Origin of the sequence: Streptomyces sp. NPDC059247, assembly GCF_042754005.1 — a bacterium.
Classification (GTDB): domain Bacteria; phylum Actinomycetota; class Actinomycetes; order Streptomycetales; family Streptomycetaceae; genus Streptomyces.
On record NZ_JBHYZW010000001.1, the window covers coordinates 331,653 to 793,025 of the forward strand.

The window sequence follows — 461,373 nt, forward strand, 5'->3', positions numbered from 1 at the left end:
TCGCACACCGGGTCGCCGGACTGGTGGCCGGTGTTGCGGTGCGAGATGCGGGTGGCCAGCTCCTGGAAGGCGACGTACGCCACGGAGTGCAGCATCGAGTGCCGGTTGTCGGACTCGAAGCCCTCGCTCATGTGGGACATCCGGAACTGCTCCAGCTTGTCCGGGTCGACGGCGCGCGAGGCCAGCAGGTAGTCGCGCATCACGATGCCGTGACGGCCCTCCTCGGCGGTCCAGCGGTGCACCCAGGTGCCCCAGGCGCCGTCGCGGCCGAAGAGGCTGGCGATCTCGTGGTGGTAGCTCGGGAGGTTGTCCTCGGTGAGCAGGTTGACGACGAGGGCGATCCGGCCGATGTCGGTGACCTTGGACTGGGACGGCTCCCAGGCATCGCCGTCCTCGAAGAAGCCGGGGAAGTTCCGGCCGTCGGACCACGGCACGTACTCGTGCGGCATCCAGTCCTTGGTGACCTTGAGGTGCCGGTTCAGCTCCTTCTCCACGACCTCCTCCAGTGCGTAGAGCAGCCGCGCGTCGGTCCACCCGTTCGAGGTGCCGAGAGGGGGAGAGGTGAGCGTCACGGGAACTCCTGGGGACGGAGAAGGGCATACGGGCGTACCTACGGGTTCGTAGGTTACGAGACCGTAGGTTAAGGCCCCATAAGGCGTCGGCCAAGCCCGTCCCGCCGATGTCCGATTACGTTCCGTTATGTGTGCTGCTCGGGCGAGGTTCCGGAGACGCGAGAGACGCAGGTCACGTACCCGGGGGCACCCTCCGGCCGGCCGGGCGACTACGGAGCGCAGGCCGCCGACCTCGGAGGGAGCGCCCGGCGGGCCTCGGCCCGGAGCGCCCGGCGGCCTGGTGTCCGGGGGCGTCCCGGCGCTCTCAGAGCAGATGGTCGGCGGCGCCCGACTTCACCGCGTGGATGAGGGCCCGCAGCGACTCCGCCGAGTCGCTGACGTACGCGCCGGGGGCGAGGGTCGAGCCGATGTACGCCCGTCCGGTCCCGTCCAGTCCGAAGCGGAAGCAGTTGGCGCCCTCGCTGCAGAAGGGCTCGCTCCAGTCGATCGCGCGGGCGGGGCGTCCGTCCGGGCCGGTGGCGGTCGGGGCGGGAGCGGTCGGGGCGGTGGCGGCCGGGGTGCCGGTCGTGGCGTTCATGGGCGAGGTCCTTCAGAGGTCCAGGGCGAGGGTCCGAACGTGTGCGCGTGAGGCGTCCACGGACAGCGAGAGCGCGCGCAGCCGCTCCAGCAGGCTCCCGTACCGGCGCAGTCCCATGGGCGCGTCGAGGAGGAGGGAGCCGTGCGAGGAGTCGAGCTGCACGGTGTCGAGCTGCGGCACGGACGCGGTCACGTAGGTGAACGACTGGCCCGCCCCGGGGAAACCCCCCGCCGTGAACGGGATGACGCGCAGGGAGACGTTCTCCCGCTCGGACTGCGCGAGGAGGTGTTCCAGCTGTCGCCGCGCGACCTCCGGCCCGCCGAACCTCATGCGCAGCGCCGCCTCGTGGACCACCGCCTCGTACCGCACCGGCCTGTCTCCGGCCAGGACCGCCCGGCGGCGCACCCGCAGGGCCAGCCGGGCCTCCAGATCGGGTTCGGGCAGCGGGGGGACGGCGGTGTCGAAGACGGCCCGCGCGTGCTCCTCGGTCTGCAGCAGTCCGGGGATGTGGGTGGTGACGGCGGTGTGCAACCCGACGGCGTGGTGCTCCAGTTCGGCGATGTCGAGAAGCGCGGGCGGCAGGATCCCGCGGTGCTCCTCCCACCAGCCCCGGTCGCGCTCGTGGGCCATCGCGGCGAGCAGGCCGACCAGCGCGGTGTCCGGACAGCCGTAGTTGAAGGCGAGGGTGCGGACGCGTTCGGGGCTGATCCCGAACCGGCCCGACTCGATGTTCGGGATGCGGGTGCGGTCGACGCCCAGGAGGGCGGCGGCCTGCTGGGCCGACATCCCCGACTGTTCGCGCAGTCTGCGCAGTTCGCTCCCCAGTCGCTGCTGCCGCGCGGTGGGACTGCTCCTGGGTGGCACGCTCGGTCTCCTCTCGGTGGTTGGCGCGATCCGGCCGGAACGGCACAAGTGACCCCAAGTGGTAGCACCGTGCTCCATGGGTGCGCTACGGTCGGTAGCGCAAGTCTCACACGGGGCTACCGGGCCGTGTGGAAGCACCCCCACGCACAGGAGATGTGAGCCACTCGATGAAGGGCGCCCCGCGTTCCCTCCGGTCCGCAGGCGCGGCCGGACCCAGGCCTCCCGCCGCCGAGCACCTCGGCTACTCGCTGCTCCTCCCCGGCGGCGCCCACTGCGCCGGACTCGCCCGGCGGGCGGTCGCGTCCCTCCTCGTCCGGCACGGACCGGCCGGTCTCGTCGAGACCGCCGCCCTCGCCGCTTCCGAACTCGTCTCCGGCGCCCACCGGTTCACCCCCGACCGGGAGATGATCCTGCGGGTCCGCAGGCACTTCGAGGCACTCCGGATCGTCCTTTACGACCAGCATCCGGCGCACCCCTCGCCCGCCGCCGCCGAACGGTGCCGCGACCGCCGAGGCCGTGGCATGTGGCTGCTCGCCGCGGCGGTCGGCGAACACGGCGGAGACTGGGGGCTCGTTCCCGTCCTCACCCCGGAGGGCGGCACCAAGACATGGGCTCTGCTGCCCTGTTGAGGAGAGCCGTCCGCCCGTCGGGCGGGTGCCCGACGGGCGGACGGCCCTGAGCCAGGCGCCCAGGGGGGGGCAAGCGCCCATGCGTTGTGGCTCATGAGCCGGGGACCGTGGGTCAGGCCGGGCGCCCCGCCGTCCCCCTGACCTCCTCGGCGGTCGTCGCGCCCAGTTCCCCGTCGAGCAGCAGCCAGCGCGTGATGCCCAACGACTCCAGGAACGTCACATCGTGGCTCGCCACGACCAGCGCCCCCTCGTAGGCGTCGAGCGCCGCCGTCAGCTTCCGTACCGACGCCATGTCCAGGTTGTTCGTCGGCTCGTCCAGCATCAGCAGCTGGGGGGCGGGTTCCGCGAGCAGCAGCGCCGCCAGCGTCGCCCGGAACCGCTCGCCGCCCGAGAGCGTGCCCGCCTGCTGGTCGGCGCGGGAGCCCCGGAACAGGAAGCGGGCGAGCCGCGCCCGGATCATGTTCTCGGTGGCCCCGGGAGCGAACCGGGCCACGTTCTCCACGATGCTCAGACCGTCGTCGAGGAGGTCGAGCCGCTGCGGCAGGAAGCGCAGCGGCACCCGCGCCTCCCGCTCGCCGGACAGCGGCTCCAGCTCCCCGGCGATCGTCCGCAGCAACGTCGTCTTCCCGGCTCCGTTCCCGCCGACCAGCGCGATCCGCTCCGGGCCGCGCAGCTCGAACGGGCCCGCCACCCTTGCCCCGTACCGCAGTTCGAGGTCCCGCAGATACAGCACCTCCCGGCCCGGCGGCACCGAGGTGCGGGGCAGCTCGACGCGGATCTCGTCGTCGTCCCGCACCGCCTCCACGGCGGCGTCGAGCCGCTCCCGCGCCTCGGAGAGCCGCCCGGTGTGCAGTGCGCGGTGCTTGCCCGCCGAGACCTGCGCCCCGCTCTTCAGGCTGTTCGCCAGGACCTTCGGGACGACCTTGTTCTCGAAGCTCTTCCGCGCGTACCGCTTGCGGCGCGCCAGCTTCACCTGCGCGTCGCCGAGTTCGCGCTTCTGCCGCCGTACGTCGGCCTCGGCGACCCGCACCATCCGTTCCGCCGCCTCCTGTTCGGCGGCGAGCGCGGTCTCGTAGTCGGACCAGGCTCCGCCGTACCAGGTGACGGAACCGTCGCGGAGGTCGGCGATCTGGTCGACGCGCTCCAGGAGTTCACGGTCGTGACTGACCACGACCAGGACCCCGGACCAGTTCTCCACGGCCTCGTACAGCCGGGCGCGGGCGTGCCGGTCCAGATTGTTCGTCGGCTCGTCGAGCAGCAGCACATCGGGCCGGGCGAGCAGCAGCGCGGCCAGACGCAGGAGCACGGACTCGCCGCCGGAGACCTCGCCCACCGTCCGGTCGAGCCCCACGGAGCCGAGGCCGAGCTGGTCGAGCGTGGCGCGGGCGCGTTCCTCCACGTCCCAGTCGTCGGCGAGCACGGTGAAGTGCTCCTCCGCCGGGTCGCCCGACTCGATGGCGTGCAGCGCGGCCCGCTTGGCGTCGATACCGAGGATCTCGTCCACCCGGCGGGAGGTGTCGAGCACCACGTTCTGCGGGAGGTGCCCCGGCTCCCCGGTGATCCGGACCGTGCCGGACGCCGGACGCAGCTCGCCCGCGAGCAGCCGGAGGAGCGTGGACTTGCCGGAGCCGTTGAGCCCGACGAGCCCGGTGCGGCCGGGGCCGACCGAGAGGCGGAAGTCGTCGAACACCTCGGTGCCGTCCGGCCAGGAGAAGGAGAGGGAGCGGCAGCTGATGAAGGTGGGGTGATGGGTCACAGGGGTCTCCGGATGCGTGAGCACGGGCGTGCGGGGGCGACGCGTGGAGACACCGGGGCGCGGGCAGTCGTCGGGAACGGCTCGTACGCCGAGGGCGGGCACGGCACGCACGGCACAGGGGCACGCGCGGCACGGTGTCTCGCAACCTCAGACGAGCAACGTCCTTCTCCGATCGGACGACGACTGGTTCGGTCACGACCGTAGGGCCGTCGTCCGGGAGGGGCAACCGGTTTACCGGACGGGGAGGGGTCCGGCGGGGGAGCGGGGACCGGGCGTCACGGCCGGTCGCGGAGCAGCTCCGCCAGGTCCTGGTCCCAGTCGAGGTACTGGTGCTCACGGCCCGGAGGCACCAGGTGCTCCGAGCGCTCCAGGAAGAGCCGCAGCTCGGAGGTCCGCACATGGACCATGGCGACCCCCTCGGGGGCGTGGAACTCGACCACCGTGCGGTCGTACCCGTACGGACGCAGCCGTACGTCCCCGACACCGGCCGGGCGCTCCACCCCCTGGACGAGGAGCTCCCGGGCGAACGCCCAGGAGACCTCGACGCCCTCCAGGGTCGCCGGGGGCGGAAAGGCCATGCTCACGGCGTACGGGTCCTCGCGGTCGTACCGCAGAGTGGCGGGAACGGTCTCCATGCGAGGGGCGGACGCGACCAGCCGGGCCTGGACGGCCTGCTCGATGACGGCGGACAAGACCGGCTCCTCTCACACGGCTGCGGACCCTGTGCGTCTCCCCGACACCGGGCCACCTGACACCTGGAAGGACGAGCGGCGTGGCCGGAACGTGCACTGCGGACCCACGTGAGCTGCGTCACCGGGGACGCGGCGGCGCGTGTCAGCCTCGTCCGGACGCTCCGTCGCCGCGCTCCGCGCAGGGCCCGGAGTGGTCGCAGTACGGCTGGTTTCCGGAGGCTCCGCAGCCGCACAGCATCACCCGCGTCTCATGACGGCCGCCGGACGGCCCGTCCACGAGCAGGTCCCCGCGCAGCACGAGCTGGCCGGAATTCGTCCGGCGCACGGTGGTGGGGGAGTCCGGCGGCTCGACGGAGCCGTCCGACGGGCGGTACTGGAGCGCCCCCGAGGGGCAGCGCCGGACCACCTCGGCCACCCGCCCGGGATCGGCGGCGTCCGGCAGCACCCACGGGCGCCGGGAGAGGTCGAAGACCTCGGGCAGCCCGTGGACGCACTCGGCCGCGTGCAGACAACGCCGGGGCTCGAAGGTGACGGTGACGCCCTCGCCCTCGTACTCCTTGATCTTCGGCTTCTCGGCGGGCGCGGGCCCGCCCGTGCGGTCGGTCATGCCACCAGCCTAGGAACCCCCGGCGGGGCACGCACCCTGGACGGCGGGCCGCCCGGGGCACTAGCTTCCGGCGCCATGACGTCCATGGGAAAGACGAGACGAATGATGTCGGTGGGGCTGACCGGGGCGGCGCTCGCGCTGACCCTGGCGGTCCCGGCGCGGGCCGGGGCGACCCCCACGGCCCCGACCGGCGCCGACACCGCCGCGACCGGCGCGCCGACCGGCTGGCGCCTGACACCGACCGGGACCGACGCCCGCTTCCGGGGCCTCGCCGCGGTCGACCGCTCGACCGCCTGGGCCGCCGGGTCCAGGGGCACGGTCCTGCGGACCACCGACGGCGGCCGGAGCTGGCGGAACGTCTCACCGCCGGGCGCGGACGGGCTGGAGTTCCGCGACGTGGAGGCCTTCGACGCCCGCCGGGCCGTCGTGCTGGCCATCGGGGAGGGCGAGGCCTCCCGCGTCCTGCGCACCGAGGACGGCGGCGCCACCTGGACCGAGTCCTTCCGGAACACCGATCCGCGCGCCTTCTACGACTGCATGACCTTCTTCGACCCCCGGCACGGTCTCGCCATGAGCGACCCGGTCGACGGCAAGTACCGCATCCTCTCCACCCGGGACGGCGGCCGTTCCTGGCGCGTCCTGCCCAGTGCGGGAATGCCGGACGCCCTCCCCGGGGAGGCGGGGTTCGCGGCCAGTGGCCAGTGCCTGGTCTCGGCGGGCTCCCGGGACGTGTGGCTCGCCACCGGCGGCGCGGCCACCGCCCGGGTCCTGCACTCCGCCGACCGCGGGCTGACCTGGAAGGCCACCGTCTCGCCGATCCCCGCGGGGGACCCGGCCCGAGGCGTCTTCGGGCTCGCCTTCCGCGACCGGACGCACGGCCTCGCCGTCGGCGGCGACTACCGCAAGGACCAGCCGTCCCCGAGGGCCGCCGCCGTCACCGGTGACGGCGGCCGGAACTGGCGCCCCTCCGCCGTGCCCCCGCCCGCCTACCGCTCCGGCGTCGCCTGGCTCCCGTACGGGAAGGCCGCGGCCCTCGCCGTCGGCCCCACCGGCACGGACCTGACCACCGACGGCGGCCGTACCTGGCGGACCGTCGACACCGGTTCGTACGACACGGTCGACTGCACCCGCGACGGGACCTGCTGGGCCTCCGGCGAGCAGGGCCGGATCGCCGTGGCGGGCCGCGCCGCCTGGCCGACGCACGGCGGACACCACTGACGGACACCACTGACGGAGGCGACGGACGCCGGGGCGGCGGCCCGGGGCGGACGACGGCCCGCCGGGCCGGACCGCGAGGACGGACCGACGGAATCGCCGGACCGGATCGCCGGACCTGGCCGTCGCCCCGGCGGTCCGGTCCGGATGTCCGGTCCGGCGGTCCGCTCCGGAAGCCGCTCCCGGCGGAAGGCGGAGGGCGGGAGAGGCCGGTGCGGAAGGCGACCGGCGAAGTGGGTCCCGGGGACGGTGAGTCCGGCCGCCGACCGTCCCCCAGACCGCGACGGGCAGGGCCGGGACGGTGGCAGCCGCCCCGGCGGGCAAGGCCGTGACTAGGAGGGCAACTCCTGGCGGTACGAGGCCAGTTCGGCGGCCGTCTTCGTCGCGTAGAACTCCGTGATCCGGTAGGCGCAGACGCCCCCGGTGCTGAACGGGTCGCCCGCCGCGATCTCCTCGATCCGCGCGCGGTCGACTCCGGCGGCCAGGATGATGCCGCCGTCGCGCGGGTTCTTCCGCCCCGAGGCGACGAACACGCCCGCGGCGTACTGCTCGTCGAGCCAGGCGACGTGCGCGTCGAGGAAGACGTCGACCTGCTCGACGGGCGCTGTGTAGGTCAATTCCAGTACGAACATGATCGCCAGGCTACCCGCCGCCCACCGGGCGGCGAGTAGCTTTCCGGTATGCGGACCGACCCGCCGGAACACCCCGGCATAGGGTGGCCCGCATCATGACGATCATCGAGATTCCGGTGGGCTGGCCCGCCGACGAGACCTCCGCCCGAGCCGTCCAGGAGGAGCTGCGCACCCGTCTCGTCCGCACGGAGGACGGCCCGGCGGCCGGTGCGGGACACGTCACCGGTCTCGACGTGGCCTACGACGACGAGCGCGACCTCGTCGTCGCCGCCGCCGTCGTGCTGGACGCGCGGACCCTCGGGGTGGTGGAGGAGGCCACCGCCGTCGGCCGGGTCTCCTTCCCGTACGTCCCCGGGCTGCTCGCCTTCCGGGAGATCCCCACCGTGCTCGCCGCCCTGGACCGGCTCACCGCCGACCCGGGACTCCTCGTCTGCGACGGATACGGCATCGCCCACCCCCGCCGCTTCGGCCTCGCCAGCCACCTCGGCGTGCTCACCGGCCGCCCGTCCCTCGGCGTCGCCAAGAACCCCTTCACCTTCACCTACGAGCGGCCGGGGCCCGCGCGCGGCGAGTCCGCCCCCCTCCTGGCCGACGGCGAGGAGGTCGGCCGGGCCCTGCGCACCCGGGCGGGGGTGAAGCCCGTGTTCGTCTCCGAGGGTCACCGGATCTCCCTCGCGAACGCCTGCGCCCAGACCCTCCACCTCACCCCGCGCTACCGCCTCCCCGAGACCACCCGGCACGCCGACGCGCTCTGCCGCCGGGCCCTGAAGGACGCCCTCGGGGAGGGGTGAGCGCTGGTACGAGTGAGTACCCGTACGGATACCGCTCCGTGACCCGGCGGCGGCAGAGTGAAGGCCATGACGACTTCCCTCTCCGCCCCGCCGCGCACCACCGGACGCGGCCTGAACCTGGTCCTCGCGGGCGCCGCACTGCTCGCCCTCGGCTGGCTCTGCGCCATCGTGTACGTGCTCCTCGTCTGGGCCGCCGCGTGATCGGGCGCTTCCGCTGCCTCGTGCTCGACTGTCCCGACGCCCATGAACTCGCCGACTTCTACCGGCAGTTGGTCGGCGGTGAGGTGGAGGGCCCCGATCCCCGGTGGGCCGTCGGAGACGGTTCCGTCGTCCTGCGGGGCGAGGCCGGTCCGGTGCTCGCCTTCCAGAGCGTGGCCGATCACCGGCCGCCCGTCTGGGGCGCGCCCGAGCAGCAGTTCCTGCTCGACGTGCTGGTGGACGACCTGTCCGCCGCCCACGAGGCGGTCCTCGCGCTCGGAGCCGTACCCCTCGACGGCGGGGGCGGCGACCCGGCCCGCCGCGTCTACGCCGACCCGGCGGGACACCCCTTCCGGCTCGTACGTCCCTGAGCGGGCGTTCCGCCCGGGGCGGGGCCTCGCCGGGCGCGGCCACCGGCCCGTTCCACCGCGACCGCGCCGCCGCGCGAGCCCGGACCGGACCGGTGGCGCCGACGGGTGGCCTGTCGGCGGCCGATCCGCTGACGAACACCCCGCCGACGGATGCCCCGCCGTCGAAGGGGTCGTAGTCGAAGGAGCCGTCGCGGAACGGCCCTTCGTCGAAGCCCTGTCGCCGAACAGTGCTTCCATGAAAGCTCGTTGGCGGGCCGACCCGCAGGGAGAGACGGGCTCCGCCGTACGGCGTCACGGGGTCAGGGGTCCGGGCGGCCGACCGCGCCCGCTCGCCCCCGGTGATCCGCCCGAGCGGCAGGCGCGGCCCGGTGCGCGCCCGACGACCGCCCGACCGCCTTCCGGCGGACCCGCCCCACGGCCTTCCGGCGGACCCGGCCCGCTCCTTCCCGGCGGTATCGGCGCCCCGCCTCCTCAGCCCCGGTGCGCCACCCGGAAGCGGATGCCCGTGGCGCGCAGCCGGGAGATGAGGGCGTCGCCCATCGCCGTCGCCGTGGTCACCTGGCCCGCCGTCCTCGGCAGCGGGTCGAAGGCCAGGCAGAGGGCCGACTCCGCCAGCATCTTGGCCGTCTCGTCATAGCCTGGGTCGCCGCCCGACACCTCGGTGAGGACCCGCCGCCCGCCGCCCTCGCCGACGAACCGCACCGAGAACCAACTGCGCGCCCGCCGCTCGGCCGAAGGGCCCTTGCCGCCGGGGTAACGGCCCATCAGCCAGTCCCGTACGGGCGGGAGTTGGGCCACCGCCACCCCCGTACCGACGAACGCGGCGCCCCCGAGGGCCATCGGGAGGGTCTTCACGGAGGCGTAGTGCCGGTAGCGGAAGTCCGGCCCGTACCGGTCGAGCGCGCGGGCCGAGCGGGCCACGACCTGCGGATCGAGCGTCGGCAGCGGCAGCGCCCAGGTACCGGTCTCCGGGCTGAACCGGGGACCGCCCAGCGGCGCCCGCGCCCGCCGCCCGACCAGCCGGGGCTCGTACAGACGCCGTTCCCGCGCGGCCCGCAGGATCTCCCGGCCCCGGCCGAAGGCGGTGAGGGCGGAGGCGAAGGTGCCGCCGGAGAAGGCGGCCCCGGCGCGGACGAAGCCGTCCACGCGCAGCGGCACGCCCTCCGGGAGCTGCTGGACGGTGAAGAGGACCCCGAGGTCGTGCGGGACGGAGTCGAAACCGCAGGCGTGCACGAGACGGGCGCCGGTCTCCCGGGCGCGCGCGTCGTGCCGTACGTACGTCAGGTCGACGAACTCCGCCTCGCCGGTGAGGTCCACGCAGTCCGTGCCCGCCTCCGCGCAGGCGGCCACGAGCCCGTCGCCGTACCGCACGTAGGGGCCGACCGTGGTGGCCACCACCCGGGTGGACCCGGCGAGTTCGCGCAGCGAGTCCGGGTCGGCGCAGTCCGCGACGAGCAGCGGCAGCTCCGCGAGGTGCGGCCGGCCGACGGCGAGCCGGTCCCGCAGCGCCCTCAGCCGGTCGGGGGCGCGCCCGGCGAGTGCCCAGCGGCACCAGGCCGGGGCGTGGTCGGCCAGGTACTCCGCGGTGAGTTCGCCCACGAAGCCGGTCGCACCGAAGAGGACCACGTCGTACGGCCTCGTTCCGGCCCCGCCCGCCATGTCCGCCGCTGTGTCCATCGAATACCTCGTCTCGGGCGCCCCGCGCCGCCCCCCGGCGCGATGGTCGTCGGCGGAGGATAGCGGACCCCGGGCCGCGCCCCACCGCGTCCCGTCGCCTTCCCGCCCACCGGGAATTTCCGGGCGCCCGCTCGGCCGGGGGGCTTGTGCCGAATGGAACACGTTCCTAGCATCTCCGGTGTTACATCATTGGTGTCACACATGCCTGGGGGCTCGATGAGTACGACGCACACCGCCGGGAACGGCCCGCTCACCGGGGTCCGCGTGGTCGAACTCGCGGGCATCGGCCCCGGCCCCTTCGCCGCGATGCTCCTGGCCGACCTCGGCGCCGACGTCGTCCGGGTGGACCGCCCCGGCGGCCCCGGTCTCGGCATCGATCCCGCCCGTGACCTCACCAACCGCAACAAGCGCTCCGTCCTCGTCGACCTCAAGGGCGACGACGGACCCGCCGCCGTCCTCGACCTCGTCGCCCGCGCCGACGTCCTGGTGGAGGGCTACCGGCCCGGCGTCGCCGAACGCCTCGGCGTCGGCCCCGACGCCTGCCTCGCCCGCAACCCGCGCCTGGTCTACGGGCGCATGACCGGCTGGGGCCAGGACGGCCCGCTCGCCACCACCGCGGGCCACGACATCGGCTACATCGCGGTCACCGGCGCCCTCGGCATGATCGGCCCCGACCCCGAAGGGCCGCCCACCGTGCCCGCCAACCTCGTCGGCGACTACGCGGGCGGCTCCCTCTACCTGGTCATCGGCATCCTCGCCGCCCTCCGGCACGCCCGGGAGCACGGCGCGGGCCAGGTCGTGGACGCGGCGATCGTGGACGGCACCGCCCACCTCACCACCATGATCCACGGGATGCTCGCCGCGGGCGGCTGGCAGGACCGCAGGGGCGTCAACCTCCTCGACGGCGGCTGCCCCTTCTACGGCGTCTACGCGACCTCCGACGGCGGCCACATGGCGGTCGGAGCCCTGGAGGAGCGGTTCTACCAGGAGTTCACCCGGCTCCTCGGCCTCGACGGGAAGAGTGCCGCCGCCCGCCACGACCCCGCCCGCTGGCCCGAACTCCGCGAAGCCGTCGCCGCGCGCTTCCGGAGCCGTACCCGGGAGGAGTGGACCGCCGTCTTCGACGGCGGCGACGCCTGTGTCGCGCCCGTCCTCTCCCTGCGCGAGGCCCCCGCCCACCCGCACCTCGCCGCCCGGGGCACCTTCGCCGAACGCGACGGCATCCCCCAGCCCGCGCCCGCCCCCCGCTTCTCCGTCACCCCCGGCACCCTCCGCACCGGTCCCGCCCTGCCCGGCGCCGACACCGCCGAGGTCGCCCGCGACTGGGCCGTGCCCGCCCTCGACCGCCCGAACCGCACCCAGGAGTCCGAAGCATGAAGCGCCAGCTCTACACCGAGGACCACGAGGCCTTCCGCGGAGTCGTCCGCACCTTCCTGCGCAAGGAGGTGCTGCCCCACTACGAGCAGTGGGAGAAGGACGGCATCGTCTCCCGCGAGGTCTGGCTCGCCGCCGGACGCCAAGGCCTCCTCGGCACCGCCGTCGACGAGGAGTACGGGGGCGGCGGCAACCCCGACTTCCGCTACGCCGCCGTCCTCGCCGAGGAGTTCACCCGGGCCGGCACCCCCGGCCTCGCCATCGGCCTGCACAACGACATCATCGGCCCCTATCTGACCTCGCTCGGCACCGAGGAGCAGAAGCGCCGCTGGCTCCCCGGCTTCTGCTCCGGCGAGACCGTCACCGCCATCGCCATGACGGAACCCGGCGCCGGATCGGACCTCCAGGGCATCCGTACCACCGCCGAGGACCACGGCGACCACTGGCTCCTCAACGGTTCCAAGACCTTCATCTCCAACGGCATCCTCGCCGACCTGGTGATCGTCGTCGCCCGCACCACCCCGGAGGGCGGCGCGCACGGGCTCTCCCTCCTCGTCGTCGAGCGCGGCGCCGAGGGCTTCGTACGCGGCCGGAACCTCGACAAGATCGGCCAGAAGTCCCAGGACACCGCCGAACTCTTCTTCGAGGACGTCCGCGTCCCCAAGGAGAACCTGCTCGGCGAGCTCAACGGCGCCTTCGTCCACCTGATGACCAACCTCGCCCAGGAACGGATGGCCATCGCCGTCGCGGGCATCGCCGCCGCCGAACACCTCCTGGAGATCACCACCACGTACGTCAAGGAGCGCGAGGCGTTCGGGCGCCCCCTCTCCCGGCTCCAGCACATCCGCTTCGAGATCGCCGAGATGGCCACCGAGTGCGCCGTCACCCGCACCTTCGTCGACCGCTGCGTCGAGGAGCACGCCGACCCGGACGGCGCGGGACTCGACGCCGTCCACGCCTCCATGGCCAAGTGGTGGGCGACCGAACTCCAGAAGCGGGTCGCCGACCGCTGCCTGCAACTGCACGGCGGATACGGCTACATGAGCGAATTCCCGGTCGCCCGCGCCTACACCGACGGCCGCATCCAGACCATCTACGGCGGCACCACGGAGATCATGAAGGAGATCATCGGCCGTTCCCTCCTCGGCTGACCTCCGCCGTTCCCTCTCCGTCGCTCCCGGCGGACCCCACCGTCCCCTCCCGGCCGGACTCCGCCGCTCCCCTCGGCCGACCTCCGCCCCCCTGACGCACTCCACCCTCATCGCGAAAGGCTTTCCGTGAGCACCGAAGCGTACGTGTACGACGCGATCCGCACCCCGCGCGGACGCGGCAAGGCCAGCGGCTCCCTGCACGGCACCAAGCCCATCGACCTGGTCGTCGGGCTCCTCCGGGAGATCCAGACCCGCAACCCCGGCCTCGACCCGGCCGCGATCGACGACATCGTCCTCGGGGTCGTCAGCCCCGTCGGCGACCAGGGCTCCGACATCGCCCGGATCGCCGCCCTCGCCGCGGGTCTTCCCGACACCGTCGCGGGCGTCCAGGAGAACCGCTTCTGCGCCTCCGGCCTCGAAGCCGTCAACATGGCCGCCATGAAGATCCGCTCCGGCTGGGAGGACCTCGTCCTCGCCGGTGGCGTCGAGTCCATGTCCCGGGTGCCGATGGCCTCCGACGGCGGCGCCTGGTTCGCCGACCCCATGACCAGCCTGGAGACCGGCTTCGTCCCCCAGGGCATCGGCGCCGACCTCATCGCCACCGTCGAGGGCTTCACCCGCCGCGACGTCGACGAGTACGCGGCCCTCTCCCAGGAGCGCGCCGCCGCCGCCTGGAAGGACGGCCGCTTCGCCCGCTCCGTCGTCCCCGTCGTCGACCGCGCCGGACTCGTCGTCCTCGACCACGACGAGCACGCCCGCCCCGGCACCACCGCCGACTCCCTGGCCCGGCTCAAGCCCTCCTTCGCCGACATCGGCGACCTCGGCGGCTTCGACGCCGTCGCGCTGCAGAAGTACCACTGGATCGAGGCGATCGACCACGTCCACCACGCCGGGAACTCCTCCGGCATCGTCGACGGCGCCTCCCTCGTCGCCATCGGCTCCCGGGAGGCGGGCGAACGGGGCGGCCTCACCCCGCGCGCCCGGATCGTCTCCGCCGCCGTCTCCGGCTCCGAGCCGACCATCATGCTCACCGGCCCCGCCCCGGCCACCCGCAAGGCCCTCGCCAAGGCAGGCCTCACCATCGACGACATCGACCTGATCGAGATCAACGAGGCCTTCGCCGCCGTCGTCCTCCGCTTCGCCAGGGACATGGGCGTCGGCCTGGACCGGATCAACGTCAACGGCGGCGCCATCGCCCTGGGCCACCCGCTCGGCGCCACCGGCGCGATGATCCTCGGCACCCTCGTCGACGAACTGGAGCGACAGGACAAGCGCTACGGCCTGGCCACCCTCTGCGTCGGCGGCGGCATGGGCATCGCCACCGTCGTCGAGCGCGTCTGACCGTCCCGTCCGCACCCCACCAACGGAGAATCGACAGCCATGAGCGAGAGCACCACCATCCGCTGGGAGCAGGACGAGACCGGGATCGTCACCCTCGTCCTCGACGACCCGAACCAGTCCGCCAACACCATGAACCGGGCCTTCCGCGCCTCGATCGCCGCGACCGCCGACCGCGTCGAGGCCGAGAAGGACTCCATCCGGGGCATCATCTACACCTCCGCCAAGAAGACCTTCTTCGCGGGCGGCGACCTCAAGGACATGGTCCAGGCGGGCCCTCAGCACGCCCGCGACATCTTCGAGGGCGCCCTGGCCATGAAGAACGCGCTGCGCCGCATCGAGACCCTCGGCAAGCCGGTCGTCGCCGCGATCAACGGCGCCGCACTCGGCGGCGGCTACGAGATCGCCCTCGCCGCCCACCACCGGATCGCCCTCGAAGCACCCGGCTCCAAGATCGGCCTGCCCGAGGTCACCCTCGGTCTCCTGCCCGGCGGTGGCGGCGTCACCCGCACCGTACGCCTCATGGGCATCACCGACGCCCTTCTCAAGGTGCTGCTCCAGGGCACCCAGTACCCCCCGAGGCGCGCCCTCGACAACGGCCTCGTCCACGAGACCGCCGCCACCGCCGAGGAGATGATGGCCAAGGCCATCGCCTTCATCGACGAGCACCCCGAGTCCCACCAGCCCTGGGACGTCCCCGGCCACCGCATCCCCGGCGGCACCCCCGCGCACCCGAAGTTCGCCGCCAACCTCCCGGCCTTCCCGGCGAACCTGCGCAAGCAGCTGAACGGGGCGCCCTACCCGGCGCCGCGCGCCATCATGGCCGCCGCCGTCGAGGGCTCCCAGGTCGACTTCGAGACCGCGAGCACGATCGAGAGCCGCTACTTCACCGAGCTGGTCACCGGCCGGACCGCGAAGAACATGATCCAGGCGTTCTTCTTCGACCTCCAGGCCGTGAACTCCGGCGCCAGCCGCCCGAAGGGCGTCGAACGCCGCCAGGTCCGCAAGGTCGCCGTCCTCGGCGCGGGCATGATGGGCGCGGGCATCGCGTACTCCTGCGCCCGCGCGGGCATCGAGGTCGTCCTCAAGGACGTCTCCGCCGAGTCCGCCGCCAAGGGCAAGGCCTACTCCGAGAAGCTCTGCGCCAAGGCCGTCGCCCGGGGCCGGACCACCCGGGAGAAGGCCGACGCCCTCCTCGCCCGGATCACCCCGACGGCTGCGGCGGCCGACCTCGCGGGCTGCGACGCCGTCATCGAGGCGGTCTTCGAGGACACCGCCCTCAAGCACAAGGTCTTCCAGGAGGTCCAGGACGTCGTCGCGCCCGACGCGCTGCTCTGCTCCAACACCTCGACCCTGCCGATCTCGGTCCTCGCCGAGGGCGTGGAACGCCGGGCCGACTTCATCGGACTGCACTTCTTCTCGCCCGTCGACAAGATGCCGCTCGTCGAGATCATCAGGGGCGGGGAGACCGGCGACGAGGCGCTGGCCCGCGCCTTCGACCTGGTCCGGCAGATCAACAAGACCCCGATCGTCGTCAACGACTCGCGCGGCTTCTTCACCTCCCGGGTCATCGGCCACTTCATCAACGAGGGCGTCGCCATGGTCGGCGAGGGCATCGAGCCCGCCTCGGTCGAGCAGGCGGCGGCCCAGGCCGGATACCCGGCCAAGGTCCTCTCCCTGATGGACGAGCTGACCCTCACCCTGCCCCGCAAGATCCGCAACGAGACCAGGCGCGCGATCGAGGAGGAGGGCGGCACCTGGGTCACCCATCCCGGCGAGGCCGTCATCGACCGGATGGTCGACGAGTTCGGCCGCCCGGGGCGCAGTGGCGGCGCCGGGTTCTACGAGTACGGCGAGGACGGCGCGCGCGGGAGGCTCTGGCCGGGTCTGCGCGAGCACTTCACCCGGCCGGGGCACACGATCCCGTTCCGTGACATGCAGGAGCGGATGCTGTTCGCCGAGGCCCTGGACACCGTCCGGCTCCTGGAGGAGGGCGTCCTCACCTCGGTCGCCGACGCCAACATCGGTTCCGTCATGGGCATCGGCTTCCCGGCGTGGACCGGTGGGGTGCTCCAGTACGTCAACGGGTACGAGGGCGGGGCGGCGGGCTTCGTCGCCCGCGCCCGCGAGCTGGCGCGGACGTACGGCGAGCGGTTCGCCCCGCCCGCCCTCCTGGTGGAGAAGGCCGAGCGCGGCGAGGTCTTCAGGGACGCCTGACGGGGACGCCTGACCGGGCCGGGCCGGGCCGGGGTGGGAACGGGCCCGGGGCGGGGGGCCGTCCCCGCCCCGGGGAGCGGTGTCGGCCCCCGTGTCTCAGGGGTTCCCGGCCTCAGGGGTTCCCGGCCTCAGGGGTTCCCGGCCTCAGGGGTTCCCGGCCTCAGGGGTTCCCGACCTCAGCGGCTCCCGGTCTCAGGGGTTCCTGAAGGCCGTCCTCAGCTCCTCGCTCAGCGAGCGCTGGAAGGCCGTCACGAGCGCCTGGACCACCATCGGCTGCATGTGCGCGGAGAGCGACTTCATCGCGGTCAGATGGTCCGGGTCCGCGCCGCTCTCCCGGTACGGGCCCCACACCTGGTCCTGGAAGAGCCGGGCCAGCTCCTGGGCGGCGGCCCGCGCGTGCGCGAGCAGGACCGTACGGGAGGCCAGGATCGTCTCGTGCTCGATGGGCACGTCCAGCAGCTCCACCCCGAGCCGCAGCAGCGACCCGTCGAGCCGGAAGGTGTCGGCCTCCGGGGTCCGGTCGAGCACTCCCATCGCGGCCAGCCGGTCCACGTCCCGCTCGGTCAGCGCCCGCCCGGTGCGCCGCTCCAGCTCGCGCCGGGTGATGGACTCGGCGGACTCGGGTGCCCAGGACGCCACGAGCGCCCGGTGGACCGCCAGGTCCCGGGCGCTGAGGTCGGGCGGCAGCTGCTCCAGGTACCGCTCGATCGCGGCCAGGGTCATGCCCTGCCGCCGCAGCTCCTCGATGAGCGCGAGCCGGGCCAGGTGCTCCGGTCCGTAGTGCCCGACCCGCCTGGCCCCGATGACCGGCGGCGGCAGCAGCCCCCGGGTGCCGTAGAACCGCACGGTCCGTACCGTGACCCCGGCGCGCGCGGCCAGCTCGTCGACGGTGTGGCGCGGTACGTCCTCCTGGTCCGTCCCGACGTGCATCCGAGGTGCCCCGCTTCCCGTGCAGGCGACCCGCCGGCCGGGCTCGCTTGGACAGTATCGCTGTCTCACCAACTCGGTAGAAGAGGCCGGACCGGATGTTCCGGTGCGCCGGGCCGTGCGGCGGTAGCCTCGCGGAATGACCGCGACCTTCGGCGACGCCGTCCGTGCCCGGCTGCGAGCCCCCCTCATCTGGTACGTCGGCACGGTGTGCGCCGACGGCGCTCCCCAGGTCAGCCCGATGTGGGTGGATCTGGAGGGGGAGGACGAGCTGATGTTCAACACCTCGGTGGGCCGGGTGAAGGAGGAGAACCTGCGCCGGGACCCGCGCGTCTACCTCTCGCACGCGGACGCCGACGACCCCTTCGACCGCGTCCAGATCAGAGGCGAGGTGACCGGCTTCGTGGAGGGGGAGGAGGCACGGGCCCGGATGGACCACCTGGCCCGGAAGTATCTGGGCGCGGAGCGCTTCGGCTGGCTGATGCCGGGGGAGGAGCGCGTCGCGGTGATCGTCCGCCCGCTCAGGGTCCGCCACATCGTCGGCGTGGAGCCCTTCCGCCCCGGGGGCCCGGTCCCCGCCTGACCGGCACGGCACCCCCTAGAATCGGCGGCCGACCGTATGGGGCCGCTGGCAGGGGGAGCAGATGTACGCGCAGCTCAGGGAGAAGGCCGACGCGCTGGCCCGGGTCCTGTGGCGGGAGCACACCGTCTACCGGGAGCGGGGCGGCGGGGTGGTCATACGGGGCGAGCACGTCGGGCGCTGGATCAGCCTGGCGCCCACCGGGGGCAAGGACCGGGCGCTGCTGCGCGCCGGGCGGCTCCTCGACGGCGGCACCACCGCCCCCGCGCGGACCGAGGTCGTGGTCGACCTGACGCTGGGGACGACGGAACTGGCGGCCGTCTGCCGTCGGCTGCTCGCCGAGGTGGCGGCGGCGGCCGAGCCCGCCACGGCGCCGCGCGGCCGGGCGGGGAAGGCGTCCGAGGGCCCGGCGAAGGGACGGCGGAAAGCGAAGAGGGAGAAGAAGGGGAAGGGCGGGACGGGCCGGACGGCACGCGCCGCCCGGCCCGCCCGGCCCCGCAAGGAGCGGCACACCGGCGCGGGCTCCTGGTTCGTGCTGCTCTGCGTCGCCGGGGTGCTCGGCGTCTGGCTGTACAGCCTCTTCGGCGGACGCGGGTACTGAGCGGGGCCGGGAACCGGGCCGGAGTCGGGCCGGAGTCGGGCCGGAGGAGCCGCCCCTGAGCCGGGTCCGGTCAGTACCCCAGCACCGGATAGTGGTCCGAGAGGTCGGTGTAGGTGTAGCGGGTGCCCCAGCTCGACACGGTCCACGGGGCGCTCTTCTCCGGGACCACCTGGTTGGTCCACCCCGCCGGGCGGGCGTTCCCGGCCCGGTACAGGACGAAGTCGAGGTCCTCGCGCGGGTCGCTCGGGTAGCGCTCGGCGGCGATGGAGTTCCGCGCGGTGTCGAAGGAGTACGGGTGGCCGGTGCGGGCGTCGGCCCCCACCAGGCCCGCGTCGGCGAGCATCGTGCCGTACTCGGGGGTGTGCGAGTCGACGTTCATGTCCCCGGCCACGATGACCTGCTCGCCCGCCGGGATGTTCTTGGCGTCGAGGAAGGCGTCGAGGGCCTTGAACTGGCGGCTGCGCATCAGGGCGGCCTCACCGGCCGAGCAGCCGGGGTCGGTGGACTGGGCGTGGGTGCCGACGACGTGGACGCGGGTGCCGCTCACGTCCAGGACGGCGTAGGCGAAGCCCTTGTTGGACCACCAGTCGGCGCCGCAGGCGTCCTTGTAGACGTACTGCTCCTTGCGGACGACCGGCCACTTGCTGAGGATCGTGACCCCGCCGTCCTCGGGGGTGGCGGCGGAGTAGGAGCCGCCGGTGGCGTCCCAGCCGCTCTTGCCGCGGCCGACGACCGGGGTCTGGTACGGGTACCGGTCGGCGGCGTTCGCCTTGAGGGCGTCCGAGGCGGAGTTGTCGAAGGCCTCCTGGAGGACGACGACGTCCTGCCCCTGGAAGAAGGAGGCGGCGGGGATGGCCTCGGCCCGGTGGTCCTGGCCCCAGTTCGGATAGAGGTTCTTGGAAAAAAGAAACGTGTTGTAGGTGAGCACCTTGAGCCGAGGGGGCCCGTCGGCGGCCGGGGCGGCGGTGGCGGCCGGAGCGGTCGCGGCCAGGGCCGCGGCGGCGAGCACGAGAGAAAGGGCGGCGCCGGGGGCACGGCGGAGCGCGGCGAACGACACGTGAACTCCCATGGAGACGTGGGGGGTTGAGTGCTGGCGCCGCACATACAACCAGCCGTGGTTACCTTCCGGTAGCCTTTGGGTGCCGGGAATCTGGCCGTGCTCGCACGAGTGCGCCAATTCTCTGGCCGGAGTCGGAATTGTCCCCTTTTGAACCAGGTAGAATGCGCGCATGACCCTCGCGAACTCGCAGATCTTCAAGACGGACCTCGGTCCGCTCAACCCCGTCTGGGCCGAGCTGATCCTCGGCCTGGTGGTGTTCGGAATCACCTTCCTGATCCTGGCGAAGGGCATCCTGCCGAAGATCAAGCGCACGCTCGACGAGCGTGAGGACGCCATCGACGGCGGCAGCGAGCGCGCCGACGACCTGCGCGCCGAGGCCACCCAGGTCCGTGAGCAGTACGAGGCCGAGCTGGCCGAGGCGCGCCACGAGGCCGCCCGCATCCGCTCCAAGGCCGTCGAGGAGGGCTCGGCCGCCATCGCCGCCGCCCGCGCCGAGGGCAACGCCGAGCGCGAGACCATCCTCGCCACCGGCAGCGCGCAGATCGCCGCCGAGCGCGCCGCCGCCGAGCGCGAGCTCAACGCCGACGTGGACGCCTGGGCGCACGCCCTCGCCACCCGTATCGTCGGCGAGCCGGTCGGCGCCGACCGCGTCTGATCCGTCCGTCCCCGAAGGGGCCGCCGCCCAGGGCCACCAGCGCCCGGGTGACGGCCCCTTCGTCATGCCCGCCCGTCGACACGACCCCGAGAGGACGCCCGACTTGAGGAACGACCCCGTGGAGCGAGCCGGACGCGAGGAACTGACCCCGGCGGACGGCGCCCCCACCCCGACGGGGAGCCACCGGACCCCGGCGGCCGACCCCGCGCCCCCGCCGGTCGGCGGAGTGCTCTGGAGCGTCGCCGGAGACGTCCGGGCCCTGATGATGCTGCCCGCCGCCCTCGCCCTCCAGGTCGCCCACCCCGCGATAGGCGCGGGCGTCGACGCCCACTCCGTCTTCCGCACCGACCCCTGGGGCCGGGGCGAACGCTCCCTGAGCTCCGTCCAGCTGTGGATATACGGAGGCGAGGACGCCGCACGGGAAGGGCGCCGCCTGCGGAGACTGCACCGCGACATCCAGGGCACCGACACCCGGGGACGCCGCTACCACGCCCTCACCCCGGCCCACTACTCCTGGGTCCACGCCACCGGCTTCCCCGTCTACACCCGGGGCCTCGGCCTCCTCACCCGCCCCCTCACCCCCGCCCAGGAACGGCAGCTGTACGCCGAGTGGCTCCAGGTCGGCCGCATCCTCGGCATCCACGACCGGGACATGCCCCAGACGATCGAGGAGTTCTGGCCGTACTACCGCGAGGTCCTCGCCGAGGAGCTGGAAGCCACCGTCGTCGTCCGCGAACTGCTCGACCCCGACCTGCCGGTACCCGCCCCCGACCGGGGCCCGCTGCCGCTCAGGCTCGCCCTGCGCCTGCTCTGGCCCCTGCTGCGCCGCCCCTTCCTGCGACTGCGCGCCTTCCTCACCGTGGGCCTGATGCCGCCGGACGCCCGGCGGGCCATCGGCCTGGACTGGACCGACGCCCAGGAACGGACCCTGCGCCGGTTCGCCCGGGTCGTCCGGGCCGTCGTCCCCGTGCTGCCGGAGCGGCTGCGCTATCTGCCGCAGGCCCGGAAGGCACGCGAGGCCGCCCGCCGCGCGGCGCGCTGACGGACGGCCCCGGACGGGTGCGGCGGCTCAGTGCCCGCCGCGCTCCCCGGTCTCGTGCACGGAGTTCGTCGCCGCGATCTTCTTCCACGACGCGGGCCGCACCGGCTCCGGCGCCGCCGCCCGCGCGGCCGGACCACCGGACACGGGCGCCGAGGTCGGGGCGGACGGCTTCGACGGCTGGTACAGCCAGGTGTCGAAGAGCGCGGCCAGCGGCTTCCCCGAGACCTGCTCCGCGTACCGGACGAAGTCCGCCACGCGCGCGTTGCCGTACGCGAACCGCTGCGGCCAGCCCTTCAGGATCGTGAAGAAGTCCTCGTCGCCGATCTCGTTGCGCAGTGCCTGGAGCGCCAGCGCGCCCCGGTCGTAGACGGCGATGTGGAACTGGTCGTCCGGCCCCGGGTCACCCGGCTTCACCGTCCAGAACGGGTCCTGCGCCGTCCGCGTGGCGTACACGTAGTCCGCCAGCTCCTGTGCCGTGCCCTCGCCCTCCTTCTCCGACCACAGCCACTGGCCGTAGCGGGCGAAGCCCTCGTTGACCCAGATGTCCTTCCACCCGTGGACGGACACGCTGTCCCCGTACCACTGGTGCGCCAGCTCGTGCACGACCACCGACACGTTCGCGCCGTTGGCGAACTGCCGGGGGCTGTAGAACGGGCGGGTCTGCGTCTCCAGCGCGAAACCGCTCGTCACGTTCGGCACGTATCCGCCGAGCGCGTTGAACGGGTACGGCCCGAACACCGACTCCAGCCACTCCGCGACCTCGGTCGTCCGCTCGACCGAGGCACGCGCCGCGCCCGCGTTGTCGCCGAGGTCCTTGCTGTACGCGTTGAGGACGGGCAGACCGTTCGCCGTCCGGTCCGTCGTGATGTCGAACTTCCCGACGGCGAGCGTGGCCAGATAGGTCGCCTGCGGCTTGTTGGAACGCCAGTTGAAGCGGGTCCAGCCGAGGCGCGAGGACTGCGACTGCAGGACGCCGTTGCTGATGGCCTGGGTGCCGTCCGGCACCGCGACCGACACGTCGAAGGTGGCCTTGTCCAGCGGATGGTCGTTGGACGGGAACCACCAGGCGGCCGAATCCGGCTCCTGCGCGGCGACCCCGCCGTCGGGGGTGCGGGCCCAGGCGGTCCAGCCGTCGATCTTCACCTCGGACGGCTTGCCCGCGTAACGGACGACGATCGAGACCGACTTGTTCTTCTCCAGCGGGACCGCCGGGGTGACCTCCAGCTCGTGCGAGCCCGACGTGGCGAACCGCGCCACGCGCCCGTTCACCCGGACCTCGCTCACCCTCAGACCCAGATCGAGGTTGAACCGGGAAAGGTTCTGCCTGGTCGTGGCCAGGATCGTCGCCGTGCCCTCCAGCAGGTCCGTGGCCGGCTGGTACGTCAGACGCAGGTCGTAGTGCGAGACGTCGTAGCCGCCGTTGCCGCTGGCCGGATAGTAGGAGTCGCCGATGCCCGGCGCCCCGGGGGTGAAATCGGCCGCCGATGCCGGGATCGCCAGCAACAAGGAGGCCGCGAGGGCGCTCGGAACGATGATTCTGCGGTGCACAGGTGCTCCCCAAGTCATAAGAAACGTAAGACGCGCGGGTGGTCGTCGGTCCTCAGTTCGGACACTATTCAGCGTTCCGACGCACCGTCACGTCCAGCGGACCCCCTGTCACACGATCGCCATTCGGCCGACACGAACCCCACCGGCCACGGCACGACCCCGAATCGACCCTGATTCCCTCCGGCACCCTTTTGCACGGCAGTCGACCGGGGTACGTTCCCGCCCATGCCGATGCGAACGCGGAGAACCCGCGGAGCCCGACCGCCGTACGGAACCCTCGTGGTCACGGCGACCGCCGCCCTGCTCGCGACCCTGGTCACCCCCGCGGGCGCGCGGGCGGAACCGGCCGCGCCCGCCCCGGCGACCGCCGTGAAGGAGTCCCGCCCGGTCCACTCGTACGCCGACGCCGTCCGCGAGTCCGTCTGGGTCGACACCGGGCTCGACGGCGACGCCGACGGGCGTGCCGACCGGGTCGCCGTCGACATCGTCCGCCCCCGGGAGACCGCCGCCACCGGCCGCAAGGTCCCGGTCGTCATGGACGCCAGCCCGTACTACGCCTGCTGCGGACGCGGCAACGAAGGCCAGAAGAAGACCTACGACGCCGACGGGAAACCCGTCCAGTTCCCGCTCTACTACGACAACTACTTCGTCCCGCGCGGCTACGCCTTCGTCGCCGTCGACCTCGCCGGAACCAGCCGCTCCGACGGCTGCGACGACGTCGGGGGCCGCTCCGACGTCCAGTCCGCCAGAGCCGTCGTCGACTGGCTCAACGGACGCGCCCGCGGCTACACCTCCCGCACCGGTGACACCCGCTCCCGCGCCACCACCTGGAGCACCGGGAACGTCGGCATGATCGGCAAGAGCTGGGACGGCACCGTCGCCAACGGAGTCGCCGCCACCGGCGTCGAGGGCCTGAAGACCATCGTCCCCATCGGCGCCATCTCCTCCTGGTACGACTACTTCCACTCCCAGGGCGCCCCCCTCTACAACGCCAACCCGAGCTGGCTCTCCGACTACGTCAACAGCCCCGGGGCACGGACCCGGTGCGGCGCCGTCCAGGACCGGATCACCGCGGGCACCCCCTACAGCGGCGACCGCACCCCCGCCTGGACCGAGCGCGACTACGTACGGAACGCCGACAAGGTCAGGGCCAGCGTCTTCGTCGTCCACGGACAGCAGGACCTCAACGTCCGCGCCGGACAGTTCGGCCAGTGGTGGGACGCCCTCGCCGCCCGGGGCGTCGAGCGGAAGATCTGGCTCTCCCAGACCGGCCACGTCGACCCCTTCGACTTCCGGCGCGCCGACTGGGTCCACACCCTGCACCGCTGGTTCGACCACTACCTCCTCGGCTACGACAACGGCATCGACCGCGAACCCGTCGCCGACGTCGAACGCGCCCCGGACGTCTGGACCACCGACCGGCAGTGGCCCCCGCGCACCACCGCGACCACCACCCTGCGGCCCGCCCCCGGCGCGCCCTCCGGACCCGGCCGCCTCGGCCGCGCCCCCGCCGCCCCCGGCGCCACCGCCACCTTCACCGACGACCCCGGCCTCGGCGAGCTCGACTGGGCCGCGCGGATCGACACCGCGACCCCCGAGAAGGCGGGGTTCGCCACCCGCCCCCTCTCCCGCGACCTGCGCGTCTCCGGCTCCTCGAAGGTCACCGTCACCGTCACCCCGACCACCACCACCGCGCACCTCTCCGCCGTCCTCGTCGACCTCGGCCCCGCCACCATCCGCGACTACACGGCACCCGGCGAAGGCATCACCACCCTCACCGGACGCAGCTGCTGGGGCGCGAGCACCCCCGGCGACAGCGCCTGCTACAAGGACACGGCCGCCCGCACCACGCAGGTCGGACAGACGGTCGTCAGCCGGGGCTGGGCCGACCTCGGCACCTGGGCCGACCCGGACAGGGGACGCCCGCTGACCCCCGGCCGGGCGTACACCCTCACCCTCGACCTCGCCGCCACCGACCACGTCGTCCCCGCGGGCCACCGCCTGGCCCTGATCGTCGGCGGCACCGACCGGGACCTCCTGGACCCGCCGTCCAGCACCCCGACCCTGACCCTCGACCTCAGCCGCACCCGGGCGGAGATCCCGCTGGTCGGCGGCGCCGGGGCCTTCCTCCGCGCCACCACGGGACCCCACCCGGCCCCCGCCGCCGCCCCCTCCCTCGGCGCGGCCCCGGCACCGGGCATCATCCCGCCGGCCGCCGTCGACGGGCCGCGCCTCCCCGCCCCCGGAGCCGCCCGATGACCTCTCGCACGACGGCCCCCCGCCCGAAGGGGCCCGGCCCCCGGCGCGCCCTCGCCCTCGTGGCGGGGGCCGCCGCCCTGGCCCTGCCCCTCGTCACCGTCCCCGCCAAGGCGGCGGACAGCGCGCCCGCGAAGCCGCCGCCGCGCACCGGGTTCGAGACCAGCGCGGGCACCCGGTGGACCACCGGGACCGAGGAACGGGACTTCCTCACGGCCGTCGCCCGGGTGCGCGACCGCGTGACGCTGCGGACCGTCGGCACCACCGCGCAGGGCCGCCCGCTCCGCCTCGTCTCCCTCGGCACCGGTCCCACCACGGTGCTGCTCGTGTGCAGCCAGCACGGCGACGAACCGGCCGGGCGCGAGGCCTGCCTCAGCTCCGTCCGCGACCTGGCCTTCGGCCAGGACCCGAAGACCCGCCGCTTCCTCGCCCGCACCACCCTCCTCGTCCTGCCCACGGCGAACCCGGACGGCCGGGAGGCCGACACCCGGGGCAACGGCGACGGGATCGACATCAACCGCGACCACCTCGCCCTGCGGACCGCCGAGGCGCGGGCGGTCGCCGCCGTGCTGCGCGACCGGCGGCCCCAACTCGTCTACGACCTGCACGAGTACGGCGCCACCCCCCGCTACTACGACAAGGACCTGCTCGCCCTCTGGCCCCGCAGCCTCGACACCGACCCCCGCGTCCACGACGAGTCGGCCACCCTCTCCGAGCGGTACGTACGGCCCATGACGGCCCTCGCGGGCCACAGCACCGGGATCTACGGCATCTGGACCGACCCGCTGACCGGGAAACCGGTCAAACAGGTCGCGGGCGACGGACAGGAACGCATCCTGCGGAACACCGCGGGCATCAAGCACTCCGTCGGCCTCCTCGTCGAGACCCGGGTGGACGCCTTCGACGAGGACGAGCAGCACGACCCCTCCCTCAACCACCGTCGCCGCGTCGCCACCCAACGCGCCGCCCTGGAAGGCGCCTTCGCCTACGTCAAGGAGCGGAACGTACCGCTCGCGGTGGCCACCACGGCCGCCCGGGGCGCCGGATTCGCCGACCGGGGCCCGGTCTACCTCGGTGGCGCGGACAACGACCCGGCGGAGCCCGACGAGATCCTCGCCGACCCGCCGTGCGGCTACCGGCTCGACGCCGCCCAGTACGCCCGGGTGGGCGACGAACTCGCCCTGCACGGCGTCACCGTGCGGCCCGAGGGAGCCGGAGCGTTCGTACCGCTCCGCCAGTCCCGCCGGGCCCTCATCCCCCTCCTCCTCGACGCCCGAGCCGCCTACCACCTCGTCGCCGGGAGCCCCGTGGAGAAGTGCTGACCAGGGGCCGGGCCGCCGCCCGTACGCGCCGCCGATCCCCGCGCGTACGACCGGGCCCCGGGACCCGGCCCCCGCCTCAGACGCCCTCCACCAGGGCCGCCGCACGCTCCGCGCAGCCCCAGGCGACCGTCACCCCCGCACCCCCGTGCCCGTAGTGGTGGACCAGCCGCCCGCCACCCGGCAGGGACATCGCTTCGATCCGGACCCCGCCCACCCGCGTCGGCCGCAGACCCACCCGGTGCCCGAGCACCCGGGCCCCCGCGATCTCCGGACGCACCCGGGCACACCGGGCCACGATCGCGGACGCCGTCACCGGATCGGGCACCGGCCGCTCGTCCCCCTCCTCGGCGGTCCCGCCCAGCACCAGCCGCCCCGGCTGCGGGAAGAAGTACGTCGTACCGGTCGCCTCCGCCTTCGCCGAGGTGAACCACTCCTCGATCCCCGGGTTCTCCACCAGGACCAACTGACCCCGCACGGGCCGCATCGCCGGATCGGGCACCAGCTCGCGCGCCGCCGTCCCCGTGCAGTTCACCACCACCCTGGCCCGCGCCGAAGGCTCCTCGAAACCGGTGACCGTACGCCGCTCGAAGAGCCCTCCCGCCGCCTCCAACCGGCGCCGCAGCCACGCCAGATGCACCGGCATGTCGACCAGCGGGAGCCGCGCCGCCAGACCCGTCGCGTACGGACCAGGCACCTCCTCCGGCGCCAACTGCCGGAGCCCCGGCACCTCCCGCGCCCACGGGCCCAGCTCCGCCAGGACCGTGTCGGCGTGCACCCCCGGCACCAGCCGCACCCCCGTCGTCCCGGGATCGGCGGCCAACTCCTCGTACACGCGCAGCGATTCCAGCGCCCACCGCCCCACCTCGGCCTCGGGCTCGATGCGGTACGGCCACCACAGCGCGCCCGCCACCGCCGAGGTCGTCGCGGTCACGTCCTCCCGCGACCAGACCCGTACCCGCAGTCCCCGCTCCGCGAGCGTCACCGCGGTCGTCAGACCCACGACCCCGCCACCCACCACGATCACGTCGTTCTCCATGGCCGGGACCGTACCGGGACCGGGACATTTCCGGGACCGATCAGCCATGGAACCGGAGGCTCCCCGGCGGAATGCTGGACTCATGCCGGTCCCGTACACGCCCCTCGACCTCACCCCCGCCGACCTCCCCGGCGGCGCTCCCTCGGTACGCCCGCCGACCGGCGACGCACCCCCGCCGACCGACGGCCCGGATCTCCTGGCCGCCGGAACGGACCTTCGGACCGACGACACGGGTCTCCTGGCCGACGACACCGACCTCCTCGTCGACGGCCGGTCCCTGCTCCGGCGGCTCGACGCCTGCGAGGACGCCGACACCGTCTCCCCGCTCGCGGGCGACCTCCGCCCCGTCCTGCGCCCCGAGCACGTCCGGCTCCTCCTCGCCCCCGGCCCCGCCGCCCGCCGGGTGATCTACTCCTGCCCCGACTGCGACGACCCCGGCTGCGGAGCCGTCACCGCCCTCGTCGAGGAGGACGGCGACGACGTCGTCTGGCGCGACTTCCGCTGGCAGACCGGCCCCGACACCGACCCGGTCCGCGACGGATACCCCGGCATCGGCCCGTACCGCTTCCACGGCCCCGGCTACCGGGCCGTCCTGCGGGCGCTCCCCGCCCCGTGCCCCTGAGCCGGTCCCGCCGTCACCTAGGATTCGTACCCTGATGACTGCAACCCTCGTCGCCAAGGACCTCGCCGCCGGCCACGGCGAACGCACCCTCTTCGCCCAGCTCGACCTGGTCGTCGCCCCCGGCGACGTCATCGGCCTCGTCGGCGTCAACGGCGCCGGCAAGTCGACGCTGCTGCGCCTGCTGGCCGGGACCGACACACCGGAGGAGGGCGAGGTGCGGCTCTCCCCGCCCACCGCCGCCGTCGGCCACCTCCCCCAGGAGCCCGAGCGGCGCGCGGGGGAGACCGTCCGCGAGTTCCTCGCCCGGCGCACCGGCGTCGACGCCGCCCAGACGGCCATGGACGAGGCCACCCAGGGCCTGGTCGACGGCACGCCCGGCTCCGACGACGCGTACGCCGTCACCCTGGAACGCTGGCTGAACCTCGGCGGCGCCGACCTCGACGAACGCGCCGAGGAGGTCGCGGCCTCGCTCGGCCTCACCGTCGGGCTCGACCAGCCCATGACCTCCCTCTCCGGCGGCCAGGCGGCCCGCGCGGGCCTCGCCTCCCTGCTGCTCTCCCGCTACGACGTCTTCCTGCTCGACGAGCCCACCAACGACCTCGACCTGGAGGGCCTGGAGCGCCTGGAGACCTTCGTGAAGGGGCTGCGCGCGGGCACCGTCGTCATCAGCCACGACCGCGAGTTCCTCACCCGCACCGTCACCAAGGTCCTCGAACTCGACCTCGCCCAGCAGCAGATCACCCTCTACGGCGGCGGCTACCAGGCCTATCTGGAGGAGCGGGACACCGCCAGGCGCCACGCGCGCGAGGAGTACGACGAGTACGCGGGCCGCAAGGCCGCCCTCGAAGCACGCGGGCACATGCAGCGCTCCTGGATGGACAAGGGCGTCAAGAACGCCCGCCGCAAGTCCACCGACGGCGACAAGCTCGGCCGCAACGCACGCAGCGAGGCCAGTGAGAAGCAGGCGGCGAAGGCCCGCCAGACCCAGCGCATGATCGAACGCCTCGACGTCGTCGACGAGCCCCGCAAGGAGTGGGAGCTGCGGATGGAGATCGCCCCCGCGCCGCGCTCCGGCTCGGTCGTCGCGACCCTCCGCGGGGCCGAGGTGCGCCGGGGCGACTTCTCCTTCGGCCCGGTGACCCTCCAGATCGACTGGGCCGACCGGGTCGCGGTCACCGGTGCCAACGGCGCGGGGAAGTCCACCCTGCTCGCCGCCCTCCTCGGGCGGCTGCCGCTGGACTCCGGCGACGCGGTCCTCGGCTCGGGCGTCGTCGTCGGCGAGGTCGACCAGGCCCGCAAGCTGTTCCACGGCACCGAGACGCTCCTGGAGGCGTTCTGCGCGGCCGTGCCCGACACGGAGCCCGCCGAGGTCCGCACCCTGCTCGCCAAGTTCGGCCTGAAGGCCGTCCACGTGCTGCGGCCCGCCACCACCCTGTCTCCGGGCGAGCGGACCCGGGCCGCCCTCGCCCTGCTCCAGGGCCGGGGGGTGAACCTGCTGGTCCTCGACGAGCCGACCAACCACCTGGACCTGGTGGCCATCGAGCAGCTGGAGTCCGCGCTCGACTCGTACACCGGCACGCTGCTCCTGGTCACCCACGACCGGCGGATGCTCGACGCGGTCCGCACCACCCGCAGGATCGAGGTCGCCGACGGCAAGGTGACCGAGCTCTGACGGCCCGCCCGGACGGCCGGGGCCCCGCCGCCCCGCACGGCCGCGGACCGGGCCGCGAACTGTACCCGTACGGCCCTCCACAGGGCGGGAACGCCGGGCCGGACGGCCCGGTACCCTCCTGCCCCGTGGACGGCGCACCCCCTGGAGGCACCATGACCGACGACGGCATCACCCGGCTCCTCGCGATGCTGGACGACCTCGACGCGGACGTCGACGCCACGATCGACCTCGCCGACGAGATCACGGCGACGGGCGACCCGGCGCTGCTGCCCCGGCTGACGGCCGAGCTGGGGAGGGCGGTCGAGGAGCGCAACGGCTACGCCCGTGAGCTGCTCGGCGGGGTCCTCGCGGGCCTCGGCGGCGCCGAGACCCTGCCCGTCCTGGTACGGGCCTCCGCGGTGGACCTCGGTGACGACCAGGACGGTCTGGCCACCGAGATCGTCGATCTCGTGCAGGCCGACCCGCAGCGGGCCGGGAGCCTGCTCCGGCCGCTGGCGGAGGACGACGACCTCGCCGTCGCGCACCGCGCCGACTGGGCCCTGCGCTTCCTGCCGTAGCCCGGGGCGGCCACGGCCCGGCGCGTGGTGGCCGCCCTCAGCGCGGAGACGGGGGCCGGGGTCTACCAGTAGCCGCTGCAGCTCACGTTGCCCGTGCCGGTGTCACGGATGCAGACGCGGTAGTAGTAGCCGCTGCCGCCCAGCATGTTCGACCAGTCGGAGCCGGGGTTGGGGAACTTCACCTGGAGGCTGCGCACCAGCGGACCGTCGTAGCCGTCGTGCTTCTCGATGGAGCCGTACTTGTCCCACCACTGGTTCCCGGTGGGGTCGGTGACCCGCACCCAGGCGGCCTGGCACTTGGGGGACCAGCGCAGCTCCGCCCGGAGGCCCGCGTCGGCGGTGGCGGTCTGCTTGGTGACGGCGTCGCCGTCGCAGGCCTGCGACACCGGGCCGAGGTTGTCGCACCCGGCGTTGCTGCACCCGGCGGCGTAGGACGTCCCCGCGAGGGGGACGAGGGCCATCGTGAGGGCGGCGGCCGAGACCGTCGCCAGTTTGGTCAGGACACGTTGCATCGGGGGACGACCTTCCGGATCGGATGGGTCCGCGGGCTCCGCCGCGGCCGGATTCGATCTTGTTGCGTGGGCCGGGGCGGGTCAACGGCGGGCCGGTGTCCCGGGACACGGGGTTCTCCGGACAGAGGACGTCCCCATGTGCTCGGGCCGGAACACACGGGGACGAGTACGGCGCATCCGGACCGGCTCCGGAAGATCCCAGGAGCGAACCGCGGGCGTCCCGTCGGCCGCGCGGGACGATCTCCCGGCGGCGCCGGGCCCCGAGAACCGGGCACGACCGACCGGACAGGCCCTGGTGGCCGCCCGGCCGGGCAGGCGGACCGGCCCGGAGCACGACGCCCGCGTCACCCGGCCGCTGTGTCGCGGGAACACCCGGGCGGTTCCGCCACGAGGGAGACTCGGCACCTCACACCCGTACGCCCCGAACCTCGGGCCCTCATGAACCGGTGTGTGGTGCTCGTACGGTCGGCGCCTGGGGCCTATACGTCCCGTACCTCGCATCCGTACGCCCAGCACCTGGGGCCCGCATGGATCCGTGCGTGGTGCCCGTACGCATCGGTGCCCCGGGCCCGTACGCTCCGGCACCTCGCGTCCGTGCGTGGCGCCCGTACGCGTCTGGCTCGCGGTGCTCATGAGGACCGGGCCGTGATGCTCGTACGGCGCCGGGCAGGGGTGCTCGTACGGACCGGCAGAGGTGCGGCGCGGTGCTCGTACGTGTCGCGGACCGTGGTCGCTCGCGCGGACCCGGCGCGTGGCACTCGTACGGAGCCGGTCCGTGGCCGCTCGTCCGGAGTCGGGCCGTGGCTCGCTCACGCCCGCCCGGACCGTGTGCTCACGCGGACCGGACAGTGGCGCCCCCCGCCCCCGGGGCAGACGGCGCCACTCTCCGGGCGTCCTCAGCGGCGCTTGCCGCCGCCCTCGCCCAGGAGGCCCGCCTTGCGCAGGGCGTCGGCCATCGCGCTGTTCGCGGGCGCGGGCGCGCCGGAGCGCTCCCGCCCGCCCTGACCGGCCTGACCGCCCTGGGCACCCCGGCCGCCTTGACCGCCCTGGCCGCTCTGAGCACCCCGGCCGCCCTGGCCGCCGCGCTCGGACCGGCGGCCACCGTCACCGCCCCCGCCGCCCTGCCGCTGCTGCGGCGGACGGCCGGAACGGTCGCCCTGTCCCTGACCGCCCCGCTCGCGCCGCGCCCCGCCCTCGGGAGCCTCGGCGCCCACCTGGTCGTCCAGGCGCAGCGTCAGCGAGATCCGCTTGCGCGGGACGTCCACGTCGAGCACCTTGACCTTGACCACGTCACCGGGCTTGACCACGTCACGCGGGTCCTTGACGAAGGTCTTCGACATCGCCGAGACGTGCACCAGACCGTCCTGGTGCACACCGATGTCCACGAACGCCCCGAAGGCGGCGGCGTTGGTGACGACCCCCTCCAGGACCATGCCCGGCTCCAGGTCGCCGATCTTCTCGACGCCGTCCTTGAAGGTGGCGGTGCGGAACGCCGGTCGCGGGTCGCGGCCCGGCTTCTCCAGCTCGCGCAGGATATCCGAGACCGTCGGCAGGCCGAAGGTCTCGTCGACGAAGTCACCGGCCCGCAGCGAGCGCAGCCGGGACGTGTCACCGATGAGCGCGGCGACCTCGCCGCCCGCCGCCTTCACCATCCGGCGCACCACCGGGTACGCCTCCGGGTGCACCGACGAGCCGTCCAGCGGGTCGTCCCCGCCCCGGATGCGCAGGAATCCCGCACACTGCTCGTACGCCTTCGGGCCGAGCCTGGCCACGTCCTTGAGCGCCCGGCGGGAACGGAAGGGACCGTTGGCGTCCCGGTGCGCCACGATGTTCTCCGCGAGGCCGGAGCTGATGCCCGAGACCCGGCGGAGCAGGGGCGCGGAGGCGGTGTTGACGTCCACGCCGACCCCGTTCACACAGTCCTCGACGACCGCGTCGAGCGAGCGCGAGAGCTTCACCTCGGCCAGGTCGTGCTGGTACTGGCCGACGCCGATGGACTTCGGGTCGATCTTCACCAGCTCGGCCAGCGGGTCCTGGAGCCGCCGCGCGATGGAGACGGCGCCGCGCAACGACACGTCCATGCCCGGGAGTTCCTGCGAGGCGAAGGCGGAAGCGGAGTAGACCGAGGCGCCCGCCTCCGAGACCATCACCTTGGTCAGGTTCAGCTCGGGGTGCTTCGCCAGGAGTTCGGCCGCCAGCCTGTCGGTCTCGCGGGAGGCCGTGCCGTTGCCGATGGCGACCAGCTCGACCGCGTGCTCCTTCGCGAGGCGCGCCAGCCGCTCCAGGGCCTGGTCCCACTTGTTGGCGGGTACGTGCGGATGGATCGTGTCCGTGGCCACGACCTTGCCGGTCGCGTCGACCACGGCGACCTTCACACCGGTACGGAAACCGGGGTCCAGGCCCAGCGTCGCCCGGGTGCCCGCCGGGGCGGCGAGCAGCAGGTCGCGCAGGTTCGCCGCGAAGACCCGGACCGCCTCGTCCTCGGCGGCCGTCCGCAGCCGCAGCCGCAGGTCGATCCCCAGATGGACCTGGATACGGGTCCGCCAGGCCCAGCGGACCGTGTCCTGGAGCCACTTGTCGCCGGGGCGCCCCCGGTCGGCGACGCCGAAGCGCCCCGCGACGATCCCCTCGTACGAAGAGGGCCCGGGGGTCTCCGAGGGCTCCTCCGGCTCCAGTTCGAGGGCGAGGACGTCCTCCTTCTCGCCGCGCAGCATGGCGAGCACCCGGTGCGAGGGCAGTGCGGTGAACGGCTCCGTGACGTCGAAGTAGTCGGCGAACTTGGCGCCCGCCTCCTCCTGGCCCGCGCGGACCTTCGCCACCAGCCGGCCCCGGCCCCACATGCGCTCGCGCAGCTCCCCGATGAGGTCGGCGTCCTCGGAGAGCTTCTCGGCGAGGATCGCCCGCGCGCCCTCCAGGGCGGCCGGGGCGTCCGCGACGCCCTTGTCCGCGTCGACGAAGCCCGCCGCCGCGGCGGCGGGCTCCACCGAGGGATCGGCGAGCAGCCCCTCGGCCAGCGGCGCGAGCCCCGCCTCACGGGCGATCTGCGCCTTCGTCCGCCGCTTGGGCTTGAACGGCAGATAGATGTCCTCCAGGCGCGCCTTGGTGTCGGCGGCCCGGATCGCGGCCTCCAGCGGCTCGGTCAGCCTGCCCTGCTCGCGCACCGAGTCCAGGACCGCCGACCTGCGGTCCTCCAGTTCGCGCAGATAGCGCAGCCGCTCCTCCAGGGTGCGCAGCTGCGTGTCGTCGAGCGTCTCGGTCGCTTCCTTGCGGTAACGCGCGATGAACGGCACGGTCGAACCGCCGTCGAGCAGCTCGACGGCTGCTTTCACCTGTCGCTCGCGTACGCCGAGTTCCTCGGCGATCCTTGCTTCGATGGACGTCGTCACGGTGTCCCGACTCGCCTTCTCGTGCCTCAAGCTTGCGAGTGCATTCTGCCGGGTCGGTCACCCGTATGCGGTAACCGACCCGTTCCGCGCGCGTCCCCGGCGGCTCCCGGCCCGGCTCAGTCCTTGCCGATGAGGTCCGGCGGGAAGGCACCGGCACCGGCCGCCGTGACCAGGAAACCGCGCCCCAGCTCGGTCAGCCGCTCGACCCCGGCGGCGCCCAGGTGCTCGTAGGGGGCGGAGTCCAGGCGGTCCGTGTGGTCCTCCAGGTCGGCGCGCAGCGCCGTCCCCGACTCCGTCAGTTCGCCGTCGGCGTCGAGCAGCCCGCGCCCGCGCAGCCGCTCCGCCGCCGCGTCCCAGTCGGCCCGCCGCCAGCCCCGGGAACCGAGGAACCAGCGCGGGGTCATGCCCTTGCCGGTGGCGGTGTGGGAGACGAGCGCCTCGACGGGGTCGAGCCCGGCGAAGAGCAGGGCCGCGAGGTGACCGTCGCCCCGGTGCTCGCGCAGCAGACCCGCGGCGTGCCAGTAGGCGAGGTGCGGTTCCCCGGGCACCGGCAGGTCCGCGTGTGCCGAGTACAGCGGCCGGGCGTGCCGGGTGCAGGCCTCGGTGGCGCGCAGGGCGAGCCGCGCGGCCTCGGCCATCTCAGGGGAGGCGACGGTCTCCTCGCCGAGCAGGCGGCGCAGGGTGGTGTCGGCGGCGCGCAGCCGCGCGGCCAGCACCTCGGCGGGGGAGGCGGTCTCCCAGACGGCGGGGAGGTGCCGGGCGAGCAGCTCGTGGCTGTAGTTGTAGAAGGTGGCGGCGACGGTCCCGGCGCCCACCGCGCCCAGCGCGGCGCTGCGCAGGGCGAGCCGGGCCGCGCTCTGGTCGGTGATGCCGAGGGCCGCGAACTCGCGGTCCAGGTCGGGGGAGAAGAACAGCGAGGAGTGCAGCGGGTTGAGGGCGTTGTGGCAGCGTCGTCCCGCGCGCGGCGGCAGTTCGGTCGTCATGCCCCGCACATTACCGACTGGTCGGTACGGCGTGAACCGTCGGAAAGGGACACCCGTGCCCGCCGGAGGCGCGGGCGATGGCGGAAAAGGTGGGGTCGGCGTCATTGCGGTCACCCGCGCCCGGCTCCGAGGATGGGGCCATGACGCAGCGACCCGTCCTCGTCGTCCTCTTCGAGGGCGTCCAGAGCCTCGACGTCACCGGCCCCTTCGAGGTGTTCGCCGGTGCCGGCCGGGCCACTGGCGACCCCTCCGCTTACCCCCTGCGCACCGCCTCCCTGGACGGCGGACCGGTCCGCACCCAGAGCGGTCTGCGCCTGCTGCCCGACACCACCCTCGCCGAGGCGGTCGCCGACGGACCCCCGCACACCCTCGTGGTCCCCGGCGGCGAGGGCACCCGCACCCCCGAACCTGCGCTCGTCGACTGGCTGCGGGAGCACGCCCCGGACGCCGGGCGGCTGGTCTCGGTCTGCACCGGGGCGCTGCTCCTCGCCGGGGCGGGACTCCTCGACGGACACCGGGTGACCACCCACTGGTACGCCTGCGAGCAGCTCGCCCGGGAGTACCCCCGGGTCGAGGTGGACCCGGACCCGATCTTCGTACGGGACGGGCGGCTCTCCACCTCCGCCGGGGTCACGGCCGGAATCGATCTGGCGCTGGCCCTCGTCGAGGAGGACCTCGGCCGGGACGTGGCCCTCGCCGTCGCCCGCCATCTGGTCGTCTTTCTGCGCCGCCCCGGCAACCAGGCCCAGTTCAGCGTCCAGTTGGCCGCCCAGACCGCCCATCGGGAGCCGCTGCGGGACCTCCAGCAGTGGATCACCGAGCACCCGGGCGACGATCTGTCCGTGGAGCGGCTCGCGGCCCGCGCCCGGCTGTCGCCCCGGCACTTCGCGCGCGCCTTCCGGGCGGAGACCGGTACGAGCCCCGGCCGTTACGTCGACCGGGTCCGCCTCGAACACGCCCGGCGCCTCCTGGAGGAGACCACGCGCGGGGTCGAGGAGGTCGCCCGCGCCTCCGGCTACGGCACCTCCGAGGCGATGCGCCGCGCCTTCACCAAGGCCCTGGGCACCGCCCCGGCCGACTACCGCCGCCGCTTCCACGCCCCGCTCGCCTGAACCCCGACCCACCTGAGCCACCAAGTGCCCGCGCCCGACCGCCCGCACCGACCCACCGCACCGACCGGTCCACCGGCCGTGAGCGCCACCACCCCTCCCGCGCCGGCCCCACCGGCCAGGCGGTCGCGGGGGCACACCGACACCCCGCGGCCGACCCCGTCGGCAGGACGGTCGCGGGGGCACCGCCCGCACCGCGACCGATCCCGGGCCCCGGCCGACCCGGCCCCGGCCCGTTCCACCCGACCCGTCCGAAGGGACTCCCATGCAGATCGCGATCCTGCTCTACCCCGGCTTCACCGCGCTCGACGCCGTCGGCCCGTACGAGATGCTCGCCCGGCTGCCCGGCACCGAGACCGTCTTCGTGGCCAAGGAGACCGGACCTGTCCGGGGCGACCAGGGCAGCCTCGCCCTGGTCGCGGACCGGACGCTCGCCGAGGTCCCGCGCCCGGGCATCGTCCTCGTCCCCGGTGGCCCCGAGACCCGGGAGACCATGGACGACCCGGAGATCCGGGCGTGGCTGCGGACCGCCGACGAGACCAGCACCTGGACCACCTCGGTCTGCACCGGCTCCCTGATCCTCGCCGCCGCCGGTCTCCTCACCGGCCGCCGGGCCACCACCCACTGGCTGGCGTACGAGGAGCTGAGGGCGCTGGGCGTCGAGCCCACCGGCGAGCGGGTCGTCTTCGACGGCAAGTACGTCACCGCCGCGGGCGTCTCCTCCGGCATCGACATGGGGCTGCACCTGGTCGGCCGGATCGCCGGGGACGAGACCGCGCAGACCGTCCAGCTCCTCACCGAGTACGACCCGCAGCCCCCGTACGACGCGGGCTCGCCGGACAAGGCACCGGCGGAGATCGTCGCCAAGTGGCGGGGCGAGCAGGCGGCGAGCCTGGCCACGGAGGGCTGACCCCGCCGCTCAGCGCCCGTAGGTGAAGCGGGGCGCGCGGCGCTCCAGGAAGGCGGCGACCCCCTCGGCGGTGTCGCCGCTGCCCCGCTCCCGCTCCGCCCAGTGGGCCTCCCGGTCCGGGCGGCCGTCGACGAACTCCTTGGCCGCCGCCTGGGTCAGCAGCGAACGGGAGGCCAGCGTCCGGGCGAACGCGGCCACCCGCGCGTCGAGCGCGCCCACCGGGTGCAGTTCGTCCACGAACCCGGTCCGCAGGGCCCGCTCCCCGTCGATCAACTCGCCCGAGAACAGAAGGAACTTGGCGGTCGAGGGGCCCACCAGGGCGGCCAGCCTGCGGGTGGAGGAGGCCGGGTAGACGATGCCGAGCTTCGCCGGGGTGATCCCGAAGCGGGCGCCCTCCTCGGCGAAGCGCAGGTCGCAGGCGGTCGCGAGCTGACCGCCGCCGCCGACGCAGAAACCCCGGACGGCCGCGAGGGTCGGCCGGGGGAAGGCGGCGAGCGCCTCCTCGGCGCGCACGGCGAGCGTCCGCTGCTCGTCGCCGGGCTCCCGGAGCCCCGTGATGTCGGCCCCGGCGCAGAAGGTGTCGCCCTCACCGGTGAGGACGAGCACCCGGACGGCGGGGTCGGCGGCGAGCCGGTCCAGCACACCGGGGAGCGCGCGCCACATGTCCGGGGTCATCGCGTTGCGCCTGGCGGGGTGGGAGATGACGACGGTGGCGATGCCGTCCGTGACGCTGTCCCTCAGCTGCGGCTCCATGGGCCGGATGCTATCCGCCGGACCCGAACGTACGATCAGGAAGGGGCCGTCCCGAGGAGGCACCGCATGGCCGAGGACGCCCGGAAGAGGTCCGGGGAGCGTGATCCCGTCCAGGAGATGGCCCGTGAGGGCAAGCGGCTGCACCGTGACTTCGGCTGGCTCGCCGCGCTCGGCGTCCTGCTGGTGATCGGCGGTGCCGTCGGTCTGGTCTACACGGGCGTCGCCACCCTCACCTCGATGCTGCTCTTCGGCTGGCTGCTCCTGATCGGCGGTGTGGTGGGCCTGCTCCAGGCGGTCCAGTCACGGGGCACCAGCTACTTCTGGCTCGCCGCGGTGGTCGCCGCCCTGAACATCGCGGCCGGTGTCGTGGTGATCAAGCATCCGGAGGGCTCGGCGGAGGCGCTGACGATGTTCGCCGCGCTGCTGTTCCTGACCGGCGGGCTCTTCCGCCTGGTGGGAAGCGTGGTGGTGCGGGGACCGCAGTTCGGCTGGACCCTGCTCCAGGGCGCGTTCGGACTGCTCCTGGGCCTTCTCGTACTGTTCGACTGGCCGTCCAGCAGCCGGTACGTCCTGGGGTTCTTCTTCTCGCTCGCGCTGCTCTTCGACGGCCTCGGCCTGATCGCGATCGGAGTGGGCGGGCGGAGCATCGTGAGCATGGTGACACCGGCGCACGACCCGACTGCGGGCCCGACTGCGGACCCGGTTCGGGACCCGGCTGAGGGCACTCCGCCCGAGATGACAGAAAGCGCACCCGATCAGTCGAACAACTGACACGGGCATACGCACCCGATCAGAAGGCAGCCGATAAGTATCGACTTCTGGTCAGTAGGGTGGTCCGCCTCCGCGTATTGCCAAGACTCGATCCGTGGCGAGAATCGAGCACGAGGGTGGAAACCGGACCGTGGGGAACCACGGAGGCGTTCCCGCCCGGCAACCGTCCTACGAAGGGGTCTGGCGCTTCACCGCTGCCGCGGTCGACGTCTCCGTCCCGCAGGCCCGGCACGCCGTGCGCGACCTGTTGGTCCGCCAGGGCGTACCGCTCCATGAGGAGATCATGGACGGCCTGCTCCTGATCGTCTCCGAGCTGGTCACCAACGCCGTACGGCACGCGGCGCTGCTCTCCCCGCAGATAGCGGTGGAGGTGGCCATCGGCCCCGAGTGGATCAGGGTGTCCGTCGAGGACGATCATCCGTACCGCCCCAAGGCCCTGGAGGCGGACTACGGGCAGACCGGAGGCCGAGGTCTGCTGCTGGTCCGGGAGATCGCGCAGGAGGCCGGCGGCACCTGCGACGTCGAGCACACCGCGACCGGCGGGAAGACCATCTGGGCGGCGCTGCCCCTGGCTCCGATGGCACCGGGGCCGGGGGCAGCGCTCGGGCGTCCGGCGGTCACCAGCCCCCGGACGGACCCGTCAGCTCCCTGACGGCCGGGCGGGCCGCGTCGAGCACCGTCATGAACCAGGCGGAGAACGGTGCCTCGGCGTGCCGCTCGGCCAGTTCCCCGGCGGTGACGAAGGCGGTGTCCTCGATCTCCTCCGGGTCGGGGACCGGAGAGGCCTGCACGAGGCCGACGAAGAGGTGGTTGAACTCCTGCTCCACCAGGCCCGAGGCCGGGTCCGGGTGGTTGTAGCGGACGGTGCCCGCCTCCGCGAGCAGCGTCGGGGAGACGCCGAGCTCCTCGAAGGTGCGCCGGGCGGCGGCGGCGAACGGCGCCTCGCCCGGGTAGGGGTGGCCGCAGCAGGTGTTCGACCACACACCGGGGGAGTGGTACTTGCCGAGCGCCCGTCGCTGGAGCAGCAGCCGCCCCGACTCGTCGAAGAGGAAGACGGAGAAGGCGCGGTGGAGCTGTCCGGGCGCCTGGTGGGCGGCGAGCTTCTCGGCCGTGCCGATGGTCGTCCCGTCCTCGTCGACCAGTTCGAGCATGATCGGCGCCGGGGCTCCGGACGGCTGGACACCGTTCGACGCGATCTCCGGCGAGATCTGTGCCGCGGTGGCTGGTGTGGTCGGCATACCCATCCTTCGCTTCGGTCCTCCGCCCCGATGGGGCCCGCTCAGTCTGCCGTACAAAAGCGGCTTGTCCGTACTTCGACGGCCGGACGTGGCCGCTCCCGCCGCACCGGGAGTGACCCCGGTGCGGCGGGAGCGGGAGGCTCCGAGGGGTCCCTACACCCCGAAAGCCGCCGGATAAGTGATCGTGCCGGACGGAACGGGCATCGAATCGTCGAGGACGAGCGCCATCATCGCCTCGTCCGGCACCTCGAAACCTGGCCGGATTCCATACTCAGACGCACGTACGAAACCGAACCGCGGGTAGTACTCCGGATGGCCCAGTACGAGCACCAGCCGTTCCCCGCGCAGCCTGGCCGCGTCGAGCACCGCCCGGACGACGGCCTGTCCGGCCCCCGTCCGCTGGTACCCGGGAGTCACCGAGACCGGTGCGAGCGCCGCCGCCGGGGCGCCGCCCACCCGGCAGCGGGTGATCAGGGCGTGGGCGGCGACCGAACCGTCCGGTGCCTCGGCCACGTAGGAGAGCTCCGGCAGCCAGGCGTCGGGGTCCCGGCGGAGCGCGTCGACCAGATCGGCCTCGTCCGTCGAGCCGAAGGCCGCCGCGGTGATCTCCCGCACCTCCCCGGCCTCGTCGTCCCGCTCGGGGCGGACCGGCCAGCGCGGGTCCACGGGCCGCAGGACGAAGCCCGCGTACCCGTACGAGGTGCCGTGCTCGCGGCGCAGGGCGATCTCGGCACGCGCGCCCGCGACCGCCTCCGCCATGCCGGGGACCGTGGTGTCGGCGGCGTCGGCGCGGGCGGCGAGCGGTCCGTAGTACGCCTCCCAGTCGCTCTCCGGCTGGGTGAAGGAGCCGAGGACGTGCCAGCCCGCCCCGATCGCCGCCGCCGCGTTCTCGGCGACGGTGCGGAGCGGGTAGTGCTCCGACCAGAAGGCGCGGGCCGCCGGGTCGGGATCGGGAGTGGTCCAGACGCATTCGGTCAGGACGAGGGTGCCCCCCGGGGCGAGCAGCCGCCGCCACTCGGCGAGCGCCCGGTCGAAGCCGAGGACGTAGACCGAGCTCTCGGCCCAGACGACGTCGAAGGAGCCGTCGGGGAAGGGCAGGGCGCCCATGTCGGCGCGGACGGTGCGGATCGAGCCGTCGAGACCCCGGGCGACCGCGGTCTCCCGCAGCTCGGCGAGGAACGGCTCGTGCAGGTCCACGGCGGTCACCTCGGCCCCCGTGGAGGCCAGGAGCAGTGCGCCGCGGCCGGGGCCGCAGCCCAGGTCGAGGACGCGCGGACGCTCGGGGAGCGGACCGGCGAGCGAGAGCAGCCGGTGGGTGGTGGTGTCGGAGCCGGGGCCCTGCCGGGGAAGACCGTGGTGCAGGGCGAGGAAGGCGTGGTGCTGGGCGTTGTCGGACAACGTGGAGAACCCTTGGTGTGAGGGTCCCGGCCGACGACGAGACGTACCGGTGGAACCGGAGTCAGGTCAGCCGGAGACCCGGAGGAAGAGGAAGGACCGGGTGCTGCCGCTCGGGGCAGCCTCCATCGCGACGGTCATCAACCTCAGCTCCTCTCTCACACGTACCGGACGACCAGGCTAACAGGCGGCGGGCCGGTGGGCCCGCCGCCCGGATCGCCGCCCGTGGTCACGGGCGGTCACAGGCAGAGCTTGCCCTCGTGCTCCGCGTGCCCGGCCGGCTCCAGCTGGAAGGTGCAGTGCTCCACGTCGAAGTGGGAGCCCAGGCAGCCCTGGAGCGCGTGCAGCATCTTCTCGTGCCCCACCGCGTCCAGCGCCCCCTGGTCCACGACCACGTGCGCCGACAGCACCGGCATTCCCGAGGTGATCGTCCAGGCGTGCAGGTCGTGCACGTCCTCGACGCCCGGCAGGGCCAGGATGTGGGCCCGTACCTCCGCCATGTCCACACCCTTGGGCGCCGCCTCCAGGAGCACGTCCAGCGTCTCCCGCAGCAGCTTGACCGTCCTCGGCACGATCATCAGGCCGATCACGATCGAGGCGATCGGGTCCGCGTACTGCCAGCCCGTCAGCAGGATGACCGAGGCCGCGACGATCACGGTGACCGAACCCAGGGCGTCCGCGAGGACCTCCAGGTACGCCCCGCGCACGTTGAGGCTCTCCTTCTGGCCCCGCATCAGCAGCGACAGCGAGATCACGTTCGCGATCAGACCGACCACCGCGAACGCGATGGCGAGCCCGCCCTTGGTCTCCGCGGGTTCCATGAACCGCTGGATCGCCTCGTACAGCACGTAGCCGCCCACGCCCAGGAGCAGCAGACAGTTGGCCAGCGCCGCCAGGATCTCGGCCCGCGCGAAGCCGAAGGTGCGGTTCCCGGACGGCGGCCGGTTGGCGAAGTGGATGGCGAGCAGCGCCATCGCGAGGCCGACCGCGTCGGTCGCCATGTGGGCCGCGTCCGCGATCAGCGCGAGCGAGTCGGCGAGCACGCCGCCGATGATCTCGACCACCATCACGGACAGTGTGATGCCGAGCGCGATCCGCAGCCGGTTCCGGTAGGCGAGGCCCGCCGTCCCGGTGGGCGCCGGGCCGCCGTGGCTGTGCCCGTGGTCGTGTCCAGCCCCCATCGCATGGCCTCCAGATCATGTGGTCGACAAGTGCACCGATGCGCAAGTGAACTACGGGTGGGGGGTATGCGCAACACGGTACTGAACACCGTTGTCATATGCTCTGACCTGCGACGATGTATTCAGGACGGGGAGTGGCGAGAAGGCGCCGTCCAGGGGTCGGACCCTGCCCCGGGAGCGGGGTTTGTGGGCCGGGCCGCCGATCACCGATGATGATCTACGCAGGACGCGGCGCACCCGTACGCACACGGGTGGGCCCGGGGGCGTCCTGCCCGCGAAGCCTCGGTGAACTCGCGCTCCAGTTCATCCGATAGCCTCAGCCGACGTGTCGCCGCCCGGTGCCGGGCCGCACCGCCGTGTCCGGGGCCGCCATGGGTTCCGCCGGCCCCTCCGTCAGCTCCAAGGAGTGAGTTCGTCTGTCGACCGCCATCCTCACCGGCCCCCCGGCACCCGGCTCCTCGCTCGACGGAGACCTGCGGTCGCTCGGCTTCGACGTCAGGGCCGCCTCCGGTGCCGACGAGGCCGCCGCACTGCTGGCCACCGTCCCCGCGGGTGAACGGGTCGCCCTGGTCGACGCCCGGTTCGTCGGCCACCGCCACGCGCTGCGCCTCGCCCTCACCGACCCCCGGTTCCCCGCCGCCGCCGCACCCGGCGCGCTCACCGCGCAGCCCGGGGCCCGCCCCGCGCTCACCCGCGCCCTGAGCACCGCGACCGTCCACGGCTCCGACGACCTCACCGGCACCCTCGCCGACGCCCTCGACGCCGACGGCGTCGCCGTGCACCGGCCCCAGCTCGGCACCCTGGTCGCCGCCGTCCCCACCGACGCCGAGGCCCGCCACCGGGCCCGTACCGCCGTGGACGCCGTCGACGAGGAAGCCGTCCGGCTCCGCTCCGCCGTCAAGGCCCACGACGGCTTCTTCACCACCTTCTTCATCAGCCCGTACTCCCGCCACATCGCCCGCTGGTGCGCGCGCCGGGGACTGACCCCCAACCAGGTCACCACCGCCTCGCTGCTCACGGCGCTGGTCGCGGCGGGCTGCGCGGCGACCGGCGACCGCGCCGGATACGTCGCGGCGGGCGTCCTGCTCCTCGTCTCCTTCGTCCTCGACTGCGCCGACGGGCAGCTCGCCCGCTACGCGCTCAAGTACTCGACGATGGGCGCCTGGCTCGACGCCACCTTCGACCGCGCCAAGGAGTACGCCTTCTACGCGGGCCTCGCCCTCGGCGCCGCCCGGAACGGCGACGACGTCTGGGCACTGGCGCTCGGCGCGATGGTCCTCATGACCTGCCGGCACGTCGTGGACTTCTCGTTCAACGAGGCCAACCACGACGCCACCGCCAACACCAGCCCCACCGCCGCCCTCTCCGACCGGCTCGACGGCCTCGGCTGGACCGTCTGGGCGCGCCGCATGATCATCCTGCCGATCGGCGAGCGCTGGGCGATGATCGCCGTCCTCACCGCCGTCACCAGCCCCCGGATCGTCTTCTGGGCGCTGATCGTCGGCTGCGCCTTCGGCGCCTGCTACACCACGGCGGGCCGGGTCCTGCGCTCCCTGACCCGCAAGGCGAAGCGCACCGACCGTGCCGCCCAGGCACTGGCCGAACTCGCGGACTCCGGTCCGCTCGCCGGGATCGCGGGCCGCGCCCTGCGCCGTACCGGCATCCTGCTGCTCCCGCCGCTGGTCCTGGGGCTGATCGCCACGGGCGCGCTGCTCGCCGCGGTCCTCGCCCGCCCGTTCGGCGCCACCCAGACGATGGTCGCCGCGGTCTTCTACGCGGTGTTCGCCGGAGCGGCCGTCGCCCGCCCCCTCAAGGGCGCCCTCGACTGGCTCCTCCCGCCGCTCTTCCGCGCCGCCGAGTACACCACCGTCCTCGTGCTCGCGGCCCGCTCCGACTCCCCGGGCGCCCTCCCGGCGGCGTTCGGGCTGGTCGCGGCGGTCGCCTACCATCACTACGACACGGTGTACCGCATCCGCGGCGGCACCGGCGCGCCGCCCGCCTGGCTGGTGCGCGTCACCGGCGGACACGAGGGGCGCACGCTCCTGGTGACCGTCCTCGCCGCCCTGCTGGCGGATCGCGGTGACGACTTCACCCTGGCCCTGACCGCCCTGGCGGTGGCCGTCGCGCTCGTGGTGCTCGTGGAGTCCATCCGCTTCTGGGTCTCCTCCGGAGCACCCGCCGTTCACGACGAAGGAGAAACAGCATGATCGGCCTCGTACTCGCAGCCGGTGCCGGACGGCGACTGCGCCCCTACACCGACACGCTCCCGAAGGCCCTCGTGCCTGTCGACGGCGACACCACGATCCTCGACCTCACCCTGAAGAACTTCGCCGAGATCGGCCTCACCGAGGTCGCGATCGTCGTCGGCTACCGCAAGGAGGCCGTCTACGCCCGCAAGGAGGCCCTGGAGGCCACCTACGGCCTCAGCATCACCCTGGTCGACAACGACAAGGCCGAGGAGTGGAACAACGCCTACTCCCTGTGGTGCGCCCGTGAGGTCCTCAAGCGCGGTGTGATCCTCGCCAACGGCGACACCGTCCACCCCGTCTCCGTCGAGAAGACCCTGCTCGCCGCCCGTGGCGACGGCAAGAAGATCATCCTCGCCCTCGACACGGTGAAGCACCTCGCCGACGAGGAGATGAAGGTCATCACCGCCGAGGGCAAGGGCGTCCAGCGCATCACCAAGCTGATGGACCCGGCGACCGCCACCGGCGAGTACATCGGTGTCACCCTGATCGAGGCCGAGGCCGCCGAGGAGCTGGCCGACGCCCTCAAGGCCACCTTCGAGCGCGACCCCGACCTGTACTACGAGGACGGCTACCAGGAGCTCGTCAACCGCGGCTTCACCGTGGACGTCGAGCCCATCGGGGACGTGAAGTGGGTCGAGATCGACAACCACGACGACCTCACCAAGGGCCGGGAGATCGCGTGCCAGTACTGACCCGGCTGATCCCCTCGCCGGTCGTCGTCGACATCCGCAGGGGAGCGCTGGACGACCTGTCCGCGCTCCTCGCGGACCAGCGGATCTCCAGCAACGGCAAGATCGCCGTCGCCATCAGCGGCGGCTCGGGCCTCAAGCTGCGTGACCACTTCGCCCCCGAGCTGCCCGGCGCCGACTGGTACCCGGTCTCCGGCGGCACCATCGACGAGGCCGTCAAGCTCGCCGACGCCATGCGCGGCAAGCGGTACGACGCCGTGGTCGCCCTCGGCGGCGGCAAGATCATCGACGTGACCAAGTACGCGGCGGCCCGGGTCGGGCTGCCGCTGGTGGCCATCGCCACCAACCTGTCGCACGACGGGATCTGCTCCCCGATCTCCACCCTGGACAACGACAACGGCCGGGGCTCCTACGGGGTGCCCACCCCGATCGCCCTCGTCATCGACCTGGACGTGATCAGGGAAGCCCCGGTGCGCTACGTGCGCTCCGGCATCGGCGACGCGATCTCCAACATCTCCGCCCTCGCCGACTGGGAGCTGTCCCACCGGGTGAACGGGGAGCACGTCGACGGCCTCGCGGCGGCCATGGCCCGCAGCGCGGGCGAAGCGGTGCTCCGCCACCCCGGCGGCGTCGGCGACGACGACTTCCTCGTCACCCTCTCCGAGGGCCTCGTGATGTCCGGCATCGCCATGTCGATCAGCGGGGACAGCCGCCCCTCCTCGGGCGCCTGCCACGAGATCAGCCACGCCTTCGACCTGCTCTTCCCGGCCCGCGCCGCCAGCCACGGCGAGCAGTGCGGACTCGGCGCGGCCTTCGCCATGCACCTGCGCGGCGCCCGTGAGGGCACCGCCCAGATCGTGGAGACCCTGCGCAGGCACGGCCTTCCCGTCCTGCCGCAGGAGATGGGCTTCACCGTGGACGAGTTCGTCCAGGCGGTGTCCTTCGCCCCGCAGACCAGGCCGGGCCGCTTCACCATCCTCGAACACCTCGACCTGTCCGACGACCAGATCAGGGACGCGTACGCCGACTATGCCAAAGCCATCCGTAGCTGAGCTCCGCCCGGTCGTCCACCCGCCGGGTGTGAAGGACCGCCGCAGCGGAGAGCACTGGGGCGGCCGTCTGTACATGCGGGAGATCTCGATCCGGATCACCCGCCGGCTCGTCGGCACCAAGATCACGCCGAACCAGCTGACGTACGTGATGACCCTCGCCGGTGTCCTCGCGGCCCCCGCGCTGCTGGTGCCGGGCATCCCCGGCGCGCTGCTCGGCGCGCTCATGGTCCAGCTCTACCTGCTGCTCGACTGCGTCGACGGCGAGGTGGCCCGCTGGAAGAAGCAGTTCTCGCTCAGCGGCGTGTACCTGGACCGGGTCGGCGCCTATCTGTGCGACGCGGCCGTGCTCGTCGGCTTCGGCCTGCGCGCCGCCGACCTGTGGGGCTCGGGCCGGATCGACTGGCTGTGGGCCTTCCTGGGCACGCTCGCCGCGCTCGGCGCCATCCTGATCAAGGCCGAGACCGACCTCGTCGGCGTGGCCCGGCACCAGGGCGGTCTGCCGCCGGTCAAGGAGTCGGCCTCCGAGCCGCGCTCCTCCGGCATGGCGCTGGCCCGCCGGGCCGCCGGAGCGCTGAAGTTCCACCGGCTGGTCCTCGGCATCGAGGCGTCGCTGCTCATCGTGGCCCTGGCGGTCGCGGACCAGATCCGCGGCGACCTGTTCTTCACCCGGCTCGGCGTGGCCGTGCTCGCCGGGATCGCGCTCCTGCAGACCGTGCTGCACCTGGTGTCCATCATGGTCTCCAGCAGGCTGAAGTGAGGCCCGCCGTGAGCAGTCCGCTGAAGGTCGGCGCCGTCGTCATCACGATGGGCAACCGCCCCGACGACCTGCGCGCGCTGATCGACTCGATCGCCAAGCAGGAGGGCGACCCCGTCGAGGTCGTCGTCGTCGGCCAGGGCACCCCGGTCACCGGGGTGCCCGACGGGGTCCGCACCGTCGACCTGCCCGAGAACGTCGGCATCCCCGCCGGCCGGAACGTCGGCATCGAGGCCTTCGGCCCCGGCGGCACCGACGTCGACGTCCTGCTCTTCCTCGACGACGACGGGCTGCTCGCGCACTCCGACACCGCCGAGCTGGTCCGGCAGGCGTTCACCGCCGATCCGCGCCTGGGCATCATCACCTTCCGGATCGCCGACCCGGTGACCGGCGAGACCCAGCGGCGGCACGTGCCGAGGCTGCGCGCCTCCGACCCGATGCGCTCCTCGCGGGTGACCACCTTCCTCGGCGGCGCCAACGCGGTCCGCACCAAGGTCTTCGCCGAAGTGGGCGGTCTGCCGGACGAGTTCTTCTACGCGCACGAGGAGACCGACCTCGCCTGGCGCGCGCTCGACGCCGACTGGATGATCGACTACCGTTCCGACATGGTGCTGTTGCACCCCACCACAGCACCTTCCCGGCACGCCTCGTACCACTTCAACGTGGCCCGCAACCGAGTCTGGCTGGCACGTCGCAATCTGCCCGCGCCCCTGGTGCCGGTGTATCTCGGCGTCTGGCTCCTGCTCACCCTGGCCCGTCGGCCCTCGGTCCCCGCCCTCAAGGCGTGGTTCGGCGGATTCCGCGCCGGCTGGAGCACTCCCTGCGGACCGCGCCGCCCCATGAGGTGGCGTACGGTGTGGCGGCTGACCCGGCTGGGTCGCCCCCCGGTCGTCTGACATCGTGGTACCGACGTGCCGCGCATCTTGAACACGAAAGTTTCGACTTGTGAGTGACACACAGCAGGGCGGGGCGGTCGCGACGAGCGCGCCCCCGTCCGTCGACGCGGGTCTGACGCCCGCCGCGCTCGCCGAGAAGTACGGCCTGGCGGTCAGCGGTGCCCGGCCCGGACTGCTCGAGTACGTCCGTGAGCTGTGGAGCCGCCGCCACTTCATCCTGGCCTTCTCCTCGGCGAAGCTGACGGCGCAGTACAGCCAGGCGAAGCTGGGCCAGGTGTGGCAGGTGGCGACCCCGCTGCTCAACGCCCTGGTCTACTACCTGATCTTCGGGCTCATCCTGGGCGCGGGCCGGGGGATGAGCAAGGACGTCTACATCCCGTTCCTGGTCACCGGCATCTTCGTGTTCACCTTCACCCAGAGCTCGGTCATGGCCGGAGTGCGGGCCATCTCCGGGAACCTGGGCCTGGTGCGGGCCCTGCACTTCCCCCGGGCGACCCTGCCGATCTCGTTCTCCCTCCAGCAGCTCCAGCAGCTGCTGTACTCGATGATCGTGCTCGTCGCGATCGCCATCGCCTTCGGCAGCTACCCCTCGGCCCGCTGGCTGCTGCTGATCCCGGCACTGGCCCTCCAGTTCGTGTTCAACATCGGGCTGGCCATGATCATGGCCAGGATGGGTTCCAAGACGCCCGACCTCGCCCAGCTCATGCCCTTCGTGATGCGCACCTGGATGTACGCGTCCGGCGTCATGTTCTCGATCCCCGCGATGCTCGCCGACAAGCCCGCGTGGATCGCCGACGTCCTCATGTACAACCCGGCGGCGGTGTACATGGACCTCATCCGCTTCGCGCTCATCGAGGGATACGGCGCCGAGAACCTGCCCGCGCACGTCTGGATGACCGCCCTCGGCTGGGCGCTCGTCTTCGGCATCGGCGGCTTCGTCTACTTCTGGAAGGCCGAGGAGAGGTACGGCCGTGGCTGACACGAACCGGTCCGACATTCCCACCGTCATCTGCGACGACGTCCACATCGTCTACCGCGTCAACGCCGGTGGCGGCGGCAGGGGCAGCGCCACGGCCGCCATGAGCCGTATCGTCGGCCGGGGCAAGGCCGAGGTCAGCCGGGGCGTCCGCAAGGTGCACGCGGTGCGCGGGGTCACCTTCACCGCCTACCGGGGCGAGGCCATCGGCCTCATCGGCAGCAACGGCTCGGGCAAGTCCACGCTGCTGCGTGCCATCGCCGGACTGCTGCCGACCGAGAGCGGCAAGGTCTACACCGACGGCCAGCCCTCGCTCCTGGGCGTCAACGCGGCGCTGATGAACGACCTCACCGGTGAGCGCAACGTGATCCTGGGCGGTCTCGCCATGGGCATGAGCCGCGAGGAGGTGCGCACGCGCTACGAGGGGATCGTCGACTTCTCCGGCATCAACGAGAAGGGCGACTTCATCAGCCTGCCCATGCGCACGTACTCCTCCGGCATGGGCGCCCGGCTCCGCTTCGCCATCGCCGCCGCCAAGAACCACGACGTCCTCCTCATCGACGAGGCGCTGGCGACCGGCGACCGCAAGTTCCAGATCCGCTCCGAGGAGCGCATCCGCGAGCTGCGCAAGGAGGCCGGGACGGTCTTCCTGGTGAGCCACAGCAACAAGTCCATCCGGGACACCTGCGACCGGGTGCTCTGGCTGGAGAAGGGTCAGCTCCTGATGGACGGGCCCACGGACGAGGTCCTGAAGGCGTACGAGCGGGAGACCGCCCGCTGAGCCTCCCCGGTCCCGTACCGCCCCCACTGTTCCGGTGGGGGCGGTTCCGTTTTTTGCGCCCCGCCCGGTCGCCTGGAATGTTCATGCGGTCAACATCGGGCAGGATGAGCCCATGGCAGCGAACTCGGGGGGCAAGACCTATCACCACGGCGATCTGCGCAACGCGCTGATCTGTGCCGCCGTGGACCTCGCCACCGAAGGCGGCCCCGAACGGGTCGTCCTGCGGGAGGCGGCCCGCCGGGTCGGCGTCTCGCCCACCGCCGCCTACCGGCACTTCGACGGCCGGGGCGAGCTCCTGCACACCGTCAGGACCCACGCCCAGCGGGTCCTCGCCGAGGCCATGGAGCACGCCACCGCCCGCGAGCCCGGCGCGGACGACCCCGCCCTCGCCGCCGAGCGCAGACTGGGGGCCCTGTGCCGGGCGTACGTCGGCTTCGCGGTGGAGCACCCCGGGCTCTACCGGGCCGCGTTCTGCGCTCCCCGGCCGACCGGCACGGACCTGACGGCCGGGGAGTTCCGGGCGCCGGGACCGGCACAGGACCGGCAGTCCGCCGAGCCCGAGGTCCGCGCCTTCACCCTGCTCCGCGAGGCCCTCGAAGCCCTCGCGGGCAACCCGAGACCGGGCGTCCGCGCCGCCGGGGGGGCCGCCGCGTGGTCGGCCGTGCACGGACTGTCACTGCTCCTGCTCGACGGCCCCCTGCGCCGCCTCCCCGCCCAGCGCAGGAACGCCGTCGTCGAGACCACGCTCGCCATGGTCGTCTCAGGAACCCGTGCTCCCTGACCTTCGCCTCTGCCCGAACTCCCCTTGTTCCAGGGGTGGTTGACGTTACGTCCGGGAGGGTGGCGGGACAGCTGCCACCCCGGAACGCCGACGGACGTCGTACAACGTAAGCTGGACCGGTCTGTTTCGCGGCAAGTAGGGCGATACTCCACAGCCATCGGGCGCCGTGACGGCGGCGCTCCGCGCGGGGGTCGGCGGCGTGTCCGAAATAGGATGGATTGGATCGGCAGTGTAGAACGGGAGACGTGACGGCCATGACGCAGAATCTCCAGCTCCACGAGGGTGTCGCCGTCCCTCCGCCGGGCAGTGCCCTGTGACGGACACCCGGCAGGGGCGCCCCGACGCCTCCGCGCGCGCCACGCTCGACAAGGCGGCGGACGAGAACTTCCCCGTGGCCCCCTTCTTCCTGCCCAGGGCCTGGCGCGACGACCTCATGGCCGTCTACGGCTTCGCCCGCCTCGTCGACGACATCGGCGACGGCGACCTCGCCCCCGGCGGCGCCGACGCCCGCCACCTCGGGCTCGACCCCGAGGCGGCCCGCGACCGGCTCGCCTTCCTCGACGCCTTCGAGGAGGACCTCCACCGGGTCTTCGACGGCGTCCCCCGCCACCCCCTGCTGCGCGCCCTCCAGCCGACCGTACGGCGCCACGGGCTCACCCCCGGGCCCTTCCTCGGCCTCGTCGCCGCCAACCGCCAGGACCAGCTGGTCAGCCGCTACGAGACGTACGACGACCTCCTCGCGTACTGCGAGCTGTCCGCCAACCCGGTCGGCAGGCTCGTCCTCGCGATCACCGGCACGGACACCCCCGAGCGGATCCGCCGCTCCGACGAGATCTGCACCGCCCTCCAGATCGTCGAACACCTCCAGGACGTCGCCGAGGACCTCGGCGACGGCCGCGTCTACCTCCCCGCCGAGGACCTCAGGCGCTTCCGCGTCACCGAGGACGACCTCGCCCGGCCCACCGCCGGAGCGTCCGTGCGCGCCCTGATCGCCTTCGAGGCCCAGCGCGCCCGCGACCTGCTCCACGCGGGCGGCCCGCTCGTCGGCAGCGTCCACGGACGGCTCCGCCTGCTCCTCGCCGGATTCACCGCGGGCGGCCACGCGGCGCTCGACGCGATCACCGACGCCGGTTACGACGTGCTGGCCGGCGCACCGAAGTCCACCAAGCCGAGCCTGATGCGCCAGGCTGGAGCGGTCCTGCTCCGGGCGCGGAAAGAGGGGTGAGCGCGACCGTGGAGGCACAGCCCCAGCCGTCCGCACCGGTACTGGCCGCCTACAGCTACTGCGAGGCGGTCACCGGACAGCAGGCGCGGAACTTCGCCTACGGGATCCGGCTGCTGCCGACCGAGAAGCGACAGGCGATGTCCGCGCTGTACGCCTTCTCCCGGCGCGTCGACGACATCGGCGACGGCCCGCTCCCGCCCGAGGTCAAGCGCGACCGTCTGGAGGCCACCCGCGCCCTCCTGGACCGCGTCCGCGCCGACAAGGTCGACGAGGACGACACCGACCCCGTCGCCGTCGCCCTCGCGGACTCCGCCCGCCGCTTCCCGATCCCGCTCGACGGCCTCGACGAACTCATCGACGGCGTCCTCATGGACGTGCGCGGCGCGACCTACGAGACCTGGGACGACCTCAAGGTCTACTGCCGCTGCGTCGCCGGGGCCATCGGCAGGCTCTCCCTCGGCGTCTTCGGCACCGCGCCCGGCGCCCAGGGCGCCGACCGCGCCCCCGAGTACGCCGACACCCTGGGCCTCGCGCTCCAACTCACCAACATCCTCAGGGACGTGCGCGAGGACGCGGGCAACGGACGCGTCTACCTGCCCGCCGACGACCTCGCCAAGTTCGGCTGCGGCGACGGCTTCGGCGGCGGCACCCCGCCCGTCGGCTCCGACTTCGCGGGCCTCGTCCACTTCGAAGTGCGGCGCGCCCGCGCCCTGTTCGCCGAGGGCTACCGGCTCCTGCCCATGCTCGACCGGCGCAGCGGTGCCTGTGTCGCCGCCATGGCCGGGATCTACCGGCGCCTCCTCGACCGGATCGAGCGCGACCCCGAGGCCGTGCTGCGCGGCCGGGTCTCGCTGCCCGGCCGCGAGAAGGCGTACGTCGCGGTGCGCGGCCTCTCCGGTCTCGACACCCGGCACATCGCCCGGCGCACCGTCAGGAGGCGCGTCTGATGCCCCCGTCCTCCCCCGGCCGCCGCGCAACCGCGGGCGTCGCCCCGGCGTCCCTGCTCGCGGCGGCCCCGGCCGCGCCCCGCCCGCCCGAGACGACCCGAACGGAGACCGCGTGACCCACGACGCGACCGAGCGGACCGACCGGCAGCCCCGAGCCGTCGTCGTCGGCGGCGGACTCGCGGGCGTCACCGCCGCGCTCCGGCTCGCCGAGGCAGGACTCGGCGTCACCCTCCTCGAAGGCCGCCCCCGGCTCGGCGGCCTCGTCTTCTCGTTCCGGCGCGGCGACCTGTCCGTCGACAACGGCCAGCACGTCTATCTGCGCTGCTGCACCGCCTACCGCTGGTTCCTCGACCGGATCGACGCCGCCCGGCTCGCCCCGCTCCAGGACCGCCTCGACGTGCCCGTGCTCGACGTCGGCGGGCCCGGGGCCCCCCGCCTCGGCCGGATCCGCCGCGACGCCCTGCCGGTGCCGCTGCACCTCGCGCGCGGCCTCGCCGGATACCCGCACCTCTCCCTCGCCGAGCGCGCCTCCGTGGGCCGCGCCGCGCTCGCCCTGAAGAAGCTCGACCCCGCCGACCCGGCCCTCGACGGCATCGACTTCGCCACCTGGCTCGGCCGCTACGGGCAGTCCCCGCGGGCCGTCGAGGCGCTGTGGGACCTCATCGGCGTCCCCACCCTCAACGCCCCCGCCGCGCGGTCCTCCATGGGGCTGGCCGCGATGGTCTTCAAGACCGGGCTGCTCTCCGAGCCCGGTGCCGCCGACATCGGCTGGGCCCACGTCCCGCTCGGCGAACTCCACGACACCCGGGCCGCGAAGGAACTGGACGCCCTCGGGGTCCGTACCGTGCTCCGCACCAAGGCCGAGCGGATCTCCCGCACGGACGGCGGACGTTGGGCCGTCGAGGTGCCCGGCGAGACCCTGGAGGCGGACGTCGTCGTGCTGGCCGTGCCGCAGCAGGAGACCCACGGCCTGCTGCCCGAGGGCGCCCTCGACGACCCCGACCGGCTCCTCGACATCGGTACGGCGCCGATCCTCAACCTGCACGTGGTGTACGGCCGCAAGGTGCTGAAGCGGCCCTTCTTCACCGCCCTCGGCTCCCCGGTGCAGTGGGTCTTCGACCGCACCGAGTCCTCCGGGCTGACCGGCGGCGGCCAGTACCTCGCGGTCTCCCAGTCGGCCGCCCAGGACGAGATCGACGAGCCCGTCGCCGCCCTGCGCGCCAAGTACCTCCCCGAGCTGGAGCGGCTGCTGCCCGCCGCCCGGGGCGCGGGCGTCCGCGACTTCTTCGTCACCAGGGAGCGGACGGCGACGTTCGCCCCGGCACCGGGAGTCGGCAGGCTCCGCCCCGGCGCCCGCACCCGGGCCCGGGGGCTGTACCTGGCCGGGGCCTGGACCGCCACCGGCTGGCCCGCGACCATGGAGGGCGCGGTGCGCAGCGGTCTGAGCGCCGCGGGCGCCGCGCTCTCCACCCTCGGCCGCCGCCATGACCATCCGCTGCAGGAGGCGGCATGAGTGTGAGTACCGGAACAAGAGGAGAGACCGTGCCGACTGTGCCGCCGGGTAATCCGGCCGTCGACACCGCGGACGTGTCCGCACTGCTGGAGCGGGGGCGGACCCTGTCCACCCCCGTACTGCGGGCGGCCGTCGACCGCCTCGCGCCGCCCATGGACACCGTGGCCGCCTACCACTTCGGCTGGATCGACGCGCAGGGCAACCCGGCCGACGGCGACGGCGGCAAGGCCGTCCGCCCCGCGCTCGCCCTGCTCTCGGCCGAGGTCGCGGGCGCCGCGCCCGAGGTCGGGATCCCCGGCGCCGTCGCCGTGGAGCTCGTCCACAACTTCTCGCTGCTGCACGACGACCTGATGGACGGCGACGAGCAGCGGCGCCACCGAGACACCGTGTGGAAGGTGCACGGACCCGCGCAGGCCATCCTCGTCGGCGACGCGCTGTTCGCGCTCGCCAACGAACTGCTCCTCGAACTCGGCACCGTCGAGGCGGGCCGGGCCACCCGCCGCCTCACCACCGCCACCCGCAAGCTCATCGACGGGCAGGCCCAGGACATCTCGTACGAGCACCGCGAGCGGGTCACCGTCGAGGAGTGCCTGGAGATGGAGGGCAACAAGACGGGCGCCCTGCTCGCCTGCGCCGTCTCCATCGGTGCCGTCCTCGGCGGCGCCGACGACCGCACCGCCGACAAGCTGGAGGAGTACGGCTACCACCTCGGCCTCGCCTTCCAGGCGGTGGACGACCTCCTCGGCATCTGGGGCGACCCGGAGGCCACCGGCAAGCAGACCTGGAGCGACCTGCGCCAGCGCAAGAAGTCCCTGCCGGTCGTCGCCGCCCTCGCGGCGGGCGGCCCGGCGTCCGAGCGGCTCGGTGAACTCCTCGCCGCGGACGCCAAGTCCACCGACTTCGACAGCTTCTCCGAGGAGGAGTTCGCCGCCCGCGCGGCCCTCATCGAAGAGGCCGGAGGACGTGAATGGACCTCCCAGGAGGCCCGTCGGCAGCACGCCGTCGCGATCGAGGCCCTGAACGAGGTGGACATGCCCGCCACCGTGCGGGCCCAGCTCGTCGCACTCGCCGACTTCGTCGTCGTACGGAAGAGATGATCACCATCACCCTGATATGAGTTCGCGGTCGCCGGCCGGTGCCTCACGGCGCCGGCCGACGGCAGACCCGTGGAAGCAGAAGAGATCCGACTGCCGCAAAGGGGAAGCCATGACAGCGACGACCGACGGAAGCGCAGGGGCCGTGGGCCCCCGGGCGACCGCGGCCAGCACCACGCGCGACACCGACGCCTCCGGTCCCGACGGCCCCGCCGCACGGGCCCTGGAAAGGGGCGTCGGGCACCTGCTCGCCCACCAGGACCCGGCGGGCTGGTGGAAGGGCGACCTGGAGACCAACGTCACCATGGACGCCGAGGACCTCCTCCTCCGCCAGTTCCTCGGCATCCTCGACGCCGACACCACCCGGGCCACCGCCCTCCACGTCCGCCGCCTCCAGTACGAGGACGGCTCCTGGCCCACCTTCCACGACGGGCCCGGCGAACTCTCCGCCACCGTCGAGGCCTATGTGGCGCTGCGGCTCGCCGGGGACCCGCCCGAAGCCCCGCACATGGCCCGGGCCTCCGCCTGGGTCAGGGCGCGCGGCGGCATCGCCTCCGCCCGGGTCTTCACCCGGATCTGGCTCGCCCTCTTCGGCTGGTGGCGCTGGGACGACCTGCCCGAACTGCCGCCGGAACTGCTCTTCCTGCCGAAGTGGTTCCCGCTCAACATCTACGACTTCGGCTGCTGGGCCCGGCAGACGATCGTGCCGCTCACCGTCGTCTCCGCGACGCGCCCGGTCCGCCCCGCGCCCTTCCCGCTCGACGAACTCCACACCGACCCCGCCCGGCCGAACCCGCCCCGGCCACTGGCCCCCGCGACCGGCTGGGACGGGCTCTTCCAGCGCCTCGACAAGGCACTGCGCCTCTACCACCGGGTGGCGCCCCGCGCCGTCCGCCGCACCGCCATGAACCTCGCCGCCCGCTGGATCGTGGAGCGCCAGGAGAACGACGGCTGCTGGGGCGGCATCCAGCCCCCCGCCGTCTACTCGATCATCGCCCTGCACCTCCTCGGCTACGACCTGGGGCACCCCGTCGTGCGGGCCGGTCTCGAATCCCTCGACCGGTTCGCGGTGCGGGGCGAGGACGGTTCACGGATGATCGAGGCCTGCCAGTCACCGGTCTGGGACACCTGTCTCGCCACCATCGCCCTCGCCGACGCGGGGCTCAGCCCCGACCACCCGGCCCTGGTGAAGGCCGTGGACTGGATGCTCGACGAGGAGATCACCCGGACCGGGGACTGGGCGGTGCAGCGGCCCGGACTGCCCCCGGGCGGCTGGGCGTTCGAGTTCCACAACGACACCTACCCCGACATCGACGACACGGCCGAAGTGCTGCTGGCCCTGCGCCGGGTGGACCACCCGGACCCCGCCCGGGTCCGGGCCGCGGCCGAGCGGGGCATCCGCTGGACCCTCGGGATGCAGTCGCGGAACGGCGCCTGGGGGGCCTTCGACGCCGACAACACCAGCGCGTTCCCCAACAAGCTGCCGTTCTGCGACTTCGGCGAGGTGATCGACCCGCCCTCCGCCGACGTCACCGCCCACGTCGTGGAGATGCTCGCCCACGAGGGCCTGGCCCAGGACCCCCGCACCCGCCGGGGCATCGCCTGGCTGCTCGCCGAACAGGAGCCGAACGGCGCCTGGTTCGGCCGCTGGGGCGTCAACTACGTCTACGGGACCGGCTCGGTGCTGCCCGCGCTCACCGCCGCCGGACTGCCCGTCGCCCACCCGGCGGTGCGCCGGGCCGTCCACTGGCTCGGGACCGTACAGAACGAGGACGGCGGCTGGGGCGAGGACCTCCGCTCGTACCGGGAGGCGGAGTGGATCGGCCGGGGCGCCTCCACCGCCTCCCAGACCGCCTGGGCGCTCCTCGCGCTCCTCGCCGCCGGGGAGCGGGAGTCCGAGGCCGTCCGGCGGGGCGTCGCCTGGCTCGCCGCCACCCAGCGGGAGGACGGCTCCTGGGACGAGCCCCACTTCACCGGCACCGGGTTCCCCTGGGACTTCTCCATCAACTACCACCTCTACCGGCAGGTCTTCCCGGTCACCGCGCTCGGCCGGTACGTCCACGGGGAACCCGCGCCCGGCGGCGCGCCCACGGGTGCGCCGGACGCCCCGGTCGGCGCCTCGCTCGGCGCCCCGCTCGGCGGGGACCGCTGATGGGGCGCGAGCCCGGCCCCGCCGCCGCGCCGCCGCTGCTGATCGCCTGCGCGCTCGGCATCGAGCAGCTCGCCCTGCGCAGCGGCGACCGGGGCGGCGCCCCCGGGCCGGTCACCGTGCTCCGCACCGGGATGGGCCCCGACCGGGCCCGTACGGCCGTGTCCCGGGCCCTCGCGGCGGAGGGGGCCCGGGAGGCGGCCGTCATCGCCTCCGGCTTCTGCGCGGGCCTCGCCCCCGGGATGCACCCGGGGGACCTGGTCGTCGCGGGGGAGACCCGGGGAGCGGACGGCACGACGCTCTGCACCGGAGTGGACCTCCTGGTGAAGGCCCTGGTCAGGGCGGTGCCGGGGCGGGCCGTCCACACCGGGCCGCTGACCGGGTCCGACCATGTGGTGCGCGGGCCCGAGCGGGCCGCGCTGCGGGCCACCGGGGCCGTCGCCGTCGACATGGAGTCCGCCGCGACCCTGGGAGCCGCCCGCGCCGCCGAGGGCCCCTGGGGCGGTCCGGACGCGCGCCCGGTTGCGGCCGTCCGGGTGGTCGTGGACGCTCCTGAACATGAGCTGGTCCGGATCGGCACGGTACGCGGGGGAATATCGGCCTTCCGTGTCCTTCGCGCAGTCCTTCCCGCGTTTCTCGAATGGCACCGTTCTTTGCTGCTCCCCAGGAGGTGAACGAGTTATGGCCATGCCGCTCCGTCAGTCCGTCCGGGTCGGGACCTATCTCTTCGAACAGAAGCTCCGCAAGCGGGACAAGTTTCCCCTCATCGTCGAACTGGAGCCGTTGTTCGCCTGCAACCTCAAGTGCGAGGGCTGCGGCAAGATCCAGCATCCGGCGGGCATCCTCAAGCAGCGGATGCCGGTCGCCCAGGCGGTCGGCGCGGTCCTGGAGTCCGGCGCCCCGATGGTCTCCATCGCGGGCGGCGAACCCCTGATGCACCCTCAGATCCACGAGATCGTGCGCCAGTTGGTGGCCAAGAAGAAGTACGTCTTCCTCTGCACCAACGCGATGCTGATGCGCAAGAAGCTGGAGAACTTCACTCCCTCGCCGTACTTCGCCTTCGCCGTGCACATCGACGGGCTGCGCGAGCGGCACGACGAGTCCGTCGCCAAGGAGGGCGTGTTCGACGAGGCGGTGGCGGCCATCAAGGAGGCCAAGCGGCGCGGCTTCCGGGTCACCACCAATTCCACCTTCTTCAACACCGACACCCCGCAGACGATCATCGAGGTCCTCAATTTCCTCAACGACGACCTCCAGGTCGACGAAATGATGATCTCGCCCGCCTACGCCTATGAGAAGGCACCCGACCAGGAACACTTCCTCGGCGTCGAGCAGACCCGGGAACTCTTCAGGAAGGCCTTCGCCGGAGGGAACAGGCGCCGCTGGCGGCTCAACCACTCGCCGCTCTTCCTGGACTTCCTCGAAGGGAAGGCGGACTTCCCCTGCACCGCCTGGGCCATTCCCAACTATTCGCTCTTCGGCTGGCAGCGCCCCTGCTATCTGATGAGCGACGGCTATGTCCCCACGTACCGCGAACTCGTCGAGGACACCGACTGGGACAAGTACGGCCGCGGCAAGGACCCGCGCTGCGCCAACTGCATGGCCCACTGCGGGTACGAGCCCACCGCCGTCCTCGCCACCATGGGCTCCCTCAAGGAGTCCCTGCGCGCGGTCCGGGAGACCGTCTCGGGGAACAAAGGGTGAGCGACGCGTGAAGGGCGAGTTCGACCTGCGGGCGCTGCTCGCCGAGCGCGGCGGCGAGGGCTACGAGCTGCACGCCCGCCACCTCAACCACCAGCTGCCGCGGATGCTCCGCACCATCGGCTTCGACAAGGTCTACGAGAGGGCCGAGGGCGCCCACTTCTGGGACGCCGACGGCGTCGACCACCTCGACATGCTGGCGGGCTTCGGCGTCATGGGCCTCGGACGACATCATCCGGTCGTCCGCAAGGCCCTCCACGACGTCCTCGACGCCCAGCTCGCCGACCTCACCCGGTTCGACTGCCAGCCGCTGCCGGGGCTGCTCGCCGAGCGCCTGCTGGCCCACAGCCCCCATCTCGACCGGGTCTTCTTCGGCAACAGCGGCACCGAGGCGGTCGAGACCGCCCTCAAGTTCGCCCGGTACGCCACCGGGCGGCCCAGGGTCCTGCACTGCTCCCACGCCTTCCACGGGCTCACCGTCGGCTCCCTCTCCGTCAACGGCGAGCGGGGCTTCCGGGACGGCTTCGCCCCGCTGCTGCCCGACACCGCGATCGAGCTGGGCGACCTCGACGCGCTGGAGCGGGAGCTGCGCGGGGGCGACGTGGCCGCCTTCGTCGTCGAGCCCGTCCAGGGCAAGGGCGTCCAGGAGTCCCCGCCCGGCTTCCTGCGGGCGGCCCAGGAGCTGCTGCACCGGCACGGGGCCCTGCTCGTCGCCGACGAGGTGCAGACCGGTCTCGGCCGGACCGGCGACTTCTACGCCTATCAGCACGAGGAGGGCGTCGAGCCGGACCTGGTCTGTGTCGCCAAGGCCCTCTCCGGCGGCTACGTGCCGGTCGGCGCCACCCTCGGCAAGGACTGGATCTTCAAGAAGGTCTACTCGTCGATGGACCGGGTCCTGGTCCACTCGGCGAGCTTCGGCTCGAACGCGCAGGCCATGACCGCCGGGCTCGCCGTCCTCTCGGTCATGGAGAACGAGGGCACGGTCGCCCACGCGCGCCGGATGGGCGACCTGCTCTCCGGACGGCTCAAGGAGCTGGTGCCCCGGTACGAGCTGCTGCACGAGATCCGCGGGCGCGGTCTGATGATCGGGATCGAGTTCGGCCGTCCGTCCTCACTGGGACTGCGCGGGCGCTGGACGATGCTCCAGGCGGCCCGCAAGGGTCTCTTCGCCCAGATGGTCGTCGTCCCGCTGCTCCAGCGCCACCACATCCTCACCCAGGTCTCCGGGGACCGTCTGGAGGTGATCAAACTGATTCCGCCGCTGGTCATCGACGAGGCCGACGTGGACCGGTTCGTCACCGCCTTCACCGCGGTCATGGACGACGCCCACGGCGGCGGCGGGCTGATGTGGGACTTCGGGAGGACACTGGTCAAGCAGGCGGTCGCCCAGCGCTGACCCGCCCAGCGCTGACCCGCCCAGCGCTGACCCGCCCGCCCTCGGGCCCCGGCCCGGGGGCCGCACCTCTCCGTGGCCGGGCTCGTACCGGCCTCGGGCTTTTGCCTCTGAGGCAAGAAACTTGCCTCAGAGGCACGATCCTGGCGGAATGGACGCATGGACCACGTCCCCGGGGACAACACCCCGGCCCCCGCCCTTCCCGACGTCCTGCCGGACGTCGCCCCGCAGCTGCGGGGCCTGCGCCGCCGCCGGGGACTGACCCTGGAGACCGCCGCCCAGCGCGCCGGTCTCTCGCCCGCCCACCTCTCGCGACTGGAGACGGGCAACCGGCAGCCCTCGCTGCCCATGCTGCTCGCCCTCTCCCGCATCTACGGTACGACGGTCTCCGAGCTGCTGGGGGAGACACCCCCCGAACGGGACCCCGTGGTCCGCGCCGGACGCTCCGAGCCCGTCGAGGCGGACGGCTGGATCTACCGGCAGGCGGGCAGCGCCGGGCGCGCCCTCCAGTGCCTGCGGGTCCACGTGCCGTACGCCACCCGGGCGGACATCGTGCGGGTCCACCCCGGCGAGGAGTGGATCCACGTCCTGGAGGGCCGGGTGCGGCTCGCGCTCGGCGAAGCCGTCCACACCCTCGATCCCGGGGACAGCGCGCACTTCGACTCGCTCACCCCGCACCGCATCGGCGCCGCGACCTCCAGCGGGGCCGAGCTGCTCTTCGTCCACACCCTGATGCAGAGCCCCGTCGCCGAGCTGTGCCTCGGCGACGGAACTCCGCACCGTCGCTGACTCCGCCTGACCCTTCCTCCGAAAGGTTCGACATGTCCGAGAAGCACGCACCGGTCACCGGCGAGGAGCGCGGTGAGGGCAAGTTCCCCAAGGGCCTGGTGCTCCGCCTCTTCGCGTACCTGGTGGCGGGCCACCTCTTCGCCGGCTTCCTGTACCTGCTCTTCATGCTGGGCGGGCAGAACCAGTAGCGCGGCCCGCGAGGGGCGGTGGGCCCGGCTCGCGGGCGGGGCGGCGAACCGGACCCCGTACGGGTCGCCGGGGCCGCTCCGTACGGGTCGGCGCGGTCCTGACGGTCCGGCTCAGACCTCGGTGAGCAGGCGTTCCCGCAGTCGGCCGAGGGTCTCCGGGGTCAGCTTGAGGCCCTCGGAGAGGTAGGTGTCCACCGAGCCCCAGGTCTCCTCGATCGTCTCGAAGGCGCCCCGCAGATACTCCACCCGCGCGTCGAACAGCGGGCTCAGCAGCTCCATCACCTCGGGCGACATGGCGTCGGGGGCGGTGGAGCCGCGGCTCACCTTGTAGCGGCGGTGCGGGTCGTTCGACTTCACGTAGTCGGCCTCGATCGCCGCGCGCTCGACCCCGAGGGCGAGCAGGGTGATCGCGATCGAGAGCCCGGCGCGGTCCTTGCCCGCCGCGCAGTGCATCAGGGCGGGGACGCTGTCCTCCGCGAGCGCGTGCAGGATGCGGCTGTGGTCGGCGGTCCGCTCGACCACCATCTTCCGATACGAATCGGCCATCCGGGCGGCGGCCTTGTCCTCGCCGAGGATCTCCCGCAGCTGGGCGATGTCCCCGTCCCGCACCAGCCGCCAGAACTCCTTGCCATCGGCCGGGTCGGTGAGGGGTATGTTCACGTTGCGCACGCCCGGAAGCTCGACGTCCGCCCCCTCGATGCGCACGTCGGCCTGGTTGCGGAAGTCGAACACGGTGTGCAGGTCCAGTGAGGCGAGGAAGGCGGCGTCCTCCTCGGTCGCGTGGGCGAGGTGGCCGCTGCGGAACAGGCGGCCGGGGCGCACCGCGCGCCCGTCCGTCGTCGGCAGGCCGCCCACGTCCCGGAAGTTGCGGACCTCGGCCAGCTCGGGCTCGTTCGCTTCGACGGGCGGGACCTGCGGCAGCTGCTGCGTCACGGATGCTCCTGGAGAATTGGCGTTCGGGGGTACGGCACGGGGCCGATTCCAAGGGTCAATCATCCCGGCATGACGAACGGGGCGCACCCCCCTGGATAGGAATGGGCGATCTGTCCGTATTCGCACGTTCCGGATAACGCGCCCTGATTGAAGATGAGATGGGAATCCGGGCGTGAGCAGCGTCATAGAAGTGACGGATCGTGCCCGGGGGCGCGACGCAATCGCCGTACGGAAAAAGGGAGTCGAAGGAGCGTCATCCACGGAGGGTGACCGGAATTCCGGTCCCGGGAGCGAGCGGAAGCGGAACTGATAAAGCATCGGCTTGTTCGCACCGAAACGCTCGTCTAGCGTCACCGTCAATCCGGTCGGACCGCCGAATCCTGCCACCGTCCGGAATTCCCACTCATCCCAAGCGTGGCAGGAGCGGGGGACCCAGGAAGTACGCCGGTCCCGCGACGCAGGACGGCTCGGGGTGAAGTCGCGCGAGAGCGCGGCCGGACATCTCCCGTCCGAACCCGACAGCTCACCTCGCAGGCGCCGGAGAGGAATTCGCCATGCCCGCGAAGGGTAAGCACCGCCGTCCCAGGAACAATCCCCTCACCCGGGGCATCGCCGCCGCCGGTACGGGAGGCGCCGTCGTCGCCCTCCCGCTCCTCGGCGCCACCGGGGCCCACGCCGCCGAGCAGGCGGCCCCGGCCGCCCCCGCGCGGACCGTCACCGCCGCCGCCCAGACCCAGGCCCCCGCCGCGGCGCCGGTCACCGCCCCGGCCACGTCGAAGACGTACGCCGTCGTCCGCGGCGACCACCTCTCGAAGATCGCCGCCGAGCACCACCTCGCCGGTGGCTGGCAGCGGCTCTACGCGGACAACCGCCAGGTCGTCGGCGAGAACCCCTCGTTCATCCTGCCCGGCATGAAGCTCACCCTCGGCGCCCGGAGCACCGCTCCCGCCGCCGCCCCGAAGAGCCCCGCCGAGGCCGCCCCGAAGACCCGGAGCGAGGCCCCCGCCCGGGACTCCGGCGACTCCACGCGCACCACCCGGAGCCCCGAGCGCCCGGCAGCCCAGGCCACCACCCCGGACTCCGGCTCGTCCACGACGCAGTCCTCCGGCTCCTCGACCCCCTCCTCCCCCTCCTCCTCCGGCTGGGTCAAGCCCGTCAGCGGCGGCTTCTCCACCCCGTACCGCGCCTCCGGCTCCATGTGGTCCTCCGGTTACCACACCGGTGTCGACTTCATCGCCTCCTCCGGCACCACCGTCCGCTCCGTCGGCGCGGGCACGGTCGTCTCGGCGGGCTGGAGCGGCGCCTACGGCAACGAGGTCGTCATCCAGCACGCCGACGGCAACTACTCGCAGTACGCCCACCTCTCCTCGCTCGCGGTCTCGGCGGGCCAGGCGGTCTCCGGCGGGCAGCAGATCGGCCTCTCCGGCTCCACCGGCAATTCCACCGGACCCCATCTGCACTTCGAGATCCGGACCTCGCCGGGCTACGGCTCCGACGTCGACCCGCTGGCCTACCTCCGCCAGCACGGCGTCTCCGTCTGACGCACCCGCTCCACCGGAGGCCCGGCACCCGTGGGTGCCGGGCCTCCGGCGTATTCCGGCTTGGCAATTTCTTTATCGGTGTCATATGTCACCCGGCGTCAACCCCTCCTTACGGTCGCGTAGGTCACATCCGAAAGGGAAGGATGTCGACCCGTGGCAGACGATTCGAGATCAACAGACAAGAACGCATTCGGGTCGTACGCGGCGATCGGTGACAGCTTCACCGAGGGCGTCGGAGACCCCGGGCCCGACGGGACGTACGTCGGCTGGGCGGACCGCTTCGCGGTGCTGCTCGCCGACCAGCTGCCGGAGCACGACGCCTTCCGCTACGCCAACCTGGCCGTACGCGGGCGCCTCCTCGACCAGATCGTGGCGGAACAGGTCCCCCGGGCGAAGGAACTCGCCCCCGACCTGGTGACCTTCTGCGCCGGTGGCAACGACATCATCCGCCCCGGCACGGACCCCGACGACGTCGCCGAGCGCTTCGAGCGCGCCGTCGCCGACCTGACCTCCGCCGTCGGCACCGTCATGGTGACCACCGGCTTCGACACCCGTGACATGCCCGTGCTCAAGCACCTGCGCGGCAAGATCGCCACGTACACCGCCCACGTCCGGTCCATCGCCGACCGCTACGACTGCCCCGTCCTCGACCTGTGGTCGCTGCGGTCCGTGCAGGACCGGCGCGCCTGGGACGACGACCGGCTGCACCTCTCGGCGGAGGGCCACACCCGGGTCGCGCTGCGCGCCGCCCAGGTCCTCGGGCTGCCGGTGCCCGCCGACCCGGACCAGACCTGGCCGCCGGTCCCGCCGCGCGGCACGCTCGAAGTGCGGCGCGACGACATCCACTGGGCGAAGGAGTACCTCGTGCCGTGGATCGGGCGCAGGCTGCGCGGCGAGAGCTCCGGCGACCACGTCGAGGCCAAGCGCCCGGACCTCATGCCCCTCTGAGCGGCACCACGGCGGGGACGCGCTCCAGGACCCCGCCGGCGAACACGTCGTACAGCGGCAGCGTCTCCAGATGGACGTAGCCGATGTGGCAGTCGCAGACGGCGAGGGGGCAGGCGCGGGGCCGCAGGGCCGCACGGTACGAACCGTCGTACAGGTTCCCCAGCTCGGCGCGGACGAAGTGGCAGCGCCGGACCGTCCCCTCACCGTCCACCGAGATCACCGACTCCCCGGTGCGGCAGGGCAGCCCCGCCGACCGGTGCGGCCGTCTGCTGTACGGGAAGAGGGGGTCCAGCTCCGTCCACCGCGAGGCCTCCGCGTCGGTGTACGCGTGCCCCTCGGCCGCGTTCACCCACAGGTACACGTGCGGCGGCAGCGCCTCCCGCAGCCGCCGCGCGTGCTCCAGGTGCTCGGGCAGCCCGACCACCCCGACGCTGAACCTGACCCCGAGGTCCGCCAGCTCCCCGCACTTGCCGAGGAACCGCTCGTACGGAGTCTGCCCGGGGTGGTACGTGCACCAGAGCGCCACGCTCTCCCGGTCCGCCTCGGCCAGCCAGTCGGTCCGGCAGCTCAGATTGGTCTGGATCGCCACCCGCTCGATGTGCGCGAGCCGGGACAGATCGACCAGCGCCCGCCGGTACCAGGACCGGACCAGGCCCTCGCCCCACGGGGTGAACAGCACGCGCAGCCGGTCCTCGGCCCGGTCGGCCGCCCACCCGGTGAACCGGTCGAGCGCCGCCCGGTCCGCGCGCAGCAGCTCCTTGCTGTCCCGGCGCTTGGCGAAGGGACAGTAGGGACAGTCGAAGTCGCAGGAGGCGAGCGGCCCCCGGTAGAGCAGGGTCAGGTCCACGGAATCCTCCTACTTCGGCTCGTACGCGGCCATCGCCGCCCGCACGGCGGGGGAGAACAGCTCGGGGCCGAGCCCGTCGGAGTGCGCGAGCCCTTCCGGCGACAGCCGCAGCAGCCCCTCGGGCGCCCCCGCGTCCAGCCAGCCCAGCGCCTCGAACCGGGCCAGCTCCCCGGGGAAGTCCGCGAACGGCGAGGAACCGAACCGCTCCTCGTACCCCGCCACCGGCATCCCCTCGGCCTGGAGCAGCGACTGCAGCAGATGACGGCGACGGGCCTCCCCGGCGTCCACCCGTCTGCCGACCTCCGCGCGGGAGAAGTCCGCCGTCCCCGTGTAGACGTCGATGATCGAGCGGATCTCCCGCATGTCCACCGCGTAGTCGAAGGAGTAGTGGAGCTCCGAGGTGTACGACCTGGCCCCGCAGCCCAGGCCGATCATCCCGTCGGTCTGGCAGGCGTGGTCGTCGGGGCCCGACGGCGCCGCGTCCGCCCGCCGGAACATCCGCATCGACACCTGCGCGTACCCCCGTGCCAGGAGGTGGTCGCGGCCGTACCGGTACAGGCGCAGCCGGTGCGCGTCCCACTCCAGGTCGGCGGCCCCGCGCTCGGCCGCCGAGAGCCGGCCGAGCCCGGTCAGCGGCCGGACGTACAGGGGATACAGATACAGCTCCTCCGGCTCCCACGCGAGGGCCGCGTCCAGCGAGGCGCGCCAGCTCCGCTCCGTCTGCCCGTCGATCCCGTAGATCAGGTCGATGTTCAGCACCGGCACACCGGTGTCCCGGATGCGGCCGAGCGCCGCCTCCACGTCGGCGCGGCGCTGCGGCCGGACCGCCGCCCGCGCCTCGGCCTCCACGAAGCTCTGCACCCCGATGCTGAGCCGGGTCGCGCCCCGCTCGGCGAGGACCGCGAGCCGGTCGGCGGTCGCCGTCGCGGGCGAGGTCTCCACGGACAGGGGTATCGCCCGCAGATCGGCCCCCATGCGCTTCTCCGCGATGTCGCAGAGCCGCTCCAGCTCGGCGGCGGTGAGGAAGGTCGGCGTGCCGCCGCCGAAGGCGGCCGTGGCGAACCGCACCGGGGACCCGTCCCCGAGGGCCTCGCGCACCGCCGTGGCCTGCCGGTCGAGCGCGTCGAGGTAGCGGGCGGTCAGCTCGTCCGGGGCGCCGATACGGGTGAAGAGGTTGCAGAACCCGCAGCGGACCTCGCAGAACGGTATGTGCGCGTAGAGGGAGAGCGCGTCCTTCGGCTGGTCCGCCCAGAGCGCGGCGAGCGGGGGCGTCGTATCGGGCAGCGGCCGGTACGCGGTCTTGTGCGGGTACGCGTACACATAGGCGCGGTACGGGCGGAGGGCGTCGTCCGTCATGCCGTGGCCCCCCGTCCGGGGCCCGCCAGCGCGAACTGCGCGTACGGGACGGTCCAGACCACCTCGTGGCCGAGGCGGTGGCCGGTGTATCCGTCCTCCCCGTACGCCGTGCCGTGGTCGGAGCAGACGACCGCGAAGCACGGGCGGCGGCTGCTCATCGCCTCGAACAGCCTCCCGATGTGCCGGTCGACGTACTCCAGCGCCGCCGCGTGGGTGGCCCGGGAGTCGCCTGTCTCGCGGGTCGCGCCCGGCAGATGGAACCAGTTGGGCTGGTGCAGCGCGGACACGTTGACGAAGAGGAAGAGCTTCCGCTCGGGCGGCAGGGCGGCGACGACCTCCTCGGCGCGCGCCACCTGCGACTCGAAGGACGTCGGGGAGGCCACGCCGAACGACGGCTCCCAGTGGCTCTCCTGGAACAGGTCCGGCAGCACGCTCCCGAGCGGCGGCCGCTTGTCGAAGAAGCCGACCCCGCCGACGCACACCGTGCGGTAGCCCGCGTCCGCGAGGGCCGAGACGAAGTCCGGGGTGTCATGGACCCAGGTGCCGTCGGCGGTCGACTCGCTGCCCGCGAAACGCGCCGCGAACAGGCGCGGATGCGGCCCCTGGCCGGTCGGCGTCGGCAGGAACCCCGCGAAGATCGCCTGGTGCGAGGCGTACGTGAAGCTGCCCGGTGCGTGCCGCCGCTCCCAGACCCCGCCGGGCAGATGCCGGGCCAGGTGCGGGATGCGGCCCTCGGCGGCCAGCTCCGCCGCCACGTCGTACCGGAGCGTGTCGAGGGTGACCAGGAGCAGGTCGTGGCTTCCGACGATCGTGTTCATGTCGGGCCGGGGCACGTGATGCCGCTGCTTCACATGGTGCTCGTTCACGTGGTGCTCGTTCCTGTGGTGCGGTCGTGGTGCCCCGGAGCCGGGACCCCTCGCGGTGGACGGAAGTCGGGGAACTGGGCGGCGACCTGCGCCGCGTAGGTGTCGAGGCCCTCGGCGCCGCTGCCGGGCAGCCCCGTGAGACCGGGCAGCAGATCGCCGAAGGCGTTGACCTCGCCCACGGCGAACCGGCGCCAGCCCGAGCCGGGCAGCAGGTCCACGCCCACGCACCGGGTGCCGGGGAAGACCGAGGCGGCCCGCTCGCACACCTCCAGCGCGTCCGTCCACCGTCCGCCCGCCGCGGCGATCGCGTCCCGCGCCGCCGCCAGATCGCCCCGGGCACCGCCCAGGTGCAGATTGGTCATGGGCGAGCGGCTGGTGCGCACCACGGCGTGGGTGGCCCGCCCGTCGACGACGACCACCCGCAGATCGGCCGCCCGGCCGCCCTGGGCCGCCTTCGGCAGCCACCGCTCGACGTGCAGACCGTCAGGAGCCAGGGCGTCCACGATCGCGGCGATCTCGTCCTCGCGCGTGTAGCGCCGGACCCGCAGCGAGTTGAACAGCCGCCCGCCGGGCCCGCGCTCCACCGACGTGGTGGCCTGGCACCGTCCCGCGCCGTTCGTCTCGACCGCGAGGACCCCCGAGGCGGACGAGCCGTGCGCGGGCTTCACGAACACCCGGCGCAGCCCAGGCCGCCCGGTCAGCTCCCTGAGGTCCGCCCAGCCGCGCACCGCAGGAGCGGCGGGCCCCGACGTCGGGGACTCGGGCACCGGCACTCCGGCCGCGCGGAGCAGACCGTGGGACAGCCGTTTGTCGAACAGGAACGCCAGTTCCGCCGGATCGTCCACCAGCGTGGCGCCCGCCTCGGCCACGGTCCGGCCGAGGTCCGCCGCCCCGGCGACGAACCGCGCGTACCAGCGGCCGGTGCCCTCGACCCGCGCCGGATCGTCGAGCCCCCGCAGCAGCCGGTCGGCCTCCGGGTCCTCCCCGGGCGAGTCCAGCCGCACGATCTCGCCCGCCGCGAACCGGGCCGTGCCGCGCAGCACTTCGGGCCAGGACACCGCCCGCGCCTCGGGCAGTCCGGCGGCCCGCAGCGCGTCCTGGAAGAACGCGACACGACGGCCCGCCGGATCACCGACGACCACGAGGCGCGGGCGGGCGGTCATTCGGCGACCGCGACGTACCGGAAGACGTCGCCGTCCTCGTCGTCCTCCTCCGGCTCCTGCTCGTCACTGAGATCGACGGTCACACCGTGCGGTTCGAGCCCGGCGAGCACCCGCAGCCGCACCGAGTCCGAGACGTAGTGGTGGGAGAGGTCCAGGTGGGTGAGGTGCGTCAGCGGCTGCCCTTCGAGCAGCGCCGTCGCGCCCTCGTCCGTGAGCACCCCCATGGAGAGGTCGAGCCGCTCGATCCGGGCGACCACCGGGGCGCTCGCCACGGCGGCGGCCAGTTCGTCCTGGATCACGCTGTTGCGCAGAGCCAGTCGGCGCAGCGCCGGGAACGACGCCCCGTCGAGCACCGGGGCCAGGTCCTCGGTCGTGCCGTCGCCGCCGTACTCGTCGGTGCCGAGCCACAGTTCCAGGTCCTCCAGGGCGGGCAGGTCGCTGCCCGCGATCCCGCGCACCACCTCGGCGGGCAGACCGCCCGTCTCCACCCTCAGCCCCCGCAGACCGGTGTGCCGGACCGGCGGGAACACCAGACCCGTGCCACCGCGCACACCGAGTCCGCGCAGCTCCGGGTAGGCGGCCAGCAGCGGCGTCACGTCGGACTGGACGATCCACGAGATCTCGCAGTCCTCCATGACCATGTCGCCGAGGAAGACCGCTTCGAGCCCGGAGAGCCGGTCGTTGGCGCCGATCAGCGCCGTCACGACCTCCGCCGACGAGGTGTCGTACGCCTCGTTCCAGCCGCCGACCACGAGGGCCCGCACCCGGCCCGCGTCGACCGCCTTCAGGAACCGCTCGAAGCGCGGCCCCCACGGCTCGTCCCGGGGGCCGCAGTACGTGGGGGAGGAGATCCGCCAGGCGACCGCGCCCGCGTCGGGCAGCTCGACCCGGGCTTCCGCGTCCGGGAACTCGAACACGGGCAGGCCGTGGAACTCCTGCAAGTGGTGGCCAATGGTCATGACTGCGCTCCCGGACGACAGATGGCGCACGACGTACGCCGTGGATCGACTGACGCCAAGAGTTGTACCAAGCGCCGCTGACAACGCCCCCGGAGGGTCGGCCCGGAGCCGATTGTCAGTGCCGGGCCCTAGCGTCGTTCCCATGTCCGGCCACCGGTGCCGGACGGGGAAGGGGAGAGCCATGTACCGGCAGGGAGACGTACTGATCGCGCCCGTCGACGCGACGGCCGTTCCGGCACGCGCCAGGACCGCCCCGGGGGAACCCAGGGACGCCAGGGGCCGTATGGTCCTCGCCCTCGGCGAGGTCACCCGGCACGCCCACGCCGTCCCCGGACCCGGACGGCTCGTCAGGGAACCGGGCCCCTTCGGCCCGCTCCTGCTCGAACTGCCCGAGGGCGGCCGGGTGGTGCACGAGGAGCACGCGCCGATAGCGCTGCCGAAGGGCTGGTACCGGGTGGTGCGCCAGCGGGAGTACGTGCCCGGCGCGTACCGGATCGTCGCGGACTGACCGGCCGGGGGCCCGCCTGAGCGGCGATCCGCTGAGGCCCGGCCGGGACCCGGCCGCGCTCGAAGCCCGACCGGGTCCTGGCCGATCAGGGGCCCGGCCGAGCCGCCACCTGGTGGGGACCCGGCAGAGATTCCGAGATTCCGACAAGACCCGGCCGAGACCCGGCCGGACAGAGACCTGGGGGGACACCGACATGAACCACACCACCGCACTCGACAAGTGGCGGTCCGTCGCCGCGGCCACCGGGCCCGCCGACCGGGCGGCTGCCGAAGCGGGAGTCCGGCACGCCTACCGCACGGCGGGACTCCCCGAGCCGGAGCGCTTCGTCTGGGCGGACTCGCCGCTGGCCGCCGTCACCCTCGTGCCGACCCTGGCGGACCGGGGCCGCTCGGTACGGGACGAGGTGCGCACCCGGCCGTGGGCCGAGGAGCGCCGCCGCCTCCACGACGCGCTCGGCCCGGCGGGCTGGGCCGCCCACTGGCGGAGCACCGGGGCCGTCCTGTGGGACCTCACCCGGATGCTCGCCGACCGGATACGGACCGGGGTGACGGACGCCTTCGCGGGCGAGGAGCGGACGCGGGAGACGGGTGACGCCCGCCTCCTGCTGCTCGACGCGGTGCTGGGCCAGCACGACGCCGCCTGGCTCGTCGCCTTCGAAGGACACGGGGACCGGCTCGCGGGTCTCGCCGCCGTGGCCGAGCACGCGGGCTGGTGGTGGCCCTACGAGAACGCGGTCGTGCTCTGCGAGCGGCCCGTCACCCTGCACCGCGACGAAGCCGGGCGCCTCGACCGGGGCGACGGGCCCGCGCTGTCCTTCGCCGACGGCTTCGCCCTGCACGCCTGGCACGGTATGCCCGTGCCCGCCGACTTCCTCGCCGGGCTCGCCGACCTCACCCCCGAGCGGATACGGGAGGAGGAGAACGCCGAACTGAGGCGCGTGATGCTGGAGCACTACGGCTACGACCGCTACCTCGCCGCCTCCGGCGCCCGGCACCAGCACCGCGACGGAACCGGCAGGCTCTGGCGGATCGCCCTGGACGGCGACGAGGACGTGGTGATGGTCGAGGTCGTCAACTCCACGCCCGAGCCGGACGGCAGCCACCGCACCTACTGGCTCCGGGTGCCGCCCGCCACCCGGACCGCCCGCGAAGGAGTCGCCTGGACCTTCGGACTGGGCGCCGACGCCTACCGGCCGCTCGTCGAGACCTGAGCACCCGGCCGGGGCCGGACCGTCCGTTCGGGACGAACCGGCTGGGAGCGGACAGCACGGTTCACGCGGAAGGGTGAAGGAGACCGTTGCCAGGTGTGGCGTACGGGTGGCGGCGGCGCCGGGTGCTGGGATGTGCCCGCCGGAGCCCCGGCACCCATTCCGAAGGGACCGACCGTGACGATCCGACGGCCCAGCGCCGCCCGTACCGCCCGACTGCTCGCCGCCACCGCCGTGCTCGGCGGCCTCCTCGTCGGCACCGCCGCCCCCGCCCTGGCCGCCACGCCCGAGCGGTCCGCCCTCCGTGCCACGACCCCGGCGGAGACGCCCGCGACGGTCTCCGTCACCGGCAACGGACGGGCCGCCGCCGCGCCCGACCTGGCGGTCCTTTCCGTCGGCGTCGAGGCCACCCGCAAGACCGCGAAGGAGGCGATGGCCGCCCAGAGCACGGCGTCGGAGGCCCTTCTGGACGTCCTGCGCAGACAGGGGATCGACGAGCGGGACATCCGCACCGACAGCCTCTCGCTCGCCCCGGTCTACACCCAGAACACCGAGGGGGAGAGCAAGGTGACCGGCTACCAGGCGGGCCAGACCTTCTCCGTGAAGGTCCGCGACATCGACCGGACGGGCCATGTCGTCGGCGCCGTCAACGACGCCACGGGGGAGGAGGGCCGGATCAACGGAGTCGTCTTCGACGTCGCCGACCCCACCTCGCTCCGGGTGAAGGCCCGGGAGGCGGCCTACCGGGACGCGCACGACAAGGCGGAGCAGCACGCCCGGCTGAGCGGCCACCGGCTCGGCCGCCTGGTCTCCCTCAGCGAGGGCGAGTCGGTCCGCCCGAGCCCCGGCGCCGCGCCCGGCATGTCCGCCGACGGGCCGAGCGTGCCGCTGGCGCCCGGCGAGATCGAGGAGCAGATCACGGTCTCGGCGGTCTTCGAACTGATCTGAACCGGGAACGGCCACGAGCGGTCGCCCCGGACCGGCGGGGGCCACGGGCGGACCGGGCGGCGGACCGGGCCCGACGATACGGCCATGGGCGAGCCGGGCGGTGGGTCGCACGGCCCTCGGACATCGGTGGGCCACCGGGCCTGAGGCCCGGTGCGGCGGTCACGCGTCGGCGGTCCGCCCCGAGGCCGCTCCCGCCGTGACGGCCCGCCGGTTCCCGCCCCGGTGCGGTCCGTCGGCCGACCGTCCGGCAGACGCCGCACCCCGGTCCGCGCACCGACCGGACGACGACGGCCGTCAGCCGGTCGCCGGTCAGGCGATCGGACACCGCGCCGGTCGGTCCGTCGGTCCGACGGCCGGACGATCACATTCCGCCGCTCGGGCCGCTCTTGTCCCGGTGGTCGGGTCCGGCGGTCGGCCCGCGCGCTCCCCGGCGGTTACGCGCGCCCGCGCGCGCCGGGGGCCTCGACCGGTCCGCCGGGCGCCCTCGTGCCCGTCGTGACGGTCGCTTCCTCGGCGGACGTGCCGCCGCCGGTGTCGCTCCCGGAGTCCGGGAGCCCGAGTTCACGGACGAGCGCGGCGTCCGCCCAGCGCAGCATCGCGGCGCGGGAGAGGCCCCCGGGGTAGGCGGTCGTCTGCACCGCGAGGCCGTCGAGGAAGGCGGTGAGCCGCCATGCCGCCGCCATCGGGTCCGCGCAGTGGAACTCCCCGGCGGCGGTCCCCTCCGTGATCACTTCCACCAGCGCCCGCTTCCACTCCCGGTCGAGGGTGTGCGCGACCCGGCGCAGCTCCGGGTCGCGCAGTGAGGCCGCCCAGCCCTCGATCCACAGCCGCCAGCCCTTGGCCCGTCCGGTCGGGGCGTACCAGCGCACGGCGGCGCGCAGCCGCCGCACCGCGCTGGAGCGGCGCCGGAGGATCCGCCGGAGCCGGGTGAGGTCGCCCTCGGCGGCATGGGTGAAGGCAGCCGCGACCAGCTGTTCCTTCGAGGAGAAGTGGTAGAGCACCAGGGCGTTGCTGACGCCCAGCGCGGTGGCGACGTCGGAGATCCGGACGGCCGCGACGCCCCGGGCCTCGATCTGCTCGACGGCGGCCCGGAGCAGTTCCTCCCGCCGTTCGGCCACGCTCAACCGCACTCTTGCCACGCGGGCAGCCTACACAGCACATGACAATGGCATGATCATCACAAGCGTCTGCCGGGCATCGTCCGTCACACGACACCCACCCCTTCCCGCCCGTTACGCGCCCCGTACCCGCCCTTTTCGGACGGTGTGACCGGGGCCGTACGGCCGAGGGCGTGCGAGCCCGGTCCCGTACCGCCTTCGACGGGCTCAGTACCAGCCGTAGCGCTCGGCGATCACCGGCAGCCGTTCCGCGACCAGCGCGTGTGCCGCGGCGCGCGGGCTGGTCCCGTCCGCCTCCGCGCGGTCGAGCGTGCCGCCGACGAGCGCCCGCATGGCTCCGCGTACCCGGTCGAAGGCCTGGTCGGCGTCGGCCTCGATGTCGCCGAAGAGCGTCCACCACCACCAGGCGTTGGTGCACGAGTTCACGACCACGTCGGGCAGGACCGTCACACCGCGCGCGGTGAGCGCCTCCTCGGCGTCCGGCAGGACCGGCATGTTGGCCGCCTCGGCGATCCAGCGGGCCGTGATCCGGCCCTGGTTCCCGGCGCCGATCGCGTACGAGACGGCCGCCGGGACCAGGACCTCCGCGTCGGCCGCGAGCCAGGCGTCGCCGGGTTCCTCCCGGTCACCGGGCCGCAGGACCGCGCGGTCGACGGTCCCGTGGGCGTCCCGGGCGGCGAGCAGGGCCTCGATGTCCAGGCCCCCGGGGTTCACGATCGTGCCCCGGACGTCGGCGACGGCGACCACCAGGAGACCCGCCCGCGCCAGGAACCGGGCGGTCGCCCCGCCCATCGTGCCGAGCCCCTGCACGGCCACCCGGGTCCCGGAGCGCTCCCGCCCGGCCCGGTCGAGGGCGACGAGCACGGACTCGGCGACGCCGAGACCGCCGACCAGCGCGTCGAGACCCATGCCGTCCACCCGGACCGCGAAGGCGTCCGCGAGCCGCTTCCGGGCGGCGGCCTCGTCGTCGAGGAGCGGGTACACGGCCTGCACCGAGGAGACGAGCCCCGCCTCGGCCACGGCCCGGTCCACCACGTCCTGGCTGAGCCCCAGGTCCTCACCGGTGGTCCAGAACCGCTCGACGTACGGACGCATCGCACGCAGATAGCGCACCAGCACGCCGTACGCCTCGGGGGAGCGGGGATCGCAGTCGACGCCGCCCTTGGCGCCGCCCAGCGGCACGTACCGGGCGGTCTCGTCGTAGTGCAGGGCCTCCTTCATGGTCATGCCACGGGCGAGTCCGGCGACCTCCGCCTCCGTGCACCCCTCCCGCATCCGCAGCCCGCCGCTGGCCACCCCGCGCACCAATCGGTCCACCACGAGGTACCCCCGGCGCCCGGTCACATGATCGGTCCAGCGGACGGACATCAGGGGGGCGGCACTCATGACGGGACTCCTCCGGGTGGGACGGGGTGCGCGGTCCCTGCCGACCGCGGCCCATACTGAACAGCGGTTCAGTATGGATGATGGCCCGGCACCCCGGCCGACCGCCCTCCGGCCACCCTGACCGCCCCGCCGACGATCTTCCCCGCCCCGCCCGCCCCGGTCGTCCCTCGCGGGAGCCGCCCATAATGGAACGACCCCCAGAGATCAGGAGGTCCTGTGACCGGTACCGGCTCCGACCGTTCGCCGCGCGCCCGGCTGCGCGCCCTGCGCCCCGAGTCCTTCGGCGCGGACCCCACGGGTGCGCGCCTCGCCCGTATCCGGCGCTCGCCGAACTTCGCGGACGGAATCTTCCAGAACCCCGAACAGGCCCGCCGGGGCCCCTCCGGCTCCGGCGTCGAGTTCGCCAAGATCTACTTCGACAAGGAAGGCCGCTCGCGCCGCGCCCCCACCGGCACGATCCCGGTCCACCCCACCACCGTCGCCGACCTGGCCCGCCCCCCGGCCACCGGCCTGCGGCTGACCTGGATGGGGCATTCCGGCGTCCTCGCCGAGATCGACGGCCACCGGGTCCTCTTCGACCCGGTCTGGGGCGAGCGCTGCTCCCCCTTCCCGTTCGCGGGGCCGAAGCGCCTCCACCCCGTGCCCGCGCCGCTCGCCGCGCTCGGCCCGGTCGACGTCGTCGTGATCTCGCACGACCACTACGACCACCTGGACCTGCCGACGATCAAGGAGCTGGCCGCCACCGACACCGTCTTCGCGGTGCCGCTCGGCGTGGGAGCGCACCTGGAACGCTGGGGCGTCCCCGCCTCCCGGCTGCGCGAGCTGGACTGGAACGAGTCCACCGCGATCGGCGACCTGAGCCTGACCGCCACCCCCGCCCGGCACTTCTGCGGCCGGGGCCTGCGCAACCGCCAGATGACCCTGTGGGCGTCCTGGGTGGTCGCCGGGCCCGAGCACCGTGTCTTCCACAGCGGCGACACGGGCTACTTCCCGGGCTTCGAGGACATCGGCGCGGCCCACGGACCCTTCGACGCCACCATGATCCAGATCGGCGCCTACTCGGAGTTCTGGACCGACATCCACATGACGCCCGAGGAGGGGATGCGGGCCCATCTGGACCTCCAGGGCGGCGGTCCCGCGGGAGTGATGCTGCCGATCCACTGGGGCACCTTCAACCTGGCCCCGCACCCGTGGGCCGAGCCGGGGGAGGGCACGGTGACGGCCGCCGCCGGGGCCGCCCAGCGCATCGCCCTGCCGATCCCCGGCCAGCCCTTCGAGCCCGGCGCGGAGCGGCTGCCGGACGCCCCGTGGTGGCGGCCGGTCGCCAAGACCCCGCAGGGCGGATGGGACGCCGCGAGCGTCACGGAGAGTGACGGTCACCCCAGGGGTGCGGCCGGAGCGGACGCGGACGAGAAGGCCTCCACAGGGGCCGGGACCTCCCCCGAGGGTCCCGGTGCGGACTCCGGACGGGGCGCCCCGGAGGCCGCGCGCACCCCCTGACACGAGAAGCGGACCAGGTCGGTCCGGTCCCGCCCCAGGGGCGTACGAAACCCCGGGCAGGGGTGATTTCCGCAGAGGGCGGAGGTGCGACGGCACCTCCGCCCTCCGTCGTCCCCGCCCGTCCCCGCCCGTCCGAGCGACTCTTCCCGGCCATGCCGTTCGCTTTCGGCCGGTGTTCTCGGTCAGCCGTGCGAGCGGCGATACCAGACGAGGCAGCTCTACGGGTGAGTTTGCCAACTGCGCATCCCGCGTGAACGGTTGGCGACTACAGTGTGTGGTCGGTGATCATCGGTAGGTTCATCGGACCCCGTCGTCCACCTCGTGAAGAATCGACCCTCAGCGACCCTCAGCGACCCCCGCAACGCCGATTCCTGGGCACGTACCAAGGACACTCATGTCTCAACTTCGCGCACCCGCCCCGCGGTCCGATCGCCGCGAGGGCGGGCGGCACGGCCGGACAGGCGCCCGGCCCGCCTCCGGCGGCACCACCCCCCAGGTGCAACCCCCCGCGTCGCACACGACGGAAGCCCGCATACGCCCCCAGCTCCTGCGCACCTCGGTGCTCCCGGCCGTCGCGGTGGCGCTCGGCTGGGCGGCGGCCGTGCTGTTCACCATCCGCTCCACCGGTGCCGAACCCACCTCCGGCCTCTGGATCGCGCTCACCGGCGCCGCCGCGCTCACCGTCGCCTCGGTGACCGCCGCCGCGCTCGGCGCGGACCGCGCCGCGAGGGCCGTGCGCGACCGCTGCGAAGCCCTGCGCCGCTCCGGCGCCAGGGGACAGTCCGAACTCCGCGCCATCGTCGAACACCTGAGCAAGGGGGAGCAGCTCCCGGCCCGCGCCGCCCTTCCGCCGAACGGCCCGGGAGACGACGAGTTCGACCTGCTCGCCCGGGAACTGGCCCGCTCCCACGAAGCCGCCGTGGCCGCCGTCGTCCAGGCCGCGAAGCTCGCCGGTCCCACCGGCAACGAGCAGAAGGTCGAGGTCTTCGTCCACCTCGCCCGACGCCTGCAGTCCCTCGTCCACCGCGAGATCCAGCTCCTCGACGAACTGGAGAACGAGGTCGAGGACCCCGACCTGCTCAAGGGCCTGTTCCACGTCGACCACCTGGCGACCCGGGTCCGTCGGCACGCCGAGAACCTGGCCGTGCTCGGCGGCGCCGTCTCCCGCCGCCAGTGGTCGAACCCCGTCAGCATGACCGAGGTGCTGCGCTCCTCCATCGCCGAGGTCGAGCAGTACCCCCGGGTGAAACTGGTCCCGCCGATCGACGGCACCCTCCGCGGACACGCCGTCGCCGACGTCATCCACCTCCTCGCCGAACTGGTCGAGAACGCCACGCTCTTCTCCGCGCCGCACACCACCGTCCTGCTCCGCGCGCAGTACGTCTCGGCCGGCCTCGCGATCGAGGTCGAGGACCGCGGTCTCGGTATGCCCGTCACCGAACAGGCCAGGATGAACACCCTGCTCGCCGACCCCGACCAGGTCAGCGCCGCGCACCTGCTCCAGGACGGCCGCATCGGACTGTTCGTCGTCTCCGCCCTGGCCCGTCGCCACGGCATCGCCGCCCGCCTCCAGTCCAACATCTACGGCGGTGTCCAGGCGGTCCTCGTCCTCCCGCAGGGCCTCCTCGGCACCGACGCCGACTGTCTGCCCACACCCGAGCACCGGACCTCCGCCCACCCCGTCCCCCCGGCGTCCGTACCGGGCCAGAGCCCGGCGCCGACCACCTCGGCCCCCCCGCCGAGGCCCGCGCCCCAGACCCCCGCCCCCCCTCCGGCCCCCACCCCCCACCGCCACCCGGAGCCCGCCCGCACCCCGAGGAGGAGCGGATACGGCGAGCAGCCCCCTACCCCCACGGCCGACACCTACGACGACCCCCCGCGCACCCCCGCGCCCGGCGGGTACCCGGAGCCCCTTCGCACCCCGGCCCCCTCCGGCCGCCCCGACCACACCCGTACCCCCGCCGCCGCCCCCACCCGGTCCGACGACGCCCGTACGGGGCCGCCCGCATCCCTCCTCGCGCCGCTCCCCACAGCGCCCGCGGACCGCGGACGGCCCCTGCTCCCCAGGCGACGCGCCCAGGAACACATCGCGCCCCAACTGCGTGACGAACCCCTGGTCCGCAAGCCCGAGGACCACGCCCTGCACGACCCCGGCCTGATGGCCGCGTTCCAGCGCGGCATCGGTCTCGCCGAATCCCAGCCGACCCCCCACGAACCGTCGCTCCCCGGCGACGCGCGCAAGGAGTAGATGCACCATGGCGAGCAGTGTGCCGACCGGCCATTCCTCGGACCTCGACTGGTTGCTGAGCGGACTCGTCCAGCGGGTCCCCTACACCCGTAACGCGGTCCTGCTCTCCTCCGACGGCCTGGTGAAATCCGTCCACGGCCTCGACCCCGACGCCGCCGACCACATGGCCGCCCTGGCCTCCGGCCTCTACTCGCTCGGGCGCAGCGCGGGCGCCCGGTTCGGCGACGGCGGCGAGGTCCGCCAGGTCGTCGTGGAACTCGACTCCACCCTCCTCTTCGTCTCCACCGCGGGCTCCGGCACCTGTCTCGCGGTCCTCGCGGGACGGGAGGCGGACGCCGCCGTCCTCGGGTACGAGATGGCGATGCTGGTCAAGAGCGTCCGGCCCTACCTGGTCACTCCCGCGCGGCAGGCGGCGGTCGCTCCCGCGCGGCAGGCGGCCGGTGTGATGGGCGGCTACGGACAGCCCGCGTGACCTTGCCCCCGGAAGGGCCCTGGCTCGACGACGCGGCGGGTCGACTGATCCGCCCGTACACCGTCAGCGGGGGCCGGACCGAGCCGACCACCGCACTGGACCTGCTGTCCATGGTGAGGGCGACCGGAGCCTCGCCGCAGGCCCACCTGGGGCCCGAGCACAGCCTGGCCCTCGGGCTGTGCGAGAACCCCACCTCGGTGGCCGAGATCGCGGCGCACCTGCGCCTCCCGGCCGTGGTCACCAAGATCCTTCTCTCCGACCTCGTGGACTGCGGCGCGCTCACCGCCCGCGCGCCGCTGCACCACGCCCATCCGACCGACCGTTCCTTGCTGGAGGCAGTGCTCGATGGCCTACGACGACGGCTCTGAGCGCCACGAAAAGCCCTCGACCGACACCTTCCCCACCGCGCTGAAGATCCTGGTGGCGGGCGGTTTCGGCGTGGGCAAGACCACCCTCGTGGGCGCCGTCAGCGAGATCGCGCCGCTGAGCACCGAGGAACTGCTGACCTCGATCAGCGTGGCCACCGACAGCCTGGTGGGGGTGGAGTCCAAGACGACGACCACCGTCGCGATGGACTTCGGCCGCATCACGCTCGACGACCGGCACGTCCTCTACCTCTTTGGGACCCCGGGCCAGGAGCGCTTCTGGTTCATGTGGGACGAGCTCTCCGAGGGCGCCCTCGGAGCGGTCGTGCTGGTCGACACCCGCAGGCTCCAGGACTGCTTCTCGGCGGTGGACTTCTTCGAGCGGCGGGGCATCCAGTTCGTCGTCGCGGTCAACGAGTTCGACGGTGCGTTCCGGTACGAACCGGACGAGGTGCGGGCCGCGCTCGACCTCAGGCCGGAGGTGCCGGTGGTGCTCTGCGACGCCCGGACGTCCAGCTCCGGCATCCGCACCCTGCTGACCCTCGTCCAGTACCTGCTCGCCGCCCTCCCGGCCGGTGCACCGAGCTACGGAGCCATGCCATGACGTACGACCCCACGTGCCACCTGCTGCTGACCCCGGTGGACAGGGAGGCGCCGGTCCGCGCCCGGCGGCTGCGCGAGCTGGGCCTGGGGGAGCGGGCGGACCCGGCGTTCGACGCGTTCGCGCAGCGGCTCGCCGAGGTGACCGGGGCGCCTTTCTCGATGGTCAACTTCATCGACGAGAACCGGCAGTTCTTCGCGGGGCTCCACACCCCCGAGGGCACCCTCTCGGGCAGCGACCTGGGCGCGGCGGCGGCGGGCGCTGCGGCGGCGGGCAGCCTGGGCCGCCAACTGGCCCGCGACCGGGGCTACTGCCCGTACGTGGTCGTACGCCGCAAGGCGCTGGTCCTGGAGGACGTCTGCGACTACCCGCGCTTCGCGGGGAACCCGGTGGTGGACGAGATCGGCGTCCGCTCGTACATGGGGGCCCCGCTGATCGACCGCACGGGGGTCGCCCTCGGTGCCGTCTGCGTGTTCGACACCGAGGTACGGGCCTGGGGGCGCGCGGGACTGGAGACGATCAAGGCGATGGCCGCCGAGCTGGTGGAACAGATCCACCGCCGCGAGGAGGGCCTGCTCTGACCCCGACACCCCACCGTCCGGAAAGGGGTTCGTGACCACCAGGGAAAGTGCGGTATTGTTCTCATGCACGCCGGGCCAGGGAAACCCCAGGTCAGACGGGTAACGGGACGTGGCGCAGCTTGGTAGCGCACTTGACTGGGGGTCAAGGGGTCGCAGGTTCAAATCCTGTCGTCCCGACTTTTCGAAGTCGGAGAATCAGAGGGCCGTTCAGAGGGATCTGAACGGCCCTCTGATTCGTTTCCGGGGGCCGGGTGGGGGACCGGCTCGCCTCGGCCGGGTGGGCGGGCCGCGACGATCGGGCCGCTGCTGCCGGTGATGCTCAGGCGTCTCGGCTCCGGCGCGACCGGCAGGGGCCCGGTCGGCTCCCGGCACCCGAGCGGGCGGAGTACGACGACGCCGTGCCTATACGTCGTCGTCGTACCAGGTCATCGAGACCATCCTCCAGCCGACCGGCGTCCGGACGAACTGGGTGGTCTTGTTGCCCGAGCCCTCGAACCACTCGCCCTCGCGGAAACCGGACTTGCGGTACTCGCTGAACCGGTGCGCGATCGGCCCGGACACCTCGGTCCGCTCGGAGACCTCCCATTCGGAGAACTCCGTCAGCGTCCCGTCGGTGAGGATCCTCTCGCGGGGCTCGACGAACGCGTCGAGCCCGTAGACCACGGGCTCCTCGCCGGTGTTCGAGACGATCACACCCTGGGGAAGGAACAGTTCGCGGACGCCGCCGACGTCCGGCCTCCGGCCGTCGGTGTTGGTGAACGCGCCGAAGAAGGCGTCCATCAGCCGGTCGAGCTCGGCCTTGACGTCGGCCCCGGGAGTCCCGGCCGCCTCCACCGGCCACTCCTCGGAGAGGACCGACCAGACCTCGATGTCCCGCCGGGCACCCTGGTAGGAGGAGCGCCGCCGCAGCACACCGTCGCGGGTCATGCCGAGCCGTCGCGCGACCTCGACGCTGCGGGTGTTGCCCGTCGCGACCCACCACTCGACCCGGGTCATCCCGCGTTCCCCGAAGGCCCAGTCGATCAGCGCCCGGCACGCCCGGGTCACCAGCCCGCGCCCGGCCCCGTCCGCCTCCAGCCAGCAGCCGATCTCGCAGACCCCGGAGGCCGCGTCGAACGAGGTGAACATGACGCCGCCCACCAGTGTGCCGTCCCGCCAGATCCCGTAGATCCGGGCGGAGTCCGCCGCCTGCTTGTCGGCGTACCCCTGGAGGACGGAGGTCGCGGAGGCGAGATCGGCGCTGAACGTCGCCCAGGGGATCCACGGGTCCACATGAGGGCGGGAACGGTCGATGTGGGCGAGGAACTCCCGCGCGTGCCGGGGCTCCAAGGGGCGGAGCTGCGCGTCGTCGCCGAGCGGCAGTACGAACACGGGCTGCCTCACTTTCCACTACAGGTACGTAACGAGCGTTCGGTAGGTAAGGTAGCAGCATGGCACCCGCACCCGGAGACCGTGAAGCCCGCCGCGAGGACGTCTCCGAAGCGGTGTGGCAGGTCCTCGCCGACAAGGGTTTCGGCGGGCTGACCCTGCGTGCCGTCGCCGCCGCGATGGGCGTCTCGACGGGAATGCTCATGCACTACTTCCCGGCCAAGCGGGCCCTGATCGCCCACGCCCTGGACCTGCTGGAGAAGCGCACCGCGGAACGCCCTCGTCGTGAACGTCCCGCCGAGGGCCTCGCCACCGTACGGGCCATGCTGCTGGACATCCTGCCGCTGACCTCCGGCGACACCGCCCGCAACCGCATCTGGGTCAGCTCCTGGGACCTCGCCCTCGCCGACGACGGACTCGCCCAGGACCAGGCCGGCCGCTACACCCGGCTGCGCGCGTCGCTCCGGCCGCACCTCGAAGCCGCCCGTCGACAGGGCGAACTGCCCGCGAACGCCGACCCGGAACAGCTCGCCGCCACCGCGGTCGCCTTCACCCACGGTCTCGTCGTGCAGGCCCTCTTCGACCCCGGCCGGTTCCCCGAGGACGTACAGACCGCCATGCTCGACGCCTTCCTCGGCTCGATCGCGGCACCCCGGCCCTGACGGAAGCCTCCGAACGGAACAAGTCCGGTCCCTGCCCTCGCGCTCGATGGTGAGCGCCGACCTCGCATCGCCCGGCGCCGCGCGGTGTCGTCGAGGCGTAGCTACGGGCCCAGCGGCGCGAGGCCAGGGCCGATCGTCGGTATGCCGGTGGTCTTCACCCGCCCGTACTCGGTTCCAGCGTCCGGGGGAGCGGCGGACCGGCTGCCACGCGGCGCCGGAGCGACGATCCATGGCATGGCATGGCATGGCATGGCATGGAAGGGGCTGGGGGTGCACCGTACAGCCGTCGGCGCCAGGAGCGCGCGGGAGTCCCGTCAGTCCCGGGGCGTTCCCGGGTGACCGGACGGGCGGTACCCACTGGGCGGGGCGGTACCCGGCAGGTCGCCCCGGATATCGGGCGGCGGAGTCACGGGAAGAGGCGTGCGGGAGCCGTCACGGAAGTGGAGCGCGTATTCGCGCACATATCGGCCATCTGCATCCGAGGAATTCGGCAAGGGAAATGGCGCGTCGCCATTTCCCTTGGGGAATGAGCGGCGCGCATTCTTCTCTGCAGACGCACCGGGAAGCGTCGCCGAGGTCATTCGGCCGTGTCAACGGTTACGCCGGGGTCGCGGAGATCGTGCCCTTCCCTACCCTCGCCCGGTGTCCGAAAGGGCATCCCCTTCTGGTTCCGCCCCCTCGCGCGGGCTGGTTCCGGTAGCGCGAGGCGCCGCCGGAACCAGCCCCTGAGCTGCTGCTATTAGCAGATCGCACAGGTCGTGCAGGTGCGGAAGCAGGACTCCTCACCGGAGATCGCGCCCGCGGCGCTGTCCGTCGCGAAGTCCTGGATGGCGGTCTCGGTGAGGTCGATGTCGAAGAGGTCCTGCGTCATGTTCTCGGACATGAGAATTCCTTCCCGTGGAGCCTGGCGAATGGTCACCTCATGGTGACAGCAGCGGAATCTAGATCCGAATAGCGGACGGAGTCAAGGGGTTACGGAGCGGGTGTGGCGCGGTTAGTGTGGCGGCATTCCCCCCAGGGAGAGCCGGGAATTAATCCATCCGTTTCATGGTGCATCAGGTAAGGGGCGTGGCAGGGATGGGACGTGGCCACAGCGCGGAACCGGTGTTCCGCTGCGCGGACGGAGTGCTGCTGAGGGCACCGCTCCTGGCCCGGTCGAGGGTCCGCGCCACCTGGCGGGACGGCGCGCCGGACCGGCCGGACGAGTCCGGCGCCGAGCCCGGTGAACTGCGGGCCCATCTGGTGGAGTTGCTGGCCGACGCGCGGTTCCGGGAGGCGCTGGACGTCTCCAGCCCCTCGCTCACCCGCACCGTCGACGCCGTCCTCGCGGACGCGCCCGTAGCCGTCTCCGACCTGCGCAAGGCCCACCGGGCCGTGACCCGTTACCTGCTCAGGGCCGCCTCGCGGCCCACCCCCTTCGGTCTGCTCGCGGGCGTCCTGTGGGGTTCCTTCGGCGAGTCCACCAAGGGGGAGCTCACCGGTGTGGGGCACCGGGCCGTACGGCCCGACGCCGGGTGGCTGGCCCGGCTGATCTCCGAGTGGGAGCGCGACCCGGCTGTGCACCGGGAGCTGAGCGTGGTGGTCAACGGACTGTGCTTCGTACGCGGTGGCCGGCTCGTCCTGCCGTTCGCCCCGGCCGGACCGGGCCAGGACCCCGCCGAGCCCGACCCCGGCTCCGATGCCCCGTCGGGCCGGAACCTTCCCAGGTCACGGACGCTGCGCCACACCCCGGTCGTGCGCGCCGTGGCAGAGGCCGCCGCCCGCCCGGTCCGCTGCGGCGACCTGATCAGGGAGGTCGAGGCACGGTTCCCCGGCGCGCCCGAAGGCGCCGTGGCGGGTCTCGTCGCCCAGCTGATCGGGGCCGAGGTGCTCCTGACGGAGCTGCGTCCACCGCTGGACGCACCCGATCCCCTGGCACACGTCGAGGCGCTGCTACCGGCCGGGACGCCCGCCGCCCGGTGGGTCTCCGAACTGCGCGGGTCCCTGGCCGACTACCGTCGCACCGCGCTCGGGGAGGGCAGGGCGGCCTGGCGCGCGGTGGTGGAGCGCACGGCCGTGGGCCCCGTCCCGCCCGCGGGCCCCGACGCACCCGACGTACGCCCCGAAGAGCCACCCGCGGGTCCCGACGCACCCGGCGTACGCCCCGCAGGGCCACCCGCGTCGGCCCGGCCCGTCCCCGCGCACGCCGTCCAGGTGGACCTGCGGCTGGAAGGGACCGCCGTGCTCTCGCGTTCGGTGGCGGAGGAACTGGAGCGCGCCGCCGCCGCGCTGTGGCGCCTGTCTCCCCCGGGGCCGGGCCGCCTGACCCCGTACCACCAGGACTTCGTGGATAGGTACGGCCTCGGGCGGTACGTGCCCGTCAAGGAACTCCTCGACCCCGACATCGGCCTCGGCGCCCCGGCCGGGTACCGGCTGCCCCCGAGCCACCGTGCCGACCCGGGCCCCGCACCCCTCGGAGCCGTACGGCAGCGACTGCTGCTGGAACTCGCGGCCGAGGCCCAGGCGCGCGGGGCGCGCGAGGTCGTCCTGGACGAGGAGCGGCTGCGCGCGTTCGAGGCGGCCGACCGGGACGAGTCCGCCGACACCGTGCGCCCGCCCGCCCTCGAACTCGTCGTGCAGATCGCCGCGGAGTCGGCCGCCGCGGTGGACCGGGGCGACTTCACCCTCGTCCTCGGCGGCGCGGCCACCACGTCCGGTGGACTCATGGGCCGCTTCGCCCACCTCTTCCCGCCCGCGCGGAGCGAGGAGATGCGGCGCACGGTCCGGGCCGCGCGGGAGACCGCCGGACGGCTGCCCGTCCAGGTCCACCACCAGGCGTCGCAGCACCGGCACGCCAACGTCGCCCAGGTGCCCACCTGGCTGGACGGGCGACTGGTCGTCGGCGCCCACCCCGGGCCCGCAGCCCCGGGCGTCACGGACCTCACGCTCGACGACATCGCCGTCAGCGCCGACTCCGAGGGCTTCAGGATCGTGTCCGAACGTCTCGGGCGCGAGCTGACCCCGTCGGCGCTCCACGTGCTCAACCGCGAACTGACCGCGCCCAACGCGGTGCGCTTCCTCATCGAAGCCGCCGCGTTCGGCCGCAGGCAGTGGCGGCTGTGGGAGTGGGGCGCCGCGGAGGGGCTGCCGTTCCTGCCCGCCGTGCGCACCGGCCGTACCGTCCTGAGCCCGGCGCGCTGGCGGCTCGACGCGAGCGCCCCGCCCCTCGACGAGTGGCGCGCCCTCTGGGGCGTACCCGACCACGTACAGCTCACGATCGGCGACCATCGCATCCCCCTCAACCTCGCCGTCCCGGCGCACCGGGAGATCCTGTGCCGCGAGTGCGCGCGGACGGGGACGGCCGTTCTGTACGCGTCGCCCTCGGGCCACGACATCGACGGCGGCTGGCTGCACGGGCCCGGCGGCGCCCACGAGGCGGAGGCCGTGGTCACGCTGACGCCCCGCCCGCCGAAGGCGGCCGAGCCGCCCGCACGGACCGTCACCCGGCCGGTGGTGCGGCGCGGGACCGGCGAGGTCCCGCCCGGCGGCCCCTGGCTGTACGCGACGCTCTACACCTCGGCCGAGCGGCAGGACGAACTCCTGACCGGGCCGCTGGGCCGCTTCCTGACCGAGCAGGGTCCCCCGGCCACCGGGCCGGAGGGCGTCGATCGCTGGTTCTTCATCCGGTACGCGGATCCGGACCCGCACCTGCGGCTTCGGCTGCACGGCGACCCGGCCCTCCTCAACGGTGTCGTCCTGCCCCGGCTCCACGACCTGGCGGGGCGGTTGGCCGCCGAGGGGCTCGCGCGCGGACTGCGCGTCGACAGCTACGCCCCCGAGACCGAACGGTACGGAGGCCCGGCGCTGCTCGGCGCGGCCGAGGAGGTGTTCCACGCGGACAGCGCCCTGGTGCTGAAGCGGCTGACGGCCCCCACGGACGACCCGATCCTGTCCACCGCGTACGACGTGACCGCACTGGTACGGGCGTTCCACCGGGGCTACGGCGGCGACTGGCGGCGCTGGCTGACCGGGACCTACCCCAAGCGGGAACGGCACCACAAGGCGTTCGCGGCCCGCAGACGGGCGGCGCTCGCCCGGATCACCCCGGACGGTGGCCCGCCGGATCCGGTGGCGGGGCCGCACCACGCGGCCCCGGAACGCTTCGGCCGACTCGTGCGCGCGGAGGAGGAGCGGGGTGCGCTGAGCGTCTCCCCGGACGCGGTGCTCGCCTCCCTCGTCCACATGCACTGCAACCGGCGCCTCGGTACGGACCGTACGGCCGAGGCGCGGACCCTGGCCGTCGCCCGTGGCGCGGTCCAGGCACACCTCGACCGGGAAAGGGCCGGAGCATGACCGAGAACCTCGTCGAACGGCTCGCCGTACGCCTGGCGGATCCGGCCGCGCTGGCCGCGCGGGTGACCGCCGCCGAAACCCCCGAGCTGGCCGAGTCCCGCTCGCTGTGGCACCCCCAGTCCCTCGCGGACGGCCACGCGGGGGTGGGGCTCCTCTTCGCGGCGCTGGCCCACGGCGACCCCGGGTACGCCAAGGCCGCCCACGCCCATCTGTCGGCGGCGGTCAGCGGGGTGCGCAGGCCCGCCAGGGAAGGGCTGTACGCGGGACTGCCCGCCGTCGCCTTCGCCGCGAGGACCGCCGTCACCCGGACCGGCGAGTACGCCGGTCTCCTCACCCGACTGGACACCGAGGTCGCCCTGGTGGCGCGCCGACTCGTCGAGGAGGACGCGCCCCGGGCGGCGGCGGGTACGGCCGGGGCCAGGATGGCGGGGTACGACGTGGTGGCGGGACTCTCCGGTCTCGGCCGTCTGCTCCTGGCCGCGGGGCCCGAGCACCGGGCCACCACCGAACTGGTCCTCGCCCACCTCGTCGCCCTCACCCGGCCGGTCACCGTGCCGGGCTCCGGGCGCGTGCCGGGCTGGTGGACGGGGGACCCGATCCTGTTCAGCGAACCGGACGGCGTCCCCGGAGGCCACTTCAACGCCGGTCTCGCCCACGGCATCCCCGGCCCCCTCGCGCTGCTGTCCCTCGCCCACAGCGCGGGCGTACGCGTGCCGGGCCAGGAGCAGGCCATCCGGACCGTCGCCGAGTGGCTGCTCGCCCGGCGCAGCCCCGACGGCGCGGGCTGGCCCAACATCGTCCCGATGGAAGCCGAGCTGGCGGCCCTCTCGGGCACCCGCCCCGACCTGGCGGAGGCCCGCACCGGCTGGTGCTACGGCACGCCCGGGGTCGCCCGCGCGCTCCAACTGGCCTCACTGGCACTGGAGGAGCCCGGATGGAACCGCCAGGCGGTGGCCGCCGTCGCCGCCGTCTGCGGCCGACCGGGTGGCGCCGCCGGTTTAACCGACCCCACCCTGTGCCACGGCCTGGCGGGCCTCGCCACGATCGTGACCCTGATGGCCGGTGAACCAGGAGGATCGGAACTGGCCCTGTACATACCGGATCTTGCCGAGGCGCTGGCGGGCGCCGCCGATCAGGAACACCCCTTCGTCTGGCCCGCCGCCGCACCCGGCGGCCCCACCGTCGTCCACCGTCCCGGCTTCCTCGACGGGGCGGCGGGCGCCGCTCTGGCCCTGCGCTTCGCGACGAACCCGAAGACACCGACCGGCGAACTCCCATGGCAGGCAGCATTGTTGCTGTGCTGAGAGCGCCGTCCAGGCTCTTTCGCCCCAGAATCCGCCCCGACGCGCCCGTGGGCCCGATCTCCCCGGTCGGCAGCCGGGCCCGGTGACGGTGGCGGGGTCCGCTCGCCGGAGCCCCCACCCGCTCGGCGGGACCGGTCGCGCACATACGGCTTCTTCAAGCCAACTCTGCTTCTGATCAAGGGCCTTGAAGCATCGCCCTGCTACCTTCGGCCACGGTCCGGCGGAGTCAGGGGGGCTCATGGGACGGGAACGGGGTACACGCACGCGCTCCCGCGTGCCGAGCGGCACGGGCGGGACGTACGGCACGAGCGGCACGGGCGGGACGTTCCGGTGAGCACGCCCATGCCGAGCGCGACCGGTACCACGTCGCCGGGTACCAGCCCGAGTTCGAGCCCCCATCCCACATCGACCGCCGGGGCCACTCCACCGCCACCGTCCGGACAGCCGGGCGGGTCGCCCGGCTCCCATCCCACACCGTCGCCGGTCCCGAACACGCCGCCGGTCCCGCCGGGCCCCCCTCCGCCGGCCCAGTTGCCGCCGCCGCCCCCGCCCGCAGTGAGCAGCCCGTGGACGGCGCCAGGCGGATTCGACGTACAGCCAGTACACCTGTACCAGGTCTCCTCGGCTCTCGCCGTCGAGCAGCAGTCCTTCCACAAGGCACTCGTACAGTTCCTGAACGTCCACGCCGGCTACTCCAAGGTCGGCGGATCCGGCACGGTCACGGTCGAGTTCGCCACCCAGTACGCCGCGGTCGTCGCCCTGCTCCTGGAGGTGCACGGCAAGGCGGTGGTCGCCATCGGCGGCGCGGCGATCGGCTTCACCACCACCGCCGACAACTTCCGGCAGGCGGACGCGGCCACCCACCCGCTCAGTCCGCCCTTCACCCCGCAGCCCCCGCCGCAGGTCATCTCCACTCCGCCGGGGTACCCGCCCCCACCACCGTTCGGCGTCCGTGACGGCAACGCCATCGACGATTTCGCCGACGTCTTCGACGACGGCAACATCCCCGGCTCCCTGATGCGCACCGTGATCGAGGAGGCGCTGGGCACCGGCCGCGCGCTGGAGATCCTGCCGCTCCCCAACTACCTCAGGGTCAACGACCTCTCCCAGGCGTGGCTTCCCTACCAGACGGGCCTCGGCATCATCCAGGGACAGCTCACCAGCACCGTCGACGCCATCACGGACCACTCCAACGGGGACTGGCACGGCGCGATGCTGCAGTTCGTGTCGTCGCTGTGGGGCACGACGGCCTGGGGCAAGGACACGGCGGGCTACGCGTGGAGGCACGACCCGCCCACCGGCGCGGGCACGAGCCTCCCGGTCTTCGGAGTCCTCAGCACCACCGCCCAGATCCTGGCCCAGGCGATCCGCTCCTACGCGGAAGCCGCCGAGAAGGTCCGCGGCGAGCTGCGCGGAATCCTGTACAGGGCCATCAAGGACGCCTTGGCCATCCTCGACCTCACCGACCTCAAGGGTTTCTTCGAACGCCTCAAGAACCTGTGGAGGGGGCTGGGCGCCGCGGTCCTCGTCAGCATCGACAGGGACGCCGTCAACCGGGCCGTCGACACCTACGAGACCGCGCTGCGCACGCAGACGCAGGAGGTGAAGAACCTCCTGGAGCCGCTCCGCGAGGCCGCCCGCGCGGTGCCGACCTTCCAGTCGCAGTCGGCGCGGGCCGAAGCGTTCGGCGCCCGCTCGCTCTTCGAGTTCGACCGGTCGCTCGTCCCGATCAACGAACAGTCCCGGGACCCGAACAACCGCTTCGGCATCGACCTCGCGTCCATGGAATGGGAGACCAACCCCTACCAGGCCACTCCGAGCGACCCGGTGAAGCCGGGGAAGGACGGCCATGCGATCGACCGGCACGTCGGTCTCTCCCCGGACCAGCTACGGACGCGCGTACGGGACCAGGGTGTCGACGCCTCGGCCTTCCCGGATCTTCCGGCCGCCCAGAAGCATGTCCAGGCAGCGTTGAACGACCCCGGCAACATCCGGACGATCGAGCAATGGATGGAGAAGCAGAAGCAGCGGGTGGCCAACGGGACGTTCAGCCCCGCCTCCTCGCCGCAGCTGGACGTCTTCACCGTCAAGGACGCGAACGGGAGCGACGTCGTGACGGGATCATCCGTCTCGCAGTCCGATTTCACCGCCCAGGGCTTCGGCGCCCAGCCGAAGGAGGTCCACAGCGTGAGGCTGGTTCTCGCCTACTCGCCGGAGTCCGGGATGTTCTATGTCCGTACCGCCTTCCCCTGCCCGCCGTAACATGCGCCACGTGATCTCGAAACAGGACGACTTGTTCACCTCCGGCGCGGTGGGGTTGCTGCTGCGCATCGCCGTAGCGTCGCGCAACCCGGGGGCCGCGCCGCTGGAGGACGAACTTCAGCGTCTGTCCCGTTTCCTGTTCGATTCCAGGGCGACGTCAGCGGCGATGCCCCCCGCAGTGCTGGCCTCCCTGCTCGACCTTCTGGCCGACGAGGTCGGAACCGGGGCATTCGAGACCAGGCCCGCTGAGTACCGCCAGGCACTGGCGCGGGCGGCCGGCGACGATCCGTCGGCGGACTTCCTGCGCTCGCTGGCCGAGCTCATCCGTGACCGCCAGTTCCTCATGTACCCGGACATGACGGAACTGCCGCTGTCCGGCTGGGAGGCGACCGGACGCTTCTCGCTGACCTCGGCCTTCATCTCGTTCATGGTGTCGGGGGAGTGCGACAGCGTGGACGAGGCCCTGGAGGAGATTCTGACCAGTGAGCATCCCGAATGCCATGAACGACTCGGCAACCTCGCCGGGGAGTTGCAGCGCATCCTGTACCTGTTCCGCACGCCTGCCGAGTTCGATGCCGCCTTTGCCATCGTCATGCCTCATGTGACCCACGCACGCGTCCGGCTCCTCCTCGACGCCGTTCACGCCCACTTCGCCGAGCAGCACTGACCCACCACCCCACCACCCTGCCCCGTCGCTCGGAAGGAGCCGCCGCCATGCCCATCGATCCGAACCTCGCCGTGACGGAAGAGGACCTGAACCGTCTCGCGGACGACCTGGACACCATGCGTACGCACATCGACGGACAGGTGCGCAGGATGGACGCGATCGTCGACCGGGCCGAGGCGCGATGGCGGAGCGAGGCGGCGACGGCGTACCGGAAGCTGCACCGGGAGGCCGGTGCGGACGCCGTACGGGTCCGGGAGATCCTGGGCATCCTGGCGGAGGCGATCCGGATGAGCCGGGACGGGTTCACCCGTGAGGAACTGGACGCGCTGCGGCGGTTCCGGGCCGAGTCGAGGAGGGTCGACGTCGAAGCGGAGGTACGAGGGCTGTCCGGGGAAGGGCCGGGCGGCACTGGGGGGACAGCGCCGACCAGCAGGATCCACGACATCTGAACGCAAGCCCGAACACCCGTGAGGCAGGGGGCACATGAACGACGACGGCTCGATCACCGTCGACCTGGTCGCACTGCGCGAGATGGCAGGCGACCTGGAGGACATCGTGAGATCGCTCAACGAGCGCCTGACCGCGCTGTACGAACGCGCGGTGCCGGTCGTCCTGGCCTGGCAGGGCGAGGCCCGCGAGGCGTTCGTCGACGAACTCGACCGCTGGGACCGCCAGATGGAGGATCTGCAGGCCGCGCAGAAGTGGCTGCACGCCATCGCCGCGACCGGGCACGCCAACTACTCCGCCGCCCAGCGCGCCACCCTGCACGGCTGGGGCGGGGCCTGACATGAAGCCCGACATGACGAAGCCGCCCGCGTCACCCGGCCCCGCGTCACCCGGCCCCGCCCGCGCGGACCGCGCCGCGACCTTCCCGGACCGGGCGACCGCCCAGTGGGCCACCCAGCAGGCCATCGGACTGAACGAGCAGGTCATCCACCGCTGGCTCGCCCAGTCCACCCGGCGGCGACTGGTCATCGAGGCCACCTGGCCCTCACGGCCCGATCCGGTGGGCACGCTGCTCACCCACGGGATGGCCCTGGCGGGCCAGGAGCCGATCCCGGTGCGCGCCGTCCGGGTCGTGCTCCGCCGGACCGGATCCGGCGAGCCCGGCGCGCCTCCCTTCACCGTGCACTCCTCCCTGCCCGTCATCCTGTAGAGGCCGCTCCCGTGTCCCTGAACCCCGCCGAGCACGACCGCAAGTACGGCGAGCTCGACCAGGTCGTCCGCTCCCACCTGGGTGTCGGCCCGCACGCGCCCGAGGCGCTGGCGGGCTATCTGCGGCAGACCTGGCGCACCCGGCCCTGGGCCATCGCCGTCGCGGCCGAGCAACTGCGCGTCTACGCCGACAATCCGCCGGGGCGGCTGCGGTTGCGGCTCGGCGAGTACTACCGGCTGCCCGACGTGGGAGTGCCGCCCGAGGAGATCCGGGGCTGGCTCACGGGCCTCGCCGACCGGCTCGACGCGAGCCTGACGAACGGCCAGGCCCCGCCGCCCGTCGCGCCGGAGAGCCCCTGGGAGTGGCGGGCCCGCTTCCCGGAGCTGGCGCAACTGCTCGGCGGCTGGTTCACGCAGGACATGCCGGGGGAGTTCGGCGACCACGAGTCGGCGCTCGCCGACTATCTGGACGGCACCGATCCGGGTCTGACCGCCCAGCTGACGGGCGAACTGCACGACCTCCTCGCCCTCGGCCTGGACGAGGACGGCTTGGCCCTGGCCCTGGTGACGCTCGGAGCGGAGGTCGAACCCCCGCTCCCGTACACCCCGGCCGCCTGGCTCGCCACACTGGCCGTCCGGCTACGCGGCTGACCGGCCTCGCCCCGGTCACGGCATCCGGCGCGGGCAGCGCGCGGCCCGGCCGTGACCGGCACGGGTCCCTACGGTGTTCGGGCGGCCGGGACCGACCCGACCCGGGCGCTCCATGTCATCGCGCAGGCCGCTTCGGCCCGCCCGCTCGGCTCACCACGCGACCGGCAGGGAGCGCAGGCCGCTGAAGAACTCCTTCGAGCGCCAGTGCAGTTCCTTCTCCGGGACGGCCAGGCGCAGGCCGGGCAGGCGGGCCGTGACGCGTTCCAGGGTGGTCTGGAGTTCCAGGCGGGCCAGATGGGCGCCCAGGCAGTAGTGGATGCCGTGACCGAAGCTGATGTGGGGGGTGCCCGGCCGGTCGAGCACGATGCGGTCGGGGGACGGGAAGGCGACCGGGTCGTGGTTGGCCGCCGCCTGGGAGACCACGACCGGCTCGCCCGCCCGCACCAGGACCCCGCCGAGGTCCACGTCCTCCTCCGCGTACCGGGGCAGGGTCAGGCCGTTGAGCAGCGGGACGAGCCGCAGGAGTTCCTCGACCGCGCGGGGGATCACCTCGGGCCGCTCGCGCAGGGTCCTGAGCAGCTCCGCGCCGCCGCCTCCCGCCTCGCGCGGGAGGAGCAGCACCGCGAAGAAGTTGGCGATCTGGTTGGTGGTGGTGACGAAGCCGCCGATGAGGATCTCGTTCAGCAGCCCCGTCAGCTCGTCCGCCGTCAGGGCGCCCTCGTCGGCGGCCCTGACCAGGACGGTGATCAGATCGTCGGCGGGCTCCCGGCGGCGCGTCTCGACCCAGTCGTTCATGCGGCCGAAGAAGTCCTGGGCGTGGCGGCGTACCACCTCGGGGGTCACACTGCCGGAACACACGGTGTCCGCCCAGGTCCGCAGTCCCGGCTGGTCGGCCTCCGGTACGCCCACGATCTCGCAGATCAACGTCATGGGCAGGGGGAACGCGAGGTCCTCCACGAGATCGGAGGGCGGGCCCGCCGCCACCATCCGGTCGAGCAGCCCGTCGGCCACCTCGCGGACCCGGCCGCGCAGCGGCTCCATCCGGCGGGCGGTGAACTCCTTCGCGAGGAGCGTGCGCAGCCGCGTGTGGTGGGGAGCGTCGAGCGCGATGAGACCCCCGCCGGCCCGGGGCATCGGGCCGATGCGGGGCTGGTCGCGGCGGACGGCCTCCGCGAGGCTGAACCGGGGGTCCGACAGGACGGCGCGGACGTCCTCGTAACTGGTCGCGAGCCACGCCTCGTCCCCGTACGGCAGCCGGACACGGACGGGGGGCCGGTCGCGCAACTGCCCGTAGCCCTCGGGGAGGCCCAGTCCGTCGCTCGTCCAGAACGGGTACGCGAGGGGCTCCGGGGAGGCTTCCGGGGCGGGGCGGACATCAGGGGGCAAGGTCACGGGACGCCTTTCTGGGCGGTGCCGAATTTTCGGCGGTGCGGTTTCTCGGGCGGTACGGGATCCCCGGCGGCGCCGGGTTCTCAGCGGTGCGGGCCGACGAGGACGTCGACATGGGTCGGGAGCGGGGCGCTGGTGTCGACGGAGGCGGTGAAGTCGAGCCCGTCGTCCCGGCAGATGAACTGCATGACCTGGCGCCCGGCCGCCGCCGCGCGGATCAGACCGCCGGTGGTCGCCCACACCCCGGAGAGGTAGAAGTTCCCCAGACCGGGCAGGACGGGCCCGTTCTTCTTGACGAGCTCCTCCATCGCCTCGCCGCTCTCCACGAAGGGCTGCCAGCCCAGGAAGGTGCCCTCGAAGCTGTTGGTGTAGCGGATCTGGGTGAGCGGGGTGCAGGTGTCGCGGACGGCGACGGAGTCCTTGAGCCCCGGATACAGCCCGTCGAGGTAGTCGACCACGGCGTCCCTGGTCCGCCGCTTGGCGAGGGTGTACGCCTTGCCGCGCTTCACCGGCAGGGTGTGCAGTTCGGTCCCCCGGCGGGCGCGGCTGAGCCGCTCCGGCCCTTCGGCCAGCTCCCGCCAGGGCGCGGTGTCGGAGAAGTAGGTGGCGTAGACGACGCCGGTGCCCTCGGGCGACAGCTCGGGATAGAAGTGGTTGCGGAACTGCACGTTGAGGCTGGGGTGGCGGATGCCGGTCAGCCGGGACGCCGTCTCCTCGTCGAGCAGATGGGTCGTCGTCGGGTCGGCGTCCGGGAACGGCCGGCGCAGGCCGAGGAACACGCTCGCGTAGCCGGGGAAGACCATGCCCGGCTGGTGCAGCGTCTCCCGGTACAGGGTGGCGTACTCGCCCTCCAGATAGCGGCCGTCGAGCAGTTCGAGCAGCGTGGTCGGACCGTCACAGGCCGAGACGATGATGTCCGCGTAGTGCTCCTCGCCGTTGGAGAGGCGCACCCCGATGGCCCGGTCGTCCTTGACGAGGATCTCCTCGACCATCGCGTTGTACGTGATGTCGCCGCCGAGGGCCAGATAGCGCTGCTCGATGGAGCGTGCCAGGCCCAGCGAGCCGCCCTCGGGGACCCCGGCCGACCGGTGCGCCTGGGCGGCCATCTGGAAGTAGAACGGCAGGACGGGGAAGCCGGGATGCTTCTCGTACAGGATGTAGTTGAAGGCGTCCCTGAGGAGCGGGTCCTTGAAACGGGCCGAGTACTCCGTCATCAGGACCGACATCGACGTGCGGAAGAGGTTGAAGTACGGCAGGAAACCGGCCAGCATCCGCCACCGCTCCCGGCGGCTCATCAGCCCCACCGGCTTGAGGAACGGGTACGAGGGAAGACAGGCGATGAACTTGCGCAGCCCCGCGCAGAAGTTGCGGATCGCCCGTGCGTCGGGCGGGGACAGGGACAGCAGATGGCTCTCCAGCCGGTCGGGGTCGCAGTAGAAGTACACGGTGCGGCCGTCCCTGCCGCGCACGGTGTTGAACACGTCGAAGTGGCGCATCTCCTTGCCCTGGAGCGCCCCGAGTTCGAGCCAGATCTGATGCATCTCGTTGCCCGGACCGTTGCCGAGCAGCCAGCTGATGCAGGCGTCGAAGGTGTAGTCGCCGCGCCCCCATCCGGTGCAGCAGCCGCCGGGGATCTCGTGCATCTCGAAGACCCGGGTGCGGTACCCGTTCATCTGGCCGTACGCACCGGTGGAGAGGCCGCCGAGGCCCCCACCGATGATGATCATGCTTTTCCTGCGCGTCGTGGTCGTCGCGGTCACCTGACCGTCACCTCACCCTGCGGGTCTCGAGCTGGGGCAGCCGGCCGAGCCTGTCCGGATGCCAGGGGACCGTTCCGCGGCTCTCCCAGGCGCGGAAGTCCAGACCCAGGTCCCTGCACAGGTACTGGGTGACGAACCGGCCGCTCGCGGCGGCCCGGATCAGGCTGCCGCCGCCGAACCACTGGCCCGCCATGGAGAAGCCGTCCAGACCGGGCAGCCGCATCCGGTCCTTGTTGATCAGGCCCGTGATGACGTCGTCCGCCGGGGTGAAGGACTTCCAGCCCAGGATGCTGCCGTTGCGCACCCCGGTGTAGCGCTCGGTGGTCGTGGGGGAGGCCACGTCCACGACCTCGATGGAGGCGCCGATGCCCGGGTGGTGCCGCTCCAGGAAGCCCCGGACGAAGTCGGCCGCCTCCTGCTTGCGGGCCCAGTAGGCCTTGCGGTCCGTGGTGCGCAGCTCCTTCCAGGACGCGTAGTCGCTGAAGTAGGTGCAGTGGACGACGGACTTGCCGGGCGGCGCGAACCCGTCGGAGTAGCGCGACCGCATCTGGACGACGAGGCTGTTCTGCAGGACCCCCGGCAGCGCCGCGCTGTCCTCGTCGGAGAGCAGGTACGTGGTGCTGTGCCGGGCCGACGGGTCCAGTTCGCCGTCGAGACCGACGAAGACCGACACCACCCCCGGATAGAGCACGTCCGGCTGGTCCATCATCTCGCTGAAGAGCTTGTCGATCTTCGGGCTCGTGTACCGGCCGCCGAGCAGCCGGTCGATGGTGGTGGCGCCGTCGCAGGCCGAGACGACGTGATCGGCGAAGTGCCGCTCACCGCCCCGCAGTTCCACTCCGACCGCCCGGTCGTTCTCCACCAGGATCCGTTCCACCCGCGACCGGTAGTCGATCCGTCCGCCGAGCGCCGTGTACCGCTCCTCCACCGAGCGGGCCAGACCCAGCGAACCCCCCTGGGGGAAACCGGCGTTGAGGTGGAAGGCGCTCGCCATGTTGAACAGATAGGGGAGCAGCGGGAAGACCTCGTGGTCCTGGAAGAAGATGAACGGGAACGCCCGGCGCAGCAGCGGGTCCTCGAACCGGTCGCAGAACTTCTCCATCCGGGTCACCGCGGTGCGCCAGAGCAGCGCGAAGGAGGGCAGGACCGCCCGCAGCATGGCCAGCTTCTCGCCCGTGGACTGGAGCGGCGGCGGGGTCAGGAACGGGTAGAGGTTGAGCCGGGTGAACCGCCGCAGGTCACGGCAGAACGCGCGGATCGGGCGGGCGTCCCCGGGGGAGATCTCCAGGAGATGGGCTTCGAGCCGGTCGGGGTCGTTGTAGAAGGTGACCGAGCGGCCGGTCTCGTCGGTGACGGTGTTGAACATCTCGAAGTTGGCGATGGTCTTGCCGTCGAGCGCGCCGAGTTCCCGCCAGACCCGGCTGGCGTCGTTGTTCCGCCCGGTGCCGGTGAGCCACTCGATGCAGTAGTCGAAGACGTAGTCCTGGCGCGACCACGCGGTGCAGCAGCCGCCGGGCAGGACGTGGCGCTCGAAGATCCGGGTCTCCGCGCCGCTCATCTGCGCGTAGCAGCCGGTGGAGAGACCACCGATGCCCGCGCCGATGACGATCACCCGGGGCGGCTGCCCGGGGGCGCGCCCGCCGGGCGGCCACGGTCCCCGGTCCTCCCATACGGGCCTGTCGTCACGCGCCATGGGATTCCCCGTCCGTGCCGTCGTCCGCCGGGGAGGCGGAACGCTCCCGGAGGGTGCTGCTGAGGGACTCGTCGAGCGCGGAGAGCACCAGGGCCGCGTTCCGCTCGGCGGGCTTCTCGTCGAGCATCTCCGCGTGCAGGCCCGCGCCGCGCACCACTCTGCTCGCGCCGGTGGACGCCGAGTGCCAGCTGCCGCGCTGACCGGCCCCGTAGAACTGCGCCTTCGCCTCGTCGGCGATCACGGTGACCGTGGCGGTGACCACCCCGTGGTTCGGGGTGCGCCCGCAGTACGCCAGGTAGTCCCTGGCCTGTTCGAGGGTCTGGGCGGTGACGGTCTCGGACTGGGTGTGGCGGCGCAGGTGGTCGCGCAGTTCGTGCTCGAAGGCCTCGGTGTGCTCGACGGAGATGCCGTACTCCTCCTCGATGCGGTACGAGTCCATGATCACGACATGGGCCACCTCCCGGCCCCGTTCCTCCAGCCGCTTGGCGACCTCGAAGGCGAGGTTGCCGCCCAGCGAGTAGCCCAGGAGCAGGCAGGGCCCTTCGGGCTGGAGCGACTCCACGAGGTCGGCGTACCGGACGCCCTTGTCCCCGTCGACGTGGTTGAAGGCGATCAGCTCGTACGACCGCAGGTGCGTGGCGAAGTGGCGGTAGACGAGGCCGTGGCCACCGGCGGGCGGGAAGCAGAAGAGGAGGGGACCCTCACCCGTGTTGAAGGAGAGGTGGGAGAGATTGCCGGAGACCCGGCCGGTGACGATGTCCTCGACGGTGCGGGCCATGCCGTGCAGGGTGGTCACCTTGAAGAGCAGCCCCACGGGGATCGCGATGCCGAACTCCTTCTGGAGCCGGTGGATCAGCTCGATGAGGGTGATGGAGCTGCCGCCGGAATCGAAGAAGTCGCTGTGGAGGCCGACCAGATCGAGACCGATCACGGCCTTCCAGTGCGCCGCCACTCGCTCCTCGTAGAGGGTGACGGGAGGCTCGTGGTCCTCCTGGGCGGACGGGACGCGGGGCGCGGGGAGCGCCGCCGGGTCCACCTTTCCGTTCGGGGTCAGGGGCAGGGCCTCCACCGTCTCCAGGAAGGCCGGAATGAGGTACGTGGGCAGCTGGGCGGCGAGGTGGCGGCGCAGGGCCCGCGGGTCCGGGTCGGCCCCGTCGGCGGGCACCACATAGGCGCAGAGGGCGGGTTCGCCGCCGGGATCGGTCCGCACCAGGGCGTACGCCTCCGCCACCTCGGGGAGCGCCGTCAGGAGCGACTCGATCTCCCCGGGCTCGATGCGGTGGCCCCGCAGCTTGATCTGGGCGTCGGCCCGGCCGAGCAGGTGGAGGTGGCCCAGGGCGTCCCTGCGCGCCAGGTCCCCGGTGCGGTAGAACCGCTCGGGTACCGCGTCGGGGCCCGGGTCCAGGGTGAGGGTCACGAAGCGGCGTTCGGTCTGCTCCGGGTCACCCGCGTACCCCAGGGCGAGTCCGGCCCCGCCGGCCCACAGCTCCCCGGTGACCCCGGGCGGCACGGGCCGCAGGTGGGAGTCGAGGACGTGCAGGACGCAGTTGGGCAGCGGCGTCCCGATGGGGACCGTGCTGTTCGGGTCGAGGCCGGTGGTGGGGCCGTCGAAGCAGGCGCTGTCGACGGTCGCCTCGGTCAGCCCGTAGGAGTTGACGACCCGGGTGTCCGGCGCGCAGAGCCCGCGCAGCCGGTCGTACTCCGCGACCTTCCAGGTGTCGGAGCCCACGATCACGAGCCGCATGAAGTCCAGCCGGTGGCCGCCCTCCTCGCAGTGCGTCATCAGGGCGCGGGCCACGGCGGGCACGAACTCGGCGCGGTCGACGCCCTCGGCGGTCATCACCTCGTGCAGCCGGGCCGAGTTGAGGAGGAGGTCGCGGTCGGCGAGCACCAGCCGCCCGCCCGAGCCGAGGGCGCGGACCAGGTCTCCGGTGAACACGTCGAAGGACACCCCGGCCATCTGGAGGTGCACACCGGGCACCTCCTGCGGGCCGTACTCCTCCCGCCAGGCGGCGCACAGGGCCGCGAGAGCGCCGTGGGACACCCGGACGGCCTTGGGGCGGCCCGTCGATCCCGAGGTGTGGATGACGTACGCGGGCGTCTCGGGTCCCACCTCCGCGTCCCCCTCGGGGAGGGCGGCACCGGCCGGGTCGCCGGAGACCTCCGGGTCCTCCGCCAGGACGTCGGTGATCAGCTCGGCGCCGGGCACGTCGAGACGTCCGGTGTTCGCCGGGTCGGTGAGGACCAGACGCGCCGACACGTTCCCCGCCATGTAGGCGAGCCGCTCCGCCGGATGGTCGGGATCGAGGGGCAGATAGGCGGCCCCCGCGCGCAGTACGGCGAGGAGCGCGATGATCAGCTCCGGCGACTTCGGCAGGCACACCGCGACGACGCCCCCGCTCGCGCCCCGCGCCCGCAGCCGCCGGGCCAGCACCGCCGAGGCCCGGTCCAGCTCCGCGTAGGTCAGTCGGCGGGCGGCGCCGTCCGGCCCCGTGGCCGGAACCGTGACGGCGACCGCGTCGGGAGTGCGGGCCGCCGCCTCCGCGAACAGCCGGTGCACCGGCGGCTCGGGCTCCAGGACGCGTCCCCGGGCGGCCGGACCGTGCAGGATCTCGTGCCGCTCGGCCGCACCGAGCATGTCGAGCCCCGCCACCGGGCCCTCGCCGGGAGCGCGGGTCAGCGCGTCCAGGAGGTTCCGGTAGTGCCGGGCCAGCCGCTCGGCGGTCTCCGGCCGGAAGAGGTCGGTGTTGTACTTCAGGACGCAGTGGAACCGGTGCTCGGACTCGTCCTCGTAGGCCGACAGGGTCAGGTCGAACTGACCTTCCTCCTCGGGGAGTTCGATGTAGTCGAGGTGGTATCCGTACTGCTGCGAGGACACCTTGTGGGCGAGCAGGATGAACATCGCCTGGAAGACCGCCGAGCGGCTGGGGTCGTGCTGCAGGCCCAGCTTCTCGACCAGCAGGACGAACGGGTACTCCTGGTGGTCGATGCCCCCGAGCACCGTCCCCCGGACCTGGGTCAGCAGCTCGGCCACGGTCGGGTCACCGGCCAGACTCGCGTACAGCGGCAGGGGGTTGACGAAGTAGCCGTACACGGACGACAGGTCCTCGTCGGTGCGCCCGGTCACCGGACTGCCGACGACCAGGTCGTCCTGACCGGAATAGCGGTGCAGCAGCAGGTAGTAGGCGGACAGGAGCACCATGAAGACGGTCACGTCGTGCCGCCGTGCCAGGGCGTGGACCCGGGCGCTCAGCTCCTCGTCCAGGACGAAGAACTCCGAGGCGCCGTTGTGGGTCTGCACGGGCGGCCGGGGCGCGTCGGTGTGCAGGGTGAGCGGCGGCACCTCGGCGGGCAGGGCGCCCCGCCAGTACTCCAGCATCCGGTCGGCGTCGGGCGAGGCGAGGAACTGGTTCTGCCGGTTCAGGAAGTCGACGTAACGGCCCCGCACCGGGGCCAGTTCGACGGCGCGGCCCGACCGCATCCCCTCGTACAGGGAGAGCAGTTCCTCGATGAAGGTGAACGTGGAGATCGCGTCCGAGACGATGTGGTGGACCGCCTTCATCAGCACCCAGCGGTCCGGACCGCGCCGGAAGAGCCGGAACCGCATCAGCCGGTCCCGCGCCAGGTCGTACGGCCTGCGGTACTCCTCGACGATCAGCTCACGGATGTCCTCCCACTCCCAGCCCTCGACGTCGAAGACGGCCATGTCCGGCTCGACGTCCTCCGAGACGATCTGGAGCGGCCTGCCGTCCTCCATGACGAAGTTGGCCCGCAGCACCGGATGCCGCTCCACCAGGGCGCGGACGGCGGCGCTCATCAGCTCGGGGTCGATCTCGGTGCGGACCTCCACCGCGCCGCCGATGTTGTACGCGAAGCCGTCCGGGTGGAGCTGCTTCAGGAACCACAGGGCCTTCTGGTTCTGGGTCAGGGGGTGCCGGGACGCGTCCTCGTGGACCTCCACCACCACCCCCGTGCCGGGGCCCGCCGCCCGCGCGGCCAGCTCCGCCGTGGCATCGCGGAGCTGCGCGGTGAGCTCGCGCAGCGGAGCCCCGCTCAGCAGGGCCACGACCGGCAGGGCGACCCCGGTCGCCGCCTGGAGCCGGGCGCGCAGCTCCATGGCGAGGAGCGAGTCGATGCCGTGCGCGTTGAGGCCCGCGTCCGGGTCGAGCCGGTCCGCGCCGATCCGCAGGACGGCCGAGGCGCAGCCCAGCAGCAGGTCCGCGACCAGCGCGGTCCGCTCCTCCTCGTCGGCGGCGGCGCGGAAGCGGTCCAGATATCCGGTGTCCCGCGAACCGCCGGCGGCCGGGTCCGCGGTGCTCGCCGCCTCGGCCGCCAGCTCTCTGACGAGCGGGGGCGGGGACGGGTACCAGGCGAGGAACGTCGTCCAGTCGACGACGGTGGCGATCAGCAACTGGGCGCGGTCCTGGCCGAGGACCCGCTCCAGGACGGCCATGCCCGCGGCCGGGGAGAGCGACGTCATGCCCCGGACGACACGGTAGTGCTCGACCAGGCTCAGTTCCTCGATCATGCCGGTCGCCCAGGGACCCCAGTCCAGGCTGAGGGCGGGCAGTCCCAGCGCCCTGCGGTGCTGCGCCAGGGCGTCGAGGAAGGCGTTGCCCGCCGCGTAGTTCGTCTGGCCCGTCGTGGTGAGCAGGGACGCGACGGACGCGAAGAGGACGAAGTGGTCGAGCGGCTCGTCGCGCAGATGGTGGTGGAGGAGCCAGGCGCCCGCCGCCTTCGGGTGGAACACGGAGTCGAAGGTGGCGCGGTCCATGGCCGGGACGGGGGTGTCCCGTACGTGCCCGGCCAGGTGGAAGACGCCCCGGACGGGCGGAGCGTCCCGGTCCCGGTAGTCGGCCAGCCACTCCGTGAGCGCGCGCTCGTCGGAGATGTCGATGGCGGCGTGGACGGGGTGGGCGCCGAGGGCCTCCAGCTCCTTGACGAAGCCCACCGGGTCGCTCGCCGGGGAGTCCGGGGCGAGGGCCCGCCAGGTGGCGCGGTCGGGGAGCGGTGTACGCCCGATGAGGATCAGGTGCCGGGCGCCCCGCTGGACGAGATAGCGGCACAGCAGCCTGCCGAGGGCGCCGAACGCGCCGGTGACGAGGTACGCGCCGTCCGGGCGGAGCCGGGGCGGGAAGGGGCGGGTGAGTTCCCCGGGACGGGTGAGCGCGCTGACGAGACGGCGTCCGTCCCGCAGGGCCACCTCGTCCTGGGGCAGCTCGGGGGAGTCCGGGGTGAGGATCTCACGGAGCAGCGCCGCGGCTTCGGCGTCGGCACGGGCCTCGGCGCCGGTCACGGCTCCGGCGCCGGTCACGGCTCCGGTTCCGGCGTCCGCACCGGCCTCGGTGTCCGTCGGCGCCCCGGCTCCCGGCGCGAGCGGCAGGTCGATCAGCCTGCCCCGGTGCGCGGTCAGCTCCTGGTGCCGCAGCACCCGGCCGATGCCCCAGGCGGGCGCGCCGAGCGGGGCCACCGGCTCCCCGGGCACGGCCGCCTGGGCTCCCCGGGTCACCAGGTGCAGCGCGGCGGGCGCGGCCGTCTGCCGGGGGTCGTCGTGGAGGGCCTGGGCCAGGGCGACCACCGAGTAGGCGCCCACCGCGCCGTGCGCGTCCAGGTCCTTCCTGGCGGTGTCCTCCAGGGCGGGCAGGTCCAGGTTCCACAGATGGACGACGGTGTCGGGCGCGGGGGCGTCCGCGTCGACGGCCGCCAGATCGGCGAGGAGTCTGCGCAGGTCGTCGACGCTGTCGGGGACGACCCGGGAGTCCCGCCCGGCCGGGTCGAAGACATAGCCGTCACCCGGCCGTACGAGATGGCAGCGCGCGCCGCCCGCGCCCGCGAGCGCGGCCAGCCGGTCCGCCACTCCGCCGGGCCGGTCCGCGAGCAGCAGCCAGCTGCCGCCCACCGGGGGCACCGGGTCCACGGCGCTGTCCTGGCCTTCGGCGCCGCTCTCCAGGGGCGCTTCCGACCAGGTGAGTTCGGCGAGCCAGCCGTCGATGGTGGACACCGCCACCGTCGACGAGACCTGCTCCACATCGGCGGCACGGAAACCCCGCACGTGCCCGAGCGGCTCCCCGTCCTCCGTGTAGAGGGCGATGTCACCGACGAGTTCGTCGTCCGCGCGCCGGGTGACGGTGGCGTGCGCCCACAGCGGACGGTCGCCCACCGGCACGGTCCGCACCGCTTCGATGGTGAGCGGCAGCAGCATCCCGCCGCCGGGCCCGTCCGTGGCGTCGGGCAGCCCGGCGACCAGGAGGGCCTGGAAGCAGGCGTCGAGCAGCACCGGGTGCACATGGTGCTCCGCCGCCCCGTCCACGGTCGGCCGGATCAGGGCGAGCGCCTCGCCGGACGTCCGCCAGACCTCCGCGATGCCCCGGAACGCCGGGCCGTAGTCGTAACCGCGGGCGCTCAGCGTCTCGTAGCACGCGGTCGCGTCGAGGTGCCGGTCCGCCCGCGCCCGGACGCCCTCGGTGTCCAGCGGGGCGGTACGAGCCGCCGGGGCGCCGCCGCGCACCACACCGCAGGCGTGCACGGTGGGCGTGTCGCCCTCGGTGGCCACGGTGAAGGCGGAGGTCTGCGTGGAGAGCGACACCTGTACGGCCCGGGGCGCGTCGTCGGGCAGGAAGAGGGCCTTGCGCAGCTCGATGTCGCCCAGTTCCGCGTCCGTCCCCCCGGTCAGCGCCCGGAGCGCCTGGTACGCCATCTCGACGTATCCGGCGCCGGGGAAGAGGGTCCTTCCCTGGATGCGGTGATCGGCGAGGTACGGGGTGGTCTCGACGTCGAGTGCGACCTCCCAGGCGGGTTCCGCCGTGGCGAGGCGCCGTCCGAGCAGCGGATGGTCGATCCGGCCGAGCCTGATCTGCGCCACGGGCTCGGGCTCGGTCCAGTACCGGTCGCGCTTCCACGGGTACCGGGGCAGGGGCACCCGCTGCCCGTCCGGGTGGAGCGCCGTCCAGTCCACGGCGCAGCCGAGGGCGTACAGCGCGGCCAGGGAGGTGGTGAGGCGCAGGGCCTCGCCCTCGGCACGGCGGATCGACGGCACGGTGGTCACGGCCGTGGGATCGCCCTCGCGGGCGGCGGAGCACTCCCTGACGGAGTGACCGAGCACCGGGTGGGGGCCGATCTCCAGGAACGTGCGGTGCCCGTCGGCGAGCAGGGCGTCGACGGCCGCGCGGAACCGCACGGTGTCACGGACGTTGCTCCACCAGTAGTCCGCGTCGAGCTCGGGCCCTTCGGCGCGGCCCTCGCGGCCGGTGAGGTACAGCGGGAGCCGGGCGGGCCGGGGCTCGATGTCGGCCAGCTCCGCCAGCAGCTCGGCTCTGATCTCCTCCATCACGGCACTGTGGTACGGGACTTCCACGTCCAGGAACTTGGCGAACACGCCGTCGGCGCGGAGCGCCTCGGCGTACTCGGCGAGCGCCTCCCGCTCCCCGGCCAGGGTCAGGGCGCCGGGGCTGTTCACGGCGGCCACGGACAGCCGGTCGCCGAAGGGCGCGGCGCGCCGTACGGCCTCGTCCTCGGGCAGACCGACGGCCAGCATGGTGCCGGTGCCCGCGAGCCGCTGCTGGAGGCGGCTGCGCTGCAGGACGATCTTCACCGCGTCCCGCAGGCCGTAGACCCCGGCCTCGTAGAACGCGGCGATCTCGCCGGTGCTGTGCCCGACGATCGCGGAGGGGTGCACCCCGTGGGCGCGCCAGAGGGCGGCGAGGCCCACCTGGACGGCGAAGTTGGCGGGCTGGGCGAGCCAGGTCTCCGCCATGCGGGACGCGGCCTCGTCGGCGTTCAGCTCGGCGGTCAGCGACCAGCCCGCCTGGGCGAGGATCTCCCGGTCGACGGCCTCGACGGCCTCCCGGTAGACGGGCGAGGTCTTGAACAGCTCGCGGCCCATGCCCCACCACTGGGGCCCCATGCCGGTGAAGACCCAGGCGGGCGCGGTGTGGCGGCCCTCGCGGTGCCTGCCGAGCAGGACACGGGGGTGCTCCTCGCCCCGCGCGTACGCGGCCAGCGCCTCGTCGAGGTCCTCGCCGGTCTCGTACACCACGGAGAGCCGGGCGTCGTGGTGCTGCCGGTGTCGGGCGAGGGAGTGGGCCAGGTCCGTCAGGGAGGCGGGGGCGGCCGGGTCCCGGGGGGCGGCCAGTTCCGCGCGGACGGCCTCGGCCAGCTCGGGAAGCACCGAGGCGTCGTGGGCGCTGAGGGGGAGCACGCGGTACGCGAGGCCGTCGGTGGCGGAGCGCCGCCCGGGTACGGGCGTCCGCTGCTCCTCGGCGGTGCGCGGGGGCGCCGCTTCGAGGAGCACGTGCGCGTTGGTGCCGCCGAAGCCGAAGGAGTTGACCCCCGCGCGCGCGGGCCCCTCGTGCTCGGGCCAGGGGGTGACCCGGTCCGGGATCTCGTAGGGCGCGGCCTCCAGATCGATCGCCGGGTTGACGTTCTCCAGGTTGATGTGGGGCGGGATCAGCCGGTGCTCCAGGCTGAGCGCGGTCTTGATGAGACCGGCGATCCCGGCGGCGGACTCGGTGTGGCCGATGTTCGTCTTGACGGAACCGATGTAGCACCGGGCGCCCGGTTCGCGGCCCACGGCCAGGGCGCTCGCCAGGGCGTTGGCCTCGATCGGGTCGCCCACCGGGGTGGAGGTGCCGTGCGCCTCCACGTACTGGAGGCTGCCCGGGGTGATCCCGGCTCGGGCGCAGACCTGCTCGATGAGGGTGGCCTGGGCGTCGGCGCTGGGCACGGTGATGCCGTTGGTGCGGCCGTCCTGGTTGACCCCGGTCTCGGTGATCACGGCGTGGATCGGGTCGCCGTCGCGGAGCGCCTCGGAGAGGAGCTTGAGGACCACGATGCCGACGCCCTCGGCGCGCACGTAGCCGTCGGCCCCGGCGTCGAAGGTGCGGGAGCGGCCCTCGGGGGAGAGGAACCCGCCCTTGGTCTCGGCGATCGTGTACTGCGGGGTGAGGTGCAGCAGCGTGCCGCCGGCCAGCGCCAGTGAACTCTCGCCCCGGCGCAGGCTGTCGCACGCGAGGTGCACCGCCACGAGGGAGGAGCTGCAGGCGGAGTCGATGGAGAGGCTCGGCCCCCGGAAGTCGAAGCAGTGCGAGAGGCGGTTGGAGACCATCGTCATCATCGTCCCCGTCGCCGTGTGGGCTTCGAGGGTGTCGAACCGGAGGTCGGCGAACTGCAGGATCTTGTAGTCCAGGGTGAACGCCCCGACGAAGACGCCCACGTCCCGTCCGGCCAGTTCCGCCGGTTTCTGTCCGCCGTCCTCCAGCGCCTCCCAGGTGACCTCCAGGAGCTTGCGCTGCTGCGGGTCCATGGCGTGCGCCTCGCGGGGGCTGATGCCGAAGAACGCCGGGTCGAACTCGTCGAAGCCGTCGATGTAGCCACCGCGTCCGCCCACGAGCCGACCTGGTTTCGCCTTGTCCTTGCTGCCCAGGCCCGCCACGTCGTACCGGTCGGCCGGTGTGGGGGTGATGCAGTCCTTCCCGTCGACCAGGTTGCGCCAGAAGGAACGGTGGTCGTTCGCTCCGCCGGGGAATCGGCAACCGATGCCGATGACGGCGACCTTCTCGGGGGGTGTGGGGAGAGTGACCGGCGGGGACGTACGGGCTTGTGTGGACATGAGCCTTCCTTGAGCCGCGAAACAGGCGCACGCGAGGGGAGTGACGCGCGCCGCACGAACTGAGCGGGGAGGGAAACGGAGCGGTGGAAGAGGTACGGGGAACGGGCCCGGTCACCCGGTGGAACGGCGCCAGGGGTGGACGAGCGTGGTGAGGATGCGGCCGGTGGCCGGGAAGGCGCGGGGGTCGGTCAGGCCGACCGCCGCCGGCTCACGGCCGGGGCGCCAGGTGAACGTGTGGAAGACCCTGTCCCACAGGGCCAGGTCGGAGCTGTAGTGACCGGCTTCGGTCAGATCGGTGCTGTGGTGGAGCCGGTGCTGTTCCGGGCCGGCGAGGACGTGGTTGAAGGGCCCGAGCCGCACGCGGATGTTGGCGTGGACGAAGTACCCCTGGGCGACGACGAAGAGCCCCACGGCGAAGACCGCGCGCTCGGAGAAGCCGACCAGCGCGAGGGAGAGCTGGACGAACCCCTGGGAGATGACGACGTCGGCGACGTGGTTGACGCCGTTGTTGGCGACGTTGACCTTGCTCGGCACGTGATGCACGCCGTGCAGCCGCCACAGCCAGGAGTAGGTGTGTCCTGCCCGGTGCACCGCGTAGCTCGCGAGGGAGCCGATCAGGAGCGCCAGCGGGATCTCGGCCCACAGGGGGAGCGGCGGACGCGGATTCGCCAACGCGCCGACGCCGAGGAGCACGAGGCTCTGCCCGAGCGTCCCGCCGGTGGCGGTGAGGACGTAGTACACACCGTAGTACCCCCACTCCCGCCGGTCCGGACGCCAGGAGGCGTCGTACGGGATCAGGAACTCCAGCAGCACGAGGAAGCCGAGCACCGAGAACTGGAACAGGAAGGTGGCCATGCCCGGTTCCCATCCGCGCCACTGGGTGAGGGCGAAGACGGTGACGACGGCAAGCAGCAGGACCGGCTGGACGGCCACGGTCAGTGCCTCTCGCGTCGGTAACCAGGGCATGGCACGCCTCACTCACAGGAACGACGGGTCGGATGAGAGCGCTTTCGGCACGGGGGTCAGGCCTAGGCGTCAATCACAGTATGGAGTCTGGGAACTACGGACAGCAACAGATCCACCCCCGGCGCGCGGTGTGGCGGGCGCCGGTCCAGTGCTCCCCGCGCGCCCCCTGTTCACCACCGGAGATCATCTCAACCCGGCATGTTCTGCGTAATGTTGACGAGAGGGTGCGGGGAATCGATTCCTCACGGCCGGACGGGACCGGCGGGAACGGCCGCTGTGAGGGGCGTGTGCCGTACGCGTGCCCGTCATGTGCGAGGTCACGGCCGGATGGGGCGGCCGATGGACACGATCCGGTCGCCCGGGGGCCCTTGGGGCGCTCCGGGGTGATGTGGCGCCGGTCGCGGGGTGAGCCGCGGGGTGCTTTCCGGTGCCCGAGGGGCTCGTCGGAACGCTCCGGCGGACGCCGGGATGATCATCTGCCCGACGCGTGCGAGGGGTCCGGTGCCCTGGACGGTGCGGACGCCGTCCGGGGCGCGCTCCGGGGGCGGTCGGAGCGCTCGACGGCTCCGGAGCCGAGGGGAGTGCCGTACAGCCGTACAGGGGTGGCGCGTCGGCGCGTCACGCGTGCGGGGAGGCGGCCTCCAGGGCGGCGACGGTGCCCGACATGATCGTCCGGATGTGGTCGGTGATGTGTGTGGCGGGCCAGTCCCACCAGGCCACCGCGAGCAGGCGGGCGACGTCCTCCGCGTCGTACCGGAGGCGGAGCAGCCGTGCCGGGTTGCCGCCGACGATCCCGTAGTCGGGCACGTCCCCGGTCACCACGGAGCCGGAGCCGATGATCGCTCCGTGGCCGATGCGCACGCCGGGCAGCACGGTGGCACCGTGCCCGAACCAGACGTCGTTGCCGACGACGGTGTCGCCTCGGGAGGGCAGCCCGGTCAGCAGGTCGAAGTGGTCCGACCACGAACCGCCCATGGTCGGGAACGGGAAGGTGGACGGGCCGTCCATCCGGTGGTTGGCCCCGTTCATGAGGAAGCGCACCCCCGTGCCCAGCGCGCAGAACTTGCCGATGACCAGCTTCTCCGGCCCGTAGTGGTAGAGCACGTTGCGCGTCTCGAACGCGGTCGGATCGTCCGGGTCGTCGTAGTAGGAGTACTCCCCGACCTCGATCAGCGGGGACTTCACCAGCGGTCTGAGCAGCACCACGCGCGGCTGTCCGGGCATCGGGTGGAGGATCGTCGGGTCGGCGGGCACGGGCACGGGAAGGTCTCCTCGTCGGGTCGGGTCGGGTCGGGTCGGGTCGGGTCGGGTCGGGGTCCGGTCCATGATCGCTGCACCGCTCCGCCGGGCCCACCGGTTTCCCGGCGGCCCGCCGGTTCCGCCGTGGACCCTGTCGGCCGTACGGGGCCCTGCCCCGCCGGGTCGACCGGGCCGTCCGGGCGGATGACGGAAGTCTTACGGACCGGCGCGCTCCGGCGCGGGGGCCGGAGCGGGTCCGTAGCGTCCTGGTCATGCGCGTACTCGTCACCGGTGGAGCCGGGTTCATCGGCTCCCACATCGTCACCGCCCTGCTGCGGGCCCGCCATGAGCCCGTCGTCCTCGACGCCCTGCTGCCCCGGGTGCATCCGGTCGCACCGGACCCGCCCGCGGCGGAGTTCGTCCGGGCGGACGTGCGGGACCCGTCGGCCGTGCGCGCCGCGCTGACCGGGGTCGACGCGGTCTGCCACCAGGCCGCCATGGTCGGCCTCGGACAGGACTTCGCCGACACCCCGGAGTACGTGAGCTGCAACGACCTGGGCACCGCCGTCCTCCTCGCGGCCATGGCGGAGACCGGTGTGCGGCGGCTCGTCCTCGCGGGCTCGATGGTGGTGTACGGCGAGGGGCGGTACGAGTGCCCCCGGCACGGTCTCGTCCGGCCGGACCCGCGCCGACCGGAGGACCTCGCCGCGGGCCGCTTCGAACCCCGCTGCGGGCGGTGCGGATCGGAGCTGGTTCCCGGTCTGGTGGCGGAGGACGCCCCGGCGGACCCCAGGAACGTGTACGCCGCGACGAAGCTCGCCCAGGAACACCTGGCCGCTGCCTGGGCCAGGACCGTGGCGGGGACGGCGGTGTCGCTGCGCTACCACAACGTGTACGGCCCCGGGATGCCCCGGGACACCCCGTACGCGGGCGTGGCCTCCTTCTTCCGTTCGGCGCTGGCCCGGGGCGAGGCGCCCCGCGTCTTCGAGGACGGCCGTCAGCGCCGGGACTTCGTGCACGTACGGGACGTGGCCCGCGCCAACGTGCGCGCCCTGGAAGCCGCCTCGGGACCGCCGACCGGCGGCCTCGTCCCGTACAACGCGGGCAGTGGCGAGCCACGGACCATCGGTGAGACGGCCGAGGCCCTGGCCGTCGCGTACGGCGGCCCGGCGCCGGTGGTGACAGGGGAGTTCCGGCTCGGCGACGTCCGGCACATCACCGCGGACTCCGCCCGGCTGCGGCGGGACCTGGGCTGGCGGCCGGAGGTCGGCTTCACCGAGGGGATGGCGGAGTTCGCCCGGGCGGGACAGCGGGCCCCGGCCGTCGCCGGATAGCGCCGTACGACCCCCGTGCCGGGGGCCGTTCTCAGCCCGTCGCGGCGGGCAGCGTCACCTCGAAGCGGCAGCCCCCGGCCACGTTCCGCACCTCGGCGCGGCCCGCGTGGGCCTCGACGATGCCCCGGACGATGGCGAGTCCGAGGCCCGCCCCCGCCGGTGGGGTGCGGGCGTCGGTGCCGCGCCACCCGGTGTCGAAGACGCGGGGGAGGTCCTCGTCGGGGATGCCGCCGCAGCCGTCGGTGACGGACACGACGACGGCCCCGTCCCTGCGTTCGGCCGCCACCGCGACGGTGCCGTCCGCCGGGGTGTGGCGGATCGCGTTGACCAGCAGGTTCGCCAGGACCCGGGTCATCTCCTTGCCGTCCACCTCGACGGGGACGGCCTCGACCCCGGCCCCCACGAGCCGCACCCCGTGCTCGCGGGCGAGCGGGTCGGCCCCGCTCAGGGCGTCGCCGACCAGGTCGTACACGGAGACCCGGCTGGGCACGAGGGTCAACGCGCCCGCGTGGATGCGGGACAGCTCGAAGAGGTCGGTCACCATGGCGGTGAGCCGGTCCACCTCGGTCCGGATCTGCCGGTGGTAGCGGACCGGGTCGGCGGCCACCCCGTCCTCCAGGGCCTCGGCCATCGCCCGCAGCCCGGCGAGCGGGGTGCGCAGGTCGTGGGAGATCCAGGCGACCAGCTCCCGGCGGGAGGCCTCCAGGGCGCGTTCGCGCTGCCGGGAGGCGTCGAGCCGGGCGCTGGTGAGGGCCAGTTCACGGCCGAGCGCGGCGAGTTCGGCGGTACCGGCCGCCCGGGGCGCCGAGAACCGGCCGCCGTCGCCGAACTCCCGCGCCGCCCGGGTCAGGGCGTGACTGCGGGCCACCACCCAGCGGCCGAGGACCAGCGCGGTGCCGAGGGAGACGAGCGCCGCCATGGCGACGACGACGGTCACCACCCACAGGTCGTGCGGCGAGAGGAACATCGCCCGGGCGACGGCGAGGGTACCGGCCAGCATCGCCAGTACCGTGACCGCGGCGACCACCGTGAGGGAGACGGCGACGGAGCGGTGCCGCACGAGGCGCAGGACCAGGGCCCCCATGGCTCCGGCGCAGACGGCCCCGCCGAGGGCGAAGACCGCGATGAGCAGGACGTCCTTCACTCCCCGTCCTCCTCGGGCCCCGGCTCGAAGCGGTAGCCGACGCCCCAGACGGTCTGGATGGAACGGGGCCGCGCCGGATCGTCCTCGATCTTGGCCCGCAGCCGGCGGACATGGACGGTGACGGTGGAGAGGTCTCCGAAGTCCCAGCCCCACACGTGCCGCATCAGCTCCTCGCGGCTGTGCGCCGCCCCCGGACGGGCGAGGAAGTACGCGAGGAGGTCGAACTCCCGCAGGGTCAGGGACAGCTCGGCGCCCTTCCGGGTGGCCCTGCGGGTCGACGGGTCCACGGCGAGCGCCCCGGCGCGCAGCACGGCACGCGGCGGGGCGGTGCCCGTGGCCCCGGTCCGCCGCAGCACGGACTCGACGCGCAGGACCAGCTCCCGGGGGCTGAAGGGCTTGGTGACGTAGTCGTCGGCCCCGGTCTCCAGGCCGGTGATCCGGTCCTCCTCGTCGCCCCGGGCGGTCAGCATGATCACCGGCACGGGCCCGGACTCCCGCAGTCGGCGGCACACCTCGAAACCGTCCAGACCGGGCAGCATCAGATCGAGGACGACGAGGTCGGGCGGTCTGCGGGCCGCGCGCCGCAGCGCCTCGGGCCCGTCCGCCGCGTGCTCGACGGCGCATCCCGCCCGCCGCAGATAACCGGTGACCACCTCGGCCACCGTCGGGTCGTCGTCCACCACCAGGATCCGGGCCGGAGCCCCCGCACCGCCGTGCTCGTTCATGACGCCAGCCTGGCACCCGCCGGGCGCCGACGGCCACGCCCAGCCGGGGGTACGCGGGACGACGTCCGCGTTTCGTAAGGAGTGGAAGGGCCCCGGAGGGCCCCGCGGTTCCTACGGTGAGCCTGTGACACCCATGAGCGTAGATGTCGTCCTTCCCTGTCTCGACGAGGCCGGGGCCCTGCCCTGGGTCCTCGCCCGCGTCCCCGCCGGATGGCGGCCCATCGTCGTCGACAACGGCTCCACCGACGGCTCGGCCGCGCTCGCGGCCGAACTCGGGGCCACCGTCGTCCACGAGTCCCGGCGCGGCTTCGGCGCCGCCTGCCACGCCGGACTGCTCGCCTCCGACGCCGAGTTCGTCTGCTTCTGCGACTGCGACGCCTCCCTCGACCCCGGGCTGCTGCCCGGCATGGTCGGCACGGTCGCCCAGGGCGCGGCGGACCTCGTCCTCGGACGGCGCAGGCCCACCGCGCGGGGCGCCTGGCCCGCCCACGCCCGCGCGGGGAACCTCGCCCTGTCCTGGCTGCTGCGCCGCCGCACCGGGCTGCGGCTGCGCGACCTCGGGCCCCTGCGGGCCGCCCGGCGCGAGGCGCTCCTCGGCCTCGGGCTCTCCGACCGGCGCAGCGGCTACCCGCTCCAGATGGTCGTCAGGGCCGCCGACGCCGGATGGAAGGTGCGCGAGGTCGACGTGCCGTACGCGCCCCGGGAGGGCCGTTCCAAGGTCACCGGGACCTGGAAGGGCACCTGGCAGGCCGTGCACGACATGCGGCGCGTGCTCGACGAGCCGGTGGCGGCGGCGGGCGGGGGCCGGGCGTGACCGCCCTTCTCGTCATCGCGAAGCAGCCGCTGCCGGGCCGGGTGAAGACCCGGCTCACGCCCCCGTTCACCCCGGACGAGGCCGCCGCCCTAGCGGAGGCGGCCCTCGCCGACACGCTCGCCGCCGTCGCCGCCGTCCCCGCGACCCGTCACGTCCTCGTCCTCGACGGGACCCCCGGACCGTGGCTGCCGCCCGGCTTCACCGTCGTCCCCCAGACGACGGGCGGGCTGGACGCCCGGCTCGCCGCCGCGTTCGGCGCCTGCGCGGGACCCGCGTTCCTCGTCGGCATGGACACCCCGCAGCTCACCCCGGAGCTGCTGTGCCGCGCCCTGGAATGGGACGAGCACGACGCCTGGTTCGGCCCGGCGGCGGACGGGGGCTTCTGGGGCCTCGGGCTCGCCGCGCCCGACCCCGGACTCCTGCTCGGCGTCCCGATGTCCCGGCCGGACACCGGAGCCGCCCAGTACGCGCGGCTGCGGGCGGCGGGGCTCAGGACCGGCGTCCTGCCCGTCCTGCGGGACGTGGACACCGCCGAGGACGCGCGGCACGTGGCCGCCGAGGCGCCCGGTACGCGCTTCGCGGCCCGCCACGCCGAACTGACGCCCCGCCCGGACCCGGCGGGAGCGGTCGCGTGACCGCGACGACGACCTGGCGGGCCGACGCGTACACCGAGGCCCTGCGGACCGGCCGGGGCCCCCTCTTCCTGCGCAGGGACGACGGCTGGCTGCTTCCCCTGGAGGTCGAGCGGTGGTGCGAGGCACCGGACGCCGCCGACCGCTCCGTCCTGGACCGGTGCCACGGCACGGTCCTGGACATCGGCTGCGGCCCGGGGCGGCTCGTCGCCGCCCTCGCGGCCGAGGGCCGCCGCGCCCTGGGCATCGACATCAGCCCGGAGGCCGTGACCCGTACGGGACTGCTCGGCGGCACGGCCCTGTGCCGGTCGGTCTTCGACCCGCTGCCCGCCGAGGGCCGCTGGGACACCGTGCTGCTCATCGACGGCAACGCCGGGATCGGCGGCGACCCGGCCGCGCTGCTGCGCCGACTGCGGCGGGTCACCTCCCGCACCGGCCTCGTCCTCGCCGAATGCGCCCCGGTGGACGTCGACGAACGCTGCGAGGTACGGGTGGACGACGGCCGCGGCGGTCTCGGCACCCCGTTCCCCTGGGCCCGGGTGGGCGTCCGGGCCCTGTCGGCCCTCGCGTCCGGGACGGGCTGGTCGGTGTCCGAGACCTGGACGGTGACCGGCCGGACCTTCCTCGCCCTCGCGCCGGGGACGGGCGTGAACGTGCTCTGCTGAGTGCGGGTGCGGGTGCGGGTGCGGGTGCGGGTGTGGGTGGGATCGGGGCCGGGGCCGGGCGTGGGCCTGGGCGTGGCTGGGCGTGGGTGGGAGCGGGGCCGGGGCTGGTCGTGGGCCTGAGGCGGGTCGTCGTGCCCCGCCGTCCCTCGTGCCTGCGCCGGGTGCGGCCGTGCACCACTGGTCCTGGACTTGGTCCTGAGCCTGGGCCTGGTCCTGGGTCTGGTCCTGGGTCTGGTCCTGGGTCTGAGGCGGGTCGTCGTGCCCGCCTCCGCCCCCGCCTGCTCCGTCCCTCGCCTCGCCCCGCCTCGCTGGGCTCGGGTCTCAGCCGTCCGTCGTCCGCTCGGTCCGGGCCTCGGCCTCCACCCCGGGCGAACCCGGCCCCGTCCCGCCCCGCCGACGTTGACGCCGTACCAGCATCGTCACACCCGTCACCACGGCCACGCAGGCCAGCACGATCAGGAGGTTGCGCCCGTACGGCAGGGGAAGCACCGACGGATTGGGCGCGGGGCGCGGGGCGAGGAGCGCCGGGAGCGTCACCAGGACCACGGTCCCCGCGACGACCAGCGCCCCGCGCGTCAGGCCGCGCCCGGCGCGCCCCGCGAGCAGCAGGCCCACGGCGAGGACCACGGGGGCGATGATCCCGTCGTGCAGGACCAGTGCTCCGGCCAGCCACACCAGCACGCCCAGCGGGGCCGGCTGGTCCGCCACCAGCCACCCGCCGAGACCGATCAGAGCGAGCCCGAACCCGCCGAGCACGTACCGGGCCGGGTTCGTCGCGCTCACCGGACCTCCAGCCGGTGGACCCACTTGGTCTGGAGGACCCCGGGCCGGTTCGGGGCGATGATCCGGGCCGGGAAGCCGTGGTCGAGGGAGAGCCGCCGCCCGTTGAGCCCCAGCGCCAGGAGGGTCAGCGGATCCTCGGCGTACTCCGTGCCCATCTCCATCACCCGGTAGGACCCGGCGACCTCCAGGGACGTCACCCTGAGGCCGTCCACCCCCGGCCGTCCGCCCGCCCGCTCGATCAGTTCGCGGACCCGCACCCCGGTCCACTCGGCCTCGACGCTCCAGCCCTCCACACAGGCGATGGGCAGCCGCACCCGGGTCTGCGGCAACGCCGACAGCCCGTCGAGGCTCAGGTCGTACGGACGCGGACCGACGACTTCGAGACGCCACCCGCCCAGCGCCCCCGCCGACACTCCGGCAGCCGCCGCCGTCCGGTTCACCGGCAGCCCCTGCGGGCCGTGGTCGGGATGCCGGGGCGCGAGCAGGTCGAGGGACTTCAGCGGAGTGAGGGACTGGCCGACCGTCGTCACCGTCACCACACCCGCCGCCGCGACCGTCCCCAGGAGCAGCGAGCGCCGGTCGCGGACGTCCTCGGCGGGCAGCGCGAGCGTCCCGGGCGACAGCCGCCGCCAATGGGCCCTGATCTCCGGTGCCTTGACCGCGAGGTGCAGCAGGATCGAACCGGCCACGACCCACGCCACCGCGAAGTGCACCGGGACGAAGGAGAACGGCCACGGATACCACTGGACGATGTTCAGCAGACCGGTGAGCACCTCGAACAGCGCGCCGGAGACCAGGACCGCGACGGACAGCCGTTCGAGGGCGTGGCGCACGGACCGGACCGGGGGCCAGGCGAACAGCCGCGGATAGACCGTCCACAGCTTGACCAGGAGCAGCACGATCGCCACGAGACCGGCGGAGACGTGCAGTCCCTGCGTCAGCCGGTAGCCCCACACCGGCCGCGCGGGCAGCCGGTCGGCGAGCCAGTCGGGCGGATGCTGGAGGTAGTGGCTGACGAGGCCGGTCAGGAAGCAGACCGCGAACGCGGCCCCGAGCCAGCGGCCGACGGCCGTCGCCGTGCGCGCGTCGTGCAGACGGCCGGTGAACTCGGGCGGCCGGAGCGCACCCGCCGGGGGACGGAGCCGTCCGGGCATACGAGGTGTCATGCCGTCCATGACACCGGTAAGGGCGGCCGGGCGGGCTCCGCGACACCTTACGAAACCCGAACGCCACGACGGGTCGCCCCGGCCCCGGCCCCGTCCGCTGTCAGGCTGCGCCCATGCCCCGCACCCGTCCCGTGCTCCTCGCCCCGCGCCGCGCCGTGCTCCTCGCCGTCCTCCTCCTCGCCTCGCTGGCCGCCGCCCTCGTCGTGCTGCTGCGCGGCGACGCGGACGGCGGTGTCCTCCTGGCCGGGTACACGGGATGCTGGGCGCTGTACGCGGTCGCCGTGGCCGTCCTGCGGCGGGTGCCCGCCCGCGCGGTCGTCCCCCTGGTCCTGGCCGGAGCGGTCGCGGTCACCCTCACCGGTCTCGCCGCCGCTCCCCGTACCAGTACGGACTCCTTCCGCTACGCCTGGGACGGCAGGGTGCAGGCGGCCGGGACCTCGCCGTACGACCACGCTCCCGCCGATCCGGAGCTCGCGGGACTCCGCGACCGCTGGCTCTTCCCCGAAGGCGGCGCCTGCGCGTCCACGAAGGACCTCGTGCCGCTCGCCGACGGCGGCTGCACCCGTATCAACCGGCCCGCCGTGCACACCGTCTACCCCCCGGCCGCCGAGGGCTGGTTCCTGCTGGTCCACGGGCTGTCGCCCGGGGACGTCCGGCACAAGGCGCTCCAGACGGGCGGCGCCCTGCTCGCCCTCGCCGTGACCGGACTGCTGGTCCTCGTCGCGCGCGGGCGCGGCGACCCGTGGCGGGCGGCGCTCTGGGCCTGGTGCCCCGCCGTCCCGGTCGAGGCCGTCGACAACGCCCATGTCGACGTCCTCGGCGTCCTGTTCTCGGTCGCCGCCCTCGCTGTCGTCGCCCGCCGACGCGTCACCGGAGGCGTACTGCTCGGCCTCGCGATCGGTGCGAAGATGCTGCCCGCGGTCCTGCTCCCGGGCGCCCTCTCGGGGGCGCGCCGCCCGAGCGCGGTCCTGCGGGTCGTGGGGCCCGCCGTCGCCACGGTCGGCGCGCTCTACCTCCCGTACGTCCTTCTCTCGCGGGGCTCGGTCCTCGGCTATCTCGGCGGCTACGCCCAGGAGGAGGGGTACGACGACGCCTCGGCGGGCGGACGGTACCTGCTGCTGCGGCTCTTCCTGCCCGACGCGTGGGCACTGCCGGTGGTCGCCCTCGCCATGACGGCGGTGGCGCTCACGGTCTGGTGGCGCGGTGACCCCGAACGCCCGTGGAAGGGCGCCCTGTCGACGACGGGTGCCGCCTTCCTCCTCATGACTCCCGGCTACTCCTGGTACGCGCTCCTCCTCGTGGCCCTGGTCGCCCTGGACGGCCGCTGGGAGTGGCTGGGCGTGGCGCTCGCCGGGGCGGTCGCGTACCTGGTGGGCGGTGACGCGGCGACGGTGGCGTACGGAACGGCCGCGCTGGTGGTCCTCGGCGCGGCCCGGGTGCGGGCGCGCGGCCGGAACCGGAACCGGCCGCGCGCCCCTGAGAGCGGTACGGGAACGGCTCTTCCGGCGCCGCCGCTGGAAGTCCCGCCCAAGCGGTGAGACGTCACCCCGATCCCTCTTTCCTTGCCCGGTCGTTGTCCATCGACGGACGAGACGAGGGCGACCGTGCGACGGCCGCCGAACGAGACGGAGGCCCCGCGCCATGCAGGAGCGAGACGAGCGACGCGACCGGTCCGAGGAGGGCGGCCCCCGCCCGTCGGCCGAGATCGGGATCATCGGGGGGAGCGGCTTCTACGAGCTGCTGGAGCCGTGGTGGCGCGGCGAGGTCCCCACTCCCTACGGCCCGCCGTCCGACGCCGTGACCGTGTGTGTGGTCGAGGGCCGCCGGGTGGCCTTCCTCCCGAGGCACGGAGCTGACCACGGCGTGCCCGCGCATCGCATCAACTACCGCGCGAACCTCTGGGCGTTGCGGTCGATGGGTGTCCGCCAGGTCCTCGCGCCCTGCGCCGTGGGGTCGCTGCGCGGCGACCTCGCCCCCGGCCGTGTGGTGGTCCCGGACCAGCTCGTCGACCGTACGGCGGGGCGGGCGCAGACGTACTACGACACGGGCGCGGTGCACGTCTCCTTCGCCGACCCGTACTGCGAGCGGGGGCGGGCCGCCGTCTTCAAGGCGGCGAGCGAGCGGGGGGAGGACGTCCACGACGGCGGGGTGATGGTCGTCGTGGAGGGCCCGCGCTTCTCGACCCGGGCCGAATCGCGGTGGTTCGCCGGTGCGGGCTGGTCGTTGGTCAACATGACGGGGCATCCCGAGGCCGTGCTCGCGCGGGAACTCGCCCTCTGCTACACCTCGGTGGCCCTGGTGACCGACTACGACGCCGGGGTCGAGCGCGGGAACGGCGTCTCCCAGGAGGAGGTGTTCCGCGCCTTCTCCGCGAACGCCGAACGACTGAAGGGCCTCGTGCTCGAAACCGCCCGCACTCTGGAGACCGCGCGGGACTGCGCGTGCGCCGACGCGCTGGAGGGGATGGAGCTTCCCTTCAGACTGCCGTGACCGCACGGGAGCGCCGGGCGCATCGCTCCGGGCGGGCTTCTCGGGCCTGTGCGGGCGGGGACGGGCGGGCTTCTCGGGCGTGTCCGGCCCCTGTCCGGCCTCTCCGGCCTGTCGGGTCCTGTGGGGGTGGGGCAGGGCGGACGGTCTGGCGACCGTCCGCCCTGCCCTGTGCGCGAGTCGGGCCGTGCCGTGACGCCCCGTTACTTCAGACCGTTGTCCAGCGCGGTCATCAGCTGGCCGTTCGGGGTGTCGCCCGACATCTCCCAGACGAAGCCGCCCAGCAGGCCCTTGGACTTGATCCAGGCGGTCTTCTTCCCGATCGACCAGGCGTCGTCGAAGGACCACCACTGGCCGCCCGGCCCGGTGTAGCCGTACGTCGACACCGACTGCTCGTCGTGGCGGACGACCATGTTCGGGAAGCTGGTGATCAGGTTGTTGTAGCCCCGGACACCGGCTTCGGTGTCGAACTGGCCGGGTGCGACGCCGGTCGCGCTCTGCCACTCGCCGTTGACTCCGCCGTCGGTGACGCCCTGCCAGCCGCGCCCGTAGAAGGGGAAGCCCACGTTGAGCTTGCGCGGGCTGACTCCGGCGTCGAGGTAGACCTTGACGGCGTTCTCGACGCTGAAGTGGAACGGGTACGGGTCCTGGGTGTCCGTGTAGAGGTTGGAGCCGTGGCCGACGCGGTTCGGCTCCCAGGAGTTGTCGCTGCCCGCGCCGTGGAAGTCGTACCCCTGCACGTTGGCGAAGTCGAGGGACTCGAAGATGCGGCTGATGTCCCAGCCCGCCTGGATCTTCGCCGGGTCGGCCGGGGTGAACGCGGTCAGCAGCTTGTGCTCGCCGCCGAGCGCGTCGAGCTGCCTGCGGAACTCCGCGAGCAGCGCGGTCAGGTTGTCCTTGTCCTGCGGACCGTAGTGGTTGCCCGGGTGGCCCTCGGAGCCCGGCCACTCCCAGTCGATGTCGATGCCGTCGAAGATCCCGGCCCCGGTGCCCGGTCCGCCCGCGCCGTTGTAGACGGGCAGATCACCCTTGATCCACACGTCGACACAGGACTTGACGAACTTCTCCCGTGACTGCGGGGTGGCGGCGGCGTCCGAGAAGAACTTCGAGTACGTCCAGCCGCCGAGCGACACGACGACCTTCAGCTTCGGGTACTTGGCCTTCAGCTTCTTCAACTGGTTGAAGTTTCCGCGCAGTTTGCCCCATCCGTCGTCCGCGACGCCGTCCACGGACTGTGCGGCGGACATCGGACGGGCGTAGTCGGCGTCCGAGTCACCGGCGCCGGTGCCCTCGTCGGGGTCCTGCGGGTTGCCGGAGACGCCCTTGGTGACGCCCGCCTGGCAGGTGAGGTTCTGCGGGTCGATGTTCTCGAACGAGTAGTTGATGACGTCGAGTTTGGCCGCGGAGCCGGAGGTGTCGAGGTTCTTCACGAAGTACTGGCGTCCGTAGATGCCCCACTGCGCGTAGTAGCCGACCTTGAGCTGTCGGCCCGCGCCCGCCACGTCGTCGGTGGTGACGGTCAGGGCGTTGGAGGCGGGGGACCGGTTGTCGGCGGTGTCCCGTGCCTTGACGGTGAAGCCGTACGCGGTGGCGGGGGAGAGCCCCTCCACGGTGGCGGCCAGGGTGTCCGCGCCCACCGACTTGACGAGTACGGCGCCCCGGTAGACGTCGTAGGCGGCCACGGCGACGTTGTCGGTGGACCTGTCCCAGGCCAGGCCGACGGTGGAGGCGGTCCTGCCGGTGGAGCGGAGGTTGCCCGGCGCCGTGGGCGGTGTCGGGTCGGTCGCCGGGTCGACGGTCCGCAGGGACAGCGGTGCGCTGGCCGGTCCGGTGTTGCCCCGGACGTCCTTGGCGCGGACGGTGAAGGTGTAGGCGGTGGCCGGTGTGAGACCGGTGACGATCGCGGAGGTGCCGGTCACGGTGGCGGCGGTGGCCGAGCCGTTGAGCACCTCGTAGGAGGCCACCGGGTGGTCGCCGCCGCCGGCGGCGGTCCAGGTCAGCGCGACCGTGCCGGCGGTGACCGCGGTGGCCCTCGGCGCCCCGGGGGCGGTCGGCGGGACGTCGGGGCTGCCGTCGCACTTGTCGCCGTTGACCGTGCAGCCGGTCGGGGCGCCGGGGGTGCCGGACGCGGTGAACCAGTAGCTGTACGGCTCGGTGGTGCCGCCCGCCGGGACATTGGCGTTGTAGTAGGCGTTCTTGACGGTCACATGGCGGCCGGACACGGTCGCGTCGCCGTTGTAGTTGCCGGACAGGGTCACCCCGGCGGGCAGGTCGAACTCCAGGGTCCAGCCGCTGACCGGGGCCGTACCGGTGTTGCGGACGATGAACGTCCCCTTCCACCAGGAGCCGTTGTCCTGGGTGCTGAAGGACGCGGTGAGGGTGCCGGCCGCCTGGGCGGGCGCCGCGAGGGCGGTGAGCCCGGCGACCGGCAGCAGCAGGGCGGTGCCGAGGACGGCGAGACGCCGCCGCAGCCGTCGTCGTGGGGCGCCGGAGCCGGGCGGACGTGCCGCCGTCCGGGCGCCGGGGAGTGCTCTGTCTCCGGGGAGTGGTTTGCGCCAGTGGAACATGGTTCTCCCTGTGGTGGTGGGGTGGTACAGGGGTGAGATGAACCGTGCGCGTACGCCAACGTGTGCCCGGCCGAAGGCAGCCCGGTGAGCGAGGCGGAACCGGTGCGCGGACCGGGCACCGCCTTCTGTCAGGACGCCCCATAACGTAGAAGGTCTGGACCAATGCGTCAACGGGTTCGGAAGGAGTGGGGGGAGCGAGGCCGACGGTGGCCCGGTGTCAGACGTATGTGACGGTGACGCGCTCGAAACCGAGTGCGCGCAGCAGCCCCTGGAGCATGGCGGTCGTGTTCCGCTCCGCCCGTGACGTCAGGTCCGAACCCTCGGCCGCCTCGCCGATGTGGCGCGCCGCCAGGATGTTGACCGCCTGCTCGCTCGCCGGGTTGTCCGAGAAGAAGTCGCCCAGCCGGTCGAGCAGTCCGCGCTGTTTGGAGACCGCGTACGAGCGTCCGGGATCGAGCGCGGGGGCGGCCAGGCGGGCGTGCGGCAGGCGCAGGGTCGCCGTGGTCCGCCGCGCGTCGACCGTCACGGCGTCTTCCCCGAGGCCGCCGAGTTCGACGTACGCGCCGACGCTGCCGGTCGCCACGTAGAGGGTGCGGGTGCCACGGATCGCGGCGGGGAGGAACTTCGCGTCGTGTTCGAGGTCCACGACCACCTGGTAGGTCCCGGCGGCTCCCTCGTAACGCTTCATGTCCTGGACGGACTTCAGGACGGCGGGCCCGGACCGGTCCTTGACCTCGGTCCCGAACACGTCGATACCGGGGAGACGCAGGAGCTGACCGACCGTCATGAGTACGACGGCCAGGGCGAGCAGGGCGATGGCGGCGAGGGGCCATCGGCGCCCGCCGCGCTCTCGGCGCGGGAGGGACGAGCGTCTTCTCTCCGTGTCTTCTCGCATGGTCGCCTGTTGCCCTCTCTTCGGAAACTCATGCCCAACATCCTTGTAAATGCGGACTGTTGAGGTGCGAGAGGTCTGTGGTGGGACGCTGCCGGGCCGCACCGAGAGGCGCGGAATGAAGGCTCCGCACCCGGGTAGGCGACGCCCGTCGGAAAGCTCTCCCGCGAAGGAGTGGTGACCACATGATCAGCTGGGGCGGACCTCGGAGACGGCCGGAGAAGGCGACGGACGGCACGGCGGGGAAGGCGGGCGGGGCGGTGGCGCGGTTCCGCGCGGCGAAGGCGCCCCGCGCGGTGAAGGGGAGCCGGGGGGTGAGGGGGATTCGCCCGGCGAGGGGGAAGGGTCTCGCGGCGGCGGACACGGCGGACACGGCGGACACGGCGGACACGGCGGACACGGCGGACACGGCGGACACGGCGGACACGGCGGACACGGCGGACACGGCGGACACGACGGACACGACGGCAACGACGGGCCCGGCGGACCGCTCCGGAGGCGTACTGTCCCCTCCCGAGGCGGACGGGGCCCCGCCGAGGAACACGAGGCCGGTCCGCAGCGGTCCGGGCCGGACGGTCCGGGCACTGGTCGCCGTACTGGCCCTCGCCGGGATGGTGGCGTTCGCCGTCGTCCTCGCCCGCCTCACACTGGGGGAGTCGCCCGCGTCCGTACCGCTGACCCACGACAACCTCACGCCGGGCCGCTCGATCCGGGCCTATCTGCACCAGCCCGGGTTCGTGGAGACCGTGAAGCAGCTCGGCGGCAACGTGGCCCTCGGCATCCCCTTCGGGCTCCTCCTGCCGCTGCTCTCCCGCAGGGCCCGTGGCGCCGTGCGGGTCGCTCTGCTCACCGCCGCCACGATGCTGATCGTGGAGCTGGTCCAGGGCGCCCTCATCACCGGCCGCGCCTTCGACGTCGACGACGCCCTGCTGAACACGACGGGCGCGCTGCTCGGCTACTTCCTCCTCGGCCGACGACTCGGCCGGGCGGTCCACCCCCGCCCGCGCGGACGCCGGTGGCGCCGGTCGGAGGCCACGTCGGTGTGACCTCGGGGAGGGGCGGCGAAGGCGGGTGGGTCGTCGGGCCACGGCTCAGGGCCGGTACGGCTCCGGTGGGGTGGGCTCACCAGCGGTACCAGCGGCCACCCGAGCCACGGAACAGGAAGCCCAGGAGCCACAGGACGACCACGGCGATGGCGACGTACCAGAGGAGGTGCAGGGCGAAACCGCCACCGAAGAGCAGCAGGATCACCAGCAGGACGAGAAGGAGCGGGACCATGACGAGCCTCCCTGGGATCGGACCAGTCGGCTGCGGCGGTCGGGCCCGGGCGACTGCCGTCCGGACCCGAAGACCGCTTGTCTCCCATTGTCCCCTACGCGGCCGCCTCCGGGCGGAGGCCGTACGGTGTAAGGGACGGGATTGTCGTGCCGGACGCTCCGGTCGGCCCCCCCCCGGGACGAACCGACGGGCCACGGCTGCGAGCGGGGACGGGGCCCGGCCGCCGCGAGGCGCCCACGCCACTGACGGAGCGGTGCGGGAGTCGCCCGTGGCGGCAGCCCGCGGCACCGTCGGCGCGGGTACACCGGTCGATGCCCGCCGACCGTGGGCGGGCCGCAGCCCATGTCGGGGAGGCCCTGCCTCGGGCCGTCCGTGTGTGGAGCATTCCTGTTCGTGTGGGGAGCAGGTGGTGTCCCGAACCCGGGCCCCCTTGCGGATCGGAGCACCCCCGCTCGCGCGGGGAGCAGGTGAGCCACGGGTTCAGCTGGAGGACGCCGCGCGGAACACCCCCGCTCGCGCGGGGAGCAGCGTCCGGGGCGTTCATCACGACTCTCCGACTGCGGGACACCCCCGCTCGCGCGGGGAGCAGACCCCGCCCACCGCCTCCGGCAAACGGATCATCGGAGCACCCCCGCTCGCGCGGGGAGCAGGTGTCCTCGTGCAGGGCGGGGCAGCCACCATTCGGAACACCCCTGCTCGCGCGGGGAGCAGCACGAAGCGGACTGCGGGAAGGGCTAGCCCTTCGGAACACCCCCGCTCGCGCGGGGAGCAGGCCGGACGCAGCGCACCGGGTGAAGTCGTCCACGGAACACCCCCGCTCGCGCGGGGAGCAGCCGTACGCGGCGCCCGCGCGCATCGCCCGCAGCGGAACACCCCGCTCGCGCGGGGAGTAGAACCGTACCAGCGGCCCGGAGACCCCCGACCCCGGAACACCCCCGCTCGCGCGGGGAGCAGCGGGTGGCGCGGCGCCGTCGCGTGTCCAGATCCGGAACACCCCCGCTCGCGCGGGGAGCAGCGGGGGAGCCCCTTCATGACGGCCGTCAGGGTCGGAACACCCCCGCTCGCGCGGGGAGCAGGTTCCAAGTCGACGAAGGGACAGGCCCCGTTTCGGAACACCCCCGCTCGCGCGGGGAGCAGTTGCACCAGACCTGGAACCAGCTCCCGGGCATCGGAACACCCCCGCTCGCGCGGGGAGCAGGCTTGGTGACCTGGGTCTTTTGGAGGGCTTTGCTTGTTCTTTGCTGTTGTGGAAGTCTTGAGGCGCGGGTCCGTCCTGGCAGATGCGGTGGTGAGTTTACCGTCGAAGTGCCGGGTGGGTAACCGGTGTCTGCGGTTGGCTGTTGGCCCTGAGTCGTGACTCTGAGCCTGGCCCGTGTGTCGTGAGGGGCTTGTCCCTGGGCCCGGACCTTTCTGGAGAGTGTCGCCCCCTCTGGTCGACCCTGCACTCCAGGTCGCGGGCCGTGAGTCCTGGTTCTCGCCCGGCCGCTTCGTCCGCGACCTTCTCGAACGCCGTCGCGCCGCCTTGCATTTCTAAGGGAACCTCAGCTCTTTTAGCGCCTGATTCCTTTGACGCACTTGTCTCGCCTGCTGGGCCGCCCCCCGGTCCTGGACGTCCGCCGCGCTCGCCCGGCACCCCGCGACGGCAGTACCGAGGGCCTTGGCCTGACCGGACGGGGCGTCCGCGATGCCGTCTGCCTCTACTCGCCCGGCTGGCTCCTCACCCGGGTCACCACCACCGACACCGAACGCGGCGACCATCGCCTGCTCCACAGTCCCTTCCTCGCCTTCGGCGCGTGCCACCGTGCCCCTGACTCGATCGGGCTGCCGAGGCGGAGCCCGTAGCGGTAGTGCGGTCGCATGATCGGACAGGCTGCGATCCGTTTCCGGACGATCTGGTGCGGCGCACCGTGACGTATACGGATACGGACGGCCCCGGCGGTGCCCCCGCGTCCACGATGTGGACTGTCATCGCCCGACCCGTCCCGGGGTCCTCGTGCCCTCGTTCCACCGCACCAGCTCGCCCAGGGCCGCTTCCTGCGCCGCGCCGCGATGATTCCGGGACCTCCACGACCGACCCCGCCCACCTCACCGCCTCCCCGCTGCGTGCCGCCACCCAACAGCTCGCCGGTCTGCCGCCCGCCCCGCGCACGGCCGGAGTGCCCGTCACCGCCGTCCCCTACCAGGGCACCATCCGTGAAGCCCTGCGCGAGGACTGAGGCACCCCCGGGCCGTGCCTCAGCGCACGGGCCGGGAGCCGGTCGACGCGAAGACCCAGCGGTTGACCGCGAGGGCGTCGTCCGGCTCCGGCAGGGGGCCACGGCCGTGCAGGACGGTGAAGTCGTACGGCCTGCGGACCTCCACGGTCCAGCCACGCCGGGCGAGTTCACCGGCCGAGTCCGGTCGGGGCCGGGTGTCGAAGAGGGACAGCAGGTCGATGCCGAGACGTTCGCGGGCCGCCGCGTACACCGGGTTCGCGCGCACCCCGGGCGATTCCGCGACCTCCTTGATCTCGTACGCCAGGGTGCTTCCGGCCGCGCTCAGCCGGTCCACGGTGGCGACGAGCCGCCGCTCGGCCCCGGCCGGGAGATAGAGCAGCAGTCCCTCGGCGAGCCAGGCGGTCGGGGCGGTGGGGGAGAAGCCCGAGTCGAGCAGCGCCTGTTCCCAGTCGTCCCGCAGATCGACCGCGAGCGGTCGGCGTACGGCCACCGGGGCGGCCCCGGCCCGGTCGAGCACCTCCTGCTTGAAGGCGAGCACCTCCCCGGTGTCGATCTCGTGGACCGTGCACCCGGGCGGCCAGCCGAGGCGGAACGCCCGGGTGTCCAGACCCGCGCCCAGGATCACCACCTGCCGGACGCCCGTCCGTACGGAGTCCAGCAGATGATCGTCGAGGGCGCGGGTGCGCAGCCCGAAGTACCGGCCGAGGCGGCCCCAGAGCGGATCGGCGGCCCCCAGCGGCACCTGGTCCGGGTGGACCGGCCAGTCGGCCGACGCCGGAGCCGCGCGGACGAAGTGCTCCGCGAGCGGGTCCGTGGCCAGGGCGTCAGGGCGATGGGTCTCGATGGCGCGGGCGGCGGCCACGAGCAGCGCCGTCCGGGCCACGCCCACCGCCACACCGGCGGTCAGCCCTGCGGCGACGGGCATACCGCCTCCTCCGGCCGGGAGCGGACTGCGGCCACGGACGCGGCCCGTGCGGAGGACGCGAGTGGGATGGAGGACGCGGGCCGCGTGGAGATCGCGGGCCGGGTGGAGGGCGCGGGTCCGGCGCCGGACAGGGCCCCGGCGCTCGATCCGCCCTCGATGCCCGGCCCGCCCCCGGAGGCAGATCCGTCCTCGGAGGCAGCCCCGTCCCCGGAGACCGACGCGGCCGGAGGTCCGGCGTCCGGCCCGTCCCCGTGTCCCGCCCCCGCGACCGGTTCCGGTGTCGTCCACGCCCCCGGGTCGTCCGCGGTGGTGGTCCGGGCGCCGTAGAGGACCCGCATGAAGCGGAGGACGATGTCGTACGGAAGGTGCAGCGAGGTGGTGCACTCGGTCAGCACGGTGACGTGGAAGCCCTTCTGGAAGGCGGTGCGGGCGGTCGAGTCCACGCACACGTCGGCGAACAGCCCCGCGAACACCAGGTGTCCGATGCCCCGTTCGGCGAGGTGGCGCTCGAAGCCCTCGGTGAGGAAGGCGTCGAAGGCGGCCCGTTTGGTGAAGACCCGTTCCCCCTCCACCGGGGCCACCGCGTGGAACTCCGCCCCGGGGGAGCCCTCCAGGCACTTCGGCCGCTTCCCCAGCCGCCGGTCGCGCCACCGCCAACTGGGGCCCTGGTGCGCGGTGTCGCCGAGGAAGCGTACGAAGACGACCTCCACGCCCCGCCGCCGGGCCGTCTCCACGGCCCGGACGCCACCGGCGACGGCGGCGTCAAGGACGGCGGGATCGCCGGGGAAACGGGCCCGTGCCGTCGGGGTCGCGCAGAAGTCGTTCTGCAGGTCCACGACGACCAGGGCCGTTCCGGACGGCCCGGTCACGCCCCGCCGACCAGGGCCGTCGAGTGCGGAGCGGCGACCGCCCCCGGCGCGTCGAGGGTGTCGAGCAGGGCGTCGACCACGGCGGTCGTGGTGTGCCCGCCGCCCAGGTCGGGGGTGCCCACACCCCGCCCGGCCAGGACGCCGAGGGCCGTCTCCACGGCCCGCGCGGCACCGGCGGCCCCGCAGTGCCGCTCCGCGACGAGGGCCGCCGCGCGGACCGTCGCCACCGGATTGACCAGGTCCCGGCCCGCCAGGTCGTCGGCGGAGCCGTGCACCGTCTGGTACTCGACGAGGCCGCCCGCCCCGGGCCCCAGGAAGACGTTCTCCGTGCACCGGTTCTCCTGCCGGTCCGAGCCGAACCGGTCGAGCAGCACGACGTGCATGATGTCGGCCCACTCGTTCCCGGCGACCAGGAGCGTACGGTCAGGGAAACCGTGGGCGAGGAGGTTGCGGTTGACCGTGTCCGGCTGGAACACCTCGATCCGCACCCCGAGCCGGGCCGCCAGCTCGGCCACCCAGGTGTCGAACACACCGTCGAGCAGATGGAACTTGTACGCGAGCACGATCCGGTCGGGGCCTCCGGCGGGCCACTCCCGCCGCGCCCTCTCCAGGGCGTAGCCGACGACCGCCTCGGTGACCTCCCGGCTGAAGGTCGTCGTGCGGACGATCTCGCCGGGGGAGTGTTGGTTCTCACCCGTGTAGAAACCCTGCGCCTGGTCCCGTACCAGCAGCAGTGCGGCCGGTCCCTCGGTGAGGAGGTCCACCTTCACGGTGCGCAGCCGCTGCCGCACCAGGTACAGGGACTGCGCGTTGATCGCCGTGCGGAAGACGGCCGGGACGCCGCTCCCGGCCAGCTCGCGGCAGAACCGCTCGTAGTGCTCCGCGTCCCGTTCCGTCAGCTCCCGGACGCGGACGGTGTCCGGCTCCGCGCGGAGCGAGACGTACGAGTGGTAGAGGCGCGGGGAGCGCACGATCTCCGCGCCGCCGCGCGGGAGCCCGGAGGTGAGGGCGCCGAGCACCCGCTCGAAGACGTCGGCGAGTTCGGGACCGGTGCCCCGGCCCACCGCGAGCCCGACCACGGGCCTCGCGGCGGGTAACTCGCCGTCGGCGCTCCGGGGGGCGACGCGGGTCACCGGGAGGCGCCGTCGGTGAGGCGGTCGCCGGGGATCCCGGCCTTCTCGGGCCGGTAGTAGTCACGGATGCCGTCCGCCCAGGTGGCCACCGGGATGCGGTCGCCGTCGACCGGCTCGAAGGCGTCGAAGAGGGACTCGATGTTGGGCCGCTCGAAACCGATCGCGGTCATGAGGGCGAGGAACTCCGGGCGGTCGACGAAACCGTCGCCGTCCGGGTCGCCCATCGCGGCCAGCGCCTCGGCGAACTCGTCCACGGTGTCGTCGAACCGCTCGGGGGAGAGGACGACCGCCTCGAACTCCTCGTAGCTGATCCGCCCGTCGCGGTCGGAGTCCAGCTCGGTCTCCAGCGTCTTCCAGTACCGCTGGAACGCGCCGAGCAGCCGCGCGGTCGCGGCATCGTCCGCCGTCGGCACCGCGGCGACGGCCCGGCTGCCCATCAGCGTGAAGTCGGCGGGCTCGATGGCGCCGTTGCCGTCGGCGTCGAACAGGGAGAAGACGAGCCGCACACGGTCGTGGGCCTGGGAAGTGGTCATCCTGATGTGCCTGTGCTTTCGGGAGCGGGGGGAACGCGCCGGGCGCACCCCGGCGGCCACTCCATTCTCCGGTCGCCCCCGGCGCGCGCCCCGGCGAAACGGGTCCGCGCACACGAAGGAGTGGAATCCGCCGGGCGGTGCGTGAGGCACCACCCGGCGGGGAAGACCAGCCCTCCCGCACTGGTGCCAGGCCTCCCGGCCGTGCCGGTGCCGCGCCGTCAGCGCCCCCTCACTCGCCCAGCACCGTCACCACCTCCCGGCACACCCTGCGGGGGCCCTCCGCCGTCACCTCCAGGACCCAGGTCCCCGGACCCGCCGTCAGAGACACCCGACGGGTCTCCCCGGACGCCCCGCCCTCCCCGTACCCCACGGTCCCTCCCGCCTTCCCGGTCCTACCGGTCTCCCCGGCGAACGGGACCGGCGGGGACGCCGGAACCCCGTCCCGGGTCAGCACCGCCCGCAGGTTCCGCCGGGCCAGCCCCTCGCCCGTGGCCAGTACGTCGAAGGGCTCGCCCGCCAGGGCGCACTCCGGCACGTCCAGGCCGAACTCCTCGTCCCTGGCCAGCAGATCGCGGGCCGCCCGGCCCTCCCGTACGACCGACAGCTGATGGCCCACCGAGTCCCCGCCCGCCATGTCGGCGTGCCGGTACCCGTTCCACACCGCGTCCTCCTCGTAGTCCAGGGCCCAGCCCGCGAACGCGGACTCCCTCGGGACCGTGCCGTCCCCGGACCACGCGCGGCCCCCGCCCAGGTCCGTCGTGAACCGGGTCCCCTCCGGCGCGACCACCACCCCGTGCACCGTCGGATGGGCCGCCCCGCCCAGGCAGTGCACCCGGTAGGGCAGCCGGCCGCCCGGATCGCCGCGCCGGTTGGCGTCCCGCGCGTCCTGGAACTCCCGGTCGAACGCGAACGCGTCCTCCACCAGGGCCGTCGGCAGGTCCGGCACGGCATGACGACGGTCCATGAGGGAGCGGCGCCGGGTCCTGCCCGGCACCAGGACCGCGTCGTACACCGGCAGCAACTGCGCCACCGACGGCAGGGTCAGGGCCAGTTCGCGCAGCGTCCCGTTCACCACCCCGCCCGCCCCTCCCAGCGCCGCGCCGCGCAGCCGCCCGTCGCCCACCACCGGACCCACGCCCTGCCCCGAGAGGAACCGCACCGCCTTCGCCGCGCCCCGGTGCGGCGTGCCCAGCGTTACCAGCGTCCGTGCCGTCTCCCGCCCGCCCAGGCACTCCAGGTAGTAGCGCCCGACCAGACCGCCCATCGAATGACAGACGAGGACCACCCGGGGCTCGTCCGGACGGTCCGGGTGGAAGGCGTCCACCCGCTCGCGCCACCGGGCCAGCGCCCGCTCGACGCACTCCTTCAGATCCCGCGCCGTCAGCCGGTTCGACAGCCGCCAGTCGTACGCGAAGGGCACGTACTGCCCCTCGGCCAGCTCGCCCAGAGCCGCCCGGACGTCCGGGTACCCCAGGGACGACAGCAGTCCGGGCAGCGCGTCCGGCGACTTCAGCAGCCCGTCCGCGACGAGCGCGTACGGCCCCTCCGGACGCCCGTCGCCGATGCCCGGCGGCAGCGCGACCTCCGCCATCACCCGGGACCGGCCGCGCAGCCGGAACAACGCCCGCAGGGACTGGTTCCACACGTCCCGCCCCTCACGGGTCAGACGGCTGCCCAGAATCCCCGGGACGAACACCACAAGGTCGTGCCTCACTGCGTCTCCCTCTCCTCCCACACGCGGTCGGAGCACGGCCCCCTGGCCGCGCTCCCGGTCCGGCGACCGGCCGTCTCACGGCCCCCCGGGCACCGGAACCCCCGGTCCCGGGGGCGCGAGGAAGGACGCCGGAAGCCGGATCAGATCACACCGGTGGTCGCCCTGGAGCGCCACCACCAGACCGCCCCGGTCCCGCGCGGCGGCCGACGCCCGCGGCGGATAGCCGCGCCGGGGCACCCCCGCACCACCCAGCCAGGTACCGGCCCGCACGTCCCACACCGCGGGCGCGCGACGCTCGTCGCACACGAGGAGCAGGGGCCGCTCCGGAGCACCGGCGAAGACCAGCGAGGTCACCGCGAGCCCGTCCCCCGGCAGCGTCCGGCGCTTCCCGCTGCCCGGGGCGCACTCGGCCACCCTGACCGTCCCGGCGTCCACCCACGCGAGCAGCGGGACGGACTCCCCCTCCTCCGCGTCGTGCCACTCGCCGAGCGCGATCCTGCCCACCTGCGGGCCGCTGTCCCCGCGCCCCGGGAGCGCGATCCGCTCCGCCCGCGCCAGACCCCCTTCGCGGTGCTCCCAGAGCAGCAGCGCGTCACCCAGATCGGCGGCCAGCCAGCTCGTCCCGTCGGTCATCGCCCGCGCGTCCACCCCGCAGGCGCGCACCCCCGCCGGAACGGACTCGCCGCGCCGCCAGCCCCGCGCCCCGCCCAGGGACAGTTCCGCGCACTCCACCCGCTGCCGGTCCGGCGCGTACAGCCGCACGACACCGGCCGCCTCGTCCACGAGGAGCCCCAGCGCGGGCACCCGGTTCCCGGCGTCCCCGCCCAGTTCCAGATCGTGCTCCGCCCGTACGGACAACTCCTCGGACAGCAGCCACAGCCGCACCGTCCGCCGGGCCGCCGCGACCACCACCCACGACCCGGCGCAGCGCTCCGCCCGTACGGCGGTGACCTGGTCGACATGGCCGAGGACGACCACCGGGTCGGAAGCCGGGGCGCCCCGGCCGGGCCGCGACACCAGCACCCGGTCACCCCGCACCCGGCAGAGCAGCGGCGCCTCCCCGCCCGCCTCCGCCAGCGCCACCAGCGGGCGCTGGTCATGGCTGCGGCGCGGCAGACCGCGGCCCGTGCCCAGCGCCGACGCGACTTCGAGGACCCGGATGTGGGAGCCGTCGGCCACGGCGAGCACCCCCCGCCCGTTCGGTTCGAACGCCAGCGCCCCCACCCCGGGCGCGGTCAGCGCGAACCGTGCCTCGCGGCCCGGGTCCGCCGGATCGAGGACGCGGACGGTGAGCCCCTCCTGCACCGCGAGCAGCGTCACCTCGCCGCAGCGGCCGAACGCCAGCCCCCGGGCGGGCGAGGCGAACGAGTGCACCGGGGACGCCTCCACGGGACCCCCCGCCCGGTCGTCCGTCTCGCACAGCCACACCGACACCCGCCCGCCGTCCGCCGCCGCGAGCCAGCCCTGTGGCCGCCCGTCCGGTGACGGCACGTCGAGCGCGGCGGCGGCCACCGCGGGATAGCCGAGCGCGCCGAGGTCGAGACCGGCCCCGAGCAGCCCCCGGCCGCCCCTGACCCCGAGGTCCACCTCGTGCAGCACCGCCCGGCGGCCCGCCGCCAGGAGGAACACCCGGCGGCCGAGCACGAGGGCGGCGAGCCGCTCGGTGTCCGCCGTGCGGATGTCGACCAGGCTCTCGTCCCGCTGGTGCAGCGCCCCCCGCTGCCACCGCCACATCCACAGGTGCCGCCCGTCGGCGGCCCACACGATGGTCTCCGCGCCCCGCTCCACGGCGGCGAGCGTCCGCACCGCCCCGCCCCAGCGGTACGCGTAGTCGGGTCTTCGCGCGCCCGACCGCCAGAAGTACACCGCCCGGTCGTCGCGGGCCACCGTCGTGCGGTGCGGACCCGTCCCCACCTCCCGCACCTCGGCCAGCGCCTCGCCCCGGGCCCGCTCGGCGCCATGGGTGCGCCGGGTGAGCAGCCGGAGCCCCGACTCCGCGTCCAGGACCAGGACTTCGCCGCGTCCGCCCGCGGCGAGCGTGTCCCCGGCCCGCCGTTCGGTCGCGCCCGTGCCCGCCGTCCAGCTCAGGGTGCGCGCCCCGCCGAGCGGCGCGGGCAGCCGCCACTCCAGCGGGTCCGGAGGCTGATCGGTCCAGTACTCCTGCCAGGGCAGGAAGCCCTCGCTCCGTTCGAGGAGCGCGTACGCCGTCTCCCGGTGGCTCACGAACGCGGTGGCCCGCAGCAGCGCCCGCCGCTCGGGGACGTCCAGGTCGCGGAAGGCGTCGCCGACCCGCCCGTACAGCGCCGCCCCGTCGCAGTCGCGGGCGAGCGCGGAGGCGAGCGGCAGCATGACGGCGGGGTCGGTCCGCACCAGGAACTCCAGGTCCTCGAAGAGGGCCCGCAGATGCCCGGGACCGGCCTCGGCCGCATGGGCGCCGAGGTGCCCGAGCGTGTACGCGTCGGCACCCCGCCAGTCGGCCGAGGCCCGTCCGCGCAGCGCGGTGACGGCCCTGAGGTGCGCCTCGGCGGTGTCGAGCCCGGCCCGCCGCAGCAGCTGCGGACCGTAGCTGGGGTGCGCCAGATGGAAGGAGCTGTCCCGGCTGTCGGGGACGAGCTGCCGTACGACGATCCCGCCCGCCGCGCCGAGCCCCACCCGGTGCAGATCGCCCGCCGTCAGCTCGGAACTCCCCTCGTCCCGCAGGGCGTTGGCGAGGACCAGCCACGGGCCGCGCCGGGCGAGCCCCGGCTCCTGTACGACGGCGAGCGGACGCAGCACCTCCTCGGCGCGCTCGGCGCCCTCCTGCGCGGCGAGGTGCCCGATCTCCTCGGCGAACCGCTCGCCGAGGTCCATGCGGCCCTCGTCCATCCAGCGGGTCAGCTCGGCCTCGGTCACCGCCCAGGGCCGCCGGGCGAGGTACCGGGCGGTGAGCCGGGCCACCAGGAACGAGCCCCGGCTGCGGGCGGCGACCGTCCGGGCGATCCACTCCCGGTCCTCCGCGTGCGGATACGGGGGCGCCTCCGCCAGCACCGAGGCGACCATCCCGGCGATGCTCTCGCCCGCCTCCTCGTCGTCGCCGAGCACCAGCGGGGCCACGCTCTGGTCGAGCGTGTCCGTGAGGGTCTCCTCCGCCTCCCGGGCGGTGGTGCGACGGCGCGGCTGCGGCCGGGTGGCGACGACGACCCGGACGCCCCACAGCGCGGCGAGCGGGTTGAGCAGATGCCGGGCGATCTCGTGGGCCTGTTCGGGCAGTGCCTCGTCGAGGGCGTCGAAGAGCAGGTTCAGCGAGCCGGACGCGGCGACCAGCTCGTCGACCGCGCGGCGGCAGCGCTCCGGTGTCACCGGCCCCTCGGGCGGCGGCGGCATCCCGTCGAGCCCGGCGAGCACCTGCCACAGGGCGCCCGTCAGCGAGTGCAGGGACCGGCCCCGGCAGGACAGCGCGGCATGGACCGTACCGGTGCGGGGGAGGGTGGCGGGCGGCAGGTCGGGCCCGAGACCGTCCCGCCACGAGGGCAGCGAGGTGAGGGCGAGGCGCCCGAGGAGGGCGGTCTTGCCGCTGCCCGCGGGACCGGTGACCGCGAGCAGCCCCCGGGGATGGGTGTCCATCCAGCGGACCACCCGGCTCAGGGCGCCGTGCCGCCCGGCGAAGTGACGGCGCAGATGCCCGTCGTCCTCCAGACCGAACTGCTCGGCACCGAACCAGGGGGTCCGGTCCCGCAGCACCGCCGTGGTGTGCACCTTGCGCCGGGGTTCGACGAAGTACGGGTTGTCGAGGAAGCTGTTGGGCAGCGCCCGGACCTCGGTGTATCCGGGACGCTGGGCGGGCTCGTCGATGCCGGAGGCCGCGGCGGCCCCGTCGACGGCCTCCAGGAGGTACGGCACCGGCAGGTGCAGCGCCGCCGGATCGAAGGGGCGCGCATGGTCCGCCGCGATGAACTCCGGCGTGCGGAGCACCTCTTCGAGCCAGTCGACCCAACGGCCCTCCGGCACCGACGAGTCCGTGCCGGAGGTGGCGACGACCACGAACCCGGCCTTGCGGTGCCGCCGGGCGTGGCCGACGCTGTCCCGCTCGACGGAGAGGGCGCGGTCGAGCGCGGCGGGCAGGTGCCCGTGCGAGAAGCAGGCGTCCACCACCAGCAGGGTGTCGGCGGCGGAACCGGGGCTGAGCAGCCGGTCGACCAGGTCCGTCAGGGCGATCGCCCGCCCGGGATCGAACCGGCCGTCGGTACAGGAGTCCTCGCAGGCGAGGAAGTAGCCCAGCGGGCCCAGGTCGTAGCCGTGCCCCGTCCAGTACAGGATCTTCCGTTCGGCGCCGTGCGCGAGGAAGTCCTCGATGCCCGCCCACAGGCGCGCGCGGGTGGCGCCCTCCGCGTCGACGGCGACGCTGTCGCCGAAGCCGAGCCGGTCCCGGGCGATCCCGGTGAACCGGTCGCGGACCTCGGAGACGTTGCGCAGATCCGGCAGGACGCGGCGCGCCCCCACCGGATGCGCGTAGCGGGACACGGCCACCGTGCCGACGAGCGCCGAGGCCCGCCGCTCCGACCGGATCATCGTCAAGTGCTCGACCACATCACGTCCGTATCATGTCCGGGCCACCGTGACGTGTGCCCCACGTCAACGCGAACACCACTCATTAAAGGGGTCGTCGATGGTTCAGCGGGACAGGTTCACCCTGCTCGGCAGGGAAACGCCATGCCACCTCTTCGAAGGTGACGGGATACGGCCCATCCTGGAAGACGACATCCGCGTCAAGTACCGCCCGGAGCGCGTGGAGTTCCCGGACGAGACCGGTGGCTGGCGGCACGCCATCCAGGAGGCCGAGGAACGCAAGGAGGCGCTGGGGCAGCCGTACCGCTGGAACAACAAGCGGTTCGCCGTCGAGCGGATCGTGGTCACGCGCACCCACCTCGCGGAGGACCCGGTCGTCACCCTCGCGCTCCAGGACGCCGACTACTACGACTTCCTCACGACCTCGATCAACCTGGACCGCGCGCAGGAGAACGGACTGACCCTGCGCGAGCAGTACCTGGAGAGCCAGGACCCCGTCGACGCCCCCGCGTACATGAACTGCAGCTTCGGCGTGAACGTGGCCCTGGAGACCGGCCGGGACGGCAAGACGCTGTTCTCGCACCGCAGCCCCCGGGTGGCCGGTCCCCACAACGACCACTGGAACTCCTCCGCGAACGAGGGCCTGGCCAGGGACCACGACCTGCCCGCCGACGGCTCCCCGGTCAGCCTGTACGCGGTGGCCCGCCGGGCCCTGTTCGAGGAGCTGGCCGTGCACGCCACGGACGAACTCGACCTGGAGCTCATCGGGTTCGGCCTCGACCTGCGCAACCACCAGTGGGCCGCCTTCTTCCGGGCCGTCCTGCCCGGTCTCGACGAGGAGACGCTGCGGCTGCGCTGGTCGCGGGGGGTCGGCGACAAGTGGGAACACGACCGGTTCGCCTTCGTGCCCGCCGACCCCGAGTCGGTCCTCGGCTTCATCGCCGACCGGCCCGCCGAGAACTGGACGCCGTGCGCCCCGGCCCTCTTCTACCTGGCCCTGGTGCGCGCCGCCGTCCGCCGCGCGGACGGCGACCCCGCCGCCCGCTTCGCGGTGGAGGAGGCGGAACAGCGGGTCATGGCCCGGCGGGACCCGTAGCGCCACCGGGACCGGAGGGGAGCGCCGCGCCCCGGATCGCCTCCGCGAGCGCCTCCGGCGAGCGGGTGGACAGATAGACGTACGGCGTCGGGTCCGCCGGGTCCACGACCTCGACGCGCAGCGCCGTCGTGACGTACCCGCGCATCAGCGTGAACGCCCGGAGGTCGGCCCGGTGGGTCCGCCAGGCGCGGGCCTCCTCCCCTTCGAGGGCCTCCGGCTCGCCGAGCGCGGCCACCGGGATCCGGGCGTCCCCCGCGACGAGGAACCCGCCGACGACCCGGATGCGCGCCGAGCCCTGGGCGCTGACCATCGACGCGGCGATGCCGGTGCCGACGGCCAGCGCGAGCAGCGCGGCGAGCAGTCCGAACGGGAAGAAGACCAGGGCCATGGAGAACCCGAAGAGGAAGGCGATGAACCACCAGGAGCGGGGCGCGGTCAGCCGTTCGTCGTAGGTGGTGGCGGGGGTGGGGGCGGGCACGGGAGCGGGGGGCATGGGGTACCTCGTGGTGTGAGGGAGGACGGTACGGGGACGGGCCGCCGCCGGGCGCGGCGGCGGGATCAGCGGGCGAGACGGGCGTCGATCAGCGCCTTGAACGCCTCGTACGTGGGCGGGGTCGCGATCTTGATCCCGTCCACCAGGAACGTCGGGGTGCCCTGGACCCCGAGGCCCAGCCCGTCCCGCTGGTCGGCCCGCACCCGCTCGGCGGTGCGCGGGTCGGCGAGCGCGGTGTCGTACGCCCGCAGGTCCAGGCCGATCTCCCGCGCGTACGAACGGAACACGTCCGCCTTCGACTCCTTCGCCTCGCCCCACTCCCGCTGGGTGGTGAAGAGCCGGGCGTACATCTCGGCGAACTTCCCCTGCCGGGCGGCGGCTTCCGCGGCCAGGGCGGCCGACTCGGCGTTGTGGTGGCCGGGCATGGGGAAGTAGCGGACGACGAACGTCACCCGGTCCCCGTACTCCGCGCGGAGCCTCTCCACGACCGGGTACGACGCGCCGCACGCCTCGCACTCGAAGTCCAGGAACTCCACGACGGTCAGTTCGCCGCGCTGCGGGGCGGTCAGCCGGTGGCTGTCCCCGCGCACGGGCAGGACCTCGGCGGCGGGCGTCGCGTCCAGCCCGCCGCCGCTCCGGCCCTGGGGGGTCAGCAGCAGGAACGAGCCGAACGCGGCGGCGAAGGCCGCCGCGAGCACGGCGGCGACGATCAGGTTCTTCTTCAGCTTGCTCATGATTCCTCGGTGGGGGACGCGGTACGGGAGGGGGGAAGGGGTGCCGGAAGGCCCGGGGGGCGGCACGGTGAGGGCGCGCGCGGCCGTACGGGCGGCGCGCCGGGGGAAGGCGTCCATGGGTGGGGAGGCTCTCTGCCGGGTGCCGGTGACGGGGGTCACCGGGCGGTGGGGGACCGGCGGTGGGGCCCCCGTCGCCTCGTCAGAGCACGCAGGGGGTCCCGGTCGGCGCCGGTCGGGAGAGGAGGGGGGTGTACGGGCGCGGCGGGGCGCGGCCCCGGTGCGGGCGCACGAGCAGGGCGGAGCGCAGCACCGAGGCGCTGCGGCGCAGGGCGAGGCGCGGGCCGGTGAGGGGGGTGACGGCGAGTGGCCGCCACAGGAGGACCAGGGTGTGGTGGACGACGTCCAGGAGCGGCCGGGCCTGCCACAGGAGGCGTTCGGTGAGGCCGAGCAGCCGGGCGGCGATCAGCACGGTGACCAGGTGTCCGGCGAGGAGGACGCCGGACGGGGGACCGCCGGTGGCGCCGTGTTCGACGAGCCAGGGGGAGCCGGTCGCGGAGCCGCCGGGATCGACGATCGCGGCGCAGGCGCCCGGCAGGGAGTACGCCCCGTGATAGGCGAGCTGGGAAGCGGTGAGGGCGCCGGTCACCTGGGTGTCGGTGAGTCTGCGGCGGGTGACGAAGGCGGCCCCGGGGACGGCGACGGCCGCCGCGACGAGGGTCACGAGCCAGGGGGGCGTGTGGCCCCGGGACAGCGCGTGGCCGACGAGGGGGAGGAGGACGCAGAGCACCGCGAGCGTCCCGGCCCGCACTCCGCGCAGCGCGCCCACGGCCGGTGAGGCGGGGCGGTTCGCGCGGAGCGGTCGCATCGGGTCGGCCTTCGTGAGGTCGTCGGGAGCGGGCGGAGGGAGGGCTGCGGAGGGAGCGCTGCGGAGGGGGCCGTCCGCCCCGGACCGGCCCGCTGAAGGGTACCCGCCGAGGCGGCCACCCCCGGAGGGCAGGGGGTGTTCCGCCGGGGGAGGCAGGGGGCTCAGGGGGCTCAGGAGGCGAGTGGGACGGGTGAGCCCGTGAGCCCATCGCTCATGGTCCGAACCCGAACCCGACCTGGTCCGACCCCGGTCCGGTCCGCGTGGACGGTCAGGCGGCGAAGGACGTCCCGACCCGTTTCCCCGGCCGGAGGCGCCGAGGCGGGCCCGTCGGCGGTCTCCGTCGGCTACGCCCGTACGACGGCGTCCTCCGGGGTCTCGTCGAGTACGAGGCCGTTGTCGAGGCGGATGCGGGCGGTCACCCGGTTCCGTTCCCGCTGGAAGGCCGTCCACGCGGCTTCCAGGGAGGTGACCTGTTCTTCCAGCCGGGCCAGGCTCTCGGGGGGCATCTGGGAGCCGTAGTCGTCGAGGAGCGTCTTGAGCCGTTCGTACTCGCGGGCGTCCGCGCTCCACCGCTTCTCGTACGTGCGCACCCGCTCGACCGTGCCCTCGGTGCCCGCCGTCACGGCCAGGAATCCGGCCGGGGACCCGTCGTCCCGGGTGACCCCGCCCAGTCGGAGGTCCGTCGTCAGTCGTACGCGCAGGCCCGCCGTCAGCGCCGTCGATGGCATCGGTCTTCGTTCCTCCCGGTCGGCCGGGTCACGGCCGCTCGCGCGCGGAGGAATCCCGGGGGCCCATTATCCAGGGCCCCCGGGGGTCCCGGCTCAGCGGGCGAGCTGTGCCTCCAGCCAGGTGAGGACCTCGGGGGTCACCGGGTCGGTGATGTCCGCGAACTCCTCGTGCTTCTTCAGGAACTTGGCCACGTACGGGCAGACCGGGACGATCCGCCTGCCGGAGGCGCGGACGTCGGTGAGCGCCCGCTCGACCAGGATCGAGGCGAGGCCCTGCCCGGCGTGGGCGTCGTCGATCTCGGTGTGGAAGAAGACCCGCTGCCGGTCGCGGTCCCGGTAGGCGGTGAGGCCCGCGCGCCGGTCGTCGACGAGGATCTCGTAACGGTGGCGGGCCTCGACGTCACGGACGACGGGGGTGCCGGTCTGCTCGCTCATGGGGTGCCTTTCCGGGTGGGACGGGAGGGGGGAACGGGGGCTCAGGTGCGGGGCGGGTTGCCGCGCGGGGTGAGGGTGGCGTTCGGGAGGACGGGGGCCGGGAGCCGGTCGCCCGGGTAGCCCTCGACGTGGCCGAAACGGTCGGAGGCACGCTCCCATTCCTCCCGCGCCGTGACGATGTCCTGGTGGGTGCGGCCGATGAAGTTCCACCACATCACGATCCGCTCCTCGAACGGGGTACCGCCGAGGAGGACGGCCCGCGCCCGGTGGCCGGACTCGTTCGTCAGGGTCAGGGTGGCGCGGCCGGGGGCGACGTAACCGAGCGCGGCGGGGTCCACGACGGTTCCGGCGAGCCGTACCGTGCCTTCGTCGACGAGCAGACCGTGCTCGAAACCGGGGTCGACGTCGAGGGTGACGGTGGCGCCGGGGTCGAGGAGGAGTTCGGCGCCGAGCAGCGGGGTGAAGGTGGGGACGGGGGAGGTGTCCCCGGCGAGGGTGCCGAGGAACACGCGGAGTTCGGCGCCGTCGAGCCGGACCGGCGCGGGCGCGTGGTGCCGGAAGTCGCGGGGGGCGTGGCGGTGTTCCTCGGGGAGGGCCACCCAGAGCTGGACGCCGTGCAGGACGGTGGTGCCGGGGGTGGAGACCTCGGTGTGGCTGATGCCGTGCCCGCCGGTCATCAGGTTGATCTCGCCGGGCCGTACGAGGGCGTGGGTGCCGAGGCTGTCGCGGTGCTCGATCTCTCCGGTGAAGAGCCAGCTGACGGTCTGGAGGCCGGTGTGGGGGTGGGGTGCCACGTCCATGCCGCCGGACTCGGCGACCCGGTCGGGCCCGTAGTGGTCGGCGAAGCACCAGGCGCCGATGAGGGTCCTGGACCGCTGGGGCAGGGTGCGGCGTACGGTCATGGCGCGCGGTCCGCCGAGCGGGACGTCCCGGGGGGTGAGGATCTCGACCTCCGTGTCGGACATGGCCGGCCCCTTTCCTGTTCCTGGGTTCTCTGCGAAAGATGTAGTTTCGTTTTCAACAATCATGGGGGATCATAGCCCCAGAACCCGTGAAGCGCACGGGGACGGCGAAGGAGCACATCGTGACGGACGTGACACGGGCCACCGACGGCCGACGGGTCTACCTCGACAAGCAGCACCCGGCGAGCTACCAGGCGCTGGTCAGGACCGCCGAGACCGTCCGGGCCGAAGCCGCGGGGGCGGGCCTGGACCGCGTCCTCGTGGAACTGGTCAACCTCCGCGTCTCACAGATCAACGGCTGCGCCTCCTGCCTCGACGTGCACACCCGGGCCGCGCTCCGCGCCGGTGACACGTCCCGGCGCCTCGGGGTGCTCCCCGCCTGGCGGGAGACCGAACTGTTCACCCCCAGGGAGCGCGCCGCCCTCGCCCTCGCCGAGGCCACCACCCACCCGGCGGACGGCCTCGCGCAGGACCGCGCCTACGCGGAGGCCCGCGCCGCCCTGGACGACGACGAGATCTCCGCCGTCATCTGGGTGGCGATCACCATCAACGCCTTCAACCGCGTCTCGATCATGAGCCGCCACCCCGTACGGGACCCTGCGGCCCCCGTACGGGACGCGATCGTTCCCGCGGGGGACGCGGGCGGGGCCGTACGGGATCGCTGAGGCGGCCCCCCCTGCGGGAGCGTCGGTCGCGCGGGGGTGGTCCTTTCGGCGGCCGGGACCGGGGGCGGCCGTGTCCGACGGCGGGGCGGGCCGTTGTGAGGGTGTGACCTCTACACGACGCATCACCTCGCTCCTCGCCGTGGCCGCCGCCTTCACCTGCCTCGGCGGCGCCTCCGCCGCCCAGGCCGCGACCGGCCCGCTCGGCCCCCCGATCAACCCGGTCGCCGAACTCGACGCGCTCGCCACCACCGGGCTCCCCGCCGAGTCCCGCGCGCAGTACCCCGGGATCGCCGGTCAGCTGGGCGGCCTCAACGGGCTGCACGACCTGGGCCAGATCCGCCAGCTCACCGACCTGGCCGCGCCGGTCGCCGGGGTCCTCCCCGAGATCTCCTGACCCGTACGGCCCCCCGGCCGACCGTCCTCCCCGAGGGGCGGCACCGCGCTCCCCCGCGCGGCGCCGCCCCTCCGGCCGTCCGGGACCGCCCCTCCGGCCTTGCCCGGCCGTCCCTGATCACCAGCCGAAACGGCGGTCCACGAGGGCGGCGAACTCCTCGAAGGTCAGCACCCGGTCCCCGTTCCGGTCGGCCTCGTCGAACAGCGCCGAGGCGTCGTCGTCGCTCCCCACCCCCCAGAACGGGATCACCCCCCGCGCCGCGAGGGTCGGACCCTTCTCCCGGAGGGCGTTGATCACCTCGACCCGTGTGAGAGCGCCGTCATGGTCGAGATCGAGCGCGTCGAAGAGGACGCGCGCCTTGTCACTCATGCTCTGTCCCGTTCCTGTTCCCCCGGCAGGGGCGTGGCGGTGGCCGGTGCGGTCCGGCCGTACCGTACGGGAAGACGCCGTACGGGCCCCGCACAGTTGCCCGGTACGGTCCTCCGGCCGGGTTGTCCACAGGTTCCGCCGGGGCCGCCGGAGTGTCCCCGGCGGCCTATAGGCTGGACGAATGGTCCTCACCGACGAATCCTCCGAGATCTCCGACGCGGCGCGGGTGCTCCAGCGCGTCTTCGGCTACAGCTCCTTCCGAGGGGAGCAGCAGGAGATCATCGAGCAGGTCGTCGACGGCGGCGACGCCCTCGTCCTGATGCCGACCGGCGGCGGCAAGTCCCTCTGCTACCAGATCCCCGCGCTGGTCAGGGACGGCACGGGCGTGGTCGTCTCCCCGCTGATCGCCCTCATGCAGGACCAGGTGGACGCGCTCCGGGCCCTCGGCGTCCGGGCGGGCTTCCTCAACTCGACGCAGGACACGTACGAGCGGCAGGCCGTCGAGCAGGCCTTCCTCGCCGATGAGCTGGACCTGCTCTACCTGGCCCCCGAGCGGCTGCGCACCGAGGGCACCCAGCGGCTCCTGGACCGGGGCAAGGTGTCGCTGTTCGCGATCGACGAGGCCCACTGCGTCGCCCAGTGGGGCCACGACTTCCGGCCCGACTACCTCGCCCTGTCCATGCTGCACGAGCGCTGGCCCAAGGTGCCGAGGATCGCGCTGACGGCGACGGCCACCGAGGCCACCCACCGGGAGATCGCCGCCCGCCTCGGCCTGGAGGAGGCCCGGCACTTCGTCGCCGGGTTCGACCGGCCCAACATCCAGTACCGCATCGTCCCCAAGAACAACCCGCACAAGCAGCTGCTCGAACTGATCAGGACCGAGCACGACGGCGACGCCGGAGTCGTCTACTGCCTGTCCCGCTCCTCGGTGGAGAAGACCGCCGCGCTCCTCGTGGAGAACGGCGTGGCGGCCGTGCCGTACCACGCGGGCATGGACGCCCGGACCCGGGCGGCGAACCAGGCCCGGTTCCTGCGGGAGGACGGCGTCGTCGTGGTTGCGACGATCGCCTTCGGCATGGGCATCGACAAGCCCGACGTGCGGTTCGTCGCCCACCTGGACCTGCCGAAGTCCGTCGAGGGCTACTACCAGGAGACCGGTCGCGCCGGACGCGACGGAGAACCGGCCACCGCCTGGCTGGCGTACGGCCTCCAGGACGTCGTCCAGCAGCGGAAGATGATCGACGGCTCCGAGGGCGACGAACAGCACCGGCGCTCCCTCGCCCAGCACCTCGACGCGATGCTCGCGCTCTGCGAGACCGTCGACTGCCGCCGTGTGCGGCTCCTCGCCTACTTCGGGCAGGAGAGCGGGCCCTGCGGCAACTGCGACGCCTGTCTGACCCCCGCCGAGTCCTGGGACGGCACGGTCGCGGCCCAGAAGCTGCTGTCCACGGTGTGGCGGCTCGCCAAGGAGCGGCGCCAGAAGTTCGGCGCGGGCCAGATCATCGACATCCTCCAGGGCAAGCGGACCGCCAAGGTCATCCAGTTCGACCACGACGGGCTCTCGGTGTTCGGCATCGGCGCCGACCTGGGGACCGCCGAATGGCGGGGCGTCGTCCGGCAGCTGCTCGCGCAGGGCCTCCTCGCGGTGGAGGGCGACTACGGCACCCTCGTCCTCACCGACGGCAGCGGCGAGGTCCTCGGCGGACACCGCACCGTCACCATGCGGAAGGAGAAGGCCCCGGCCGCCGCCCGCAAGGAGTCCGGCACGCGCACGAGCAAGGGCGCCCGGGTGCCGGTGGACCTGCCCGCCGCCGCCGCGCCGGTCTTCGAGGCCCTCCGCGCCTGGCGGGCGGCGACCGCCCGCGAGCAGGGCGTACCGGCGTACGTCGTCTTCCACGACGCGACCCTCCGGGAGATCGCGACGCTGCTCCCCGGCACGGTGGCGGAGCTGGGCACGGTCGGTGGGGTCGGCGAGGCCAAGCTCGCCAAGTACGCGGAGGGCGTCCTCGGCGCGCTCGCGGAATGCGGAGCGGGCGGCGGCGGGGCCCCCGCCGGAACGGAGACGGCCGCCGGGAACGGGTCCCCGGCGGGAACGAGCGGGAGCGGGTCCTCCACCGGAACGGCGGCCGTCACCGGCGGTGGCGCCGCCGCGGGGCGCGGGGCGGGTCCCTCCGCCGGGACCGCCGCCCGTACCGAGGCGTTTCCGGCGGACGCTCCGTACGACGAGGAACCGCCCTACGACCTGGACGAGACGGAGGAGCCGCCGCCCTGGGACGACTGGCGGTAACCGGCCCCGGGGGCATCCGTACGGCGATCGGTCGTCGACGGGGAGCTGTGGGGTCCGGCGGCGCACCTCCGCGTTGGGGTGCGGCCGGGCCCGGGACCGGCCACGGAGGCCGAATCTCCGGCCGAATCTCCGTCCGGGCGGTGCTCGCGGGGCTCGTGGGCGTCCGGTGCGCGGGGCTCCGGGCGGGGCTCGCGGGCGTCCGAGGCTTCCGGGCTTCGGCCTCGCCGGGCCCGCCGGGCTGGTGATCCCCGCCGGGCCCGCCGCCCCCTGCTGTCCCCGCCGGGCCCGCCAGTCCTGCCGCCCCGCCCCCCTCGCCGTCGTCGGCCGCGTCCTGTTCGTGGCCGTGGGGCCGGGGCCGTACTGGCGGTGTTTCCGGAGGCTCTCCGGGGGGCCGTACCACCGTGGAGTCCGGTCCATTCCGGTTGCGGAGCCCGAACCGCCAGGTTTGAGTGGGTTCGACCCCCTCCGCGTCCCTGGAGCTGACATGTCGATGGCGTTCGGTTCACCGCTCGGTTCGTCCGATCCGTTCAATGACATGCTGAACCGGTTCTTCGGAATGTCGCCCGCGTCGTCGCCCCCGGCCGTGCAGCGCGTCCCCATCGGACGGCTGCTGACCGAGTCCTCGCACGAACTCCTCGGCCTGGCCACCCGCAAGGCGGAGGAGGACGGCACCTCCGACCTCGACACCGAGCACCTCCTGTGGGCGGCGACGCAGGTCGATCCCTCGCGGCGGCTCCTCTCCCAGGTCGGCGTCGACCCCGAGGCGCTCGCGGCGCAGCTCGACGCGGTGCTGCCCAGGGAGTCCGGCGAACCCTCCTCGGAACCGGGGCTCACCCCGGCCGCGAAGCGCACCCTGGCCGCCGCCTACGGGCGTTCGCGGCAGGCGGGCGTGTCGTACATCGGTCCCGAGCACATCCTCGCCGCCCTCCTCGACGACTCCGACTCCGGCGCCACCCGGCTGCTGGGCGCGGACGGCCAGGACGTGGAGAAGCTCCGTGGCCTCACGGACCGGGCGGCCCGTCCCGAAGGCGGGGCCCAGACCGCGCCCAAGCAGCCCGCGACGACCCTCGACGAGTTCGGCAGGGACCTCACGGAGGAGGCCAGGGCCGGAAAGCTCGACCCGGTCGTCGGCCGGGCCGAGGAGATCGAGCAGACCATCGAGATCCTCTCCCGCCGTTCCAAGAACAACCCCGTCCTCATCGGCGAGCCCGGCGTCGGCAAGACCGCCATCGTGGAGGGTCTCGCCCAGCGGATCGTCGCCGACGAGGTCCCGGCCACCCTCAAGGGCAAACGGGTCGTCTCCCTGGACCTGTCGGGCATGGTGGCGGGCGCGCAGTACCGGGGCCAGTTCGAGGAACGCCTGAAGAAGGTCATCGAGGACGTCCAGAACGCGGGCGGCGACGTCATCGTCTTCATCGACGAACTCCACACCGTCGTCGGCGCGGGCGCCACCGGCGAGGGGGCGATGGACGCGGGCAACATGCTCAAGCCCGCCCTCGCCCGGGGGGAGCTGCACGTCGTCGGCGCCACCACCATCGACGAGTACCGCAAGCACATCGAGAAGGACGCGGCCCTGGAGCGCCGCTTCCAGCCCGTGCTCATCCCGGAGCCCACGGTCGAGGAGACCGTGCAGATCCTCGAAGGACTGCGGGACGCGTACGAGGCCCACCACCAGGTCCGGTTCGCCGACGGCGCCCTCACGGCGGCGGCCGAACTCTCCGACCGGTACATCAGCGACCGCTTCCTGCCCGACAAGGCCATCGACCTGATGGACCAGGCGGGCGCACGCGTACGGCTGCGCGGCGCGGCCCGCTCCACCGAGGTCGTCAGCCGCGAGGACCGGCTCGCCAAGCTGCGGCGCGAGAAGGACCAGGCCGTGGCCGCCGAGCAGTTCGACAAGGCCGCCGGACTGAAGCGGGAGATCGCCGACGTCGAGGGCGAACTCGCCGGAGTCGAGGAGCGCCGCGAGGGCGTCGTCTCCGTCACCGCCTCCGACATCGCCGACATCGTGTCCCGGCGGACCGGCATCCCCGTCTCCCAGCTCACCGCCAGCGAGAAGGAGAAGCTCCTCAGGCTGGAGGAGGAGATGCACGCCCGGATCGTCGGCCAGGACGAGGCCGTCACCGCCGTCTCCGAGGCGGTGCGCCGCAGCCGCGCGGGCATGGGCGACCCGAACCGTCCCGTCGGCTCCTTCCTCTTCCTCGGCCCGACCGGCGTCGGCAAGACCGAACTCGCCAAGACCCTCGCCGACCTCCTCTTCGGCGACGAGGACCGGATGATCCGCTTCGACATGAGCGAGTTCCAGGAGAAGCACACGGTCGCCCGGCTCGTCGGGGCACCCCCCGGATACGTCGGTTACGAGGAGGCCGGACAGCTCACCGAGAAGGTGCGCCGCAACCCGTACAGCGTCGTCCTGTTCGACGAGGTGGAGAAGGCGCACCCCGACGTCTTCAACACCCTGCTCCAGATCCTCGACGACGGGCGCCTCACCGACGGGCAGGGCCGCACGGTCGACCTCCGGCACTGTGTCGTCATCATGACGTCCAACATCGGTGCGCACCGCATCCTCGCGCACGAGGGCGACGCCGCCGAGCTGAAGGACGAGCTGATGGAGGACCTGCGGGGCCGGTTCCTGCCCGAGTTCCTCAACCGCATCGACGACATCATCGTCTTCCACAGCCTCACCGAGGACGACCTGTCGGAGATCGTCGACCACCTCCTGGACCGCAGCAAGCACCGGGTGCGGGCACAGGGCATGACCCTGGAGGTCACCGACGCGGCGAAGAAGCTCCTGGTCGCCCACGGCCACCAGCCGGAGTTCGGCGCGCGTCCGCTGCGCCGCACGATCCAGACCGAGCTGGACAACCGGATCGCCTCCCTGCTCCTCGGCGGCGAGGCCGATCCCGGGGACACGATCGTCGCCGACGTGATCGACGACTCGCTGCACTGCACCGTCCGGAAGCCCGCGCCGACGGACGGCGGCGGGAGCACGGACGCGGAAGCGGCCCCGGACACCGGCGGGGAACCGGCGGAGAGCGGCGCGGCAGCCGCCTGACCCGACCCGCCCGCCTCGGGGCCCGGCCCGTCCAGGCCGGGCCCCGAGGCCCGCGCGTTCCGGGTCTCAGGCGGTCGGGGCCGGGTGGAGCCGTTCGTCACCCGCGTACACGTTCATCGACGTGCCGCGCAGGAAGCCCACCAGGGTCAGACCGCTCTCGGCGGCGAGGTCCACGGCCAGCGACGACGGCGCCGAGACCGCGGCCAGCAGCGGGATCCCGGCCATCACCGCCTTCTGCACCAGCTCGAACGAGGCCCGGCCGCTGACCATCAGGACCGATCCGCGCAACGGCAGCAGACCCTCGCGCAGGGCGTGCCCGACGACCTTGTCCACCGCGTTGTGCCGACCGACGTCCTCCCGCAGGCACAGCAGTTCGCCCCCGGCGTCGAAGAGCCCGGCCGCGTGCAGCCCCCCGGTCGCGTCGAAGACCCGCTGGGCCGCCCGCAGCCGGTCCGGGAGGGCGGCCAGGACCTCCGTGCCGATCCGCAGCGGGTCCCCGGCGACCGACCAGGCGGCCGTGGTGCGGACCGCGTCGAGACTGGCCTTGCCGCACAGACCGCACGAGGACGTCGTGTAGAAATTGCGTTCCAGGGAGGCGTCGGGGGCGGCGACCCCGGGGGCCAGCGCGACGTCGACCACGTTGTACGTGTTGCCGCCGTCGGCGGTGGCGCCCGCGCAGTAGCGGATCCCGGCCACGTCGGCGGCGCGGTGCACCACCCCCTCGCTGACCAGGAACCCGACGGCGAGGTCGAAGTCGTCCCCCGGAGTGCGCATCGTCACGGTCAGCGGGCGTCCGCCGACACGGATCTCCATCGGCTCCTCGGCGGCCAGGGTGTCCGGACGGTAGGAGGCGTCACCCTCCCGTACGCGCAGGACCCGCCGCCGTACGGTCACTCGGCCCATGGTCCGCTCCTCTCCTCGGAGCACCGCCCCGGGCGTGATGACGGGCGCACCGCTCCCGGCCGCCCCGTACGACTCTGCCACGGGCACCCCGTACGGGTTCCCCACGGGGTGCCCGGGGCTGCCACCCGGCCGATCCCGTGCTGCGCGCCCGCAGCTCCCCGCCTACGCTGACGCTGTTCCGTTCTTCCCTTTTGCGGGCATTTACGCGTGTGGGCTCTGTCGGCACGCGCGGGTGCGAGCGATCGGGAGCCCCACTGATCACCGTCCGGCCGGGAGCGCCATGGTCGTCGTCCAGCCCGTCGTCACGCCGCCCACCCGGGCCGCCGTGTTCCTGGTGGCCACCGTCAACCCCGGTGGCGAGGCCACGGTCAGGGACGTGCTCCAGGACCTCTCGGGCCTGACCCGCTCCGTCTCGTTCCGGCTGCGCGACGCCGGTCTCACCTGTGTCGCGGGGATCGGCTCCGACGCCTGGGACCGGCTCGTCGGCGGCCCGCGCCCCCGCGAGCTGCACCCCTTCCCTCCTCTGAACGGCCCCCGGCACCGCGCCCCGGCCACCCCCGGCGACCTGCTGTTCCATCTGCGGGCCCGGCGCCCCGACCTCTGCTTCGAGCTGGCCCGGCTGATCGTCGACCGGCTCGGCGGCGCGGTCGGCGTCGTGGACGAGGTGCACGGCTTCACGTACTTCGACGAGCGCGACCTCCTCGGCTTCGTCGACGGCAGCGAGAACCCCGTGGGCGCCACCGCGACCGGAGCCGTCCACATCGGCGACGAGGACCCCGGCTTCCGGGGCGGCAGCTATGTCGTCGTGCAGAAGTACCTGCACGACCTCGCCGCCTGGGACGCGCTCACCGTCGAACAGCAGGAACGGGCCATCGGCCGGAGCAAGGCGGCGAACGTGGAGATGCCCGACGACGTCAAACCGGCGGACTCGCACGTCGCGCTGAACACGATCGTCGACGAGGACGGCGTCTCCCGGCAGATCGTCCGCGCGAACATGCCGTTCGGGCAGGTCGGACGGGGCGAGTTCGGCACGTACTTCATCGGGTACGCGAGGACGCCCTCCGTCACCGAGCGGATGCTGCGGAACATGTTCCTCGGGAACCCGCCGGGCACCACCGACCGCATCCTCGACTTCTCCCGGGCCGTCACCGGCAACCTGTTCTTCGTGCCGAGCGCCGGCCTCCTCGACGACCTGCCCGCCGCGCCGCCGGACGCCGCCCGCCCGGGGGACACCCTCGGCATCGGCGGCCTGAAAGGAGCCTGAGCCCCCATGACGACCCCCGAGGCCACCGGTCACGTCCACCACGGACTCGCCACCACCAACCTGCACCGCGAACTCGCCCCGATCACCGCGGACGCCTGGGCCGAGATCGAGGAGGAGGCCCGCCGCACCTTCCGGCGCCATGTGGCCGGGCGCCGGGTCGTCGACGTGCCCGACCCGGCCGGGCCGGAACTCTCCGCCGTCGGCACCGGGCACCTCACCGAGATGAGCCCGCCCGCCCCCGGTGTCACGGCCCGGCTCCGCGAGTCGAGACCCCTGGTCGAGCTCAGGGTGCCGTTCACCGTCGCCCGGTCCGCCGTGGACGACGTCGAGCGCGGCTCCAAGGACTCCGACTGGCAGCCCGTCAAGGACGCGGCCCGCGCGATGGCGTTCGTCGAGGACCGGACGATCTTCGACGGGTACGGGGCGGCGGGCGTCGAAGGGCTGCGCGCCCGGTCCTCCAACCCGGTGGTGCGGCTGCCCGCCGAACCGCGCGACTACCCCGACGCGGTGAGCCGGGCACTGACCGCCCTGCGCCTCGCGGGTGTCGACGGACCGTACGCCCTGCTCCTGGGCCCCGACGAGTACCGGGCGGTCAGCGAGACCTCCGACCACGGCTATCCGATCGCCGCGCACCTCACCCGGATGCTGGACGGCTCCCCGATCTGGGCCCCGGCGCTCAGCGGCGGCTTCGTCCTGTCCACCCGGGGCGGCGACTTCGAGCTGCGCCTCGGGCAGGACCTGGCGATCGGCTACACCGGGCACGACGCGGACAGCGTCCAGCTGTACTTCCTGGAGACGCTGACGTTCCTCGCGTACACCGACGAGGCCGTGGTCGTCCTGGAACTCTGAGGCGCGGGGCGACCGGGCCGTGCGGGAAGGCACGTGACGGGCGGTCGGCCGGAACGCGGTCGGGACGACACGGGAGGCGACGACGGCGACCACCGGGCCGGGCGGCGGACCGGTGGTCGCCGTGCCGGTCGTCCGGTCAGCCGCCCAGGGACAGGACGACCGCGGTCGCCGGGCCCTCGGGCGTCAGGTACGAGACGGTGTCACCGGCCCGGTGGCCGAGCAGGGCGCCGCCGAGCGGGCTGTCGACGGTGACGACGGTTCCGTCGAGGACGACCGCGTCCTCGCCGATGCGGACCGTGGTGCGGGTGCCGTCCTCGAACCGCACGGTCACGGTGGTACCGACGCCGACCGCGTCGGTACGGGGTGCCCCGGCCGTCGCGGCCTCGGCGAGGCGCCCGTGGATCTCGTCGATGCGCAGGTCCAGCCGGTTCAGCTCCGTGACGCGTTCGAGTTCGTCGGCCTGGTCGGCGTGGTCGCCCGGCTGGTCGCCGCCGCCGTCCCGCAGGGTCACGGCGACGGCCTCGCGCTCGGTGCGCAGGTCGGCCAGCTCCCGCTCCAGGCCCTTGCGGGCGTCGGCGCTGATGGGCTCGGGTCCACCGGTCATTCATGCTCCCGTGGTGCGGTGCGGCGGCACGGCTGCGTACCGCGAGCAACGTATGGAACTAAAGGGTATTTCGGACATTATCAGGAGTGTCGGCCCCGGTCCGGAGCATCGGAGGGGGGCGTCAGCCCGTGCTCGGCGTCGCCGGGACGGGAATGTCGTAGACGTGTCCCGGGCTCACGATCCGGGTGATCGCCTGGCCGAAGAGGGTGCTGGGCGCGTTGCCCTCGTGGGTGACGTCGGTGTTGACCAGGACGACCAGGGTCGCCCGGGACTCCGGCAGATAGATGGTCAGCGACTGGTACCCCGGCAGGGAGCCGTTGTGCCCGATCCACCCCTGGATGTCGAAGATGCCGAGCCCGTATCCCGCGCCGGGCACCCCCGTCGGGTACGTGTGCAGCCGCTCCGCCTGGGTCGCGGGGCTGATGAGGGTCCCGGTGGCGACCACCCTCGCCCAGGTCCGCAGGTCCTGGAGGTCGGAGATCATCGCTCCGGCCGCCCAGCCCCAGGACGGGTTCCAGTCGGTGGCGTCCTCCAGCTTGCCCGACGCGGTCTGAACGGTGTAGCCGTGCGCGTGCGGGCTGGGGAAGGCGGCGTCCGTCGGGAAGACCGTGTGCCGCAGACCCGCCGGGTCCAGGACGTTCTTCTGGACGAACTCGTCCAGCGGCATCCCTCCGGCCTTCTCCACGACGAGGCCCAGCAGGATCAGGTTGGTGTTGCAGTAGTCGAACTCGGCGCCCGGCTGGAACTTCACCGGGTGCTTGAACGAGTAGTCCAGCAACTCCTGCGGGGTGAAGGGCCGGTCGGGATCGGTGGTGAACGCCTTGTAGAAGCCGTCGTCCGCCGAGTAGTTGAACAGTCCGCTGCGCATCGACGCGAGGTTCCGCAGGGTGATCCGGTCGCCGTTCGGCACCCCGTCCACGTACCGCGAGATCGGGTCGTCGAGCTTGACCTTGCCCTGGTCGACGAGTTGGAGCAGCGCGGTGACCGTGAACGTCTTGGTCTCGCTGCCGATCCGCATGTACAGACCGGGGTCCATCGGCTGCCGGGTCTCCTTGTCGGCCACGCCGAAGGAGCGGATGTACGTGCCCTTGCCCGGCGCGGAGAGGCCGACCGTCACACCGGGCACGCCCGTCTGCCTCATCACGTCCTGGACCGCCCGGTCGAGTTGCTGGGCGACCGCCGGGGTCAGTTGCGGGAAGTCGTCGCGCGCCGCCGGGGACGAACTCGTCAGGACCGTTCCGGGGGCGGGTGGTTCGGCGGCGAAGGCGGCGCCCGCGCCGACCGGCGCGGCGAAGATCCCGAGAGCCGCGATGCCCGCGCAGACGCGTCTGCGGCATGTGCGTGAGTACCTCACGGCGGGCCCTCCTGCCGACCGGGGACAACTCCACCTTCCAGGCTAGGCCGGGGCGGCCCGGTGCGCGCGGCGGCCCCGGACCGGTCTGTTACGTTGCGCGGGCCCGCACCCGGGAAGCCCGGGGCGACGAGACGAGGGAGAAGAGACGCGATGGCCGTCATCCACGAGACCACCATGCGGCCCACCAAGCTGGAACTGCTCGCCGCGTGGCTCCCCGGCCGGGAGTGGTTCGCGGGCACGGTGGCGAGCCCCGCGAAGGCCGGGGGCTTCCGCCTCGACGACCCGGCGGGCGAGGTCGGAATCGAGTTCATGGCGGTGACCGACCGGGACGGAGCCGCGTACCTCGTCCCCCTCACCTACCGGTCGGCACCCCTGCCGGGCGCCGGGCACGCGCTCGTCGGGACCTCCGAACACGGCGTCCTGGGCACCCGCTGGATCTACGACGGCGCCCACGACCCGGTGCTCGTCGCCCAGTTGTACGCCCTCCTCACCGGCCGGACGCACGCCCAGGACCAGAGCCTCAGCGACGCCGTCGACCCCACCGTCACCGTGACGGCCGCCGCACCGGCGGGCCCGTCCGACGCGGAACCGGTCGGAGCCGTGGACGGCCCCGACCACACCGATGTGCCGGTACGCGCCGGGGGCGCCGCCCCGATCCTGCGGCTGAGCCGCCGTCTGAGCCCCGGCCCGGAGGCAAGCCCCGTCGCCGGAGGCCGGGTGGAGGCCGAGTGGCGCCTCCCCGACGGCACCCGGGCCCGGGGCACCTACGCGCTGCTCCTCCCGGACGGGTCCTGAACGGGTCCCGTGCCGTGCTCCCTCAGGAAGGCGCCCGCGTAGGCGGCGGCTTCCTCCTTGGTCGCGGACGGTGTCCCGGGGTCGGCCGCCCCTCGGACGCCGTCGGCGCCCAGGCCCGTCCATCGCCATCGCCCCGAGAGCTGATCGTCGATCAGTTCGGCCCGGCCGCCGAAGAGTTCGAGCACGACCGGGGCGCCCGGCCCCCGTCCGACCGCGTCGGGCCACTTCTTGCGCGCGCCCTGCCGGGTGATGCCCCACGCGGCGCCGAGCTGCTCGTAACTCGCGCCGTAGGCCCCGGCGGTGCCCGCCGCCGTCGCGGTGAGATGCCTGACCCGCGCGTCCACCACCTTCCAGGTGGCGAGCACGGACAGGGTCACCTCGACCGGGTCCGCGCTCCACGCGCGCTCCTCGGGCAGGCCCGTGGCGCGGGTGCGCAGGGCCGAGGCGAGGGGGGTGAGGGCGTCGAGGAGGGCCTTGTCGAGCGCGGAGCGCTCTTCGGGAGTGATCTCAGGCGCTGTCATGTGACAACTTTAGTTTACGTCTGGCGGTGCTGACAGCTGTGGTTGTCGATGGAGGGTGGAGGTCCTCCCGGCAGGGCGCGGAGTGTGAGGGTCCTCCCGGCGGGGCGCCGAAGGGGGCTCCCGGATCACGGCCGCAGGGCCGTCGCCAGCTGTGCCCGTGAACGGACGTCGAGCTTCTGGTAGATCCGGGTGAGCCGCGCCTCCACCGTCTTCACGCTCAGATACAGCTTCGCCGCCGCCTCCTGGTTGCTGGCGCCCTGCCCGACGAGCCGGGCCAGCCGCAGCTCCGCCTCCGTGAGCGCGGAGATCCCGGGCAGCGCCTCCTCGCTCCCGGAGCCGGGCCCGGGGCCCTCGGCGGCGCCACCCGCCGGGGTCTCGGTGGCGAGGGCCAGCCACGGCGCCGCCCCCGCCCGTTCGAACACGGTCGCCGCCTCGTACAGGGCGCCCTGCGCCGCCGACCTGCGCCGTCTGCGCCGTTCCACCCGGGCCAGCGCGATCAGGGCCCGCCCCCGCTCCAGGGGCAGTCCGGCGCGCCCGAACCGCTCGGCCGTCCTGGTGAGCGACTGCGCCGCCTCGTCCGTCCGCCCCTCCGCCGCGAGCCACAGCCCGTGGACCCGGTCACAGCCGAGCAGGACCGTGCTCCGGCCGAGCCGGGCGGCCACCGGACGCACCTCTTCCAGGAGGCTCCGGGCCTCGTCGCCCGAGTCGGTGGCGAGCAGCGCCTCGGCCAGTTCCTCGTGCCAGCGCAGCATCGAGGGGTCCACGGTCGACTGGGCGCGCTCGTCGGCCTGGACGCGCCGCAGGGTCTCCAGAGCGGCGGCGACGTCCCCGTTGACGAGCTGGACCCGGCCGAGCGCGTACCGGCTGCGGGAGAGGAAGATCCGGTCGCCCTCCTCCTCCGAGGCCTGGACGCTGCGCCGGGCGTAGCTCGCGGCCCGTGCGAAGCTGCCGCCCGCGGTCTCTGCGAGGGCGAGGGCGTACCAGGCGGGGCCGGGGGAGAGGCCCGCCTCCAGGGTGAGGGCGAGGGACTGCCCGGCGTGCGCGAGGGCGGTGGAGCAGCGGCCGATCCGGGACTCGATCTCGGCGAGGGTGCGGAAGAGCTCGATGGCGTCCTCGACGGAGCCGCGCCGCCGCACCAGCGGGAGGAGCGCGCCGAGTTCGTCGCGGGCGTCGGACAGCCGGTCGTCGAAAAGGGCGTGACGGATCGTCAGGATCTGGGCGGCGTTGCGGATGCCGAGGGGACGTTCGGCCAGTTCCAGGGCGCGGGCCTGGGCGAGGACGGCCTCGGTGTCGGGCGATCCCAGGGCCCGTTCCATCCGCGCCTGGACGGTCAGCGCCTGGGCGGCGAGGCGCGGGTCGCCGGTGGAGGCGGCGAGCGCGGCCGATTCGAGGGCGGCGGTCCTGGAGCGCTCCGGGTCGCCGTCGGCCAGCACGTACTTGATGGCCAGCCGCAGTTGGACGGCGGCCCGCAGGGCGGTGTCCTCCTCGGAGTCCTCCATGGCGTGCACGTACATCTCGTCGAGCCCGGTGAGGCCCTGCCCCGCCGTGTCGAGCACGGCGAGCCGCGCCCTGACCCGGTCGGCGGGTTCGGCGTCGCGGGCGAGCAGATCGGTGGCGGCCCGCATCGCCAGGTCGGCGCGGGCCGCGCGGGCGGCCTCCTCGGCGGCGTCCACGAGCCGGGCGATCCGTCGGGTGCCGTGCCGCCCGGGGGTGGACTCGGCTGCCAGCAGGGCGAGTTCGGCGGCGAGCGCGCTGTTGCCCCGGCGGCGGGCGAGGTCGGCGGCGGCGGCGACCTCGGCGGCCAGGTCCTCGTCGGGACGGTCGGTGGCGAGGGCCCGGTGCCGTACCGCCTCGACGGGATCGTCGACGACCTCCGCGAGGGCCGCGTGCCCGGCGCTCCGCTCGGCCCAGCAGGCGTCGTGCACGAGGGTGGAGGGCAGCAGCCCCGCGGTGAAGGCGAGGGAGCCGTCCTCGGCGAGCGACACCAGGCCCGCGCGTTCGGCCGCCGCGAGGTCCGCCTCGGCGTTGGACCGTCCCGCACGCCGCACCAGGGCCGCGGACGGGCGCAGCGCGAGGGCGGCGAGCAGCAGGGTCTCGCGGACGGCGGGGGGCGCGGCGCCGAGGAGCTGGCGGGCGAGGTCGCGGGCCCGGCCGGAGAGCGTGAGGGCCTCGGCGTGGTGCACGGGGGTCCGGGCGTCGGCGAGCGAACGGCCCACGGCGAGCGCGAGCCGGGGATTGCCGCCGCTGGCGCGGTGGATGCGTCCGGCCATCCGGGAGGGCAGCCGGTGATGGATGAGGAGTTCGGCGATCTCGTCGGCGTGCAGCGGCGGCACGAGCAGGACGTCCGCCTCGGACGGCACCCAGAGACGGGTGGAGTACGGGGCCTCGGTCCGGTGGGGTTCGCGGTAGGGCCCGCCCGCCTCCGCGTACGGCTCCGGGGTCTCGACGGCCACCACCCGCAGGCTGGGCGGCGCCAGATGGAGGGCGGAACGGAGCAGGTCGGCGCTGTCGGCGTCCATGTGCTGCGCCCCGTCGACGACGAGGAGGACGGGCCCCCGGCGGGTGAGGGCGCGCAGGATCTGGGCGATGCCGAGCCGCAGCGCGATCGGGTCCCAGCCGCCCGCCGCGAGGGGCGCCTCGCGACAGAGCATGGCGACGGCGGTGCGCTGGGGGCCGGGGAGTCCGGCGAGGACCCCGGGGGTCCCGGGCGGGTGGGCGCCGGGGTCGGGACCGGAGTCGGGGCGGACCGTGGTGGCCGCGACGGAGGCGACGAGCGCGGCGGCCGAAGCCCCGGGTATCTCGCGGTCGGAGGGCAGGGTCGCCAGCCAGATGACGGTCTCGCCGCGGGCCTCGGCACGGGTGGCGGCGGCGAACGCGATCTCGGTCTTGCCGACTCCGGCGGGGCCGGTCAGCAGGGCGCGGCCCCGGGCGGCGAGGGCGCGTTCGAGCCGGGTGAGGAGTTCCTCGCGGCCGACGGGCGTCGGCCCCGGCGCCGTACCCGTGGGGCGGGGAACGAGGTACGGAGCTGTCGCCACTGGTCATCCCCTCCGCCCCGGGGCCGGCCCGTGGGCCCCGTGGGCTGAGAATACGGAGCCCACCGGCGGAGTCCAGGCCCCTTGTCCGGCATACGGACAGGGCGCCCCGGCCGGCCGATGGGCGCGGACGCCAGGACGCGCCCGTGGTGTGGACCACGAGCGCGTCGCTGACCAGCGGTGATGCTGATGTGGGGGGTGGTTCTGCGGGGGACGCGATGCGTCAGAAGGTGAGGCTCCACGAGTCGATGTAACCGGTGTCACCCGTGGCCACATCGCGGACCTGGAGCTTCCAGGTGCCGTTGGCGACCTCGCTCGACGCGTCGACCGTGTAGGTGGCCAGGACGTTGTCGGCGCTGTCCGAGGAGGCGGACGCCTTCAGGTTGCGCACCGTGCCGTCGGGGGCGACCAGGTCGACGACCAGGTCTCCGCGCCAGGTGTGCTTGATGTCCACGTCGACCTTGAGGGCGGCGGGCGCGTTGCCGGTGCGGCCGGTGACGGCGATCGAGGACGTCACCGTGGTGTTGTCCGGGACCGTCACGTCGGTCGCGTTGGTGAAGACCGTACCCGCGGGCGGGGTGGCCGTGACGGAGTCGACGGTCTTGGCCGTGTCGGCGATGCCGCTGCCGCAGCCGCCGGTGCAGGTGCCGGGCAGCGGACGGGCGTTGGCCTTGATCGCGGTCTCGATCTGCGCCGGGGTCAGGGTGCTCTTCGCCGACTTGAGCAGCGCGGCGAGACCGGCGATGTGCGGCGCCGCCATCGAGGTGCCCTGGTACGGCTTGTAGTTCTCGGCCGACTGGGTGGTCGTGCCCGAGTTCAGCGTGGAGTAGATGGCGTTCTCGGGGGTGGTGACGGTGCCGGGCGTGTCGGTGGCGCGGCGGGTCTCGCCGCCGGGCGCGGCCACGTCCACCAGGGCGCCGAAGTTGGAGTAGTACGAGCGGCTGCCGTCACGGTTGGTCGACGCCACGGTGATGACGTTGGCGCAGTTGGCGGGGGTGAAGCCGGAGGTGTTGGCGTTGCTGTTGCCCGCGGCGACGACGACGGTGGTGCCGCGCGCGACGGCGCCGTTGATGGCGGTCTGGTAGACGCTCGGGCAGGTGGAGCTGGCGCCGCCCAGGCTCAGGTTGACGACCTTCGCCGGGTTCGCGTTCGCGGGGATGCCCGGCACGGAGCCGCCGGAGGCCCAGGTGATGGCGTCGGCGATGTCGGAGGACGAGCCGCCGCACTTGCCGAGCACGCGCACGGGCTGGATCTTCGCGTTGTACGCGATGCCCGCGATGCCCTTGGTGTTGTTGGTGACGGCGCCGATGGTGCCGGCCACATGGGTGCCGTGCCAGGAGGAGCTGGAGGCCTTGGAGCCGACGCCGCACTCGTTGTCGGTGGCGTTCCAGTCGCCCTCGTCCTTCGGGTCCGCGTCACGGCCGTTGCCGTCGCGGGCGTCGGCGGAGGCGGAGATGAAGTCGTATCCGGCGACGACGTTGGCCGCCAGGTCCGAGTGGGCGGCGTAGCCGGTGTCGATGACGGCCACGGTGACGCCGGAGCCGGTCGTCTTGTTCCAGGCCGCAGGAACGTTCATGCCACCGGTGGGCTCGAAGAGGTCCCACTGCTTGGCGTAGTCGGTGTCGTTCGGCGTGACCGCCATCGCGTAGGCGCGGATGTCCGGCTCGACGGAGGCGACGGACGGGTCGGCGCGGAAGGCGGCCATGACCTCGGTCAGGTCCTGCGGGGTGGCCCCGCCGCCCAGGTCCACGAGGGCGCCACCGCCCGCGAGGCGGCGTTCGAAGGAGAGCTTCTCGCCCGTCTTCGCGGCCTTCTCGGCCGTGTCGCTCTTCGCGGCGGTGTTGGAACCGGCCTCGGCGGCCTGGTTCTTGTAGGTGACGATGACCTTCTCGACGGGGGCGCTGGGGAGCGCCCGCATCGTCTGCGAAGCCGGGGCGGGCTTCGGGGTGGCTGCGCCCGGGGCGGCGGCGAACGCCCCGGAGGTGGTGGTAGTGGCGCCGAGTATCGCGGCGCTCGCGACCACGGATATGAGTCTCCGCCTGGAACCGTTCAAGGTGTGGCCCTTTCGATCACGACGTAACTGCGGAGCAGTGGCGGCGGCGCGGGGCGCACGGAGCGAAGTGGGGTCGCGGTCCGCAGGTCCCTGGGCTGGGGGGCCCATGCGCCGCCACCGGCGCAACGGCCCGGGTCAAGGCCGTCACCGGCGGATGGCACCCTCCACATGCACCTGTCAGGTGCGGTCGGGGGATGGTATCTGCCGGTGCGGAGGACAGTAGGCAACGGGGGGGTGAACCCGATACGGGGAAAACCCTTGTCACCCCTCAGGGGGCGGCGGGGGGTGGCGAGGGAGGGGACGACGGAAGGGGCGGGGCGGGGGCGTCTCGCGCGCCCCCGCCCCGCCCCTTCCCGCTGACAGCAGTCCGGGATCGGGCCGGTTCGGCCGGACCTGCCGGTTTCGGCCGGTTCGAAGGGACCCCGGTTCGGGGTGGGCGCGCGTCGGGCCGGGCGGGCCCGGTCGAGCGGGGCCCGGTCCGGTCCCGCCGGGCGCGGCTCGTATTCGCGGGGTCGGGCTTGCCTCGGCCCTGCCTTGCTCGGTCCCGTCGGGCTCGGCTCGCATTCGCGGGGTCAGGTCCGGCCCGGTCCCGCCGGGCGCGGCTCGTATTCGCCGGATCAGGCTTGCTCGGCCCTGCCCTGCTCGGTCCCGTCGGGCTCGACTTGTACTCGCCCGGTCAGGCTTGCCTCGGCCCTGCCCGCCCGCCCCGCCCGGTCCCAGCGGGCTCGGCTCGCGCCTGCCTTGCTTGGTCTCTGCCCGGTCCCTGCCCGGTCCGTCAGGACAGGCTCCCTACCCGCCCGGTCCGGTCCCGCTCGGTCCCGCCCGGCTTGCTCCAGCCCAGCCCAGCCCGGCTTGCTCGCTCCGGCCCGTCCCGGCTCCGGCCCCCGGGCCGCCCCGATCGGACGGCCTTGTCCAGACGGCCTTGTGCGGACTGCCCGCTCGGACCGTCCCGCTCGGACGGTCCTCCGGGTCAGCCCAGTTCGAGGGTCGTGACCCCGAAGACCCGCTCGCGCGCCACCGGGCGCACCGGGCCCGTGTACATCCGGGCCGTCTCGAACGTCGGCCGCAGCCCCCGCTCCTCGGCCAGCCGGGCCGCCGCCGGGTTCGACTCCGGCATGTCCACCGCGATCCGGTCCGAGCCGAAGTCCCGCGCCTCGGCGGCGAGCGCGTCGAGCAGCGCTCCCGCGTCGGCCGGGGTGTCCGCGAAGAGCGGCCCGATCCGTGCCTCGTCCCGCGCGGGGCGGACCACCCCGTACCCGACCGGCCGTCCGTCGGCCACGCGCACCAGCGCGCGGTGTCCGGGCGTCGCCACCCACGCGGCGAGGAACCGCGGCCGGTCGGCGTGGTGGCAGGCCGCGTCGTAGGCGGCGAGGACGGCCGGATCGATCCGGTCGGCGGGCACGACCCCGGTCACGGGAGCGTCGGGCGCCGGGACCTCGCCCACGTAACGCGCCGTCCGGTACGCGGTGGTGAAGCCCGAACGCCGGTAGTTGTCCTGCTGGGCGGGCACCCCGTCGAGCCCGATCGCCCGCCCGCCCGCGTGCGCCAGCGCGGCCCGCCAGGTGGCGATGCCGTGCCCGTGGCCGCGCAGTTCGGGCCGGACGAGGTAGAAGCCGAGGAACGCGTACGCGTCGTCGTAGGTGACGACCGAGATCGCCGAGACCGGCTCCCCGTCGAGCCTGCCGAGGAAGAAGCCCCCGGGATCCTGGGTGAAGAACGCCCCGGCGTCGGCGGCCCCGGGGTTCCACCCCTCCTCGGCGGCCCAGGAACGGACGAGTTCCCAGTCCGTGACCGTGGCGGGCGAGACGGACAACGAGCCGGAGGAGACGGAGACCATGGAGATTCCTTCGACAGCCGGGAACGGGCGGCGGACGTCCGGTCGCTGGAACCCGGACAAAGCGCGCCGAGCATAACGCCGTACGGCCCCGGGCCCGCCCCCGGTCGAATGATTCCGGCCGCGCCGTACGGACCCCACCGAGGGCGCCCCGGACGGGTACCACCCGGTCCGCGAGAGGCACGTCCGTCACCCGTACGAGGGGCTCCTCGGACCACGAGCCGCTCAGACCACGAGCCGCAGCCGTGTTCCCGCGACCCCGAGCCGGACCGTCTGGCCCCACGTCAGTTCCAGGGCGTCCGACTCGACGCCGTCACCGAAGACCACCAGCCGGTCCGACTCGACGGTGAGCCGCAGCTCCCGGCCCCGGTCGAGCAGCCCCTCCACCCGACGGGTCCCGGTGGCCGGGGACGGCCAGGCCTCCCGTACGAACCAGGCGAGCCGGGCGTCGGCGGGAGCGGGCAGCGCGAGCGTGCTGGAGCGCTGCTCCCACAGCGACCGCAGCCACCCCGTCGCGCCCGTCCCGGTGCCCACGAGCACCCCCGACGAGGCCTGCGGTTCGGGCGGGATCTCGGGCGCGTCCTCGTCCAGCGTGTAGCGGGCCGTCTGGTGGCCGCGCGGGCCGACATAGATCTCGTTGAGGGCCAGGAGCCGCTGGGCGTCGTCGGTGACGGCCTCCACCATGGTCAGCTCGTCCACCGCCGCCCCCGCCGTCGCCGCGCGCGGAAGGAGCCGCCGGGCCCGGTCGGCGCGGTGCCGGACCAGGACGCCCGGATTCCGGCCCGGGTCGGCGTCGATCCCGACGACGGGCTGACCCGTCAGGTACTTCGCCGTGTTGGCGACCAGCCCGTCCTGCCCGACCACGACGACCACGTCCTCGGGCCCGAACGGGAACCGGTCCAGGTCGGCCCGCTCCACCCGGCTCCGCCGCCAGGACAACGGCACCGCGCCCGCCACCTCGGCCAGCGCCCGGCGGGCCCGCTCGTGCCGCTCGCGCACGGCGTCCACCGAGCGACCGCGCGCGGAGAGGAAGAACGACGCCTGCCCGTGCGTCCCGTGCCGGGCGAGCAGCTCCTCGTACTCCGTGGTCCGGTGTACGAGCACCGCGCGCGGCGCCAGGCTCACGACCCGGACCCGCCCTCGCCCAGTCGGGCGAGCAGCCCGGTCAGCACGTCGGGGGAGAGCGTCAGGTGCTCGATCCGGGGCAGGTTCTCGGCCGCGCGGCCCACCGCGAGCGCGTGCAGGGTCGCGGGCGGCACCTCCGCGTGCGCCGCGAGCCAGGCGGACTGCGCGGCGGCCCGTGCCGCGCCGACCTCCCGGGCGGCCTCCGCCTCGGCACGGGCGAGCCGGACCTTCCGTACGGCCTCGGCCTCGGCGCGTACGGCGTCGGCGGCGGCGTTCTCCTCGGCCTCGCGGCGGGCGTTGGTCCCGCGCTGCTCGACCAGCCGTTCCTCCTGCCGGGCCAGCTCGATCTTGTTGGCCAGCTCGTTCTCGGCGATGGCGCGTTCGCGTTCGACGGCGACCGCGCGCCGCTCGTAGGTGGCCCGGTCGGCCTCCTGCTGGATCTGCTCGCGGGCCGGGGTGCGCAGGGCGCGCTCCACCTCGGGCTCGGGGCGGAGCGCCACCACCCGTACGGAGACGATCTCGATACCGGTGGCGGGCAGCCGGGGCTCGGCCGCGAGCCCGGCGGCGACACGGTCGCGGACCGAGGCGACGCCGTCCACGAGCGCCTCGGCGAGCGCGGTCCGGGCGAGCACGTCGAGCGCGTGCTGTTGGGCGGTCCCGGTGAGGAGGGTGGCGATCTGCTCCAGCGGGGTGCCGCGCCAGGCGCCGGTGTCGGGGTCCACGGAGAAGTCCAGCCGGGTGGCCGCCGCCGCCGGGTCGCCGATCCGGTAGGTGACGGTGGACTGGACGCTGACGTCCTGGAAGTCGGCGGTCCGGGCGTGGAAGGCCATGGCCAGTTCGCGGTCGTCCACCGGGACCTCGGAGAGGGCGGCGGTCAGCGGACGGAACCAGAAGCTCAGCCCCTCGCCCTCGTGCGCGAGCCGCCCGCGCCGCTGGTGGCGGATGTGCGAGGTGGGCGCGGAACGCAGATGGCGCCAGCCTGCCCGCCGGGTGATGTCTGCCATGAGGAAACCCCCTTGTCGTCATGATGACGATAGGGGGTTCCGTCAATTGTCGTCAAGGTGACGAATTCAGGATCCAGGATTTCGGATCCAGGATTCGGGATCCAGGATTTTGGATTCTGGATCCGAAATCCTGATCGTTCCCGCCCAGGGCCCTGCCCCGGCCCGCGTCCGTCCCCGACTCCCTTTTCTCCCTCGGCCCGTGGCCTCGCCCCTCGCCCCGTGGCCTCGCCCCGCGACCGTCCTCCCTCCCCGGGCCCGCGACCGGTCTTCGCTTCTCAGCCCGCGACCGGCGCGGGCGCGGCTTCCACGTCCGGCAGTGCGAGCGAGGGGGCGGCGACCGGTCCCGGGAAGATCCGGTCCGCTCCACCGGGGGCGGCGGCGCCGGGGGTCGTCGCACGCGGTGCCGGGACCGGCCGGGAGCCCCCGGCCGACGCGGCCGGGTCCGGTGCGCCCTTCGTCAGGAGGACCACCCCGCGCGCGGCGACCAGGGCAGCGGCGGCGGCAGCGGCCCAGCCCCAGGCCCCCGCCCGGAACGTCTCGCCGAGGAGGGCGACGCCGATTACCGCCGCGGAGGCCGGGTTGGAGAGGTTGACCACGGCCAGCGGCGCCGCGAGACCGCCCCGGTAGGCGGCCTGGGAGAGCAGCAGCCCGCCCGTCGCGAAGCCGGAGATGAGGAGCGCGAGCAGGGCGGTCTGCCACCAGGTCGGTTCGCGGCCCGGCAGTTCGAGGGCGAGCGCGGCCGTCAGGGTCTGGGTCAGCGCCGAGGCGACGCCGGAGGCGAGCCCGGAGGCCGTCGCGTGGCCGAGCCCGCGCCGGGTCCTTCCCGGCGCCCGCCCGGCGGACAGTGCGGCGATGAGCAGTGCCGTCGCCGCCGCGACGGCGAGGGACTCGGAGAGGGTGAGGGCCTCGCCGGGTGCGGCGGGACCTGTCACCGCGACCAGCCCGACGAGACCGGCCAGGGTGCACAGGGCGCCGCGCCACTCGGTGCGGGTGACCCGGCGCCGCGCCGCGTACGCCCCGAGCGGCAGCGCCGCCACCAGGGTCAGCGCGCCGAGCGGCTGGACCAGGGTCAGCGGCCCGTAGTGCAGGGCGACGACGTGGGCGAGCGCCCCGGCGGCGTTGAGTCCGACGGCCGCCCACCACTGGCGCCGGGCGAGCAGCGCGCGCAGGGCGCCGCTTCCGTCCCGGGCGGGGGAGGCGGCGGCCAGCCGGGACTGGGCGACGGCGGCGAGCGCGTAACCGGCGGCGGAGACGAGCGAGAGCAGCACCGCGAGGACGGTGCCCGAGCCGGGGCTCATCGGAGGACTCCGGCGGGGAGGGGCGTCGTGCCGAGGACGCGCGGCACCGGCGGCGGAGCCGTACGGCGGCCGGGCGCGCGGACGGCGAGCAGGGCGAGGCCGAGGAGCGCGGCGGCGGCGAGCGCGTCGAACCAGTAGTGGTTGGCGGTGCCGACGATGACGACCAGGGTGAGCAGCGGGTGCAGCAGCCAGAGGAAGCGCCACCGCGACCGGGTGGCGGCGACGAGCCCGATCGCGACCATCAGGGCCCAGCCGAAGTGCAGCGAGGGCATGGCGGCGAACTGGTTCGCCATGGAGTCGGTCTCCGGGGTCGCCGCGTAGACGGAGGGCCCGTAGACGCGGGCGGTGTCGACGAGGCCGCTCGCCGCCAGCATCCGGGGCGGCGCGAGGGGCATCAGCAGATGCAGGGCGAGGGCGGCGCCGGTGAGCAGCGCGAGCACCCGGCGGGACCACACGTAGTGGGCGGGGCGGCGCAGGTAGAGCCAGCAGAGGAAGGCGACGGTGGCCGGGAAGTGCACGGCCGCGTAGTACGTGTTCGCCACCCGTATCAGGGTCTCGCCGTGCAGGAGGAGCTGTTGTACGGCTCCCTCGCCCGGGAGGTGGAGGGCGCGTTCGGCGTCCCAGACGCGGTCGGCGTTCCGGAAGGCGCGGGCCTCGTGGCCGTTGGCGAAGAGCCGGCCGGACTTGTAGACGAGGAAGAGCGCGGTGACGAGCAGCAGCTCGCGCACGAGGGGCGGCCGGGCGGTCCCGTCGCCGGGGCCGGGGGAGGGACTCCTCCCCGGTCCCGCAGGACGTGTGCCTCGTATCCCGCGTATCCCGCCAGCCATCGTGCGGCCCTCTAATCCGTCAAATCGCCAACAAACGGAGTGAGCCTAGAGCCGAATTCATCGAGACGCAAGCGTCTCGATACGTTTGCGTCTCGATTGTGCACCCCCTACTCTCGTATGTGCAGACAGAGGTGTCCGGGAGGGATCGATGTCCACAGAGGCCGCTACCGCCGCAGCCCGACGCAGCAAGATCACGCCGGAGCGCGAGACGGAGCTCTACGACGCCGTCCTCCGCCTCCTGCGCGAGGGCGGATACGACTCCGTGACCATGGAGGGCGTCGCCGCCCGCACCAAGTGCGGCAAGGCCACCCTCTACCGCCAGTGGGGCACCAAGCCCAAGCTCGTCACCGCCGCGCTCGCCCAGCGCCGCTGCACCGTCTTCACCGGGATCGACACCGGCAGCCTCGCCGGAGACCTCCGCGAGGCCGGCCGCATCGCCGCCTCCCACCGGGAACGCGACGCCGAACTCATGGAAGCCGTCGCTCAGGCCTTCATCCAGCACCCCGACCTGCGCGCCGCGCTCCGCGAGACCGTCATCGCCCCCGAGGTCGCCGCCATCGACGCGATCGTGGCCCGCGCCGTCGCGCGCGGCGAGGTCGCCGCCGACAATCCCGCCGTCGAGTTCGTCGCCCCCTGCTTCATGGGAATGCTCCGCATCGAGCGGATCTTCGAGGAGCGCTTCACGGACGCCTCGACCATGCGGACCTTCGTCGACGCCGTCCTCCTTCCGGCACTGCGCGCCGAGCGCTGAGACCCGGCGCGGTCCCGCACCCTGGGACCATGCCCCCACACAGCCCCGACGTCCGCGTCCGCCGCGTCTACGAGACCCCCTCGCCCGACGACGGCGTACGGGTCCTCGTCGACCGCCTCTGGCCGCGCGGCCTCGCCAAGACCGACGCCCGCATCGACGAATGGCCCAAGGCGCTCACCCCCTCCACCGAACTCCGCCGCTGGTACCACGGCCCGGACGGCACGTACGAGGAGTTCCGCCACCGCTACGGGGCCGAGCTCACCGCCCCCGACGCCGCCACGGCCCTGGACCGCCTGAGGACACTGGCGGCCCGGGGCCCGGTCACCCTCCTGACCGCGACCAAGGACCCGTCGACCAGCCACACCACGGTCCTGCGCGAAGCCCTGGAGGAACCGGACGAATAGCTCAGACGGGCGGCCGGAGCAGCCGGGGCGAGACGGCGGCGGGATCGACGGGAGCCGACGCGCCACCACCGGTACGGCGGGGAGGCGCGGGCGCGGGAGGCACGAGTCCGCCGTCGTCCGTACGGGCGGCCAGCGCGCGGGCCCAGCCGACGAGACCGTCGACGTCGATCCCGTACGGCTCCGAGGCCGCGCGCCCCGGACCGCCCGCGAGGCGGTCGGCGCCACGGCGCAGCAGACGGGCGCCGCCGGGCCCGTTGCCCCGGGCCGCGTGGGTCAGGCCGACGGCGAGCTGGGCGAGCCCCTGCCAGAGGTCCCGCTCCGCCCCGGGCCCCGACTTCCAGGCGTCCTCGAAGACCTCGTGCGCGTGGAACGGCATCCCGGCGTCGAGCAGCCGCTGCGCCTCCCGCAGGGTCTCGCCGGGCTCCCGCACCACGCCCTCGGGCTGCCGGGCCACGCCCTCGGCGCCATGGGGAAGGGGCCGCCCGAGACCGTCACGGGGCCGCGCGTTCCGCGCCCGCCCCGCCTCGTCGCGGTCCCTGCCACGGCCACTCGCTGTCGCGTTCACCCGCCCATTGTCCCGCGCGGACCCGCGCGGACCGCCGCCACCCCGCCCGCCCGGGACCCCGTGACAGCCCGTGCGTCATCGCACCCGCCGGAGTGAGGTAATGTTTTCCCTGCACGCCGACGAGGGAGCAACACCCCGGAGGCAGGCATCGGGACGTGGCGCAGCTTGGTAGCGCACTTGACTGGGGGTCAAGGGGTCGCAGGTTCAAATCCTGTCGTCCCGACCAGCGTTTTCGCAGGTCGGAGGCGGTATCGGAGTAATCCGGTACCGCCTTTTCGCCGTTCTCGGGGACCAGTTGGGGACCCTACGGTCCAGCGGCGCCTTCCCGGGAGAGGGCTGGACGGCCGGATCGAGGGGCGCGCGGGCAGGGCCGAGGGCGGGCGGTCCCGGTGCCGGTGGCCTGAGACCCGTCGGGTGGAGGCGGCAGGGCGGCGGTGCTCACCGCTCGTTCGGGCGGGTGGTCACGGTCATGGTGAGGGGGGCGGGACCGAGGGTGGCGGCGGCCAGGGGCCGCGCCCGCACGCCCGGGAGCGGGTCCAGGTGCCATCGGCGGGTGACCGCCGCCGCGAGGAGCGTGAGCTCCGCCAGGGCGAAGTCTCCGCCCGGACAACCGTGCACCCCGGCGGCGAAGGGGAGATAGGCGCCGCGCGGGGGTGCGGGATGCCGGTCCGGGTCCCAGCGGTCCGGATCGAAGGTGCCGGGGGAGCGGTACCAGCGGGGGTCGCGGTGCAGGGCGTAGGGGCTGTAGAAGATCTGCGCGCCCCGGGTGAACCGGTGGCCGCCCAGTTCCACGTCATCGGCCGCGCACCGGGGGAACAGCCAGATCGGCGGGTAGAGCCGGAGCGTCTCGCGCACCACGTGGCCGGTGAGGACGAGTGCGGGGAGGTCGCCCGGCTCGACGGGGCGGTCGCCGACGACCCCGGTGACCTCCCCGCGCACCCGGCGGCGGATCTCCGGGTGACGGGAGAGCAGGATGAACAGCCAGGCCGCGGCGGCGCCGCTGGTGTGCGAGCCGCCGATCAGCAGGGAGGTCACGTCGTCGTGGAGCTGCCGCTGGCCGGTACCGGCTGAGAGACGGGTCAGGGCCGGGGTGTGGGGGTTCGCCTCGACGAGGGAGTCCACGACCCCGTGGACGGAGGCGAGCGCGGACCGGTAGCGCCGCCGTTCGCCGCCGGGCCAGCGGTCGAGGAGCGCGGCGGCCGGGCCGTAGGCCCTGAGGCCCAGTCCGGTGACGACGGTCGGCAGGGCGCGGTGGACGGTGTCGGCGAACCCGTCGGGAAGCGGGTGCCCGAAGAGGGTCCTGGCCACCGCGTCCAGGGCCAGCCCGGCCGTCTCCGCGTTGAGGTCGATGTCCTGTCCATGCCGCCAGGAGTCGGCCCGCGCGGCGACGAGCCGGGCCATGGTGTCGATGTACCCGGGCAACCGGGCCGCGCTCAGGAGGGGTTGGACGGCACGTCGGCGGTCCCGGTGGTGAGTGCCGTCGGCGACGGCGACGCCGGTGCCGAACAGGGGGTGCGCCTTGGTGAAGATCTCCCCCCGGTCGAAGCGTCCGCCGGGCCCGGTCAGCAGGGCCAGTACGAGGTCCGGGTGGTTGAGGAGGTAGGCGGGCCGACGGCCGATCCGGAATTCGACCACGTCCCCGTGGGACCGCTGGGCGTCGAGGAACTCCAGCGGCGACCTGGCCAGTCGCACCGCGTGTCCGAGGACCGGCAGACCGCCGGGTGCGCGGGGCGGGCGCCGGACGGCTGGAGCGGTCGGGGCCTTCACAGGGCTCCTCCTTCCGAGGCGGCGGGGCCGTACCGAGGGGTGTCCAGGCCCCATTCCAGATGGCCGCGGGTCCAGACGAGGAGCGCTCCCGCGCAGCGGTCGGCGTCCTGTCGGCGGGTGTCGGCGTCGGGCGTCCGGGTGGGCGCGCGGAGTTCCCGGCGGGCCCGCCCGTGAGTGGCCAGGCGTTCCTCGCAGGCTCTCGCGACGGCGAGGGAGGCGGCGTGCCGGTCGAGGCCGCGGTGGTGGGCGGTGACCAGGACCAGATTGTGCGGATCGCCCTGGGCGGCCTCCTTCTCCACCGTCATCAGATCGTTGGTCCAGCACACCACGTCGGCTGCCGCGACGAGCAGGTCCTGGTACGGGCGCGAGTAGTACAGGGACGGGGGCAGGGCACCGGCCTCCGTCCGCTCCACCAGGTCGAAGGTGGGCATGATCGCCCCGAACGCCCGGCGCCGGGCAGGGAACGCGTCCGGGCTCGGGACCTCGGCGGCCTGCCGGTGGGCGGCCTGCCACACGCACGCCGACAGGTAGTCGACGATGTGCCGACGGAACCTCAGGTGCCAGGAGTCCGGCATTCCGTCGGAGGCCCGTCCGACGATCTCGGCCAGGGCCCGTCCCATGGGCGAGGCAGCCGTACGTCCTCCGGAAGCGACCCCGAGCAGTTCGCTCAGGTACCCGTCCAGGCGATCCGCGTCCCGCCCCAGGTCGCTCTCGTCGATCCGGTCGTCGAGGAGGAACAGCCAGGCCATCCACATCGCCACCAGCGTGCTGTCCGTCCGGTCGGCCCGGGGGTGGCACCACGCTGCCAGCAGGCCGGGCCGGATGCGGACGAGGCGCGGCAGCTCCGCCTCCGTCTCGCAGAGGCCGACGGCCCCGACCCACCGCAGGGTCTCCGTGTCGGCGGCCTCGGCGTGGGGCCCGCGGCACGCGGGAACGTCCCAGATCGCCGAGCTCTTGAGCGCCTCGATCGTCACGCGATCCTTTCTTCCGTCTTCTCCGTGTCCGGCTCTTCCGTCTCCCCCGTGCGCCGGACCGGCGGCCGGACGCCCCACATCGCGATCATCGCGTGGGCGGTGTCGACGAACCCGGGACTGCTCAGATGGGCGAGGGCCTCGGCGCCCTCGTCCTCCGACAGGACGCGTTCCCGCACCATGACCGGCAGGAGATCGGCGACGGAAAGCGCCCAGGCCCGTCCCGCCGCGTTCGTCGAGGTCAGTGTCGGACAGTGCACCCGCATACCGACCTCGACGAGGCCCAGGTCCCTCAGCGGGGCGGGGAACGAGCGCGCCCATGCCGTCGCGTCGCTGCCGAGCGACCGGGCGAGGGCGGTGGTGACGGCGTCGCCGAGGCGCCGTACGACCGGATCGGGCGAGGACGCGGCCGGGAAGAACGAGGGATCCTCGACGTAGAGAAGCCCGCCCGGTCTGAGCCAGGACGCCATGCGCGCCGTCAGCGCGGCCCGGTCGGGGAGATGGCACAACACGCTGCGGGCGACCACCAGGTCGAAGGAGCCGGGCGGGAAGCCCTCGGTCCGTACGTCGTGCCGCAGCGCCCGGAGGGCCGGATGCCGCAGGCCCGCCAGGAACCGGAGGTCGGTGTCGGTGGCCGTCACCTCACCGCCCCGGCACCGGTCCGCCAGCCACAGGGCGAGACTGCCGGACCCGGCTCCGATCTCCAGGCAGTCCGCACCGGGCGGGAGTTCCCATCGGGCCAGATCGGCTGTCGTCGCCGGATCGCACAGACCGCCCAGGGACGCGAGGCGTTCGGTCTGGCCGGGGTGCGCGAAGGAGAAGACCTTCTCCCCGTACGACGACGGGATTCCGCGTGCTCCCGGGAATTCGTTCCGCATGAGGTCTCTCCCTTCGGCTCGATTGGAACAGCGCGGTTTTGCGGCGGGTTTTCGACACGCCGGTCCACGCGGCCCTTCGTACCGGAATTCATGCTTCGCTTTCGCGGGGAAGCCGATGGGGCCGACCTCGGTGACCGGCCCGCCCCCTCGGAGCGTGCCGGTCGCGGCAGCCGTTCCCGGAGAGGCGCCACATGGCGGATGAACGTCGCACGGAACACGTGATCGTGGTCGGTTCCGGTATCGCGGGGACGGCCGCCGCGTTTCGGCTGCGCCAGGCCGGCCGCGAAGTCACCCTGCTCGAAGGGGAGGAACACGTCGGGGGCCGGATGTCCTCCCGTGAGGTCCCGGTCGGTGGCGAGCTCTACCGCCTCGACCGAGGAGCGAGTTGGCTCTCCCGGAACTACACCCCGATGATCGGTCTTCTGGAGGACGCGGGACTCTCCGCGCGGATGCTGCCCTGCTCGGACGAACTCGGAGTGCTCCGCGACGGCCGGGTCCACCGCCTCTCCCTCGTCCGCACCTCAGGACTTCTGCGGACGGGCCTGCTCGGGTGGCGAGCCAAGCTCAAGGCGGTCAACCTGTTCCGCGATCTCGCAGCCGCCCGCCGACGGCTGCGCTGGGAGGACATGTCCGGCGCGGGCGCCATCGACGGCGAGAGCGCCCAGGAACACGCACTGCGCCGACTCGACCGCGAACTCCTGGACTACCTGGTGGAACCCCTCTGCAGCACCCAGTTCCTGGTGCCCGCCGAGGAGGTCGCCGCCGTCGGGGCGTTCAGCATCATGTGGGGCACGTTCGGGGCGGCGAGCTTCACCTTCGACGGCGGGGTCGGACGCCTCCCCGGACACCTGCTCGACACCTCCGTGATGAGCGCTCCCGGCACCCGGGTCGAGCTGGGGGCGAGGGTCACGGAGGTCCGCCGGGACGGGGACGAGGTCGTGGTGGTGTGGGAGCGGGACGGCGGGACCCGGACGGAACGGGCCCGCGCCTGCGTCGTGGCCGTACCCGCCCCGGCCACGGCGCGGATCGTCACCGACCTCACCGAAGACCAGCGCCGGTACCTCGCGGGGGTGCGCTACACCAGCGACGTACACGTCACCTTCGGGCTGCGACGGCCGCCCGCCGAGACCGCCCTGGGCGTCGCGGTTCCCCGCCGGGAACACCCGGACCTGTGCGTCGCCCTGTACGAGCACAACCTCGGCCCCGGCCGGGCCCCCGCGGGCCGGGGGCTGGTCACCCTGGTCTTCCGTCACCACTGGAGCGCGGCACGGACGGCGGCCGACGACGACACCGTGATCGCGGACGCCCGTACGGCACTGGGCGAGGTGATGCCGGACCTCGCCGCCCACATCGACGAACACCGCGAGATGGCCGTCGTCCAACGCTGGGAGAACGCCGTGATCGCCCGCCCGGCGGGCGGGTACCGGGACCTGGCCGCCTTCACCGCGAGCCTGGACCCGGCCTCCCCCGTCCAACTGGCCGGGGACCACTTCTCCTACAGCACCACCAACGCGGCCCTCGCCACCGGAGAGCGTGCCGCGCGCAAGATCCTGGACCTGCCGGTCACAGTGCCGGAACGGGGCATGGTGGGCTGAGAACGGCATCCGCTCAGCGAGCGACGGGTGCGGTCGGCCGACCACTGATGTTCCGGGGTACGGCCGCCGCCCCCGCGCGGTGATCCACGGACGACCGGCACATCGTCGCCGTATGCCCACGTGCTCGGGCCCGGTCGACGGCTCCGGCGTCACAAGGCTCCCGGGACGGCTCGGCACCGAGATCCGGCCCGCCTCCGCGGTGACGCCGTGCCGCGCCTGGTCACGGGCGCCCGTGGTGGTTCAACGGGTCCCGGGATCCCGGGCCGCCTCCCGGTACCGGCGGGGGGCGAGGCCGGTCGTGCGTTTGAAGGCGTGGCTGAAGGCGCTCTCGGAGCCGTAGCCGAGGGACGAGGCGATGGCCGCGACAGGGGTGTCCGTCGCACGCAGCGCGTGCCGCGCCAACCTCATGCGCCAGGCGTACAGATAGGCCAGGGGCGGCAGACCGACGACCTTCTTGAAGCGCTGGGCGAAGCTGGTGCGGGACATGGTCGCCGCGCGGGCGAGGTCGGCGAGGGTCCACGGGTGGGCCGGATCCCCGTGGATCAGGAACAGCGCGGGGGCCACGCGTTCGTCGGCGAGGGCCCGCAGCCGGTCCGCCGCCCGGGTGCCGGTGTGGGTGCTCGTGTCCTTCAGGAGGGCGCGCAGCACCTGGACGAGGAGGAGCCGCGCGAGGTGTTCCGTGGCGACGGCCGCCCCGGGGTCGTCCGAGCGCATCTCGCGCAGCGTCTGCTCCATGAGCCAGCGGGCCGCGGGCGCTTCGGCCGTGGTCGCGCCCACGCGCATCAGCGGCGGGAACGCGCTCAGCAGCAGTTCCCTGCCGACGTCGTTGAGGTCGATGTGGCCACCGACGGCGACGGCGTCCCGCCCCTCGGACCCGATGTGGAAGAAGCCCCCGGCGGTCGCCCGGACCAAGGGCAGCGCGTCAACCGGAGGCAGTGCCGGATCACTCGTCAGGGTGTACCCGCGCACCCCGGAGAAGACGGCCACGTCACCGGCCGCCAGCCGGACGGGGTGCTCGACGCCGTCTATCACCAGCCACATCGGGCCCTCCAGCACGGCCTGCACCTTGAGTCGGCCGGGGGCCGGAAAGGCAAGGGCCCACTGCCCCGCGGCGGTGATCCCGCAGGACAAGGCACACCGCGCGTCGATGAGTTCGAGCGTCCTGGCGACGGGGTCCACCCAGCCGGCGGAGCTGGGAAGGCGGGCGGACGGTGCTGCGGCCATGTGCGGACTCTGACGCAAGTCGCACGGACGGGCAAGCATTCACCCGGCCCTCGGCCGTCCGCCACGATGGTCGCGGGAGGCCACCCGGCGACGGGCCCGGCCCTCCGCACCACGGCCCGCGGACCGCGCGGCCGTTCCCGGTCTCAGGAGGTTGTACTCATGGGCGGATTCCAGGATCGCGACAAGTTCCACCCGGACGAGGTAGTGCTGTCCCCGGCCGAGCAGCAGACCATCGCCGATCTCGCGGACAAGGGCCAGGGCAACGCGGCCGAGTCGCCCGACGAGAGCTGACGGGTTCCACGGCCGCCGTACTCCGTGGACGGGCCCCGGCGGAATCCGATCCGCCGGGGCCCCGTCCGCCCGACAGACGGGATCCACCGTGACCAGCTCCACCGTCCGCACCGGGCTCCCCCCGTCGGGAGAGCGGTCCCTGCCCCTGGCCGAGGCGCTCGCCCGTGCCCGGTCCGCCGCCGCAGCCCTCTCCGTCGAGGTCGACCTGGCGCCCGTCCTCGACGGCAGCCCCGGTACCTGGCGGTGTGTCCTGCGCCGCGACGGCCGGGACATCCCCACCGGTCTCGGCCTGGGCAAGGGAAGCCGGGACGAGGCGCGCACCGGCGCCCTGTTCGAGGCCCTGGAGCACTATCTCTGCGGCATCGACGGACTGGAACCGGCGGACATCCGCCAGGTACGGGCCCACGACCTGGCGGGCGGTCCACTGGCCCGGGACATCGCCGTCCGTCTCCTGGGCGAAGGCCCGGACCGGTCCCTGGGCTGTCTGCGGTACCGGTCCCTGACCGGCGAGCCCGACACGGACGTCCCGCTCTTCCTCTCCATGCCCGAATACCTGCGGACGGCGGGCGCCCGGGCCCGCCGGGACGCCGGGGACGCGTACGACTACCGGGTCGTCGGCCGCTACTCGGTCAACAACGGCTGGGCCGCCGGTGCCGACCCGGTGGAGGCCACCGTCCACGCGATCAACGAACTGATCGAACGGGACGCGCTCTCCCTGCTGCTGGTCGGCCAGTTCCTGCGCGACCGGCCCGACCGGCTCACGGTGGTGGACCCGGCGACCCTGCCCGAGGACCTGGCCGCGCTCCTCGACTCGGCACACGCCCACACGGGCCGCCGCCCCGACCTGATCGACATGACCACCGACCTCGGCGTCCCCGCGTACACGGCGTACCTGCCCGCCCCGCCGGGACGGCCCGCCCGGATCTGCGGCTGGGGGGCGTCACTGTCGCGCCGGTACGCCGTCACCCGCGCCCTGACCGAACTCGTGCAGCTCCACAGCACGGTGGGCCTGCGCGAGCGGTACGCGCACCTGCTGCCCGAGCAGCGCGACGACACCGGACCGTACCCCCGGCTGCGCGCCTGCTACCTGTCGGACTTCACCGCCGCCCTGTCGTCGGCCGAGCTCGCGCCCTACCGCGACACGGCGGCTCCGGACACGCCCCGGGGCCACCTCGACCGGCTTCTCGGACTCCTGCGGAGCCGGGGCCTGTCGGTGTACCGGCGCGACCATCACGTCACGCCGGATCTCGCCGTCGTCAACGTGCTCGTACCGGGGCTCGAACGGTTCATGCTGGTCACGGACGGGCAGGTCGTCGTCCCCGGGGAGCGCGGCATGGCGGTGCTCGGCCGTGGCTGAGACGCGGTGGCGTCCGCTCGCCCTCGCCGACGCGCCCCGGCTCGCGGAGATGCTGTCCGAGTGCGCGGTGGCCGACGGGGTGCCGGGGACCGGTCCGGACACGGACGACGTCCGCGAGGCCCTGAGCGCCCCGGGCATCGACCTGGGAGCCGGGAGCACCTCCCTCTGGTGCGGTGGCGAGCCCGTCGCCCACGCGACCGTCCGGGCCCGCGAACACGGCAGCCCCGCCCACCGGATGACCCTCGACCTGGCCGTACGTCCCGCGCACCGGACACCGTCGCTGGTCCACCGGCTCCTCGACCGGTGCCGGACCGCCGCGCTCCGCCGCCATGGCGAGCTGTACCCGGGCGTCCCGCTGGAACTCCACGCGCGAACCCACCAGGGACAGGTGTGGCTCGCCGAGGCACTGGACGCCACGGGCTACCGGCGCGTACGCGCGTACTGGAGCATGAGGGCGGGGCTCGGGGCCCCCGGGAAGCCGCCCGTCCCCGCGTCGACGCCGGACGGCACGACGATCGTGCCGTTCGACGACACCTTCGACGGTGCCCTGCTGGAACTGCGCAACGAGGTCTTCGCCGACAACTGGGGCAGCGTCCCCATGACGCCGGGCACATGGCGCCGTTCCGTCACCGGGAGTCCCTACTTCCGGCCCGCGTCCTCGTTCCTCCTCCTCTCGGACCACGGCCGGGAGATCCTCTGCTACCTGCTGTGCACCGAGCTGGCGGACGGACGGAAGGACCGGGAGCTGTATCTGGCCAACGCGGGGACCAGGACAGGGCTGCACGGCAAGGGCCTCTACCGCGCCGTCTTCACCCACGCGCTGGCCCGCGCACGGGCCGACGGCTACCACCGGGCCGTCCTGGACGTCGACGCGACGAACCCGATGGCGGCCGGGGGTTTCTACGACCGCATGGGCTTCCTGAGGTACGGGACGTGGACCACCCACGTCCTGCCGGTGACGGCGGCGCCGCCCGGCGGGGGCGACCCCTCGGCCCCGCCCCTCGGGTGAGACCGCCCTTGGGTGAGGCCGTCCTTGGGTGAGGCTGCCCTCGGGTGAGGTCGCGCTCGGGTGAGGCCGCCCCCGGGTGAGGTCGGGAGGCGCCACCGACGCCCCGGCCGGTCCTCCGGGCCCTTGAAGGCTGACCGGGTCCTCTGCCCCGGGGCGGTCCTCAGCGCGTGGTTCCCATCTTGCCGTCGTACTTCCGGTACCCGTGGACCGCGTCGACGGTGTCCCGTTCCTCGCGCAGAACCACGGTGCGCCGGTCGATCCAGCGGCGCAGCGGGCTCTCCTTCCAGGCGACCTCGTCGCGATCCAGCAATTGGAAGGCGGAAATCCCCAGGGGGTCGGACATGGCGGCCTGCATGTAGGCGAGCCGGGCCGCGTCCATGTCGCCGAGGTGTTCCAGGCACTGGCCCAGCATGAATTGGGCCAGGTGTGTCACCTGGGGGCCCAGGAGGGTGGCTTTCCGGTACGCCTTCGCCGCTTCCGGGACCTTCTCCCGCTCGATGTACACCTGACCGAGCGTGAGAAGCGCACGGGGCTCCGCCGGCATGTGCTTCGTGAGGCTCAGCGCGTATCGCTCAGCCCGTTCGAAGTCTCCCAGGACGAACATCTCCTTGGTCCTGCTCTCCAGCAGGGCGTAGCGCAGCAGACCCCATTCGGCTCGGGTCGCGGGGTCGTCCCGCCGCATGAGGGCGCAGAAGTGTTCGGCCCGGTCCATCTCCCGGGACATGGCCGCGTGATCGCCGACCAGTTGGGGGGCCAGTGCCGCGATCCGGTGGTAGCGGCTCAGGAGTTTGTTCCGCTCGTGGCCGACCGCGTCGGAGGCGTCGACGGACCGAGCGTGCCGCTCCAGGTGGCGGGGGAAACCTGGTGCGTCGTCCAGCATCTTCACGCTGATGCTGGACAGCAGGTAGGTCGCTTCCACATGGGCCCAGGAGCCGGGTCTGGCCCGATCCCGCACCGCGCTCAGCTCCGCCGTGGCGGCGCTCGCCGGACCGCCGTCGATGGCTTGGGCGTACAGCGCCTGACCACGCATGAAGGCAAGGGCGGCGGTGTCGTCGTCCAGTCGGGCGGGGGACTCGGGTCCGGGTCCGGGCTCGTGGCGGAGGACCGACGCGTGCAGTCCCGCCCGGTGCAGTGCCCACAGGACCCGGAGCCTGGCCGGGCCGCTGAGGTCGGCGTAGCGGGTGAGCTGTTCGCAGAGCGTCCGCCAAGCGGGCGTGCGCAGGGCCGGTGCGAGTTCGGAGGGTTCGTCGAGCAGGTATTCCGGGAGCATCGCGTGCCGCACGATCTCGCGCCGCACCGACGGCGGGGAGATTCCGTGGACCCGGGGATACGCGTCGCTCTCCTCGACCAGTGACCGGACCGCCAGTGCCAGTCCCTCGACGGCGGAATTGCCGTCCGCCTCCCAGTCGCCGAAATCGAAATAGGGGCGGTACAGCCAGCCGATGAAGGTCGTCGTCACATCAACGCGCGGCATTTTCTTCCTTCCTCGGCCGCAGGGGCGTGGTCGGCGTCCGGCCACGCCCCCAGCCCCTTCCGGAGGAGTCCGGCTACAGGGCTTCTCGGGACGGACGTTCGGTCGTCAGCGTGCGGTAGGGAATCACCTTCATGGCGTCACCTTTCGCTCCCGGGGTGGTGAAGAACAGGTCGTATCCACCCCACTGGACAGGACAGCCAGACGTTATCCCGGCGGTATGTGGACCGCACCTCGGAGAAACGCGTCATGGAATGCGGCGGCGGCGAGCGAATGCCCGCGCGGTCGGCCGTCACGACGACGGGTCGACGTCTCGTGGGGCCTGACCGTGACGGGCGGTGCTCCGGGCGGGACCTCCACGCCGGGTGGGCGGCCCGGCGGCGTCGTCAGGACGGGTGGTCGGCCAGGAGCAGGTCGACGAGCCGGGCGGTGCGGTGGCCGTCGACGGGGCGGCGGGTGAGCAGGGCCCGGAAGTGGAGGGGGGCGATGAGGGTTTCGAGGAGGAAGGCGGGATCGGTGTCCTCGGGGAGTTCGCCACGGGCGACGGCCCGGTCGATCATGGTCCGGGCCAGGTCGAACCGCGAGGTCCAGAACTCCTCGCGGCTTTCGGCCAGGGTCTGGCCGTCGGCCGCGGCGGCCATGGAGCGGACGAGGGCCTTCCCGAACGGGGTGTCCAGATACGCGGCCAGCGAGTCAGAGAACGCGATGAGGTCCCCGCGCAGGGTTCCGGTGTCGGGGATGCGGAGCTGTTCCTCGCTGTAGGCCAGGAGCGCGTCGACGACGAGGTGTTCACGGGTGCCCCACCGCCGGTAGACGGAGGTCTCGTGCACGCCCGCCCGGCGCGCGATCTCGGGGACGCTGACCGCGTCGGGGCCCTGCTCGGCCACGGCCCGCAGCGTCGCGTCCAGGACGGCCCGGCGGACCCGGGCGGACCGGCCGCCGGTCCTGCGGCGGACTCGCTCTTCGCTCACCCCCACATGCTATCGCAGGTTACTTGCGTTAACGGATGGGCGGAGCTACCTTCCGAGTTAACGCAGTATCACTGCGTTAACGGTCGTCGGAGGAGGCGTGATGCCGTACCAGTGGCCGTTGGAGGCGAAGGACCTGTTCGCGGAGCGGTACCCGCAGATGGTCGGCGCCGGTCTGCCGATCCCGGACGTGGTCGCGGTGCGCGCCGCGATCACCGACATGTGGGCGGACGAGCCCGGCGGGTGGGTGTATGAGTGGTCGGCGCTCGCGGCACGGTACGCCGTGGCCGGATCGCACGGCCTTTCGGCGCTCGCCTATGGATGGGCGAGGTTCCCGACCCTGGCCGACGAGGCCAAGCGGGCCGCGCTGGCCCGCCAGACCGAGCAGTACCTGCTCGCGGCGCCCGGATTCGCGGTGGCCTTTCGCGGGTACGTCCTCGACCTGCCCTACCGTGGCGATGTCACGCGGGTGCCGGTGCATGTCTTCACCCCGCCCTCCGTCACGGGGAAGGGCCCGGTGCTGCTGGTCAGCGGCGGTGTCGACAGCTGGAAGATGGATCTGCACGGCCTCCTGGTGACGCTCTGCTCGCAGGTCGGGCTGCCGGTCGTCGCCTTCGACCTCCCCGGGACGGGTGACTCGCGGGTGCCGATGGCCCCGGACGGCGCGGAGATCGTCCGGGGTCTGATCGGCCACGCCCGGACCCTGGGGAACGGTGTCGTCGTGCACGTCGGCATCTCGATGGGAGGGCACTACTCCGCCCGCTCCGGTCTGGCGGGCGAAGCCGACGCGGCCGTCGTGCTGGGCGGCCCCGTCGAGGCGGCGTTCGCTCACGGGCGCCTCGCCCGGTTCGGGATGGACGGCATCGTCGGCAACGCCCTGGGCTACGACCGCCCGCCGAGCCCCGACGACCTGTTCGCCGCGCTGGCGGCGTTCTCGCTGCGTCCCCTGCTGGACCTGGACGGTCAGACGCCGATGCTCGTCGTCAACGGCGCCGACGACGTCCATGTCCCACAGGCCGACACCCTGGTGTTCGAAGGCCGCCGCGACACCGAGGTCCACCTGCTGCCAGGGACCGGGCACTGCGCGGTGAGCGAGCTCCCCGAGGTCCTGCGGATCGTCTCCGAGTGGCTCCGGCGGACCCTGTCCGCCCTCCCGGCGGCGCGGTGACCGCCGACGCGCATCGCCTCCTTCGCCCCCGGGCCGCCGAGGCCGCCCTCCCTGCCGGGCGCGGTGGCCCGCTCGCGTCCTGGACGCGTCTCCGGGCCGTGCGTCGCACCGCGGCGGCCCGTGGCTGGACGACGCCCGCCGGGTGACCGCGATGGCCGCCCGGCCGGGAGACGGACCCGGGGCCGTCCTCTTCGGCCCCCGGCCCCCGGCCGCTGGACGGGGTCGTTCGTCGTGACGGTCAGGACCGGTGGGCGGCCGAGATCTGGCCGACCAGGACCGCGAACGGCATGTCGAGCGCGGCGTAGACGGCACCCGACTCGGGGGCGGCGTTGTCACCGAGGGCCTCGACCATGAGGGTGGCGTAGTCGCTGAGGATGACGCCCGCCTGCTGCATCCGGGCCAGCCCGGCCTCCCGCTTGGTCCGGCTGAAGGTGCCCGAAGCGTCCACCGCCACATAGGCGTCGTAGCCCGCGGCGGTCGCGGCGTACGCGGGCAGTGCCGCGCACACCTCCAGTGACACTCCGGCGAAGATGAGCTTCCGGCGGCCGGTGGCCTCGATGGCCTCGCGGACCCGGTCGTCGTGCCAGGCGTTGACCGAGCTGCGGTCGATGATCTTCTGTCCGGCGGGAAGCGCCTCGACCAGTTCGGGAGCGGTGGGCCCCCACATGCTGTCCGCCGCGGTGGTGGTCACGACCAGCGGGATGCCGAGCGCGGTCGCCGCCCGCGCCAGCGCCGCCGCGTTGTGCTTCAGCTCGGCCACCGGGATGTCCCGTACGCCCGAGAGCAGGCCTACCTGGTGGTCGACCAGGACCACGGCGGCGTTCTCGCGGGTGACCGGCTCCAGGTACGTGCTGCGCGCGCTCATGTCTTCTCCTCGGAGAGATCTGGCCATCGGCATTTAGTCACTGACCTTGATGGTCAGTTTTAGTGACGACTTTGAATCTAGGGGAGCATCACCCGGATTGCAAGCGGGAGTTGGGGCGGATCGGGGTGCGGTCGACCGGGCGGGTAAACTCGCCGGTCAGACCGCCAGGGGTGGAGCGGCGGAGGTGTGGCGGAGGGTGAAGGGAAGGTGCGGGGGTTGACCGGTCATCGGCAGCCGGACCCGGAAGCGGGACCGGATCTGGGGGTGCTCAGCGCCCGGATCCTGTTCTCCGTCCAGCGCGAGCTGTTCGCCACGCTGGCCGAGCGGGGCTTCGACGACATCCTGCCGCGCTCGGGAGCCGTCCTCGCCCATCTGCGTCCCGAGGGCATCCGCGCCAGCGAGCTGGCCCGGCTGTCCGGCCAGCACAAGCAGGTCGTCGGCACGCTCGTCGACGACCTGGAACGCCTCGGCTACGTCGAACGCGCCCCCGACCCCGCCGACCGCCGCGCCAAACTGGTCCGCCCCACCGAACGCGGTCTGCTCCAGATGGAGACGGCCACCGCCATCATGCGCGCGATCGAGGAACGGCACGCGAAAACCCTGGGCGAGGAAGCGTATTCCGCCTTCAAGGACGCGCTCGGACAGGTGGCGCGGGCCCAGAGCGCGGCGGCCAGAGAGCTGCGCTGAGCGGGAGCGGGGGAGGCCGTCGGCCCGGAGACGCCGGATGCCGTCGTCGGTGCCCGGCATGGCCGCGGCGGCGGTGGGCCGTCGGTCCCGCTCACCGCCGCGGCCGGGCGGGACCGCCGCTTTTCCCGTGGACCCCGGCCTTCGGGCCCGGCCGCCCACGGCCTTGTGGCGCATCACCCCCGGCTCGGCGTCGAGTTCGGCCTGAGGCCCAAGGCGCTCCCCGGGCGGCGGGACCGGGTGAAGCCGTTCCGTGCGCGAGACCGATCGCGGCGAGGCGGGGACCGTTCCGGCGGATCAGGGGCATGGGCGGCGCGGCGGCGGTCAGGATCGCTCGGGCCAGACGGCTTGCCGCATCTGTGCGTCGGACATCGCCTCGGTCCGCTCCACGGGGTCGCCTTCGAGCCCGAAGCCGGTGAGCAGCACCTCGGCGTAACGACGCCAGTTGCCGGGGGCGAACTTCTCGGTCCGGTCCGCGACGGTCCCGAGCATGTAGAGCACGTTGTACGCGTCCGAGCTGGTGAAGTCCGGCCGTACGGCCCCGGCCGCCACCGCCCGCTCCACGAGCCCGTCCACATGGCGGCCGAGTTCGTCCCGCATCTCCGCGATCTCGTGCCGGTCGAGGCTCGCGTGCCCGATGATCACTTCGAGGGCGGGGTCCTCGGCCCGCCACGTGGCCGCCGCCAGCAGGTAGTGCCGCAGCGCGCGGCCCGCGCCGTCCTGCTGCTCCGCGTCCGTCGCCAGCCGCAGGAAGGCGGTGAACCGCTCGGTGTACAGGGCGTCGATCAACGCCTGCAGATCGGGGAACCTGCGGTAGACGGTGCCGACGCCCAGCCCCGCCTCCCGTGCGATCTCGTTGAGGGTCACGGCGGTGCCCCGCTCGGCCAGCATGTGACCGGCGGTCGCGAGGACCAGCCGGCGGTTACGTTCCGCGTCCGCGCGCAGCGGGCGGTGGGTCTCCGAGGTCATGCCGGGACATTCTCCGGCATCGAGGTCCGCCGGACGCGCCGGGCGAGCAGGAGCGTGCCGGTGACGACGCTCCACAGCAGCCACGAGTAGACGCTGCTCCGTTCGAAGGTCCCCGCCGTGCTCTCGGACACCCCCACCAGGGCGATACCGGCGATGCCGAGCGCGCCGACCGCCACGCTGAACACGCGGTACGCGGTGGGCAGTCGAAGACTCCCGAGCGCACCGGCCAGGATCGCGACGGTGTTGGCGCACAGGATGCCCACCCCCGCGCCCCCGATGTGCAGAGCGAGTCCGTGGCTCGGGCCGTCGGGCGAACCGTGGAACAGGCCGACCGCGACCATCCCGACGCCGTGCGCGACGGCCAGCGCCGTCACCACGCGGCGGGCGCGTCCGCTGAGCAGCCGGGCGAGCAGCACCACACCGATCGCGAACAGCACGCCCTCCACCATGAACGAGGTGTTCATCAGGACGTGCCTCGGCGAACACAGCTCACGCCCCTGGAACTGCGTGCCGCAGTCGGGCACGCCCAGGTCGCTGATGTAGTTCGTCGCGTAGCTGTACGCCGGGTTCTTCCAGGCCCCGGCGGTGACGGCCTCGGCGATCACCCACTGCGCGGCGTTGACGATCAGCACGGCCGCGCCCACGGAGAGCCAGATCCTGCGTGCCATGGGGACTCCTTCTGCGGGGGCCGGGGAGGGTCCCAGTCAAACACAACTGGATAGATCTATCCAGTTACTCGTCGGTGTCTGTTCCGCCGTCCGCCTGCCGCCGGTGTCCGCCGGGTCGCTGACGGCGTCCCAGGGCGATGCTGAGGGCGTCGTCCACCAGGGCCGTCAGCTTCGCGTCGTCCCGTTCCGTCCCGGCCCAGGCGACGTGTCCGTCCGGCCGGATCAGGGCGGCGCGCACGTCCTTCCAGTCGTCCGGGGCGTGGTCGGGCGTCCCGCTCCGTACGGTGATCCGGGCCTCTTCGCGGTCGGCGAGCACGCCGTGGGCCGTCAGGTCGAGCAGGAGGTACGCGTCCGCCCGCGACAGCGCGAACAGGTCGGTGTCCGTGCCGGTGAGGGCGAGGGCGGGCGCGCGGACGCCGGTCAGGGGATGCGCGTCCGGGGCGGTGGCGGGGTAGGCGACGTCGAGCGCGGTGAGGCGCCCGGCCAGTACGTCGTTGAACTCCTTCGACTGCGGGATCATGCGGCTGAGCAGGGAGCGCAGTGCGAGCCCTTCGGGAGTGAAGCCGTGGAACAGATAGGTCTGGGCGCGGCTGTGCTCCATCAGTTGCTCGCCGATCGGATGGCGGTCGGTGTGGTAGGTGTCGAGCAGACCGTCCGAGGCCCACCCGCCGAGGGTGGCGGCCAGCTTCCATCCCAGGTTGAACGCGTCCTGGAGGCCGACGTTCATGCCGACCCCGCCGGTGGGGTAGTGCTGGTGGGCGGCGTCGCCCGCGAGGACGACACGGCCGAGCCGGTAGTGGGTGGCCAGCCGGGTGGCGTTGCCGAAACGGGAGAGCCAGGACGGGTCGCGCATCCCGAAGTCGTCCCCCGCGATCCTGATCGTCTTCTGCCGCAGCTCCTCCATCGTGAAGTCACCGGGCCACTCGGTGGTCGCTCCGGCCGGGTCGGTGCCGGCGATGCGCCACCGGTCGCCGGGCAGCGGGACGACCATCAGACCGCCGTGCTCGGTGAAGTTGCTGGATCCGGGCGGCGGAGGGTTGTCCAGCGAGACGTCACCGAGCCAGCCGAGGTACGTCGAGGGGGTGCCGGGGAAGGCGATCCCGGCGGCCTCGCGCACGGTGCTCCTGGTGCCGTCGCAGCCCGCGAGGTACCGCGCCCGGATCTCGTACGGCCCGTCGGGACCCTCCGCCCGGACCGTCACCGAGTCCGCCCCCTCGGTGAATCCCGTCATGCGGTGCCCGCGCCGGACGGTGGCGCCGAGCCCGAGGGCGTACTCCTCGAACAGCTCCTCGGTGCGGGACTGGGGGATGAAGAGGGTGTAGGGGTACGGCGTGTCCAGGACGGAGAAGTCGAGCCGGTCGGCGAGGTTCGCGAAATGGCCGGTGGAGATCTTCAGTGCCTCGTCGAGGAACCGCCGGTGCAGTCCTCGGCAGGCCAGTACCTCCACGCTGCGCGGATGCACCGTGAGAGCCTTGGACCGCTGGTCGACCGTGGTGCGCTGTTCCAGGACGGTGACGGAGACGTCGTTGAGCCGGAGTTCGGCGGCGAGCCAGAGCCCGACGGGACCGCCTCCGACGATGACGACCTGCTGCGTTTCCATGCGACCACCCCTGTGCTCGGCGGCGACTGCGGTTCTGGCGCCGCGAAGGCTCTAGGTCAGTGACCTAGACGTGATGGTCCGCAGTAAACTAGGTCAGCGACCAAGAGGCAATGAGGGGGTGCCGGAACCGGCCACGGTGGCCATCGGCTCGCCCGGGGCACGGATCCTCCTCCGCCACCGCCCGTGCGGCGGGGCAGCCGCCGCCGGACCCCCGGCCCCACGCCCGGGGCCGTACGCGCCGAAACCCCGCCCGGGGCACACCACTTCACCGAGCGGCCGTGACGAGGACGGAGCGAAGGAGCCGACGCGTCACACCGACCTGTCGGCCCGCTCCCTCACCCCGCCCGCGTCGCCGCCCAGGGACCCCGTGGGCCGCGCGCCGCGTCGCAGCGGCAGCCGGACCGTGAACACCGTCCCGCCGGGGCCGCTCGTCAGTTCGATGGTGCCGCCGTGGGCACGGATCAGGGAGTCCGCCACCGACAGGCCCAGGCCGCTGCCGCCACGGTCGCGGGTGCGGGTCGTGTCCACGCGGTAGAAGCGGTCGAAGACGCGCGCGCGGTCGGCGGCCGGGATGCCGGGGCCGGTGTCGGCCACCGCCACCAGCGCCTCGCCGCCCGCCACCGTGACGGAGACCGACACCTCGGTGCCCGGCGGGGTGTGCACGGCCGCGTTGGCCAGCAGATTGTCCAGCACCTGACGCAGGCGCCCCGCGTCCACCGCCGGACACACCACGGCCGCTCCGGCCGTCATCCGCAGCGGACGGCCCGGTCGGCTCGCCCGGAACCCGTCCACGGCCTGCCGCACCAGCTCCACCAGGTCCGTCTCCGCCAACCGCAGCGGGATCTCCGCCTCGGACGCGTCCAGCCGGGCGAGGAGCAGCAGATCGTCCAGGAGGAAGCCCATCCGGGCCGCCTCCGCGCGCAGCCGGGACAGATGACGGTCGCGTTCCTCCGGCGCGTTCGCCGCCGCGTACTGGAACAGGTCCGCGTAGCCGCGTACCGACATCAGCGGGGTGCGCAGTTCGTGCGAGGCGTCCGCGACGAACCGGCGCAGCCGCTGCTCGGCCTCCGCGCGCACCGCCAGCGAGTCGTCGATGTGCTCCAGCATGGTGTTGAACGCGGTGCGCAGCTCCTCCATCTCCGGCCCGCCGCCCCGGGGCCCGGCGCGCAGGGACAGCCGGGCCGCCGACTCGGTCAGATCGTGCGAGGCGATGCGGTGCGCGGTGTGCGCCATGTCGCTCAGCGGCTTCAGCCCGCGCCGCAGCGTGCGCCGACCGAACACCACCAGCGCCAGCAGCGCCAGGGCGAAGGCGATCACCTGGACCGTGATCAGCCGGGTGACGGTGCTCTCGATGTCGGCCGTCGGCGCCGCCGTCACCAGCACCACCCCGGGCTTCACCTCGCAGGCCCGCAGCCGGTAGGTGCCCTCCCGGCCGAGGGACCGGGTGCCGAAGGCGTCGTCGGCCCCCGAGCGGGCCAGCCGCTCGGCGAGCGAGGTGAACGCCGTACTGTCCTCGGGCAGCGCGGCCGGCCGCCGCAGCCGCGGCTCACCGTCGGAGACGTCGTACACCGCCTGGTACCACCCCAGATACGTCTCCCGCCGGACCGCGCCGTGCTCGACGGCGTCCTTCGCCTGGACCACCTGGGCCGACTTCATCCGATCGCCGAGCTGCCGCTCCAGATAGTCGCGCATGGACGTGGTCAGTACGGTGCCGACCACCGCGAACACCATCAGCGACAGCACTCCGAGGCCGAGCGCCAGCCGGGTGCCCAGCCGCAGCCTGCCGTACGCCTGCCGCAGCCCGCTCGGCACCCGCCTCACCCGTCGGCCCGTCTGATGACGTACCCGAAGCCGCGGACCGTGCGGATCAGCGGCTCACCGGTCTCGTCCAGCTTGCGGCGGAGCCTGCTCACCACCAGTTCCACGACGTTCGACCGCCCCCCGAAGCCGTACTCCCACACATGGTCCAGGATCTGGGCCTTGGTGAGCACGGTCGGGGAACGGCGCATCAGATAACGCAGCACCTCGTACTCGGTGGGGGTGAGGGTGAGGAGCGTGTCCGCCCGGCGCACCTCGCGGGTGTCCTCGTCCATGGAGAGGTCGCCCACCCGGAGTACCGAGCGCGGGAAACCGGGCCCCGCGCCGCGCCGCAGCACGGTCCGCAGCCGGGCCATCAGCTCCTCCACCGCGAACGGCTTGACCAGGTAGTCGTCCCCGCCCCGGGTCAGCCCCGCCACCCGGTCCGCGACGCCGTCCCGGGCGGTGAGGAAGACCACCGGCACCATCGTCCCGGAACGCCGCAGCCGGTCCAGCACCCCGAAGCCGTCCACATCCGGCAGCATCACGTCCAGCACCACGATGTCCGGACGGAACTCGGCCGCGAGCCGCAGCGCGTCGTCGCCGGTGTTCGCCGTCATCGCGTCCCAGCCCTCGTAGCGGGCGACGGTCGCGACGAGGTCGGCGATGGGTGGGTCGTCGTCCACGACCAGAACTCGCACTCTGTCCACCCTCCCATACTGCGGTACGGCACCGCCCGCGCCGACCCCCGTGGAACAACCGGCGCCGATCGACAGGCACTTGAAAGCCGGTCGACAGGGGTTCGACAGCTTCCGCCCGCCAAGCTCGGTACATCCCTTCCCGACCGAGGAGCTGCCGCCCGTGACGACTGTCGAACCACGTCCCGGCCCCACCCGGGGCATACGGCCGAAAGTGGTGGCCCGCACCGGTCTGTACGCCGGTCTCGCCGTGAACGCGGCCATCGTCGCGTACTTCTTCGTCCAGGCCGGATTCGCCTCGAACGCCCTGATCGTGCTGGGCCGGGCGACCGGCCTGTACGCCGCGCTGCTGATGGTCTTCCAACTGCTCCTGGTGGCACGGCTGCCCTGGCTCGACCGCCGGATCGGCATGGACCGGCTCGCGGGCTGGCACCGCTGGACCGGCTTCCTCCTGCTGTGGCTGCTGCTCGGCCACGCCGTCTTCATCGTGTACGGATACGCCCGGCCCACGGGCATGGATCCGGTCGACCAGACGGTCGATCTCGCCAGGACCGTCGAGGGCGTGCTGCGGGCCGTCGCCGCGCTGCTGCTGATCCTCGTGGTCGGCGCGGTCTCCGCCCGCTTCGCCCGGCGCCGACTGGCGTACGAGACCTGGCACTTCATCCATCTCTACACCTACCTCGCCGTGGTGCTGGCCTTCACCCACCAGGTCGCGGCCGGTACCTCCTTCACCTCCTCCGGCCTCGCCACGGCCTACTGGTACGCGCTGTGGGGCGGCGCGCTCGGCGCGGTGGCCGTCGGCCGCGTGCTGCTGCCGCTGTGGCGCAACTGGCGGCACAGGCTGGTGGTCACCGCGGTCGTGCCCGAGTCGGACAATGTCGTCTCCCTCTATCTGACCGGCCGTCACCTGGACCGACTGCCCGCCCGCGCCGGGCAGTTCTTCCTGTGGCGGTTCCTCACCCGCGACCGCTGGTGGCAGGCCAACCCGTTCTCCCTGTCGGCCGCGCCAGACGGCCGTACGCTCCGGCTGACCGCCAAGGCCGTCGGTGCGGGCAGTGCCGCCCTGCGCCATGTCCGGCCGGGCACCCGGGTCTTCGCCGAGGGCCCCTACGGCGCCTTCACCGCCCTGCACCGCACCCGCCCGGACGCCGTACTGATCGCGGGTGGTGTCGGAGTCACCCCGATCCGCGCCCTCCTGGAGGAACTGCACGGCCACGCCGTCGTCCTCTACCGCGTCGGCAGCGACAAGGACGCCGTCCTCCACCAGGAGATGCGCGAACTGGCCCTCGCCCGTGGCGCCGAACTGCGTCTGGTCACCGGCCCGATCGAGCCGGACCCCCTCGCCCCGCGCGCCCTGGCCGGGCTGGTGCCGGACATCGCCGACCGGGACGTGTACGTCTGCGGCCCGCCCGGCATGACCACCGCCGTCCTCCGCAGCCTGCGCGAACTGGGCGTACCCAAGCCGCAGATCCATTTCGAGCGGTTCAGCCTGGCCGGCTGACGCGGCGACGGACCGGCCCCGGCCGAGATCCATGACCGACATGCCTGGCCAGCACCCCTGGCCGACATCCGTGGTCGGCACCCGTGGCCGATATGGAAACGGCCACCGAAGCGACAAGGAAGTGACTGTGAAGCGAGTACTGCCCGTCCTCGCCCTGACCGTGATCGGTGTGATCCCGGTGTGGCGCTACGTGCCCTCCCATGGCGACGGCTCCACCGTCGTGGCGGCCCCGCCGCCCGCGCCCGCCCCGCCCGCCCCGACCGCCGGGGCGTCCGGCGCCGGAGAGGTCGTCCTCACCGGGCCCACGATCGACACGGAGAAGGGCCCCGTACAGGTCGAGGTCACCTTCGAGGGCGACACGATCCGTGCGGTACGGATGCTCCGGCAGCCGAACCATCCGCAGACCCACGCCGCCGTGCCGACGCTCATCGAGGACACCCTGCGCGTGCAGGGGGCCGATGTCGACACGGTGTCCGGGGCGACCGTCACCAGCGACGCCTACAAGGAGTCCCTCCAGGCCGCGATCGACGCGAAGGGCAACTGACGTGCACCGGGTCGAGCAGGTGATGGGATTCCCCGTCTCGCTGCGGATCGACGACGAGGACGTGCCCGAGGGGCTCGCGGACGCGGTGTTCGGGTGGCTGCGGGAGGTGGACGCGCGGTTCAGTCCGTTCAGACCGGACAGCGAGGTGTGCCGACTCGACCGGGGGGAGACCGGGCCGGACGACATCAGCGCGGACCTGCGGGAGGTGCTGGCCCTGTCGGAGCGGTACCGGGTCGAGACGGGGGGCGCCTTCGACGTACGGCTGCCGGGGCGGGGGCTCGATCCCTGCGCGGTGGTGAAGGGATGGTCCGTGCAGCGGGCGGCCCGGCTTCTGCGCGGGGCGGGGGTGCGGAGGTTCTGTCTGAACGCCGGTGGTGACATGGTCGTCGGGGGAGGGCCCTGGAGGGTGGGGGTGCGGCATCCCGAGATCGCGGATCAGGTGTGCGTGGTCCTGGAGCTCGGCGACGGGGCGGTGGCCACTTCGGCACGGTACGAGCGGGGAGACCACATCGTCGACGGGCGTACGGGTCTGCCCGCGACGGGCCTGCTGAGTCTGACGGTCGTCGCCCGTACGCTGACCGAGGCGGATGCGACGGCGACCGCCGCGTTCGCGCTCGGCGCGGAGGGCATCGCCTGGGCCGCCGGGCGGGACGGCTGCGAGGTGTTCGCCGTCGACGGGGAGCGACGGGTCTGGAAGAGCGGCGGGTTGCCCGTCGCCGTCCGGGACGGAGGGTCGGGGGGAGCCCGACGGGCCGAACAGGCCGGGCAGACGGAACAGGCCGAACAGGCGGACCTCGCCATCCCGATGTGCCCTCCCCTCAGCCAGATCGGCCAGATCAGCCAGATCGGCCGGGCCGGTCAGATCAGCCAGATCGGTCTGGTCGGTCTGGTCGGTCCGAAACTCGCCCCACCGTCCGCGCCTCCCCGCGTTCTCCCAGGAACGGCCACTAGCTTGCGGGCCATGACAGACCACACACCTCGTATGAGCCGTCGTTCCCTCCTCGCCGCGGGCGGCGCGGGCGTTGCCGCCATCGGGCTGAGCGGTGTGCACCTGGCCAGTGCCGACTCGGAAGCGGCGGCCACCGTGCCCTCCCCGGCCACCGGCTCCCCCTCCGCGCCGGACCTCCTGCCCCTGGTCAAGGAGACCACCGAGGGCCCGTACTACCTCGACTACGACAAGCACCGCGTCGACATCACCGAAGGCAGGCCCGGCACACCGCTGGAGTTGCGCATCCAGGTGCTGAACGCGAAGAACGGCAAGCCGGTGCCCGAGGCGGCGGTCGACATCTGGCAGTGCGACGCGCTCGGCATCTACTCCGGGTACGAGGAGACCTCGGAGGCCATGAACGAGGGCGAGCTGGTGTTCGACGGCCCGATCCCGAAGCTGCCGCCGGACAGCAAGACCACCTATCTGCGGGGCTTCCAGATGACCGGCCGCGACGGCTGGGTGCGCTTCCGCACCGTCTTCCCCGGCTGGTACACCGGGCGGACCGTGCACATCCACGCCAAGGTGCACACCAGGGGCGTCCTGCTGGACCGGGCGTACGCCCAGGGCGTCACCGTGCACACCGGACAGGTCTTCTTCCCCGAGGACCTCACCACGGCGATCAGCGGGGTACGGCCGTACACGCGGAACGACCTGCCCCGCACCACCAACGCCACGGACCCCTTCTACTCCGGTGACACGGCCGCCGACGGCCTGCTCGCGGTGGAGTGGGACCGTACCGACGCGACCAGGCCGATCCGGGCGTCCATCAGGACCGCCGTCGACCTGGAGGCGGTCAACCCGGGACGGAGGGGCAACCCGCCGCCCGGCCCGGTCCGGCCGGGCCAGTGACCACCGGCCCTTCCTCCTCCTCCCCGCCGTACCGGCTGTTGGTCGTCGAGGACGACGACAGCATCCGCACCCTGCTGGAGTCGGTGCTCGGCCTCACCGGATACACGGTGCTGAGCGTGGGCTCCGGCAGGGCCGCACTGCTGGAACTGCAACGGTTCGCACCGGATCTGGTGGTGCTGGACGTGATGCTGCCCGACCTCGACGGCTTCGAGGTGACCCGCGTCCTGCGCGCGGCGGGCAACGAGACGCCGGTGCTGTTCCTGACCGCGCGCGCCGACGACACGGTGACGGGCCTGCGCGTCGGCGGGGACGACTACGTCACCAAGCCGTTCGGCATCGAGGAGGTGCTGCTCAGAGTCGCCGCGATCCTGCGCCGCACGGCTGACGGCCCGCACCGGACGCCGGACGGGGAGGCGGAGGGAAAGGCGGACGACGTACTCCTCTTCGCGGATCTGCGGCTGGACCCGTCCCGGCACGAGGCGCACCGGGCAGGCACGTACATCCCGCTGTCCCCGACCGAGTTCAAGCTGCTCGCCTATCTGATGACCAACGCGGGCCGGGTGGTGCGCAGGATCCAGATCGTGGAACACGTCTGGCACTACGACTTCGCCGGTGACACCCGGATCATCGAGACGTACGTCAAATATCTGCGCCGCAAGATCGACCGCTTCGACCCGCCGCTGATCCACACGGTGCGGGGGGTCGGATACACGCTACGGCTGCCGCGCGACCAGAGCGCTCCGGACCCACGGGGAACACGGTGACCATGGGGAACGCGGTGACCATGAGCAACGCGGGAAAGACGGCGACCGGGGTGAACACGGGAGCCACGGGAGCCACGGGAGCCACGGGAGCCACGGCGAACGTGCCGGACAGTGCTCCGGACAGCGCTCCGGTCCGGCGACGCCCGGCCTCCCTGCACCGCAGGCTCACCTGGGGCGTGACGCTGCTGGCCACGGCGGCGGTACTGGCGGTGGAGATCGTCACCTTCGTGGGCCTCCGCCACTGGCTGCTGGAGAGCGTCGACCGTTCCCTGACCAGCTTCTGCCCGCCCGCGCAGGTCTTCCGGGATGCGGCATCGGGCCATGGCTTCCCGTCGTACGTGAAGTCTCCCGGCGTCCTGCCGGCGGACTTCCGGATCCACTTCTACGACTCCGACGGCCGACTGCTGAGCGACGCCATCGCGGAGGGAACGGCTCCGGGCCCGGCGCTGCCGCCCACCACGGACGCCCTCGCCGCGGCGGAGGGACCGGGGACGGGGACGGAGAACGTGGTCTCGTTACCGGCAGCCTCCGGGGACGGATCGTGGCGGACGATCGTACGGCCCGGCCCGGACGACATGCGGGCCGTGGTGGGCCTGCCGCTGGACTCCGTCCGGAACACCCTCCGCAACATGCTGCTGGCAGACGCCGTGCTGCTCGTCCTGACGGCGGCGGGCGCGTTCGTGGGCGCCCGGTGGGTGGTGCGGCTGGGGCTGTTGCCGCTGACCCGGATGGAGCGCACCGCCCAGCGGATCACCGTGGGCAACCTGGACCTGCGGCTGCCGGACACGGACAGCCGCACCGAGACGGGCCGTCTGGGCGGCGTGCTCAACACGATGCTGGACCGGCTCCAGAGCGCCCTGCACGAGCGCGAGGCGTCCGAGGCGCGGCTGCGCCGCTTCCTGGACGACATGGGCCACGAGCTGCGCACCCCGCTGACCGCGGTGCGGGGCTTCGCCGAACTCGCGTCGCGCCATGAGCGGCAGTCGGCGGAGGCCCATCGGCTCATCAGCCAGAACGCGGCACGCATGAGCCTGTTGGTGGACGACATGCAACTCCTGGCCAAGCTGGACCAGCAGCCGACGTACCGCGCTGAGCCGGTCGACCTGCTCTCCCTCGCGGCGGACGCGGTCAGCGCTGCGGCCCTGGGCTCACCGTCACGTGGCATCCACCTCAACCCACTTTGTTCAGAAGGTGAGTTGGAGGTGGTGGAGACATCCGGTGACGCTCACCGCCTCCGCCAGGTCATCGACAACCTGCTGTCCAACGCGTGTCGCCACACCCCGCCGACCACTCCGATCGAAGTCCGGGTCGGCGCGACGAGGACGGCCCCGGATGCGGGCGGCGTGAACGCCCCGCACCGCGCCAGCCCCACCCCGCCCCTGCCGACCGGCGTTCCCGTCTGCGTCCTGGAGGTCACCGACGAGGGCGCGGGGCTGCCGCCGGAGGAGGCCCGGCAGATCTTCGACCGTTTCTACCGCGCCGACCCCTCCCGCTCCCGCGACCGGGGAGGCAGTGGCCTGGGCCTGTCCATCGCGGCGACGATCGCCCAGGGGCACGGGGGGCGGCTGGAGTTGGATACGTGGAGCGGGCGGGGCTGCACGTTCCGGTTGGTGCTGCCGATCCTGCGGGCAGCGAGCGAAGCAGGCCCTGCCGTCACTCCGGTCCGACCTGGCTCGGCGGGGCCGATACGTCGCTGCTGACGGCGAAGGAGAAGGCGAAGGAGAAGGCGAAGGCGATAGCGACAGTGATGGCGACGGCGATGGCGGAATCCGTGCCCGCAGTAAACTAGGTCGATGACCAACAAGCGAGCGGCCGGTGCGGTGGCCCGTACCCGGCTGACCCCCGTCGTCGTTGTGGACGCGGCCCTGTGCCTCTTGGCCGAAGAGGGGTTGGAGGCCGTGACCACGCGGGCCGTCGCGGACCGGCTCGGCGTTCGGATGAACACCGTTCTGTGGCACATCAAGACCAAGAGGCGACTGCTCGAACTGATGGCCGATGCCATCGCCGGGGAGATCGCCTACGACGGTCTGCCCGCCGGGGCGGGGGAGCGGGCCGCCGAACTGATGCGCCGCTACCGGAGGTCGCTGCTCGCCCACCGCGACGGGGCCGCCCTGGTGACCGGGACGTACGCGGCCGAGCCGCACACCCTGCGCTTCGCGGACACCCTCCTCGCCGCCCTCGGGGAGCACGAGGAAACGGCGGAGGCATCGGCCCGTACCCTCTACGCCCTGGCCTACTTCACCCTCGGTCTCACCCAGGAGGAACAGGCCATGGACGACACGGACGGGACCCGCTTCCGGGAGGCCGTGGAGAACGGCCCCTACCCCGCCCTGCGCGCGTCCCGGACCGCCCTTGCCGACGACACGTTCTCCGCCCGCTTCGAGGACGGTGTCCGGCGCATCCTGGGCCCCGGCCGGACTTCCTGACAGCCGTCTCGCCCCGCCGTTCCCGCGCGTCGAAGGGCGGCGGGAGGAAATTTCTTGCAGCTCGCCGGATGGATCGCCTTGCAGAGGACCCGAGTTCGTGACCGATCCGGGCCCGGAGCCACCGAGGAGGCGAGTGCCCCGTACCCGCCTGCGGGGCCGAGGGCGCGATCGGTGACCGTAACTCCTTTCGTCACGGCCGCGTACGGGAGGTTTGAGGGCTGACGGGCGGAGGCCATGACGGGTCGTCGGCCCCGGACCGGAGCGCGGTCCGGGAGCTCGTCGCAGTCGGCCTGACCTGTCAACTGACCTTCACCGCCTTCTACTTGAGCCTGCTCGGCTACCGCGACCGCGCGGGCGGTCGGAGGGGAAGCCATCGACTCCGTGGCCCGCGAACCCAGTTCCACCCCGACGAGGGCCCTGCCGCGGGGGTGGTGTCCCTCTGTGACGCGGGGTCGCGCCACGGGCGCCGGGATGGTCCGGGGCGGGCGCCCGCCACATGGCCGTGTTCCATGCTGACCGACCCCTTGCCTTCGGCGACCCGCTCGGAGAAAATTCTTTCTGTCGCTTTCAGCAAGAACTTGCGACATCGCGTCAAGACGTACATCCGTCCCTGGGTCCGATGTGCTCCGACGTCGGACTCTTTCCCGCAAGGAAAGGGCAAGTTCATGTCGTTGTTGAGGAAGGCCAGGCAGCGTCTGGCCGTAGTAAGTGCCGTGGGAGCCCTGGCCGCGTCGGCGGGCCTTGTGACGACCGCTTCCCCGGCGACTGCCGCTCCGGACCGCGCCCTGGCAGGCGTCTTCATCTACGCCAACCCCAACTACTCGATCCCGGTGTACCCCGGCGGCGCGCCCGTGCAGGTCGCGAATCTCGGCGGCCCGGCACAGGACAGCGTCTCCTCCATAGGCAACAGCACGGACCTCCGCATGTGTTTCTACGAGCACGGGAACTACGGCGGTCTCGAGTTCAGGATCGGCCCCGGCGAGTGGTGGGCCACGCTCCCCGGGTGGATCAACGACAAGATCTCGTCCTACCGGCCCTGCTGACGAAGGCGACCCGCACGGCGTCACCGCACTCCGTGCCCGCCCTGCCGGACGGACACGGAGCCGATCTCCCCGCGTCGGCCGAACCGCTCGTTCCGGCACCGGAGCGAGCGGTTCGGCCGACGCGCCGACAGAAAGGCAGCCATGCGTTCCAGCATCGAAGGCACGACCTCCGTCCTCTCGCACGCCAAGTCCCGGCTGGCGCTCCTCGGCGCCGTCGTCACCCTCGCCGCCTCGGCCGGTGTTCTCGTGAACGCGGCCCCCGCCGAGGCGGCCGGCTGCATGGAGAACGGGCGCAGCCTGTGCCTCCGGAAGCACGACAACTACGGGGGCTACTCGCTCCCCTTCAGTATGCCCAACGTCGCCTCGAACCTCGGTCAGTACCAGGACCAGGTCTCCTCCATCGTCAACGACTCGTCCTACTCCATCTGCTTCTACGAGCACCCCGGCTACGGAGGACTGGAGTTCAGGATCGGCCCGTGGGAGTGGTGGGCCAACCTTCCCGGCTGGATCAACGACAAGATCAGCTCCTTCCGCCCCTGCTGAGGAAACGAAATAGCCTCGCGCGACACCGGTTCCCGTGACCCGGTCAGGGCCACGGGAACCGTGAGTCGCCGCCGCCGACAGATCGATCCTGAGCAGGCGGCTGCTCACTGTTCAACACCGGCTTAGAGGAGATCGGTGCAGCGATTGGCGCTGAGAATGATCATGGTCGGTCGGTGCGCTGACCGAGGGCTTCGCCGGGGTTCGCGGGCCACTTTCCTGGGCTGCGACACTCAGCAGGTGAGTTATTCCGCGACAGACCAGCTGTCCTCCGCCGAACGCGCCTTCATGATCAACGCCACCGAGATCGACATCCTCGCCGGTGTCTGGGGTGACCTCGACGAGCCGCTGCACTCAGGCCCTGCCTCGGCTCTCGTCCCGATCCTCCTCCCCCTCGTCGACAAAGGGTGGATCGAAGTGTGCCGGCTCGTTCCTTGGACAGCGCCGAACGGCTCTCTCGGTTGTCAGCCCGGTCCCCCCATCCCGAGGCAGGACCTTCCCGCAGTCCTCGCGGACGCCGAGAACTGGGAATATCCGCAAATCGACACATGGCTGGGGTGCCTCACGCTGACCCTCACCGAAGAGGGACAGGGGATCCCCCGCTGATACGCGGTCCCAATGAACTCCCTCCAGCACTCGACCGCAGCCGGGGGTGTCGCAGCGGGGTGAGGCGGTCCGTGGTGAACACATGCGGTCTTTGATGATGTCGGATGAGCTCTTTCCCTCTTTCATACGGGCCGTGGTCATGTCCGCCACTGTCGAAGGGATGGTCACGGTGGGGCGCTGGACGAGGCACACACTCTGTGCGAGACCTCCAATGTCCAGGAGCACCGTTCCGCAGCCTTCGGCGCCATCACCCGATCCTTCGGTCCGACTGCCCAGGGCTGCCTGAGGCTGACTACAGCACTCACCCCCAATCCCTGGAGCGCGCTGATCCTGGGGATCGCCGCCGTCGCCCCGACTCCTGCTTCTGACGGATCTGTTCCTGGACTGAGACCCCTTAATGCCGCTTCTCTCGGAGAGGTGTCGGACGGGTACCCCGGACGCCGGTGTGAAGGCCGGGGCAGTGTCACTGCCCGGCAGTAAGCTCGCGAGGCAGGAAAAAGGGGGGACTTCGTGCGCGACCGCATACTGACAGCCGACGTACCGCTCGGGCCGTTCGAGGGTACAAAGATCACTGTCTACTCAGCGAAAGGCAAGAACAGCAGACTGCATGTTCGGAGGGAATGCGGCCAGCTCCGTACGACCAACGTGACGACGACCGAGGTCCCGTTGAACGCGGACGTGATGGGCAGGTTCTGCTCGGGTTGCGCCGACAGGGGTCTGGGGGCGCGGCCGACGTCCGGGCTGGGCATCTTCATGGGGGCGCTCGGCGGCGCGGGACTGCTTCACCAGCTGCAGGCTTATGTGGAGCCGGACGAAGACATGCACTGGACCCAGGACGAGGTGCGGGCCGCAGCCGCGCTCCTGCGCTCGAAGCGGGACGCTGAGGATGACGAGGACGACGACGGGCGGTGGGAAGCGCAGAGGGAGGCCGACGAACTGCAGGAGCAGGTCTTGTCCCTCTGGCGTCATGCCGCGGGGAGCCTTCACCGAGCGCAGGCCGTCATCGCCCACTTCCCCTGGCTGACGGACTGGGCACGGCCGCAGCTGTCGGCGAAGGAGGGCTACCTTGAGACGGTGCGGGCGCAGGCGGCCCTCTTCGTGGAGCCGGCCGGCCTCGTCGTAGCCGCCGGAGCCGCAGCACTGGAAATGTCCCCGCTGCCCGCCGACGATCCTGCCTTCGCGGTGCTCGGTGACCGCAGCCGGATTTCGACCGGACTGAGCGCGCTGTGGCGCAGCTGGCAGTACGCGGCCGAGAGCGGTTGGGAGGGACCGGCCTCCCGAGCGTTCAGGCGTTATGGCCTGGTGGAGGGCATCAGGTCCAACAAGAAGGGGCACAGGGAAGCCCTGGAAGGAGCCGGTCGCCTGATCCAGTCCTGGGAGGACGAAGCCAGCGCCACTGCCTCGGCGACGGATTCGACACCGACGGTGCGGGTCACGGCGCGCTTGCCGGAGGGCACGGAGGAGCCCTCACGCGCGGATGCCCGCGATGTCCTGGACGGCCTGGACCGGTGGACCCTCGGGGTGGTGGTGACCTGGACCGTGACCGCCGACTGGAGCCGACGCGTCTTGACACTGAAGGTCCCCTCCTCGTCGCCGACAGACTCCTCGCGCCCTCAAGTGCCCTTGTCTGCGAGCGCGAGGACGAAACCACGTCGGCGGAGGCTGTGCCCCAGGCGTATTCCGGTTCCATGCGGCCCGGGGTCTTCGACGACACCGCAGTCTTCGACCGTCAGCCGGTCACCCCTGCTCATCTGCGGGCGCTGCGAGACTTCTCGTACGCCGCTGACCAGCTCTACATCGTCTTCTCGGCGAGCGGGGGAGCGGAGGTCTTGCCTCTCGAGGCCATTGAGAAGCGCGTCGAGCAGGGCTGGCTCGGCGTCATCGTCGCTGGTGCGTTGGACCTTCCCGAAAGCGTGATCAATCCGTGGATGAAGGAGATCCGCCCCATACCGGAAGCTGACGAGGGCCCTCACCCGGGCCACGCCGGTCCAGGGCAGGATGACCACTCCGGGGCTGACATGGGTCTTGCGGCCGGAGCCCGGACTGCTGTCCGGTGGGTACACGGGGAGCGGGCGAAGGAGCGTAATCTGCGTCTGCTCGCCATGGCACGCGGCGTCCTCGACCTGCGGAGCCTCGATACCGGGCGCTCCGGCGTGCTGTCGGTCGCGGTCTGGGAGGGTCTGCTCACCCCAGGGCCCCTGGACCTGACGCCCTTCCGACGGCCCAGCACCGACCGCTGGCGCGGCGGTAGCGGCCTACCGCTGGACGTTCTGGGATCTGTGCAGATCTACGCCACGAACGCGGATCCCGCGTTCCAAGGCAAGGGGCATTCACCCTTCTGTCAGCACACAAGGGGCCGAGGCCTTGAGCACAGTGACGACCTCTTGAGCGTCTCCGAGCTGCTGGCCCGTGACGACTGGGACTGGTGCAGCAAGTGCGGCGGCTACTCTGCGCGGCGGCTGACGGACACCCAACTCTCCTACTACCGCGCCGCCCACCAACTCCACGACATTGCCGACCGGCTCGACGACCGTCGTACCTACCGTGCTCCTGTCGAACCGGATGTCCTGATCAAGCGGCTGGACGAGCTCGCTTTTTGGCAACCCGGCGGCCATGAGAACGGCAGATGGGAGGGACGGTGGCGTTGGCGTGAGGTTGTCAGCGAGCTTCGACACCGGGCCGAGAGGGAACGGTTCCACAGAGCTCCCTGACTCGCCGCCCCTGCCCAGCGGTCCGAGACGGCTCGGCGGACCGAGGCTTAGGTGGGTTGCCTCGCGCCCACCACCCATGCCGGTGGGCGCGACAGGTACGTAAGGCTCTGACGGCCGGGCTGGGGTGGGCCGAGGGTCGTGTCGACGGCGGTGGTCTTGTGCGTGTCGTCGGGGTGTCTGTCCGCCGTGGATAAACGATCAAGGGGTCGTTTCGGATCTCTCTGAAACAGCCCCTTGATTTCCGCCCTGTCACAGTCGGGACGACAGTGGGCAGTCGGTGCTGCCCCCGGGTGTGCCCTTCGGGACCTTCTGTCATGAGGGCCGCTCGGCTGGTGTGGGGTGATCCTTCCCTGATCGAAAGGCCTCCGCGTGATCCACGAACACCGCAGTGCTTCCGCCGTGGACCGGCAGCGGAGCGAGGCTCCCGCGCGGGCACCGCTACCCCGGCAAGGCCTGCTGTCCCTTCAGCGCACCGCGGGGAACGCGGCGGCGGTTCGGATGCTCCAGCGTGCGGGGCACTCGTACGCCCAGCACCAGCACGGCCCGGGGTGCGGTCCCCACTCCGGGCCGGAGGCCGGATCCGCCCCGGTCCAGCGCTCCACCGTCCATGACGTGCTGCGCGCTCCCGGCCGTTCGCTGGACGAGACCACCCGCATGGACATGGAGGCACGGCTGGGCGCCGATTTCTCGGATGTCCGCATTCACGACGGCTCGGCCGCCAGAGAGTCGGCCGCCGAGGTCGGTGCGCGCGCCTACACCTCCGGCAGCCATGTCGTCATCGGGGAAGGCGGTGGCGACCGGCACACACTGGCACATGAGCTGACCCATGTCATCCAGCAGCGCCAGGGGCCGGTGGCGGGCACCGACAACGGCGACGGTCTGAGCGTCAGCGACCCGTCCGACCGTTTCGAACGCGAGGCCGAGGCCAATGCCCATGACGTCCTCCGAGGTCCGGCCCCCGACCTCCAGCGCGCCCCCGTCGGCGACGCACGGGGCACGACGGGGCCCGCTGACGCGGACACGGGTGCCGTGCAGCGCATGATGCCCGCCCCGGCCGGGCAGGCGCCCGCGCCCGCACAGGCGCCCGCGCAGGTTCCCACGCTCGTAGCGGTCGACTTTCCCGGCAGCAGGGACATAGCCGACGACCCGATGGCGGGAACCGGCTACACCGTCACCCATCTGAGGAACGAAACGCCGACGGCCCTGGTCGAGGTGCACGGCCTCGACGGCCTGACGGGGATCTCGCTCCTGGCCAGGGAGGGCGGCAACCTCCTGGGCGTATCGATGCCGCAGGACCCGGTGGGCGGCGTGATGACCTTCAACGTCCCCTTGATCACGCTGCCAGGTGCGGGCACGGTCGGAAACATGTCACCCGTGATCGAATGGGAGCTCTTCGACGCCGGCCAGACGACGATGGCGGTGGGGCAGACGATGCACACGTTCTACCGGCTGTTCGACAACCCCACCACCGCGATGCGCTTCAACGCGGTCCACGAGGCCACGACCATGGCAGCGGGCCAGAACGACGGCCAAGGCGTGGCGACCGCGCTGCGCGGGGCGATCAATGGCAGAGTCCCCTACAACGGCTCCCAGTACCTCACCGCCGACCCGTTGACCCTGCTGAGCTCGGCCCCCAGCGGAGCCGTCTGCTCGGACTTCGCCAATCTGCACATCATGCTGGCCCAGACCCTCGGCCTCCAGGCCAACGCCGTCCTGTTCTGGGGCGGGTTCCAGCACGGTGGCCACAGCGTGTGGGCAGCCGATGCCACCAACGGCAACAACACGCTGACCAACGTCCAGGCCACCAATCCCGCGAACAACCCGGGCGGAGGCCCGCAGGGTTGGGACTTCACCTATCACGCCATCGCCAACATCGGCGGCACACTGCACGACGCGGCGCTCAACCGGGAGGGCTTCGCGGCCGAAGCGATCCACGAAGGGCTCTGGGTCCTCCTGCCGGAGCTGCTTCCCGTGCCCGCGACGCCGTTCGCGGCCACCGCGCAGACCGCCTTCTCCGTGTCGCTCGTCTCCGGGACCGACGTGGAGACCGTCGGTGTCGCGCTCCGGCAGCACGGCGCCCGGATCACCGACGCCGACTTCGCCGCCAACGTCCTCAGCGTCATGCCCATCCCGCCGGGAACACCGGCCGCGCACCAGGACCCGGTGCAGCTGATCGGCGGCGCCCTGCCGCCGGGTCTCGCACTCGCCCCGGACGGCACCCTCGCCGGTATCCCCACCACCCCGGGCACCTACACCTTCACCGTGTTCAGCAGTCTGAACACTCCCGTCACCTACTCCATGGTGGTGAACTGACGTGCTCCAGATCCTCACCCCCGACGAGGTGGCCCGAGGCGACTGTCCGACCGGCGGTTACTCGTTCACGGGCCTGGTGCCCCCCACCTCCGTGTCCGTGCCCTCCCGGCTGAGGCTCCTCGGCGGGGCGGGACTGGTCGTGCCGCCTCCCCTGGGCGCGGCGGTCGACGGTCCGGCCGTCCTGGACCGGGTCGCGGCCGAACTCGGCGACCTGCTCGGCGGGGTCTTCGGCGCCGGTGCGGTGCTTCCCCTCGCCCTGCACGACGCCCTGATCTCCCCGGAGACCCGGGCCCGGTACGAGGCCCCCGGTCACGCGCCGCCCTGGGACCGGCCACGGGAGGGCTTCTACTGGTTGGCGGCCAGGCTGGGCGACTGGCGGGTGCAGGCTTGTGGCGAGCCCGGAGACCTGCACTGCGTCTCCTTCCACCGGCCGGTGGAAGGCCCGGCGTGGGGCGGTCCACCCGATGACCCTTGCGCCTTGGCCGCGGACCTGGCCCCCGCCCTCACCTCCCGGCTCGGCGACCGGCCTTCCCCCGAGGGCCTGCGGGACGTCACCGCCGCCTTCTCACCGGGGCTCTTCGGCGTCGCCCTCTCGTCCCCCGAACTCCGTGTCCGTACGGGAATCCGGCAGACCCTCGGCGCCGACGGAACACCCCTCGGCCTCGCGCGGGTCCTCCGGATCGACGCGGGACCGGGCTGCCGCGCCTGGCCGGGCCCCTGACAGCGGGCCGCCGTCCCCCTCCCGGTCGATGCCGGGCCGGTCGGCGGATCGGAGCGGGAACCCGCGCCCTCCACCCAGCCATGGTTCCACCGGCCGGGCCGTGGCAGGATCCTTCGTGGGCCGCGTCGACCGGCGCGGCTGTGCGGGCGCGGGGGCGCTCGGTCTCGGGGGGAGACGTTCGATGACGCTGTTCTTCACCGGCAGGTTCCAGGACGCGGGGGCTCCCCAGGAGACCAAGCCGGAGCGGACCTTCGAGGACCCCACGGAGGCGCGGCGGTACCGGAGGACCATGGAGGCGAAGGCCCTCCAGGAGGCCGAGACCGTGAGGGTCTTCCAGGAGGCCGCCGTCCGTTTCAGGCACTGCGACCGGCCGGCCGAAGCGGCGGACGCCGGATGGGGGCTCTGGCCCCCGCCCGCGGGACCGGCCGAAGCGCTGTTGCCCAAACTGGCCCGGGTGCCCCGTACCGATGTGGTCGTCATGGGCACCCTGGACCGGCTGCCGCAAGGTTCGACCAGGCTGTACAAGGGCAAGCCGGGCCCCACGAACCCGGACGACCTGACGGACCGTTCGGCGGCCGAGCTGAGCACCTGGCTCGCCGACCACCCCGGCGAGGGCCTCACCCTGTACGTCACGGTGTCCGTCACCGTGAACACCCTCCGGGAGGGCGCGGTCGTGGAGATCATCAACCACGAACTGGCCGCGCACGCAGAGCCGTTCGCGGACTTCCTCGTCGCGGAGTCGAACGCCCCCGGTACGGGCGTCCTCGGCACCGCGGTCGAGCAGCACGAACTGCTGTTCACGGGCAACCCGCGCTATCGGCTGATCGGAGCCCGGTACGTGACGGGGTACGACGACGCGGAGTCGTACCGCAATCGGATGCTCATGGACACCTACGCCAGAGCGACGCTCCCGCCCGGCGTCTGAAGCACGCCAGGCCCGCCCGGGACCGGGGCGTCGGGGTCGGCGGCTCCAGCCCGGGGAGCCCCGGCGCTTCGCGAACGACGCGCCGGGGCTCCCGAGAGGCGTTCCTCTGCCTGGCCGTCCTGCTTACCGGAGCTCCCGTGGGGAGGCGGTGGGCGTCAGCGCTTCCAGACGGTCGCACGCCAGGCCGTCACGGTACCGGCGCCGTCGGTACCCACGGCGAATCCGGCGACCACTCCGGCGTCGTTGATCGCGAACGCCGCTGCATAGGGGCCGAGGGGCGACGACAGCGGGACCACCGTACCGTCGGGCTTCCACAACAGGGCCTTGTCCAACGCGGGGTTACCGACCGGCGGCCACGCGTACCCCACGGCCGTGCCCCGGTTGTTGATCGCCAGCACCTCCCCGGCCGCTTCCCCCGGATTGGCGAGCACCGTCCGGGTGCCGTTCGCGTTCCAGCGGGCCGTGTCGCCGTACGGGTTGTCCTCCAGCGAAGCCCCCACGGCGGTGCCCGCCCGGTTGACGTCGTATCCCCGCCCGTGACCGGCGTCGCGTACGGTGCCGTCCGCCGACCACACCAGGACCCGGTCGTACTCCGTGCTCCCGGCGAGCCGTCCGTGGCCGAGGATCACGCCGTTGTCGGTGATCTCGCGCGTCTTGGCCCCGACGAACCCCGCCGGGAGGGGCAGCGCCCTCACGGCACCCGCCGCGTTCCAGCGCACGGGGTGCGCGGGGCCGCCGGTGCCGTCACGCTTCTCGGTCCAACCGACCGCCGTACCCGCGTTGTTGACCGAGGTCGCGGTGCCGCTGTCGTCGCCGGGCAGTACGGGAAGATCGGTCCTGCTGCCGTCGGACTTCCAGCGCAGGGGACGGGAGCGGTTGTTCTCCTCGGACGCGTCGCCGACCGCGACCCCGGAGTTGTTGACGGCCGACGTGTTGCCGCCGAGGGACCCGTCGGGAAGCGCCAACCGCGTCGGGGTTCCGCCCGGTGTCCAGCGGACGGGGTGGGAGGAGGCCGGGTCGTCGTAGGAGAGGCCGACCCCCCATCCGCCGTCGCTGAGCGCGGTCGCACGGCTGAACTGCTCGCCGGGCAGCGGCGCCAGACGGGTGTAGCCGGAGCGCCCGGCGTGCCACCGGAGCGCGAACGGCCCGACCCAGCCCTGCCCGTAGTACTCGCCGATGACCGTGCCGCTGCTGTTCAGCCCCCTGACGAAACTGTGGACCCCTCCCGACGGGATCGGGAGCAGCCGTGAGGACGCCAGGTGTTCGGAGGGTTCGGCCACCGCCATGGGCGCCGAACCCAGGAGGAGCAGGGTGGTTGCCGCCGCGGCGGCGAGGGTTACGGGTCGGGGAACGCGTATGCGGGCCATCCGGACACTCCTGCTCTCGTCAATGACATCGACGTACCCGTGCATGGGGGGCGTTGGATCTCTTCCGGACTGCGGAGAGACCGCACTGCAGTTCAATTTTCCGATGCCGGTGACCTCTTGGCAGCCTGATCTTCGAAACGACCGGATTCGTACGCCGTTCACGCTCCGTCCCACCCGCCGTCACTTCCACCCGCCCCGCCCCACGGACGGATCCGGCCTCCGGATGACGGAGTCCCAGCAGCCTCTTTGGTCCCACAGCGACGGTCGCGGCCGACGGCCGGTGAGCCCCCTCGTCCGCCCGGCACGGCAGGAGACCACGGCGACTTCCGGCCACCCGCTCGGCCCGGGGAGTCGTTGCCCCACCGCTCTCGACCGTGGGTTTCCACCGACGGATGCCGCCTCGGGGCGGGGGAGGGGGTGGGGCGCGCCGAGGCGGGTACGGAGGACGGCCTCCGGCTCCTGTTACGAGTCGCCTGTCACGTGTCTCGCGCGACCCGCCCTGAACCGGCCGGAGCCCGTGGCCGGGGTCAGCGAGGGGCCAGGAGACAGAACTCGTTGCCTTCCGGATCGGCCATGACCGTCCAGGGAACGTCGCCCTGACCCACGTCGGCGAGCGTCGCGCCGAGATCCTTCAGCCGTGCGATCAGCTCCGCCTGATGGGCGGGAGAGGCGGTGGCCAGATCGAGGTGCACCCGGTTCTTCACCGTCTTGGGTTCCGGGCGGGCGATGATGTCGACGCAGACGGCGGCGGGGTCGGGGTAGGAGAAGCCCACGGGTTCGAGGTTGGTCACGCCGGGGCCCTCGCTGTCGACACCCCAGCCGAGCGCCTCCGCCCAGAACCGGCCGAGCGCCGAGTCGTCCCGGGCCTTCATGTTGATCTGCACGAGTCGTGTTGCCATGCCGTAGATCCTAGGAGTTCCCGCAGGTCCGGTCCGGTCCGCCGTGAGCGGAGGCGACGCCGGGGGCCTCCCGGCGGCCGAACGAGGACCTGTCTCCTCGACGGCTCGGGGGCGCGGTTCCCGGCGGTCGGCGGGGAAGGGGAACTTCTCCCCTTCCCCGCCGACGTCTTCCTTCTCCGGGCCGTCCCCGTCCGGCCCGTCGTTCACCCTTCGGGGCGGATCAGCAGGAGCGCCACTCGGCGGAGGCCGAGCCGTTGAAGTACTTGCCCGGGTCCGCCTCGACATTGATCCACTTGGACACGCCCGCGGGGCCGACGCTCGGGCTGGACTTGGAGCCGCCGCCCGCGTAGTAGAACTTGATGAAGGGGCACCGGCCGTCCGCCTTGGCGTCGAAGATGGTCCCGGTGGCCCGCGCGCCGTCGCAGATCTCGCCGCTGCCGCCGCCTTCGCCGCGGGTCTCGTTCCAGGGGGTGCAGGCCAGGGCGCCGCCTGCCGAGGAGGCCGGTGCCGGTGCCGCCGCGATCGTGACCGCCGACAGGCCCAGGGCGAGCGCCGCCAGGGTGCGGGCCGCGCGGCGACCGTGGGTGCTCTTCATGATGTTCACGCCGATCAAGGTGTCTCCCGGTGAGTCGGATGCAACCGGCCCGAAACCGGCTTGTGCCGGTCGGGCGGCGGAGGTTGGGTCCTCCTGAAGCGAGGACCAGGCTGTGTGGCGAACCGGGTTGACCGGCGGAGGGTCGAGGGATATCCGCAGCTCCACACGGTGAAGGGGGCGGACAACACGAGTTGTCCGTGGACACGAGGAGGGGAGCCGATGGCAAGAGCGGGCAGACGGCAGGGGGCGATGAAGGGAGCGACGGGTGCGGTGAACGAGCTGGCCCGGTTCCTTCAGGAACTGACCGGCACATTGACCGTGCGGGAACTCTCGGAGCGCTACGGAGGCGGTCGGACCCTGTGGAGCGAGTACCGCTCGGGCGCGAGGATCATTCCGCTCGGACGGCTCGGCGGGGTGGTGCGCGACCGGGTGCGCGACAGCAGGGGACAGCGGGATCTGCTGGCGCGGGCCCGAAGGCTGCACGACGCGGCGCTCGTCGCCGAGGTGGAGCGGGAACCGCCGCCACGGCTGGAAGAGGCCCTGCGGCGGGCGGAGACGGACCTCGCGGAGGCGGGCCGGCTGGTCCGGAGCCTGCTCGCGCTGATCACCGCACTCCTGCCGACCGGACCGGACGCGGACGCGGACACGCCCAGCCCGGTGCGGGAGACGGAACCCGACCGTGCCGACGCGCACCTGCACGCGGCCTACGACCAGCTCGGATCGGCATGGGCCGTGCGGGCCGAGGCCCGCCGGGTGTACGGCGACGCGGTCGCGGCGACCCGAGCCGTGGGGCCCGGGACGGGGGAGGAGCACGGTACGGCCGCGGGCGCCGAACTGGTCCTGGCGGTCGCGCGGGTCGGCAGCGCACTCAAGGAACGGCGCGCGGAGGCCGTCCGGTTGTGGACGGAAGTACGGACGCACCGCTCCGGAGCGGTGACCGGCGACGAACCGCCCGCGCGCGTCGTACTGGAGCGGCTGGACGATCCGGCGCCGGTCGCCACCCGGTCTGCCGTACCCGTACCCGTACCCGTACCCGTACCTGCACCCGTGTCTGTGCCTGCGCCCGTGTCCGCGCCCGCGTCCGTACTCGTGACAGAGGCGGCTCGGTCCGGTGCTCACGGTCGTCCCGTCGGAGCCTCCGTACCGCTCATCGCTCTCGCCGCCGTAGCCCTGATCAGCGTCGCCGTGGTCGCCACGACCGCGGTGGTCGTACTGGGCGCGCGGCAGGACGCCTCTCCGGTCGCCGGTTCGGGGCCGATCGCGCCACGGACGCTGCCCGCCCCCGGCAACCGGAGCCTTTCCGCTCCCCGGAACTCCCCTCCGGCGGACGTCGGCCGGTCGCCCACCGCCACGACGAACCCCCCGGTCACCCGGACCCCAGTCCCGGAGAAGCGCTCCGCTCCGGCGGACAGCCCCTCGAACCCGCCGCGCACGTCCGCCCCGGCTCCGGTCCCGCCGCCCTCGCCCGAGCCGCGCACCACGGAGCCGCCACCGCTTCCGGACCGCTGGTTCCGCCTCACCAACACGTCGAGCCGCATGTGCCTCGCCGTACCGGGCGGGGACGCGGCCCCACCGGCGACAGGGCTGGTGCAGACCGGCTGCCAGCCCGCCACCGAACAGTTCTGGCGACTCACCCACGAGGGGTCCCAGCGGTACGCGCTCCGCAACCGGAGCACGGAGCAGTGCCTGTCCGTCGACGCGGCGGAGACCGACAACGACGCCATCATCACCCAGTATCCGTGCGGGGACGAGGACGGGCTGTTCGCCGATCAGCTCTGGACGTTCCGCTACCACCCGGGTCATCGCGCCTGGCAGCTCGTCAACCGCAACAGCGGGAGGTGCGTCTCGGTCCGCGCGGGCGCCGGAGACATGGAGCAGGCCCTTCAGGCGGACTGCGTCGGTGCCCCCGGTCTGTTCTGGCGGACGTGAGCAGGGGCTCGATCCAGCCGCCCCGGTCGGCCCTGAGCCGGAGCCCGGCGCGGGACCGACCGGGGGCGGCCGTGGCCGGGGGAGTACGCGCCGGGATCACCGCTCGTGCCGCGCCGCCGCCCCCGCCCGTACGACGCCCTCCTCGAAGGTCCGTGGCGTCCGTGGCCGTACGGTGGCCAGGTCGTCGGCACCCTGTACGGGCGGGCTCTCCGGCCGCCCGAGGGCGCGGGCGCCACGACCGGCCGGATCACCGGAAGCGGGGAGCGGGACCGGGATCGGGACCGGGACCGGCGGCGCACCCGCACCGGGCGGCGCACCCGCACCGGGCGGCGCACCCGCACCGGGCGGCGCACCCGCACCGGGCATCGCACCCGCACCGGACACCGCGACTGCCGCCCTGTCCCCGTACGCACCACCGTGGAAACGGCCCGTAGGGCGCCGTGAGCGCCATCTCCACCCGTACCTCCACCCATGGGTGCAGGTGCCAGAAGGCGAGCGTCCACATGCTGGAGGCATGACTTTCACCGACTGGCTCGTAGACATCGCTCTCGTCCTCATCGTGTTCAGGCAACTGCGGGAAGGACGGCTGGGACTCAGGTCCTACCTGCTGCCCCTGGGCATCGTGGCGTTCTTCGCCTCCCAATACCTGCACGGCCTGCCCACCGAAGGCAACGACCTCGTCCTGATCGGTGCGACGGTCGCGGTGGGCGCCGCCCTCGGCGTCGCCGGGGGAGTCTTCACCCGCATCCGCTCGCTGAACGGCGAGCTGATGATCAAGGCAGGGGCCGTCTCGGCGGCCCTGTGGGTGCTCGGCATGGGCTCCCGGATGGCCTTCCAGCTGTGGGTCGACCACGGCGGCGCCGCCGTGGTCGGCAGGTTCAGCGTCCAGCACCAGATCACCAGCGGGCAGGTGTGGGTCACCGCGCTCCTGCTGATGGCGGTGACCGAGGTCGTCACCCGGCTGGCCACGATCTTCGTCCGCAGCCGGACGGCCGCCCGTACGGCGCGACCCGAGACGGCGAGCGCGCCGCTCGCCGGCCGACTGGGGTGATCATGGCGTATCGTCGCACCATGCCAGTGAGGAACTGGAGGCTCCCCGGCAAAGCCGAGGGAGCCGACCCTTGGGCCACGGGGCGCAGCCGGTTCGGGCAGGGCGTGTGGGCGGCGGTTCTCTTCCTCGTCGAGGTGTTCACGCTACGACCGCTGGGACCCAGCGGCCGTGGCCTCGTCGTGGCCCTGCTCCTCCTGGTCAACCTCGGTGTCTTCGCCCTGCGGCTCGTGCCCGGGAAGCTGCTCCCCCCGCGCCTCTTCCTGCCCCTGATGGTGGTCGGCGTCGTCGCCGCGGCGGCCCTGATGGCGGTCGCCGACACGGGGACCGCGTCCCTCTTCGCCTTCTTCCTCGCCGCCTTCATCGGCTACCGGCTGAGCACCGGACCGGCCGCGGTCCTCGCGGTGTCGCTGAGCCTGCTGTGCGGCGCCGCCCTGTCGTTCCGCGCCGGGCCGGGCCAGCACGTGCCGCTCCTCATGGCCGGGCTGTCCACCGGGACACCGGTTCTCGCGGGGATGTCGGCACGGAGCCGGGCCCAGGCCGTCGGAGCCGCGATCGAGGCCGCCGAATCGACCGAGCGGGCCGCGCGGGCCGAAGCGCGGGCGCTGGTGCTGACCGAACGGAGCCGGGTCGCGCGGGACGTCCACGACGTTCTCGCGCACTCCCTGGCCGGTATCGGAATGCAACTGGAACTGGCGGACGCGCTCATCGAAGCCGGAGAACCGGAGCGGGCGCGGCAGGCGACCACCAAGGCGCGGAGCCTGGTGCGGGAGAGCCTGGAGCAGGCGCAGTGGACGGTCCGCGCGCTGCGCGAGGAGACCCTCCCCCTCCTGGAGAGCCTGACCGCCATGCTGGAGTCGTCCGGTCACCATCGGGCGCTCACGGTGACCGGGACGGTGCGCGAGCTGCCGACACGGACCGCGCACGACCTCCTGCGGATCACACAGGAGGCCCTGACCAACGCCACCCGCCACGCGCCCGGAGGCCCGGTCCGCGTGACACTGTCGTACGACGAGAGGACGACCACCTTGAGCATCCTCAACGGGCCGGGCACGCTGCCGGCGTCCGTGGGCACGGGCGGCGGGATGGGGCTGATCGGCATCCGTGAGCGCGTCGCCCTCCTGGACGGAACGGTGACGACCGGTCTCGTACCGTCCGGCCCCCTGCGGGGGCACTGGAAGGTCGAGGTGGTGATTCCGGCATGACCGAGTCAGTCACGTCCCCTCCCCTGATCAACGTGGTCGTCGCCGATGACCAGGCGGCGGTGCGCGAGCCGCTGGCGATGGTCCTCTCGCTGGCCGGGGACATCGACGTCGTCGGAACCGCGTCCAACGGGCGCGAAGTGCTGGACATCGTCGCCGGACGGCCGGTCGACGTGGTGCTGATGGATCTGAGGATGCCCGTGATGGACGGGACGGAAGCGGTCCGCCGACTGGGCGAGACCCATCCCGACGTGGCCGTGGTGGTGCTGACGACGTTCGCCGACGACGACTCGATCATGGCCGCGCTGGGCGCGGGCGCCCGTGGCTATCTGACGAAGAACGCGGGCCGGGAGGACATCGCCCGCGCGATCCGAGCCGCCGCGGCAGGTCAGTCGGTCCTGGACCACGAGGTGCGCACCCGTCTGCTCGCCGCCGTGACCGGGGCGCGGCGCTCCGCGCCGGAGGAACCCCTGCCCGAGGACCTGACTCCGCGTGAGCGCGAGGTCCTGGCCCTGATCGGGCGGGGGCTCCCGAACCGCGCGATCGCCGAACAGCTCTTCGTCAGCGAGGCCACGGTCAAGACGCACATCAACAACCTGTTCGCCAAGGCCCGCATCCGGGACCGGGCGGACGCCGTGCGGCGGGCCATCGCCGCCGGGCTCACGTGATCGCGGAAACCGTGCCCGTGGTGGGGGAGGGCGCCCGGTCCCGGTTCGTGCCGCGGGAGGCGACGGGGGTTGCGGGGGCTCAGTCGCCCGTGAGTGCCAGCGGGGTCGGCATCACGGACATGGCCCGGTAGGAGGCCGGTCGCCCGGCGGCGCCCCGTACCCGTGGACCGCCGGGGACATCGGCGTCCACCGTCTCCGTGCTCGACCGTCAGTCCAGGCCGTTCGAGACGTCGGCCCCGGTCGGCGCCGACAGCCGCTGGCGGTCGGCCCCGGCGGGAGTCGGCTTTCCGTCCGAGGGGCGGAGGCGTACGGGCAGGGCCTTGTGACCGTTGCTGAGCAGGGAACCGAGCGGTTCCAGTTCCTCCACGGGGACGGCGAGTTCGATCCGGGGGAAGCGGCCGAAGAGGCCCTTGAGCGCGGCGGCCAGCTCCATGCGGGCCAGGGGCGCGCCGAGGCAGAAGTGGACGCCGTGACCGAAGGCCAGATGCTCCTTCGTCACCCGGGTGAGGTCGAAGGCGTCGGCGTCGGCGTGCCAGGCGGGGTGACGGTTGGCGGCGGCGTAGGAGGCGAGGATCGCCTCGCCCCGGGGAATGACCCCGCCGTCGGGCAGGTGGATGTCCCGGACGGCGTACCGCATCGGCAGGTGTGTGATGGCGGGTTCGAGGCGGAGGGTCTCCTCGACCACGTCGTTCCAGTCGGCGCGGCCTTCGCGGATGTGGTCGAGCTGTTCCGGGTGGGCGAGCAGGAGGCTGACGGCCTGGTCGATGACGTTGACGGTGGTCTCGTACCCGGCGCTGATCATCAGCAGCAGGGTGTCCCGGAGTTCGTCGTCGCTCAGTCCCCCTCCGTCCGAGTCCTCTTCGTCACGGGCGGAGACGAGGAGGGAGGTCAGGTCGTCTCCGGGTTCGGCGCGACGGGCCGCGACGAGGTCGTCGAGCATCCCGCGCAGCGCCCCGGCGTTGACGGTGGCCTGCTCGGTGGTGAGCGTCGTGGCGAAGACCCCGTCGACGACGGTGCGGAAGGCCTCGCGCCGCTCGGCTGGGACGCCCATGAGACGGCAGATGACGGCGATGGGCAGCGGGTGGGCGAGACGGTCGCGGAGGTCGACGGTCTCGCCGTCCGGGAGCGCTTCGAGTGCGTCGAGCAGGGAGTCGACGGTGGTGTCGACGAACGGAGCGAGGGCCTGGACGCGGCGGGCGGAGAACGCGGGGGCGATCATGCGCCGCAACCGGGCGTGGGCGTGGCCGTAGGCGGTGAACATGTTGTTCACCGCGACCCACAGGGCCAGCGGCCAGGACTGTACGACCTCGCCGAACGCGGGCCAGTGGGCGCGCGCGTCCTTGGAGACGTCGTCACTGGTCAGGAGCTTCTTGAGGAGATCGGGGTCGGTGACGGACCAGGCGGTCACCCCGAGGATGTCGACGCGGACGGCGGAGCCGTGGGAGCGCAGCAGGGCGCTTTCGGCCTGACGGGTGGCACCGGTGGGGTCGAGGACGATCGGCGGGGGCTGGGTGCTCACTCGGGTGCTCCTCGGGTTGTGCGGGTGCGGGTGTGGGGCGGACCGGGCTTCGGATACGGCTTCGACGGGCTGGGCCGGGTGCCTGCCGGAGACCGGGTGGTGGACGGCAACGGACTGCGGAGGGACGGTCGTCGAGATCTCCGTGGCCGCCCGGCAACACCTACCCCGTCGAAGCGTCCCACTATCCGGAGTACGGCTCTGCCTGGGCCGGTCGGGCGGATCGGCGTCCCGAGCACCGGGCTTCCCGCCCGGGTCCGGCGGCGGACGACGTCCCCGGCGGTGCGGCGGACCAGGGAAGGCGGACGACGTCCCCGGCGGTGCGGTGGACGGGGAGAGGCGGAAGCCGGTGCCCCGACCCGGGGCGTGGGCGACTCCGTACCGCTGGGTCGTCGGGCTCGTCCCCGTGTCCCGGCGGACCGGCTCACCCGCTGGAACGACCGGCTGCCACGGTGGCTTCCCGCCCCCGAGGTCGTCGGCGCCGCCCCATCCGGCTCCTGCTCCGCCTTCCACGCGCTGCCGACCGCACGGGGGCGGGGCGCCGGGGAGCCTCGCCGACTCGGCGATCCGGTCGTCCTCGTCGACATCGCCCGCCGCTTCGCCCCGCGACTGCCGCCCGGCCCCCTGGCAGGAGCAACGGTACGGGGCCGCCCACCGCGTGGCGAGCGACCCCGTACCCGTAACTCCCTTGTCAGGGAAGGTCGTTCAGTCGGTCCGGGCCGTGGCACCCGCAGGGGTGTCGGTGGCGCGGCCGGAGGTGAGGGCGGCCAGGCCCACCAGGTCGTCCGCCTGCGCGTCCGGCACCTCCCGGTCGAACCGGGCCAGCACCCGAACCCGTAGCGACACCGCCGCCAGGAGTAGGATCGCGGCCCCGAGCAGGACGTAGAGCAGTCCGGTCCCCCGGCCCTCGCCCACGCCCAGGACAGCGCCGACGGTGTCGGCGAGACCGCCGCCGGACACCATCAGCGGCTCCAGGAACCGGCTGCCGAACGGTGCGATCAGCAGGAAGCCGACCGGCAGCGTGGACCACGCCACCAACTGGTTCAGCGCCATCACCCGGCCGTGGAACCGCTGCGGCACCTTCACCTGAATGATCGTCAGATAGATGCCGTTGAGCAGCGAGAGCGACGCCGACATCCCGAACACCCCGACGCAGACCACCAGGAGATCGGGACGCAGCCCGGTCAGGACGGAGAAGAACGCGAGCACCGGCACCACGAGCAGCATCCCGCGCATCCTGCGGTGGCGCGGTCCGCCCCAGACGCCCATCGCGAGCCCGCCGCCGATCGCGCCGAGCCCGCCCGCGAGGGAGACCGTGGCCACCGTGCCGAGCCCGGAGAAGCCGAGCACCAGCGGCGAGACCATCTGGAAGAGGACCGGCAGGAAGAGGTTGAGCACCGCGAAGAAGATCAGCATCGCCCGGAAGCCGGGCCGCCGCCAGACCAGTTGGAACCCGGCCGTGATCTCCTGCTTCAGGGTCTCGCGCCGCCGCGCGGCCAGCGTCCTCGGGAAGCGGACGGTCAGCAGGACCAGCGCCGCCACCACACAGCTGATCACGTCGATCAGCAGCACCCCGCCCAGCCCGATGGCGGCGAGCATACCGACCGCCGCGAGCGGGGCGACCACCTGGGCGATGCCGCCGGATATCTGGACGACACCGTTGGCATGGCCGAGATAGCGCTTCGGCACGAGCTGCGGGATCGCCGACTGGAAGGCGAGCCGTTGCCCGGTGAGGGAGACGGAGAGGATCGCCATCAGCACGCCGACGTGCCAGGGCCGCAGGTTCCCGAACAGATGGAGCACGGCCAGCACCGACTCGGACGTGCCGCAGACCAGGGTCGAGACCAGCATCACCCGGCGGCGGTCGACCCGGTCGACCAGACTCCCGAGGACGGGGGCGGCGAGCAGCCCCGGCACGATGCCGAGGACGGCGAAGAGGCCGAACCAGGCGATGGAGTCCGTCGACAGGTAGATCCACAGCGGCAGGGCGAACTCGGTCAGCGCCGAACCGGTCTGCGAGATCATCTGGGAGGCGGCGACGGCCACGAACCGGCGCGTGTCGCGACGGGTCGCAGGAACGGCGGAGCGCTCCCCGGCGGCGGACGCGTGGTGCACACCGTCCAGCCACCAGGTGGCGCGCGCGGGGCGACGGGCCCGGGTGAGGGCGGTGACGTCGGGGTGCTCGGCCCCCTCGGGCTCCGGGACGGGCGTGGTGCCCGTGACTCCGGTGGCGCCCGGGGCTTTGGTGACTCCAGTGACTCCAGTGACTCCAGTGACTCCGGTGGCACCCGTGACTCCGGCGGAGACCAGGCTCGCGGTGGCGTCCGGGCTCGCGGTGGTGTCCCGGGGCGTGGTGGCCTTCTCGATCCGAGTGCCCCCGGCAGCGCCTGTGAGCGCTTCCGTCGCCGTGACCCCTGCGGCCCCGTCGGCCTCCGGTGTCCCGTCGGCGACGTCCTCCGGGCCGTACGCGGGGCGTGACGCGGCCACCGCCGGGTGGACGGTGGTGACGATCTCGGCCAGTTCCCCGGCGCGATGCTTGAGGAAGTAGTGGCCGCCCTCGTCGAGCACGGCCACGGCGGTGGTGGAGCCGACGAAGCCCCACTCCCGGTACCGCTCGCGGTGGAACTCCGTCCCCGGGTCGGCCGAACCGATCACCGAGACCACCGGGGACGCCAACGGCGGCGCGGGCCGTGCCAGACGCTCCGTGAAGTACGCCTCGGCCGCGCGGGAGTCCTCCCGGACGTTCCGCACGATCGTGGCCAACTGCTCCGGATCCAGTCCCTCCAGGTCGGCGCCCATCGAGCGGAGCCAGTTCAGATGGAGCCGTCCGCTGCGCCGCCGGTCGAGCACGGAGAACCGGGCGAGGAGCCCGAGCAGGCCCTCGGTGGGCCGGGCGAAGGGGAAGATCCCGCCCAGATAGAGGGCGGTCGGCTCCCGTCCGGCCGCCGCCAGCAGATGGGCGACCTCGACGCCGAGCGCCGCGCCCACCCCGCAGTGGCCGTACACCGCGACCGGTCCCGTCACCCCGCTCAGCACCTCCTCGACGCAGCGGCGGGCCACCTCCTCCAGCGGCAGCGACTCCTCGGACATGCCGAGGTCGTGCCCGGGAACGGCGACGGCGTGCAGGGCGACGCCGGGCGGCAGGGCGTCCGCGAGGGGCTGGTAGGCGACGGCGCTGCCCCCGCCGTACGGCAGGCAGACCAGGGAGAGCGTGACCCGGTCGGCGGGCTGCCGGGGGGTCAGCTCATGGAGGAGCCTGCTCGGTCCGCGCTCGGACTCGGAGCGGTCGGCGAGCGCGGCGAGCGCCGCGACGGTCCGCTCCCGGAAGACGTCCACGAGGGTGATCCTGGCCTCGCCGCCGAGCAGCTTCCGCAGCGCGGCCACCATCCGCATCGCGAGGAGCGAGTGGCCGCCCAGATCGAAGAAGTCGTCGTGCGCGCCGACGCGTTCCAGCCCCAGGAGCTCGGCCCAGCAGGCCGCGACGGCCTCTTCGGTGGGAGTGGAGGGGGCCGTCCAGACGGCCCCCTCGCCGGGTCCCGGCGCGCCGGGCTCGGGCAGGGCCCGCCGGTCGACCTTGCCGTGGGCCTGCCGGGGCAGATCGGGCAGGACGACGAAGCGGGAGGGGACGAGGTAGTCGGGCAGCTTCTCGGCCAGCAGTCGGCGCAGTTCGGCCACCGGGGGCGGGGTCTCGTCCGTGGCGGGGACGAGATAGCCGACGAGGACGAGTTCCCCGGCGGGTCCCCGGGCGGCGGCGACGGCCTGGGCCACTCCGGGGAGCCGGGCGAGATGGGCCTCGACCTCGCCGAGTTCGACCCGGTAGCCACGGATCTTGACCTGGTGGTCGTCGCGGCCGAGGAACTCGACCGTACCGTCGGAGCGGTGACGGGCGAGGTCCCCGGTGCGGTACATACGGGGCGGAACGGGCCCCGCCGCCGCTTCTTCAGCCCCTTCGGCACCTCCAGCCCCTTCGGCACCTCCAGATCCTTCAGAACCTCGGGCCTTCGCGCCGCTGCGGACGCTCCCGGCTTCCCCACTCGATGCGCCTGATGCGCCCGGTGCGGCGGAAGCGGTGGAAGCGGCGGTGGGGCTGCCCGTGGCGAACGGGCCGTCCGGGGCGAACGGGTCGACGCGGAAGCGGTCGGCCGTCAGCTCCGGCAGACCCAGATAGCCGCGTGCCAGCCGGTCGCCGCCGATCCACAGTTCCCCCGGCACCCCGGCGGGCACCGGCTGTCGCCGGGCGTCGAGCAGATAGACCCGGGCGCCCGGCAGCGGACGCCCGATGGGCGTGGTGGGTCCCCCCGCGGGCCGGTCCGGGTCCACGAGGTGGGTGGTGGCGCCCACGGTGGCCTCGGTCGGCCCGTAGTGGTTGATCACCCGGCAGCCCGTACGGGCTCCCGCCACCGCGAGCAGCCGTGCCCACTCCCAGCCGGACGCCTCCCCGCCGAGGACGAGCAGCCGCCGGGGCAGCAGCTCCGCCGGGTCGTCCACCTCCGCGCTCAGCGCGGCCAGATGGGAGGGGGTGAGCTTGACGCAGTCGATGCGCCGCTCCGTCAGATAGGCGGCCAGCTCGGGGCCCGGGGTGCGCGGGGGCAGCAGATGCAGGGTGCCGCCGGTGGTCAGCGAGAGGTAGAGGGTGGTGAGCCCGAAGTCGAAGGCGAGCGACTGGAGCAGGACGTAACGGGCGCCGTCCGGCAGCCCCGCCTCCGCGAAGCGCTGCCGCACCCCGGCGAGGTAGGTCAGCACCTGGCGGTGCTGCACGGCCACGCCCTTGGGGGTGCCGGTGGAGCCCGAGGTGTAGATCACGTACGCGAGGTGGTCGGGTCCCGCGCCGTCGCCCGGCGGGGTGTCGGGGACGGCCGCGAGCCGGTCCGCGAGTCCGTCGAGCAGCAGGACGGGGGCGTCGGACGCGGTCAGCAGCGACCGTCGTACGGAGGTGGTGACGAGGGCGACCGGCGCGGAGTCGGTCAGCATGTGGGCGAGGCGTTCGCGGGGCTGCTCGGGGTCGAGCGGCACGTACGCGGCACCGGACTTCATGACCGCGAGCAGGCAGACGGCCTGGTCGAGACCCTGGTCGAGACAGACACCGACGAGCCGGTCGGGTCCGGCGCCGGAGGCGCGGAGGAGCCGGGCCAACCGGTTGGCCCGGCGGTCGAGTTCGGCGTACGTGAGGGTGCGGTCCTCGTGCACCAGGGCGACCGCGTCGGGGGTGCGGGCGGCCTGCGCGGTGACGGCGTCGGCGAGGGTCGCGGCGGCCGGGCGGGCGGTGCCGGAGTCGTTCCACTCGTACAGCACCCGGTCGCGTTCGCCCGGGGTGAGGAGGTCGAGGGCGCCGACGGGGGTGTGCGGCGCGGCGGCGGCCCCGGCCAGGACGCGCTGCCAGTGCCCGGCGAGACGGGCGACGGTGTCGGCGTCCCAGAGGTCCGTGCGGTAGGTGACGAAGGCGTCGAGACCGTCCTCGGTCTCGGTGCAGTACAGCCCCAGGTCGAGATGGACGCCGCTGCCCTCGAAGGGGAAGGTCCGCCACTCCAGGTCGTGCGGACGGACGGCCTGGGCGCGGTGGTTCTGAAGCGCGAAGGAGACCTGGAAGAGCGGCGGACGGCCGAGGTCGCGCGGCAGGTCCAGGGCTTCCACCAGCCGCTCGAACGGCGTCTCGCGGTGCTTCTGGGCACCGAGCGAGGCCGTACGGACGCGGTCGAGGACGGTGAGGAAGTCGGGCCCCGCGCCGTCGTCTTCGGTCGACCCGTTCCCCGGTGAAGTGCCGTGTGGGGATGTGGACTTGAGGCCCGATGTGGAACCGGACCCGGACCCGGGATCCGGTGCGGGATCGGGCTCCGGTGCGCCGAGATCGGCCCGGATCGGCAGCATCGCGCTGAACAGGCCGATCAGGCCCTCGGTCTCCTCGGTGGGACGGCCCGCGAACGGGGTGCCCACGGCGAAGTCCCGCTGTCCCGACCAGCGTCCGAGCACCACCTGGAAGGCGGCGAGCAGGGTCATGTAGAGGGTCGCGCCCCGGGCCCGGGAGAGCGCGCGGACGGCCCGGTGGGTGTCCGCGTCGAGCCGGAAGGAGTGGGTCGCCCCACCGGGACCGGGCAGCGCGGGACGCGGCCGGTCGGTGGGCAGGTCGAGCGGCGGGACCCCGGTCATGGCCTCGCGCCAGTACCGCAGTTCGTCGGCGGCGCGGGGCAACTCCTGCCGCTCGCGCTGCCAGTGGGCGAAATCGCCGTAGCGGACGGGCAGCGGGGGCGGGGACGGGACGGCGCCCCGGGCCAGTTCCCCGTATCCGCCGAGGAGTTCGTCCAGGAGCACCCCGGCGGACCAGCCGTCACCGACGAGGTGGTGCTGGCAGATCACCAGGACGTGGTCGTCGTCGGCGAGGCGCAGCAGCAGGGCCCGCAGTAGGGGGCCGTCCGCGAGGTCGAAGGGGCGCGCCACCTCGTCCTCGACGGCGGTGCGGGCAGCGGCCTCCCGTTCCCCGGCCGGGACGTCCGTCAGGTCCCGGGTGCGCCAGGGCACGGTGAAGCCCTCGGCGGGCGCGATCCGCACCAGGGGCGCGCCGTCCTCGTCGACGGGGAAGGAACTGCGGAGGGTGTCGTGGCGTACGGCGGTCAGGCGCAGCGCCTCGATGAGGGCTTCGGTCCGGAGCGGGCCGCGCAGCCGTCCGGCGGTGGGCAGTACGTACGAGGCGGTGCCGGGAGTCAACTGCTCGACGAACCACAGGCGTTCCTGCGCGAGGGAGAGCGGCGGTACGGCGTCGTCCGGGCGTGCGGGGATACCGGTGGGCCGGGCGGTCGCGGCGGCGGTGCGTTCCCGCAGCCGCCGGGCGAGCAGGGCGCGCTGATCACCGCTGAGCGTCCGCCGGGCCGTGGCCGCGGGGGACCCGGGCGGGGTGGCCGGGGCTGCGTGGGGCGGCGCGGCGGGCTTCGACACGGAGGACACGGACTGCGAGGACGTCGGGGACGTCGTGGGAGGGGACAGTACGGTCGTCGGCGGTACGACGGGGCCCGGGGGCCCGGACGGTACGGGGACGGTGGGCGCGGGTCCCGCCGGTGCGGTGACGGCGGACGCGGTGACGGCCGGTACGGAGGTGGACAGCGCGGAGGCGGACCGTACGGAAGCGTCCAGTACAGGGGCGGACCGTACGGAGGCGCCCGGTACAGAGGCGGCCGGTATGGGGGCGCCTGGTACAGAGGCTGCCGGTACGGGTGTGGTGGGCGTGGCCATGGGGGCTCCCGGGGCCGTCTGCGTTCCCGGAATGGGGGAGTGCGGGGGATTCATCACGCCTCCTCCTCCGCCAGCAGCTCGCGCACGACCTCGTCGGTGACCGTGGCCACCGTGGTGGGCTCCTCGTAGAACACGTGCAGGGGGACGTCGACGCCCAGCCGGTCCCGGATGCGGGCGGCGACCTGGGTGATCGTCAGGGAGTGCGCGCCGAGGTCGACGACGTCGTCGTGGTGGCCGATGGCGGGCAGGCCCAGCACCTCGCACCAGATGGCGGCGATCTCGGCGGCCAGCTCCTCCCAGCCGTCGTCCGAGTCCGGTGCGTCGCCCGGGGGAGCGGTCTCCGGAGTGCCCCGGACGGGTTCCGGCAGGGCCGCGCGGTCCGTCTTGCCGTTGGGGGTGAGGGGGAGGGCCGGGAGCGGCTGGACGACTCCGGGGATCATCGCGTCCGGCAGGGTCAGGGCGAGGAAGGCGCGCAGCTCGGCGCTGGTCGGCGCGGGCGCCTCCGGGCGCCAGACCGGGTACGCGACGAGCATCCGGCCGACCGGGTCGTCGTCCTCGCCCCGGACGGAGACGGCGGCCGACGCCACGGCCGGGTGCTCCTGGAGCCGGGCCTCGATCTCTCCGAGCTCGATCCGGTGGCCCCGCAGCTTGATCTGGTCGTCGAGGCGGCCGAGGCAGTCGAGCGCGCCGTCGGGCCTGACCTGGGCGAGGTCACCGGTGCGGTAGTGCCGGGCGCCGGTGGCCGGGTCGGTGACGAAGCGTTCGGCGGTGCGCTCGGGCAGACCGCGGTAGCCCCGGGCGAGTCCCGCGCCGCCCAGGGCCAGTTCTCCGGTGACACCGTGCGGTACGGGCTGTCCCGTCGGGTCGACCACCAGGGCGGTGGTGCCCGCGATGGGGCGGCCGATGGTGACCTCGTCGGGTGCGGGCGGCACTTCGGCGGCGGTGGACCAGATGGTGGTCTCGGTCGGCCCGTAGACGTTCCAGAGCCGTGCGACGCGGGCCCGCAGTCGGCGGGCGAGCGGGAGGGGCAGCGCCTCGCCGCCGGTGAGGGCGGTGAGGGCGGGGGCGTCGAGTCCGCCGTCCAGCATGAGCCGCCAGCCCGAGGGGGTGGCCTGCGCGTGGGTGACGCCGTGCCGTTCGACCAGGGCGGCGAGGGCGCGGCCGTCGCGGGTCTCCGTCTCGCGCGCGATCACCACCCGGCCGCCGGTGATCAGCGGCAGCAGGAGTTCCAGGGCGGAGATGTCGAAGGAGAGCGAGGTGACGGCGAGCCAGCTGTCGTCGGGGCCCGAGGACAGGGTGTCGCGGAAGGCGAGGAGGAGGTGGGCGAGTGCGCCGTGGGGGACCTCGACCCCCTTGGGGCGGCCGGTGGAGCCGGAGGTGTAGATGAGGTAGGCGAGGTCGTCGGGCGCGGGCAGCGGCAGCGGCGCCCCTTCGGCGCCTTCGGCCGCCCGGCCGGTGAACAGGTCGTCGAGCAGGAGGGTGCGGCCGTGGTCCTCGACCAGGTGGGCGGTGCTCCGCTGGGCCAGCGCGAACGGGGCTCCGGCGTCCGCGAGCACCAGCGAGACGCGCTCCGCCGGGTAGGACGGGTCGACGGGCAGGTACGTGCCCCCGGCGAGGGTGACGGCGAGTACGGCGGTCAGCATCTCGGCGGACCGCTCCGCGCAGACGGCGACCACGGTCCCGGGACCGGCCCCGGCGGCGACGAGCCGCTGGGCGAGGCCGGTGGCGGCGGTCGCCAGGGTCGCGTAGTCCAGGGTCCGTTCGCCGTCCGTGACGGCCGGCCGTGCGGGGTGCGCGGCGAAGGAACGGGCGAGCAGCGCGGGCAGGGTGGCGGCGGGGGCCTCGGCGGCGGGCGCGGGGCCGCGCAGCGGGGCGCGTTCCTCCTCGTCCAGGAGCGGCAGGTCCGCGAGCGCGGTGCCCGGGGCGGCGGCGATCGAGACGAGCAGTCGGCGCAGATGGGCGCCGACCCGGTCGGCGCGGACGGGTGACGGCAGGTCCGTACGGTGGGTGAGCAGGACGCGGAGCCGGTCGGGACCGTCGAGGACGTGGAACCGGAGGGCGCCGCGCGCGGTGCCGGGGAAGAGCGTCCAGTCGACGGTGGCGCGGACGCCCGGGAAGGTGACGGGGGCGATCCGGCCGCGGTACGTCAGGATGACGGGCGCGAGTGAGAGACCGGGCCGCAGGCCCCGGACGGCGCGGGACAGCGGGACCCGGCGGTGCGGGTAGAGGCCGCGCAGTTCGTCGCGGACCGCGTGGGCGAACTCGCCGAAGGACGTGCCCGGTTCGGGCGCGGTGACCACGGGCAGCTCGTTGGCGTGCATCCCGATCCGGGCGGTGGTGCCGGGCGCGCGGGTGCCGAGGCCGACGGTGACGGCGGGGCGCTCGTTCCCGTACCGCAGCAGAAGGGTGTGCACGGCGGTGAGGAGCAGTTCGAAGAAGGTGACGCCGAGCTTCTGGGCGGTCTCGGTGAGGTCGGCGCGGAGCGCGGGGTCGAGGTCGAAGTCGACGGCCGCGCCCGGACCCGCGCCGTCGGCGCCTGCGGGTCCCGCGTCGAGACCGGGCAGCAGCACCGTGGGGCCGGGCAGCGGGCGGTCGGCCCAGTGGGCGGACGCCTCCGCGACCGCGTCGGCGTCGGGCCCGGGGAGGTCGGAGGCGTGGAGGAGCGAGGGGCTCTCGGGTGCGGCCGGGGCAGGTCCCGCTCCGGTGCGATGGGCGTAGCAGGCCGCGAGGTCGGTCAGGAACACATCGGTGGAGGTGCCGTCGAAGGCGATGTGGTGCGCGACGACCAGCAGGGTGGCGTGGTCCGGGTCCGTGCGCAGCAGGGTGAACCGTACGGGGGGTCCCGCCGTGAGGTTGAACGGTTCCGCGCTCGCGGCGGCCAGCGCTGCGGGCAGCTCGTCCGGTCCGGTGTCGCGCACCGTCAACGAGGGCGCCGGGCCGGGGGTGAGCAGGGGGACGCCGTCCTCCTCCCGGACCGTCAGGGTCAGGGCCGGGTGCCGGTCGGCCACGTCGGCGCAGGCGGCGGCGAGCGCGTCGGTGTCCAGGGGGCCTTCGAAGCGGACGGTGAAGGGCATGTGGTGGACGGAGCCGAGCGGCGCGATCCGCTCGTTGATCCAGATGCCCTGCTGGGCGGCGCTGGCGGGGGTGCTGGTCACGGGTCTTCCTCGGTCTGTGCGGCGCCGGGAGGCGTGGCGCGAGTGGAACGGGAGCGAGAACGGGCGATGCGGTGCGGTGCAGTGCGATGTGGTGCAGTGCGGTGCGGTGCGGTGCGATGTGGTGCGGTCGGACGGGAGCCTGTTGGGCCCGCACTCCTGCCCGGCGCGGATCGGCGCGGGGCGGACAGGGCGGCACGACGGCACGGGTACGGGACCGGCGTCGGCGCTGACGGCGGGCGGGGCGCGGGGTGCGGCGGAGGTGGGCCGCGGTCGTCGGTGGACACCGGTGGTCGGTGGCCGGTGTCCGGACGGTGACGTGCGGTACGGGGGGTGTCGGAGCGGGCAGGCGGGCCGGTGCCCGGGAGGGGCCCGCCCGTGAAGGCGGGACGTCGGTCGGTACGGGCCGCGCCCCGCGCGGCGCGGTGGCCGGGGCGGCGCGCGGGGCCCGGGACGGTCAGGGAGCGGCGGCGGCTGTGACGAGGGCCGCGCGGAACTCCTCGGCCAGCGTGGCGATCACGGGCTCCTCGAAGGCGAGCGCGTTGTACTGGATCCAGCAGTTCAGCGAACCGTCCGGCTGCTCCACCACGGTCAGTTCGGGCACCCCGAGGTCCCCGCCGGGCAGCGGCCAGGGCACGGTGGTGCCGCGCGGCAGCTCCCACGGCTCGCAGCGCAGGCCCGGCAGATGGGCCCCGGCGGCCCAGCTCTCGTACCGCAGCCAGGCCGGGAACGCCACGACGTGCGGGCTGAACTCGGCGTACGGGTACATCTGGTGGTCGAGCGCCCCGGTGGCGGCCCGCCTCACCCGCTCGGCCAGTTCGGCGAAGCCGGGGCCGCCGGAGCAGTCCACGCGCACCAGCAGGGACTGCACCAGACAGCCGACGGCCTGCTCGGCCTCCGCGCTGGTCCGACCGGGGACGGGAGTCATGAGGACCAGGTCGGCGCGGTCCGCGCGGGCCGTGAGCAGCCCGCTCCACAGGGCGGCGACCGCCATGAAGGGGGTGACGCCGAGCGTGCCCGCCCGCTCCCGCAGCCGTCCGGCGGGACCGGACGCGACGGTGAAGGGATGCGCGACGGTGTGCACGCGGTCGACGGCGCGCCGCCCGGGGAAGGGGTCCAGCGCGGACGGGGCGCCCGCGAGCATCGTGGAGAAGTGCCGTCGGCCGCTCTCCCACCGGTCGTTGGACCGGCGCACCAGCTCCGGGTAGGGCAGACCGGGGTCGGGCAGCCGGGGGACCCGGCCCCGGCGCAACGCGTCGTAGGCGAGGCCGAGTTCACGGAGCAGGACGCCGATCGACCAGCCGTCCGCGACCATGTGGTGCACGGCGAGCAGGACGACGTGGTCCTCGGGTCCGCGGGAGACGACGAGCAGCCGGGCCGTCGGATCCACCGCGAGGTCGGTGAGCCGGTCGCGCTCCGCGATGAGCAGGGCGTTCACGTCCTCGTCGGTGGCGCCGTGGGCGTCCCGCAGGGTGACCCGGGCGCGGGGCTCCTCGTCGAGGACGGTACGGGCCAGGCCCTCCACCTCGCCGGGAACCGCGACGAACCGGGTCCGCAGGGCCGGGTGGCGGAGCACCAGCGCGACCAGGGCGCGGCCGAGGGCGTCCCGGTCCAGCGGGCCGGTGACCCGGAACAGGGCGGTGACGGCGCCGACGTCCCGGCCCTCCGCCTCGGCCATCCAGCAGAGGAAGTTCTCCTGCTGACTGGTCAGCGGGACCTCGTGGCGCTGGGCCCGCAGGGCGCGCAGATAGGGCGGGAGCGCCGGACCGGGCGCCCGGTCCCCTGCGGTGTCCCCGGCGGCGGCCGTGTTCCCCTCCCGGGCCTTCTCCCCGTCCAGCCAGGCCGCCTGGGCGCGCAGCGAAGGACGGCCGAAGACGAGGTCGACGCCGGTGTCGACCCCGAACCGGTCGGCGACGGCGGTGGCGAGGTGCACCGCGCGGAAGGAGTCGCCGCCGAGGGCGAAGAACTCGTCCGCCGTGTCCCGTACCGGGCGGCCGAGGACCTCCTGCCAGAGGGCGGCGAGACGCAGTTCGGTGGGGGTGCCAGGCGGCCGGGCGGTGGCCGGGGCCGCCGTGCCCGTGGCGGGCTCCTCGCCGGTGCCGGTCGCCTCGCCGGGGGTGGCCGCTTCGCCCGGGGTGGCCGCTTCGTCCGTTGTGAAGAGCGGGCGCAGCCTGCGCTTGAGCACCTTGCCGGAGGCGTTGCGCGGCAGGTCGTCGGCGAGCAGGACGCGCACGGGGAGTTCGGCGCGGGCGAGACGGGTGCTGAGGAAGAGCCGCAGCGCGTCGAGGTCCAGGCCATGGGCGGCGGGGACCACGACGGCGACCGGTACGGACCCCATGACCGGGTGCGGCACGCCGAGCGCCGCCGCGTCCGCGACGTCCGGGTGCTCGTGCAGCGCGTCCTCGATCCGGAGGGTGGAGACCTTGAGCGCCCCGGACTTGATGACGTCGCTCTCGCGGTCCACCAGATGCAGATAGCCGTCCTCGTCGAGTCGGCCGAGGTCGCCCATCCGCACCCAGCCGTCGCGGAAGACCGTGGTGCCGGCGGCCGGGTCACCGGCGTACGAGCGCGGCGGGCCGGGCTGGCGCAGCCAGATCTCCCCCGTCTCCCCGGCCGGTACGGGGGCGCCGTCCGGGGTGAGGATCCGCAGGTCACGGGGATCGGTGGGGCGGCCCACCGCACCCGGCGGAGCCTGCCCGACGACGGCGGAGAGCTGCGCGGGGGCGGACTCGGACGAGGTGTAGACGTTGACGACGGTGGCCTTCGGCAGCGCCTCGGCGAGGGCGCGGGCGACGGGCGCGGGCAGGGCGGCGGCCGAGGAGCTGAGCAGCAGGACACCGGAGAGGTCGTACCGGTCGGGGACCCCGGAGTTGAGCAGTTCGATCGCCATCGACGGGACGAGGAAGACGGTCCCGATGTCCCGTTCCTCGATGGCCCGGCCGAACTCGTCGGCGTCGAAGCGGGGGAGGACCACGGTGGTGGGCGCGCCGGTGAGAGCGCTGATGAGCATCACCTGCCCGGCGTTGGTGCCGAGAGGGAAGGAGTGCAGGGCACGGCGCGAGTGCGCGTACGGCCGGGGGCGGGGGTCGAGGCGCAGGCCCGCCGTGAGGCTGGCGTGGGAGGCGCGGACGCCCTTGGAGTCGCCGGTGGTGCCGGAGGTGCCGACGACCTGGGCGAGGTCGCCGGGCGCGGGGCCCGTGAGCCCCCGATCGAGGGCCCCGCCGGGAGCGCCACCGGCCGCCTCGACCTCGGCCAGTGAAAGATCTGTGCCGCCCAGGAGACCTTCCAGCAAAGGCAGTTCGGTGCCGCGCAGCACCTTGGTGGCGCCGCAGACCCCGGCCAGCCGTACGGCCTCCGGTGCGGTCAGGTCGGCGCGCAGCGGCAGCACCGCCGCTCCGGCGTAGTGGACGGCGAGAACCGCGACCGCGTAGCCGTCCCACTCCCGGTCGGTGAAGCGCAGGGCCACGATCTCGCCGGGGCGGACGCCCGCTCCGGCCAGTCCCCGTGCCGCCCGGACGGCCCGCTCGCGCCACTCCCCGTAGGTGAGCGAGCCACCGCCGCGCACCTCGATCGCGACCCGGTCGGGCTGTTTCGCGGCCCGGGAGTCGAGAAGGTCGGGGACGGTCAGCGGTGCGGTCCTGGCGTTGATGATGTCCTCCAAGAGCGTGTCCCCCGTTGGTCGTTGATCCAGGGGATGTGGTGGCACAGGAGAGGGTTCACGGGCATGGCGCACGGTTGTTGCCCTTGGGTATGGTCTGGACCTTCGGCAGGGCTTGTGAACCATAGCGCGCCACTGTCGTACTTGTGTCGCAATGATGGAGAGTTCGTGGACATCGGTGGGGATCGGGCACGTTGGCCGCACCCCGCCGGAACCGGAGCACGGCGGCAAAACCGCTCGTCAGAGGGCATGTGCCGGTCAACTCTTCGGAAAGCCGAAGCCAGTTGGCCGCGTCTCAGCTCTGTTCCCGCACCCATCCGCACTGCGAGACGCACCCGTCCGGCGGGGGTGGGAACCGGCCACACGCGTCGGTGATCCAGTCGCACAGCCGCCTTCGGGGCGTAGCACTCGCGCTGCCCGTACTGCCCGTTGCGCCGCCTGTCGTGCCGTCCGTCGCGCTGCCTGTCGTACCGCCTGTCGTCCCGTCCGTCGTGCTGCCTGTCGAGAGGTCCCCCCGTCCCCGCCGTCCCCCGAGGCGCGTCCACCGTCCGTCCGCGCCGTCCCGGGCTCACCGTCCGCGCGGGCGTCTCGGTCTCGGACCCGCGGACCCGCCCGCCCCTGCCCCCGCCCCGATCCTCATTTCCCCTCCCCATCCCCATCACCACTCCCACCTCCCATCCCCCATCACGAGGAGGAACGCATGTTGTACGCGGGAATCGCCTGGTCAGCCGACGGTTACGAGGTGGAGGTCATCGACGCCGAAGGGAACCGGGCAACGGCTCCGACCCGCTGGGGCGCGGAGCGCGTACCGGAGATGACCACCTGGCTCGAAGCGCCAGGACCCGCCTCCGAACCGCCCCGCGCCGTCGTCGTGGAAAGCACCAACGGCCTCGTGGACGGCCTCCTCACGGCGGCCGGCCTCACGGTCTACCGCGCCGACCCCTGGGTGCTCCCCGAGCGCCCCGACTTCGGCTCCGTACCGGCGCGGGCCCTCGCCGAGCGGGCCAGGACCGATCTCGCGTCCCTCGCTCCGCTGACGGCGGAGGGCGGTGGTCAGACCGGCCGCGACGACGACTACCACGGGGGCATCGGGCGCAGCGCCGGGTACGAGGCCGAACTCGCCCGGGAGGGGCGCTGGTTCCGCCACGGGCCGCGCGACCGTCACGAGATCGCCCTGACCTTCGACGACGGTCCCGACCCGGTCTTCACCGGCCAGGTGCTCGACATCCTGGCCCGCTACGGCGTGCGCGCCACCTTCTTCTGCGTGGGCCTCCACGCGCACGCGCTCCCCGACGAGGTGCGGCGGATCGTGGACGCGGGACACGGTCTCGGCAACCACACCTGGTCGCACCCGTTCCTTCCTGATCTGAGCCCTCGCCATTTCCGGCTCCAACTAGAGCGCACGGACGAGGCGTTCGAGCGCGCGGTGGGACGGGTCCCGGCGGTCTTCCGTCCGCCCTACGGCGCGCGCACCCCGGAGACCCTGGGTGAACTCCTGCGCGGTGGGCCCGCGCTGGCGCTGTGGGACGTCGACTCCTGGGACTGGGCCCGTCCGGGCCCGGAGAAGATCGCCCGGACGGTGCTGGACCACACCCGGCCGGGCTCTCTGATCCTGATGCACGACGGTGGTGGCGACCGCCGCCAGAGCGTGGCGGCCCTGCCCGCCGTGATCGAGGGACTGCTGGAACGGAACCTGCGCTTCGTGACGGCGGAGGCGCTGGCGGGCGGGGCGCGGACGGGGGGTGCGGGAGCGGGTCACGGAGCGTGAGGGAGGCGCCGGAGCCTCCGGCTCGTACCGGAGCCTCTTCCTTCCACCAGGCCTGACCCGCAAGGGACTTGCCCTCGAGCAGGCCTTGCGCGTCCGAGGCCTCGCCTCCCTCCGGAATCTCGCCCTTTGCCTCCAGCGGCGCGGAAGGGGGACTCTCTCCTTCCGCCACGCCCTGCCCGCGCGGGGGCACGTCCCTCCCGCCGTGCTCTGCTCCGGGCGCTCGGACCGGCGGCGTAGGCGCGCCGTGAATGTCTGTCGTGTGTCGGAGGGGACTGACAGACTGACCGCCGGTCTGCCGAAGGAGTCCTCGTTGTCCATGATTCGTCGTCTGCGCAGTGCCGTCAGCCGGACGTACCGGCGGACGGTCGATCTGAGCCACCCGGCGCGCTCGCCGCTCGGCAGCGCCGTCGTCAACTGCGTGGTCTACGACGACGGGGTGCGGCGGGACGGTGTCCGGTCGGCCGAGGAGGCCGTGCGGCACGTCCGCAAGAAGGACGGCTCCTTCGTGTGGATCGGCCTGCACGAGCCGACGGAGAAGGAGTTCGCGGGACTGGCCGAACTGTTCGGGCTGCATCCGCTGGCGGTCGAGGACGCCGTCCACGCCCACCAGCGGCCGAAGCTGGAGCAGTACGACGACGTGCTTTTCGCGGTCTTCAAGACCGTCTGCTACGTGGAGCACGAGGAGCTGACCGCCACGAGCGAGGTCGTCGACACCGGAGAGCTGATGGCCTTCACCGGTCCCGGCTTCGTCATCACCATCCGTCACGGGGGCCATGGATCGCTCGGCCCGCTCCGCGAGGCCCTGGAGGCGGAGCCCGAGCACCTGGCGAAGGGCCCCTCCGCCGTGCTGCACGCCATAGCGGACCATGTCGTCGACGACTACCTCGCCGTCGCCGAGGCCGTCCAGGACGACCTGGACGCGATCGAGACCGCCGTCTTCTCCCCGCAGGGCGACCGCGCCGACGCGGGCCGCATCTATCAGCTCAAGCGCGAACTCCTGGAACTCCGGCGGGCGGTGACACCGCTCGGCAGACCGCTCCAACGGCTCTCGACCGAGCCGGTCGCGATCGTCGCGCCCGAGTTCCGCGCGTACTTCCGTGACGTGAGTGACCATCTGGCCCGGGTCACCGAGCAGATCGCCTCGTACGACACCCTGCTCGACTCGATCCTCCAGGCCCACCTCGCACAGGTCACCGTCGCCCAGAACGAGGACATGCGCAAGATCACCGCCTGGGCCGCGATCGTCGCCGTCCCCACCATGGTCTGCGGTGTCTACGGCATGAACTTCGAGCACATGCCCGAACTGCGCTGGACCTACGGCTATCCCCTGGTCCTCGGCGTCATCGCCACCGCCTGTCTCCTCATCCACCGGGGCTTCCGCCGCAACGGCTGGCTCTGACGGTCCGCCCCGGGAGGAGATCCCGGCGACGCGGAGCCGCCCGCCCGGTCAGTCGCCCGGCGGCGAGGACAGCGCGTCGACCAGTTGCCGGGCGCGCGTCCCCTCCGCCGAGAGGGCCTCGACCAGGGGACCCGTACCAGGATCGGCCGACTGTTCCCCGCCGGAACGGGCGGTGGTTCCGGGACCGGGCGTCCTCGTCGGGTCCGGCCCCCCGGCCCCGCCGAGGTACTGCTCGACGGGCCGGGCGTCGGGCGTCAGACGAAGCCGACCGGTGGTGAGGCACGGTGCACCGAGGCGTAGTCGACGCCCAGACGGACCAGCCGCTCGCCGCCCGCGTAAGGGGAGCCGGGGCCGGGGGAGTTCCGCCCGGCCAGGCGCGGGTACCGGAGCGCGACCTCGTGGGTGGCCAGGACCGCGAGGAGTACGTGTTCCGTGCCCGCCGTTCCGACGCCCAGCCGACGGGCCTGCTCGTACGTCTCCCTCCTGACCCACGAGGCGGTCCGTGAGGCCCAGTTGACGCCACCCAGCTTGAGCAGCCACCGCGTCCAGAAGGGCGCCCGACGGTAGTGGCCGTGGCCGAGGAGGAACAGCTCCGCTCGCGCGGGGACCACACCTAGAACCCACGTTCACCAGGCGGGACCGACTTGCAGGCCTCTGGTTGTGCGCGGCACGACGTCCGGTCCGCCCGCACGGACGCAACAAGCGCGACCACGAGTCCGGCCATCAGGAGTGCATAGAGGATCCGCCATGGCAGCGCGACCCGGAAAGGACCACGCAGCACGCTCACACCAAGAAGGATCATGAGTATCAAGGCGAACAGAAGCAGCGTCACCAAGAGAGCCGACATGGCGCCACCCTACGACCGTGCGGGCACTCCCGGACGGTGATGGATCGTCAACGCAGCTTGTGAAAAGGCGCCTTGGATTCGAGCCATCGGAGCAATGGGCACACTGCCGCAGCCGGATCACACGCCTCCCTGCCCTGCTCGTCGAGAGGCTCGGCGAGGTGCGCGACGATGATCGAGTCGATGCGGCGAGCAAGATCGAAATCAGCCTTGGTGAGCCGTTGCCCGGAAACCATCCACTTGTGTGAAATCTGGTACGCGACGGCGTCGCCGTGACCGTGCACGTCGCGGACGTGGAGCGGCTGATCCGGAATCATGCCCACATCGACCTGCGATGGGAGAGGTCCGGCACGTCGACCCGCCTCCATCGCCGACGCCAGGGCCCCGGCCAGCCCTGGTCCACCGGCACGCTGTGCGGCGTCCGGAGCCCGGTGCGCGGGCGGCCTGGCACAACCGGGGAACAGCCCGGCGAGAACGCGGGCGGGCTCCCCGTCGATCCGGGCTACGCCGAGTTCGGCCAGGCGTAGCAGCACGTAGTAGAAGAGAGTGAGGGCAGCGGTGATACCCCCTCGCGCGACGGAGCCAGTCTCGATGCCGAAGGCTCCAGCGACGGTGAGAACCCACCTGGCGAGCGTAGGGGGTTGCCCGGAGTAGGGAGAGGCGCAGAGTCATGGTGGCGCCGGAACACCCCCGCTCGCGTGGGGACCACGTCGGCGACGGGGCCCATCTCGACCTCGCCGGTCGGAACACCCCCGCTCGCGCGGGGACCACCCTGCCTCCACATCCTCAATGCACTTGGTGATCGGAACACCCCCGCTCGCGCGGGGACCACTTTCCGAGGTCGGTGAGCGAAGGGACGTGTTCCGGAACACCCCCGCTCGCGCGGGGACCACGTGCTGACGCCGAGACCGTAGGCGGCGCCGAGCGGAACACCCCCGCTCGCGCGGGGACCACGGAACCACCGCTCGGCGTCGTCGCCCCAGCAGCGGAACACCCCCGCTCGCGCGGGGACCACGCGGCGGCCGTCGCGGCGGCCATCAAGGCTCGCGGAACACCCCCGCTCGCGCGGGGACCACCGATACGTCGAGGTCTTCGACCCATCGAATGACGGAACACCCCCGCTCGCGCGGGGACCACACCTGTTCAACGTGAAGAACGGCGTCGTCGACGGAACACCCCCGCTCGCGCGGGGACCACCCATGGTGCGCCTCCTGGTCGCCCTCCTGCGCCGGAACACCCCCGCTCGCGCGGGGACCACAGCGGGACGCGATCCTGCTCGAACTCCGAGATCGGAACACCCCCGCTCGCGCGGGGACCACGATGTCCGCCAAGGGGTGCTTGTCGGTGTCACCGGAACACCCCCGCTCTCGCGGGGACCACCCGATGAACCCGGCGCCGCCGGTGATCAAGACCGGAACACCCCCGCTCTCGCGGGGACCACTTGAACTGGGCCAGCTCCTGGTGACCGGTCCGCGGAACACCCCCGCTCTCGCGGGGACCACGTGAGCGGGATCCCGGCCTGGATGGTGAGGCTCGGAACACCCCCGCTCTCGCGGGGACCACCGTACGATCCCGGACTCCGTCGCCCGGTCACTCGGAACACCCCCGCTCTCGCGGGGACCACAACACCCCGCGCCAGAAGCGGCCCTTCGCGACCGGAACACCCCCGCTCTCGCGGGGACCACCCTTTCTGAGCTGGGCTTTCAGAGGGGCTTTGCTTTTTCTTTGCTTTGGGGGTTCTGGGTGGTCACGTGGTTATCCTCGCAGACCCAGTGCCTCGCCGTGTGCCGCTCCGGACGGCTTCTTGCGGGTTTGGCGTTGGTCGATTCGTCGGTCTCCGGGGGTGGTGGGTTCGGCTCGCGTGTCGTCTCTGTGTTCGTGTCGTTCGTGGTGTCGTCCGGTCGCGGCCGTGCTGATCTCTGTCCCGGGGGGCGCTGGGGCGCATGGTTTCCGGCGAAGTGGGGTGTGGAATCAGACATTTTGGTGGTGGGCGGGTTGCTGTGAAGTGGGAGTCCCCACAGGGTCGGTGATGTGCGGCGTCCGGGAGGCGGGGGCCGTCTCGCTCTTGGGGGGACGTACGGGATGACACGTGGACGTGGTGGGTGGCGGAAGGCCGCCGTGGGGGTGGCCGCCCTCGCGGCCGTGCTCGGTGGGGCCTGGCCCGCCTCGGCGGTCGTGGCGCCCGGGTTCCTCGACCCGGCTGACATGCCGCCGGATCAGTTCTCGGCCTGGTACTTCTCGTCGTACCCCTCGGAGGGATACGACCAGGCCCTCTGTACGGAAACCCTGCCCCTGCCCGAGCAGGGCGTGTGGAGCGCCTCCTACTCCACCCCGGAGACCGGGAGCGGCGCGCAGGTCTCGGTGGTCCTGCCGTCCGAGGCGGAGGCCGTCACGTTCGCCGCGCACGCCGAGCAGGTGGTGGCGGGCTGTGCGGCGCGCCGCGAGCAGGAGAACCCCGGTGTCGCGTACACCTTCACCGATCACGGTGCGGTCGTCGTGGAAGAGGGCGCCCATGTCTACGGGCTTGGTTTCCAAGGCGGTTGGGGGTACCAGAACCAGTTGATCGGCGTCGGTCGCGACGGTGACACCGTGACGTTCGTGACCTGGGAGAGCAACTGGGGTGCCCCGCCGGTCACCGCCTTCAAGGAGACCGTGCGGACAGCCGTCAACAAGCTTCGTTGACCTGTTGCTTCGTCCGCCTCTCCGGCTCCGGCCGGTGTGCCGCCCCGGTGCGGGCCTTCCTGTGCCCGTCGCTCGGGCGCCAGTCGGTGACCGGCGCCGCGTCCCGCGATGAGCGGCGGGGCCTTCTCCCGTATGCGGGCGGCCCGTTCCGCCCCGTGCTGAGAGCGGAGCGGGTCCGGGGGCGTAGCCTGCCCCCGGACCCTGTCGGTGCCGCTCACATCACACGCCGGCACACTTGAGGACCCGGGTCATTCGTCATTGCGTCGCGTCCTGCCCTTGGACCACCGCCGATCGAGCTCGGCGGACCAGATTCGAACTGGCATTTCGACGCACCAGGGCCCGAGCCCGGTCGATCCGGCGATGAGCGGCGCATACTGAGTCTGGAGCAATAGTCTGAGATTGACCGCGGTCTGCCTCTGCCTGGTTGGGCCATCCCGGCGGGAAGTGCCGGGAGGAGGACTCGAACCTCCACTGGAACCGCGGATGTCACGACAAGGCTCAGCTTCAGCTTTGCGCTCCTCGCGCACCCCGGCCGTCAGTTGTGGCCGGGGAGTCTGTGGTGTCCCGGCTACCCGAAGAGGTAGCCGAAGACGGCGTCGCCGACCCGCTGGTCGGTGACCTCGGCGCCGTTCGCCTCCTCGCGGGCGAACTTCACCGCCTGCTGGAGCTTCTCCACCCGTTCCAGCAGCTCGTTGACCCGACGGGCGGGCAGCGCCCCCGAGAACTTCACCGTGGTCCAGTAACCGACCGGCACGTCCTCGTAGTACACCTCGACCTGCGCCGGGTGCTTCTCCGTCGCCTCCGCCTTCACATGGTTGCGCGGCACCTTCTTCGTACGGACCGTGCGGACGACCTCGGTCTTCCACGCGTCCGTCGACGGGTCCTGCGTCCACGACTCGGCGGCGTCGAGCACCGGCAGCTTGCGGACGAAGGTGTTGATGTCCGCCAACTGCTTCTCCAGGAACAGCAGATACGAGACGGGTACGCCTCCGACGAGCACGCGTCCGTCGACGGAGACGTCCGCCCGCGCGTCGCGGTTCGCCCAGTCCTTGGTGGCGGTCACGTCGAACAGCCGGGTCAGCGCCCGCGCGGTGTCCCGCAGCGCGTCCTCGGCCTTCACCTGCACCAGTGTCGACTCGGGCGGCAACTGCTCGCCGTCCTCGTCCTTCGGCTGGTACGTACGGGAGATGCCCGCGAGCAACGCGGGCTTCTGCAGGCCGTGATGAGCTGACGTCAGATCCTGCTGCGCCCGGGACTTGACGCCCTTCTCCACGGCGATGATCTGGTTGAGTTTCGTTGCCACGTCGCCGAGCCTAGAACCATCGACGGCGGCGGGTCGAACTGTTTTCCGAGCCCCGTGGAGGGTGCTGTCCGTGGCTGTCCGGGCCGTCGCGCACGGACGGCGGCCCGTTGTCAGTGGGCTCCGCTAGCCTCACTCCATGTCACTCACCGTTGATCAGCTGACCGGGTACGTGGAGCGGGACCTGGACGCCGACGTGGCGCGCTGGTTCGCCGAGGCTCCGCGCGCCGCCGTGTCCACCGGGACCCGTCCGGTCACGCCCTTCCTGGCCAGGCTCCCGCGCGATGCCGCCGTCGCGCTGGCCGGGTTCGACCGCAGGGTCCGCGCGGGGGCGCTCCCCGATGTCCTCGACATCGCGGACTGGTCGTACGCCTTCGACTTCAAGGCCAACGACTGTCGCATCCTCGACTCCGACTACGACACGGAACTCTCCGACGACGACGTGTGGTCCGTCGGTGCCGACGGCGGGGGCAACTACTTCGTCGTGCTCACGAACGGCAGGGTCGCGGTCTGGTTCCACGAGGAGGAAGTCATCGAAGCGGGCACGCAGTTCGACAGCGTCGACGTGTTCGTGTGGACGATGGTCCGCTACCACGCTGTCCGGGCGGGCGCCCTCGCTCTGAGCGCGGTCGAGGCGGACTTCCGCGCGCTCGGCCAGCCCGGTGTCCTCGACCCGGAGATCGGTCTGCTGGCCCGTCTGTCCTGACGGCGGCGGACCGGCTCAGCGGACCGGGAAGCCGAACGAGTAGCCCTGCTCCCTGAGCCAGGGGAGGAGACGGCGCAGGGCCTCGACGGTCTGGGTGCGGTCGCCGCCCGCGTCGTGGAACAGGATCGTCGGCCCGTTCCGCAGCTCCCTCTTCACGGTGGCGACGATGGCGTCCGCACCGGGACGCTCGAAGTCCTTGGTGTCCACGTTCCAGCCCAGCGGGCGCATCCCCCGGGAAGCGGCGATCTGGCGGCTGTACGGGGTGAAGGCGCCGCCGGGAGCCCGGTAGTACATCGGCCGTACGCCCCCCGACGCTTCGGTGATCATGCGCTCGGCGTCGAGTATCTGCTGCTTCTGGTACGCCTGGGAGTCCTTGTCCATCCCCGTGTTGTGCGACACCGTGTGGTCGCACAGCCGGTGCCCTTCCGCGACCACCTTCCTCACCAGGTCCGGGTGGGCCTTCGCCTGCGTCCCGACCATGCAGAAGGTGGCCTTCACCCGGTACGTGCGCAGCAGGTCGAGCACGCGCGGGGTCCACACGGGGTCGGGGCCGTCGTCGATGGTGATGTTGACTCCGCGCGGGCCCGCCTCCGAGGCGTGCGCGATGGTCACCGAGACCGGCTTCGCGGCCTTGTCCGACGTGGCCGGTGCGGCCGGCGCGGCCGGTGCGGAGCTCTTCGGCGCGGGGGCGTCCATCGGCCCGGCCTGCGCGGTCCACAGAGAGGCGCCGGTGGCGAGCACCACCACCCCGACCGCCGCCCCGAGCACCTTGCCGTACCAACCACGCCCGCTGCCGTGCCGCGTCATGTCCGTCCCTCTCGCCCTGTTCCACGTCGTCCCCCGGTCACCTGCGACCACTCGGCAGGACGAGCCCCCGCGGCGATCGGATGCCTCCGTTACCGATCGCGGACATATTCGAGAGCGTTTCCGGACAACTGATCGAAGGCTATGCCGTGCCACGGGTCTCCGGCACCGGTGAACAGGGCATGAGGCCCAGGGGCGAAGGGCCCGGCACCCGGGGGACGTAAGACCCGGGAACGCGAGGACCCATGTCGTCCGTCCGGCCCGCGCCCCTTCCCGGCCGTCGCCCCGTACCCCTTCCCTGCCGTTGCCCCGTACACCTCCCCGTCCCGGCCGAGGCCGCCCCGGCCGTGCGTCCGCCAGGACCGTACAGCTCCGGCGGGTCACCTCCGGAGCAGCCCTCCGCGACCGCCACCGCACCCCGTCGATCACCCGCCGATCACCCGCCGGTGATCCCGGTACGGCCGCCCGCGACCGGCCTTCACCGGGCGGCTGAGGCGCTGTCCGCCCTCGCCGAAATCCCCAACTCGCCCGCACCCCGCACGAGATCGGGCATCGGACACCCCTAGGATCCACGCATGACATACAGGGCGGGGATCGTGCTGAAGGGCCGTGGGGGAGCCTTCCGTCTGGAAGAGGGGGCCGTGCGGATCGTGCGCGGACGCACCTCCTGGCAGGTTCCGCTGGGGGCCGTCGACGCGGTGGAGCACGGCGACGGGTGGGTAGGGCTCAGGGTCGTCGACGGGGATGCCGTGGACGACTTCCGGGTCAGCGGCAACGCGACCGCCGTCCGGGCCTTCCGGGAGGAGCTGGACCGGGCGAGGGCGGAGGCGGGTCCGGCCCCGTCCGGGGCGGCGCCCGCGGTCTCCGTCACCGTCCGGCCCCGGACCCTCCGCCTCCCGCGTCCCTGGGCGTGGGGCTTGTCCGGAGCCTGCGGCTACGCGCTCTACCTGGTGCTGCTGTTCACCACGCACACCCCGGAGCAGATGGCCCTCGTGGTCCCGGCTGTGATCACCGGGCCCTTCGGAGTCGGCATCACGGTGCTCGTCGTCATCTGTGCGCGCGATCCCTGGATCCTGTGGCGCCGGGGCATCACGGTGCCGGGGGAGGTCGTCCGGTACTCCTCGCAGAAGAAGCAGATGGCGATGAACCCCGACTACCGGTTCACCACCGTCGAGGGCGTGACCCTGACCCAGCGGTCGGACTCGATGGTCCTCACGCGCTGGTCCGATCCGCACGTCGACGTCGTCTACGACCCCCAGGACCCCACGCGCGTACGGGGCGGGCGCGGGGTCGCCCACCTGGTCCTGACCGCCTTCCTCGCCCTGATGGGCGCGGCTCTGTTCACTCCGCCGCTCGTGGTGTTCGCGGGCGCGCTCGGCCGCCTCCTGTCCTGGTAGCGGCCCGTGGCGGGTGGAGGAGGAAGCCGGGCGTCAGCCCACCGCGGACCACCACGAGAACGACCATCGGACACTGCCCAGGGGGAACGCTTTGACAGGGGACATCACATCCGGTGCCGACGGCGCCTGGCAGTCCGCCCGCGCGAAGGGCCTCTGCCACCGGGGGCCGCGCAGGGTCACCGGCGCGGACATCGTCCGCATCGCGCGGACGCTCGCCCTGGAACCGACGCACTTCACCCAGACCGCCCCGGCCGCGGCCGACGACCCGACCGGCGTGGTCCTGGACAACGCCCGCCGCCGGGTCAACCTCAGGATCGCCAACGCGGCGCACGGCTGCGTCTTCCACGTCCGCACCCTGGAGGGGACCGGACGGTGCGGGCTGGGCGAACTCGCCCCCGTCGTCTGCCGGATGTATCCCGCCGTCCCCGGCCCGGAGAGCGGGGCGAGCCCGCCGGACGCCGAAGGAACCCCGGGCGGGGACGCGGAGCGGGACGGACCCGGCAGGCCGGGACGGCCGCTGGACGCGGCGGGCCTGGCGCGGGCGGAACGGCGGTGGGCCGCCGACCGCGACCACTGGTTCGAGACCGTCGCCCGCTGGAACGCCCTGCCCAAGGACGTCGGGGACCCGCCCGGGATCGAGGACTTCCAGCACTACCTCCTGGAGGCGCACGCGGCCCGCGAGACGGGCGGGCCCTGGCCCGAGGAGGTGGTCGCGTGAGCACCTCGGGACGCAGCCTGGGGGGCTGCGCGTCGTGCGGGGGACGTTGCTGCCGGGAGTACACCGTCAATGTGACCATGGCGGACGTGCGCGGGCTCGCCGCCGGAATGGCCCTCCACCCCAGGGAGTTCGTGACCCTCAGGGAGAAGGACGACGGCGACTTCCGGTTCCGGCGCGAGGGCCCGATGTACGACCTCAGGCTCCGTCACCGGCCGGACACTGAGGGATGCGTGTTCCTGATGGAGATCGCGCCGGGTCACGCGCGCTGCGGCGCCTACGTCCACCGGCCGATGGTCTGCGCCACCTTCCCCGCCGCCCTGAAGCGGAACACGGTGTCGATACGGGACAACACGCTGTGCGGCGACGCGAACGCCTGGAACCTCACCGTCATGGACCTCCCCGGGCTGCGGTCGGACATCCTGCGCAACCGGGCCGCCTGGTCCGAGCACCTGCGGACGGCGGACCGCTGGAACGCCCTGGTCGACGCGAGCCACCGCTCCCGCACCCACGACGACCTGTACGACTTCATCCTGTCGTCGGACCCGTCGGACCCGTCGGACCCGTCGGACCCGTCGGACCCGTCGGACCCGTCGGACCCGTCGGACCCGTCGGACCCGTCCGGTGCCGTCGAGGGCGGGGCTCCGGCTCCGGCGGGGGGCCAGGTCACTTCGGAGGCCGGGGGCGCCGCCGGGAGCATGGGCGCGCCCTCCGCCTGACGCGCGCGCCCTCGGGCCCGGGGCGCCCACGCGGCAGGGTGCGGCCCGTCAGCCCGTGGGCCCGGGGGCTGACGTCGGCACGTCCGCCGGGAGGAGCAGCCGCAGGTCCTCCAGACCCGGCGCGGCCAGCGCGCCGATGCGCCGGGCCTGTCGCGTCATCATCGCCTCCAGGATCTGGCGGGCGGTACGGGCGTTGCCGAAGGAGCGGTCCCTCGGGATGCGGGCGACATGGTCGCGCAGCGCGTCCAGGGTCTCCTCGGCGCAGTCGTAGCCGGACCGGGAGGCGTAGCCGTCCATGATGGTGACCAGTTCGTCCGAGGAGTAGTGCTCGAACTCCACGGTCCGGCTGAACCGGGACGCGAGCCCCGGGTTGGAGGCCAGGAACCGCCGCATCTCGTCGGTGTAGCCCGCGGCGATGACCACGACCTCGTCGCGGTGGTCCTCCATCAGCTTCAGCAGGGTGTCCACGGCCTCCTGCCCGAAGTCGGAGCCCGAACCGCCGGGGGTGAGGGTGTACGCCTCGTCGATGAACAGCACGCCGCCGAAGGCCCGTTCGAAGACCTCTTTGGTGAGCTGCGCGGTGTGACCCACGTACCGGCCCACCAGATCCGCGCGGGCCACCTCCACGAGCTGTCCGGTCCTCAGCACGCCCAGGGAGTGCAGCAGATCCGCGTAGAGCCGGGCGACGGTGGTCTTTCCGGTGCCGGGCGGGCCGGAGAAGACCAGGTGGTGGCTGATCTTCGGGGTGGGCAGGCCCGCCGCCCGCCGCTGCCGGGTGGCCTCCAGGAGATGGGTCAGGTCGGTGACCTCGCGCTTGACGGCGGACAGGCCCACCATGGCGTCCAGTTCGGCCAGCAGGTCCTGGGCGTCGCGGGCGGTGTCCGCGCCGCCGTGGGCCGTGTCGGGGGCGACGTCGTCGGGCAGCAGCAACGACAGGTCCGCCTCGGCGGGATCGGCCATCGAGCCGAGCCGGAAGGCCTGCCGGTCCACCATCTCCTCGAAGACGCGGCGGGCCGCGCGGCCGTTGCCGAACGTGGCGTCGCGGGGCATCCGCTCGTAGTGCAGGGCGAGGGCGTCCAGCGTGCTCGGGTCGAGGTCGTAGCGGTGGGCCGCGCACATGGACTCGGTGATGGTGACCAGTTCCTCCACCGAGTAGTTGGCGAACTCGACGGTCCGGGTGAAACGGGACGCGAGACCGGGGTTGGAGCCGAGGAAGTCGTCCATCTGCTCGGTGTAGCCCGCGGCGATGACCACCACGTCGTCGCGGTGGTCCTCCATCAGCTTCAGGAGGGTGTCGATGGCCTCCCGGCCGAAGTCGGCCCCCGAACCCCTGCCGTCCGACAGCAGGGTGTACGCCTCGTCGACGAACAGCACCCCGCCGAGGGCCTCGTTGAACGCCTCGGTGGTCTTGATGGCCGTACCGCCGATGATCTGCGCGACCAGATCGGCGCGGGAGACCTCGACCAGATGGCCGGAGCGCAGCACCCCCAGCTCGGCGAGGATGCCGCCGTAGAGCCGGGCGACGGTGGTCTTTCCGGTGCCGGGCGGACCGGAGAACACCAGGTGGCGGCTCATCGGCGGGGCGGGCATCCCGAGGCTCGCGCGCCGCTGTGCGAGCTGGTTGAGGGTGACCAGGGTATGGACCTGGTGCTTCACGTCGGCGAGGCCGACCAGCGCCTCCAGTTCCTCCAGCGGGCCCTCGGGCGTCCGGGCGCCGCCGCTCGGGGCACCGGCCGTCGTACCGCCCGGACCGACGTCCTCGCCCCAGGCGTCGGGGGCGGCGTTGCCGCTGCTGCCGAGGTCCGACACGGTGAGCCGGTCGCTTCCCCGGGACTGCCGGAGGCCCGCGCCCCGGTTGTCGCGCACGGTGCACCGGGTGAGGGCGACCTTCTCGGTGCTGTCGACCCGGATGCCGTCGCCGGTGCTGCCCGTGACGTGGCACGCCTCCAGGGCGGCCCGTCCCCCCTCGGCGACCAGGACGCCGTAGGCGCCGGACCCGGCGATGTGCAGACGGTGACCGGTGACCTCCCCGCCGCTCTCCACCCCCAGACCGGTGGTGGCGCTCGCCCGGATCTCGCAGTCGCGGAGGGTGCCCCGGCCCCCGGCGCCGACCGACACCCCGGCCAGCGCGGTCCGCCGGACGGTGGTGTCCCGGACGTCCGGCGCGCCGCCGTCGGCGATCCGGATGCCGGAGCCCTCGGCCCCCTCCACCGCGCACGCCTCGATCCGCCCCCGCCCGTCCTCGGTCACCTCCAGACCGTGGCCGCGCGCGCCGGTGATCCGCACCCGGCTCAGCAGCGGGTTCGCGTGGGAGCGGACGGAGACGCCGACCCCGGCGGCGTCGAGGACGTCCAGCCGGTCGAACTCCGCCGAGGAGCCCTCCGTCAGCAGTACGGCGGCGGTCCTGTCGGCGCAGTCGCGCACGGTGGTGCCGGTCAGCAGCGGCGCGCTGTTGCCGAGCACCCGGACGGCGGGAGCGGTCGCGGAGTCGAAGTCGCAGTCCTGGAAGGTGCCGCGGGAACGCTCGGTGACGGTGAGCCCGTTGCCCTCGGTCCGGGAGGTGACACAGCGCAGCACCTCCGGGTCGGCGCCGGAGGCCAGCACGATGCCGGGGCCCGTGGTGTCGGTGACGGTGACCTCTTCGAGGGTGGGCCGCGCGCCGCTGGTCACGTACACGCCGACGGAGGTGTCGTGCACCCGGGTGCGCAGCACATGGGTGGAACAGGTGCCCTCGAGCGCGACGGCGGGCTTGCCCGTGGCGCTGATGTCGCAGTCCTCCACCCGGCCCCGGGCCTCGCCGTTGGCGAGGACGCCGTTGCCCTCGGCGTCCCGGACCCGGCAGCCGCGCACGGTGGTACGGGCCTGCTCCCCGAGGACGATCGCCGAGGTGCCCAGGTGCTCGAAGACGGAGTCGGCGACGACGCTCCCCGTGGGCGCGGTGTCCACCACTCCGGCGCCGGTGGGGTTGGAGACGCGGCAGTCGCGGATGGCCAGCGAGCCCTGTTCGCGGGCGAGGACCGCCGTCCAGCCCGAACCCACCACCGTGCACCCGTCCATGGCCACCTGGCCCCGGGGCGCGTCGACCACGGGCAGGTCCTCGCTGCCGCCGCGCAGCGTCAGACCGGTGAGCATCACGGCGTCCGCGACGAGCACCACGGCGGTGCCCCTCGGCGGGCAGATCTCGACGTCCCCGCGTTCCCCCTCACCGGCGATGGTGATGCGGGTGCGCACGGTCAGGTTCTCGCGGTAGCGGCCGGGCCGGACGCGTATCACCGCTCCCGCGCGCGCCTTCTCCAGGGCCTCGCCGATCGTCCGGAAGCCCTGCGGCTCGTCCGGGCCGACCGTGAGCAACTGCCGTGACACGCTGGAGCCTCCTCGTTGTGACGCTGCTGCTGCCGGGCCCCTCGGCGGCCCCGTACCCGTGCTGCCGGGCGGTCGGGGAGAGAACGGGCACGCGGGGAAGGCTACGGGAACGGTGGTGCCGGTCGCCAGGTCGTCGGGTGCCGTGCGGCGGCCTCTTCGCGCAGGTGGGACCGGGTCATATCCCGTACGGGGGAAGGGGGTTCGCCCTTCGGGAACGATACCCGCCGAGGTCCTCCCCCGGGCGGGTACGGGTGGGGCGGCGTGCCGCGCGGTGACGCTTCGAGCGTATCGTGCGGGCCATGCGACGTGCTCGTTCCTCCCGCCGCCCGGTACGTCACGCGGTGGCCGTGGCCCTGCTGGCCGTGGCGCCCCTCACCGCTCCGGCGGCACCCGCCGCGGCGGACTCCGTGGCGGACTCCGTCGAACTGCCCTCGATCCCCTCGGCCGTCGCACCCGGTGAACCCTGCACACCCGCCTCGAAGGTGATCGCCCGTCAGGAACCGTGGACCCGGCAGGCCCTGGGGCTCAAGCGGGCATGGACGCTCGCGGACGGCGCCGGTGTGACGGTCGGCGTGGTGGACACCGGGGTCACGACCTCCGTCCCGGCCCTCGCCGACCGCGTCACCGCGGTCGGCGCGGCGGGCGAGGACTGTGTGGGCCACGGCAGTTTCGCCGCGGGGCTGATCGCCGCCGCCCCCGTCGAGGGCGTCGGCACGGCCGGGGTCGCGCCCGCCGCCCGCGTCCTGGCGGTGCGCGGAACCGACGAGCGCGGCGCCCCGACGGCGCGACTGCTCGCCGACGGCATCCGGGCCGCGGTCGACGGCGGGGCGAAGGTCGTCTACGTGGGGCGGGTGGTCCCCGACGGCAAGGAGGTCCTGACGGCGGCGGTGGCGTACGCGCGGCAGCGGGACACACTGGTCGTCGCCCCCTACGCGCCGGACGCGCTGCCCCGGGACCGCGCCACCGGCCGCATGGTCCGCCCGGCGCCCTGGTACTGGCCCTCGGCCGTGCCCGGCGTCCTCACGGTCATGGACCACGGCCCCGACGGCACCCGCCCGAAGAACGCCCCGCCGCCGGCGGGCGCCGACCTGGCGGCGCCGGGGGACGCCGTGGTCAGCGTCGGCCCCGCCGGAGCGGGCCACTTCATCGGCTCCGGCTCCTCGTTCGCGGCGGCCAACGTGGCCGGGGCGGCGGCCCTCGTCCGCTCACGGCATCCGACGATGACGGCGGCCCAAGTGGCGCGCCAACTCGTCGCGGCGGCCTATCCGACGGTCCCGCCACGGATCGACCCGTACGCGGCACTGACCGCCGTCCTCCCCGACGAGCGGGCCGCCCCGCCCGCCGCGCCGCCCGTGACCATCCCCCCGGAAGCCTCCCCCGAGCCGCGCCGCCGCGCCCTGTGGATCGCGGGAGCGGGCGGAGGACTGGTGCTGCTGGTGGCCGGAGCCGCCGTGGTGATCCCGCGCGGCCGGGCCCGGGGCTGGCGCCCGGCGGGCCGCGAGCCGGAGCACGGGACCACCGTGTGACCCACCGGCTGGACGGTGTGCGCGGGGGAGCCGGGCAGCGGCCCGTGGCCGACGCGAGCGGGAGCCGCGTACGGACTCGTCCGGCGGGCGCGCGAGTGCACGGGTGCACGGAAGGACGGGTGTACGAGTTCGTGGAAGGGACGGGTGTACGGAAGGACGGGTGTGCGGGAGCCGGGTGCCTGGGCTCCCGCGCGGGGTGCCTGCGTGAGTCGCGCGGCGGCCCGTACCGGCTGGGATGTCCATGGACGGAGGGCGAGCCGCGAGGCCGTGGGAAGTGCCGTGGCACGAGGGCGCGTCACGGCCGTGGGGCGGCGGGCGGGCCGTCGCCCGGCCCTCTCGACCGGGACCGGGTGCCGCGCGCCGGGGCGGAACCCTGAGGCGGAGGGCCTCCGCCCGGCGCGGGGCCGGAACACCCCGAGGGCGCCGCGCCCGCCGGCGGGCGGAGGCCCGCTCACTCCTCCGGCTCGTCCACCAGCGCGGTCTGGATCGTCGTCGTCTTGCGGCGGGCGACCCGGACGGCCCGGCCCGGATTCATGGTCCTGCCCTTGACGTTGCCCAGCAGATAGCCCTCCGAGGGCGGGCAGGACAGCAGCAGGGCGGGGGTGTTGACCTCCAGGAGCCGTCGCAGCAGCATCTCGTTGATCCCGCGCCCGGCGCCCGAGGCGCCCCGGGCCACCACGATGTGCAGGCCGACCTCCCAGCCCAGGGCCAGTTGGTCCAGCAGCGGCTCGAACGGCGCGTTGCCGATCCCGGCGCCCACCATGTCGTAGTCGTCGACCAGGATGAACAGCCGGGGCCCGGACCACCAGTCGGCCCGCTTCATCCGCCCCGGGGCGATGTCCGGGCCGGGGACACGGGTCCGCACCGCACGGGCCGCGCCGTCGACGAGGTCCCGGAGCGCGTCCGTCGACACGGCGTGACCGAGCCGGTACTCCTCCGGTACGGCCTCCACCAGGTCCCGGCGGTAGTCCACGAGCATGATGCGCGCCTCGGCCGGTGTGTACCGGTCCATGACGGCCTTCGCCACGAGACGCAGCAGATTGGTCTTGCCGCTCTCGGTGTCCCCCACGACCACCATGTGCGGGCTCTCGCTGAAATCGTGCCAGACGACCGAGAGGCGCTCCTGTTCGAGTCCGACGGGCATCCGGAAGTCGCCACCGGCGGGCGGGAGTTCGCGCACCGGGAGCTTCGTCGGCAGCATCCGCAGCTGCGGGGCCGCCGGACCGTGCCAGCTCTCCCTCACCGCGGCCACCAGGCCCGCGAGCCCGTCGGAGAGGTCGTCCGCGGACTCCGTGCCGTCGATGCGGGGGAGCGCGGTGAGATAGTGCAGCTTGCCCTCGCGGGTGAGGCCCCGGCCCGGGACGCGGGGCACGGTGGCGGCCCGCCGGGTGTCGATCTCGGAGTCCATCGCGTCACCCATCCGCAGCTCCAGATGCGTGCCCGCCTGATCGCGGATCGCCGCGGTGAGCTCCACCCAGCGGGCGGTCGTCACGATGAGGTGGATGCCGTAGTTGAGGCCCCGGGCGGCGATGGCGGAGAACGTCTGGATGGTGCGGTCGAAGTCCTGGCGGACCGTGGACCAGCCGTCGATGACGAGGAACACGTCCCCGTGCGGCTGGTCCGCGAACTCGCCCGTGGCCCGGCGGCGGCGGTAGGTCGCCATCGAGTCGATGCCCTGGTCCAGGAAGAACCGCTCGCGGTCCGCGAGCAGCGTGGTCACCTCGGAGACCACCCGGCCCACCCGCTCGGTGTCCAGACGCGCGGCGACCCCCGCCGTGTGCGGCAGCCCCGCCAGCGACGCCAGGGTGCCGCCGCCGAAGTCCAGACAGTAGAACTGCACCTCGCGCGGGGTGTGGGTGAGGGCCAGCGCGGTCAGGATCGTCCGCACCATGGTGCTCTTGCCGCTCTGCGGACCGCCCGCGACGGCCACATGACCGCCGACACCCGACAGATCGACGGTCAGCAGGTCCCGCGACTGGTCGAAGGGCCGGTCCACGATGCCGACCGGGACCGTCAGCGCACCGCGCGACGGCCAGCCCACCGCGGTGAGACCCAGCTCCGGATCGGGCGTCAGCGGCGGCAGTACCTGGTCGAGGGTGACGGGCAGGTCGAGCGGCGGCAGCCACACCTGATGGGCGGGCGGCCCCGCGCCGATCATCCGCCGCACGGCGACGGACAGCAGGGTCTCGGAGGTCTCCTCCGCGGGCTCAGGCTCCGGCTCCGGGACGTCGGCGAGCTGACGGGGCACCACGTACGACGCCGTCCACGGCATCGTCTGGTGCGCCACCCTGGCCTGGTTCGCCCGGCCGCGCCGCTGCTCGTACGGCCCGGAGACGTACGCGGCGCGGAACCGGGTCAGCGCCTCCACACCGGACTTCAGGAAACCGCCGCCGGGCTGCGGCGGCAACTGGTAGGCGTCCGGCACCCCCAGGACACCACGGCTCTCCATCGCGGAGAAGGTGCGCAGCCCGATGCGGTACGAGAGATGGCTCTCCAACTGGTGCATCCGCCCCTCGTCCAGCCGCTGCGAGGCCAGCAGCAGATGGACGCCCAGGCTCCGCCCGAGACGCCCGATCATGACGAAGAGCTCCATGAACTCACGGTGCGAGGAGAGCAGTTCGCTGAACTCGTCGACGATGACGAACAGGCTCGGCAGCGGGTCCAGCGGCGTTCCGGCCGCCCGCGCCTTCTCGTACTCCAGCGCCGAGGTGTAGTTGCCCGCCGAGCGCAGCAGCTCCTGGCGCCGGATCAGCTCGCCGTGCAGCGCGTCCTGCATCCGGCCGACCAGAGCGGCCTCCCCGGCGAGGTTGGTGATCACCGCAGAGACGTGCGGGAGTTCGTCCAGACCCAGGAACGTGGCACCGCCCTTGAAGTCCACCAGGACGAAGTTGAGCGTCTCCGAGGAGTTCGACAGCGCCATCGCCAGGACCAGGGTGCGCAGCAGCTCGCTCTTGCCGGAACCGGTCGCGCCGATGAGCATCCCGTGCGGACCGGTGCCGCCCTGCGCCGATTCCTTGATGTCCAGCTCCACCGGCGCACCGTCCGGGCCGACCGCGATCGGCACCTTGAGCCGCTGGGGGCCGGTGCCCCGCTCCCACAGGGACCGGGGATCGTGCTGGTACAGATCGGTGATGCCGAGGAGCCGGGTCAGCTCCACGTCCGAGGAGAGCGGTTCCGTGGCGTCGCCGCCGCCCAGCCCCATCCGGTACGGGGCCAGCCGCTTGGCCAGCGCCGTCGCACCGACCGTCCCCAGACCGTCCGGGCGGCCGAGCCGGGTGGTCTGCTCCTTGCGCTCCCGGTCGGTGCGGACCAGCCCGAAGGAGTCCCGGCTCACGTCGAACCGCAGCGTCACCCGCCCCGGCCGCCAGGCCAGCGCACCGGAGAGGTCCAGGACGACGGCGTTGCGGAAGCCCGAACCCTCTGCCCGGTGCTGCGCGGGCACGGCACCCCCGTCCACCACGATGACGGTGAACGGCTCGTCACGGCTGGGCGGGGCGTCCGGGTCGAACGGCGGACGCTCCAGGAACTCGGCGCCGAGCAGGTCCTCCAGCTCGTTGAAGGTGGACACGGACATCCTGGCCGGACCCGCGCCGTCGGTCTCCTGCGGATGCAGATGGTGCGGAAGCCACTTCACCCACTCCCAGTCCGCCCGCCGCTCGTCCGACACGCACAGCGCCACCCACACGTCGTCCGGGGCGTGGAACGTGGCCAGCTGCGCGACGATCGCGCGGGCCACCGCCCGTATCCGGTCCTCGTCACCCCGGAACAACACCCGCGCCCAGGCCCGCAGATAGATCGCGATCGGCTGCTCGGGCACGGTCGAGTACGCCCGGATGAAACTGCGCAGGGCGTGCGCCGACAACGGCTCCAGATCCTCGACCGGAGTGGTCGACGTCGGCGTCAGCCGCAGCCCCAGCCGCTGCTCCCCGACGGCCACCCGGACCTCGCCGAAGTCCTCGTCCTGCGGCCTGCGTTCCCACAGCCGGGTCGTTCCCGCCAACTGCCACAGCGCCGAAGGCGGGGGATGACGCCAGGCCAGCGCCTTCTGCTGGTCGGACACGGCCGTGCGGACCTTCCGCCGGATCTGTGTCAGGTAGCGCAGGTAGTCGCGGCGCTCCCCCTTCAGGCGCTGCTTGCGCTCACTGGCCTTCCGGATCATCTGGCCCAGCATCATGGCCGCCGACGACAGCACCATCAGCCCCATGGCCAGATACATGAAGTGGCTGCCGCCCCCGCCGCCCATACCCGGTCTCATGAACATGAGCATCATGGAGACCGACATCAGCGCCATCGGCAGATAAGTCCACACCGCGGAGCTGTCCGGAACCACTTCGGGAAGCGTCGGCGGCTCCTGCAACTTCAATTCGCCGTCCGGCATTTCAGGGCCACGTCGTCGCGCCGGACGGCGGAACAGGACCACACTCAACGAAAGATCTCCTCGGTAGCGGGACAACGTCGGCACGACGGCGTGACAACACCGGTGAAAACACCGGAAGGTGAGAACTCCGTCACATCCGCACCGGCGACCGGTCAGCGAACTCCGCCCATCCGGTATATCAGTTGAGCGACCCGGCCAGTAATGCGCACCCGCCCGGCGGCGCATTCCCCACCCGCATACGATCACGCGCATACGATGACGCGTCCACCGAGCCGTCGTCCGCCACACCGCCGGGTGCGACGGAAACCCGGGAACCCCACTCGCAGACCCCCGGAAGAAGCGTGAGCAAGGCCGATGACTGACAACCAGGTGGCAGGACTGTGCCGCCTGACCGTACGTGCCCCGGACAGGACCATGGACCTCGCGGTCCCCTCCGACGTCCCCGTGGCCGACCTGCTGCCCGCCGTCCTCGGCTACGGCGGCGACGACCTCGCGGAGACCGGCCTCGACCACGGCGGCTGGGTGCTGCAACGCCTCGGCGGCGAACCGATGGACGAGGAACGCACCCTCGACTCCTACGACCTGCGCGACGGCGAGACCCTCTACCTCAGACCACGCGTCGACGCCCTCCCCGAGGTACAGGTCGACGACCTCGTGGACGGCATCTCCAGCACCATGCGGGACCGCCCGCACGGCTGGTCCCCGGCGGCCGGGACCCGGCTGCTCCGGGGCTTCGCCGTCACCGCCCTGCTCGCCGGGGCGATCGTCCTCGCCCTGCCCGGCGGCTCGCCGGTGGCCCGCGCGACCGGCGCCGCCCTGGCCGGACTGCTGCTGATCGCCGGTGCCGGAGCGGCGAGCCGCGCGGTCGGCGACGCCGCCGCGGGAGCGGCCGTCGGCTTCATGGCCGGCCCCTACCTCGCCCTCGCCGGCTGGCTCCTGCCCGGCGGCGACCTGGGCGGACCGCACGGTCACGAAGTGCTGGGCGCCCGGCTGCTGGCCGCCTGCGCGGCGGGCGCGGGCGGCGCCGTCGTCGCCCTGGCCGCCGTCGGCTCCTTCGCCGCCCTCTTCCTCGGCCTCGCCGTCGTCATGGTCTTCGGCGCCCTCGTCGGCGCCCTGATGCTCGTCACCGACCTCGGACTCCCCGAGTTCGCCGGGATCGCCGCCCTGGCGGCCGTACTCCTCGGGGCGTTCGTCCCCACCCTCGCCTTCCGGATGTCCGGACTGCGGATGCCGCCGCTGCCGACCAACGCCGAACAGCTCCAGGAGGGCATCGAACCCCACCGGACCTCGGTGGTCGCCGCCCGCGCGGTGATCGCCGACGGCTGGATGACCTCGCTGTACGGGGCCGTGGGCGTCGTGTGCGCGGTGTGCCTGGCCGTCCTCGTCCACGACGGCGGCCTCGCCGAAGCCGTCATGGCGGCCGTCCTCGCCCTGCTGCTGTTGCTGCACGGACGGGGCCCGGGGAACGTCTGGCAGAGCCTGTCCCTCATCCTCCCCGGGGCCGGGGGACCGCTGCTGCTGGTCCTCCTCGGCGCCCCGTCCCGCACGGCCGACGGACGGCTCCTGCTCGCCGCGGGCCTGCTGGCCGCCGCCGCCGGACTCGCCATCGCCTCCTGGACGGTGCCCGGCCGACGGCTCGTCCCGTACTGGGGCCGGGCGGCGGAGATCCTGCACACCGCCGCCGCGCTCGCCCTCCTGCCGCTGGCCCTCTGGGTGCTCGGCGTGTACGGCGCCCTGCGCGGACTGAACGGCTGACGGCCCGAACCGGAGGAACGCACAGTGCAGTCCAAGCGCGACCAGGTCCAGGCGCACATGTTCGTCATGGGACGGCTGACCTCGGGCCTGCTGAGGGCCGATCCCGACGCCCCCGAGAGCCCCCAGGGAAGAACCAACCGTGGCATCGCCATCAGCGTGATCATCGCCCTGCTGATCTGCGCGGGATCCTTCGTCTTCGGGCTGCTCAGACCCGGTACGAAGGACTCGTGGCGGGCCGACGGCACGCTGGTGGTCAACAAGGACACCGGCGGTCGCTACCTCTACCTCGACGGACGGCTCCGCCCGGTGCGCAACCACACCTCGGCCAGGCTGCTCCTCGGCCCCGGGATGAAGACCGCCTCCGTCGGGAGCCGGTCGCTCGGCGGCACCGCCCACGGCGCGCCCGTGGGCATCCCCGGCGCCCCGGACGAACTGCCCGGCTCCCTCACCGACGGCCCCTGGCAGGTGTGCTCGGCCACGGACGGCGCCGGGACGACGGCCACCGCGCTGGCCGTGGGGAAGGACCCGGGGGGCGCGGTCCTCACCACCTCCCAGGGCCTGCTCGTCACCGCCCCCGACCGGACCCCCTACCTCGTGTGGCGGGGCGGCAAGCTGCGCCTGGACGTGGCGGGCGGCGCCCGCGAGGCCCTCGGCTACGGCGCGCGCGCGTCCCTGCCGGTCTCCGCCGCCTTCCTCAACGCACTGCCCTCCGGCCCCGACCTGACGGCCCCGGCCGTACCCGGGCGGGGCCGCCCCGGTCCGTCGCTGGGCGGCCGGGACACCCGTGTCGGCCAGGTCTTCCAGGTGTCCGCGCCCGGCGCGGCCCACCGCTACCACGTCCTGCGCCAGGAGGGCCTGACCCCGGTCAGCGCCACCGTGGCCGCGCTGCTGCTCGGCGATCCGGCGACCAGGAAGCAGGCGTACGCGGGCGGCGCGGTGAGCGCCGTCACCCTCGCGGCCTCCGAGGTGGTCGGACGCCTGGCGCCCGGCACCGGCACCGGCGAGCGCGGGGGCCTGCCCGACAGCCCGCCGACGGCGGTCGAGCCCGGCGCCGGGGAAGCGCCCTGCGCGGGCATGGAGTCCGGCCCCGACGGGACACGGGTGAGCGTGTCCCTGACGGACCCCCAGGACCTCGGCAGACCCGCGCAGGCCCCCACGGAGGGGCTGACCCCGGCCTGCGTCACCGTCGACCGGATCGTGGTGCCGCCCGGCGGCGGCGCGCTGGTGCACGCGCTCGGCGCGGACGGCTCCGACCTCGGCAGCACCCTCTACCTGGTGACGGACGGCGGGGTGAAGTACCGGGTGCCGTCGGCGGACGCGCTGAAGGCCCTGGGATACACCACCGGGCAGGCGCGACGACTTCCCTCGTCCCTGCTGTCGATGCTGCCCACCGGCCCCGACCTGACCGCATCGGCGGCGATTTCCGGCCGTGCGAAGGCGACAACTCCGCCGTGTGACACATTCGGAGGGAAAACACGCAACCGCTGACGGGCCCAACTCGTCCTCGCCATCGGCGTATCGACGGTGTATCGACATTTGAGGAACATCTGAGGAACGCCCGAGGAAGAGTCCGCGCAGATCAAGTGGCATGTGAATGAGATGAATTGACGGAGGGTCTGTATAACGGCCTTTCTTCCTGGTAAGCGTTGCTCATGCGGCCGTGACCCTCCTACCATCTTCGTCTGCACCGGCCGGTCGGATGACGGCACTTCGGCGTCCGGCCGCACGGGCCGCGCCGGACCTTCGGGCCCGGCGGTGAGGAACCACCGGAAAGGGGCAAGCCCATGGCGGGCGTACAGAGGGCAGAAGAACAGGCGACGCGGAACGGCATCCAGGCCCTGGAGATGGCCTACTCGGGCGTCCAGAGCCGCAGACAGGACGTCGAGAACACCAAGCACGGCATGACCGCCGCGCTCCAGGGCAGCGACGGTCTCTCCTTCCAGCGCCTGCTGGACAGCTGGGACGAGCACGCCGAGATCATCTCGAAGAACCTCAAGGACATGATCGACCAGCTCAACGAGACGCTCAGGTCCCAGGGCCTGGCCCAGGGCTCGTCGAACGAGGCCATCAACCAGGCGTACTCCCAGTCGCAGAGCGTCTTCGACAACCTGATGGGCAGCACGGAGAACAAGTGACCCGGCCGGGCCGTCCTCCCGGCGGCCCGCAGCCGGACACGCCACCCCACGATCCGCCCCCCCGCAGCGAGAAGAGGACACCGATGTCGGAGAACTTCACCGACGGGCGCATCTACGTCAGTTACGCCCACGTCGACAACGCTGTCGACGACATGCGTCTGCAGACGACCGAGATCCAGAAGATCATCAGCAGCCTGAACGACGAGCTCCAGGCGCTGAAGAACTCCTGGGAGGGCGAGGACCGCGAGGTCTACGACGAGAAGCAGGCGGCGTGGAACAACGCGGTCGCCAAGATGGCCTCCTGGCTCCAGGAGAACGCGGCGACCCTGGACCAGGTGCGCGCGCTCTACACGAGCAACGAACGCCAGCAGACACAGGGCTGGCAGGACCTCAGGGTCGGCCGCTGACCCGCGACGCCGTACGGCGGCCGTCCCACGGAGCGGGTGCGTGGGACGGCCGCCCGTCGTGCGTCACCCGTGCAGGAGAGCCGGAGAGAGGAACGAGGACATGACGGACGGCAAGCCCCCCACCCAGCTCGACAAGGCGTGGATCCAGCGTTTCAAGGACGATGACATCGGGACCTTCCGGAAGCTGCTCACGGCGGTCACCACGGACGGCACCGACCCCGTCGTCCTTTCGACGGGCACCCTGAACGGGGGGAAGGGCGTCCTCGCAGGACACCGGGTGGGGGAGCCGCTCCCGCTCGCGATCGGTGCGCTCGCCACGGACGCGGTGACCAACGGGCAGCACGTGAACGACTCCGTGAAGACCATGGTGGCCACGCTCGACGCGATCCTCCTCAAGCACGTGGAGCTGTTCAAGGACATCGACTCGGCCCTCAAGGAGACGATCGAGTCCCTGTTCGAGACGCAGGGGAAGACCCTGGACATCATCGACGGCCAGAAGCTGTACGACATCTTCGACGACGAGGACGTGGAGACCGACCTCACCTCGCCGCCGGACGTGAAGGGCGGCGGCTCGGGCGGTACGGACAAGAAGTAGCCGCGCGCACGTCCTGACGCAGCCCCGCGCCCGGACCCGTACCCGCCGCACCGCGCCCGTACCCGCCGCCCGGCCGTCCTCTCCGACGCCGTCCCGCACCCGCCCCGCGTCGGCAGCCGCCCGCCCCGCCCCGCCGCAGAGAACCGATGGAGCTCGACCATGGCCGACGAGAAGAACACCGGGCCCGAGGACTACTGGCTGAAGGCCGTCAAGCTCTTCACGGGGTACACGGCGGACGCCCGGCACACGCTCTTCGACGAGATCACCGGCAACCACGGCATCAAGCAGATGAAGGTGGAGATCACCGAGCAGAAGAAGGTCGACTCGATCACGGGCAACGAGTTCGACTGGATGGGCCAGAACGCCGGGTGGAACATCGAGAACACGGACTTCGTCATCCCGTTCTACGTCAGGGGCGGCACCGAAGGGGTCACCTACTACAAGGCCCGCTTCACGCTGCTCGGCTCCAGGACCGCCGACGGCGCGCCGAAGCAGGGCGAGGTCGTCGGTTCGGAGAGCACGAGCAAGTACGGCAAGGAACTCGACGACGGCCATTTCAAGCCGAGCAGCAACGGAACGGTCTGGAACACCTTCAAGGTGACCAAGTACTCCTTCGGCACGGGCCGCGCGCTGGGCGCCCTGCTGCACGACAAGGAAGGCACCATCGGCTTCACCTGGGGCGGGGAGAAGGTCGGGGTCCCCGCCGACAAGGGCGTGCGGCTGGATTCCTTCGACCTGGTGGCGGACTCCTTCGACCGGGTCGCCGGGTTCTTCTGGATGGGCCGGATCCTCACGGACCAGTGGCAGGACAGCGTCAGCTCCTCCCCGAACGACGCCTGGCGGGGGCAGGCGGCCGGCGTCTTCTGGGACCTCGTCCACGAACTGAGGCGGAGGTACGACAACTACTCCGAGGACATGGAGTACGTGGTCGGCACGTCCAAGCAGGGCCGTATGGTCCGGCAGGCGGGCGAAGCGCTCCGGACGCAGACGCAGAACCTGTTCAACGCCTGGGAGAGATGGGCGGACACACAGGGCAACCCGCTGAAGTCCCTCTCCGACCTCCTCACCGAGATCGCCAAGGCGTCCTGGGACACGAACCTGACGCAGGTCGACTCCGAGTACGAGATCTACGGCGACACCGGAGCCTGGGAGTACACCCCCAGGAGCGGCTTCACCTCGCAGGCCACGGACGAGCACGGCAAGACCTACGGCGACATGTCGGAGCTGGACACCTGGAAGAAGGTCGGCGAAGAGGCGATCAGGCGCTGGGAGACGGGCGTCAAGACGGGGCTCTGGGACCCGGCGGAGGAGGCCCTGCGCAATCTGAGCCTCGCGTGGAGTTCGTCGCAGTTCAACCTCGGCTCCCTCAACACCAAGGGGGACAAGGGGATCGGCGATTCCTTCAAGGAGGACAAGGCCTTCAAGCTGAAGAAGGACGCCGACGACAAGGCCGCGAAGGACAAGGCCGACGCGGACGCCAAGCTGGAGAAACTGAAGAAGGACGCCGACGACAAGGCCGCCAAGGACAAGGCGGAGGCGGACGCGCGGTACGAGAAGGACAAGAAGGAAGCGCTCGACCGGGAAGCCAGGGCGAAGGCCGAGGCGGAGGCGAAGCAGGCCGAGGCCGAGGCCAAGCAGGACCGGATCCGCAAGGAGCAGGAGGCCAAACAGGCCGAACTGGAGAGGAAGCAGGAGGAGAAGGAACGGGAGCAGAAGGCCGAGCAGGCGGAGCGGGAGGCGAAGCAGGAGGCCAAGGAGGAGGAGCAGGAGCGGAAGCAGGCCGAACGGGAGGCGAAGCAGGAGCAGCTCCGCAAGGAGCAGGAGGCCAAGCAGGACCGGATCCGCGCCGAACAGGAGGCCAAGCAGGACCAGATCCGCGCCGAGCAGGAGAAGAAGCAGGCGGACGCCCAGCACAGGGCCGAGGAGAAGCAGGCCGAGGCACAGGCGATCCAGATCCAGCAGGTCAGACAGCAGAAGGAGGAACAGCAGAGGCGGGAGAGGGAACAGGAGCGGAAACAGGCCGAACAGGAGGCCAAGCAGGACCGGCTCCGTGAGGAGCAGGAGGCCAAGCAGGACCGGATCCGCGCCGAGCAGGAGCGGAAGGAGGAAGAGGCACGGGAGCGGCAGGAGCAGCTCCGCAAGGAGCAGGAAGCCAAACAGGACCAGATCCGCAAGGAACAGGAGGCCAAGCAGGAAGAGGCGCAGCGGAAGCAGGAGCAGGTCCGCGCCGAACAGGAGCGGAAACAGGAGGAGAGGGAGCAGCGCCAGGAGGAGAAGCAGGAGAAGGCCGAGGCCAGGCAGGAACAGCTCCGAAAGGAGCAGGAGGCCAAGCAGGACCAGATCCGGTCCGAGCAGGAGAAGAAGCAGGACGAGGCGCAGGACCGGCAGGACCAGGTCCGCAAGGAGCAGGAAGCCAGGCAGGACCAGATCCGGGCCGAGCAGGAGAAGAAGCAGGAGGAGTACCGGCAGCGGCAGGAGCAGCTCAGCCGTGGGCTGAACGGCGACCAGGACCGGCCGTCGCACGACATCGGCGGTCCGGGGGACCAGCTCCGCCACGACGGTGTCTCCGGTCCGGTCAACGGCGACGACTCGCTGACCAACCCCGGCGGCAGCGTGTCCCATCTGGACCCCCAGGGCCGGGTGGTGACGGACTTCCCGGACGGCAGCAGGACCGTGGTCGACCCGCACACCCAGATGTCCACCGTCATCAGGCCCGACGGCACCTCGTACTCCGGTCCGCTCAACGCGGGCGACTCGCTGACCAATCCGGACGGCAGCAGGACCCATCTGGACGCGCAGGGCCAGGTCGTCACCGAGTATCCCGACGGCAGCTCCGCACGGGTGGACGCCGACACCGGGGCCACCTCGATCAGCGGCCCGGACGGCACCACGACCACCGGCTATCTCAACGACCCCGACACCGCCCCGGCGGAGTACCGTTCCGGCGCCGACCGCCAAGGGAACGGCGGCCCTTCGCCCATCCCCACCTACGACTACGGCTCCGGCTACGAGGAGGAGCTGTACGACGACTCGCCCTACCGCGAGCCGTCCCTGTCCGGCGCCTCCGACGGAACCGGCGGCGGCACGGGCGGGAACCGGGGCACCCCGCTGAACAGCGGCCCGATGCCGGGCATGGGCGGCAGCCCGGGTACGGGCGGGATGCCGATGGGCGGAATGCCCATGGGAGGCATGGGAGGCATGGGCGGGCAGGGCGGCGACGGACCGTCCGAGCGGGTCCGTAACGTCATCGACGGCGATGTGGTGAGCAACCGCCGGGCCGGGGCGTCCCCGCAGGGCAGGGGAGCGTACGGGGAACGGCAGCCCGTCACCACCAGCGGCGCCCACCCGTTCCCTTCGCCGACGGGAGGCGCCGGGGGGCCGGGGCGGACCGAGACCGAGAGCGGCGACCGTGACCGCGAGGTGTGGGAACCGGAGGACGACGACGTCTGGGGCACCGACGAGGGAGGCGCACCCGCTGTGATCGGCCGTTAGCGCCCGGGAGCCGGCGGGGCGAACACCCGCTTTTCCAAGCCAAGTCGACGCGTCCTGTCCCCGGGTCCCGGGACCGGTCGGGAACCGGCCCGCCGGAGACCGCGTCTACGTGACGATCTTCATTCATCTCTGACGGGAGTGCCCGATGTCCGAGCCGTTGCAGGAGCGCATCGTCCGGGCCATGGCCGAACTGGAGGCCACCCAGGCGGCCGTCGCCCGTGCGCGCGCCGATCTCAGCGAGGCGTCCGCGACCGTCCGTTCCTCGGACCGCGCGGTGGAGGTCACCATCGGCGCCCAGGGCGAACTGTCGGGGCTGCGGTTCTCCGACAACAAGCACCAGAGCATGACGGGCCCGCAGCTGGCCGCCTCGATCATGGAGGCGGTCCAGCAGGGGCGGGCGCTGATGGCGCGCCGGGTGATCGACACCTTCGCGCCCCTCACCGGGCCGGGCCCCGAGGGATCGGTGCGGCGGGGTCTCGACCTCGACTGGAACCAGGTGTTCGGACCGGCGCGGGACGGCGGGAGGCCGGGCGCCCAGGGCCGCCCGGGGCGCGACCGGCTGCGCGACGAGATCGACGAAGACACCGACTGAGCGGCGGAGGACGGACGATGAGCGGAACCGGCAACTACCAGGCGGACACCGTCGGGCTGCGGCAGACGATCCTCGCCATCGAGGACACGGCGGAGACGCCGAAGAAGCTGCTCGCGCGGTTCGACGGCGCGGTGGGGAACTACGCACCGTGGAAGGGCGAGGACGACGATCTCCACGACCAGCTGAAGCTCCAGGAGGACCAGCAGAACGAGACCGTGAGAGGCGTGCTCGGAGGCGTCGGGGGAGTCCTGACCGGACTGCGGGCGGCGGTCCTGGAGAGCCTGACCAGCATCCAGAACGTCCAGCGGGACGTCCAGGAGCGGATCCACGACGGCCGGTCGAACGGCGACGGCGGCGACACCGGCGGCCACGGGAAGCGCTGAATGTTCGACATCGAGTATCCGGAGCCGGTGAGCGACATGCTCTTCGTGCTGCTCGGCGCCAAGCCGGTGCAGGCGAAGGCGGGCATGGCGGCGGAGAGCCGTTCCACCTTCACCGACCTGGCCGCCGGGCTCCGGGAACTCCGTCAGTCCGTCCTGGAATCCCTCCAGATGGGCAAGCAGTACCTCCCGCCGAACGTGGCCGAGGCGTACGAGCAGTCCCTGTCCCAACTGGTGCACGTCAACGGCGGTGACGTCCTCCAGCGCTTCATCACCCAGCTCGACCGCTTCGCCGAGGACCGGGGCAGGACGGCCGTCCAGATCCAGCAGGCCCACTTCGAGATCATCCTGGAAGTCGTCTGGCTGATCATCGAACTGGCCCTCCTCGAAGCGCTCGCCGTGTTCACCGGCGGTGCCTCGGTCTCAGAGATGATCCTCGCCCGGATGCGGTCGAGGCTGGCGATCCTGATGGTCGTCGACCGCCTCATGCGGTACACCCAGACCCTGCCCTCGCTGTCCGAGGCGTTCGAGGAGGCCCTCCAGAACCTGGCCGCCCAGCTCCTCACCATGACCGTCAACCCGGCGGAGCTCAGGCCCGGCGGCATCAACTGGAAGGACGTCGGGGTCTCGGCGGCGGTCGGCGGTCTGGCCGGGTTCTTCATCGGCCACTTCGGCGCCCTGGCGTACAAGATCAAGAACATTCTGTCGAACACCTTCAAGAACAACCTCAAGAAGGACGTGTTCGGAAAGTTCGAGATCCGGTTCAACAGCCCCTTCACCCGGCACAACGCGAACAACGCCGCGTACGACCTGCCCGCCGCGTTCTTCACCGAGGGCTTCGGCGAGACCATCGCCACGGCGATCGTCCTCGGCAAGTGGGACTGGACCTCCCTCGTGGGCGCCGGTCTCAGCGGGGTGTCCCAGATCTTCATGGGCCAACCGCTGGAGCAGCTGTACAAGGGCGCCCACCTCAAGCTCTACCCGGACGGGAACCTCTTCACCAGGTACCAGCGGAACTCCGCCCGACTCCTGGACGAACGCCTCGGCCGGGGGTCCGGCGATCCGCACGGAGGCGGCCGGGACCCCGGGCCGACGGACTCCGCGCCGCTCCCGGCGCCCGTCCGGCCGGTCCCCACGGCGGGCCACACCCCCGTGCCGTCACCGCCCGTCCCCGTCGCGCCGCCGCCGGGCGCGGCCCCGGCCCCGGCTCCCGCTCCCGTGTCGCCGACGCCCGTCACCCGGGGCGGCCCCGGACCGACCAGGGGCACGACCACGGACCCGTACGACGGATCGGACACCTCCGGTCGGCCGCCGAGCGTCTTCGACGCCTCGGACACGGAGTCGGTCTCGGACATCGGGTGGACGGGGGACACGGGCTCGGTCTCGGACATCGGGTCGGCCGGAGACATCGGACCGGTCGGGGTCACAGGATCGGTCCTGGACTTCGGGTCGGTCCTGGACTTCGGCTCGGACGGGGAAGGCGCATCCGTACGGGACACGACGGGGTCGCTTCCGGACGCCGGGTCCGTCCCCTCCGGCGTCCCCAAGTCGCTCCCGTCCGCGCTCCCCGACTCCTCTCCCCTGAACGGCACGGCCCAGGGCACCCCGGCCCAGCGCGAGTGGATCGCCCGGCAGATCACCCCCGAGGACCTGCCGGACACCCCGCTGGAGGACCTCGCCGGGCCGTACGGCCCGGACGCCGTCGTCAGCGAGGACGCCCTGCGCGACGCGGGCGTCACGCCGGACCCGCGCCGCCACCCGGCGGGCGGCCCCGTACCGCTGTCCGCCCTGGACCCGGTCGACCAGATACGTCTGTCGATGGCACGGCAGCCGGAGCTCTGGCCCGCCGCGCTCGGCACCGTGGCGGCCCACGCCTCGCTGCGGATGTGGGACGCGGCCCGTACGGACTTCAGGGACGCGGTGGCGCCCGGGGGCGCGGGTCCGGTGACGGCCCCGCAGCAGCCCCCGGCGACCGGCGCCGCCGCTCCGTCCCCGGCGCCCGGAGCCGCGCCCCAGGGTGCGGCGCCCCCGCCCACCGGGGGGCGGCCGACCCCCGCCGACGCGGACCGGGCCTGGGAGAAGGCCGTCGCCCTGGTCGTACCGCCGTCCCCGGGGTCCGCCCTCGCGGACTTCCGGTACGCCGACGCCTCCCGGCGGGACGCCGTCCGGCAGGTCGCCGAACACCTGCTGGCACACGGTCCTGACGCGCCCTCGGGCGTCACGCTCGCCGACGCGCTCCGGGCTTCCCTGGAGCCGGGGCCCGTCAACCCGACCCCGGTCCGGGTCGCCTCGGCCGTCGGAACGCCGATCGCCCCGGTGCCGACCGCGACGACGTCGGGCGAGCTTCCGGACTCGACGGTCACGGCCCCCGGCCTGCCGGTCACGGCCTCCGGCCTCCCGGGTCCGGCCACGATCACCGCCGCCGCGCCCCCGGCCACCGACGTCACCGTCCCCGGCCCTCCGGTCCCGTCCGTCACCACCTCCGCCTCCATCTCCGCCTCCGCCTTCGGCGGCCTCCCGGCGGGCCCGTCCGGCACCGGGGCAGCCGCCCCGGCCACCGGGAACCCTCCCGAGGTCCGGGCAGCGGCCGGGCCCGGGTCCGGCTCCCCGGCGGTCGCGGAGCCGACGGCCCGGCTGCCGTACCTGACCCCCCGCGAGCGGGCCTGGGAGCTGTCGCTCCTGTCGTCCGGGGACCGCGAGGCCCTGGCGTCCGACACCGGCCTGGTGGCCGCGCTCCGGCGGGAGCTCGACCCGGAGGAATTCTCCGAGACGGTGGCCCAGTTGATGCTGGAGGTCCCGCGCGGAGTGGACCAGCCCCTGTCGGCGCGGCGCGAGGTCGTGCCGCTCGTCGCACGGATGCTGCGCGACCCCGACACGGCGGTGAGGCTCCTGCGGGCGGGCGCGCGCGTGGCCGTCGTCCCGAAGGGCGAGGCGATCACCACCCTGGCCGGGTTCGACGACCTGGCGGGAACCCGGACGCGCGACGGCCGCCGGTGGGAGGAGGTGCGCGGCTCCGGGAGGCTCACGGCGGGAGTGACCGAGGAGAACCTGCTCGGCGAGGTGACGTCCGTACGCAGCGACCGCCGCGCCTACGCGCAGGGCTACTCCACGACGACCCACGAGTTCGCCCACACCCTGCACGAGTACGGGCTGAGCGCCGAGGAGAAGCGGCTCGTCCTCGCCGCGTACCGGGCCAAGGCGGACCAGGGGAGGAAGGCGGCCTGGCCGGACGGCCCGCTGTACGACCCCTCGGGCAGGCGCGAGCTGCCCAACTACTCCTCCCTCGACGAGTACGAGTACTTCGCCCAGCTCACCAACGTCTACCTCGGCACCAACGGCGGCCGGGACTGGTACACCCGGCAGCGCCGCAACAACGGCTCCGCCTGGGTGAGACAGCACGAGAAGACGCTGCTGCCCCTCCTGGAGCGGCTCTACAGGCCCGAGCCGGACAAGAAGGCCCGGCCGGTGAACCAGCTCGCCGGGCCGCGCAAGGAGAACTGGGTCTTCGACGGGGTCCGGGCCTTCTGGGACCGGGCCGAGGGCGTCCACCGGACCCGCGCCCACGACCCGGTCCCGGTGCCCGAGGACGACCCGGCACCCGCCGCCGCCCCGGCGCGGGTCCCGCCGCACCCGGCCCCGGCGTCCCGCCCGACGCCCCCGGACGCCCTCGCCCTGCCCCCTCCACCGGCCGGTCCGGGCCACCACCGGGAGTACCTGGAGGGCATCCTCCACGACGTCTTCGGGCCGGGCGCGGCCTCGGACCCGAGCTTCCCCCAGATGGTCAACTCGCTGGCACTGGTGGACGCGGCACGCGCCACGGACGCGCGGTTCGGGACCGGCGCCCTGGACCTGGTGGGGATCACCCGGCGGGTGCTCCACCTGCCCGACGACGTCCCGGCCGACGGCCGGACGGTGTTCCAGTTCCTGTCGCTGGCGGCGAGCGCGGCCCGCCGCTCACGGGCCGGGAGCCTCGCGGCGATCGGCGCCCACGGGCTGGAACGCGGGGGCGCGCTCGGCGCGACGACGGTGCTGACCGGCCCCGACGGTGCGGGCACCGGACGGAACTGGCTGGAACGTCCCGTCGAAGGGCTGCGCGTCGACACCACCGCCAGACGGACGGCGGACGGCGGCTGGGACGTCGCTCCCGCCCCGTGGAGCGGCGGCCCGGTCCATGTGGTCCTCGCGGAGGCGGACCCGGACGGTCTGTTCGTCGTACGGGACGGCCGGGGGAACGCGGTCCTGGTCGACGGCGAGGAGTTCGCGGAGCTGCTGGCGCACGACCCCGACCGGCCGCCCGGTGCCCCGGTGCTCCTGGAAGTGCGGGGCGCCACCGGCGTGGGCACGACGGCGTTCGAACGCCTGGTCGCGGACCGGCTGGGGGTACGGGTCTGGTCCACCGGCGGGGACGTACGGCTCCAGCCCGTCGACGCGGACGGCGGGCAGCGGATGCTCGTCCTGGCGAACGACGCACCCGGTCAGGTACCGGTCGGCGCCTGGCTCCCGAACGATCCGGGCCGCCCCGACCAGGGCCCTCCGGGCCGGGTGAGGGCCGTGGACGGGCGGGAGTTCACGGACGACGACATCCAGTCGTACATGATCCCCGCGGTCGACGGGCAGTCGCTGTCCGTCCGGGTCTTCCTTCAGCCAGGACACGCGGCGCTCCTGGAGGACGGTCTCCTGGAGCTGTCGGAGGCCGCGCACTACACGGACCGCGACGACGGGGTCGAAGGGGTGCGGCCCGCACGGGAGAGCGGGCCGCTGCCGCTGCCCCGGTCCCTCTCCGGCGCCTACGTCGCGGTCGGGCACGGCAGCCACGGGCGGGCCGTCCTGCCGGTACGGAGCCTGGGGACGAACGAGGTCGTGTCCCCGGACGAGATCGGCCGCCTCCTCTCCCGGGACCCCTATCTGCGGTCGCTGCCCCCGGACGTCCCGGTGTGGGTGGTGTGGTGCGAGATCGCGATGCCCCAGCCGGGCCGGGACCGGCTGGAGCGGGCCGTCGCGGGGCAGGTGCTCGCGAACCGCACCGGCCGGACCGTGTTCGCGCTGGACGCGGAGGTCTCGGTGCACCCGGCGGACGAGGGAATGCCGCCGCGCCTGGTGAAGTTCGACGACCCGGACCACCCGGTGCGCCGGGTCGTCGAGTTCCGCCCCGACCCGGCGTGGGAGCGGCTGAACTCCTGGGCCGACGCGGCGGGTCTGCCGGGGGACGCGGACGACCGGTCCGAGCGGGTCCAGCGGTGGGTGTGGGCGCTGCGCGAGACCCACGGCCCCGGCATCGACACCGACCCGGCCCGGGCGGCGGAGTTCCAGGAGCTCATCGAGGGCTTCGGCGCCTGGGAACGGGCCCGGGGCTCCGCCCTGACCTGGAGCGACCTCGAACGGACCCTCGCGGCGTACGCCCGGCCGCGCGGCCTCGCCCCGGCCGTCACCGAGGCCACGCTGACGCGGATGCTCCGCTCGTGGCGGGGGAGCCGGAGCAGTACGGGCAGGGGCACGGCGCACGCCGCTCCCGCCCAGGGGCCGGGCGGCACGGACCGCCCCGGACCCCGGACGACCGGCCTCCACTTCAGGCCGGGGACCGGCGACCTGACCGAGGCCGCCAGGGCGGACCTCGGCGCGCTGGCGTCCCGGACGGCACTGGCCGCGCTGGACGCCCGGCACACGGGGCGGCCCCTGCCGGAGGTCGTGTTCACCGGATACGGGGACGGGCCCGCGGTACGGGCCCGGCGGACCGGCCACGTCCGCGCCGAGGCGGCGCGCGACTGGTTCCTGGCACGCCTGGAAGAGGAACTGGCCACCCTGCAGAGGGACATGGACCCGCAGGACCGGATCGCCGCCGCCGACATCTCGTCGGCCGTCCGGGGCCGGGTCGGCAACGACCGGTCGGCCACCGAGCCGGGCGCGACGGCCACCTTCCGGGCCCCCTCGGCACCGGCCGTACGCCCGCTGCCGGAGACCCGCGCGGGCGAACCCGGCCCCGGAAACACCGTCACCGCCGCTGCCGTCCGGGTCCCGACGATGCCGGAGGTCCCCGCGCCCGGGGTCGCTCCAGGTTCGACCTCTGCCGACTCTGCGAGCACCACGGCCGCCGTCCGGGTCCCGGCGATGCCGGAGGTCCCCGCGCCCGGGGTCGCTCCAGGTTCGACCTCTGCCGACGCCGCGAGCACCACGGCTACCATCCGGGTCCCGGCGATGCCGGAGGCCCCCGCGCCCGGGGTCGCTCCAGGCTCGACCTCCGCCGACGCTACGCGCACTACGGCCGCCGCTCCGACGCCCCCGACCCGGGGCACGAGCGCCCCGGCCACTTCGGCTCCGCCGGAGGCCAGGGGCACCGAGGCTGCCGGGCAGAGCGTGGTCGGCTCCGGCGTCGCTCCGGGTGCGGGCGTTGTCGTTTCGAGTCCGGCCTCGACGCCTCCCTCGCGGCGCGTGAGTGATCCGGCTCCGCCGGAGGCCGAGAGCGCCGCCACGGAGGTCGCACGGGGCGTGGTCGGCTCCAGCCCCGCTCCTGGGGACATTCCCGCCGGGCCCCTGGTGAGCGACGCCGACGCTTCCGTCGTACGGGTCGCCACCGTGCCCGCCGTGGCCGACGTACCCGCGCGGGGGCCCGCTCCCACCGGGCCCCCGGTGACCGACGCCCCCGCCGCACGGACCGCCGCCGTGCCCACGGAGGCCGACGCACCCGCGCGGCTCACCTCCACCGCGCCCCCGGTGAGCGACGCCGAACTTCCCGCCGTACGGGACACCACCGCGCCCCCGGCCCCCGGTGGGCGCCCGCCGCTCCCCGGCGTACCTCCGACCGGCCCGGAGACCGCGCCCGTCACCGGCCCGCCGCCGCCCGAGCCGCCCTCCCCGTCCGGCGACACCCCGGTACCCGGCCGGACGCCCCGGCCGCGCCCCGCCGGAGTACGGATCGACGAGGAACTCGACGTACGGCGTCCCGCCCGCGTGGACGCCGGGATGCCGCCACCGCCACGGGCGCACCGGCCCAGCGTGTTCACCGACGACAGCCGGCTGCCCGGCTACGTCGACGGCTTCCTCGCGTTCCCCGGCGACACGTCAGGCGACCCCCTGCCGATGGCCTTCGGACAGAGCGACGTACGGCTGCGCGGCATCGAGCGGATCATGGAGCACCTCGGCACCGAACTGACCGCCCACGGCCCCGGGACCGCCCCGGCGGAGGCGCCCGCCCGGCGTCGGCGCGCACACCGAGCCCCGGCCGAATCCGTCCTCCTCCGCATCGGGCGGGCCATGCGGGAACACCCCCGGACCTTCGCCGGGGACGGCCGCGAGTTCGTCTACCGCACCGCGTCGGGGCGACCGCGCAAGATACGCGTCACGGTCCGCAACCACGGCCAGTGGACCAGATTCACCGACGGCGCCGCACCGACCAAGGTCGACAACAACTACCGCTCCCAGGCCACCGTCGGCGCGTCCAAGACGGTCGGCCAGACCCGCCTGTTCGCCCCCACCGCGCCCCTGGGCCCGCAGCCGGGGCCCGTCTCCCTCTGGGGCCGGGCGGGCCTGCGCCTCGGCCGGGTCCGCGAGGTCGCCTACTCCACCCAGGACCGCGTCCTCAACGTGGGGGAGACCCGGGGGCACGACACTTCCCACCCGCACCTGGACGACGCCCACGTCGAGATCCGCGTCGTCGACGTCGAGCCGCCGCGCCCCGCCGTGTCCGGGACCCTCGGCACCCGGTGGCGCGCCCGGCCCGCCCGGGAGGGCCTCCCGGAGGTGGAGTTCGCCTTCGGCGTGCGCCACGGGCTGCTGGCCCGGCTGCCGGAGGCCGTGACCCGGCAGGCCACCCCCGGCCGCACCCCCCGGACCCTGGACCTCGGCCCCCGCTCCGACTACCGGCTCGTCGTCACCGAGGACTTCGGCCCCGTCGCTCCCGTCCGGGACTGGGCGGTCGCCCGGATCGGAGCCGTACCCGGCTCCTCCGCCCACCGCGAACTGGACCGCTTCTTCTCCTCACGGAACTTCCACCAGATCTCCGGGCGGCTCGCCAAGTCCTCCGTGCCCGGCAGGCCGTTGTTCGCGGACGACCGGAAGAACACCCCGCTCGGTGCCTTCGTCGTCGAACGGATCGTCCCGGGCCGGGCCGTACTGGCCTCGGAGACCGACAAGGCGGAACTGCGGGAGTCCGCCTTCCTGACGCTCCAGAACACCCGCAAGCAGACCAAGGCGCTCTCCAAGGACTTCACCCTCTTCGTCGGCCCCACCTTCACCCTGCCGTCCTTCGGATTCATCTCCGGCTGGATGGCGCAGGTCAGACCCCGGCTCCAGTTCGGCCTCAGCGGGCGCGTCGGACACGTCCGGGGCCGCTCGGCGATGACCGGCGGCTCGGGGGCGGTCCGTTCCGTCGGCAGGGCCAAGAACGTCACCACCGACCTGTACCGGGTCGAGAAGACCGTCTGGGTCCGCAAGACCGGCGACGCCCGGCCGACGCCCTTCACCACCTGGAGCCTGGACCGGATGACGCGCACCGAGGCGCGCCGCCTGGCCGGGATGGCGGACGACATCGTCCCCGGGAGCACCGAACCGTTCGCCCCGGCCTACCTCCTCGCCGACCACCCGCCGACCCTCGGCATGTCCCGGCCCGTGCAGTTCCTCCACGCCGACGGCCGCTACACCCACAGGTTCGCCGAGGGCACCGACCGCGAGGACCTGCCCGCGCCGGACCGGACCACCGCGTCCGCCGAGGACAGCCCGAAGGTCACCTTCGCCGAACGCAACCGGCTCGACTCCTTCACCCGCCAGGTCCTGACGGCCGTCGCCACCCGCTACCCCACCATGGTCGCCCGCCTGGACGAGCTGGGCGACCCCGACGACAAGCGCTGGCGCAACCACGGCCACTACCAGATGGTCCTGCACAACACCCTGACCGTCGTCCACGCCCTCTCGCACCACAGCATGGCCGGGAACCTGGAGGCGATGAGCCGCACCGGCCTGCGCATCGGTCTGATCGACCCCGGCCGCTTCACCCGGGGCCACTACTACATCTGGCTCGACGCCGAACTCACCGGCCGCGCCCATGTGTCGCCCACCGACACCATCCTGCGCCACAGCGCCCCCGGCGCCACCCACCTCGACGAGACCCGGCACGCCGTCCAGGGCGCCGAAGCGGGGATCGTCGGCGTCGCCGCGCTGCGGGACACCGCCACCGACGACATCGGCTTCGCCGCCCACGCCCTCACCGGCCAGGCCGGATACACCGCCGGATGGCAGACCCGCGACGAATCCGGCTACGGCTCCGTCGCCACCTTCGACCCGATGGCGATCAGTACCCGGCCCGGCCACCTCTACACGTACGACCTGTCCCTCACCGTGAGCACCGGCGGCTACTGGCGTCCGCGCAGCCTCCTGCGCGGTCTCGTCAGCTTCGGCTTCCTCGGCACCCACTTCTTCGTCCGGGGCCCCAAGGGCCGTGGCGACATCATCGGCGGCGACGCCGACGTCCCGGCCGTCCGGGGCCGGGTGCTGCTCAGCGTCCCCGCCGACCACTGCCCGGACACCGACCCGCACGCCCCCGGCGCCGACAACCCCTATCTGGACCCGGACCCCGTCCGCCGCACCCCGATGAGCCGTCACGACGCCCGGCGGCTGCTCGACGCGTCCCCCGAGGACGGCCGCGACCCCGGACCGCTCGACGGACTGCCCCACCAGACGCTGTCCGTACTCGCCCCGAAACAGCCCCGCGACGAACGGGGCATCGTGGACCGGGCCCTGGAGCGCGCCTCCCACGGAAGGTGGCAGCTGACCCGCGAGGGCGCCCCCGCGCACGACGCCGCCGTCCGCCCGGAACAGCCGCAGTTCCTCACCGCCAACGCCGACCAGAACGCCTCCGCCACCGGGTCGCGCACCACCGGACTCTTCGGCAAGGGGCCCTACCTCGACTGGCTGGCCACCGTCGTCCACCGGATGCGGGTCACCGACCTGAGGGCCCTGACCCGGCCCCAGCCGATGGAGACCGAACTCACCATCGGCGGCTCCACCAAGGCCTCCGGCGGCCAGAGCAGGACCTTCGTCCAGCACGCCGGACTCACCGTCGTCTACGGCCACTCCCACCCGGTCGGCCCCGGAGTCACCGGCGGCTACGGGGCGACCTGGCAGCCGTGGTGGCGCAGCCGGGGCACCGGCGGCACCGTCGTCCGTACCGTCACCTCCGACATCAACCGGGTCGACCAGGGCCACCAGGTGCTGGCCGTGGGCGACGCCGAGCACGAGGTGGCCGCCGAGACCCGCTCCTCCGGCCTGCTCTCCCCGCTCGGCAAGGTGGTCCGCAGGCTGCACGACTGGGCCGGCGAACGCCAGGTCGTCCGGGGCGGCTGGCTGGGACACCTCCCCGAGCGCATCGCCCACCAGCTCCGCCTGATCGAGGGCGACGGCCTGGGCGGCGGCCCCCTCTACGACCGCCGCCCCTGGCGCCAGCCCCGCTGGTTCCGTACGGCCCCGTTCGCCACGTACCCGGTGAACTCCCTCGACACCGGCCCGGTCGTGGAGGACTTCGAGCGGCACCTCGACGCGCTCGGCCTCGACGAGGACAGCCGGGAGGCGATCCGCCGCCTGACCTCGGCCCGCGTCACCCGCGCGCTGCGCCGCGAGATGTCCGGCACGGGATCGTCGGTGACGGCCCGGATCAGCTCCTTCGCCTGGAAACGCGTCCGGATCGGCGGCCGGGACATCCGCGTGCGCGTCCAGCTCGAACCCGTGGGCGAGCCGGAGTTCGTACGGCTCTGGCCGCGCACCGAACTGGAGGACCACCGCTGGGCGACCGAGACCTTCAGCGACGCCTTCCTCACCGGCCGGGGCAGCGACGCCGGAACGACGATCACCGAGGGCGTCCACACCGGCGCCGCAGAGGTGCCCATGGCGGGCCCGTCCCTGGCCGAGACCGGCTCCAACCGGCAGACCATCTCCGCCACCGACACCTGGTCCCGGGGCCGCGTCTGGACCACGTACACCAGCGAGCCGCACGCCGAGTACACCACCCGCTACCGGCTCCGCGTCACCATGGAACTGGGCCGCACACGCGGCGAGGAGGGCTGGGGCCGGGGGGCCCGCCGGATCGAGGAGAGCGGCGACGTCGGAAGCCAGCGCGAGATCGTCCCGCTCAGCCTGACGCACCCGGACACCGCGCCGGACCCCCTCGCCCCCGTGGCCCCGCCCGAGCCGGACACCCCGCCGCTCGCCGTCGACGTCCTCACCGGGACCGACAGCCCGCTGCACCCCGGCGGCGGCCTCACGGGCGGTCTCGACGCCTGGCGCTCCGTCACCCTGCCCGACGGGACCCACGGCCCCTTCACCCCGCCCGACAGCGGCTTCCACGTCCGCAACGTCATCGGCGCGGAGAACGTCCTGGCGGCGAGCACCCTCGCGCTCGGCAGGGCCTACGACAACCGGCTGGCCGGAGTCTCGGGCCCGCTGACCGGCGAGGCCCTGCACCGGGCCCTGCGCACCGCCCGGATCACCCCGCTGACCGCCGAGGGCACCGGCTCCGCCCAGGTCCTCGAAGACGCCCACGGACCGGGGGCGCTCACCGTCTTCTTCGAACAGGCCGTGAGCGGTACGGGGTACGAGACCAGCGGCCTCGTCGAGAACGCCCTCTCGGACCACTCCGAGGGCGCCCTCCGCCTCTTCGCCCGGCCCGACCTGACGGGCGCGGTGCTCCTCGCGGTGGCCGACGGCGCCCGGATGGAGTCCTCCACCAGGATCACCCAGAGCGACAACGCGACCGCCGTCCAGGGAGGCGACCACAACACCGCGATCGGCGCCGCCCCCGCCCTCAAGTCCGACAGCGTCGGCGCGGCGAACCCGGGGGCCACCGGCACCGGAGCCGACACCGCCGACAGCGACGGGCGCGTGATCGCCGACGACGTGGCCCGCCAGGTCTACGTCAAGCCCAGCACCGGCCGGGTCTTCGCGTTCGCCGTCCCCACGGACTGGCTGAGCGTCGCCGAGGTCCACCGGCAGTTCAAGGACCTCCCGTCGAGCCGCTGGGTCCGCGAACACGTCCTCGGCCCCTTCGGCGGCACCGATCCCGGCCCGCAGGCCGTCCGGACGCGCACCTTCGTACTGGCCTGGGTCCGTGAGGACGTGGCCCGTGGACTCGGCCTCGTCACCGCCGCGTCCTTCCCCCCGAAGGTCGCCGAAGCCTGGGACGCGGTCAAGGACGCGGCGAACACCTGGGCCGACGAGGACGCCGCCTACTGGGAGCTCCGCCGCGACCTGCCCGACCGGCACGCGACGGCCGAGGCCGCCCGGGTGGCCTCGGCCGTCGCCGACCGGGCCCTTCAGGGCGCGGAGAGGACGGCGGGGGCCGAACGGGCTTCCGCCCGCGCGGAGTTCGACACGGCGTCCGCCGCCGCCCGCGCCGTACCCGGTCCCACCGACCTCCGGGAACCCGTGGGCGGCCCGCTCGGGTCCGCCGTCGACCTCGCCGCCCGGACGCGCCGGGACCTGCGGGACGCCCCGGCCGAACCCCTGGCGCAGGACGCCCCGGCGCCGCACCGGGACGCCCACGAGGCACGGGTCGAGTCCGCCCGGCGCGCGGTGGCCGAGGCGGACACCCGGGTCGACGCCGTCCGCCGCCGGGAGCGGGACCGGGCGGAGACGGCGGCACGGAGCGCCTTCGACCGCCGGACGGCGGCGGCACTGGAGGCCGTGGCGGTCGCGCGCGAGGCGGCGGAGGCCGCCGCCCAGACACACCGGAAGGCACGAACCGCCCTGGAAGAACTCCTGGAGAAGGTGGCGGCCCAGCGGCGGAAGGCCGAGGCCGCGGCGGACGCCCTCCACGACCTCCGGGCCCGCACCGACCGGCTGACCCACTGGTACCGGCTGCCCGAGGACCCGCCGAACGGCGCCGAGGCCACCGCCCCGACCCGGGGCGGACTGTTCGAGCCCACCCTGACCGACCCGAAACCGGCACCGCCGCGCGCGCTGGCCGTGATCAGGGAGGAGGACGAAGGAGACGCTCCCGGCGCCGACATCGCCGAGACCGACCTCCCGGGGACGGATGCCGTCCAGTCGGACACCATCGAGTCGGGCACCGCCAAGTCAGGCATGGCCGAGTCAGGCATGGCCGAGTCAGGCATGGCCGAGTCGGACACCGTCCAGTCGGACACGGTCAGGTCGGACACGGTCAGGTCGGACACGTCGTCGCCCCGGGGTGGTGACGGGGACACCGCATCGCTGGAGCCCCCCGCGAGCCCCGCCGATTTGCCGCGCCACACCCTCGTCACCGCCCTCGACGACGGCGCGCCCGCGCTGCGGTCCCCGGAGGGAACCACCCACCGGCTGGGCTCCGTCACCGCCGGGAACTCCTTCTTCCGGGCACTCCAGGAGGCGCTGCCCGCCGCCCGCACCGCCGCCGACGGCACGGACCTGGAACCCGCCGTTCTGCGAGGCGAGTTCGCCGACATGGTGGCGGAACTCCCTCTCGATTCGCCTTTGCTGGAGTACTTCTCTCCCGACGAGACGGACACCTTCGCCTCCGCCGAGCTGGCCTCCGCCGCCCTCGACCTGGGTGTCGACACCCCGCAGCGCCGGGAGTTCGACGCCCTCGGAGTCGTCCCGCACTCGACGGGTGCCCCGATGCCCGACCGCCGCCACCGGTCCCTGAGCCCCGCCCAGCGCCGGGGGCTCGCCGCCGCCCAGTTGAGGCGCCCGGCCGACGCGGCGGACGGCACCGGCTGGGACCACGCCGCCGCCGACGTACTGCCCGCGCTCGCGGCCCGGCGGTACGGGATCGGCGTACGGATCGTCCAAGAGGACGGCATACACCAGGACTTCGCGCCCGATCCGGGCACCCCCCTGTCCGACACCGCCGCGCGCGTCGTCCTCCGTCTGGCCGAGCGGCGCTTCCGGGCCGTCGGGGCGGAGGCCGTGGCCGAGGGCCCCCCGCCTCCGCCGAAGCCCCCGGTCCCCGTGGACGACTCCCTCCTGACGGCACACCTCACCCGCCCCTGGACCTGGGACGGTCTGGACGACACGGACGGGCCCCGGTTCGACGCCGCGTCCGATCCGCGCACGCTCACCGACCCCGACGGCTTCGTCCTCGACCTGAGGGAGCCCGGGACCAGCGGCGGCAACGGATTCCACGCCGCCGTCGCCCTCGCACTGAGCGTGGACACGGGCAGGGGCACGGATACGAGCCCGGGCGCGAGGACGGACCGGGGCACGGGCACGGACCGGGATAGGGACACGAGCCCGGCAGGAGGGACCGGATCCGGCGTGGCCGCCGAACTGGCCCGAGTACTGGACACCGCACGGCTTCCGGCGGGGGCCCGGCTCGACCCACGGGCCGTCTTCACCGAGGAGGAGCTGTACGCCGCCGGGCTGCCGCGCCCCCTGGCGGACGGGCCGCGCCGGGACTTGGAGCGCGGGGGCGGCCGACTGCCCGCGTCCCTCCCTCCGCTGGCCGCGCCCGTGCGCGAAGGGCTGATCCGCGCCCATCTGCGGGCCGGGCGCCGCTGGAACAAGGAGACGGCGCTGCTCGCCGCCGCCCTGGTCGCGGAGGGCATGGGCCTGCACCTGACGTTGGTGCACGAGAACGGCACCCTGGACACCTTCGGCACCGCGTCCGCCGACGGCAGCCGGGACATCGCCCTGTACGAGCGTGGCGGCGACTTCCTCGCGGCGGTGCCCCGCGCCCCCCGCAACCCGCGCGGCCCCTGGACCGCCCACACCACGCCCCCGCTGCCGCCCGCGACCGTGGTGGAACCGGCCGGACCGCCCGGCGGCAAGGGAGCGCCCAAGCCCCTGCCACGCCCGGAGGGCCGCCCCGCGCCCGTCAACCGGCTCCTGCCGCCGAAGCGGCACCCCCGGCCCCGGCCCGGCCCGGTGACCCGGCCCCCGTCCGGCCCGGGGGAGGACACGGCCGCGGGGCAGACGCCCCTGCCGGACGTCCTGACGCACCTCGACGCCCTCCGGACGGCCGTACCCGCGCTCGCGGACGGCCCCCTGGACCTCGACCGGCTCGCCCGTCACGTCCTGCTCCTCGCGCCCGACGCGATCGTCACCGAGGCCCACCGCGCCGAACTGCTGGGCGCCGCGCGGGCCCCGGAGACGGCCGTCGTGCCCAGCCTGGCGGCCCTCGCAGGGTTCGTCCTCGACCGGCGCGGCGTGGCGGCCGTGCGGGACGTCGGCCACGACGTGGACGCCTTCGCCGCCCGCGTCCTGCACCTGCCCGCCGCCGACCCGGCCCGGCGCCCGGACCTCGCGCGCCTGGTGGACCTGGCGGCGACCGTCGGGGTGGAACTGGACCGGGCCGCGGCGCTCGGCGCCTTCCACCTGGCGAACGGGGGCCCGCTCGCCCCGGACCGGCTCGTCCGGCGCGGCGACGGCACACCGGTCGGGCGGGACCTCGACCGGCCCCTCGGCGTTCCCGATCCCGATCCCGATCCCGACCCGGGCGAAGTCACACCGGTCGGGCTCGGGCCCGGCGGGGCGTTCGGCTCCGAGGCCGTCGACACGGCGCCCTGGCACCGCCCCGACGGTCCTCCCGCCTGGGGGGTCAGCCTCGTCGGACCGCTGGGCGAGGGGCTGTTGTCCGGCCGGATCCCGGCGGAGGACATCGCGCTCCTGTTGCGCGACGACCCGGAGCGCCCGCCCGGCAGCGACATCGTCCTGCTGCTTCCGGACACCGACCGGGCCACGGCAGCACCGGCCGTCGAGGGAATCCTGGGCGCGGTGGTCCGCGCCACCGGGGTCGCGGCGCACACCGCGTACGGCAGGGCGGGGCTCTTCACCGGCACGGACGGCCGGACCACCGTGGCCCTCGCCCCTGACGCCCACGGCCACCGCCGTACCGCCGCGGACTTCCTCACCGTGCGACCGGACGCCGGCCGTTCCTCCCGCTCGCTCACGGACGGCCCGCGTGCCCGCGTCCGTACGGGGACCGAGCGCCCGGCCCGCCCGACCGGCGCCGACCGGATCGCGAAGAGGCTGCGACGGATGGGGCCGGGTGCGATGCCGGAGGGGGCGGGGCTGTCCGGGGCACCTGAGGTGCCCGGGGCGCCCGAGTCCCCGGACGTGCCGAGCGGGACCCGTACGGCGGTGACCGGTACGGCGGTGACCCGTACGGCGGTGATCGATGTGGCGGTGACCGATGCGGTCCCGAGCGGAACGACGGTGAGCGGGGCTGCTCCGGCCGGGTCGGCGCCCGGGTCGGTACCGGTGGTGACCCCCGCCGGGGCGACGGCGGGGGTGACGACGGGGGCGACGGCGGCGCCCGTCGCGGCCCCGGTCGGGACGGCGGCCGAGGCCGGAAAGCCTCAGGCCGCGAGCACCGCGCCGATGCCCGTGCCTATGCCCGCGCCTATGCCCGCACCGCCCACGGAACCGCCCCTCCGGACGGAGCCCGGCGACCGTGCCGCCCGGCCCGTCGAGCCGACGACGGTGCCAGCGGAGGTGTCGTCCGGGGCGCCGGTCATGACGGCCCCGGCGGGCACCACTCCGGGCTGGGCCCGGGGGCGGGCGCTGCCGGTCGCGCGGGACGGCGACTGCCTCCCGCACGCGTTCGTGGCGAGCGCCCCGAGGCTGGTACGGGACCGCCTGTTCGGTCTCGCCCGGCGGAACCGCTCCGCCGCCGACCGGGCCGCGCACGCCTGGCTCTCCGACACCGACGCGGTCCGTACGGACCTGGCCGCCGGTACGTCAGGACCGGCCGATCTCCATGTCCTGCACGCCCTACGGCAGTTCGTCGCGGAGTACCTGACGTCCAGCGGGGGACGGCTGCCCGTGGAGATCGTCGTCCAGTACCGCGTCTCCGTGCCCGGAGGACCGGCCGCGACCGTCGCCACCCTGGGAGCTGCGGAGCTGGTGACCCGGCTGACCGGCCTCGGAGTGCCCGTGCCGGACCCCGAAGGGTTCGGCGGGCAGGGGCAGTTCATCGGTGAGCTGCGGGACCTGGTCCTCAGGCACACCCCGCTGACCCGGTCGGAACTGGACGTCCTGCGGTCCGCGGTCCTGGACTGGAGCAACCGGTGGAACTCCGACGTCGGCGATGTCTTCCCGCACCTGCTGGCCCACGCCCTCGGCGTCCGGACGGACATCGCCTGGTCCCGCTACCGCCCGGACGGCCGGACGGAACAGCGGGGGCTGCTCCGGGGCATCGGTCCGCAGGGCGCCGCCTGGGAGATCGAACTGTTCCGCGGTGCGATGGTGCCGGGCGCGGAGGCGGGAGGGACGGAGCACTACGACGGCGGTGACGCCCGCCCCCGGTTCGTCCCGGTCCCGCCGTCCCCGGCCGTCGCCGCGCCCCGGGCGGAGTCTCTGGCGGTACGGGCGGAGCCCCAGGTGGTCCAGGCGGAGCCCCAGGTGGGACGGGCGGAGCCCCGGCCCGTCCCGGCGGAACCCCCGGTCGGTCGAGTCGGGGATGCCGCCGTCTCTCCCGCTGCCGTGGCCTCCCGGGCCGCCCGCGCCACGGCTCCTCCCGCCCCGGGCGCGGTCGCCGCCGTGCCGCCCACCGCGCCGGGGGAGTGGGAGCGGGACGCCGACCTCCATCTCGTCACGACGAAGGACGGCGGGGTGACCGGCTCCGTATCGGTCGATCCGGACATCGACCAGGAGGGTGAGGGGAGCCGCCGAACGGCCGGTTCCGGGCCGCGCGCGGGGGCGATCTCCTACGTCTCCTTCTCCCCCGGAACGCGACCCGGTGGGTTCGGTGAGCAGCGGAACGAGACCTGGGAGTCGGCGAGTTCGGCCTTCAGCTCGCGGTACGGCGCTCCGGGCACCCTGAGCCCGGCGCCCGCCGGTCCCGGGCTTCCGGAGTCGGCGTTCCGGCGAGGTCTCGTCCGGCCGCCCCTTCTCACCCCCGCCGGGTCGACGGTCGCCGTGGTGCGCGACCCCGACGAGGACCCGGCGGTCCTGCCTGACCGGGACGCCGAGGCGCTCGCGCGCGCCTGGGAGGCGCACACCCGGGCCGTGGAGCGGGTCGACGGGGCCGTTCGGGCCGAGGAGCCCGGCACGGACGCCGTACCGGACACGGACGCCGTACCGGACACGCACGCTGCCGTGCGGCGGCTTGAGGAGGCCACGGCCCTGTTGTACGCCTCGGGCGTTCCGCTCGCCGAGCTGGCCGCGCGCGTACCCCGTACGGTTGCCGGGTCCCCCGCACCGGCCTTGGACGTCGACCGGCGGTCGTGGCTCGCACGGCTGGTGACGGAGGCCGATCTGCCCTCGGACGTGCCCTGGTTCGCCCCCGACGCGACTGTGGGAACGGCCGAGTTGCGCGACGCGGGCATCGGACTGGACCAGGGGCAGGAGCTGGAGGCCGTGCTGGGCGGCGGCGTCCTCCCGGCGCACCGCCTGACCCCGCTGGCGCGGGTACGGCTGCTGCTGTCCCGGTCCGGCCCCGGGCCGGACGGGATCGAGGCGGTCGCGGTCGCGGTGGCCCGACGACTGTGGGGGTCCGCGTTCGAGGCGTTCGCGGCGGACTTCACACCGGGCGACGGCACGGCACGCCGGGACGACGGGGCACGGCGGCACGGCACGGAACGGCAGGGCGACGGGACGCGGCAGGGCGTCACGGCGCCACGGGGCGACCAGACGCCGCAGGACCGTACGGCCGGACGGGAAGCGACGGCACCGCCGGGCGGTACCGCCGGAACGGACGCGGAGGCTCCGTGGCACGGTACGGCTCCGAGGGACGGCACTCGCCCGGTCGGCCCGATCCTCCCGACCCGCCCGGTCGGTACGGCGGAGGCCGAACGGGCCTGGGACCTCGCCGCCTTCCTCGTACTGCCGACCGGAACGGACACCGCCCGTGGTGACCACCGGTACGCCACCGAGGAGTTCCGTACGGCGGTCCGCGAGGTCGCCGCACTGCTGCTCTCCGACGGCCACGACACCCACGCGGCCCTACGGCGGGCCGACGCCCTGCGACAGGAGCGGGGACTGCACCCCCGGTGGACCGGGGCGGACCCGTCCGCGCCCACCACCCCGACCGCGACGACACCGGCCACGCTCCCTCCGGCCACGCTTCCCCCGGCCGAGCTCCCTCCGGCCACCGAGCGGCGGATCACCCGGCGGCGGGCGGACGGGGATACGGCTCCGCTCCCGCCCGTGGACACGGACATGACTCCCGTGTCCCGGCCGGACGTGGACGGGACCGCTGCCGCACGGACGGACGGCGAGAAGCCCTCCGCCACGCCGACGGACGGGGGTGAGGAGTCCGTCCCGTCGACGGGCGAGCACGAGGCTCCCGCCTCGCTGACGGACGGGGACGAGGCTCCGGCCCCGCTGGCGGGCGAGCATGAGACTCCGGCCCCGCTGACGGACAGGGACGAGACTCCGGCTCCCCTCACGGGCGCGGGCGAGGTTCCCGTCCCGCTGGCGGGACCGGGCGGGGTCTCCGCCGCGCCACTGGAAACGGATAGCTCCGACTCCCTGCCGCCGCCCGCCCCACCGGTCGGTCAGGGCGCGCCCTCCGCCCTCACCACCCGCACGGAAACATCCCGTACCCCACGCGCCGCAGGAGTGTTCACCGTCCCCGTGACGAACCCGAACCCGAACACGAGCACAGGCGCGGGTACGAACACGAGCACAGGCACGGGCACGCACGCGCGTGCAGGGGCGGCGGGTGCGGGCGGGGACGTCGACGCACCCCCGCCCACCGCCCCCGCGACCGACACCCCCGCGACCTTCGCCGACGCCGCTCGCACCGCTCCCGGTGGCCCCGCCGTACCCCCCTCCCCGTACGACCCGGAGACGCACTACGACACGATCACGGCCTCGCTGTTCGGGCAGCGGGAGGTGCCCGGCGCGCGGGACGCGCTGCGGCGCCTCAACGCGCTGCGTACCGGGGTGCCCGCCCTGCGCGGTGGCCCGCTGGACCTGGACGTGCTCGCGCGGTACGTCTTCGGCCTGGGCCGGGAGGCGCCCGTCACCGCCCGCGAGCACATCGAGCTGGTCCGGCTGGCGGCGGACCCGAACACGGCGGGCGTCACCCGCCTCACCCGACTCGCCGCCCTCCTCCTCCAGCGGCGGGGCACACTGGGCCCCGGTGTCCGCTTCACCACCCCGAACGGGGTGAGCGGCATCAACTGGACGGCCCAGCCGCTGACCACGCCCCTCGACCTGGACACCGTTCACGACGGCGTCCGGCAGCCGGACGGCACGTTCGTCCTCGGGGCGCCCGAGCCCGCCCCCTGGAAGGGCGGGGCGACCCCCTACGCGCTGGTGGCCGACGGGGACGACAGCACCGTCGTCGTCCGGGGCGCGGGCGGATTCGAGTGCCGGGCCGTGAAGGAGATCGTGGTCGAACTCCTCAGCCTCGACCAGGTGTTGAACGGCCTCCCCGGTGACGTACCGCTCCTGATGCTGACCTCGTACGCGGCGGTCGGCAGCACCCTGCTGCCGCGCGGCACCGCCGTCGCGCTCGGCCGGGACGTCTGGTCCCCCAGCGGAGGCGTCGCCCTCGGCCCCCTGCCGGGCAGGCCCGGCTGGACGGGCGCCGGTCTCGACGTGTCACCCGGGCTCGGCATCGTCGGCGGCTGGCTGCTCAGCGATCCCGCACTGCCGCCCGCGCCCGCGCCGGGCGCCGAGGACTGGGAGCACCAGGTGATCTCGCTGCCCGTCATCGGCCGCGACCACCGCTCCACCGGGCACATCTCCGTACCGCTGACCGAGACCCCCGCGGTACTGCGCCGCAGGGCCGTGATGGCGGTGACCCTGGCGCGGGCGACCCACCTCGTGCACTACGACCACGCGACCGGGACCTTCAGCGCGCCGGTCGAACTGGCCTGGCGGGAGGACGGGCCGGGTACCGACGTGTACTTCGAGGCCAAGCACGGGCTGCCGGGCCGGTCCGGATGGACCTTGACCGACGGGAAGAGCGTCTCCACCAGCGGAGCGCGCTCCTCCGGAGCCCTGGCGAGGCGCCCGAGCACCCGGGGCAAGAAGCGGCTGGTGAAGATCGTCTGCTTCGGCGGTCAGGCCGAGGGGAGCGCGTTCACCGGCCCCTACGGCCCCGCCCCGTACGTCCCCGACCCACTGGCCGTCGACCACGAGGCCCAGCGGTACGCCGACGACGAGCGCGTCGTGGTGTACGCGGCCCGGCGCCAGCTGCTCGCGGGCACCTTCGGCCCCCGGGGCGAGTACATCGCCGTCGACAACGACGTACGGGGCGGCGAGTACGGCCTGGAGCGGGTCCTGCCCGAGCCGAGGGGCGCCGAACTGGACGAGCGCGCCCGTACGGCCGGACTGCACGACGGCCCCGGCCCCGCCCCGGACGACGTCCGCGAACGGACCCTCCGGCTGGTCCGGCTGGTGCGCCTGCTGTTCGGCGCCGAGACCGAGTGGCGGACGGACGTCCACGCGGACCTGCTGCGGGGCGCCGGGGCGCTGGAACTGATGGCGCGCGCCGACCCCGCGCTCGAACGGCTCCCGCTGTTCACCCTGGACCTCTTCGACCGTGTCGCGGCGGCCGACCACGAGCGCCACACACCGGGCACCCCGCTCGACCGGGAGGCCAGGGCGAGGGTGCTGGCCCGGGCCGCCGACCGGCTCGCGCGGGACCCGGACACCCCGCTCTCCGCCCACGTCCCCGTCCCGATCGTCACCGACGCCGTACGCAGACTCATGGGCCGCCCCGAGACGGACGCCCTCGCCGCCCAGGTCCTGCGGCTGCCGACGACCGCCCCGGTGGGCCCCGCCGAACGGTCCCGGCTGCTGTGGGCCGACATCAGGACGGGGGAGACCGTCCGCACCCTCCGGGCCAGGGGCGGGGACGACGAGGTGGACCGGGTCGCGGCCCAGGTCCTCCACGTGAACGCCCCCGACCCCCAATACCGCAACGCCTTCCTCCAGTTCGTCCGCATGACGACCGCCGCCGGACGCGACCCCCTCCAGCCGAGGGAGCTCGGCGAGGCGTTCCTCGAGGCGAGCGGGGCGTTCGCCGACACCACGCTGATCCGCCGCCCGGACGGCGCGGTCATCGGCCGGGACCACACCGGACGTCCGGCCGGGACCGTCGACTTCGACCCGACGCGGCTGACCCTGCTGCGGCGGGCACCCGACGGGACGCTCGTGGCGGACTCCACCGTGCCCGCGCCCTGGCACGCCGGGGGCACCACAGGCTCCGCCTCCGCACAGCCCTGGCTGTACCGGGCGGCCCGCCGTGACCCCGGCAGCGTCGACATGCGCGGGCTCGCGGCGCCGCACGACGAGATCGCCGAGCTGCTCCACCGGGACGCGGGGACGGGCAACCTGCCGCTGGCCGACCCCGGCGTCCTCCTGGTCCCCGGCTCCCGGCCCCGCCCCGGAACCCCGGCCGTGGACAGCCTGCCGGGCCGTGGCGCCCTGCTGACGGGCCGTCCGATGTGGGCCGCGTACGGCACGCCGACGCTCCACACCGACCCGGGGACGGGGCGCGTCACCGTCGCCCTGGAACCGGACGCCGACGGAAACCCGCTGAGCGCCGCCGATTTCGGGCTCGTCCGGGTGGAGGACGTCCGCCCGGCGCCCGCCGGATACGCGCCGCTGTCCGCCGCCATGACCGTGCCCGGAACGGGCGTCCCGGTCGCCCCGGCCGGAAGCGCCCCCGTTCCGCTCCCCGCCGCGCCCACGTTCGTCGGGACCGAGCAGGCTGCTCCGGCGGGCGGGGAGACGGTCCACGACAACGGCGCGGGCGGGGCGGCGGCCCATGAGGAAAGGGAGGGCCGGGATGCGGCTGGTGACGCCCGGGGCGTCCGGCCTCCGACACACGACGACCAGGCTGATCGCCGTACGGCTCACGACGGTGGAGCGGACCAGGAGCCCGGTCGCGGTGACCACCGCCCCTATGAACGCACCGGCCCGGCGACCGCCCGGCTGCGGGGAACTCCCTTCGCGCTGAACGCCGTCGAAACGTCCCCCGACGGCCTCGCCGGGGCCCTGGCTCACGCCCTGCGCGCCTCCGGGGCTCGATTGCCGCTTGCCGCCGATGAGTTGCGTGGATGGGCCCTCCGGCGGGCGACCCCGGAGGACCTGCCGGACGCCGCCGAGGCGTGGCGCCCGGACGACGGCCGTGAGATCGACGTGGCCACGCTGCGTACGGCCGGTGTCACCCTGGAGGGCGGCCAGGAGGCGGAGGCCGTGATGCGCGGCGGCACCCTGCCGCACCGTGCCCTCGCCCCGCTCCAGCGGTTCACCCTGCTGGCCGCCTCCGTGCGACACGCATCCGTTCCGGAACCCGCCGCACAGGCGGTGGATGCGGTTGTTCTCGCCACCCTGGCAAGGGAGTTCGGTGTTTCCGTCACTCTCATCGGGGCGGACGGAACGATGACCGAGTACGGCGTCGAGGCCGGACCCCCCGTCCTGCTGGTGCGGGACGGCGACCGGTACCTGGCAGGGGCCGTGGTGCCCGACGGACGGCCGACCGGCACGGCACCGCCCGAGGACAGCGAGGCGGAAGCGCGTCTCGTCGGGCGGGAGGAACTAGTGGAGTTCCTCCTGAGAACGCAGACACCGGAGGGGCTGGCGGAACACATGGGCACGATCGCGGTCGCGGACAGGGCGGCGGAGGCCAGAAGGATCGCCGAGCTGCGCGCAACGACGTTCCAGGAAGGGAACCTTCGGTGAGTGCGGGCCCGAGCCCTCGCGCGGGGCGCTTTCTTCACGCGGGGCACTTCCTCCGCGCGGACGTCCCTGGCCGGACGGAGCCGCCGAGGGCGCACCGGTCCGCGCGGAGACCATCCGTCCACCCGGTCGGCTCTACCTCAAGAACAGCTCAGGTGAGGGGCGTTGCGGTACCCCCACGTGTGATGATGTGGCTCCCCGATCTGCCCGCTCTCCCCGATGTGCCGGATCGGCGCCCCACGTCACGGGAGTTGGCCTGGTCGGCGTACGGACTCGGGCCGCCCGCACCTTCACGGTCGGGAAGCACCGGCCGGTCGGGAAGCATCGGCCGGTGGGGGGTGCCGGACGTCCGGGACCGCGACACCGGCCATGCCGAACGCGCCCCGCAGTGACACCAGTCGGCCCAGTGAGCGAGGACATCATGAGCGACGACGGAGCCCCCGTGCCCTCTCCCGCCGGTACGGGCGAGCTGTCGGCCGGGGCGCCGGACACCGGAGCGTACGTCTCCGCCGGATCCGCTCCGGCCGGAACGGACGGGACGGCCACCGTCCCGTCCGTGGGCGACGGCATCCCGCAGCCGCCGGAGGAGTTCATCAGGGCCGCCAGGCTCTCACCGGACCACTGGCTCTACCTGACCGACCCCGCCTGGCAGGGCGAGGGCTCGCCGCCGGACTGGGCCGTCGTGGGCCAGTGGCGCTCCGACGGCGGCGGCGCGATCGTCGAATGGCGGGACAACGCGACCTACCGGCCCTCCCCGGAAGCCCTCGGATGGCCCGAACCCGAGGACGACGTGGACGCCGCCATCCAGCTCGCCACCACCGGCTACGGCCCGGCGGAGGACGTCGCCGCCGCTCTGGCGCGGGCCGAGGTGGCGGTCCTGGTCACGGCGAACGGCGAACCGGTCAGCGCCTCGGCGCCCGACGGCACCGCGGTCGTCCCGGTCTACACCTCGCCCGCGTACCTGCACGCGGCCGGACGCCTGGGATTCGAGCGGGTACGGGTCCCCGAACTGCTGGAACGGCTGCCCGAGGGCCACAGCCTGAGCATCAACAGTTCCGCCCCGGTCAGCATGGTGATGACCACCGACGGACTGGCCGACGTCATGGCCGCAGCGGTCGAACACCCCGAAGACGGGGCCGGGTTCGGGGGCGCGGGCGAGGACGGGGAACGGGCAGGGGACGCCCCTGTGCCGCCGCCGTCGGCACGACCCCGCGAGATGACCGCGCACAGTGCTCCGTAAGGCCCAAGTCCCCTGGTGTGGAAGGTCGCTTCGCTCCCCGAGGGAAGCCGGAAGTAGACCGTGTGGCGGACAGGGAACCCGAGCGGGTGTGCCGCACCCGTCGGGTCGAGTCGAGAGGGAAGGAGAGGCGACGTGAGCCGTTCCGGCGGTGACCGGGCGTGGTGGTTCGGCGGCCGGGCGAGGGCGGGGCGGGAGTCCGGACGGACCCGCGCGTCCGTCCCCCCGCCGGAGGAGAGCGGTGTCGCCGCCCCGGAATCCGGCCGGGCACCACTCGTTGAGGAGTACGGCACGCTGGTCCTGCTCCGCGCCGCGCACGACGTCACGATCGGCGGGACCACCACGCGTGAACTGGCCGATCTGCTCGGCGCGGAACCGGGCGTCACCACCGTCGTCACCGGCACGACGGGACCGAACGGCGCCTCGGAGCAGGAGTTCTGGCGGTCTTTCAGCACCTTGCTCGACACCCTCCGTGAAGCGGGAACGCGCACCGTCCGGCTCGTGATGTCCGGCGTGGGGGACGAACGGCCCCAACGGCCTTCCGTGGCACGGCGCGTGGCCGACGCCTGGGAGATGGAGGTCATCGCTCCCGACGGCGAGGTCCAGATCGTTCCCGGCGGCTCCCTCTTCGTCCGCCCCGACCCGCCCCGCGTCCGTGGCTGGTGGAGCTTCTCGCCCGGGGTGCGGCCGGTGGCCCTGGGCACCCGCCAGCCGTCCCCCGCCTGGCAGGAAGGGGTCGAAAGGGTCCCCGGGCGCACGGACAGCGGCTGTGTGATCCACCAGATCCCGGCGGGACTGCTGGCGCGTTCGCCGTACGCGGCCGAGCCGGAGCGCGGGGACCTGTGCTACTCGGTGCCGGTGGACCCCCGGGGACCGACCGTCCTCGTCGGCGTCCCGGAGGGCGCGGACGTCTCGGCGTCCGACCTCGGCGAGGTGCTCACCGCGCTGCCCCCCGACCTCCGCCCCCGGGTGCGGCTCGCCCCCGGCAGCCCCCGGGACATCCTCCGCACCGGCCAGAAGACGGCCGAACTGCTCGGGACGGAACTGGTGGTGAGCACCGGGATGCCGCTGATCGGCCCCGACGCCCCGGGCGGAGGCGCCCTCGCGCAGTCCGTGGTCATCGGCGCCGACGGGGCCACCCGGTGGCGGCCGTTCGTGGACGCGGTGGTGTGCGCGCCCGCCGTCGACGGTGCCCCCGCCCCCGCCCCCCGCCTGCTCCGGTGGAGATCGCCCGTCCCCGGGCGCGGCAACGCCGAACAGGGCACGGTACGGCTCTCCGACCGGTGGCAGGTCACGGTGACCCGCGCCGGGCTCTGGATCACCGGGGACGCGGCACCGGACGCCGGGGCCCCCGCCCCCGTGGCCCGCGAGGTGGACCCCGAGGGACCCGCCATCGAAGTGGGCCGCTCCGGCGAGGAACTCGACGCCTCCCTCTGGCCCGAACTCGCCCGGCTGCTCTCCGGTCTCGGCACCGACCTGTCGCGCCGGGCACGGCTGTACGTCCACGGCACGGCCACGGACGGCGGACAGGCACTGCGGACCCTGGCGGCCCGGCACGGCGTCCGCACCCTGCGTTTCACTCCCCGCCCCGCGCGCGCCCCCGGCTCCGCCACGACCCCTCCGCCGCCCGTCGGCACGCTTCCGGCACCGGGCGCACGGCCGACGTCCCCGGCGGCGGGCCCGCCCGGTCATGGTCCCGGGCGCCCGGCGGTGGAGGGCGCGGACGGCCCCGGCATCCCGCCGCCGACCGGTCCCGGGGCCCGCCCGCCGCAGCCCGGAGGCGCCGTACCGGGCCGGGCGGCACAGTCGGACCGATCGGCTCCCGCCCCCGGGACGCGGACAGCGCCGACGTCCGGCACGCACCACGGGACCTTCCCCGATACGGCCCGAGGCCCGGCACCGTCGGCTCCCACGGCGGGACGGCCGACGCCCTCGGGACGGCCCGTACCTTCGGGCGGGTCCGCCGCGACGGGGTCGGGGACGCCGCCGGATGCCCCGACACCGACACCGACACCGACACCGACACCGACACCGGCACGGGCTCCGGCACCGGCACCGGCCCTGACATCAACACAGGTCCCGACACCGTCACGGGCTCCGACGACGGCCGGGCCGCCTGCGGGCGCCTCTCCCGTCCGCCCGCCGATGGCGGGCCTCGCCCCGGACCCGGGCGCCCACGGGGCCGTACCGTCCGCCGGGCGAGGGATGCCAGGGCCCGAGCGGGCCCCGGAGCGTGAGCGGGCCCCGGGGCATGAGGCACCGACGCCCACGACCGACGTACGCGCCGTTCCGGCGGGGCCCGGTGGAGACACCGGCCGGGACGCCCCATCGGGTGCGGGTGGCGGAACACTTACGGGCCCCGCCCAGGTCTCGGACAGCGCCCCGACCGCGACCGCCGACCGCGCGAGGCCCCCGGCCTCCGTACCGGGACAGGGACGGGACCCGGTGCCGGACATCGGCGAGGGACCCGAGAACCCGCCGGAGGGGACGGCCCCGAAGCCGTCCCGGACCGGTGCGGTGCCGGACGAGTCGGGGAAACGGTCGCCCGGACGGCGGGACGTGACAGAGGGCGGCCCCGTCCCGGACGCGGCAGACAGCAGTGACCCGGTGCCGCCGCCGCGCGCCGTACCCACGGCCACGGGGATGCCCACCGAGACCACGGCCGCCCTGATGGAGACGACCACGGCCGAACCGCCCGCCGCCACACTCCCGAACGATCCGGTGGTCCCGGTGGTTCAGGCAGTCCCAGCGACCCCAGCGGCCTCGGCGATCCCTTCCGCGTCGGCGGTCCGGGAGGCCCCGTCCACCCCAGTGGCCCCGCCCGCTCCAAGGGGCCCGCTCGCCCCAGCGACCCCGGCCACCCCGCCCACGTCGGCAGTCCCGGCCGTCGCGGGAGTCCAGGCTGCCCCTGACGTCCCCCGAGGAGGAGGCATCCCGGCCGAGCCGGGCTCCCCGGCCGCCCCCGCGACCCCCGGAATGCCTGCCGTCCCCGCGCCCCCTGCTGCCCCGGCGGCCCTGCCAGTCCCCACCACCTCGACGGCCCCAACCACCCCCGCCATCCCGACGGCACCGTCCACCCCGACTGCTCCGACCGACCCGACTGCCCCGCTCAGCCCCACAACCTCAATCCACCCAGCGGCTTCAACAACCCCAACATCACGGATGAATGGGCCTGCTGTGCTCGGCCCGCTGCTCCCGGTGCCGTTCATGCCCGGCCACGTCAGCACCCAGGCCGAACGGGTGGCCTTCCGGGCGTTGGCGGGGGCCGCATGGGACCGGCACGGAACGGCCGTGAGCCGTACGCTGACCCGTCTGCCCGCACTGCGGGGCCAGGAGCAGGAAGCGGTCCGTGCCGACCTGATCGCCCTCCACCTCTATCTGCACACCCCTGAGGGCCCGTTGAACCCCGAGGCGCTGGCCCGGGGACTGCGCGACGGGGACCGGCGGCTGCTGCCGTACGCCGCCTGCGTGACCTCCGGACTGCGCCGGATGCCCTCGTACCGGGGTCTCGCGCTCCGTGGCGCGGGCGATGCCGACGAGCCGGACGGCGGTGCCCTGGAACCCGGTGCGCTGCTGCGGGACCCCGCACCCGTGTGCGCGCTGCCTGGCGGGGCGGACGTACCGGTGCCGGGAGGCGCGCGGTACGCCGTGTGGTCGGTGACGGCGCGCCGGGTGCGTCAGCTCGCCGACCGGCCGGGGTCCGACCCGGCGCGGCACGAGGTGGTGCTGCCGCCGGGCACCCTGCTGCGGGTGCTCGACGTCCGGGACGAGGGCGGTTCGCCGCTCACCCTGCTGCGCGAGGTGCCCCTCACCCGCCCGGACGCTCCGGCCCGCCACGGCGGCGCGGAACTCGACGCGGAGGACCTCGCGGCGCTCGCCCGTCTGGACGAGGCGCTGCGCGAACGTCCCGTGACGCCCGGCCCTCCCGTATGGCCCTGGCCGTGCGCGGGCCCGCTGCGACGGGCCACGCCCCGTACACCGTCCGACTGACCGACCTGGCCGAACAGAAAGCGGAGACTCGATGCCAGCACAGGAAGAGAACGGGCTGACCGGGCCCGTCGTACGCCGTGCCGTCACCATGCGCGGCACGAACACCGAGCCGGATGCCCAGGCCCTGCGGCCCCGCTCGGCCGACGCCGGAACCGCCGTACCCCGGGTGGAGCCGGACTCCTCCCAGGACGGCGGCGCGAACGACGACCCACAGCCGTCCAGCATGGCCGAATCGCCCCCGGTCATACCGGAACCGGCCTCCGTCGACGGCGGCTCGACCCCCTCCGTGGCGGAGGAAACCCCCTCCGGGGAGGCGTCCTCCGTAGAGGAGGCGTCCTCGGCCGAGGGGAAGGCGGACGACACCGGGGACAGCGGCGCCGGATCGCTCGCCGGGGCCGCCACGGAGGCCGGGAGCCCGCCCGGGGTGCCGGAGGGGGGCACCGGCGCCGACGGGGACGAACCCCCTTCGGGTCGTCCCACGAAGGCCCTGCTGGCCGCGGCGGGCATCGGGGGCGCCCTGCTGATCGCGGTGCCGTTCCTCCTCATGGGCACCGACTACGACGACAAGACCGAGCCGGCGGCGCTGGCCGAGCGGGCTTCGGCACAACCCCTCCAGAACGACAGGGAGGACGTACGGCCGGGCAGCTACGTCCCCAAGTCGCCGGAGGCCGTGGCCCCCGGTCCGAAGACGGCGGCGCCCGGACCGACGAAGGACACGCCGAGTCCGACCACGCCCCCGGCATCGGGAGAAGCGGCCACCGGCGAACCCGGCAAGCGGCAGCCCGGCAACGAACAGCCGAGGAACGAGCAGAAGGAGAAGGAGAAGAAGGAGGAGCCCAAGAAGCAGGAGAGGAAGCCGCAGCCCCCGGCCCCGACCAACTACGCCAACATGAAAGGCGTCCTGCTCAGGAACATGTCGACGAAGCTGTGCGCGGACGTTCCGAACTTCGACCGGGGCAGGGCCACCGGCCCGGTCAACCAGTACTTCTGCAACGGCACCGACCAGGACAACCAACTCTGGGACTTCGAGGTCAGGTACAAGGGCAAGGGCCCCGGTTCCACCGACCTCTTCCAGATCAGGAACCGCAAGGACGGGCTCTGCATGGATCTGGGGGAGTTCGAGGGCCGTCCTCCCGGCACCAGGATCGCGGAGTTCTACTGCAACGGCACCACGGACGACAATCAGCTGTGGTGGCTGGACTCGCGCGGCGGCAAGACCTTCTGGATCCGCAACTACGCCAGTGACCACCAGTGCCTTGAGGTGGTGAGCGGTGCGGGCATCCGGTCCGTGGACGCCCCCCTGGACATCCAGCCGTGCCACGGCGGCGACGACTTCGAATGGACGCTCTGGTAGGGCCTCCCCTCCCGGACTGCCCCCAGGGCCCCGGCCTCCACGCGGAGGCCGGGGCCCTGCCGTGTCCACCCGTGCCCGGCGCGAATCCTCCACCGGCCGGGCCGACTCGTTGGGGCCATCGGGTGAGAGCGCGGGTGTCGCCGTGTGCCGGGGCCGGGCCGCGCAGCACAGTGGGGCCCATGGTGACATGGCGGCGGTACGCGGTGGCGGGTGCGGTGATGGCGGCTGTGCTGGCCCAGGGTCCGGGGAGTGCGGGCGCGGCGGGGGAGTGGGAGCGGGTCGGCGAGGGCATCGTCTCGGGGGTCAGCGGCGCGTCCTTCCTGCCCGGCGGCGATCTGCTCGTCGTGCACGACAACAAGCGCGGGGGCGAGAAGCGCGTCTCGGCCGTCCGGTGGACCGGGGAGGGTCCCCGGTCCGACATCCTGACCTGGGAGGGCCCGCTGCCGGTGGATCTGGAGTCCCTCAGCGCCGTCCCCGGCAGGGCAGGGGAGTACGCGGCGCTGGAGAGTTCCGGACACGGCTACCACTTCGCCGTGGCCGATGGCACGGCACGCGTACTGCGCGAGTTCACCGTCCCGGGCGTCGTGTCCGGGGACAACTACGAAGGCTTCGCGCTGGTCGGCCTCAGGGGCGGGCTGACGGCGGTGTGGGCGCACCGAGGCCAGGACCAGGACCCGGCGGTCGTCCACGCGGCCCGGCTCGACTGGCCCACGCTCGTCTTCGGCCCCGCCGACACGGCACCCTTGCGGGTCCCCTATCCGGTGGAGGGGGTGCGGCACGTCAGCGACATCGCCGTCTCCGGCACCGGACGGATCACGGTGACCTCCGCGTCGGACGCGGGCGACGACGGGCCGTTCGACTCCGCCGTCTACGACGCGGGCACGGTACGACCGGCACCGCCGCTGTGGCCCGGTGCGGGCCCGGTCCTCGAACTGCGCACGGCCCCGAGGGAACTCGCCCGCTACCCCGGGCACAAGATCGAGGCCCTGGGATGCCCGCAGGGCCCCGGCGCCGGGGTGCTCGGCACGGACGACGAGAACCAGGGCGGCTCGGTACGCACCGAGCCCCTCTGCCCCCGCTGACCACCGCGACGGCCGGCCGGTCCCACGGGGTTCCGTAACCCGACGGCACCCTTCGTACGGACAGAACGCCGACCGGCCTCCTGTGCGGGGTCCTCCTGCGTGAGGCGCCCGCCTGCGCCGGAACCTGCCGCTTGGTCTGGACCCCGCCCCTGGTTCTTGGCTGTGGCCCTGCCTCTGGTCTCGGCCGACGCAGGTACTGCTCCGGGGCCGGGCCACCACATGGATCACAGCCCGGCCCGGTCTCTGTGGCTCCGTCGACGACAACACCTTCCCCCGAGACCACGTGGAACGCCACCGAACGGCCCTGCCCACCGTGGCCGACACTCCCCCCCCATACCTGAGCGGCCAGGCAGACGGGGGGAGACGGAGGTAGACGGGGACGCGTATGGCCGTACGGGAACAGCCTGTGGCATGGTCCGGACCCGGTCCGGTCCGGTGCGGGCGCACGGCGGAGTGCCGCCATGGCATCGCCCCCGTACCTCGCCATACCTGACTCCTGGCCACGGCGCAGCCCAGGACACCGAACTCACGGAGGCCACCACCAGGGTCGCGCGCCAGGATCACCGCGACGGCCCCGGACCACAGGCCGGACAGGCGCGGCGATGCGCTCAAACGCGCCGAACACGGTCAACTGGACCACGGCCGCAGGGAAGCGCAGGAGCGTCCACAACCCACAGGCCCCACACCCGCGCACCGCACCGCGCCAAGCCGATCCGCGACGACACCCGCGCTCCACGGGTGGGGGTGGACGTCGGGCAGGTGCGATACGTGTGGACCAGGGCGAGGAGCTGGCTGTGCGCAATGCGCGGCTCTCCGGCTGAACACGGAAGAAGCGGCCCGGGAGCGTCATCCGAGCGCCGAGACGGCTGCCCGGGTTCGTCTGCGTCAGCACATGCGCCAGGCGTACGGAACGGAGCCGCCGTTCCCTTGAACGTAGACCGGTCTCCCGGACGTCCGTCCCAACGGGATCACCCCTCACGAAGCGGTGGCAGCACGCGGGCGGGGTCGGGTCCCCGTCCCCCGATGGAGTGAGGACGAGCGATTCCGCACCACGCACCACAGGCGGAGGCGCCACGGTGAAGCGCAACCCTTGAGGAGATTCACAGGTGCTCACGCCTCCGTCATGCCCCCAGTGCCCGGACAACCGGCTCGTCTGGAAGGACACCACGCGCACCCGGCCGGGTGCCGAGGACGGCTGGACGTGGTACTGCACCAGCTGTTCCGGTTCCTGGAACCCCACCACCGAGCACAAGGCGATCTACCAGGAGTTACCGACAGGACCAGAGCGTTCCGTATGGTTGGCAGCTACCTGACCCGCTGCCGGGGAGGCCGTACAACCCCAAGACCTGCCCCGGACAGAAGAGCACCGTGTACGAGTACGACGACAACGGCAGCTGTGTCTCGCAGACCATGTTCCCGCACAAGTCATTTGGTAGCGACTGACGTTGCCACCCGTGAGAAGCCCCCGGTGGTCATCGGTGGCGGAACACCCCCGCTCGCGCGGGGACCACTCCTCGTACCCCTCCGGGTTCCGGACCCGGAACTTCAGCTCCAGCTCCCCGTCGTACTAGGACTGCCCCGGCGCCTTCGCGTGCGCTGTGATGGTGGCCCGTTACAAGGGCGATCGACCACAGTCGGATTCACCGACCCACGACGGTGAAAAGACTCTGCCCCTACCCTGTGAGGTGTCGAGTCTGCACAGAGAAGGGGCAAGGCCGTGTCATCTGGTGGTACCCCTGACCCCGGCTACACGTCGGTGGTGTTTGGGCAGCGTATGCAGCTTCTCCGTGAACGCCGAGGCATGACCCGGGAAGTCCTGGCAGGTCTTCTCGGTATGTCCGTCGACTGGGTGAAAGACCTTGAACGAGGACGCTCCCGTCCCCCCGCCGTCGACGTGGTCTTCCGGATCGCCGGAGCCCTCCGCGTACGAGACCTGGCCGACCTGACCGGGCGCCCCGACCAGTCCATCGACCTGTTCGTCGGCCCCGGGCACCCCCAGCTCGCCGCCGTCCGCCAGGCCGTCGACGCCTTCCCCTTCACCTCAACTGAGACACCCCCGCGGCCCGCACACCTGGCTGCCCGGCTCGCCCGCGCCTGGTCCGCCCGACACTCCGCTCCGAACCACCGCGACATCCTCGGCGCTCTACTGCCCGATCTCATCCGGGACGCCCAGCTCGCCGTCCGCGCCGCCGACACCCCGACCGACTGGCGCGCAGCGCAGGCTGTCCTCGCCGAGGTGTACTCCCTCGCCCAGTTCTTCGTCGCCTACCAGCCCGACGCCCCTCTTCTCTGGCGGGTGGCCGATCGGGGCATGGTCGCCGCCCAGCAGTCAGACGACCCGCACGCCGTGGGCATCTCCGCGTGGCTCCTCGCCCAGGCCCACCGCGACACCGGTCCGGCGCACTACGACACCGCCGACACGGTCACCCGCGACGCCCTTGCATACCTTCGGCCGCACCTCCCCGACGCTGACGACCACGTGCTCGCCATCGCGGGGGCGCTGGAGTTCGAGGCCGCGTACACGGCCGCCCGGCGCGGGCAGAAGGGCGACGCCTGGCACCGGTGGGATGTCGCCCGCGCGATGGCAGACCGGCTGCCGGGTGACTACTTCCACCCGGTCACTTCGTTCTCCCGCGCCATCATGGGCGCCCACGCCGTCACCGTCGCCGTCGAGCTTCACTCCGGCCCCGAGTCCGTACGGCAAGCCGCCCGCGCAGATCTGTCCACCATCCCCTCCCACCCCCGCCGAGCCCGCCACCGCATCGAGGAAGCCCGCGGCTACCGGCTCGACGGCCAGCACGAGGCCGCGGTCGCCACACTGGAGAAGGCGCACGAGGTCGCGCCGGACACGATCCGGTACAACGGGTATGCCCGCAGTCTGCTCCTGGAGGAGGCCGAGTCGCGGAGCGCGGCACGCCGCCACCGAGCCTCCGACCTCGCCGTACGCATCGGACTCCTGGCCGCCTGACAGGTGGGGGAATTTCCCCCCTCTCCCCACCGGAACCCCTCGTAGCGTCGGATCAACACCGAACCACGAGGGGTTTCTCATGCCGACACCTCCCCGAGCCTGCACGTACTGCTCCAACACGGAGCAGCAGGCCAATGCCTGTGTCCGTGTCCAGCGGGCTGTGGACGGCGGCGAGCACATCTACGCCCACAAGGTCTGCGCCGAGAGGGCCGGGAAGATCCCGCTCTACGAGTTCACCAATGGTTCGGAGGAAGGCCGGTGACCCGCCTCCGCTTCACCACGTGGACCATCGGCGCCGACCCTGACCGGCCCGCCCCGGCCCGGTACGCCTCGTGCAAGGAGTGCGAGGCCATGTCGTCCGTCAGTACCGTCCTCAGTGAGCCGGACCTGTGGGCCCTGGAGCACGCCGGACGCACCGGCCACCGCGGTTTCCGTGAGGTCGTCTCGGCCGACCTCATCGCCCGACCGGCTGAGGAGGCATCGTGAGCAGCGTCGGCACGCCGCCGGTCTGCGTGCAGTGCAACTGGCCGATCCACGGTATCCCCCGGCGGGTCGAAGTGTTCTCGGCGTCGGGGGCTCGGTCTGATCTCCTGGTCCACGCCACCCGCCTGGCGTGTCTGTCCCCGTCCCTCGACCGGCCTCCGGCCTGGCCGGAGGCGCTGTGAGGGAGTGGTGTCGCCAGACGGTCTACCTGGTGGTCGTGCTCGGCATACTCGCCGCTCTGGCGCTCGGCATTCTCAGGTAGTCCCCTGATCTCCTGCTCGTCCGGCTACGGCGGACAACGGGTGGGCAGGGGTGGGCCCCGGCCGGTACGCCAGTGACGGCCGGGGCTACCACACCAGCTCCGCGAGGGGCACATCGACGGCGCGGGCGATCTGGAGGAGGAGCCCAGGGCTCGGGCCGCTTGACTCGTACTCAAAGCGGTGGATCGTCTTGTGGTCGACACCACAGAGTTCACTGAGCCGGAGCGTGGAGAGGCGCGCGGGCGACGCGGACACGCCCCCCGATCACCTGACGGCGGCTGAGCACCCAGGGGGCTGATCGGGGGCATTCCCCCACCGTCTGATGATCAAGTAGCCGCAGTTGGATCATCCCCGCTCGCGCAGGGACCACGGCGGGTTCGTCGAGCGCCTCGACGCCGCGTTCGGAACACCCCCGCTCGCACAGGGACCACTCCACCGTGACACCGAGGTCCCGTTCGATCCTCGAAACACCCCCGCTCGCACAGGGACCACGTCTCGTCGAGACGGCCGGGCGTGACCTGGAACGGAACACCCCCGCTCGCACAGGGACCACGGTCAGCGTGCACCGATGGTTGCCGACCAGCCGGGAACACCCCCGCTCGCGCAGGGACCACGACGGTGACCAGCCGAGGCGGGCGGCGAACTGCGGAACACCCCCGCTCGCGCAGGGACCACGGCAGCGTCCGCCAGGAGCGCGGCGGCCGTGGCGGAACACCCCCGCTCGCGCAGGGACCACCGCCCCGGGTGCTGGAGCCAGTCGATGCCGATCGGAACACCCCCGCTCGCGCAGGGACCACCTGCGTCGGGACTGGTGTGCGTCATGCGCGCACGGAACACCCCCGCTCGCGCAGGGACCACGGAGCCGTGACGCCGCACATACGACGCCAGCGCGGAACACCCCCGCTCGCGCAGGGACCACTGCTCGGCGGCGGGCCCTCCGTCGCCGATCGCCGGAACACCCCCGCTCGCGCAGGGACCACCGCACCGCCGGCAGCGACGTCCCCTTCGACGGCGGAACACCCCCGCTCGCGCAGGGACCACCACGCGACGAGCGTCAGGAACTTCGTCTCCTGCGGAACACCCCCGCTCGCGCAGGGACCACTACTGGGCCTGCTCCGGGTTGAAACCAACTGCCGGAACACCCCCGCTCGCGCAGGGACCACGGCAGAACCCGTCGAGTGGAGCGTCCCCAAGACGGAACACCCCCGCTCGCGCAGGGACCACTCTCCGCGTCCACCAGTTGGTTCACCGCGGACCGGAACACCCCCGCTCGCGCAGGGACCACAACATCGCCATGGGTGTGGCCGGGGCCGCGATCGGAACACCCCCGCTCGCGCAGGGACCACAGTTCAAGCAGGAGGTCGAGGGCGCCCTCGGTCGGAACACCCCCGCTCGCGCAGGGACCACGCTGGAGGGCAGGCGGATCGCAGGACGGCCCCCGGAACACCCCCGCTCGCGCAGGGACCACTCCACTCCGGTGTCGGATAGCCGGACATCGAGCGGAACACCCCCGCTCGCGCAGGGACCACTCGAAGAGACCCAACCGGGCGCCAAGTCCGCTCGGAACACCCCCGCTCGCGCAGGGACCACCAGCCGTGCGACGTCCCGTTCTACGCGAACTTCGGAACACCCCCGCTCGCGCAGGGACCACGGAGTCTGGCGGCCCCGTTGCAGCTTGCTCACCGGAACACCCCCGCTCGCGCAGGGACCACAAGGCGGGGCGATGTGCAATAGACACATAAAACGGAACACCCCCGCTCGCGCAGGGACCACGAGAGCACAGCCCGCCGGGCGGTGCTCCCGAACGGAACACCCCCGCTCGCGCAGGGACCACACACTGGTGTACCTCCCCGGCGAGCTCAATGCCGGAACACCCCCGCTCGCGCAGGGACCACGGCGCGGGCGGCGGCGAAGAAGGGTGCCGACGCGGAACACCCCCGCCTGCGCGGGGACCACCCTTCCTGACCTGTGTTTTCAGGTGGGCTTTGTCTTTTCTTTGCTTTTGTGTGTGGGGGGTGGCATGGGTTCATTCTGGCAGAGGGGCGTTGGGTGGGGCTTGGGCGGTGGGGGTTTCTGGGTGTTTGTTAGTTGTTCGTGAGGATTGTTTCCAGTGTCGCGTATGGGTCCGACAGGGTGGCCAGGTAGTAGGTGTTGTCGTAGGCCGTGTCTCCGATTTTGTGGCGGGCCTTGTGTTCGGCGTGGCGGCGCATCGGTTCCAGTTCGGGGGTGCCCCGTTGGGGGTGGCCCACCAGTTCCCAGAAGACCTGGCCGGTGCCCGAGGCCGCGGCTGATTCCTCCGCGCGGTCCAGTGCCGTCAGCGCCGCCGCCAGCAGGTCGAGGCCCAGGCCCAGGCCGAAGGCGTCGCCGATGAGCCGCTTGTCCCGCAGCATGGCCCTGGCGTGTACGGCGGCGTCGGCCGACCTCTGTTCCAGGAGCGCCATCACCGCCAACTGGTACTCCGTATAGGAACGCGTCCAGTGCTCGCCCACCGCGACCGCGTCCGCGCGCAGTGCCTCGGCTTCGGCGCGGGCCCTTCCGAGGTCGCCCGAGGCCGTCAGGGCGAAGACCCGTACCAGGCGGCACCGTGCCGTCGCCGGGGCGCCGATGCCCGGGCCCGAGAGCGCCAGGTCCGAGACGGCGAGTGCGCTCAGCGGCTCGCCGCGCATCAGCATCACGAGGCCTCGCAGATAGGCGGCGTCCGCGAGCAGCGTGCCGTCCGCCTCCCGTACCGCCTCCTCCTGCGTCCTGTCGGCCAGCCGTTCCGCCTCCTCGTACTCGCCCCGGAGGCACCGCACCACGCCGAGCGCCCAGCAGAGCCGCGCCAGGACGCCCGGGTCCGTGACGGGTGCCCGTACGCACTCCTCCAAGTAGTGCGCGGCCTCGTGCAGATGGCCCGAACAGGCCCAGAAGAAGCCGATGGCCCCGGCCAGTTCCGAGGCTCCGGCCGGATTCGTCGCGAGCAGGTGTTCGAGCGCGTCGCACAGATCGCCGTAACAGGCGGCCAGCGTGGCGTACGAGGACGACTGCTGCGGCCCCCACCACGCGTGTTCGGCCGCCAGGGCGAGCCGCTGGAAGTGGCGCGCGTGACGGTCGGCCGTCGCCCGCGTCTCGCCGAGCTCCGCCAGCCACAACGCCCCGTACTCGCGCACCGCGTCGAAGACGTGCAGCCGGTCGCCGGAGAGGGTCAGCACGCTCTTGCGGACCAGGCCCTCGATCGCCGCCTCCAGCCGGGCGTCGGTCAACGGCCCGCCCCGGCACACCCACTTCACATCGCTCACGGTGGCGCCCGAACGGAACACCGACAACCGTGCCCAGAGCAGCCGTTCATGCGGCTCGCACAGTTCGTGACTCCAGCCGATGGTGGTCCGCAGTGCCCGGTGCCGTACCGGCAGGACCTGGCTGTCCGGCCCTTCGGCGAGCGCCAGTCTGCCGCGCAGCAGCCGGGCCATCGCCGGTGCGGGGCGCTCCGGGAGCTGGGCGGCGGCCAGTTCCAGGGCCAGCGGGACGCCCTCCAGCCAGTGGCACACCTCGGCGGCGGCGACGCGTTCCTCGGGGCTGGTCAACCGTACGCCCGTGGCGGCGGCGCGCGCCGAGAAGAGTTCCAGGGCTTCGGTGCCGAGGGGGAGCGGGCCGACGTGGAAGACCGTCTCGCCTTCCGTCCCCAGTGGTTCCCGGCTGGTCGCCAGGACCACGAGCGCGGGACACCGTACGAGAAGTGCCTCGACCAGCGCGGCACATGCGCCGACGAGGTGTTCGCAGGAGTCCAGGACGAGCAGGACGCGGCGCGGGCCGATCCGGGCGGCGAGGGCGTCGACCGGATCGTTGGGGGAGTGGTCCGACAGGCCGCAGGCGTCCGCGACCAGCGGGGTGAGCAGGGTGGCGTTGGTCAGCGACCAGAGGGGTGCCCAGTGCCCGGCGGTGAACGGGTCGCCCTCGACCTCCACCACGACCCGCGCGGCGAGCCGGGACTTGCCGATCCCGCCCATCCCCACGAGGGTGACCAGCCGCCGGTCCCGTACCAGGGAGACCAACTCGTCGATGTCCTGCTCGCGTCCCACGAACGGCCCGCTCTGCGGCGGACTCCAACTGTGCATGTCCTCATTCTCCGTCAGAAGGACCGGGGCATCCGGCCGGATGCCGTCTTCCGGCCAGGGTCCGTCAGGTGCGTCCGCCGCGCGGGAGAGGGAGGCGGGCCCGGCGGAAACGGACCCGCAGGAGAACGGTTCGGGGAGCCAGCGCCCGCTCCAAGACGCTTTGGAGGGCGGACAGTTCGGGCATCGCTTCCTGAGGGGTCGCCCCGGGGTGCAGAGAGACGTCCAGCTGGACGAGGAGCCGCAGGCGCCGTCCGCCCGTCACGCGGGTGCGGCAGCGCGCCACACCGGGGACGGTCCGCGTCCTGGCCTTGACCGCGTCCCGCAGGGCCCGGGTCCGCAGTGCCGTGTCCGGTGCGGCGAGCGACAGCCGGGACGGGCCGCGCGGCCGTGTCCCGGCGAGCAGAGCTACGGCGGCCACCCCGCAGACGGCGGCCAGCGCGTACGGCCACCATCCGGGGGCGGTGGGCCCCGACGGACCGTGCGCGTCGAGGAAGGGCGCGGCGCGTCCGGGGAGCGGCCACCACGACGGGAGCCGTACGGGCCGGACGCCCGCCGCCACCGCCGTGAATCCGCCCAGGGCCAGCAGCCCGAGGCCCGAGAGGCCGAGCGCGAGGCGACGGACGACCGTCGCGGTTCCGTCGCTCATCGGACCGCTCCCCGAGGCCGGGCGGTGTCCTCGGAGTCCGTACGGTCCGGGCGGCTCGTACGCTCCGGGTCGTCCGGGTCGTCCGGGCCGTCCGGTACCCACAGGTCGTCGGGGCGCAGCCGGACGCGCGAGCGCGGCGGGCGGTGCGGGCAGCAGGCGGTGATCGCGGTGGCCGCCGCCGCTTCCGCCGCGAGTGCCGTGGCGGACGGGTCGCCGTGGAGCAGCCGGGCCCGGACGGTGACGTGCCGCCGCCGGGCGCGGACCCGTACCCGGGTGACGCCGGGCGTCGCCGCCACCGCCTCCCGTACGAGTGCCGCGACGAGGTTCCGGTCGACCGCCGACACCAGAGCCGGCGCGGAGGAGACGGGCCACAGCCGACGTCGGCCGGGGAGGACCGCCAGGGCGATCAGGAGGACGCCGGTCCCGGCGGTCAGCAAGGCCAGGAGGACGAGTCCGGGGTCGCCCTGGCCGTATCCGGCGAACCGGTCCAGGAGGCCCGTGCGCCAGGCCGCCGGGCGTCCTCCGGCCATCCGGACCCGCAGTTCGTCGGCCGCCACGGCTCCCGAGGGCAGCGCCACCGCGAGGGCGAGCACGGCCGACGGGACCCGGCGGGGGGACCACCAGCGGCGGGGGACGCGCGGCCCCCGTCGGACTGCCGGGGCCGGTCGTTCCCTCATGGCCGGTCCGGGCGAGGGGACGGTCGGCGCGGGGGCCGCGACCGGCGGTGCTGTCCGCCCTGCCGGGGCGCCCGGAGACGCCGTTCGCCCCGGCAGCCGCAGGACCGTGACCTCGACGCTCGGGCGGGGCACGCGCAGGCCGGTCAGGAGTTCCGTACGGGAGGAGACGCGGTCCTGTACGGCTCGGACGGCGACGGTGATGGATCCGGTCGCCCGTGCGAGGCTCGGCGCCTGTGCGAGGCCTGGCGTCTGTGCGAGGCCCGGCGTCCGTGCGAGGCTCGGCGTCCCTACGAGGCCGGTCGCCCGTACGAGGTCGGTCGCTGTGGCGGGACCGGTCGCTGTGGTGAGGTCGTTCGTCGCGGTGGGTTCGGCCGCTGCGGTGGGGCCGTTCACCGTGACGGGGCTCGTCGCGCCGAGGCGGCTGGGGGCGGTGGCGGGGCCAAGTGTTGTGAGGGGGCCGGGGCCGGGTGTGGTGGACGGTTCCGAGGTGACCGTCGGGCCGGGTGCGCCGACCGTGCTCAGGGAGGCCATGGGGCCGGTCGTCGTGAGGGGGCGCGGGACGGCGGTGCCGATCGGGTTCCGGGAGGTCGCTGTGTCGGTCGTGGTCCCGGGGCCCGGGAGGGGCGTGCCGGTTGTATCCAGGGGGGCCGACGGGCCGGGCACCGTGGCGTGGCGCGGAAGGGACGTCGGGTCCGGCTCGTCGGCGGTCGGCGGATTCGTGGGGTCCGGTGTGACGGTCAACGCGATCCGTACGCCCGTACGCGCCCGGCCTCCCCGGACCCGGACGGTCGCGCGGGTCACCCTGCCTCCCGGCGGCAGGGCCTCGCTCGCGGTGCGCTCGACGATCCTGCGGACGGCCTTCTCCGAGACGCTGAGGGTGCCGGGGGGCGAGGTACGGGCGGCCGGAGCGACGGCGCCGGGCCCGGACGGGGGCGTGGTCGCGCGGGTCATCGGCCACCCCGTCCGGCCGCGTCGTACCGGTCCTCGACCCGGCCGCCGCCCTTGAGGAGATGTCCGGCGGGCCCTCCCGCCGCGCCCGGGGCGGCCACGAGGAGGAAGGCCGGAAACCCTCCGCACCACCCCGCGAAACCCACCGCCATCCCGGCCACCATGCCCGTGAACGACGCAGTCATCCGATTCTTCCCTTCTCCGGGCCGCCGTGGCGGCGGCAGGACCGACTGGACGGGCGGCCGTCGGAGGTCGTCCCCCGGACACGGCCGCGTGACGGGTTCACTCCACGCGGGTGTCGGCCGGGGACTCCCGGTCGTCGTCCGGCAGGTGCACGTCGTTGACGGCGATGTTGACCTCGACGACCTCCAGACCGGTGATGCGTTCCACGGCCTCCACGACGTTCTCCCGGACGTCCCGCGCGACCTCGGTGATCGGGACGCCGTACGTGACGATCAGATCGAGGTCGACGGCCGCCTGGCGCTCGCCGACCTCGACCTTCACGCCCCGGCCCACGTGGGGGCGCCCGCCGGGGACCCGGTCCCGGACGACACCGATCGTCCGGGCGATCCCGCCGCCCATGTCGTGGACGCCGTGGATCTCGCGCGCCGCCATGCCGGCCACCTTCACGACGACCACCTCGGCGATCGACGTCCTCCCCCGCTCGTGCGGGGGACGGTCCGCCCCGTCGGGACCCGGAGCCACCGGATCCGGTACGGACGGGGCCGGTACGTGCCGGGTGGCGGAAGTGGTCTGGGGGGTCATGGCTCTCCTCCTCGGTGGGGCGGTGGACCGCCCGCGTCCGTTCTCGGTGGGGCGGTGAGCCGCCCGCACCCCTACAGACACCGGCCGTCCGCCGCTGTGACGCCGGAAGTCGAGAAAAGGCCGGAAGTCGAGAAAAGGCCGGAAGCCGAGAAGAAGCCGGATGCCGAGGGAGACCCCAGGGGGACGAGAGGGGGCCGGGCGCCGGGAAGGGGGCGGCACGTCAGGGGGCGTGCAGCAGCAGAGAAGGGCCGCGCACCGAGGAAGGACCATGCACCGGGCAAGGACCATGCACCGAGGAAGGACCATGCACCCGGCAAGGACCATGCACCCGGCAAGGGCCGTGCCCGTGCCCCGTACGGACGGTGCCAGTGGCCGTACGAACGTCTGTCTGGCGCCCCTGTGGGGCATCCGGACACCCCCTCGGCTCCGAAGGACGCGTGACAGCGCGGCCTCCGGCGTGTCCCACGGACAGGAGGCCGGGGAGAGGAGCCGCCCGATGGCGGGTGCCCGTACCGACCACGTCCCGCCGGACATCCTCGACGGCCCGCCGGAGCCCCGGCGGCCGTCCTGGGCCGAGGACCCGCCCGACCCGCTCCACCCGGAGGGCAGGAGCGACGAGCCCCTGCTGGTGGCCCGTTCGGCCGAGGGCGACGAGGAGGCGTTCGCCGTGCTCGTACAGCGGCACGCGCCGACGCTGATCCGGCTCGCCGCCCGGCTCCTCGGGGCCCGTACCGAGGCGGAGGACGCCGTCCAGGAGGCGTTCATCAGTGCCTGGCGCAGACTTCCCCAGTTCCAGGGCCGTTCCTCCTTCGGCACCTGGATGTACCGGATCGTCACCAACCGCTGTCTGAACGTGCTCCGCCGCAGCGGCACCACGGCCCCGCTGGAGGCCGCCGGTGACGTCCAGGCGCCCGAGCACACGGTGTCCCCGCCGCGCATCGCCGAGGCGCGCGACGCGGTCCGCGAACTGCGCGAGGCGCTCGGCCTCCTCTCCGCCGAGCAGCGGGCCTGCTGGGTCCTGCGCGAACTCGACGGATGTTCCTACGAGTTCATCGCCGAAGCGGTCGGGATCAGCCAGGAGGCGGTGCGGGCCCGGGTCTTCCGCGCACGACGCCGTCTGACACGAGTGATGGGGGACTGGCGATGACCACGCACACCACGCCGCCCGACCACGGGGACGGGTTCGACGGCGAGGACGAGCGCCTGGCCTGCGGGCGGCGGCTCGCCGACGTCTGGGCCCACGCCGAGCGCCGCGATTCCGACGCCGACGCGTTCGACGCCCGCGCGTCCGACCCCGACCCTCGTGATTCCGATCCTGACGCGTCCGATCCCCACGAGTCCGGACCTCGGGCGTCCTCTCCTCACCCGCCCGACCCCCGCGAGCCCGATCCGCACCCGTCCGGCTGCGACGCCTGCCGCCGGGCCGTCGACGACCTCGAACGGCTCGGATCGGCGGTACGGGGACTGCGGGACGAGCCGGAACTCCCCGTGGGGGACACCGCGTCGCTGACGCGCCGGATCATGGAGGTCGTACGGCTCGAACTGCGTCCGGGGAGGCCGCTTCCGCTGGGGCGGGCCGCCGAAGACCTGTGGATCATGGAAGCGGTGGCCGCGCGGGCGCTGCGGGCGGCGGCGGAGACCGTCCCGGGCGTCAGGGCCGGATCGTGCCGCTTCCACAGCGCGGCGGCGGACGCGGCGCCGACCGTCCGCATGGAGGTGCACGCCCCCGCCGACCGGCACCTCCCCACCGTCGCCGAGACCATCCGCCTCGCCGTACGAGGGGCGGCCGACCGTGCCCTGGGAATGCCGGTCGGAGCCGTGGACATCGTGATCTCCGACATCACGGCCCCCGGGACGGCGTGACCCCCGGCAACACGATTTCCGCCACTGTGGCTTCCGGGGCCACGGTGCCCGAGGCCACGATCTCCGCCACTGTGGCCTCAGGGGCGGTGGTGCCGGACGTCGTGATCTCCGGCACCACCGCCCGCGAGGCAGCGGTGCCCGAGGTCGTGATCTCCGGTACCGCGAGCAAGTCCGCCGAACCCGAAGGGACGTTCCGATGACCGACACCACCCGCGTCACGCTCTCCGAGGAGATCGCCCGCGCCGTACTGGAGGTACCGGGCGTCGCCTTCCTCAGGCCCAGGCTCTCCGGGCTGCTGAGGTCCTCGGCGGGCGCTCCCGGGCCCGAGGGGACGAGCGCGGGCATCTCGGTGCGCGAGGCCGAGGGCGGTGGGTCCTGGGACGTCGGGGTACGTCTGGTGGCCCTCAGCAACGACCGCACCCTCGAAGTCGCCCGCGCGGCGCGGCGGGCCGTCGAGGACCGTCTGGAATCGCTGCTGCCTGGCGGAGCGGCCCGTGCCCACGTCACCGTGACGGTCACCGGACGCGTCTGACCGGGGCTTCTCCACCGTTGCCTGCTTCTCCACCGCTCCCGGCTTCTTCACCGCTCCCGGCTCCTCCGGCGCTCCCGGAGCCCCGGCTCCTCCGGTCCGTCGCGCACGGTTCGACGGCGCCGGGTGCCTCGGAGTCACGGCTCCCCGGAGACCGGAGGGGAGCAGGCGGCGGGCAGGTCAGGAGTGCGTACGGGGCCGGGCGTCCACACTCCGGCGGCGGTGGCCGAACCCCGGCGGCGGTGGCCGACAGACGCCATCCGTGCCGTCGCCCGGGTGAGACGGGACCGGGGCGGAGGGGACCGCGGCGGAGGGGATCGAGCCCGGGACCCGGACCGGCCGGTCGGCACCGGGGCCGGGCACCTTCGCGCGGGGTGCCCGGCGGTTCGCGTACACGGGGTGTCAGGAGGGGAGCGCGAGGAGGAGCAGCGGTTGTGTGGTGGGCTGTGCGGAGCCTCCGGCGGGTTCGACGGTGAGGCCGACCGCCGTGGCCCCCGAGGGGTCGCCGTCCAGGACGACGGTGCCGTCGCCGTGGACGAGCCCGGCCGGGTGCATGGTGCCTCCCCGGGCCAGCCACAGCTGGTAGGTGCGGCCCGCCGCCGGGGCGGGCAGGCCGGTGGCGGTGAAGACCGCTCCCCGTCGGCTGTCCGAGGACACGACGGCGGTGAGGGCTCCCCCTGCGGTCCGTCCGCGCACGGTGCGCGCGTCGGGCGCGGCGAGGACGGAACCGGCCGTGTCGAGCCGCTGTTCCGCCCGCTGGGCCCGCTCCCGGGCCTGTTCGCCCCGCTGGTGCTGCCAGGCGGCGACGCCCGCGAAGGAGACGGCGGCGGCGACACCGGCGGCGAGGGCGAGCGGTACGGCCTTCCCGCGCAGCAGCCGTACGAGACCGGCCGCCGGGCGGGCCACGTCCACCGGCGGCGGCAGCTGCCGTACGCCGTCCACGGCGGCCAGGGTCCGCCGTTTGAGGCCGTCCGGCGGCGTCCGGCCCGCGGCGGCGGCGAGCCGGGCCGCGGTCGCCTCGAACTCGGCCACGTCCCTGCGGCAGTCCTCGCAGTGCGGCAGATGGGCGCCGAAGTCGTCGTGCTCGGTCGGTTCGAGGGCGTGGAGGGCGTAGGCGGCGGCGAAGGCGTGGACGTCGGAGCGGTGCTGTTTCACGTGGTCACCCCCATGCAGTCGCGGAGGCGGATCAGGCCGTCGCGCATACGTGTCTTGATGGTGGGAAGCGGTGTGCTCAGGGTCTGGGCGACCTCACGGTAGGTGAGCCCCCCGTAGTAGGCCAGGGTCACGGCCTGGCGCTGGAGCTCGGTGAGTCCGCGCAGACAGCGGCGGACCTGTTCGCTCTCCAACCGGGTCTCGACCTGCTCGGCGACCTCGTCGAAGGCGGTGGTGTGCTCGCGCGCCGCGCGGGCGTGCTCCCGGTCGGACGCGGCCTGCGCGGAGCGGACCCGGTCCACGGCCCGCCGGTGGGCGATCGTCGCCGCCCAGGTGGTGACGCGGCCCGCCTCGGGCCGGTACCGCGCGGCCTGCCGCCACAGCTCGATCATGACCTCCTGGGTGACCTCCTCGGACTGGGCCCGGTCGCGCACGACCTTGAGCACGATGCCGAAGACGAGTGGCGCGACGGCGTCGTAGAGGGTGGCGAAGGCGGCCTTGTCGCCCTGGGCCACCTGCCGCATCACGTCGGACAGGTCGCTCCGCGCGTCCGTCTCGCGGGAGCCGGAGGGCAGGGGACGCGTCACCGGCCGCGCTCCGGGCGTCCGGGGCGGCGCGGGCGGTGGCGGTGCGGGGGGCGGCCCTCCGGGGCGGCCCTTCGGAGGCGGTGTGTCCATCGCATGGTGGTCCTCGGTGGGTGGGGCGGTCCGGGACCGCCGTAGGGGCGGCCCGGCGGCGTCTCGGGTTCGGTCTCCGTGGACTCTTCGTAGCCGAAGGGCGTACGGATGGTGGCGGGTTCGGCGTACCTCCGCGTGCGGGCGGGACGGGGCTTCCCGATGCCTCTTTCGGGTGGACCGTCCGCTCCACAGGTGGACCACCCGGCTCCGTACGCGGACCACCCGCTTCGTGGATGGCCGTCCGTTCCGCCCCCGTACCGCTGCCCTCGATATCGATGCGGAAACGGTGCGATTTGAGTCGGGTGCTCCGGGGGCCGGACGGTGAGAGGGCACGGGGCCGGTCAGGTCCCGCCGACCGCCCCGGTGGACGTACGCGCCACCGCCCGGAGGAGGAACCGTCATGACCGCACACCGGACGACCGGCGGCCCCGGTACCGCGACGGAGCCCCTCCCCACCCGCGCCCCGGACTCCGCCGACACGATCGCGCGGGGCCTGGTCCGGGGCGACGAGCGCTGTCTGGACGCCGCCTACCACCGCTGGGGCGGTCTCGTGCACACCCTCGCCGCACGGGCGCTCGGCGACGCGCGCGAGGCGGAGGACGTCACCCAGCAGGTGTTCGTCGCCGCCTGGCGCGGCCGGGCCACCTTCCGCCCCGACCTGGGCAGCCTCCCCGCCTGGCTCGTCGGCATCACCCGCCGGAAGACCGCCGACGCCCTGACCGCCCGCACCCGACGCACCGCACTGGCCTCGGCCCTCGGCTCCGCCCTCCAGCACGGGACCGGGACCACCGGGGAACCCGAGCGGGTCCTCGACCGGATGCTCGTCACCGAGGAGCTGGCCCGGCTGCCCCGCGTCCAGCGCGACGTCCTGGCCCTGGCCTACTTCGCCGACCTGACCCAGACCCAGATCGCCCACCGCACCGGCCTGCCGCTGGGCACGGTCAAGAGCCACGCCCGCCGGGGCCTCCGGCGCCTGCGCCACAGCCTGGCCCCCGCCGCCACCGGCGGGTGACCCCGCGCGGCCGGACCGGCCCGCCCGCGCCCGCCGCCCCGCCACGACCGGGGGCCGCCCGCCCCGCCGGGCCCGTCCGGCGGCGCGCCGGCTCCGAACCATCAGCAGAAGCACGGGCCGCCGCCGGGAACGGACGGCAGCCGTCACACGAGGGGTGGAGACGATGAACCGACGAAGCGTCGCCGTGGTGGGATCGGGGGTGGCGGGACTCACCGCCGCCCACGTCCTGTCCCGCGCGTACGACGTGGTCCTCTACGAGTCGGACGACCGGCTCGGCGGACACGCGCACACCCATGAACTGCCCGCCCCCGGGGGCGGCACCCTCCACGTGGACACCGGTTTCATCGTCCACAACGACCGCACCTACCCCCACCTCCTGCGCCTCTTCCGCGAGCTGGACGTCACCACCCAGGACTCCGAGATGAGCATGTCCGTCCGCTGCGACGGATGCGGACTGGAGTACGCGGGCGCGCGCGGGCTCCGTGGTCTCCTCGGCGGCGGCAACGCCCTCCGGGGCCGTCACCTCCTGACGCTCGCCGACGTCCCGCGCTTCCACCGCGCCGCGCGTCGGCTGCTCGCCGCCGACGACACCACCCGCACCTTCGGCGACTTCCTCCGCGACCACCGGTTCTCCGCCCACTTCGTCAGCCACTTCGCGGTCCCGCTCGTCGCCGCCGTCTGGTCGTGCGCCCCCGACACGGCGCTCCGCTACCCGGCCGTGTACCTGTTCCGCTTCCTCGACCACCACGGACTCCTCTCGGTCACCGGCTCGCCACGGTGGAGAACCGTCACCGGCGGTTCCGTCGCGTACGTCGAACGCGTCGCCAAGTCCCTCGCCTCGGTCCGCACCGCGACCCCGGTGCACGCCGTGGTGCGCGGCGCCGACCGGGCGACCGTCGTCACCGCCGACGGGGAGTCCGCCGAACACGCGGCCGTCGTCCTCGCCGTCCACCCCGACCAGGCCCTGCGCATCCTCGCCGACCCCACCGAGCGGGAGCGGCGCGTCCTCGGCGCCTTCACGTACTCCCGCAACCCGACCGTCCTGCACCGCGACACCTCACTGCTGCCGCGCTCGCCCCACGCCCGCGCCTCCTGGAACTACCGGCTCCCCTCGTGCACCGCCCGCCCCGACGCCGTACAGGTCAGCTACGACATGAACCGGCTCCAGCGGCTGCCCACCCACGAACCCCACATCGTCACGCTCAACCCCGGCGACCGCGTCGACGAGTCCACCGTCCTCGCCCGCATGACGTACGAACACCCCGTCTACACCCCCGAGTCCGTCGCCGCCCAGCGGCTCCTGCCCACCCTCGACAGCCCCGTCACCGCCTACGCGGGCGCCTACCACGGCTGGGGCTTCCACGAGGACGGCTGCCGCTCCGGCGTCACGGCCGCCCGGCGTCTGGGGGTGGACTGGTGACCACCGCCACGCCCGTACCCCGCCCCCCGGACGCCGACGCCGTCGCCGCCGCGCCGTCCGTCCCCGCCCTGTACGAGACCGAGATCGCCCACACCCGCGTCACCCCCTTCCACTACGCCCTGCGCCACCGCACCTACATGTGGCTGGTCGACCTCGACGACCTGCCCGTGCTCCCCGTCCCGCTGCGGCCCCTCGCCCGCTTCGACCCGCGCGACCACTTCGACGGCGACGCCCCCACCCTGCGCGCCGGTCTCGACGCGCGGCTCGCCGCCCACGGGGTCCACGACGCCGACGGACACGTCCTGATGCTCACCCACGCGCGCGTGCTCGGGCACGTCTTCAACCCGCTCACCCTGTACTGGTGCCACGACCGCGCCGGACGTCCCGTCTGCGTCGTCGCGGAGGTCCACAACACGTACGGCGGACGCCACTGCTACCTCCTGCGCCCCGACGCGCGGGGCCGCGCCGAGACCGCCAAAGAGTTCTACGTCTCGCCGTTCCTCGGCGTCGAGGGCGTCTACCGGATGCGGCTCCCGCTCCCCGGCGAGCGCCTCGACCTCACCGTCCAGCTCCGCCACCCGGACGGCACCCGCCCCCTGACCGCCACCGTCCGGGGCGTCCACCGGCCCGGCGGGACCCGGAACCTGCTCGCCGCCGCCCTGCGGCACCCCTGGCCGACCCTCGGGGTCTCGGCCGGCATCCGCCGCCACGGCATCCGCCTGTACCTCAAGGGGCTCCCCGTCCGCCCCCGTCCCACCCACTCGCCCGAGGAGGGCACCCCGTGACCCTGTCGCTCCCCCCGGCCACGCCCGTCGCGCCGACGCGCCACGTCCGGATCGACCCCGACCGCTGGCCCGACGTCGCCCGGCCGCCCCGGGCGTCCGCCGTGCGGACCGCCGTCGCCCGCCACCTCGTCGGACGGGCCTTCGCCCGGCTGCCGCTGCGGATCCGGACCGCCACCGACACGCCCCCCGTCCCCGGGCGGCGCGAAGCCCCGGGCACCGTTCCGGTCCGGGGGGCCCACGGCCCGGCGCCCCTCGTCCCCGGGCGGCGCGCGGCCGGGCCCGCCGTGCCGACCCTCGTGCTCCACGACCCCGACGCGTTCCACCGACGCGTCGGCGCCGACGGTCTCATCGGCTTCGGGGAGTCGTACATGGCCGGGGAATGGGACGCCGACGACCTCGTCGGCGTCCTCACCGTCCTCGCCCGGCACGTCGACGACCTCGTGCCCGCCCCCCTGCGCCGACTGCGCGGAGCCTGGGTCAGCCGCAGGCCCACCGCCGACCGCAACACCCCCGACGGGGCCCGCGAGAACATCCACCGCCACTACGACCTCTCCAACGACCTCTTCGCCCTCTTCCTCGACCCGGGCCTCAGCTACTCCTCCGCCGTCTTCGACCACCTCCCCGACACCCTCGGGATCCTCCCTGACGCGGAGTTCACCGCCGCCCAGCACCGCAAGATCGACCGGCTCCTCGACCTGACCGGCACCGGCCCCGGCACCCGGCTCCTGGAGATCGGCACCGGCTGGGGCGAACTCGCCGTCCGCGCCGCGCTGCGCGGCGCCCTGGTCCGCACCGTCACCCTCTCCGCGGAACAGCTCGCCCTCGCCCGGCAGCGCGCGGTACGGGCCGGGGTCGCCGACCGCGTCACCGTCGAGCTCCTCGACTACCGCGAGGTCCGGGGCCGGTACGACGCCGTCGTCAGCGTCGAGATGATCGAAGCCGTCGGCGCCGAGTACTGGCCCGACTACTTCACCGCCCTCCGGCGCCTCCTCGCCCCCGGCGGCCGGATCGGACTCCAGGCCATCACCATGCCGCACGAGCGGATGCTCGCCACCGCCCGTACCCACACCTGGATCAGCAAGTACGTGTTCCCCGGCGGCCTCATCCCCTCGCCGGAGGCCCTCGCCCGCGAGAGCGCCGCCGCCGGACTGCGCGTCACCCACGACACCGGCTACGGCGACCACTACGCCGAGACCCTCCGGCAGTGGCGCGCCCGCTTCCTCCGCGCGGCGGACGCCGTCGACGCCCTCGGCTTCGACCAGGTCTTCCGGCGCCTGTGGGAGTTCTACCTGGCCTACTCCGAGGCCGGGTTCCGGTCCCACTACCTCGACGTCCGCCAGCTCCTCCTCACCGCCGACACCCCCCAGGACACCCCGATGAGCCCGGCCCCCGCCCGGCACCCGCAGGACGCCCGCCCGACCGGGCGCACGCCATGACCGCCGTCGACGCCGGGGCCCTCGGCACCGTACTGGCAGCCTCGGCGGTCACGGCCCTCGCCGTCATGCTGGTGGCCTTCGCCTTCGGGACCGCGCGGGGCCTGCACCGGTACGTGGACGTCGCCTGGGGCCTCGCCTTCGCCGCCGTCGCCGCCGTGGCCTGGGGCCTCGCGGCGGGTCACGGCGACGACGCGCGCCGTACCGCCGTCGCCCTGGCCACCGTCGTCTGGGGGCTGCGGCTCGCCCTCCACATCGCCCGGCGCGGGCGCGGCCACGGCGAGGACCCCCGGTACGCGCGGATGCTCGGCCGCGCCCGGGGCAACCCCACGCTCCACGCCCTGCGCACGGTCTATCTGCTCCAGGGCGCCCTCGTCTGGCTCGTCTCCCTGCCCGTCCAGGTCGCGGTCCTGCTCCCCGGCCCCCTGGGGGTCACGGGACTGCTGGGCCTCGGCGTCTGGGCGGTGGGTCTCGCCTTCGAGGCGGTGGGGGACCACCAGCTCGCCCGCTTCAAGGCCGATCCGGCACACCGGGGCCGGGTGATGGACCGGGGACTGTGGAGCTGGACCAGGCACCCCAACTACTTCGGGGACTTCCTCGTCTGGTGGGGCCTCTACCTGACCGCCTGCGCCACCTGGCAGACCGCCCTCCTCACCCTGGTCTCGCCGCTCGTGATGAGCGGTCTGCTCATCTGGGGCAGCGGCAAGCGGCTCCTGGAGGCGCACATGGCCGACCGCCCCGGGTACGCCGACTACCGGGCCCGCACCAGCGGCTTCTTCCCCCGGCCGCCCGCCCACGACGGCTGACCGCAGGGCCCCGGCGGACTGCACGGACCGGCGGACCGTACGGACCGGCGGACTGCACGGACCCGTGGACCGTACGGACCGGTGGACCGTACGGACCGGCCGACCGTGCGGAACGATGCGCGAACGATGCGGATTCCGGGCCCCGGGGCGGTGGCCGTCCTCAGGACGGCCGCGCCTCGGCGGCGGCCGGAAGACGCGTCGACACTCCGTCCGCCAGCCGCTCGAACTCCGCCCGCAGGAAGGGGGCGGCGAGCCGGGCGAGACCCTTGAACCCGAAGGACGCCCGGTACGTCAGCCGGGTGTCCGCCCCCTCGTCCAGGAACCGGAGGTCGTCGACGGCGGTCACCGTCCGGTTCTCCCCGACGAACACGAGCCGCGCGGGTTCCCGGACGGCGAGCCGGTACTCCAGCTCGGTCGTACGGTCCCGGAAGCGCGAGGTGTTCCGCCACCGGGCGCCGGGCCCCACCGGCCCCCCGTCCAGCCGCACACAGCGGACGGTGCCGGGGTCCCACTCCTCGGCGCGGGCGAAGTCCTCCAGATACGCGACCAGTTCGGGCAAGGGGCGACGCACCACGAACGTACGCTCCACACGGATCACCACACGGTCCTCCTCCGTCGTGTCCGGGCGCCGGACGGCTCCCGGACACCAGTGCTTCCCGTCCGGCGGCGGACACGGATGCACCCCGCCGCCACCGGACGCACCCCCGGGAGCAACCCCTCCGGCCCACCCCTCGGGCCCGTGGTCCGTGGCGCTACGGGCGCCACCACCACCGTTCGAGCTCATGGGCGTCCGCGAACTCCTCCGGGACCGCGTAGGGCGACTCGCGGGCGAAGCCCAGAACGCCGGTGCGCTCCACCACCGCCCGCAGCTCGCGCACCGCGGGCAGCACGGCGAGCTCCTCGACGTCGAACGGGCAGCCCGCGGGACCGCCCAGCAGTACCTCGCACCCGAACCCGTACCACCAGCCGACGAGTTCGCGGTCGCCGTCCCGCTCGGCGGCGACCGCGACCTCCCGGACCACCTCGATCAGCGGGACCCGGCCGGGCGGGACCGCGTCCGCGCCCCGCAGCTCACCGGCGTCCACCAGCCGCCCCCACAGGGCGGTCCCGGCGTCGCAGTACAGGAACGGAGGCTCGGCGTAGCCGTCCTCCAGCCAGTCGTCGTACCCCTCGAACCCCGGATCGCGCTCGTCGTGCCCGCGCAGCGCGGTGAAGCCGTCGAGCGCGGTGAACCACTCCGAGCGCTCCGCGTGGTCGGGATGCCGGTCGAGGGGGAAGCGGTACGTGTGGCGGCGGCGCAGCAGCGCGTCCCTCACGCGGAAGCGGGTGAACGAGCAGTCGTGGCCGTCCTGGAAGCGGTACAGCGCGCGGAACCAGTCGCGGGGGCGCGGGTCGTCGGCCGCCGCGTACCGGTCGAGGAGGCGGACCGAGTCCGCCACCAGGTCTTCGATCAGGTGCTCGGACATCGGCTCCCCCTCCGGCGGCGTGGCGCCACCGTACCGGCCCGTCCGCCGGTGGGCGCCGCCGGGCCCAGCTGGTGCGCGAGCCCCCGGACGGGGCCACACTGGGCAGGGTGAGCAACGGGCCGGAGACGGGACCGGGAACGCGCGCCGCGCACGGGGCGGAGGCGCGGAGCCCCCGCAGGACCGTGGCCCTGGCGGCGATGATGTTCGCGGTGGCGATGACGTTCATCGACCAGACGATCGTCTCCATCGCCGCCCCCGAGATCGTGCGCGAACTGGGCCTCACCAGCTCCGGGATGCAGTGGGTCGTCAACGCGTACCTGCTCGCTCTGGCCGCGTTCTTCGCCCTGGGCGGCCGTCTCGCCGACCTGTACGGCCCCCGGCGGGTCGTCGTCGCGGGAACGCTCGTCTTCGTGATCGCCTCGGTCCTGTGCGGCTGCGTGCCCTCCGGCGCCCACGCGCAGACCTGGCTCATCGTCTTCCGGGCCGTCCAGGGACTCGGCGCGGCCCTGCTCTTCCCCGCCGCGCTCGCGGTGGTGGTGGCGGTCTTCCCGGTGGAGCGGCGCGGCAGGGCCCTCGCCCTGTTCTTCGGGATCTCCGGCGCGCTGACCGCCCTCGGGCCGCTGCTCGGCGGCTGGCTCACCGCCTCCTGGACCTGGCGGGCCGTCTTCTGGGTCAACGTCCCGGTCGCTCTGGTCGCCCTGGTCCTCACCGCCCGCGCGCACATCCGGGACCGGCCGCGCACCGGCACGCTCGACGTCCCCGGTGCGGTCCTCGTCGCCGTGGGCATGGGCCTGAGCGTGCTGGGCTTCCAGCAGGCGTGGTCGTGGGGCTGGAGCAGCTGGGCGACGTGGCTGTGCGTGGTCGGCGGACTCGCCGTCCTGTACGTCTTCGTGCGGTACGAGCGGGGGGTCCGCCATCCCCTGATCGATCTGCGGGTCTTCCGTGACAAGGCGTTCACGGTCGACACGGTCGTGCTGTTCTTCGCGATGCTGGCCTTCGTCCCGGTGTTCTTCTTCTCCTCGGTGTACGCGCAGGTCTCCCTCGGCGCCTCGCCGAACGAGGCGGCCCTGTTCCTGCTGTACTTCTTCGTCGGCTTCGCCCTCGCGTCGCAGTGGGGCGGTCGCATCCTCGACAAGCGGGGTCCGCGCCCGTCGCTCCTGGCGGGGACGGTCCTCGGGGCGGTCGGCTTCGCGCTGTGGGCGCACCGGCTGACCCGTCTGTCCATGCACGACCAATGGCCGTACGTCGTCCTCGCGGGCGCGGGCATCGGCTTCGTCCTCGCCCCGGCGTCGACGGACGCGGTCAACCGGGCCATCGGCGCCTCGTACGGCGAGGTCACCGGCATCACCCAGACGGTCCGCAACTACGCGGCCAGCGTGGGCCTGGCGGTCTTCGGCACCCTTCTGAGCCGGGCGACGACGGAGAACGTCACGGACACGCTGCGGGCGCGGGGCGTTCCCCCGGACCTGGCGGAACGGGTGGCGCGCGGTGTCGGCGACTCCGTGTCCGGGCACGGCGGTTCGGCACCGCCCACCGGGACGGGCCCGGTCGCCACGGCGACGCGGGACGCCGTGGCGGCGATCCGCGTGGACTTCGCGCAGGCCAACCAGTGGGTGTTCTACGGCATGGCCGTCGCCCTCGGTCTGGGCTTCCTGGCCGCCCTGCGCCATCCCGGCGGGAAGGGCACGCCGCTGGACCCCGGGGAGCGTGCGGGGGAACCGGGCCCCGCGCGGGAGAAGGGCCGGGAACCGTCCTGACCGGCCGACCGGAACCGGCCTCGGTTGAGGGGCGGTTGGCCGACGGTTGGAAAAGGGTTGGACCGGCGCGCGACGCTCGTGCCGACGGACCGGGGGCGCGCCCCGTCCGCCATCCCGACAGGGCCGGGTGGGCCCGCGCCGACCCCACCCGTTCCGCCGGGCGGACACGATCGCACCGCACGAAAGGACCCGCACCGCCGATGTCACGTACGACCCCTCGCCGCCGGACCGTCTCCAGGGCCGGGCTCTCCGCCGCCGCCCTGCTCTCCGCGCTCGCGGCCGTCCTGGCCGCTCCCGCCCCGGCGTCGGCCCTCGCGACCGCCTGCTACAACTACGGCTGCGACGGTCACGACCCCAACGTCCAGACCTGGCAGAGCGGCCCCGCCACGGCGTCCGGCCCCCACGACTACGGCAGCGGCTTCACCATCGAACTGCGCAAGGGCACCACGGACGGCGACGTGTTCGCCTGGGGCCGCGCACGGTACCCCAACGGCAGCAACGGATTCGAGTACGGCACGTACGTCGAGCGCTGCCGCCTCGACGGCACCATCTGCGAGATCCTCCCGGGCAAGACGCTCGGCACCGGCGGCTGGACCGCCTCCGGCGGCACCAACTACAGCCAGACGCGCACCCCGATGTACTACGACCCGTCCGACCGCAAGGTCCGCGCCTGCCTCTACCACAACAACACCAACGACCCGTGGAAGAAGTGCACGGGCTGGGCCTGACGCACCGGGCGGGACGGCCGGAACCCGCCTCCCGGGCCCGGTGACCCCGCCCGGATCCCGCCCCACGGCGCGGCCGGTCGGCCGCTGTCGTCCGTCCGGGGGCTCGCCTAAGGTGAGCCCCCGGACGAGTACGAGGGGGGAAGTCCATTGGAAGCGGAGATCATGGCCCTGGCCGGGACGGCCGGGACCGCGGTCGTGACCCTGCTCGCGACCGACGCGTGGAACACGGTGCGGGACGGCGTGGTGGACCTGTGGCGACGGGCCCGGCCCGAGCGCGCCGCCGACATCTCCGCCGAACTCGACTCCACCCGCGAAGAGCTGCTCAGGGCACGCACGGAAGGCGACCAGGAGACGGAGGCCGACCTCAGGGTCGAGTGGCGGGGCAGGGTCCGGCGCCTGCTGGTCGAACACCCCGAAGTCGCCGAAGAACTACGGGACCTCCTGACCCGGCTGGAGCCCGCCGCACCACACCCCCCGACCGTCACCCAACGAGCGACGGCCTCCGACCGGGCACGCGTCTACCAGGCGGGCCGCGACATCCACCTGGGACAGCGCTGAGCGGGCACACCGAGGACCGGGCGTGAAGACGCGCTGCCGGTGCCGGGCCCGTACACCCGTACAGGGGCTCCGGCCTCCGGTCTCCGACACCGACCGCTCTCCGACGCCGACCGCCGCTGAGCCCTCTCCCTGGACCTCCGGGTCAGGAAGACGGCCCCACCGCGTCCGTCACTGAGCCGGGCCGCAGGACCCCCCGTACGCGGTCCGCCTCCGGTCCGTGGAGGAGGCGCTGCGGAGTACCGGGCCTGCCCCACCTCGTATCGGCCCCGCCGCACCTGTTGACGGGTCCGGGGACAGAGGGCCCGGCGCGCTGGAGCCCGTACGGTGGGGTCCCCGCCGAGGCGGCCCCCACGGCGGAGGTCCGGTCCCGCCTCCGCCATCCGGCCGTCTCCTGTCATACCTGGCGGTGACACCGTGCCACGGGCGGATCAATAACCGTCACCGTGCGTGGTGCCCCGTACCGGGGGAACCCAGACTCGCGCCATGACTCAGCACTCCCCAGGACGCCCCGGGCGCCGCCGTCGAAGGACCGGTTCGGCCGCGCTCTCCTGCGCCGTCGTCCTCGCCGCCCTCCCCGCGCTCCTCCTCGGCCCCGGCGCCACGGCGGCGAGCGCCGCTCCGCTGCCCGGCGGGCTCGGACCCTGTGTCCCCGGGTCCTGCCCGGCGGACTTCCCCGGCATCAACAACGGCCCCATCGCCGGCCGGGACGACGCCGTCAACATCTTCGTGGGGAACGACTTCCTCGTCCGGGGCCGGGCGGCCGAGGCCGAGGGCCGGGTCGTGGTCCTCGACTCCTTCGACCAGAGCAAGGACGCCGGAGCCTCCGGGCTCTACAACCTCGGCATCGTCGGTGTCGGCTCCCGCGTCCCGCCGTCCACGAACGCGGACTTCCTGACCACCGGCGGCAACATCACCATCGCCACGGGCCAGCGTCTGGAGACCACCGGCGGCGTTCCCGGCGAGAAGGGGACCGTACGCCACGAGGGCACCGTCACCGGCACCGTGATCGGCACCCTCGTCCAGGACGGGGACGCCACCGCCCCCTACGCCGGGCTGCGCGACAGCCTCACCGCGGCCAGCAGCTGCTACGCCCGCGTCGACGGCGCGCCCAGGACCCCCACGGGCACCGCAGTCAACCAGGGCGGCCAGACGCTGTTCACGGGCGACGGGACCTCGGCGCTCCAGGTCTTCAACGCCGACTTCAACCTCACCGGACCGACCGGCGGCCAGCAGGGCCTGGTCTTCGCGGGCATCCCCGCCGGGGCGACGATCCTCGTCAACGTGCTCGGCGCCAACCGTACGGTCAGCACGTACAGCGGAGGCATCGACGACGCCACCTCCCCGCTGAACGCCTACCGCGAGCGCCTGCTGTGGAACTTCCCCGACGCCACCTCGGTACGGCTCGAGGGCACCGGACAGTTCCAGGGCAGCGTCCTCGTCGGTGACCAGTCGTCGATGGCGACGGTCACGCTGCCGGGTGTCAACGGACGCTTCTTCACGACGGGCTCGCTCACCCACACCAGCTCCGCCAGCGGCGGCGGTGGCCAGGAGTTCCACGCCTACCCCTTCAACGGCGACCTGCCCGACTGCGGCACCCCCGTCCCGACGACCGGTGACGTGAAGGTCGTGAAGACGGACTCCGCGACCGGCGACCCGCTGGCGGGCGCCACCTTCCAGCTGTGGCACGAGACCAACGGTGTCACCGGTCTGCAGACCAGCGGAGCCAACCCGGACACGACGGTCGGTACGCCCTGTGTGACGGGCGCCGACGGCGTCTGCGGACGGACCGTGGAGACGGGCACCTACTACTGGCAGGAGACGGCCGCTCCAGCCGGTTATGACCTGCCGTCGCCCGCCGTGTTCGGTCCGCTGGTGCTGACCACGGCGAACGCCTCGGACGGTGTGTCGGTGACCGCCGCGAACACCCATACCCCCCTCCCGACGACGGGCGTGGTGAAGGTGGTGAAGACGGACTCCGCGACGGGCGACCCGCTGGCGGGCGCGACCTTCCAGTTGTGGGAGGAGACCAATGACGTGCCCGGTCTTCAGACCACCGGGGCGAACCCGGACACGACGGTCGGTGCGCCGTGTGTGACGGGTGCTGACGGTGTCTGCTCGCGGACTTTGGAGACGGGCACCTACTACTGGCAGGAGACCGCTGCTCCGGCCGGTTATGACCTGCCGTCGCCCGCTGTGTTCGGTCCGCTGGTCCTGACGACGGCGAACGCTTCGGACGGTGTCTCCGTGACCGCCTCGAACTCCCGGACTCCCGTTCCGACGACCGGTGCGGTGAAGGTGCTCAAGACGGACTCGATCACGGGTGCGCCGCTGTCGGGCGCCACCTTCCAGTTGTGGGAGGAGACCAATGACGTGCCCGGTCTCCAGACCACCGGGGCGAACCCCGACACGACGGTCGGCGCGCCGTGCGTGACGGGTGCTGACGGTGTCTGCTCGCGGACTTTGGAGACGGGTACGTACTACTGGCAGGAGACGGCCGCCCCGCCGGGTTATGACCTGCCGTCGCCCGCCGTGTTCGGTCCGCTGGTGCTGACTACGGCGAACGCTTCGGACGGTGTCTCCGTGACCGCCTCGAACAGCCGCACCCCCGTTCCGACGACGGGCGCGGTGAAGGTGGTGAAGACGGACTCGGAGACCGGTGACCCGTTGGCGGGTGCGACCTTCCAGCTGTGGGAGGAGACCAACGGAGTGAGTGGTCTTCAGACCACCGGGGCGAACCCCGACACGACGGTCGGCGCGCCGTGCGTGACCGGTGCTGACGGTGTCTGCTCGCGGACGGTCGAGACGGGTACGTACTACTGGCAGGAGACGGCCGCTCCGGCCGGTTACGACCTGCCGTCGCCCGCCGTGTTCGGTCCGCTGGTGCTCACCGCGGCGAACGCTTCGGACGGTGTCTCCGCGACCGCCGAGAACACCGCCACCCCCGTTCCGACGACCGGCGCCGTGAAGGTGCTCAAGAGGGACGCGCTCACGGGCGCGCCGCTGTCGGGCGCCCGCTTCCAGCTGTGGGAGGAGACCAATGACGTGCCCGGTCTCCAGACCACCGGGGCCAACCCCGACACGACGATCGGCGCGCCGTGCGTGACCGGTTCCGACGGTGTCTGCTCGCGGACTTTGGAGACGGGTACGTACTACTGGCAGGAGACGGCCGCCCCGGTCGGCTACGACCTGCCGTCGCCCGCCGTGTTCGGTCCGCTGGTCCTGACCGACGAGAACGCCTCGGGTGGTGTCTCGGTGACCGCCGAGAACAGCCGCACCCCCGTCCCGCCGGGCAAGGGGAAGGTCAAGCTCGTGAAGACCGACGCCGACAGCCACGCGCCGCTGCCGGGCGCGACGTTCGAGCTGTGGGAGGAGACCAACGGCGTGACCGGTCTGCAGACCGGCGGCGCGACCCCCGACACGAAGATCGGCACCCCGTGCACGACCAGCTCGACGGGCCAGTGCTCCTTCGGTGACCTCGAACACGGCACGTACTACCTGCGGGAGACCGCCGTTCCCGACGGCTACGTCCTGCCCGCCGACCCGGTCACGGGCCCGTACGTGGTCTCCGCCGCACACGAGCTCGTGGTCGCGCGGGTCTCCAACAAGCGCGGTGAGGAGCCCTGCGAGCCCACCGGCTACGGCGACGAGGGCTACGGCAGCCAGGGCTACGGCGACTGCCCCACGGGCTGATCGTCACACCCCGGCCTGACGGCCCGGCTCCGGTCCGACCGTCACGCCCCGGCCGGGCCCCCGCACCGGACGGCCCGAACGCCGTCCGGTGCGGGAACCCGTGAAGGGACGGCCCGGCCGCCGACCGGGCGGGCCGCCCCTCCGGTCGGTACTCGGGCGGACGTCCGCCCCAGGACGGTTCGACCGTTCCCGGGGCGGGCGCCCGCCTCACGACAGCCGCTGCTCACGACGGCTGCTCCTCATGACAGCCGCGCCCCACTCCCGGCGGGCGTCCGCCCCGGTACGGTCCCCACCGTCCCGGGGCGGACGCCCGCCGGAGCCGTTCCCCATCCCTCGGCGGGCGTCCGGCCCCCGTCAGCCGAGCCGGGCGCGCGGCGGGGCCAGCGGGCCCGCGCCGTCGTCGAGGAAGCCGCCCGACTGGTGCTGCCAGAGCTTGGCGTACGAACCCCCGGCCGTCAGGAGTTCCTGGTGGGTGCCCTGCTCGACGATCCGGCCCCGGTCGACGACGACGAGCCGGTCCATGGTGGCGACCGTGCTCAACCGGTGGGCCACCACGAGCGCCGTCCGGTCCTCCATCAGCCGCCACAGCGCGTCCTGGACGAGGACCTCGCTCTCCGAGTCCAGGGCGCTGGTCGCCTCGTCGAGCAGCAGGAGGGGCGCGTCCCGCAGGATCGCGCGGGCCAGCGCGACCCGCTGGCGCTGCCCGCCGGACAGCTTCACGCCCCGCTCGCCCACCATCGTGCCGAAGCCCTCCGGGAGCCCGTCCGCGAACTCCGTGACGTGCGCCGCCTCCGCCGCGCGCCGGACCTCGGCGTCGGTGGCTCCGGGCCGGGCGAACGCGATGTTCTCCCGCAGCGTCCGGTGGAACATCACCGGCTCCTGCGGCACGTACGAGATCAGGCTCCGCAGATCGGTCTGGCGCAGGCGGCTGATGTCCTGCCCGCCGATCAGGATGCGCCCGCCGTCGACGTCCGTCATCCGCAGCAGCAGCCGGGTGAGCGTCGTCTTGCCGCCGCCGGACCGCCCGACGAGACCGATCCGCGTCCCGGCCGGGACGTCCAGGTCGAGGCCGTCGAAGAGGTTCCGGCCGCCGCCGTGCGAGAACGTCACCTTCTCGAAGCGGACGTCGGCCGCCCCGCCGCGCAGGGGCTCGGGGGACGGCGGATCGAGCACGGTGGGCGGTTCGAGCAGCAGCTCGGTGAACTGCGCCGCCTCCGTCATCGAACTCTCCAGCCGCCGGTAGATCTGGTTGAACTCGAACATGATCCGGGTGGCGTTGGCGTAGTACGTGAAGGCCACGATGACCACCTCCACGCCGTGGTCCGCCGCGCCGAGGCCCAGCGCCAGGACGAGCCCCAGCACATTGGTCAGCACCGACAGCGGGGCGACCAGCGTGTCGATCCGCAGATTGCCGTAGTCCCACGAGCGCAGCGTGAGCCGCCGGGACTCGGCGACGCGCGAGCGGTGCTCGGCGGCCTCCTGCTCCTCGGCGGCGAACGCCCGCACCGTGTCCATGTTCATCAGACTGTCGGCGACGTGTCCGGAGACCCGGGCGATGGCCTGTTCCCGCTGGGCGACGAGCCGTTGCCGCCGCCGGATCAGCGGCGCCACGCACACCCCGGTGAAGACGATCAGGGAGATCAGCCCGACCACGAGCAGCGGGTCGTACTGCCACAGCACCACCGACGCGAACAGCAGGGGCACGAAGCTGCCCATGACGGAGAACGTCAGCGTGTCGACGACGTCCTCGAACCGGGAGGCGAAGCTCAGGACCCGCTTGGTCAGCGACCCGGCGAAGTTGTCGTGGAAGAAGGAGGCGTCCTTGGCGAACAGCTCGTCCATCCCCGTGACGTACAGGTTCTCGATGCCGCGCGCGTCGAGCCGGTTCAGACAGTGCAGGCCGACGCGCCACAGGGCCTCGGCCAGCAGCAGGACGCCCGCGAAGCCGAGGACGTACGGCAGCAGGGGACCGACGGCGACGGCGGTGGCGCCACCACCGGCGATCCGGCCGACGAGCTTGGCGACGATCAGCGGCGCGATGTAGTTGATGCCGATGTTCCCCAGCGCGGGCAGCAGCATCGCGGGCGCGGTGAGCAGGCGCAGCCGGAGCAGTTCCCGCCCGTAGCGGCGGAGGGCGAGCAGCACGGAGCCCTTGCTGGGCAGCCCCTCGTGCGCGGCGGAGGGTTTTCGTTGTGCGGATGATTCCGGTGATGAGGATGATTCTGGATGTTCCATACCCAACCCTGAGGTGTCGGACCGGTCGCGGAGCAGCCGAGTGTCCCCCGACGTCCTCCGCGCGGTCCAAGCGTTTTTCCGGCCCGAACCGCCCCGCCCCGCCGGGCGGTCGGAAAGCGGCCAAACCCCGCCGGGAAGGTTTGCCGCGCGGGTCACCACCCGTCCGGGTGATCTCGCCGGGCATCCCCGTGCGCTTCGGCCGTCGCCTGCTTCGATGCCCGTCGAGAGGCCGACGGGGGGAGACCGAAGTGCCTGAGATAACCCGAACGGGTGAGGCGGGGGACGCGTTCGTGGCCCTGTCCGTCCGGCTGACCGGCTTCGACGCCGACGAACTCGCCGCCACCGGCATGACGGACGCCTACCGGGACGTCGTCCAGGCGCACACCAAGCCCGACCGCTACGCGCGGCTCATCACGGCGACGGACGAGGCTCCGCCCACCGCGACCGGCTTCGACGCTCCGGAGGACGTGGCCGAACTCGCCGAGGCCGTCACCCGGCTCTGGTACACCGGCGTGTGGCCGGGCCTCGGGGAGACGGAGCCCTTCCTCGTCTCGGCCCGCGCCTACGCCGAGGGCCTGGTCTGGCGGACCTTCGGCGGCCGGGCACCCGGCACCTCCCCGCAGGGCTTCGGCAGTTGGGCGGCGCGGCCGGCCGCCCCGGCGGGACCGGGGACGCCCCGATGAGCCCCGCCGGACCCCACGGACCGCGCGCCGAGGCGGCGGGACCCGTGTACGACGTGGTCGTCGTCGGCGGAGGCTTCGCCGGAACGCTGATGGCCCACCGCCTCGGCGCGGCCGGGCGGCGCGTCCTGGTCCTGGAGGCGGGGGCGCGTGCCGGGGACGCCGAACGCGGCCACCGCGAGGCCGTGGACACCTTTCTCGCGGCGACGGTGAAGGTGCCGGGCTCGCCCTACGTGCCGCACCCCGCCGCCCCCTGGCCGGAGGTCACCGACCTCGGGCCCGGCGGAGACGGACACCTGGTCCAGCGCGGACCGCTGCCGTACTCCAGCACGTACGTCAGGGTGAACGGCGGCACCGGCAACGTCTGGACGGGGCTCACGCCCCGGATGCACCCCGAGGACTTCCGCACCGACCTCTTCGGCTACGGCCGCGCCTGGCCGCTCGGCTACGCCGACCTGGAGCCGTACTACCGGGCCGCCGAACGGGAGATCGGTGTGGCGGCCGACGTCACCGAGCAACGCGCCCACGTGGGGCTGCCGTTCCCCGACGACTACGTCTTCCCCGCGCACGCCCTGCCGCCCAGTCACCTCGACACCGTCGTGGCCGGGCGGCTCGACGGCCGGTCGGTCCCCCACCCGGCGACCGGCGAGCCGGTCCCGCTCCGGGTCGTGGGCACGCCCCACGGCCGCGACGGCGTCCCGAACCCCGCGTACGGCGAGTCCACCCCCGAAGTGCGTTCCACGGAAGCCGACTTACGGCCCCCAGACCTCGAAGTGCGGTCCTCGGCACCCGACTTACGGGCCCCGGCCTCCGACGTACGGCCCCCGGGTCCCGACGGTCACGCCTCGGGCCCCGGCGTACCGGCCCCGGCGCCCGGCGGCCCGGCCTCGGCCCCCGACCTGCGGCCCCCGGGCCCGGACGGTCACGCCTCCGGCCCCGACGCGCGGCCCCCGGCGCACGATGTGCGGGCTCCGGCCCCCGACCTGCGGCCCCCGGGCCCCGACGGTCACACCTCCGGCCCACCCGCCCCGCGCCCCGGCGGACGCCTCCCCGGATCCGCCGGAGGCGCTCCCGGTTCCGGCGGACGCCGCTGCGAGGGGCACGCCAGTTGCATCCCCGTCTGCCCCTCCCGGGCCAAGTACACCCCGCTGCGCACCCAGGCCCGCTGGGCCCCCTCGGTCACCCTGGTCGACCGTGCCGTCGCCAGCCGGGTGCTGGTCGACGGCGCCGGACGCGCCACGGGGGTCGAGTACCTCGCGTACGGGGCCGGGCGCGCGCCCGGCGCCGCCACCCGGCACCGGGTCCGCGCGGACGTCGTGGTCCTCGCCGCCCACGCCGTCGAGAACGCCCGGCTGCTGCTGCTCTCCGGCCTCGCCAACCGCAGCGACCAGGTCGGCCGCAATCTGATGGACCATCCCGTCCTGCTGACCTGGGGACTCCTGCCCGACCAGGTCGGCCCCTACCGGGGACCCGGCTCCACCTCGGGTCTCGAAGGCTTCCGCTTCGGCCCGGCCCGCGCCCGCCACGCCCCCTTCCGCGTCGAGATCGGCAACTGGGGCTGGACGTGGGCGACCGGCGGCACCGAGGCGGACGTGGCGGCCCTGGTGGGCGGGGGAGGACCGGACGGCCGCAGGCTCTTCGGGCCCGCGCTCCGCACCGCGCTCCGCGACCGCGTCGGCCGCCAGTTCGCCCTGCAGTTCGAGATCGAGCAGGAGGCGGACCCGGCGAACCGCGTCACGCTCGACCCGGAGCGCCGCGACGCCCTGGGGCTGCCGCGCCCGGTCGTCTCGTACGACCTCTCCGAGCACGTCCGGGAGGGTTTCGCGGTGGCGCGGACGGTCTCCGACCGGCTCTTCGCGCTGCTCGGCGCGGAGGACCACAGCGACCACGACCCGGACCCGGGACGGCCGGGGACCTTCACCCACCGGGGCCGTACGTACGCGTTCCGGGGCGCGGGCCACGCGGGCGGCACCCACATCATGGGCGACGACCCGGCCACCTCCGTGGTGGACCACTGGCAGCGCTGCTGGGACCACCCGGGGCTCTACGCGGTCGGCTGCGGCAGTATGCCCTCGCTCGCCACCTCCAACCCGACCCTGACCATGGCCGCCCTGGCGCTGCGCAGCGCCGAGCGCGTCGAGTCCGACCTGACCGCGCGCGACCGGCGGGCAGCCGTCGGCCGCGACGCGCGGCCCGCCGACCCCTCTGGAGCCGCATCGTGAGCCCGCTTCCCCTGCCGCCGGTGGCGGCCCCGTACCGACTGCCCTTCCACTACGGGGCCCTGCACCAGCTGGGTCTGGACTTCCTCGTGGACCCCGGACCCGCCCGCGAGGTCCTCGCCCGGCACCATCCGGCGCTGCTCCCCGCCGACTTCGACGGCCGGGCGCTGCTCTCGGTCAACTTCCAGCTGTACTTCGCCCAGTACCGTTCCGGCGCGGGCGTCACCCAGGAGATCGAGGTCAACATCGTCGCCTTCCCCGCCGACGCGGAGGAGCGGCTGCCCGAGGTGTCCTACGAGGAGTACGCGCAGGGCCACGACCAGACCAAGCTGCTCGGCATCGGCCGTGTCCACGTGCTGTGCGACAACCCGCTCGCCATCGACGCGGGCCGCAGGCTCTACGCGGAACCCAAGTACCCGGCCTGGTTCGAGGCGACGATGCCGTCCCCGAACGGGCCGGAGGCCGAGGACTGGGAGGTGGTCTGCCGGAGCGCGGAACTGGGACCCGAGGGTGAACTGCGGCGCGGGGAGAAGGAGTTGTTCTCGCTGACCGCCGATCTCACCTCGCTCCCCGGGCGACCGGCGAACAACACGCCCGTCACGGGGTACGGGACGGACGAGGAGGGCCGGGCCCTCGCGGGGCCGATGGACGTCTACGCCCCCTGTGTCTGGCACCCCCTCGGCGGCGCGCCGGACGGGGCTCCCGCGCGGGCGGGACTCACCGTCCTCGACCGGACGTCCGACGTCGGGCGGGATCTGGAACTGCTCCTCGGCGGGGCTCCGGCCGCCGGTGCCTGGACGTATCAGTCGCCGCCCGTCGCCGCCCACAACCGGCCCTACTACCTGGGAGGTTGAGCCCCGGCGGCCCCGATCCCGGTGACCAGCGTGTCGAGGCCGCGCTTGATGCGGTCCACGTCCCAGCCGCGCTCGGCGCGCTGGAAGTCGAAGAGGCCCGGGGTGAACGCCATCAGGAGCAGATCGGCGAGATACGCGGGGTCCGCCTCCGGGGCCAGCTCCGCGACCATGCCGGTGATCTGCTCGTGGTGGCGCCGGAACGGGCCGCTGCGGTAGCGCCCCGCCGGGGCGCTCGACTCCGCGAGGAGCAGCAGTTCGCGGTTCTCCTCGACGAGGTCCGCCAAGCCGTGCAGGAAGGCGCGCAGCCGGTCGTGCGCGGTGGGGGAGCCGTCCGCGCAGTGACGGGCGAACTCCTGCTGGAAGCGGGTCTCGTTGTCCTCGATGAGGGCGTAGACGAGTCCGGCCCGGTTCTGGAAGCGGCGGTAGACCGTGCCGACGCCGACGCCCGCCTCCTTGGCCACGGCGTCCAGGGAGAGGGCGGCGAAGCCGTCCGAGGCGAGTCGGCGCCGGGCGGCGTCGAGGATGCGGAGGCGGTTGCGGGCGGCGTCGGCGCGCTCGGCGGGGGCGTTCATGGGCGGCAGCGTAACGGACGGACCGGAGAGTTCTCCGTTTGTCTCCCCTCACCCCTTGAGAAGTGGAGAACTCTCCGCTTAGTGTGAGGGCGTGCCGAGCGGAGAGGTTTCCGTTCGGCGGTCCGACGCTTCCGCAGCCCGCCCGAGGAGACACCCGCCATGACCGCTCCCGCCGCCGCCCCCCTGCTCGACGGACAGCTCATCGGCATCACCTACCACGCCATCGCCGCCGTACGGGACCGGATGCTCGCCGACTCCGGTCTGACCTTCCACCGGTCCGTCGCGCTCAGGGCCGTCGCCGAGGGCCTCGACCGGGCCGGAGCGACCGAGCGGCTGACCGCCACGCTCAAGATCGAGGAGCCCGAGGCGAGCGCCCTGCTCGACGAGATCACCGCCGCCGGACTGTTCGACGGCGCCGTGACCGAGCGGGGCGCCGCCCTCCAGCAGGACTTCACGGACGCCGTGACCGCCCTGGCCGGGCGTCTCTACGGCGACCTCCCGGACACCGACCGCGAGGCCGCCGCCCGCGCCCTCGCCCATGTCACCGCGCGGGCGAACGCCGAACTCGCCGCCCGCTGAGCCGCGCCCCGCTCACAGGGGACGGTCGGGCCAGTTCAGCAGACGGGCCCCGATGGCGGCCGTCTGCAGGGTGTACCGCTGCACCGGATCGGCCGGGTCCGCCCCGGTCAGCCGGTGGATGCGGTCGAGACGGTACGTCATGGCCCGCACGCTCAGACTGAGCCGCCGCGCCGCCTGGGCGCTGACGCACCCCGTGTCGAAATAGGCGGTGAGCGTCTCCAGGAGCGGCCGGGCACCGCCGCGCGCCCCCTGGAGGGGACCGAGCACCGTCCGCACCAGATCCGCCATGGCCTGCCGGTCCCGGGTCAGCACCGGATAGACGAGGAGATCGGCCGCGTACAGGACGGGATCGTCCAACTCCATGCGGGCGGCCAGGTCCAGCGCGTTCAGGGCCTCCTGGTACGAGTGGACGACGCCCCCCGGACCCGGATGGGGACGGCCCACCCCCACCTGGCAGCCGTCCGTCACCGCGTACGCCTGCTTGGCGAAGTGCGCGAGCACCTCCGGCTCGTCGGCGGGCGCCACGCAGATCAGCCGCCCGTCCTTCGTCGTCAGCAGGATGCGGCGGCTGCCGAACCGCGCCAGCAGGGACGACTCGACGCTCCGCGCGACCTCGTAGCCGTCGCCGTACGACTCCCGCCCCTGTGCGACCGCCACGGCGTGCGCGTGCGAGAGCAGCAGCCCGAAGTGCCCCGCGCGCTCGGCCGTCCGCCCCAGGTCGCTGCCGCCGTGCAGCAGATCGTCGATGAACTCGCGCCGCGCCGCCTCCTCCTGGCGCACCGCGAGCCGCTGGGCCCGCTCGTGGCCCTCGGCGAAGGCGTCCACGGCCTGCTCGACCGCGCCCAGCAGATGCGCGGCCGAGGCGGGCGGCAGCCCCGGCCCGACCTCCTCGCGCGCGGAGGACAGCAGCGCCCGTACGAGGGTCCGCAGCCCCGTCCCCGTCTCGGCCGCCCGCTCCCCGCGCGACCGCAGCGACTCCCGCTCCTCGCGGGTGAGCCCCCGGCCCGTCGCGCAGACCGCCGTCAGGATCGCCGCGTACCCCTCCAGATGGTCCACCGCCGTGTCCTGGTCCGTCACGGCCCCTCCCCGTTCGTCCTTGACGTGTTCTTGACGCGGAACCCCAGGGTGTCATGTGCCTCCCACGTGCTCGTACCCGGCACCGGGAAGACACCGAAGACTGCCGGATCACGGAAGTGACGCCGTGTCGGGAGGGGCGTCAGAATGCCCTTGCGGCAGGACGAGGGCAGGGCCCCGATGCCGGGACACGGAAAAGGACCCGGCGCTTCCGGAGCGGTCGGCCTCCGGGACGGCGCCCGCCCGTCACGCCGTGGGCTCCCGCGGCCTCCGCCCGTCTCCGTCCGCCTCCGTTCCGCCCGAACCGCGCGCCCCCACCGCGCGTCCTTCCCCCTGCCTGTGCTCGTCCTCCATCGATACGGGGTTCTCCATGGATTTCCTGACCGTGGGTGTCGGCGTCGCCCTCGCCGTCGTCCTGCTCGTCGCCGTCGTCATGCTCCTCCTGGTGAGCCGGCTGTTCCGCAAGGTGGAGCAGGGCAAGGCGCTGATCGTCTCCAAGACCCGCAGCGTCGACGTGAGCTTCACCGGGCAGATCGTGCTGCCCGTCCTGCACAAGGCCGAGGTCATGGACATCTCGGTGAAGACCTTCGAGATCTCCCGCACCGGCCGCGACGGGCTGATCTGCCAGGACAACATCCGCGCCGACATACGCATCTCGTTCTTCGTCCGGGTCAACAAGACCGTCGAGGACGTCATCAAGGTCGCCCAGGCGATCGGCACCGAACGGGCCAGCGACAAGGCCACCCTCCAGGAACTCTTCAACGCCAAGTTCTCCGAGGCGCTGAAGACCGTCGGCAAGCAGCTCGACTTCACCGACCTCTACACCAAGCGCGAGGAACTCCGCTTCCGCATCATCGAGATCATCGGCATCGACCTCAACGGCTACAGCCTGGAGGACGCGGCGATCGACTACCTGGAGCAGACCCCGCTCAGCCAGCTCGACCCCGGCAACATCCTCGACGCCCAGGGCATCCGCAAGATCACCGAACTGACCGCCGTCGAGAACGTCCGCACCAACGAGTTCCGGCAGAACGAGCAGAAGGAGATCACCCGGCAGAACGTCGACGCCCGCGAGGCCATCCTCGAACTCGAACGCCGCCAGGCGGACGCCGAGATCAAGCAGAAGCGCGAGATCGACACCGTACGGGCCCGCGAGGAGGCGGAGACCGCCCGGGTGGTCGAGGAGGAGCGGCTGCGGGCACAGAGCGCCTTCCTCAGGACCGAGGAGCAGCTCGGCGTCCAGCGCGAGAACCAGGCCCGCGAGGTGGCCGTCGCCCAGAAGAACCGCGAGCGGGTGATCGCCGTCGAGAACGAGCGGATCGAGAAGGACCGCCTCCTGGAGGTCATCGCCCGGGACCGGGAGACGCAGCTCACCCGCATCGCCGCCGAGAAGGAGGTCGAGTCCGAGCGCCGGGACATCGCCGAGGTCATCCGCGAGCGGATCGCGGTCGACCGCACGGTCGCCGAGCAGGAGGAGTCCATCAAGCGGCTCCGTTCCGTCGAGGAGGCCGAGCGGGACCGCCAGGTGCTCGTCATCGCCGCCGAGGCGGAGGCCCAGGAGCGGCTCGTCAAGGACATCAAGGCGGCGGAGGCCGCCGAACAGGCCGCCGTGCACCGCGCCGCCGAGGAGCTCACCCTCGCCGAGGCCCGCAACAAGGCCGCCGACATGGAGGCCCGCTCCAAGATCCGCCTCGCCGAGGGCGTCAAGGCCCAGGCCGCCGCGGAGGGCCTGGCCGCCGTCGAGGTCCGCGACAAGGAGGCCGACGTCATCGAGAAGGCGGGCCGCGCCGAGGCCGAGGCCACCGGGGCCCGGCTGCGCGCCGAGGCCGAGGGCCTGCGGGCCAGGGCCCTCGCCGAGGCCACCGCGATCGGCGAGAAGCTGAAGGCCGAGGCCGAGGGCCTCACCGAGAAGGCCGCCGCCATGGCCGCGCTCGACGAGGCGTCACGGACCCACGAGGAGTACCGCCTGCGGCTGGCGGCCGAGAAGGAGGTCCGGCTCGCGGGGCTCGACGTGCAGCGGCAGGTCGCCGAGGCCCAGGCCACCGTCCTGGCCACCGGCCTCGAGCACGCCGACATCAACATCGTCGGCGGCGACTCCGTCTTCCTCGACCGGCTCGTCCAGTCGGTCTCCCTCGGCCGGTCCTTCGACGGCTTCGTGGACCACTCGAAGACCGCACAGGCCCTCGCCGGACCCTGGCTGAACGGAGAGGGCTCCTTCACGGAGGACCTCACCAAGGTCCTGGGCTCGCTGAGCACCTCCGACGTCCAGAACCTCAGCGTCTCCGCGCTCCTCGCGAAGATCATGGGCTCGGGCGTCCTCGACGGGGCCGCCCCGGCCCTCACCGCGGCCCTCGGAGGACCCGCGCCGACCACCACCGCGCCGACCACCGGCGCGAAGCCCGCCCCGGCCGGTGACAACGGCAGCAAGCCCCGCGGCACCGCACCGCGCGGCACCGCCACGAACTGACCGCCACGGGCAACGGTCACCACCGGCCCGGTGCCGTGCGCGGGGACGCGCGGCACCGGGCCCCCTTCACCACACCACAGGGGAGCCGAACGGGATGAGCGCCGGAATCGACCAGGACACGTACACCGTGCTGCGGGACCGGCTGGCCGCGCAGGGCACCGAACTGGCCCGGCGCGCCGGAGAACTGAACCGGGCCCGCACCGCCGTCTTCGGCTCCGGCGAGCTGGACCTCGCCGGAACCGGACACCTGCGCACCGGACACCACGCGGTCGCGCGGGACGTCGTCGCCGTGGGCGACGGCCTCCTGCTCCTCGGCGTCCACACCGCCACCGGCGGCGACGCCGAACGGTCCGTCGCCGACGTCTTCACGCTGTACGACCGCGACCTGAACCCACTGCCCCCCGAGGCACTGCCCGGACTGCTCGACGACCCCGGCTTCGTCCGCGAGTTCACCGCCCTGCACCGCTACTTCCGGGGCGCCCGCCTGGAACGCCTGCGCCGCGTCGAGGGCCGCCTCCTCGCCGTCTTCCGGACCGGGGAGAAGGCCGACGACCTGCGGGTCCTGCGCTGGTCGTGCGGCCCCACCGGCGAGACCGCCTTCCTCGACGCCCGGGGCGAACGCGACCACGTCCTGCCCCCCTCCCACGACGTCACCTGGATCCCGGCGACCCGCGACGACCACGTGCCCGGCCGCCACCCCCACCTCTCGCTCGGCGGCCACGCCTTCGTCTCCACCGCCGGGGGCACCCTCACCGTCAAGACCACCGACGACACCACCATCGGCGACGGCGTCCACTCCGAACCCGTCGACGAACCCCTCCAGGCCCTCGCCGACGCCGACGTCGCCCACGCCGTCGTGGGCCACCTCCTGCTGATCCGCGTCCGCCCCTACAAGGAACGGACCCACCGCCACCTCGTCCTGCACACCCTCACCGGCACCGTGGTCCGCCTCGACGGCATCGGACAGTCCTGCCTCCGCCTCCCGGGCGACGAGGGCATCGTCTTCCCCGGCGGCTACGTCCTCGGCTCCGGCACCGTGCGGACCTTCGGCACCGGCACCCCGGGAGAAGGACCGGACGGACCCGGAGGACCCGACTTCGAACGGGTCGTCCGCTCGCCCAACGGAGAAGACCTCCTCTACGTCTTCCACGACCGCCACGAGGGCCGCTGCCACCTCCTGCCGTACAACCTCATCCGCAAGGAGATCGCGCCCCCCGTCACCGGCGCGGGCCACGCCCTCTTCGACGACGGCACCCTCCTCGTCCTGCGCGCGGCCGAGGGAGAACCCGGCCGCGTCCACCCCGTACAACGCTGGCACACCCCCTACCGCGCCGACACCCACCCCACCGGCACCGCCGAAGGCCCGCTCGCCCGCATCGGCAACCCCGACCTCGTCCGGGGCGTCTCCGACTGCCTCGCCGTCGCCCGGCGGGCCGAGAGCCCCGAACCGACCGGCGAGGTGTACGAGGCACTCGTCGCCGACTGCGTCCGCACCGCCGACAGCCACCACTGGCTCGGCGACCCCGGGACCGGCGACCTCCGCACCGCCCTCGACGAACTGCGCTCCACCGCCGAACAGGTCCTGCGTGAGTTCGCCACCGTCACCGCCCTGACCCGGCAGGCCACCGACGCCACCGACGGGGCCGCCCGGGAGGTCGCCCGGCTCGTCCGCCTCGTCCGCAGCGAATCCCCCGCCACCGCCGCCGACTGGATCGGCCGCATCACCGAACTCCGCCGCTCCCAGGGACGGCTGATCACCGTCAAGGAGATGCGGTACGCCGACACCGCACGCGTCGACGCCCTGGCCCACGAGGTCGAGGACGACATCGCGGCGGCGGGCCGCAGGGCCGTCGCCTTCCTCCGCGGCGAGGACGCCTTCACCCCCCACCACACCGAGGCCACCAGGACCGAGGCCGAGGCCGCCGCCCTCACCACCGTCGCCGAGACCGGCCCCCTCCGCGCCCGCCTCGACGAACACGCCGCCGGACTGCGCACCCTCAGCGAGGTCGTCGCGGGCCTCGACATCGGCGACGCCACCGTCCGCACCTCCGTCCTGGAGCGGATCGCCGGAGTCCTCGGCGCCGTCAACCGCGCCCGCGCCGTCCTCACCGCCCGCCGCGCCGCCCTCCTCGACACCGAGAGCCGCGCCGAGTTCGCCGCCGAGACCGCCCTGTTCGCCCAGGCCGTCACCGGCGCCCTCGGCGCCGCCGACACCCCCGAACTCTGCGACGAACACCTCGCCCGCCTCCTGCTCCAGCTGGAGAACCTGGAATCCCGGTTCTCCGAACACGACGGACACCTCGCGGGCATCGACGAGCGCCGCACCGAGGTCCACGAGGCCTTCGCCACCCGCCGACAAGCACTCCAGGACGCCCGCGCCCGCCGCGCCGAACGCCTCGCCGACTCCACCGGACGGGTCCTGGAGGCGATCACCCGCCGCGCCGCCACCCTCGCCGACCTCGACGCGGTCCACACCTACTTCGCCTCCGACCCCATGGTCGCCCGGGTCCGCCGCACCGCCGCCGAACTGCGGGAACTCGACGACCGGGTCAGGGCCGAGGAACTGGAGGGCCGCCTCGCCGCCGCACGCCAGGAAGCGGGCCGCGCCCTGCGCGACCGCACCGACCTGTTCTCCGACGACGGCGACACCGTACGGCTCGGCGGACACCGCTTCGCCGTCAACCGGCGGTCCACCGAACTCACCCTCGTCCCGCACGGCGACACCCTCGCCCTCGCGATCACCGGAACCGACTACCGCGCCCCCGTCACCGACCCCGGGTTCGCCGCCACCCGGGCCTGCTGGACCCGCGTCCTGCCCTCCGAATCACCCGAGGTGTACCGCGCCGAACACCTCGCGGCCCGGCTCCTCGCCGCCCACGGACCCGAGGACCCGGACGACCCCGACCTCCCCGGACTCGTACGGAAGGCGGCGGCCGACGCCTACGACGAGGGGTACGAGCGCGGCGTCCACGACCACGACGCGACCCTCCTCCTCGCGGCCCTGCTCCGCCTGCGCCGACACGCGGGCCCCCTCGCCCACCCGGCCCGCGCCCGCGCCGCCGCCCAGCTCTTCTGGGCGACCGCCGCCACCCCCGACGCACGGGAGCAGTGGACCCGCCGGGCCGCCTCCCTCAGCCGGGCCCGCGCCCTCTTCGGCAGCGGTTCCGGCCCCGACGGGCTCCACGCCGAACTGACGGCGGCGACCGGCGACCCGGCCGCCGCCGCGTACCTCGTGGAGGAACTCGCCGCCGAACCGGCCGGCTTCGCCCTCTCCGCCGGGGCCCGCACCTTCCTGGAGGCCTTCCACAAGGCCGCCGCCCGCTCCGGCTACGACGACGACCTCGCCGCGCTCACCGAACCGGCCGCCCGGCGCCAACTGACCGAGAGCTGGCTCGGTGCCTACGCGCACGCCTGCGGCGAACGGCCCGACGACGGCGTCCTCGCCGAAGCGGTCGCCGTCGAACTCGCACCCGGTCTCCTCCGGTACACGATCGACACCCCCACCACGACCACGGTCACCGGCCTCCTGGGCAGCCACCCCCGCGTCCGGGGCGGCAGCCTCGACCTGCGCCTCGACGAGTTCCTCGACAGGACCGCGCGGTTCGCCGCCGAGGACGTCCCCGCCTTCCGCGCCTACCAGCGCGCCCGCACCGCGCTCGTCACCGCCGAACGCGCCCGGCTCCGCCTGGACGAGTACCGGCCCCGCGTCATGTCCTCCTTCGTCCGCAACCGGCTCGTGGACGAGGTCTACCTCCCCCTGATCGGCGACAACCTCGCCAAGCAGCTCGGCGCCGCCGGGGACGCCAAGCGCACCGACTCCCACGGCCTGCTCCTCCTCCTCTCCCCGCCCGGCTACGGCAAGACCACCCTGATCGAGTACGTCGCCGACCGCCTCGGCCTGCTCCTCGTCAAGATCGACGGACCGGCCCTCGGCCGGGCCACCACCTCCCTCGACCCGGCCGAGGCACCCGACGCGGCGGCCCGCAGGGAACTGGAGAAGATCGCGTTCGCGCTGGCCGCCGCGAACAACGTCCTCCTCTACCTGGACGACATCCAGCACTGCTCGCCGGAACTGCTCCAGAAGTTCATCCCGCTCTGCGACGCCACCCGCACCCTCGGCGGACACGACCTGCGCGGCAAGCGCTTCGCCCTCTGCATGGCGGGCAACCCCTACACCGAGTCCGGGCAGCGCTTCCAGGTCCCCGACATGCTCGCCAACCGCGCCGACGTCTGGAACCTCGGAGACGTCCTCACCGGCAAGGAGGACGCCTTCGCCCTCAGCTTCGTCGAGAACGCCCTCACCTCCCACCCGGTGCTCGCCCCGCTGGCCGGACGCGACCGCGCCGACCTGAGCCTGCTGGCCCGGCTCGCCGCCGGTGACCCCACCGCACGGGCCGACCGGCTCGTCCACCCCTACGCCCCGGCCGAGCTGGACCCGGTCCTCGCCGTCCTGCGCCATCTGCTGACCGCCCGCGAGACCGTCCTCGCGGTCAACACCGCCTACATCGCCTCCGCCGCCCGCACCGACGCGACCCGCACCGAACCGCCCTTCCGGCTCCAGGGCTCGTACCGGAACATGAACAGGATCGTGGCCCGCATCACCCCCGCGATGAACGCCGCCGAACTGGCCGCCGTCGTGGACGACCACTACACGGCCGAGGCGGGCACCCTCACCGCCGAGACCGAGACCAATCTGCTCAAGCTCGACCAGCTCCGCGGCACCCTCGACGGGGACCGGGCCGCCCGCTGGGCCGAGATCATGGAGACGTACGCGCGCGAGAGGCGCCTCGGCGGCTCCGCCGACGACCCGCTGACCCGCGCGGTCGCCGCCCTCGCGCTGCTCGCCGACCGCGTCACGGACGTCGAGACGGCGATCCTCCGGGCGGTCGGCGGGGGCGCCCCGACGGGCGGCGGGACGCCCCCGGTGCGAGGCTGAGGAGGTACCCGGACCGGTCCGTCCGGAGACGTGGAGGCCCTCGCCATGATCACCACCGACTTCGCGCCCGGCTCCCCCTGCTGGCTCGACCTGGGCGCCCCCGACGTCCCGGCCGCCGCCGCGTTCTACGGCGCCGTCCTCGGCTGGGAGTACGCGCCCATGGGCGAGGGCATGGAGGGCGGCGTGTTCCGCAAGGACGGGAAGACCGTCGCGGGGCTCGGCAGACTCACCGAGGAGGGCGCCCGGTCCGCCTGGATGATCTACTACAGCGTCCCCGACGCGGAGGCCACCACCCGCGCCGTCGAGGACCGGGGCGGCACCGTCCGGCGCGCCCCCACGGAGCCCGGCGAGTGGGGCCGGATCGCCCAGTACAGCGATCCGCTGGGCGGACAGTTCGCCGTCTGGCAGCCGGGCGCCCACCGGGGCGTCGAGCTGACCGACGAGCCCGGCTCGCTGTGCTGGACCGAGCTGTACACCACCGACGCGACCGCCGCGAAGGAGTTCTACGGCGGAGTCCTCGGCTGGCGGTTCGGCGACATGGAACTGCCGGGCGGCTCGGGCACGTACACCCTCATCACCCCCGCCGGGCTCCCCGACGAGCGGACGCAAGGCGGCCTCATGACCCTCGCGGAGGCCGATCTCGCCCTCGCGCACGGGCGCCCCTACTGGCATCCGGTCCTCGCCGTCGCCGACTGCGACGAGACGGTCGCCCGGGTCACCGCGAGCGGCGGCAACATCCAGATGGGACCGCAGGACATGCCGGGCGTGGGGCGGCTCGCGGTCTGCCTCGACCCGTCGAACGCGGACTTCGTGGTCCTCGCCCCGGCCACCGCCTGACGGCGGGTGCGGGAGGGCCGGTGACCGCCGCGTCCGGTCCCGGGGGGCGGGCCCGGGGGACCCGCTCCCCGGCCCCTTCCGGCACCGGCCGGAGACGCAGCCGACCGTCCACCGCTGGAGCGCGCCGCCGCCGTCCGGGCGCCGGGCGACGAGGGCGCCGTTCACGGCCGAGGCGGCGGTCAGGAGCAGTCCGCTCGCCACGGAGGCGACGGCGTGGGTGCCGTCCGCCTGCCGGGTGAGCGTCCAGCGCTGGTCGGCGCCGCCGGTGCGGTCCATGACGAACAGCGGGGACGTCGGGGGCGTCAGACCGGCGGCGACCTGCTGGCTCACCGAACCGGCGCGGGCGGGGTCGTACTCCTTCGACGGCGGGACGTACCCGTCGTGCTGCCGGAGCCGACCGGCACCATGGTGCTCTCCCGGCCGCCGACGCCCGGCTGGGACCAGGCGCCGTCGTACCACTCGCGGCCGTGTCGCCGCGCTCCGTGCTGAAGGGCGAGGCGATGACGTGGTCCTCGACCTTCCACGTACGGCCCTGGTCCCGGGAGACGGCGTAGCCGATGCCGTCGTGGTGGACGCCGTCGCCGAACGGCTGCGGGGTGAACTCGTTGTGCACCAGGCCGTACCGGTCGCCGGTGTCCGGGGCGACCCAGACACGCGCGGGTCCTGCGCGCCGTACAGCGCGTGCGCCTGCTGGACTGCTCCTCGACGCGGTGGACGGCACGGCGCCCGACGAGCCCCCGCACCGCCTGCCGCTGCCCCGGCTCGTCGTCCGCGACAGCACGGCGCCCGCCCGGCGGACGGTGCGACCCTCCGGCCACTGAACCGGACGGCCCCCCATCCAGGGCCGTCACCGGTCCGGCGGCCCCCGCCGCCCGTGGCCGGGGACGGACAGGACAACCCCGTGCACGGGGACGGACGGGACAACCCCGTGCACGGCGACGGACACGGCGACCCGTTCACGGCGACCGGCGCGAGCGCCGCCGTCACCCGGGCGGCACGGGGCCGAGGCGTCCATGCCCCTCGGGGACGGTCCGGTCCCGGCCACCGGAGAGAATGGCGGGGAACGTCGCCCGCACGCGGCGGAACTTTCGGAAGACGAGAAGGCGAGAGACACGCATGAACGTCAGCGCACACATGGAAGCCGTCTACGCGGAGGTCCGTCGGCGCAACCCCGGTGAGGCGGAGTTCCACCAGGCCGCCGCCGAGGTCCTCGACTCGCTGGCCCCGGCCCTGGAGCGCCACCCCGACTATCTCGCGGCGGGCATCGTGGAGCGGCTCTGCGAACCCGAGCGGCAGCTGATATTCCGTGTCCCGTGGGTCGACGACCAGGGCGCCGTGCGGGTGAACCGGGGATTCCGGGTGGAGTTCAACAGCGCCCTCGGCCCGTACAAGGGCGGACTGCGGTTCCACCCGAGCGTCAACCTCGGCATCGTGAAGTTCCTCGGCTTCGAGCAGATCTTCAAGAACGCGCTGACGGGGATGGCGATCGGCGGCGGCAAGGGCGGCTCCGACTTCGACCCCAAGGGCCGCTCGGACGCCGAGGTCATGCGCTTCTGCCAGTCCTTCATGACCGAGCTCTACCGCCACCTGGGCGAGCACACCGACGTGCCCGCCGGAGACATCGGGGTCGGCGCCCGCGAGATCGGCTACCTCTTCGGCCAGTACAAGCGGATCACCAACCGGTACGAGTCCGGTGTCCTCACCGGCAAGGCCATCGGCTGGGGCGGCTCCCAGGTCCGTACCGAGGCCACCGGCTACGGCGCCGTGTTCTTCGCCGAGGAGATGCTCGCCACGCGCGGCGAGGGCTTCGACGGGCGCCGCGTGGTGGTCTCCGGCTCCGGGAACGTGGCCGTGTACGCGGTGGAGAAGGTCCACGCCCTCGGCGGCCGGGTCGTGGCGTGCAGCGACTCCTCCGGATACCTCGTCGACGAGGACGGCATCGACCTCGACCTGCTCAAGGACGTCAAGGAAGTGCGCCGCGAGCGGATCTCCGCCTACGCGGACGCGAAGCCGACCGCCCGCTTCTCGGCCCGGGGCACGGTCTACGACGTGCCCTGTGACATCGCCCTGCCCTGCGCGACCCAGAACGAGCTGGGCCGTGACGACGCCGTCGCCCTGGTCAAGCACGGCGTCCGGGCCGTCGCCGAGGGCGCCAACATGCCCTGCACGCCCGAGGCGGTCCGGGTCTTCCAGGAGGCCGGGATCCTCTTCGGCCCCGGCAAGGCGGCCAACGCCGGAGGCGTGGCCACCTCCGCCCTGGAGATGCAGCAGAACGCCTCCCGCGAGACCTGGTCCTTCGAGCAGACCGAGGCCCGGCTCGCCGAGGTCATGCGCGACGTCCACAGCCAGTGCCGGAACACCGCCGAGGAGTACGGCGGCCAGGCCGACGACTACGTGACGGGCGCCAACGTGTCCGGCTTCCTGCGGGTGGCGCGGGCGATGGCGGCCCAGGGCGTCATCTAGTCGGGGCGGCCGGGCCTGTGCTCGTGCGGTCAGCCGGTCAGCCGGTCAGCCGGTCAGCCGGGCACGCGGGCACGCGGGCACGCGGTCAGGCGGAGACCAGGAGCGAGGCGACCGTGTTGATCGTCAGTGACGACACGGGCGCGCCCGGGGCGGCGGCCGGGCGGAGGGCCGGGAAGCGGGCGAAGAGCGCCGACAGGGCCGTGCGGAGCTGGAGGCGGGCCAGGGGCGCGCCCAGGCAGAAGTGCGGCCCCCGGCCGAAGGCCAGGTGCCGGGTGCCCGGCCCCGTGGACGTGAAGACGTCACCGCCGCCCTCCTGGGAGGGGTCGCGGTTGGCCGCCGCGTAGCACAGCAGCAGGGCGTCACCCGCGCTGATCCGCCGCCCTCCCAGGGTGACGTCCTCACGGGGGAAGGCGAAGGGCAGCGCGAAGACGCTCGCGTCGTAGCGCAGGGATTCCTCGACCACGTCGTCCCAGGCGACGGCCCCGCCGAGGACGCGTTCCAGCTCGCGCGGGTGGGCGAGGAGCGCGCGGACGGCGTTGACGAGGGCGGCCACCGTCGTGTCGAAACCGGCGGCGAGGAAGAGCCAGAGGGTGTCCCTGGCCTCCTGGTGGCTGAGTCCGCCACCGGGGGCGGCCGACTCCCTGAGGGCCGCGACCAGCCCGTCCTCCTCACCGGGGGCGGGCGGTCGTGCCAGCAGGTGGTCGAGGTAGGCCCGGATCTCCGCACTGAGCAGCTTGGACTCCTGCGGGGTGAGGGCTGCCCGGGACAAGGCGCGGAAGACCAGGGAGGTGGCCCGGTCCCGTTCTTCGTCGGGTACGGCGAGCAGTGAGCACAGCACGTCGAGGGCGAGCGGCAGCGCGAACTCGGTGCGGATGTCGACCGGCCGTGCGGCCGGGTCGAGGCCGTCGAGCAGCCGCTCGACGGCCTCGGTGACGGCCGGGGCCAGCGCCTTCACCCGGCGCGGCGCGAACGCACCGGCCGCCACCCGCCGCAGCCGGGTGTGGTCCGCGCCGTCCGAGGTCAGCATCCACTGGCGGCTGAGGTGGTCGGTCATCGGCCAGTCGGCGGGGATCTCGCCCTCCCGCAGCGCCCGCCAGTGCGTGGGCGAGCGGGCGAACAGAGGTTGGGTGAGGACCGCCTCCAGTTCGGCGTACCCGACGACGGCCCAGCAGTCCACGCCTCCCGGCCAGCGGGCCGGGACGACTCCGCCGTGGGCGCGCAGGAGACGCGCCTGTTCCTGGAGGTCCCGGTGGGGATCGAGGGTGAAGCGGTCCGGCTCGACGGGGCGCATGACGGGTACCTCCTGGGACGAGGATGGGGACGGAGACGGGGGTTTACGGGGAGGGGGACGGGGCCGGGCGGGCCGGGACCGTGGTGACGCCGGGAACACGGACCCGGCCGGGCGGACGCGGGCCCGTCACGGGATCAGCACGGCCTTGACCACCGCACCGCTCGCCACGTCCCGCTCGGCACGGTCGATCTCGGCGAGCGGATACCGGCGGATCAGCCGGTCGAAGGGGAACAGGCCCCGCTGCCAGAGGTCGATGAGCCGGGGTACGAACAGCCGGGGCTCCGCGTCGCCCTCGATGATCCCCTTGATCGTGCGCCCGGACGCGATGAGCAGCGGGTCCACGATCAGGTCGCCGTGCTGCACCCCGACCAGGCCGCAGCTCCCGGCGCTGTGGAGGGAGCGGACGAGCGCGGTGATGACCGGGGGCAGTCCCGTGGTGTCGACCGCGTGGTCGGCGCCCCCGGTGATCCGCAGGATCTCCTCGGTGAGCGTCTCGGAGCCGCCGTCGAGCGTGTGGGTCGCGCCCAGTTCCGCCGCCAGTTCGCGCCGGACGGGCAGGACGTCGACGGCGACGACGACGGTCGCGCCGACGGCGCGCGCGGCCATCACCGCCGCCAGGCCGACCGCGCCGGTCCCCGCCACCACCACGCTGGATCCGGCGCGCACCCCGAGGGAGTTGACGACCGCGCCCGCCCCCGTCTGGAACCCGCAGCCGAGCGGCCCGAGCAGGTCGAGCGGCAGCGACCGGGGAACCGGGACGAGCGCGCGGGCCGGGACCACGCAGTGCGTGGCGAAGGAGGACTGCCCGAACCAGTACGCGGCCACCTCCAGGCCTTCCGCGTCCCGGGCCGCGCCCGTACCACCGGGGTGACGGCCGGTCAGGTTGCGGGGGAAGAAGGCCGCGCAGGTGGCGGGGCGGCCGGCCAGACAGGAGCGGCAGCCGCCGCAGGAGTCGAAGGACATGACGACGTGGTCGCCCACGGACACCTCATGGACCCCCGCCCCGGTCGCGAGCACCGTCCCGGCCCCTTCGTGCCCTCCGATGAGAGGCAGGGCGACGCCGAGCCGGTCGGTGCGCGGCAGGAGATCGGTGTGGCAGAAGCCGGTGCCCGCCACGTGGACGAGGGCCTCTCCGGGGCCCGGTCCCTCCAGCGTCACGTCCTCGACCCGGAACGGGAGGGTGCGGGAGCGGAGCACCGCCGCTCTGGCCTTCACCGGGCCGCTGCCGACCGTCACAGCTTCGCCCTCGTGCCGTCCCAGAACGCGTCCGCCCACACGTCCCCGTACAGCCAGTTCCCCGGCGAACCGGCGTCGGCGCTGGTGTAGAACTCGCGGTGTGCCCGCAGGACGTCCGCCATCGGCAGACCCGCTTCGGCGTCGGGCAGGCCCATGCGGTCGGCCGCGAGCCGGACGTTCGCGTCGGGCGTGCCCATGCCCCGCTGGAACGCGATGAACTCGGGGAGCCGTACGACGCCGTCGCCGTCCCGGTCCACGGCCGCCCAGACGGACTCGCCGACGGGCCGGAAGTACGCGTCGTAGTCGGCCGTCCCCCCGGCGAGGGCCTTCGCCATGGCCTCGCGCCATTCCTCCGGGGTGATCCGGCGGTCGGGCGCCCAGCCGGTGACGGACGCCATGTGGTCGCAGAATCTCTGCGAGGCGGTGTGCACGGCGAGGGCCTTGGGACTGCCGAGCGGTTCCCCCACATAGGCCAGGATACGGGTGAACAGGACCGACACGTCGGCGAGTTCGATCAGGGCGTCCTGGTCCCGGTCGGCGTGTGCGAAGCACACGTCGACCTTGCGCTCGGTCAAGCGGGAGCCGATGTCATGAGGAGTGCGCATGAAGGTTTCTCTCCGAGGTCTTCGATGAGGGGAGGAGGACGGCCGACCGGGGGGCGGGCGGCAGGCGGCGGGGGCCGGTGAGCGCGTCGACCAGGGGCAGGAGGTCGTGCCGGTCCGCGATGGTCCAGCCGCCGTTCCGGGCCAGGGCCCGCAGGGCGTCGTCCGGCTCGAAGGCCACCGGGTGCCCGACCGCGTCGAGCAGGGCGTGGTCGGAGGCGCTGTTGCCGACGGCCAGGGCGGCCCGCACATCGCCGCCGAGCCGGGCCGCCAGCGCCCGGAACAGGGCGGCCTTGACCTCGGGGACGGCCGGAAGGGTCAGGAACCGGTGGGTGTAGGCGCTGTCCGCCCCGGTCGCGAGACGCATCCCGATGCGGTGGGCGACGCCCAGTTCGTCGGCGATCCGGTCGATCATCTCCTGGGGGCTGCCGGACATCAGGACCGGTGTGAAGCCGTTCCGCCGCAGGCTCTCGACCAGGGGAGCGCTGCTCGCCAGCAACCGGTGGCGGACCCGGCGCCAGGCCGTGTGGGAGGCCCGCACGGCGTCCTCGTGCCGCACACCTCCCACGGCGTGGGCGTACGCGTCGCTCGTCAGGTCCGTGGTGTCACGGAACCGGCCGCCCGCACCGCGGTGTTCGCGCATGGCGTCGCGGACGTTCTGGACGGCGTGGGCGCTCACCAGGCCGGACGCGCGCAGTTCGTCGAGTAGGGAGAAGCCGAGGGTCCCTTCGTAGAGGGTGCCGTCGACGTCGAGTGCCGCTAGGTTCATTCGGGCTTTCCCCTGGCCCGCCACGGCGTGGTGGGAGGTGGGACCCATCACGCCGCGGCGGGACGATGGCTGGGCGACGGGCGGCGGGACACGGCGGTGTCCTGCCGCCCGCCGCTTGTCGATCGGACCGATCAGGCGGTCTGGAAGTCCGCCCCGAAGAGCCAGTTGCCGTTGGTGTCGGCGTCGGTGCTGGTGTAGAAGTCGCGGAAGGCGGTGGTGAGTTCGTCCACGGAGAGCGAGCCGTCGCCGTCGAGGTCGAGCTTGTCGAAACCGAGGCGGGCGTTCTCCGGGGTGGTGCCGAAGGCGAGCTGGACGGCGCTGAACTCGGCCGCGGTCACCTCGCCGTCGTCGTCGCGGTCGCAGAGCTTCCAGATGGCCGTGGCCACGGGGCGGCTGGCCGCTTCGAAGGAGGACGCGGAACCGACGAGGCGGCGCATCCCGACCCGGTACTCCTCCGGGTCGATCTTCCCGTCCTTGTCGGTGTCGAGTTCCGACACCATCCCCTTCCACCAGTTCTCACAGACGCGCAGCATCTCGACGGACTTCGGCGAGTCGAAGGGCTCGCCCACGGCCGCGATGACCCGGGCGGCGAAGGTCAGGATGTCGGCGGCGTCCACCACGCCGTCCTTGTTCTGGTCGGCGTGCCCGAAGCACATGTCGAACTTGTGGTCGAGGAGATCGTTCTGCGGGGCGATGGTCATGTGTGCGTCCTTTGAGCGATGAACCGCGCAGCTGTCCGTGGCGATGATCGACCCGGATCGATGGCTGGCGACGTGAGCCTAAGGAGGAAGATCCATTTCAATGCCGCTCGTATCGGGGCGTTCACCCCAATAGGTGAGATGGAGGTGATGTGATGACCGGACGCACGGTTGGCTGGATCTCATGCCATCTCCGACCGGGCCGTGCGTCCCAGGAGGGGGGAGTCGCAGGTCGAGGGCGCGGGTCCCATGGTCGCGTGGATGTGTGGCGAGGTGTGCCCTGGCTGTTTCGCGTCGTACGCAGGAATCGGCTGTATGTGCCGCAGCCGTATGCGCGAGCCCATGGCGTTGGGCGCGTATCGACGCGCGTGTGTTGTGGAGTGACGGGTGGGGCGAGTGGGAAGAGAGTGACGGTGTCCGGGGGTCCTGCCCGGACGGAGCCGCGCAGGGTATCAGTGGGGACCCCGCCATGACCGGGGATTCACGTACCCTCCGCGCCCGACCATATTCGTACGGTAATCATGGCGGCGGGAGGGAACACTTTGATCTTCAGTCGCAGCCGCCGGAACTCCGCCCCCGCCGCCACGGGAACCTGCCCCTACGCGCACGGGCACCCGACACCCACCGCACCCGCCCCCGGGGCCCGCGCCCCGCGCGCGGACCTGGTGGACCGGGCCGAGGCGGAACGATTCATCCGCCAGTACCACCGCGAGCAGCCCACCGCGGGAAGCCCCGAGGGCCGTCTCCGCGAGGTCCTCGCGGAGATCGGGCGCACCGGCACCTACACCCACACCCCGGAGGAACTGGCCTTCGGCGCCCGCGTCGCCTGGCGCAACTCCGCCCGGTGCATCGGACGGCTCTACTGGCGCGGCCTCGTCGTCCGCGACCTGCGGCACGTCACCGGAGCCGACGAGCTGGCCGCCCACTGCTTCGAGCATCTGCGGCTCGCGGGCAACGGCGGCCGGATCAGACCCGTGATCTCCGTCTTCGCCCCCGACCGGCCGGGCCGTCCCGGACCCCGGATCGTCAACGACCAGTTGGTGCGCTACGCCGGACACCGCACCCCCGAAGGGAACTGGAGCGGCGACCCGCGCGGCGGCCCCCTCACCGAGCGCGCCGTCGCCCTCGGCTGGAAACGGGACCGCGAGCCCTTCCAGGTCCTGCCGCTGATGGTGCGGGAGCGGCCCGACGCCCGCCCCGAGTGGTACGAACTGCCCGACGACACCGTCCTCGAAGTGCCGCTCGTCCACCCCGACCATCCGTGGTTCGCCTCCCTCGGGCTGCGCTGGTACGCGGTGCCCGCGATCAGCGACATGACTCTGGAGATCGGCGGAGTGCGCTATCCGGCGGCGCCCTTCAACGGCTGGTACATGGGCACCGAGATAGGCGCGAGGAACCTCGCCGACCCGGAGCGCTACGACCTGCTTCCGGTGGTCGCCGACCGTCTCGGTCTGGACCGCTCGGCCGAGCGGACCCTCTGGCGCGACCGGGCTCTCGTGGAGCTCAACGTGGCCGTGCTCCACTCCTTCCAGCGGGCGGGCGTGACGATGACCGACCACCACACCGAGTCACGGCGGTTCCTCCGGCACATCGACCGGGAGAACGCGCAGGGCAGACGGACTCCCGCCGACTGGAGCTGGATCGTCCCCCCGGTCTCCGGCTCGGCCACCCCGGTCTTCCACCGCTACTACGACCCGGTGGACCCCTCCCTGCGCCCCGCCTTCCTGGCCCGGGACTGACCGACCGGGGCGGTACGGGCCCGGCGGCGACGTCCGCCCCCGCCGGGCCCGTACCCGGCCCGCCTCAGCCGCGTCCCAGGATCTCGACGACACGGCTGAAACCGTCCGTCCCGTGCCCGAGGGCCACCGCGCGCCGGGCCAGGGACTCGGCGGCGCGCATCGCGCCCGCCTCGATGCCGTGCTCCTCCGAGGCGCGCACGATGTGCTCCATCGTCGAGAGGCCCGAGGTCACCGGGTTGCCCTCGCCGGAGAACCCGCCGCTCTCCACGTCCTCGGCCCACTCGCGGAACAGCGGCGGCAGGATCGCCCCGATGCCCTCGGCGAACGGCGCCAGTTCGGTCGGCGAGACGCCCTCGGCCCGCGCCAGCGCCAGGGCGTGCACATAGCCGGTCATCGACGTCCAGAAGATGTCGAGCAGCGCGATGTCGTACGCCGCCGCCCGGCCGATGTCCTCTCCGAGATGGGTGTGGCTGCCGCCCAGCGCGCCGAGGACCGGCGCGTGCGCGGTGTGGAGCGGTACGGGTCCGCTGTAGAGGAACACCCCCGAGGGCGTGCCGATGCTCGGGGTCGGGGTCATGATCGCGCCGTCGAGGTAGTCGATGCCGTGCTCCTCGGCCCAGCGCCCGGTGTCCCTGGCCCGCGCGGGGGTGTCGGCGCTCAGGTTCACCAGCGTCCGCCCCTTGAGGGCTCCGGCCACCGCGGCGGCCCGCAGGACGGAGTCGGTGGCGTCGTAGTTGACCAGGCAGATGACGGTCAGCGGGCTCGCCGCGACCGCCTCCTCGGCGCTCGTGGCGGTGAGCGCCCCCCGGGCGGCCAGCTCCCCGTCCCGGCCGGGCGTACGGTTCCACACCGTGGTCCGCACCCCGGCGTCCAGGAAGGCCCCGGCCAGCGCCCGGCCCATCGGGCCGAGCCCGAGGACGGTGACGGCGGCGCCGTCCTCCCCGGCGGGAGCGGACGCGGAAGAAGGCGAAGAAGGGGAAGAAGACATGGGTGAACTCCCTTGTATACGAATGAGGAGAAAAGAAGATCCCGGAGGAAGGAGAGGACGCGGATGTCACGCGCCCGAGCCCAGGAGACGAACGTGTGCGGAGTGAGTGCCGCGATCGCCGTCATCGAGGGAAAATGGAAGACCCATCTGCTGTGGCTGCTCGAATCCGGCCCGCACCGCCCCGGCGAAATGCGCCGGAAGCTTCCCGAGATCAGCGAGAAGGTGCTGACCCAGGCCCTGCGGGAGATGGAGGAGGACGGTCTCGTGCACCGTGAGGTGTACGACGTCCTGCCGCCGAAGACCGTCTACTCGCTGACCGGCTTAGGACTCGAACTCTCCGTGGCGCTCGGCCCGTTGACGGACTGGGGGTACCGTCGGATCGACCGTCTCACGGCCGTCCCGGCCGCGGTCTGAGGCCCTCGTGCTCCTTCCTCCGGGCCGCTTCCAGCTTCGCCCGGGGGACGCCGTCCCGACAAGTACCCACAAAAAAGTGGGTGCTCGGGGCACGGGAAAGGGGGCCTCCCGGACGGGAGGCCCCCTTTCTTCCGGCCGGTCAGGGGCGGCGGTCGAGCCGCTCCCCGAAGACGTCCAGGATGCGTTCGGCGGCCAGCGTCGCCGTCAGCTCACCGGCCCTGACCCGCTTCTCCAGGACGGGCGCCAGCTCCTTGACCGCCGGGTCGGTGCGCAGCCGGCGCAGCAGTTCCTCGCGGACCATCGACCAGGTCCAGTCGATCTGCTGCTCCTGCCGTTTGGCCGTGAGGCGGCCGGTGCCGTCGAGCAGGGCCCGGTGGTGGGTGAGGCGCTCCCACACCTCGTCGAGCCCGGTGGACTCGCGGGCGCTGCAAGTCAGCACCGGTGGCGTCCAGAAGGCGTCGGCGCCGTGCATCAGGCGCAGTGCGCCCGCGAGTTCGCGGGCGGCGATCTGCGCGTCCCGCTCGTGGGGGCCGTCCGCCTTGTTGACGGCGACGATGTCCGCGAGTTCCAGGACGCCCTTCTTGATGCCCTGGAGCTGGTCGCCGGTGCGGGCCAGGGTGAGCAGCAGGAAGGAGTCGACCATGTCGGCGACGGCGGTCTCGGACTGGCCGACGCCGACGGTCTCGACGAGGACCACGTCGTGTCCGGCGGCCTCCATCACGACGATCGACTCGCGGGTCGCCTTGGCGACCCCGCCGAGCGTCCCGGCGGTGGGGGAGGGGCGGACGAAGGCCGCCGGGTCGACGGCGAGCCGCTCCATCCGGGTCTTGTCGCCGAGGATGGAGCCGCCGGTGCGGCTCGACGAGGGGTCGACGGCCAGCACCGCGACCCGGTGCCCGAGCCCGGTCAGCATCGACCCGAACGCGTCGATGAAGGTCGACTTGCCGACCCCGGGCACTCCGCTGACGCCGATCCGCACGGCGTTCCCGCTGTGCGGCAGCAGCGCGGTGAGGAGTTCCTGGGCGAGCGCCCGGTGCTGGGGGCGGGTCGACTCGACGAGGGTGATCGCGCGGGCCACGAGCGCCCGTTTCCCCTCGCGGACCCCCCGTACGTAGGTGTCGAGGTCGATCACCGCTCGTGCCCGAGGTCGGCCGCCAGCCGTGTGACCAGGTCGTGGGCCGCGTCGGGGATCACCGTCCCCGGGGGGAACACGGCCGCCGCGCCCATCTCCAGGAGCGTCGCCACGTCCTGCGGCGGGATCACCCCGCCGACCACGATCATGATGTCCTCGCGTCCCTCGGCCGCCAGCTCCTCCCGCAGCGCCGGTACGAGGGTGAGGTGTCCCGCGGCCAGCGAGGAGACCCCGACGATGTGCGCATCGGCCTCGACGGCCTGCCGCGCCACCTCGGCGGGGGTCTGGAACAGCGGGCCGACGTCGACGTCGAAGCCCAGGTCGGCGAAGGCGGTGGCGATCACCTTCTGGCCCCGGTCGTGGCCGTCCTGGCCCATCTTGGCGACCAGGATGCGGGGCCTGCGGCCCTCGGCCTCCGCGAAGGTGTCGACCAGGGCGCGGGTGCGCGCCACGGACGGGGACTCGCCCGCTTCGTTGCGGTACACACCGGAGATCGTACGGATCTGGCCCGCGTGGCGCCCGTAGACCTTCTCCAGGGCGTCGGAGATCTCGCCGACGGTGGCCATGGCGCGGGCCGCGCGCACCGCGAGTTCGAGGAGGTTGCCGTCGCCGCCGGCCGCCCGGGTGAGGGCGTCGAGGGCGTCCCGGCAGGCGGTCTCGTCGCGTTCCTCGCGCAGCCGCCGCAGCTTGGCGATCTGCTGGGAGCGCACGGAGGAGTTGTCGACCTTGAGGACCTCGATCTGTTCGTCGGCGGCCACCCGGTACTTGTTGACGCCGACGACCGGCTGCCGTCCGGAGTCGATCCGGGCCTGGGTGCGGGCGGCGGCCTCCTCGACGCGCAGCTTGGGGATGCCCGCGTCGATGGCCTGGGCCATGCCACCGGCCCGCTCGACCTCCTGGATGTGCTGCCAGGCGCGCCGGGCCAGGTCGTGGGTGAGCCGCTCGACGTACGCGCTGCCTCCCCAGGGGTCGATGACCCGGCAGGTGCCGGACTCCTGCTGGATGAGCAGCTGGGTGTTGCGGGCGATGCGGGCGGAGAAGTCGGTGGGCAGGGCGAGCGCCTCGTCGAGGGCGTTGGTGTGCAGCGACTGGGTGTGGCCCTGGGTGGCGGCCATCGCCTCGACGCAGGTGCGCGTGACGTTGTTGAAGACGTCCTGTGCGGTGAGGGACCAGCCGGAGGTCTGCGAATGGGTGCGGAGCGAGAGGGACTTGGCGTTCTTCGGGTCGAACTGCTTGACGAGCTTGGCCCAGAGGAGCCGGGCGGCCCGCAGCTTGGCGATCTCCATGAAGAAGTTCATGCCGATCGCCCAGAAGAACGACAGGCGGGGGGCGAAGGCGTCCACGTCGAGTCCGGCGGCGCGGCCCGCGCGGAGGTACTCGACGCCGTCGGCGAGCGTGTACGCCAGCTCCAGGTCGGCGGTCGCGCCCGCCTCCTGGATGTGGTAGCCGGAGATGGAGATGGAGTTGTAGCGCGGCATCCGCTGCGAGGTGTAGGCGAAGATGTCGGAGATGATCCGCATCGAGGGCCCCGGCGGATAGATGTACGTGTTGCGGACCATGAACTCCTTGAGGATGTCGTTCTGGATGGTCCCGGCCAGCTTCTCGGCGGGTACGCCCTGTTCCTCGGCGGCCACGATGTAGAGCGCGAGGACCGGGAGGACGGCGCCGTTCATCGTCATCGACACGGTCATCCGGTCCAGCGGGATGCCGTCGAACAGCTGCCGCATGTCGAGGATCGAGTCGATGGCGACGCCCGCCATGCCGACGTCGCCGGTGACGCGCGGGTGGTCGCTGTCGTAGCCGCGGTGGGTCGGCAGGTCGAAGGCGACGGACAGGCCCTTCTGGCCCGCGGCGAGGTTGCGCCGGTAGAAGGCGTTCGACTCCTCGGCGGTGGAGAAGCCCGCGTACTGCCGGATCGTCCACGGCTGGTTGACGTACATGGTGGGGTACGGGCCCCGCAGGTACGGGGCGATGCCGGGGTAGGTGTCCAGGAAGTCCAGGCCCTCCAGGTCCCGGCCGGTGTAGAGCGGTTTGACGCCGATGCCCTCCGGGGTCTCCCAGAGCAGGTCGTCACCGCCGGTGGCCTTCTTGAGGGCCGTGTGCCACGCGTCGGGCGTGCCGCCGGGGGCGGGGGTGCCGAGGGGGATCCCGGTGAAGTCGGGGACGGTCATCGGGACACTCCCATGCGGTCGAGGGCGGTGGAGAGCAGGGCGACGGCGTCACAGCCCGCGAAGAGGTGGGTGTCGACGCCCGGGTGGGCGGCCGGGCGTCCGGCGAGCAGGACGTGGGCGGCGCCCGCCGCCCGCAGCCCGGCGGCGGCGGTCGCGGCCGACTCCTCGTACACCGCGTCGCTGGAGCAGAGGCAGGCCTCGCGGGCTCCGCTCTCCTCGAAGGTGCCCTCGGTGACGGGTTCGATGCCGCCCGCCCGGAAGAGGTTGGCGGCGAAGGCGAGACGGGCCGAGTGGGCGGCGGCGGGGCCGAGCGCCGCCAGATAGACCCGGGGGCGGGAGCCGGTGGCCGCGAGGTGCGCGTCGGAGCGGGCCCGCAGGGCTTCGTAGCCCTCGTCGCGCCGGACGCGGGGGAGCCCGCCGGAGGGCCGCTCGGGCGCGGGCGTCCGGTGCACGGGCTGCTCCGCGAGGTTCGGGAACTCGCTGACCCCGGTGACGGGTTCGCGGCGGGTGGCGAGCCGGGCGCCGCGCGCGGCCCAGGTCGTCGCGATCCGCTCGCCGACGGCGCCGGACCGCAGCGCGGCGGCCTGTCCGCCGGACCGTTCGATGTCCTGGAAGAACGCCCAGGCCGCGTGGGCCAGTTCGTCGGTGAGCCGCTCCACGTACCAGGAGCCGCCCGCCGGGTCGGTGACCCGGGACAGATGGGACTCCTCGATGAGGACGGTGGAGGTGTTGCGGGCGATGCGCCGGGCGAACGCGTCGGGCAGGCCGAGGGCCTCGTCGAAGGGGAGCACGGTGACGCTGTCGGCGCCGCCGACTCCGGCGGCGAGCGCGGCGACGGTGGTCCGCAGCATGTTCACCCACGGGTCGCGGCGGGTCATCATCACCGAGGAGGTCACCGCGTGCTGGCGCTGCGCACCGGCCTCCGGGGCGCCGCAGGCCTCGGCGACCCTGGCCCAGAGCCTGCGGGCCGCGCGGAGCTTGGCGACGGTGAGGAACTGGTCGGCGGTGGCCGCGTAGCGGAACTCCAGCTGTCCGAGCGCCGGAGCGACGTCCAGTCCCGCGTCGGTCAGGGCGCGCAGGTAGGCGACGCCGGTGGCGAGCGAGCAGCCCAGTTCCTGGGCGGCCGAGCCGCCCGCCTCGTGGTAGGGCAGGGCGTCCACGGTCAGGGCGCGCAGGCCCGGGTACCGGTCGGCGCAGCGGCGGGCGAGGGCGGCGGCGGAGTCCGGGTCGCGGGCGGGGCGGCCGGTGCGGGCCTCGTGGCCGAGGGGGTCGGCGCCCAGGTTGCCCCGGGCGGTGCCGGCGGGGACGCCGCGCTCCTCGTACAGCCGCAGGAGTTCGTCGGCGGCGGCGGCCGTCTCGTCGCCCGCGTCGAGGACGACCGGGGCGAGGTCGAGGTAGACGCCGTCGAGGACGCTCGCGAGGGCGGGGACGGGGATGCCGGTGGCGCCGACGCCGAGCCAGAGGGAGGTGACGCCGTTCTCCAGGTCGGTGAGGACGGCGTCACGGTCGGCCGTGAGGTGCTGCTGGCGGACGTCCCAGCCCCCGAGGACGTTCCCCTCGGCGCGTCCGCCGCGGACGAAGGGGGCGAAGCCGGGGAGACCGGCGTCGGGGGCCGCGTCGCGCGCGGTGTAGAGGGGGCGGGTGCCGATGCCCTCCTCGACGAGGGTGGAGAGGGCGTCCTCGGCGGCGTCGCCGGACACGTCCTTGCCGGACTTGCGCAGCACGCCGGCCACGAGGTGTTGCCACTGTTCGTGTGGCGCGTCAGGGAATTCGGACGCCAGGGAGAGCCCGTCGTCAGGCAGGACCGTCATGCTCGGATGCTAGGGGAGATCGTCAAAGGAGCAGGAGGGCGTACGACTGTGACCTTCTTCTCTTCGGGTCCCGGCTCCGGGGAGGGGGTGCGCGGCGGGGCGCGCAGGGCCGACGGGCCGTGAGCGGCCCGTTCCCGTGGGGCGGTTGTCAGTGGCGGCTGGAACGCTGGGTCCCATGGACAGGGACGAGGAACTGTTGCGGGGCCGGGTGTACGGCCAGGAGCACGACGACCCCCGGCCGGGCCCGAGGCCCGGCCGGGTCTACGCGGAGCTGGTGGGGGGTCCGCTGGACGGGCTGCTGCTCGATGTCACGGAGCGGGCGGTGGACGAGCGGGACTCGGGTGTGGCCCTGGAGACGGAGCTGGGCAGGCACGGGGCGGCGGGCCGGTCCTTCTACGATCCGCGCCCGGGTGACGCGGCCCGCTTCGACTGGTCGGGTGACGCGCCCTGACGGAGCGTCCGGGCGTGTCGCGGGGTTCCCTGGCACCCGCACTGTAAGTTAGCTTAGGCTTACCTAAGTAACGCTGACTCCGTCACCTGCCCGGGAGAACTCGGATGCACCCCTTCAGCCCCCGCGCCACACGCCCCACCCCCGCCGAACGCGTCCGGTCCGTACTCGCCGCCGCCCACTCGATGACGGTCGTGTCCGACGGGCACCAGCAAGAGGTCCACCGGCTCGACGGCGGCGGCCCCATGGGCCACATCCACCTCCACGACCCCGCCGAGGAGACCCACGCGGCCTCCGCCGCCCGCATCCCCGTCCGCCTGGAGTTCACGGACATCGCCCCCACCCCCGTACGCGACCGGCTGCGGGCCCGCGTCACCCTGACCGGCCTCCTCGCCACCCCGTACAGCACCGACGCGGACACCAGCATCTGCATGGAGTTCGGACAGGCACTCGTCGAGGACGCCACCGGCCGCAGCTTCATCACCCTCGAAGAGCTCCACGACACCGACATCGACCCCCTCGCCACCTGCGAGGCGTCCATGCTCACCCACCTCGTCGACCGCCACGCCGAACTCGTCCCCCTCCTCCTGCGACTCGTCCGGCCGCGCCCCGAGCGCGACATGGTCCGCGCCCTCCCCCTCGCCCTCGACCGCTACGGCATCACCCTCCGCCTCGAACACCCCTCCGGCGACCAGGACGTCCGGCTGCCCTTCCCCACCCCCGTCACCGACGTCGACCAGGCCGGGGCCCGCATCCACGCCCTGTTCGCCGCCGCCCGCCGCGCCTCCCACCCCAACCGCCTCCTGACCTGACCCGGCACCCGACCCGACGGCCCCCGGCACCCGCCGGGATGCCGGAGCGCCCCGGCGGGCGAACAATGGACCGGGTAGGCGCGCACAGTCGGCGCCGGGACCGCTCGGGGACCCCCAACCGGACACGCCACCGCCATGAACGCTGGAAGCCCGGCCACAGGCCGACCGTCACCGCCCAGAGGCGCGCTCCACCGGCTCGGCCACTGGTGCGCCCGCCACTTCCTCGTCGTCATCGCCCTGTGGCTGGCGGCGGTCGCCGGACTCCAGATCGTCGACCGGACCGTCGGCGGCCAGTTCTCCGACGACTTCTCCCTCCCCGGAGTGCAGTCCGCGCAGGGCCTCGACGTCCTCACGGCACACGACCCCGCCGCCGGGGGCTACGGCGCCCAGATCGTCCTGAACCGCCCCTCGGGACCGCTCGCCGACGAGTCCGCCGCCGTCGGCTCGGCCGTCGCCTCCCTGCAGAAACTGCCCGACGTCCTCAGCGCCCAGAACCCACTGCCGCCCCAGGGCACCACACCGCCCCCGCCGCCCACCGGCACCCCCGACACCGGTCCGCTCTCCACCGACGGCAGGACCGCCTACATCACCGTCCGCTTCAGCGTCCCGCCCGCCACCCTCGGCACCGGCTACCTGCCCGGCGTCGACGCCGCCGTCCAGCCGCTGCGCGCCGCCGGAGTCACCGTCGAGTACGGCGGACCGCTCGGTGAGCTCGCCCGGCCGCAGGCCGACGACCGCACCAGCGAGGCCATCGGCTTCGCCGTCGCCGTCCTCGTCCTGCTCATCGGCTTCGGCAGCGCCGTCGCCGCCGTCCTCCCCCTGATCACGGCACTCCTCGGGGCGGTCTGCGGCCTCGCGCTCCTCGGCCTGGCCGCAGCCGCCTTCACCTTCGGCACGGTCTCGCCCACCCTGGCCACCATGATCGGCCTCGGCGTCGGCATCGACTACGCCCTGTTCCTCGTCACCCGCCACCGCCAGAACCTCATGAACGGGCACGATCCCGCCGAATCCGCCGCCCTGGCGACCGCCACCAGCGGCCGGGCCGTCCTCGTCTCCGGCTGCACGGTCGTCATCGCCCTCTCGGGCCTCTGGGTCTCCGGCGTCACCTTCATCGGAAAACTGGGCCTGGCAGCCGCCTTCACGGTCGTCACCGCCGTCCTCGCCGCACTCACCCTCGTCCCCGCCGTACTGGGCCTCGTCGGCCGCCGGATCGACCGCTACCACGTACGCCCGCCCGTCGCCGAGACCGACGCCGAGCCCGGAGCCGCCGCCCACGGCACTTGGCACCGCTACGCCCGGCGGGTCGAGAGACGCCCCTGGTGGTTCCTGACCGGTGGAGTCGTCGCGCTCGCCGTCCTCGCGATCCCGCTGTTCTTCATCCAGCTCGGCCACATCGGCGACGGCGCCGACCCGAAGTCGTTCACCGACCGGAGGGCGTACGACCTGATCTCCACCGCCTTCGGACCCGGCGCGAACGGCCCCCTCACCCTCGTCGTCGACCAGACGGCCGTACCCGCCGCCGACCGCGCCGCCCTCGCCGGCAGACTCCAGCAGGCGCTCACCGGAGTGCCGGACGCCGCCGCCGTCACCCCGCTCGAGGCCACCCCCGACGGCGACGTCCTCGTCGGCACCGCCTACTCGGTCGCCTCCCCCCAGGACGAGCGGACCACCCACCTCACCGACCACCTCGTCGACGACGTCCTGCCGCGGGCGGTGGCGGGCACCGACGCGAAGACCTACGTCACCGGCACCACCGCCGCCCAGGTCGACTTCCTCGACATCGTCTCCAGCAGGCTCCCGCTCATCATCTCCGTCGTCGTCGCCCTCGCCTTCCTCGTCATCCTCGTCGTCTTCCGGGGCCTGCTCGTCGCGGTCAAGGCCGCCGTGCTCAACGTGCTCTCCATCGCCGCCTCGTACGGAGTCGTCGTGGCCGTCTTCCAGTGGGGCTGGGGCGGACCCGCGCTCGGCGTCTCCGGCAAGGTGCCCATCGAGAGCTATGTGCCGATGATGATGTTCGCCATCGTCTTCGGGCTCAGCATGGACTACGAGATCTTCCTGCTGTCCCGGGTCCGCGAGGCCTGGCTGCGCACCGGTGACGCCAAGGACGCCGTGGCCCAGGCCCTGGAGATCACCGCCCGGGTGATCACCTGCGCGGCGCTGATCATGGTGAGCGTCTTCGCCGCGTTCATCCTCTCGGACAACGTCGTGGTGAAGATGCTCGGTCTCGGCCTCGCGGCCAGTGTCCTCATCGACGCCACCGTGGTCCGGCTGCTCCTGGTGCCCGCGGTGCTGACCCTGCTGGGCGGGCGCGCCTGGTGGACCCCCCGCTCCCTGGACCGGCTCCTGCCCCACCTGGACACCGAGGGCGAGGGGGGACCGGAGCGGCCCGCCCCGCCTCCGGCCACCACGCCCCGGGGGTGATCCCCTCCGTCGGCACCCCGGCGGCCTCTGGATACCTAGGGGGGTATTTGACTTCGGTCGTCGGGCTGCTTACGGTCGAGTGCATCCATACCCATGGGGGTATCCGGGCGTGCGGGGCGCCACCGGGTGCACCCCGCTCCGGACGGAGGGTCCGCCGTGTTCTTCGCGCAGTACTACCTCGACTGCCTCTCCCAGGCCTCGTACATGATCGCCGACGAGACGACCGGCCGGGCGGTGGTCGTCGACCCGCGACGGGACGTCTCCGAGTACCTCGCCGACGCCGAAGCCCGGGGCCTCACCGTCGTCGGGGTCGTCAACACCCACTTCCACGCGGACTTCGTCGCCGGACACCTGGAGATGGCCGACCGCACCGGAGCCTGGATCGGCTACGGCTCCCGCGCCGAGACCGAGTACCCCGTCCGCAAGCTCGCCGAGGGCGAGCGGATCTCCCTCGGCGACGTCACCCTCGGCATCATGGAGACCCCCGGGCACACGCCCGAGTCGATCAGCGTCCTCGTGTACGAACACGCCGACGACACCGTCCCGTACGGGGTGCTGACCGGCGACGCCCTCTTCATCGGCGACGTCGGGCGACCCGACCTGCTCGCCTCCGTCGGCGTCACCGCCGAGGAACTCGGCGCGATGCTCCACGACAGCGTCCAGCGCAAGCTGATGTCCCTGCCCGACGAGGTCCGGGTCTTCCCCGCCCACGGCGCCGGATCGGCCTGCGGCAAGAACCTGTCCACGGAGAAGTCGTCCACCATCGGCGAGCAGCGCGCCACCAACTACGCCTGCGCGCCCATGGACCGCGCGGACTTCGTCGCCCTCGTCACCGAGGGCCAGCCCGCCGCCCCCGGCTACTTCGCCTACGACGCCGACCTCAACCGCAGGGAACGCCCCCTCTACGACGGCGCCACGGCCCCCCGTCCGCTGTCCCGCGCGGACTTCACCGGGCTCCGCCGGGCGGGCGCGGTCGTCGTCGACGCCCGGGACCCGCAGGAGTTCGCCGCCGGACACCTGCGCGGCGCGGTCAACGTACCCGCCGACGGACGCTTCGCCGAACAGGCCGGAACCGTCCTCACCCCCGACACTGACCTCCTGGTGATCGCCCCGGAGAACCGTACGGACGAGGTCGTCACCCGGCTCGCCCGCATCGGCTTCGACCGGGTCGCGGGCTACCTCCGCAACCCCGAGGACGCCCTGCGCGAACTGGCCGACGAGGTCGTCCCGGCCGGCCGCCTCACCGCCGCCCGGCTGCGGACCGCCCTCGCCGGGGACTGGCCGCCGCTCGTCGTGGACGTGCGCACCCGAGGCGAGCGGGAGGCCGCGGGCTTCATCGACGGCGCCCTGAACATCCCGCTGAGCGAACTGTCCGCCCGCACCGCCGAACTCCCCGCCGACCGGCCCCTCGTCGTGCACTGCGCGGGCGGACACCGCTCCTCCGTCGCCGCCAGCCTGCTGCGCCACCACGGCTTCGAGGACGTCTCCGACCTCCTCGGCGGCTGGACGGCCTGGTCCCTCACGGCGGACCGGGCCGCAGCCTGACGCGACGCCGGACGAGCGGGGCGGGGGCGGGAGGATCGGGCCCGGTTGCCGGGGCCATCACGCGGACCGGCGCCGGGGCCGGGGCGGGACGCGTTCGTCAGAAGACCGCTCCGTCCGTCCCGTCCCCGCCACCCCGGACGGTCCCGCCCCGCCCTCCGCCCGTCCCGTCCCCGCCGCCCCCCCCGGACAGTCCCGCCCGGTCGGGGCGTCCGGTCTCAGCTCCGGGCCAGTTCCCCGAGCAGTTTCCAGGTGCGGCGGCGGTCCTGCTCGCCGCCCAGGTCCGTCGACGTGAACACCACCTCCGTCGCGCCCGCCTCGCGGTAGCGCCGTACCTCCGCCGCCACGGTCTCCTCGTCGCCGATCGCCGCCAGCTCGGCCGCCCCCGAGACCCCGGACAGATCGAGGACGCGCCGGTACGAGGGGATCGACTCGTACAGCGCCAGCGCCCCGGCGGCGGCCCGCCGTACCGCCTCGACGTCCGAAGTGACGACGCCCGGGACGAGCGCCACGATCCGGGGCGCGGGACGGCCCGCCGCGCTCGCCGCCGCCGTCACCGCCGGGACGATGTGCTCGGCGAGCGCCCGGGGCCCCGCGAGGAACGGCAGGATGCCGTCGGCCAGTTCACCGGAGACCCGCAGCGCCTGCGGCCCCATCGCGGCCACCAGCACCGGCACGGTGGGCCGGGCGCCCGGCACCGCCGCCGAGTACGGCGTCGTCGCGGTCAGCAGCTCCCCGTGGAAATCCGCCTCGCCCGTCTCCAGCAGCGGACGCAGCGCCGTCAGGAACTCCCTGAGCAGACCGACGGGCCGCCGGTACGGGATGCCGAAACCGTCCTCGGTCAGCTGCCTGGTGCCGAGCGCGAGCCCGAGGTGGTAGCGGCCCCCGGTCGCCGCCTGTGCCGTCTGCGCCTGGCTGGAGACGATCAGCGGATGCCTGCCGAAGACCGGGATCGCGGAGGTCCCCACGTGCAGGCCCGGCACCTCCCGTCCGACGATCGCCGCGAGCGACGGCGAGTCGTACCCGAAGGTCTGGCCGAACCACGCCGAACGCAGTCCCGCGTCGCGGGCCTCGCGCGCGAGCGCCACCGTGTCGTCGATCGTGTGCTGGACGGAGGTCGATGCGAGTGTCACTCCCAGAGTCATGAACGGGCCAACCCGACTACGGGGAAAGGGAATTCCCTCCGGGTGTGAACACTGTGTTGCGCGTCGGGCCGCGACACGGGGGGGTGTCCCCGTCGCCGCGCCGGGCCGCGAGACGACAGGGGAAGCCGCAGGCCCCCGGCGCGGCGCCGGGGACACCCCCGCGACGATGGGGCGATGACGACATCCTCAGAGGTGGACGCGCCCGTCGCACGGGCACCTGCCGGACGGACCGGCGAGGCGGGCGCCCCCTCCCTCGACCCCGCCCGGCGCGCCCGGCCCGCCGCCGAGTACCGGGCCGCCCGGGAGCCGCCGAGGGCGGCGGCCGACCCCGGGGACGTCGGGACGATCCCGCGCGTCGTCGACCCCGGACTCCCGGACGAGCCCACCTCCCGCTGTGACGCGGGTCACCGGAACCCCGCCCGGGGGACGGACAGACAAGGGACGTGAACATCGACCTGCGCGCACGCATCAGGGACGGGGACCCTTCGGCCTTCGCCGAACTCTTCGACTCCTACGCCCGGAGCGTCTACAACCACGCCTTCCGGCTGACCGGAGACTGGTCGGTCGCCGAGGACGTCATGGCGGCGACCTTCCTCGAAGCCTGGCGGCTGCGGAAGAAGGTGGACCCCGAAGGGGGTTCGATCCGCCCCTGGCTCCTGGGCGTCGCCACCAACGTCGCCCGCAACCACTGCCGGAGCAACCGGCGTTACCGGGCCGCCGCCCTCGCCTACGCCACGGCGGGCCCGCCGGAGGCGTCCGTGCCCGACCACGCCGCCGAGGTCGCCGGACGCCTCGACGACCGGCGCCGGATCGCCGCCACCCTCCGGGCCCTGGCCTCCCTGCGCCGCACCGAACGCGAGATCCTCGTGCTCTGCCTCTGGGAGGGCCTCGCCTACACCGAGGCCGCCGAAGCCCTCGGACTGCCCGTCGGCACCGTCCGCTCCCGGCTCTCCCGCGCCCGCTCCCGGCTCCGTGACGGCGCGGAGGAGGAACTCGCCCGCGAAGGACGCCGGGAATCCGTGCCCCCGGATCGGGAACCCGCCCCCCGCTCCCGACAGACAACAGGTGACCGCGTGACAACGGTCCGGCCCGCGCAGGAAGGAATCCGATGAACCCCGAACCGAACAAGCCGACCACGGCACACCGGAACACCACCGGAGAGCTCCCCGCCATCGAGGAGCGCGAACTCCCCCCGGGCCGCCACCTGTTCCACAAGGAGCGCCTGATGAACCAGATCCACGACGACCGCCTCACCGCCGCCGCGCGGCCCGCCCCGCGCAACCCGTTCCTGCGGAAGGCGATCCTCCTTCCGACGGCGACCGCCCTCGCCGGAGCCCTCGCCGTCGGCGTCCTCCTCCTCACCGGAGACCCGCAGGGCCCGGACGACCGCGCCACGGGCCCCGTCCTGACCACCTCGATCGGCACCGCCGACAGCCAGGGGGCTCCCCGGCTCCTCGACCGCATCTCGCTCGTCGCCGCGGGTACCGAGGCCCCCGAGAGCCGCGCCGGCCAGTACCTCTACTTCGAGTCCCGGGTCGCGGGCACCCACGTCAAGACCGTCGACGGCGTCACCAGCGTGGTCAGCGACCCCCTCCACACCCGCCGCGCCTGGAAGTCCCCGGACGGCCTCAAGGGCTGGCTGATCGAGCCCGGCAACACCGGACCCGAAGGCATCACCCTCGAAGGGCTGGACGAGCGGGGCAAGGTGCCCGAGCCCCACCTCGGCGCACCCTCGCACGACTATCTGGCCACCCTGCCCACCCAGCCCGACGCCCTGCTCCGGAAGATCTACAAGGAGACCCGGGGCCAGGGCAACGGCAAGGACCAGCAGGCGTTCTCCACCATCGGCGACCTCCTCGTGGAGAGCTGGCCGTCGCCCCGGCTCGCGTCCGCGCTCTACAAGGCCGCGGCGAAGATCCCCGGTGTCGTCATCGTCGACGGCGCCACCGACGCGGCGGGACGCAAGGGCGTCGCGATCGCCCGGCTCGACCCCGTCGGCGGCCAGCGCACCGAGTGGATCTTCGACCGGAAGACCCTCACCTTCCTGGGCACCCGGAGCGTGCAGGTGAACCCCGGGACCGGTGCGGACGCGGTGGTCAAGCCCGGCACCGTCATGTACACCAACGCGATCATGGTCCGCACCTTCGTCGACGACATGAAGGTCGCTCCGTAGGACCGCCCTGCCCGTACGACCGGAACGCCTGCCCGTACGACCGGGCAGGCCTACCCGTACGGCCGGGCAGGCCTACCCGTACGGCCGGACCGCCCTGCCCGTACGGCCGGACCGACCGTGCCCCGCATCGGGCTCAGTCGGTCCGGCCCGAGGCCCAACCGCCCAGTTCCGTGGCGCGGTTGGTGATGATCCCGTCCACCCCGAGCGCGTCCAGGGCCTTCCAGCGCGCCGGGGTGTCCACGGTCCACACATTGACCGCCACGCCCGCCGCGTGCAGTTGCCCGACCAGTTCCGGACGGGTGCGGAGCGCGCCGTCCGAGACGTTGTACGCGGCCAGGCCCAGTTTCCCGGCCAGTGCCACCGGATCGGCGTCGAGGGTGTCGCGCAGCAGCCCCAGCGGCAGTTCGGGCGCCAGCTCGCGGACGTACCGCAGGGACGCAGGGTCGAAGCTCTGGACGAAGACCCGGCCGGTCATGTCCTGGTCCCGGACCTCCTGGACGATCCGGGCCACCTCGGCGCGGCTGTGCGGCCCCTTGACCTCCAGGAGCATCTTCCCGCCGCGCTCCCTGAGGTCCTTGAGCTGGGCGGCCAGGGTCGGCACCCGGGTGCCCGCGTAGACGGGGGCGAACCAGGAACCGGCGTCCAGGGCGTCGATCTGGGCAGCCGTCAGCGAACGGATCGGACCCGTGCCGTCGGTGGTCCGGTCCACGGTCGTGTCGTGGAGCACGTACGGCACGCCGTCCTTGCTCGGCTGGACGTCGTTCTCGATCCAGACGGCCCTGCCCCGGCGGGCCACCTCGTCCGACACCAGGGTGTTCTCGGGCGCGGCGGAGGGGGCGCCCCGGTGGGCGATCACCGTCGGAGGCGCCCCGGCGGCGCGCAGCGGGAGACGACCGGCCGCCCGCGCGGGCTGGTGCGCCCCCGTGGTCCGGTCCCCGGCCTTGGCGTCGCCCGTCGGCACCTCGTGCCTCCCGCCGCCCTGCGGCCGGGGCGCCAGGACCCCGACCCCGCTCCCCGGTCCGGGTGGACCGACGAGGAGCGCTCTCGCGGCGGCGCCCGCCACGGGGAGGGCCGTCGAGGGTGACAGCGGGGCGGTGACCTCGACGGCGGTCGCGATTCCCACGACGGCGGCGAGGGCGGCGAGGGTGGCCGCCGCGCGTCGACGGGACCGGGCGGTGGGAGGCTGAGGGTCTCTCATGTCCGGACAGTCTAGGGCCTGTCGTCACATTCCCGTCGTCGCTGTGGGGCAGGCGGGAATGTGACGACAGGTCCTGGAGGGGGCCTGGCCGCGACACGGCGGGCGGCACGAGCCCTTCGCCGGAATCGTCCCCCCTGCGGCATGGTGAGGACGTGCCCGGAGCCGTGCCATCGGGGGATCTCGGCCGGGCGCGGGAGTCAGGGGGACCCATGGACAGAGTGGCGGGAAACGGACCGGCCGGAGACGGCGGCCCCGACGGTGGTCCCGGGGGCGGCACAGGCCCGGCCCCCGGCCGTACGGATGCCCGGCGGACGCCCGGAAGCAGCACGGGTCCGGCGCCGGAGCCCGCCGCCCCGGCCGTCCGGACGCACGGCCGGGGCGTCCTCGAAGGCGCGTTCGCGCTGCTCGACGCCCTGCGGCGGAGCGGCGACGAGGCCGGGGTGACCGAACTCGCGCTGATCTGCGGAGTCCCCAAGGGAAGCGTCCACCGGCTGCTCGACCAACTGGTCGGACTCGGCGCCGTCGAACGCCGGGGCAACCGCTACCGGGTCGGCCCGCAGCTCTACCGCCTGGGCCAGGCGTGGGAGCCGCACCCCGGACTGCGGCCCGCCGCCCGGCTCCCGCTCCAGCGGCTCCGCGCCGCCACCGGGGCCAGCCTGGTCCTCACCGTGCTGCGCGAGGAGATGGCGATCACCGTCGGTTCGGTGCCGGGCGACCTCGAACCGGTCCTGCCCGTCCGGGACGGCCTCGCGTTCCGCCTGGACACCGCCGCGGGGAAGGCCCTCACGGGACCCCTGCGCGGCGGACCCGTCCTCGACCGCGAGGACGTGCTGGCCGGAGTGTGCTGCGCCGCGCTCCCGGTCCGCGCCCCCGACGGGCGCACGGTCGCGGCGCTCGCCGCCATGGTCCCGGCGGGACGGCCGCTCGACGCGCTGGGCCGGGCCGTCGCCGAGGCGGGCGCCGCGATCACCCGCGCGCTCGGCCGGGGCGGCCCGTCGCGCACCGTCCCGGCCGCCGCGCCCGTGCTCTGAGGGACGTACGAGGGAGGGTCGGGCGCCCCTGTTCCGGCCAGTGGAACGCGCGTAGAACGGGACGCGGACGACGGGCACAGTGGTGTGCGTGCCGGGGGGAAACGGCACACCGGAACCGCCCGGACGGGCGGTCCGGAACCACAGTCACACCAGTGACCCGATGTGTGGGGGGACCACATGAGCAAGAACCGATTCGCCCGAGCCGCCGCCACCGCCCTTCTCGGGCTCGGCAGCGTCGCCGCCTTCGCCGGGACCGCCCAGGCCGAGCCGATCGACTACGTGCGGATCGAACTCGTCGAACTGCACTGCCAGCAGAACAGCGAGGGCGACCACGACGAGGCCTATCTGAAGATCACCGACGCCAACGGCAACGCCGTCAAGGTCTGGCCCGGCAACGGCGTCAAGTACCAGACCATGGGCACCGGTTACGTCCGCTCCATGGCCGACGGCAACAGCAGCGCGGCCCTCGTCCTCGGCAAGCAGCAGGCCCGCACCCTGACCCTCTGGGACTACGACTCCTTCGGCGGCGACGACAAGCTCGGCGCCACCCTCGTCACCGGCACCGAGGTCGGCGCCGAGACCCAGTGGCGCACCGTCGAGGGCTCCGGCGGCGTCTACGTGATCGGCTACCGCGTCATCGACATCTGACCGGAGCCGCCGGGGCGCCCGGCGGGCGAGGGGGGAAGGGGGTCGTGCCGGGCGACCGGCACGGCCCCTCCGTCCGCCCCGGGTCAGTCCGCGCCAGGGGCGACCAGTTCGCCCGACCGCGCCACCCGCCCGTACCAGCGGGCGCTGGACTTCGGCGTCCGCTCCAGGGTGTCGTAGTCCACCCGCACCGCGCCGAACCGCTTCGCGTAGCCGTACGCCCACTCGAAGTTGTCCAGGAGCGACCAGAGGAAGTAGCCGCGCACATCGGCCCCGTCCTCGATCGCCCGGTGCACCGCCGTCAGATGCGCGTGGACGTAGGCGGCCCGCTCGGGATCGTGCACGGAGCCGTCGGGGGCCACCACGTCCTCGTAGGCCGCCCCGTTCTCGCTGATCACCAGCGGAAGTCCGGGGTACGCGGCCGAGAGCCGCACCAGCAGGTCGTACAGTCCGCTCGCGTCGACCGGCCAGCCCATCGCGGTCCGTCCGCCCGGCGCCCGGTGGAAGGCGACCCGGTCCGCGCCCGGCCACGGCGAGTGCGCGCTGTCGCCGTGCCCGTCGTCCTGGGGCTTCTCAGCCCCCTCGGGAACCTCCGAAACCACCGTCGGCGTGTAGTAGTTGACCGCGAGGAGGTCCAGCGGCTGCCGTACGGCGGCCGTGTCGCCGTCCCGGACGAAGGACCAGTCGGTCACCCGGGCCGTGTCGGCCAGCAGGTCCTCCGGATAGGCGCCCGCCAGCATCGGACCCAGCCAGATCCGGTTGCCGACCGCGTCGATCCGGCGGGCCGCGTCCAGGTCCCCGGCGGAACCGGTCAGCGGACGCACCTCGTGCAGATTGAGCGAGACGGCGAGCTGCCGGTCGGCGGGCAGCGCCGACCGCAGGGCCTGGACCGCCAGCCCGTGCCCCAGGTTGAGGTGGTGCGCGGCCCGCAGCGAGGCCACCGGGTCGGTGCGGCCCGGGGCGTGCACCCCGGAGCCGTACCCCAGGAAAGCCGTGCACCAGGGCTCGTTGAGCGTGGTCCAGCGGACCACCCGGTCGCCGAGGGCGTCGGCGACGATCCCCGCGTACTCGGCGAACCGCTCGGCGGTGGCCCGCTCCGGCCAGCCGCCCGCGTCCTCCAACTCCTGCGGCAGGTCCCAGTGGTAGAGCGTGAGCGCGGGCTCGATCCCGGCGGCGAGCAGTTCGTCGACCAGCGCCCGGTAGAAGTCGAGGCCCTTCTGCACGGCCGGACCCCGGCCGGTCGGCTGCACCCGGGACCAGGAGACGGAGAACCGGTAGGCGTCCAGGCCGAGTTCGGACATGATGCGGACGTCCTCGCGGAACCGGTGGTAGTGGTCCACGGCCACGTCACCGGTGTGCCCCCCGAAGACCTTGCCGGGGGTGTGCGAGAAGGTGTCCCAGATGGACGGCGTACGGCCGTCCTCCGCCGCTGCTCCCTCGATCTGGTACGCGGCGGTGGCCGCGCCCCAGAGGAAGCCGGGCGGGAACGAGCGGGTGACGGTGAGCGGCCGGGTTTCGGACGCGGTCATAGGAGGAAGCTCCCAACGCGTGTGCGGGATGAGTACCGTGAAGTGAAGTGAAGTGAAGTGAAGTGGGGTGAGGGGCGGCCGGTCAGCTCTTGACCGCACCGGCCGTGATGCCGCCGACGATGTGCTTGCCGAGGAAGGCGAAGACGAGCAGCAGCGGCATGGTGGATATGAGGGCGCCGGTCAGCACGATGGCGTGGTCCACGCTGTGGTTGCCCGCGCCGAGCCCCGCGAGCGCCACCTGGAGGGTGGGACTGCCGTCCGGAGTGAGCGCGATGAACGGCCAGAAGAAGTCGTTCCACGCCTGGACGAAGACCAGCATTCCGAGCACGGCCATCGCGGGCCGCGCCACCGGGAACACCACGTGCCAGATGATCCGGAGACTGTGCGCGCCGTCCATCCGGGCCGCCTCCACCAGCTCCACGGGCAGCGCCTCGACGAGGTACTGGCGCATGAAGAACACACCGAAGGCGGCGACGAGCGAGGGCAGCACCACCGACTGGAGCTGGTCGACCCAGCCGAGGTCGGTGATGATCCGGTAGAGCGGGATGACACTGAGCTGGGGCGGGATCGTCATGGTGGCGACCACCAGCGACAGCAGCAGCCCACGGCCCCGGAAGGGGAGTTTCGCGAAGGCGAACCCGGCGAGCGTGGAGAACAGGACGGTGGACGCGGCCACCAGGCTCGCCACGATCGTCGTGTTGACCAGCGCCTCGCCCATGTCGACCTGGTTCCAGGCGAAGGTGAGGTTCTCCAGGAGACGGGAGCCGGGCAGCAGCGGTGCGGGGGCCTCCACCACCCGCTCGCCGGTGTGCGAGGCGGCGACCACGTTCCAGTACAGCGGGAAGAGCGAGACCACCGCCGCCACGGCGAGCAGGACGTACGTCAGGGGTCCGGCGTGGTGCTGCCGTCCGGCGGCCGGGCGTGTCCGCCGTCCCGGCCGGGCCGTCCCCGGCGCCGGGCGGGACCGATGGGGCGGACGGGACCTGCGGGGCGGGCGGGGTCGGCGGGGCGGGTCGAGAGTGCGGGCCATCGGGTCAGCCCCCCAGCTTCTTGCGGTGGTGGCGGGAGACGAGGGCCTGGCCGCCGCCGACGATCAGCAGGAGCAGCAGCATGACCCATGCGAGCGCCGAAGCCTGCCCCAGCGCGCCGGTCACCCAGCCCTTCTCGTACATCAGCAGGCTCAGGGTCTGGAACTGGTTGCCGCTGCCGCCGCTGATGCCGACGCTCCCGCCGTACAGCATCGGCTCGCCGAACAGCTGGGTGGCGCCGATGGTGGAGACGACGATCGTGAACAGGACGGTCGGGCGGATGGAGGGGATGGTGACGCTGAGGAACTGGCGCCAGCGGGAGGCCCCGTCGAGCGCGGCGGCCTCGTACAGGTCCCGTGGCACGGCCTGCATCGCGGCCAGGTAGATCAGCGCGTTGTAGCCGGTCCAGCGCCAGACGACGATCGTGGAGATCGCGATCTGGGCGGGCCACCGGGACGCCTCCCAGTCGACCGGGCCGATCCCGACCACGTCGAGGAAGGTGTTGATCAGCCCGTAGTCGGTGTTGAACAGCTGGGCGAAGACCAGCGTCGCCGCCGCGATCGAGGTGGCGTACGGGGCGAGGACCGCCACCCGGAAGAAGCCCCGGCCCCGCAGCTTGTAGTGGAGCAGATGGGCGAGCCCCAGGGCCATGAGGAGCTGCGGGACGGTCGAGATCACCCCGATGGTGAAGGTGTTGAGGAGCGCGTTCCAGAAGAACTCGCTGGTCGCCAGGTCGGTGTAGTTCTCCAGGCCCTTCCACCGCGCGCCGCCGCCCAGCTCCACCCGGTTCAGCGAGAGCCAGCCGGTGTAGATCAGCGGGAAGAGGCCGAAGGCGGCGAAGGTGAGGAAGAAGGGGGCGACGAAGAGGTACGGGGCCGCGGTGACGTCCCAGCGGTAGAGGGCGCCGCGCAGACCGGCCGGGGCGGCACGGCGACCGCGCGGGCCGGGGGAGGAGGGCGGTGCGGAGGGCGGCGGTGAGCCGTCCGGCCGCGCCCGAACGGAGGTGGCCACGGGGGCGGTCCTTCCAGGTCGATGCGGGGGGTGGTGCGGACGGTGCCGGTCCGCCGCGCTCGGCGGCGGACCGTGCACCCGGCCTCCGCTACTGGTCGATCTTGTCGTCGATCAGCTTCTTGACGTTCTCCCAGGCCTTGGCCGGGTCGGTGCCGCGCTGCTCGATGTCGAGGATCCCGTTGTCGGTGAGGAAGGTCTTCACCTGGCCGTCGTAGCGGCTGATCGTGGCGGGCGTGATCCGGGCCGCCGCGCCGGAGAAGATCCTGCCGACCGGGGTGTCACCGAAGTAGGGCAGCTTGGCGTCCTGGACCGCCGGTGAGGTCAGGGTGTCCTTGGACGAGGGGATGTTGCCGTTGACCGCGAACACCTTGGCGTGCTGCGCCGGGGCGGTCAGCCAGGCGGCCAGCTCGGCCGCCTCCTCGGTGTGCTTCCCGGACTTCGGTACGGCGAGGAAGGCGCCGCCCCAGTTGCCCGCGACGGGCGGGGCGGCGATGTCCCACTTCCCCTGGTTGGCGGCGCCCGCCTGGTCCTTGATGATGCCGGTCATCCAGCTGGGGCAGGCGACGGTGGCGAACCTGGAGTTCTTGAACGCCGCGTTCCAGGTGCCCTTCTCGTCGAACTGGCGCAGTCGGGCGGTGAGTCCGCCCCGCGCCGCCGCGACGGCGGTGTCCCAGGCCTTCTTCACTCCGGGGCTGTTCTCCCAGTCGAGCTTGCCGCTCGCGTCGGCGTACTGCACCGGATCGCTGGAGACCACGGCGTTGAACAGGCCGCTCGCGGAGTCGTGGAAGGCGGTGCCCGCGGGCGCCTTCTTCTGGTAAGTCCTTCCGGTCTCCAGGAACTTGGCCCAGTCGCCCGCCCACAGCCTGCCGACCTCGTCCCGGTCGGTGGGCAGCCCGGCCTTGGCGAAGAGGTCCTTGTCGTAGCAGACGGCCATCGGGCCGATGTCCGTGCCGAGGCCGATGACCCTGCCGTCCGGGGTCGTCGCCTGCTTGACCTTCCAGTCGAGGAAGGCGCCGATGTCCGCGCCGCCCTCCTTGCTCAGGTCCACCCACTTGTCGGCCATGGACGGGCCGGTCGCCTCCGCGATGAAGCCCACCTCGACGGCCTGGATGTCCGCGAGACCGCTGTCGCGGGAGAGGCGCAGCTTCAGGGTGTCCCAGTACTTCTGGCCGTCGGCGACGTTCGATTCCTCGATCCTGATGCGGGGGTGGGTCTTCTCGTACTCGGCGTAGAGCTTGGCGCCGGTCTTGTCGTCGTAGCCGAAGGAACCGAAGGTCCCCACCCGCAGCGTGATCCTTCCGTCGCCCTCGGCTCCGCCGCCGTCCCCGCCGCAGCCGGTGAGCAGGGCGGTGCCGGTCATGACGGCGGCGACCGCCGCGCTCGCCGCACGGCGTCCGCGTCTGCTGCTGGAAGTGCGCATTCCACTCTCCTCGTCCCCAGGTGCTGCTCGTGGTGCGCCCAGAGGTCCGGCCGGCCGGTCGCGGCTCGGCGGCGCCCGCCGGAACCCGGCACAAGGCTCCGCGCTCCCGGATGGGAGCGCTCCCACGTCGTTGCCGGAAGGTTGCTGCCTGGCGGGTACGGGTGTCAAGACATGAACGCGGATTCGTCCCCGGAAGGCCTTCCGGGGGGTTTCGCGACCCTCGGCGGGCACGCTCACGTCATCTCCTGAACGCGCCGCCGCGACGGCCGGACGCCCTTCCGTGGCGTTCGGGGTGGGGCCGAAGGAGCCGGTCGTGCGCGAGTCGTGCCGAGGGACGGGGCCGTGGCCGGCCGGACGGGTGGGGGCCCGGTCGGCCACGGGGCCCGGTGGGGCGCTACAGCGCCGGGTGGGCGTTCCTCATCAGCTCCTGGAACTGGGCGGAGAACCACCGGCCCGAGACCGGGGCGTCCGGCAGCGCCCCCGACATGCTGTTGCCGTTGCGGGCGTTGCCCGTGTACGTCGGGTCGCACATCCGGTCGAAGCCCTTGCCCTCGTTGTTCGGGATCTCCTTGCTGGAGCCGTCCGACTCGCCCGGGGGCTTCATCCAGACGTACGCGTCGATGCCCGCGGAGGGCGCGGTCCGGGGCCGTTCGCCGAGTCCGGCGCCGGACTGGTTGCACCAGTTGCCGAGGTGGATGCGCCGGTCGTAACGGCCGCCGTCGACATAGGTGTTCACGCTGGTCGTGGGGCCCGCCGTGGTGGGACGGGCGGCGCCGCCCCAGCCGTTGCGGGAGGTGTCGATCAGCATTCCGATGTTGCTGTCGAAGCCGAGCGAGACGAGTGCGGTCCGCATGGCCTGGGCGTAGGACAGTTCGTCGGTGTAACGGTTCCAGTCGACCCACTTCGACTGGCGTACGGAGACGCCGTTCACGTTGTCGTCGATCCTGAAGTGGTCCTCCTTGAGTGCGCTGTAGTTGGCGGTGTTGACGATGAAGCCGTGGACGGCGGAGAGCGTGGAGCCCTCGGCGGTGGCCGCCTGCCGGAACAGTTCCGCGGAGGCGCCGAAGTTGTCGTCCCAGCCGAGCCAGCCGTGATGGCCCGCGTCCACGTAGTTGTAGACGTTGCCGATCGCGCCGAGCTTCCTGAGCGCGTAGCCGACCCCGGCGACGTAGTTGCCGTTGGCCTTCATCACATCGCAGTTGGCGGTGGCGGTCGGGCGTCCGCTGACGTTGGTGACGAGGTTGGGCAGCGAGTCGATCTCGACCGTGGTGACGATCCGGAGGCCCGCGTACGCGGGGTCGGCGAGGATCGCGGCGATCGGGTCGATGTACTCGGTCCGGTAGCGGCCGATCTCGGTGGGGCCCAGCTCGCCGTTGGAGGCGAGCGCGGCACAGTCGCGGCCGGGCAGGTTGTAGACGACGAGCTGGACGACGAGTTCGCCGGAGCCCTTCTGGCGCAGGGCCTCGTCGAGGTGGGCGCGCAGGCCCATGGAGGTGGTGGAGCCGTTGACGGCGGCGATCCGGTCGAGCCAGACGCCGGTGGGCTGGTCGGCGATCCTGCCGCCGCCGGGCTCGGCGGCGGCCTTGGCGGACCACTCGGGGTTCACGTACACCTTCGCCCCGGCGTACGGGTTGTCGGCCTTGCCGCCCGTCGGCGGGGTCGTGGGAGGGGTGGTCGGCGGGGTGGTCGGGGGCCGTGTCGGTTCGGTGGTGCCGTCGCAGACGACCCCGTTGAGCCGGAAGGTCGCGGGGACGGCGTTGGTGCCGCTGTACGAGGCGTTGAAGCCGAAGGACGTCGAGCCTCCGGTGGCCAGGGTCCCGTTGTAGGAGACGTTCTTCGCGGTGACGGCGACGCCGGACTGGGTGATCGTGGCGTTCCAGCCCTGGGTGACCCGCTGGTTCCCGGCGTAGGACCACTCGACGGTCCACGCGGCCACCGGGTCACCGGTGTTGGTGACGGTCACGGCGGCGCCGAAGCCGGTGTTCCACTGGTTGGTGACCTGGTAGTCGACCTTGCAGCCGGGGGTGGCGGCGCCTGCGCTCGCCGTGCCGAAGACGGTGGCGGTGGCGCCGGTGGCCGTGACGAGGCCGAGGGCCGCCAGGAGGGCGGTGCGACTGATGCGACTCATGCGGGTGGTGGTCCTTTCGGGGGGTGAGGGCGCGCAGCCCGATGCCGAGCGCGGTGGGAGTGCCGTCGTGCGAACTGGTCGGCGCGGGACCTGACTCGCGGATCCGGGTGTTCCGGGTCCGGCCCAGGTGCGAGAGGCCGCGGTCGTCGAACCGCTTCATGACGCGGTCGACGCATCCGTGTCCGTAGGTGTTCTCGCCGATCTCGCCCGCGAGGAGGGGGCCCGGGCGGCCACCGGGGCGAGGGTGCTGTTCCGGCACGTCTCGTCGGAACAGGTGTCGAAGTCGTAGACGTGCCGGGCGGCGGGCGGATTGCCCGCCGGGTCGGTGGGGCGGTACGTGAGCCACTGGCTCAGGTCGTCGGAGTACGCGAGGGCGGGGACGGGGACGGGGTTCCTCGATCCCGTGCCGAGCGCCGCGTTCCAGCTCTCGTTCACGACCGTGACGGCGGTCCCGGACCGGGACCATCTGCCGCCCCGGCCCCGGCTGACGGTCTGGCCGGGGCCAGGATCCAACCGCACTCGTCCGGGCCATCACGGTCACGTCGACCGGGTGGGTTCCGGCCGGGTCCCGTAGGCGCCGCTCTCGCCCCCGGCCGGTCCTCGAAGGTGACCGTCGTTCCGTCGGCTCGGTGTACGGGCCCCTGGCCAGGGCCAGGTCCGCACGGGTCGGAGCCGGTGGTACGCAGGACAGGCACGGTGTTGTTCACGAGTCAGGTCCCGGCAGGACCGCGACCGGGGGCAGCCGCGCCTGTACGGCAGGGGTCTTCGACCGCGCGGGAGCTGGGGACGCGGTGCCGGTGGCTGTGGGCCGGGCGCCCGTGGTGGCGACGAGCCCGGAGCGCCGACAGGTCCAGGGGGGAGAGGGAGAGCGCGCGACGGCCAGGGCGGTCGGTCGTCCGCGTGGTCGCCCTCCGGGGCGGAGGCATGACATCAGGAGTGGTTCTCCTCGCGGCTCGTGAGATCGGGGGGAGCGAAGAGCGGAAGGTGTCCGGGAACAAGCTCCGAACCAGTGGGAGCGCTCCCACTGTGCAGCGAGGACGCAAGGGCGTCAAGGCGTGTGAAGAGTCGAAGGCAGTCGACGGGAAATTTGCCCAACTCTCATTTTGTTTGGCATCAGTTGGCGCTACGGTCTGCCCGACCAGTGGGAGCGGATCCGTCCGGTCGGCACACCGTCAGAGGTGTGCCCACGCTGCGAGGACTCGCTCATGCCTCATCCACCGCGCCTGTCCGCGCCGCTTTCCGGAGTGGCGCTCACCATCGCGAGCACCGCTCTCGCCCTCATGGGTACGGCCTCAGGAGCAGTGGCCGCACCCGTCCGCACCGTGGAGTACTGACTTGCGTGAGCCGGACGCCACCGGCGAGGAACGACGCCCGGCGCCGGTGCCGGGCTCTCGTCTCCGACCCCAGCCGCGAGGCACCGGTCGCGGTCGAGCCGTCCGTCAGTCGATGGCCTGGTAGAGCGTGGTCCAGAAGTCGTTCATGGCACGCGGTGAATCCGGGGTGGACAGTCCGACCTGGGTGAGCAGGACTCCGGTGAGCCGGTTGGTCCTGTCCGCGTACGCGGTGGTGCCGGTACCGCCGAACCAGCCGAACTGGCCGATGGGCGCGTAGTCGCCGCGAAAGGTGCGCACCGCCATTCCGAAGCCCCAGCCGCCGTTCGACCCCTGGCCGGACGACAGATGGGCGACCTTGCCGAACATGGCTTCCCTGGCGGCCAGTTGCCCGGGCGAGAGACGGTTGGTGGTCATCAGCTCGACGGCGGCCCGGGACAGGATCCGTTCGCTCCCGTGCATCCCGTGGTTCAGCAGCATCTGGAAGTAGGCGTGGTAGTCGTCGACGGTGGAGACCAGTCCGCCCCCGGCGCCCTGGAACGCGGGAGGCACGCTGGACCTTCCCCCCGCCGCCTCGTCCCACACGAGGAACTCGCCGGTCCGCGGGTCGGGCCCGTACAGAGGCGGCAGCCGGTCGATCTTGTCGGCCGGTACGTGGAAGGCGGTGTCCTTCATCCCCAGCGGATCGAGGACGCGTGTCCGCAGGAACGTCTCCAGCGACTGTCCCGTGACCCTGGAGACGAGCACACCGACCACCTCGTTGCTGAGGTCGTACTGCCACCGCACTCCGGGCTGGTACTGGAGCGGCAGTTCGCCGAGGCGGCGCATCCACTCGTCCGGCTCCGGGGCCGGTCCGGACGCCACGCTGTAGTCGAGACGCTCGAAGGTCGCGGCCCTGATCGGGGAAGCCATCGACTCGAAGTCCACCCCGAGTCCGAACGTGGAGGTCAACAGATCCCGTACGGTGATCGGCCGGTGGGCCGGCACGGTGTCGTCCAGGGGTCCGTCGGGCCGCTTCAGCACCTGCCGGTCGGCGAGTTCGGGCAGCCACCGGTCCACGGGGTCGTCCAGCCGCAGCCGGCACTCGTCGAGCAGGATCATCGCCGCCGCCATCGTGACCGGCTTGGACGTGGACGCCATCCGGAAGATCGTGTCCCGGCGCATCGGCGCGCCACCGTCATGACGCATCGTCCCGATCGCTTCGACGTGCGTCCTGCCGCCACAGCTGACGAGGGCGACGAGCCCGGGGAGCTTCTTGGACTCGACGTGCTGTGTCAGCACCTCGCGCAGCCGACGCAGGCCTGCGTCGGAGAAGCCGTTGTTGCTCGTTCCCATGATGGATCTCCTGTTCACGGTGTGGTTCTCGCGGCGGCCCCGGTGGCCGGCTGCCCGGCCCTTCGAACGGCCATGTGCAGAGCCTGTGGCCTTGACCCGAGGTCAAGGTCAACCCCCTGTCCCCATCAAGGGGTGACCGGCACCGATCGCGGGCGCCCCGGTCCTCCTCGGCGGCAGGAGGGACCGGAACCGGTGCGCGCTATCCTCACTCCGGTGATCGTCCGGACTCCCCGGCCGTCACCGACGCGGTGCGCGAGACCGCGGCCGCCCACGATCCGGAGGTGTGCCGAGCCGATGGCGGACGGGCTCACGATCGGTCAGGCGGCGGCGTTCGTCGGTGTCACGATCAAAACCGTGCGGCACTACCATCGGCTCGGCCTGGTCGCCGAGCCGGAACGCGACGGCTCCGGCTACCGCCGATACCGATCGGACGAGCTGTACCGGCTGGTCCAGGTCCGGACCCTGGCCGCGGCAGGCGTGCCGCTGGCCGGGATCGGCGGCCTGCTCGACGCCGATCCCACGACATTCGCCGCCACCCTGGACAACGTCCATCAGCAGCTCACCGAACGGATCGAAGAGCTGATCGCGCGCCGCGACAGGCTGCACCGTCTCGACCACGGAGACCGGGCGCTGCTGCCCGACCGGGCCTGCGCGGTCCTGGAGCGGCTCACCGAACTCGGCTTCGGTCCCGACTACGTGGCCGGTCAGCGGGAGGCCCTGGTGCTGTCCCGAGCGCTGGTCCCGGAGATCTTCGACAGCTTCCTGACACGGCTCGAACATTCGCTCGCCGATCCCGAGTCCGTCGAGCTGACCAAGCGCGCTTGGGACGCGAGGGCCTGGGACGCGGACGACCCGCGGATCGAGGAGCTGGCGTCCACGCTGGCTGACAAACTGCTCAGCCAGCGGGCACTGTTGGCGATGCCGACCGGGTTTCAGGACCGGTCCGACGCCGCCTCCCGGTACGCGATGGTCAACCACCACCGGGAAGACCAGTCACCGTCCATCGCCCGGTTGAACACGCTGGTCGAAGCGAACCTGCGCGCGGTCGGCATCACCGTTCCGGGTCAGTGACGGCCGCCCGGCCGCCCCGGCGCCGCGGCCGGACGCCCGCCTCGTCCCGCCGCCGTCCGTACCGGGACCCGCCTGGCGTACGGTCACGCGTACGGCCGTTGACCCGCACGGCCGTCACGGATGCCGTCGTACGGCTCGTACGGCATTCCCCGTAGGCGCAGAGCGCCCCAGGACCTTCGGTGTGGTCGCACCGGCCCGCGAGACGGGGGAGCCGGGCGGGACCGCGCGGCCCGGTTCCAGGGTCCAGCGGTGGACCAGGTGGCCGGGTCTCCTCGGGGACCGTCTCGGTGAAGGGGTACGGGACTTCCGGGGACGTGTGCGTACGGCGAGGGCCGGGGGCCGTGTCCAGCCGACGTACGACAGGTACGGCCCCCGGCCGTGCGGTGTGCGGCGAGGGCCTCCGGCTCCGCCCGGGTGACGGGCCATAGGGTCGGGGGCATGACGAACACCCCGACGGTCCGTGGACCCGAACAGCGCAAGAAGGACCTCCTCGACCGGCTGACGAAGGAGGCCGACATCTGGGTCGCCTCGGCGGGCGCGGACGGACTCCCGTACCTCGTCCCGCTCTCCTTCCTCTGGGACGGCACGGACATCTGGCTCTGCACCCGGCTCACCAACCCCACGGGCCGCAACCTCGGCACCGGCGGACACGCGCGGCTCGCGCTGGGGCACACCCGGGACGTGGTGCTCCTCGGCGGCGAGGTGACGACCTTCCGGGGAGAGGACGTGCCGGTCGCCGCGATCGAGGCGTTCGCGGCCAAGTCCGGTTGGGATCCTCGTGGTTCGGGACCTTCGTACGTCTGGTTCCGGGTCCGTCCCACGGACGTCGAGGCCTGGCACGAGGAGCCCGAGATCGCCGGACGCAGGCTCATGACCGACGGGGTCTGGACGGTCTGAGTCGACCCGCCGGACCCGCGCGCACCGGAATCCGGCCCCGGTCCGGCACCTCCGTCGATCTGACCTGGGGCCGGGCACGTACCGCGCTGTCCTCCGGCCGACCGGGACGCCGACATCGAACTCCTGACCCCGGCGGGCACGGCACGGCTCGTCCCGCGCGCGGGGGAGGAGCGCACGGTCGGCGGTCGAACCGGTGACGCGGACCGCCGCCCCCGAGTCTCGCGCCCCGCGCCCCGGCCGTCACCGGGGTGCGAGGGCGGGCCGGGTCTCAGGCTCCCGTCGTCACCCGGGCGCGGGCCCGTGGACGCCCTCGACCCGGTCGAGTCCGTCCGATGCCGCTCGTCGCGGAAGGGCCCCGAGATCCAGGTCAGGAGCCGTTCCGGGGCGAGCAGGGGAGCACTTCGGGTACGGGAAGCCGCGATCTGGTCCGGCGCCCGGACGACACAGAGGTGCGGGTCGGGTACGAGGGTGAGGGCGCGGCGGCCCTGCCCGGGGCCGCCGTCGAGGACGATCGTGCCGGTCCCGGCGATCACCAGGGCGCAGCCGGTCACCACGGCGCCGGTGCCGTCCAGCTCGTACCAACTCGTACGGCGCGAGCCGGGGCGAGGTCGGTCAGGAGCTCGGCGCCGGTGCCGTCCAGCCCCCTGCCCGGCCTCGCCGCGCCGACCCGTACCCCGCCCCGCGCGGTCCTTGTTCCCGGCCCCACCCGGCCCCGTCCCCGGTCGTTCAAGTGAGCGAAAGGGGCGACTAGGCTCTCGCTCACCATGAATCAGCCCACGGAACCCAAGGCCGACAAGTCGGGAGTGCGCAGGCACAACCTGAGCCTCGTCCTGCGGACCGTCCATGACGCGGGCGAGACCACGCGCGCGGCCGTCGCCGCCCGGGTCGGGCTCACCCGGCCCGCCGTCTCCTCCCTCGTCGAGCAACTCCTCGACCTCGGACTGCTCGTGGAATCGGGCAAGACGTTCAGCGGGCAGGCCGGACGGCCGGGCACCGTCCTCAAACCGGCCGACACCGGGCCCGCCGGGCTCGGCGTCGAGATCAGCGTCGACCACGTCACCGTCCGGGTCGTCGACCTGACCGGCGCCGACCGGGTCCGCCGCACCGAGTGCCTCGACAACCGCGCCGCCGACGCCCCCGAAGTCCTCGCCCGCGCCGCCCGGCTCGCCGCCGAGGCACTCGACACGGCCGCCGAACGCCACCTCGCCCCGGCGGGCGCCGGACTGGCCCTCCCGGGACTCGTGTCCGGCGGCACCGTCCGGCAGGCCCCCCACCTCGGCTGGTACGACGTCCCCGTCGAACGCCTCTTCGGCGAGGCCCTCACAGCGCTGCGCCCGGCCGCCGAGGGGCTCGCGCTGACCTCCGACAACGGGGCCAACATGGCCGCCCTCGCCGAGCTGTGGTCCGGCGGACCCGGCGCCCTCCGCACCTTCCTGCACCTCACGGGCGAGATCGGCGTCGGCGGGGCGATCGTCGTCCACGGCGAACTCCTGCGCGGCGCCCACGGCTTCGCGGGCGAGATCGGCCATCTCGCGGTGGACGCGGCGGGCCCCCGCTGCCGCTGCGGCTCGCGCGGCTGCCTGGAGCGGTACGCCGGACAGGCGGCGCTCCTCGCGGCGACGGGCGCGCACGGCGTCCAGGACCTGACGGACCGTGCCCGTGCCGGGGACGGCCGGACGCTGGCAGCGCTCGCCGACGCGGGCCGGATGCTCGGGCGGGCCCTGTCGGGCGCGGTCAACCTGCTCGACCCGGAGGCGGTCGTCCTCGGCGGCATCTACCCGCAGCTGATGCCATGGCTGGTACCGGCCCTGACGGAGGAGCTGTCCTCCCGTGTCGTCTCCGGCCTCTGGACCCCGGAGTCCGGCCGTCTGCGCCCCGCCTCACCCGCCACCGACGCCTCCCGGGGCGCGGCCTTCCTCGTCCTCCACGACGTCCTGGCCGACCCCCTGGCCCACGCGAAGCCCTCGGGCGCCTGACCGCGAGGAGCCCTCGTACGGGAGGAGCTTCCGTACGGGAGGCGGACCCGCACGGAAGCGAACACGTACGGGCGGCGGACCGTCTACACCCGCACGCCGTGCCCGCGAAGATAGGCCAGCGGGTCGACGTCCGAGCCGAAGGACGGCGAGGTCCGCACCTCGAAGTGCAGATGGGGGCCGGTCACTCGGCCGGTCGCGCCGGAGAGCGCGATCCGCTGGCCGCCGGACACGCTCTGGCCGGGCGACACGTCGATACGGGACAGATGGGCGTACTGGCTGTAGCGGCCGTCCGGGTGACGGACGACCACCTCGTAGCCGTACGAACGCCCGTACCCGGCGATGACCACCCGGCCGGGGCCGACCGAGCGGACCGTCGTGCCCGACGGCACCGCGAAGTCCAGCCCCGTGTGGTAGCCCTTCGACCAGGAGCCGCGCTGGCCGTACTGACCGGTGAAGACGTACGAGGAGACCGGCGCGGTCCAGCCGCGCGACGTACCGGCGGGCGGCGCGGGGGCCTTCGGCCGCGTCGGCTCGGCGGGCTTCGCGGGTTTCGTGGGCTCAGGGGAGCCGGTGCCCCGTGAGGGACCGGCGGAGCCCGCCGGAAGGCCGGTCCGCCGCTCGTACTTCCAGGCGTGCCCCGTCCAGTACCAGTGGCCGCGCGACTGGTACCAGTAGACGCGGTCCTGGGCGTCCCAGCCCTGGCGTCCCCGGAACACCGGCTCGCCGGTCCTCCGCGCGCCCGGGGCGGTCGTCGCGGAGGCGCCGCTCCTCCGCTCGTACACCTCGGCGTGGCTGGTCCAGCGCCACGCGCCGGACTCGTTGCGGAACCAGTACTTCGAACCGTCCCACCCGGCGTGCGCGGGAGCGGGTTCGGCGGCGGCCGTGCCGGTGCCCGCACCGGCGAGCGCGACCGCGCCCACGGTCACGACGACGGCGCGGCGGACCCCGTGCAGGGCCGGTGCCGCGCGTCCGTCCGCCGTCGCGCGGCGGGCGGCGGCGCAGCCCGCGCAGCCGCAGTCCGGCAGCGTCTCCTCGATGAACGCGGGAGTGTCCACGATCCTCATCCCTCCTGGTCGGGGTCGGTCCGGCCGCCACCGCGGGTGTAGAAGGCCACGGTCAGGTCCTTGACCAGGGCCTGGCGTTCGAAGTCGTCGAGTTCCACGAGCCCCCGGGCGGTCAGCCGCGTCACCGTGTCGTCCACGGCGTCGATGACCCCGGTGAGCACCGAGTCCCGGTGCTTGGCGTCCAGGGCGGCGATCTGCCGCCGTCGCATGGCGGCGGCGACCTCGGGGGCGTACTCGATCCGGGTCGGCTGGGCGGAGAAGACGGCGATGCCGACCGGGCGGCACTCGGCCGCCAGCATCCGGGTCAGCGCGTCGCCGACCGCCTCGGCGTCCCGCAGGGTCGGCGTCTCGCCCCGGAAGGCGTCGGCGGGCAGCTGGGAGAGGACCCGGGCGGTCGCCGCCTCCACCTGCTCGCGCAGATAGTCGAGGTGGTCGTCCACGGCGAGCAGCGCGCGGGCGGTGTCCCGCACGGTCCAGACGACCAGGACGACCACGCGCAGGGCCGAGCCCTCGGCGTCGACCACGGCGATCGGCTCGCTGCGCCAGTGCCGCAGCCGGACGTCGACCCGGCGGCGCAGGACGAAGGGGCTGATCCAGGTGAGCCCGGTGCGGCGCACACTGCCCCGGTAGCGGCCGAACAGCGAGAGCACCCACGCGGATCCGGTACGGCCCCGGGTGAGGCCGCCGAAGGAGACGACGGCGACGACGGCGCAGGCGGCGAGGGCCGCCCACTGCCAGAGCGGCAGTTGGACGTGGGGCAGCGGGCGGGCCCGCCACAGCGCGGCGGCGGCGCCGGTCAGCGCGGTCAGGCCGGTGAGGACGGCCACCCAGCCGGGCAGGGCGGGGCCGGGGCGCTCGACGAGGCCGGGGTCGCCCGGTGGCGGACGACGGGGGAGGGAGGCGGCGGGGGCGCCGGTGGCGGGCGGCCTCGTGGCCGCCCTCCCCGCGACGGGCGCCGTTCCGGCCGGAGTCCCGCCGGCCGGTGTCCTGCCGACGGCCGTCGCCCTCCGGGCCTCGGGGCGCTGTGCCGTGGTGTTCACGGCGTTCGTGCCGTCGGCGTCCGGCCGGGCGGAGGCGGGCCGGACGGGGACGGGATCCGACCGGAAGAGGTCGTTCATCGGTATGCCGTCCGCGTGTCTGCGCGCGCGGACCGGCAGGGGCCGCTTCAGTGGCTCGCTCATGAGGCCCTTCCGGCCGCACGGGAGGTGACGGCACGTCGGATGATCTTCAAGCACCATCGTCACAGGGTTGAATGTCCGGATTGCCGCGCCGAAGGTCCCGAATCGCCGGGCCTTTGGTCCCTTGGCCATGGCCTCACGAAGGGCTGTTGTCAGTGGGTGCCCCTACCGTTCTCACCATGACGACGACGACCTATCTGGAGCTGTCGCAGGACGGCGGCGGTGCCCACAAGTTCTACGAAGTGACCGTCGAGGACCTCACGGTGTCGGTCCGTTACGGCCGGATCGGCGCGGACGGACAGACCCAGCGCTCCACGTTCCCCACGGCTTCCAAGGCCCAGGCGGCAGCCGCGAAGAAGATAGGGGAGAAGGTCCGCAAGGGGTACGCCCCCGCGGTCAGGGGACAGCGGGCCGCGCGGGCCGTGACGCGCCGCGAGGTCACCTCCGCGCCGTCCACGGCGCGGGCCGTCGCCCCCGTCCTCTGGCGCTTCCGGACCGGTTCGGCCGCCTTCGGCATCCATGTCGACGAGGAGCGCTGCTGGGTGGGCAATCAGGCGGGGGACGTCTTCACGCTCGACCGCTCCGGCGAGGTGCAGGCCCGCTTCAGCCTCCCGGACGGCGTCAAGTGCCTGGTCGCCGACGACTTCTGGATCTACGCGGGCTGTGACGACGGCAAGGTCTACGACCTGTCGTCCAAGCTGCCCTTCGCCGCGTACGACATCGCCACCGACGTCGACATCTTCTGGCTCGACATCCACGAGGGCGTCCTGCACGTGGCCGACCGTTCGGGACGGCTCACCGTCATCGACCACGAGGACGAGCACCAGTGGGCGCGCGGCGGCCGGGGCGAGCACGCCTGGATGGTCCGCGCGGACGGCGGCGCCGTGTACTACGGGGACACGCGGGGCGTCGCCGCGCACGCGCCGGACGGCGGCGGCGAGCTGTGGCACACGGCCACCGACGGCGGGGTCCTCTTCGGCTGGCAGGAGGACACCTCGGTCTACGCGGGCACGGCGCGCCGGAAGGTGCAGCGGCTCGCGAAGAAGGACGGGCGCGTCGAGGCGGTGTACTCCTGCGACGGACCGGTGTACTCCTGCGCGACCTCGCCCGGCGGCCGGTTCGTGTTCGCCGCCGACGCCGCTTCCTCCGTCTACTGCTTCGCGGAGGACGGCACGCGGCTGTGGAAGCTGGGCACCGGCGGCGGTTCGGCGCTCTCCATGCAGTACCGCGACGAGCGCCTCTACCTGGTGACCACCGATGGCTCGCTGGTGTGCGTGGACGCGAGCGAGGCGGCGATCGAAGCGGCCAAGGGCGGTACGGTCCCGGTCGCCCGGGACGTCAAACTGGCCGCCGCGCTCCCCGTCTACGAGCCCGCCACGACCGTCACCGCCGTGGCCGCCGTCACCGACGCCCCGGCAGGATCGGTGGTCGTGGAGTGCTTCAGCGAGGCGGGCAGGACCCGGGTGCGGGTCGTCTCGCAGGGCTACGACTCCGGGTGGAACGTGCAGTTCCCGCGTGCGATCAGGGAGCCCGGCGCGCGGTACGTGGTGGACTCCCTGCACGCGGCGGCGGGCGGCTTCTACCGCGTGCGCGGTGACATCCGGCGGCTGCTGTGACCGCCGCTCCCGGGGGCGGCGGGTTCGAGGCGGCCACCGGGGACGACCCGCCGGTGGCCCCCGCCGATGCCGAACAGCGTTCGCGGGAGGTGCGGGTGGCACTCGACGGGCTGCTCCAGATCAGACGGCTGACCGGCTTCGGGGGCGCCGACCCGAAGGCGGTGCCCGCCGACTGGGAGCGGCGCAGACCGGTCCGCGCGGTGGCCCTGGCCCTGGAGTCCGGCGGGGTCGTGCCCTCGTCGGTGGACGCCTCGGGGGAGCGGACGGGCACCGGCTACCGGGTCCGGGCGGCCGACCGGCCGGGGACGGTCGTCGTGGAATGGCTGGGGCCGCCCGGCGGGGGCGCCGCACGGACGGAGGCGGAGGCGCTGGGCGCTTGCGTGCCCGTCCTCGCCCGGCTCGGCTGGGAGGCCCTGCTCTACCGGGGGCCGCGCGGACGCCGCTTCCTGGAGGTGGAGCCCAGGGGCGGCTGACGTCCGTCTGGCGCCCGTCCGGCGCCCGGCCTTCGCACCGGCCGGGGACGGTCGGCCGGACGGTCCGTCAGGCGATCGAGGCCGACACGATCGCGGAGACCGCGAGGTTGCAGGAGGCCGTCACCCAGACCGCCGGATGCGGCTCCGGGTCCACCAGGGTCGCGCCCAGCTTCCCGGGGGTGACCAGGTCCACGACCAGGAAGGCCACCGCCATCATCACCAGACCGAGCAGTCCGAACGCCGCGGTGGAGACGAGCCCCTTGCCGAAGTGGTCGTACGTGGTCCAGATCGAGGTGAAGACGATGCCGCCGATCCCGAGGAGCGCCGAACTGAGCAGGGTCGCGGCGTTGCGGTTGCGGTCCTCCCAGATCTGGCGCCCGAGCTTCCCGGGGGTCAGCAGGTCCACGAGCACGATGCCGAGGATCAGCAGGACCACGCCGAGGGCGCCGTACGCGCCGGCCCGGCCGAGACCGTTGACGATGTCGCTCATGGGGTTGCGGGCTCCGGAAGGTCGCGATCACGGGGGATCGGGCGGTTCGAGGACCGGCAAAATGTAGCGCACGCGTCAAAGCCACCGCCGTCCGCCCGGAGAACGGGCGGACGGCGGTGGTGGACGGCGCTGGCGGACGGGGGAGTGGGGCGGGGAAGGGGAACCACGGGGGCCGGGAGAGGCAGGGGTGGCGGGGCCACGGAGGGCGGGGGACGCCTGGGTGCGCCGGGGGCTTCAGGCGCCCGTCGGCAGGTGCTTGGCCCGCGAGCGGACCCGGACGGCGGTGGCGATCTCGACCGCGCCGACGACGATCAGCCAGATACCGCCGAGGAGCGTGAGGACCGCCGCCGACTCCAGCGGCGACACGATGAGCACGACACCCGCGAGCGCGTTCACCACGCCGAGGAAGACCTGCCAGCCGCGCGCGGGCATCGCGGGATCGGAGCCCGCCGCCACGGTCTGCGTGATGCCACGGAACAGCCAGCCGATCCCGATCCAGAGCGCGAGCAGCAGGATCGACTGGGTCGCGCCCCGGAAGCAGAGCAGACCCAGCAGGATCGACAGGGCGCCACTGATGAACGCCATCACCCGCAGCGCCGTACTGACGTCGGTACCGAAGGCGGCGACGAGTTGCAGCACACCGCTGAACAGCAGATAGAGGCCGAAGAGCACACCGGCCACCACCAGGGTGGCGCCGGGCCACACCAGCACCAGGATGCCGAGGACCAGGGAGGCGAGCCCGGCGATCAGCAGTGCCTGCCAGGCGGCGCCCGCGAGCATACCGAGGGGGCCGGGCGGCAGGTCCTCGCGTCGGGGGTGGTCATGGGTCTGTGTCATGGGGTTCGCGTCCTTTCGTGGAGTGGAACGGTCGGGTGGGAGACCGGGGAGGAGCGGCTCGGGGCGGGGCGCGTACGGTCAGATCCGGCGCCCGCCGGGGCGCGGCGTCCCGTACGGGCTGAGGAAGAGCGCCTCGGCCGGTGCCCTGCGCTCGGTCTCCGAGGGGCCGACGCCCTCGTCCGGCGCGTGGAGCCGGACCGCCGGGCTCCCCGAAGCCGATCCACGCGACCTCGGCGCCGGGGAAGCGCTCGGTCGGCCACCCGCACGGCGGGACCGGACCGCCCGGCCCCGACCGTGTCCGTGCCGTACGCCTCGCGGAGCGCCGCCGCGAACGCCCGGTAGCCGGGACCGCCGATGCGGGCCCGGAACGGCCGGCCGACGCCCCCCGGCTCCCTCTCCGCCTCCCCACCCACCTCCGCCTCCGCCCGCGCGCCCCAGGGAGCGGCGGAGACCGGACGGCCGGTCAGGGCGCGCCGGGCCTCGTCGGCGTCGGCACCGGGCGGGACGCGCGGGACGACCCTGGCCCGGACCCGTCCCCGCACGGCAGCCGGGGAGCCCACCACCGGCGGGCGGTCGATGCCGGGCACGGTGGCGGCGGGCCGTGCCCACGGTCCCTCGGCCACCGCGCCCGTACCGACGAGGCAGGCGCCGTCGAGGACACCCGCGTCGGTGCGGAACCGCTCGGCCGGATGGTCCACGCCGTCCCGGAGGCCGTCGCGTTCGGCCAGCTCGAACGGCGGGGTGCGCCGGGCGGCGCCGTCCGGCGACGGCGGTACGCCGTCATGGCGGTACAGGAGCACGGCGGGCGCTCCCCGGGCCCCGGCGCGTGCCCGACGACGACGTCCGCGCCGTCCGGGGCGGTCACCCGCCGCGTGTCCCGGAGCCCCGCTCCGGTGAAGACCCGTACTCCGGTGAAAGCACGTACGAGGAAGTCGGCGGGCCGCGCACTCCTCCGGCGGGAACCGGCGCGGGTCGGCGACGGGCCGCGTCGGCACCGGCCCGGTCGGGTCCCGCTCCGCCCGGGGCGTCGGCGTCCGCACCTCCTCGCGCAGGGCTGCGGTCCGGCTGGACTCGGCGGTCATGCGTACCCACTTCCCTCGGACCGTCGCGCGGGCGGCGCTCCACGACGGCTACGGCCCTCCCACCCAAGCACCCGGGGACAACTGCCGCAAAAGGTGACTCGTACGGAGCAACGGACCGGGCCACGGGGCGGCGGGACACGGCCGTGGAGGGGACAGTGGACGGCGTACGCGTCCGCCTCCCGCACCTGGAGAAACCCATGGGCCACACCAATCGACGCGATCTCGGACTGCTCGTCCTGCGGGTCGGCACCGGTGCCGTGCTCGCCGCGCACGGCACCCAGAAGCTCTTCGGCTGGTTCGGCGGGGGCGGTGTGGAGGGGACCACGCGGGCCATGGAGGCCATGGGCTTCCACCCGGGCCGCGAGAGCGCGGTCGCGGCGGGGCTCGGCGAGGCGGGCGGCGGTGCCCTCCTGGCCCTCGGCCTCGCCACCCCCGCCGCCGGAGCCGCGGCGGCCGGAGCCATGGCCGGAGCCGTCGCCGTCCACGCCCCGGCCGGGTTCTTCGCGCAGGGCGGCGGCTACGAGTACCCGGCCTTCCTCGGGTTCGTCGCCGCCGCGATCGGCGTCACGGGCGCCGGGCGCCTCTCCCTCGACCACGCCACCGGACACGTCCTCGACCGCCCGTGGGTCGTCGCGGTCGCCTTCGTCGGCAGCGCGCTCGCCGCCGCCGCCGTGGTCGGCCGCCGCGCCGGCCGGTCCGCCGAGGAGGACTCCGGCCCCGAGCCCGCGCCCGAACCCGTGTGACGCCCCGGCCCCGCGCCGGAGCCGGGGGCCCGTACGCGCCCGCCGCGCCGGAGCGTTAGGCTCGCCGCAGAGGAAGGGACGGCCGCCGCGCATGAAGACCGATCTTACGGACACCAACTCCAGCAAGATCAACAAGGCGATCCTGCAGGGACGCAGGGCCGTCGGCACACCCGCCGTCGGGGCCGTGCTCACGCTGGTCGTCGTCACGGACGAGGAGAACGCCTACGACGCGGTCAAGGCCGCCAACGACGCCTCCAGGGAGCACCCCTCCCGCACCCTCGTCGTCATCAAACGGCACGCCCGCACGCCCCGCGAGCGGCACGAGACCCGGCTCGACGCCGAGGTCCGCCTCGGCACCGACGCCGGATCGGGCGAGACGGTCCTGCTCCGGCTGCACGGCGAACTCGGCAGCCGCGCCGACTCCGTCGTCCTCCCGCTGCTGCTGCCGGACGCGCCCGTCGTCGTCTGGTGGCCCGTCGACGCCCCCGAGGTGCCCTCCCGGGACCCGCTCGGCTCCCTCGCCCAGCGGCGCATCACCGACATGTACGCGGTCGAGGACCCCCTCGCCGCCCTGGAACGGCGCGCCGTCTCGTACGCCCCCGGTGACACGGACCTCGCCTGGACCCGGCTCACCCCCTGGCGCTCGATGCTGGCCGCCGCGCTCGACCAGGCGCCGCTGGCCGTCACCTCCGCCGCCGTCGAGAGCGAGGCGGACAACCCCAGCGCCGAACTCCTGGCCCGCTGGTTCGAGGTCCGGCTCCGCGTCCCCGTCGAGCGGATCGTCACCGGCGGTCCCGTCGTCACGGCCGTCCGCATGGGCACCGCGGACGGCGAGATCCGCATCGACCGCCCCGAGGGGCCGGTCGCCCGGCTCGTGATCCCCGGCCAGCCCGCCCGGGTCCTCGCCCTCAAGGTGCGGACCACCGCCGAGCTGATCGCCGAGGAACTGCGCCGCCTCGACCCCGACGAGGCCTACGCGGCGGCCCTGCGCGGCCACGCCTGACCTGCCCCCCCACGGACTCCGACCCGTGCGGCGGGCCCTGACCGGTCCCGCGACACGCCGGGACCGGCCCGAGGAGACCGGGGAAGGTCCCGCTCGGGCACGGAACCCGAGGAGGAGCCGACCAGGGACCGCGCCCGGAGCAGGCCTGCCGGGTGCGGTCGCGCGGTCGCCCCTACTCCCCGGACGCCCCCTCGGGCGTGAACACCACCGGCAGCGTCGCCATCCCGCGCAGGATGCCCTCGCGGCGGCTCAGGTCCGCGTCCGGGTCGGCGAGCCGGAGATCGGGGAAGCGCCGCAGCAGCGTGCCGAGGGCGATCCGCGCCTCCGCGCGGGCGAGCGGCGCACCCAGACAGAAATGCACACCATGGCCGAAAGCCAGCTGTTGCGGCATCTCGCGGCGTGCCACGTCGAGGATGTCGGGACGGTCGTAACGTCCGGGATCGCGGTTGGCCGCCGCGAGCCCGATGATGATCATCTCGCCCGGCGGGACCGTGACCCCACCGATCTCGTACGCGTCCACGGTGAACCGGGCGACACCACGGCTCACCGGGCCCTCGAAGCGCAGCAGTTCCTCGATCGCCCCCGGCAGCAGCGAGGGGTCGTCGCGGAGCGCGGCGAACTGGTCGGGGTGGCGCAGCAGGGCGTGGACGCCGTTGGCGATGAGGCTCGCGGTCGTCTCGTGCCCGGCCAGTGTCAACAGGATCGTCATGGCCGTCAGTTCACGGTCGCTGATCCGTTCCTCGGCCTGCGCCGCGCACAGCGCGCTCAGCAGGTCGTCCTTCGGATCGGCCTTGCGCTGTGCGATCAACGGCTCGAAGAACTCGGTGAGTTCGGCGCGGGCCCGCGCTCCCTTGGCGAGCCGCTCGGGGGTGTTGGGCGGCATGATCAGGCCGACGGCGAGCCGGGCGAAGTCCGGCTGTCCCTCGGCCGGGATGCCGATGAGCTCGCTCAGCACGGCCATGGGCAGCGGCAGGGCGAACTCGGAGACCAGATCGGCGCTGCCGCGTGCCGCGAAGGCGTCGAGGAAGGCATCGGTGTGGGCCTGTACGCGGGGTGCGAACCGCTCCACCCGACGGGCGGTGAACGCCTTCGACACCAGGTTGCGCAGCCGGGTGTGGTCCTCCCCGTCACCGACCAACATGCTGGCCATCAGGACGTTGGTGCGCGCCTGATGGGCCATCTCCTCCTCAAGTCCGTTGACCCCCACGGGGCTGCTGCTGAGCCGGGGATCGGTGAGCGCGGCCACGGCCTCGTCGTACCCCGTGACCATCCAGACCTCAAGGGTGGGATTCAGCCGTACGCGCTGAACGACCCCGTGCTCACGGATGCGCTCGAAGAGCGGGTACGGGTTGGGCTGTTGAGCGACGTTTACCGGGACATCATGAACGATTGTCTGGTCTTGACCGGTCATCTTCCGTAACTCCCCGCAGCTTTGTGAAAGATCTCTGGCAGGTAGTCATACCAGCCACCCCAGTTGCGTGGTAGCGTCACCGGCGCTCGGCTCGTCATGATGTTCGGATGAAGCACCGGGGAACCACCGGTGTCGTGTCAGCGGGACGTTCCGCCCACCGGCGGCCGACGTTCCGCACCGCTCGACTCAGAAGCATTCAAGGCCTCAACCAGGCACTGTGCGCGGGAGGAGACGATTCGTGGAGCAAGCGGCAGCCGTGGACCCGATCTTGGACCTGGCCAGTCCCGTGAACCTGCGGAACCCCTACCCCGCCTACGCCTCGATGCGCGAGGCCACCCCCGTCCTCTGGCATGAACCGCTCGGTTCCTGGGTGCTCACCCGGCACGCCGACTGCCTCGCGGTGCTCACCGACAGCAACCGTTTCGCCTCCGACTGGCGCCGTGCCGGGGAGGACATCCCCGCCCCGCTCCTCAGCGTCCAGACGCTCGATCCGCCGGAGCACACCGCCATCCGGCATCTGCTGCTCGACGGCTTCCGCGCCCAGGACCGCGCCGCGCTCCACGAGGAACTGGACCGCTGGATCGCCGATCTCCTCGCCGACCTCGCCGAGCGTCCCACCTTCGATTTCGTCGGGGAACTGGCCGAGCCGGTCGCGCTCCGGTTCGTCACCGCGTTCCTCGGCGTACCCGCCCCCGGGCTCGACTGGTTCGTGCCCATGTCCCGTACCGTCGTCGACGGCATGGACGCGGGACTGTGGCCGGAAAAGCACGAACCGGCCGTCGCCGCCCGCGCCCGGCTGGCCGAGTACGCGGGTGGCTGGCTCGCCGATCCGCCCAAGGACGGCCTCATCGCCCACGTGGCGGAGAACGCGCCGGGCAGCGGAGTCGCAGAAACGGTTCTTCGCAACAGTCTGCGGGCCGTCCTGCACGCGGGCTACGAATCCGCCTCCCGCCTCCTCGGCAACGCCGCCGCGGCCCTCCTCACCACCCCCGGCGCGCTCGCCGCGTTCCGGGACAGCCCGTCGACGGCCGTCGACGAACTCATCCGGTACGACGCACCCGTCCAGGCGGACGCCCGGGTCTGCGTCACCGACACCGAACTCGGGGGCGTCACCCTGCGGGCGGGTGATCCGGTCACGCTCTTCCTGGGCGCGGCCCATCACGACCCGCTCCGCTTCGACCACCCCGCCGAACTGCGACTCGACCGCGCTCCGAACCCGCACCTCGGGTTCGGCCGCGGGGCCCACGCCTGTCTGGGCGCGTCCATGGCGATCCGGCTCACCGGATCGGTCCTCGGGGCCCTGGCCAGGGACTTCCCGGACGCACGGGCGGTCGCGGAACCCGAACACCGGCGCAATCTGACCCTGCGCGGTCTCGACCGCTTCGAGGTGACGCTGCGTCCCGACACGGGGGAGGAGGTACGACCATGAAGTACTGGCACTGAAACCAGTGAGCGCGCGACCGCCCCGGCGGCGGCCGACGCGCCCGTGCACGGCACACGTGCACCCGCCGGAGCCCGAGTCGGCTGCACGTCTCGGGCTCCGGCCCCTTCCGTCCCCGGCACGCCCTGGACCCCGGCACACCCTGGACCCCGGCGCGCCCTCCGCGCCCGGGTGGCATCACCCGTCCGCCACGGCTCCCTCCCGTACGGGCGAAGCGCCCGCGCGGACGGCGCCGCGAGACCGGCTACCGCTCCCTCCACGTGCCATCCTCGGACGAACCGCCCGCTTCTCGCCGAGCCGTGGGCCGTCGTCGCCCCGCGCGGAGGGACCCCATGCTCATCGGCCACGTCCTGCGGCACCACGTCCTGTACGTGACCCTCCACCATGAGCTCGACGTCACCACCAGGGCCGCCGCCGCCCTCCAGATCCAGACACTGGTGCAGGCGCACCGGCCCGCCCGGGTGGTCCTCGCCCTCCCCGGCGCCGACCCCACGCCCGCCACCCTCAGCGCCCTCGCCCGCACCCGGCGCCTGTGCGCGAGCCTCCACGTCCCCCTGGTGCTCACCGGGGCCAGCGCCCGCACCCGCCGCCTGCTGGAGGCCACCGGCGAGTGAGCGCCCCAGGACCCCCCAGGACCCCAGCCCCCCCAGGACCCCAGGGGCCCAGGACCCCTGGGGTCCGCCGCCGCGCAGGGAAAGGTGTGCCGCTCTCCCCGGTCCCGGGCGGATGGCCGGAAGGTGCGCCGCTCTCCCCGGCCCGGGACACCGACGAGCCGATCGACGCTGGGCCCGCGCCGACTTCATCGCCCCGGGGCACCGGGGGCCGCGACACGTGCGAGCCCGAGCCCGCCAACTCACCTTCTCCCAGGCGCTCCTGACGATCCATCATTGGTATGGACATGCCCAATCGTCGGGACTAGTCTCACACTTGGTCTAGACCGCGTCGGACGCGTGCCTTCCGGTTCTTCCGTGCTGCCGTTCCGTCCCCACTGTTCCACCGGCAGTACGTCCGAGGCGCCCGCCCGCCCCCACCCGCACCTCGGACCGCAGGAGCCCCTCATGCGCAAGAAGCTCACCTCGTTACTCCTGGGCCTCGGCATCGCCGGATCCACCCTGCTCGCCACCGGCGGAACAGCTCAGGGCCACGGCTACACCGACTCGCCCGTCAGCCGCCAGCAGCTGTGCGGCAACGGGACCGTCCGCAACTGCGGGCAGATCCAGTGGGAACCCCCGAGCGTGGAGGGTCTCAAGGGATTCCCCTCGCGCGGCCCCGCCGACGGCCGCATCTGCGCCGGCGGCAACGGGCGCTTCTCTGAACTGGACGACCCGCGCGGCGGGAACTGGCCCGCCACCAGCCTGACCGCGGGCCAGAACCACACCTTCCTCTGGCGGATCAGCGCCCGCCACGCCACCACCGACTTCCGCTACTACGTCACCAAGGACGGCTGGGACCCCACCAAGCCGCTGACCAGGGCGGACCTGGACCCGCAGCCGTTCCTCACGGTGCCCTTCGGCGGACGTCAGCCCGGCGCCACGGTCACGCACACCGGGGTCCTCCCCCAGAAGACCGGCCGCCATCTGATCCTCGGCGTCTGGACCATCGCCGACACCGGCAACGCCTTCTACGCCTGCTCCGACGTGCGCTTCTGACACGTCTTCGCGTCGCGTGAACACCGCGCGCGGGCCCCGGGCCGAGCACCGGCCCGGGGCCTCCGTGGTCAGCACCGGCGGTGCCACCACGCGAGGTCCGGGTCCGCCGTGGGCTCGTGGTGCGTCCGGGCGAGCAGCGCCGAGTCCAGACGCTCCACCCGGCCCCGGAGTTCCGCGGCGGCTCTCGGCGGCAGCAGGAGCAGTACGTCCGCCAGCTTGTCCCGGGCCCATCCCTCGCCGCAGCAGGAGCAGGTGAATTCGGCCTCCCACCGCTTCCGCCGGCGCCGGGAGCCATGGACGCGCACCGACCACACGCTCAGCGCCACCGAGACGGCACCCGGGAAGAACCGCTCCCGTTCGAGCGCCCGGACGGCGGCGTTCGCCGCTCCCGACAGACCCGGGACGTCGCGATACCGCACCCAGGGCTGTCCCCCGTGGCGCCGTCGCGGTCGAAGCGAAGCCGGTGCCCTACGCGGCACGGCCCCTTCGCGTGGAGATCATGGCCGGAATGCTCTCACGGTCCGGGCCCGCCGGGGACTTCACCGTGGCGCGAGGCCCGGGAGGATCGCGGTTGCCGGACTCCTCGAACCGGCCCGGCCGACGGACTCGTGTGCGAAGTGTCCGGCGTTGTAGCCTGGAGAACAGCCCTTGACCTGTAAATCGCAGGCAGGGAGCCTACTCTGTGGAGTTTTTCCATGCTTAGAACCCTCTTCAAGTCGAAGATTCATCGGGCGACCGTGACCCAGGCCGATCTGCACTACGTCGGATCGGTCACCGTCGACGCCGAGCTGATGGAAGCGGCGGATCTGCTGCCCGGTGAACTGGTGCACATCGTCGACATCGACAACGGTGCCCGCCTGGAGACGTACGTCATCGAGGGCGAACGCGGCTCCGGGATCATCGGGATCAACGGCGCCGCCGCCCATCTGGTCCACCCCGGCGACCTCGTCATCCTGATCAGCTACGCGCAGGTCGAGGACGCGGAGGCGCGCTCCTTCGTTCCGCGCGTCGTGCACGTCGACGCCGACAACCGCATCGTGGAACTCGGGACCGACGCCTCCGCGCCCGTCCCCGGGAGCGACACGGTGCGCGGTCCGGGCGCCGTGCCCGCGCGGTAGCCCGTCACCGTACGAGCAGAGGGAGCAGCGCATGGGCGAGCTGAAGATCGTCGACGACCGGTCGTCCGGACGTCTGGCGGCGTTCGAGGGGGAGACCCCCGTCGGCGCCGTCGTCTACTTCGCCCTCGCCGCCGCACCCCACGCGCTCGTCGCCGTGCACACGGTCGTCGAGCGGGCGCACGAGGGGAAGGGGATCGCCGGATCCCTCGTGCGCGAGTTCTACGCGCTCGCCGCCGCCGAAGGCGTTCCCGTGGTGCCGCTCTGTTCGTACGCCGCCGCATGGGCCGAGCGGCACCCCGACGAGGCTCCGGCGGCGCCGCCCGAGGTGGTCCGCGCCGCCCAGCTCCAGCTGGAGGCCAGTCCGGGGCTGTGGTGACCGGCGCCGGTCGCAGCCCGCGCCGCCCCGCCCGCAGGGGGCCCGCCACCCGTAGGGGTCTCCTGCCCGTAAGGGTTCCCCCTCCCCGTGAGGGGTTCCGTCCCGTCGCCCCGCCCCTACGGGTCTCGCCACCCCTCCCGTACGGGCGGACCGGACCCGACCGGACCCCCTCCGTACGGGCCCGGCGGGCGCTCCGGCGTTCCGCGGGTCACCCTGGGAGGGCCGGAACCCGTCGACCTGGAGGACCTCGATGACCCAGCCCTATCCCGACCCGCTGCCGCCCTCGCCCCTCCCGCCGCCGGTGCCCTCGCCCGGCCCGCTGCCCGGCCCGCCCGGACCGGCCCCCGTACCCTCTCCCGAGCCCGTACCCGGACCCGGCGGGCCCGTGCCGGAACCCGAGCCGCAGCCGCAGCCGGGCCCGGCCTGAGGTCCTCCGGTCAACGCCGAGCTGACACAAGAGGGTTGCTCTTCCGCGCATCACTTGTCACCGAACGTGCGCACCCCCTAACTTGGACCGCTGTCGCTGTGTTCAAGGGGGGCCCATGGCCGTACGCGGACGTCATCGCCGCCACCAGCCGAGCCGGATCAACCGCGCCTCGCTCACCGTCACGGCGGGAGGCGCCGGAATGGCGCTGCCGCTGATCGGGGCGGGAGGCGTACAGGCCGCGTCGCTGGACGTCTGGGAGAAGGTCGCGGCCTGCGAGTCGACCTCCCACTGGCAGATCAACACCAACAACGGCTACTTCGGTGGACTCCAGTTCACCCAGTCCACCTGGGAGCGGTACGGCGGCACCCACTACGCCCCGCGCGCCGACCTGGCCTCCAAGGACCAGCAGATCGCGATCGCCGAGCGCGTCCTGAAGGGCCAGGGCCCCGGTGCCTGGCCCGCCTGCGGCGCCCGAGCGGGGCTCGTCCGGGGCGGGGACGCGCCGGACATCAGCCCCGGCGGCTCCGGCGCGAAGCCGTCCGGCGGGAACACGGCGAGGACCACCTCCCTGCCGGGCCAGCGCGCCCTGCCCGAGCGCACCGCGCGGAACGTCGGCCCGACCGCCGTGCCGACCGTCCGCGAGATGTACACGGTGACGCCCGGCGACTCCCTGTCGAAGATCGCCCGCGAGGAGCGCCTCAGGGACGGCTGGAAGGGCCTGTACGACACCAATCGGACCGTCGTCGGCGACGACCCCGACCTGATCTATCCCGGCCAGCGCCTGACCCTGCGCATCGAGGCGCCGAAGAAGCCCGCCGAGCCGGGCCGCGAAACGACCCCGCCGAAGGCGGCCGTCAACACCCCCAAGCCCGGGCTCAAGGGGCCCAAGACCGTCACGAAGCCGCCGCGGGCCACACCGCCGAAGACCCGGCCCGCACCGCAGTCCGGCGTGCCCCGCACCCGTCCGGTGACGGCCCCGTCGGAAGCCCGCACCGACGTGGAACCGGTCGTGAAACCGGTCGCGAAGCCCGTGGCCAAGCCCACCGAGGAGGCCAAGCCCCAGCCGAGGCCGGTCTCCCGGCCGCGCCCGGCGGAGGCGGACGAGGACCGCTACTCCGCCCCCGTCTCCTCCGACATCGGCACCCGCTACGGCAAGCCGGGTTCCTCCTGGTCCAGCGGCTACCACACCGGCGTCGACTTCCCCGTCCCCACCGGCACCTCCGTGAAGGCCGTGTCCGGGGGGCGGATCGTCGCCGCGGGCTGGGGCGGCGCGTACGGCTACCAGATCGTCCTGCGCCACGACGACGGCCGCTACAGCCAGTACGCCCACCTCTCCGCGCTCACCGTCCGCGAGGGCCAGCGGGTCACCCCGGGGCAGCGGATCGGCCGCTCAGGATCGACCGGCAACAGTTCGGGACCGCACCTCCACTTCGAGGTCCGGACGGGTCCCGGGTACGGCTCCGACATCGACCCCCTGGCCTACCTCAGGGCCCGCGGCGTCACCTTCTGACGCCGAGGACCCGGAGGACCCGGAAGAGCCTGAGGACCCCCGGGATCCGGAGGGGCCCGAAGGCTCCGACGACCCCGGGGCCTTCCGGTCCGGTGCCGTCCCGGCCGGGGACGGCACCCCCGCCGCGGGGGGCGCCATCCGGTCCAGGGTCAGCTCTACCAGACCCCCGGCCGCCACCGCGCCGCAGATCAGCGCCGCCACCGTACCGGCGGCGCCGTAGCGGAAGCTCTCGCCGAACAGGGTCAGGCCCACGGTGGCGGCGACCACCGGGTTGACGACGGTGACGGTCGCCAGCGGTGCGGCGAGACCGGCACCCCGGTAGGAGGCCTGGGAGAGCAGCAGCCCGGTCACGGCCAGCGTCGAGAGCACGAGGAGCCCCGTCCACTCGGCGAGCGGCGCCCCCGGCGTCCAGCCCTCGGCCACCGACTTCGTGAAGACGGAGGCGATGCCGAAGGAGACGCCCGCCGCCGTGGCGAGCACGACGCTGCGGAGCACCGACCGGCCGATCAGGTGCGCGACCGCGAACAGGACGCCCACCAGGCCGAAGGCGGAGAGCGCGAGCAGCCACCGGTCCCCGTCGGCCAGGGCCCTGCCCCCGGCGCCGCTCGCGAGGCTCAGGAGTCCCGCCAGGCCCGCCGTGGCCATGACGGCACCCCGCCACGCCCGCCGCCCCGCCCCCCGGCCGACGAACAGCGCCGCCATGGGCAGCGCGAACACGATCGTGAGCGCCCCCAGCGGCTGCACCAGACTGAGCGGCCCGTACGCGAGCGCCGCGACGTGCAGGGTCGCGCCGAAGCCGTTGAGCAGGACGGACCCCCACCAGGCCCGGCTGCGCAGCGGCGCGTAGCGCGGACCGGCGGCGGAGGCCGCGACCCGCTCCTGCACGATCGCCGCGCCCGCGTAGGCGACCGCGGAGACCAGGGCCAGGAGGACGGACAGCAGGAGGGGACTCATACCTTCCACGATCTCTCCGACCGGCCGATCGCGTCGTCGTCCCAGGGGACGTCTTCACCGCTACCGCCGACGTAGTACCCGGCCCCGCCGTACGCCCTGGGATGTATGCCCGTGCAGGTCAGAATGGTTGTAAAGGGTCTTTTCGTGTACTGCCGGGGGTGCGGGGCGGCCGATACGGTGGAGGGAGAAAAAAACCGGAATCCGGCGGAAGGCCGACACCGGGAGTGCCACGAGCACCGGTCGGCGCGACGGTCGGACAGGGCCGGTCGGACAGGACCAGGGGGAGTCACGGGTGGATCTCGTCGAGAGCGGATCGGTGGGCGGTTTCTTCGCGTTGCGGACCGCGCCGCCGGAGACCGGCGGTGCCCACCGCACGCTCGCCCGTCTCTACGCCGGGGAGGACGGGCCCCTCCACGCGCGCGTGGACCGGGTCGCCGCCCGGCTCGGCGCCCCCGAGCGGCGCGTCGGCGCCTCCGTCGCGCACCTCGGACTCGCGGCCAGGCTCTGGTCCACCGCGCTCGGACCGGCTGCCCTCCACGGCGCCTTCCCCGACCTCGATCCCGCCGCACTGCACTGGGACGGGGCGCTGACCTCGCCCGACGACCTGTGGTGGGACGGTTCCGCGACCCGCCCCGCGACCGTGGCCGAGCTGCGCACGGCCGTCCAGGAGGCGCACCTGGTTCCGCTGCACGCGGCCTTCGCCCGCGACGGACGTGTCTCCCCGCGCCTGCTGTGGGGCAACGCGGGCTCCGCCCTCGCCGGCGCGCTGCGCGAGCTGACCTGCTGGGCCCTCGCCCACGGCCGCCCGGAGGCCGCCGAGCGGGCCGCGGCGCTGGTCTCCGGCCTCCTGGAGCACCCCGACCTCGCGGGCACGGTCCGGGGCCCCCGGCTGCGCCGCGCGAGCTGCTGCCTCTACTACCGCTGCCCGGGCGGCGCCCTGTGCGGCGACTGTGTCTTCGACCACCCTCCCCGTACGGGTTTGGAGGCGCGGCCCCCCGCTCCGTAAAGTTGTTCCTTCGAGAGCCCACGACCGGCGACGTACGAGCGAACGAGGAACCCGAAGGCCATGACGGTGACCGAAGAAACCCAGGACTACGGGCCGGGCGTCGACCCCGAGCGCCTGGCCGTCTGCCTCAGCGTCCTCGACGAACTCGACAAGCTGGAGGTCGACCACCCGGACGCGATCCGGGTCCGGCGCGCCACCGCGGGCATCTACCGGACGGTGAAGCAGCGCCGCCGCCAGGAGCGCAGGGCCGCCAAGACCGCCAACGACAAGGCGGTCACCGAGGCCACGGCGACCGGCTCCGCGCAGCGCATCGACGACGAGACCGAGGGTCTGCTGCCCTCCTCCGTGACGGAGGAGGGCCGGATCGCCGGGATACTCCAGCGTCCCCGCTCCTGCTACGTCTGCAAGACGCGGTTCGTCGAGGTCGACTACTTCTACCACCAGCTCTGCCAGCCGTGCGCGGCCGAGAACCGGGCCAGGCGCGAAGCCCGCGCCGACCTCACCGGCAAGCGTGCCCTGCTGACCGGTGGCCGGGCGAAGATCGGCATGTACATCGCGCTGCGGCTGCTGCGCGACGGCGCCCACACCACGATCACCACCCGCTTCCCGAAGGACGCCATCCGCCGTTTCAAGGCGATGGAGGACTCCGCCGAGTGGATCCACCGCCTGGAGGTCGTCGGCATCGACCTGCGGGACCCGGCCCAGGTCGTGGCGCTCGCCGACCGGATGACCGAGGACGGTCCGCTCGACATCCTGGTCAACAACGCGACGCAGACCGTGCGCAGGCTGCCGTCCGCGTACTCCGCGCTCGTCGAGGGGGAGAGCGCGGCGCTGCCGTCCGGTGAGCTGCCCGCCCACCACGTCATCGGCGCCTTCAACTCCGGCGCGGTCGGCGAACTCGTCGGTTCGTCGGAGCTGCCCGTGGGCGTGCGCGACCTGGAGGCCCAGCAGGTCGCCGACCTCGCGCTCGTCGCGGGCAACGCCAGCATCGCCAAGCACCTCGACGGCACCGCCATCGACGCGGGCGGTCTCGTGCCGGACGTCGTCGACAGCAACACCTGGGTGCAGAGCATCGAGCAGATCTCCCCGGTGGAGCTCCTGGAGACCCAGCTCTGCAACTACACGGCGCCGTTCATCCTGATCAGCAAGTTGCGTCCGCTGATGGCCGAGGCCGCGCGGAAGGCCGAGAGCGGGCGTTCCTACGTCGTGAACGTCTCCGCCATGGAAGGCGTCTTCAGCCGTGGCTACAAGGGCGCCGGGCACCCGAACACCAACGCGGCCAAGGCCGCGATGAACATGGTGACGCGGACCAGCGGCGAAGAGATGTTCAAGACCGACGGCATCCTCATGACCTCGGTCGACACGGGCTGGATCACCGACGAGCGCCCGCACTTCGACAAGCTGCGGCTGGCCGAGGAGGGGTTCCACGCCCCGCTCGACCTCGTCGACGGCGCGGCCCGGGTGTACGACCCGATCGTGCGCGGCGAGGACGGCGAGGACCTCTACGGGTGCTTCCTGAAGGACTACGCCCCCGCGAACTGGTAGTCCCCGCGAACCGGTGGTCCCCGCGAACCGGTGGTCCCCTCGCACGGGTGGTGCCCGTGTGCTTCCCGAGAGCGTCCCCTCCGCCGGAGGGGGCGCTCTCTCCGGTTTCCTTCACCCGATCGCGTCACAGTTGGCGGCCCGGTAGAGCGCAGCCGCGCTCATTTGGTTACTCTGATGTTCACGGTCGGCCACCGAGGAGACACACCGTCCTCACGGCCTTCCCGGGACCGGCCCTCCACCGAGGCCGCGGTCCCGCCCGACGAACGGCGCCACCGCGACCGACCGGCACTTGTCCCACAGGTACGCGACACGAAGGAGTGCGCGGTGACACCCGAACTGACGAAGCAGGAACCGCGACCGGCCCCGACCAAGGAACGGCCGCGTCGCAACGGAGAGCTGGGGAGCCTGGAGGTCTGGGCCCGCTCGGCCCCGATCAGGCTCGCGGGCTACGAGGACGATCTGGCGGAGCCGCACATCCTGCCCGGCATCGACTGATCCCCTCGCCTCATCCCGGTGCCCCCGGCCGCGTCCGGCCGGGGGCACCGGCGCGCAGCCGGGTCGGCGGCAGGTACTCCCGCACCGGTGTCCGGTGCCACCAGGCGCCGGTCGCGCGCAGTTCCCGCCAGGTCGTGAAGCGGTACCGGTACAGCAGGGCCCGGACGAAGACCGGGGGCCGCCCGGGGAACGGATCGTGGGCGAGCAGCCGCAGGGTGTCCGGGTCGCCGTCGAGCAGCCGTTCCACGAACCGGCCGAACCACGGGCGCGCGTACCCCGGGTCGAGCGCCGCGAACCACATCAGCCAGTCGAGCCGCAGATGGTACGGGGCGAACTGGCGGGGCATCCCGCGCGGATCGCCCGGCTTGCCCCGGAAGCCGTACTCCCGCCACACCGTGCCCTCGTGCGGCGCGGGGTCGTCGGTGCCCTCGACGACGACCTCCTCCCGGACCCGCCCGACGGTGCCGAACGCCCCGTACGTGTTGACCAGGTGGTACGGATCGTACGAACGGTTCATCGCCTGGTGGCGGGAGAGCAGATTGCGCACCGGGCGGTAGCTGCGGACCAGGACGAAAGCGGTCAGGGCGATGACCAGGACCACGTACCAGAGCGGTGGTTCCGGGCGCGGGTGCGGGCCGGTGAGCGCGGAGGCGTCCACGACGGACAGGGCCAGCACCACGGTCAGCCAGTTCAGCCAGGCGAAGTTGCCCGAGAGCACCAGCCACAGCTGGGTGGCGATCATCAGCCCGGCGGCGACCGTCGCCACCGGCTGCGGGGCGAACAGCAGGAACGGCACGACCAGTTGCACGACATGGTTGGCCGCCGCCTCCACCCGGTGCAGCGGGCGCGGCAGACGGTGGAAGAACCAGCTCAGCGGGCCGGGCATCGGCTGCGTCTCGTGGTGGTGGAAGAGACAGGTCAGGTTCCGCCAGCAGCGGTCGCCACGGATCTTGATCAGACCGGCGCCGAACTCCACCCGGAAGAGCAGCCAGCGCAGCAGCAACAGCACGAGGACGGGCGGGCCGATGTCGTCGTTGCCGAGGAACACGGCCAGGAAGCCCGTCTCCAGGAGCAGCGTCTCCCAGCCGAAGGAGTACCAGGTCTGGCCCACGTTCACGATCGACAGGTACAGCGCCCAGAGCACCAGCCAGAGCAGCATCGACACCGGCAGCGGCACCGCGTCCCCGGCGCCCGCCACCAGGGCGAGGGCCAGCCCCGCACCGGACCACGAGACGGCGGCGAAGAGCCGGTCCGAGTAGCGCCAGTGGAACAGTGACGGGGTGTCGCGCGCCCGGGTCCCGCGTACGTACTCCGGCACGGGCAGCATCCCGCGCTCCCCGATCAGCGCCCGGAACTGCAGGGCGGCCGACAGGAACGCCACGCAGTACAGCGCGGCCAGGCCCCGCTGGAAGACGATCCGGCCCAGCCACAGGTCAGGTGCCGTGAACCACTCCATCCCTTCCAGTATCGGCCGGGCATCAGCTTCTGACGAGACGCCGGAGGGTGCGGCCGAGCCGGTCCGCGTACGCCCGCTGGAGCGGTGGGACCAGCGGTCCGGCGAGCCGGGTGTACCAGGTGGCGGGGCGGCTGAAGGCGGTCACGGTGAAACGGACCGTGCCGTCGTCCTCCAGCTCCACGACGAAGGACTCCTCACCGCACTCGGGATGCCCGGTGAGCGTGCCGTACGCGAAGCCGGTGCGCCGGTCCTCGTACGCCGCCCAGATCACCGAGCAGGGGGCGGTGAGCCGGAACGGGCCGAGGCCGACCGACACCTCCACGGCCGTGCCCGGCGCGGCGCGCCCGGCGTCGGCGAGGAGGGACGCGCCGGAGTCGCGGTGCATCCGCCAGGTGGTGACGGCGGTCCCGGCCCGTTCGAAGGCCGCGCGCCCGTGGCCGACGACCGTGGTGCGGCGCAGGTGGCGGTATCCCCCGGGGAGGTCCGCCGGGGCGCGGGTGGCGCCGGTCTCGCCGTAGGTGAGGGCGGGCCGGGGGCGGGACAGACCGCTGAGCAGACGGGTCATGCCGGAAGCTCCGTTCGCGGGCGGGCGGTGGGGGAGGACCGGCCGCCCCCTGCTTGAACGCGTTCAACTGGCAGGGACGAGCGTAGGGGCTTCCTTGAACGTGTTCAAGTCCTTTGCGCGTCCCTCCCCACCCGGTCGGCCGCCCTCCGCTTGCGGCGCACCGGACGCTGCGGCAGACAGGAGGCAACGGCCGGAACCCGGGCCCGGACCCCGGGCAGAAGAAAGCGGGAGACAGACAGGTGCGCTCAGCCCACCGCCGGACGCGGCGAACCCCCACCGCCTCCCCGACTCCGGCCTCCCCGACTCCCGCCTCCCTGACTCCCCTCCCGGCGGACCCCGACGAGCGATCCCGCACGGGGACGGCGGCGCCGCCCGACACCCGCCCCCGCACGGTCCTGAGGGCCTCCGCCGCGCTCGCCGCCGCCCTGCTGCTCACCGGCTGCTCCGCCGCGTGGGAGGGCTCGCGCGGCGGAGCGGAACCCGCCGCCGGCGGGCCCACGGACGTCTTCCTCCAGCCGCTCGCCGCGACGGGCCCCGACCCCTTCACCGCCTCCACCGTCCGCAACGCCGTACGCCCGCCGCCGCCCGGACGCGACTCCGACGACACCGCCCAGCAGGCGCACGAGGTCACCGGATCCACCCCCGGCCTCTACGGCGGCACCCGGTCCGTCGGCAGTTGCGACGTCCCCCGGCAGTCCGCGCTCCTCACCGCCGACCAGGACAAGAAACGCGCCTTCGCCGAAGCCTCCGGCATCCCCGAGAGCAACGTCGAGGGCTGGCTCCGCGGACTCACCCCCGTGGTGCTCCGCGCGGACGTCAGGGTCACCAGCCACGGATACCGCGAGACCCGGCCCCGGCCCTTCCAGTCCGTCCTCCAGGCCGGTACGGCCGTCCTCGTCGACCCCTACGGCGCCCCCCGGGTCCGCTGCGCCGGCGGCAACCCGCTGCGCACCCCCGCCGCCGACCCCTCCGGCATCCACCGGGGCGAACCCTGGGAAGGATTCGACCCCGACCGCGTGATCGTCGTCCGGCCGACCACCTCCGTCGTCACCAGCCTCGTCATCGTGAACGCCACCGACCGGAGCTGGATCGAGCGGCGGACCGGCAGCGACGGCGCCGAGGACCGCACCCCCGACGTGCCCCCGAGCTGCGACCCCGACACGTGCACCCTCACCGGCGACGGCGCACCGGACGGGACGGCACCCGGCACCGGTACGCCCGACCGGACCGCGCCCGGCACACCGGACGCCGCGTCGCCCGGCCGACCCACCGGCCCGGACGCCGACCCGCCGGTCCGGCCCGTCCCGCCCGCACCGTCGGAACCGCTCGGCCCCGACCCCTCGGGAGGCGACGGCACCGGCACCGGACCGGCCCCCGCGAACCCGGAGCCGTACCCCTTCCCCGACCCCGATCAGCACCCCGATCAGCACCCCGACACCCCGCCCGAGCATCCGGACCCCTACGGGGACCCCTTCCCCGACCCCTACGGCGAACCGTCCACCGCACCCGACGGGGAACTGCCGCCCGACCAGGTCTTCCCGGCCGCACCCGTCCCGGACCGGCCCGAGACCTTCCAGGGGTGACACGGATCTCCGTGGTGCGCCCGAGCGGCAGCGCGCCTAGCGTGGCCCCATGAACGCGGGCAACGGGGACGGGGAACCGGCCGGACGGTCCGGCCGCGCGCCCGAGGGGCCGGGGACGGGTTCCGCCGACTCCTCCGGTCCCTCCGGTTCCGCCGACTCCTCCGGTCCCTCCGGTTCCGTCGACTCCTTCGGTTCCGCCGGAATCCTCTCCGCCCACGGCTCCGCCTTCCGCATGGGCGGCTTCGACTGGGACCTCCTCGCCGGGACGATGGCCATGGACGACGCCGCGCTCGACGTCTTCGACATGGATCGCGCGGAGTACGACGGACGCCCCGAATGCCTCGGCCCACGGGTCCAGCCGGACGAGAGCCGCCGCCTCGACACCCTCGTCACGCAGGCGCTCAAGGACGGCAGCGAGCAGTACGGCGCCTACTTCCGCATCCGCCGCCGCGACGGCGGCCAGCAGTGGACCCATACCCAGGGACTGGTGCACCGGGACGCCACCGGCCGTCCCGTGCGCATCGTCGGCGTCGTCCGCGACGCCACCCACGAACTCAGCGAGTCCGCCGCCCGGCTCGGCCTCGACGAGGGCAGACGCCGCCGCGCGGGCGTCGTCGAGGGCACCACCGCCGCCCTGGCGTACGCGCGGACCGTGCAGGACGTCATCGACCTGCTCAACGACTCCCACGCACTCGAACACTTCGGCGCCGCGAGCCTCGTCGTCGGCCTCCTCGAGGCCGGACGCATCACACTGGTCGCCGAGGGACCCGAGGGCTCCTTCGTGCCCGGCACCCGGTTCACCCGGGTGGACGAGCCCTACCCGATGAGCGAGGTCGTCCGTACCCTGCGCCCCCGCTTCATCGAATCGGCCCGGGACTTCGCCGCCTCCTTCCCCGTGCTCTGGCCGCACATCAGCGGGCTCGGCATCACCTCCGCCGCCTACCTCCCGCTCATCGCCCAGGCCAGGCCCATCGGCGCCCTCGGACTGCTCTACAACGACCGGACAGGCTTCAGCGAGGACGAACGGACCCTGCTCGTCGCCCTCGGCAGCAGCATCGCCCAGAGCCTCCAGCGGGCCATGCTCTACGAACAGGAGCACGACCTGGCGGAGGGCCTCCAGCAGGCGATGCTGCCGCGCCGCATCCCCGACCTGCCCGGCGCCCAGACCGCCGTCCGCTACCGCTCCGCCCGCCTCGGCAGGGACATCGGCGGCGACTGGTACGACCTCATCCCCCTGCCCGGCGGACGCGTCGGCGCCGTCATCGGCGACGTCCAGGGGCACGACACCCACGCCGCCGCCGTCATGGGACAGCTGAGGATCGTGCTCCGCGCCTACGCCGCCGAAGGACACCCCCCGGCCACGGTGATGGCCCGTGCCTCCGTCTTCCTCCACGAACTCGACACCGAACGCTTCGCGACCTGCACCTACGCCGAGGCCGACCTCGGCACCGGCGTCGTCCAGGTCGTCCGGGCCGGACACGTCGACCCGCTCGTCCGGGAACCCGACGGCCACTGCCGCCGGATCCCGGTGGAGGGCGGCCTGCCGCTCGGGCTCTCCGCCGAGTTCGACCGGGTCGACTACCCGGTGACCACCCTGGAACTGGACCCCGGCCGGACCCTGATGCTCTACACCGACGGACTGGTGGAGAAGCCCGGCGCCGACCTCGACGAGGGCCTCCAGTGGCTCTCCTCCTTGGTCCTGCGCGGCCCCGCCGACCTCCAGGAACTCGCCGACCACCTGTGTGACGTGGTCGCCGACCGGGGCGGCGACGACGACGTCGCCATCCTGCTGCTGCGCCGCGAGGAGGCGCCCGGGAGCCGGGGCACCGGACGGTTCCGGCAGCACGTGGCCCAGAACGACCCCGAGGCCCTCAGCTCGGCCCGGCACATGATCCGGGCCGCCGTCCGGGCCTGGGGCGCGGAGGACCGCGCCGACGAGATCGAACTCGCCGCCGACGAACTCATGACCAACGCCCTCATGCACACCGACGGCGGCGCGATCCTGACCCTGCGGATCCCGGGCGGTCCCGAACGGCGGATCAGGGTCGAGGTGGAGGACCGTTCCAGCGCCCTGCCGCGCCGCCGGGAGGCGGGGGAGGCCGGGGTGTCCGGCCGTGGACTGCTGCTGGTCGAGCAGATCTCCGACGTCTGGGGCGTCGAGCCCCGGGGCGGCGGCAAGTGCGTGTGGTGCGAGTTCGTACTGGAGGAGGACGGTCCCGGAGAGCCTTGACGGCACAGCACGGCACAGCACAGCACGGCACAGCACAGCACAGCACAGCACAGCACAGCACGGCACGGCACGGCACGGCACGGCTCCGCCTGGCGGGGCTGCCGCGACTCGGACCGGACCCAGCCCTGTGGCCCCGCAGCCGCCCCCCGGTCCTCGTCCTGCTCCCCCCGCCCCCACTGCCATCGCCCCGCCCCGCCCCGTCTCCGTCGCGCGTCCCCGCCGTCCGTACGGCAGGGTGGAGACATGCCCGAACTCCCCGAGGTGGAAGCGCTGCGCGCGTTCCTCGGCACACACCTGGTGGGCAAGGAGATCGCCCGTGTGCTGCCCGTCGCGATCAGCGTCCTGAAGACGTACGACCCGCCCGTGACCGCCGTCGAGGGCGCCGAGGTCACCGGGGTCGGACGGCACGGGAAGTTCCTCGACCTCGGCACCGAGGGCCCCGGGGGCACGCTCCACCTCCTCGTCCACCTCGCCCGCGCGGGCTGGCTCCGCTGGCGGGACCCGCTGCCCTCGGGACCGCCGAAGCCCGGCAAGGGCCCGCTGGCCCTGCGCACCGCGCTCACCGGCGGCGACGGCTTCGACCTCACCGAGATGGGCACGACGAAACGCCTCGCCGTGTACGTGGTCCGCGACCCGGCCGAGGTCCCCGGCGTGGCCCGCCTCGGGCCCGACCCGCTCGCCGAGGGCTTCGGCCCCGAGGAGTTCGCCGCCCTCCTCGCCGGGGAACGGCGCCAGATCAAGGGCGCCCTGCGCGACCAGAGCCTCATCGCGGGCATCGGCAACGCGTACAGCGACGAGATCCTGCACGCCGCGAAGACGTCCCCCTTCAAACCCACCCAGAACCTCACCCCCGAGGAGACGGCCGCCCTGTACACGGCGATGCGGACCACCCTCCTCGACGCCGTCGAACGCTCCCGGGGCGTCGCCGCCGGAAAGCTCAAGGCCGAGAAGAAGAGCGGTCTGCGGGTCCACGGCCGCACCGGCGAACCCTGCCCGGTGTGCGGCGACACCATCCGCGAGGTCTCCTTCAGCGACTCCTCCCTCCAGTACTGCCCCACCTGCCAGACCGGTGGGAAGCTCCTGGCCGACCGGCGCCTGTCCAAGCTCCTGAAATAGACCGGACGCCCCATGAGGGACCGGCGCCGCGGGCCCCGACGGAAGACCCGCCCCGCAGGCCTCGGTGACGTACCGGCCCCGCCCCGCGGGACCACCCACTACACTCCGCCGCATGGTGCGCGTACTGGCCGTCGACGACGAGGAACCCGCCCTCGGGGAACTGCTCTACCTGCTGCGCGCCGACCCCCGGGTCCGCTCCGCCGAGGGCGCGGGCGACGCCACCGCCGCGCTCCGCAGGATCGGCCGCGCCCTGGAGTCCGGGCCGGACGGCGACGAGGCCGTCGACGTCGTCTTCCTCGACATCCACATGCCCGGCCTCACCGGACTCGACGTGGCCCGGCTGCTCGCGGGCTTCGCCCGCCCGCCGCTCGTCGTCTTCGTCACCGCCCACGAGGGATTCGCGCTGACGGCCTTCGACCTGAAGGCCGTCGACTACGTCCTCAAGCCCGTCCGCCGCGAGCGTCTCGCCGAAGCGGTCCGCCGCGTCCACGACCTGGTCCACGCGACCACCGCCCCGGTCACCTCCGCGCCCGAGCAGATCCCCGTCGAACTCGGCGGCGTCACGCGCTTCGTGGCCGTCGAGGACATCGCCTACGCGGAGGCCCACGGCGACTACGCCCGGCTGCACACCGACCACGGCAGCCACCTCGTCCGCATCCCGCTCTCCACCCTGGAGGAGCGGTGGGCCTCCCGGGGCTTCGTCCGCATCCACCGCAGCCACCTCGTCGCCCTCGCCCGGATCGACGAGCTGCGGCTCGACGGCGGCGCCACCTCCGTCCGGATCGGCGGCACCGACCTCCCCGTCAGCCGCCGGCACGCCCGCCCCCTGCGGGACCTGCTGATGCGCCGCGCCGGAGGCTGACCCCGCACCCCTACCGCGCCCGCCCCCACCTGCGTAGACTCCACGCGTCCCCGGGCCCGAGGCCCTCCCTTCCCGTACGGGAGGCCGTCGAGAGATGCCGGAGCGGGCCCCGATGTCCGAGCACCACCCACCGCGCCGCCCCCGCCGCGAGACGGTCACCTACGCCTCCGCCCACGGACCCGGCGCCCCGCCGGGTCCCGCCCGGCGACGCCCGGTCCACCCCCCGGCCCGCTCGGAGATCGACGAACAGACCACCCTCGGCCACACCTACGTCCGGTCCCTGATGCGCAGCCAGCTGCGCGCCGCGCTCACCGCCCTCGGCGCGCTCGTCCTGCTCGTCGGCCCGCTGCCGCTGCTGCTCGCCCTGCCCGCGCCCGAGGCGTTCGTGTGGATCGCCCTCGGCGTCGCCGTCCACCCCGCCGTCTGGGGCATCGCCCACTGGTACGTGCGCCGCGCCGAACGCAACGAGCGCGACTTCACCGGCCTCGTAGAACGATGAGACGGCCGTGCCGGACGGCGCCGGGGCCGTGCCGCCCCCCGGGGCGACCGTGACGTACGAAGGAGCGGCCGTCGTGCGCGCGCCCCGGGCGGTGGCCCCGTGAACCAGACCCACGCCGTCGTGGCCGTCACCGCCGTCGTCCTCGCCACCGTCCTCATCGGCGCCCTCGGCCTGCGGATCTCCCGGACCACCTCCGACTTCTACGTCGCCTCGCGCACGGTCGGCCCCGGCCTCAACGCCGCCGCGATCAGCGGCGAGTACCTCTCCGCCGCCTCCTTCCTCGGCATCGCCGGACTCGTCCTGGTCCAGGGCCCCGCCATGCTCTGGTACCCGGTCGGCTACACCGCCGGATACCTCGTGCTCCTCGTCCTCGTCGCCGCCCCGCTGCGCCGCTCGGGCGCGTACACCCTCTCCGACTTCGCCGAGGCGCGCCTCGAATCGCCGCAGGCCCGCCGCCTCGCCAGCCTCTTCGTCGTCGGCATCGGCTGGCTCTACCTGCTGCCCCAGCTCCAGGGCGCCGGGCTCACCCTGGAGATCCTCACCGGCGCCCCCGACTGGGTCGGCGGACTCCTCGTCGCGCTCGTCGTCACCGGCACGGTCGCCGCGGGCGGGATGCGCAGCATCACCTTCGTCCAGGCGTTCCAGTACTGGCTGAAACTGACCGCGCTGTTCGTCCCGGCCCTCTTCCTGCTCACCGCCTGGTACGGCGACGGCGCGCCCCGCGCCCGCTTCGACGCCCCCGCCGTGCTGCGCGGCCACACCGTCGTCCAGGTCGCCGACACGGTACGGATCGGGCTCGACGCGCCGCTCTCCCTGACCGTCACCGGCACCGTCGACTCCGTACGGTACGAGGGCGGCGCCGTCACGCTCGCGCCCGGCACCCACCACGTCCTCGGCGGCACGACCCTCGCCTTCGCCCCGGGCGCCGCCCTCCCCGAGCGGGTGGCCGACGGCGCCGACCCCCTCGGCTGGTCCCAGCCCCTGGCCGGGGGCCGCGACGGACACCAGCTGTACGCCACCTACGGGCTGATCCTCGCCACCTTCCTCGGCACCATGGGCCTGCCGCACGTCGCCGTCCGCTTCTACACCAGCCCGCACGGCCGCGCCGCCCGGCGCACCACGCTCGTCGTGCTCGGCCTCGTCAGCGCCTTCTACCTGCTGCCGCCGCTCTACGGGGCCCTCGGCCGGATCTACGCACCCGAACTGGCCCTCACCGGTTCCCCCGACGCCGCCGTGCTCGTCCTGCCCGACCGCGTCCTCGGCGGGCTCCTCGGCGATCTGCTGGGGGCGCTGCTCGCGGGCGGCGCGTTCGCCGCGTTCCTCTCCACCGCCTCCGGGCTGACCATGTCCGTCGCCGGGGTCCTCACCCAGGACGTGCTGCCCTCCCGGGGCGTACGGCACTTCCGGCTCGCGACCCTGCTCGCCACCGCCGTCCCGCTCGGCGTCGGGGTGGTCGCCTCCAAGGTGCCGGTCGCCGACGCCGTCGGCCTCGCCTTCGCCGTCTCCGCGTCCTCCTTCTGCCCGCTGCTCGTCCTCGGCATCTGGTGGCGGCGGCTCACCCCGCCCGGCGCGATGGCCGGGCTGCTGCTCGGCGGCGGTTCGGCACTGGCCGCCGTGATGGCGACCCGTGCCGGGCTCCCGCCCGCGGGCTGGCCGCACACCCTGATGGCCTGGCCCGCCGTGTGGTCGGTGCCGCTCGGCTTCCTCACCATGGTCCTGGTCTCGCTGGCCACGCCCCGCAGCGTCCCGCCCGGCACCCCGGCGCTCCTCGCCCGTCTGCACCTGCCGGAGGAGGTCACCCGCTCCGGAGCGCCGGGGGGCGGGCCCGGCACCGTCCCCGCCCAGGAGGTACGAGGATGAGCGGCATCGCCCTGGCCGCGACCGCCGCCACGGCGGCGGCCCTGCTCGCCGCCGGTTTCGTCCTCGGCCGGTTCACGGCCCGCGACGGTGGGCGCGCCGCCGATCCCGGGCTCGGGACGCCCGTCGAGCGGGCCACCTTCCACACCCTGCACACCGCCTCGCTCGCCGCGCCCCCGCTGCGGGCCGGACTCACCGAGGAGACCGCCCGGCGGGCGGCGGGGACGCTCCGTTCGCTCCTGGGCACGGAGGCGCTCTGCCTCATCGACCGGGGCGCGGTCCTCGCCTGGGACGGGCCGGGCGAGGAGCATCACCGGGCGCACGTCCCGGAACAGGCGGCCGAGACCCTGGAGTCGGGGCGCAGCCGCTCGGCGCACACCGGCTGCGCCGATCCGGCGTGCCCGCTGCGCTGGGCGGTGGTCGCCCCGCTCACCGGGGAGGACGGGGTGCTCGGCGCGCTCGTCGCCTACGGTTCGCGGGAGTCGGCCGTGCTGGTGCGGGCCGCGACGGAGGTGGCCCGGTGGGCGTCGGTGCAGTTGGAGCTGGCCGAGCTGGACCGTTCGCGGACCCGGATCGTGGAGGCGGAGATCCGTGCGCTGCGGGCCCAGATATCCCCGCACTTCATCTTCAACTCCCTGGCCGCCATCGCCTCCTTCGTCAGGACGGACCCCGAGCGGGCCAGGGAACTCCTCCTGGAGTTCGCGGACTTCACCCGGTACTCGTTCCGCAGGCACGGCGAGTTCGCCCATCTGGCGGACGAACTGCGTTCCATCGAGCAGTATTTGGCGCTGGCCGGGGCGCGGTTCGGCGAGCGGCTGAAGGTGACGCTCCAGATCGCTCCCGAGGTGCTGCCGGTGACGCTGCCCTTCCTCTGCCTCCAGCCCCTGGTGGAGAACGCGGTGAAGCACGGCCTCCAGGACCGGGAGCGGGGCTGCCGGGTCACGATCGCCGCCCGGGACGCGGGCGCGGAGGCCGTGGTGACCGTCGAGGACGACGGCATCGGCATGGACCCGGAGCTGCTGCGCGCGGTGCTGCGCGGCGAGCACCGGGCGGGCTCCGGCATCGGCCTGTCCAATGTGGACGAGCGGCTGCGCCAGGTGTACGGGGTGGAGCACGGGCTCGTCATCGAGACGGGGGTCGGGGCGGGCATGAAGGTCACCGTACGGATTCCCAAGTACCGTCCAGGGGTCCACCGTTCGGCACCCTGACCCGGCCCGCCCGGTCGTCGGCCGGGTCAGCGCAGGTGCAGGGAGAGGTGCGCGAGCGGCAGCCCCAGCTTCCAGGCGGGCAGCCAGATCTGTTCGTCCTCGTCGACCGGGGCCCCGGGGTCGTCCCTGCCGTCGAGGTCGGTGGCGCGGACCCAGGTGTCCCGCAGCCGCCGCCAGGCCGCCTCGGCGAGTGCGAGGTCGGGACCGCCCGGGTCGGCCGCGCGCCGGGCCGTGAGCCGTTCCGCGACCCAGTGCGGCCAGGGCCGGTCGTACGCGGTGTGCCGCAGCCACTCGTCGGTTCCCCCGAGGGCCCGTAGGCCGTCCGGGCCCTCCGGTTCCTCCGTGAGGTGGACGGTGAGGGCGAGCGCCTGGAGGCCCGCCCGGTACTCCAGCGAGCCGGGCGCCACGAGCGCGGCGGCCCGCAGCACCTCGTCGGCCAGGTACTCGGCGCACAGCCAGGCCATCGGTACGGCGAGTCCGCCGCCGCTCGTCCCGCCGGTGCCGTTCGTGCTCTCGGGCAGCAACGTTCCCACCTTCTCCCGGAGATCGGGGACCCGGACGTGTGGGCACCCGGGGGAGAGCTTCCTCCGGGGACGGCGTCCGTGTGTCCCGCTTTGCTCAACTCGCCCGTGTGGTTTCGGATACGTTTCCCGGCCGGATCGGTGCGGGTGGGGCGAGCGGGGTGCGCGGTGCCGCGTGCGGTGTACGGGGCGTGGCGCGGCGGGTGTTCGGAGCCGGGGCGGCGGGGCGGCGCGGCCGGTAGCCGGGCAGGGACCGGCCGAGCTGGCGGAGCGCGTAGTGGGAGCGCGACTTGACCGTCCCGGCGGGGATGCCGAGGTCGACGGCCGCCTCGTTGACGGTGAGGCCGTGGAAGTAGAGCCGGACGAGGACCGCGCGGTGTTCGGGGCTCAGTCCCCGGACGGCGGCCCGTACGTCGAGCGCGGCTTCGGCGGAGGCGGTGGCGTCGGCGGGGTCGGGGGTCACGGCGAGGACTCCGTCGCCGGTCTCGGCGGGCCGGGCGAGGCGTGAGCGCCGGGCGTCGATGGCGAGGCGGCGGGCGACGGTGAAGAGCCAGGGGCGCATCGAGTCGTAGGGGCCGGTGAAGGCCTCGGGGTGGAGCCAGGCCCGTACCAGGGTCTCCTGGGCGAGGTCCTCGGCCCGCTGGCGGTCCCCGTAGGTGAGCCCGAGCAGGAAGGAGAGCAGGGCGGGGCCGTGGTCCCGTTGCAGTTCCTGGAGGGTCCGCTCGTCGGTGGTCGCCGTCGTCATCGCGCCTGCCGCCTTTCCCGTGCTCGTCGTCCGGGGCGTATCCGAACGCATCCGCCGGGCGAGGGACAGGGCGTGGACACGGGTCTGCGACGAACGGTCGCACCGAGCGACGAGTGGTACGGCGAACGGTCGACGGCCGGTCGACGACTGGTCGGCGCGCGGTTCGCGGCCGGTGGGCGGGGCGTGCGGGAACGGCCGCGCGGCGGGGACGGCGGCGGTCGGGGCCGGGCCCTCGGGCGGTCGCGCGGTGGGGTGCGGCGGTGGCCGGTGTGCCACCCGCGCGGTCGTGCGGGGCGGCCGGTGGTCCTTCCGCCGGGCGGGAACGGCCCGGCGGGGACGGGCCGGAGCGGGCGGCGGCGGTCGGCCGGAGCCATTGCGTCCGATTCAGCGGGGTTCGCACCTCCGTACGGCCCCGACCCTTGACTGGCGCATGTCCGAGAGATCAATTCGTGTGAACACCTGTTCATCCTCTGATTCGGGCGGAGTGCCGTACATGACCTCACGCACCAGACCGGCGGGGGCCGCGGTGCTCGCCGCCGTCCTGCTCGCGGCGGCGACCGGCTGCACCGGCGGGAGCGGTCCGGCGGGCGGCGGCGTCCCGGGGACCTCGGCCGCCCGCCCCGGCAAGGCGGGGTCCACCGCCCCCTCCGCCGCGCCCGGCGGTGCCTCGGCGCCCGCCGGGTTCACCCTCGTCGCCTCCGGGGACGTCCTCCCGCACGACTCGATCATCCGCCGGGCCGCCGAGGACTCCGAGGGCGACGGCTACGACTTCGCCCCGATGCTCTCCGGGGTGCGGTCCGTGGTCTCCGGCGCGGACCTCGCCCTCTGCCACATGGAGACCGTCTACGCCAAGGACGGCGGCCCCTACACGGGGTATCCGGCCTTCAAGTCGCCCCCCGAGGTCGCCGCCGCGCTCAAGGCCACCGGGTACGACTCCTGCTCCACCGCCTCCAACCACAGCCTCGACGACGGGGCCGAGGGCCTGGGCCGCACCCTCGACGCCCTGGACCGGTCCGGGGTCCGGCACGCCGGATCGGCCCGCACCGAGGCCGAGGCGGCGAAGCCCACCCTCCTGAAGGCGGGCGGCGCCACGGTCGCCCATCTCGCGTACACCTACGGCACCAACGACCACCCGCTGCCCGACGGGCAGCCCTGGGCGGTCCGGCTGCTCGACGAGGGGAAGGTCGTCGAGGACGCCCGCGCCGCCCGCGCGGCCGGTGCCGACGTCGTCGTGGTCAGCGTCCACTGGGGCACCGAGTGGCAGACCGAGCCCGACGAGGACCAGCTCTCCCTCGGCCGCGCGCTCACCGCCTCGCGGACCGGCGGCCGTCCCGACATCGACCTGATCGTCGGTACCCACGCCCATGTCCCGCAGGCGTACGAGAAGGTCAACGGGACCTGGATCATCTACGGGATGGGTGACCAGATCGCCGGGGACATGATCAATTACGAGGGTGCCTTCGATCCGCGCGGCAACCAGAGCAGCATCGGCCGGTTCACCTTCGCGCCGCCCCGCAAGCCCGGCGCGCGCTGGGAGGTCACCAGGGCGGAGTACGTCCCCCAGTGGTTCGACACCGGTCGGGGCCGGGTCGTCGACCTGGGCGCCGACGACGGCGGCTCCGCGAACCGCGCCGACATCCGCGACACGATCCGCGAGGTGGTCCTGGGCCGGGGCGCCGACCGGGACGGCCTGGTGATGGGGAAGTAGCCCATGGGGCGCCACGGAAGCGGGTCACGGAGCGGTCGGCGGCGGGTGGTCCGGGCGAGGGGGTATTGGGCCCCCCGGCACGGCGACCCGGGGGGAGCCGGTCGGAGCGGACGGCCGGTCACGGCACCACGGTGACCGGCCAGCGGCCCGCCTTCACCAGCCGGACTGCCACCGACCCCGCGAACCGGTGCCCCGCCGACTCCGACGCGCCCACCACCACGGCGTCCGCCGTCAGCTCCTCGGCCGCCTGGACCAGGCCCGCGTAGGCGTCGCCCCGGAAGGTGTGGAACTCCCAGCGCATCCGCCACAGGTCCTTCACCCGCTCGGCGGACGCGCGGATCTCCGCGACGAGGTCTTCGGTGATCTCCTCGGTCGCCCCCGTCACGGGAGCGCCCAGCGCGACCCCGGCGGGGACCACCGGCTGGACGTACACGAGGGCGAGCAGCGCGTCCTGCCGCCGGGCGAGCCCGGCCGCGTACGCCACCGCGCGCAGGGAGGAGGCGGAGCCGTCCACTCCCGCCATGATCACTTTCGGGCCGTCGGTGCCGCGTTCGAACCGGCCGGGTCGCTGTTCGGTCACCTGCCGAGGCTATCGGCTCATCGAGTGTTTTCGGACGAGCGGCCGGTGTCGGTGAGCGGTGCGGGCCCTCATCCGTACGAACCATTAGTCATGAAAAAGGATCAGATGTCTCCGGGGCGTCGGGCGGTGCTCCGCCTGACCGCCGCCCTCGGGGCCACCACCGCCGTCGGCGTCCTCGCGGCGGACCTGCTCACCTCCGCCGACCCCCCGGCCCCCGCCCGGCCCCGGGGCGGCCCCGGAGCCGGACCCGCCGCCGGACCCGCCGCCGGACCCCACGCCCAGGCCGCCCGGCCGCGCGCCAGCGCCTACCGCCTCCAGCCCATGACCGCCTACGCGCCCCCGGTCCACCGGCGGACGGCGCCGCCCGTACGGCAGCGGCCCTTCCTGAGCCTCTCGGGCGTCGGCCGCGCGATGGTGCTCACCTTCGACGACGGCCCCGACCCCCGCTACACCCCCGCCATCCTGGACACCCTGCGCCGGTACGACTGCCGGGCCATGTTCTTCGTCTGCGGCGAGATGGCCGTCGAGAACCAGGACCTGCTGCGGCGGATGGACGCGGAGGGGCACGTCATCGGCAACCACACCTGGACCCACCCCCTCATCCCCAAGCTGCGCCCCTCCCGCATCCGTGACGAGCTGGGCTCCACCAGCGAGGTCGTCGAACGGGCCCTGGGGGCGGCCCCGCTCTGGTACCGCGCCCCCTACGGGGCATGGAACCGGCACTCCTTCGAGATCGGTGCCGAACTCGGCATGGAGCCGCTCGCCTGGACCGTCGACACCCTGGACTGGAAGGAACCGGGCACCGACGCCATCGTCCGGCGCGCCCTGGACGGCGCCGCCCCCGGCGCCGTCGTCCTCAACCATGACGCGGGCGGCGACCGCTCCCAGAGCGTCGCCGCCCTGCGCGCGTACCTGCCCGCCCTCCTCGACGCCGGGTACCGCATCACCCTGCCCCGGCGCTGACCTCCCGTCCTCTGTCCCCCGTCCTCCGTGCGCGGCGGGGCCCCGGCACCAGTGGCGCCGGGGCCCCGCCGCGCACCCGGTTACCGGGAGGCGACCATGCGGGCGTACACGACCACGTTGCCGTCGTAGCCCCGCGCGTGCGTGTAGCCGCCGCCGCAGGTGATGACCCGCAGTTCGGGGACGCCGGTGTCCGCGTAGACCTGGACGCCGGGGAAGTCGTCTTTCGCGTACACCTCCACCCCGTAGATCTCGAAGACCGCGATCCGGCCGTCGTACCGCTCCACCTCGACGTGCTGGCCCTTCTGGACCGAGCCCAGGCCGTAGAAGACCGCCGGGCCCCGGGCGTTGTCGACATGGCCGACGACGACCGAGGTGCCGCGCTGGCCGGGTGCGATGCCGTTCTGGTACCAGCCGGCGAGATTGGTGTCGTCGGGCGGCGGGGCGGCCACCCAGCCGTCCGGGTCCAGACCCACGTCCATGATCGGCGCGGCCACCTGGATCGCCGGGATCCTGATCCGGGAGGCCGGGGCGAAGGGCAGCGGCTCCAGGCCCTCGCTCGCGCCGGGCGGCGGGGTCGCGGGCCGCGCCACCGGGCGGGCCGCCGCCGCGGGCTGCGGCGGCCCCGGAGCGACGTCCACCCCGTTGCGCATCATCGCGAGCCCGGACAGCATGGCGAGGGCCAGCACGCCCCAGGGCTGGCGCCTTCTGCGTTCCGCGACGCGGAAGTCCTTCGCGGGCATGGTTCTCCCTTCATGGCGTCGTCAGAACGGTAGGGCTGGTCTGACGGACCGTCACTCCGGACGGTCCGAACGGGTGGGGGCCGCCGCCGTACGGGTCCCGGGCACGGTGCCCGGAGCCCCGGACCCGGGCCGGGGCCCGGACAGTCGGGTGACGGTGCGCTGACCCATCCGAGTATTCGTCAGATGATCCTTCCGTAAGGATCTGACCTGCGGTTTCCTCACCTTCCCGAGGGCGTGGTCGGGCGTGTCGGCTCACCGGGGTGGACCAGTGCCGACATGCGGGGCCCGCCCCGACTTGTGATGGTTCGTCATGGAGGGCGTACTCGTCGAAACTCCCGGAGCACCGCTTCGGGGCGTCTTCCACTGGAGGTTCAACCATGCGTGCTGCACGCACTCTGGCGGTGACCGCCACCGCGTTCGCGGCGGTCGCGCTCGCGGCCCCCCTCGCCGCCGCCAACAACGGTCCGCGCGACGTCACCGTCAATCCCTTCGACGTCCACGCGGGGTCGACGATCACGATCACCGCGAGGGGCTGCGGCCACGGCGGCACGGTCACGTCCAACGCCTTCCCGGAGACCAACCTCTCGGTCAACTCCAACGGGCTCTCCAGCGCCATCGCCCGCGTCCACGACCGCGCCACCCCGGGCAGCTACAACCTCGCCGTCAAGTGCCGGGACAACTCCTCCGTCGTCACGCACTCCTTCCGCGTCCTCCCGGGCCGTGGCGCCCAGGGCGGTCTCGGCGGCTCGCTCGCGCCCAGCTCCACCGAGATGGCGGTCGGCGGCGGTCTCGTCGCCGCCGCGGCGCTCGGCGGGGGCCTGTTCATCGCCCGCCGCCGACGGATGACCGGTGCGGAGGTCTGACCGGCCGCGCCTCCCGGTCGGCCCGCTCCGCCCGCAGCCCCCGGGGCCCCGTCACGGGACCCGGGGGCGACGGGCGTCCGCCGCCGGTCCGGAGCGCCTCAGTGCCGCCGGGCGCGCGCGGCACGACGGCGGAACACGAACACGCCGCCGGTCGCGGCGGCGAGCACCAGCGCCCCGCCCGCCGCCAGTTCGGTGGGCTCGAAGCCGCCGTCCACCGAGCCGCCCAGACCGCCCCGCACTCCGCGCGGGGGAGTGAGCACGGTGGAGCTGGTCGTCGGCGTCGCCGTGGGCGTCCCGGTGATCGTCAGGTTCGCGGTGCCCTGGACGCCGCCCGTGCAGTTGAACGCCACCGTGTACACGGCGCCCTGGCGGGCGTCCCGGTCCACGAGGGCGGTCGCCGCCGAACCCGGCGCGATGGTGACCGTGTCGAAGACACCGGCCGAGGCCGTCGCCGTACTGGCGCAGCCGGGCGCGCTGAGCGTCACCCGGCCGCCGGGCGCGACGAGCGAGGGCGACACGACGAAGGAGCTCGCCGCCCCGGCCCCCTGTGCCCGCGGGTTCGGCGCGGGGACAGGGGCCGCCGCGAGGGCGGCCGGGGCGGCCAGGGCGAGGGCGACCGCTCCCAACAGGAAAGTGGACGCGGCACGTATCGCGCGCATGGTGAGTCCTCCGGGTCCCGAGGAGAGGCCGCGGAAGGGGGTTCCCGCGAAAGACCGTGCCTGTACCTCGTTGCTCGAAACGCTAGGAGCGCACTACCACAACCGCGATCCCAGACGTTCGAATGGGGCATCCATGTCCCCCGTACGGCTCACCCGGCGGGGGCGGAGTCACCGGGTGACCTGCGGGAACAGATCGGTGAACGGCGCGGCGGTGGCCGAGACGCCCCGGCCGAAGGGCGCGTCGAAGTCCCAGATGAGGAACAACAGGAACGCGATCAGCACGCTGAAGAGCCCGGCGAGCAGCAACTCCCGGCCGGTCCTGCGGATCTGCAGCGTGAAGATCAGGCCGACCGTCACCAGAGCGCCGATGATCAGACCGAACCAGACCACTCCGGGCATGGTCTCGCCCGCGCTCTGCCCCCGGGCGTTACGGGCGTCGTCCGCCACCGCGACCTGGTCCACCAGCGGCTGGTACGCCTCGCCCTCGAAGTCGTTCGCCGGGTGGTAGTCGGTGACGCTGCGCCGCACCCGCTCCATGAGCGCGGTGCCCTCGTCGCTCAGCTCGCCCGCCTCGGTCATGTGCGTCCACTCGTGGTTGACCACGTACGAGACGTACGCGTCGACGTCGGAGCGGATCCTGGTGCGGACCTCCACCGGGTAGACCTCCACCCGTGCCGAGATCTCGTGCATGGCCTGCGCCTCCTGCCGCACGGTCTCCTGGGCGGCACCACGCGCCTCCCAGACGCCCGCGATGGCCAGACCGAGCACGATCGCGTAGATCACGCCGATCATCATCGTCATGTACTCGATGACGTCGGGGGTCTTGCTGGGGTCGTCGTCCTCGGGGACGCGCCGCTGGTTGAGGATGACGATCGCCAGGACGACGGCACAGGCGGCGGCCATCGCAAGGCTGAGAACGAGCCATTCAGACATGAACATCCTTCAGGGGATACGGGGATACGGGGATACGGGGAGCGGGTGACGGGTGACGGGTGACGGGGAGCGGTCAGCGTCCGCGCGGGCGCAGGATCGCGGTCGCCAGCACGGCGGGCGCGATGATCACCAGCGTCGTCGTCACCACGGACGTGCCGCTCTCGGGCCGTGGCCGTGAGGTGCGGCGGTAGTGGGGGAGCGCGACCGGTCCGGCCGCCGGCGGCCGGGGACTCGCGCTGGGCGCGTGCGCCGGTGGGGGCGCGGCGGGTGCCGTGGTGCGCTCCGGCGGCTCCGGAGGCCGCGTCGGGCGGGCCGGTGCGGGTGCCGGGGACGGGGGCGCGGGGCGCGGGCTCGGCTCCGTGACCGGGGGAGCGGGCGTGGTCGGCCGCGCGTGCGGCGAGGGCGGCGGCGGCACCGGCCGGTTCGGGGGCCGTGGTACCGGCCGCGGGGTGACCCAAGTCGGCGTGGGCTTGGGCTTCGTGGGCTTCGTGGGTTTCGGAGTGGGTTTGGTGGGGCACGCACCGGGTCCGGTCACCGCGACCGAGGTGTGCGACCCGTCGGGGCCGGTGTTGGCGTAGGCGCACGAGTCGGCGGCGGCCGGCACGGGAGTGGTGATGAGCCACACCAGTGCGAGCGCCGCCAGGGGGCGCGCGAGGAGTGATCCGAACAGAGACACGCCGACGAGCCTGAACACAAGAACGGCGCGCCGGGGCGGAATCGCTCGGGATTCGCCGGATGGAGGGGTTCTCGGGCCGTACTGGTTTGACGTTTCAGCGCGTGGGAGACGGATTCGCCGCAATATCCTCGTATCGGGTCGGGACGTGTTTACCGAAGGGGCCGGATCGGTTCGTACGGAGGGGGCCGGGTCGGCTCGTTTCGGCCTCCTCCGTCATATCTGTCCGGTTGTCGCCCTGTCGGGAGGAGCGGCGAACGGGGCATCCTGCACCGGCGGCCGGGAGTCGTACGGGCAACGGCCGAGGTACGGGCCGGGCATGGGTACCCGGAGGACGGGTGCGCGGTGCCACAGGGAAGTCGGCGCACGACCGGATGCACGTGAATGTGCACAGCCTGAAGGCGTGAACTCTTCGTTCGGAGAGCACGTGCCAATGACGTGTGACCAAGAACGGACCGCGAATTTCCGTTTCCACTCGCTCTCCTGGCGGGCGATCAGTAGCCTCACCTCGAACACCGGCCGCGAACACCTGGCCGCATCCCCCATGGCGACTTGTTGGAGACATCGATGGAGCGTCCACTCTGGGCTCCGCCTGGTATAGACATCTCGGTGCCGAGCGTGTCCCGTATGTACGACTTCTATCTGGGCGGCTCGCACAATTTCGAAGTGGACCGGGAAGCGGCGCGCAGGGCCATGGAGTTCATGCCTGGTCTGCCCAAGATCATGCAGGCCAACCGCGCCTTCATGCGACGGGCCGTCCGCCACGCCGTTGACAACGACGTCATCCAGTTCCTGGACATCGGCTCCGGCATCCCCACCTTCGGCAACGTGCACGAGGTGGCCCGCGCCGCCCACCCGGCCGCCCGTGTCGTCTACGTCGACCACGACCCGGTCGCCGTGGCCCACAGCCGCGCCGTCCTGGAGGGCGACGACGGCGCCGACGTCGTCGCGGCCGACCTGCGCAAGCCGGCCGACATCCTGCACAGCCCCGAGGTCTCCCGGCTGCTCGACCCCGACCGGCCGGTCGCCCTGCTCCTCGTCGCCGTCCTCCACTTCCTGGAGGACCAGGACCGGCCGTACGACGCGGTGGCCGAACTGCTCGACGCCCTCGCGCCCGGCAGCCTCCTCGTCCTCACCCACGCCTCCTACGAGGGCATCCCGCTCACCGAGGAGCAGGCGGGCGGCACCGTCGGGGTCTACCGGAACATCCGCAGCCCGCTGGTGATGCGGTCCGGCGAGGAGATCGCCCGCTTCTTCGAGGGCACCGAACTGGTCGAACCCGGCCTCGTCCCGATGCCCCACTGGCGACCGGAGAGCCCGGTCGAGGAGGAGGACCCGTACGCCTTCTCCGGTTTCGCAGGGGTGGGGCGCAAGGCGTGAACGCCCCGTCGCGACCCAACGGCGCCGCCGAAGCCGACGGTCCCGAGGACAGGCTCAGGCGGTTCGTCACCATCTGGAGCCGCACCATCTTCCCGGTGACCGCCACCTCGCTGACCCGCGCCGAGTTCGAGGGGCACCTGCTGCCGCTGGCCCGCGTCCTGTGCGACGCCCTCCGGGCCCGCCCCTTCGACACCACCCCCGCGCAGCACGCCGGAGCGTCGCTCGTCGCCGCCCACTGCACCGACCCCGACGCCCTCGGCCGCAGCCTCGGCGTCGTCGACTCCTACCTGGTCCTCTACTGCGGTACGGAGTCGGACCTGGCCGCCGAGGAGCTCAGGGCCCGCTGTGCCCGCCTCCAGCACGCCATGGCCGCCGGATACGCCCAGGCCCTGCGCGAACGCACCCGTGCCGAGCAGGAGGCCATCGCCCGCTCCGCGCTCGCCGCCCGCAGCGCCGCCGAGGTCGCCCTGCACGCCACCGAGAGCCGCTTCCGCGCGGTCTTCGACGGGGCCGCGATAGGGATCGGCATCGCCGACCTCGACGGCAACGTCCTGGAGGTCAACGAGACCCTCACCCGGATGTTCGGCGGGATCGACAGCCCCCTGCGCACCCGGAAGGTGAGCGAATGGGTGCACCCCGAGGACGGCCCGCACGTCTGGAAGCTGTACGACGAACTGGTGCGCGGCGAGCGCGAGCACTACCGGGTGGAGAAGCCGTACTACCGGGGCGACGGCACGGTCCTGTGGACCAACCTCACCGTCTCGCTGCTCCGTGACGCCGTGGGCGACCCCCAGTACCAGCTGGCGCTGATGGAGGACACCACCGAACGGCGCCTGCTCCATCTGCGCCTGCGGTACGAGGCCACCCACGACGCCCTGACCGGACTGCCCAACCGGACGCTGTTCTTCGAGCGCCTGGAGAAGGCCCTCGTGTCCGGCGACAACGCCCGCTTCGGCCTCTGCTACCTCGATCTCGACGGCTTCAAGGTCATCAACGACAGTCTCGGCCACTCCACCGGCGACCGGCTGCTCGTCGAGGTGGCCGACCGGCTCCAGAGCACCGTCACCGGCGCGGGCGAGATGGTCGCCCGGCTCGGCGGCGACGAGTTCGTCGCCCTCACCACCGGCGCCGTCGAGAAGCGGGACGTCACCGAACTCGCCGACCGCATCCTCGCCGCCCTCGCCACCCCGCTGCGGATCGACGGCCGGGAGCTGACCGTGCGCGGCAGCCTCGGTGTCGTCGAGGGCCCGGCGGGCGAACGGACCCCCGCCGAGGTGCTGCGCAGCGCCGACATCACCATGTACCGGGCCAAGTCCGCGGGCGGCAACCGCTTCGAGCTGGCCGACCCGGAGGCCGACGCCCGCGCCATCACCCGGCACGGACTGACCACCGCCCTGCCGACCGCCCTGGAACGCGGCGAGTTCTTCATCGAGTACCAGCCGCTCGTCCACCTGCACGACGGCAGCGTGCACGGCGCGGAGGCGCTCGTCCGCTGGTGCCATCCGCAGCACGGGGTGCTCGGACCCGACCGCTTCATCCCGCTCGCCGAGGACACCGGACTCATCGTGCCGCTCGGCCGCTGGGTCCTCCAGGAGGCCGTCCGGCAGGCCCGCTTCTGGCAGACCCGGCACTCCGACGGCGGGCCGCTGCGGATCAACGTCAACCTCTCCCCGACCCAGCTGCACCACCCGCGTCTGGTCGCGGACACCGTCGACGTCCTGGAACGGTCCGGTCTCGACCCCGGCGCGCTCTGCCTCGAAGTCACCGAGTCCGCCCTCATAGGAGCCGACGAGGACCTGCTGAAGCCCTTGCGGCAGCTCGCCGAGATGGGCGTCGACATCGCCCTGGACGACTTCGGCACCGGCTACTCCAACCTGGCCAACCTGCGCCGGCTCCCGGTCAGCGTCCTCAAGCTCGACCGCTCCTTCACCCGGGGGATGCAGCAGCACCCGGTGGACCCGGTCGACCTGAAGATCGTCGAGGGCATCGTGTCCCTGGCCCACAGCCTGGAACTCGCCGTCACCGTCGAAGGGGTGGAGACCGGGGCCCAGGCCCGTCGGCTCCGCGACCTCGGCTGCGACACGGCCCAGGGCTGGTACTACGCCCGCCCCGGCGCCCCCGACCGGATCCACTCGCTGGTCCTGTCGGACGCGGTCTGAGTACGCCGTCCCCGGGCACCGGCCTCCCACCGGAACGGGCAGGCCAGGAAGGCCGCCGGGACCGTACGGCCGCCCCACAGAGCGGCCCCCGCAGACGGAGGTGCGGCCGGTGCGGGCGCCGACGGCCCTCGTCGTCGCGCCGGAACGCCAGCGGCGGCGCCATCCGCCCGGGGCCGCGCGGATCCGCTCCCGGCCCGGGGCCCGGCTCCTGTTCCCGCCGCCCGGCCGGGCCCGTCGCTCAGGCCGGGGTTCCGGCGCCCGCCGGGTCCGGCCGTCCCCGCCGGGAGGCGAGCAGGACCCGCTGGAGCTCCCGTGCCGCCCTCGGCGGTGCCACGTCGCTGCGGTGCGCCAGGGCGATCGTGCGGCGCAGCCCCGGCCGGGCGAGGGCGGTCACCCGGAGGTCGCGGCCCGCGCGCGCCGCCACCATCGCGGGGACGACCGCGAGCCCGAGCCCGGCCCGTACGAATCCGAGGACCGCGTCCAGCTCGCCGCCCTCGACGGTGAACGTCGGCTCGAAGCCCTCCGCCCGGCAGGCCGCCACCGTCAGCTCCCGCAGGTCGTAGCCGTGCCGGAACATCACGAGCGGCTGGTCCCTGAGGTCCTTGATCCGCACCGGACGGGCGGGCGCGGGGGCGGAGGCGGCGGAGACCACCACCAGGTCCTCCCTGAGCAGCTCCACCGTGGTGAGCGCCGGTGACGGCGTGGGCAGCGGCAGCACCACCAGCGCCAGATCGAGCGAGCCGCGCGCCAGCTCCCGTACGAGGTCGTGCGAGCCGCTCTCCTGGATCAGCAGCTCGATCCCCGGGTGCAGGTCGTGGAAGGCGCGCAGGACGTCCGGCAGCAGACCCGTGCAGAGGCTCGGGGTCGCACCGAGCCGTACCCGGCCCCGCTTCAGCTGCGCCAGCTCCTGCACCTCCAGCCGGGCCGTCTCGGTGTCCGCGAGGATCCGGCGCGCGAGCGGCAGCAGGGCCTCGCCCGCGTCCGTCAGGGTGATGTTCCCCCGGGCGCGGCTGAACAGCTCGGCGCCCAACTCCTGTTCCAGCGCCTTGATCTGCTGGGAGAGGGACGGCTGCGAGACGTGCACGCGCTCGGCCGCCCGGGTGAAGTGGCGGGTCTCGGCGACGGCGACGAAGTAGAGGAGCTGCTGGAACTGCATGAGTCCAGAATAGGCGATCCGAATAGGGAGGGCCTATCGAGATCAGCCGGACGATGTCTTGGACCTCTCGGGTCCTTCGGCCCTAGTGTCGTACGCATGGCTCTGGCACCCACGAGGGACCGGACGACGCGCCGCCCGCCGTCCCCCGCACCGTCCCGCGGATTCCTGTCCTCGACCCTCGGCAAGAAGACGGTCATGGCGGTCAGCGGGCTGATCATGCTCGGCTATCTCGTCGCGCACGTCGCGGGCAACCTCAAGGTCTTCTTCGGCCCCGAGGAGTTCAACGCCTACGGCCACTGGCTGCGGGTCATGGGCGCTCCCGTCCTGCACCACGAGTGGGCCCTCTGGGCCGTCCGCGTCGTGCTCGTCGTCGCCGTCGTCGCGCACGCCGTCTGCGCGTACCAGCTCAGCCGCCGCGATCTGAGGGCCCGCCCCACCCCGTACGTCCACCGCCGCGGGCGCGCCTCCTACGCCACCCGCACCATGCGCTGGGGCGGGATCGTCCTCGCCCTCTTCATCGTCTGGCACATCCTCGACCTCACCACCGGCACCGTCCACTCCGGCGGCTTCGAGGAGGGCAAGCCCTACCAGAACGTGGTCGACACCTTCTCCACCTGGTACGGCAACGTCATCTACCTCGTCGCCATGCTCGCCGTCGGACTCCACGTCCGCCACGGCTTCTGGAGCGCGGCCCAGACCCTCGGCGTCGGCAACGCCCGCCGGGACCGCCTCCTCAAGATCCTCGCGAACGGCCTCGCTCTCCTGCTGACCGCCGGCTTCGTCTCCGTCCCCGTCGCCGTCATGACCGGAGTGGTGAACTGACCATGAAGACAACCGAGTTCACCGACTACACCACCGGCGCACCGCTCTCCGACACCAAGGCGCCCGCCGGACCCGTCGCCGAGCGGTGGGACACCCGCCGCTTCCAGGCGAAACTGGTCAACCCCGCCAACCGCCGCAAGCACCGGATCATCGTCGTCGGCACCGGTCTCGCGGGCGGCTCCGCCGGAGCCACCCTCGCCGAACAGGGCTACCAGGTCGTCCAGTTCTGCTTCCAGGACTCCCCGCGCCGCGCCCACTCCATCGCCGCGCAGGGCGGCATCAACGCCGCCAAGAACTACCGCAACGACGGCGACTCCGTCCACCGCCTCTTCTACGACACCGTCAAGGGCGGCGACTTCCGCGCCCGCGAGTCCAACGTCCACCGGCTCGCCCAGATCTCCGTCGAGATCATCGACCAGTGCGTCGCCCAGGGCGTCCCCTTCGCCCGTGAGTACGGCGGACTCCTCGACACCCGCTCCTTCGGCGGCGTCCAGGTCTCCCGCACCTTCTACGCCCGGGGCCAGACCGGACAGCAACTCCTGCTCGGCGCCTACCAGGCGCTGTCCCGGCAGATCGCCGCCGGGAACGTCGAGATGCACGCCCGGACGGAGATGCTGGACCTGATCGTCGCCGACGGACGGGCCCGGGGCATCGTCGCCCGCGACCTGATCACCGGCGAGATCACCACCCACCACGCCGACGCGGTCGTCCTCGCCAGCGGCGGCTACGGCAACGTCTTCTACCTCTCCACCAACGCGATGAACTCCAACGCCACCGCCGTCTGGCGGGCCCACCGGCGCGGCGCCTACTTCGCCAACCCCTGCTTCACCCAGATCCACCCCACCTGCGTCCCGCGCACCGGCGACCACCAGTCGAAGCTGACGCTGATGAGCGAGTCCCTCCGCAACGACGGACGCATCTGGGTGCCGAAGGCCGAGGGCGACACCCGCCCCGCCGCCGACATCCCCGAGGACGAGCGCGACTACTACCTGGAGCGGATCTACCCCTCCTTCGGCAACCTCGTCCCCCGTGACATCGCCTCCCGCGCCGCGAAGAACGTCTGCGACGAGGGCCGGGGCGTCGGTCCCGGCGGACAGGGCGTCTACCTCGACTTCGCCGACGCGATCCGCCGCACGGGCCGCGCCGCCGTCGAGGAGAAGTACGGCAACCTCTTCGACATGTACGAGCGGATCACCGCCGAGAACCCGTACGAGGTCCCCATGCGGATCTACCCCGCCGTCCACTACACGATGGGCGGACTCTGGGTCGACTACGACCTCCAGACCACCGTCCCCGGGCTCTTCGCGATCGGCGAGGCCAACTTCTCCGACCACGGGGCCAACCGGCTCGGCGCCTCCGCCCTCATGCAGGGCCTCGCCGACGGCTACTTCGTCCTGCCCGCCACCATCAACGACTACCTCGCCCGGCACCCGGACGCCCGGCCCCTCACCGACGACCACCCCGCCGTCCGCGAGGTGCTCGCCGAGACCGAGGACCGGCTGAACCTCCTCCTCGCCGTCGACGGCGACCGCACCCCCGACTCCTTCCACCGCGAACTCGGCGAACTCCTCTGGGAGCACTGCGGCATGGCCAGGACCGAGACCGGGCTGCGCACCGCCCTCGCCCGCATCCCCGAGATCCGCGAGGAGTTCTGGCGGCGCGTCAAGGTCCCCGGCACCGGCCGGGAGTTCAACCAGTCCCTGGAGAAGGCCAACCGGATCGTCGACTACCTGGAACTCGCCGAGCTGATGTGCCTCGACGCGCTCCACCGGGCCGAGTCCTGCGGCGGCCACTTCCGCGAGGAGTCCCAGACCCCCGACGGCGAGGCCGCCCGCCGCGACGAGGAGTTCGGCTACGCCGCCGCCTGGGAGTTCACCGACGGCACCGCACCCGTCCTCCACAAGGAGGACCTCACCTTCGAGTACGTCCACCCCACCCAGCGGAGCTACGCATGAAGCTCACCCTGCGCGTCTGGCGCCAGGCGAACGCCGACGCACCCGGCGCCATGTCCACCTACGACGTGGACGGCGTCCGCGCCGACATGTCGTTCCTGGAGATGCTCGACACCCTCAACGAGGACCTCATCCTGCGCGGCGAGGACCCGGTGGCCTTCGACCACGACTGCCGCGAGGGCATCTGCGGGGCGTGCAGCCTCGTCATCGACGGGGAGGCCCACGGCCCCGAGCGCACCACCACCTGCCAGTTGCACATGAGGTCCTTCCGCGACGGCGACACCATCGACGTCGAGCCCTGGCGGGCGTCCGCGTTCCCCGTCGTCAAGGACCTCGTCGTGGACCGCTCCGCGTTCGACCGGGTCATCCAGGCGGGCGGCTACATCAGCGTGCCCACGGGAGCGGCCCCCGAGGCCCACGCCACCCCCGTCCCCAAGGCGGACGCCGACACCGCCTTCGAACACGCCGAGTGCATCGGCTGCGGCGCCTGCGTGGCCGCCTGCCCCAACGGCTCCGCGATGCTCTTCACCTCCGCCAAGGTCAACCATCTGAACGTGCTGCCCCAGGGCTCCCCGGAACGCGAGACCCGGGTCCTCGACATGGTCGCCCAGATGGACGCCGAGGGCTTCGGCGGCTGCACCCTGACGGGGGAGTGCGCCACCGCCTGCCCGAAGGGCATCCCGCTCCCGTCGATCTCCGCGATGAACCGGGAGTGGCTGCGGGCCCGCCGCAAGGGGGCCCGGGGCTGAGTCCTCCGCGTCCTCATCAGGACAATCTTCGGGAGTGGGCTCCGCCACATCGAACGGTCCGATGCGAAAGATCATTCACAGAACGATCACTTTCTCCGTAGGATTTTCGCTCTGGAGTGCCTTTATCGATTCGAACAGCAAGATCATCTCTGTTCAAAACTGTACTTTTCATGACAAGTTGGCCACTTCACGGCCAACCGTCCGGCGGCCGTTTCCGGCGCGCCCGGACCCCCGGGTACTGATGAGAGCCGCCGGGGGCACCTGACCGAACCCCCGGTCGTACAGACCATCTGGGGGTTCTCCATGTCCAGCTTCACCCGCCGCCGGGCTCTCGGCGTCGCGGCAGGCGCCGCCGGCGTCGCCGCGGGCCTCGCCCTGGCCGGCTCCGCCACCGCCGCGCCCGCCCGCCCCGCCACTCCCGCCGCGGACCCGGTTCCGGCCTCCTTCGACGAGGTCTACCAGGGTCGCCGCATCCAGGGCGGGCCCTCGCACGGCGGCCACCACGGGGGCCACCACGGAGGCGGCTACTCCGTGACGATCGACGGCGAGGAACTGCACGTCATGCAGAACGCCGACGGCACCTGGATCAGCGTGATCAACCACTACGAGCCCGTCGCCACGCCCAAGGCGCTGGCCCGCGCGGCCGTCCGCGAACTGCAGGGCGCCCCGCTCGTACCCCTCACCCTCGGCTGATCGATCCAGGAGCGGCACCACCATGACCGTACGCAAGAACCAGGCCACGCTGACCGCCGACGAGAAGCGGCGCTTCGTCGCCGCCCTCCTGGAGCTCAAGCGCTCCGGCCGGTACGACACCTTCGTCACCACCCACAACGCCTTCATCATGAGCGACACCGACAGCGGCGACCGCGTCGGCCACCGCTCGCCGTCGTTCCTGCCCTGGCACCGGCGCTTCCTCATAGAGTTCGAACAGGCCCTGCGGTCCGTCGACCCGACCGTCACCCTGCCCTACTGGGACTGGACGGCGGACCGCACCTCCCGGTCCTCGCTGTGGGCCCCCGACTTCCTCGGCGGCACCGGGCGCGCCCGCGACGGCCAGGTGACCGACGGCGCGTTCGCCCGCGTCGGCAACCGCTGGACGATCACCGTCCGCGTCGACGGCCGCGACTACCTCCGGCGCGATCTGGGGGCGGGCGGCCGACAGCTCCCCACCCGTACCGAGGTGGACTCCGTCCTCGCCATGGAGACCTACGACACCGCGCCGTGGAACAGCGCCTCGGACGGCTTCCGCAACCATCTGGAGGGCTGGCGCGGGGTCAACCTCCACAACCGCGTCCATGTCTGGGTCGGCGGTCAGATGGGCACCGGGGTCTCCCCGAACGACCCCGTGTTCTGGCTGCACCACGCCTTCATCGACAAGCTGTGGGCCGACTGGCGGGTCCGCCACCCCCGGTCGCCCTACCTGCCGGCCGCGGGCACGCTCAACGTCGTCGACCTCGGCGACACCATGCGCCCGTGGAACGACGTGACCCCGGCGGACATGCTGGACCACACCCCGCACTACACCTTCGACACGGCGGCCTGACGGGACCGGTCCCGCCCGCCCGGTCCACCGGACGGACCTCAGGTCCGTCCGGTGGACCCCAGGGCGCGGGCCAGATAGGGCGCGGTGCGGCTGTCGGCCGCCCGCGCCACCCGGTCCGGCGGCCCGGCCGCCACGATCCGGCCGCCCTCGTCGCCGCCGCCGGGCCCCAGGTCCACGACCCAGTCGGCGGCGGCCACCACATCCATGTCGTGCTCCACGACGACCACCGTGTGACCCGCGTCGACCAGACCGTGCAGCTGGCGCATCAGGACCTCGACGTCCGCCGGGTGCAGGCCCGTCGTCGGCTCGTCGAGCACGTACACCGTGGGGGAGCGGTGCGGGCGCTGGAGCTCCGAGGCCAGCTTGATCCGCTGGGCCTCGCCGCCGGACAGCTCCGTCGCGGGCTGACCGAGCCGCAGATGCCCGAGACCCACGTCGAGCAGGGTGCGCAGGCTCCGGGCGGCGGCGGGCGTCCCCGCGAAGAAACCGGCCGCCGACTCCACCGTCAGATCGAGGACCTCGGCGACGGTGAGGCCCCGCAGCCGCACCTGGAGCGTCTCGGGGTTGTAGCGGGCGCCGTGGCAGTCAGGGCAGGGCGCGTACGTCCGGGGCAGGAAGAGGAGTTCCACCGAGACGAAGCCCTCGCCCTGGCAGGTCTCGCACCGGCCGCCGGACACGTTGAAGGAGAACCGTCCCGCCCGGTAGCCCCGCTCCTTCGCCTCCGCCGTCTCCGCGAACAGCTTCCGCACCACGTCGAACAGACCCGTGTACGTGGCGAGGTTGGAGCGCGGTGTACGGCCGATCGGCCGCTGATCCACCGTCACCAGACGGCCCCCACCGGCCTGTTCGCCGGTCACCTCTTCGGTCAGCGCGCCGACGAGCGTGGACTTGCCCGAGCCGGACACACCCGTGACGGCGGTCAGGACACCGAGCGGGAAGGCGGCGTCCACCCCGCGCAGATTGTGCCGGGTCACCGGCCCGGTCCGCAGCCAGCCCACGGGCTCCCGGACCTCCCGCACCGGTACGGGCGCCCGGTCGAGGAGGAAGCGCCGGGTGACCGACTCCGCGACGTCCGCGAGCGCGCCCGGCGGACCGCTGTGCAGCACCCGGCCGCCGTGCGTCCCGGCCCCCGGACCGACGTCCACCAGCCAGTCGGCGCGCCGGACCACGTCGAGATGGTGCTCGACGACGAACACCGAGTTCCCCGTGGCCCGGAGCCGGTCCAGGACCACGAGCAGCGCTTCGGTGTCCGCCGGGTGCAGCCCGGCGGATGGCTCGTCCAGCACGTACACCACGCCGAAGAGCCCCGAACGCAACTGCGTGGCCAGCCGGAGCCGTTGGAGTTCGCCACTGGAGAGGGTGGGGGTGGCCCGGTCCAGGCTGAGGTAGCCCAGGCCGAGTTCGGTCACGGTCGCGATCCGGGCCACCAGGTCCGCGCCGAGCACCCGCGCGGTCTCCGCGCCGATCCCCGCCGCCTCCCTCACGGCCCCGGACCCGGCCTCCGCCGCCCGGCTCCCGGCGGGTCCGGCCCCGGTCGCTCCGGTCCGGGACTCCTCGGCCTCGCCCGGTCCGGCCTCGCCCGGTCCGGCCTCGCCCGGTCCGGTCCCGTCCTGGCCGGTCCCGGCGGAGAGCACACCGGACAGGACGGTCAGCGGCAGCGCGGCCAGCTCCGCGATGGTCCGGCCCGCGAACGTCACCGCCAGCGCCTCGGGCCGCAGCCGCCCGCCGCCGCACACCGGGCACGGCGCACTGGTCAGGAAGCCCTCCGCCTTCGCCCGCAGCGCCGGGCTCTTGGAGTCGGCGAAGGTGCGGAGCACGTACCGCCGGGCGCTCGTGTACGTGCCCTGGTACGGCCGCTGGATGCGGCCCGCCTCCCGCACCGGGTGCACCGTGACCACCGGCTGCTCGTCCGTGAAGAGGATCCACTCCCGGTCCTTCGCGTCGAGCTCGCGCCACGGCCGGTCCACGTCGTACCCGAGGGCGTCGAGCACGTCCCGCAGGTTCTTCCCCTGCCAGGCCCCCGGCCAGGCCGCGACGGCACCTTGCCGGATCGACAGCTCCCCGTCCGGGACGAGGAGCTCCTCGCTCGTGTCGTGGACGCGCCCGAGGCCGTGGCACGAAGGACAGGCCCCTGCGGCCGTGTTGGGCGAGAAGGCGTCCGAATCCAGCCGCTCCGCGCCCGCCGGGTAGTGCCCGGCGCGGGAGAACAGCATCCGGAGGGAGTTGGAGAGCGTCGTCACGGTCCCGACGGAGGAACGCGCGTGGGGGGAGGACCGGCGCTGCTCCAGGGAGACCGCCGGGGGCAGCCCCGTGATCTCCCCGACGGCCGGGGCCCCCACCTGGTGGATCAGGCGTCGCGCGTACGGGGCGATCGACTCGAAGTAGCGGCGCTGGGCCTCCGCGTAGATCGTGCCGAACGCCAGGGACGACTTGCCGGAGCCGGACACCCCGGTGAAGACGACCAGCGCGTCACGGGGGATGTCGACGTCCACCCCGGCGAGGTTGTGCTCACGGGCGCCTCGGACGCGGACGTACGGGTCATGGGGGCTGTCGTGCATACGCGGATTTTATCCGCTGGGCCCCGTTTGCCCCGGTCGGGGTGGACTGTGCGTGGAGCGGCCGGAGCCCGTGGGGCCGCCCCGGCGTTGCCTCACGCCCCGCCGTGCCGCGCCCCGCCCTGGGCTTCGCCACGGCCCACCCCGCGACCGGCCCATCCCGCGAAGCCTCGCGTCCCGGCGCGCCCGTGCCGTATCTCCCCGTATCTCCCCCGTGGTTCCTCGCGGAGCCCGGGTGGGCCTCACGCCGCCCTCCCGGTAGGCCCCACGGGCCTCCGGGTGGGCTTCACGCCCCCCGGTGGCCTCACGCCGTGTCCCGTGGCTCCAGGCCGACCGTCCGCGCGAGTTCCCGGTACGAGGTGCTCAGCGCCGTCCGGTCGTACGTGCTCGTGGTGACGAGCACCTCCTCCGCCCCCGTCTCCCGCACCGCCCGCTCAAGGGCCTCCCGCACCTCCTCCGCCGTGCCGTGCACATGCCCGCGCAGCCCGGACTCGTAGAAACCGCGCTGCCTCTCCGTCATCGCCAGTCCCTCGATCCGCTCCGGCGGGGCGAGCGGCGGGAACTCCCCGCGCGTGCGCGAGTACGCCAGGGACCACGCCTCCGGCATCAGCAGCCGACGCGCCTCCTCCGTCGTCCCGGCCACCACCACCGTCCCCGCGACCACCACGTACGGCTCGGCCGACCAGCCGGAGGGGCGGAAGCCGGAGCGGTACGTGTCCACCGCCGTCAGGAGCCGGTCCCGGCCGCGCAGGTCGCCGATGACCAGCGGCAGTCCGGCCGCCGCCGCGATCGACGCGCCCTCACCGGTCGCCAGGACGAACGGCGGGACCCGCAGGCCCTCGGCGGGCCGGGCCCGTACGCCCGGATGGGCCGTCTGCTCCCCGGTGAACCAGCCGAGGAGCTCCGCGAGCTGCTCACCGAACCGGTCCGCCTCGTCCTTCTCCCGGCCGAGGGCCCGCCGGACGCCGTCCGTGAAACCCACCGAACGGCCGACGCCCATGTCGATCCGGCCGGGGAACAGCGACTCCAGTACGCCGAACTGCTCGGCGACGACCATCGGCCGGTGATTGGGCAGCATCACCCCGCCCGTACCGACCCGGATGCCGGAGGTGGCGGCGGCCACGGCGGCGGCGAGCACCGTCGGCGCGGAACCGGCGACCCCGGGCACACCGTGGTGCTCCGACACCCAGAACCGGTGGAAGCCCATGGCCTCCACCTCCCGGGCCAGGCGCACGGTCTCCCGCAGCGCCTGCGGGCCGTCCTCGCCCTCCCGCGTACGGGAACGGTCGAGGACGGAGAATCGGATGCCGTCGAGGTAGCTGCTCACATCAGCTTCAACGCGGGCGGGGCGGAGGGATTCCCGTACGGGACGGGGGACCTCCCGGCCGTGCGGCGCGACCGGAGAGCGCAAGCCCGCACGGGCCCCCGTACGGCGGACCGTCGGCGCCCGTGGCGGTCCGTCCGTCCGTCCGTCGGGGCATCGGGCGGGGCGCGGGGGCCGGTCCGGTGGGACGCGTGGGCCGGTCCGGCGGGGCACCTCCGTCGGTCCGGCGGGGGTCCGTCCGTCGGTCCCGCCTCCTACGCTGGACCGCGTGACAGCCGACACCAGGCCTCTGGCCGTCTTCGACCTCGACAACACGCTCGCCGCGACCGCCCACCGCCAGCACTTCCTGGAACGGCGGCCCAAGGACTGGGACGCCTTCTTCGCGGCGGCGCCCGACGATCCGCCGCTGCCCGAGGGGATCGCGCTGTGCCGCGAGGCGGCGGAGGAGTGCGACATCGTCTACCTCACCGGCCGCCCCGAGCGCTGCCGCCGGGACACCCTGGCCTGGCTCGCCGCGCAGGGGCTGCCGGAAGGGCCGGTCCACATGCGGCGCGCCCGGGACTTCCGGCCCGCCCGGGTGACCAAGGTGGAGGCCCTTCGGGTCCTGGCCGCCGACCGGCGGGTGCGGATGCTCGTCGACGACGACGTGCTCGTCTGCGACGCGGCGGAGGCGGCGGGCTTTCCCGTGGTGCGCGCCGGGTGGGCCGCGCCCTCGGCGGAGCTGAGCGACGCTCAGGAGAAGGAGGGCAGGACCTGAGGGCCCGACAGGACCCGGTGCCCGGCGGGACCGGTGGGCCAAGAGACCGGTGGGACCGGCGAGACCGGCCGGACCGGTGGGCGAGCAGGGGTTCCTGAGGGTTCCGGAAGCCCTGGCGGGCCCCGGACAGGACACCGGAGGCCCGGAGGGTCTTTCCGGGCCCCCGAGCTCCCGGACCTCCGAGCTCCCGGGCCCTCCGGCCCCCGGTGGCTCCCTCAGCTCTCGTCCTCCAGCCGGAACCCCACCTTCAGTCCGACCTGGTAGTGCTCGATCGTGCCGTCGACGATGTGTCCGCGTACCTGGGACACCTCGAACCAATCGAGGCCCCTCAGCGTCTGCGAGGCGCGTGCGATGCCGTTGCGGATGGCTTCGTCCACGCCCTCGGTGGAGGTGCCGACGATCTCGGTGACGCGATAGGTGTGGTTCGACATGGGGGCCGAGCTCCTCTCGGTGCGTTCCCTCCACCGTGCCCCAGGGAGGGGCGGCGCGCGACACGGCGGGGTCCGGGCGGCCGACAGGTGTGCACCGAAGGGTAATTACCGCAGGTAACGGCCCAGGTCGTGCGCAGGCGTACGGAATGGGATGGTCAAGGACTTGACCATCGGTCTGGTCCAGACCAGAATCCAGGCCACATACCCGCGCGAACAGCCCGTTCGGTCCCCCCACTGCCGGGTCAGCCCCCACATGCCGCACGACCTCGTGCTGAACCGCAGAAGGTGACCCACGTGAAGAACCGACACCTCGTCTGTCCTCTCGCAGCCGCGACCGCACTCGCCCTCGCGGGCTGCGGAATGCTCCCGGGTGCGGGCGGCGGGACGAAGACCGTCAACATATGGCTCATGCGGGACAGCGTCAGCGAGGACTTCCTCAACCGCTTCACCAAGGCGTACGAGGAGGAGCACGACGGCGTCGAGCTCAAGGTCACCGTCCAGGAGTGGACCGGCATCGGCAAGAAGGTCACCGAGGCCATCCAGGGCTCCGGCGGACCCGACGTCATCGAGGTCGGCAACACCCAGGTCGCGCAGTACGCCGACACCGAGAAGCTCTTCGACCTCACCCTGGAGTCCGTGCGCGACCTCGGCAGCGAGGACTGGCTGCCCGGTCTCGCCCAGCCCGGCAGCATCGGCGGCTCGCAGTACGGCATCCCCTGGTACGCGGCGAACCGCATCGTCATCTACAACAAGGACCTCTTCGCCGACGCGGGCATCGACAAGCCCCCGGCCACCCGCGCCGAGTGGCTGAAGAACACCGAGAAGCTGAACCACGAGGGCTCCCAGGGCATCTACCTCGCGGGGCAGGACTGGTACACCCTGGCCGGATTCATCTGGGACGAGGGCGGCGAGCTGGCCGTGGACAAGGGCGGGGAGTGGACCGGCGCCCTGGAGAGCCCGGCGTCCCAGCGCGGCATGGCCTTCTACAAGGACCTGCAGTCCCTGGGCTCCGGACCCAAGAACGCCGACGAGCAGAACCCGCCGCAGGCCGACGTCTTCGCCAAGGGCGACGTGGCCCAGCTCATCGCCCCGCCCAGCGCCGTCGCCGCCATCCTCAAGGCCAACCCGGGCCTCAAGGACAAGCTCGGCTACTTCCCGATCCCCGGCAAGAAGGCGGACCAGCCCTGCGTCGTCTTCACCGGCGGCTCCGACCTGATCATTCCGGAGAACGCGCCCCAGCGCGCCGCCGCCCTGGAGGTCGTCAAGGCCCTGGCGGGCGAGAAGTGGCAGTCCGAACTCGCCCGCGCCATGGGATACGTGCCCAACAAGAAGGGCCTCGCCTCCGTCGTCGCCAACCAGGAGGCCACCGCCGTCATGGCGAAGGCCGCCGCACGCGGCCGGGCCACCCCCAACTCCCCCCAGTGGGCGAACGTCGAGGCCGACAACCCCATCAAGCCCTACATGACGGCCGTCCTCCAGGGCGAGGACCCGGTGAAGGCCGCCAAGCGCGCCTCCGAGGCGATCACGGAGAGCCTCGCCGAATAGCATTTCAGCGTTCGCACACCCGCGATCCCCCATCCGGTCACGTCGAATCCAGCCGGTCACGGAAGAAGTAAGGAGCCGGGCCACCGCTCGCACGGCCCGGCTCCGACCTCGCCCCTTCCGTACGCCGGAGGAGTCCGACATGGCCGCACCGACCCCCACGCTCGCCACGCCGTCCGCGCCCGCCACGCCGTCAGCCGCCCCGACCGCGCCGTCCGCCGCCCCGGGCCCGGAGCCCACCGCCCCGGAGCGTCCCGCCCCCGGCCGGCCGGGGACCACCGCAGGCCGGACACGGTCCCGCGCCGGGCGGCCCGCGCCCGGGTACCTCGTCGGGCTCGCCCGGAACCAGGAGGACGTACGGGCCGCGCAGCGCCTGCGCCACCAGGTCTTCGCCGGGGAGCTCGGCGCCCGGATCGAGGGCCCCGAACCCGGTCTCGACACCGACGCCTTCGACGCGCACTGCGACCACCTGCTCGTCCGCGAGGAGACCACCGGCGAGGTCGTCGGCACCTACCGCATCCTGCCGCCCGACCGCGCCGCCGTCGCCGGGCGGCTCTACTCCGAGAGCGAGTTCGACCTCTCCCGGCTCGCACCGATCCGCCACGACCTGGTGGAGGTCGGCCGCTCCTGCGTCCACCCCGCCCACCGCGACGGCGCCGTCATCGCCCTCATCTGGGCCGGACTCGCCCGCTACATGACGACCACCGGCCACAACTGGCTCGCGGGCTGCTGCTCCCTCCCGCTCACCGACGGCGGCGCCCTCGCCGCCGCCACCTGGGACACCGTCGAGGCCAAGCACCTCGCCCCCGAGGAACACCGGGTCACCCCGCACAAGCCGTGGAACCCCGACGGCATCGCCCGCCCCGAGGCCCGCACCCCGCTCCCGCCGCTCCTGCGCGGCTACCTCCGCCTCGGCGCCCAGGTCTGCGGCGCCCCCGCGCACGACCCCGACTTCGGCGTCGCCGACCTCTACGTCCTGCTCTCGCTGCGCCGCACCGACCCGCGCTACCTCCAGCACTTCCTGTCGCTCGTCCCGGCCCCGTGAACGGGGCCGCCGCTCCCTCGCCGTGGCTCCCCACGGCGCCCTGCGTCCCCGGCCGCTGCACCGCCCACGAGCCCGTCCGCCCGCCCGGACCTCCCGGAGACCCGGCGGGCGTCCTCCGGGCCCTGGCCCGGCTCGTCGCGGGCCTCGGCGCCCTCGCCCTCGGACTCCTGTGCGCCCCGGCGGCCGGTCCGCTGCCGGTCGCCGCCCGGCACGCCCTCGTCCGGTGCTGGACCCGGACGGCGGTCCGCGCCTTCGGGGTCCGCGTCCGCCACGAGGGGGCGGCCCCCGCCACCGGACCGCTCCTGGTCGCCGCCAACCACGTCTCCTGGCTCGACGTCCTCCTGATCGCGACCGTGCTGCCCGGCCGTACGATCGCCAAGGCCGAGGTGCGCGGCTGGCCCGTCCTCGGCCTCCTGGCGGCCCTCGGCGGCACCCTCTTCCTCGACCGGGACCGGCTCAGGACCCTGCCCGGCACCGTACGGACGGTGTCCGGGGTGCTCGCCGGAGGCGGCCGGGTGGTCGTCTTCCCCGAGGGCTCGACCTGGTGCGGCCGGGCCCGGGGACGCTTCCGGCCCGCCGTGTTCCAGGCCGTCCTGGACGCCCGCGCCGCCGTCCAGCCGGTGCGCGTGGAGTACGGGCCCACCGACGCCGCCGCCTACGTCGGGCCCGACTCGCTCGCCGCCTCGGTCCGGCGGATCGTCACCACCCGCCGCCTCACCGCCGTGGTCCGTCTCGGCGAGCCCCTGCCGGGCCCCCGGTACCCCGACCGCCGGGCCCTGGCGGCGGCGGCTCAGCGGGCGGTCGCGAGGGACAGCGCGAACCTGCCCGCGCCGTCCGTCCACCAGCGGTCCAGCTCCAGGCCCGCGGCGGCCAGCTCCGTCCGCACGCCCGTCTGACGGAACTTCGCGGACACCTCCGTCCGCATCTCCTCGCCCGCCGCGAACGGCACCGCGAGATCCAGCTCCGGGATCTTCACGGTGAGGGCGCGGCGGGCCCGCAGCCGCATCTCGATCCACTCCCGTTCCCGGTCCCACACGGCCACGTGGTCGAAGGCGTCCGGATCGAAGTCCGCGTCCAGCTCCCGGTCGATCACGGACAGCACGTTCTTGTTGAACGCCGCCGTCACCCCGGCCGGGTCGTCGTACGCGGCGACCAGCGTGGCCTCGTCCTTCACCAGGTCCGTACCGAGCAGGAGGGCGTCGCCCGGAGCGAGCATCGCCCGCACCGACCGCAGGAACGTCGCCCGCTCCCCGGGCAGCAGATTGCCGATGGTGCCGCCCAGGAACGCCACCAGGCGCGGCCCCGGCGTCCCCGGCAGCCCGAGACCCCGGGTGAAGTCGGCGACGAGCGCGTGCACCCGCAGCCCCGGCCGCTCGGCGAGCAGCGCCTCCGCCGCCCCCGTCAGCGCCGACTCGCTCACGTCCACGGGCACGTAGCTGTCCAGGCCCGGCAGCAGCGCGTCGATCAGGAAGCGGGTCTTCTCCGAAGAACCCGAGCCCAGCTCCACCAGGGTCCGCGCCCCGGTCACGGCCGCCACCTCCGGCGCCCGCGCCTTCAGGATCTCCCGCTCGGCCCGGGTCGGGTAGTACTCCGGCAGCCGGGTGATCTCCTCGAACAGCGCGCTGCCCCGCGCGTCGTAGAACCACTTCGGCGGCAGCTCCTTGGGGGTGCGCGTCAGCCCGTGCAGGACGTCGGCGCGCAGATCGGCGCCCGCGGCGTCGGGGGCGAGGGTACGGGTCAGCTGGAACGGGCTCACTCGGACGGCTCCTTGAGCGGGGTGAGGGTGACGTCGTCGCGGGTCGCGGTCACGAGCGTCCGCCCGGGAACCGCCCGCCAGCGCGGATCGTCGTCGTAGGGTTCGGAGGCCACGACCGTCCGGCCGTGACCCGTCAGGTACCACAGGCTGTTCCCCCACGCGGTCGCGCTGATCCGCTCGCCGTCGGTGAGGAGCAGGTTCAGCCCGGCACCCGGCGCGGCGGCGGCCACCTCGCGCACCGTGTCGGCCAGCGCCCGGCCGGGCTCGTCCCCGGCCCGCAGCCGGTGCAGCACGAGCGCCCAGAGCAGCGCCGCGTCGGTGCGGGCCTCCATCCGCAGCAGCTCGCCCGCCCCCAGCGTCGCCGCGAGCGGCACGAGCGCGTCGTACCAGTCCGCGACGGCGCCGTTGTGGCTGAACAGCCAGGGCCCGGCCGCGAACGGGGCAGCCGCGGCCTCCCCGTCGGCGCCCGGCAAGGTCGCCCCGCGGACCGCCGCGAGCAACGCCCCCGAGCGCACCACCCGGGCCAGATCGGCGAAGGACAGGTCCCCCCAGATCGGGCCCGCCCGCCGGTACCGCGCGGGCACCGGATCGCCCTCCGCGTACCAGCCCACCCCGAACCCGTCGGCGTTCACCACACCACTGGTCTGCGCCCGGGGCTCCCAGGACTGCCGCAGCAGCCCGTGCGGAGGCCTGACGAGCAGCTCCCCGAGCGCCACCGGTGTTCCCACATAAGCGATATGACGACACATCAGACAGGCTCCGCGTCCCGTGCGGTCCGGAATCCGGCGAAGATCTGCCGCCGCACCGGCAGGTCCCAGTTACGGAAGGTGCCCCGGCAGGCGACCGGGTCCACCGCGAACGACCCCCCGCGCAGCACCTTGTGCCCAGGGCCGAAGAAGACCTCCGAGTACTCCCTGTACGGGAAGGCCCGGAAGCCCGGATACGGCAGGAAGTCGCTGGCCGTCCACTCCCACACGTCACCGATCAACTGCCGTACGCCGAGCGGTGACGCCCCCTCCGGCCAGCTCCCGGCGGGGGCGGGGCGCAGATGCCGCTGCCCCAGGTTGGCGTGGCCGGGACCCGGGTCCTCGTCCCCCCACGGGTACCGCCGGGACCGCCCCGACACCGGGTCGTGCCGTGCCGCCTTCTCCCACTCGGCCTCGGTCGGCAGCCTGCGCCCCGCCCAGCGCGCGTAGGCGTCCGCCTCGTACCAGCTCACGTGCACCACCGGCTCCTCCTCGGGCACCCGCTCCGTCGTCCCGAACCGGCGGCGCAGCCACTGCCCGCCGTCGAGGTGCCAGAACAGCGGCGCCGCGATGCCGTGCTCCCGCACCTGCGCCCAGCCCTCGGGCCGCCACCAGCGCGGGTCCGTGTAGCCGCCGTCCGCCATGAACGCCAGATAGGCGCCGTTGGTGACCGGCGTGGTGTCCAGGCGGAACGCCGCCACGAACCGGACGTGCGCCGGACGCTCGTTGTCCAGCGCCCAGGGTTCCCCGGAGGTCCCCATCGTGAACGGGCCGCCGGGGACGAGGACTTCGGCGGGCAACGGTCCGGACCGCAGATCGGGCGGCGGGAGATCGGGCAGCGCGGACGGCCCCTCACGCAACTGATGGGTGATCAGCATCGTCTCGTCGTGCTGCTGTTCGTGCTGTGCGATCATCCCGAAGGCGAACGCCTCGTCGAGCAGCGGACGGCCCTCGAACCGCGCCCCGGCCAGCACGTCCAGGACCCGGGACCGCACGTCCGCCGCGTAGGACCTGGCCTCGCCGGGCGCGAGCAGCGGCAACGAGGGGCGCGCGGAACGCGGATGCTCGAAGGCGTCGTACAGCGAGTCGATCTCGGGCCGCAGCGCCTCCCGGCCCGCCACGGCCCGCCACAGCCACTGCTCCTCCTGGTTGCCGATGTGCGCCAGGTCCCAGACCAGCGGAGACATCAACGGGGAGTGCTGGGCGATCAGTTCGCCGTCCTCGACACAGGACGTCAGCAGCGCCGTACGGTCCCGGGCGGAGCCCAGCGCGGCCAGCACCCGCCGCCGCAGGTCCTCGTGCCCGACGGTCCCGGACTCCGTCTCCGTCGGCGTCATGACGTCACCGCCTCGAACTCGTCGGCCGGGCAGCTCCCGGGGATCACGTACCGCTCGTGGAACGCGGCGACCGCCTCCCGCACCTCGGGACCCGCCCCGATCCGGGGCAGCGCCTCAAGGGCCGCGGCGAACACCTCCCGGGCCACCGCGTGCAGTTCCGGATCGGCCAGCCCCTCCCGGGCGGCCGTCAGCCAGAGCGGATTGCGCGGCGCGGGGCCGGGACCGGCCCGTTCCGCGAGCGGTCGCACCGCCCGGTACGCGGTCTCCGCCGCCTCGGGATCGTCGAACACCGCCGTCGTCACCGCCACCGGCACCATCCAGCCGTCCGCGCCGGACTGCGCGTCGACCATCCGCAGTTCCAGATGGCCCCGGGGCCGTACCGGCGGGAAGAGCGTCGTGATGTGGTAGCGCAGATCGTCGGCGTCGGGCGGCCGGGGCCCGCCCGAACGCAGCCAGTCGCGGAAGGTCAGACCCTCCGGCACCGCCCACGGCCCCTCGTCCGCCCGTACGCACATCACCGGGGTGTCCAGCACGTGCGCCGTCCACTCCTCGCGCGGCTCCTCGTCCGGGGTCGGGGCCAGCGCCCGCAGCGGATCGAGATCGGTCCACAGCGCCTGGCGCGTGGACCGCCAGCCCGTCCGGCGGCCACCGTGCCGGGGCGAATTGGCGAAGGCCGCCACCAGTACGGGCCCCAGCAGATGCGCCAGGCGCCACCTGCGGTGATAGCCGAGCGGCCCGGGGCCGGGCAGACCCGCGTCGAGACAGATCTGCACCGAGGCGGACTCGCACATCATCGCCCGGCCGGCCGGACCCGTCCGGTTCAGGGCCGTCTCCATCGCGTCGTAACGGGGCTCCTGGAGCACCCGTCCCCGGGGCGCGTGCCAGGGGTCCACCCCGTAGCCGTTGAGGGTGAGGCCGAGCGGCCCGAGCGCCGACCTGACCGCCCGCAGATCGGCGGAGAGGGAGTCGAGGCACTCCATGAGCGAACCGGCCGGGCGCGAGCTGAGCTCCAGCTGCCCGCCGGGTTCGAAGGTGAGCGCCGACACCAGCGGCAGCGACCGCACGGTGTCGAGGGCCGCCGCGAGGCGCGGCGGCCGGACCGGGAGCCGGGGGTCGCGCAGGTCGTGCACGAGCCACTCCAGCTCCGCCCCCACGGTGCGGGGCGGGCCGGTCTTGAAGCAGATACATCGGAGCAGATCCTCCGCGTCCCCCTCGCTGAGAGGGGGACCGCCGAAGGGTGTGCCGCTGGACGGCATCCGAACACCTCCTGGTCATCGGGACGGGTCCCGGGGAGTTGCTGTCTCCACCTAAAGCCACCTCCGGACGGCGTGCAAGAGCGCCCCGCGCCCTCCGAGCGCGCCCCCTGTGCCCCCGCCCGTCCGAAATCAGCCCCCGCCCCGACCCGCCCGGCCCGGCACCACCGGAAAACCCGTTGTCCCGCCCCGGAGGAAACGATCAAGCTGGGGACATGAGTGCACGACTGCGCGCCCTCGCGCGCCAGACCGAGGAGATCGTCGCCGCGGGCCACTACCGGGCCCCCGACGGCCGGACCGTCTCCCTCGTCGAGGACCTGGCCGCCGCACTGGCCGGAACCCGGCTCCACGGCCCCGGTCCCGTCCCCGTCACCCCGGACACCGACCGCGTCCCCACCCTCGACGTCACCCCCGAGAGCAGCCTCGCCGCCGCCCGCAGGATGACCGCCGCCGACGCCACCCGACCGGTCGCCGTCCTCAACTTCGCCTCCGCCCGCAACCCCGGCGGCGGCTACCTCAACGGCGCCCAGGCCCAGGAGGAGGCGCTCTGCCGCGACTCCGCCCTCTACACGACCCTGCTCCGCGCCCCCGCCTACTACGCCCACCACCGCGAGGACCGCGACGCCCTCTACACCGACCGGGTCATCCACTCGCCCCGCGTCCCGGTCTTCCGCGACGAGCGCGGTGCGCTCCTCGGCACCCCCTTCACCGTCGGATTCCTCACCTCGCCCGCCCCCAACGCGGGCGTCGTCCACCGCCGCACCCCGGAACGGGCCGCCCTGCTGCCCGCCGCCCTCGCCTCCCGCGCCGAACGGGTCCTGGAGACGGCAGCCGCCGCCGGATACCGGCGCCTCGTCCTCGGTGCCTGGGGCTGTGGCGTCTTCCGCAACGACCCCGAGCAGGTCGCGGGCGCCTTCCGGGCCCTGCTCACCGGGGAAGGACGGTTCGCGGGCCACTTCGAGGAGATCGTCTTCGCCGTCCTGGACCGCGCCCAGGGCACGCCGACCCTCGCCGCCTTCACCCGGGTCTTCGCGGCACCCGCCTGACATGCGGCCCCGATGCCCCCGTGCCAGGCTGAAGGGATACGGACCACTGTCCGACACCCGTCACGGGAGGCACGATCGTGGGCAGGAAACAGACCCGTACGAACAAGGGAGCGCGCACCGGCGGCCACGAGCACCGGAGCGACGCCGCGGCGAAGGAACAGTCCGCCGAGATCCCCAAGACCGAGACCACCATGCCCCTCGTGGAGCACGCGTCCCACCGCAAGGAACGCAAGTTCGGCCACAACTGAGCCGGACCGGGCGAAGGCCGGGGGCCGCCCCGGAGGCGACCGGGCACCGTCCCCGGACCTGACCGGGCCGCCATGAGGCCCGGCCCGGAGATCGACACCGGACACGGGCTCACGGGACACGGAGAACGCGGAACGGGGAACGGGGAAGCGGAAGGGCTACGGGGTCCGGCGCCGTCTCGGCACCGGGCCCCGTCCCCGTACGCGTACCCCTTCCCGACCCCGACTCTGCTCCCGTACGCGTACCCCCTCAGGGTCCCCGTACGGGAGCCCCCGCTACTTCGCGTCGCCGACGGTGATCTCCACGCTCTCCGTCGCCACCGGGCCCACCGGGGGCGACGCCACCGGCCGGTCCTGGGTGCCCGGGTTCATCGTGGCGAGCAGCTGACGGGCCAGACCGAGACCGGTCCCGCCCATGGTCAGCGCCTTGGCGAAGACGTCCGCCATGCCGTCGGCGCCGTTCAGGAGCACCATCTGGTCCACGTTCCCGAACGCGGACGCGCCCGCCGAGACGATCTCCGGCCACTTCTCGGCCAGTTGCTGCGCGACCACCGCCTCCTGGTTCTCCGCGAGCGCCGCCGCCCGCGCCTTGATCGCCTCGGCCTCCGCCAGGCCCTTCGCCCTGGTCGCCTCCGCGACCGCGAGCCCCCTGGCGTGCTGCGCCGCCGCCTCGGCCTCACCCGTGAGCCGGGTCGCCGTGGCCTTCGCCGCGCTCGCCAGCTCGGTCTCCTTCGCCTCGGCCTCGGCCGCCGAGATCCGGGCGTCCCGCTCGGCGGCGGCCAGCGTCCGGGTCTCGTACGCCATGGCGTCGGCCGGTTTGCGCACCTCCGCCTGGAGCTGCTGTTCCTTGCGGAAGCCCTCCAGTTCGGCGACCCGGGTCTCCTGGACGACGACCTCCTGACGGGAGGCGGCGTCGGCCAGCGGTCCGGCCTGCCGGGCCCGCGCGGACGCCTGGTCCCGCTCCGCCTGGTAGCCCGCCTGGAGGATCTCGCTGTCGCGGGTGGCCTCCGACATCCGGGCGGCGGCCTGCTGTTCGGCCTCGGTGGCCCGCCGGTTCGCCTCCGCCTGCGCGATGCGCGCGTCCCGCTGGACGGCGGCGGCGTGCGGCGCGGCGAGGTTCTTGATGTATCCGGTCGGGTCCTCGATCTCGTGGATCTGGAGGGAGTCGACGATCAGACCGAGCTTCTCCATCTCCGTGCCGCAGGCCGACCGGGCCTGCCCGGTCAGCTTCTCCCGGTCACGGATCATGTCCTCGACGGTCAACCCGCCGACGATGGCCCGGAGATGACCGGCGAAGACGATGTGCACCCGCTCCGACATGAGCTTCTGCTGGTCGAGGAAGCGGCGGGCGGCGTTGGCGATCGACACGAAGTCGTCACCGACCTTGAAGATGACCACCCCGCGGACCTTCAGCGGAATGCCCTGATGGGTGACGCACTCCACGGACAGCTGGGTCTCGTTGAGGTCGAGCGAGAGTTTGCGCACCGCCTGCACGCCGGGCGTGACGAGGGTGCCGCGACCGGTCACGATGCGGAACCCCATGCCCGCGCCGAGACCTTCGTTCTTGTGGTTGGAACCGGAGATGATCAGCGCCTCGTTGGGTTCCGCGACGCGCCACATCATCTTGAACACGACGACGAGGACGGCGAGGGCGCCGACGACGGCGCCCGCCAGGATGCCGATGCTCATGAGCAGGGTCCCCCTTCACCGGATCCGGTGCGGACCCGGTGAAAGGGAGTGTGCGCCCGTGCCGGGCGTCGCTCAACGGTCCGGTCAACTGTCGTACGCGGCTGTGACGTAGACGGTGCGTGGAGGGAGATGTTCCATGACCGTCACGACCGTGCCGACCTCGATCCGTTCCTTCGGCGCGGCCGGATGGGCGAGGAAGTGCTCGGCGCCGCCCCTGATCCGGACGATCACCTCGCCCACGAGGCCGGGTCCGACGGTGCCGGTCACCCGGCCGATCAGCCCCACCATCGAGGAGTCCATCGACGCGTCGTCCATGACCGAACGGTACGTCAGATCCACTCGTCCAGCGCGGACATGAACCCTTCGAAGTCGTCCCGGTGGATGCTGTGGCCCGCCTTCTCCACCGTACGCACGGTGAAGCCGCGTTCCGCCAGCATCCGGGCGTCCTCGGGCGAGATCAACATGCTCGGGTCGGCGAGGGTGACCAGTGAGGGCACGGTCGGCGCCTCCGGCCACAGATCGGCTCCCACGAACGGGCTCAGACCGTGGGCGGACCGCTCGTCCCAGAGCCGTACCGAGGCCATCTCGGTGTCGAGGTCCTCCTCGGTCCACTGCGGGTTGAACACCCTGATCTGCTCCCGGGTCATCGACTTGCCCAGGACGAACAGTTCGGCCCGGTAGGCGCGCAGGTGCCAGGCGGGGTCGGAGTAGACCGCGCGGGCCGGGCGCAGCCGGTCGAGGGCACCGGCCAGGACGAGTCCGCCCAGCGAGTGGCCGACGGCCAGCTCCGCACCCGCCGGGAGGGTCTCGACGAGGTCGTCGGCGTAGTCCGACGGCCGGTACTCCTCCGGGCCCGCGGCCCGCGCGCTGGCCCCGTGCCCCCGCAGGTCGACCGCTATCACCCGGTAGCCGCGCCCGGCGAGCGCGGGCCCGACCCGCCGCCAGGTGCGGTGGTCGGCCATGATGCCGTGGACGAGCAGGGCGATCCGGTCCCCGGATCCCCACGTGGTGGTGTGCAGGCGCACGGTGCCGCCTTTCTGACGGAGTCGCGTGCGCCGACACGGGTCAGCGCACGCTGCGGACGGGGCGCACGGCGAGTGCGCCGAGCACCGACAGTACGGCGGCGACCAGGAAGAGCGCCGTGTACCCGCCACTGAGCGAGACGACGAGGGAGGCGACGAACGGGGCCACGATCTGCGGGCCCGCGTTGGCGACGTTGAGCACGCCCATGTCCCGCGCGGCGTCCTCCGCCTTGGGCAGCACCATGGTCACCAGGGCGGTGTCGACGGCCATGTAGCAGCCGAAGCCGAGGCCGTTGACGACGGAGAAGACGAGCATCGCGGTCCAGCTCGACGAGAGGGCCGGGACGAGCAGGGCGACGGCGGTCAGCGCGGCGGAGGCGCCCACGAAGAGCTTGCGCCGGTCGAACCGGTCCGAGAGCCAGCCGCCGAGCACGGTGGACACCATCATGGCGACGGCGCCGACCGGCATCAGGATCGCCACCGCCCCCTCGGCGCTGAGCCCGGCGGGCAGCACGGTGTGGTCCTTGAGGATGTACAGCTGGAATCCGGCCACCGAGAAGTAGCCGAGGACCAGCAGGGCGCGGCCGATGAAGGCCCAGCGGAAGTCGTGGTGCCGGAGCGCGTCGCCGAAGGCCGCGATCTGGGCGCGGACCGGCACCGGCGCCCTGGCGGGCATCCGGCGCTCGGGGGCGCAGGCGGTGAAGAGGACGGCGGTGCCTGCGACGATCGCGCCGAACACGAGGTAGCCGGTGCGGTACTGCTCGGAGAAGGCGGCGCCGACGAGGGCGCCGATGGTGGACCCGAGGGGGAGGCCGAGACCGACGGCGGCCGACGCCTTGCCCCGGGAGGCCGTCGGCACCCGGTCGGGCACCACGGAGGTCAGGGCCGCCTGGTAGACGTTCATGACGGCCTGTCCGAGGCACCAGACGATGGTGACGAGCAGGATCGAATGGACGCCGCCGAGGAGCAGCATCACCGGCAGGACGAGCAGACCGCCCGCGAGGATCCACGGGTTGCGTCGCCCCGAGCGGTCGGAGAGGGCGCCCGCGACCGGGTTGAAGACGGTGGCGAAGACGGCGGAGATGCCGGAGACCAGTCCGAAGTTGGCCACTTTCCCGGCGGGGTCGATGTCCTCGATCTGGAGCGCGAGGAGCATACCGGGGACGCCGATGTACAGGGCGTACATGGCGGTGTTCCCGGCGAGGAGCAGGGGCAGCAGGCCACGGGTGGGGCGGCCGGGCGCGGGCGAGCCCGTGCCGTCGGCGGTCGGTGGTGCCGGGTCGGCCGCACCGGTGGTGCCGGGGCCGGGGCCGGGGGAGGAAAGGGCCACGGTGCCCTCCTGGGGGAGATCGCCCGACGAAGGGGCGAGAAACGGATCGAGACGAGAGGATTACGCGTGTCAGTGACACGTGTAAGCAGTGTCTAGCACCCAAATCCGGCCATCCGCCAGACCCTGCGCCGGATTGTTCTGGAAAGATGCCGGAGCGATGAGCCAGCCAACCGAACAGTCCTCCGAACGGCCCGCCGGGCGATCGGTCCCGACCAGCGCCGACGTCGCCCGCCTCGCGGGCGTCTCCCGGGCCACCGTCTCGTACGTCCTGAACAACACCTCGGCCGTCCGCATCAGCGAACCGACCCGGCGCCGGGTGCGCGAGGCGGCCGAGGAACTGGGGTACGTCCCGCACGCCGCCGCCCGCAGCCTGCGCGCGGGCCACAGCCGGATGGTGCTGCTGCCCGCCGCGCACGTCCCGGTCGGCCCCCTCTACAGCCGCTTCCTCGACGACTTCCAGGAGGCCCTGCGCCGCCTCGACTACACCGTGGTCCAGTACGGCAGCGTCGGCCTCGAAGCCGAGGAGGCCGCCCGCGCCTGGGCCGAACTCCGCCCGGTCGCCGTCGTCTCGCTCGGCGAGATCCAGCTCACCGCCCAGGGCGTCGAGATCCTGAAGCGCTCCGGCGCCAAGGCCGTGATCACCCTCGGCACCCGCGGCGTCGAAGGGGCCCACGCCCTCGTCATGGACCAGGACCGGATCGGCGAGGCGGCCACCGCCCACCTCCTGGCGGGCGGCAGGCGCCGGATCGGCGTGGTCGTACCGGAGGAACCGGGGCTCGCGATGTTCGCGGGCCCCCGCCTCGACGGCGCGCGCCGCGCGGCCGAGGGCACCGGCGCCACCGTCGTACCCCTGCCCCTGCGGTACGAGGAGGAGCCGGCCGCCGAACTCGCCGGACGCTGGCGCGCCCTCGGCCTCGACGGCGTCTTCGCCTACAACGACGAGTACGCGATGCTCCTGATGCGGGCGCTCCAGGACGCGGGCGTCGACGTGCCCGGCGACACCGCCGTGATCGGCGCCGACGACCTCCTCCTCGGGCGGCTGCTGCGCCCCCGGCTCAGCACCGTGCGCATCGACATGGTGCTCGGCCGGGAACTGGCGGAGCTGGTCGACAGGGCCGTACGGGAGCCGGACGCGGTGCCCCGCACCCACTCCCTGATGGAGTCGCGGGTCGTCCGGCGCGAGTCCGGCTGAACGCTTAGCGTCGGAGCATGAGCACTGTTCCGAAGCGGTTCGAGATCCTGCTGGTGCCCTCGCACGTCGAGGACCGGGGCGGCGCGTCGGTGACCGACAGCGCCGTCCGCACGGCCGTCGTCGAGGCCACCGGACGGTACGGCGAGTCGGGCTATCCCCTCTACGAGGGGCACGGCGTACGGGCCGACGTCGACCCGGCGACGCGGACCGTCGAGGCGCTCCTCGTCGACGGCCGCGAACTGGACTACGGGCTGACGGCGCTGGTGCGGCCGGTGGCGGGGGACTGAGGGCGCGCCGCTCGCCGGGCGCGGCGGGGACGGCCGTGCCTCCCGGCCGTACGGCGGTCGTGGGGACCGCCCGCCGGGCGGAGGGCGACGCGGGGTGTCGGCGGCCGGTGACCGTCGAGGACCGGCCAGGGACCGTCGAGGACCGGCCAGGGACCGCCGAGGACCGGCCGAGGGCGGCCGAGGGCAGGACAGGGATCGCCGAGGACAGGTCTGGGGCCGCGAGCGGCGGCCTCGACGGGTGCCGCCGAGTACGGGTAGTCGAGCGCGAGCGGCCGGGCGCGGGCGTTCGGGCGCGGGTGGTCGGGCACGGGCGTTCGGGCGCCCGGTGAGGGCCCTCCCGCCCGGCCCCCGCAAGGCCGCCGCCCGTCCGTTCGGTCGGTTGTCCCGAAAGGGGACGTTGACAGGGGAGACCCGGGGGCAGAGACTCTGCGCGCGGTCCGGCGAGAAATCATCCCGTCGGACGAACAGATCGGGCGAACAGAGCCGTTCCGCAGGTCACGTGGGAGAGAACCGATGAGCATCCGCGACGTCTACATCGTCGACGCCGTCCGCACCCCGATCGGGAAGTTCGGCGGCGCCCTCGCCCCCGTCCGCCCCGACGACCTCGCGGCGCACGTCCTGCGGGCACTCGTCGACCGCTCGCCCGCACTCGACCCGGCCCGCGTCGACGACGTCTACTTCGGCGACGCCAACGGCGCGGGCGAGGACAACCGGGACGTCGCGCGGATGGCGGTCCTCCTCGCCGGACTCCCGGTCACCGTCCCCGGCGTGACCGTCAACCGGCTCTGCGGCTCCGGCCTCGAAGCGGTCGTCCAGGCGGCCCGCGCCATCGCCCTCGGCGACGCCTCCGTGGCCGTCGCGGGCGGTGTCGAGTCGATGTCCCGCGCCCCCTGGGTCCTGCAGAAGCCCGAGCGGGCCTACCCGGCGGGCCCCCAGCAGCTCCACTCGACGACCCTCGGCTGGCGCATGACCAACCCGCGTATGCCCGCCGAGTGGACCGTCGCGCTCGGCGAGGGCGCGGAGCTGATCGCCGACCGCCACGGCCTCGGCCGTGAACAGCAGGACGCCTTCGCCCTCGCCAGCCACCGCAAGGCCGCCGACGCCTGGGCGAAGGGGCTGTACGACGACGAGGTCGTGCCCTTCCCGGGCACGGACCTCAGCCGTGACGAATGCGTCCGCGACAACACCTCCCTGGCGGCCCTCGCCAAGCTCAAGCCCGCCTTCCGTCCCGAGGGCGGCACCGTCACGGCGGGCAACTCCTCACCCCTCAACGACGGCGCGGCGGCCCTGCTCCTCGTCGACGAGGAGGGCCTGCGCGAGACCGGCCGCGAGCCCCTCGCCCGGATCCGCGCCTCCGCCGTCACCGGCATCGAGCCGCAGCTCTTCGGCCTCGGCCCGGTCGAGGCGGTCCGACGGGCCCTGGGCAAGGCCGGACGGTCCTTCGCGGACCTGCGGACCTTCGAACTCAACGAGGCCTTCGCCGCCCAGGCCCTCGGCTGCCTCGCCGAATGGCCGGAACTCGACCCGGAGATCGTCAACCCGCGAGGCGGCGCGATCGCCCTCGGCCACCCGCTCGGCGCCTCCGGCGCGCGGCTCGCCGGATCGGTGGCGCACCAGTTGGCGGCGGCCGGCTCCGGCACCGGACTCGCGGCCCTCTGCATCGGCGTCGGCCAGGGCCTCGCCCTGGTCCTGGAACGCTGACCGGCCCGGAACCCACCCACCGGACACGGGGGCGGCACACGGGACGGCGCGGGCACAGCCGCCGTGCCCGCGAGGGTGGCCGTGCGCAGCACGCGAGGGGGGTACGGGAGGACCTCCCGTACCCCCCTCGCGGTGGATCACTTGCTCTGGGCCTCCGCCACGGACTTCCGGACCTCGTCCATGTCCAGCTTCCGCGCCTGCCCGATGACGTCCTCCAGAGCGGCCTCCGGCAGGGCACCCGGCTGGGCGAAGACCGCCACGTTGTCCCGGACGATCATCAGGGTCGGGATCGAGCGGATCTCGAAGGCGGCGGCCAGCTCCTGCTGCGCCTCCGTGTCCACCTTGGCGAAGACCAGGTCCTGGTGACGCTCCGACGCCGCCTCGAAGATCGGACCGAACTGGCGGCAGGGACCGCACCACGAAGCCCAGAAGTCGATCAGGACGAAGCCGTTGCCGCTCACGACCTCGTCGAAATTATCCTTGGTGAGCTCTACGGTGCTCATGCTTCCTGCCTCCGAGCTGCATCGATAGTGCCATCTTGGCTGGTTTTCGAGAGGCCGTGGGAACACAGTGGGAACGCTGGGGCCTCATAGCGAGCGTAAACCCACGTGTGAACAAAGACGGCATCGTTACCAGCCACCAGATGAAGTGACGCATGGGCGGTCCGTGGCAGACGGAGATCTTCCTTCCCGAGGACGAGGACGAGGATGAGGACGAGAACGCGGCGCGGCTCTTCAAGGCCGCGGTCGAGGAGGTCGGCAACAGGTGGCCTGTGGGGTGGGTGAAGGGGTTCGGGTACGTCCCCCGTCCCGGTGGTCGGCCTGAACGACGGAACAGCAGTGGCGGGCCCGGCGGAGACCGGCTCCGTCACCGGGCCGGTGAACACCTCCGGGACCACCGGGGCCGGGGCCGGAGCGGGCGCGGCGGCGGCCGGGGCGGGGAACCGCGCGGCGAGGCCCTCCGGGAGCTGGGCGTACGCGGCGAGCTTCGGCCGGGCGCGGCTCGCTCCGGCCGGTCTCCCCGTCCCACGTCGTGCCCTTCTGGCTGCCCTTTCGGCCCTCACCGGGGCCGTGCGGAGCCCCTAATCTCGGACTCCGGGGGCCGGACAGCGACCTGGAGAGCTGGCAAGCATGTACGAGACAAGGACGCCCGGGGTGCCACCGACAGCTACGGCGGCACCGAGTAGGCAGGCACAGGGCGCGGCCCCGAAGCGCTCCGTCCAACAGGTGCCGCATCCCGGCGTGCTCGCCGACCTCCAACGGACGGCGGGCAACGCGGCCGTGACGCGCTGGGTCCAGTGCCAGGGAGAGCCCGGGGCCAGAGAGGAGGCGCGGCGGAACGCCGCCGATCCCACCGTGCACGGCGAGTGGGGCACTTTCCGCGACATGATGGCTCGGACGGGCTTCCCCGACGACGTCACGGACGACGCCTGGCAGCTCATCCTCGGTGGCATCGCCGAACAGGGGCAGCTCAACGACGAGGCCATGGCGAAGTACCCCGACCGCCAAGACCAGCGCGACCACCGCGCGTCGAACACCTGGTACCAAGAGCTGGTGAAGCTCGTCGCCGACTACCTGGAGATCGACACGCCGACGCTGGCTCTCTGGTCGGGCGGCAGGGAGGTCAGCGACTACGCCCTCGCCAAGGGACACACCCCCCTGGAGTCCACCCCCTTCGGGGGTGTGGTCGACAAGCTGACCTTGACCTCTGACTGGATGCTCAAGACCCCGATGTGGAACGTCCTGTCCAAAGCCTTCGTGAACCATGCCCGCGGCCCCGTCCACATCTTCCTGCGGGCGTACAACCCCGAAAGCGTTCTCATCGCGCAGGAGGTCCCGCAACTGCGCGTGGTCATGGCGCTCAACCCGGCGGTGCGGCTCATCTGGCACCCGGTGTACGCCGCTGCCGACGGGAAGCTGATGGAGGTCACCAAGGGCCTTGAGCTGGCCTCCGACACGTCCTACCCCACCCGGGACGAGTGCGTGCGGGTCCTCTACGACTACCTCCGGCTCAACCACGACCCGGCCAACACCCACTCCCAGCGCGCCCACACGGCGATGAGCGCCCACCTCGCCGCCAACGGCAACCCGCAGTAGCGCTGGCCTCACCGCTCACCGCTCACCGCTCACCGCGGCGCACGCGAACCGGTATCCCCAGGTCCGTCTCCGACGAACCGGATCAAGGGAGCCGAGCCGTACCCGTGGCCGCGCCCGTGACTCCGTCGGCATGGTTGTGCGGGATGTGGCCGCGAGGGCGGAGTGCTCGACGCGGTAGCGGTTCACCGGTCCTCGCCCTGGACGTCGTCATTGTCCGGCCCTTCTGGGCCGCGGGCGTCAGGGTGTGACGTGGAGTCCGTCGAGCAGGAGGCCGACGAGGCGGGCGGCCTGCTGTCGTGCGGCGGGGGTGTCGGGGAGTTCCCAGGTGCCGCAGACGGCCGGGAGCAGGTCGTCGGCTCCGATGTCGGTCCGTGTGGACCCGGTCCGCGCGGCGGCGTGCAGGAGTCGGGTGAGGGCGGTGGTGATGTGGGTGTAGGTGTGGTGGACGAGTTCGTCGTGCGAGAGGGCGGCGGCACGGAAGGCGTCCGACGCCCCGGGGCGGGTCATCCCGTACCGGCTCAGCTCTCCCAGCCATTGGGCCAGTGCCTCGTCCGGGCTGTGGGACGTCAGGAGTTCACCGGCCCTGCGTCCCAGCTGTGCCATCTCGTGGTCGTACACGGCGAGGACCAGGGCTTCGCGGGTGGGGAAGTGGCGGTAGAGGGTGGCGATGCCGACGCCGGCCGTGCGGGCGACGGCCTCCAGGGACAACTGCCCCCGCGAGTCCGCCAGCAGTTCGGTGGCGACGGCCAGCAGGCGGTCGCGGTTGCGGCGCGCGTCCGCGCGCAGGGGCCGGACGGGTGTGCTCTCGTCTGTGTCGGCCATGTCGTTCCCCAGGCTGTGATCGCTGTGTCGGTTCCGGCACCCGTGTAAACGGAGGGCCCTTCGATTAGTGTACCGTCGATCGTATCGGAGGCCCCTCCGTTTAAGTGGGCTGCCTTCCGTACGTCATCCCACCCGCGCAAAGGATTCCCCCATGACTCTCCCCGTCCTGCTGATCGGCGGCTCCGGCTGCGTCGGCTCCCGTGCCGCGGCCTTCCTCCGCCGCTTCCACCCGGACCTGCCCCTCGTCATCGGAGGCCGTGACCTGGACCGGGCGCAGTCCACCGCCCACGAGCTCGGCACGGCCACCGCCGCACGCATCGATCTGGACCGTGCGGACCTGGGGCTGGACCCGGAGCGGCGGTTCGGGGCGGTGGCGGTGCTCCCCCGCGACGCGGGATTCAACGCCCAGCGGTTCGCCCAGGACCGCCGTATCCCCTTCCACGCGATCACCGGCAGCCTGGTCGAGACGGCTCAGGACCTCACCGCCTACGTCCACGGCCCCCAGGCGTCCCCGGTGGTACTGGCCAGCCACTGGATGGCGGGCGTCCCCGTGATACTGGCCGCCCACCATGCCAGGGAATTCGCCTCGGTGGAGGAGGTCGCCCTCGTCTTCGTCTTCGATCCGGAGGAGGAGATGGGGCCCGCCGCCGGGTTCGAGTCGATGGAAGCCGTCCAGGCGGCCAACCCCCTGCCCCTGATCCGCAAGAACGGCTCCTGGGTCTGGGCGCAGACGGAAACCGACCGCGTGCGCACCGTCATCACGGCCGACGCGGCCCGGCATCAGGCCGACGGCTACGGAAGCCTGGACGTCCTCAGCCTCGCCGAGGCGACCGGCGCCGCGTCCGCCCGCGCCGATCTGCTCGTCGCCGAATCCGCCGGAACCCGTGCGGGCCGGGGCCCCAGCCACGAGATCGTCATCGAGATCACCGGCACCCTCCACGACGGCGTCACCGCCACCCGCCGCCTCGACCTCACCCACCCCGCCGGCCAGTCGTCACTGACGGCCCTCGGCGCCGCCGTCGCCATCGAGCACCTGCTCGGGCTGACCGGCACCCCGGCCCCGACGGCCGGACTCCACTTCCCCGAAACCGTGATCGACCCCGTACACCTCCAGAAGCGACTGGAGGAATCCGGCACCCACCTCACCTGACACCAGCGCCGCACGGCGGGACCGCCAGTGGACGGCGGAACGCCCCGGCGATCACGCCGGGGCGTGGAGCGGTCCGTGCCGCGAGGGTGATTTGGTGGATGGCGTGTCCGGTGGGCTGGAGCCGGTCGGCGCGTACGGCGATGACGTGGACGCGAGCGCGCTGGAGGCCGGGGGCGGCCAGGGTGTGGGCTGTCGCGCCGTTCCGCCCGTGCGCCGGTCGGCGCGGGCGCTGGCGACGAGCGGCGGAGCCTCCTTCAGGGACGGGCGGCCGACGCTGTGACCGATCTGGCCCAGGGCCTCAAGGCCGGCCATCCGCTCGTGCTCGTCCCCAGGGGGACGCTCCGCGCACCGAGCAGGGGACCTCAGGAGCGGGTGACGGTTCCCTTGCCGTTGGAGGGGAGCAGGTTCTTGGTCCCGTCGTACGACGCGGTGTAGCCGCGCAGGAGCTGGTCGGCGCCCTGTGCCGCGTTGCCCGCGTCGCAGCTCGCGTGTCCGCTGTCGTCGGTGAAGGCGTCGCACAGCCGGGCCCCGGAGACCGTCGTGAAGTGGACCGGGGCGTCCAGGAGCGGCTTTCCGCGCCAGGTGACCGTGGCCGTCAGGCCGGTGACCTTGCGGCCCGTGGCATCGAGCCGCGCGTTCCCGGCGGTGGTCTGGGTGGGCGCCTGGCGCACTCTGTCCGGGAAATTGCACACGGATCGGTCGATGTCGAAGATCAGGCCGTCCGGGCAGGGCAGTCGCAGAGCCTGGCCGTTCGAGCACTCGCCGAACTGGGTCGCGCTGTCCCCGAGCGGGATGAGGAGGGCGCTGTCCGGCGGGTCGACGGGCGGGCAGACCCGCACCACGGGAGCTGTCGCCGAGGGGGGCGCGGCCTGGGCCGGTGCCATGACCGCGACGAAGGTGAGGAGGCATGTCCCGGTGACGAGGACAAAACGCTGGAGCATGGACACATCTTCCTGACGGGAAGCAACGACCACCGCAGCCTCCCCCCGCCCCGGGATACCCAAGCACCTCATTCAGGTCAAAACCTGCCACCGGCCGTCAGCCGACGCCTGCGCTCGTCCCGAGGCCTCCACGACCACCGAGGGAGCGCCGCCGTCTACGACGACAGTCGCGAGGGCGACGACGACACGACCGGGGACGCGGCCGGGCCTGTTCCCGGGGGAGCGAGCGGTGGCCCGGCCGGGTCCGTCGACGGTCCCGCGGCACGACTCGCTGGGGTACGCAGCCCGGCTCGACCGGCTCCGCGAAGGCCGGGTCCCGGGGGCGACCGACGCGGTCACCCCCGGGAGCGGATCGGGCAGTTGATGGACGACGACGAGCTCGCCCTCGTCCTCCGGGCGTCCGGCGAGCCGGAGACGATCGTTGCCGCCCACATCCCGCCCACATCCCGCCCGCCGCCCGCGCACTCGCCCACGAGGAACGCAACGCCTGATGTCGGCCACCGCCCAGGGCCTCGGCCTGACCGAAGACGATGTCCGGGCCCGGCCCGCACATGTGCGGGCCGGGCTGGGGTCAGCCGCAGTTGATGATGAGGGGGGTGAGGGCGGTGCAGGTGCGGGTGGCGGTGTCGTTGGCGGGGTTGGGGTCGGTGGGGGTGCTGGTGGTGCGGGTGGCGGTGGCCCGGTAGGCGGTTCCCAGGGAGAGGAGGGCGACGGGGAGGGAGAAGGCGCGGGTGGTGCTGGCGCCGGGGGCGAGGCTGGTGACGGTGCAGGTGGCGCTACCCGGGCTCGTGGCGCAGACGGTGCTGGCGGGCTTGGCGCCGGGAGTGAAGCCGGTGGTGATCGTGCCGGTGGCGGGCTTGGGGCCGTGGTTGGTGACGGTCAGGGTGTAGTCGATGCGGCCGACGAGCCCGGGGACGGGCGTCGCGGCGAGCTGGACCTGGAGGTCGGCCTGGTCGGGGACGGGCGGCGCGGGCGGCATCGCGATGCTGATCGGCCCGTATCCGACGGGCAGGGTCGCGGTGACCGTGTTCGTGCCGGTGTCGATGACCGTGACGCTGGCGCCGTTCATGTCGGCCACGTACACCGAGCGGCCGTCGGGAGTGACGGCGATGTCCCTGGCCCCTTCGCCCACGGGGACGGTCGCGGTGATGGTGCCGGTGGCGGCGTCGACGACGGAGACCGTATCGGAACTGCCGTTGGCGACGTAGAGGCGGCTGCTGTCCGCGGAGACCGCCACCGCGCCCGGCAGGGAACCCGCGGGCGCCGCGATGGCACCGGTCTGGGTGTGGGTGACGGTGTCGATGACGAGGGTCTTCCCGGCGAAGGGGTCGGCCGCGTACAGGTGCTTGCCGTCGGGGGAGACGGCGAGGCCGCGGGGCGAGTCGGCGGGCAGGGCCGCGGTGACGGTGTTCGTCGCCGTGTCCACGGCCCGGATCCGGCCCGCGCCGGTGGCGGCGCTGCCGGCGTAGACCTCACGGCCGTCCGGGGTCACCGCGACGGCCAGGGGGTTGCCGTCGGCCGGGATGGAGGCGCTCTGGGTATGGGTGGCCAGGTCCAGGACCTTGACGGACTGGCCGCTGTTGTCGGCGACGTAGGCGCGCGTGCCGTCGGGGGCGACGGCGATGTCGTAGGGGAACGACCCGAACGGGAAGACCGCGGTGACGGTGTTGGTCGCGGTGTCGATCACCGATATCTTCCGGTCGTCCCCGTGGGTGGCGTAGACCCGGCTTCCGTCGGGGGTGAGCGCCACGCTCGTGGTGCTCATCCCCAGCGGGACGGTCGCCACCGTCGTGCCGGTGACGGTGTCGATCGCCGTGACGCTGTCGCTGTAGTAGTTCGCCACGTACGCCGTGGGATGTGCGGGTGCCGAGGCGGCACCCGCACGGGCGGCGCCCGCTGACGGGGTGGCCGCGGAAGCCGGGACGGACAGAGCGGCAGCCGAGAGAGCGAGGACACCGGCCACGGCGGAGGCCCTCACGAGGAGACCCCGGCGGGGCGTACGGCGGTCGGCGGGCAGGGAATCGGACACGGGGGACCTCGAATCATCCGGACGACAGAAGCCCGTCACCTGACAGGACGGCGGCCGGACAGAGCCCCGCCCCTCACGGTCACGTCATGTGCTCGATCGAAAGCACAGAGTGCACCCTCTCCGGTGGCCGGGAGCGGCACAAGCGTGAAACCCGCCAAGATCACCGACCCCCCGCACCTGGAGCGCCTGCGCTCATTCGTCACCGCGTCGGTGAGGGCCGACGAGGATGCCCCGGGGGATGAGGGGGGTCTGCCTGAGGAGTTCGCGACCTGGCTCGACGGTGTCTGTACGGCCATCGGGTGCGTCTTCGTCCCGGGCGAGCCGCTTCGTGGGCCGTACGACGGGCCGTCGGTCCTGATCGCGGCTGGGGACCGGGAGCTGGCGGCGGTCCCCGTGGCTGCCCACCTGGCCGAGGCCGACGACGATGAGTTGGGCGAGAGTCGCTCCGGGCCGAAAGGTACTTCGAGTGCATGTGAGCCGGAGGCGTCCTCCAGCGGAGTGCGGCCGGAGAAACGGCCCGGTGCCTGCGCTGGAACCCCGGGCCCGGGGCTCGAACGCCCTCGGGACCTCGTCCTCCTGGCCTTCCCCGACATCGAGGAGGGCGCTGGAGTCGAGCTCGCGGCGGACCTGTCCCCTGCGTCCGACGGCGGCAGCCAGGGCCAGGTCCTGCTGGAACGGCGTGCGGGAGGCGTGGTGGGCGGCGAGCTCGTGAACGGGGTTCCGGACCGGCCGTTGACCGTTCTCGGTACGGCGGTCCTCGACCGCTCTCGGTACGGCTGTCCTCGGCGCCTGGTGGCTCTCGGACTCCTGACAGAAGTGGTGGGACCGGGTCGGTGTCGTGCGTGGGGCCGTCGGTGGCGGGACGTGATCGGTCGTGCAATTCGCACGCGGCAAACCCGGCGACGGCGGCGATCATCCCCGGGATACTGGCTGCCCATGGATGAGGTCGAAGTGGTCGTCGCCCATTCCGAGCGTGCGACCCTGCGCGTCGGCGACGTGTTCCTGAAGGTGGACGCCGATCAGGCGCGGATCGACGTGGAGGTCGAGGCGATGTCCCTCGCGCCGGTCCCGACCCCGGAGGTCCTGTGGCGCAAGCCGCCCGTGCTCGCGATCGCCGCACTCCGAGGGGCGACGCTCGGGCGCCTCGGCGGGCCGTCGACCGGGTCACCGGCGGCGTGGGCCGCGGCGGGCGCCGCCGTCAGGAAGCTGCACGAAGCGCCGCTGCCGCCCTGGCCCGGCCGCGCCGGGCGGAGCGTCGACACGCTGGCGGCGGAACTCGACGACGAGTGCGAGTCGCTCGTGACGAACGGCCTCCTGCCCGCCGATCTGGTCACCCGCAACCGCCGGGTCGCCGAGGCCGCGCTCCGGCCGTGGACTCCGGCGTTCACCCACGGCGACCTGCAGATCGCGCACGTCTTCGTCGACGGCGACGAGGTCACCGGCATCATCGACTGGTCCGAGGCGGGCCAGGGTGACGCCCTGTACGACCTCGCCACCCTCACGCTCGGACACGAGGAGCACCTCGACGACGTCATCGCCGGTTACGGCACCGGCATCGACCTCGACGTGATCCACGCGTGGTGGTCGTTGCGAAGCCTGCTGGCGGTTCGCTGGCTGATCGAGCACGGCTTCGACCCGTCCGCGCCGGGCTGTGAGATCGACGTACTGAGATCCCGGATGTGAGGCCGCGCGGGCCGATCTACCGGGTCTCGCGTGTCGATCGCGATCACGGCGATTGCTGATGTGCGTGACTTTCGCCTGTGCTTCCAGCGCCTCTTCTACTTGGGCGGTGCGGAGGGCACGGAGCCGAGTCCGTGCGGCGGCGAGCTTGAGCTGATCTTTCAACGGTCGGTTGCGGCGACGGAGCTTCGCGTTCCCGGTGGTGAGCCGGTCGGCCCGCTGCGGGTGCCGGGGGTCGGCTTCGTCGGTTCCGGGCGGCGGAGCTCGATCTCCCGTGTGATGCGGGGGTAGTCGCGGCGGAGGGTCGTGTCGCTCATGCCCGCCTTCTACGCGTGGACGCTCGGTCGACGGCTGTGCTGCTCGCAGGTGACGAGCGCCTCCTGGAGCTTCTTGCGGACCAGGGCCTCGGGGACGGTGTTCGTGCTGAGCCCTCCAGCGGGATCACCCGATGAAGTACGCGTTCAGCGCGACGTCGTACGCGAACGTCGGTGGCGGCAGATAGGGCGTCCCATCCGGGATTCCCGCCTCGTTCAGCCAAGAATCCCAGGTCAGAGGAAACCCCGGCACCGCCCAGGTCGGCTCGGCGCCCCTGGAAGCTCCCGCGAGCCGTAGTGGACCGACCAGCGCTTCCCCCCAACACGCCTGGACCGTAGCCAACTCCGGTCACAGACCGAGCGCACACAAGCGAGTACGTGACGGGAAACGTCGGGGGCGGTCTCGCGATTCTTCACCGGCCTGCGGGTCCCCGCGCAGCCCGCCGCGGCGACGTGCGCATCCCGGAACCGGGCCCGGGGCAGGCGGCGTTGCTGGTCGCCGTCGGTTCAGCGGTCCGGAGCGTTCCGCGTCGTCTCGCGTGCCTCGGTGAGGGCCTGCCGTCTGACGATGTCCCCGTCCCGGATCCCGGCGTCGATCATGCTCTGACCGGGCACCGGGCACCGGGCACCGGGCACCGGACACCGGACACCGGAAGCCTACGGGTTCGCGAGATCCCGGTGCGCTCTCATGGGGAACCGACTGCGGGCTGTGGCCCCTATGACGCTCCTCTCGGGGCGAGTTGGCCCGGCTGTGTTCGGAACCCGTTCCCGATCCCCGGTCGGTGCCGTCACAAGGCAGGTGGTCCAGGTCGGACCGGATGGCGGGGGCCGGTGACCGTCAGGTGTGTCGTCACACTCCGGGCTCAGCGCTGTGTCCCGTCGTGGCTGCCGCGCGCCCTCGGCGTCTGCCGGTGGTGTGTGCGTGGACCGGCTGACGGAACCCGCGCGAAACGGCCGGGCCTGTGGTGGGCGGGTACTGGCGCGGGTGTTCGTACGCCGTTGGTGCATGAGTGCGACATATGCCGTCGGTATGCGCGTTCCTGGGTGTGCGAGATGCCGGGAACCACGGGCTGGGCGGCCCCTTCCCCGTCCCGCGCGGTCTTCCGGCCCGCGGGCGGACCCGGGGCTCGTGGAGTCCGCGTTCCAAGATCAGGACGGGAGGCATCCCCGATGGCAGCGACTGTCCGTCCCGGTGCGGGAGAGTACCTGGGAGCGGTCTCCGGACCGGCCTCCCTGCGGGAGATGCCCCGCGAGGCCCTGCCGCTGCTGGCGGAGGAGATCCGTGACTTCCTGGTGGCGAAGGTCGGGGCCAGGGGCGGTCATCTGGGGCCGAACCTGGGCGTGGTCGAGCTGACGCTCGCGCTGCACCGGGTGTTCGAGACACCACGGGACACCCTCCTGTTCGACACCGGGCACCAGACCTACGTCCACAAGATGCTGACCGGCCGGATCGCCGACTTCGACACGCTGTGACAGGCGGAGGGCCTGTCGGGCTACCCGTCACGGGAGGAGTCGGAGTGCGACTGGATCGAGAACTCCCACGCCTCCACGGTCCTGGCCTACGCGGACGGCTTCGCCAAGGCCCGGGAGATCGCGGGCGACCGGCACGGTTCCGTGGTGGCGGTGATGGGCGACGGGGCACTGACCGGCGGGATGGCGTGGGAGGGGCTGAACAACATCGGCGGCGCTCCGCTACGGCCGGTGATCGTGGTGCTGAACGACAACGGCCGCTCGTACGCTCCCACGGTCGGGGCTCTCGCCACGCATCTTGCCGCGCTGCGGGATCCGGACCTGCACCACGGCGGTTCGAACCTCTTCACCGCCATGGGGTTCGCCTACCTCGGGCCCGTCGACGGCCACGACACCACAGCGGTCCAGGACGCTCTGGTCCGGGCACGTGACCTGCGGACCCCGGTCGTCGTCCACGTCGTCACCGTCAAGGGCAAGGGATACGGGCCCGCGGAGACGGACGAGGCCGACCGTCTGCACGCGATCGGCCCGGCGCCACGGGCCGTGGTTCCCGGCGCCGGGCCGAAGACGCGGAGCTGGACGGCGGTGTTCTCCGACGCCCTGGCGGAAGCCGGTGCCGTACGCCCGGACATGGTCGCGGTCACGGCGGCGATGGCCGGTCCCGCCGGTCTGACGGCCTTCGGGAAGCGGTACCCCGGGCGGCTCTTCGACGTCGGCATCGCGGAGCAGCACGCCGTCGCCTCGGCGGCGGGCCTGGCCATGGCGGGCCTGCGTCCGGTCGTCGCGCTCTACTCGGTCTTCCTGAACCGGGCGTTCGACCAGGTCCTGATGGACGTGGCCCTCCACCGGCTCGCCGTCACGTTCGTGCTGGACCGTGCCGGGGTCACCGGCCCCGACGGTCCCTCGCACCACGGAATGTGGGACGCCTCGCTCCTCTCTCTCGTGCCGGGCCTGCGGCTTGCGCTCCCACGGGACGCGGCCCAGCTGCGGACCCTGCTGGAGGAGGCACTCGACCATGGGGAGGGGCCGACCGTGCTGCGTTTCCCCCGGGGCGCCGTCGGCCGCGAGCTCACGGCCCAGTACCGCAGGGGGCCTGTCGACGTGCTGAGCGGTTCTCGCGGGCGCGATGTGCTGCTGGTCGCGTTCGGCCCGCTCGCGGACGGGTGTCTGTCCGCAGTGGAGGCCCTGGCCCGTCACGGTGTCGATGTCACGGTGGCCGACCCGCGCTGGGGCCTGCCGGTCCCCGCCGAGCTGCTGGAGCTCGCCGCCGCCCACCGCCTGGTGGTCACGGTCGAGGACAACGTACGCACCGGCGGCCTGGGCGCGGCCGTCGCCCAGTCGTGCGGGGACAGCGGTGTGCCCGCTCCCGTGGTGAACCTGGGCCTGCCCCACCGCTTCCTCGCCCATGGAACACGCGAGGCGATCCTCGCGCGGGCCGGACTCGCCGCCGACCAGATATGCCGGGCCGTCCTGCGAGCCCGCAACGGCGACCCGCCGCCCGTGTCCGTCGAGAAGAGCACGCGATGACCACCTCCAGCCTCGGCCTGCCCGCCTTCCCCCGTCGTGGGGCCGCGCCCCGCCGCCGCTCCCGCCGCCTCATGGTCGGTGACGTGCCGGTCGGGGGAGACGCGCCGGTGTCCGTCCAGTCCATGACCACCACCCCCACGGCCGACATCGAGGCGACGCTCCGGCAGATCGCGGAACTCACCGCCGCCGGCTGCCAGATCGTGCGCGTCGCCGTACCGACCCACGAGGACGCCGACGCCCTGAAGACGATCGTGTCCAAGTCGAGGATCCCCGTGATCGCGGACATCCACTTCCAGCCCCGCTACGTCTTCGCCGCCATCGACGCGGGCTGCGCCGCCGTCCGGGTCAACCCCGGCAACATCAGGAGCTTCGACGACAAGGTCCGCGAGATCGCCGACGCGGCCGCCGCCGCACGGGTCCCGATCCGGATCGGGGTCAACGCGGGCTCGCTCGACCGGCGCCTGCTCGCCACCCACGGAAGAGCCACCCCTGAGGCCCTGGTGGAGTCCGCGCTGTGGGAGTGCTCACTGTTCGAGGAGCACGGCTTCACCGACCTCAAGATCAGCGTCAAACACCACGACCCGCTCGTCACGGTCGACGCCTACCGGCAGCTCGCCGCGCGATGCGACTACCCGCTGCATCTGGGTGTCACCGAGGCGGGACCGCCCCCGCAGGGCACCATCAAGTCCGCCACCGCCTTCGCGATCCTCCTGCACGAGGGCATCGGCGACACCATCCGCGTCTCCCTCACGGCGCCGCCCGTCGAGGAGGTCGTCGCCGGATGTCAGATCCTGGAATCCCTCGGACTGCGCCCCCGTCGGCTGGAGATCGTCTCCTGCCCCTCCTGCGGCCGCGCCCAGGTGGACGTCTACGCGCTCACCGCCCGTGTCCAGGCGGCGTTCGAGGGATTCCCCCACCCCCTGCGCGTCGCCGTCATGGGCTGCGTGGTCAACGGCCCCGGCGAGGCCCGCGAGGCCGACCTCGGAGTCTCCTCCGGCAACGGCAAGGGACAGATCTTCGTACGGGGCGAGGTCATCCGCACGGTGCCCGAATCACGCATCGTCGAGACCCTGCTCGAAGAAGCCCTGCGGCTCACCGAGGGAAGGGAAGCGCCGGGCACGGACACGGCGGACGACGAGAACGAGGGAAGGGACGCGCCATGACCGCCGTTACGGAGGCACCGGCCCCGATGGACCCCGCCTCCATCCGCGCGGCGGTCGGCGAACTGCTGCACACCTTCCTCGACGAACGCGAGCGGGCCGCCGTGGAGATCCCGGAACTGGCCGTCTTCACCGGGCTGTTGCGTGATCTGCTCGACGCGGGCGGCAAACGCATCCGGCCCGTCCTGTGCGTCGTCGGCTGGCAGACCATCAGGGACGACCCGCCGCCGTCGGCCGTGCTCCGCGTCGCCGCCTCCATCGAACTCTTCCACGCCTGCGCCCTCATCCACGACGACATCATGGACCGCTCCGACACCCGCCGGGGCCGCCCCACCGCGCACCGTGTCCTCGCCGCCCGCCACGCGGACCACCCCGACCCGGCGAACCTGGGAACCAACGCCGCGATCCTCTTCGGCGACCTCGCCCTCGGCTGGTCCTACGACCTGCTCCATCTGCACACCGCGCAGGACCTGACCCCGGAGCAACGAGCCGTCGCCTGGCCGCTGCTGAACGCCCTGCGGACCGAAACCCTGGTGGGCCAGTACCTCGACCTGACCGCCACCGGACGCCCCACCGCGGACACCGGTTCCGCCTGGCGGATCATCCGCTACAAGACCGCGCGGTACACCATCGAGCACCCGCTGTGCCTCGGCGCCGCCCTGGCCGGCGCGAACCTGGTCCAGCTGCGGGCGCTGTCCGCGTACGCCCTTCCGCTGGGGGAGGCGTTCCAGCTCCGTGACGATCTGCTGGGTGTCTTCGGCGACCCGGGACGTACCGGCAAGTCCGACCTGGACGATCTCCGCGAGGCCAAGCACACCGTCCTCGTCGCCACCGCCCTCCAACGCGCGACACCCGGCGAAGCCCGGACCCTACAGGCTCTGCTGGGCCACGGCGCGCTCGACGAGGACGGCGCCCGCACGATCCGGGAGATCCTCATCGCCACGGGCGCCGTCTCCGCCGTGGAGCGCGCTGTGCACGAGCGGCACGAGCAGGCTCTGCACGCCCTGACGGGCTCCCGCCTCGCACCCGGCGCCATCGCCCGACTGCGGCGGCTGGCCGAGTCCGTGACCACCCGGAACACCTGAGTGCCGAACACCTGACACCGAGGAACGGGAAGGAAGTGCACGCCATGTTCGCCGACCGCAAAGCACTGACCGACTTCTTCTACGCCCCGCTGGAGTGGGAAGCCAGCCCCGACGGGGAGGCAGCCGATCTGCACACCTCTTCCTGGGCCGAGGAGATGGGGCTGACCCGCAGTCCACGCACGCGCAGGATGCTCGCGGCATGGCATCTCGGAACCTCCTGCGGCAACACGCTCCCCCGGGCCCGCGGCGAAGCGCTGAACCTGGTCACAGACTGGGTGACCTGGGGGTTCTTCACCGACCACCTGCACTCGGTCTTCGCCAAGACACCGATGCGTTCCGCGCCGATCTTCGATGACCTGCTGCGTACGTTGTGGGCCGATCCCTTCGCCCCGGTGCCGAACGGTACGCACAGCCTCAGCCGGGCACTGCGCAGCGTCATGCAGCGCGCGTCGCAGATCATGTCCGAGGCGTGGATGGCTCGTTTCCGCTGGGAAACAGGGGAGATGCTCCTCGCGTTCTTCAGGAAGGCCCGGACCATCGCCGAAGCGGGCGTGCTCGACCTCGACACGCTGATGGACATCCGCCGTGACGACCTCGGCATGTTGCCTCCGATGAATGTCATCGAAGTGTCCGAGGGTTTCGAGATCCCGCCCCTCATCGCCGGAACCTACGAGTTCAGGCGGATGC

At 73.4% G+C, this 461,373-nt stretch carries 362 protein-coding genes, 2 tRNA genes, 6 pseudogenes, 3 CRISPR repeat arrays and 1 riboswitch (2 of these 374 running past the window's edge); of the genes and pseudogenes, 214 read left to right on the plus strand and 156 right to left on the minus strand.

Annotated features, from left to right (window positions below):
* The 3 genes from ACFXGN_RS01455 to ACFXGN_RS01465 form a co-directional block, all read right to left on the minus strand.
* On the minus strand, positions 1-572 hold the 5' portion of the coding sequence (locus ACFXGN_RS01455) for an acyl-ACP desaturase (protein WP_384851813.1). It extends 403 nt beyond the left edge of the window; the window shows 572 of its 975 coding nt (coding positions 1-572); it begins with the start codon at positions 570-572; its stop codon lies off the left edge, out of view.
* A gap of 304 nt (positions 573-876) precedes the next feature.
* Entirely contained in the window at positions 877-1,149 is a 273-nt protein-coding gene (locus ACFXGN_RS01460) for a hypothetical protein (protein WP_384851816.1), read from the minus strand.
* A 12-nt stretch (positions 1,150-1,161) separates the two neighbouring features.
* On the minus strand, positions 1,162-2,013 hold the full coding sequence (locus ACFXGN_RS01465; RefSeq protein WP_384851819.1) for a helix-turn-helix domain-containing protein: 852 nt from the start codon (positions 2,011-2,013) through the stop codon (positions 1,162-1,164).
* 155 nt (positions 2,014-2,168) lie between these two features.
* Here ACFXGN_RS01465 and ACFXGN_RS01470 point away from each other — a divergent pair, with 155 nt between their 5' ends.
* Positions 2,169-2,642, plus strand: a complete 474-nt coding sequence (locus ACFXGN_RS01470; protein WP_384851822.1) for an ATP-binding protein — start codon at positions 2,169-2,171, stop codon at positions 2,640-2,642.
* 112 nt (positions 2,643-2,754) lie between these two features.
* Here the strand turns inward: ACFXGN_RS01470 and ACFXGN_RS01475 are convergent, their stop codons facing one another.
* The 3 genes from ACFXGN_RS01475 to ACFXGN_RS01485 form a co-directional block, all read right to left on the minus strand.
* Positions 2,755-4,398 carry an ABC-F family ATP-binding cassette domain-containing protein gene (locus ACFXGN_RS01475; protein WP_384851825.1) on the minus strand — a complete coding sequence of 548 codons (1,644 nt, stop codon included), beginning with the start codon at positions 4,396-4,398 and terminating at the stop codon, positions 2,755-2,757.
* 275 nt (positions 4,399-4,673) lie between these two features.
* Complete coding sequence (locus ACFXGN_RS01480) at positions 4,674-5,090, minus strand: SsgA family sporulation/cell division regulator (RefSeq protein ID WP_351780036.1); 417 nt, start codon at positions 5,088-5,090, stop codon at positions 4,674-4,676.
* 142 nt (positions 5,091-5,232) lie between these two features.
* On the minus strand, positions 5,233-5,697 hold the full coding sequence (locus ACFXGN_RS01485) for a (4Fe-4S)-binding protein (RefSeq protein WP_384851829.1): 465 nt from the start codon (positions 5,695-5,697) through the stop codon (positions 5,233-5,235).
* A 75-nt stretch (positions 5,698-5,772) separates the two neighbouring features.
* Between ACFXGN_RS01485 and ACFXGN_RS01490 the strand changes: the two genes are divergently transcribed.
* On the plus strand, positions 5,773-6,915 hold the full coding sequence (locus ACFXGN_RS01490) for a WD40/YVTN/BNR-like repeat-containing protein (protein ID WP_384851832.1): 1,143 nt from the start codon (positions 5,773-5,775) through the stop codon (positions 6,913-6,915).
* Positions 6,916-7,244: 329 nt separating this feature from the next.
* On the opposite strand, the gene ACFXGN_RS01495 is transcribed toward ACFXGN_RS01490, so the two are convergent.
* Positions 7,245-7,544 (minus strand): YciI family protein, encoded by a 300-nt coding sequence (locus tag ACFXGN_RS01495; protein ID WP_384851835.1) that lies wholly within the window; start codon positions 7,542-7,544, stop codon positions 7,245-7,247.
* A 95-nt stretch (positions 7,545-7,639) separates the two neighbouring features.
* Here ACFXGN_RS01495 and ACFXGN_RS01500 point away from each other — a divergent pair, with 95 nt between their 5' ends.
* The 3 genes from ACFXGN_RS01500 (at position 7,640) to ACFXGN_RS01510 (ending at position 8,904) form a co-directional block, all read left to right on the plus strand.
* Positions 7,640-8,335, plus strand: a complete 696-nt coding sequence (locus tag ACFXGN_RS01500; protein ID WP_384851838.1) for an endonuclease V — start codon at positions 7,640-7,642, stop codon at positions 8,333-8,335.
* 66 nt (positions 8,336-8,401) lie between these two features.
* On the plus strand, positions 8,402-8,536 hold the full coding sequence (gene mmpA, locus ACFXGN_RS01505; protein ID WP_384851841.1) for a morphogenic membrane protein MmpA: 135 nt from the start codon (positions 8,402-8,404) through the stop codon (positions 8,534-8,536).
* Positions 8,533-8,904 carry a VOC family protein gene (locus tag ACFXGN_RS01510; RefSeq protein WP_384851844.1) on the plus strand — a complete coding sequence of 124 codons (372 nt, stop codon included), beginning with the start codon at positions 8,533-8,535 and terminating at the stop codon, positions 8,902-8,904. The genes mmpA and ACFXGN_RS01510 overlap by 4 nt, the downstream gene beginning before the upstream one ends.
* 471 nt (positions 8,905-9,375) lie before the next feature.
* Here ACFXGN_RS01510 and ACFXGN_RS01515 read toward each other — a convergent pair whose 3' ends face one another.
* A complete protein-coding gene (locus ACFXGN_RS01515; protein ID WP_384851847.1) occupies positions 9,376-10,581 on the minus strand; it encodes a saccharopine dehydrogenase family protein in 1,206 nt (401 codons plus the stop codon).
* Positions 10,582-10,797: 216 nt separating this feature from the next.
* On the opposite strand from ACFXGN_RS01515, the gene ACFXGN_RS01520 reads away from it, so the two are divergent.
* The 4 genes from ACFXGN_RS01520 (at position 10,798) to ACFXGN_RS01535 (ending at position 16,661) form a co-directional block, all read left to right on the plus strand.
* Positions 10,798-11,958, plus strand: a complete 1,161-nt coding sequence (locus tag ACFXGN_RS01520; protein WP_384851850.1) for a CaiB/BaiF CoA transferase family protein — start codon at positions 10,798-10,800, stop codon at positions 11,956-11,958.
* Entirely contained in the window at positions 11,955-13,106 is a 1,152-nt protein-coding gene (locus ACFXGN_RS01525; RefSeq protein ID WP_384851853.1) for an acyl-CoA dehydrogenase family protein, read from the plus strand. Before ACFXGN_RS01520 ends, ACFXGN_RS01525 begins: the two co-directional genes overlap by 4 nt.
* 126 nt (positions 13,107-13,232) lie before the next feature.
* Positions 13,233-14,447 (plus strand): acetyl-CoA C-acetyltransferase, encoded by a 1,215-nt coding sequence (locus ACFXGN_RS01530; RefSeq protein ID WP_384851856.1) that lies wholly within the window; start codon positions 13,233-13,235, stop codon positions 14,445-14,447.
* A gap of 39 nt (positions 14,448-14,486) precedes the next feature.
* Positions 14,487-16,661: a 3-hydroxyacyl-CoA dehydrogenase NAD-binding domain-containing protein gene (locus ACFXGN_RS01535; RefSeq protein ID WP_384851859.1), complete on the plus strand. Its 2,175-nt coding sequence runs from the start codon at positions 14,487-14,489 to the stop codon at positions 16,659-16,661.
* A gap of 192 nt (positions 16,662-16,853) precedes the next feature.
* Here ACFXGN_RS01535 and ACFXGN_RS01540 read toward each other — a convergent pair whose 3' ends face one another.
* The gene (locus ACFXGN_RS01540) at positions 16,854-17,591 is read right to left on the minus strand and encodes a MerR family transcriptional regulator (protein ID WP_384851862.1); all 738 of its coding nucleotides are present in this window, start codon (positions 17,589-17,591) and stop codon (positions 16,854-16,856) included.
* A 136-nt stretch (positions 17,592-17,727) separates the two neighbouring features.
* On the opposite strand from ACFXGN_RS01540, the gene ACFXGN_RS01545 reads away from it, so the two are divergent.
* Positions 17,728-18,171: a TIGR03618 family F420-dependent PPOX class oxidoreductase gene (locus tag ACFXGN_RS01545; RefSeq protein WP_384851865.1), complete on the plus strand. Its 444-nt coding sequence runs from the start codon at positions 17,728-17,730 to the stop codon at positions 18,169-18,171.
* A gap of 61 nt (positions 18,172-18,232) precedes the next feature.
* Positions 18,233-18,769: a hypothetical protein gene (locus ACFXGN_RS01550; protein ID WP_384851868.1), complete on the plus strand. Its 537-nt coding sequence runs from the start codon at positions 18,233-18,235 to the stop codon at positions 18,767-18,769.
* 70 nt (positions 18,770-18,839) lie between these two features.
* On the opposite strand, the gene sph is transcribed toward ACFXGN_RS01550, so the two are convergent.
* Entirely contained in the window at positions 18,840-19,838 is a 999-nt protein-coding gene (gene sph / locus ACFXGN_RS01555; protein WP_384851871.1) for a sphingomyelin phosphodiesterase, read from the minus strand.
* Positions 19,839-19,998: 160 nt separating this feature from the next.
* Here sph and ACFXGN_RS01560 point away from each other — a divergent pair, with 160 nt between their 5' ends.
* Both ACFXGN_RS01560 and ACFXGN_RS01565 read left to right on the plus strand, forming a co-directional pair.
* A complete protein-coding gene (locus ACFXGN_RS01560) occupies positions 19,999-20,484 on the plus strand; it encodes a hypothetical protein (RefSeq protein WP_366442878.1) in 486 nt (161 codons plus the stop codon).
* Between the two features lie 118 nt (positions 20,485-20,602).
* The gene (locus ACFXGN_RS01565) at positions 20,603-21,526 is read left to right on the plus strand and encodes an oxygenase MpaB family protein (protein WP_384851874.1); all 924 of its coding nucleotides are present in this window, start codon (positions 20,603-20,605) and stop codon (positions 21,524-21,526) included.
* Positions 21,527-21,553: 27 nt separating this feature from the next.
* Here the strand turns inward: ACFXGN_RS01565 and ACFXGN_RS01570 are convergent, their stop codons facing one another.
* A complete protein-coding gene (locus ACFXGN_RS01570; RefSeq protein WP_384851876.1) occupies positions 21,554-23,074 on the minus strand; it encodes a M1 family metallopeptidase in 1,521 nt (506 codons plus the stop codon).
* A gap of 225 nt (positions 23,075-23,299) precedes the next feature.
* Between ACFXGN_RS01570 and ACFXGN_RS01575 the strand changes: the two genes are divergently transcribed.
* Together ACFXGN_RS01575 and ACFXGN_RS01580 are read left to right on the plus strand one after the other, a co-directional pair.
* Positions 23,300-25,333, plus strand: a complete 2,034-nt coding sequence (locus ACFXGN_RS01575) for a Xaa-Pro dipeptidyl-peptidase (RefSeq protein ID WP_384851879.1) — start codon at positions 23,300-23,302, stop codon at positions 25,331-25,333.
* Positions 25,330-26,652 (plus strand): M14 family metallocarboxypeptidase, encoded by a 1,323-nt coding sequence (locus ACFXGN_RS01580; RefSeq protein WP_384851882.1) that lies wholly within the window; start codon positions 25,330-25,332, stop codon positions 26,650-26,652. Before ACFXGN_RS01575 ends, ACFXGN_RS01580 begins: the two co-directional genes overlap by 4 nt.
* A gap of 76 nt (positions 26,653-26,728) precedes the next feature.
* On the opposite strand, the gene ACFXGN_RS01585 is transcribed toward ACFXGN_RS01580, so the two are convergent.
* On the minus strand, positions 26,729-27,688 hold the full coding sequence (locus ACFXGN_RS01585; protein ID WP_384851885.1) for an FAD-dependent oxidoreductase: 960 nt from the start codon (positions 27,686-27,688) through the stop codon (positions 26,729-26,731).
* An 82-nt stretch (positions 27,689-27,770) separates the two neighbouring features.
* On the opposite strand from ACFXGN_RS01585, the gene ACFXGN_RS01590 reads away from it, so the two are divergent.
* From ACFXGN_RS01590 to ACFXGN_RS01600, 3 genes are all read left to right on the plus strand, one after another.
* Positions 27,771-28,310 (plus strand): hypothetical protein, encoded by a 540-nt coding sequence (locus tag ACFXGN_RS01590; RefSeq protein ID WP_384851887.1) that lies wholly within the window; start codon positions 27,771-27,773, stop codon positions 28,308-28,310.
* A gap of 34 nt (positions 28,311-28,344) precedes the next feature.
* The gene (locus ACFXGN_RS01595; RefSeq protein WP_384851890.1) at positions 28,345-29,982 is read left to right on the plus strand and encodes an ABC-F family ATP-binding cassette domain-containing protein; all 1,638 of its coding nucleotides are present in this window, start codon (positions 28,345-28,347) and stop codon (positions 29,980-29,982) included.
* Between the two features lie 152 nt (positions 29,983-30,134).
* On the plus strand, positions 30,135-30,539 hold the full coding sequence (locus ACFXGN_RS01600) for a hypothetical protein (RefSeq protein WP_384851893.1): 405 nt from the start codon (positions 30,135-30,137) through the stop codon (positions 30,537-30,539).
* 62 nt (positions 30,540-30,601) lie between these two features.
* Here ACFXGN_RS01600 and ACFXGN_RS01605 read toward each other — a convergent pair whose 3' ends face one another.
* From ACFXGN_RS01605 to ACFXGN_RS01615, 3 genes are all read right to left on the minus strand, one after another.
* Positions 30,602-31,051: a DUF2690 domain-containing protein gene (locus tag ACFXGN_RS01605; protein WP_384851896.1), complete on the minus strand. Its 450-nt coding sequence runs from the start codon at positions 31,049-31,051 to the stop codon at positions 30,602-30,604.
* An 896-nt stretch (positions 31,052-31,947) separates the two neighbouring features.
* Entirely contained in the window at positions 31,948-34,437 is a 2,490-nt protein-coding gene (locus ACFXGN_RS01610) for a Tex family protein (protein WP_384851899.1), read from the minus strand.
* Positions 34,438-34,553: 116 nt separating this feature from the next.
* On the minus strand, positions 34,554-35,420 hold the full coding sequence (locus tag ACFXGN_RS01615) for a hypothetical protein (RefSeq protein WP_384851902.1): 867 nt from the start codon (positions 35,418-35,420) through the stop codon (positions 34,554-34,556).
* 140 nt (positions 35,421-35,560) lie between these two features.
* On the opposite strand from ACFXGN_RS01615, the gene ACFXGN_RS01620 reads away from it, so the two are divergent.
* Together ACFXGN_RS01620 and ACFXGN_RS01625 are read left to right on the plus strand one after the other, a co-directional pair.
* Positions 35,561-36,532 (plus strand): GlxA family transcriptional regulator, encoded by a 972-nt coding sequence (locus ACFXGN_RS01620; RefSeq protein ID WP_384851905.1) that lies wholly within the window; start codon positions 35,561-35,563, stop codon positions 36,530-36,532.
* Positions 36,533-36,794: 262 nt separating this feature from the next.
* Positions 36,795-37,439 carry a DJ-1/PfpI family protein gene (locus ACFXGN_RS01625; protein WP_384851908.1) on the plus strand — a complete coding sequence of 215 codons (645 nt, stop codon included), beginning with the start codon at positions 36,795-36,797 and terminating at the stop codon, positions 37,437-37,439.
* Positions 37,440-37,448: 9 nt separating this feature from the next.
* Here ACFXGN_RS01625 and ACFXGN_RS01630 read toward each other — a convergent pair whose 3' ends face one another.
* Positions 37,449-38,192, minus strand: a complete 744-nt coding sequence (locus tag ACFXGN_RS01630; protein WP_384851911.1) for an enoyl-CoA hydratase/isomerase family protein — start codon at positions 38,190-38,192, stop codon at positions 37,449-37,451.
* 66 nt (positions 38,193-38,258) lie between these two features.
* Here ACFXGN_RS01630 and ACFXGN_RS01635 point away from each other — a divergent pair, with 66 nt between their 5' ends.
* Together ACFXGN_RS01635 and ACFXGN_RS01640 are read left to right on the plus strand one after the other, a co-directional pair.
* Positions 38,259-38,963 (plus strand): HdeD family acid-resistance protein, encoded by a 705-nt coding sequence (locus tag ACFXGN_RS01635; protein WP_384851913.1) that lies wholly within the window; start codon positions 38,259-38,261, stop codon positions 38,961-38,963.
* Positions 38,964-39,093: 130 nt separating this feature from the next.
* Complete coding sequence (locus tag ACFXGN_RS01640) at positions 39,094-39,615, plus strand: ATP-binding protein (RefSeq protein WP_384853089.1); 522 nt, start codon at positions 39,094-39,096, stop codon at positions 39,613-39,615.
* Here the strand turns inward: ACFXGN_RS01640 and idi are convergent.
* The 3 genes from idi to ACFXGN_RS01655 all read right to left on the minus strand — a co-directional run bounded on the left by idi (position 39,581) and on the right by ACFXGN_RS01655 (position 42,777).
* Positions 39,581-40,201, minus strand: coding sequence for an isopentenyl-diphosphate Delta-isomerase (gene idi, locus ACFXGN_RS01645; protein WP_384851916.1), 621 nt, complete (start codon positions 40,199-40,201; stop codon positions 39,581-39,583). The two genes, ACFXGN_RS01640 and idi, sit on opposite strands and share 35 nt — an antisense overlap.
* A 153-nt stretch (positions 40,202-40,354) precedes the next feature.
* Positions 40,355-41,599 carry a GNAT family N-acetyltransferase gene (locus tag ACFXGN_RS01650; RefSeq protein ID WP_384851919.1) on the minus strand — a complete coding sequence of 415 codons (1,245 nt, stop codon included), beginning with the start codon at positions 41,597-41,599 and terminating at the stop codon, positions 40,355-40,357.
* A 236-nt stretch (positions 41,600-41,835) separates the two neighbouring features.
* Positions 41,836-42,777 carry a cation diffusion facilitator family transporter gene (locus ACFXGN_RS01655; RefSeq protein WP_384851921.1) on the minus strand — a complete coding sequence of 314 codons (942 nt, stop codon included), beginning with the start codon at positions 42,775-42,777 and terminating at the stop codon, positions 41,836-41,838.
* 416 nt (positions 42,778-43,193) lie between these two features.
* On the opposite strand from ACFXGN_RS01655, the gene ACFXGN_RS01660 reads away from it, so the two are divergent.
* The 18 genes from ACFXGN_RS01660 (at position 43,194) to ACFXGN_RS01745 (ending at position 61,954) form a co-directional block, all read left to right on the plus strand.
* Positions 43,194-44,984 carry a DUF5941 domain-containing protein gene (locus tag ACFXGN_RS01660; protein ID WP_384853091.1) on the plus strand — a complete coding sequence of 597 codons (1,791 nt, stop codon included), beginning with the start codon at positions 43,194-43,196 and terminating at the stop codon, positions 44,982-44,984.
* Complete coding sequence (locus ACFXGN_RS01665; protein WP_384851924.1) at positions 44,981-45,718, plus strand: sugar phosphate nucleotidyltransferase; 738 nt, start codon at positions 44,981-44,983, stop codon at positions 45,716-45,718. The genes ACFXGN_RS01660 and ACFXGN_RS01665 overlap by 4 nt, the downstream gene beginning before the upstream one ends.
* A complete protein-coding gene (locus ACFXGN_RS01670; RefSeq protein WP_384851926.1) occupies positions 45,706-46,767 on the plus strand; it encodes an iron-containing alcohol dehydrogenase family protein in 1,062 nt (353 codons plus the stop codon). The genes ACFXGN_RS01665 and ACFXGN_RS01670 overlap by 13 nt, the downstream gene beginning before the upstream one ends.
* Entirely contained in the window at positions 46,745-47,524 is a 780-nt protein-coding gene (locus tag ACFXGN_RS01675) for a CDP-alcohol phosphatidyltransferase family protein (protein ID WP_384851928.1), read from the plus strand. The genes ACFXGN_RS01670 and ACFXGN_RS01675 overlap by 23 nt, the downstream gene beginning before the upstream one ends.
* Positions 47,525-47,532: 8 nt before the next feature.
* Complete coding sequence (locus ACFXGN_RS01680; RefSeq protein ID WP_384851931.1) at positions 47,533-48,417, plus strand: glycosyltransferase family 2 protein; 885 nt, start codon at positions 47,533-47,535, stop codon at positions 48,415-48,417.
* Between the two features lie 49 nt (positions 48,418-48,466).
* A complete protein-coding gene (locus tag ACFXGN_RS01685) occupies positions 48,467-49,396 on the plus strand; it encodes an ABC transporter permease (RefSeq protein ID WP_384851934.1) in 930 nt (309 codons plus the stop codon).
* Positions 49,389-50,174, plus strand: a complete 786-nt coding sequence (locus ACFXGN_RS01690) for an ABC transporter ATP-binding protein (protein ID WP_384851937.1) — start codon at positions 49,389-49,391, stop codon at positions 50,172-50,174. The genes ACFXGN_RS01685 and ACFXGN_RS01690 overlap by 8 nt, the downstream gene beginning before the upstream one ends.
* Before the next feature lie 112 nt (positions 50,175-50,286).
* Positions 50,287-50,955, plus strand: a complete 669-nt coding sequence (locus tag ACFXGN_RS01695) for a TetR/AcrR family transcriptional regulator (protein ID WP_384851940.1) — start codon at positions 50,287-50,289, stop codon at positions 50,953-50,955.
* A gap of 313 nt (positions 50,956-51,268) precedes the next feature.
* Positions 51,269-52,180 carry a squalene synthase HpnC gene (gene hpnC, locus ACFXGN_RS01700; protein ID WP_384851942.1) on the plus strand — a complete coding sequence of 304 codons (912 nt, stop codon included), beginning with the start codon at positions 51,269-51,271 and terminating at the stop codon, positions 52,178-52,180.
* Positions 52,177-53,127, plus strand: coding sequence for a presqualene diphosphate synthase HpnD (gene hpnD, locus ACFXGN_RS01705; protein ID WP_384851945.1), 951 nt, complete (start codon positions 52,177-52,179; stop codon positions 53,125-53,127). The genes hpnC and hpnD overlap by 4 nt, the downstream gene beginning before the upstream one ends.
* Before the next feature lie 112 nt (positions 53,128-53,239).
* A complete protein-coding gene (gene hpnE / locus ACFXGN_RS01710; protein ID WP_384851948.1) occupies positions 53,240-54,640 on the plus strand; it encodes a hydroxysqualene dehydroxylase HpnE in 1,401 nt (466 codons plus the stop codon).
* A complete protein-coding gene (locus ACFXGN_RS01715) occupies positions 54,637-55,737 on the plus strand; it encodes a polyprenyl synthetase family protein (RefSeq protein ID WP_384851951.1) in 1,101 nt (366 codons plus the stop codon). Before hpnE ends, ACFXGN_RS01715 begins: the two co-directional genes overlap by 4 nt.
* 109 nt (positions 55,738-55,846) lie before the next feature.
* Entirely contained in the window at positions 55,847-57,886 is a 2,040-nt protein-coding gene (shc, locus tag ACFXGN_RS01720) for a squalene--hopene cyclase (protein WP_384851953.1), read from the plus strand.
* Positions 57,886-58,557 carry a 1-hydroxy-2-methyl-2-butenyl 4-diphosphate reductase gene (locus ACFXGN_RS01725; RefSeq protein ID WP_384851955.1) on the plus strand — a complete coding sequence of 224 codons (672 nt, stop codon included), beginning with the start codon at positions 57,886-57,888 and terminating at the stop codon, positions 58,555-58,557. Before shc ends, ACFXGN_RS01725 begins: the two co-directional genes overlap by 1 nt.
* A gap of 7 nt (positions 58,558-58,564) precedes the next feature.
* A complete protein-coding gene (gene hpnH / locus ACFXGN_RS01730; protein WP_384851957.1) occupies positions 58,565-59,587 on the plus strand; it encodes an adenosyl-hopene transferase HpnH in 1,023 nt (340 codons plus the stop codon).
* A 7-nt stretch (positions 59,588-59,594) separates the two neighbouring features.
* Positions 59,595-60,980, plus strand: coding sequence for an aspartate aminotransferase family protein (locus ACFXGN_RS01735; RefSeq protein ID WP_384851959.1), 1,386 nt, complete (start codon positions 59,595-59,597; stop codon positions 60,978-60,980).
* A 156-nt stretch (positions 60,981-61,136) separates the two neighbouring features.
* A complete protein-coding gene (locus ACFXGN_RS01740; protein ID WP_384851961.1) occupies positions 61,137-61,766 on the plus strand; it encodes a helix-turn-helix domain-containing protein in 630 nt (209 codons plus the stop codon).
* A gap of 32 nt (positions 61,767-61,798) precedes the next feature.
* Positions 61,799-61,954 carry a DUF6126 family protein gene (locus ACFXGN_RS01745; RefSeq protein WP_366442912.1) on the plus strand — a complete coding sequence of 52 codons (156 nt, stop codon included), beginning with the start codon at positions 61,799-61,801 and terminating at the stop codon, positions 61,952-61,954.
* 111 nt (positions 61,955-62,065) lie between these two features.
* Here the strand turns inward: ACFXGN_RS01745 and ACFXGN_RS01750 are convergent, their stop codons facing one another.
* Positions 62,066-62,887: a tyrosine-protein phosphatase gene (locus ACFXGN_RS01750; protein WP_384851964.1), complete on the minus strand. Its 822-nt coding sequence runs from the start codon at positions 62,885-62,887 to the stop codon at positions 62,066-62,068.
* 390 nt (positions 62,888-63,277) lie between these two features.
* A riboswitch (cyclic di-AMP (ydaO/yuaA leader) is annotated at positions 63,278-63,437 on the plus strand.
* A 4-nt stretch (positions 63,438-63,441) separates the two neighbouring features.
* On the opposite strand from ACFXGN_RS01750, the gene ACFXGN_RS01755 reads away from it, so the two are divergent.
* Both ACFXGN_RS01755 and ACFXGN_RS01760 read left to right on the plus strand, forming a co-directional pair.
* A complete protein-coding gene (locus ACFXGN_RS01755; RefSeq protein WP_384851967.1) occupies positions 63,442-64,428 on the plus strand; it encodes a peptidoglycan DD-metalloendopeptidase family protein in 987 nt (328 codons plus the stop codon).
* Positions 64,429-64,581: 153 nt separating this feature from the next.
* Entirely contained in the window at positions 64,582-65,376 is a 795-nt protein-coding gene (locus ACFXGN_RS01760) for an SGNH/GDSL hydrolase family protein (RefSeq protein WP_384851969.1), read from the plus strand.
* Here ACFXGN_RS01760 and ACFXGN_RS01765 read toward each other — a convergent pair.
* From ACFXGN_RS01765 to ACFXGN_RS01785, 5 genes are read right to left on the minus strand one after another with little or no spacing between them, the layout of a single operon-like run.
* Positions 65,363-66,223: an STM4011 family radical SAM protein gene (locus ACFXGN_RS01765; protein ID WP_384851972.1), complete on the minus strand. Its 861-nt coding sequence runs from the start codon at positions 66,221-66,223 to the stop codon at positions 65,363-65,365. The genes ACFXGN_RS01760 and ACFXGN_RS01765 overlap by 14 nt on opposite strands.
* A 9-nt stretch (positions 66,224-66,232) precedes the next feature.
* Positions 66,233-67,579, minus strand: a complete 1,347-nt coding sequence (locus ACFXGN_RS01770; protein ID WP_384851975.1) for an STM4012 family radical SAM protein — start codon at positions 67,577-67,579, stop codon at positions 66,233-66,235.
* Positions 67,576-68,397 carry an STM4013/SEN3800 family hydrolase gene (locus tag ACFXGN_RS01775; RefSeq protein ID WP_384853093.1) on the minus strand — a complete coding sequence of 274 codons (822 nt, stop codon included), beginning with the start codon at positions 68,395-68,397 and terminating at the stop codon, positions 67,576-67,578. Before ACFXGN_RS01775 ends, ACFXGN_RS01770 begins: the two co-directional genes overlap by 4 nt.
* Before the next feature lie 44 nt (positions 68,398-68,441).
* Positions 68,442-69,608, minus strand: coding sequence for an STM4014 family protein (locus ACFXGN_RS01780; protein WP_384851978.1), 1,167 nt, complete (start codon positions 69,606-69,608; stop codon positions 68,442-68,444).
* Positions 69,605-70,567 carry an STM4015 family protein gene (locus ACFXGN_RS01785; protein ID WP_384851981.1) on the minus strand — a complete coding sequence of 321 codons (963 nt, stop codon included), beginning with the start codon at positions 70,565-70,567 and terminating at the stop codon, positions 69,605-69,607. Before ACFXGN_RS01785 ends, ACFXGN_RS01780 begins: the two co-directional genes overlap by 4 nt.
* A gap of 181 nt (positions 70,568-70,748) precedes the next feature.
* On the opposite strand from ACFXGN_RS01785, the gene ACFXGN_RS01790 reads away from it, so the two are divergent.
* The 3 genes from ACFXGN_RS01790 to ACFXGN_RS01800 all read left to right on the plus strand — a co-directional run bounded on the left by ACFXGN_RS01790 (position 70,749) and on the right by ACFXGN_RS01800 (position 73,230).
* A complete protein-coding gene (locus ACFXGN_RS01790) occupies positions 70,749-71,075 on the plus strand; it encodes a hypothetical protein (RefSeq protein ID WP_384851983.1) in 327 nt (108 codons plus the stop codon).
* Positions 71,076-71,268: 193 nt separating this feature from the next.
* The gene (locus ACFXGN_RS01795; RefSeq protein ID WP_384851985.1) at positions 71,269-72,285 is read left to right on the plus strand and encodes a DUF6745 domain-containing protein; all 1,017 of its coding nucleotides are present in this window, start codon (positions 71,269-71,271) and stop codon (positions 72,283-72,285) included.
* A gap of 174 nt (positions 72,286-72,459) precedes the next feature.
* The gene (locus ACFXGN_RS01800; RefSeq protein WP_384851988.1) at positions 72,460-73,230 is read left to right on the plus strand and encodes an SIMPL domain-containing protein; all 771 of its coding nucleotides are present in this window, start codon (positions 72,460-72,462) and stop codon (positions 73,228-73,230) included.
* A gap of 434 nt (positions 73,231-73,664) precedes the next feature.
* Here the strand turns inward: ACFXGN_RS01800 and ACFXGN_RS01805 are convergent, their stop codons facing one another.
* Positions 73,665-74,369 carry a TetR/AcrR family transcriptional regulator gene (locus tag ACFXGN_RS01805; RefSeq protein ID WP_384851990.1) on the minus strand — a complete coding sequence of 235 codons (705 nt, stop codon included), beginning with the start codon at positions 74,367-74,369 and terminating at the stop codon, positions 73,665-73,667.
* Positions 74,370-74,555: 186 nt separating this feature from the next.
* Positions 74,556-75,734 carry a Glu/Leu/Phe/Val dehydrogenase dimerization domain-containing protein gene (locus tag ACFXGN_RS01810; protein ID WP_384851993.1) on the minus strand — a complete coding sequence of 393 codons (1,179 nt, stop codon included), beginning with the start codon at positions 75,732-75,734 and terminating at the stop codon, positions 74,556-74,558.
* A 216-nt stretch (positions 75,735-75,950) separates the two neighbouring features.
* Between ACFXGN_RS01810 and ACFXGN_RS01815 the strand changes: the two genes are divergently transcribed.
* From ACFXGN_RS01815 to ACFXGN_RS01845, 7 genes are all read left to right on the plus strand, one after another.
* Positions 75,951-77,234: an MBL fold metallo-hydrolase gene (locus ACFXGN_RS01815; protein ID WP_384851996.1), complete on the plus strand. Its 1,284-nt coding sequence runs from the start codon at positions 75,951-75,953 to the stop codon at positions 77,232-77,234.
* A 394-nt stretch (positions 77,235-77,628) separates the two neighbouring features.
* Positions 77,629-79,482 (plus strand): ATP-binding protein, encoded by a 1,854-nt coding sequence (locus ACFXGN_RS01820; protein WP_384851999.1) that lies wholly within the window; start codon positions 77,629-77,631, stop codon positions 79,480-79,482.
* Positions 79,483-79,489: 7 nt separating this feature from the next.
* Positions 79,490-79,954, plus strand: a complete 465-nt coding sequence (locus ACFXGN_RS01825) for a roadblock/LC7 domain-containing protein (protein WP_384852002.1) — start codon at positions 79,490-79,492, stop codon at positions 79,952-79,954.
* Complete coding sequence (locus ACFXGN_RS01830) at positions 79,951-80,322, plus strand: DUF742 domain-containing protein (protein WP_384852004.1); 372 nt, start codon at positions 79,951-79,953, stop codon at positions 80,320-80,322. The genes ACFXGN_RS01825 and ACFXGN_RS01830 overlap by 4 nt, the downstream gene beginning before the upstream one ends.
* Complete coding sequence (locus ACFXGN_RS01835; RefSeq protein ID WP_384852007.1) at positions 80,300-80,923, plus strand: ATP/GTP-binding protein; 624 nt, start codon at positions 80,300-80,302, stop codon at positions 80,921-80,923. The genes ACFXGN_RS01830 and ACFXGN_RS01835 overlap by 23 nt, the downstream gene beginning before the upstream one ends.
* A complete protein-coding gene (locus ACFXGN_RS01840; RefSeq protein ID WP_351791730.1) occupies positions 80,920-81,501 on the plus strand; it encodes a GAF domain-containing protein in 582 nt (193 codons plus the stop codon). The genes ACFXGN_RS01835 and ACFXGN_RS01840 overlap by 4 nt, the downstream gene beginning before the upstream one ends.
* Positions 81,502-81,604: 103 nt before the next feature.
* Positions 81,605-81,678: transfer RNA gene (locus ACFXGN_RS01845), tRNA-Pro, on the plus strand.
* Positions 81,679-81,903: 225 nt separating this feature from the next.
* Here ACFXGN_RS01845 and ACFXGN_RS01850 read toward each other — a convergent pair.
* Entirely contained in the window at positions 81,904-82,872 is a 969-nt protein-coding gene (locus ACFXGN_RS01850; RefSeq protein WP_384852011.1) for a GNAT family N-acetyltransferase, read from the minus strand.
* A 59-nt stretch (positions 82,873-82,931) separates the two neighbouring features.
* Between ACFXGN_RS01850 and ACFXGN_RS01855 the strand changes: the two genes are divergently transcribed.
* Positions 82,932-83,531: a TetR/AcrR family transcriptional regulator gene (locus ACFXGN_RS01855; protein ID WP_384852014.1), complete on the plus strand. Its 600-nt coding sequence runs from the start codon at positions 82,932-82,934 to the stop codon at positions 83,529-83,531.
* A gap of 739 nt (positions 83,532-84,270) precedes the next feature.
* Here ACFXGN_RS01855 and ACFXGN_RS01860 read toward each other — a convergent pair.
* Positions 84,271-84,414 (minus strand): hypothetical protein, encoded by a 144-nt coding sequence (locus tag ACFXGN_RS01860; RefSeq protein WP_384852017.1) that lies wholly within the window; start codon positions 84,412-84,414, stop codon positions 84,271-84,273.
* 194 nt (positions 84,415-84,608) lie between these two features.
* Here ACFXGN_RS01860 and ACFXGN_RS01865 point away from each other — a divergent pair, with 194 nt between their 5' ends.
* The 8 genes from ACFXGN_RS01865 (at position 84,609) to ACFXGN_RS01900 (ending at position 93,902) form a co-directional block, all read left to right on the plus strand.
* Positions 84,609-87,863, plus strand: a complete 3,255-nt coding sequence (locus ACFXGN_RS01865; protein ID WP_384852019.1) for a lantibiotic dehydratase — start codon at positions 84,609-84,611, stop codon at positions 87,861-87,863.
* Positions 87,860-89,167 (plus strand): lanthionine synthetase C family protein, encoded by a 1,308-nt coding sequence (locus tag ACFXGN_RS01870; RefSeq protein WP_384852021.1) that lies wholly within the window; start codon positions 87,860-87,862, stop codon positions 89,165-89,167. The genes ACFXGN_RS01865 and ACFXGN_RS01870 overlap by 4 nt, the downstream gene beginning before the upstream one ends.
* A gap of 555 nt (positions 89,168-89,722) precedes the next feature.
* A complete protein-coding gene (locus ACFXGN_RS01875; protein ID WP_384852023.1) occupies positions 89,723-91,429 on the plus strand; it encodes an RNase A-like domain-containing protein in 1,707 nt (568 codons plus the stop codon).
* Positions 91,430-91,439: 10 nt separating this feature from the next.
* On the plus strand, positions 91,440-92,096 hold the full coding sequence (locus ACFXGN_RS01880) for a hypothetical protein (RefSeq protein ID WP_384852026.1): 657 nt from the start codon (positions 91,440-91,442) through the stop codon (positions 92,094-92,096).
* A gap of 47 nt (positions 92,097-92,143) precedes the next feature.
* Entirely contained in the window at positions 92,144-92,545 is a 402-nt protein-coding gene (locus ACFXGN_RS01885) for a WXG100 family type VII secretion target (protein WP_384852028.1), read from the plus strand.
* A gap of 34 nt (positions 92,546-92,579) precedes the next feature.
* Complete coding sequence (locus ACFXGN_RS01890) at positions 92,580-92,882, plus strand: WXG100 family type VII secretion target (RefSeq protein ID WP_384852030.1); 303 nt, start codon at positions 92,580-92,582, stop codon at positions 92,880-92,882.
* 13 nt (positions 92,883-92,895) lie between these two features.
* Positions 92,896-93,252, plus strand: coding sequence for an RNase A-like domain-containing protein (locus ACFXGN_RS01895; protein ID WP_384852033.1), 357 nt, complete (start codon positions 92,896-92,898; stop codon positions 93,250-93,252).
* Positions 93,253-93,263: 11 nt separating this feature from the next.
* A complete protein-coding gene (locus ACFXGN_RS01900) occupies positions 93,264-93,902 on the plus strand; it encodes a contact-dependent growth inhibition system immunity protein (protein ID WP_384852036.1) in 639 nt (212 codons plus the stop codon).
* Between the two features lie 150 nt (positions 93,903-94,052).
* On the opposite strand, the gene ACFXGN_RS01905 is transcribed toward ACFXGN_RS01900, so the two are convergent.
* From ACFXGN_RS01905 to ACFXGN_RS01930, 6 genes are all read right to left on the minus strand, one after another.
* Entirely contained in the window at positions 94,053-95,294 is a 1,242-nt protein-coding gene (locus ACFXGN_RS01905) for a cytochrome P450 (protein WP_384852038.1), read from the minus strand.
* A gap of 80 nt (positions 95,295-95,374) precedes the next feature.
* A complete protein-coding gene (locus tag ACFXGN_RS01910) occupies positions 95,375-97,018 on the minus strand; it encodes a phytoene desaturase family protein (protein ID WP_384853096.1) in 1,644 nt (547 codons plus the stop codon).
* Between the two features lie 40 nt (positions 97,019-97,058).
* Positions 97,059-98,744 (minus strand): phytoene desaturase family protein, encoded by a 1,686-nt coding sequence (locus ACFXGN_RS01915; protein ID WP_384852041.1) that lies wholly within the window; start codon positions 98,742-98,744, stop codon positions 97,059-97,061.
* A complete protein-coding gene (locus tag ACFXGN_RS01920) occupies positions 98,734-108,351 on the minus strand; it encodes an amino acid adenylation domain-containing protein (protein ID WP_384852044.1) in 9,618 nt (3,205 codons plus the stop codon). Before ACFXGN_RS01920 ends, ACFXGN_RS01915 begins: the two co-directional genes overlap by 11 nt.
* A gap of 111 nt (positions 108,352-108,462) precedes the next feature.
* Positions 108,463-109,317: a sterol desaturase family protein gene (locus ACFXGN_RS01925; RefSeq protein WP_384852047.1), complete on the minus strand. Its 855-nt coding sequence runs from the start codon at positions 109,315-109,317 to the stop codon at positions 108,463-108,465.
* Between the two features lie 618 nt (positions 109,318-109,935).
* Entirely contained in the window at positions 109,936-110,577 is a 642-nt protein-coding gene (locus ACFXGN_RS01930) for a CatB-related O-acetyltransferase (protein WP_384852050.1), read from the minus strand.
* Between the two features lie 251 nt (positions 110,578-110,828).
* Here ACFXGN_RS01930 and ACFXGN_RS01935 point away from each other — a divergent pair, with 251 nt between their 5' ends.
* Positions 110,829-111,890 carry an NAD-dependent epimerase/dehydratase family protein gene (locus tag ACFXGN_RS01935; RefSeq protein ID WP_384852053.1) on the plus strand — a complete coding sequence of 354 codons (1,062 nt, stop codon included), beginning with the start codon at positions 110,829-110,831 and terminating at the stop codon, positions 111,888-111,890.
* Between the two features lie 31 nt (positions 111,891-111,921).
* Here the strand turns inward: ACFXGN_RS01935 and ACFXGN_RS01940 are convergent, their stop codons facing one another.
* Together ACFXGN_RS01940 and ACFXGN_RS01945 are read right to left on the minus strand one after the other, a co-directional pair.
* Complete coding sequence (locus ACFXGN_RS01940; RefSeq protein ID WP_384852055.1) at positions 111,922-113,034, minus strand: sensor histidine kinase; 1,113 nt, start codon at positions 113,032-113,034, stop codon at positions 111,922-111,924.
* On the minus strand, positions 113,031-113,759 hold the full coding sequence (locus ACFXGN_RS01945; protein ID WP_384852057.1) for a response regulator transcription factor: 729 nt from the start codon (positions 113,757-113,759) through the stop codon (positions 113,031-113,033). The genes ACFXGN_RS01940 and ACFXGN_RS01945 overlap by 4 nt, the downstream gene beginning before the upstream one ends.
* Before the next feature lie 133 nt (positions 113,760-113,892).
* Here ACFXGN_RS01945 and ACFXGN_RS01950 point away from each other — a divergent pair, with 133 nt between their 5' ends.
* Genes ACFXGN_RS01950 through ACFXGN_RS01960 form a run of 3 tightly spaced genes read left to right on the plus strand, consistent with a single transcriptional unit; the run spans position 113,893 to position 115,870 of the window.
* Entirely contained in the window at positions 113,893-114,573 is a 681-nt protein-coding gene (locus ACFXGN_RS01950) for a glycosyltransferase family 2 protein (RefSeq protein WP_384852060.1), read from the plus strand.
* Positions 114,570-115,208, plus strand: a complete 639-nt coding sequence (locus ACFXGN_RS01955) for a DUF2064 domain-containing protein (protein WP_384852063.1) — start codon at positions 114,570-114,572, stop codon at positions 115,206-115,208. The genes ACFXGN_RS01950 and ACFXGN_RS01955 overlap by 4 nt, the downstream gene beginning before the upstream one ends.
* Positions 115,205-115,870 carry a class I SAM-dependent methyltransferase gene (locus ACFXGN_RS01960; RefSeq protein ID WP_384852065.1) on the plus strand — a complete coding sequence of 222 codons (666 nt, stop codon included), beginning with the start codon at positions 115,205-115,207 and terminating at the stop codon, positions 115,868-115,870. The genes ACFXGN_RS01955 and ACFXGN_RS01960 overlap by 4 nt, the downstream gene beginning before the upstream one ends.
* A 321-nt stretch (positions 115,871-116,191) precedes the next feature.
* On the opposite strand, the gene ACFXGN_RS01965 is transcribed toward ACFXGN_RS01960, so the two are convergent.
* Positions 116,192-116,653 carry a hypothetical protein gene (locus ACFXGN_RS01965; protein WP_384852067.1) on the minus strand — a complete coding sequence of 154 codons (462 nt, stop codon included), beginning with the start codon at positions 116,651-116,653 and terminating at the stop codon, positions 116,192-116,194.
* Complete coding sequence (locus tag ACFXGN_RS01970; protein ID WP_384852069.1) at positions 116,650-117,819, minus strand: molybdopterin-dependent oxidoreductase; 1,170 nt, start codon at positions 117,817-117,819, stop codon at positions 116,650-116,652. Before ACFXGN_RS01970 ends, ACFXGN_RS01965 begins: the two co-directional genes overlap by 4 nt.
* A gap of 113 nt (positions 117,820-117,932) precedes the next feature.
* On the opposite strand from ACFXGN_RS01970, the gene ACFXGN_RS01975 reads away from it, so the two are divergent.
* Positions 117,933-119,357 carry a glycosyltransferase 87 family protein gene (locus tag ACFXGN_RS01975; RefSeq protein WP_384852071.1) on the plus strand — a complete coding sequence of 475 codons (1,425 nt, stop codon included), beginning with the start codon at positions 117,933-117,935 and terminating at the stop codon, positions 119,355-119,357.
* Positions 119,358-119,460: 103 nt separating this feature from the next.
* The gene (locus ACFXGN_RS01980; protein WP_384852074.1) at positions 119,461-120,309 is read left to right on the plus strand and encodes an S-methyl-5'-thioadenosine phosphorylase; all 849 of its coding nucleotides are present in this window, start codon (positions 119,461-119,463) and stop codon (positions 120,307-120,309) included.
* A 200-nt stretch (positions 120,310-120,509) separates the two neighbouring features.
* Here the strand turns inward: ACFXGN_RS01980 and ACFXGN_RS01985 are convergent, their stop codons facing one another.
* Both ACFXGN_RS01985 and ACFXGN_RS01990 read right to left on the minus strand, forming a co-directional pair.
* Complete coding sequence (locus ACFXGN_RS01985; RefSeq protein ID WP_384852077.1) at positions 120,510-122,873, minus strand: glycosyl hydrolase family 18 protein; 2,364 nt, start codon at positions 122,871-122,873, stop codon at positions 120,510-120,512.
* A 217-nt stretch (positions 122,874-123,090) separates the two neighbouring features.
* Positions 123,091-123,768 (minus strand): DUF4230 domain-containing protein, encoded by a 678-nt coding sequence (locus ACFXGN_RS01990; RefSeq protein WP_384852080.1) that lies wholly within the window; start codon positions 123,766-123,768, stop codon positions 123,091-123,093.
* A gap of 182 nt (positions 123,769-123,950) precedes the next feature.
* Between ACFXGN_RS01990 and ACFXGN_RS01995 the strand changes: the two genes are divergently transcribed.
* Positions 123,951-124,811, plus strand: a complete 861-nt coding sequence (locus ACFXGN_RS01995; protein WP_384852083.1) for a VanZ family protein — start codon at positions 123,951-123,953, stop codon at positions 124,809-124,811.
* A 76-nt stretch (positions 124,812-124,887) separates the two neighbouring features.
* On the opposite strand, the gene ACFXGN_RS02000 is transcribed toward ACFXGN_RS01995, so the two are convergent.
* Positions 124,888-125,043 carry a hydrophobic protein gene (locus tag ACFXGN_RS02000; protein ID WP_384852085.1) on the minus strand — a complete coding sequence of 52 codons (156 nt, stop codon included), beginning with the start codon at positions 125,041-125,043 and terminating at the stop codon, positions 124,888-124,890.
* A gap of 382 nt (positions 125,044-125,425) precedes the next feature.
* Positions 125,426-126,241: a CRISPR direct-repeat array (repeat unit 24 nt; unit sequence CACCCCCGCTCGCGCGGGGAGCAG).
* Between the two features lie 377 nt (positions 126,242-126,618).
* Between ACFXGN_RS02000 and ACFXGN_RS02005 the strand changes: the two genes are divergently transcribed.
* On the plus strand, positions 126,619-126,885 hold the full coding sequence (locus ACFXGN_RS02005) for a hypothetical protein (RefSeq protein WP_384852088.1): 267 nt from the start codon (positions 126,619-126,621) through the stop codon (positions 126,883-126,885).
* Positions 126,886-127,278: 393 nt separating this feature from the next.
* Here the strand turns inward: ACFXGN_RS02005 and ACFXGN_RS02010 are convergent, their stop codons facing one another.
* The 6 genes from ACFXGN_RS02010 to ACFXGN_RS02035 all read right to left on the minus strand — a co-directional run bounded on the left by ACFXGN_RS02010 (position 127,279) and on the right by ACFXGN_RS02035 (position 136,999).
* Positions 127,279-128,184, minus strand: a complete 906-nt coding sequence (locus tag ACFXGN_RS02010; RefSeq protein WP_384852091.1) for an SAM-dependent methyltransferase — start codon at positions 128,182-128,184, stop codon at positions 127,279-127,281.
* Entirely contained in the window at positions 128,163-129,053 is an 891-nt protein-coding gene (locus tag ACFXGN_RS02015; RefSeq protein ID WP_384852093.1) for a cysteine hydrolase family protein, read from the minus strand. The genes ACFXGN_RS02010 and ACFXGN_RS02015 overlap by 22 nt, the downstream gene beginning before the upstream one ends.
* Positions 129,050-130,186 carry an isocitrate/isopropylmalate family dehydrogenase gene (locus ACFXGN_RS02020; protein WP_384852096.1) on the minus strand — a complete coding sequence of 379 codons (1,137 nt, stop codon included), beginning with the start codon at positions 130,184-130,186 and terminating at the stop codon, positions 129,050-129,052. Before ACFXGN_RS02020 ends, ACFXGN_RS02015 begins: the two co-directional genes overlap by 4 nt.
* Entirely contained in the window at positions 130,183-130,719 is a 537-nt protein-coding gene (locus ACFXGN_RS02025; RefSeq protein ID WP_384852097.1) for an EF-hand domain-containing protein, read from the minus strand. The genes ACFXGN_RS02020 and ACFXGN_RS02025 overlap by 4 nt, the downstream gene beginning before the upstream one ends.
* A gap of 229 nt (positions 130,720-130,948) precedes the next feature.
* On the minus strand, positions 130,949-132,433 hold the full coding sequence (locus tag ACFXGN_RS02030; protein WP_384852100.1) for a lipase family alpha/beta hydrolase: 1,485 nt from the start codon (positions 132,431-132,433) through the stop codon (positions 130,949-130,951).
* A gap of 75 nt (positions 132,434-132,508) precedes the next feature.
* On the minus strand, positions 132,509-136,999 hold the full coding sequence (locus ACFXGN_RS02035; protein WP_384852103.1) for a peptidase C14 caspase catalytic subunit p20: 4,491 nt from the start codon (positions 136,997-136,999) through the stop codon (positions 132,509-132,511).
* Positions 137,000-137,078: 79 nt separating this feature from the next.
* Between ACFXGN_RS02035 and ACFXGN_RS02040 the strand changes: the two genes are divergently transcribed.
* Positions 137,079-138,074 (plus strand): translation initiation factor 2, encoded by a 996-nt coding sequence (locus tag ACFXGN_RS02040; protein ID WP_384852105.1) that lies wholly within the window; start codon positions 137,079-137,081, stop codon positions 138,072-138,074.
* Here the strand turns inward: ACFXGN_RS02040 and ACFXGN_RS02045 are convergent.
* The 6 genes from ACFXGN_RS02045 to ACFXGN_RS02070 form a co-directional block, all read right to left on the minus strand.
* On the minus strand, positions 138,052-138,567 hold the full coding sequence (locus tag ACFXGN_RS02045; RefSeq protein WP_384852108.1) for a DUF3093 domain-containing protein: 516 nt from the start codon (positions 138,565-138,567) through the stop codon (positions 138,052-138,054). The genes ACFXGN_RS02040 and ACFXGN_RS02045 overlap by 23 nt on opposite strands.
* Before the next feature lie 65 nt (positions 138,568-138,632).
* A complete protein-coding gene (locus ACFXGN_RS02050; RefSeq protein ID WP_384852110.1) occupies positions 138,633-139,301 on the minus strand; it encodes a DsbA family protein in 669 nt (222 codons plus the stop codon).
* 199 nt (positions 139,302-139,500) lie between these two features.
* Positions 139,501-140,166, minus strand: a complete 666-nt coding sequence (locus ACFXGN_RS02055) for a hypothetical protein (protein WP_384852113.1) — start codon at positions 140,164-140,166, stop codon at positions 139,501-139,503.
* Positions 140,167-140,510: 344 nt separating this feature from the next.
* Entirely contained in the window at positions 140,511-140,894 is a 384-nt protein-coding gene (locus tag ACFXGN_RS02060; RefSeq protein WP_384852115.1) for a hypothetical protein, read from the minus strand.
* 93 nt (positions 140,895-140,987) lie between these two features.
* Positions 140,988-141,329, minus strand: a complete 342-nt coding sequence (locus tag ACFXGN_RS02065) for a GNAT family N-acetyltransferase (protein WP_384852118.1) — start codon at positions 141,327-141,329, stop codon at positions 140,988-140,990.
* 41 nt (positions 141,330-141,370) lie between these two features.
* The gene (locus ACFXGN_RS02070) at positions 141,371-142,294 is read right to left on the minus strand and encodes a pirin family protein (RefSeq protein ID WP_384852121.1); all 924 of its coding nucleotides are present in this window, start codon (positions 142,292-142,294) and stop codon (positions 141,371-141,373) included.
* Between the two features lie 119 nt (positions 142,295-142,413).
* Between ACFXGN_RS02070 and ACFXGN_RS02075 the strand changes: the two genes are divergently transcribed.
* A complete protein-coding gene (locus tag ACFXGN_RS02075; RefSeq protein ID WP_384852123.1) occupies positions 142,414-142,956 on the plus strand; it encodes a carboxymuconolactone decarboxylase family protein in 543 nt (180 codons plus the stop codon).
* Between the two features lie 103 nt (positions 142,957-143,059).
* The gene (locus ACFXGN_RS02080) at positions 143,060-143,350 is read left to right on the plus strand and encodes a hypothetical protein (RefSeq protein WP_384852126.1); all 291 of its coding nucleotides are present in this window, start codon (positions 143,060-143,062) and stop codon (positions 143,348-143,350) included.
* A gap of 117 nt (positions 143,351-143,467) precedes the next feature.
* Here the strand turns inward: ACFXGN_RS02080 and ACFXGN_RS02085 are convergent, their stop codons facing one another.
* Positions 143,468-143,719 (minus strand): EF-hand domain-containing protein, encoded by a 252-nt coding sequence (locus tag ACFXGN_RS02085; RefSeq protein ID WP_384852128.1) that lies wholly within the window; start codon positions 143,717-143,719, stop codon positions 143,468-143,470.
* Between the two features lie 181 nt (positions 143,720-143,900).
* On the opposite strand from ACFXGN_RS02085, the gene recQ reads away from it, so the two are divergent.
* Complete coding sequence (recQ, locus tag ACFXGN_RS02090) at positions 143,901-146,006, plus strand: DNA helicase RecQ (protein WP_384852131.1); 2,106 nt, start codon at positions 143,901-143,903, stop codon at positions 146,004-146,006.
* 484 nt (positions 146,007-146,490) lie between these two features.
* Positions 146,491-149,061: an ATP-dependent Clp protease ATP-binding subunit gene (locus ACFXGN_RS02095; protein ID WP_384852133.1), complete on the plus strand. Its 2,571-nt coding sequence runs from the start codon at positions 146,491-146,493 to the stop codon at positions 149,059-149,061.
* Between the two features lie 66 nt (positions 149,062-149,127).
* On the opposite strand, the gene fdhD is transcribed toward ACFXGN_RS02095, so the two are convergent.
* Positions 149,128-149,964 carry a formate dehydrogenase accessory sulfurtransferase FdhD gene (fdhD, locus tag ACFXGN_RS02100; protein ID WP_384852136.1) on the minus strand — a complete coding sequence of 279 codons (837 nt, stop codon included), beginning with the start codon at positions 149,962-149,964 and terminating at the stop codon, positions 149,128-149,130.
* 280 nt (positions 149,965-150,244) lie between these two features.
* On the opposite strand from fdhD, the gene ACFXGN_RS02105 reads away from it, so the two are divergent.
* Positions 150,245-151,228, plus strand: coding sequence for a Dyp-type peroxidase (locus tag ACFXGN_RS02105; RefSeq protein ID WP_384852138.1), 984 nt, complete (start codon positions 150,245-150,247; stop codon positions 151,226-151,228).
* Between the two features lie 6 nt (positions 151,229-151,234).
* Positions 151,235-152,077 (plus strand): family 1 encapsulin nanocompartment shell protein, encoded by an 843-nt coding sequence (locus ACFXGN_RS02110; protein WP_384852141.1) that lies wholly within the window; start codon positions 151,235-151,237, stop codon positions 152,075-152,077.
* A 136-nt stretch (positions 152,078-152,213) separates the two neighbouring features.
* Here the strand turns inward: ACFXGN_RS02110 and ACFXGN_RS02115 are convergent, their stop codons facing one another.
* Together ACFXGN_RS02115 and ACFXGN_RS02120 are read right to left on the minus strand one after the other, a co-directional pair.
* Entirely contained in the window at positions 152,214-152,681 is a 468-nt protein-coding gene (locus ACFXGN_RS02115) for a GreA/GreB family elongation factor (protein ID WP_351790777.1), read from the minus strand.
* A 121-nt stretch (positions 152,682-152,802) separates the two neighbouring features.
* Positions 152,803-154,035 carry a serine hydrolase domain-containing protein gene (locus ACFXGN_RS02120; RefSeq protein ID WP_384852144.1) on the minus strand — a complete coding sequence of 411 codons (1,233 nt, stop codon included), beginning with the start codon at positions 154,033-154,035 and terminating at the stop codon, positions 152,803-152,805.
* A gap of 150 nt (positions 154,036-154,185) precedes the next feature.
* Here ACFXGN_RS02120 and ACFXGN_RS02125 point away from each other — a divergent pair, with 150 nt between their 5' ends.
* Complete coding sequence (locus ACFXGN_RS02125; RefSeq protein WP_384852146.1) at positions 154,186-154,830, plus strand: 1,4-alpha-glucan branching protein; 645 nt, start codon at positions 154,186-154,188, stop codon at positions 154,828-154,830.
* Here the strand turns inward: ACFXGN_RS02125 and ACFXGN_RS02130 are convergent.
* The 8 genes from ACFXGN_RS02130 to ACFXGN_RS02165 all read right to left on the minus strand — a co-directional run bounded on the left by ACFXGN_RS02130 (position 154,800) and on the right by ACFXGN_RS02165 (position 166,524).
* The gene (locus ACFXGN_RS02130) at positions 154,800-155,351 is read right to left on the minus strand and encodes a hypothetical protein (protein ID WP_384852149.1); all 552 of its coding nucleotides are present in this window, start codon (positions 155,349-155,351) and stop codon (positions 154,800-154,802) included. The two genes, ACFXGN_RS02125 and ACFXGN_RS02130, sit on opposite strands and share 31 nt — an antisense overlap.
* 125 nt (positions 155,352-155,476) lie before the next feature.
* Positions 155,477-158,386 (minus strand): AAA family ATPase, encoded by a 2,910-nt coding sequence (locus ACFXGN_RS02135; protein WP_384852152.1) that lies wholly within the window; start codon positions 158,384-158,386, stop codon positions 155,477-155,479.
* 220 nt (positions 158,387-158,606) lie between these two features.
* Positions 158,607-160,301 (minus strand): S8 family serine peptidase, encoded by a 1,695-nt coding sequence (locus tag ACFXGN_RS02140; RefSeq protein WP_384853098.1) that lies wholly within the window; start codon positions 160,299-160,301, stop codon positions 158,607-158,609.
* A gap of 1,105 nt (positions 160,302-161,406) precedes the next feature.
* The gene (locus ACFXGN_RS02145; protein ID WP_384852154.1) at positions 161,407-162,273 is read right to left on the minus strand and encodes a GNAT family N-acetyltransferase; all 867 of its coding nucleotides are present in this window, start codon (positions 162,271-162,273) and stop codon (positions 161,407-161,409) included.
* Positions 162,274-162,495: 222 nt separating this feature from the next.
* On the minus strand, positions 162,496-163,395 hold the full coding sequence (locus tag ACFXGN_RS02150) for a hypothetical protein (RefSeq protein ID WP_384852157.1): 900 nt from the start codon (positions 163,393-163,395) through the stop codon (positions 162,496-162,498).
* Positions 163,392-164,399, minus strand: a complete 1,008-nt coding sequence (locus ACFXGN_RS02155) for an SPFH domain-containing protein (protein WP_384852159.1) — start codon at positions 164,397-164,399, stop codon at positions 163,392-163,394. Before ACFXGN_RS02155 ends, ACFXGN_RS02150 begins: the two co-directional genes overlap by 4 nt.
* A gap of 275 nt (positions 164,400-164,674) precedes the next feature.
* Positions 164,675-165,697 carry a DMT family transporter gene (locus ACFXGN_RS02160; RefSeq protein WP_384852162.1) on the minus strand — a complete coding sequence of 341 codons (1,023 nt, stop codon included), beginning with the start codon at positions 165,695-165,697 and terminating at the stop codon, positions 164,675-164,677.
* A complete protein-coding gene (locus ACFXGN_RS02165; RefSeq protein ID WP_384852164.1) occupies positions 165,694-166,524 on the minus strand; it encodes a phosphatase PAP2 family protein in 831 nt (276 codons plus the stop codon). The genes ACFXGN_RS02160 and ACFXGN_RS02165 overlap by 4 nt, the downstream gene beginning before the upstream one ends.
* 148 nt (positions 166,525-166,672) lie before the next feature.
* Here ACFXGN_RS02165 and ACFXGN_RS02170 point away from each other — a divergent pair, with 148 nt between their 5' ends.
* Positions 166,673-167,275, plus strand: coding sequence for a TetR/AcrR family transcriptional regulator (locus ACFXGN_RS02170; RefSeq protein ID WP_384852167.1), 603 nt, complete (start codon positions 166,673-166,675; stop codon positions 167,273-167,275).
* A gap of 29 nt (positions 167,276-167,304) precedes the next feature.
* Entirely contained in the window at positions 167,305-167,679 is a 375-nt protein-coding gene (locus tag ACFXGN_RS02175) for a DUF488 domain-containing protein (RefSeq protein ID WP_384852170.1), read from the plus strand.
* Between the two features lies 1 nt (position 167,680).
* Here ACFXGN_RS02175 and ACFXGN_RS02180 read toward each other — a convergent pair whose 3' ends face one another.
* Complete coding sequence (locus ACFXGN_RS02180) at positions 167,681-168,244, minus strand: DUF309 domain-containing protein (RefSeq protein WP_384852173.1); 564 nt, start codon at positions 168,242-168,244, stop codon at positions 167,681-167,683.
* Between the two features lie 149 nt (positions 168,245-168,393).
* Here ACFXGN_RS02180 and ACFXGN_RS02185 point away from each other — a divergent pair.
* Positions 168,394-168,470 (plus strand) — tRNA-Pro (locus ACFXGN_RS02185).
* A 212-nt stretch (positions 168,471-168,682) separates the two neighbouring features.
* Here the strand turns inward: ACFXGN_RS02185 and ACFXGN_RS02190 are convergent.
* From ACFXGN_RS02190 to ACFXGN_RS02200, 3 genes are read right to left on the minus strand one after another with little or no spacing between them, the layout of a single operon-like run.
* Entirely contained in the window at positions 168,683-170,011 is a 1,329-nt protein-coding gene (locus ACFXGN_RS02190) for a cytochrome P450 (RefSeq protein ID WP_384852175.1), read from the minus strand.
* On the minus strand, positions 170,008-170,985 hold the full coding sequence (locus ACFXGN_RS02195; RefSeq protein WP_384852178.1) for a terpene synthase: 978 nt from the start codon (positions 170,983-170,985) through the stop codon (positions 170,008-170,010). Before ACFXGN_RS02195 ends, ACFXGN_RS02190 begins: the two co-directional genes overlap by 4 nt.
* Positions 170,982-171,860, minus strand: a complete 879-nt coding sequence (locus ACFXGN_RS02200) for a class I SAM-dependent methyltransferase (protein WP_384852180.1) — start codon at positions 171,858-171,860, stop codon at positions 170,982-170,984. Before ACFXGN_RS02200 ends, ACFXGN_RS02195 begins: the two co-directional genes overlap by 4 nt.
* 191 nt (positions 171,861-172,051) lie before the next feature.
* Here ACFXGN_RS02200 and ACFXGN_RS02205 point away from each other — a divergent pair, with 191 nt between their 5' ends.
* Positions 172,052-173,455, plus strand: coding sequence for a protoporphyrinogen/coproporphyrinogen oxidase (locus ACFXGN_RS02205; protein WP_384852183.1), 1,404 nt, complete (start codon positions 172,052-172,054; stop codon positions 173,453-173,455).
* 240 nt (positions 173,456-173,695) lie between these two features.
* Here the strand turns inward: ACFXGN_RS02205 and ACFXGN_RS02210 are convergent, their stop codons facing one another.
* Positions 173,696-174,679, minus strand: coding sequence for an AraC family transcriptional regulator (locus ACFXGN_RS02210; protein WP_384852186.1), 984 nt, complete (start codon positions 174,677-174,679; stop codon positions 173,696-173,698).
* A 159-nt stretch (positions 174,680-174,838) separates the two neighbouring features.
* Here ACFXGN_RS02210 and ACFXGN_RS02215 point away from each other — a divergent pair, with 159 nt between their 5' ends.
* From ACFXGN_RS02215 to ACFXGN_RS02225, 3 genes are all read left to right on the plus strand, one after another.
* Positions 174,839-174,970 carry a hypothetical protein gene (locus ACFXGN_RS02215; protein WP_384852188.1) on the plus strand — a complete coding sequence of 44 codons (132 nt, stop codon included), beginning with the start codon at positions 174,839-174,841 and terminating at the stop codon, positions 174,968-174,970.
* An 88-nt stretch (positions 174,971-175,058) separates the two neighbouring features.
* Complete coding sequence (locus ACFXGN_RS02220; RefSeq protein ID WP_384852191.1) at positions 175,059-176,327, plus strand: YcaO-like family protein; 1,269 nt, start codon at positions 175,059-175,061, stop codon at positions 176,325-176,327.
* Complete coding sequence (locus ACFXGN_RS02225) at positions 176,320-177,336, plus strand: GNAT family N-acetyltransferase (protein WP_384852193.1); 1,017 nt, start codon at positions 176,320-176,322, stop codon at positions 177,334-177,336. The genes ACFXGN_RS02220 and ACFXGN_RS02225 overlap by 8 nt, the downstream gene beginning before the upstream one ends.
* A gap of 160 nt (positions 177,337-177,496) precedes the next feature.
* On the opposite strand, the gene ACFXGN_RS02230 is transcribed toward ACFXGN_RS02225, so the two are convergent.
* Positions 177,497-178,810: a tetratricopeptide repeat protein gene (locus ACFXGN_RS02230; protein ID WP_384852195.1), complete on the minus strand. Its 1,314-nt coding sequence runs from the start codon at positions 178,808-178,810 to the stop codon at positions 177,497-177,499.
* A gap of 383 nt (positions 178,811-179,193) precedes the next feature.
* Complete coding sequence (locus ACFXGN_RS02235) at positions 179,194-179,778, minus strand: TetR/AcrR family transcriptional regulator (RefSeq protein ID WP_384852197.1); 585 nt, start codon at positions 179,776-179,778, stop codon at positions 179,194-179,196.
* 100 nt (positions 179,779-179,878) lie between these two features.
* Here ACFXGN_RS02235 and ACFXGN_RS02240 point away from each other — a divergent pair, with 100 nt between their 5' ends.
* Positions 179,879-180,943 (plus strand): alpha/beta fold hydrolase, encoded by a 1,065-nt coding sequence (locus ACFXGN_RS02240; protein WP_384852200.1) that lies wholly within the window; start codon positions 179,879-179,881, stop codon positions 180,941-180,943.
* Between the two features lie 238 nt (positions 180,944-181,181).
* On the opposite strand, the gene ACFXGN_RS02245 is transcribed toward ACFXGN_RS02240, so the two are convergent.
* A complete protein-coding gene (locus tag ACFXGN_RS02245; RefSeq protein WP_384852203.1) occupies positions 181,182-181,808 on the minus strand; it encodes an isochorismatase family protein in 627 nt (208 codons plus the stop codon).
* A 216-nt stretch (positions 181,809-182,024) separates the two neighbouring features.
* Here ACFXGN_RS02245 and ACFXGN_RS02250 point away from each other — a divergent pair, with 216 nt between their 5' ends.
* Entirely contained in the window at positions 182,025-182,495 is a 471-nt protein-coding gene (locus tag ACFXGN_RS02250) for a MarR family winged helix-turn-helix transcriptional regulator (RefSeq protein WP_384852204.1), read from the plus strand.
* A gap of 321 nt (positions 182,496-182,816) precedes the next feature.
* On the opposite strand, the gene ACFXGN_RS02255 is transcribed toward ACFXGN_RS02250, so the two are convergent.
* The 5 genes from ACFXGN_RS02255 to ACFXGN_RS02275 form a co-directional block, all read right to left on the minus strand.
* Positions 182,817-183,461: a TetR/AcrR family transcriptional regulator gene (locus tag ACFXGN_RS02255; RefSeq protein ID WP_384852205.1), complete on the minus strand. Its 645-nt coding sequence runs from the start codon at positions 183,459-183,461 to the stop codon at positions 182,817-182,819.
* Positions 183,458-184,129: a DUF998 domain-containing protein gene (locus ACFXGN_RS02260; protein ID WP_384852208.1), complete on the minus strand. Its 672-nt coding sequence runs from the start codon at positions 184,127-184,129 to the stop codon at positions 183,458-183,460. The genes ACFXGN_RS02255 and ACFXGN_RS02260 overlap by 4 nt, the downstream gene beginning before the upstream one ends.
* Positions 184,130-184,193: 64 nt before the next feature.
* Positions 184,194-185,729 carry an FAD-dependent monooxygenase gene (locus ACFXGN_RS02265; RefSeq protein ID WP_384852210.1) on the minus strand — a complete coding sequence of 512 codons (1,536 nt, stop codon included), beginning with the start codon at positions 185,727-185,729 and terminating at the stop codon, positions 184,194-184,196.
* Positions 185,730-186,038: 309 nt separating this feature from the next.
* Entirely contained in the window at positions 186,039-187,541 is a 1,503-nt protein-coding gene (locus ACFXGN_RS02270; RefSeq protein WP_384852213.1) for a sensor histidine kinase, read from the minus strand.
* A gap of 5 nt (positions 187,542-187,546) precedes the next feature.
* A complete protein-coding gene (locus ACFXGN_RS02275) occupies positions 187,547-188,236 on the minus strand; it encodes a response regulator transcription factor (protein WP_384852215.1) in 690 nt (229 codons plus the stop codon).
* Positions 188,237-188,387: 151 nt separating this feature from the next.
* Between ACFXGN_RS02275 and ACFXGN_RS02280 the strand changes: the two genes are divergently transcribed.
* The 14 genes and pseudogenes from ACFXGN_RS02280 (at position 188,388) to ACFXGN_RS02345 (ending at position 204,155) form a co-directional block, all read left to right on the plus strand.
* On the plus strand, positions 188,388-189,725 hold the full coding sequence (locus tag ACFXGN_RS02280) for a ferric reductase-like transmembrane domain-containing protein (RefSeq protein ID WP_384852218.1): 1,338 nt from the start codon (positions 188,388-188,390) through the stop codon (positions 189,723-189,725).
* A gap of 127 nt (positions 189,726-189,852) precedes the next feature.
* Positions 189,853-190,269: an FMN-binding protein gene (locus ACFXGN_RS02285; RefSeq protein WP_384852221.1), complete on the plus strand. Its 417-nt coding sequence runs from the start codon at positions 189,853-189,855 to the stop codon at positions 190,267-190,269.
* A gap of 22 nt (positions 190,270-190,291) precedes the next feature.
* Positions 190,292-190,987: pseudogene (locus ACFXGN_RS02290) on the plus strand (FAD:protein FMN transferase); the annotation flags it as partial.
* Positions 190,988-191,251: 264 nt separating this feature from the next.
* Positions 191,252-192,106 (plus strand): intradiol ring-cleavage dioxygenase, encoded by an 855-nt coding sequence (locus tag ACFXGN_RS02295; protein ID WP_384853101.1) that lies wholly within the window; start codon positions 191,252-191,254, stop codon positions 192,104-192,106.
* On the plus strand, positions 192,103-192,870 hold the full coding sequence (locus tag ACFXGN_RS02300) for a response regulator transcription factor (protein ID WP_384852224.1): 768 nt from the start codon (positions 192,103-192,105) through the stop codon (positions 192,868-192,870). The genes ACFXGN_RS02295 and ACFXGN_RS02300 overlap by 4 nt, the downstream gene beginning before the upstream one ends.
* A gap of 20 nt (positions 192,871-192,890) precedes the next feature.
* Entirely contained in the window at positions 192,891-194,570 is a 1,680-nt protein-coding gene (locus tag ACFXGN_RS02305; protein WP_384852227.1) for a sensor histidine kinase, read from the plus strand.
* A 93-nt stretch (positions 194,571-194,663) separates the two neighbouring features.
* On the plus strand, positions 194,664-195,296 hold the full coding sequence (locus ACFXGN_RS02310; protein ID WP_384852230.1) for a TetR/AcrR family transcriptional regulator C-terminal domain-containing protein: 633 nt from the start codon (positions 194,664-194,666) through the stop codon (positions 195,294-195,296).
* A gap of 665 nt (positions 195,297-195,961) precedes the next feature.
* Entirely contained in the window at positions 195,962-196,339 is a 378-nt protein-coding gene (locus ACFXGN_RS02315) for a hypothetical protein (RefSeq protein ID WP_384852233.1), read from the plus strand.
* 141 nt (positions 196,340-196,480) lie between these two features.
* Complete coding sequence (locus tag ACFXGN_RS02320; protein ID WP_384852234.1) at positions 196,481-196,882, plus strand: peptidase inhibitor family I36 protein; 402 nt, start codon at positions 196,481-196,483, stop codon at positions 196,880-196,882.
* A 237-nt stretch (positions 196,883-197,119) separates the two neighbouring features.
* Positions 197,120-197,485 carry a hypothetical protein gene (locus ACFXGN_RS02325; protein WP_384852237.1) on the plus strand — a complete coding sequence of 122 codons (366 nt, stop codon included), beginning with the start codon at positions 197,120-197,122 and terminating at the stop codon, positions 197,483-197,485.
* Between the two features lie 1,508 nt (positions 197,486-198,993).
* Entirely contained in the window at positions 198,994-200,196 is a 1,203-nt protein-coding gene (locus ACFXGN_RS02330; RefSeq protein WP_384852240.1) for a hypothetical protein, read from the plus strand.
* Between the two features lie 498 nt (positions 200,197-200,694).
* Complete coding sequence (locus ACFXGN_RS02335; protein WP_384852243.1) at positions 200,695-202,509, plus strand: DUF4157 domain-containing protein; 1,815 nt, start codon at positions 200,695-200,697, stop codon at positions 202,507-202,509.
* Position 202,510: 1 nt separating this feature from the next.
* Positions 202,511-203,230 carry a hypothetical protein gene (locus ACFXGN_RS02340; protein WP_384852246.1) on the plus strand — a complete coding sequence of 240 codons (720 nt, stop codon included), beginning with the start codon at positions 202,511-202,513 and terminating at the stop codon, positions 203,228-203,230.
* A gap of 181 nt (positions 203,231-203,411) precedes the next feature.
* Positions 203,412-204,155 carry a hypothetical protein gene (locus ACFXGN_RS02345; RefSeq protein ID WP_384852249.1) on the plus strand — a complete coding sequence of 248 codons (744 nt, stop codon included), beginning with the start codon at positions 203,412-203,414 and terminating at the stop codon, positions 204,153-204,155.
* Positions 204,156-204,310: 155 nt separating this feature from the next.
* On the opposite strand, the gene ACFXGN_RS02350 is transcribed toward ACFXGN_RS02345, so the two are convergent.
* The 3 genes and pseudogenes from ACFXGN_RS02350 to ACFXGN_RS02360 all read right to left on the minus strand — a co-directional run bounded on the left by ACFXGN_RS02350 (position 204,311) and on the right by ACFXGN_RS02360 (position 207,025).
* On the minus strand, positions 204,311-205,522 hold the full coding sequence (locus ACFXGN_RS02350; protein WP_384852252.1) for a hypothetical protein: 1,212 nt from the start codon (positions 205,520-205,522) through the stop codon (positions 204,311-204,313).
* A gap of 530 nt (positions 205,523-206,052) precedes the next feature.
* Positions 206,053-206,421, minus strand: a pseudogene (locus tag ACFXGN_RS02355) (VOC family protein); the annotation flags it as partial.
* Between the two features lie 220 nt (positions 206,422-206,641).
* Positions 206,642-207,025: a hypothetical protein gene (locus ACFXGN_RS02360; protein WP_384852254.1), complete on the minus strand. Its 384-nt coding sequence runs from the start codon at positions 207,023-207,025 to the stop codon at positions 206,642-206,644.
* A 210-nt stretch (positions 207,026-207,235) separates the two neighbouring features.
* On the opposite strand from ACFXGN_RS02360, the gene ACFXGN_RS02365 reads away from it, so the two are divergent.
* The 4 genes from ACFXGN_RS02365 to ACFXGN_RS02380 all read left to right on the plus strand — a co-directional run bounded on the left by ACFXGN_RS02365 (position 207,236) and on the right by ACFXGN_RS02380 (position 211,863).
* Positions 207,236-208,945, plus strand: a complete 1,710-nt coding sequence (locus ACFXGN_RS02365; protein ID WP_384852257.1) for an RICIN domain-containing protein — start codon at positions 207,236-207,238, stop codon at positions 208,943-208,945.
* 514 nt (positions 208,946-209,459) lie between these two features.
* Positions 209,460-209,996 carry a hypothetical protein gene (locus ACFXGN_RS02370; protein ID WP_384852259.1) on the plus strand — a complete coding sequence of 179 codons (537 nt, stop codon included), beginning with the start codon at positions 209,460-209,462 and terminating at the stop codon, positions 209,994-209,996.
* Between the two features lie 20 nt (positions 209,997-210,016).
* Positions 210,017-211,198, plus strand: coding sequence for a sensor histidine kinase (locus ACFXGN_RS02375; RefSeq protein WP_384852261.1), 1,182 nt, complete (start codon positions 210,017-210,019; stop codon positions 211,196-211,198).
* Positions 211,195-211,863 carry a DNA-binding response regulator gene (locus ACFXGN_RS02380; RefSeq protein ID WP_384852263.1) on the plus strand — a complete coding sequence of 223 codons (669 nt, stop codon included), beginning with the start codon at positions 211,195-211,197 and terminating at the stop codon, positions 211,861-211,863. The genes ACFXGN_RS02375 and ACFXGN_RS02380 overlap by 4 nt, the downstream gene beginning before the upstream one ends.
* A 208-nt stretch (positions 211,864-212,071) precedes the next feature.
* On the opposite strand, the gene ACFXGN_RS02385 is transcribed toward ACFXGN_RS02380, so the two are convergent.
* From ACFXGN_RS02385 to ACFXGN_RS02400, 4 genes are all read right to left on the minus strand, one after another.
* Positions 212,072-213,382 carry a cytochrome P450 gene (locus tag ACFXGN_RS02385; protein ID WP_384852265.1) on the minus strand — a complete coding sequence of 437 codons (1,311 nt, stop codon included), beginning with the start codon at positions 213,380-213,382 and terminating at the stop codon, positions 212,072-212,074.
* Positions 213,383-214,084: 702 nt separating this feature from the next.
* Positions 214,085-220,306 (minus strand): amino acid adenylation domain-containing protein, encoded by a 6,222-nt coding sequence (locus ACFXGN_RS02390; protein ID WP_384852268.1) that lies wholly within the window; start codon positions 220,304-220,306, stop codon positions 214,085-214,087.
* A gap of 347 nt (positions 220,307-220,653) precedes the next feature.
* Positions 220,654-223,755 carry an amino acid adenylation domain-containing protein gene (locus ACFXGN_RS02395; protein ID WP_384852270.1) on the minus strand — a complete coding sequence of 1,034 codons (3,102 nt, stop codon included), beginning with the start codon at positions 223,753-223,755 and terminating at the stop codon, positions 220,654-220,656.
* Positions 223,756-224,209: 454 nt separating this feature from the next.
* Entirely contained in the window at positions 224,210-227,413 is a 3,204-nt protein-coding gene (locus tag ACFXGN_RS02400; protein ID WP_384852272.1) for an AMP-binding protein, read from the minus strand.
* A 697-nt stretch (positions 227,414-228,110) separates the two neighbouring features.
* Here ACFXGN_RS02400 and ACFXGN_RS02405 point away from each other — a divergent pair.
* Complete coding sequence (locus ACFXGN_RS02405) at positions 228,111-229,178, plus strand: polysaccharide deacetylase family protein (protein ID WP_384852275.1); 1,068 nt, start codon at positions 228,111-228,113, stop codon at positions 229,176-229,178.
* Between the two features lie 316 nt (positions 229,179-229,494).
* Positions 229,495-230,577, plus strand: coding sequence for a magnesium/cobalt transporter CorA (gene corA, locus ACFXGN_RS02410; RefSeq protein ID WP_384853103.1), 1,083 nt, complete (start codon positions 229,495-229,497; stop codon positions 230,575-230,577).
* Between the two features lie 254 nt (positions 230,578-230,831).
* On the opposite strand, the gene ACFXGN_RS02415 is transcribed toward corA, so the two are convergent.
* Together ACFXGN_RS02415 and ACFXGN_RS02420 are read right to left on the minus strand one after the other, a co-directional pair.
* Positions 230,832-231,188, minus strand: coding sequence for a hypothetical protein (locus tag ACFXGN_RS02415; protein ID WP_384852278.1), 357 nt, complete (start codon positions 231,186-231,188; stop codon positions 230,832-230,834).
* Positions 231,189-231,471: 283 nt separating this feature from the next.
* A complete protein-coding gene (locus ACFXGN_RS02420; protein ID WP_384852281.1) occupies positions 231,472-231,738 on the minus strand; it encodes a hypothetical protein in 267 nt (88 codons plus the stop codon).
* A gap of 363 nt (positions 231,739-232,101) precedes the next feature.
* A CRISPR array of direct repeats spans positions 232,102-233,106; the repeat unit is 29 nt; unit sequence CGGAACACCCCCGCTCGCGCGGGGACCAC.
* Positions 233,107-233,503: 397 nt separating this feature from the next.
* Between ACFXGN_RS02420 and ACFXGN_RS02425 the strand changes: the two genes are divergently transcribed.
* Entirely contained in the window at positions 233,504-234,103 is a 600-nt protein-coding gene (locus ACFXGN_RS02425; RefSeq protein WP_384852284.1) for a hypothetical protein, read from the plus strand.
* A gap of 445 nt (positions 234,104-234,548) precedes the next feature.
* On the opposite strand, the pseudogene ACFXGN_RS02430 reads toward ACFXGN_RS02425, so the two are convergent.
* Positions 234,549-234,636: pseudogene (locus ACFXGN_RS02430) on the minus strand.
* Between the two features lie 35 nt (positions 234,637-234,671).
* Entirely contained in the window at positions 234,672-235,406 is a 735-nt protein-coding gene (locus ACFXGN_RS02435; RefSeq protein ID WP_384852286.1) for a hypothetical protein, read from the minus strand.
* A 136-nt stretch (positions 235,407-235,542) separates the two neighbouring features.
* Between ACFXGN_RS02435 and ACFXGN_RS02440 the strand changes: the two genes are divergently transcribed.
* Positions 235,543-236,109: a hypothetical protein gene (locus ACFXGN_RS02440; RefSeq protein ID WP_384852289.1), complete on the plus strand. Its 567-nt coding sequence runs from the start codon at positions 235,543-235,545 to the stop codon at positions 236,107-236,109.
* A gap of 15 nt (positions 236,110-236,124) precedes the next feature.
* Here the strand turns inward: ACFXGN_RS02440 and ACFXGN_RS02445 are convergent, their stop codons facing one another.
* Positions 236,125-236,916, minus strand: a complete 792-nt coding sequence (locus ACFXGN_RS02445; protein WP_384852292.1) for a polysaccharide deacetylase family protein — start codon at positions 236,914-236,916, stop codon at positions 236,125-236,127.
* 572 nt (positions 236,917-237,488) lie between these two features.
* Here ACFXGN_RS02445 and ACFXGN_RS02450 point away from each other — a divergent pair.
* The 3 genes from ACFXGN_RS02450 (at position 237,489) to ACFXGN_RS02460 (ending at position 239,744) form a co-directional block, all read left to right on the plus strand.
* Positions 237,489-238,310: a DUF3592 domain-containing protein gene (locus ACFXGN_RS02450; RefSeq protein ID WP_384852295.1), complete on the plus strand. Its 822-nt coding sequence runs from the start codon at positions 237,489-237,491 to the stop codon at positions 238,308-238,310.
* 91 nt (positions 238,311-238,401) lie between these two features.
* Entirely contained in the window at positions 238,402-239,028 is a 627-nt protein-coding gene (locus tag ACFXGN_RS02455; protein WP_384852298.1) for a hypothetical protein, read from the plus strand.
* Positions 239,025-239,744, plus strand: a complete 720-nt coding sequence (locus ACFXGN_RS02460; RefSeq protein ID WP_384852301.1) for a YkgJ family cysteine cluster protein — start codon at positions 239,025-239,027, stop codon at positions 239,742-239,744. The genes ACFXGN_RS02455 and ACFXGN_RS02460 overlap by 4 nt, the downstream gene beginning before the upstream one ends.
* Positions 239,745-239,792: 48 nt before the next feature.
* On the opposite strand, the gene ACFXGN_RS02465 is transcribed toward ACFXGN_RS02460, so the two are convergent.
* On the minus strand, positions 239,793-243,107 hold the full coding sequence (locus tag ACFXGN_RS02465; protein WP_384852304.1) for a right-handed parallel beta-helix repeat-containing protein: 3,315 nt from the start codon (positions 243,105-243,107) through the stop codon (positions 239,793-239,795).
* A 299-nt stretch (positions 243,108-243,406) separates the two neighbouring features.
* On the opposite strand from ACFXGN_RS02465, the gene ACFXGN_RS02470 reads away from it, so the two are divergent.
* Positions 243,407-244,633 (plus strand): S8 family serine peptidase, encoded by a 1,227-nt coding sequence (locus tag ACFXGN_RS02470; protein WP_384852307.1) that lies wholly within the window; start codon positions 243,407-243,409, stop codon positions 244,631-244,633.
* Between the two features lie 451 nt (positions 244,634-245,084).
* On the opposite strand, the gene eccCa is transcribed toward ACFXGN_RS02470, so the two are convergent.
* Positions 245,085-249,053 (minus strand): type VII secretion protein EccCa, encoded by a 3,969-nt coding sequence (gene eccCa, locus ACFXGN_RS02475; RefSeq protein WP_384853106.1) that lies wholly within the window; start codon positions 249,051-249,053, stop codon positions 245,085-245,087.
* Positions 249,054-249,365: 312 nt separating this feature from the next.
* Here eccCa and eccD point away from each other — a divergent pair, with 312 nt between their 5' ends.
* The 17 genes from eccD to ACFXGN_RS02560 all read left to right on the plus strand — a co-directional run bounded on the left by eccD (position 249,366) and on the right by ACFXGN_RS02560 (position 293,222).
* Positions 249,366-250,766, plus strand: coding sequence for a type VII secretion integral membrane protein EccD (gene eccD / locus ACFXGN_RS02480; RefSeq protein ID WP_384852309.1), 1,401 nt, complete (start codon positions 249,366-249,368; stop codon positions 250,764-250,766).
* Positions 250,767-250,790: 24 nt separating this feature from the next.
* Positions 250,791-252,254: a type VII secretion protein EccB gene (gene eccB, locus ACFXGN_RS02485; protein WP_384852312.1), complete on the plus strand. Its 1,464-nt coding sequence runs from the start codon at positions 250,791-250,793 to the stop codon at positions 252,252-252,254.
* Positions 252,255-252,550: 296 nt separating this feature from the next.
* Positions 252,551-252,901 carry a hypothetical protein gene (locus ACFXGN_RS02490; protein WP_384852314.1) on the plus strand — a complete coding sequence of 117 codons (351 nt, stop codon included), beginning with the start codon at positions 252,551-252,553 and terminating at the stop codon, positions 252,899-252,901.
* A gap of 83 nt (positions 252,902-252,984) precedes the next feature.
* Positions 252,985-253,308 carry a WXG100 family type VII secretion target gene (locus ACFXGN_RS02495; protein ID WP_366440704.1) on the plus strand — a complete coding sequence of 108 codons (324 nt, stop codon included), beginning with the start codon at positions 252,985-252,987 and terminating at the stop codon, positions 253,306-253,308.
* 100 nt (positions 253,309-253,408) lie between these two features.
* Positions 253,409-253,903: a type VII secretion system-associated protein gene (locus tag ACFXGN_RS02500; RefSeq protein ID WP_384852318.1), complete on the plus strand. Its 495-nt coding sequence runs from the start codon at positions 253,409-253,411 to the stop codon at positions 253,901-253,903.
* A gap of 159 nt (positions 253,904-254,062) precedes the next feature.
* Positions 254,063-257,395 carry an AAWKG family protein gene (locus tag ACFXGN_RS02505; RefSeq protein ID WP_384852321.1) on the plus strand — a complete coding sequence of 1,111 codons (3,333 nt, stop codon included), beginning with the start codon at positions 254,063-254,065 and terminating at the stop codon, positions 257,393-257,395.
* Between the two features lie 145 nt (positions 257,396-257,540).
* Positions 257,541-257,987: a YbaB/EbfC family nucleoid-associated protein gene (locus ACFXGN_RS02510; protein WP_384852324.1), complete on the plus strand. Its 447-nt coding sequence runs from the start codon at positions 257,541-257,543 to the stop codon at positions 257,985-257,987.
* Positions 257,988-258,004: 17 nt separating this feature from the next.
* Positions 258,005-258,370 carry a hypothetical protein gene (locus ACFXGN_RS02515; protein ID WP_384852327.1) on the plus strand — a complete coding sequence of 122 codons (366 nt, stop codon included), beginning with the start codon at positions 258,005-258,007 and terminating at the stop codon, positions 258,368-258,370.
* The gene (locus tag ACFXGN_RS02520) at positions 258,371-281,929 is read left to right on the plus strand and encodes a lonely Cys domain-containing protein (protein ID WP_384852330.1); all 23,559 of its coding nucleotides are present in this window, start codon (positions 258,371-258,373) and stop codon (positions 281,927-281,929) included.
* A 418-nt stretch (positions 281,930-282,347) separates the two neighbouring features.
* Positions 282,348-283,166, plus strand: coding sequence for a type VII secretion system-associated protein (locus ACFXGN_RS02525; RefSeq protein ID WP_384852332.1), 819 nt, complete (start codon positions 282,348-282,350; stop codon positions 283,164-283,166).
* 3,288 nt (positions 283,167-286,454) lie between these two features.
* Complete coding sequence (locus ACFXGN_RS02530) at positions 286,455-287,153, plus strand: hypothetical protein (protein WP_384852335.1); 699 nt, start codon at positions 286,455-286,457, stop codon at positions 287,151-287,153.
* A 31-nt stretch (positions 287,154-287,184) separates the two neighbouring features.
* Positions 287,185-288,507 carry an RICIN domain-containing protein gene (locus tag ACFXGN_RS02535; RefSeq protein WP_384852338.1) on the plus strand — a complete coding sequence of 441 codons (1,323 nt, stop codon included), beginning with the start codon at positions 287,185-287,187 and terminating at the stop codon, positions 288,505-288,507.
* A 179-nt stretch (positions 288,508-288,686) separates the two neighbouring features.
* Positions 288,687-289,589 carry a hypothetical protein gene (locus ACFXGN_RS02540; protein ID WP_384852341.1) on the plus strand — a complete coding sequence of 301 codons (903 nt, stop codon included), beginning with the start codon at positions 288,687-288,689 and terminating at the stop codon, positions 289,587-289,589.
* Between the two features lie 1,717 nt (positions 289,590-291,306).
* The gene (locus ACFXGN_RS02545) at positions 291,307-292,557 is read left to right on the plus strand and encodes a helix-turn-helix domain-containing protein (RefSeq protein ID WP_384852344.1); all 1,251 of its coding nucleotides are present in this window, start codon (positions 291,307-291,309) and stop codon (positions 292,555-292,557) included.
* Between the two features lie 79 nt (positions 292,558-292,636).
* Entirely contained in the window at positions 292,637-292,819 is a 183-nt protein-coding gene (locus tag ACFXGN_RS02550; RefSeq protein ID WP_384852347.1) for a hypothetical protein, read from the plus strand.
* Positions 292,816-293,043 (plus strand): hypothetical protein, encoded by a 228-nt coding sequence (locus ACFXGN_RS02555; RefSeq protein WP_384852350.1) that lies wholly within the window; start codon positions 292,816-292,818, stop codon positions 293,041-293,043. The genes ACFXGN_RS02550 and ACFXGN_RS02555 overlap by 4 nt, the downstream gene beginning before the upstream one ends.
* A complete protein-coding gene (locus tag ACFXGN_RS02560; protein WP_384852353.1) occupies positions 293,040-293,222 on the plus strand; it encodes a hypothetical protein in 183 nt (60 codons plus the stop codon). Before ACFXGN_RS02555 ends, ACFXGN_RS02560 begins: the two co-directional genes overlap by 4 nt.
* A 165-nt stretch (positions 293,223-293,387) precedes the next feature.
* Here ACFXGN_RS02560 and ACFXGN_RS02565 read toward each other — a convergent pair whose 3' ends face one another.
* The 6 genes from ACFXGN_RS02565 to ACFXGN_RS02590 all read right to left on the minus strand — a co-directional run bounded on the left by ACFXGN_RS02565 (position 293,388) and on the right by ACFXGN_RS02590 (position 300,430).
* Positions 293,388-293,555, minus strand: a complete 168-nt coding sequence (locus ACFXGN_RS02565) for a helix-turn-helix domain-containing protein (RefSeq protein ID WP_384852356.1) — start codon at positions 293,553-293,555, stop codon at positions 293,388-293,390.
* An 86-nt stretch (positions 293,556-293,641) separates the two neighbouring features.
* Positions 293,642-295,256: direct repeats of the CRISPR family, unit length 29 nt; unit sequence CGGAACACCCCCGCTCGCGCAGGGACCAC.
* Between the two features lie 128 nt (positions 295,257-295,384).
* Positions 295,385-297,394, minus strand: a complete 2,010-nt coding sequence (locus tag ACFXGN_RS02570) for an ATP-binding protein (protein WP_384852359.1) — start codon at positions 297,392-297,394, stop codon at positions 295,385-295,387.
* Between the two features lie 64 nt (positions 297,395-297,458).
* Positions 297,459-298,040 carry a hypothetical protein gene (locus ACFXGN_RS02575; RefSeq protein ID WP_384852362.1) on the minus strand — a complete coding sequence of 194 codons (582 nt, stop codon included), beginning with the start codon at positions 298,038-298,040 and terminating at the stop codon, positions 297,459-297,461.
* On the minus strand, positions 298,037-299,668 hold the full coding sequence (locus ACFXGN_RS02580; RefSeq protein ID WP_384852365.1) for a DUF6286 domain-containing protein: 1,632 nt from the start codon (positions 299,666-299,668) through the stop codon (positions 298,037-298,039). Before ACFXGN_RS02580 ends, ACFXGN_RS02575 begins: the two co-directional genes overlap by 4 nt.
* Positions 299,665-299,850 (minus strand): hypothetical protein, encoded by a 186-nt coding sequence (locus ACFXGN_RS02585; RefSeq protein WP_384852367.1) that lies wholly within the window; start codon positions 299,848-299,850, stop codon positions 299,665-299,667. Before ACFXGN_RS02585 ends, ACFXGN_RS02580 begins: the two co-directional genes overlap by 4 nt.
* A gap of 97 nt (positions 299,851-299,947) precedes the next feature.
* On the minus strand, positions 299,948-300,430 hold the full coding sequence (locus ACFXGN_RS02590) for an Asp23/Gls24 family envelope stress response protein (RefSeq protein ID WP_384852370.1): 483 nt from the start codon (positions 300,428-300,430) through the stop codon (positions 299,948-299,950).
* 496 nt (positions 300,431-300,926) lie between these two features.
* On the opposite strand from ACFXGN_RS02590, the gene ACFXGN_RS02595 reads away from it, so the two are divergent.
* The 4 genes from ACFXGN_RS02595 to ACFXGN_RS02610 are packed head-to-tail and all read left to right on the plus strand — an operon-like array spanning position 300,927 to position 302,825.
* The gene (locus ACFXGN_RS02595) at positions 300,927-301,577 is read left to right on the plus strand and encodes an RNA polymerase sigma factor (RefSeq protein WP_384852373.1); all 651 of its coding nucleotides are present in this window, start codon (positions 300,927-300,929) and stop codon (positions 301,575-301,577) included.
* Entirely contained in the window at positions 301,574-302,293 is a 720-nt protein-coding gene (locus ACFXGN_RS02600) for an Asp23/Gls24 family envelope stress response protein (RefSeq protein WP_384852376.1), read from the plus strand. The genes ACFXGN_RS02595 and ACFXGN_RS02600 overlap by 4 nt, the downstream gene beginning before the upstream one ends.
* A gap of 26 nt (positions 302,294-302,319) precedes the next feature.
* Entirely contained in the window at positions 302,320-302,493 is a 174-nt protein-coding gene (locus ACFXGN_RS02605; protein WP_384852379.1) for a hypothetical protein, read from the plus strand.
* Complete coding sequence (locus ACFXGN_RS02610) at positions 302,490-302,825, plus strand: hypothetical protein (RefSeq protein ID WP_384852382.1); 336 nt, start codon at positions 302,490-302,492, stop codon at positions 302,823-302,825. Before ACFXGN_RS02605 ends, ACFXGN_RS02610 begins: the two co-directional genes overlap by 4 nt.
* A 399-nt stretch (positions 302,826-303,224) precedes the next feature.
* Here ACFXGN_RS02610 and ACFXGN_RS02615 read toward each other — a convergent pair whose 3' ends face one another.
* Together ACFXGN_RS02615 and sigK are read right to left on the minus strand one after the other, a co-directional pair.
* Positions 303,225-303,977, minus strand: coding sequence for an anti-sigma factor (locus ACFXGN_RS02615; RefSeq protein ID WP_384852385.1), 753 nt, complete (start codon positions 303,975-303,977; stop codon positions 303,225-303,227).
* Positions 303,974-304,561, minus strand: coding sequence for an ECF RNA polymerase sigma factor SigK (gene sigK / locus ACFXGN_RS02620; RefSeq protein WP_384852388.1), 588 nt, complete (start codon positions 304,559-304,561; stop codon positions 303,974-303,976). Before sigK ends, ACFXGN_RS02615 begins: the two co-directional genes overlap by 4 nt.
* A gap of 490 nt (positions 304,562-305,051) precedes the next feature.
* On the opposite strand from sigK, the gene ACFXGN_RS02625 reads away from it, so the two are divergent.
* From ACFXGN_RS02625 to ACFXGN_RS02645, 5 genes are all read left to right on the plus strand, one after another.
* Positions 305,052-305,663 (plus strand): sigma-70 family RNA polymerase sigma factor, encoded by a 612-nt coding sequence (locus tag ACFXGN_RS02625; RefSeq protein ID WP_384852391.1) that lies wholly within the window; start codon positions 305,052-305,054, stop codon positions 305,661-305,663.
* Between the two features lie 163 nt (positions 305,664-305,826).
* Entirely contained in the window at positions 305,827-307,083 is a 1,257-nt protein-coding gene (locus ACFXGN_RS02630) for an NAD(P)/FAD-dependent oxidoreductase (RefSeq protein WP_384852394.1), read from the plus strand.
* Positions 307,080-307,868: a DUF1365 domain-containing protein gene (locus ACFXGN_RS02635; RefSeq protein WP_384852397.1), complete on the plus strand. Its 789-nt coding sequence runs from the start codon at positions 307,080-307,082 to the stop codon at positions 307,866-307,868. The genes ACFXGN_RS02630 and ACFXGN_RS02635 overlap by 4 nt, the downstream gene beginning before the upstream one ends.
* Positions 307,865-309,304, plus strand: coding sequence for a class I SAM-dependent methyltransferase (locus tag ACFXGN_RS02640; RefSeq protein ID WP_384852400.1), 1,440 nt, complete (start codon positions 307,865-307,867; stop codon positions 309,302-309,304). Before ACFXGN_RS02635 ends, ACFXGN_RS02640 begins: the two co-directional genes overlap by 4 nt.
* Positions 309,301-310,107, plus strand: coding sequence for a DUF1295 domain-containing protein (locus tag ACFXGN_RS02645; protein WP_384852403.1), 807 nt, complete (start codon positions 309,301-309,303; stop codon positions 310,105-310,107). Before ACFXGN_RS02640 ends, ACFXGN_RS02645 begins: the two co-directional genes overlap by 4 nt.
* Positions 310,108-310,267: 160 nt before the next feature.
* Here the strand turns inward: ACFXGN_RS02645 and ACFXGN_RS02650 are convergent, their stop codons facing one another.
* Complete coding sequence (locus tag ACFXGN_RS02650) at positions 310,268-310,708, minus strand: SRPBCC family protein (protein ID WP_384852406.1); 441 nt, start codon at positions 310,706-310,708, stop codon at positions 310,268-310,270.
* A 151-nt stretch (positions 310,709-310,859) separates the two neighbouring features.
* Entirely contained in the window at positions 310,860-311,573 is a 714-nt protein-coding gene (locus ACFXGN_RS02655) for a hypothetical protein (protein ID WP_384852409.1), read from the minus strand.
* Positions 311,574-311,770: 197 nt separating this feature from the next.
* Between ACFXGN_RS02655 and ACFXGN_RS02660 the strand changes: the two genes are divergently transcribed.
* The 4 genes from ACFXGN_RS02660 (at position 311,771) to ACFXGN_RS02675 (ending at position 318,306) form a co-directional block, all read left to right on the plus strand.
* Positions 311,771-313,330: an MFS transporter gene (locus ACFXGN_RS02660; RefSeq protein ID WP_384853109.1), complete on the plus strand. Its 1,560-nt coding sequence runs from the start codon at positions 311,771-311,773 to the stop codon at positions 313,328-313,330.
* Between the two features lie 200 nt (positions 313,331-313,530).
* Complete coding sequence (locus ACFXGN_RS02665) at positions 313,531-314,058, plus strand: hypothetical protein (RefSeq protein WP_384852411.1); 528 nt, start codon at positions 313,531-313,533, stop codon at positions 314,056-314,058.
* A gap of 147 nt (positions 314,059-314,205) precedes the next feature.
* Positions 314,206-314,616, plus strand: coding sequence for a hypothetical protein (locus ACFXGN_RS02670; protein ID WP_384852414.1), 411 nt, complete (start codon positions 314,206-314,208; stop codon positions 314,614-314,616).
* 483 nt (positions 314,617-315,099) lie between these two features.
* A complete protein-coding gene (locus ACFXGN_RS02675; RefSeq protein ID WP_384852417.1) occupies positions 315,100-318,306 on the plus strand; it encodes a SpaA isopeptide-forming pilin-related protein in 3,207 nt (1,068 codons plus the stop codon).
* Positions 318,307-318,660: 354 nt separating this feature from the next.
* Here ACFXGN_RS02675 and ACFXGN_RS02680 read toward each other — a convergent pair whose 3' ends face one another.
* Positions 318,661-320,451: an ABC transporter ATP-binding protein gene (locus ACFXGN_RS02680; protein ID WP_384852420.1), complete on the minus strand. Its 1,791-nt coding sequence runs from the start codon at positions 320,449-320,451 to the stop codon at positions 318,661-318,663.
* Between the two features lie 338 nt (positions 320,452-320,789).
* Here ACFXGN_RS02680 and ACFXGN_RS02685 point away from each other — a divergent pair, with 338 nt between their 5' ends.
* The 3 genes from ACFXGN_RS02685 to ACFXGN_RS02695 are packed head-to-tail and all read left to right on the plus strand — an operon-like array spanning position 320,790 to position 324,294.
* Positions 320,790-321,224, plus strand: a complete 435-nt coding sequence (locus ACFXGN_RS02685) for a hypothetical protein (RefSeq protein ID WP_384852423.1) — start codon at positions 320,790-320,792, stop codon at positions 321,222-321,224.
* Positions 321,221-323,443, plus strand: coding sequence for a GMC oxidoreductase (locus ACFXGN_RS02690; RefSeq protein ID WP_384852425.1), 2,223 nt, complete (start codon positions 321,221-321,223; stop codon positions 323,441-323,443). The genes ACFXGN_RS02685 and ACFXGN_RS02690 overlap by 4 nt, the downstream gene beginning before the upstream one ends.
* Positions 323,440-324,294, plus strand: a complete 855-nt coding sequence (locus ACFXGN_RS02695) for a hypothetical protein (protein ID WP_384852428.1) — start codon at positions 323,440-323,442, stop codon at positions 324,292-324,294. The genes ACFXGN_RS02690 and ACFXGN_RS02695 overlap by 4 nt, the downstream gene beginning before the upstream one ends.
* Here the strand turns inward: ACFXGN_RS02695 and ACFXGN_RS02700 are convergent.
* A complete protein-coding gene (locus tag ACFXGN_RS02700) occupies positions 324,279-324,866 on the minus strand; it encodes a TetR/AcrR family transcriptional regulator (protein ID WP_384852431.1) in 588 nt (195 codons plus the stop codon). The two genes, ACFXGN_RS02695 and ACFXGN_RS02700, sit on opposite strands and share 16 nt — an antisense overlap.
* A gap of 159 nt (positions 324,867-325,025) precedes the next feature.
* Between ACFXGN_RS02700 and ACFXGN_RS02705 the strand changes: the two genes are divergently transcribed.
* On the plus strand, positions 325,026-325,445 hold the full coding sequence (locus ACFXGN_RS02705; protein ID WP_384852434.1) for a hypothetical protein: 420 nt from the start codon (positions 325,026-325,028) through the stop codon (positions 325,443-325,445).
* A 12-nt stretch (positions 325,446-325,457) separates the two neighbouring features.
* On the opposite strand, the gene ACFXGN_RS02710 is transcribed toward ACFXGN_RS02705, so the two are convergent.
* Entirely contained in the window at positions 325,458-326,522 is a 1,065-nt protein-coding gene (locus tag ACFXGN_RS02710) for a PucR family transcriptional regulator (RefSeq protein ID WP_384852437.1), read from the minus strand.
* A gap of 367 nt (positions 326,523-326,889) precedes the next feature.
* On the opposite strand from ACFXGN_RS02710, the gene ACFXGN_RS02715 reads away from it, so the two are divergent.
* The 4 genes from ACFXGN_RS02715 (at position 326,890) to gdhA (ending at position 337,222) form a co-directional block, all read left to right on the plus strand.
* The gene (locus ACFXGN_RS02715; RefSeq protein WP_384852440.1) at positions 326,890-328,986 is read left to right on the plus strand and encodes a flotillin family protein; all 2,097 of its coding nucleotides are present in this window, start codon (positions 326,890-326,892) and stop codon (positions 328,984-328,986) included.
* A gap of 94 nt (positions 328,987-329,080) precedes the next feature.
* Entirely contained in the window at positions 329,081-333,922 is a 4,842-nt protein-coding gene (locus ACFXGN_RS02720; protein WP_384852443.1) for a DNA repair ATPase, read from the plus strand.
* Between the two features lie 45 nt (positions 333,923-333,967).
* Positions 333,968-334,759, plus strand: coding sequence for a VOC family protein (locus ACFXGN_RS02725; RefSeq protein ID WP_384852445.1), 792 nt, complete (start codon positions 333,968-333,970; stop codon positions 334,757-334,759).
* A 1,116-nt stretch (positions 334,760-335,875) separates the two neighbouring features.
* The gene (gene gdhA / locus ACFXGN_RS02730; protein WP_384852448.1) at positions 335,876-337,222 is read left to right on the plus strand and encodes an NADP-specific glutamate dehydrogenase; all 1,347 of its coding nucleotides are present in this window, start codon (positions 335,876-335,878) and stop codon (positions 337,220-337,222) included.
* An 85-nt stretch (positions 337,223-337,307) separates the two neighbouring features.
* On the opposite strand, the gene ACFXGN_RS02735 is transcribed toward gdhA, so the two are convergent.
* From ACFXGN_RS02735 to ACFXGN_RS02755, 5 genes are all read right to left on the minus strand, one after another.
* Positions 337,308-338,513 (minus strand): cytochrome P450, encoded by a 1,206-nt coding sequence (locus tag ACFXGN_RS02735; RefSeq protein WP_384852452.1) that lies wholly within the window; start codon positions 338,511-338,513, stop codon positions 337,308-337,310.
* Positions 338,514-338,639: 126 nt separating this feature from the next.
* Positions 338,640-339,728, minus strand: a complete 1,089-nt coding sequence (locus tag ACFXGN_RS02740) for an NAD(P)-dependent alcohol dehydrogenase (protein WP_384853112.1) — start codon at positions 339,726-339,728, stop codon at positions 338,640-338,642.
* A gap of 17 nt (positions 339,729-339,745) precedes the next feature.
* Positions 339,746-340,354, minus strand: a complete 609-nt coding sequence (locus ACFXGN_RS02745; protein WP_384852455.1) for a hypothetical protein — start codon at positions 340,352-340,354, stop codon at positions 339,746-339,748.
* Positions 340,338-341,120, minus strand: coding sequence for an HAD family hydrolase (locus ACFXGN_RS02750; RefSeq protein WP_384852458.1), 783 nt, complete (start codon positions 341,118-341,120; stop codon positions 340,338-340,340). The genes ACFXGN_RS02745 and ACFXGN_RS02750 overlap by 17 nt, the downstream gene beginning before the upstream one ends.
* 131 nt (positions 341,121-341,251) lie before the next feature.
* A complete protein-coding gene (locus ACFXGN_RS02755; RefSeq protein WP_384852461.1) occupies positions 341,252-341,821 on the minus strand; it encodes an EF-hand domain-containing protein in 570 nt (189 codons plus the stop codon).
* Between the two features lie 539 nt (positions 341,822-342,360).
* Here ACFXGN_RS02755 and ACFXGN_RS02760 point away from each other — a divergent pair.
* Entirely contained in the window at positions 342,361-343,557 is a 1,197-nt protein-coding gene (locus tag ACFXGN_RS02760; protein ID WP_384852463.1) for a nitric oxide synthase oxygenase, read from the plus strand.
* A 64-nt stretch (positions 343,558-343,621) separates the two neighbouring features.
* On the opposite strand, the gene ACFXGN_RS02765 is transcribed toward ACFXGN_RS02760, so the two are convergent.
* Positions 343,622-344,545, minus strand: coding sequence for an NAD(P)-dependent oxidoreductase (locus tag ACFXGN_RS02765; RefSeq protein WP_384852466.1), 924 nt, complete (start codon positions 344,543-344,545; stop codon positions 343,622-343,624).
* Between the two features lie 63 nt (positions 344,546-344,608).
* On the opposite strand from ACFXGN_RS02765, the gene ACFXGN_RS02770 reads away from it, so the two are divergent.
* On the plus strand, positions 344,609-344,959 hold the full coding sequence (locus tag ACFXGN_RS02770; RefSeq protein WP_384852468.1) for a winged helix-turn-helix transcriptional regulator: 351 nt from the start codon (positions 344,609-344,611) through the stop codon (positions 344,957-344,959).
* Positions 344,960-345,098: 139 nt separating this feature from the next.
* Here the strand turns inward: ACFXGN_RS02770 and meaB are convergent, their stop codons facing one another.
* The 3 genes from meaB to ACFXGN_RS02785 are packed head-to-tail and all read right to left on the minus strand — an operon-like array spanning position 345,099 to position 350,073.
* Positions 345,099-346,091, minus strand: coding sequence for a methylmalonyl Co-A mutase-associated GTPase MeaB (gene meaB, locus ACFXGN_RS02775; protein WP_384852469.1), 993 nt, complete (start codon positions 346,089-346,091; stop codon positions 345,099-345,101).
* Complete coding sequence (scpA, locus tag ACFXGN_RS02780) at positions 346,088-348,262, minus strand: methylmalonyl-CoA mutase (RefSeq protein ID WP_384852472.1); 2,175 nt, start codon at positions 348,260-348,262, stop codon at positions 346,088-346,090. Before scpA ends, meaB begins: the two co-directional genes overlap by 4 nt.
* Positions 348,259-350,073 carry a methylmalonyl-CoA mutase family protein gene (locus ACFXGN_RS02785; RefSeq protein WP_384852475.1) on the minus strand — a complete coding sequence of 605 codons (1,815 nt, stop codon included), beginning with the start codon at positions 350,071-350,073 and terminating at the stop codon, positions 348,259-348,261. Before ACFXGN_RS02785 ends, scpA begins: the two co-directional genes overlap by 4 nt.
* Positions 350,074-350,248: 175 nt before the next feature.
* Between ACFXGN_RS02785 and ACFXGN_RS02790 the strand changes: the two genes are divergently transcribed.
* From ACFXGN_RS02790 to ACFXGN_RS02805, 4 genes are all read left to right on the plus strand, one after another.
* Entirely contained in the window at positions 350,249-350,524 is a 276-nt protein-coding gene (locus ACFXGN_RS02790; protein ID WP_384852478.1) for a hypothetical protein, read from the plus strand.
* Between the two features lie 104 nt (positions 350,525-350,628).
* Positions 350,629-351,333, plus strand: a complete 705-nt coding sequence (locus ACFXGN_RS02795; protein ID WP_384852481.1) for a DUF2470 domain-containing protein — start codon at positions 350,629-350,631, stop codon at positions 351,331-351,333.
* A 135-nt stretch (positions 351,334-351,468) separates the two neighbouring features.
* Positions 351,469-353,754: an MMPL family transporter gene (locus tag ACFXGN_RS02800; RefSeq protein WP_384852484.1), complete on the plus strand. Its 2,286-nt coding sequence runs from the start codon at positions 351,469-351,471 to the stop codon at positions 353,752-353,754.
* A 156-nt stretch (positions 353,755-353,910) separates the two neighbouring features.
* Positions 353,911-355,299, plus strand: coding sequence for a rhodanese-like domain-containing protein (locus tag ACFXGN_RS02805; protein WP_384852487.1), 1,389 nt, complete (start codon positions 353,911-353,913; stop codon positions 355,297-355,299).
* A 215-nt stretch (positions 355,300-355,514) separates the two neighbouring features.
* Here the strand turns inward: ACFXGN_RS02805 and ACFXGN_RS02810 are convergent, their stop codons facing one another.
* On the minus strand, positions 355,515-356,441 hold the full coding sequence (locus ACFXGN_RS02810) for an LLM class F420-dependent oxidoreductase (protein WP_384852490.1): 927 nt from the start codon (positions 356,439-356,441) through the stop codon (positions 355,515-355,517).
* Between the two features lie 174 nt (positions 356,442-356,615).
* On the opposite strand from ACFXGN_RS02810, the gene ACFXGN_RS02815 reads away from it, so the two are divergent.
* Genes ACFXGN_RS02815 through ACFXGN_RS02825 form a run of 3 tightly spaced genes read left to right on the plus strand, consistent with a single transcriptional unit; the run spans position 356,616 to position 358,614 of the window.
* A complete protein-coding gene (locus tag ACFXGN_RS02815; protein ID WP_384852493.1) occupies positions 356,616-356,888 on the plus strand; it encodes a hypothetical protein in 273 nt (90 codons plus the stop codon).
* Positions 356,885-357,553, plus strand: coding sequence for an RNA polymerase sigma factor (locus ACFXGN_RS02820; RefSeq protein WP_384852496.1), 669 nt, complete (start codon positions 356,885-356,887; stop codon positions 357,551-357,553). The genes ACFXGN_RS02815 and ACFXGN_RS02820 overlap by 4 nt, the downstream gene beginning before the upstream one ends.
* A complete protein-coding gene (locus ACFXGN_RS02825) occupies positions 357,550-358,614 on the plus strand; it encodes a CU044_5270 family protein (RefSeq protein ID WP_384852499.1) in 1,065 nt (354 codons plus the stop codon). Before ACFXGN_RS02820 ends, ACFXGN_RS02825 begins: the two co-directional genes overlap by 4 nt.
* 133 nt (positions 358,615-358,747) lie before the next feature.
* Here ACFXGN_RS02825 and ACFXGN_RS02830 read toward each other — a convergent pair whose 3' ends face one another.
* Entirely contained in the window at positions 358,748-359,812 is a 1,065-nt protein-coding gene (locus ACFXGN_RS02830) for a glycerophosphodiester phosphodiesterase (RefSeq protein WP_384852501.1), read from the minus strand.
* A gap of 209 nt (positions 359,813-360,021) precedes the next feature.
* Here ACFXGN_RS02830 and ACFXGN_RS02835 point away from each other — a divergent pair, with 209 nt between their 5' ends.
* On the plus strand, positions 360,022-360,843 hold the full coding sequence (locus ACFXGN_RS02835) for an IclR family transcriptional regulator (RefSeq protein WP_384852504.1): 822 nt from the start codon (positions 360,022-360,024) through the stop codon (positions 360,841-360,843).
* Between the two features lie 177 nt (positions 360,844-361,020).
* Positions 361,021-361,491, plus strand: coding sequence for a hypothetical protein (locus ACFXGN_RS02840; protein WP_384852507.1), 471 nt, complete (start codon positions 361,021-361,023; stop codon positions 361,489-361,491).
* An 83-nt stretch (positions 361,492-361,574) separates the two neighbouring features.
* On the opposite strand, the gene ACFXGN_RS02845 is transcribed toward ACFXGN_RS02840, so the two are convergent.
* From ACFXGN_RS02845 to ACFXGN_RS02870, 6 genes are all read right to left on the minus strand, one after another.
* Positions 361,575-363,017 carry a GH1 family beta-glucosidase gene (locus ACFXGN_RS02845; RefSeq protein WP_384852510.1) on the minus strand — a complete coding sequence of 481 codons (1,443 nt, stop codon included), beginning with the start codon at positions 363,015-363,017 and terminating at the stop codon, positions 361,575-361,577.
* 82 nt (positions 363,018-363,099) lie between these two features.
* The gene (locus ACFXGN_RS02850) at positions 363,100-364,047 is read right to left on the minus strand and encodes a carbohydrate ABC transporter permease (protein ID WP_384852513.1); all 948 of its coding nucleotides are present in this window, start codon (positions 364,045-364,047) and stop codon (positions 363,100-363,102) included.
* A 4-nt stretch (positions 364,048-364,051) separates the two neighbouring features.
* Positions 364,052-365,056 carry a carbohydrate ABC transporter permease gene (locus tag ACFXGN_RS02855; RefSeq protein ID WP_384852516.1) on the minus strand — a complete coding sequence of 335 codons (1,005 nt, stop codon included), beginning with the start codon at positions 365,054-365,056 and terminating at the stop codon, positions 364,052-364,054.
* An 88-nt stretch (positions 365,057-365,144) separates the two neighbouring features.
* Complete coding sequence (locus ACFXGN_RS02860) at positions 365,145-366,476, minus strand: ABC transporter substrate-binding protein (RefSeq protein WP_384852519.1); 1,332 nt, start codon at positions 366,474-366,476, stop codon at positions 365,145-365,147.
* Positions 366,477-366,870: 394 nt separating this feature from the next.
* Positions 366,871-368,604 (minus strand): glycoside hydrolase family 6 protein, encoded by a 1,734-nt coding sequence (locus ACFXGN_RS02865; protein WP_384852522.1) that lies wholly within the window; start codon positions 368,602-368,604, stop codon positions 366,871-366,873.
* A gap of 156 nt (positions 368,605-368,760) precedes the next feature.
* Positions 368,761-369,039, minus strand: coding sequence for a hypothetical protein (locus ACFXGN_RS02870; RefSeq protein ID WP_384852524.1), 279 nt, complete (start codon positions 369,037-369,039; stop codon positions 368,761-368,763).
* A gap of 770 nt (positions 369,040-369,809) precedes the next feature.
* Between ACFXGN_RS02870 and ACFXGN_RS02875 the strand changes: the two genes are divergently transcribed.
* On the plus strand, positions 369,810-369,938 hold the full coding sequence (locus ACFXGN_RS02875; RefSeq protein WP_384852526.1) for a hypothetical protein: 129 nt from the start codon (positions 369,810-369,812) through the stop codon (positions 369,936-369,938).
* Between the two features lie 105 nt (positions 369,939-370,043).
* Here ACFXGN_RS02875 and ACFXGN_RS02880 read toward each other — a convergent pair whose 3' ends face one another.
* Positions 370,044-371,270: a serine hydrolase domain-containing protein gene (locus tag ACFXGN_RS02880; protein ID WP_384852529.1), complete on the minus strand. Its 1,227-nt coding sequence runs from the start codon at positions 371,268-371,270 to the stop codon at positions 370,044-370,046.
* 294 nt (positions 371,271-371,564) lie between these two features.
* Here ACFXGN_RS02880 and ACFXGN_RS02885 point away from each other — a divergent pair, with 294 nt between their 5' ends.
* Both ACFXGN_RS02885 and ACFXGN_RS02890 read left to right on the plus strand, forming a co-directional pair.
* On the plus strand, positions 371,565-372,341 hold the full coding sequence (locus ACFXGN_RS02885) for a MerR family transcriptional regulator (protein WP_384852532.1): 777 nt from the start codon (positions 371,565-371,567) through the stop codon (positions 372,339-372,341).
* A 438-nt stretch (positions 372,342-372,779) separates the two neighbouring features.
* Complete coding sequence (locus tag ACFXGN_RS02890; protein WP_384852535.1) at positions 372,780-373,238, plus strand: pyridoxamine 5'-phosphate oxidase; 459 nt, start codon at positions 372,780-372,782, stop codon at positions 373,236-373,238.
* Positions 373,239-373,520: 282 nt separating this feature from the next.
* On the opposite strand, the pseudogene ACFXGN_RS02895 reads toward ACFXGN_RS02890, so the two are convergent.
* Positions 373,521-373,858 (minus strand): annotated as a pseudogene (locus ACFXGN_RS02895) (LUD domain-containing protein); the annotation flags it as partial.
* 144 nt (positions 373,859-374,002) lie between these two features.
* Here ACFXGN_RS02895 and ACFXGN_RS02900 point away from each other — a divergent pair.
* A complete protein-coding gene (locus ACFXGN_RS02900; protein WP_384852538.1) occupies positions 374,003-375,214 on the plus strand; it encodes an ROK family protein in 1,212 nt (403 codons plus the stop codon).
* Between the two features lie 83 nt (positions 375,215-375,297).
* Here ACFXGN_RS02900 and ACFXGN_RS02905 read toward each other — a convergent pair whose 3' ends face one another.
* Both ACFXGN_RS02905 and ACFXGN_RS02910 read right to left on the minus strand, forming a co-directional pair.
* Complete coding sequence (locus tag ACFXGN_RS02905; RefSeq protein WP_384852542.1) at positions 375,298-376,278, minus strand: peptidoglycan DD-metalloendopeptidase family protein; 981 nt, start codon at positions 376,276-376,278, stop codon at positions 375,298-375,300.
* The gene (locus tag ACFXGN_RS02910; protein WP_384852545.1) at positions 376,275-377,459 is read right to left on the minus strand and encodes an SPFH domain-containing protein; all 1,185 of its coding nucleotides are present in this window, start codon (positions 377,457-377,459) and stop codon (positions 376,275-376,277) included. Before ACFXGN_RS02910 ends, ACFXGN_RS02905 begins: the two co-directional genes overlap by 4 nt.
* Before the next feature lie 176 nt (positions 377,460-377,635).
* Between ACFXGN_RS02910 and ACFXGN_RS02915 the strand changes: the two genes are divergently transcribed.
* Together ACFXGN_RS02915 and ACFXGN_RS02920 are read left to right on the plus strand one after the other, a co-directional pair.
* Entirely contained in the window at positions 377,636-379,072 is a 1,437-nt protein-coding gene (locus tag ACFXGN_RS02915; RefSeq protein ID WP_384852548.1) for a WGR domain-containing protein, read from the plus strand.
* Positions 379,069-379,545 (plus strand): hypothetical protein, encoded by a 477-nt coding sequence (locus ACFXGN_RS02920; protein WP_384852551.1) that lies wholly within the window; start codon positions 379,069-379,071, stop codon positions 379,543-379,545. The genes ACFXGN_RS02915 and ACFXGN_RS02920 overlap by 4 nt, the downstream gene beginning before the upstream one ends.
* A gap of 67 nt (positions 379,546-379,612) precedes the next feature.
* Here the strand turns inward: ACFXGN_RS02920 and ACFXGN_RS02925 are convergent, their stop codons facing one another.
* Together ACFXGN_RS02925 and ACFXGN_RS02930 are read right to left on the minus strand one after the other, a co-directional pair.
* Positions 379,613-380,035, minus strand: coding sequence for a DUF350 domain-containing protein (locus tag ACFXGN_RS02925; RefSeq protein WP_384852554.1), 423 nt, complete (start codon positions 380,033-380,035; stop codon positions 379,613-379,615).
* A gap of 234 nt (positions 380,036-380,269) precedes the next feature.
* Entirely contained in the window at positions 380,270-380,872 is a 603-nt protein-coding gene (locus tag ACFXGN_RS02930; RefSeq protein ID WP_384852557.1) for an HdeD family acid-resistance protein, read from the minus strand.
* A 1,279-nt stretch (positions 380,873-382,151) separates the two neighbouring features.
* Between ACFXGN_RS02930 and ACFXGN_RS02935 the strand changes: the two genes are divergently transcribed.
* Positions 382,152-382,697 (plus strand): DoxX family protein, encoded by a 546-nt coding sequence (locus ACFXGN_RS02935; RefSeq protein WP_384853115.1) that lies wholly within the window; start codon positions 382,152-382,154, stop codon positions 382,695-382,697.
* A gap of 91 nt (positions 382,698-382,788) precedes the next feature.
* Entirely contained in the window at positions 382,789-383,700 is a 912-nt protein-coding gene (gene opcA, locus ACFXGN_RS02940) for a glucose-6-phosphate dehydrogenase assembly protein OpcA (RefSeq protein ID WP_384852559.1), read from the plus strand.
* A 172-nt stretch (positions 383,701-383,872) separates the two neighbouring features.
* Here opcA and ACFXGN_RS02945 read toward each other — a convergent pair whose 3' ends face one another.
* The gene (locus tag ACFXGN_RS02945) at positions 383,873-384,970 is read right to left on the minus strand and encodes a cytochrome P450 (RefSeq protein WP_384852562.1); all 1,098 of its coding nucleotides are present in this window, start codon (positions 384,968-384,970) and stop codon (positions 383,873-383,875) included.
* Between the two features lie 379 nt (positions 384,971-385,349).
* Here ACFXGN_RS02945 and ACFXGN_RS02950 point away from each other — a divergent pair, with 379 nt between their 5' ends.
* From ACFXGN_RS02950 to ACFXGN_RS02960, 3 genes are all read left to right on the plus strand, one after another.
* A complete protein-coding gene (locus ACFXGN_RS02950; RefSeq protein WP_384852565.1) occupies positions 385,350-386,540 on the plus strand; it encodes a cytochrome P450 in 1,191 nt (396 codons plus the stop codon).
* A gap of 344 nt (positions 386,541-386,884) precedes the next feature.
* Positions 386,885-387,166: a hypothetical protein gene (locus ACFXGN_RS02955; RefSeq protein WP_384852567.1), complete on the plus strand. Its 282-nt coding sequence runs from the start codon at positions 386,885-386,887 to the stop codon at positions 387,164-387,166.
* A 444-nt stretch (positions 387,167-387,610) separates the two neighbouring features.
* A complete protein-coding gene (locus tag ACFXGN_RS02960) occupies positions 387,611-388,201 on the plus strand; it encodes a lytic polysaccharide monooxygenase (protein WP_384852569.1) in 591 nt (196 codons plus the stop codon).
* 68 nt (positions 388,202-388,269) lie between these two features.
* On the opposite strand, the gene ACFXGN_RS02965 is transcribed toward ACFXGN_RS02960, so the two are convergent.
* Entirely contained in the window at positions 388,270-388,620 is a 351-nt protein-coding gene (locus ACFXGN_RS02965) for a hypothetical protein (RefSeq protein WP_384852572.1), read from the minus strand.
* A 276-nt stretch (positions 388,621-388,896) separates the two neighbouring features.
* Between ACFXGN_RS02965 and panD the strand changes: the two genes are divergently transcribed.
* The 3 genes and pseudogenes from panD (at position 388,897) to ACFXGN_RS02980 (ending at position 391,632) form a co-directional block, all read left to right on the plus strand.
* The gene (panD, locus tag ACFXGN_RS02970; protein ID WP_384852574.1) at positions 388,897-389,319 is read left to right on the plus strand and encodes an aspartate 1-decarboxylase; all 423 of its coding nucleotides are present in this window, start codon (positions 388,897-388,899) and stop codon (positions 389,317-389,319) included.
* Positions 389,309-389,695 (plus strand): annotated as a pseudogene (locus ACFXGN_RS02975) (GNAT family N-acetyltransferase); the annotation flags it as partial. The gene panD and the pseudogene ACFXGN_RS02975, both read left to right, overlap by 11 nt.
* Positions 389,696-390,237: 542 nt before the next feature.
* Positions 390,238-391,632, plus strand: coding sequence for a transglycosylase family protein (locus ACFXGN_RS02980; RefSeq protein WP_384852576.1), 1,395 nt, complete (start codon positions 390,238-390,240; stop codon positions 391,630-391,632).
* Here the strand turns inward: ACFXGN_RS02980 and ACFXGN_RS02985 are convergent.
* Positions 391,513-392,586: a DMT family transporter gene (locus ACFXGN_RS02985; protein WP_384852579.1), complete on the minus strand. Its 1,074-nt coding sequence runs from the start codon at positions 392,584-392,586 to the stop codon at positions 391,513-391,515. The two genes, ACFXGN_RS02980 and ACFXGN_RS02985, sit on opposite strands and share 120 nt — an antisense overlap.
* Before the next feature lie 292 nt (positions 392,587-392,878).
* On the opposite strand from ACFXGN_RS02985, the gene ACFXGN_RS02990 reads away from it, so the two are divergent.
* From ACFXGN_RS02990 to ACFXGN_RS03000, 3 genes are all read left to right on the plus strand, one after another.
* Positions 392,879-393,592, plus strand: a complete 714-nt coding sequence (locus tag ACFXGN_RS02990) for an IucA/IucC family C-terminal-domain containing protein (RefSeq protein WP_384852582.1) — start codon at positions 392,879-392,881, stop codon at positions 393,590-393,592.
* Positions 393,593-393,652: 60 nt separating this feature from the next.
* On the plus strand, positions 393,653-395,137 hold the full coding sequence (locus ACFXGN_RS02995) for an SDR family NAD(P)-dependent oxidoreductase (RefSeq protein ID WP_384852585.1): 1,485 nt from the start codon (positions 393,653-393,655) through the stop codon (positions 395,135-395,137).
* Between the two features lie 324 nt (positions 395,138-395,461).
* Entirely contained in the window at positions 395,462-395,632 is a 171-nt protein-coding gene (locus ACFXGN_RS03000; protein WP_351784680.1) for a hypothetical protein, read from the plus strand.
* Between the two features lie 10 nt (positions 395,633-395,642).
* Here the strand turns inward: ACFXGN_RS03000 and ACFXGN_RS03005 are convergent, their stop codons facing one another.
* Together ACFXGN_RS03005 and ACFXGN_RS03010 are read right to left on the minus strand one after the other, a co-directional pair.
* Positions 395,643-397,088, minus strand: a complete 1,446-nt coding sequence (locus tag ACFXGN_RS03005; RefSeq protein WP_384852588.1) for a lipase maturation factor family protein — start codon at positions 397,086-397,088, stop codon at positions 395,643-395,645.
* A 22-nt stretch (positions 397,089-397,110) separates the two neighbouring features.
* Complete coding sequence (locus tag ACFXGN_RS03010; protein ID WP_384852591.1) at positions 397,111-397,653, minus strand: DUF1990 family protein; 543 nt, start codon at positions 397,651-397,653, stop codon at positions 397,111-397,113.
* A 239-nt stretch (positions 397,654-397,892) separates the two neighbouring features.
* Here ACFXGN_RS03010 and ACFXGN_RS03015 point away from each other — a divergent pair, with 239 nt between their 5' ends.
* The 7 genes from ACFXGN_RS03015 (at position 397,893) to ACFXGN_RS03045 (ending at position 407,008) form a co-directional block, all read left to right on the plus strand.
* Positions 397,893-399,236: a DUF6777 domain-containing protein gene (locus ACFXGN_RS03015; RefSeq protein ID WP_384852594.1), complete on the plus strand. Its 1,344-nt coding sequence runs from the start codon at positions 397,893-397,895 to the stop codon at positions 399,234-399,236.
* Positions 399,237-399,468: 232 nt separating this feature from the next.
* Positions 399,469-401,466, plus strand: coding sequence for a SpoIIE family protein phosphatase (locus tag ACFXGN_RS03020; RefSeq protein ID WP_384853117.1), 1,998 nt, complete (start codon positions 399,469-399,471; stop codon positions 401,464-401,466).
* A gap of 243 nt (positions 401,467-401,709) precedes the next feature.
* On the plus strand, positions 401,710-402,582 hold the full coding sequence (locus tag ACFXGN_RS03025; protein WP_384852597.1) for an Fpg/Nei family DNA glycosylase: 873 nt from the start codon (positions 401,710-401,712) through the stop codon (positions 402,580-402,582).
* Positions 402,583-402,694: 112 nt separating this feature from the next.
* Entirely contained in the window at positions 402,695-403,444 is a 750-nt protein-coding gene (locus ACFXGN_RS03030) for a LytR/AlgR family response regulator transcription factor (RefSeq protein WP_384852600.1), read from the plus strand.
* A 112-nt stretch (positions 403,445-403,556) separates the two neighbouring features.
* Positions 403,557-403,943, plus strand: coding sequence for a hypothetical protein (locus ACFXGN_RS03035; protein WP_384852603.1), 387 nt, complete (start codon positions 403,557-403,559; stop codon positions 403,941-403,943).
* Positions 403,944-404,042: 99 nt separating this feature from the next.
* Positions 404,043-405,803 (plus strand): cation acetate symporter, encoded by a 1,761-nt coding sequence (locus ACFXGN_RS03040; RefSeq protein ID WP_384852606.1) that lies wholly within the window; start codon positions 404,043-404,045, stop codon positions 405,801-405,803.
* Complete coding sequence (locus ACFXGN_RS03045; protein ID WP_384852609.1) at positions 405,800-407,008, plus strand: histidine kinase; 1,209 nt, start codon at positions 405,800-405,802, stop codon at positions 407,006-407,008. The genes ACFXGN_RS03040 and ACFXGN_RS03045 overlap by 4 nt, the downstream gene beginning before the upstream one ends.
* Positions 407,009-407,034: 26 nt before the next feature.
* Here the strand turns inward: ACFXGN_RS03045 and ACFXGN_RS03050 are convergent, their stop codons facing one another.
* Together ACFXGN_RS03050 and ACFXGN_RS03055 are read right to left on the minus strand one after the other, a co-directional pair.
* The gene (locus ACFXGN_RS03050; protein ID WP_384852612.1) at positions 407,035-407,532 is read right to left on the minus strand and encodes a hypothetical protein; all 498 of its coding nucleotides are present in this window, start codon (positions 407,530-407,532) and stop codon (positions 407,035-407,037) included.
* 94 nt (positions 407,533-407,626) lie between these two features.
* On the minus strand, positions 407,627-408,274 hold the full coding sequence (locus ACFXGN_RS03055) for a sigma-70 family RNA polymerase sigma factor (RefSeq protein ID WP_384852614.1): 648 nt from the start codon (positions 408,272-408,274) through the stop codon (positions 407,627-407,629).
* A gap of 493 nt (positions 408,275-408,767) precedes the next feature.
* Here ACFXGN_RS03055 and ACFXGN_RS03060 point away from each other — a divergent pair, with 493 nt between their 5' ends.
* The gene (locus ACFXGN_RS03060) at positions 408,768-409,982 is read left to right on the plus strand and encodes a CapA family protein (RefSeq protein ID WP_384852617.1); all 1,215 of its coding nucleotides are present in this window, start codon (positions 408,768-408,770) and stop codon (positions 409,980-409,982) included.
* Between the two features lie 118 nt (positions 409,983-410,100).
* On the opposite strand, the gene ACFXGN_RS03065 is transcribed toward ACFXGN_RS03060, so the two are convergent.
* Complete coding sequence (locus tag ACFXGN_RS03065; RefSeq protein ID WP_384852620.1) at positions 410,101-410,562, minus strand: universal stress protein; 462 nt, start codon at positions 410,560-410,562, stop codon at positions 410,101-410,103.
* A gap of 105 nt (positions 410,563-410,667) precedes the next feature.
* Between ACFXGN_RS03065 and ACFXGN_RS03070 the strand changes: the two genes are divergently transcribed.
* Positions 410,668-411,525, plus strand: coding sequence for a polysaccharide deacetylase family protein (locus ACFXGN_RS03070; RefSeq protein ID WP_384852623.1), 858 nt, complete (start codon positions 410,668-410,670; stop codon positions 411,523-411,525).
* An 80-nt stretch (positions 411,526-411,605) separates the two neighbouring features.
* On the opposite strand, the gene ACFXGN_RS03075 is transcribed toward ACFXGN_RS03070, so the two are convergent.
* A complete protein-coding gene (locus ACFXGN_RS03075) occupies positions 411,606-412,265 on the minus strand; it encodes a class F sortase (protein WP_384852625.1) in 660 nt (219 codons plus the stop codon).
* 377 nt (positions 412,266-412,642) lie between these two features.
* On the opposite strand from ACFXGN_RS03075, the gene ACFXGN_RS03080 reads away from it, so the two are divergent.
* On the plus strand, positions 412,643-413,128 hold the full coding sequence (locus ACFXGN_RS03080; protein WP_384852627.1) for a hypothetical protein: 486 nt from the start codon (positions 412,643-412,645) through the stop codon (positions 413,126-413,128).
* 98 nt (positions 413,129-413,226) lie between these two features.
* On the opposite strand, the gene ACFXGN_RS03085 is transcribed toward ACFXGN_RS03080, so the two are convergent.
* Both ACFXGN_RS03085 and ACFXGN_RS03090 read right to left on the minus strand, forming a co-directional pair.
* On the minus strand, positions 413,227-413,787 hold the full coding sequence (locus tag ACFXGN_RS03085; protein WP_384852630.1) for a hypothetical protein: 561 nt from the start codon (positions 413,785-413,787) through the stop codon (positions 413,227-413,229).
* Positions 413,788-413,955: 168 nt separating this feature from the next.
* Complete coding sequence (locus tag ACFXGN_RS03090) at positions 413,956-414,720, minus strand: hypothetical protein (RefSeq protein ID WP_384852633.1); 765 nt, start codon at positions 414,718-414,720, stop codon at positions 413,956-413,958.
* 59 nt (positions 414,721-414,779) lie between these two features.
* On the opposite strand from ACFXGN_RS03090, the gene ACFXGN_RS03095 reads away from it, so the two are divergent.
* The 3 genes from ACFXGN_RS03095 to ACFXGN_RS03105 all read left to right on the plus strand — a co-directional run bounded on the left by ACFXGN_RS03095 (position 414,780) and on the right by ACFXGN_RS03105 (position 418,932).
* Complete coding sequence (locus ACFXGN_RS03095) at positions 414,780-414,911, plus strand: hypothetical protein (protein WP_384852636.1); 132 nt, start codon at positions 414,780-414,782, stop codon at positions 414,909-414,911.
* 1,049 nt (positions 414,912-415,960) lie between these two features.
* Complete coding sequence (locus tag ACFXGN_RS03100) at positions 415,961-416,773, plus strand: SAM-dependent methyltransferase (protein ID WP_384852638.1); 813 nt, start codon at positions 415,961-415,963, stop codon at positions 416,771-416,773.
* Positions 416,770-418,932, plus strand: a complete 2,163-nt coding sequence (locus ACFXGN_RS03105; RefSeq protein ID WP_384852641.1) for a putative bifunctional diguanylate cyclase/phosphodiesterase — start codon at positions 416,770-416,772, stop codon at positions 418,930-418,932. The genes ACFXGN_RS03100 and ACFXGN_RS03105 overlap by 4 nt, the downstream gene beginning before the upstream one ends.
* A 238-nt stretch (positions 418,933-419,170) precedes the next feature.
* Here the strand turns inward: ACFXGN_RS03105 and ACFXGN_RS03110 are convergent, their stop codons facing one another.
* Entirely contained in the window at positions 419,171-420,088 is a 918-nt protein-coding gene (locus tag ACFXGN_RS03110) for a LysR family transcriptional regulator (protein WP_384852644.1), read from the minus strand.
* A gap of 96 nt (positions 420,089-420,184) precedes the next feature.
* Between ACFXGN_RS03110 and ACFXGN_RS03115 the strand changes: the two genes are divergently transcribed.
* The 5 genes from ACFXGN_RS03115 to ACFXGN_RS03135 all read left to right on the plus strand — a co-directional run bounded on the left by ACFXGN_RS03115 (position 420,185) and on the right by ACFXGN_RS03135 (position 425,154).
* Positions 420,185-420,910, plus strand: a complete 726-nt coding sequence (locus tag ACFXGN_RS03115; protein ID WP_384852647.1) for a succinate dehydrogenase — start codon at positions 420,185-420,187, stop codon at positions 420,908-420,910.
* Between the two features lie 2 nt (positions 420,911-420,912).
* On the plus strand, positions 420,913-422,865 hold the full coding sequence (locus ACFXGN_RS03120) for a fumarate reductase/succinate dehydrogenase flavoprotein subunit (protein ID WP_384852650.1): 1,953 nt from the start codon (positions 420,913-420,915) through the stop codon (positions 422,863-422,865).
* Positions 422,862-423,611 carry a succinate dehydrogenase/fumarate reductase iron-sulfur subunit gene (locus ACFXGN_RS03125; RefSeq protein WP_384852652.1) on the plus strand — a complete coding sequence of 250 codons (750 nt, stop codon included), beginning with the start codon at positions 422,862-422,864 and terminating at the stop codon, positions 423,609-423,611. The genes ACFXGN_RS03120 and ACFXGN_RS03125 overlap by 4 nt, the downstream gene beginning before the upstream one ends.
* 303 nt (positions 423,612-423,914) lie before the next feature.
* Positions 423,915-424,304, plus strand: coding sequence for a tyrosinase cofactor (locus tag ACFXGN_RS03130; RefSeq protein WP_384852655.1), 390 nt, complete (start codon positions 423,915-423,917; stop codon positions 424,302-424,304).
* A gap of 22 nt (positions 424,305-424,326) precedes the next feature.
* Positions 424,327-425,154, plus strand: a complete 828-nt coding sequence (locus ACFXGN_RS03135; protein WP_384852658.1) for a tyrosinase family protein — start codon at positions 424,327-424,329, stop codon at positions 425,152-425,154.
* Positions 425,155-425,192: 38 nt separating this feature from the next.
* Here ACFXGN_RS03135 and ACFXGN_RS03140 read toward each other — a convergent pair whose 3' ends face one another.
* Positions 425,193-427,712, minus strand: a complete 2,520-nt coding sequence (locus ACFXGN_RS03140; RefSeq protein WP_384852661.1) for an ATP-binding cassette domain-containing protein — start codon at positions 427,710-427,712, stop codon at positions 425,193-425,195.
* A 301-nt stretch (positions 427,713-428,013) separates the two neighbouring features.
* Positions 428,014-429,036, minus strand: a complete 1,023-nt coding sequence (locus ACFXGN_RS03145) for an MsnO8 family LLM class oxidoreductase (RefSeq protein ID WP_384852664.1) — start codon at positions 429,034-429,036, stop codon at positions 428,014-428,016.
* A 265-nt stretch (positions 429,037-429,301) separates the two neighbouring features.
* Between ACFXGN_RS03145 and ACFXGN_RS03150 the strand changes: the two genes are divergently transcribed.
* Complete coding sequence (locus tag ACFXGN_RS03150) at positions 429,302-429,790, plus strand: hypothetical protein (RefSeq protein WP_366440836.1); 489 nt, start codon at positions 429,302-429,304, stop codon at positions 429,788-429,790.
* A gap of 215 nt (positions 429,791-430,005) precedes the next feature.
* On the opposite strand, the gene ACFXGN_RS03155 is transcribed toward ACFXGN_RS03150, so the two are convergent.
* Positions 430,006-430,221 carry a dodecin gene (locus ACFXGN_RS03155; RefSeq protein WP_384852667.1) on the minus strand — a complete coding sequence of 72 codons (216 nt, stop codon included), beginning with the start codon at positions 430,219-430,221 and terminating at the stop codon, positions 430,006-430,008.
* 294 nt (positions 430,222-430,515) lie between these two features.
* Here ACFXGN_RS03155 and ACFXGN_RS03160 point away from each other — a divergent pair, with 294 nt between their 5' ends.
* The 3 genes from ACFXGN_RS03160 to ACFXGN_RS03170 all read left to right on the plus strand — a co-directional run bounded on the left by ACFXGN_RS03160 (position 430,516) and on the right by ACFXGN_RS03170 (position 433,704).
* A complete protein-coding gene (locus ACFXGN_RS03160) occupies positions 430,516-431,766 on the plus strand; it encodes an extracellular solute-binding protein (RefSeq protein WP_384852670.1) in 1,251 nt (416 codons plus the stop codon).
* Positions 431,767-431,905: 139 nt separating this feature from the next.
* Positions 431,906-432,808, plus strand: coding sequence for a GNAT family N-acetyltransferase (locus ACFXGN_RS03165; protein ID WP_384852673.1), 903 nt, complete (start codon positions 431,906-431,908; stop codon positions 432,806-432,808).
* The gene (locus tag ACFXGN_RS03170; protein ID WP_384852676.1) at positions 432,805-433,704 is read left to right on the plus strand and encodes a lysophospholipid acyltransferase family protein; all 900 of its coding nucleotides are present in this window, start codon (positions 432,805-432,807) and stop codon (positions 433,702-433,704) included. Before ACFXGN_RS03165 ends, ACFXGN_RS03170 begins: the two co-directional genes overlap by 4 nt.
* On the opposite strand, the gene egtD is transcribed toward ACFXGN_RS03170, so the two are convergent.
* From egtD to egtA, 4 genes are read right to left on the minus strand one after another with little or no spacing between them, the layout of a single operon-like run.
* Positions 433,599-434,564, minus strand: a complete 966-nt coding sequence (gene egtD / locus ACFXGN_RS03175; RefSeq protein ID WP_384852678.1) for an L-histidine N(alpha)-methyltransferase — start codon at positions 434,562-434,564, stop codon at positions 433,599-433,601. The genes ACFXGN_RS03170 and egtD overlap by 106 nt on opposite strands.
* Complete coding sequence (gene egtC / locus ACFXGN_RS03180; protein ID WP_384852681.1) at positions 434,561-435,313, minus strand: ergothioneine biosynthesis protein EgtC; 753 nt, start codon at positions 435,311-435,313, stop codon at positions 434,561-434,563. Before egtC ends, egtD begins: the two co-directional genes overlap by 4 nt.
* On the minus strand, positions 435,313-436,647 hold the full coding sequence (egtB, locus tag ACFXGN_RS03185) for an ergothioneine biosynthesis protein EgtB (RefSeq protein WP_384852684.1): 1,335 nt from the start codon (positions 436,645-436,647) through the stop codon (positions 435,313-435,315). The genes egtC and egtB overlap by 1 nt, the downstream gene beginning before the upstream one ends.
* Entirely contained in the window at positions 436,644-437,903 is a 1,260-nt protein-coding gene (gene egtA / locus ACFXGN_RS03190) for an ergothioneine biosynthesis glutamate--cysteine ligase EgtA (protein WP_384852686.1), read from the minus strand. Before egtA ends, egtB begins: the two co-directional genes overlap by 4 nt.
* A 212-nt stretch (positions 437,904-438,115) precedes the next feature.
* Between egtA and ACFXGN_RS03195 the strand changes: the two genes are divergently transcribed.
* Together ACFXGN_RS03195 and ACFXGN_RS03200 are read left to right on the plus strand one after the other, a co-directional pair.
* Positions 438,116-438,946, plus strand: a complete 831-nt coding sequence (locus ACFXGN_RS03195; RefSeq protein ID WP_384852688.1) for a TIGR02452 family protein — start codon at positions 438,116-438,118, stop codon at positions 438,944-438,946.
* Between the two features lie 77 nt (positions 438,947-439,023).
* Positions 439,024-439,194, plus strand: coding sequence for a hypothetical protein (locus ACFXGN_RS03200; RefSeq protein WP_384852691.1), 171 nt, complete (start codon positions 439,024-439,026; stop codon positions 439,192-439,194).
* Between the two features lie 273 nt (positions 439,195-439,467).
* Here the strand turns inward: ACFXGN_RS03200 and ACFXGN_RS03205 are convergent, their stop codons facing one another.
* The 4 genes from ACFXGN_RS03205 to ACFXGN_RS03220 form a co-directional block, all read right to left on the minus strand.
* Positions 439,468-440,880, minus strand: a complete 1,413-nt coding sequence (locus tag ACFXGN_RS03205; protein WP_384852693.1) for an SPFH domain-containing protein — start codon at positions 440,878-440,880, stop codon at positions 439,468-439,470.
* A gap of 84 nt (positions 440,881-440,964) precedes the next feature.
* Entirely contained in the window at positions 440,965-441,195 is a 231-nt protein-coding gene (locus ACFXGN_RS03210; RefSeq protein ID WP_384852696.1) for a hypothetical protein, read from the minus strand.
* A gap of 14 nt (positions 441,196-441,209) precedes the next feature.
* Complete coding sequence (locus ACFXGN_RS03215) at positions 441,210-441,905, minus strand: alpha/beta fold hydrolase (RefSeq protein ID WP_384852699.1); 696 nt, start codon at positions 441,903-441,905, stop codon at positions 441,210-441,212.
* A gap of 40 nt (positions 441,906-441,945) precedes the next feature.
* Positions 441,946-443,232 (minus strand): MFS transporter, encoded by a 1,287-nt coding sequence (locus ACFXGN_RS03220; RefSeq protein WP_384852701.1) that lies wholly within the window; start codon positions 443,230-443,232, stop codon positions 441,946-441,948.
* 157 nt (positions 443,233-443,389) lie between these two features.
* Here ACFXGN_RS03220 and ACFXGN_RS03225 point away from each other — a divergent pair, with 157 nt between their 5' ends.
* From ACFXGN_RS03225 to ACFXGN_RS03235, 3 genes are all read left to right on the plus strand, one after another.
* On the plus strand, positions 443,390-444,424 hold the full coding sequence (locus tag ACFXGN_RS03225; RefSeq protein ID WP_384852704.1) for a LacI family DNA-binding transcriptional regulator: 1,035 nt from the start codon (positions 443,390-443,392) through the stop codon (positions 444,422-444,424).
* Positions 444,425-444,441: 17 nt separating this feature from the next.
* Entirely contained in the window at positions 444,442-444,711 is a 270-nt protein-coding gene (locus ACFXGN_RS03230; protein ID WP_351784587.1) for a hypothetical protein, read from the plus strand.
* 513 nt (positions 444,712-445,224) lie between these two features.
* Positions 445,225-446,412, plus strand: a complete 1,188-nt coding sequence (locus ACFXGN_RS03235; protein WP_384852707.1) for a thiolase family protein — start codon at positions 445,225-445,227, stop codon at positions 446,410-446,412.
* 137 nt (positions 446,413-446,549) lie between these two features.
* Here ACFXGN_RS03235 and trxA read toward each other — a convergent pair whose 3' ends face one another.
* A complete protein-coding gene (trxA, locus tag ACFXGN_RS03240) occupies positions 446,550-446,915 on the minus strand; it encodes a thioredoxin (protein ID WP_351784583.1) in 366 nt (121 codons plus the stop codon).
* A 723-nt stretch (positions 446,916-447,638) separates the two neighbouring features.
* On the opposite strand from trxA, the gene ACFXGN_RS03245 reads away from it, so the two are divergent.
* Positions 447,639-448,508 (plus strand): hypothetical protein, encoded by an 870-nt coding sequence (locus ACFXGN_RS03245; RefSeq protein ID WP_384852710.1) that lies wholly within the window; start codon positions 447,639-447,641, stop codon positions 448,506-448,508.
* A gap of 237 nt (positions 448,509-448,745) precedes the next feature.
* Here ACFXGN_RS03245 and ACFXGN_RS03250 read toward each other — a convergent pair whose 3' ends face one another.
* Positions 448,746-449,330: a TetR/AcrR family transcriptional regulator gene (locus ACFXGN_RS03250; protein WP_384852713.1), complete on the minus strand. Its 585-nt coding sequence runs from the start codon at positions 449,328-449,330 to the stop codon at positions 448,746-448,748.
* A gap of 151 nt (positions 449,331-449,481) precedes the next feature.
* On the opposite strand from ACFXGN_RS03250, the gene ACFXGN_RS03255 reads away from it, so the two are divergent.
* Both ACFXGN_RS03255 and ACFXGN_RS03260 read left to right on the plus strand, forming a co-directional pair.
* Positions 449,482-450,480: a saccharopine dehydrogenase gene (locus tag ACFXGN_RS03255; protein WP_384852716.1), complete on the plus strand. Its 999-nt coding sequence runs from the start codon at positions 449,482-449,484 to the stop codon at positions 450,478-450,480.
* A 103-nt stretch (positions 450,481-450,583) separates the two neighbouring features.
* Positions 450,584-450,760, plus strand: a complete 177-nt coding sequence (locus ACFXGN_RS03260; RefSeq protein WP_384852719.1) for a hypothetical protein — start codon at positions 450,584-450,586, stop codon at positions 450,758-450,760.
* Positions 450,761-450,842: 82 nt separating this feature from the next.
* Here the strand turns inward: ACFXGN_RS03260 and ACFXGN_RS03265 are convergent, their stop codons facing one another.
* Positions 450,843-451,421: a carbohydrate-binding module family 14 protein gene (locus ACFXGN_RS03265; protein WP_384852721.1), complete on the minus strand. Its 579-nt coding sequence runs from the start codon at positions 451,419-451,421 to the stop codon at positions 450,843-450,845.
* Positions 451,422-451,992: 571 nt separating this feature from the next.
* Complete coding sequence (locus ACFXGN_RS03270; protein WP_384852724.1) at positions 451,993-453,450, minus strand: beta-propeller fold lactonase family protein; 1,458 nt, start codon at positions 453,448-453,450, stop codon at positions 451,993-451,995.
* Positions 453,451-454,386: 936 nt separating this feature from the next.
* Between ACFXGN_RS03270 and ACFXGN_RS03275 the strand changes: the two genes are divergently transcribed.
* The 6 genes and pseudogenes from ACFXGN_RS03275 to ACFXGN_RS03300 all read left to right on the plus strand — a co-directional run.
* Positions 454,387-455,133, plus strand: coding sequence for a phosphotransferase family protein (locus ACFXGN_RS03275; protein WP_384852726.1), 747 nt, complete (start codon positions 454,387-454,389; stop codon positions 455,131-455,133).
* Positions 455,134-455,163: 30 nt separating this feature from the next.
* On the plus strand, positions 455,164-455,421 hold the full coding sequence (locus ACFXGN_RS03280; RefSeq protein WP_384852729.1) for a hypothetical protein: 258 nt from the start codon (positions 455,164-455,166) through the stop codon (positions 455,419-455,421).
* 1,193 nt (positions 455,422-456,614) lie between these two features.
* Positions 456,615-458,441: pseudogene (locus tag ACFXGN_RS03285) on the plus strand (1-deoxy-D-xylulose-5-phosphate synthase).
* On the plus strand, positions 458,438-459,604 hold the full coding sequence (gene ispG, locus ACFXGN_RS03290; RefSeq protein ID WP_384852732.1) for a flavodoxin-dependent (E)-4-hydroxy-3-methylbut-2-enyl-diphosphate synthase: 1,167 nt from the start codon (positions 458,438-458,440) through the stop codon (positions 459,602-459,604). Before ACFXGN_RS03285 ends, ispG begins: the two are co-directional and overlap by 4 nt.
* Positions 459,601-460,686, plus strand: a complete 1,086-nt coding sequence (locus ACFXGN_RS03295; protein ID WP_384852734.1) for a polyprenyl synthetase family protein — start codon at positions 459,601-459,603, stop codon at positions 460,684-460,686. The genes ispG and ACFXGN_RS03295 overlap by 4 nt, the downstream gene beginning before the upstream one ends.
* Positions 460,687-460,730: 44 nt before the next feature.
* On the plus strand, positions 460,731-461,373 hold the 5' portion of the coding sequence (locus tag ACFXGN_RS03300) for a hypothetical protein (protein ID WP_384852737.1). The gene runs 488 nt beyond the window's last position; the window shows 643 of its 1,131 coding nt (coding positions 1-643); the start codon lies at positions 460,731-460,733; its stop codon lies beyond the right edge, outside the window.

What these genes read in the sequence shown, in the direction of transcription:
- ACFXGN_RS01460 (WP_384851816.1), bottom strand. Translation starts at nt 1,149, where the DNA reads ATGAACGCCACGACCGGCACCCCGGCCGCCACCGCCCCGACCGCTCCC.
- ACFXGN_RS01485 (WP_384851829.1), bottom strand. Translation starts at nt 5,697, where the DNA reads ATGACCGACCGCACGGGCGGGCCCGCGCCCGCCGAGAAGCCGAAGATC.
- ACFXGN_RS01490 (WP_384851832.1), top strand. Translation starts at nt 5,773, where the DNA reads ATGACGTCCATGGGAAAGACGAGACGAATGATGTCGGTGGGGCTGACC.
- ACFXGN_RS01495 (WP_384851835.1), bottom strand. Translation starts at nt 7,544, where the DNA reads ATGTTCGTACTGGAATTGACCTACACAGCGCCCGTCGAGCAGGTCGAC.
- ACFXGN_RS01500 (WP_384851838.1), top strand. Translation starts at nt 7,640, where the DNA reads ATGACGATCATCGAGATTCCGGTGGGCTGGCCCGCCGACGAGACCTCC.
- mmpA (WP_384851841.1), top strand. Translation starts at nt 8,402, where the DNA reads ATGACGACTTCCCTCTCCGCCCCGCCGCGCACCACCGGACGCGGCCTG.
- ACFXGN_RS01515 (WP_384851847.1), bottom strand. Translation starts at nt 10,581, where the DNA reads ATGGACACAGCGGCGGACATGGCGGGCGGGGCCGGAACGAGGCCGTAC.
- ACFXGN_RS01520 (WP_384851850.1), top strand. Translation starts at nt 10,798, where the DNA reads ATGAGTACGACGCACACCGCCGGGAACGGCCCGCTCACCGGGGTCCGC.
- ACFXGN_RS01525 (WP_384851853.1), top strand. Translation starts at nt 11,955, where the DNA reads ATGAAGCGCCAGCTCTACACCGAGGACCACGAGGCCTTCCGCGGAGTC.
- ACFXGN_RS01535 (WP_384851859.1), top strand. Translation starts at nt 14,487, where the DNA reads ATGAGCGAGAGCACCACCATCCGCTGGGAGCAGGACGAGACCGGGATC.
- ACFXGN_RS01540 (WP_384851862.1), bottom strand. Translation starts at nt 17,591, where the DNA reads ATGCACGTCGGGACGGACCAGGAGGACGTACCGCGCCACACCGTCGAC.
- ACFXGN_RS01545 (WP_384851865.1), top strand. Translation starts at nt 17,728, where the DNA reads ATGACCGCGACCTTCGGCGACGCCGTCCGTGCCCGGCTGCGAGCCCCC.
- ACFXGN_RS01550 (WP_384851868.1), top strand. Translation starts at nt 18,233, where the DNA reads ATGTACGCGCAGCTCAGGGAGAAGGCCGACGCGCTGGCCCGGGTCCTG.
- sph (WP_384851871.1), bottom strand. Translation starts at nt 19,838, where the DNA reads ATGGGAGTTCACGTGTCGTTCGCCGCGCTCCGCCGTGCCCCCGGCGCC.
- ACFXGN_RS01560 (WP_366442878.1), top strand. Translation starts at nt 19,999, where the DNA reads ATGACCCTCGCGAACTCGCAGATCTTCAAGACGGACCTCGGTCCGCTC.
- ACFXGN_RS01575 (WP_384851879.1), top strand. Translation starts at nt 23,300, where the DNA reads ATGCCGATGCGAACGCGGAGAACCCGCGGAGCCCGACCGCCGTACGGA.
- ACFXGN_RS01580 (WP_384851882.1), top strand. Translation starts at nt 25,330, where the DNA reads ATGACCTCTCGCACGACGGCCCCCCGCCCGAAGGGGCCCGGCCCCCGG.
- ACFXGN_RS01585 (WP_384851885.1), bottom strand. Translation starts at nt 27,688, where the DNA reads ATGGAGAACGACGTGATCGTGGTGGGTGGCGGGGTCGTGGGTCTGACG.
- ACFXGN_RS01590 (WP_384851887.1), top strand. Translation starts at nt 27,771, where the DNA reads ATGCCGGTCCCGTACACGCCCCTCGACCTCACCCCCGCCGACCTCCCC.
- ACFXGN_RS01595 (WP_384851890.1), top strand. Translation starts at nt 28,345, where the DNA reads ATGACTGCAACCCTCGTCGCCAAGGACCTCGCCGCCGGCCACGGCGAA.
- ACFXGN_RS01600 (WP_384851893.1), top strand. Translation starts at nt 30,135, where the DNA reads ATGACCGACGACGGCATCACCCGGCTCCTCGCGATGCTGGACGACCTC.
- ACFXGN_RS01605 (WP_384851896.1), bottom strand. Translation starts at nt 31,051, where the DNA reads ATGCAACGTGTCCTGACCAAACTGGCGACGGTCTCGGCCGCCGCCCTC.
- ACFXGN_RS01615 (WP_384851902.1), bottom strand. Translation starts at nt 35,420, where the DNA reads ATGACGACCGAACTGCCGCCGCGCGCGGGACGACGCTGCCACAACGCC.
- ACFXGN_RS01620 (WP_384851905.1), top strand. Translation starts at nt 35,561, where the DNA reads ATGACGCAGCGACCCGTCCTCGTCGTCCTCTTCGAGGGCGTCCAGAGC.
- ACFXGN_RS01625 (WP_384851908.1), top strand. Translation starts at nt 36,795, where the DNA reads ATGCAGATCGCGATCCTGCTCTACCCCGGCTTCACCGCGCTCGACGCC.
- ACFXGN_RS01630 (WP_384851911.1), bottom strand. Translation starts at nt 38,192, where the DNA reads ATGGAGCCGCAGCTGAGGGACAGCGTCACGGACGGCATCGCCACCGTC.
- ACFXGN_RS01635 (WP_384851913.1), top strand. Translation starts at nt 38,259, where the DNA reads ATGGCCGAGGACGCCCGGAAGAGGTCCGGGGAGCGTGATCCCGTCCAG.
- idi (WP_384851916.1), bottom strand. Translation starts at nt 40,201, where the DNA reads ATGCCGACCACACCAGCCACCGCGGCACAGATCTCGCCGGAGATCGCG.
- ACFXGN_RS01655 (WP_384851921.1), bottom strand. Translation starts at nt 42,777, where the DNA reads ATGGGGGCTGGACACGACCACGGGCACAGCCACGGCGGCCCGGCGCCC.
- ACFXGN_RS01665 (WP_384851924.1), top strand. Translation starts at nt 44,981, where the DNA reads ATGATCGGCCTCGTACTCGCAGCCGGTGCCGGACGGCGACTGCGCCCC.
- ACFXGN_RS01675 (WP_384851928.1), top strand. Translation starts at nt 46,745, where the DNA reads ATGCCAAAGCCATCCGTAGCTGAGCTCCGCCCGGTCGTCCACCCGCCG.
- ACFXGN_RS01695 (WP_384851940.1), top strand. Translation starts at nt 50,287, where the DNA reads ATGGCAGCGAACTCGGGGGGCAAGACCTATCACCACGGCGATCTGCGC.
- ACFXGN_RS01715 (WP_384851951.1), top strand. Translation starts at nt 54,637, where the DNA reads ATGAGTGTGAGTACCGGAACAAGAGGAGAGACCGTGCCGACTGTGCCG.
- shc (WP_384851953.1), top strand. Translation starts at nt 55,847, where the DNA reads ATGACAGCGACGACCGACGGAAGCGCAGGGGCCGTGGGCCCCCGGGCG.
- ACFXGN_RS01725 (WP_384851955.1), top strand. Translation starts at nt 57,886, where the DNA reads ATGGGGCGCGAGCCCGGCCCCGCCGCCGCGCCGCCGCTGCTGATCGCC.
- hpnH (WP_384851957.1), top strand. Translation starts at nt 58,565, where the DNA reads ATGGCCATGCCGCTCCGTCAGTCCGTCCGGGTCGGGACCTATCTCTTC.
- ACFXGN_RS01740 (WP_384851961.1), top strand. Translation starts at nt 61,137, where the DNA reads ATGGACCACGTCCCCGGGGACAACACCCCGGCCCCCGCCCTTCCCGAC.
- ACFXGN_RS01745 (WP_366442912.1), top strand. Translation starts at nt 61,799, where the DNA reads ATGTCCGAGAAGCACGCACCGGTCACCGGCGAGGAGCGCGGTGAGGGC.
- ACFXGN_RS01755 (WP_384851967.1), top strand. Translation starts at nt 63,442, where the DNA reads ATGCCCGCGAAGGGTAAGCACCGCCGTCCCAGGAACAATCCCCTCACC.
- ACFXGN_RS01770 (WP_384851975.1), bottom strand. Translation starts at nt 67,579, where the DNA reads ATGACGGACGACGCCCTCCGCCCGTACCGCGCCTATGTGTACGCGTAC.
- ACFXGN_RS01775 (WP_384853093.1), bottom strand. Translation starts at nt 68,397, where the DNA reads ATGAACACGATCGTCGGAAGCCACGACCTGCTCCTGGTCACCCTCGAC.
- ACFXGN_RS01780 (WP_384851978.1), bottom strand. Translation starts at nt 69,608, where the DNA reads ATGACCGCCCGCCCGCGCCTCGTGGTCGTCGGTGATCCGGCGGGCCGT.
- ACFXGN_RS01785 (WP_384851981.1), bottom strand. Translation starts at nt 70,567, where the DNA reads ATGACCATTGGCCACCACTTGCAGGAGTTCCACGGCCTGCCCGTGTTC.
- ACFXGN_RS01790 (WP_384851983.1), top strand. Translation starts at nt 70,749, where the DNA reads ATGTACCGGCAGGGAGACGTACTGATCGCGCCCGTCGACGCGACGGCC.
- ACFXGN_RS01795 (WP_384851985.1), top strand. Translation starts at nt 71,269, where the DNA reads ATGAACCACACCACCGCACTCGACAAGTGGCGGTCCGTCGCCGCGGCC.
- ACFXGN_RS01810 (WP_384851993.1), bottom strand. Translation starts at nt 75,734, where the DNA reads ATGAGTGCCGCCCCCCTGATGTCCGTCCGCTGGACCGATCATGTGACC.
- ACFXGN_RS01820 (WP_384851999.1), top strand. Translation starts at nt 77,629, where the DNA reads ATGTCTCAACTTCGCGCACCCGCCCCGCGGTCCGATCGCCGCGAGGGC.
- ACFXGN_RS01825 (WP_384852002.1), top strand. Translation starts at nt 79,490, where the DNA reads ATGGCGAGCAGTGTGCCGACCGGCCATTCCTCGGACCTCGACTGGTTG.
- ACFXGN_RS01835 (WP_384852007.1), top strand. Translation starts at nt 80,300, where the DNA reads ATGGCCTACGACGACGGCTCTGAGCGCCACGAAAAGCCCTCGACCGAC.
- ACFXGN_RS01840 (WP_351791730.1), top strand. Translation starts at nt 80,920, where the DNA reads ATGACGTACGACCCCACGTGCCACCTGCTGCTGACCCCGGTGGACAGG.
- ACFXGN_RS01855 (WP_384852014.1), top strand. Translation starts at nt 82,932, where the DNA reads ATGGCACCCGCACCCGGAGACCGTGAAGCCCGCCGCGAGGACGTCTCC.
- ACFXGN_RS01860 (WP_384852017.1), bottom strand. Translation starts at nt 84,414, where the DNA reads ATGTCCGAGAACATGACGCAGGACCTCTTCGACATCGACCTCACCGAG.
- ACFXGN_RS01865 (WP_384852019.1), top strand. Translation starts at nt 84,609, where the DNA reads ATGGGACGTGGCCACAGCGCGGAACCGGTGTTCCGCTGCGCGGACGGA.
- ACFXGN_RS01870 (WP_384852021.1), top strand. Translation starts at nt 87,860, where the DNA reads ATGACCGAGAACCTCGTCGAACGGCTCGCCGTACGCCTGGCGGATCCG.
- ACFXGN_RS01885 (WP_384852028.1), top strand. Translation starts at nt 92,144, where the DNA reads ATGCCCATCGATCCGAACCTCGCCGTGACGGAAGAGGACCTGAACCGT.
- ACFXGN_RS01890 (WP_384852030.1), top strand. Translation starts at nt 92,580, where the DNA reads ATGAACGACGACGGCTCGATCACCGTCGACCTGGTCGCACTGCGCGAG.
- ACFXGN_RS01895 (WP_384852033.1), top strand. Translation starts at nt 92,896, where the DNA reads ATGACGAAGCCGCCCGCGTCACCCGGCCCCGCGTCACCCGGCCCCGCC.
- ACFXGN_RS01910 (WP_384853096.1), bottom strand. Translation starts at nt 97,018, where the DNA reads ATGATCATCATCGGTGGGGGCCTCGGCGGCCTCTCCACCGGTGCGTAC.
- ACFXGN_RS01915 (WP_384852041.1), bottom strand. Translation starts at nt 98,744, where the DNA reads ATGGCGCGTGACGACAGGCCCGTATGGGAGGACCGGGGACCGTGGCCG.
- ACFXGN_RS01920 (WP_384852044.1), bottom strand. Translation starts at nt 108,351, where the DNA reads ATGTCCACACAAGCCCGTACGTCCCCGCCGGTCACTCTCCCCACACCC.
- ACFXGN_RS01925 (WP_384852047.1), bottom strand. Translation starts at nt 109,317, where the DNA reads ATGCCCTGGTTACCGACGCGAGAGGCACTGACCGTGGCCGTCCAGCCG.
- ACFXGN_RS01935 (WP_384852053.1), top strand. Translation starts at nt 110,829, where the DNA reads ATGCGCGTACTCGTCACCGGTGGAGCCGGGTTCATCGGCTCCCACATC.
- ACFXGN_RS01945 (WP_384852057.1), bottom strand. Translation starts at nt 113,759, where the DNA reads ATGAACGAGCACGGCGGTGCGGGGGCTCCGGCCCGGATCCTGGTGGTG.
- ACFXGN_RS01950 (WP_384852060.1), top strand. Translation starts at nt 113,893, where the DNA reads ATGAGCGTAGATGTCGTCCTTCCCTGTCTCGACGAGGCCGGGGCCCTG.
- ACFXGN_RS01970 (WP_384852069.1), bottom strand. Translation starts at nt 117,819, where the DNA reads ATGACACCTCGTATGCCCGGACGGCTCCGTCCCCCGGCGGGTGCGCTC.
- ACFXGN_RS01975 (WP_384852071.1), top strand. Translation starts at nt 117,933, where the DNA reads ATGCCCCGCACCCGTCCCGTGCTCCTCGCCCCGCGCCGCGCCGTGCTC.
- ACFXGN_RS01980 (WP_384852074.1), top strand. Translation starts at nt 119,461, where the DNA reads ATGCAGGAGCGAGACGAGCGACGCGACCGGTCCGAGGAGGGCGGCCCC.
- ACFXGN_RS01985 (WP_384852077.1), bottom strand. Translation starts at nt 122,873, where the DNA reads ATGTTCCACTGGCGCAAACCACTCCCCGGAGACAGAGCACTCCCCGGC.
- ACFXGN_RS01990 (WP_384852080.1), bottom strand. Translation starts at nt 123,768, where the DNA reads ATGCGAGAAGACACGGAGAGAAGACGCTCGTCCCTCCCGCGCCGAGAG.
- ACFXGN_RS01995 (WP_384852083.1), top strand. Translation starts at nt 123,951, where the DNA reads ATGATCAGCTGGGGCGGACCTCGGAGACGGCCGGAGAAGGCGACGGAC.
- ACFXGN_RS02000 (WP_384852085.1), bottom strand. Translation starts at nt 125,043, where the DNA reads ATGGTCCCGCTCCTTCTCGTCCTGCTGGTGATCCTGCTGCTCTTCGGT.
- ACFXGN_RS02010 (WP_384852091.1), bottom strand. Translation starts at nt 128,184, where the DNA reads ATGCCCGTCGCCGCAGGGCTGACCGCCGGTGTGGCGGTGGGCGTGGCC.
- ACFXGN_RS02025 (WP_384852097.1), bottom strand. Translation starts at nt 130,719, where the DNA reads ATGACCACTTCCCAGGCCCACGACCGTGTGCGGCTCGTCTTCTCCCTG.
- ACFXGN_RS02040 (WP_384852105.1), top strand. Translation starts at nt 137,079, where the DNA reads ATGGTTCAGCGGGACAGGTTCACCCTGCTCGGCAGGGAAACGCCATGC.
- ACFXGN_RS02045 (WP_384852108.1), bottom strand. Translation starts at nt 138,567, where the DNA reads ATGCCCCCCGCTCCCGTGCCCGCCCCCACCCCCGCCACCACCTACGAC.
- ACFXGN_RS02050 (WP_384852110.1), bottom strand. Translation starts at nt 139,301, where the DNA reads ATGAGCAAGCTGAAGAAGAACCTGATCGTCGCCGCCGTGCTCGCGGCG.
- ACFXGN_RS02055 (WP_384852113.1), bottom strand. Translation starts at nt 140,166, where the DNA reads ATGCGACCGCTCCGCGCGAACCGCCCCGCCTCACCGGCCGTGGGCGCG.
- ACFXGN_RS02060 (WP_384852115.1), bottom strand. Translation starts at nt 140,894, where the DNA reads ATGCCATCGACGGCGCTGACGGCGGGCCTGCGCGTACGACTGACGACG.
- ACFXGN_RS02065 (WP_384852118.1), bottom strand. Translation starts at nt 141,329, where the DNA reads ATGAGCGAGCAGACCGGCACCCCCGTCGTCCGTGACGTCGAGGCCCGC.
- ACFXGN_RS02070 (WP_384852121.1), bottom strand. Translation starts at nt 142,294, where the DNA reads ATGTCCGACACGGAGGTCGAGATCCTCACCCCCCGGGACGTCCCGCTC.
- ACFXGN_RS02085 (WP_384852128.1), bottom strand. Translation starts at nt 143,719, where the DNA reads ATGAGTGACAAGGCGCGCGTCCTCTTCGACGCGCTCGATCTCGACCAT.
- recQ (WP_384852131.1), top strand. Translation starts at nt 143,901, where the DNA reads ATGGTCCTCACCGACGAATCCTCCGAGATCTCCGACGCGGCGCGGGTG.
- ACFXGN_RS02095 (WP_384852133.1), top strand. Translation starts at nt 146,491, where the DNA reads ATGTCGATGGCGTTCGGTTCACCGCTCGGTTCGTCCGATCCGTTCAAT.
- fdhD (WP_384852136.1), bottom strand. Translation starts at nt 149,964, where the DNA reads ATGGGCCGAGTGACCGTACGGCGGCGGGTCCTGCGCGTACGGGAGGGT.
- ACFXGN_RS02105 (WP_384852138.1), top strand. Translation starts at nt 150,245, where the DNA reads ATGGTCGTCGTCCAGCCCGTCGTCACGCCGCCCACCCGGGCCGCCGTG.
- ACFXGN_RS02110 (WP_384852141.1), top strand. Translation starts at nt 151,235, where the DNA reads ATGACGACCCCCGAGGCCACCGGTCACGTCCACCACGGACTCGCCACC.
- ACFXGN_RS02115 (WP_351790777.1), bottom strand. Translation starts at nt 152,681, where the DNA reads ATGACCGGTGGACCCGAGCCCATCAGCGCCGACGCCCGCAAGGGCCTG.
- ACFXGN_RS02125 (WP_384852146.1), top strand. Translation starts at nt 154,186, where the DNA reads ATGGCCGTCATCCACGAGACCACCATGCGGCCCACCAAGCTGGAACTG.
- ACFXGN_RS02130 (WP_384852149.1), bottom strand. Translation starts at nt 155,351, where the DNA reads ATGACAGCGCCTGAGATCACTCCCGAAGAGCGCTCCGCGCTCGACAAG.
- ACFXGN_RS02140 (WP_384853098.1), bottom strand. Translation starts at nt 160,301, where the DNA reads ATGCGGGCGCTCCCCAGCGCCCCCGTCGAGAAGGTCATCGTCACCTAC.
- ACFXGN_RS02145 (WP_384852154.1), bottom strand. Translation starts at nt 162,273, where the DNA reads ATGGTCTCCGTCTCCTCCGGCTCGTTGTCCGTCTCGCCCGCCACGGTC.
- ACFXGN_RS02155 (WP_384852159.1), bottom strand. Translation starts at nt 164,399, where the DNA reads ATGGCAGACATCACCCGGCGGGCAGGCTGGCGCCATCTGCGTTCCGCG.
- ACFXGN_RS02160 (WP_384852162.1), bottom strand. Translation starts at nt 165,697, where the DNA reads ATGAGCCCCGGCTCGGGCACCGTCCTCGCGGTGCTGCTCTCGCTCGTC.
- ACFXGN_RS02165 (WP_384852164.1), bottom strand. Translation starts at nt 166,524, where the DNA reads ATGGCTGGCGGGATACGCGGGATACGAGGCACACGTCCTGCGGGACCG.
- ACFXGN_RS02170 (WP_384852167.1), top strand. Translation starts at nt 166,673, where the DNA reads ATGTCCACAGAGGCCGCTACCGCCGCAGCCCGACGCAGCAAGATCACG.
- ACFXGN_RS02175 (WP_384852170.1), top strand. Translation starts at nt 167,305, where the DNA reads ATGCCCCCACACAGCCCCGACGTCCGCGTCCGCCGCGTCTACGAGACC.
- ACFXGN_RS02200 (WP_384852180.1), bottom strand. Translation starts at nt 171,860, where the DNA reads ATGCGGAACGAATTCCCGGGAGCACGCGGAATCCCGTCGTCGTACGGG.
- ACFXGN_RS02205 (WP_384852183.1), top strand. Translation starts at nt 172,052, where the DNA reads ATGGCGGATGAACGTCGCACGGAACACGTGATCGTGGTCGGTTCCGGT.
- ACFXGN_RS02210 (WP_384852186.1), bottom strand. Translation starts at nt 174,679, where the DNA reads ATGGCCGCAGCACCGTCCGCCCGCCTTCCCAGCTCCGCCGGCTGGGTG.
- ACFXGN_RS02215 (WP_384852188.1), top strand. Translation starts at nt 174,839, where the DNA reads ATGGGCGGATTCCAGGATCGCGACAAGTTCCACCCGGACGAGGTAGTG.
- ACFXGN_RS02230 (WP_384852195.1), bottom strand. Translation starts at nt 178,810, where the DNA reads ATGCCGCGCGTTGATGTGACGACGACCTTCATCGGCTGGCTGTACCGC.
- ACFXGN_RS02240 (WP_384852200.1), top strand. Translation starts at nt 179,879, where the DNA reads ATGCCGTACCAGTGGCCGTTGGAGGCGAAGGACCTGTTCGCGGAGCGG.
- ACFXGN_RS02245 (WP_384852203.1), bottom strand. Translation starts at nt 181,808, where the DNA reads ATGAGCGCGCGCAGCACGTACCTGGAGCCGGTCACCCGCGAGAACGCC.
- ACFXGN_RS02255 (WP_384852205.1), bottom strand. Translation starts at nt 183,461, where the DNA reads ATGACCTCGGAGACCCACCGCCCGCTGCGCGCGGACGCGGAACGTAAC.
- ACFXGN_RS02260 (WP_384852208.1), bottom strand. Translation starts at nt 184,129, where the DNA reads ATGGCACGCAGGATCTGGCTCTCCGTGGGCGCGGCCGTGCTGATCGTC.
- ACFXGN_RS02265 (WP_384852210.1), bottom strand. Translation starts at nt 185,729, where the DNA reads ATGGAAACGCAGCAGGTCGTCATCGTCGGAGGCGGTCCCGTCGGGCTC.
- ACFXGN_RS02295 (WP_384853101.1), top strand. Translation starts at nt 191,252, where the DNA reads ATGAGCCGTCGTTCCCTCCTCGCCGCGGGCGGCGCGGGCGTTGCCGCC.
- ACFXGN_RS02305 (WP_384852227.1), top strand. Translation starts at nt 192,891, where the DNA reads ATGAGCAACGCGGGAAAGACGGCGACCGGGGTGAACACGGGAGCCACG.
- ACFXGN_RS02310 (WP_384852230.1), top strand. Translation starts at nt 194,664, where the DNA reads ATGACCAACAAGCGAGCGGCCGGTGCGGTGGCCCGTACCCGGCTGACC.
- ACFXGN_RS02315 (WP_384852233.1), top strand. Translation starts at nt 195,962, where the DNA reads ATGTCGTTGTTGAGGAAGGCCAGGCAGCGTCTGGCCGTAGTAAGTGCC.
- ACFXGN_RS02320 (WP_384852234.1), top strand. Translation starts at nt 196,481, where the DNA reads ATGCGTTCCAGCATCGAAGGCACGACCTCCGTCCTCTCGCACGCCAAG.
- ACFXGN_RS02335 (WP_384852243.1), top strand. Translation starts at nt 200,695, where the DNA reads ATGCTCCAGCGTGCGGGGCACTCGTACGCCCAGCACCAGCACGGCCCG.
- ACFXGN_RS02345 (WP_384852249.1), top strand. Translation starts at nt 203,412, where the DNA reads ATGACGCTGTTCTTCACCGGCAGGTTCCAGGACGCGGGGGCTCCCCAG.
- ACFXGN_RS02350 (WP_384852252.1), bottom strand. Translation starts at nt 205,522, where the DNA reads ATGGCCCGCATACGCGTTCCCCGACCCGTAACCCTCGCCGCCGCGGCG.
- ACFXGN_RS02365 (WP_384852257.1), top strand. Translation starts at nt 207,236, where the DNA reads ATGGCAAGAGCGGGCAGACGGCAGGGGGCGATGAAGGGAGCGACGGGT.
- ACFXGN_RS02370 (WP_384852259.1), top strand. Translation starts at nt 209,460, where the DNA reads ATGACTTTCACCGACTGGCTCGTAGACATCGCTCTCGTCCTCATCGTG.
- ACFXGN_RS02375 (WP_384852261.1), top strand. Translation starts at nt 210,017, where the DNA reads ATGCCAGTGAGGAACTGGAGGCTCCCCGGCAAAGCCGAGGGAGCCGAC.
- ACFXGN_RS02380 (WP_384852263.1), top strand. Translation starts at nt 211,195, where the DNA reads ATGACCGAGTCAGTCACGTCCCCTCCCCTGATCAACGTGGTCGTCGCC.
- ACFXGN_RS02405 (WP_384852275.1), top strand. Translation starts at nt 228,111, where the DNA reads ATGTTGTACGCGGGAATCGCCTGGTCAGCCGACGGTTACGAGGTGGAG.
- corA (WP_384853103.1), top strand. Translation starts at nt 229,495, where the DNA reads ATGATTCGTCGTCTGCGCAGTGCCGTCAGCCGGACGTACCGGCGGACG.
- ACFXGN_RS02420 (WP_384852281.1), bottom strand. Translation starts at nt 231,738, where the DNA reads ATGATTCCGGATCAGCCGCTCCACGTCCGCGACGTGCACGGTCACGGC.
- ACFXGN_RS02425 (WP_384852284.1), top strand. Translation starts at nt 233,504, where the DNA reads ATGACACGTGGACGTGGTGGGTGGCGGAAGGCCGCCGTGGGGGTGGCC.
- ACFXGN_RS02440 (WP_384852289.1), top strand. Translation starts at nt 235,543, where the DNA reads ATGTCACTCACCGTTGATCAGCTGACCGGGTACGTGGAGCGGGACCTG.
- ACFXGN_RS02445 (WP_384852292.1), bottom strand. Translation starts at nt 236,916, where the DNA reads ATGACGCGGCACGGCAGCGGGCGTGGTTGGTACGGCAAGGTGCTCGGG.
- ACFXGN_RS02450 (WP_384852295.1), top strand. Translation starts at nt 237,489, where the DNA reads ATGACATACAGGGCGGGGATCGTGCTGAAGGGCCGTGGGGGAGCCTTC.
- ACFXGN_RS02470 (WP_384852307.1), top strand. Translation starts at nt 243,407, where the DNA reads ATGCGACGTGCTCGTTCCTCCCGCCGCCCGGTACGTCACGCGGTGGCC.
- eccD (WP_384852309.1), top strand. Translation starts at nt 249,366, where the DNA reads ATGACTGACAACCAGGTGGCAGGACTGTGCCGCCTGACCGTACGTGCC.
- ACFXGN_RS02490 (WP_384852314.1), top strand. Translation starts at nt 252,551, where the DNA reads ATGGCGGGCGTACAGAGGGCAGAAGAACAGGCGACGCGGAACGGCATC.
- ACFXGN_RS02495 (WP_366440704.1), top strand. Translation starts at nt 252,985, where the DNA reads ATGTCGGAGAACTTCACCGACGGGCGCATCTACGTCAGTTACGCCCAC.
- ACFXGN_RS02500 (WP_384852318.1), top strand. Translation starts at nt 253,409, where the DNA reads ATGACGGACGGCAAGCCCCCCACCCAGCTCGACAAGGCGTGGATCCAG.
- ACFXGN_RS02505 (WP_384852321.1), top strand. Translation starts at nt 254,063, where the DNA reads ATGGCCGACGAGAAGAACACCGGGCCCGAGGACTACTGGCTGAAGGCC.
- ACFXGN_RS02510 (WP_384852324.1), top strand. Translation starts at nt 257,541, where the DNA reads ATGTCCGAGCCGTTGCAGGAGCGCATCGTCCGGGCCATGGCCGAACTG.
- ACFXGN_RS02515 (WP_384852327.1), top strand. Translation starts at nt 258,005, where the DNA reads ATGAGCGGAACCGGCAACTACCAGGCGGACACCGTCGGGCTGCGGCAG.
- ACFXGN_RS02520 (WP_384852330.1), top strand. Translation starts at nt 258,371, where the DNA reads ATGTTCGACATCGAGTATCCGGAGCCGGTGAGCGACATGCTCTTCGTG.
- ACFXGN_RS02525 (WP_384852332.1), top strand. Translation starts at nt 282,348, where the DNA reads ATGAGCGACGACGGAGCCCCCGTGCCCTCTCCCGCCGGTACGGGCGAG.
- ACFXGN_RS02535 (WP_384852338.1), top strand. Translation starts at nt 287,185, where the DNA reads ATGCCAGCACAGGAAGAGAACGGGCTGACCGGGCCCGTCGTACGCCGT.
- ACFXGN_RS02540 (WP_384852341.1), top strand. Translation starts at nt 288,687, where the DNA reads ATGGTGACATGGCGGCGGTACGCGGTGGCGGGTGCGGTGATGGCGGCT.
- ACFXGN_RS02550 (WP_384852347.1), top strand. Translation starts at nt 292,637, where the DNA reads ATGCCGACACCTCCCCGAGCCTGCACGTACTGCTCCAACACGGAGCAG.
- ACFXGN_RS02570 (WP_384852359.1), bottom strand. Translation starts at nt 297,394, where the DNA reads ATGCACAGTTGGAGTCCGCCGCAGAGCGGGCCGTTCGTGGGACGCGAG.
- ACFXGN_RS02575 (WP_384852362.1), bottom strand. Translation starts at nt 298,040, where the DNA reads ATGAGCGACGGAACCGCGACGGTCGTCCGTCGCCTCGCGCTCGGCCTC.
- ACFXGN_RS02580 (WP_384852365.1), bottom strand. Translation starts at nt 299,668, where the DNA reads ATGACCCGCGCGACCACGCCCCCGTCCGGGCCCGGCGCCGTCGCTCCG.
- ACFXGN_RS02585 (WP_384852367.1), bottom strand. Translation starts at nt 299,850, where the DNA reads ATGACTGCGTCGTTCACGGGCATGGTGGCCGGGATGGCGGTGGGTTTC.
- ACFXGN_RS02590 (WP_384852370.1), bottom strand. Translation starts at nt 300,430, where the DNA reads ATGACCCCCCAGACCACTTCCGCCACCCGGCACGTACCGGCCCCGTCC.
- ACFXGN_RS02595 (WP_384852373.1), top strand. Translation starts at nt 300,927, where the DNA reads ATGGCGGGTGCCCGTACCGACCACGTCCCGCCGGACATCCTCGACGGC.
- ACFXGN_RS02600 (WP_384852376.1), top strand. Translation starts at nt 301,574, where the DNA reads ATGACCACGCACACCACGCCGCCCGACCACGGGGACGGGTTCGACGGC.
- ACFXGN_RS02610 (WP_384852382.1), top strand. Translation starts at nt 302,490, where the DNA reads ATGACCGACACCACCCGCGTCACGCTCTCCGAGGAGATCGCCCGCGCC.
- ACFXGN_RS02625 (WP_384852391.1), top strand. Translation starts at nt 305,052, where the DNA reads ATGACCGCACACCGGACGACCGGCGGCCCCGGTACCGCGACGGAGCCC.
- ACFXGN_RS02630 (WP_384852394.1), top strand. Translation starts at nt 305,827, where the DNA reads ATGAACCGACGAAGCGTCGCCGTGGTGGGATCGGGGGTGGCGGGACTC.
- ACFXGN_RS02645 (WP_384852403.1), top strand. Translation starts at nt 309,301, where the DNA reads ATGACCGCCGTCGACGCCGGGGCCCTCGGCACCGTACTGGCAGCCTCG.
- ACFXGN_RS02655 (WP_384852409.1), bottom strand. Translation starts at nt 311,573, where the DNA reads ATGTCCGAGCACCTGATCGAAGACCTGGTGGCGGACTCGGTCCGCCTC.
- ACFXGN_RS02660 (WP_384853109.1), top strand. Translation starts at nt 311,771, where the DNA reads ATGATGTTCGCGGTGGCGATGACGTTCATCGACCAGACGATCGTCTCC.
- ACFXGN_RS02665 (WP_384852411.1), top strand. Translation starts at nt 313,531, where the DNA reads ATGTCACGTACGACCCCTCGCCGCCGGACCGTCTCCAGGGCCGGGCTC.
- ACFXGN_RS02675 (WP_384852417.1), top strand. Translation starts at nt 315,100, where the DNA reads ATGACTCAGCACTCCCCAGGACGCCCCGGGCGCCGCCGTCGAAGGACC.
- ACFXGN_RS02690 (WP_384852425.1), top strand. Translation starts at nt 321,221, where the DNA reads ATGAGCCCCGCCGGACCCCACGGACCGCGCGCCGAGGCGGCGGGACCC.
- ACFXGN_RS02700 (WP_384852431.1), bottom strand. Translation starts at nt 324,866, where the DNA reads ATGAACGCCCCCGCCGAGCGCGCCGACGCCGCCCGCAACCGCCTCCGC.
- ACFXGN_RS02705 (WP_384852434.1), top strand. Translation starts at nt 325,026, where the DNA reads ATGACCGCTCCCGCCGCCGCCCCCCTGCTCGACGGACAGCTCATCGGC.
- ACFXGN_RS02715 (WP_384852440.1), top strand. Translation starts at nt 326,890, where the DNA reads ATGGATTTCCTGACCGTGGGTGTCGGCGTCGCCCTCGCCGTCGTCCTG.
- ACFXGN_RS02720 (WP_384852443.1), top strand. Translation starts at nt 329,081, where the DNA reads ATGAGCGCCGGAATCGACCAGGACACGTACACCGTGCTGCGGGACCGG.
- ACFXGN_RS02725 (WP_384852445.1), top strand. Translation starts at nt 333,968, where the DNA reads ATGATCACCACCGACTTCGCGCCCGGCTCCCCCTGCTGGCTCGACCTG.
- gdhA (WP_384852448.1), top strand. Translation starts at nt 335,876, where the DNA reads ATGAACGTCAGCGCACACATGGAAGCCGTCTACGCGGAGGTCCGTCGG.
- ACFXGN_RS02735 (WP_384852452.1), bottom strand. Translation starts at nt 338,513, where the DNA reads ATGCGCCCCGTCGAGCCGGACCGCTTCACCCTCGATCCCCACCGGGAC.
- ACFXGN_RS02745 (WP_384852455.1), bottom strand. Translation starts at nt 340,354, where the DNA reads ATGCGCACTCCTCATGACATCGGCTCCCGCTTGACCGAGCGCAAGGTC.
- ACFXGN_RS02750 (WP_384852458.1), bottom strand. Translation starts at nt 341,120, where the DNA reads ATGAACCTAGCGGCACTCGACGTCGACGGCACCCTCTACGAAGGGACC.
- ACFXGN_RS02755 (WP_384852461.1), bottom strand. Translation starts at nt 341,821, where the DNA reads ATGACCATCGCCCCGCAGAACGATCTCCTCGACCACAAGTTCGACATG.
- ACFXGN_RS02765 (WP_384852466.1), bottom strand. Translation starts at nt 344,545, where the DNA reads ATGTCTTCTTCCCCTTCTTCGCCTTCTTCCGCGTCCGCTCCCGCCGGG.
- ACFXGN_RS02770 (WP_384852468.1), top strand. Translation starts at nt 344,609, where the DNA reads ATGTCACGCGCCCGAGCCCAGGAGACGAACGTGTGCGGAGTGAGTGCC.
- scpA (WP_384852472.1), bottom strand. Translation starts at nt 348,262, where the DNA reads ATGACCGTCCCCGACTTCACCGGGATCCCCCTCGGCACCCCCGCCCCC.
- ACFXGN_RS02785 (WP_384852475.1), bottom strand. Translation starts at nt 350,073, where the DNA reads ATGACGGTCCTGCCTGACGACGGGCTCTCCCTGGCGTCCGAATTCCCT.
- ACFXGN_RS02790 (WP_384852478.1), top strand. Translation starts at nt 350,249, where the DNA reads ATGGACAGGGACGAGGAACTGTTGCGGGGCCGGGTGTACGGCCAGGAG.
- ACFXGN_RS02795 (WP_384852481.1), top strand. Translation starts at nt 350,629, where the DNA reads ATGCACCCCTTCAGCCCCCGCGCCACACGCCCCACCCCCGCCGAACGC.
- ACFXGN_RS02800 (WP_384852484.1), top strand. Translation starts at nt 351,469, where the DNA reads ATGAACGCTGGAAGCCCGGCCACAGGCCGACCGTCACCGCCCAGAGGC.
- ACFXGN_RS02810 (WP_384852490.1), bottom strand. Translation starts at nt 356,441, where the DNA reads ATGACTCTGGGAGTGACACTCGCATCGACCTCCGTCCAGCACACGATC.
- ACFXGN_RS02815 (WP_384852493.1), top strand. Translation starts at nt 356,616, where the DNA reads ATGACGACATCCTCAGAGGTGGACGCGCCCGTCGCACGGGCACCTGCC.
- ACFXGN_RS02825 (WP_384852499.1), top strand. Translation starts at nt 357,550, where the DNA reads ATGAACCCCGAACCGAACAAGCCGACCACGGCACACCGGAACACCACC.
- ACFXGN_RS02830 (WP_384852501.1), bottom strand. Translation starts at nt 359,812, where the DNA reads ATGAGAGACCCTCAGCCTCCCACCGCCCGGTCCCGTCGACGCGCGGCG.
- ACFXGN_RS02835 (WP_384852504.1), top strand. Translation starts at nt 360,022, where the DNA reads ATGGACAGAGTGGCGGGAAACGGACCGGCCGGAGACGGCGGCCCCGAC.
- ACFXGN_RS02840 (WP_384852507.1), top strand. Translation starts at nt 361,021, where the DNA reads ATGAGCAAGAACCGATTCGCCCGAGCCGCCGCCACCGCCCTTCTCGGG.
- ACFXGN_RS02845 (WP_384852510.1), bottom strand. Translation starts at nt 363,017, where the DNA reads ATGACCGCGTCCGAAACCCGGCCGCTCACCGTCACCCGCTCGTTCCCG.
- ACFXGN_RS02850 (WP_384852513.1), bottom strand. Translation starts at nt 364,047, where the DNA reads ATGGCCCGCACTCTCGACCCGCCCCGCCGACCCCGCCCGCCCCGCAGG.
- ACFXGN_RS02860 (WP_384852519.1), bottom strand. Translation starts at nt 366,476, where the DNA reads ATGCGCACTTCCAGCAGCAGACGCGGACGCCGTGCGGCGAGCGCGGCG.
- ACFXGN_RS02865 (WP_384852522.1), bottom strand. Translation starts at nt 368,604, where the DNA reads ATGAGTCGCATCAGTCGCACCGCCCTCCTGGCGGCCCTCGGCCTCGTC.
- ACFXGN_RS02875 (WP_384852526.1), top strand. Translation starts at nt 369,810, where the DNA reads ATGCCTCATCCACCGCGCCTGTCCGCGCCGCTTTCCGGAGTGGCGCTC.
- ACFXGN_RS02880 (WP_384852529.1), bottom strand. Translation starts at nt 371,270, where the DNA reads ATGGGAACGAGCAACAACGGCTTCTCCGACGCAGGCCTGCGTCGGCTG.
- ACFXGN_RS02885 (WP_384852532.1), top strand. Translation starts at nt 371,565, where the DNA reads ATGGCGGACGGGCTCACGATCGGTCAGGCGGCGGCGTTCGTCGGTGTC.
- ACFXGN_RS02890 (WP_384852535.1), top strand. Translation starts at nt 372,780, where the DNA reads ATGACGAACACCCCGACGGTCCGTGGACCCGAACAGCGCAAGAAGGAC.
- ACFXGN_RS02900 (WP_384852538.1), top strand. Translation starts at nt 374,003, where the DNA reads ATGAATCAGCCCACGGAACCCAAGGCCGACAAGTCGGGAGTGCGCAGG.
- ACFXGN_RS02905 (WP_384852542.1), bottom strand. Translation starts at nt 376,278, where the DNA reads ATGAGGATCGTGGACACTCCCGCGTTCATCGAGGAGACGCTGCCGGAC.
- ACFXGN_RS02910 (WP_384852545.1), bottom strand. Translation starts at nt 377,459, where the DNA reads ATGAGCGAGCCACTGAAGCGGCCCCTGCCGGTCCGCGCGCGCAGACAC.
- ACFXGN_RS02915 (WP_384852548.1), top strand. Translation starts at nt 377,636, where the DNA reads ATGACGACGACGACCTATCTGGAGCTGTCGCAGGACGGCGGCGGTGCC.
- ACFXGN_RS02925 (WP_384852554.1), bottom strand. Translation starts at nt 380,035, where the DNA reads ATGAGCGACATCGTCAACGGTCTCGGCCGGGCCGGCGCGTACGGCGCC.
- ACFXGN_RS02930 (WP_384852557.1), bottom strand. Translation starts at nt 380,872, where the DNA reads ATGACACAGACCCATGACCACCCCCGACGCGAGGACCTGCCGCCCGGC.
- ACFXGN_RS02935 (WP_384853115.1), top strand. Translation starts at nt 382,152, where the DNA reads ATGGGCCACACCAATCGACGCGATCTCGGACTGCTCGTCCTGCGGGTC.
- opcA (WP_384852559.1), top strand. Translation starts at nt 382,789, where the DNA reads ATGAAGACCGATCTTACGGACACCAACTCCAGCAAGATCAACAAGGCG.
- ACFXGN_RS02945 (WP_384852562.1), bottom strand. Translation starts at nt 384,970, where the DNA reads ATGGTCACGGGGTACGACGAGGCCGTGGCCGCGCTCACCGATCCCCGG.
- ACFXGN_RS02955 (WP_384852567.1), top strand. Translation starts at nt 386,885, where the DNA reads ATGCTCATCGGCCACGTCCTGCGGCACCACGTCCTGTACGTGACCCTC.
- ACFXGN_RS02960 (WP_384852569.1), top strand. Translation starts at nt 387,611, where the DNA reads ATGCGCAAGAAGCTCACCTCGTTACTCCTGGGCCTCGGCATCGCCGGA.
- panD (WP_384852574.1), top strand. Translation starts at nt 388,897, where the DNA reads ATGCTTAGAACCCTCTTCAAGTCGAAGATTCATCGGGCGACCGTGACC.
- ACFXGN_RS02980 (WP_384852576.1), top strand. Translation starts at nt 390,238, where the DNA reads ATGGCCGTACGCGGACGTCATCGCCGCCACCAGCCGAGCCGGATCAAC.
- ACFXGN_RS02985 (WP_384852579.1), bottom strand. Translation starts at nt 392,586, where the DNA reads ATGAGTCCCCTCCTGCTGTCCGTCCTCCTGGCCCTGGTCTCCGCGGTC.
- ACFXGN_RS02995 (WP_384852585.1), top strand. Translation starts at nt 393,653, where the DNA reads ATGACGGTGACCGAAGAAACCCAGGACTACGGGCCGGGCGTCGACCCC.
- ACFXGN_RS03005 (WP_384852588.1), bottom strand. Translation starts at nt 397,088, where the DNA reads ATGGAGTGGTTCACGGCACCTGACCTGTGGCTGGGCCGGATCGTCTTC.
- ACFXGN_RS03010 (WP_384852591.1), bottom strand. Translation starts at nt 397,653, where the DNA reads ATGACCCGTCTGCTCAGCGGTCTGTCCCGCCCCCGGCCCGCCCTCACC.
- ACFXGN_RS03020 (WP_384853117.1), top strand. Translation starts at nt 399,469, where the DNA reads ATGGGCGGCTTCGACTGGGACCTCCTCGCCGGGACGATGGCCATGGAC.
- ACFXGN_RS03025 (WP_384852597.1), top strand. Translation starts at nt 401,710, where the DNA reads ATGCCCGAACTCCCCGAGGTGGAAGCGCTGCGCGCGTTCCTCGGCACA.
- ACFXGN_RS03030 (WP_384852600.1), top strand. Translation starts at nt 402,695, where the DNA reads ATGGTGCGCGTACTGGCCGTCGACGACGAGGAACCCGCCCTCGGGGAA.
- ACFXGN_RS03035 (WP_384852603.1), top strand. Translation starts at nt 403,557, where the DNA reads ATGTCCGAGCACCACCCACCGCGCCGCCCCCGCCGCGAGACGGTCACC.
- ACFXGN_RS03045 (WP_384852609.1), top strand. Translation starts at nt 405,800, where the DNA reads ATGAGCGGCATCGCCCTGGCCGCGACCGCCGCCACGGCGGCGGCCCTG.
- ACFXGN_RS03055 (WP_384852614.1), bottom strand. Translation starts at nt 408,274, where the DNA reads ATGACGACGGCGACCACCGACGAGCGGACCCTCCAGGAACTGCAACGG.
- ACFXGN_RS03060 (WP_384852617.1), top strand. Translation starts at nt 408,768, where the DNA reads ATGACCTCACGCACCAGACCGGCGGGGGCCGCGGTGCTCGCCGCCGTC.
- ACFXGN_RS03070 (WP_384852623.1), top strand. Translation starts at nt 410,668, where the DNA reads ATGTCTCCGGGGCGTCGGGCGGTGCTCCGCCTGACCGCCGCCCTCGGG.
- ACFXGN_RS03075 (WP_384852625.1), bottom strand. Translation starts at nt 412,265, where the DNA reads ATGCCCGCGAAGGACTTCCGCGTCGCGGAACGCAGAAGGCGCCAGCCC.
- ACFXGN_RS03080 (WP_384852627.1), top strand. Translation starts at nt 412,643, where the DNA reads ATGCGTGCTGCACGCACTCTGGCGGTGACCGCCACCGCGTTCGCGGCG.
- ACFXGN_RS03085 (WP_384852630.1), bottom strand. Translation starts at nt 413,787, where the DNA reads ATGCGCGCGATACGTGCCGCGTCCACTTTCCTGTTGGGAGCGGTCGCC.
- ACFXGN_RS03090 (WP_384852633.1), bottom strand. Translation starts at nt 414,720, where the DNA reads ATGTCTGAATGGCTCGTTCTCAGCCTTGCGATGGCCGCCGCCTGTGCC.
- ACFXGN_RS03100 (WP_384852638.1), top strand. Translation starts at nt 415,961, where the DNA reads ATGGAGCGTCCACTCTGGGCTCCGCCTGGTATAGACATCTCGGTGCCG.
- ACFXGN_RS03110 (WP_384852644.1), bottom strand. Translation starts at nt 420,088, where the DNA reads ATGCAGTTCCAGCAGCTCCTCTACTTCGTCGCCGTCGCCGAGACCCGC.
- ACFXGN_RS03115 (WP_384852647.1), top strand. Translation starts at nt 420,185, where the DNA reads ATGGCTCTGGCACCCACGAGGGACCGGACGACGCGCCGCCCGCCGTCC.
- ACFXGN_RS03120 (WP_384852650.1), top strand. Translation starts at nt 420,913, where the DNA reads ATGAAGACAACCGAGTTCACCGACTACACCACCGGCGCACCGCTCTCC.
- ACFXGN_RS03125 (WP_384852652.1), top strand. Translation starts at nt 422,862, where the DNA reads ATGAAGCTCACCCTGCGCGTCTGGCGCCAGGCGAACGCCGACGCACCC.
- ACFXGN_RS03130 (WP_384852655.1), top strand. Translation starts at nt 423,915, where the DNA reads ATGTCCAGCTTCACCCGCCGCCGGGCTCTCGGCGTCGCGGCAGGCGCC.
- ACFXGN_RS03135 (WP_384852658.1), top strand. Translation starts at nt 424,327, where the DNA reads ATGACCGTACGCAAGAACCAGGCCACGCTGACCGCCGACGAGAAGCGG.
- ACFXGN_RS03140 (WP_384852661.1), bottom strand. Translation starts at nt 427,712, where the DNA reads ATGCACGACAGCCCCCATGACCCGTACGTCCGCGTCCGAGGCGCCCGT.
- ACFXGN_RS03155 (WP_384852667.1), bottom strand. Translation starts at nt 430,221, where the DNA reads ATGTCGAACCACACCTATCGCGTCACCGAGATCGTCGGCACCTCCACC.
- ACFXGN_RS03165 (WP_384852673.1), top strand. Translation starts at nt 431,906, where the DNA reads ATGGCCGCACCGACCCCCACGCTCGCCACGCCGTCCGCGCCCGCCACG.
- egtC (WP_384852681.1), bottom strand. Translation starts at nt 435,313, where the DNA reads ATGTGTCGTCATATCGCTTATGTGGGAACACCGGTGGCGCTCGGGGAG.
- egtB (WP_384852684.1), bottom strand. Translation starts at nt 436,647, where the DNA reads ATGACGCCGACGGAGACGGAGTCCGGGACCGTCGGGCACGAGGACCTG.
- egtA (WP_384852686.1), bottom strand. Translation starts at nt 437,903, where the DNA reads ATGCCGTCCAGCGGCACACCCTTCGGCGGTCCCCCTCTCAGCGAGGGG.
- ACFXGN_RS03195 (WP_384852688.1), top strand. Translation starts at nt 438,116, where the DNA reads ATGAGTGCACGACTGCGCGCCCTCGCGCGCCAGACCGAGGAGATCGTC.
- ACFXGN_RS03205 (WP_384852693.1), bottom strand. Translation starts at nt 440,880, where the DNA reads ATGAGCATCGGCATCCTGGCGGGCGCCGTCGTCGGCGCCCTCGCCGTC.
- ACFXGN_RS03210 (WP_384852696.1), bottom strand. Translation starts at nt 441,195, where the DNA reads ATGGACGACGCGTCGATGGACTCCTCGATGGTGGGGCTGATCGGCCGG.
- ACFXGN_RS03225 (WP_384852704.1), top strand. Translation starts at nt 443,390, where the DNA reads ATGAGCCAGCCAACCGAACAGTCCTCCGAACGGCCCGCCGGGCGATCG.
- ACFXGN_RS03230 (WP_351784587.1), top strand. Translation starts at nt 444,442, where the DNA reads ATGAGCACTGTTCCGAAGCGGTTCGAGATCCTGCTGGTGCCCTCGCAC.
- ACFXGN_RS03235 (WP_384852707.1), top strand. Translation starts at nt 445,225, where the DNA reads ATGAGCATCCGCGACGTCTACATCGTCGACGCCGTCCGCACCCCGATC.
- trxA (WP_351784583.1), bottom strand. Translation starts at nt 446,915, where the DNA reads ATGAGCACCGTAGAGCTCACCAAGGATAATTTCGACGAGGTCGTGAGC.
- ACFXGN_RS03250 (WP_384852713.1), bottom strand. Translation starts at nt 449,330, where the DNA reads ATGGCCGACACAGACGAGAGCACACCCGTCCGGCCCCTGCGCGCGGAC.
- ACFXGN_RS03255 (WP_384852716.1), top strand. Translation starts at nt 449,482, where the DNA reads ATGACTCTCCCCGTCCTGCTGATCGGCGGCTCCGGCTGCGTCGGCTCC.
- ACFXGN_RS03265 (WP_384852721.1), bottom strand. Translation starts at nt 451,421, where the DNA reads ATGCTCCAGCGTTTTGTCCTCGTCACCGGGACATGCCTCCTCACCTTC.
- ACFXGN_RS03275 (WP_384852726.1), top strand. Translation starts at nt 454,387, where the DNA reads ATGGATGAGGTCGAAGTGGTCGTCGCCCATTCCGAGCGTGCGACCCTG.
- ispG (WP_384852732.1), top strand. Translation starts at nt 458,438, where the DNA reads ATGACCACCTCCAGCCTCGGCCTGCCCGCCTTCCCCCGTCGTGGGGCC.
- ACFXGN_RS03295 (WP_384852734.1), top strand. Translation starts at nt 459,601, where the DNA reads ATGACCGCCGTTACGGAGGCACCGGCCCCGATGGACCCCGCCTCCATC.